This window comes from Pseudomonas panipatensis (assembly GCF_900099785.1).
GTDB classification, from domain to species: Bacteria; Pseudomonadota; Gammaproteobacteria; order Pseudomonadales; family Pseudomonadaceae; genus Pseudomonas; species Pseudomonas panipatensis.
The window spans coordinates 1-453,833 of record NZ_FNDS01000003.1; the positions used below are offsets into that span (position 1 = coordinate 1).

Genomic DNA, 453,833 nt, shown 5'->3' on the forward strand with positions numbered 1-453,833 from the left:
TCCCCATGTGAGAGTAGGTCATCGTCAAGCACCTATCCCAAAACCCCTGGTCAGCAATGACCAGGGGTTTTGCTTTTGCGCACGGAAAAGCTCGGTGGCCTCTCTCGCGATTTCCTCCTGCGGGGCGTGCATCCTACCCTTGCTCTTGTCGACCTCAAGAGCCAGCCGTGGCTCATGTTGCAGTCAATCTCCGGGGGCGCATACAGTGCCTTGTTGTGCTGTATTGGCAGATCGGCGTCGCAGGCGTGCCGAAAGCGTCAGTTTCAATGGCATGGTATCCGCGTCGAGAGTCAGTTATGAGGCGCCAGCTTAACGGCTAGCTTGTTCTGCGAGGCGCCAATAATCATTGCTTGGTGCGGGCGTATCTACCGGGCTGTGTGCTGTGCCTGGTTTCTGGATTCGCAGGGCAGGCGTGTTCGCGGTTCACGAGCGAGGGGAAATAAGAGGCTGGATGAAGTTTGTGCCAGTGAGCCAAAAACTGCAGGTGTTCATGCGGTGGCACTGGTTGCTCTGCCCGCTGGCTAATCCTTCTCCTGGTACGCATTTCAACTATCGCTACAGGAGGACTCCAGCATCCATCCAGAACTTGCTAGGGAGGATTTCGTGGGGGGAAGTAAGTTTTGCGGACAATAAAAAAGGCGCCCTTTGGGCGCCTTTTTCGTCTTGCCTGGATCAACCGTTGAAGCGCTTCAGTACCAGGGTGGCGTTGGTGCCGCCGAAGCCGAAACTGTTGCTCATCACGGTGTCGAGCTTTGCGTTTTCACGGGTTTCACGGAGGATCGGCATATCTGCCACTTCCGGGTCCAGCTCTTCGATGTTGGCCGAGGCGGCGATGAAGTTGCCTTCCATCATCAGCAGGCAGTAAATCGCCTCATGTACGCCGGCAGCGCCGAGGGAGTGACCGGACAGGCTCTTGGTCGAGCTGATGGTCGGGGCATTGCCGCCGAAGACTTCGCGGATGCCGCGAATTTCCGCTACGTCGCCAACCGGCGTCGAGGTGCCGTGGGTGTTCAGGTAGTCGATCGGGGTGTCGACGGTGGACAGGGCCAGTTGCATGCAACGGATTGCGCCTTCACCGCTCGGAGCGACCATGTCGTAGCCGTCGGAGGTCGCGCCGTAGCCGACGATCTCGGCGTAGATCTTGGCGCCACGCTTGAGTGCGTGCTCAAGCTCCTCGACTACCACCATGCCGCCGCCGCCGGCGATGACGAAGCCGTCACGCTTGGCGTCGTAAGCGCGCGATGCCTTTTCCGGGGTTTCATTGTACTGGGTGGAAAGGGCGCCCATGGCATCGAACAGGCAGCTCTGGCTCCAGTGCTCTTCTTCACCGCCGCCAGCGAATACCACGTCTTGCTTGCCCATCTGGATCTGTTCCATGGCCTGGCCAATGCAATGCGCGCTGGTGGCGCAGGCCGAGGAGATGGAGTAGTTCACGCCCTTGATTTGGAAGGGGGTGGCCAGACAAGCCGAGACGGTGCTGCCCATGGTGCGGGTGACGCGGTATGGGCCGATGCGCTTGACGCCCTTTTCGCGCAGGGTATCGATGGCTTCCATCTGGTTCAGGGTGGAGGCGCCACCGGAACCGGCGATCAGGCCAGTGCGCGGGTTGGATATCTGCTCATGGCTCAGGCCGGAATCCTTGATGGCCTGTTCCATTGCCAGGTATGCATAGGCCGCGGCATCGCCCATGAAGCGATAGACCTTGCGGTCGATCAGCTCTTCGAGGTTGAGGTTCACCGAGCCGGAAACGTGACTGCGCAGGCCCATATCGGCGTAAGCCTGATTGTGGCGGATGCCGGCACGGCCGGCGCGCAGGTTGGCGGATACGGTGTCTTTGTCATTGCCCAGGCAGGATACGATGCCCAGGCCGGTGATCACGACGCGACGCATGCGGATAACCCTTAGAAGCTGTCAGTGGAAGTGAACAGGCCGACGCGAAGGCCTTCGGCGCTGTAGATTTCGCGACCATCGACACTGACACTGCCATCGGCGATGGCGAGGATCAGCGAACGGTTGATGGTGCGCTTGATATGGATGTTGTAAGTGACTTTCTTGGCGGTCGGCAGGACCTGGCCGAAGAACTTCACTTCGCCCGAGCCCAAGGCACGGCCGCGACCCGGATTGCCCTGCCAGCCGAGGTAGAAACCGACCAGCTGCCACATGGCGTCGAGACCCAGGCAGCCCGGCATCACCGGGTCACCTTCGAAGTGGCAGGCGAAGAACCACAGGTCCGGGTTGATATCCAGCTCGGCGACCAGTTCGCCCTTGCCATACTTGCCGCCGACTTCACTGATGTGAGTGATGCGGTCGATCATCAGCATGTTGGGGGAGGGCAGTTGCGCATTACCCGGGCCGAAGAGCTCGCCGCGGCTGCAGCGCAGCAGGTCTTCTCGGGTGAAGGCGTGTTGTTTGGTCATGCGAGCTCCTCAAAAATCCTGAACGGCAGGGCGATTATCGGTCGGCCTGCGGCTCCGCGCGCCATATTGTTCTTGCGGCGTCCAGCGGCAGCCTAGTCATAGACTATTGCCTTTGAGTTAAAGTCACAGCGCCGGGCGAACGGTTGTTCACTTTAATCCCTGCGCCTCGTTTATCTGGCCGCGGCGGCCATTTCGATCATCGCGGCGGACATTGGAGTGTGGGCGAAGCGGCTCGGTGGATCAACGCCCCTATGTCATCCAGCGCTGCAGAATCTTTTGCAATTCGGCGCGCTTGAACGGCTTGGCCAGGTAGTCGTTCATCCCTGCCTCCAGGCAGGCTTCGCGGTCGCCCTGCAGCGCGTTGGCTGTCAGGGCGATGATCGGCACCCCTTGCCGATCCGCGCGTGCACGAATCTGCCGTGTCGCCTCATAGCCGCTGAGCTGTGGCAGCCGGCAATCCATCAGTATCGCGTCGAACTCCTGCTGCGCTGCCATCCGCACTGCCTCTACACCGTCTCCGACTAGGGTGACGCTATAACCCAGGCTGCGCAACATCCCTTCGATGACCGTTTGATTGACCGGATTGTCTTCCACGAGCAGCACGGACTGACCGCTGGCCATGTCTGCGGCCTGTGGCCGGCCCGTGGGGGCGACGCGATGACGCGTGCGGAACGGCAGTGGTATCTCCAGGGTGAAGGTGGAGCCCAGGCCTTCCTCACTGGATGCATTCAAGGTGCCGCCCATGCGTTCCGCCAGGGTGCGGGCGATGGCCAGGCCGAGGCCGGTGCCGCCATAACGCCGCGACGTGGAGGAGTCCGCCTGCTGGAAGGCCTCGAACATATGCTCCAGGCGTTGCGCGGATATCCCTATTCCGCTGTCGCTCACCGCGCAGGTGAGCCAGAGCACTTCGTTGTCCAGCGGCTGCCAGCGCACCTGCAGACGGATCGCGCCCTCTTCGGTGAACTTCAGTGCGTTACCCAGCAGGTTGACCAGTATCTGGCGCAGGCGCGTCGGGTCGCCACGCACATCCAGTTGCTCCAGGCCTTCCTGCACTTCCAGGCTTAGCGTGAGCCCGCGTTGCTGGGCACTGTGCTGGAAGACCTGAACCGAGCCCTGGATCAGCTCCAGCAAATTGAAGGGGATACGTTCCAGTTCCAGGGCGCCGCGCTCGATGCGGGAGAAGTCGAGGATATCGTTGATCACCTTGAGCAGATGCTCGGTCGACTCGGTCGCCAGCGCGCTGTATTCCGCCTGCTCCTGATTAAGTTCCGTGGTTTCCAGCAATTGCAGCATGCCCAGGACGCCGTTCATCGGCGTGCGCAGTTCATGGCTCATCATCGCCAGGAAGTCCGACTTGCTGCGGTTGGCCTGTTCCGCTTCCTCGCGTGCGGCGACCAATTGGGCGATGCCGCGTTCCTGCTCCTGGCTGGCTTGCTGCAAGGCGCGGGCGAGGTTGTTGATGTGCCGTGCCAGATCACCGATTTCGCCGTCGTCCAGCACCGGCAGGCTGGTCTGGTAGTCGCCGGTCTGGATGGCTTGTACCGCATTGGCCATGGTGCTGATCGGTGCGGCGAGGCGGCGCGCCAGGCGACGTGCGAGGAGCAGGGTGAGGATCAGCGCCGAGAATGCCAGCAGGCTGGCCTTGAAGAGGATTTCCTGCTGACGATCGCTGAAAGCGTCGTTGGCCATGCCCACGACCACGCGTCCCAGGTAGTCCGCATCGGCGCTGGGTTCGTCGGGGAGGTCGGGGGCGCGCCATGTGGACGGCACGACGGGCATTGCCCGTTCGCGCTGAATGGGGGCATGGAACACCTCGATCTGGGCGTTGCTCGGGGGCGCGCTATCGGTGTCCTGCTCCGCATAGACGAGAATCTCGTCATTGCGGTTGCGTACCTCGATGAAGCGAACGTGGGGCGTGCTCAGGGTGGTGCGCAGCAGGCTTTGCAGTATCGGCAGGTTGCCCGAGAGCACGCCGTACTCCGCCGCCGGCGCGAGCTGGTTGGCGATGAGTTGGCCGGTGTGCGTCAGCTCCTGGCGCAGGTCCTGCAGGCGCGAGTAGGTGAAGTAGCCGGTGAGCAGCAATGTCAGCAGCAGTGCCGGGCCGAGACTGATGGCCAGCATGCGGGTCTGGATGTTCCAGCCCTTGGTTGCGCTCATGCTGCATTGCTCATGGCGGTGGCGGGGAGCGCCTGGAGGATTGAATACACGGAACGGCCTTGTTCTCGATGTTGATCAGATGACGGATGTTAAACGAGGCGACGTGCTTTTCCAGTACACCGATCTGTACTGGCCGGCTGCCGGAGCCGCCTTATAATGCCCCAATCGCCGCCGTCGCGCGGTTCGTTATGGAAGAGTCATGACTGAGCAGCAACCGATCGCCGTGTTGGGAGGTGGGAGCTTCGGCACCGCTTTCGCCAATCTGCTGGCGGAGAATGGCCAGCGCGTGCGCCAGTGGATGCGCGATGAGGAACAGGCCGCGGCTATCCGTGCCCAGCGCGAGAATCCGCGCTACCTCAAGGGGGTGCGCATTCACGATAACGTCGAGCCGGTCACCGACCTGGAGGGCACGCTCGCAGCCTGTGAGCTGATTTTCGTCGCCGTGCCGTCCGGCGCGCTGCGCAAGGTGCTCGAGCCGCATGCCGAGCAACTGGCCGGCAAATTGCTGGTCAGCTTGACCAAGGGTATCGAGGCGCAAAGCTTCAAGCTGATGAGCCAGATCCTCGAGGAAATCGCTCCACAGGCGCGCATCGGCGTGATCTCCGGCCCCAACCTGGCCCGTGAGATCGCCGAACACGAGCTGACCGCCACCGTCGTCGCCAGTGAAGACGAGGCGCTTTGCGAGCGCGTGCAGAGCGCGCTGCATGGGCGCACCTTCCGCGTCTATGCCAGTGCCGACCGTTTCGGCGTCGAGTTGGGCGGTGCGCTGAAGAACGTCTATGCGATCATCGCCGGCATGGCCGCCGCCCTCGGCATGGGCGAGAACACCAAGGGCATGCTGATCACCCGCGCCCTGGCGGAAATGACCCGTTTCGCGGTCAAGCTTGGCGCCAACCCCATGACATTCCTCGGCCTGGCCGGCGTTGGCGACCTGATCGTCACCTGTTCTTCGCCCAAGAGCCGCAACTACCAGGTCGGCTTCGCCCTAGGCGAAGGCCTGAGCCTGGAGGATGCGGTGGCGCGCATGGGCGAGACTGCCGAAGGCGTGAACACGCTCAAGGTGCTCAAGGCCAAGGCCGATGAGCTGGGCGTCTATATGCCGCTGGTCGCCGGGCTCTACGCCATTCTTTTCGGCGGGCGCACCCTGGCCCAGGTGATACAGGCGCTGATGAGCGGTGAGCCGAAGACCGACGTCGACTTCATTCCCACCAGTGGTTTCTAAGGAGGCCAAGCCATGTCCGCTGATCGTCTGGAAAAGGAATCGCTGATTCTGCGTGTCTTCTGGATGTTGTTGTTCGTGCTGGTCTGGCATGTCGCCGAGCTGATCCTTGGCGTTGTGGTGGTCATTCAACTGATCTACCGCATCATCTACGGGGCGCCCAGCGGCAGCCTGCTGGCCTTTGGCGACAGCCTCAGCCAGTTCCTCGCGCAGATCGGCCGTTTCGGCACCTTCAACACCGAAGAGAAGCCCTGGCCCTTCGCCGACTGGCCGACACCGCGCACACCCGACGGCGAGACCGCCCACAGCGTGCCGCCGGCGCCGCATCCGGTGCGCGACGAGGAGCCCAAGCTGTGAAGCTCTGGCTGCTGCGCCATGGCGAGGCAGAGCCCCATGCCCGCCGCGATGCCGAGCGCTGCCTGACCGCCCATGGGCGCAAGGAGGTGCTGCAGAGTGCCGGGCATCTGGCCGGGCATGAGATCGATGGCATCCTCGCCAGCCCCTACGTGCGCGCCCAGGAAACCGCCGAGCTGGTGCGTGAGGCGCTGGGCTTCGAGGGCGCGGTGGGCACCGTGCCCTGGTTGACGCCGGATGACGATCCGCGCGATGTGCTGCGTTTTCTCGACGGTCGCACCGAACGCAATCTGCTGCTGGTCAGCCATCAGCCGCTGATCGGCGCGCTGGGTGGCCTGCTGGTCCACGGCAGCCGCAACGAAGGCATCGCCATGACCACCGCCTCGCTGGCGGAATTGGAAGGCGAATGCCCGGTAGCGGGGTTGATGACATTGGTGTCGATCTATCACCCCGGGCACTCCTGACCGCTGATGGCTCAAGGCCCCGCCAGGGGCCTTGTCGTTTCTGCCCCTCGCCCCGGGTCGTCGCCGTGGGGGCCCGGCCCGCCTGAGGCCACCCGGCGAACGCGCCGGCGGCGTAATGCCCAGACGCATTTCTTCACAACAAAAGTTCACAGAGTGCCGCTTGCCTGTCGGGAAGGCGCGTGGAATATTCGCCCGAGCAAGTGCTTGGTTGATCTATCGCTACACCTCTGAAAACAACAAGAAAGGAGGGGCATGTGGTCACTGCAAATCGTTCTCCGCTCGAGCAATTCATTCAACGCGAAGCCCGCCATCCGCAGAAGCGCTATCTGGTCCAGCCGTTGCCTGGCGGCCAGGTGCAGACCCTGACCTGGGGCGAGGCGGGGCAGCAGGCGCGGCGTGCCGCAGCCTGGTTGCGCAGCCTGGCCATGCCGCCCGGCAGCCGCGTGGCGATCATTTCGAAGAACTGCGCACACTGGATCGTCGCCGATCTGGCCATCTGGATGGCCGGCCACGTTTCGGTGCCGCTGTATCCGAATCTCACGGCCGACTCGGTGCGCCAGGTGATGACCCACTCGGAGGCCAGGGTGGCGTTCATCGGCAAGCTCGACGACTGGCCGTCGATGGCGCCGGGCCTGCCCAGCGAAGTGCTCAGCGTCGCCTTGCCGCTGCACCCCCAGGGGCGCTTCGACCATGCCTGGAACGATCTGCAGGCCTGCGCGCCGATCACTGACGATCCGCACCCCGATCCCGCCAGCCTGGCGACCATCATCTACACCTCGGGCACCACCGGCACGCCCAAGGGCGTCATGCATTCCTTCGCCAACTTCGACTTCGCCGCCAGCCACGCCATGGCGTTGTTCGGCGTCGGCGAGGAGGACCGCCTGCTGTCTTATCTGCCGCTGTGCCACGTGGCCGAGCGGATGTTCGTCGAGATGGCCTCGATCTATGCCGGGCAGACGGTGTTCTTCGCCGAGAGCCTGGAGACCTTCGTCGCCGACATGCGCCGCGCGCGGCCGACGGTGTTCTTCGGCGTGCCGCGGATCTGGACCAAGTTCCAGATGGGCGTCTACGCGCAGATGCCGGCGCAGAAGCTCGAACGCCTCTTGCGCCTGCCCCTGATCGGCCGCCTGGTCGGGCGCAAGGTGCTCGCTGGGCTCGGTCTGGATGCGGTGCGCTATGCCTTGTGTGGCGCCGCGCCGGTGCCGCCGGCGCTGCTCGACTGGTATCAGCGGCTGGGCCTGAACGTGCTGGAGGTCTATGGCATGACCGAGAACTGCGGCTATTCCCATGTCTGCCGGCCAGGCCGGCAGAAGCCCGGCTGGATCGGCCAGTCCAGTCCCGGCGTGGAAGTGCGCATCAGCGACGAAGGCGAAGTCCAGGTGCGCAGTGGCGCCACCATGCTCGGCTACTACAAGGACCCGGAGCGCACCGCCGAGACGCTCACCGCGGATGGTTTCCTGCGCACCGGCGACAAGGGTGAGGAGGACGCCGAGCACAACCTGCGCCTGACCGGACGGCTCAAGGAAATCTTCAAGACCGGCAAGGGCAAGTACGTAGCGCCGGCACCCATCGAGAATCGCCTCGCGGTGCATTCGCGGATCGAGCAGATCTGCGTGGTCGGCGATGGCCTGGTGGCGCCCCTGGGCCTGTGCGTGCTCTCCGAAGTGGGCCGGCAGGAGGTGGCGAACGGTGCGCGGAGCGAGCTGGAAAGCAGCCTGCGGCGGCTGCTGGAGGAGGTCAACGGCGAGCTGGACAAGCACGAGCGCCTGGCTAGCCTGGTGCTGGTCAAGGACGTCTGGTCGGTGGACAACGGTTTCCTCACGCCAACCCTGAAGATCAAGCGCAACGTGGTGGAGAGCACCTATGGCGGACGTTTCAACGAGTGGGCCGAGCGCCGCGAAGCGGTGCAGTGGCATGAGTGAACGAAGCATCGCGCAAGGGAGGACAGCGCATGAGCCTGTGGCGTAGCACCCCGGATCTGGAGCATCTCAATGCCAACCTGAAGAACACCATTGGCGAGGTGCTCGGCATTCGCTTCGAGGCGTTCGGCGAGGACTCGCTGAGCGCCAGCATGCCGGTGGATGCGCGTACCCACCAGCCCTATGGTCTGCTGCATGGCGGCGCCTCGGTGGTGCTGGCGGAAACCGTCGGTTCCACCGCCAGCTACCTGTGCATCGACAGCAGCGCGTTCTACTGCGTGGGGCTGGAGGTGAACGCCAACCACTTGCGCGGCTTGCGCAGCGGGCGCGTGACGGCGGTGGCCAAGGCCGTGCACATCGGCCGCTCCACCCATGTCTGGGAAATCCGCCTGCATGGCGACGACGGCAAGCCGAGCTGCATTTCGCGGCTGACCATGGCGGTGGTGCCGCTGGCGCGCTAGGCCACGGTGCTCGCGTCGGAGGCGATTCAGCCAAGCGATGCCCAGCGCTGGGTATCGCTTGGCTCTTCCTACGAGCGGCACGGCGCATTCCCGGCCGTCGCGAGCGACGTGCGCCTCATCGACGCCGAGTAGCAGCGCTCTGCCTTTCCCCGGCAGCGCTGGGCCGGTGCCGACGAAGGGCCTGGTGCTGTCTTTTGGCCGGAGTGCCCTGGCCTCGGCGGGGTCTGGCGATTGTCGCGGCGGCGGCCCTGTTGGAGAATTTCCCGACCTTCCCCTCGGTTCATCGGCATGACACCTGCGATCTTTTTCGCCCACGCCAACGGCTTTCCTTCGGCCACCTACGGCAAATTGTTCGCTGCCCTGGCTCCGCAATACCAGGTGCACCACCTGGAGATGCACGGCCATGACCCGCGCTTCCCGGTCAACGCCAACTGGGAGAGCCTGGTCGATGAGCTGTTGCACCACCTGGCCGGGCTGGATCAGCCGGTCTGGGGCGTCGGCCATTCCCTCGGCGGGCTGCTGCATTACCATGCGGCGCTGCGCCAGCCGCAGCTCTACCGCGGCGTGGTGATGCTCGATTCACCGACCCTGACCCTCGCCGACCAATGGCTGATCCGCGCGGCCAAGCGTTTCGGCTTCATCGACCGCATCACGCCGGCCGGGCGCACCCTGGGGCGGCGCGAGGATTTCGCGGATGTCGACGAGGCGCTGCGCTATTTCGCCGGCAAGTCACTGTTCAAACGCTTCGACCCGGAGTGCCTGGAAGCCTATGTGCGCCATGGCCTGGCGGCGGGCGACGGCAGCGGCCTGCGGCTGAAGTTCGATCCGGCCACCGAGATCAGCATCTACCGCAACGTGCCGCATGTGACGCCGGGGCGCCCGCGCCAGTTGGCCGTGCCCCTGGCACTGGTGCGCGGCCGCCATAGCCGGGTGGTGTTGCCGCACCATGCCCGCGCGGTACGTCGCGTGCCGCAGGGGGAATACCTGTCGCTGCCCGGTGGCCACATGTTTCCCTTGGAGCGCCCGCAGGACACCGCGGACCTGCTGAAACAGATATTCGCGCGCTGGCAACGACGCGCCGCACAGGAGAGCCGATCGGCATGAGCGCCCAGGTCGAAGAAATCCGTCTGAACCTTCCGCACATCGAACTGGCCGCGCACCTGTTCGGCCCCGAGGATGGCAAGCCGGTGCTGGCCCTGCACGGCTGGCTGGACAATGCCATGAGCTTCGCGCGCCTGGCGCCGAAGCTACAGGGCCTGCGCATCGTCGCCCTCGACTTCGCCGGGCATGGGCATTCCGCGCACCGCGCCGCCGGGGCCGATTACTTGCTCTGGGACTATGCCTTCGATGTGCTGGCGGTGGCCGAGCAACTGGGCTGGCAGCGTTTTTCCCTGCTCGGGCACTCGATGGGCGCCATCGTTTCCGTCCTGCTCGCCGGGGCCTTGCCCGAGCGCATCGAGCGCCTGGCGTTGATCGATGGCCTGGTGCCCTACACCGGCGAAGCCGACAAGGCGCCGCAGAAGCTCGGCGAGGCGCTGAAGGCGCAACTGGCCTTGCCGGCCAAGCGCAAGCCGGTCTATGAGCGGATCGAGCGTGCCGTGCAAGCGCGCATGAAGGGTGTCGGCGCGGTCAGCCGCGAAGCCGCCGAGCTGCTCGCCCAGCGCGGCCTGATGCCGGTGCCCGGTGGTTTCACCTGGCGCAGCGATGCGCGCCTGACCCTGCCGTCGCCGCTGCGCCTGACCCAGGCCCATGCCGCCAGTTTCGTTCGCGCCGTGCAGTGTCCGCTCAGCCTGGTGCTGGCGCAGGGTGGCATGCTGGCCAACCAGCCGGGTATTCGCCGGCTGCTCGAAGGCCGGCCGTTCGAGGTCCATGAACTGCCCGGCGGCCATCACCTGCACCTCGACGACGAGGCCGGCGCCACGGCGGTGGCGGCGATCTTCCAGCCCTTCCTGAGCGCTTAGCCGCGGCGGGCATCACGCGGTTTCCGCCGGCGGCTTGACTAAACCGGGGCTTGCCGTGAGTCTGCACGGATCGCATCCGGGAGATTCTGCATGATCGAGCTCTATACCGCCGCCACGCCGAACGGGCACAAGGTCTCCATCGCTCTGGAAGAGTTGGGCCTGCCGTATCGGACGCACGTCCTCTCATTCGAGCGCAAGGAGCAGAAGACGCCGGAGTTCCTGCGCATCAACCCCAACGGACGGATTCCGGCGATCGTCGACGACGGCTTCGCGGTGTTCGAGTCCGGCGCCATCCTCATCTACCTGGCGGAGAAGACTGGCCGCCTGTTGCCGCAGGACCCCAAGGGCCGTTCCACGGCGTTGCAATGGCTGATGTTCCAGATGGGCGGGGTCGGGCCGATGCAGGGCCAGGCCAATGTGTTCTTCCGCTACTTCCCGGAAAAACTGCAAGGCGCCATCGACCGTTACCAGCACGAGACGCGGCGCCTGTACGAAGTGCTCGACGGCCGCCTCGGCGAGGTCGAGTACCTGGCCGGCGACTACGGCATCGCCGATATCGCTACCTTCCCCTGGGTGCGCCTGCATGACTGGGCCGGGGTCTCGGTCGAGGGCCTGGGCAACCTGCAACGCTGGCTGGCCGCGATCGAGGCACGCCCGGCGGTGCAGCGTGGCCTGCAGGTGCCGCCCCGGGAAACCCAGGACACCGCCAAGGCGGTGGATACCGCGCGCTCGATGCTGACCCGTTGAACATGGCGGCGCGTTTCCTGCCGTTGCTCGCTTGTGTGCTGCTGGCGGGCGGCGCCTGTGCCGCCGACCTGCCCGACAGCCACGACCTGGACGCCTTGCCGCGCTACCCGCGGGCGGAGATCGTCGATTACCTCGTCAGCCCGAGCGTCGAGCGCGTCTATCCGCTGGGGCCGATCAGCCGCATCAGCGGGCGCTTGCGCATGGAAGGCGAAGTGCGTGCCCTCGGCCAGCTCACCAGCCTGACCTACCGCCTGCCCGACGAGGAAGCCAGCCAGGCCGCCTTCGCCGCCGCGCGCAAGGCGCTGCTCAAGGCCGATGCCACGCCGTTGTTCTGGTGCGAGGGGCGTGACTGCGGTTCGAGCAGCCTGCTGGCCAACGCGGTGTTCGGCAACGCCAGCCTGTACGGCCCGGACGAGCAACAGGCGTTCCTGCTGGTACGCCTGGCGGCGCCGCAACGCGACAGCCTGCTGGCCGTCTACACCATCACCCGCGGCAATCGCCGCGCCTACCTGCATGCCGAGCAACTGGACGGCGCCGCGCCCCTGGGCGAATGGTTGCCCAGCGCGGCGACGCTGTTGCGCCTGCTCAAGGACAACGGCGAGCTGACCCTCAGCCATGTGCCCGCGCAACCCGGCGGCGCCTGGCTGGACCTGCTGGTGCGCACCCTGCGCCTGGATACCGGAGTGCGCGTCGAACTGGCCGGCAGCCACGCCGCCGACTGGCGCGCCGCGCTCAGCGCCCAGGGCGTGCGCGAGGCGCGCCTGGAGCTTGGCGGCACGACCGGCGAGGGCCTGCACCTCACCTGGCTGCGCTGATTCACCTACGCTGAAATTGCCCGATGTGGCCGCCTGGCGGCCGTCCGATCCGAAATCGCCGTGCTGAAAGGAGTCCGGCCCCGATGTTCGATAACCTGCTGTTGCGTATTCTCTTGCTGATCCTGCTCGGCGCCGGCCTCTGGGTTCTGGCGCCGTTCTGGTCGGCATTGTTCTGGGCCGCCGTGCTGGCCTTCGCCAGTTGGCCGCTGATGCGCTGGCTGACGCGTCTGCTGGGCGGTCGCGAGGCCCTGGCGGCGGGGTTGCTCACGGCGCTGTGGATCGTCCTGGTGGCGTTGCCGCTGCTCTGGCTGGGCTTCAGCGTGGTCGATCAGTTGCGCGCCGGGGTCGAGCTGATCAAGAACCTGCAGGTGTCCGGCCTGCCGCCGCCGCCGACCTGGCTGGCGCGCACGCCGCTGATCGGCGACCGGCTGATCGGCTGGTGGTACTCCGCCGACCAACAGGGCGTGGCGTTCTTCGCCAGCCTCAAGCCCTACATGGGCGAGATGGGCAACTGGGTGCTGGCGCGCTCGGCGAAGGTCGCCGCCGGTATGTTCGAGCTGGTCTTGAGCCTGGTCCTGATCTTCTTCTTCTACCGCGACGGCCTGCGCCTGGAGCGCTTCGCCCTGCAAATGCTGGAACGCCTGATCGGCGGCCGCGCCGAGCATTACATGGGGCTGATCGCCGGCACCGTGCAGCGGGTGGTCAACGGCGTCATCGGCACCGCCGCCGCCCAGGCGGTGCTGGCCTGCATCGGTTTCCTCATCGCCGGGGTGCCCGGCGCGCTGTTGCTCGGTCTGCTGACCTTCGCCTGCAGCCTGCTGATGTTCCCGCCGTTGATCTGGGGCCCGGCCACCGCCTGGCTGTTCTTCCAGGGCAACTATGGCTACGGGGTGTTCCTCGGCATCTGGGGCTTCTTCGTCATCAGCGGCGTGGACAACATCCTCAAGCCCTACCTGATCAGCCGCGGCGGCAACCTGCCGCTGGTGGTGGTGCTGCTCGGCGTGCTGGGCGGCCTGCTCAGCTTCGGCTTCATCGGCCTGTTCCTCGGCCCGGTGCTGCTGGCGGTGGTCTACAACCTGGTCACCGACTGGATCGAGAGTCCCAAGCGCCTGCAGCCGCCGGGCGGCCAGGACGGCGGGCCGCGCCAGGGCTGAAACCCGCGCCCCTGTTCAGCGGGCGCTGTCGATGGCGCTGCTGCGCACCGTGAGCAAGCGGTCGCGGCCGGCGCCGAGGCCGGCGGCCAGGGCGCCGAGGCTGACCGCCACGAAGATCGCACCGACCGCGCCCCAGCCCTGGGTCAGGTCGTGCACCAGGCCGACCAGGAACGGGCCCAGCGCGGCCAGGGTGTAGCCCACGCCCTGGGCCATGCCGGAGAGGTGCGCGGCGACATGCGCGTCGGGCGAGCGCAGCACGATCAGCGCCAGGGCGATGCTGAAGGCGCCGCCCTGGCCCAGGCCAAGCACCAGCGCCCAGCCCCAGATTCCCTCTAGCGGTGCATAGAGGAAGCCCAGCAGGCCACCCAGGGTCAGGCCGAGCACCAGCGCCAGCATCGCCCGCTGATCACGCCCGCGGGTCGCCAGCCAGGGCGCCGCCAGGGCGCTGAACAACTGCACCAGCACCGAGCCGGAGAGCACCAGCCCGGCCTCGGCCGGACTCAGGCCGCGGTCGATGAGGATCGATGGCAGCCAGCCGAACACCACGTAGGCCAGCGACGATTGCAGGCCCATGTACAGGGTCACCTGCCAGGCCAGGGCGTCACGCCACAGGCCTTTGACCTCGAACGCCTGGCGGTGCGCGTGCCGGCCCTGGCGCGTCTGTGGCAGCCAGGCCACGGCGGCGAGCACGGCCGGTAGCGCCCAGCAGGCCAGGGCCGGCTGCCAGCGCTGGCCGAAGTGCTCGCTGAGCGGCACCGTGGCGCCGGCCGCCAGCGCCGCGCCCAGGCACAGGGCCATGGTGTAGACGCCGGTCATGACCCCGGCGATGTGCGGGAAGTCGCGTTTGACGATGCCCGGCAGCAGCACGCCGATGATGCCGATGCTGGCGCCGGCCAGCAGGCTGCCGAGGAACAGCCCGCTCGGCGGGAACAGGCTGCGCAGGACGATGCCGGCGGCCAGCAGCAGGAGGATCGCCAGCACCGTGCGTTCCGCGCCCAGGCGTGCGGCCAGGCGCGGTGCCAGAGGGGCGAACAGGCCCAGGCAAAGCACCGGCAGGGTGGTCAGCAGACCCGCCGCGGCCGCCGACAGGCCGGTGTCCTGGCGGACCTGGTTGAGCAGTGGCGCCAGGCTCGACAGCGCCGGGCGCAGGTTCAGGGCGACCAGCACCAGACCGAGCAGCAGCAGCCAGGGGCGCAGCGGCGCCGCTGGCGCGGCGGGCAGGTCGTCGATCTCGGCGTCAATCAGCAGTTCCTCGACGCGGTGGGGCTTGTGCTCGGACATGGTGGGACTCGCCAGGCAGTGAAAGGCTGTGGATCAGATCAGTAGCGCGCGGTTGGCCGTGGCCGCCGCGTCGGCGTCGCCGCGCTCGATGGCGGCGAGCAGTTGGCGGTGCAGTTCGAACGCCGGCTGCGGGCGGCCGGGCTCGCTGATGGTGCGCTCCAGGCCGGCACGGATGACTCGCGAGAAGTAACGGTACAGCTCGCTGAGCAGCGGGTTGTGGGCGCTGTCCACGACGCGCTGGTGGAAGGCCAGGTCATGGGCGATGTAGTCGTCCAGCCGGGGGCTGCCGTACAGGCTTTCGCTGGCTTCCAGGGCCTGGCGCAGCTCGACGATGTCCGCATCGCTGCGGCGCAGGGCGGCCAGTCGCGCGGCCTCCACTTCGATCACCGCGCGCGCCTCCAGGGCCTGTTCGATGGAGCCGCGGGCCAGCGCCAGCATGGTGTCCAGCGGGTCGGCGCAGGCGCGCACGTAGGTGCCGTCGCCCTGGCGCACTTCCAGCACGCCGGAGAAGGTCAGCACGCGCACCGCTTCGCGCACCGTGTTGCGGCTCATGCCGAGGATTTCCGCCAGCTCGGGCTCCGGCGGCAGGCGTTGGCCCAGGGACCAGGCGCCGCTGTCGATGCGCAGGCGGATCTGCTCCAGGGCGATATCCACCAGGGAGCGTTTCAGGGAGGTCGTGCCCATGGAAACATCCAATCATCGGATGAATTTTCGCGCAGGGTAAAGCAGCCCCGGGGTTGCCGGCAAGGCGGCCGGGCCGCGCCGAGCCGGCGGGCGGTGTCGTGGCGCGGGGAGGGTGAGGTTCGCGGCGGCGCCGCCGCGGTGGCGCCGATACGAGGGCGCGGGCCGGATCGCGTAAGGTTGCCGATCGCGGCCCGCGTGGGGCTCAGGCGGCGATGTTCACCAGGCTGCCGCTGGTGCTCTGGTAGCTGCTGGAGCTGCTGTCCTGATAGTGCTTGGCCAGCATGCTGAGCATTTGCTGGATCATCGCGCTGCTGCTGCTGCTGCTGCTGCTGTCGCTGGAGCTGCTGCTGGAACTGCTGCTATCGCTGGCGCTGATGCCGCTCACGGCGCTGTCGCTCGGCGGCGGGGGCGGCGGCATGTCGGCCGAACCCTTGGCCTGCTGTAGCGCGCTGCTCAGTTCGCTCTGGCTGATGCTGCCGTTGCCGTCGCTGTCCAGGGTGCTGAAGAGGTCGCTGATCTGGCTGCTGTTCGTGCTGGCGCTGGTGGAGCCGCTGGAACTGCTGGCGCTCAGGGCGCTGCTCAGTTCGTCGCTGCTGATGCTGCCGTCGCCGTTGCTGTCCAGGCTGCCGAGCAGATCGCTGGCGGCCTGGTCGGCGGAGGGCGGCGGCGGTGGCATGTCGCCCTTGGCCTGCTGTAGCGCGCTGCTCAGTTCGCTCTGGCTGATGCCGCCGCTACCGTCGCTGTCGAGCTGGGCGAGCAGGCCGTCGATGTCGATGCTGCTGGAGCTACTGGAGCTGCTGCTGTCGCTCGAGGACAGGGCGCTGCTCAGCTCGTCGCTGCTGATGCTGCCGTCGCCGTTGCTGTCCAGCGAGGTGAACAGGTCTTGCTCGAAGCTCTTGCGATTGCTCGTGCTGCTGGTGCTGGCCGTGGCGTTGCTGGAACTGCTGCTCGAATTACTGCCGCGCAGCGCGCTGGTAAGCGCGGCGCCGCTGTAATAGCTGCTGTAGCCGCTGACTCCGCTGATCATTGGACTGCCTCCATGACGATGGAAAGGCCGGAGCGGGGTTCTCCGGTCTTGGCAGTCTTGGTCCAGGGCTTGTCGGCGGTATGTGCGCTTTGTATGCCCGCCGACAAAGTGCCATCAGACGCGCGGCAGGCTCAGCACGGCGGTGGCGCCGCCGCCGGGGGTTTCCTCGAAGCGCAGGTCGCCGCCCTGCCGGCGCGCAGCCTCACGGGCGATGGCCAGGCCCAGGCCGACGCCGCCGGAGTTGCGGTTGCGCGAGCCCTCCAGGCGGAAGAACGGCTCGAACACCTGCTCGCGCATATCCGCCGGGATTCCCGGGCCGTGGTCGCGCACGCGCACTTGCACCTCCTCGCCACTGTCGCGCAGCTCGAAGCAGACGTCGCCGGCATAGCGCAGGGCATTGTCCAGCAGGTTGTTCAGGCACGAGCGCAGGGCCATGGGCTGCACCTTCAGCGGGGCGCAGTGGCCTTCCACGCTGACCTTCGCGCCGCGTTCGCAGGCATCCTCGGCCAGGGAGTCGACCAGCGCCTTGATATCGAACCACTGCATGGGCTCGCTGGCGCGCTCCTGATGCAGGTAGTGCAGGGTGGAATCGAGCATGGCGATCATCTCGCCCAGGTCCTGGGCCATGCGCGTGCGCAGTTGCGGGTTGTCGATTTCCTCGACGCGCAATTTCAGGCGCGACAGCGGCGTGCGCAGGTCATGGGACACCGCCACCAGCATGCGGCTGCGTTGTTGCACCTGCTCGCGGATGCGTTCGCGCATGCGGTTGAAGGCCTGCGCCGCGCGCTTGGCCTCGCGCGGGCCGGTTTCCGGCAGCGGCGGGCTGTCGAGGTCCTCGCTCAGGCTCAGGGCAGCGTCGCCCAGGCGTTGTACCGGACGCGCGAGCAGGCGCGCGCCTATCCAGGCGGCGCCGACCAGGGTGATGAGCTGGAAGACGAACGGGCCGCCCCAGAACGGCGGGTGGTGGGGGGGCGGAGGCGGCCTGCGCTCGGCGCCCTCGAACATGGCTTCCGGCGGCGGTGGTGGAGGTGGCGGCGGGTGGCCGTAATGGTGGAACCAGACGAACGCCAGCAGGTGGGCCAGCACGATGGCCAGCAGGAAGACCCCGAACAGACGGGCGTACAGGCTGTCCGCGAAGTGCAGCGAGCGCTTCTTTTTCATGGTCGGGGCCCCCGGTGCCGCGTCTTGCCGGTCAGGCGATGTCGCGGACATCGAAGAGGTAGCCTTCGCCACGCACGGTCTTGATCAGGCGGGGCGAGCGCGGGTCGTCGCCGAGTTTCTGGCGCAGGCGCGAGACCAGCAGGTCGATGCTGCGGTCGAAGGCCTCGATGGCGCGACCGCGGGCGGCGTCCAGCAGCAGCTCGCGGTTGAGCACCCGGCGGGGACGTTCGAGGAACACCCAGAGCAGGCGGAATTCGGCATTGGACAGCGGCACCACCAGGCCGTCGGGCGAGTGCAATTGGCGCAGCACGCTGTCCAGCCGCCATTGGTCGAAGCGCACCTGGGCGCGCGGTTCGCCGCCCTTGGCTTCGTCGCCGCGCACGCGGCGCAGGATGGTCTGGATGCGCGCCACCAGCTCGCGCGGCTCGAAGGGCTTGGCCATGTAGTCGTCGGCGCCCAGTTCCAGGCCGATGATGCGGTCGGCCGGCTCGCAGCGCGCGGTGAGCATGAGGATCGGGATGTCCGATTCGCTGCGCAGGTAACGGCACAGCGACAAGCCGTCCTCGCCGGGCAGCATCAGGTCGAGGACCACCACGTCGAAACTCTCCTCGGCCAGCGCCTTGCGCATTTCCTGGCCGTTGGCCACGCCGTATGCCTCGATGTTGAACCGCGCCAGGTAGCCGCAGAGCAGTTCGCGGATGGGCTCGTCGTCGTCCACCAGCAGGGCGCGGGTGGTCCAGCGTTGCGGGGCGTCGAGGGCGGCGGGGGAGGAACTGCTGTACATGGGGTACCTGTCACTGGTGACGCGGGTGGGGCGCGTCGGCTAAGACGGATGCTAACCCGCTGCTACACGGGCGGCCACTTTGCGCGAGGGTGACAGCTGCGGATATCGACAGAATGTCGTCAATGTATCCGATTCGATACGCAGCCCGGAGGGGCGCGGCAGAGGCCTTTTTACGCTTTCTTTATGCCTGCCGTGAGGCCCGCCAATCGCATCTTTACGCCGCTGTTGCGGAAACTTTCTCCAGCGCAAGGATTCGCCTGCGTGAGGAGAAATAGACATGAGCGTTCTCGACGGAGTGTCCCTGGTGCTGGCCACGGCACTGTTCATCTATCTGCTGGTGGCGCTGCTGCGCGCCGACCGCTCGTAAAGGAGGGCGCATGAACAGCCACGATGTCTTGCTGATCGTCGTCTTCCTCGGCCTGGTGCTGTTACCGGCGCCGTTGCTCGGGCGTTTCTACTACCAGGTCATGGAAGGGCGGCGGACCTTCCTCAGTCCTGTCCTGGCGCCGGTGGAGCGCCTGATCTACCGCGCCTGCGGCATCGATCCGAGCGTCGAGCAGAACTGGAAGACCTACAGCGCCGCCCTGCTGGTCTTCAACCTGGCCGGCCTGGCGCTGCTGTTCGCCATCCTGCTGGGGCAGGGCGCGCTGCCGCTCAACCCGCAGCACATGCCGGGCCTCGAATGGACCCTGGCGCTGAACACCGCGGTGAGCTTCGTCACCAACACCAACTGGCAGTCCTATAGCGGCGAAGCCTCGCTCAGCTACCTGAGCCAGATGCTCGGCCTGACCGTGCAGAACTTCGTCAGCCCGGCGGTCGGCCTGGCCGTGCTGGTGGTGCTGGCGCGCGGCATCGCGCGCAAGTCGACGCAGAACCTCGGCAACTTCTGGGTCGACCTGACCCGCGCCACCCTCTACGGGCTGCTGCCGCTGTGCCTGATCCTGGCGCTGTTGCTGGTCTGGCAGGGCGTACCGCAGACCTTCAGCGACTATGTCCACGCGACCACCCTGCAGGGCGTCGACCAGGCCATTCCGCTGGGCCCGGCGGCCAGCCAGATCGCCATCAAGCAACTGGGCACCAACGGCGGCGGCTTCTTCGGCGTGAACTCGGCACACCCGTTCGAGAACCCCACGGCCTGGAGCAACCTGTTCGAGCTGGTGTCGATCATCCTGATCCCGGCGGCGCTGGTGTTCAGCTTCGGCCACTACGTCAAGGACCTGCGCCAGAGCCGCGCCATTCTGGGCTGCATGCTGCTGCTGTTCGCCATCGGCCTGGGCGTGGCGCTGTGGGCCGAGTACCAGCCCAACCCGGCGCTGGCGCACCTGCCGATCACCCAGGGCGCGCCCCTGGAAGGCAAGGAGAGCCGCTTCGGCACCACCGCCAGCGTGCTCTGGGCGGTGACCACCACGGCGGCCTCGAACGGCTCGGTGAACGCCATGCACGACAGCCTCAACCCGCTCAGCGGCCTGGTGGCGATGTTCAACATGATGCTCGGCGAGGTGATCTTCGGCGGTGTCGGCGCCGGTCTCTACGGCATGCTGCTGTTCGTCCTGATCGCGGTGTTCCTCGCCGGCCTGATGATCGGCCGCACCCCGGAGTACCTCGGCAAGAAACTGGAGGCCCGCGAAGTGCGCTTGCTGGTCGCCAGCCTGCTGGTGATGCCGGTCGGCGTGCTGGTGCTCGGCGCCATCGCCGCCAGCCTGCCGGGTCCGGCCTCGGCGGTGAGCAACCCCGGTGCCCACGGCTTCAGCCAGTTGCTCTATGCCTACACCTCGGGCGCGGCGAACAACGGCTCGGCGTTCGCCGGCTTCGGCGCCAACACGCCCTTCCACAACCTGATGCTCGCCCTGGCCATGCTCATCGGCCGCTTCGGCTACATCCTGCCGGTGCTGGCCATCGCCGGCAGCCTGGCGATGAAGCAGCGCGTCCCGGTGGGGCCGAACAGTTTCCCCACCCACGGTTTGCTGTTCGTCGGCCTGCTCGCCGCGACCATCCTCCTGGTCGGTGGCCTGAACTTCCTGCCGACCCTGGTTCTCGGCCCGGTGGCCGATCACCTGACCCTCGGCTTCTGAGGAGCCTCTAGATGAATGCCAAGACTCAGGACATGGCGCTGAACAACGTCATGACGCCCGGCGAGAAACGCCAGAGCACCCGCTTCAGTGCGCTGTGGCGGCCGGCGTTGGTGCAATCCTTCGTCAAGCTCGATCCGCGCCAATTGCAGCGCTCGCCGGTGATGCTGGTGGTCGAACTGACCGCCATCCTCACCAGCGTGCTGTGCTTCACCGGCGCGGACAGCGTGCCGCTGTATGTCGCCGTGCAGATTGCCGCCTGGCTGTGGTTCACCGTGCTCTTCGCCAACTTCGCCGAAGCCCTCGCCGAGGGCCGCGGCAAGGCCCGCGCCGACAGCCTCAAGGCCGGCACCCAGGGCTTGATGGCGCAGCGTCTGACTGTCGCCGGGACATACGAAGGCGTGCCCGCCAGCAGCCTGCGCAAGGGCGACGTGGTGCGCGTGGCGGCCGGCGAGCTGATCCCCGGCGACGGCGAGGTGATCGAAGGCGTGGCGGCGGTCAACGAAGCGGCCATCACCGGCGAATCGGCGCCGGTGATCCGCGAGTCCGGCGGCGACCGCTCGGCGGTCACCGGCAACACCCGGCTGGTCTCCGACTGGCTGCTGATCCGCATCAGCGCCAACCCCGGCGAATCGACCCTGGACCGCATGATCGCGCTGGTGGAAGGCGCCAAGCGGCAGAAGACCCCCAATGAGGTGGCGCTGGACATCCTGCTGATCGGCCTGACGCTGATCTTCCTGCTGGTGGTGGTGACCCTCAAACCCTTTGCCCTGTTCGCCGGCGGCCACCTGCCGCTGGTGTTTCTGGTGGCGCTGCTGGTGACGCTGATCCCGACCACCATCGGCGGCCTGCTTTCGGCCATCGGCATCGCCGGCATGGACCGCCTGGTGCGCCTCAACGTGATCGCCAAGTCCGGGCGGGCGGTCGAGGCGGCGGGCGACGTGCATGTGCTGATGCTCGACAAGACCGGCACCATCACCTTCGGCAACCGCCGTTGCAGCGCCCTGCACGCCGCGCCCGGGGTGAGCCAGTTGGAGCTGGCCGAGGGCGCCTTCCTGGCCTCGCTGGCCGACGACACGCCGGAGGGCAAGTCGATCGTCGAGTTCCTGCGCGGGCAGGTGATCCTCGCCGAGCCCTCGCGCGAGCGCCTGACCCCGATCGCCTTCAGCGCCGAGACGCGCCTGTCCGGCATCGACCTCGACGGCCACGTCTACCGCAAGGGCGCGGTGGACGCCGCGCTGGCCTTCATCGGCCGCGGCCGCTACGACATGCCCGAGGCCCTGGTTCGCGAGGTCGAACGCATCGCGCAGAGCGGCGGCACTCCGCTGCTGGTGGTGGCCGACGGCAAGCTGCTGGGGGTCATCCACCTCAAGGACGTGGTCAAGCCGGGCATCCGCGAGCGTTTCGCCGAGCTGCGCCGGATGGGCATCCGCACCGTCATGGTGACTGGCGACAACCCCTTGACCGCCGCGGCCATCGCCGCCGAGGCGGGGGTCGACGACGTGATCGCCGAAGCCACCCCGGAGAAGAAACTCGCGCGCATCCGCCAGGAGCAGGGCGAAGGGCGCATGGTGGCGATGTGCGGCGACGGCGCCAACGACGCCCCGGCGCTGGCCCAGGCCGATGTCGGCATGGCGATGAACGATGGCACCCAGGCGGCACGCGAGGCGGCCAACCTGGTCGACCTGGACAGCGACCCGACCAAGCTGCTCGACGTGGTCCAGGTCGGCAAGGAACTGCTGGTGACCCGTGGCGCGCTGACCACCTTCTCGGTGGCCAACGACGTGGCCAAGTACTTCGCCATCCTCCCGGCACTGTTCGCCAGCATCTACCCGCAGCTCGGCGTGCTCAACGTCATGCACCTGGCCAGCCCGCAGAGCGCCATCCTCTCGGCCATCGTGTTCAACGCGCTGATCATCGTCGCGCTGATCCCCCTGGCCCTGCGCGGCGTGCGGGTCAAGGCCACGGACGCCATGCACCTGCTGCGGCGCAACCTGCTGATCTACGGCGTCGGCGGGCTCATCGCGCCCTTCATCGGCATCAAGGCCATCGACCTGCTGCTGCTGGCCATGGGCCTGGCCTGACGCGCGGCTCAGCGCGGTTGGCGTTGCGCGAAGCGATACCCAACGAGCGGCAGCACGGGTATCGCTGCGCTCCCGCCAGCCCAGGTCCAACCTGAACGAATCGAGGAACACGACAATGCTCAAGCAACTCCGTCCCGCCATCGTCTCCCTGGCCATGCTCTCGCTGCTCACCGGGGTGGCCTATCCGCTGCTGGTCACCGGCGTGGCCCAGCTGGCTTTTCCCGATCAGGCCAATGGCAGCCTGGTGCGCGACGCCAAGGGCGAGGTGCGCGGCTCGGCGCTGATCGCGCAACGCTTCGATGGCGCCCAGTGGTTCCACGAGCGCCCCTCGGCCGGCGATTTCGCCACGGTCTCCAGCAGCGCCTCCAACCTGGCGCCGGGCAACCCGGCACTGGCCGCGCGCATCGCCAAGAGCGCCGCCGACGAGGCACTGGCCGGGCAGCCGGTGCCGCAGGCCCTGGTCACCACCTCCGGCAGCGGCCTGGACCCGCAACTGCCGCCCGACGCCGCGCTGTACCAGGTCGCGCGCATCGCCAGCGCGCGCAAGCTGCCGGCGGCCGAACTGGCGCGCCTGGTCGAGGCGCACACCGAGCGGCCGCTGGTGGGGCCGGCGGTGGTCAATGTGCTGGCGCTGAACATGGCCCTGGCCGAGCCACCTCAGTAGACTTCCGCGCAGTCCATAGGAGAGCCCCATGACCGATCCCAAGCGCGCCGACGCGCTGCTCGCCGATGTGGCCCGCAACGGCCGTGGCCGCCTCAAGGTGTTCCTCGGCGCCGCGCCCGGCGTGGGCAAGACCTACGCCATGCTGCAGGCCGCCCAGGCCCAGTTGCGCCAGGGCGTCCGGGTGCGCGTCGGGATCGTCGAAACCCATGGCCGCGCGGAGACCGAGGCGCTGCTCGCCGGCCTGCCGCAACAGCCGCTGCTGCGCAGCGACTACCGTGGCATCCGCCTGGTGGAGATGGACCTCGACGGCCTGCTCGCCGAGCCGCCGCAACTGGCGCTGGTCGATGAGCTGGCGCACAGCAACGCCCCCGGCAGCCGTCACGCCAAGCGCTGGCAGGACATCCAGGAACTGCTCGCGGCCGGCATCGACGTCTACACCACGGTCAACGTCCAGCACCTGGAAAGCCTCAACGACCAGGTGCGCGACATCACGGGCGTGCAGGTGCGCGAAACGCTGCCGGACTGGGTGCTGCAGGAGGCCGACGAACTGCTGCTGGTCGACCTGCCGCCGCGCGAACTGCTGGAACGCCTGCGCGAGGGCAAGGTGTACGTCCCGGAGCAGGCGCGCGCGGCGATCGACGCCTATTTCAGCCAGACCAACCTCACCGCGTTGCGCGAGCTGGCCATGCAGACCGCCGCCGCGCGGGTCGATGCCGACCTGGCGCACCGCTACCGCCAGCAGGGCGGCGAAGCGCCGGCGCTGCGTGGTCGGCTGCTGGTGGCGGTGGATGGCGAACGCAACGCCGAACGCCTGGTGCGCCATGCCTCGCGGGTCGCCGAGCGGCGTCACCTGCCCTGGACCCTGGTGCACGTCGACACCGGCGGCAGCCGCGACGAGCAGACCCGCCTGTACCTGCAGAACGCCCAGCAACTGGCCGAGCGCCTCGGTGGCGAGGTCCAGCAATTGCGTGGCGGCGAGGTGGCGCGGACCCTGCTGGAACACGCCCGCGAGCGCCGCGCCAGCCTGATCCTGGTCGGGCGCTCACGGCAGCACTGGTATCGCCGGATGTTCGGCGGCGGCCTGGCGGCGCGCCTGGTGCGCCTGGGCGAGGGCCTGGAAATCAGCGTTCTCGACAGCGAGGCCGATCTGACCCCGGCCGCGCCGCGCCCGCGCGAGCACGGGCACTGGGCCGATTACCTGCTGGCCCTGCTGGCGGCGAGCGTGGCCACCGCCCTGGCTTGGGGCGTGGCCAGCCTGATGGAGCTGCCGAACATCTCCCTGGTGTTCCTCGCCGCCGTGCTGCTGGTGGCGGTGCGCAGCAGCCTGTGGCCGGCGCTGGTCTGCGCGGTGCTGTCGTTCCTGGCCTATGACTTCCTGTTCATTCCGCCGTACTTCTCCTTCGCCATCCAGCGCGAAGAGGACGTGCTGACCCTGCTGTTCTTCCTGCTCATGGCCGCGCTCACCGGCAACCTGGCGGCCCGCCAGCGCCGCCAGTTGCAGGTGCTGCGCGATACCCAGGAGGAAACCGGGGCGCTGCTGGAGCTGTCGCGCAAGCTCACCGCCGCCACCGACCGCCAGGCGGTGATGGCCGCCGCCGGGCAGCAGTTCGCCCTGTGGCATGACCTGGACATCTGCCTGCTCGGCCAGGCGAACGGCGAATGGAAGGTGGAGGGTGGCCAGGCGGGTCGGTTCGATGAACAGGAGCGCGTCGCCGCGGCCTGGGCCTGGCAGCACGACCAACCGGCCGGCCTGGGCACCGGCACCCTGCCGTCCGGGCGCTGGTGGTGGCTGCCGCTGTCGGCGGAGGAGGGGCCGCTGGCGCTGCTCGGCGTGCGCCCGAAGGACGGCCAGGCGCTGCCCGGTCAACGCCGGCGTCTGCTCGCCGCGCTCGGCCAGCCGCTGGCCCAGGCCCTGGCTCGCGCGCGTCTGGCCGACGACCTGGAAGCGGCGCGCCTGCACGGTGAGACCGAACAACTGCGCAGTGCCTTGCTGGCTTCGGTCAGCCACGACCTGAGGACCCCGCTGACCACCATGCGCGGGGCCATCGACAGCCTGCTGGCGCTCGGCGAGGCGATTCCGCCGGCGGATCGCCGCGAACTGCTGGAAAGCACCCGCGACGAGGCCGAGCGCCTGGACCGCTACATCCAGAACCTGCTCGACATGACCCGCCTCGGCCACGGTGGGCTGAAGCTGGCGCGCGACTGGGTGGCGCCGGGGGACATCGTCGGCAGCGCCGTGCATCGCCTGCGCGCGTTGCTCGCGCCCTACCGCATGGAAACCCAGGTGCCGGCCGAGTTGCCGCTGCTCTACGTGCACGCCGCTCTGATCGAGCAGGCACTGGTCAACGTGCTGGAGAACGCCGCGCGCTTCTCGCCGAGCGGCGGGCGCCTGCGCGTTGAAGTCGCGCAGGTCGGCGAGGAACTGCAATTCCGCGTCAGCGACGAGGGGCCGGGGATTCCCGAAGCCGAGCGGGAGAAGATCTTCGACATGTTCTACAGCGCCGCCCGCGGCGATCGCGGCGGCCCCAGCACCGGCCTGGGCCTGGCGATCTGTCAGGGCATGGTCGGCGCCCACGGCGGGCGCATCAGTGTCGGCGAAGGCCTGGACGGCCGAGGCACCTGCCTGACCCTGCACCTGCCGCTGCAACCCCAGCCCGATCTGGAGCAGCTTGATGCCGGCAACTGAAAGGCCGAAGCTTGGCGGTCATTCCCCCAGCCAGCCGAGCCCCATGAGCACCGCCAACGCCGCCTGCATCCTGGTCATCGACGACGAGCCGCAGATTCGCAAGTTCCTCCGCATCAGCCTCAGCGCGGGCGGCTACCGGGTGGTGGAGGCCGGCAGCGGCGAAGAGGGCCTGGCCCAGGCCGCGCTGGCCCGCCCGGACCTGGTGGTGCTCGACCTCGGCCTGCCGGACAAGGACGGCCAGGCGGTGCTGCGCGAACTGCGCGAATGGTCGCAGGTGCCGGTGCTGGTGCTCTCGGTGCGTGCCGCCGAGAGCGAAAAGGTCCTGGCCCTGGACGGCGGCGCCAACGACTACGTGACCAAACCCTTCGGCATCCAGGAATTCCTCGCCCGCGTGCGCGTGCTGCTGCGCCAGGGCAATGCCGGGGAGAGCCAGGCGTCGAGCGTCAGCGTCGGCCCGCTGAGCCTGGACTTCGCCTACCGCCGGGTGCTGCTGGACGGCGCCGAGGTGGCGCTGACGCGCAAGGAGTACGCGGTGCTGGCCATGCTCGCCCGCCACCTCGGCCGGGTGGTGACCCAGCAGCAACTGCTCAAGGACATCTGGGGCCCGACCCACGCCGAAGACACCCACTACCTGCGCGTGGTCGTCGGCCACCTGCGGCAGAAGCTCGCCGACGACCCGGCCAACCCGCGCTTCATCGTCACCGAAGCCGGAGTGGGATATCGCTTGCGGGAGAGCTGAGGGGCATCATCCGCCCTTGGCGGCGTCGGTGGATCGAGCGTGCCGCTTTATCTGCCCCAGGGGCTTCTGCGCGGCAGGCGCGGCGCAGGATGGTATGGCGCGCAGCGATACCCAGGGGGCGGCCAACGATGGGTATCGCGTTGCGCGCTCGACCCATCCTTCGGCTGCGGCGCAGGATGGTCTCTGCGATTTGGCGGCGCGGCCATGCCGGGCTCAGGCATTCTCTTCTTCGTAGCGGTCCAGCGTGTCGCTGGCGATCTGCCGGCCGAGGGCGATCAGTTCGGGGGCCTTGTAGAACTCGAAGAAGCGGCACACGCGCTTGGGCACGTTGATCAGCACATCCGGCGGGTAGCCGGCGATCTTGTACTGCGCCAGCGAGGTCTGCATCACCTCGAAACTCTGGTTGACCAGCTCCAGCAACGAAGCCGGGCCGCTGCTCTCGATCACCCGGCTGCCGCTGGCGGACCTTGGCGAGCCCTTGCTCGCCGCCGCGGGCAGTCGGGCCTCCATTTCGATGGGCGTCTCGGCGCTGTCCGGCACCGGCTGCAACAGGGCTTCGGCGCGCAGCTCCGGGGGTGTGTCCAGTTCGCTGGGCGGGCGGCGGAGGAAGCCGAGCTTGCCGCTGAGCGAACCGATCAGGCTGTCGAAGCGGCCCTTGAGCGCCGCCGGGCGTTCGATCACCGGCAACTGGTAGTGCTTTTGGTTGGTGGCGTTGAGGTTGACCGCGATGATCAGGTCGGTGTGACTGGAAACCACCGGCACGATCGGCAGGGGGTTGAGCAGGCCGCCGTCGACCAGCATGCGGTTGCCCTGCATGACCGGCGTGAACAGGCTGGGAATGGCCGCCGAGGCGCGCATGGCCTGGTGCAGGTCGCCTTCCTGGAACCAGATTTCCTGCTGGTTGGTGAGGTCGGTGGCGACCGCCGTGTAGGGAATCGGCAGGTCCTGGATGTCGATGTTGCCGATGATTTCGTGGATCTTGCCGAACACCCGCTCGCCACGGATGGCGCCGAGGCGGAAGCTGACGTCGAGCAGGCGCAGGACGTCGAGGTAGTCCAGGCTCTCCACCCAGTCGCGGTACTCGCGCAGCTTGCCGGCGGCGTAGATGCCGCCGATCACCGACCCCATCGAGCAGCCGGCGATGCAGGCGATCTCGTAGCCGCGCCGTTCCAACTCTTCGATCACGCCGATATGCGCGTATCCACGGGCTCCGCCGGAGCCGAGCACCAGCGCCACTTGTTTCGACATGGGTGAATTCCCCCTGACAGCAAGGCGTTACGCACTTGGCCGGGATTGCCCGGCCGTCTCGACGATACGCCGGGGGCGGATGCGCGCCAAGCGTGTTTGCTAGAATCGCGCCATTCAACGCGAGCCCGGAGCCGAGCATGAGCGAGCCTGTCCGTCTGACCCAGTACAGCCATGGTGCTGGCTGCGGTTGCAAGATTTCCCCGAAAGTCCTCGAAGTGATCCTCGCCGGCAGCGGCGCACAGAACCTCGACCCGAAGCTCTGGGTCGGCAACGCCTCGCGCGACGACGCCGCGGTCTATGCCATTGACGACACGCGCGGCGTGGTCTCCACCACCGACTTCTTCATGCCGATCGTCGACGATCCCTTCGACTTCGGCCGCATCGCCGCGACCAACGCCATCAGCGACATCTACGCCATGGGCGGCGACCCGCTGATGGCCATCGCCATCCTCGGCTGGCCGGTCAACGTCCTGGCCGCGGAAATCGCCCGCGAGGTGATCGCCGGTGGCCGCAGTGTCTGCGACGAGGCGGGCATCCCGCTGGCCGGCGGCCACTCCATCGACGCCCCCGAGCCGATCTTCGGCCTGGCCGTCACCGGCCTGGTGGAAAAACGCTTCATGAAGCGCAACGACACCGCCGTCGCCGGCTGCCGCCTGTACCTGAGCAAGCCGCTGGGCATCGGCATCCTCACCACCGCGGAAAAGAAAGCCAAGCTGCGCGCCGAAGACGTCGGCGTGGCGCGCGACTGGATGTGCACGCTGAACAAGCCGGGCAGCCGTTTCGGCAAGCTCGCCGGGGTCGCCGCGATGACCGACGTCACCGGCTTCGGCCTGCTCGGCCACCTGGTGGAGATGGCCGACGGCGCCGGCCTGACCGCGCGCATCCGCTTCGACGCGGTGCCGCGCCTGGCCCACGTCGAGTACTACCTGGAGCAGGGCTGCGTGCCCGGCGGCACCCTGCGCAACTTCGACAGCTACGGCGAGCGCATCGCGCCGCTGCCGGAGCTGCACAAGCTGCTGCTGTGCGACCCGCAGACCAGCGGCGGCCTGCTGTTGGCGGTGACCCCGGAAGGCGAGGCGGAATTCCTTGCCGTGGCCGCCGAGCTGGGCCTGCAGCTGGCGCCGATCGGCGAGATGGTCGAGCGACAGCGTTACGCGGTAGAGGTGGCTTGATGCGCGACAACACCCGACACTACCGCGAACTGTTCCTCGACGACGTGCCGATGATGGACGTGCGCGCCCCGGTGGAATACCTCAAGGGCGCCTTCCCCAACACGGTCAACCTGCCGCTGATGAACGACATCGAGCGACAGAAGGTCGGCACCTGCTACAAGCAGCACGGCCAGCAGGCGGCCATCGCCCTCGGCCACGAGCTGGTCTGCGGCGCCACCAAGACCCAGCGCATCGAAGCCTGGGCGGCCTTCGCCCGCGCGCATGCCGATGGCTACCTGTATTGCTTCCGCGGCGGCCTGCGTTCGCAGATCGTCCAGCAATGGCTGAAGAGCGAGGCCGGCATCGATTACCCCCGCGTGGTCGGCGGCTACAAGGCCATGCGCGGTTTCCTCTTCGACACCACCCGCGCCGCCACCGAGGAGTGCCAGTTCGTCCTGCTCGGCGGGCTGACCGGCACCGGCAAGACCGAGGTGATCGCTGAGCTGAGCAATGCCCTCGACCTGGAAGGGCACGCCAACCATCGCGGCTCCAGCTTCGGCCGTCGCGCCACGCCGCAACCGGCGCAGATCGACTTCGAGAACCGCCTGGCGATCGACATCCTGAAGAAGCGCCACGCCGGCATCGAACAGTTCGTGCTGGAGGACGAGGGGCGCATCGTCGGCAGTTGTTCGCTGCCGCTGGAGCTGTACCAGGGCATGCAGCAGTACCCGCTGGTGTGGCTGGAGGACAGTTTCGCCGGCCGCGTGGAGCGCATCCTCAAGGACTACGTGATCGACCTGCGCGCCGATTTCGAGGCGGTGGTCGGCGCCGAGGGTGGTTTCGACGCCTTCGCCGCCTACCTGCGCAAGAGTCTCTCCGGCATCGTCAAGCGCCTCGGCGGCGAGCGCTACCAGCGCCTGGCGGCGATCATGGAGGCGGCGCTGCAAGAGCAGGACCGCAGCGGCGCGGTGGACCTGCACCGTGGCTGGATCGAAGGGCTGCTCGGCGAGTACTACGACCCGATGTACGCCTTCCAGCAGCAGAGCAAGGCGGCGCGCATCGAGTTCCGCGGCAATCGCCACGAGGTGCTGGAGTACCTGCGCGAGCGCGCCAGACGCTGAGCCCTGACTGCCTCAGGCGCTTTTGCCGTCGTACTCGCGGACCTTCAGCGCCTTGATATCCACCTCCGGCAGGCAGCGCACGTTGACCGCCGCCATCGCCTTGCCGTCCGGCGTATTGGCGAAGGCCAGCGGCGCGCAGCCGCAGGTGGGGCAGAACTGGTGGTGGATGCGGTGAGTGTTGAAGGTGTAGGTGCTCATCGCGCTTTCCGGCGTCTTCAGCGTCAGCTTGTCGCGCGGCACGAACCACAGCAGCGAGCCGCGCCGGCTGCAGATCGAGCAGTTGCACTGGATGACTTCGTCGATGTCGCCTTCGACGTCGAAGGCGATGCCGCCGCAATGGCAGCTTCCCTGGTAGCGCATGACGCGAGCCCTCGTGGGGTGGCTGGGGCTCTTGAGTGTAGTCGCGCTGAGACGTGGTCGAGCGGCAAGCGCTGGCGAAGGCGGCTAAGCTGGAAAGCACCATTTGCCATGGAGAGTGCCATGAAGCGTCTGTTCCCCCTGTTCGCCGTCGTTACCCTGACACTGGCCGGCTGCTCCGGCACCACGGTCAACCGCGACAGTTGCGCGAGCGAGCTGAGCGCCGCCTGGAAGGAGCTGGACCTGGCCAAGGCCGAGGGCTTCGCCGGTACGGTCAGCTATTCCAAGGCCTTCACCCTGATCACCGCGGCCAAGACCGAGCAGCAGGTCGAGTCCTACGGTGGTTGCCTGGACAAGGCGAGCAAGGCGCGCTTCTACATTCGCGAGTCGCGCGCCGGTCGCTGAGGTCGAGAAGGCTCGCCGGGACGGGCATAATCCCCGGCCGGGAAGGCGCCACCGCCTTTCCGGCACCCAGGGGGATATTTCCATGCAACTCGACTTCACCCAACTCGCGCCCGCCGACGCCTATCGCTGGCTGGCCTCCACCGTCACGCCGCGGCCCATCGCCTGGGTTTCCAGCCTGTCGGCCGAGGGGCAGAGCAACCTCGCGCCGTTCAGCTTCTTCCAGGTGATCAGCGACGAGCCGCCGACCCTGATGGTCAACACCAGCATCCGCGACGACGGCAGCGTCAAGGACACCCTGCGCAATGTGCGCGACACCGGGCAACTGGTGATCCACCTGGTCAGCGCCGCCCAGGCCGAGGCGATGAATGCCACGGCCGCCTGGTTGCCGCATGGCGTCAGCGAAATCGACACGCTGGGCATCGCCACCCTGCCCAGCGAGCGCGTCGCACCGCCACGGGTGGCGGGCGCCGCGGTGGCCTTCGAGTGCGAGCTGGCGCAGATCCAGCCGTATCCGGCGGACCGGCCGAGCTGCTACCTGATCTTCGCCCGCGTGCTGCTGGCGCATATCGACGATGCGGTGTTGCAGGATGCCCGCCATGTCGATCCGGCCAGGCTGGACCTGATCGGCCGTCTCGGGGGCAGCCAGTACTGCCGGACCCGCGACACCTTCAGCATGATCCGCCCCAAATAAGCGTGCCGGCCCCCGCGCGCCGGCGCGTGCGGCGCGCGACTGTCCCGGATGCGACGGGAGCATGCCTGTGTGCGGCATTGAATTGCCATCACGGCTGACAGCTCTTGTTCCGTCTGTCGGCCAGCTCCTAATGTTCCGCCTGAAGGCAACGACGACAATGGGAGAGCTTCCGCAGAAGACTTTCCCGCGGAGCATTGGCAGGGGGCAGTTTCATGGTCGTGTTCGTGCAACGGCGGTTGGCCGATCTGGGGACGGCGAAGAAACTCGCCATCGGCTTCGGCCTGGTGCTGCTGCTGACCGCGCTGGTGGCGGCCATCGGGGTCAGCGCCTTGCGCTCCATCGGCCAGCGTTTCGCGCTGCTCGACGAGATGTCGGCGATCAACCGCGAAGTGCTGGAGATGCGCCAGAGCGAGAAGGATTTCGTGCTCGATGCCAACCCGGCGGCGGCCGAACAGTTGCGTCAGCACGCCAAGGGCATCGGTGAGCGCGCCGCGCGCCTGAAAGCGCAGCCGGGGCAGGCCGAGAGCATGGCGCGGGTGGAGCAGGCGATCGCCGGCTACCTGGAGGCCTTCGACCGATTCGAACAGTCCAGCAAGGGCCGCCGCCTGGCCCTGGACGCGGCCAGTTGGGTGGTGTCCAGCGCGTCCAACAGCCTGGATATCCTGCAGTCGAGCCTGGCCGACGACGGCGCCTACGAACTCAAGGACTCCCAGGGCCAGAAAGGCCAGGACCTGTTGCAGCAGGCCACCCAGGTCGGCCAGCTCTACCGCCTGGTGTTGCAGGGGATGAACGAGGCCCGCGCGCGCCTTGATCAGAAGGAGGGCGACAAGGCCACGGAGGCTGACGGGCGCATCAAGTACGCCGAGGAGGCGCTGAACCTGTTGCGCCAGTTGCAGACGTCGATCACCGACAACGCCTATGTCTCGGTGCTCAAGGACGTGGCCACCAACATCGACAGCTTCGGCAAGAACCTCGCTGTCTATGCCGAGGACCTGGCCAAGGAACAGCAGGCGCATGCGCAGATGGGCCAGCGCGCGGTGGACATGATGCAGCAAGTGGATGCTTCCCGCGCCGCCTTGCAGGCGGCCATGACGAGCAGCCTGCGCACCAGCGCCGGGCTGATCCTCGGCTCGGCGGCGCTGGCGCTGCTGGTCGGCACCCTGGCGGCGTTGCTGATCACCTTGCTGATCGTGCGCCCCTTGCGTCAGGTCATCGACATGGCCAGCCGCATCGCCGACGGCGACCTGAGCCAGAACGTCCAGGCCGCGCGCAAGGACGAGGTCGGGCAACTGCTGGCGGCGGTCGGCGGCATGGCCGACAGCCTGCGCGGCATCGTCCGCCGCCTGCAGGACGGCGTCACCCGCATCACCGCCTCGGCGCAGTCGTTGTCCGGGGTGACCGAGCGCACCCAGGTCGGGGTCAACAGCCAGAAAAACGAAACCGACCAGGTGGCCACGGCAATGAACCAGATGGCCGCCACCGTCCATGAAGTGGCGCGCAACGCCGAAGCCGCGGCGACCTCCGCCGAGCAGGCCGACGGCACTGTCGCCAGCGGCCAGCAGGTGGTCCGCCAGACCCAGGAGCGCATCGGGCAACTGGCCGACGCGGTGCGCGAGGCGACTGCCAGCATCGAGCACCTCGGGCGCGAGAGCCAGAACATCGGCAGCGTGCTCGACGTGATCAAGGCGGTGGCCGAGCAGACCAACCTGCTGGCGCTCAACGCCGCCATCGAAGCCGCACGGGCCGGCGAGCAGGGCCGTGGCTTCGCCGTGGTCGCCGATGAGGTGCGCGCCTTGGCGCGGCGTACCCAGCAGTCGACGGCGGAGATCGAGAAACTGATCGGCGCCCTGCAAAGTGGCGCGCAGGCGTCGGTGCAGCGCATGCAACGCAGCCATCAACTGGTGGAGAAGAGCGTCGGCGATGCCGAGCAGACCGAGTCCGCGCTGGGCGACATCGCCGCGGCGGTGGCGGTGATCCATCAGATGAACCAGCAGATCGCCGCCGCCTCCGAGCAGCAGAGCGCGGTGGCCGAAGAGATCAATCGCAGCGTCACCAGCATCCGTGGCAGCGCCGACCAGTCGGCCCAGGCCATGGAAGCCACGGCGTCTTCCAGCGTCGAGCTGGCGCAGCTCAGCCGCGAGCTGCAGGGCATGGTCGGGCAGTTCCGCCTGTAGCGGCCCGGGCGGCCGCCGAGGCCCTCAGTCCGGCTTGCTCTGGCGGTGATACCAGTGCCGGTAGGCGTTGACCCCGGCGCGTACCGAGCTGAACACCAGGGGCGGCTTGACCTCGCCCAGTTGCCCGGAGCGCTGCAGCATGGCCAGGGTTTCCCCCGGCACGCGCGCCAGCGACAGGTGCACGTTCTGCGCCGCCAGGGTCTGCTGCACCTCGTGCAGCGTGGTCAGGCCACTGACGTCCAGGTTGAGCATGCCCTCGGCGTTGAGCAGCACCGCGCGCGGCGCTTCGTCCGCGGCGACCACTTGCAGCAGGCGCTGCTTGAAGTAATCGGCATTGAAGAACAGCAGCGGCGCGTCGAAGCGGTAGATCACCAGGCCCGGCAGGGTGTGCGCGTTGGGGTATTGGCTCAGTTCGACCTGGCCGTCGATGCCGTGGACCCAGCCGAGCACCGCGTCGCTCGGCCGGTAGGTGAGGTAGAGCAGGCGCAGCAGGGCGATCATGATGGCGACGAAGATACCCGGCAGCACGCCGACGCTGAGCACGCCGACGGTGGTCAGCAGGCACAGGCTGAATTCGAAGCGGCTGAGCCGCCAGAAGCCCTTGAGCGCCGAGACGTCGATCAGCCCCCAGCCGGCCATCAACAGCACCGCGCCCAGCGCCGGCAGGGGAATCCAGCCCAGCGGCTGGCTGAACAGCACCAGCGCCAGGCCGATGACCAGGGCGGCGACCACCCCGACCAGTTGGCTCTGTCCGCCGGCCATGTCGTTCACCGCGGTGCGCGAGTCGGCGCCGCTGATGACGAAGCCCTGGGAGACCCCGGCGCCGATGTTGGCCAGCCCCAGGGCGACCAGCTCATGGTTGGCGTCCACTCCGTAGCCATGCCGCGCGGCGAAGCTGCGCGCGGTGAGCATGGCGCTGCAGAAGCTGACGATGGTGATGCCCAGGGCGTCGCGGAACAGGTCGCCCATTTCCTGGAAGCTGGTGCGTGGCCAGCTCAGCTCCGGCAGGCCCTGGGGCACCGCACCGAGCAGTTGGACGCCATACTGGTCGAGGCCGAGGAGGGTGCTCGCCAGGGTGGCGAAGAACACCCCGACCAGGGCGCCGGGCACCTTCGGGTAGCGCCGCGGCAGGAGGATCATCAGCAGCAGGGTGGCGCTGCCCAGCGCCAGGGTCGGCAGGTGCGTGCTGGCTAGGTTGCGCAGCAGCGCCAGCAGGCCGGCGAGGAAGCCGCTGGTCTCGGTCTGGTAGCCGAGCAGTTTGCCGAGTTGGCCGGAAATCAGGCTCAGGCCGATGCCGTTGAGGTAGCCGACCAGGGTCGGCCGCGACAGGAAGCTGGCGACGAAGCCGGCGCGCACCAGGCCGCCGACGATCGACAGCAGGCCGACCATCACCGCCACGATCATCGACAGTTGCAGCAGGCGCTGCGGGTCGCCGGCCGCCAGCGGGGTGATGGCCGCGGCGACCATGGCCGCGGTGGCGGCATCCGGGCCGACCATCAGTTGCCGCGAGCTGCCGACCAGGGCGTAGATCAGCATGGGCAGGATGCAGGCGTACAGACCTACCTGGGCCGGGAAGCCGATGATCTGCGCATAGGCGATGGCCGTGGGGATCTGTACGGCGGCGACCGACAGACCGGCCTGGATATCCGGCCGCAGCCAGGCGGAGCGATACTTCAGCAGGTTGCTCAGGCCGGGCAGCCAGCGGGCAAGAAACATCAGTGCGTCTTCCGTGAGTTACGACGAACTGGAAGCTTAGCCGCAAAGCGCTGGCGCGGGTTGTCGGACGTCAGTGTCGGGGCCGGCGGAAGACCCCATGGCCGCGCCAGGAAAAGCCTGGCTGGAGGCGCCGCAGGAGGGGCAGTGCGACACCCCAGGGGCGATGCCGATGGGGGGCGTTGCGCCCTACGCCCTCCTGCGGGACTGGACTCAGACCTTCAGCACCAGCTTGCCGAAGTTCTCCCCGCTGAACAGCTTGAGCAGGGTCTGCGGGAAATGCTGCAGGCCGTCGACCACGTCTTCCTTCGACTTCAGCTTGCCCTCGGCCAGCCAGGTCGCCATGTCCTTGAGGCCCTCGGGGAAGCGGTTGGCGTAGTCCATCACCACCATGCCCTCCATGCGCGCGCGGTTGACCAGCAGCGACAGGTAGTTGGCCGGGCCTTTCACCGCCTGCTTGTTGTTGTACTGGCTGATGGCGCCGCAGATCACCACCCGCGCCTTGGCTGCCAGGCGTGCGAGGACGGCGTCGAGGATGTCGCCGCCAACGTTGTCGAAGAACACGTCGACGCCTTTCGGGCATTCACGCTTGAGGCCGGCGGCGACGTCTTCGTGCTTGTAGTCGATGGCGCCGTCGAAGCCCAGTTCGTCGATCAGGTAGCGGCACTTCTCGGCGCCGCCGGCGATGCCGATCACCCGGCAGCCCTTGATCTTCGCCACCTGGCCGACCACGCTGCCGACCGCCCCGGCCGCCGCCGAGACCACCACGGTGTCACCGGCCTTGGGCTGGCCGACGTCGAGCAGGCCGAAATAGGCGGTCATGCCGGTCATGCCCAGCGCCGAGAGGTACAGCGGCAGCGGTGCGCGCTTGGCATCGACCTTGTAGAAGCCCTTCGGTTCGCCGAGGAAGTAGTCCTGCACGCCGAGGGCGCCATTGACGTGGTCGCCGACGGCGAAGGCCGGGTTCTGCGAGGCGATCACCTCGCCCACGCCGAGCGCGCGCATGACCTCGCCGAGGCCGACCGGGGCGATGTAGGACTTGGCGTCGTTCATCCAGCCGCGCATCGCCGGGTCCAGCGACAGGTACAGGTTGCGCACCAGGATCTGCCCCGGGCCGGGCTCGCCCAGCGGCGTCTCGACGTAGCTGAAGGTGTCTGGGTCGATGGCGCCGAGGGGGCGCTTGGCCAGCAGGAACTGGCGGTTGAGCGTGGCGGACATGGCAGGGCACTCGCTGAGGGGAAAGGCTAGGTGATAGCCCCCGCTTCGCCGCGGGGCAAGCGCTGTCCGTCAACGGAATGCCGGGCCATCGATGTCAGTGATTTCTGTAAGAGAACAACATCATTGAGTTCGATACTGCATGCAACAGCGGCCTGATAGTGCTTCGCTGCCGCCGGCCGCTGGCTAGACTCGCCGGGTTTTCCGCATTCGTTCGAGGACCGTTCATGAGCAAGCTTCTTTCCGGCCAGGTCGCCCTGGTCACCGGCGCCGCTGCCGGCATCGGCCGCGCCACCGCCCAGGCGTTCGCCCGCGAAGGGGTCAAGGTGGTGGTTTCCGATGTCGATGCCAAGGGTGGCGAGGCCACCGTCGAGCTGATCCGCTCAGCCGGCGGCGAGGCCACCTTCATTCGCTGCGACGTGACCCGCGACGCCGAGGTCCAGGCCCTGGTGGCCGGCACTGTCGCCGCCTACGGTCGCCTCGACTACGCCTTCAACAACGCCGGCATCGAGATCGAGCAGGGCAAGCTGGCCGACGGCAAGGAAAGCGAGTTCGACGCCATCATCGGCGTCAACGTCAAGGGCGTCTGGCTGTGCATGAAGCACCAGATCCCGCTGATGCTCGCCCAGGGCGGCGGCGCCATCGTCAACACCGCCTCGGTGGCCGGCCTCGGCGCGGCGCCGAAGATGAGCATCTACGCGGCCTCCAAGCACGCGGTGATCGGCCTGACCAAGTCGGCGGCGATCGAGTACGCGAAGAAGAACCTGCGCATCAATGCGGTGTGCCCGGCGGTGATCGACACCGACATGTTCCGCCGCGCCTACGAATCCGATCCGAAGAAGGCCGAGTTCGCCGCCGCCATGCACCCGGTCGGGCGCGTCGGCAAGGTCGAGGAAATCGCCGCGGCGGTGCTCTACCTGTGCAGCGACAACGCCGGCTTCACCACCGGTATCGCCCTGCCGGTGGACGGTGGTTCCACGGCTATCTGAACCGGACGTCCCGGCGAAGCCCGCCCGGCGTCAGCCTGGCGGGCTTTTCGTTGTCTGGCCGGACGGCTTGCTCAGCCGGCGCGGCGCCAGTTCAGGATCAGCTGCGTCGCCAGGCCCGCGACCAGGCCCCAGAAGGCCGAGCCCACGGAATACAGGGTGAAGCCTGAGGCGGTGACCAGGAAGGTGATCAGCGCCGCCTCGCGCTGGCGCGGTTCGGCCATGGCGTTGCTCAGGCCGTTGCTGATGGAGCCGAGCAGGGCGAGCGCGGCGATGGACAGCACCAGGGCCTTGGGCAGCGCGGCGAAGAGTGCCGCCAGGGTGGCGCCGAAGGTGCCGGCGATGCCGTAGAACATCCCGCACCAGAGCGCCGCGGTGTAGCGCTTGTGCGGGTTCTCGTGGGCCTCGGGGCCGGTGCAGATGGCCGCGCTGATGGCCGCCAGGTTGATCCCGTGGGAGCCGAAGGGCGCCAGCAGGATCGAGGCGATGCCGGTGCTGGAAATCAGCGGCGAGGCCGCCACCTGGTAACCGTCGGCGCGCAGCACGGCCAGTCCGGGCATGTTCTGCGAGGCCATGGCGACGATGAACAGCGGGATACCGATGCTGATGCTGGCGGCCAGGGAGAAACTCGGCGTGGTCCACACCGGCCGCGCCAGCTCCAGGTGGAACTGGCTGAAGTTGAGCAGCCCGAGGACGCCGGCCAGGGCGACCCCGACCAGCAGTGCAGCGAACACCGCGTAGCGTGGCGACAGGCGCTTGGCCAGCAGGTAGCTGAAGAACATCGCCAGCACCAGCAGGGTCTGCTGCTCGGCGGCCCGGCAGATTTCGATGCAGATGCGGAACAGCACCCCGGCCAGCAGCGCCGCCGCCAGCGTGCCGGGCACCTGGCGCATCAGCCGCTCGAAGCTGCCGGTGACGCCGCACAGGGTGATGAGCGCGGCGCAGAGGATGAAGGCGCCGATGGCCTCGCTGTAGGGCACGCCGGGCAGGCTGCTGATCAGCAGGGCCGCGCCGGGGGTGGACCAGGCGATGACGATCGGCGTGCGGTAGCGCAGGGTCAGGCCGATGGTGGTCAGCGCCATGCCGATGGAGAGCGCCCATATCCATGAGGAAATCTGCCCGGCGCTGAGGCCGGCGGCCTGGCCGGCCTGGAACATCAGCACCAGCGAGCTGGTGTAGCCGGTGAGCATGGCGACGAAGCCGGCGACCACGGCGGAAGGGGAGGAGTCGGCGAGGGGGCGCAGGCGCGCGCTGGTCGAATCGGTCATGCGCAAGGAGGTTCCTGGGGCTGCGGGTGGCGGCAGGCGAGGGCTGCCCGGGGCTGGCCAGCGCGTTTGGCCGGGGTCGGCCCGTCTTGTGTGTTTTGCCGCAGCCTAAACCGTGCGTCGGCGGCTGTCGCGTAACAGCCACGACTGGAGTGGCCCGTACAGTGGCAGCATGGGCCCTGGCTGGCCAGGTTCGGTGGAAATCGATCTCGAAATGCTCATCGGGCGCTCGTAAACTGCGCTTCCTCTCTCGATTTCACCGTCGCCCGGTGACCCTTCGTGCAGAGCCCAAGGTGGCCGGACCTGTTGCGAGGAATGCATTGCGCATGGACCAGAATCCCTATGCCGCGCCCCGTGTCGAGCTGATCGAGGCGCATCCCCCCGCGGCCTTTGCCAGCGGCCGCTGGACTCCGGGCGGCCTGCGCCTGCTCGCCGGTTTGAGCCTGGCGCTGTTGCTGGCCGATCTCGTGCTGTTCTGCCTGTCGTTGCTCGGCGGCTTGCAGCCGGGCACCGCGCTGGAACGCTACAGCCTGTGGCTCGGCGTGCTCTGCACCCTGCTCGGTTGCTACCTCAGTTGGCGCAGCACGCGCTTCCTGGTGGACCGTTTCGCCGCCCGTGGCCTGGGCTGGCCGCTATGGCTGTCGATCGGCCTGGCGCTGCTGACCCAGGCCTACGCGGTGGTCTTCGACCGCCAGCTCGACGGCACGCCGAATGCGCCCCTGGCCGGGTTCATGGCACTGTTCCTGCCCAGCGGGCTGGTCGGCCTCTGGTATGGCATCCGCGTGCTGACGATCAACCTGCCGTATCCCTCGGTGAAGGTGATGGGCTGGCTGGATGTGCTCTCCGGGGTGTGCCTGGCCAGCGTGGTGCTGTTCATTCCCGGCACCTTGCTCGGCGCCCTGGCGCTGCTGCCCATGGCGCTGATGTTCCTGCGTGGCGCGCGCGAATCGACGACTAGCGCTCAGCCGTCCTGAGGCCGCGCCAGCGCCTGGTTCACCGCCAGCCAGCCGTGCACCGCTGCCTCGCCGGCCTCGGCGAAGGCGCGTTGCAGCAGGCGTGCCTGCTCGCTACGCAGGGCCCGTTCCAGCTCGGCGCCCTCGCGGGTCAGGGCGAGCAGGCGCTTGCGCTTGTCGCTGTCGGAGGTCTCGCTGCTGATCAATTGCATGGCCTGCAATTGGCGCAAGGGCAGGTTCAGCGCCTGCTTGCTGACCCCCAGGGTGGCCAGCAGCTCCTTGACGCTCAGCCCCGGCTGGCGGGCGATGAAGAACAGGATGCGGTGGTGCACCCGGCCCAGGCCGCGCAGGGCGAGGATCTCGTCCGGCTTCGCGGTGAACGCCCGGTAGCTGAAGTAGAAGGCTTCCATGGCATCCGACCAGGAGTCGGCTGGCATAAGGTCAGGCATATTGACGTATCCGCGTGGGCGTCGTAGTTTCGGTCAACCAGTTTGACTTATTTGAACCTGCCTCCGCTACCGGTGACCCCATGGCCTTCTCCGAACGCATTGCCCGCCTGAAAAGCTCCCTGATTCGTGAAATCCTCGCCGCGGCGCAGCGTCCGGAGGTGATGTCCTTCGCCGGTGGCCTGCCCGCCGAACCCATGCTGCCCAAGGTCGATTGGGCCGAGATGCCGGCGAGCATGGGCCAGTACGGCATGAGCGAAGGCGAGCCGGCCCTGCGCGAGGCCATCGCCGCCGAGGCGCGCAAGCTCGGCGTGCCTTGCGAGGCCAGCCAGGTGCTGATCGTCAGCGGTTCGCAGCAGACCCTCGACCTGGCCAGCAAGCTGTTTATCGATCCGGGCACCGAAGTGCTGCTCGAAGCGCCGACCTACCTGGCCGCGCTGCAAGCCTTCCAGCTCTTCGGCGCCGACTGCATCAGCGTGCCGCTGGGCGCCGAAGGGCCGGATGTCGCCGCCCTGCGCCAGCGCCTGGAGCGCCACAAGCCGGCCTTCGCCTACCTGATCCCGACCTTCCAGAATCCGTCCGGCGTGCGCTACAGCGAAGCGCGCCGCGATGAAGTGGCGGCCCTGCTCGATGAGTTCGGCGTGACCCTGATCGAAGACGAACCCTACCGCGAACTGGTGTTCGACGATGGCGCCGCCACTCCGCTGGTCAGCCGTCTGAAGAAGGCCAGCTGGATCTACACCGGCACCGTCTCCAAGACCCTGCTGCCGGGCCTGCGCGTCGGCTTCCTGATCGCCACCCCGGACCTTTTCCCGCACCTGCTGCGCCTGAAGCAGTCGGCCGACCTGCACACCAACCGCATCGGCCAGTGGCAGGCGCTGCAGTGGTTCGGCACCGAGGCCTATCGCGGTCACCTGGCCGAGCTGCGCAGCTTCTACCGGATTCGCCGCGACGCCATGCAGGCGCAACTGCAAGAACACTTCGCCGACCTGGCCGAGTGGAACGTACCCCAGGGCGGGCTATTCTTCTGGCTCACCCTGAAGCAGCCGCTGGACACCCGCACGCTGCTCGATCCGGCACTGAAGCAGAACGTTGCCTTCATGCCGGGCGAACCCTTCTTCACCGACCCGGACCAGAACCCTGGCCACCTGCGCCTGAACTTCAGCCACGTCGCGCCCGAGCGCCTGGGCGAAGGCCTGCGCCGGCTGGCCGCGGTGATCCGCGAAGCGCAGGCTGCGCAAACGGCCTGAGGAGGCGCGATGTACAAGGTTTACGGCGACTATCTGTCGGGCAATTGCTACAAGGTCAAGCTGGTCCTGAACCTGCTCGGCCTGCCCTACCAGTGGCAGCCCATCGACATCCTCAAGGGCGAAACCCAGACCGCCGAGTTCCTGGCCAAGAACCCCAACGGCAAGGTGCCGGTGCTGGAGCTGGAAGACGGCAGTTGCCTGTGGGAGTCGAACGCCATCCTCAACTTCCTCGCCGACGGCAGCGACCTGCTGCCGAGCGAGCCGCGCCTGCGGACCCAGGTGCTGCAATGGCAGTTCTTCGAGCAGTACAGCCATGAGCCCTACGTGGCGGTGGCGCGCTTCATCCAGTTCTACCTGAAGATGCCGGACGCCCGCCGCGCCGAGTACGAGAACTGCCTGAAGGACGGCTACAAGGCCCTGGACGTGATGGAGCAGCAACTGCAACGCACGCCCTACCTGGTCGGCGATTGTTACTCCATCGCCGATATCACCCTGTACGCCTACACCCACGTGGCCCACCAGGGTGGTTTCGATCTGTCCGGCTACCCGGCGATCAACGCCTGGATGCAGCGAGTGGCCGCGCATCCACGGCATGTCGGCATGCTCGACTGAGCGTCGTCCGACCCAACAGAAAGCCCGCCTTGCCGGCGGGCTTTTTCGTTTCCGAGGCTCTATTTCCGCTATTTCCGGCCGCGTGCATTGATCCGCATCATGATCGGCCGCGCATCATCGCTTTACCCTCCGCAGCGCCTAGCACACATGCATCAGTAGTGGCCGTATCGCCGTGGCAACGATTGCCGGCGCGTGGTCTTTGGAGGAATAGATGGCCTATCTGGTCTGGCAGGATGACCTGAACACCGGCATCCAGGTGATCGACAACCAACACAAGCGAATCGTCGAGATGATCAATCATCTGGACGATGCCCAGGCACAGAAGGACAGTGCGCTGATCGGTGGGGTCATCGAAGAGCTGGTGGACTACACGCAGTCGCACTTCGCCTTCGAGGAGGCCTTGCTGGAGGATGCCGGCTACCAGTTCACCCGCGCCCACAAGAAGGTCCACGAACTCTTCATCAAGCGGGTTTCCGACTATCGCCTGCGCTACGCCGCCGGCGAGGACATCGCCGACGAACTCAAGGGCCTGCTCGGCCGCTGGTTGTTCAACCACATCCGCAACGACGACGCCAACTACGTCGAGTCGGTCAAGGCCAGCATGCAGGAACTGACCCGCGACCAGAGCAGCGGCAGTTGGCTGGGCCGTTCGATGAAGCGCTTCTTCGGCTGAGCCGGCAGGCGAATCCGTGCCAGCCATCTATGCTCTGTCCCAGAACAAAAAAGACGTCCATGGAGGTTGGTGCATGAAACGCTTGCTGAGAGCGCTGTTGTTGCTGGTTGCCGGTCTGCCGTCCTGGTTCCTCATGGCCGCACAGGCACCGGCGGGGGATGCCGAACAGGCGCAACGGGCGCGGCAATTGCTGGAAAAGGCAGTGGCCTATTACCGGGTGGAAGGCGACAAGGCATTCGCCGCCTTCAGCCGCCAGGGGGCGTTCATCGATAACGAGCTTTACGTCTACGTCCTCGACAGCAAGGGCGTGATGCTCGCCAGCGGCGGTCCCTCGGTGGTGCTGATCGGTCGGGATATTTCCCCGCTGCTGGAACCGTCCATGCGCGAGCAGTTCGCCAAGGCGCTGAAGGCGCCGGAAAGCGGCAAGGTGCAGGAAGCCGACTACCGCTGGAAGAACTGGAACGATGGGCGCGTGGAGCGCAAGCACACCTATTACCAGCGGGTCGGCGATCGCTTCCTGGCCGTCGGCTACTACCTCCCGCGGGCCGATGCCAGCCAGGCCCAGGCCATGCTGGACAAGACGGTGAAGGCGGTGCAGAGCGATCCCGAGGGAACCTTCAAGCGCATCAACGCACTGGACAAGGCGTTCATCGAGGATGACCTCTACGCCTTCGTGGTCGATGTGAATACCGCCAAGTTCGTCGCCCATGGCTACAACACGCGCTTGGTCGGCAGCGATTTCGCCAGCCTCAAGGACCCCACCGGCAATGCCATCGGCCAAGCCATGCTGGCCCTGGCCCGGAGCAAGGGGGAGGGCGAGTTCGACTATATGTGGCGCAACCCGGTGACCAGCAAGGTAGAGGCCAAGCACGCGCTGTTGAAGAAGAGCGGCCATTACCTGGTGGCGGTGGGTTACTACACGCGTCCGACCAGCCCGTGAGACGCGTGCGCAGCGCCGTCCGGGCATGAAAAAACCGGCCGCTGGGGCCGGTTTTTTTTAGCCTGGCGCTCAGCGGATCAGGCTGAGGAACTCGCTGCGGGTGGCGGCGTTGTCGCGGAACTCGCCGAGCATCACCGAGGTGACCATGGACGAATTCTGTTTCTCCACGCCGCGCATCATCATGCACATGTGCTTGGCTTCGATGACCACCGCGACGCCCAGGGCGCCGGTGACCTGCTGCACCGCCTCGGCGATCTGCCGCGACATGTTTTCCTGGATCTGCAGGCGGCGGGCATACATGTCGACGATGCGCGCCACCTTGGACAGGCCGAGCACCTTGCCGTTGGGGATGTAGGCCACATGGGCCTTGCCGATGAAGGGCAGCAGGTGGTGCTCGCACAGCGAATACAGCTCGATGTCCTTGACCAGCACCATTTCGCTGTTGTCGGAGCTGAACAGCGCGCCGTTGACGATTTCATCCAGCGTTTGCTGGTAGCCGCGGCAGAGGTACTGCATGGCCTTGGCGGCACGCTTGGGCGTGTCGACCAGACCTTCGCGGGTGACGTCCTCGCCAAGCTGGCTGAGGATCGCCGAATAGTGTTGTTCCAGGGACATGATCTACCTGTAGGTACCAAGTGAAGCGCAGAGGCGCAGGGTAGGGGGCGCAGGGCGCGCTGGCAAGGGCCGGCGCGCGGGCTTACTCGTCGCGCCCTTCGAGCATGGTGCGCCGCAGCATCACATAGACCGAGCCGGTGCCGCCGTGGCGCGGCAGGCAGGAGGTGAAGCCGAGGACCTGCGGATGCTGGCGCAGCCAGGTATTGACGTGGCTCTTGAGCAGCGGCCTCTTGCCGTCGATGCGCGCGGCCTTGCCATGGGTGACGCGTACGCAGCGGACTTCCAGGCGGCTGGCTTCGGCGAGGAAGTCCCAGAGCAGATCGCGGGCCTTCTCGACACTCAGGCCGTGCAGGTCGAGGCTGCCCTCGAAGGCGATCTGGCCCAGCTTGAGCTTGCGCATCTGGCCTTCCTGAACGCCGTCGCGGGCCCAGTAGAGTTCGTCCTCGGCGCCCACGTCGATAACGAAGAGGTCGGACAGACCATCCACCTTGACGCCTTCCACCCGCACGCTGGCGTTCTGCCGGCGCAGGTTCAGTTGCTGGCGGTCGGTCTTGGGTTTGCCGGTATCGGCACGGTCCACCGAGATGCGCTTGACGCCGCGCATTTCATTGGTGAACAGGGAAAAATCGTCGTCTTGCATGGAGCCTCCGCGAAGAGGCGGCAGTTTAGCGGATCGCACCGGCCTTGCGGAGATCGGTTGTCAGTCGCGTTTTTTCATTAGCCGGGGCGAGAGGCTCAGGCCGTCGCGGGTACGCGCGCGGCGCCGCGCCAGGCGCCAGAACAGCACGCCCAGCCACAGGGCAAGGAGGCCGATCACCAGCAGCACGGCGCCGGCCGAGGGTTCGATGTGCAGCACGTCGGTCGCCGGTTGGCGATGCAGCAGCGCGGCCACGCCGGCCAGCGAGGCGAGTATCCCCAGCGCGGCGATGACGGCGGCCAGCGCGGCGGCGAAGCGCCAGCGCCAGCGCCCTGGTTGCCTGGGGCGCAGGCGGCGTGGATCGAAACTATCGGACAACTTCATCCCGGCTTCCTCATCTGATGAACGAGGCTATGACCGGTGTCGGCAGGAGGGGGTTCCACCCCGCAGCGGCGAATGCCGCGCCACCTGTCCCCGGTGCGCACCCACGGTGGATGCGCCTTAAAGCCTAATCGCTGGTGCCCTGGGCTGCCGCCCCGGTGGGACGGACGGCGTCAGATCAACGCCTGGGCCTGGCTCACCACGGCGGCGAAGTTGTCGCCCAGAGCGGCGATTTCCACCCGGTGCAGGTCGCGGGCGCTGAGCACGCCGCTTTCCGGCGTGGGGATGTCACGGGTGGCGCAGGCGGCGTCCACCAGGGTGCAGCGGTAGCCATAGTCCTTGGCCGCGCGGACCGTGGTGCTGACGCTGGAATGGGTCATGAAGCCGCAGACGATGATGTCCAGGCGGCCACAGGCCTGCAGGCGGTCGTGCAGCTCGGTGCCGGCGAAGGCGTTGGGCATGCGCTTTTCCACCACCACTTCACCGGGCAGCGGGGCCAGTTCGGGGAGGAACTGGCCGCGCGGTCCCTGCGGATCGAGCAGGCCGCCGTGCACGCCGAGGTGGCGTACATGCACGATGGGCTGGCCCAGGTTGCGCGCGGCGTCCAGCAACATGCGGATCTGCGCCACCGCCGCGTCCAGCTCGGGCAGGGCGAGCACGCCGCTGCGGTACTCCTCCTGGGCGTCGATGATCAGCAGCGTACTCTGGCGGATGGAAGCGGGCGGATAGCCGCGTCCGCTGATCTTCAGCATGCTGAGCGGTTGGGACATGACGAACTCCTGATGATGCGTGTGCCACCATTGTGGTCTGTTCCGCCGGCGCTGTGAATCTATGCGAACACCGCGCAAAGTGGTAATGACGACGGCGCCGGGCATCGCCTCTGCGTTGTGTTCCGCCTTCGGCTAGAATGCCGGCCTTTTTGCGAGCTGCGAGGACTGCGTCGTGACCGAATCCCGTTTGCTGACCCTGCGTGACCACATCCGCTGGGCTGTCAGTCGTTTCCACGCCGAAGGCCTGTTCTTCGGCCATGGCACCGATAACGCCTGGGACGATGCGCGCCAATTGGTGCTCGGCGCCCTCAACCTGCCCTGGGAAATCGCTGACGCCTACCTCGATTGCCGCCTCGAGGACGATGAGCGCGAGCAACTGCGCGAACTCCTGCGCCAGCGCATCGAGGAACGCGTGCCTACCGCCTACCTGCTCGGCGAGGCCTGGTTCTGCGGCATGCCCTTCGTGGTCGACCGGCGCGTGCTGATTCCGCGTTCGCCCATCGCCGAACTGATCGAGCGCCAGTTCGAGCCCTGGCTGGCCATCGAACCGACGCGCATCCTTGACCTGTGCACCGGCTCCGGCTGCATCGGCATCGCCTGTGCCCACGCCTTCCCGCGGGCGGAAGTGGTGCTCGGCGATCTCTCCTTCGATGCCCTGGAAGTCGCCAACATCAACATCGAGCGCCACGAGTTGGGCGAGCGCGTCTACACCGTGCAGGGCGATGGCTTCGCCGGCCTGCCGGGACAGCGTTTCGACCTGATCGTCTCCAATCCGCCCTATGTCGATGCCGAGGACTTCGCCGAGATGCCGGCGGAGTACCAGCATGAGCCGGAACTGGGCCTGGCCTGTGGCGACGACGGTCTGGACCTGGTACGGCGCATGCTGGCCGAGGCCGCCGATCATCTGAGCGAGAAGGGCAGCCTGATCGTCGAGGTCGGCAACAGCCAGGTGCATGTCGAGGCGCTGTACCCGGAAGTCGATTTCACCTGGCTGGAGTTCGCGCACGGCGGGCACGGGGTGTTCCTGCTTTCCGCGGCGCAGTGCCGGGAGCACCAGGCGTTGTTCCGCGCCCGGGTGAAATGAGCGGGGCGCCGCCGGCGGCTCAGTGAGTCGCCATCCAGATCAGCAAGCCTGCCTGGAACACGGCGAACACCGTCAGGCAGGCGATGATGAAGCGCAGGCTGTTGTCGTCGCGGCGGAAGGATTCGAGGCGTTGTTCCAGGCGGCGAATCTGGTTTTCCTGCTCGGCTAGGTTCTGCTCGGCCTGTTCCAGCATGGCGGCGGCATCCAGCAGCGGCACTAGCTGCACCTTCTCTTTGTGCCAGTCGTCGTACAGCTCGCTGACGCGTCCGGCCGAGTAGCGCGCCTTGAGCAGGCGCGAGTCTTCGTAATCGACATCGAAACCCTGGGCGCGCAAGACGTGGTCGCGGCGCAGGCGGATGTCTTCGTTGGCGGCTTCCTTGGCGCCCAGCACGCCGCCTTCGACCTTGTAATGCGCCCATTGCTTGCGTGCCCAGGCGATGCCCTGGGCGAGCAGGAAGCGGCCCAGGCCACGGTTCAGCGGCTCGATGGAAAAGCCGCTGTCGGCGCCGAAACGGACTTCCTTGTTGCGGTGGTCGGCCCAGACTTCCAGCAGGTTCTGCTCCTTGCGCAGCGCCTGCCCGGGGAGCTGGATGCTCAGGCGCAGCAGGCTCTGTTCAGGGGCGTGGCGCTCGACCCGGCCCAACTGGACGAAGCGCAATGGCCGCGCGCCGCTGCTGCGGTCGGTGGGCAGCGGCGCCAGGCGCAGCAGGCGGTAGCTTTCCGGCGCCAGGTCGGCCCAGGGATGCGTGTGGCTCGTGGCTTCGGCTTCAGCGGGCGCTGCGCTGGCGTCGCTGTGGAGGTTGGCGTCGGTCATCGGCTGTCCTTCGACCTGGCGCTGGCGGCCAGGCATGGCATTCCGTTTGTAGGACTGGATGTCAGTAACATCCTTCATACATTACAGGGCGATTATCGACGCGGTGGTGGAATTCTTGAGTGATTCGCTACGACTCAGGCCGGCTGGTTGCCGGACGGTGATGCGTTTCTCTGGATGAAGGCGACAATCCGTTGCACCAACTCGCTGGCCAGCGGCAGGTTCGGATTGTTGTAGGACGCCAGTTGCTGCGCGGCGTTGGCCGGGACGATGCGCAGGATGTGGTTCATCCCGGCGATCAGATGCAGCTCGGCATCCGGCTTGGCGCGTTTCAGCGCTTCGGCATCGGCAACGCTGACCTGGATGTCGCTGGTGCCCTGGAGGATCAGCGCCGGTTGGCGGACCTTGGCGAAGGCTTCCGCCGGGTGGTGGCGGAACAGCGAGATCAGGTAGGGCTGCACGCTGGGCCGGAACAGCACCTGCAGGGCGCTCGGCACCTGTGGCTGCGCATGCCCGGCGCGCAGGCTCAGCATGATCCGCTCGGCCTGGCGCAGCAGCGGCGCGGGCAGCCGCGCCTGCAGTTGCTCGTGCAGCACGGCGTCGATCGGCCGGGCGCTGCCGGAGATCACCACCAGGGCCGCGGCGCGGCTCCTGGGCGCGGCGAGGCTGGCGATCAGGGCGCCTTCGCTGTGACCGATGAGAATCTGCCGGCCGAAGCGCGGGTCGCTGGCCAAGGCGTCGCTCCAGGCCACTACGTCGGCGGCATAGCCCTCGACGCTGAGCTGCTCTTCATGGGGCGCCGCCGGCTGGCTGCGGGCGATTCCGCGCTTGTCGTAGCGCACGCTGGCGATGCCCTCGGCGGCCAGGGCTTCGGCCAGGCGCCGCAGATAGCCGTTGTTGCCGCCTTCGGGGTTGTTGCCGTCGCGGTCGGTGGGACCGGACCCGGCGATCAGCAGCGCCACTGGCGGCGGGGTCGGCGTCTGCGGCAGCAGCAGGGTGCCACGCAGCACGCCGCTGCCGGTGTCGAGGTCGTAGGGACGTTGCAGGATCGAGGTCGGGACGGCCTGCGCCAGGCTGGCGAACAGGCAGAGGAGGAGAGCGGTGAGGCGCAGCATGGGGGACTTCATGGACGGCATGATAGCGCTTTGACGGTGATCGCCGGCGAAGGTTCGCAGGGCGAAGCGTCGCAGGTATACTGCTCGGCCTTCCCGATCACCCTGTTTTCCGCGGAGCCTCGCATGTCCGGCAACACTTACGGCAAGCTGTTCACCGTCACTACCGCCGGCGAAAGCCATGGTCCGGCGCTGGTCGCCATCGTCGACGGTTGCCCGCCCGGGCTGGAGCTTTCCCAGGACGACCTGCAGCGCGACCTCGACCGGCGCAAGCCCGGCACCAGCCGGCACACCACCCAGCGCCAGGAAGCCGACGAGGTGGAAATCCTCTCCGGCGTCTTCGAGGGCAAGACCACCGGCACGCCCATCGGCCTGCTGATCCGCAACACCGACCAGAAGTCCAAGGACTACTCGGCGATCAAGGACCTGTTCCGCCCCGCCCACGCCGACTACAGCTACCACCACAAGTATGGTGTGCGCGATTACCGTGGCGGCGGCCGCTCCTCGGCGCGCGAGACCGCCATGCGCGTCGCCGCTGGCGCCATCGCCAAGAAATACCTGGCCACCCTGGGCATTCAGGTGCGCGGCTACATGAGTCAGCTCGGCCCGATCGAGATTCCCTTCAAGAGCTGGGACAGCGTCGAGCAGAACGCCTTCTTCAGCCCCGATCCGGACAAGGTGGCGGAGCTGGAGGCCTACATGGACCAACTGCGCCGCGACCAGGATTCGGTCGGCGCCAAGATCACCGTGGTCGCCGATGGCGTGCCGCCGGGCCTCGGCGAGCCGATCTTCGACCGCCTGGACGCCGAACTGGCCCATGCGCTGATGAGCATCAACGCGGTCAAGGGCGTGGAAATCGGCGCCGGCTTCGCCAGCATCGCCCAGCGCGGCACCGAGCACCGTGATGAACTGACCCCGCAGGGTTTCCTGTCGAACAACGCCGGCGGCATCCTCGGTGGCATTTCCAGCGGCCAGCCGATCGTCGCCCACCTGGCGCTGAAGCCGACTTCCAGCATCACCACGCCGGGCCGTTCGATCGATGTCCACGGCAACCCGGTGGATGTCGTCACCAAGGGCCGCCACGACCCCTGCGTGGGCATCCGCGCCACCCCCATCGCCGAGGCGATGATGGCCCTGGTGCTGATGGACCACCTGCTGCGCCAGCGCGCACAGAACGCCGACGTGCGCGTTGATACCCCGGTGCTGCCGCAGCTTTGATCCCCCAGGCTGGCCTGGGCGGGTACCAGCCCAGGCCATGCACGGCGGCGGGCGCGCCCAGCCCACCCGCCGCTGGCGCCGCAGGTGGGTGACGCGGCGCAGTGGCGCCGGCAGCATGCACGGGCTTCTCCGCATCGCTAACCCACCCTACGTCAGTGTCGATTCCAGCCCATGTCTGTAGCGGTTCCCTACTGGCGCCTGTCCAGCTTCTACTTCTTCTATTTCTGCCTGCTCGGCGGGACAGCGCCTTTCCTCGCCCTGTATTTCCATCACCTGGGCTTTTCCAGCGCGCGCATCGGCGAGCTGGTGGCGATTCCCATGCTGATGCGCTGCGTGGCGCCGAACCTCTGGGGCTGGCTCGGCGACCGCAGCGGCAAACGCCTGCAGATCGTGCGCTTCGGCGCGCTGTGCACGGCGCTGAGCTTCGCCGGCATCTTCCTCGGTCACAGCTACGCCTGGCTGGCCCTCGTGATGGCCGGGCATGCCTTCTTCTGGCACGCGGTGCTGCCGCAATTCGAGGTCATCACCCTGGCTCACCTCGGCGAGCGCACGGCCAGCTACAGCCGCATCCGCCTGTGGGGCTCGATCGGCTTCATCTGCACCGTGGTCGGCCTCGGTCGGTTGTTCGACTGGGCCAGCCTGGACAGTTATCCCTGGGCGTTGCTGGCGATCATGCTGGGCATCATCGGCGCCAGTTGGTGGGTGCCCAACGCCCAGCCGGCCTGGCATCACGCGGAGGCGCCGGCCGGCGGTTTTCTCGCCCAGTTGCGTCGCCCCGGCGTCATCGCCTTCTATGTCTGCGTGTGCTTGATGCAGTTGTCCCACGGGCCTTACTACACCTTCATCACCCTGCACCTGGAGACGCTCGGCTACAGCCGAGGGCTGATCGGCCAGCTATGGGCGCTGGGGGTGGTCGCCGAGGTCCTGCTGTTCCTGGTCATGCCGCGCCTGCTCGGGCGCTTCAGCCTGCGCCAGGTGCTGGCGGCGAGTTTCCTGCTGGCGGCGCTGCGCTGGCTGCTGCTCGGCAACCTCGCCGGGCACCTCGGCGTGCTGCTGTTCGCCCAGTTGCTGCACGCCGCCACCTTCGGCAGCTTCCACGCGGCGGCCATTCATTTCGTCCAGCGCAGCTTCCAGGCGCGCCAGCAGGGCCAGGGGCAGGCGCTCTACGCTGCCCTGGCCGGCAGCGGCGGTGCGCTGGGCGCGCTGTACTCCGGCTATAGCTGGTCGAGCCTGGGCCCGGCCTGGACGTTCGCCATCGCCAGCCTGGCGGCGCTTGGCGCAGCCGTTATCATCCTTACCCGTCTGAAAGAGGAGCGGGCATGAGCGACATACGTGAACACCTGACCCGGCAGATCATCGAGGCCGGGCGTTTCCTGTACGGCCGCGGCTGGTCCCCGGCCACCAGCAGCAACTACTCGGCGCGCCTGGCCGCCGACCGTGCCTTGCTCACCGTTTCCGGCAAGCACAAGGGGCAACTCGGGGTCGACGATGTGTTGGCGACCGATCTGGCCGGCAACAGCCTGGAGCCCGGCAAGAAACCCTCCGCCGAGACCCTGCTGCACACCCAGCTTTATGCCTGGCGCGCGGAGATCGGCGCGGTGCTGCACACCCACTCGGTGAACGCCACCGTGCTCTCGCGGCTGACCCCCGGCGACCGCCTGGAGCTGCAGGACTACGAGCTGCAGAAGGCTTTCGCCGGTGTCTCCACCCACGAGGGCCGGGTCACGGTGCCGATCTTCGACAACGACCAGGACATCGCCCGCCTGGCGAGCCAGGTCCAACCCTGGCTGGACGCCCATCCGGACTGCCCTGGCTACCTGATCCGCGGGCACGGCCTGTACACTTGGGGGCCGCGCATGGACGATGCCTTGCGCCAAGTGGAAGCCTTCGAATTCATCTTCGAATGCGAACTGAAAGAAATGAGCCTTCGCGGCGGCACGCGCTGAGCGAATCCGGCAGCAATCCACAGGAACCGACCATGAGCAGCCTGACCGTCTACCACGAATCCGCCCCTGAGCAGCCGCTGAAGCTGCTCACCCACGCCGAAGACATCAGCGCCACCCTCGGCGCGCTCGGTGTGCGCTTCGAGCGCTGGCAAGCCAATGCGCCCATCGCTCCCGGCGCCAGCCAGGACGAGGTGATCGCCGCCTACGCCGAGCAGATCCAGCGCCTGAAGGACGAGCAGGGCTATGTCACCGTCGATGTGGTCAGCCTGACCGCCGAGCATCCGCAAAAGGACGAACTGCGCGCCAAGTTCCTCGACGAGCACCGCCATGGCGAGGACGAAGTGCGCTTCTTCGTCGCCGGCCGCGGGCTGTTCACCCTGCACATCGAAGACCATGTCTACGCCGTGCTCTGCGAGAAGAACGACCTGATTTCGGTGCCGGCCGGCACCCGCCACTGGTTCGACATGGGCGAGCGCCCGCACTTCATCGCCATCCGCCTGTTCAACAACCCCGAGGGGTGGGTCGCCAGCTTCACCGGCGACGACATCGCCAAGCAGTTCCCCCTGCTGGAAGACTGAACGCAGCGGCGTTCCTACGTTCGAGTCCTTGGAGTTTGCATGCCAATCAACGCCATCCTCACCGACATCGAAGGCACCACCAGCGCGGTCAGCTTCGTCTTCGATGTGCTCTTCCCCTATGCCGCCGCGCACTTGCCGGATTTCGTCCGTGAGCACGCCGGTGAGGCGGCGGTGGCCGGGCAACTGGACGCGGTACGCAGCGAGAGCGGCGAGGCGCAGGCCGATGTCGAGCGCTGCATCGCCATCCTCCTGCAGTGGCTCGCCGAGGACCGCAAGGCCACGCCGCTGAAGGCGCTGCAGGGCATGGTCTGGGAGCAGGGCTATCGCGCCGGGCAGCTCAAGGGCCATGTCTACCCGGATGCGGTGGACGCCTTGCGCCGCTGGAAGGCCGAGGGCTTCGACCTCTACGTCTATTCCTCCGGCTCGATCCAGGCGCAGAAGCTGATCTTCGGCTGCTCCGAGGCCGGAGACCTGACGCCATTGTTTTCCGGTTACTTCGACACCACCAGCGGTGCCAAGCGCGAGGCGGCGTCCTATGCGCGTATCGCCGAGGCCATCGGCCTGCCGGCGCAACGAATCCTGTTCCTCTCCGACGTGGTCCAGGAACTGGACGCTGCCCGTGAGGCGGGCCTGCAGACCATCGGCCTGGCCCGCGAAGGCGGGGTGCTGGAGGGCCATGAGACGGTCGCCAGCTTCGCCCTGATCGACCCGCCGCGTGCCTGAAGCGCGCTTCTAGCGTGGCGCCAGGTCCAGCTCGCCGCTCTCGCCGAGCAGGGCGCCTTCCAGACGCAGCAGCAGCTCCTTGCGCGCCAGCCCGCCGGCATAGCCGGTGAGGCTGCCGTCGCGGCCGATCACCCGGTGGCAGGGGATGATCACCGCGATGGGATTGGCGCCATTGGCCGCGCCCACTGCGCGCATGGCCTTGGGCCGGCCGATGCGCTGGGCCAGTTCGGCATAGCAGGTGGTGCGACCGTAGGGAATCTCCAGCAGGGCCGCCCAGACCTCGCGCTGGAACGCGGTGCCCTGCGGCGCCAGGCGCAGGTCGAAGCGTTGCCGGCGGCCGGCGAAATACGCATCCAACTGGCGCACGGCCTCGTCGAGCTGGCCGGCGGCCTGGTGCCAGCCGGGCGCCAGTTGCCCAGGATCGGCGGGGTCCATGTGCAACAGGTGCAGGCCCTGCTCGTCGCCGGCCAGCAGCAGGCGTCCGAGCGGACTGTCGTGGTAGCGGTAGTACATGTTCATCCTCCGAGGCGGTTGCCGAGCGAATAGGCTTGCCAGAGATAGACCGCGGCATAGGCGCGCCAGGGGCTCCAGGCCTGGGCGCGGCGCTGCAGTTCGCGGGCGCTGATGCCGGCCGCGCCCCACACCGGCGACTTGAGCAGGCCGAGGTCGGCGCTGGGGAAGGCATCGGCCTCACCGAAGGCGCGCAGGGCCACGTATTCCGCGGTCCAGGGGCCGATGCCGGGCAATGCGCAGAGCCGCGCGACCAGTGCCTGTGCGCCATCTTCCACGTGCAGCGCCAATTCACCTGCGGCCACCGCCGCGGCGAAGCGTTGCAGGGTGGCGACGCGCTTGCCGGGCATGCCGATGCCTTCCAGGTCGGCCTCGGCCAGGGCGCGCGGACTGGGGAAGAGCCGTTGCGGACCGTCCGCCACGGCATTGCCAAGGGGCTCGCCGAAACGCTCCACCAGGCGCCGGGTGATGGTCACCGCGGCCTTGACCGTGACCTGCTGGCCGACGATGGCGCGGACCGCCTGCTCGAACGGATCGAAGGCGGTGGGCAGGCGCAGGCCGGGCCAGGCATCCAGCAAGGGGCGCAAGAGCGGATCGGCGCCCAGGTGCGCGGCGATGGCCCCTGGCTCGGCGTCGAGGTCGAACATCCGCCGCACCCGCTGTACCAGCGCTGGCGCGTGCGGCGCGGCGTCCGTCGCGAGGTGCAGCTCCAGGCGCAAGGCCGGCCGGTCGGTCTGCGGGCGAACGTCGATCCAGCCGGAGGCTTCGCCGAGGCGCACGCTGCGCCGGTAGACCTGCTCGCCCAGGCATTCGACGCCGGGCAGGCAGCGCAGGGCGAAGTGCCCGTGGAACTGCCGCCAGTCCCACGGGGGCTGGTAGGGGAGGAGCAGGCGGGTGGGGGAGGTGATCGCGCTCATGGGGCGGACGATACGCCCTTGCCGCCGGGCTGTCGTCCCGCTGCTGACTTTCAAAATGCCGCGTTCGACCTGCCATCCCCCGCGCAGTAGAATGCGCGCCTTTCATGGCCGGCCAGCGGCCCGCTTCTACCACCGTTTTCTTCGGGAGCCCGCCCCATGCGCGAATATCTGGAAACTCTCTACGACGGCTACGGCCAGCGTTTCAGCGTCGACAAGCTGCTGCACGAGGTGCGTACCGAACACCAGCACCTGGTGATCTTCGAGAACGCCCGCATGGGCCGGGTCATGGCCCTGGACGGCGTGATCCAGACCACCGAGGCCGACGAGTTCATCTATCACGAGATGCTCACCCATGTGCCGATCCTCGCCCACGGCGCGGCCAAGCGCGTGCTGATCATCGGCGGCGGCGACGGAGGCATGCTGCGCGAAGTGAGCAAGCATGCCGGCGTCGAGCACATCACCATGGTCGAGATCGACGGCACCGTGGTCGAGATGTGCAAGGAGTTCCTGCCCCGGCACTCGAACGGCGCCTTCGCCGACCCGCGCCTGAACCTGGTGATCGACGACGGCATGCGCTTCGTCGCCACCACCGAGGCCCGGTTCGACGTGATCATCTCCGACTCCACCGACCCCATCGGCCCGGGCGAGGTGCTGTTCTCGGAGAACTTCTACCAGGCCTGCCACCGTTGCCTGAACCCGGGTGGCGTGCTGGTGACGCAGAACGGCACGCCCTTCATGCAATTGGAAACGGTGCGCAACACCGCCGGGCGGATGAACGGCCTGTTCGCCGACTGGCACTTCTACCAGGCGGCGGTGCCGACCTACATCGGCGGCGCCATGACCTTCGCCTGGGGCGCCAGCGATCCGGCGCTGCGCCAGGTATCCCTGCAGACGCTGCGCCAGCGTTTCGTCGCCAGCGGCATCGCCACCCGCTACTACAACCCGGAAATCCACCAGGGCGCCTTCGCCCTGCCGCAGTACGTGCTGCAGGCCATCGGCAAACCGGCCAACGACTGATCGCGGAGCGCCCCACGGCCCAGCGGTCGGGGGTGATGACATTTTTATTTCCAGCTCGGGCATAATTCCGCGCTTCAACCGTGCCGCAGCATTCGGAAACGATTGCCAGCGGTAGACCGAGGGTGTGCTTATCTCCGGCCGGTTAGAATGCGCCGCCGCAAGCTGCGCCCGTCGCGTCAGCCTGGTCACCGCCGGCACGTGCCGCGGTCTTCGCCTCCCCAGCCACTGCGCGGGGAGGCCTGCTCGAATCTGAATGTTCAAAGACTTGGAACCTGACCATGGGCCAATCGGAAGTTCTCAATTACCGCCAGCGCGCCGCCAATCTGGTGCGGCCGACGGTGTCCAGCCACCTGGCGTTCATCCTGCTCAGCACCCTGGCGCTGATGCTGATGTTCTCCCTGCTGCGCCTGGCGCTGTTCATCTATAACCGCGAGCTGATCGGCGCCACCCCGGCGAGCACCTTCGTCGAAGCCTTCGTCACCGGCCTGCGCTTCGATATCCGCGCGGTGGTCTATGCCATCGCGCCCATGGTGTTCGCCCTGCTCAGCGCGCCATTGATGCGCTGGCGCCTGTTCTGGCGCATCTGGCTGACCGCCTTCGCCAGCCTCACGCTGTTCCTCGGCGTGCTCGAACTGGACTTCTACCGCGAGTTCCACCAGCGCCTGAACAGCCTGGTCTTCCAGTACATGTCGGAAGACCCGAAGACCGTCGTCAGCATGCTCTGGTACGGCTATCCGGTGGTTCGCTATCTGCTGGCCTGGGCCTTCGCCACCTGGCTGCTGCTGGTCCTCTTCCGCGGCCTGGACCGCGCCACCCGGCCGAGCGCCATCGGCCCGAACATCGCACCCTGGTACCTGCGCGTGCCGGTCATGCTGCTGGTCGTCGCGCTCTGCGTGCTGGCCTCCCGCGGCACCCTGCGCCAGGGCCCGCCGCTGCGCTGGGGCGATGCCTTCACCACTGACTCGATGTTCGCCAACCAGTTGGGCCTGAACGGCTCGCTGACGCTGCTCAAGGCCTTCGAGAGCCGCATGGGCGAAGACCGCGACAATATCTGGAAGTCCACCCTGCCGGACGCGCAGGCGCGCGAAACCGTGCGCAGCATGCTGCTGCTGCCCGACGAGAAACTGGTCGACAGCGACTCCGCCGCCGTGCGTCGCGACTACACCCCGCCGGCCAGCGGCAACCTGCCGGTGAAGAACGTGGTGGTGATCCTCCTGGAGAGCTTCGCCGGCCACTACGTCGGTGCGCTGGGCGCCTCGGGCAACATCACGCCGTACTTCGACAAGTTGTCCAAGGAAGGCCTGCTGTTCACCCAGTTCTTCTCCAACGGCACCCATACCCACCAGGGCATGTTCGCCACCATGGCCTGCTTCCCGAACCTGCCGGGCTTCGAGTACCTGATGCAGACCCCGGAAGGCGCGCACAAATTCTCCGGCCTGCCGCAGTTGCTCAGCGCCCGCAGCTATGACGATGTGTACGTCTATAACGGTGATTTCGCCTGGGACAACCAGTCGGGCTTCTTCGCCAACCAGGGCATGACCACCTTCATCGGCCGCAATGACTTCGTCAATCCGGTGTTCTCCGACCCGACCTGGGGGGTGTCCGACCAGGACATGTTCGCCCGTGGCAACGAGGAACTGGACAAGCTGGCGGCCACCGGCAAGCCCTTCTATGCGCTGCTGCAAAGTCTGTCCAACCACGTGCCCTATGCGCTGCCCAAGGAGCTGCCGGTGGAGCCCGTGACCGGTCACGGCTCGCTGGACGACCACCTGACGGCGATGCGCTATTCCGACTGGGCGCTGGGGCAGTTCTTCGAGAAGGCGAAGAAGTCGCCGTACTACAAGGACACCCTCTTCGTGGTGGTCGGCGACCACGGCTTCGGCTCGCCGGAGCAGCTCACCGAAATGGACCTGTTCCGCTTCAACGTGCCGCTGCTGATGATCGGTCCGGGCATCCAGGAGAAGTTCGGCGCCACCCGCGACACCGTCGGCACCCAGATCGACATCGTCCCGACCATCATGGGGCGCGTGGGCGGCGAAGTGCGCCAGCAGTGCTGGGGCCGCGATCTGCTGAACCTGCCGGCCGGCGACAAGGGCTTCGGCATGATCAAGCCGTCCGGTAACGAGCAGGTGGTGGCGATGCTGTCCGGCAACCGCATCCTGATCAAACCGAAGGAAGGCGACATCCGCGTCTACGACTACCAGGTGGGCGCCAACCCGCGCGCCGACCGCGTGCAGAATGCGCCGGACGAAGCCGAACTGCGCAAGCGCCTGGAATCGTTCATCCAGGTTGCCACCAAGAGCCTGCTGGACAACACCGGCGGCGTGGTGGACGCGATGCCCGCCAAGCCGAAGAAGTGATCGGCTAGGCTGAGCGAAAGGGGCCTGCGGGCCCCTTTTCATTGCCCCGGACAAGATGCCCGGTCCTGCGTCCTCGGGTCGCAGGGCGACGTGATGGACTGCCGCGCCGCCCAGGCTGTGCGCTGGTTATAATTTAAGACGATATTGGTATAAGCAGTTATAAGAAAAGTCGCTATGCTGCCCGCCGGTTTTTCCCGCCGCGCGTGGCGTTCAGGATGTGATGATGGATTTCGGCATGTTGGGTTTTGTCATTGCAGGCTTGGTCGTCGGCTTCATCGTCGGAATGACCGGCGTTGGCGGCGGCTCGCTGATGACCCCGATTCTCCTGTGGTTCGGCATCAACCCTGCGGCGGCGGTGGGCACCGACCTGCTGTATGCGGCCATCACCAAGTCCGGCGGCGTGCTGGTCCACACCAAGAACCGCAATGTCGACTGGACCATCACCGGCTGGCTGACCCTCGGCAGCGTGCCGGCCGCGGCGCTGACGCTGTGGTTCCTGAAGAACCTGGACTCCGACCCGCAAGCGATCAACGCCGTGATCAAGCACTCGCTGGGGTTCGTGCTGTTGCTCACTGCCCTGGCCATCCTGTTCAAGCAGAAGCTGATGGCGTTCGCCCACAAGCATGCCGGTGACCATTACCACCTCAGTGGCACCAGCCTGAACGTGCTGACCGTTCTCACCGGCGTGATGCTCGGCACCATGGTCGCGCTGACCTCCATCGGTGCCGGCGCACTGGGCACCGTGGCGCTGTTCGTGCTCTATCCGTTCCTCGCCACGCGCCGCCTGGTCGGCACCGAGATCGCCCACGCGGTGCCCCTGACCCTGGTCGCCGGCCTCGGCCACGCCAGCATGGGCAACATGGACTGGCACCTGCTCGGTTACCTGCTGATGGGCTCGCTGCCGGGCATCTATGTCGGCAGCCATCTGTCCGGGCGGATTCCCGACGGCATCCTGCGCCCCTGCCTGGCGCTGATGCTCTTCTCGATCGGCTACAAGCTGGTCTTCTGAGCCTCCGCGCCGGCCTCAGTCGGCGTGCCTGGCGAGCGCTTCGCGACTCTCGCGGAAGCGCTTCGGCGTCACTCCCTTCCAGCGCTTGAAGGCATGGATGAAGTTCGACACTTCGCCATAGCCCAGGCGCTCGGCGATTTCCTCCAGGCGCAGCGCACCGGTCGCCAGTAATTCCTCGGCCAACGCCTGGCGGACTTCGTCGAGCAGGGCCCGGTAGTGGCTGCCTTCCTCGTCCAGGCGCCGGCGCAGGGTGCGCGAGGTCATGTGCAGTTCGCCGGCCACCTGCTCCATGTCCGGCAAGCGGCCGGGCGTGCGTAGCAGACGGTCGCGGATGCGCCCGGCCAGACCGGCGCGGGCTTGGCGGCGGGCCAGCAAGGCCTTGCACTGTTCCTCGCAATGGCCGGCGACCTGCGTGTTGGCGCCGGGCAGCGGCTGTTCGAGCAGGCGCCGGTCGAAAACGATGCGGTTCTCCGCTTGGCCGAACAGAGGCAGCACGCCCAGTTCCGTGCGGTACAGGCTGGTATCGGCGGGCGCCGGCCGGCGGAAGCTGGCATGGCGGATGGGCGGGCGCTGGTTGGTCAGGTCGCGCTGGATGCGCAGCACGCCGCCGAAGTCGCGCTCGACGATGAAGGCTGCGAGGTCCTCGGGCACGGCGGTCTGGTCGAGGATCAGATGGGCTTCGTCGGCGTGCTCCTCCAGGCGCATGCCGTGGAAGGCGTAGGTCAGGCCCAGGTAGCGCAGGCCGATCTGCGCGGCGCTGAGAAAGGTCGGGCTGCTGAGCAGGGCGAAGCCCCAGATGCCGTACGCGTTGAGGTGATAGCGCAGGCCCGCGCGCAGGCCGATGCCGGGTTCCTCGCCGAGGTGCCGGACCAGATTGCGGATCACGCGCAGCTCCTGGCTGGCGTCGATCTCGCGGCCAGGGTCGGCGAGCACGCCGATATCCAGGTCGCTGCCGTGCAGGCAGTCTTCCAGCGTCAGGCCGTGGTCCAGGCCGAACTGGCTGAGCAGTTGCACGCTGATGCCGCTACGGCGGGGAGGCCAGGGGGGCGAGGTGGACATGCTGGCGAGTGCTCTCAGGCTGTCTTGACCGAAAATCACAATTTTCTGTCCGACTATGCCATAACCCGGCACCTGGCGGAGCACTAGCCTATGCTCATCCGCTAGACAGGCGGATCGGCGAGGCGCGTGCGGGTGCTTCGCTTCAGTCATATCGGGAGCACAACAATGCACAATACTTCCCGTGATCCGTCGCCCCTGCGCGTGCTGATCATAGGTGCCGGTTTCGCTGGCATCGGCCTGGCCATCCGCTTGCAGCAGGCGGGCGTTCACGACTACCTGATCCTTGAGAAGGCCGCCGACGTCGGCGGTGTCTGGCGCGAGAACAGCTACCCCGGCGCCGCCTGCGATGTGCCTTCGCACCTGTATTCGTTTTCCTTCGAACCCAAGGCCGATTGGACCCGCAAGTTCGCCCCGCAGGCGGAAATCCTCGATTACCTGCGCCACTGCGCGGACAAGTACGGCCTGCGCCAGCGCATCCGCTTCGCCTGCGAGGCGGTGGACGCGCGCTTCGTCGAGGCCGAGGGCGAGTGGCTGGTGCAATGCGCCGACGGCGAGGTGCTGCGGACGCGCGCCCTGGTCTGCGCCACCGGCCAACTGAGCCGGCCGCTGTACCCGCGGATTCCCGGGCTCGACGGGTTTCGCGGCGCGGCCTTCCACTCGGCGCACTGGGACAGGCGCGTGGACCTGCGCGGCAAGCGGGTGGCGGTGATCGGCACCGGCGCCAGCGCCATCCAGTTCGTCCCGCAGATCGCCCCGCAAGTCGAGCAGCTACTGCTGTTCCAGCGCAGCGCCGCCTATGTGATCGGCAAGCCGGATCGCGCCTACGCGGCCTGGGAGCGCCGCCTGAAAGCGCATTTGCCATGGCTGCAGCGCCTGGATCGCGGGCTCAAGTACCTCCAGCACGAGTCGCGGGTGCTGGCCTTCGCCACCTTCCCGGTGCTGATGACCTTCATGCAGCGCGGTTTCCGCCGGCACCTGCGCCGCAGCATCGGCGACCCGCAACTGCGCCAGCGCCTGACCCCGGACTATCCGCTGGGCTGCAAGCGCATCCTCATCAGTAACGACTATTACCCGGCGCTGGCGCGGGACAACGTGCGGCTGATCGACGAGGGCATCCGCGAGGTGAGCGAAGACGCCATCGTCACCCGCGACGGGCAGCGCCATGCGGTGGACGCGATCATTTTTGGCACCGGCTTCGCCGCCACCGAATTCCTCGCTCCCCTGCGCATCCAGGGCTTGGCCGGGCGCTGGCTGGAGCAGGCCTGGGCGCAAGGCGCGGAGGCCTACAAGGGTATCAGCGTGAGCGGCTTCCCCAATTTGTTCATCCTCTACGGGCCGAACACCAACCTCGGGCACAGCTCCATCGTCTACATGCTGGAGAGCCAGTACCCCTACGTGCTGGCCTGCCTGCAGCGCTTGCGCGAGCACGGCCTGCGCTATCTGGACGTGAAGCCGGAGGTGCAGCGTGCCTATAACCAGAAGCTCCAGCACGCCCTGCAACACACCGTGTGGGAGCGTGGTTGCGACAGTTGGTACAAGACCGCCGAAGGGCGCAATACCAACAACTGGCCGGGCTTCACCTTCGTCTATCGCCAGCAGACCCGCCACCCGGAGTTCGCCGACTATGAATGCGCCCGTTGAAATCCTGCCGCCGACCAGCGCTGGCCAGCGCCTGCTCAGTACCCTGCTGCGGGGAACCTTGCGCCTGCTGTTCCGTGGCCTGATCCGCCCGCCGTTGCCGGTTGCCGCGCAGCGCCTGATCCTGCGCGGACTGACCCTGGCCACCCGGAGCCCGCGCGGCGTCCGACGCAGTCACGAGCCGGTGGCCGGCGTGCCCTGCGAGTGGCAGCGCCCGCCCCGTGCGCAGGGGCGGGTGATTCTCTACCTGCACGGCGGCGCCTATCTGCTGGGGTCGCCGGCGACGCACCGGGCGATCACCGCCAACCTGGCCCGCCTGGCCGCCGCCGAGGTCTGCGCGGTGGATTACCGGCTGGCTCCCGAGTATCGCTATCCGGCGCCGCTGGAAGACGCCCTGGCGGTCTACCAGGCGTTGCTCGCGCGCGGCGTGCCGGCGGCGGACATCGCCGTCGCCGGCGACTCCGCCGGTGGCCACCTGGCCTTGCAACTGGCCCTGGCGCTGAAGGCCCGGGGCCAACCCTTGCCCGGCGCCCTGGTGGTGTTCTCGCCCTGTACCGATTTCACCTGCGCGCACTGGCACCAGCCGCCGGCCGGCGATCCCCTGATCAGCCGTGCCTGGGTGGAAAGCGCCGTGGCGCTGTTCTGTCCGCCGGGGCTGGCGCACGACTCGCCTCAGCTCTCACCGTTGTTCGCCGACCTGAGCGGCCTGCCGCCGCTGTTGATCCAGGTCGGCGAGGACGAGGTGTTGCGCAACGACAGCCTGCGCCTGGCGGCGAAGGCGCGGGAACAGGGCGTGGTCGTCGAGTTGCAGCGCTACCGCGACTGCTGGCATGTGTTCCAGGCCCACGCCGGGGTCTTGCAGGTCGCCGACCGCGCGCTGGCCGAGGTGGCGGGGTTTCTCGCCTGCGTGCAGGGAGGAGGGCGCTGATGGACAGTATCCTGATCAGCGGAGCGGCCTCCGGCATCGGCGCGGCCAGCGCCCGGCTGTTCCATGCGCGGGGCTGGCGGGTCGGCCTGCTGGATATGAACGGCGACGCCCTCGAACGCCTCTCCGAGGGGCTCGGCGGCGCCTGGCGGCGGGTCCTCGATGTCACCGATGGCGCGGCGGTGCGCGCGGCGCTGGCGGATTTCGTCGGTGCCGGCGACGGCCGCCTGCGCCTGCTCTTCAACTGTGCGGGCGTGCTGCGTTTCGGCCGTTTCGAGGAGATCGCCGTGGAGGAGCATGGGCGCTTGCTGGCGATCAACGTCCAGGGCCTGCTGAATTGCTGTCACGCGGCCTTCCCGTACCTGAAGGCCACGCCGGGCGCGCAAGTGCTGAACATGGGCTCGGCCTCGGGGCTGTATGGGGTGCCGGAGATGGCCAGCTACTCCGCCTCCAAGTTCGCCGTGCGCGGGCTGACCGAGGCGCTGGAGCTGGAGTGGCGTCGCCATGGCATCCGCGTCGCCGACCTGATGCCGCCCTTCGTGCGCACGCCGATGGTCACCAGCCAGACGGTCGAGCCGCCGGTGCTGCGCCGGCTCGGCGTGACCCTGACGGCCGAGGACATCGCCGCGGCGGCCTGGCGCCAGGCGCGAAGCGGCAAGGTACACCGCCCGATCGGCGCGTTGTTTCGCGCCATGTACTGGTCCGGGCAATTGTCGCCGCCGGCGCTGAACCGTTGGGTGATGGCCTGGCTCAGTCGCGACTGAGCGCCGTGCCGATGATCGCCCTGCGGGCGTGGGCGCGGCGGCCGGGCTGCCCAGCCGCCGCGCGCTGCCGGTCCGGCCGGCCGCTTCAGAACAGGTTGGCGATGCGCTTGAAGGGGTAGTCCGGCTCGACATAGCCCGCGGGTTTCTGCCGCTTGGGCAGTGTCACGTCGGGACGTTGCACCGGCTCGTAGGGGATCTGCGCCAGGACATGGCTGATGATGTTCAGCCGCGCGCGTTTCTTCACGTCGGCATCGACCACGAACCAGGGCGCCCAGGCGGTATCCGACGCCTGGATCATCTCGTCGCGGGCGCGGGAGTAGTCGTACCAGTGGCGGTAGGACTTGAGGTCCATCGGCGAGAGCTTCCATATCTTGCGCCCGTCGGTGATGCGCGCCTTCAGGCGCCGCTCCTGCTCTTCCATGCTGACGTCCAGCCAGTACTTGAGGACCAGGATGCCGGCATCGACCAGGGACTTTTCCAGGAATGGCACCGCTTCGAGGAATTCTTTGCTCTGTTGCTCGGTGCAGAAGCCCATCACCCGCTCGACGCCGGCGCGGTTGTACCAGCTGCGGTCGAATATGGTCACCTCGCCAGCGGCCGGCAGGTGGGGGATGTAGCGTTGCAGGTAGAGTTGGGTCCTTTCTCGTTCCGTGGGCGCGGGCAGGGTGACGATCCGGAACACGCGCGGGTCGACGCGTTCGGTCAGCGCCTTGATGGCGCCGCCTTTGCCGGCGCCATCGCGGCCCTCGAAGAGAATGCAGACCTTGGTGCCGCTGTGCACCACCCATTCCTGCAGGGCCACCAGCTCGACCTGCAGGCGTTCCAGTTCGCGGCGATAGCGCTTGCCGCCAAGCGGTCGCGGCTCGTCCGATGCGGCCGAGGCGCGGGGCTGTTTGTCTTTGCTCATGAGGCTTCCCTTGTTTGCCAGTTGCTGCGGGCTCCGGCCGCTGCAGCGGCCGGGCGTCTGGGCCAAGGGTCGGACGTTGCGCAGGTGCCCGGGCGTGACGGAGATCATGGGAGCGGTGGTGGCGGAATTTCCCCTGGCCGTCGAGGCGTCATCCTACGAAAACACCTCAGTCGCTGACGGCGTTTGCCCGCGCGCGGGGCACTGCCGCCTGTCGCCGTCGAAACCGCGCATCGTCTCTAGGAGCGGCATTCCAGCGCCAATGGCGCTACTCTGAGAGCTATTGGTCGCGGTTTCATTTCGGTACCCCGAGTCTTTTTGCACGATCGCCGAAATTGGCGACCAATTGGGGACGTTGAATCATTTCTCGTTTCCGTGGCGCTACAAGCTATCCGTCGCATGTTCAGCTCGGCCCAGGCATGCGTATGCCGGGAAAACTCGGTGAAACCCTGAATGTCTAGGAGGTGCGTACCATGGAAAAGCCCCTCTCCGAGGATATCAGCGTCAATGTGCTACGGCGGATGAAGGAGGGTGGTTTCGACTTCGCCCGCATCCATCCGATCGACTTCTTCGCCATCTTTCCCGATGAACAGACCGCCCGTAAGGCCGCCCGACAGTTTCGCGGCGAATCCTTGAGAGCCCAGGTCGAAGCCCGCGCCGACGGTGGCTGGAACCTGCAGATCAGCAAGGTGATGTTCGCCACCCACGCCGGCATAGGCGCCTTCGAGCACGACCTGGAGGAAATCGTGGTGCCGCTCGGCGGTGTACTCGATGGCTGGGGCGTGACCCAGGAAGTTTCCGCTCTGCATCCCTGATTCATCGGCTTGTCACCCCGCCGCGCCGTTCCGGCCGGCGGTTTCCCTTCCGTCTTCCGCGCTGGCCCGCGCCACCCGCCCTGGGTGGCGCGGGTTCCGCGCGGGTACGCTGGGGGTTATGGTCGCGCGCCTTTTGCGGCAGACTGCCGCACGGAGGTGAGCATGACCGACATTCTGATTCTGACCCACGCCGATTTCTGTCCACCCGGCCACCTGGCCGCGGTGCTCGACCGTGCCGGCCTGGACTTCGAGGTGCGCCGCGCCGACCACGGCGAGCTGGACGGCTACGACCTGGAGCGACCGAAAGCGGTGGCCATCATGGGCGGGCCGATGAGCGTGAACGACGACCTGCCCTGGCTGCGCGACGAACTGGCGGCCTTGCGCCGTTTCATCGCGCGCGAGGTGCCGATGATCGGCCACTGCCTGGGCGGCCAGTTGCTGGCCAAGGCCCTGGGCGCGGCGATCCGCCACCAGGGCTACACCGAAATGGGCTGGCAGCCGATGCGCCGCCTGGCATCCGCCAGTCCCTGGCTGGCGCACCTGCCGGACGAATTCCCGATCTACCAGTGGCACGGCGATACCTTCGAGCTGCCGGACGGCGCCGAGCACCTGCTGTCGAGCCCCTGGTGCGCCAACCAGGGCTTCAGTTGGGGCGGATTCATCCTCGGCCTGCAAGGCCACCCGGAGATGACCGAGGAACTGGTCAGTGGCTGGATCAACGGCTGGCCGGAATACCTCGACCCCAGCCAGCCGAGCCAGGAAACGGCGCAGGTGATGCTCGCCGAGTTGCCGCGCAAGGTGGCCGAGCTGAACCGCGTGGCCGAGGGCTTCTACGCCCACTGGCTGAAGCTCGCGCGGCTGGCCTAGGGCGGCTGACCGCCCGTGGCCAACCGCCCGTGATTATCCGCCGCCGGCCGGGATGGCGAGAGCGGCGGCTCAGTGCTTGATCATGATGTGCCGCGCCACCGTGTAGTCCTCCAGCCCGTACATCGACAGGTCCTTGCCGTAGCCGGACTGCTTGAAGCCGCCGTGGGGCATTTCGCTGCACAGCATGAAGTGCGTGTTGACCCAGGTGCAGCCGTACTGCAGGCGCGCGGCGACCCGCGCGGCGCGGCTGACGTCGCGGGTCCAGACCGACGAGGCGAGACCGTACTCGGAGTCGTTGGCCCAGCGGATGGCTTCCTCGGCATCGCTGAACGGCGTCACCGACACCACCGGACCGAAGACTTCGCTGCGCACGATTTCATCGTCCTGTTGCGCGTTGGCCACCACCGTCGGCTGGTAGAAGAACCCATGCCCGGCAACCGGGCCGCCACCGGTGGCGATGCGGATGTGCGGGCTGGCCTTGGCCCGTTCGACGAAGCCGGAGACGCGCTCGCGCTGGCTGGCGCTGATCAGCGGGCCCAGCTCGGTGGCCGGGTCGTGCTGCTGGCCGGTCTTCAGGGTCGATACCGCGCTGGCCAGGTCGGCGACGAAGTTGTCGTAGATCTTCTTGCCGGCATAGATGCGGCAGGCCGCGGTGCAGTCCTGGCCGGCGTTGTAGAAGCCGAAGGTGCGGATGCCGGCGACCACGTCGGCCAGGTCGGCGTCGTCGAAGACGATCACCGGAGCCTTGCCGCCCAGTTCCATGTGCAGGCGTTTCACGCTGTCCGCGGCGCTGCGGATGATGGCCTTGCCGGTGCCCACCGAGCCGGTCAGCGAGACCATGCGCACCAGCGCGTGCTCGACCAGCGGGCTGCCCACCGTGGGGCCGCGGCCGCAGACGATGTTGACCACCCCGGCGGGGAGCAGCTCGGCAAGGAACTCGGCGACGCGCAGGGCGGTCAGCGGCGTCTGCTCGGACGGCTTGAGCACCACGCAGTTGCCTGCCGCCAGGGCCGGAGCGAGCTTCCAGGCGGCCATCATCAGCGGGTAGTTCCAGGGAGCGATGGAGGCGACCACGCCGACCGGGTCGCGGCGCAGCATCGAGGTGAAGCCGGGCAGGTACTCGCCGGCCGCCGAGCCGGGCAGGCAGCGGCTGGCCCCGGCGAAGAAGCGGAACACGTCGGCGATCGCCGGGATCTCGTCGTTCAGCGCGGCGCTATAAGGCTTGCCGCAGTTCAGCGATTCCAGGCCGGCCAGTTCGCCGGCGTGCGCCTCGATCTTGTCGGCCAGGCGCAGCAGGAGCATGGCGCGATCCTTGGGCGCGGTCTGCGACCAACCGTCGAAGGCCGCGTCGGCGGCGCGCACCGCCGCGTCGACCTGCGACTCGCTGGCTTCGCCGACCTGGCAGACCACCTCGCCATTGACCGGGTTGAGGATGTCCAGGACGTCGCCTTCGCCGGCGACGAGCTGGCCATTGAGCAGCAGCTTGGTTTGCATCACGGGGCCTCCGATGGAGCCTGGGAAACGCCCTCCGCGCGAAGCAAGAGGGGGCTCGGGTGGTTACGCCTGGTCACTTGCCACCCCCCGCGACATCGCTGGTTCCGCGGGTCAGGTAGTAGGCGCCGAGGATCGGCAGCATGGTCGCCAGCATCACCAGCATGGCCACCACGTTGGTAATGGGCACGTCGCGCGGGCGGGACAGCTGGTTGAGCAGCCACAGCGGCAGGGTCCGTTCGTGGCCGGCGGTGAAGGTGGTGACGATGATTTCGTCGAAGGACAGCGCGAAGGCCAGCATGCCGCCGGCCAGCAGGGCGGTGGCGATGTTCGGCAGGACCACGTAGCGGAAGGTCTGCCAGCCGTCGGCGCCAAGGTCCATGGAGGCTTCGATGAGGCTGAAGGCGGTGCGGCGGAAGCGCGCGATCACGTTGTTGTAGACGATCACCACGCAGAAGGTCGCATGGCCGATGACGATGGTCATGACGCCCGGTTCGATGCCCAGGGTCTTGAACGCCGAGAGCAGGGCGATACCGGTGATGATGCCGGGCAGGGCGATCGGCAGGATCAGCATCAGCGAGATGCCTTCCTTGCCGAAGAAGTCGCGGCGGTACAGCGCGGCGGCGGCCAGGGTGCCGAGGAGCATGGCGATCAGGGTGGCGATGCAGGCGATCTTTACCGACAGGCCGATGGCATCGAGCACGTCGCCGCGCTGGGCGACGTCGGCGAACCACTTCAGGGTGAAGCCCTGCAGCGGGAAGCTATAGGCCGACTCCTCGGTGTTGAAGGCATACAGCAGGATCACCAGGATCGGGAAGTGCAGGAACAGCAACCCGCCCCAGGCGGCCAGGCGCAGCCCCCAGGAGGCTTTCCCTTCAGAGCGCATCGAAAGCCCCCAGCCGTTTGGCGATGGACAGGTAGATGGCGATCAGCACGATCGGCACCAGGGTGAAAGAGGCGGCCAGCGGCATGTTGCCCACCGCGCCCTGCTGCACATAGACCATGGTGCCGATGAACAGCCCGCTGGGACCGATCAGCTGCGGAATGATGAAGTCGCCGAGGGTCAGGCTGAAGGTGAAGATCGAACCGGCCACCACGCCGGGGAAGGCCAGCGGCAGGATGACCAGGAAAAACGTCTGCCGTGGTTGCGCGCCGAGGTCAGCCGAGGCTTGCAGCAGCGACGGCGGCAGGCGCTCCAGGGCGGCCTGGATCGGCAGGATCATGAACGGCAGCCAGATGTAGGTGAACACCCAGAAGCGCCCCAGGTGCGAGGTGGACAGGGTATTGCCGCCGACCCAGGGCACCTCCAGCAGCAGGTTCAACGGACCGAGCAGGTGCAGCTTCTCGATCAGCCAGTAGAGGATACCGCCCTTGGCCAGGATCACCGTCCAGGCGTAGGCCTTGACGATGTAACTGGCCCACATCGGCAGCATCACCGCGATGTAGAAGAAGGCCTTTTCCTTCGGCCCGGCGAAACGCGCCATGAAATAGGCGATGGGGAAGGCCAGCACCGCGCTGGCCAGCGACACCGCGATGGCCATGCCCAGGGTGCGCAGGACGATGTCGTAGTTGGCCGGATTGAACAGTACCCGGTAGTTGGCCAGGGTCAGCTCCGGGGTCACCGCCATGGTGAAGTCGTCGAAGGTATAGAAGCTCTGCCAGAGCAGGGCGAACAGCGAGCCGATGTAGATCACGCCGAACCACAGCAGCGGCGGCACCAGCAACAGCAGCAGGTAGAGGGTGCTGCGCCGGTAGAGGAAGCTGGACAGCGCGCGCGTCGGGCTCATGGCGTCGGTTCCTCGCGCAGCGGCACCAGGGCACTGCGGGCCCAGCAGGCGCGCACCGAGTCGCCGGGTTGTGGGCGCGCCTCCTCGCGTTCGCCGTTGGGCAGCGCGGCGCTCAGCCGGCCGCCCTCGTCCAGGGCGATCTCGTAGCGGCTGTTGGCGCCCATGTACTGCACATCGACCAGGGTGCCGGTGATTTCCAGTTCACCGTCTCGCGCCTGGCCGAACCGCACATGCTCCGGCCGCAGCGACCAGGCGCCGGGGGCGCCGAGCAAGCGTTGGGCGATGGCGCCGCGCAGGACGTTGGCGGTGCCGACGAACTCGGCGACGAAGGGCGTGGCCGGCCGCATGTAGAGATTGCGCGGGGTATCGACCTGCTCGATGCGGCCCTTGTTGAACACCGCCACGCGGTCGGACATGGACAGCGCTTCGTTCTGGTCGTGGGTGACGAAGATGAAGGTGATGCCCAGTTGGCGCTGCAGCTTCTTCAGCTCCACCTGCATCTGCTCGCGCAGCTTCAGGTCCAGCGCGCCCAGGGGTTCGTCGAGCAGCAGCACGCGCGGGCGATTGACCAGGGCGCGGGCCAGGGCCACGCGTTGGCGCTGGCCGCCGGACAGCTGCGCCGGTTTGCGGCTGCCATAGTCGGCGAGGGCGACCATGCCCAGCGCTTCCTCGGCGCGCTGGAGGCGTTCGGCCTTGGCCACGCCCTTGACCTTGAGGCCATAGGCGACGTTGTCCAGCACGTTCATGTGGGGGAACAGCGCGTAGTCCTGGAACACCGTGTTCACATCGCGCTGGTAGGGTGGCAGGCCGGCGGCCTCGTGACCATGGATGCGGATGGAACCGGCGGAGGGCTGCTCGAAGCCGGCGATCAGGCGCAGGCAGGTGGTCTTGCCCGAGCCCGAGGGGCCGAGCATGGAGAAGAACTCGCCATCGGGGATTTCGATGGACACCCGGTCGACGGCTTTCACCTCGCCGTAGTGGCGGCTCACCTCGGTGAACTGGACGGCTGTGGTCATGGGGCTACTCGCGTGGCTGGTCGGCTACCTGAAAAGGTAGCGCATGGCGGCGAGGGTGCAGGCCGGGCGCTGGCGCCGGGGGCGCAGTCCGTAATGAACCACGATGAACGGCGGACAAGCGTGCAGCGCTGGCGATGGGTAGCGTTGCGCTCAACGCCATCCTACGGGGGCTGCCTGGCGCGTTGCCACGCCGATTGACAGCCCCAACCCGACTGCCTAACGTGGCCGGGCCGCCCCACAGGGCGGTGCGGGATTGGCGTCCCGGCGATTAGGAAGGCGCGAAAGCTGATGCTTGGCGCCTCGCATGGTTGCACCCACGCAATGGGTGGGCCGTGCAGGGCATCTTCGGATGCGCCGGTTCCTAATCCCGGTACGCCAACCTGTACGGTCCGCCCTCCCTGATTGGCGTCAGGACGCGGAAATCCAATCGATTAGGACGCAGCCCATGAACCCGGCAGAACTGGCTCTACTCCATCCCCTCGACGAAAACACGCCACTGGCGCTCTACGACGCCGCTCAGGCTCGTCACTCCGCCCTGCGCAACATGCTCGGTCTGCTGGCCGGCGCCCCTGACCTGGGCTCGCCTTCCGCCGAGACGCTGGGCGGTGCCCTGGCCTGCCTGGAACTCCTCGCCGTCGAAAGCGAGCACTTGTACCAGGCCGCCCAGCGCCGCGCCAAAGCGTAACGCCTGGACAGAGCGGAACGCTTCATCTGCCGCCATCGAGCGGTGGGTGATGGGTATCGCTGCGCTCAACGCCATCCTACGGGGCTACCTGGCGTGGCGGTAGGATGGGTCGAGGGCGAAGCGCGATACCCATGCGGTACGGCGGCGTGGGTATCGCAGTCTGACTGCAGGCGCTATCGGCCGCCCATGATCGCGATGTAGTCCTGGGTCCAGCGGCTGTAGGGGACGAACTTGCCGCCCTCGGCCTGCGGGGTTTTCCAGAAAGCGATCTTGTCGAACTGGTCGAAGCCGTTGGTGGCGCAGCCCTGGGCGCCGAGCAACTGGCTACCGCTGCAGCCGGCCGGCGCCGCCGGTACCGAGCCGAACCAGGCGGCGACGTCGCCCTGGACCTTGGGCTCCAGCGACCAGTTCAGCCACTTGTAGGCGCAGTTCGGGTGCTTGGCGTCGACGTGCATCATGGTGGTGTCGGCCCAGCCGGTGACGCCCTCGGCGGGTATGGTCGATGCGATCGGCTGCTTTTCGCCGACCAGGGCGTTGACCTGATAGGGCCATGAGGCGGAGGCGGCCACGCCCTCGTTCTTGAAGTCGCTCATCTGCACGGTCGCGTCATGCCAGTAGCGGTGCACCAGCGCGTGCTGGGCGCGCAGCAGCTTGAGCACCGCGGTGTACTGCTCCTCGGTGAGCTGGTAGGGGTCCTTGATGCCCAGCTTGGGCTCGGTGGCCTTCAGGTAGAGCGCGGCGTCGGCGATGTAGATCGGGCCGTCGTAGGCCTGCACGCGGCCCTTGTTGCTCTTGCCGTCGGGCAGCGACTGTTCCTTGAACACCACGCTCCAGCTCTTCGGCGCCTGCGGGAAGACCTTGGTGTTGTACATCAGTACGTTCGGCCCCCACTGGTACGGGGTGCCGTAGTGCTCGCCATTGACCGTGTGCCAGGGCGCGTCCTGCAGGCGCTTGTCGACGTTCTTCCAGTTCGGCACCAGGGCCACGTTGATCGGCTGCACGCGCTTGCCGTAGATCAGCCGCAGGGAGGCGTCGCCGGAGGCGGTGACCAGGTCGTAGCCGCCCTTGGCCATCAGGCTGACCATTTCGTCGGAGGTGGCAGCGGTCTTGACGTTGACCTTGCAGCCGCTGTCCTTCTCGAACTGGGTCACCCAGTCGTAGTTCTTGTCGCTTTCGCCGCGCTCGATGTAGCCCGGCCAGGCAATGATGTCGAGGGCGCCCTCGGACGCGCCGAGCTGCTTGAGCGCTTCGGCGGCGTGCAGGGAACCGCTGGAAAGAACGCAGGCACTGGCGAAGGCCAGGGATGCGAGTTTGAACGAAGGCATGATCGGACTCCTGTTCTGGGGTTCGGAGCCTCTGCGGCCGGACCGCGCCGGAGGTGGGCACCATGGCGACAGCGTGCGGCGCATGGCAAAAGGACACCGCTCAAGCAGCGTAGTCGTGGCATCCGGGGGCTACAAGCGCGAGGGCGGCCCCGGCCGGCCCGGCCGACGCGCCGACGCCAAATAGGGCGGCGCCCGCCCGGCGTGCGCGGAGTCTGCACCAAGCTGGGGCGTGGCGCCCGCCGCTGTTTTGCAAGTCATTGAAAAAACGGATTTTGTTGCGCTGGCACGGTGCTTGCGATGGCTAGCTCATTGCTGGCGACAAGGAGTTCGGCATGTCCCGCACTTTCTATGACGAGATGTACGATGCCAACGGCCAGTGCCGGACGCATTACCGGGAATTCGCTCGCTGGCTGGGCGGCGCGCCGCCCGAGCTGCTGGCCCAGCGGCGCCGCGAGGCCGACCTGCTGTTCCACCGCGCCGGCATCACCTTCACCCTGTATGGCGACGAGCAGGGCACCGAGCGCCTGATCCCCTTCGACACCATCCCGCGCAGCATCCCGATGAGCGAATGGCGGGTGGTGGAGCGGGGCTGCATCCAGCGGGTGCGCGCGCTGAACATGTTCCTCGCCGACCTCTACCATGAGCAGCGCATCATCAAGGCCGGGGTGATCCCGGCGGAGCAGGTGCTGGCCAACGAGGGCTACCAGATCGCCATGCAGGGCCTGGACCTGCACCGCGACCTCTATGCGCACATCGCCGGGGTCGACCTGGTGCGCGACGCCGACGGCAGCTACTACGTACTGGAAGACAACCTGCGCACCCCCAGCGGCGTCAGCTACATGCTCGAAGACCGCAAGATGATGATGCGTTTGTTCCCCGAGCTGTTCTCCGCCCAGCGCATCGCGCCCATCGACCATTACCCGAACCTGCTGTTGGAAACCCTGCGCAGTTCCAGCCCGCTGGACAACCCCAGCGTGGTGGTGCTGACGCCGGGCCGCTTCAACAGCGCCTACTTCGAGCACGCCTTCCTGGCGCGCGAAATGGGCGTCGAGCTGGTCGAGGGGGCCGACCTGTTCGTCCGCGACGAGCGCGTCTACATGCGCACCACCGCCGGCCCGCGTCCGGTGGACGTGATCTACCGGCGCCTCGACGACGCCTTCCTCGACCCCCTGGCCTTCAATCCCGAATCCATGCTCGGCGTGCCCGGCCTGCTGGCCGCCTACCGCGCCGGCAACGTGGTGCTGGCCAACGCCATCGGCACCGGGGTGGCCGACGACAAGTCGATCTACCCCTATGTCGGCGACATGGTGCGCTTCTACCTGAGCGAGGAGCCGATCCTGAAGAACGTGCCGACCTGGCAGTGCCGCAAGCCCGAGGAACTGTCCCATGTGCTGGCCCACCTGCCGGAGCTGGTGGTCAAGGAAACCCAGGGCTCCGGCGGCTACGGCATGCTGGTCGGCCCGGCGGCCACGGCCAAGGAGATCGAAGACTTCCGCGAGCGCCTCAAGGCCCGCCCGCATGCCTACATCGCCCAGCCGACGCTGAGCCTGTCGACCTGCCCGACCTACGTCGACAGCGGCATCGCGCCGCGCCATATCGACCTGCGCCCCTTCGTCCTCTCCGGGCGCGAGACGCGCCTGGTGCCCGGCGGCCTGACCCGCGTGGCGCTGCGCGAAGGCTCGCTTGTCGTCAATTCGTCACAGGGTGGCGGTACCAAGGACACCTGGGTGGTGGAGGACTGACATGCTTTCGAGAACTGCCGCCGACCTGTACTGGATGTCGCGCTACCTGGAGCGCGCCGAGAACCTCGCGCGCATGCTCGACGTCAGCTATTCGCTGTCGCTGATGCCGCAGGACGGCCGTGGCGATGGCCTCGACGAACTGGCCATGCCGCTGCTGATCACCGGCACCATGGACGAATACCTGACCCGCCACGGGCAAATGCACGCCGAGCGCATGCTGCATTTCTTCGCCCTCGACGCGAGCAACCCGGCGAGCATCTACTGCTGCCTGCAGGCCGCCCGAGGCAACGCCCACGCGGTGCGCGGGCGGATCACCGCGGACATCTGGGAGAACATCAACGCCACCTGGCTGGAGATGCGCAGCATCGCCCAGGAAGGGCTCGGCCGCTACGGCATCAGCCGTTTCTGCGAGTGGGTCAAGGAGCGCTCGCACCTGTTCCGCGGCGCGACCTACGGCACCATCATGCGCGGCGAAGCCTACAGCTTCATCCGCCTCGGCACCTTCATCGAGCGTGCCGACAACACCTTGCGCCTGCTCGATGCGCGCTACGAAATGCTCGGCGAGGAAGCCGAAGAGGTCAGCGACAGCTCGGCGCGCGGCTACTACCAGTGGAGCGCCTTGCTCCGCGCGCTGTCCTCCTTCGAGGCCTACAACGAGATCTATCGCGGTTCGCCGGGCGCCCGCCAGGTCTCCGAGCTGCTTCTGCTGCGCGCCGAGGCGCCGCGCTCGCTGCGTTCCTGCACCGAAGAGCTGAACACCATCCTCGCCGCGCTGCCGGGCGACAACGGCCGTCCGGCGCAGCGTCTGGCCGCCGAGCTGGACGCGCGGCTGCGCTACACGGCGATCGACGAAATCCTCGGTGAAGGGCTGCACGCCTGGCTCACCGACTTCATCCTGCTGGTTCGCCAGTTGGCCAGGGCTATTCACAGCTCCTACCTGGAGGTCGTATGAAACTCTCCATCAGCCACGACACTACCTACCGCTACGACGACCTGGTGCGCGCGAGCATCCAGTACCTGCGCCTGACGCCCCAGGAAAGCGAGCGCCAGCACGTGCTCAGCTGGGAACTGACCCTGCCGCGCCCGGCGCGCGCCCAGCGCGACCCCTACGGCAACGTGCTGCACGTGCTGAGCATCGACGAGCCGCACGAGGCCATCGTCATCCGCGCCCGCGGCCAGGTGGAAATCGACGAAAGCCGCGAGTTGGAGCACGACGGCCAGTCGCCATTGCCGTTCCTGCGCTTCACCCGCCTGACCACCCCGGACGAGGCGCTGCGCGCCTTCGCCGCCAGCCAGTGCGCGGGGCAGCGTGACCGCGCCGCACTGATTGGCCTGATGCAGGCGCTGCACGAGCGCATGCCGTTCCGCCCCGGCGCGACCCGTGTCGACAGCACCGCCGCGGAAGCCTTTGCCGGCGGCGCCGGGGTCTGCCAGGACCACACCCATGCTTTCCTCGCCTGCGCCCGCAGCCTTGGCGTGCCGGCGCGCTTCGTCTCCGGCTACCTCTACCAGGGCAGCGACCAGGACCTGGCCAGCCACGCCTGGGCCGAGGCCTGGCTGGACGACGCCTGGTACAGCTTCGACGTGACCAACCAGTTGGCGCGCCCGGAACGCCATCTCAAGCTGGCGGTGGGCCTGGACTACCTGGATGCCTGCCCGGTGCGCGGCATGCGCCGGGGCGGTGGCATGGGCGAGCAGATGCATGCGCGCGTCGAGGCGCCGCCCTTGCTGCGCGGCCAACAATAAGAACCGCGCTGCGGTGGCTGGGCCGGCGTAGCGCGCCTCAGCCGCCGCGGCGGATCGCCGGCAATGCCCGCACGGGAAGGCTCCCATGACCTACTGCGTCGCCATGTGCCTGGCCGACGGCCTGGTGTTCGTGTCCGACTCGCGGACCAACGCCGGCATCGACCAGATTTCCACCTTCCGCAAGCTGTTCACCTTCGGCGTCAGCGGCGAACGCCTGATCGTCCTGCAGTGCGCCGGCAACCTGGCCACCTCGCAATCGGTGATCAACCTGCTCAAGCAGCGCCTGGACGGCGCCACGCCCAACCTCGACAGCGTGCCGACCCTGTACGACGCCACCGCCCTGGTGGCGCAGACCGTCCGCGAAGTGGTCGCCCGCGACGCCGTGGCCCTGGCGGGCAACACCGACCTGAGCTGTTCGTTCCTGGTCGGCGGGCAGATCGTCGGCGCGGCGCCCGAGCTGTACAGCATCTATCCGCAGGGCAACTTCATTCAGGCCACCGAGGACACGCCCTTCCTGCAGTTGGGCGAGAGCAAGTACGGCAAGCCGATCCTCGACCGCAACCTGCAATTCGACACCCGCCTGGAAGAGGCCCTGCGCTGTGCGCTGGTGTCCTTCGACTCGACCATTCGCAGCAATCTGTCGGTGGGCATGCCGCTGGACCTGCTGGTCTATCACCGCGACAGCCTGATCCTGCCGGCCGGCTACCGTGTCACCGAAGACGACGCCTATTTCGCCAAGGTGCGCCGGCAATGGTCGCTCGGCCTGCACGAGCTGCTCGGCCAACTGCCGGCGCCACCGAGCGAGTACAACGTCTAGCACGCATCGCGCTGGCCGGCCCGGCAACGGACTCAGCCGCGCTTCTGCGCCATGTGCTTGAGGTAGCCGACCAACTGGTCCAGCTCCTGGTCGCTGAGGTTGGCCTTGGCGAACCCCGGCATCTTCGCCTGCGGCCAGTGGCGCAGGCTCTGCGGATCGCGGATGTACAGCTTGAGGTAACCGTCGGCGAAGTATTCGGTGGGGCTGTGCGGCTGGTTCAGGTCGGGGCCGAACTGGGCATCACCGGCGCCATTCAGGCGGTGGCAGGCCAGGCAGTGCTTCTGGAACAGGGCGAAACCCTGTTGCACGTCGTTGCCGGCGTCGGCATCGGGCAGCAGGGCGGGGAAGCGTTCGGCGACCGACGGCAGGTAGCGCAGGCTGGCCACTTGGAACGGCCACTGCTCGGGGCTGATGCGCGAGGCCTGTGGGTCGGTCCAGACCAGGTAGAAGGGCCCGGCGGACGGCTTGCCCGCGGCCAGCGGCGGCCATGGCTGGGTGCTTTCCTCGATGGCCAGCCAGGCGCGTGCGCCCTGGGTCTGCAGCAGGGCGGCGGCGGGCAGCTCGGCGGCGAAACCATCCAGCGCCACCGCCTGCAGGTGGGCGTCGGGCGTCACGCCGCTCAACAGGCTGGCCAGGGGCACGGCGCGATAGTGCATGGTCCGGTGGTAGGACACATCGTCCGGCACCTCGATCTCGCGCACCTGCGGGTTGGCCAGCAGCTCGGCGCTGCTCAGCGTGCGCTTGCCGGAGGGCAGCTCCAGGGTCAGGTCAGCGGCGAAGGCAGGGGTACACAGCAGCAACAGCGTGAGCAGGGTGGTACGCATGGGGCGGGCTCCGGCGAGTGGGGCAACGAAAATAGCAGATCGTTGCATCGTCGCAGAGCGCTGCCCGCGCTGCGTTGACCGTGGCGAACGGATGGTCGCCCGCGGTTCGCAGCGGCAGGCAGTGGCGTGGGCCTAGCCGATCAGACGGCTGAGATTGGGAATGATCAGGACGACGGTAGTGACGAAGACGATCAGGCTGGCCTGCCGCCATTTCTTCGGTTGTTGTTCCATGATGCTTTCCGCCTTTCTTGTTTTTGGCGTGGCCCCGCAGCGCCCTTACGGCCCGACGCTGGAGGTGGCATGCCCTGGCTTTTCATCGCTGGCCACCCCGGCAAAACCCGGCGGCGGCGTCCCTTGCAGAGACTGCAAGAAGTGAGTCTAAGCCCCGGCTGGCGCGGGCTTAGACGATCTGGCAACAAGTCTCGCGAAGCCAGGCTAATTCCCTCTATATGACAGCGGCGTGACGGCTCTGGCGTGCGGCTCGACCGTTCGTCCGCAGGCCCGCCCGGGCCGCGCCAGAGCCATCGCCGGGCATGCCGTCGGTCGGCGCGGCTGAGCGCGGCGGTCAATGGCGCTGAGCGATCCGGTCATTGCTCCGCGGCCCGTGGCGGCTAAGGTAAGCCCCACACGCGCCTGCGTGACCGCTACGCCAAGAGAGAACGCCATGACTGAAGCATTGATTTTCGACGCGGTGCGCACGCCCCGCGGCAAGGGCAAGAAGGACGGCTCGCTGTACAGCGTCAAGCCGGTCAACCTGATCGCCGGCCTGTTGCGCGCGGTGCAGCAGCGCAACCAACTGGACACCGCCCAGGTCGACGACATCGTCCTCGGCTGCGTGACGCCGGTGGGCGACCAGGGCGCCGACATCGCCAAGACCGCCGCGCTGGTGGCGGATTGGGACGAGCAGGTGGCGGGCGTGCAGATCAACCGCTTCTGCGCCTCGGGCCTGGAGGCGGTCAACCTCGGCGCGATGAAGGTGCGCTCCGGCTTCGAGGACCTGGTGCTGGTCGGTGGCGTCGAGTCCATGTCGCGCGTGCCCATGGGGTCCGACGGCGGCGCCTGGGCGATGGACCCGGAAACCAACCTGCACACCCACTTCGTGCCCCAGGGCATCGGCGCCGACCTGATCGCCACCCTGGAGGGCTTCAGCCGCGCCGACGTCGACGCCTTCGCCCTGCGCTCCCAGCAGAAGGCCGCCAAGGCGCGCGCCGAAGGACGCTTCGCCAGGTCGCTGGTGCCGGTGACCGAGCAGAACGGCATCGTTCTGCTCGACCACGACGAATTCATTCGCGCCGACTCCAGCCTCGAAGGCCTCGGCGCGCTCAAGCCGAGCTTCGAAATGATGGGGCAGATGGGCTTCGACGCCAGCGCCCTGCGCAAGTACAGCCAGGTCGAACGCATCGAGCACGTGCACACCCCCGGCAACAGCTCGGGGATCGTCGACGGCGCCGCCGCCATGCTCATCGGCTCCGCGGCCAAGGGCCGCGAACTGGGCCTGACGCCGCGCGCGCGCATCGTCGCCGGCGCGGTGACCGGCAGCGACCCCACCATCATGCTCACCGGCCCGGCGCCGGCCACCCGCAAGGCCCTGGCCAAGGCCGGCCTGCGCGTCGACGACATCGACCTGTTCGAGGTCAACGAAGCCTTCGCCTCGGTGGTGATGAAGTTCATGAAGGACATGGGCGTGGCCGAGAGCAAGGTCAACGTCAATGGCGGCGCCATCGCCATGGGCCACCCGCTGGGCGCCACCGGCTGCATGATCCTCGGCACCCTGCTCGACGAACTGGAGCGGCGCAACCTGCGCTACGGCCTGGCCACCCTCTGCGTGGGCGGTGGCATGGGCATCGCCACCATCATCGAACGCATCTGAGCCGTCGGAGGGCGAGCGCACACGCCGCCCCTCCGACCAGCCATCTCCTTTGGGATGAGAAGAAATGACTGACGCCATCCGCTACGAAAAAGGCCCGGACAACATCGTCGTCCTGACCATGGACATGCCCGGCCAGAGCGCCAACACCATGAACTCGGCCTACCGCGAGGCCATGGCCGCCACCATCGCGCGCCTGGAGGCCGAGAAGGACGGCATCGCCGGGGTGATCGTTACCTCGGCGAAGAAGACCTTCTTCGCCGGCGGCGACCTCAACGAACTGATCCAGGTGAGCAAGGCCGATGCCCAGCGCTTCTACGCCGGCGTCCTCGACCTGAAGAGCCAGCTGCGCCGCCTGGAAACCCTCGGCAAGCCGGTGGTGGCGGCGATCAACGGCGCGGCCCTGGGCGGCGGCTGGGAAATCTGCCTGGCCTGCCAGCATCGCATCGCCCTGAATGAGAGCCACGTGCAGCTCGGCCTGCCGGAAGTCACCCTCGGCCTGCTGCCCGGCGGTGGCGGGGTGGTGCGCATGGTGCGCCTGCTTGGTCTGGAGAAGGCCCTGCCATACCTCGCCGAAGGCAAGAAAGTGCGCCCGGAGCAGGCGCTCAAGGCGGGCCTGATCCAGCAACTGGCCAGTGACCGCGAGGACATGCTGGCCAAGGCCCGCGCCTGGATCGCCGCCAATCCCGAGGCCAAGCAGCCGTGGGACAGCGCCGGCTACAAGATGCCCGGCGGCACGCCATCCAGCCCCAACGTGGCGCAGATGCTGGCCATCGCCCCCTCGGTGCTGCGCGACAAGACCAAGGGCTGCTTCCCGGCGCCGGAGAAGATCCTCTGCGCGGCGGTGGAGGGCGCCCAGGTCGATTTCGACACCGCGCAACTGATCGAGGCGCGCTATTTCACCGAGCTGGTCACCGGCCAGGTGGCGAAGAACATGATCGGCACCTTCTGGTTCCAGCTCAACGAGATCAACGCCGGCAAGTCGCGGCCGCAGGGCTATCCGCGCTACGCGACGAACAAGGTCGGCGTGCTCGGCGCCGGCATGATGGGCGCCGGCATCGCCTATGTGTCGGCGGCCGCCGGTATCGAGGTGGTGCTCAAGGACGTTTCCCTGGACGCCGCGGAGAAGGGCAAGGCCTACTCGGCCGGGCTGCTCGACAAGAAGGTCGGCCGTGGCCAGATGAGCGCCGAACAGCGCGATGCCGTGCTCGCCCGCATCGAGCCCAGCGCCAGCGACGCCGACTTCGCGGGTTGCGACCTGATCATCGAAGCGGTGTTCGAAGACCGCGCGCTCAAGGGCAAGGTCAGCGCCGCCGCGGAAAGCGCTGCGCTGCCCGACGCGGTGATCGCCTCCAACACCTCGACCCTGCCGATCACCGGCCTGGCCCAGGCGGTGGCGCAGCCGCAGAAATTCATCGGCCTGCACTTCTTCAGCCCGGTGGACAAGATGCCGCTGGTGGAAATCATCCGTGGCGAGAAGACCGACGACGCCACCCTGGCGCGCGCCTTCGACTATGTCCTGCAAATCAAGAAGACCCCGATCGTGGTCAACGACAGCCGTGGTTTCTTCACCTCGCGGGTGTTCGGCACCTTCACCAACGAAGGCATCGCCATGCTCGGCGAGGGCGTCTCGGCGGCGATGATCGAGAACCAGGCGCGCCAGGCCGGCATGCCGGTGGGCCCGCTGGCGATCAGCGACGAAGTCGCGCTGAGCCTGATGAGCCACATCCGCGAGCAGACCCGCAAGGACCTCGAAGCCGAAGCCAAGCCACTGCCGCAGCACCCGGCGTTCGCCGTCATCGACCTGATGCTCAACGAGTACAAACGCCCAGGCAAGGCCGCCGGTGGCGGCTTCTACGAGTACCCGGCGAACGGCAAGAAGCACCTGTGGCCGGCACTCAAGCAGCGCTTCGAGAAGGCCGACGCGCAGATTCCGCCGGAGGACGTGCGTGATCGCATCCTCTTCATCCAGGCCATCGAAACGGTGCGCTGCGTGGAGGAGGGCGTACTGCTGTCCACCGCCGACGCCAACATCGGTTCGATCTTCGGCATCGGCTTCGCCGCCTGGAGCGGCGGCGCACTGCAGTTCATCAACCAGTACGGCCTGAAGGACTTCATCGCCCGCGCCCAGTACCTGGCCGAGCAATACGGCGAACGCTTCGAGCCACCGGCGCTGCTGCTGGAAAAGGCCGCCAGGGGAGAGCACTTCTGAACCTGGCCGACTGAATGCCGGGGCCGGCCCGCAAGGGCCGGCTTTTCAGCTTGCCACGGGTGCATCGGCGGGTAGGATGGGGCACAACGCGTCGCCGAATGGATATCAGCCAATGCCCAAGGATTCCCTACCAGCCCTGCTGATCATCGACATGCAGCAAGGCATGCGCGACACCCCAGCCCCTCGCAACAATCCCCATGCGGAACAACGCATCGCCCACGTGCTCGCCGCCTGGCGTGCTGCCGGCGCGCCGGTGGTGCACGTGCGGCATATCTCGCGTACGCCCGGCTCGCCATTCTGGCCGGGGCAGCCGGGCGCGGCCTTCCAGGCCGACTTCACGCCGCTGGCCCATGAACATGTGCAGGAAAAGAACGTACCCGATGCCTTCATCCATAGCGGTCTGGAGCGCTGGCTGCGGGTGCGTGGCATCGAAGCGCTGGTGATCGTCGGCGTCAGCACCAACAACTCGGTCGAGGCGACCGCGCGTAGCGCCGGCAACCTGGGCTTGTGCACCTATGTGTTGGCCGATGCCTGCTTCGCCTTCGACAAGCGCGATTACCACGGGACCCTGCGCTGTGCCGATGACGTCCACGCCATGGCGCTGGCCAATCTGCAGGGCGAGTACGCCGAGATTCTCGATAGCCGACAGGCCCTGGCGTTGCTGGAATGATCGGCGCCCGCCTGCGTAACGCCGGGCCGCATGGGTGGAGCCCCGGGTCTACCGGGTTGCAATAAGCGGTTCGCCAAGCCCACACGGTCTGCCTCCCGGGGTTGATGACGATTGGGTGCGCCATTGCTTCAAGCGAACCCTGGCTGACGGCCGGAGGCGTCGCTGCGGGCTGCCAGCCGCTAGGCGGGGAAGGGCGGCGCGCCGTTGATGCGGCGCGCGTTTTCGGGTATTTCCCCTGAAATTCCATGCCAAGGGGAAGATTTGCCATCTTGTCTCGTGAAAAAACAGTGTGTAGTTTTCACGGGGTGCGCAATGTTTTAAAAAACGCCCGTTTTCGCCCGCTTACTCTCAGGATCCCCACGACTTATGCCGTTGCAAATCTGCATTCTGGAAACCGACATCCTGCGTCCTGAACTGATCGACCAGTACACTGGCTATGGTCGGATGTTCGAGCAGCTGTTCGCCAAGCAACCGGTACCCGCCGAGTTCAAGGTGTACAACGTGGTGGAAGGGCACTACCCGCCGGACAGCGAGTACTACGATGCCTACCTGGTGACCGGAAGCAAGGCCGACTCCTTTGGCGACGATCCGTGGATCCAGACCCTCAAACGCTACCTGCTGGAACGCTACAAGCGTGGCGACAAGCTGCTCGGCATCTGCTTCGGGCACCAGTTGCTGGCCCTGTTGCTCGGCGGCAAGGCCGAGCGCGCCAGCCAGGGCTGGGGCGTGGGCACCCATGAGTACCGCATCGCCGAGCAGCCCGGCTGGATGCAGCCGTCGCTGGACCAGTTGACCCTGCTGGTCAGCCACCAGGACCAGGTCACCCACCTGCCTGAAAACGCCCGGGTGATCGCTTCCAGCGACTTCTGCCCGCACGCCGCCTACGCCATCGGCGACCAGGTGCTGTGCTTCCAGGGCCACCCGGAGTTCGTCAGCGATTACTCGCAGGCGATCCTCGACCTGCGCCGGGAAATCTTCAGCGAGCCGGTCTATCGCAGAGGCGTGGAGAGCCTGGCGCGTCCGCACCAGGGCACCACGGTGGCGGAGTGGATGATGCGCTTCGTCGAACTGGGCCGCAGCAAGGCTGCCTGACGCGCCGGCGCGCTCCTCGGCCAATGCCGCTCGTCCGAGCGGCATTGGCGTTTCTGGCGCGCTGCGCTTACAGCCAGTCGGCCTGCTTGAAGCTGATGTAGAGGCCGACGCAGCCGATGATCAGCAGCCCCATCACCAGAAAATAGCCGTAGTGCCAGTGCAGTTCCGGGATGTAGGCGAAGTTCATGCCGTAGATGCCGGCGACCGTGGTCGGCAAGCCGAGGATGGCCGCCCAGGCAGCGAACTTGCGCTGCACCACGCTCTGCCTCGACGACTCCAGCAGCAGGCCGACCTCGATGGTCTGGCTGGCGATGTCGCGCAGCGAGTTGAGGTCTTCCAGCAGACGGTTGACATGGATCGCCACGTCGCGGAAGTACGGGCGCATCTGCTTGTCGATGAAGGGGAAGTCCAGGCGTTGCAGCTCCTGGCAGATCTCCACCATGGGCGCGGCGTAATGCCGGAGTTTGAGCACCTCGCGGCGCAGGCCGTAGATGCGCTCGATTTCTTCCTGGCTCAGCGAGGCGCGCAGGGCCCGTTGTTCCAGCTCCTCGATCTCGCCGCGAATCGCCTCGACCACCGGTTCGTAATTGCCGACCACGAAGTCCAGCAACGCGTAGAGCACGAAATCAGTGCCGTGCGCCAGCAATAGCGGACGCGCTTCGCAACGCTGGCGTACCACCGCGTAGGACTGCGAGAAGCCATGGCGGGCGCTGATGATGTAGCCGATGCCGGCGAACAGGTGGGTTTCCACGAACAGCAGCCGGCGATCGGCGCGCACCGGCGAGTAGATGACGATGAACAGCGCGTCGCCGAAGGTTTCCAGTTTCGGCCGGCTGTGCTGTTCCAGGGCGTCGGCGATCGCCAGTTCGTGCAGGTTGAACTGGCGTTGCAGGTTGGTCAGCTCCTCCGGCGTCGGTTCCTGCAGGCCGGTCCAGACGAAATGCTCAGGCTGGCAGGCCCAGCGGTAGCCGTCCTCCAGGGGGATGTCGGCGACTTTCCTGCCCTTGCTGTAGACGGCGGAGGCGATCACTCGGCCCATGGCGGCGTTCTCCAGGCAGCTGGCGGCGGGCGGCCGCCGATGGCCGGCGGCGCGCTATCTGCACAGTATGGGCGCGCCGGCGCGGGCTGCCAGCGAGGGGCCTCAGGAGTGCGGGCGCAGCGATTGCTGCAGGAGCACCAGGGCGCTGGGCACCATGTCGTTGAAGCGATGGAACAGGCTGGCCTGGTCGACCGGGTCGTCCGGGACCTGGCGGGCGTCGTTGAAGCCGCCGGTCAGTGCCAGCAACACCAGGATGACGACGCTGTACAGGCCGATACTGGCCAGGGCGCCGTCGCGCAGGTAGCGGGAGGTCGGGCGATGCATGTGGGGGGCCGCGCTGCTGGGGAGATGGCCTAGTGTCTCCACGGGCCACGGGCCGGAATAACGATGTTCAGTGGTATCGACTATCAGCGGAATCGATGCATGCCAGGCGCGCGTTGCCTGGCGGCCATCCCCGTGTCCCTGTGCAGGGGCTTGATGCGCGTCAAGAGTCGCCGGGTGGGGGGGCGTAACGTGGAAGTCAGCGGCAACACCAGGGGGCGTTGCCAGGCTATCCCAATCAGCAAGGAACGACTCATGATTCGAGAAGTTGAAGGCGACATTCTGCTCAGCAAAGCTCAGGTCATTGCTCACGGTATCGCTCCGCAGGATCACTTCGATTCCGGCTTGGCCCTGTCCCTGCGCGAGCGCTGGCCGTCGATGGTTCGCGACTACCGCCATGCGGCCCATGCCGCCGCTCCGGAGCCGGGCAGCATCTGGGTGTGGTCGGGCGTCGACGCGGACGGCGGCACTCGCTGCATCGCCAATCTGCTGACCCAGGAAATGCAGGGTTCCGGGCGTAGCGCCAAACCGGCCAAGGCGACTTTGGAAAACGTCGGGCACTGTTTGCGCGAACTGGCGAAATACGTGCAGGGGGAAAACGTGCAGAGTCTCGCGTTGCCGTGCCTGGCCACCGGCGTCGGTGGTCTGGACTGGAAGGACGTGAAACCGCTGCTGGTCAAGCACCTCGGCGAGCTGGGTATTCCAGTGCTGATCTATTCCGTCTACCGCAAAGGCGTCGCTGCCGACGAGACGCTCGGCTGAGGCGCTGACTGCGGGCCCGCGCAACCGGCCGCAGGGCGGGGTTGCGCGTGGTAGGCCCTTTTGCATGCTGCCACCTCGATCTATCGCTTGCTGATCAGCCTTGGTGAGTGGCGCTGGCGGCGTCGATTTGCTGGCTGGCGGCGCGCGGGGCTTGTTGCTGCAGGGCGTTCTGGTTCTGCTGGACCATGCGGTTCTGCATCAGCGCCGACTCTTCGGCGAAGCTGGCTTGGGCGGCGAACAGGGTGGCAGTAGCGAGAACAGCGCTGGCAATGAGTTGCAGTTTCATGATGAACACCTATGGGTTGGTTGATTTCGGGTTCATCAATAGGTTATCGCGCAATAATTTTTGAAAAAGAGCGAAGCGGATTAATCAGTTTTGCCTTTTTTGTAACTATTGCCTGGTATGCCGGGCAGCGCCGCTGGTTTGGCGCGCGATTCGTGGAGGTTTTTCGTGGCGAGACGTCGCGTAGCTGCCGCCCTGTCATGCAAAAGCCCGGCACTCAGGCCGGGCTTTTGCATTCGTAACGCGGTCAGCCCAGGTGCTGTTTATCCAGCTCGATGGCCTTGTCCAGGGTTTCCAGCAGTTGCCGGCGGACCTTGAGCTTGGTATTGCGATGCGCGGTCATGTTCAGCTTCTTCAGTTGCTGCGCGGCGGCGCGGGCGGTATCGAGCAGCGCTTCCGGGGCCACCACCTTGTCGAGGAAGCCAGCGGCCGCGGCGTCCTGCGGGTTGAACATTTCGGCGTTGATCACCGAACGGTTGAACGCCGACTTGCGCAGGCGATCGCGTGCCAGTTCGATGCCGACATGGTGCATGGTCATGCCGATGGCCACTTCGTTCAGACCGATCTGGAAGGCACCATCGACGCCGATGCGGTAGTCGGCGGAGAGCAACAGGAAGGCGCCCTTGGCGACGGCGTGACCGGAACAGGCGACGATGATCGGAAAGGGATGGGCGAGCATGCGCCGGGCCAGGGTCGAGCCGGCGGCTACCAGGGCAATGGCGTTCTGCGGGCCGGAGGTCATCACCTTGAGGTCGTAGCCACCGGAGAGGATGCCCGGCTGGCCGGTGACTATCACGACCGCGCGATCCTGCTCGGCACGGTCCAGCGCCTGGTTGAAGGCCTCGATCACGGCGGGAGAAATGGCGTTCACCTTGCCGTTGTTGAGGGTCAGGGTGGCGATACCGTCGTCGAGTTGATAGCTGATCAGGTCGGTCATGGCAGGAACATCCTGGAAAAGGGCGTGGCGCAGAACATACTGATGGCCACCCCGACCGTAAAGCGCTCTGACCGACCGAGCGGTCAGCCGCGGAATTGCGATGAATTTCACTCTCCTGCCGGGCACAGGTCTTTTTTCCTCGCCCCGCGTGGAGGGATGCAGGGCCTGCTGTTAAGCTGCCAGCATTCCTTCATGTATCAATCTTTCAACAAGGATGTGATCCGCAGATGTCGAAACTCCTCAAGTGGGGCCTGCTTGCGATAGTGGCGATCGCCTTGATCATCAAGGTGTCGCTGTGGCTTTCCGTGCGCAGCATCGTCAACGATGCGGTGGCTCGCTTGTCGCCCATGGTGGAAATCACCTATGGCGGGATTTCTTCCTCCTTCGATGGGCGCGTGGGCCTGCAGAATCTGGTGATCCGGGTGCCGGCCGCCAGGGACAGCATCAAGGTCGCCCACGCCCAATTGAAGTTCAATGGCCTGCGCGAGCTGCTCAGCTTCAAAGAGCGCCTGGCCGACGGCAAGCTGCCGATGCAGATGGCGGTGCAACTGACCGGTGTCGAGCTGGAGGCCCATGGCCCCTTCATCAAGGCCATGTACGACGAGCCGGCCGAGAGCAGCGTGTTCACCGCCATGAGCGAAGTTGCCTGTGGCAACGTGCGCAATATCGGCTCCGACGAGTTGCTGCAGATGGGCTATCGCACCCTGGAGTCGGATATCGAATTCTCCTACCTGTTCGAGCCGGGCGCGCAGAAGCTGACCTTCAACATGCGTTCGGATACCCGCGGCATGCTCGACTCCAAGGTCAGCATGGCGCTGACCAATGTGTCCGAGCGGCCCGGCGACATGCGGGTCAACCCGCCGCGGGTCGCGCAGATCACCGTCGAGCTGGACGACAACCAGTATCAGCGTCGCGTCCAGGAGTTCTGCGCAGGCAAGCTTGGCGTCGACAAGGCTGCCTACCAGAAGCTGGCGGTGGAGCAGTTCGACAAGGTCTTGCGCAGTCAGCGCGTCGCGTTGGACAAGCCGCTGCTGGATGCCTACGGTCGGTATCTGGCCGACCCGCAGTCGCTGCGCCTGGAACTGACACCTTCCGAGGGCATGGCCTGGGGCGGCCTGCAATTCTTCGAGGCCAAGGACGTGGTGGGTATGTTGCGTCCGGTGGTGCTGGTCAATCAGCAGTCGGTGACACCCATCGGCTTCGCCTGGGTCGATCCGTTGAAGCAGAAAAACGCCCAAGCCGCTGAAGTGCACAGGATTTCCGCTGAAGAAACGGTTGAGTCGGCGACCAGAACACAGCAATATGAGTTCGTCAGTGTCGACAGCCTTCAGCAGCATACCGGCAAGCGCCTGCAGTTCATCACCTACGATGGCGCTTACTATCAGGGGGTGTTGCACAAGGTCGAGAACGGTCGGGCCTATATCACTGTCCAAATCGGGACTGGCTCGGCGGAGATGTTCCTCCGACTGAACAAGATCAACCAAGTACGGGTCATGCTGTGAGGGGCCCCAGAGGAGAGAGCAAGTGAGTGAGTCGTTGTCCATCCATCACGATGAGTCCAGCCACCAGTTCGTGACGACTGTTGATGGCCATCGCGCCTATCTGGCCTACATGGATCTGGGCAAGCAGACGCTGGACATTTACCGCACTTTCGTCCCCGACAGCCTGCGCGGCCGCGGCATCGCCGCCGCGCTCACCGAGCAGGCACTGCAGTACGCCGAGCGTGAGGGGTACAGCGTGATTCCTTCCTGCTCCTACGTCGAACGTTACCTGGAGCGTCGCCAGCGGCATACCGACCGCGCGCTCTGACCGAGGCTTGAATGAAAACGCCGGGCAATTGCCCGGCGTTTTCGTTACTGCAGAAAGTCAGCCGCGCGGGCGTTTCGGCAGTATGTCCTTGAGCTTGGCGTGCATGTTGCGAACGGCCTTCACGGTGGTGTCCCAGTCGATGCAGGCATCGGTGATGGAGACGCCGTATTGCAGTTGGCAGAGGTCTTTCGGGATCGGCTGGTTGCCCCAGCCCAGGTGGCTTTCCACCATCAGTCCGACGATCGAGTTGTTGCCTTCGACGATCTGATTGCTGACGTTGTCCATCACCAGCGGCTGCAGGGCCGGGTCCTTGTTGGAGTTGGCGTGGCTGCAGTCGACCATGATGTTCAGCGGAATCTTCGCCTTGGTCAGTTCCTGCTCGCAGAGGGCGACGCTGACCGAGTCATAGTTCGGCTTGCCGTTGCCGCCGCGCAGCACCACGTGACCGTAGCGGTTGCCCTTGGTGGTGACGATGGACACGCCGCCTTCCTGGTTGATGCCGAGGAAACGGTGCGGGCTGGACACGGACTGCAGGGCGTTGATGGCCACGGTCAGGCTGCCGTCGGTGCCGTTCTTGAAACCGACCGCCGAGGACAGGCCGGAGGCCATTTCGCGGTGGGTCTGGGATTCGGTGGTGCGCGCGCCAATTGCCGACCAGCTGATCAGGTCCTGCAGGTATTGCGGGGAGATCGGGTCGAGTGCCTCGGTGGCGGTGGGCAGGCCCATTTCGGCGAGGTCGCGCAGCAGTTGGCGGCCGATGTGCAGGCCATCCTGGATCTTGAAGGAGTCGTCCAGGTAGGGGTCGTTGATCAGGCCTTTCCAGCCGACCGTGGTGCGCGGCTTCTCGAAGTACACGCGCATCACCAGGAACAGGGTGTCGGAGACTTCGGCCGCCAGCGTCTTCAGGCGCTCGGCGTATTCGTGGGCGGCTTTGACATCGTGGATCGAGCAGGGGCCGATCACTACGAACAGGCGGTGGTCCTTGCCATCGAGGATGTCGCGGATGACCTGACGGCCATGGGCCACGGTGCGCAGGGCAGCATCGGTCAGGGGGATTTCGCGCTTGAGCTGCTCCGGCGTGATCAGGGTCTCGTTGGAGGCAACGTTAAGGTCGTCGATCTGTAAATCAGCCATCGTGGTACTCAATCAGGTCACGGGTGCCGGCCGCCAGGAACCCCCATGCGATGGGGCGCAGGCATTAGTGTCGCTACGGGGAACCCGAACCTTAACGTGTCAGGCGTTGGCTCGACAATGGGCAAGCGTGGGGAATCTGCCCGGATCACGGGCTGGGACGGTATTTTCCCGGCATCGACCTCACAGCGAGCAGAACAGTGGGAAGTCCGCGGCGTTGTGGGCGATCCATTCCAGGGCGGTGCTTTCGATCGGCTGCACTTCGCCCGACTCCAGTTCGCGCCGCCGGCGGTAGTGCTCGATCTGGCAGACCTGCTCCACCATGCGCGCACGGAACAGGGTGTCTTCGTCGATGAAGGCGATGCCTACCAGGTAGTCATCGGTCAGCTTGCGGCTCCAGGCGACCACGCCGGGATAGCGCGCGGCGTCGCCGAGCAGCGGAATGTGCAATTCGATCGATGTGCCACGGCGGAAGCCGCGCGGGGCGTTGCAGGCGACCCCGCCGAGGCTGATATTGTAGAGCCGCTGGCGGGGCAGGAAGGTCTGCTTGCGGATGATCAACTCAACCGGCAGATCGCACGGGTGGCGCAGGAATTGACGCATGACGGAATGCTCCGACTGCAATCTTTATGGTGTTGGCATCGAGGTGAGTATAGTGCCCTCTCTCGAACTGACCGACCTGGACGCCGATCACCGGCTTTTGCAGATGACCGGCGACTCGTTGCTGATCTTTACCGGCGAGGGCTGCTCCGCGTGCCGCTGGGCCCGTGCGCGCTTTCCGCTGATGGGCTTGCCGGTCGACCGCCTGTGCTGGGTCGATGCCGGACGCAATGGCGGCCTGGTCGAGCGCTACGAGGTCGTCCAGCTGCCGGCGCTGTTCCTGGTCCGTGACGGTGAATTCCATGGCCGGTTGCTCGCCCCCCTGCGCGCCGCAGCACTGGTCGATGCCCTGCGCGATGCCGCATCGCGCGTTCCCGAGGAGTTGCCTTAGATGAGTGGTTGCGCTGTACGCATCGGTGTCATCGGCACCGGCGCCATTGGAGGTTTTTACGGCCTGATGCTGGCACGCGCGGGATTCGACGTGCATTTCCTGCTGCGCAGCGAGTATGCCGCGGTGGCCGAGCGCGGCCTGCGCCTGAACAGCCAGGTGCATGGTGCGCTGAGCCTGGCGCCGGTGCAGGCTTACCGGGATGTCGCCGAGATGCCGCCGTGCGACTGGCTGCTGGTCGGGGCCAAGACCACCAGCAATGCCGAACTGGCGCCGCTGATCGCCCGTGCCGCCGCGCCCGGTGCCAAGGTCTTGCTGCTGCAGAACGGCCTGGCTGTGGAAGAACAATTGCGTCCGCTGCTGCCGGATTCCCTGCACCTGCTCGGCGGGCTCTGCTACATCTGTGTGCATCGTTCGGCGCCGGGGGTGATCGAGCACCAGGCCATGGGCATGCTCAACCTGGGCTACCACTCCGGTCCCGCGCCCGACGCCGCCGCCGGGCGGGCGCTGGCCGATGAAGGGGCCGCACTGTTCCGCGATGCCGGGCTGGACTCCAACGCCATGCCCGATCTGGAGCACGCGCGTTGGCAGAAGCTGGTCTGGAACATCCCCTACAACGGCCTGTCGGTGCTACTCGACAGCGGTACCCGGGGCCTGATGGACAACCCCGCCAGCCGCGCGCTGATCGCCGAATTGATGGACGAGGTGATGCTGGGGGCCGCAGCCTGCGGTCATGTGCTGCCGGCTGGCTATCCGGCGGCCATGCTCGAGGCGACCGATCGCATGGCCGACTACCTGCCGAGCATGTATCACGATTTCGCCCAGCACCGTCCGCTGGAGCTGCAGGCGATCTACGCTGCGCCGCTGGAGGCCGCGGCGCGCGCTGGCGCGCGCCTGCCGCGCATCGAGATGCTGCAGCGCGCACTAAGCTTCATCGACGCGCGCAATCAGGCGCGCTGATCCGCTCGAAGGAGGCCAGGCATGAGCAAGGGACTGGGCGACAAACTGGTGGTGGCGATTTCCTCGCGCGCGCTGTTCGATCTGCGCGATAGCCACCAGGTCTACGAGAGCGAGGGGGTCGAAGCCTACCGCCAGTACCAGATCGCCCATGAGGATGAAGTGCTGCCACCCGGCGATGCCTTCGCCCTGGTGCAGAAGCTGTTGGGCTTGAACGAGCTGCAGGGGCGGGCGATGGTCGAGGTGGTGCTGGTGTCGCGCAACAGTGCCGATACCGGCCTGCGGGTCTTCAACTCGATCCAGCAGCACGGCTTGGAAATATCCCGCGCGGCCTTCGTCGGCGGGCGGAGTCCTTACCCGTACCTGGCGGCGTTCGGTTGCCACCTGTTTCTTTCGACCCACGTGGAGGACGTGCGCAGCGCGCTGGAGAATGGTTTCGCCGCTGCCACCATCCTGTCCGGCGGCACCCGCCGTGACGCCGGAAGCGAACTGCGCTTCGCCTTCGATGGCGATGCCGTGCTGTTCTCCGACGAGGCTGAACGGGTGTTCCAGCAGGGCGGCCTGGAGGCCTTCCAGACCCGTGAACGCGAGTCCGCCCGCGAGCCCTTGGGTGGCGGTCCGTTCAAGCCCTTCCTGGCAGCCTTGAACCGCGTGCAGCGGGCATTCCCGCAAGAGTCCTGCCCGATCCGCACCGCGCTGGTCACCGCGCGCTCGGCGCCGGCCCACGAGCGGGTGATCCGCACCTTGCGCGAATGGGATATCCGCCTCGATGAGTCGCTGTTCCTCGGTGGCCTGGACAAGTCGGCCTTCCTCGAAGCGTACTGCGCCGACGTGTTCTTCGATGACCAGCCAGGGCACTGCGAACGCGCCAGGGAAGTGGTCGCCACTGGCCATGTACCGCATGGCGTGAGTAACGAGAACAAGGTTGCCGGTTAGCCAGGCCTGGCGGTTTTCGCGTGGCGCCCGTGATCCACGGCAGATACTGCTAATCTGCAGACTAGGCCTGCCGTCCAGGCAGTAGGAGGCCGCATGATCAGCTCCATCCTTTACGCCACCGATCTTGGCCTTTACGCGCCTTACGTTCTCCAGCATGCATTGTCTCTGGCCAGCGCTTACCACGCCGAGCTCTATGTGGTGCACGCCGTCGAGCCGATGGGCTTGTTCGCCGACTCGGTACTGCAGACCTATCTCGACACTGAGACCCTCGCTGAACTCCGTGCCACCGGCCTGAGCAATGTCATGGGCAGCATCGAGAAACGGGTCATGGAAGGTTTTCGCGACGAAATCGGCGAGATGCGCAAGGAAGCCGAGATGATTCGTTCGGTGCGCGTGCTGCAGGGAGACCCGCCGCTGGTGATCCTTGGTGAAGCGCAGCGTCTGGGGGTCGACCTGATCGTGGCTGGCAGTCACAGCCACGGCGACGGCATGAGCACCCCCTTGGGGCGGACGGCGGCGCGCGTGGTGCAGTTGGCCGAGGTTCCCGTCTATCTGGTGCCCATGCTGCAACATCGCGGCTGAGCTGAGCGGCGCCACCGAGCCGGATTGGCAACAGGCCGTGGAATCCCCGGGGATCGCGGGTCCGCCGCCGGGCGGCTCGGGGCCGGGCTTTAGACGAGCGGTATGCAGAACCCTAAAAAGCGTCTAACTTTATACCCTAATCCATTAATATGGTTATAAAACCATAAGCCCCCAGACGCGGGTGCGGCATCCATCTCGAGGAATCTCCATGAAGCTCCAGCAACTGCGCTATATCTGGGAAGTCGCGCACCACGACCTGAACGTCTCTGCCACCGCGCAAAGCCTGTATACCTCGCAGCCTGGCATCAGCAAGCAGATTCGCCTGCTGGAGGACGAGCTGGGCGTCGAGGTCTTCGCCCGTAGCGGCAAGCACCTGACCCGCGTGACCCCGGCCGGCGAGCGCATCATCAATACCGCCGGCGAAATCCTGCGCAAGGTGGAGAGCATCAAGCAGATCGCCCAGGAGTTCTCCAACGAGAAGAAGGGCACCCTGTCCATCGCCACCACCCATACCCAGGCGCGCTATGCCCTGCCCAACGTGATCAGCAGTTTCATCAAGCAATACCCGGACGTTTCCCTGCACATGCACCAGGGCACGCCCATGCAGATCGCCGAGATGGCGGCCGATGGTACCGTGGATTTCGCCATCGCCACCGAGGCCTTGGAGCTGTTCGGTGACCTGATCATGATGCCCTGCTACCGCTGGAACCGTTGCGTGATCGTTCCGCAAGGGCATCCGCTGGCCAAGGTGCCCAAGCTGACGCTGGAGCTGCTCGCCGAGCAGCCGATCGTGACCTATGTGTTCGGCTTTACCGGCCGCTCCAAACTGGACGAAGCCTTCAGCCAGCGCGGCCTGGTGCCCAAGGTGGTGTTCACCGCCGCCGACGCCGACGTGATCAAGACCTATGTGCGCCTGGGGCTGGGCGTCGGCATCGTGGCGCACATGGCAGTCGACCCGAAGCTGGACAGCGACCTGGTGATGCTCGATGCCAGCCACCTGTTCGAGTCCAGCGTGACCAAGATCGGCTTCCGCCGCGGGACCTTCCTGCGTGGCTTCATGTGCGATTTCATCGAGAAGTTCGCCCCGCACCTGACCCGCGAGCTGCTGGCCAAGGCCGTGCAGTGCCACAACAAGGCGGAACTCGACGAACTGTTCGAGGGGATCGAACTGCCGGTCTATTGATTCGTCCGCCGCACAGCAAAACGCCCGGCTTTGGCCGGGCGTTTGCGTTCATGCCTCAGGGGCGGATCCAGCCGCGCGCGATGGCTGGCGCCAGCGTGCGTCGGTAGAGGTTCTCCGCCAGGCTGGTCAGGGCCTGGCCACGGGTTTGCCAGACCAGCCAGATCAGGCTGTTGCTCAATGCCGCCACGGCCAGGGCGCCGAGCATGTCCAGCGGATAGTGGATGCCCAGATAGACCCGCGCATAGCCCATGATCAGGCCGATCACGGCGAACAGCGCGCCGGCCAGGACGGCGCCGTCGAACAGCAGGCTGATGGCGATGCCGGCGAATATGGTCAGGTGGTCGCTGGGGAAGGAGGCGTTGGCGGCATGCTGCAGCCACGCATGTCCCAGGCCAATGGCGAAGGGGCGCGGGTGCGGCCAGATCAGGCCGATGAACAGGCTGAGGAGCAAGGCCAGGGCGGTCACCGAGACCGCTCGCAACAGCATGCCGCGACCTTTGGGGTTGCCCCAGCACCACATCGCCAGCAACACCGCGGGCAGCAGGATCAGCGGAACCGAGGCGACGAGGCGCGCGATTTCCAACAGCCAGCCCGGCGTCGCGGGACCGGCGTTGATGGACAGGAACGCCTCACGGTTCAGGGTTTCCAGCAGGCTCGGGGAAGACGATAGGGTCATGGCGTTGGGCAAGGCTCGAATGGGTCGACCGGCGCGGGGTCCGGGAAAGCGCGCAGGTGACTCTAGGCGCTCGCAGATGAAGACGACATTAACCAGCAGTGAAAAATGTGTCGTCCGCGCAGATCAGAGACGGTCGAGATCGTCGCGTTGCGCCAGTTCGGCGAGCGCTTCCGGAGAGTCCGCGGGAGCGGGGCCGCGGCCTTCGAGAATTTCGTGGAGAAAGCTCATGAACAGGGTATAGACCTGCTCGTGGCCATCATCGTGACGGACGATGAAGAAGGGCGCGGTATCGACGCCGTAGTGCGCCGCGGCCATCCAGCCGGCGCTGCTGGGGTTGCGTTCATCGGCGACCAGGATGCGATCGATGCGGCCCAGGTAGCCGCCTTTCTCCAGGCGCCGATAGACGTCTTTGCACTTGCGGCAATCCTGGCCGTCGGCCAGGACTTTCTTCACCAGGGTGATGCGCATGGGGGCGTGCCTTGTCCGGGATTGCGGGGATTACCTTAAAGCCCTCGGGGCCGGCTGGGAATCTCCCGCGATTCCTCCGCGCGGGTCAGGCCTTGCCGATCAGGTTGCCGGCGTGCAGCCCGCATTCCTTCTGCGTGGCTTCTTCCCACCACCAACGGCCTTCGCGCTCGTGCTGGTTGGGCAGGACCGGGCGGGTGCAAGGCTCGCAGCCGATGCTGATGTAGCCCCGCTCATGCAGGCTGTTGTAGGGGATCTCGAGCATGCGGATGTAGGCCCAGACCTCGTCGCTGCTCATCGACGAGAGCGGGTTGAATTTGTACAGCGGCTTGTCCGGGGTGGAGAAGGCGCCGTCCAGTTCGACCACCGCCACCTGGCTGCGGGTGCCCGGACTCTGGTCGCGGCGCTGGCCGGTGGCCCAGGCGCGCACGGTGGACAGCTTGCGCTTGAGCGGCTCGATCTTGCGGATGCCGCAGCATTCGCCGTGGCCATCCTTGTAGAAGCTGAACAGGCCCTTCTCCTTGACCAGCGCTTCGAGCAGACGGGCGTCGGGGGAGAGCACTTCGATCGGAATGCCGTAGTGTTCGCGCACCTGCTCGATGAAACGGTAGGTTTCCGGATGCAGGCGGCCGGTATCCAGGCTGAACACCTTGACCTCTTTGTTCAGCTTCCAGGCCATGTCCAGCAGCACGACATCCTCGGCACCGCTGAAGGAAATCCACAAGTCATTGCCGAAGTGCTCGAAGGCGAGCTTGAGGATGTCCTGGGGGGACTTGTTGGCGTAGGTCGCGGCGACTTCAGCGATATCGAAGGGGTGGCTCATCAGGCGGCTTCCAGTGGTTATTGCGCAGTGCGCTCTAGGCCGTCGATCTTAGCAAAGGGGGAGATATGCCCCTAAATAACCAACAGGAAGGTCGACTGTGGCATTCGAGTATAAGCGCCGCGTTGCACCGACCGGAGCGAGTCGCTAGAGTGCCGCCTTCTGTCAAACCTGTGGGGAATTCGTTCGTGGAAATCGCCTGTCTCGACCTGGAAGGGGTACTGGTCCCGGAAATCTGGATCGCCTTCGCTGAAAAAACCGGTATCGAAGCGCTCAAGGCGACTACCCGCGATATCCCCGATTACGACGTGCTGATGAAGCAGCGGCTGCGCATTCTCGATGAGCACGGGCTGAAGCTCGGCGACATCCAGGAAGTGATCGCCACCCTCAAGCCGCTGGAGGGCGCGGTGGAGTTCGTCGACTGGCTGCGCGAGCGCTTCCAGGTGGTGATTCTCTCCGACACCTTCTACGAGTTCTCCCAGCCGCTGATGCGCCAACTGGGCTTCCCGACGCTGCTGTGCCACAAGCTGATCACCGACGAGACCGATCGCGTCGTCAGTTACCAACTGCGCCAGAAGGATCCGAAGCGCCAGTCGGTCATCGCCCTGAAGAGCCTCTACTACCGCGTCATCGCAGCCGGCGATTCCTACAACGACACCACCATGCTCGCCGAAGCCCATGCCGGCATCCTCTTCCATGCGCCGGAAAACGTGATTCGCGAGTTCCCGCAGTTCCCCGCCGTACACACCTACGAGGACCTCAAGCGCGAGTTCCTCAAGGCGTCCAGCCGTCAGCTCAGCCTCTGAGTCGCCGCTGAACGGAAAAGGCCCGCATCGAGCGGGCCTTTTTCATTCTCACGGACAGACTCGGCGCCTTCAGTCGCCAAGCCGTTCCAGGGTGCGCAGCAGAACGTCGACCTTGGTCAACGACTCTTCGTACTCTGCCTGCCAGTCGGAGTCGGCGACGATGCCGCCGCCGCCCCAGCAACTCACCTGGCCATCCTTCACCAGCAGGGTGCGGATGGTGATGGAGCTGTCCAGCTCGCCGCGCACGTCCAGGTAAAACAGGCTGCCGCAGTAGATGCTGCGCCGGGTCGGTTCCAGTTCATCGATGATCTGCATGGCGCGGATCTTGGGCGCGCCCGTGATCGAGCCGCCGGGGAAGCTGCCCAGCAGCAGGTCGAAGGCGTCCTTGTCCGGCGCCAGTTCGCCTGTGACGCTGCTCACCAGGTGGTGCACGTTGGGGTAGCTCTCCAGGGCGAACAGCTCCGGTACGCGCACCGAGCCGGGGCGACAGCTACGTCCGAGATCGTTGCGCAGCAGGTCGACGATCATCAGGTTTTCCGCTCTGTCCTTGGCGCTGGCCAGTAGCTCGCGGGCGTTGGCCTCGTCTTCCTGCGGGTTTCGCCCGCGCGGGCGCGTGCCCTTGATCGGGCGGGTTTCCACCTGCCGCCGGTGCATCTGGATGAAGCGCTCCGGTGACAGGCTGAGAATGGCGCCCTGCGGCAGGTTCAGGTAGCCGGAGAAAGGTGTCGGGCAGGCTCGGCGCAGGGCCTGGTAGGCCAGCCAGGGGGAGCCGCTGCAGGGGGCGCGAAAGCGCTGGGTGAAGTTCACCTGGTAGCAGTCGCCGGCGCGGATGTAGCCCTGCACGCGCTGCAGCGCCTGGCGGTATTGCTCCTTGCTGAGATCCGGCTGGAACCCCTGGTGCAGACGGAAGGGGGGCAGCGCGGGTGCCTGCGGCTCGCCATCGAACAGCGCGCAGAGGCGCAGGCGTTCGGCCTCCGCCAGTGCCGGGTGAAATACCAGTTGGCTGGTACGCCGCTGGTGGTCGCTGATCAATGCCCAGGCGTAGAGACCGACACGCGCTTCGGGAAGACCGAGGTCATCGTCACTCTGCTGCGGCAGTTGCTCGATGCGCCGCCCGAAATCGTAGCTCAGGTAGCCGATCATCCCGCCGACGAATGGCAGGTCTGGCGTCTCCGTCGTGTCGACCGCGCCGAGGCTCTGCAACGCACTGCGCAGGCGGGCGAAGAAATCCTTGGCCGATTCGTCGGCATCCGGTGCCAGTTCTGCCAATGGCCAGGCACTCATAAGGTCATAGCGTCCACGGCTGGCAAATGGCCTGCCGGCGTCCAGCAGGACTGCGCCAGGGGCCGCGCTGATGCTGGCGAAGCGTGCGCCGGGATCTTCTCGATAAGGCAGTGGGTGTACTTGATAGCGAGGCATAGGTGGGGCTCAGGAACCCGGGGCTGGGCTTACGGCGTGTCTGAAAAGTCGATGCTAGAGCGATTTCGTCAGTTTACGCAGGAAAAGCATTCTGATAAGACTTGGATTATCCCGCGGAAGCCATGCTCCGTACCACAACGATAATGAAATAGGGATATAGGCCGTGGACGTAGTGTTCCCAACCGCAGCCGGCAGCGTTCTGCGTCATCGCTCGACTCCTCCTCGAATGCCTGCCGATCATCTGCTCCGCCCCAGGGTCCAGTCCGCACTGGACCGATCTGCGCATTACCGCGTTCTCCTCTTCTCCGCGCCCGCCGGTTTCGGCAAGACTGGCGCGCTGGCCGCGCTGGCCGTTCAGCGCGAGCAGCAGGGCCATGCGGTGGTGTGGATATCCCTGGACTCCGCCGACGACGACCCCGGCCGCTTCTGCGCCAAACTGAGCGACGCCCTCGGCGCGGCGCTGCCTGGCGCGGGCGAGGATGCCGCCAGTTACTTGCAGAACACCTTGCGGGTGCCTGCCGTGGCGGTCATGGAAAGCTTGCTGATGGACCTGGCGCAGAGCGAGCGCCCGGTTCTACTGGTGCTGGACGATCTCGAGCGGATCAGCGACGCGGAGATCCACAGCGGGCTGAACCGTATGGTGCAGTACGCGCCACCGGGCCTGACCCTGGCCATCGGCAGCCGTTCCTCACCACCGCTCAACCTTGCCACCTGGCGCGCCAAGGGCCTGCTCCTGGAGGTCGGCCTGGAGGAACTGCGCCTGAGCGAGGAGCAGACCCGCGAGTACCTCAAGCGCGATGGCGTCGAACTCAGCGATGCCTGCCTGCAGGCACTGCATGCACAGACCGAGGGCTGGGTGCTCGGCGTGCAACTGCTGAGCCTGTGGCTGCGCCAGCAGCCCGGCGGGGTCCCGCAGGATCTGCAAGCCTTGCGCGGCGACCAGACGGCGGTGGGCGATTATCTGTTGCGCGCGGTGTTCCAGCGTCTGCCGCAGGATATCCGCGACACCCTGCTGTCACTCAGCGTCGCCAGCCGTCTGAATGGCGACTTGGCCAGTGCCCTGACCGGGCGCCAGGATGGCCAGGCGCTGCTGGCGCATCTGGACAGCCTGCAATTGTTCATCCTGCCGCTGGACCGCGAGCGCCAGTGGTATCGCTTTCACCAACTGTTCGCCGATTTCCTCCGGGCTCATTTGCGCGAACTCGACCCGGAGCGCTTCAAGCAACTGCACTTCAACGCCAGCCTGTGGTTCACCAATCACCATATGCCGACCCTGGCGATCGAGCATGCCTGCCTCGCCGAAGACCCGGAAATGCTCGCCGCGCTGGTCGATGGCTATGGCCTGGAGCTGATCAACCGTGGCCAGCTGTACCTGATCGCGCGCTGGCGCCGCCAGGTGCCCGACGAGATCGCCGAGCGTTATCCGATCCTGGTGCTGAGCGACGTCTGGGCTCGCGCCACCGAGCTGAGCCTGGCCGACGCCAACCGCCTGCTCGACGGGTTGCTGGCACGCTGGAGTGAGGGCAAACCCCAGGGCGCGATGGGCGATCAGTACCTCTCGGCGTTGGCGGTCAAGGCGGTGCTGGCGCTGCAGAAGGACGACCTGGAACAGTGCATTGCCCTGGCCCGGCGGGTGGAAAGCCAGCTCGGGCAGAACTCCGCGTTCCTCGAATGCGCCATCCTGCTGGTCGCCGCCTTCGCCCAGGTGATGCACGGCCAGGCCGAACAGGCGCGTCGGCTGATGGGGCTGGCGCAGCAGCGCAATCATTTCCTCGATGGCCGTTACCTGCACATGCAGTTGTCCACCATCGAAGTGATGCTGGCCCTGGAGCAAGGGCAGGTGAAGCAGGCGCAGATGCTGATCGGGCGCGTCAAGGAGCAGGCCGTGCCGCTGTTCGACCGGCGCTCCCAGGCGCTGGCGCTGCCGGCCATCAGCGAAAGCCTGACCGCCTACTACCGCATGGACCTGGACGGCCTCGAAGAGCGCCTGCGCTGGGCGCTGGGGCGCGTCGACCTGGTCAATCCGATCGACCTCTATGCCCAGGGCATGCAGTGCCTGGCGCGTATCCAGCGTTTGCAGGGGCGTGGCAAGGAAGCCCTGGCCACCCTCGGTCTGATGCAGGCCATGGCCTCGCGCAACCACTCCTGGCGCATCTTCGCCATGGCGCTGGGCGAGGAGATCAATCTGATCCTTCAGGAGCCCGCCGCCGACCGCTGCAAGCGCGCCGAGCAGCGCCTGAATGGCATCGACTGGCAGAAGCTCGCCGCGCACTACCGCCAGGGGCCCTTCAACCCGGTGCTCTGGGTGCGCGGCCTCAGCCGCGTGCGCGTGCTTCAGGCGCGCGGCCATTTCAGCGAGGCGCTGCATGAGATAACCCAGTTGCGCGGCCTGTTGCAGCCGGGCTGGCATGGCCTGCAGCGTCTGCGCCTGGACCTGCTGGCAGCGCTCAGCTACCAGCGGCTGGGCTATCAGGAGCGCGCCAACAGCCTGCTCGGCGAGTGCCTGGTCGGCGCCGAGCGGGAAGGGGTACGCAGCCTGTTCATCGAGGAGGGCGAAGCCATCCGCCTGCTGCTCCAGCAGTTGGAATCCACGGAGCGGCAGCCGGCGCTGCAGGTCTTCATCCGCGGTCTGCTCGGCGTCTGGCCGGGGCAGGAATCGCGCAAGGCGCAGGAGGTGCTCGAGGAAGGTCTGACCGACCGCGAGCGGGAAGTGGTGTGCCTGGCGGCCCAGGGGCTCTCCAACGAGGAGATCGGCCAGCAGCTATTGCTGGCCCTGGGCACCGTCAAATGGCACCTGCACAACATTTACGAGAAGCTCAAGGTGCGCAATCGGACCCAGGCGATTCGCCGCGCCCGCGAGCTGAGCCTGCTCTGACCATGACCACATTGAACGCTCCGCAGCCGCCCATGCCGCTGCTGCGAACCAAACTGTTCCCGCCACGCGCCGAAGGCGCGCCCTTGCTGCCACGGCGGGCGCTCATCGAGCGTCTGTCCGCCGCGCGCGAGCAGCGTGCGCTGATCCTCAGCGCCCCGGCGGGATTCGGTAAAAGCACGGTCCTCAGCCTGTTCCGCCGGCGCCTGCTGGAGAGCGGCGTCAAGGTCGCCTGGCTGTCCTGCGATGAGGGCGATAGCGAACCCCAGCGTCTGCTGCAGTACCTGGTGGCGAGCATCCGCAGCGTCGTCGATGGCTTTGGCGCCAATACCTCGAACCTGTTGCAGTCGGACATGAGCCTGCCGCTGGAAGGGCTGCTCGACGCCTTCCTCGCCGACCTGCGGCGAGTCGATGGGCTGCTCTACCTGTTTCTCGATGACTTCCACCAGATCCGCCATCCGGCCCTGACGCCGGCGGCGCGCTATCTGATCGAGCACCTGCCGGACAATGTCCGCCTGGTCGCCAGCACGCGCTACCGCCCGCGCTTCGTGATCGATGAGCCCGCGCTTTCGCCCTGGGCCTTCTGCCTGAACGGGGCCGACCTGCGTCTGAGCCGGGAGGAAACCGATACCTATCTGCTCGACCTCAAGGGCCTGGAGCTTAATGCCGCCGAGCTGAGCCTGTTGTACAAGCGCACCGAAGGCTGGATAACCGCCTTGCACCTGGCGGCCCTGGCGCTGGCCCGGCACAGCGACCGTGGCGCCTTCCTGCGCGGCTTGTCCGGCACCGAGCGGGACATCGCCGATTACCTCGCCGAAGACGTCCTCGCCAGCTTGCCGGCGCCGCTGCAGCAGTTCCTCGACCAGACTTCGGTGCTCGATGAATTCTGCGCCGAACTGTGCAACGCGCTCACCGGTCGCCGCGATGGCCTCGACATGCTGATGCGTTTGCAGAACGAGCAGTTGTTCATCATTCCGCTGGACGACCAGCGCGAGTGGTTCCGCTACCACCATCTGTTCGCCGAGTTCCTCCAGGGGCGACTGGCGCGGCGCGGCGATCCGGCGCCGTTGCTCACCGCCGCCGCGCGCTGGTGCGAAAGCCGCGACATGGCCGACCGCGCCGTGCGCTACGCGTTGCGCGCGCGTGACTATGCCTTCGCCGCCGACTTGCTGGAACGCCAGGGCGCCCGACTGATCGCCGGCAACCGCGTGTACAGCATCCTCGGCATGCTCGGCGGCATTCCGGCCGATGTCATTCGCGAGCATCCGGTGTTCCAGATCTTTTACGCCTGGCAGTTGGCCTTCGAGCAGAAGTTCGCCGAGGCCGAGGCGCTGATCGAAGAACTCAGCGCGCGTCTGTTGCTGGGGCAGGGCAAGGTGCGCAATTTCGCGCTGGCCGAGTTGTTGGCCGTGGCCCAGGTGCTCAAGGCCCTGGTGCTGCTCTACCAGGACAAACTCGAGGCCAGCCTGAAGGTGGCGCGGCAATGGCTGGCACTGGTGCCCGCCAATCAGCCGGTATTCCGTGCCAGCCTGGCCTGCATTCTCGCCGCCGCCCATGCCTTGCTCGGCAACTATGCCGAAGCGGCGGGCGCCATTGGCGTGGCCCGCGAGTGCCTGCGCATCGCCGACAGCGAGTACCTGCAAGTCGTGGCGAGCATGATCGAGGCGCTGATCTGCAAGGAGAGCGGCGAGCTGGAGCGTGGCCGGACCATCGCGGAAAGCGCGCGCAGCCGGGTCGAGCGGGTCTTCGGTCGGCGCAGCCGGGTCGGCGGTCCACTGTCCCTGGCGTATGCCGACATCCTTTACGAGCAGGACCGCCATGCCGCGATCCTGGCCGAGCTGCCGCTGGCGACCACCTGGCGTGACGTGGCCACCCCTGTGGAGTTGCTCAGCCGCGGCCAGCTGGTCATGGCCAAGGCGCGTTTCTTCGCCGGGGAAGCCGAGCAGGGCCTGGCCCAGCTAGACGAATGGCTGGCCGGTCTGCAGTCGCCGGGGTACGAGCGTGTCTATGCGCTGGCCATGAGCTGCAAGGTGCAGCTGCTGCTCTGGATGCGCCGCCCCAACGAGGCCGAGCGTGTCTGCCTGCAACTGGCGCGGCATCTGTCGGGGCTCTCCGCGGAGCGCTATGCCGATGCCCAGGCCGCCTTGGCGCTGGCCGAGGCGCGTCTGGCATTGTCCGAGCGGCACGCCGAAAAAGCCCAGCAGCGCCTGGAGGCGTGCCTGGCCGGGAATACCTCGCCGTATCAGCGCGACCGGCGTTTACGCCTGTCCTTGTTACTTTCTGTTGCGTATTGGCAGAAAGGTAACAGCGACAAGGCGTTCACGCTCTTTGCGCCAACGCTGGAGGAAGCCTGGAACCAGGGCTATCGCCGCTTGTTCCAGGACGATGCGCTCTGGCTGCTGCCCTTCTGGGACGCCTGGCGCGCCGCCGAGCCGAAACGTGCGGCGGCCTGGCAGGGGGTCGCCGAAATGCTTCGCGAGCAGTGCTGCCGATTGTCGGTCGACCCCGAAGGTTTCGATGAAAATCAGGATGTTAGCCATCGTGAGCGGGAAATCCTGCGGCTGGTCGCCGCGGGGCTTTCGAACCGCGATATCGCTCAGGCCGTGCATCTCTCCGAAGCCACCATCAAGTGGCACCTGCACAACCTGTTCGCCAAGCTCGGCGTGCGCAGTCGCACCCAGGCAGTGTTGAAGGGCAAGACCCTCGGATTGCTCAGCGAAGCCTGATCGCGGCGGGCGATCCGGCTCCATCCGTTGGATGGGCTGGCAGGTGGGGGGAGTCCCAGTAGCTTGAAAAACAGGAAGCGAAGCCTGGTGCTTCCCGAATCCACGCCCGTGGCACCCAGGGAAGCAACCACGGGCCTGGAGGGCCGGCCTGGCCGGCCAAGCTGCAGCGGAGCAGGACGCTCCCCGCAGTGCCTTGGGGCATTCCCACCTGAACACTGGAGAGAAACAACAATGAAAAAAATCAAGCAACTGGTTCTTGCAAGCGCTGTTCTGGCCGCTCCTTTCCTGGCTCATGCCGATCTGAAATCCATGGACGACAGCGCACTGGCTGGCGTGACCGGTCAGGACGGGATCAGCATCGCCGGTACCTTCACCGCTTCCATCGGCTCCGTGACTTACACCGACGGCGACACCAACGGTGGCTCCCTGGTCCTGGGGAACATCACCCTGCCGAGCCTGACCATCGACGAAAACAACCCGCTGAAGGTCGATGTGGTCGGCAGCTCCACCCTCACGGGCAGCGATGGCAAGCCGGTCCAGCAACTGCAACTGACCCTGCCGTCGATCACCGGCAGCGTCGGCGTCGGTTCCATCAAGGTCGGCAGCAACGGCGCCAGCATCGGTTCTCTGGCGATCAACGACCTGAACCTGGCCGGCTCCACCATCAAGGTCTGGGGGCACTGATCCCCGGCGTTTCGCCGTACCCGACTTCGCCGGCGCGCGCCGGCGAGGTCTTCCGCGTATTCGAGGAGTGGGGTGGATGTTCGAGATTCTGCTGGGAAGTCTGCTTGGCCTGTTCGGTTTCACCCAGACGGTGGACACCAAGCCGCAACCCCAGGGTACGGTCAACCTCTCTCAGCAGCTCACCCCCAACGGCCCCTTGCGCGAATCGGTGCAACTGGAGCCGATGAGCCAGGTGCAGTTCCGCAACGTCATCCGCCAGGCCTACGACTACAGCTGCGGTTCGGCGGCGTTGACCACCCTGCTGGACTACTACCTCGGGCGCAACCTCGAAGAGCGGCAGGTCATGGAAGGCCTGCTCAAGTACGGCGAGGCCGACAAGATCGTCCAGCGCCGCGGTTTCTCGCTGCTCGACATGAAGCGCTATGCCAGCGCGCTGGGCTACAAGAGCGGCGGTTTCCGCGCCGAGTTCGCTGACCTCGACGCGCTGCAGAACCCGGCCCTGGTGCCCATCCATTACGCCGGCTTCAAGCATTTCGTGGTGGTCCGCGATGTCTACAACGAGCATGTCTTCGTGGCCGATCCCGCCTTGGGCAACATCAGTTTCACCCGGGCTCACTTCGAGGAAATCTGGGACCAGAACGTGCTCTTCGTCATCTATCCCAGCGGCCAGGAGCCGAAGAACGCTCTGGCGCTGCGCGACCAGGACATGCGCCTGGTGGATGACCGCACGGTGAGCCTGCTGGCCTTCCGTGAGTTCCCGGAGATGAGCAAATTCAACAGTAACCAGATGATCGAGGCTGCTTCGAAAGGCGACGTGCAGTTCATTCGCAACAAGTGATCGTCGGGCCGTTCATAAGAATAAGACCAGGGGATAGCGTCATGGGATTCAGGGGGTTTGTGTGCGCCGGCATGATGGCTTTGCTGGCCGGCGGCCCTGTATTGGCCGAGGATGGCTCGGTCGATCAGGCACGTGATGCACTGTCCAAGAAAGAGACTGACGCCGATAGCGCCAAGGCGCTGGAGCAGGTGTTCCAGGCCACGGAAAAGAGCTACACGCTGTTGAAGAAGGGCGAGCGGACCCTGACCTACGGTTTCGACTACTCGATGATGCGCGACACCCGCATCCAGCAGGTGCGCAGCGGCGAGAACATCTACAGCGTGCTGGCGCAGAACGAGACACAGCACACCTTCACCAACTCCTTCACGTTCGACTACGGCGTCTGGGACAACCTGACCTTCAGCCTGCGCTTGCCCTTCGTGGCCAAGTACGACACCGAGCGAAACATCCACGCCTACAGCCTCGGCGACATTTCCGCGACCATGCGCTGGCAACCCTGGGCGGCCGCGCGCGGGCGCCCGGTGACGACCCTCTACGCCACGCTCGGCCTGCCTACCGGCGACAGTCCCTACGACATGCACCCCGACCAGGACGTGTCAACCGGCAACGGGTACTACAGCCTCGGCGTGGGCGCCAACATGTCCTATGTGATCGACCCGGTCGTGCTCTACGGCTCCCTCGGTTACACCTACAACAAGCAGGTGGACAACATCCATCAGTACCAGTACGGCGAGGAGCTGAACAAGGTCACCCCGGGCGACACCCTGAACTTCGCCATGGGCATGGCCTACGCGCTGTCGTACGACGTATCGCTGGCCACCTCCTACCAGATGGCCTACCAGATGAAGAGTCGTTATCACTTCAACGACCGCTCCGTGGAGGCGCCCGAGCAGACCAGCGCGATCATGAACTTCTCGCTTGGCCTGCGAACCTCGCCTGACTACATCGTCAACGTGAACGCCGGATTCGGCCTGACCCAGGACTCGCCGGATGTCTTGCTGGGGATATCCCTGCCCCTGGACATCAAAGGCCTCAAGCCCGACTAAACGGCGAGTGACACATCCATGACGATACGCATTTCGCCACTCGTTCTGGCGATGGCTGGGGCGGGCTTTGGCTGGTGTTCGCCGGCCAGCGCGCAATTGGCCAACGACCTGACCATCGGCAACCCCAAAGCCATGGCCATGGCCAACGCGGTCACCGCCGATTCCACCGGGATCGATGCCGTGCACTACAACCCGGCGGCGCTGACCAAGCTCAAGGGTCGCCAGACCACGGTGAAGCTGGTGTCCGGGGTGATGGACATCCGCGCCGGCTTCAAGGCGCCGCCGAACTATGGCGAGTCCACCTTTGGCTTGACCAATGACCCGGTGGCCAACTCCAACAGCCGCACCCTGACGCCGACCATGTATCTGCCTGGCCTGGGCGGCATGACCGACGTGCCCATGCTGGTGGCGCCGCTCGCTGGATTGTCGATCAACCCACCCGGCTCCAAGTTCACCTTCGCCACCAACGTCTACACCCCGCAGGCGCTGGGCTATTCGCGGGATTCGGACAGCGATCCGGCGCGCTACGACGGGCGTCGGGTGTCGCTGCAGCGATTGACCTATTTCTCCCCCTCGATGGGCTACCAGATGAACGACTCGCTGTCCTTGGGGCTCTCGGTGGGCTTCTCGCACCAGGCGATGGCGCTGGACACCGACTTCCGCAACCCAGGCATGCTCACCGGCCTGATCCAGACCATCCATGACGTCGGTTGTGTGCCAGGGGCGCAGGAAATTCTCGAGTTGATGTTCAACGTCTGCGGCGGTCGCATCGGCCCTTACGACACCCTGGCCAACCTCAAGCTGGACATGCAGCAGAGCTTGTCGCCGAGCTTCAACCTCGGCGTGCTCTGGGAGCCCAACGACTGGTTCGCCTGGGGCGCGACCTACCAGAGCGAGTCGCGCATGAAGCTCAAGGGGAACTACCAGGTCAATTACACCAAGGACTGGCAGGGGTTGTGGTCGGGCTTGCAGAGTTCGGTGTTCGGCGCCTTCCTCAGTCCGCTGTTCCCCTACGGCAACGTGGCCCAGGAACGGGGCGTGGCGACGCTGAAGATGACCAACCCGGATACCTTCTCCACGGGTATCAAGCTGCGTCCGTTCGAGAACTGGCAGTTCAACGTCGACCTCAAATGGAGCGACTACAGCGACTGGAACAATCTGCAAATCGAGTTCGACAGGGAGCTCGACCTGTTGCGCATCGCCAGCACCTTCGCACCCAACGGCGCGACCACCCACAGCATCATCCTCGATCGTGGCTACCGCGATACCTGGAGCCCGGCGTTCGGCGTGCAGTACGACGTCAATGACCGTCTGCAGTTGCGCGCCGGCTACGAGTACCGGCCTTCGGCAATCCCCAAGGACAAGGCGGACGCCCTGGTGCCGATCGGCGATGCCAATCTCTATGGCCTGGGCCTGGGCTATCGCTGGGACAGGGATACCACCATCGACCTGGGCTTCAACTACTTCGTTTCCAAGCAGAGCATCAAGGCGGGACAGAGCTGCAACCTCAACTGCACGGGTATCGACAACCTGGTCTACAACCCCTATGCGGGGCTGGATGTCACCACGACGGTGAAGGCCTATGTGTTTGCCATGACCTACAACACCACGTTCTGAGAGAGGCACCGATGCGCAGGTTGAGCCAAATGACCCTGTGCCTGGCCATTGCCGGGCTCGCGCCATTCGCGCTGGCCGATGCCGGACGCTACCTGTCCTGGGTGGATGACAGCGGCCAGGTACACAACACCTTCGTCGAGGCTGGCTTCGGCCGGCAGCAGCGCCAGGCCGAGCAGCGCATCAGCCAGAGCGACCGGGCGCGCCTGCGCGACGATGGCTCGACGCGCTGGCCCGGCAGCCAGCCGGCGGGGGAAAGCAAGCGCCGCTATTTCACCTGGGTGGATGGCCAGGGCAACCTGCAGAACAGCTTCTACGCCGCCAATCAGGTACCCGGCGGCCGCGCCGACTACGTCCTGCCCAGCGGCGAGCGCTCCTCTGAGTACATCGATGCCGAAGCCTACGAAGACAAGGGATTCGTGCGCAGCGAGAATGGCAATCCGTATTACACCTGGGTCGATGAGCAAGGCCGCATGCACAACTCGCCGATCAGCGCCGAAGAACGTGCGGCAGGCATTCGGCGTAGCCAGATCGCCTTCAGCGACGGCCGCCAGGTGGAGTTCGACCAGCGCCCGCAGGCTTTGCCAGGCCTGGATGGCGCCGGTGAGCAGAGCGATGCCATGAAGGCCCTGCTCAAAGGCAGTGGCAAGACGCTCGACGACCTCTACCAGGATTTGCAGCGACGCTGCTGCGAGCAGATCGGCGAAAGCGACTTCACCGAATTGAGCGCCGATCAGCCGCGCTATGAAGAACTCAACAAGTTCTCGCCGAGTTTCGATTTCCCCATGGGCAAGAGCTACTACGTGGCGATGAAATTGCCCCATTCGCAGCAGGTCTACGGCCTGCGGGTGCGCAGCTTCGCCAACCATCAGGTGGTCTATCCGTCGCTGCTGTTCCTCGATGAGCACAAGCGCCCGACCCGCCTGGTGAGCGATGCCGTGTACAAGCTGAACCCCGAGACCTGGTATCGCTATGCGTTCATCGAGGGCACCGTGCCGGTGCGCGCCAATCAGGGCGAGCGCTATGTATTGCTGCTTACCACGGATGAGGACCGCAGCCTGCAGACGCTGGACAACAAGCCTTACAAGCGCCCGCTGCAAGACCTCTCGGTGAACGAGGCCGGTATGCAGGTGCATGCCCATGCGGACCAGGGCGGCTTCGAGCTGGCGGTGGTGCGCTGATGGGGTTCTTCACCCCGCGCGGCCGGAGCGTCAGAGTTCGCGGGGTGGCACGTGGCCGAACAGTGCCTGGGAGAAGCGCACGCGCTCTTCCGCGGTCTCTTGCACCCCCTTGGCGCGCAACTCCTCCAGGCGCGCTTCCACCGCCTGGCAACGGTGCACCAGCCCGCAGTCGTTGGCGATCTGGATGTTCAGGCCGGGACGCGCGTTGAGTTCAAGGATCAGCGGGCCCTTGTCCTGATCGAGGACCATGTCCACGCCGATGTAACCGAGGCCGCAGAGTTCGTAGCAACTGGCCGCGAGCTTCATGAAACCGTCCCAGAAGGGCAGTTGCACGCCGTCCACCGCGTTGGTGGTGTCCGGGTGCTTGGCGATCTTGTTGTTCAGCCAGGTGCCGCGCAGGGTCATGCCGGTCGCCAGGTCGACGCCGACGCCGATCGCACCCTGGTGCAGGTTGGCCTTGCCGTTGGATTGCCGGGTCGGCAGGCGCAGCATGGCCATCACCGGGTAGCCCATGAGCACGATGACGCGGATATCCGGCACGCCCTCGTAGCTGATGCTCTTGAAAATCGGGTCGGGGGTGACGCGGTACTCGATGAGCGCGCGGTCACGGTGTCCGCCCAGGGAGTAGAGGCCGGTGAGGATGCTGGAGAGCTGGTACTCGATCTCCTCGCGGCTGATGATGCGCCCGGAGACCGTCTTGAAATTGCCTTCGAAGCGGTCGGCGATGACCAGGATGCCGTCGCCGCCAGCGCCCTGGGCCGGCTTGATGACGAAATCATCGCGCTCGCCGATGATCGCATCGAGCTTCTCGATTTCCTTTTCGGTGGAGATGATCCCGTACATTTCCGGTACGTGGATGCCCGCTTCGATGGCGCGCTGCTTGGTGATGATCTTGTCGTCGACGATCGGGTACAGGTGCCGCTTGTTGTACTTCAGCACATAGTCCGCGTTGCGTCGGTTGATCCCCATGATGCCCTTGGCTTCCAGGGCTTTCCATCGCTTGATCAGGCCGAACATGGCTCAGTCCTTGAGGAACGCTTTGAAGCGCGCCAGCTCGGTCAGGCGGTAGCCGCGGTAACGCCCCATCGCCAGCATGAAGGCCACCAGGATCAGCAACATCGCCGGGAAGGTGAAGACGAAGTACACCAGCTGCGGCACGCGCATGAGAACGTGCGCCAGGGCTGCCGCCACCAGGGTGCCGATCGCCGCCTTCATGGCGTGCGCCGCGCCGCGCTCTTCCCAGGTGATCGACAGGCGTTCGATGCTCATGGTCAGGATCACCATCGGGAACAGTGCCACCGACAGGCCGCTCTCGAAGCCGAGCTTGTGGCTGAACAGGCTGATCACCGCGATCATCACCACCACGAAGGTCAGCACCACCGACAGGCGCGGCAGCATCTGCAACTTCAGGTGTTCCAGGTAGGAGCGCAGCGACAGGCCCAGCGCGGTGATTACGGTGAACAGGCCAATGCCCCATTGCAGGCCCGTTTCGCGGAAGGCGAGGGCGATCAGCACCGGGGTGAAGGTGCCGAGGGTCTGGATGCCGATCAGGTTGCGCAGGACCAGGATCACCAGCACGCCGAAGGGGATCATGATCATGATCTGGAAGGTCTGCTGGGTGGAGAGCGGCAGGCCGTAGAGCGAGTACTCGAGGAAGGCCGCGTTGGCGTTCTGGTCGGACAGCTTGGCCAGGCGGATGGCATTCATCTCGCTGCTGTTCAGGCTGAAGTTGACCTGAGCCTTCTTGCCGCCTTCCACGGTCAACAGGCTTTCGTCGCCCAGCCACCAGATCAGTCGGTCGCTGGGCAGGCCCTGCTCGCCGGTGTCCGGGTTGAAGTACAGCCACTCCTTGCCGTTGTAGCTGCGCAGCCAGAGTTCCGGGGTCTGCTGCTGGTTGGCCAGCAGGCGCAGCGTGTGCACGCGCTCCATGGACACATGGGCCAGGCCGAGCAGGGTTTCGACGACGTAGCTGCGCTTCTCCGGGCTGGTATCGCCGGCCAGCAGCAGCTTGACGTTGTCGTCATTGAGGTTGTTGGCGCGCTTGATGGTTTCGCTGACGAAGGTTTCGATGTCCGCCGAATGCTGGCGGATGGGCGCGATCAAGGCTTCGGCGGCGATCTTCTCCGGGCCTTCGAGGGGCGGGCTGTCGCGCAGTACCGGGCCCTTTTCCTGGGGCTTGTCACCACTGAATCGCTTGGTCAGCACCAGGCGGTAATAGAGCGTCTGCTTGCCGCTGGCGCGGCGCGACGACCAAGTCACTTTGCGGTTGCCGTTGTTGCGATTGATGCTCACCCCGTAATCGTTCGACACGAAGCTCTCGTTGAGGCTGACATAGTCATGGCTCAGCGGCGGGACGAACATCTGCACCTTCACCGGCGTCTTCGGCGTGGCGACGAACTCGACCCGGGCGTCGATGTTCCACAGGTTGTCGGTTTCCGCCTCGGACATCGGAATCCCAAGAACGAAGATCTGGTAGGCGGTGATCGCAATCCCCAGGGCCACCAGGACGGCTATCAGGATCTTCAGGTGCAGGTTGGTGGAGCGCATGGGGTTTACTCAGCAATTTTCGCAGAGGGACAGCCGGGCTGGCCGGCGGCGTATTTCAGGCTGGGGTCGACCAGCGCACCGAAACGTTTGAGCGCGTCGGAACCGATCAGCAGCGGGTATTGGAAGGCGCTGCGGTCGGTGAGGTTCACTTCGATGGTGCGCCGCACCTTGCCCAGGCAGACATCCAGTTCGATGACCGGGCGGGCGGTGTAGTTCTTGTCTTCGTCTGGGTCGTAATCGCCATGGCGACGCTTGATTTTGCTGATACGCGCCAAGGGCCGTTCGAGCGGTTCGCGGTCGGCGGTATCGCTGGCCAGGTAGAAGCGCACCCAGGTCTCTCCGTCGCGCTTGAAGCGCTTGATGTCTCGGGCGCTGAGCGAGGCGGTCTTGGCGCCGGTATCGAGCTTGGCGGCGAGGACTTCATCGAGTTCGGCGATGTGCGCGTATTCGTTGAGTCCGTACACCGTCTTGCCGGCGGCGAGCAGCGGGCCGCTGAGCAGAAAAAAGGCAAAGAGAAACAGCAGGGCTGTGGGCTTGAAGGTCATGGGTCCAGAGAGGCCACGAGGCCGCGTGAAATCGGAATGTCCGGCAAACGCCTCGGCCTGGCCGGCGGGAAGCTGACCCAGGTGGAATGCGGCGGGCATTCTAACACGTGACATTTTCGCGGCGACAAGGGAATGGCGTGCCTTGGGTCCAGAGCCGCCAGTTGCCGGGAGGATTGCCGAGAATGCGCGGTAGTTAACGAAAAAGCTGGCGCAACGGCCAGCTTTCGATGGGCTCGGGCGCTTACTTGAATCGGCGCTCGACGCCTTTCTCCACCAGAATCTTCGCCGAGATTTCCTCGACCGAGAAATGCGTCGAGTTGATGTAATTGATGTTCTCGCGGCGGAACAGGTTCTCGACTTCGCGCACTTCGAACTCGCACTGGGCGAAGCTGGCATAACGGCTGTTGGGCTTGCGCTCGTTGCGAATCGCAGTCAGTCGGTCGGGGTCGATGGTCAGGCCGAACAGCTTGTGCTTGTAGGGCTTGAGCGCATTGGGCAGCAGCAGGCGCTCCATGTCTTCTTCGGTCAGCGGGTAGTTTGCCGCACGAATGCCATATTGCAGTGCCATATACAGGCAGGTGGGGGTCTTGCCGCAGCGGGAGACGCCTACCAGAATCAGGTCGGCCTTGTCGTAGTAGTGGGTGCGAGCGCCGTCGTCGTTGTCGAGGGCGAAGTTCACCGCATCGATACGCTCCATGTAGTTGGTGTTGTGGCCGATGCTGTGGGACTTGCCGACGGAGTACGAGGAATCGGCGGACAATTCCTGTTCCAGCGGGGACAGGAACGTCGAGAAAATGTCGATCATGAAACCGTTGGACTGGGCCAGGACAGCCCGTATCTCGCGGTTTACGATGGTGTCGAAGATGATCGGGCGGGCACCGTCCGCCTCGGCAGCAGCGTTGATTTGCTGTACCATGGCGCGCGCTTTTTCTTCGCTATCGATGTAAGGTCGCGTCAGTTTGACGAAGTTGATGTTCTCGAATTGCGCGAGGAGACTTTGGCCGAGCGTTTCGGCTGTAATGCCGGTTCCGTCGGAAATGAAGAATGCCGTTCGTTTCATCGCGCTGCGGGCCTTAAGGTAGGAACGATTCTTGGCTATGATAGGCCGCGCTTTTGCAAGGCCTTTTGTCGGGGCATTGTCACTTATTTTTCCGGCTCAGGCCAGGATACGGCAGTGTCACAGCGACCCGTTTGAGCTTTTCCAACATTCAGTGGAGAGATCACCTTGGTAGAGTACGTAGTTTCCCTCGATAAGCTCGGCGTCCATGATGTCGAACATGTGGGGGGCAAGAACGCATCCCTGGGCGAAATGATCAGCAACCTTGCCGGTGCTGGCGTTTCCGTTCCCGGTGGCTTCGCCACCACCGCTCAGGCCTACCGTGACTTCCTCGAGCAGAGTGGCCTGAACGATCGTATTCATGCCGCGCTGGATGCCCTCGATGTCGATGACGTGAATGCCCTTGCCAAGACCGGCGCACAGATCCGTCAGTGGGTGATGGACGCCGAGTTCCCTGCCAAGCTGGACGCCGATATCCGCAAGGCCTTCGCCGCGATGGCCGGCGGCAACGACAACATGGCCGTTGCCGTGCGTTCCTCGGCGACCGCCGAAGACCTGCCGGACGCCTCGTTCGCCGGTCAGCAGGAAACCTTCCTCAACATCCGTGGCGTGGACAACGTGATCCGTGCCGCCAAGGAAGTTTTTGCCTCCCTGTTCAATGACCGCGCCATCGCTTACCGCGTGCACCAGGGCTTCGATCACAAGCTGGTCGCCCTGTCCGCTGGCGTGCAGCGCATGGTGCGTTCGGAAACCGGCACCGCCGGGGTGATGTTCACCCTGGATACCGAGTCCGGTTTCCGTGACGTGGTGTTCATCACTGGCGCCTATGGCCTCGGCGAGACCGTGGTGCAGGGTGCGGTGAACCCCGACGAGTTCTACGTGCACAAGCCGACCCTGGAGGCCGGGCGCCCGGCGATCCTGCGCCGCAACCTCGGCAGCAAGGCGATCAAGATGATCTACGGCGAAGAAGCCAAGGCCGGCAAGTCGGTCAAGGTCGTCGACGTGGACAAGGCCGACCGTGCGCGCTTCGCCCTGTCGGACTCCGAGGTCACCGAGCTGGCCAAGCAGGCGCTGATCATCGAGAAGCACTACCAGCGCCCGATGGACATCGAGTGGGCGAAGGATGGCGACGACGGCAAGCTGTACATCGTCCAGGCCCGTCCGGAAACCGTGAAGAGCCGTTCCAGCGCCAACGTCATGGAACGCTACCTGCTGAAAGAGAAGGGCAAGGTCCTGGTCGAAGGCCGCGCCATCGGCCAGCGCATCGGCGCCGGCCCGGTCAAGGTCATCCATGACGTCTCCGAGATGGACAAGGTGCAGCCCGGCGACGTGCTGGTCTCCGACATGACCGACCCGGACTGGGAGCCGGTGATGAAGCGCGCCAGCGCCATCGTCACCAACCGCGGCGGGCGTACCTGCCACGCGGCGATCATCGCCCGTGAACTGGGCATCCCGGCCGTAGTCGGCTGCGGCAACGCCACCGCGGTGCTGAAGGATGGCCAGCGCGTCACCGTTTCCTGCGCCGAAGGCGATACCGGCCTGATCTACGAAGGCGAGCTGGGCTTCGATGTGCGTCAGAACTCTGTCGATGCCATGCCCGAGCTGCCGTTCAAGATCATGATGAACGTCGGCAACCCCGACCGCGCTTTCGACTTCGCCCAGTTGCCGAACGAAGGTGTGGGCCTGGCCCGCCTGGAGTTCATCATCAACCGCATGATCGGCGTGCACCCGAAGGCGCTGCTGAACTTCTCCAGCCTGCCGGCTGACATCAAGGAAAGCGTCGAGAAGCGTATCGCCGGTTACTCCGATCCGGTTGGCTTCTACGTCGAGAAATTGGTCGAGGGCATCAGTACCCTGGCCGCCGCTTTCTGGCCGAAGAAGGTCATCGTGCGTCTCTCGGACTTCAAGTCCAACGAATACGCCAACCTGATCGGCGGCAAGCTCTACGAGCCGGAAGAAGAGAACCCGATGCTCGGTTTCCGTGGCGCCTCACGCTACATCAGCGAATCCTTCCGCGATTGCTTCGAGCTGGAATGCCGGGCGATGAAGAAGGTGCGCAACGAAATGGGCCTGACCAACGTCGAGATCATGGTGCCCTTCGTGCGTACCTTGGGCGAGGCGGCCCAGGTCGTCGAGCTGCTCGCCACCAATGGCCTGAAACGCGGTGAGAACGGCCTGCGCGTGATCATGATGTGTGAGCTGCCGTCCAACGCCCTGCTGGCCGATGAGTTCCTCGAGCATTTCGATGGCTTCTCCATCGGCTCCAACGACCTGACCCAGTTGACCCTGGGCCTGGATCGGGACTCGGGTATCGTCGCGCACCTGTTCGACGAGCGTAACCCCGCAGTGAAGAAGCTGCTGAGCAACGCCATTCAGGCGTGCAACAAGGCCGGCAAGTACATCGGCATCTGCGGACAGGGTCCGTCGGATCACCCGGACCTGGCCAAGTGGCTGATGGAGCAGGGCATCGAGAGCGTTTCGCTGAACCCGGACTCGGTCCTCGATACCTGGTTCTTCCTGGCGGAAGGCCACGCCTGACGCTACGTCCATTCAGTCCGAAAGGGCGGGTGCTTGCACCCGCCTTTTTTGTGCCAGCCCTTTCCATGCAAAGCAGCAGCGAACTCTTTCCCGTGGCGCTCGTCAGCGCCGAACTTCGCGGAGACCTCACCGAGGATGTCTACCGCCTGAAGCCGAACAACAGCCCGGACTCCAGCGTCGAACTGGCGCTCACGCGCTTGGGCTCGCTGGGTCGCAAGGCCGCCGGCGTGCCGGTGATACTCCTGCACGGTAGTTTCTCCAACCGGCGCTTCTGGTATTCGCCCAAGGCGGCCGGTCTCGGTCCCTACCTGGCGCGCGCCGGCTTCGATGTGTGGATTCCGGAAATGCGCGGGCATGGTTTGTCGCCGCGCAACCTGAACTACGAGCGCAATCGCGTGGCCGACTATGCGCGCTTCGACCTGCCGGCCATTGCCCGCTTCGTCATCGAGCAGAACGGTAGTCGACCGCACTGGCTGGGTCATTCCCTGGGAGGCATCACGCTGGCGGCGGCGCTCGGCGGCGGCTACCTGGGCGAGGCTGAAGTCGTCAGTGCCGGACTCTTCGGCAGTCAGATCAGCCGCGTCTACTGGCCACTGAAAATGCCACCGGTCGAGTGGAGCGGACGTTTCCTGCTCAAGCGCATGGGAGTGCTATCCGGCTCGCGCCTCAGGCGCGGCCCGGAGGACGAGCCCATGGGTCTGGGGCTGGAGGCGCTGCGCTGGTATGGTTTGTTCGGCCGCTTTGGCGAGCGGGACAACGATTGGTGGGCGGGGCTGGCGAAGGTGACGCTGCCGGTGCTCGCGGTCAGTGCCGAAGGCGACCATCAGGATCCACCCTGGGCCTGCCGCAAGCTGTTCGAGCAGTTTTCCTCGGAACGTGGTGCCTACCTCTGTCTGGGGCGTCGTGCGGGGTTCAGTGAGCAATTCGGGCATGTCGAAATGCTGGTCAGCAAGGCCGCGCAGAGCGAAGTCTGGCCGCTGGTGCTGCACTGGCTGGAGCATCTTTCCCTGCCGGACAGGCATCAGAAAACCACGCCCGATTGAAGCCAGATGTCTAATACACGGGCGTATCCCGCTGGCATTACACTCGCTAGACTGTGACGCCAAGCCCGAATCCGGTCATTCCAGATCACTTCGGAGGTTGAATGTTCGTTGCGCTCGAGCGCTTGCTGAATCTGCATGATGGATATCGGCGAGTGTTCCGCGTCGCCCAGCGCGATGTGCTGTTGTTGGTGGCGGAAGGTCGCTCGTTTCTCCTGGAGAATCGCTGCCCGCATCAGGGCGCTGCGCTTCACGGGGCGACGCTGAGTGGCAGAACGCTGCGCTGCGGCCGGCATGGCGTGGAATTCGACCTGGATTCCGGTCGCGCGCTGAATGCGGTCTGTCCGGGCCTGCTCCGACTGGAGCTGGCCTACGACGGTGATCACGTCGGCGTCGACCTTTGAGTCTGCTCGGCTTCACTGGCCTCAACCCGTAATCCCGGTTCATCTAAAGGAGCTTCCCATGCATTACGTCACCCCCGATCTGTGCGACGCCTACCCGGAACTGGTTCAGGTCGTCGAGCCGATGTTCAGTAACTTCGGCGGGCGCGACTCCTTCGGTGGCGAGATCGTCACCATCAAGTGCTTCGAGGACAACTCGCTGGTCAAGGAGCAGGTCGAGAAGGACGGTAAGGGCAAGGTTCTGGTCGTCGATGGCGGTGGTTCCCTGCGCCGTGCGCTGCTGGGCGACATGCTCGCCGAGAAGGCGGCGAAGAACGGTTGGGAAGGCATCGTCGTCTATGGCTGCATCCGGGATGTCGATGTGATCGCGCAGACCGACCTGGGCGTGCAGGCGCTGGCCAGCCACCCCATGAAGACCGACAAGCGTGGCATTGGCGACCTCAATGTGGCTGTCACCTTCGGTGGCATTACGTTCCGTCCGGGCGAGTTCGTCTACGCCGACAACAACGGCATCATCGTTTCCCCGCAAGCGCTGAAAATGCCTGAGTGATGGCGAACGCCTGAGGTCATCGGCGGTCAATGGGGAGCCGGTCGCTGCCGGCCAGGCTCCCCTATCGCGTCGGATGGAGCCGAGGGGCGGCCGTTCGATATCGGAATTCATGGAACAAGGCATGCAGCAATACGAAAGCGGAACCGAGCGCGGGTTGATCTATGGCTATGTGCTGGACGGCCGTGGCGGTGGGCGCCAGGTGACGCGCAACGAACTGCCGCTGCTCGATCTCAAGCCCGAAGAGAGCCTTTGGATGCATTGGGATCGCGGCGTACCCGAAGCGCAAGCCTGGTTGCGCGAGTCCAGCGGGCTCAACGAGTTCACTTGCGATCTGCTGCTGGAGGAGGCGACCCGTCCGCGCCTGCTCGATCTGGGCGCCGAGCGCTTTCTGGTGTTCCTTCGTGGGGTCAATCTGAACCCTGGCGCAGAGCCTGAGGACATGGTTTCGCTGCGCGTGTTCGCCGAGGCCGGCCGAGTGATCTCACTGCGCATGCGGCCGCTCAAGGCCGTGGCCGATCTGCGCGCGGACCTGGCGCAGGGGCGAGGCCCCAAGACTGCCTCCGAGTTGGTGTTGAGCCTCGCGCATTACCTGACGGATCGCGTCGACACGCTCATCGCTGGACTTGCCGACCAACTCGATGGCATGGAAGAGGCGATCGAAGAGGATGAGCAGAGCATTCCCGACCAGTCCGTCCTGCGGACGCTGCGTCGCCGCTCCGCGGGACTGCGTCGCTACCTTGCTCCGCAGCGTGACATATACGCGCAACTCACACGCATCAAACTGACCTGGACTGTCTCCGACGACGCCGACTACTGGAACGAGCTGTACAACAGCCTGACCCGCAACCTGGAAGAGCTGGAGCTTCTGCGCGAGCGCGTTGGCCTGATCCAGGAGGCCGAACACCGGCGTATGACCGAGCGCATGAACAAGACCATGTACATTCTTGGTATCATTACCGGCTTCTTCCTGCCCATGAGCTTTGTGACTGGGCTCCTGGGGGTCAACGTTGGCGGTATTCCCGGCTCCAGCGCGCCTTACGGTTTCGCCGTGGCCTGTCTGCTGATCGTCGCGATCGCCGGTTTCCAATGGTGGGTCTTCCGCCGCCTGCGTTGGCTCTGATGTGACTTGTGCTGGTGTGACTGCGTCAAGGCAGCACACGAAGGTGAGGTGTGCATGCACGACCCATTCGAAGAATCGCTGCGCGATCTGCTGCGCATGCCGGCGGAACAGCCGGGTGACGATGTGCGCCTGGGCCGCGTGCTGAAGACCGCCAACCGCCAGGTCGGCGCGGGCGATCTGTTCAGCCTGATGGGCCACTGGCTGGAAGCTCTGGCCATCGGCGTCACCCGCGGCGCCGCGCACCTGGCTCCGGTATCGCGCCAATCGCAGAATCCCGTCCCCTCCGCTGACAAGGCCGACTGAAGATGCAATTCGATATCTGGACGCAAAGTTTGCTGACAGCCATGAATACCCTATGGGGCAAGCTCGCCGGTTTCATTCCCAACCTGCTCGGCGCCCTGGTCGTCGTGTTGCTCGGCTTTGTCGTGGCCAAGCTGCTCGACACCCTCCTTTCCAAGCTCCTTGCCAAGCTGGGCCTGGATCGCCTGATGGCCGGCACCGGCTTGACCAAGCTGCTGGCTCGCGCGGGCATTCAAGTGCCTGTCTCGACCCTGGTCGGCAAGATCGTCTATTGGTTCGTTCTGCTGGTATTCCTGGTTTCCGCGGCCGAGTCCCTGGGGCTTCAGCGTGTGTCGGCCACCCTCGATGTCCTGGCGCTCTACCTGCCGAAGGTTTTCGGCGCTGCCTTGGTCCTGATCGTCGGCGTGCTTCTGGCGCAACTGGTCAACAGCGTGGTGCGTGGCGCGGCGGACAGTGTCGGCCTGGATTACTCCAATGGCCTGGGGCGAGTGGCGCAGTGGTTGGTGATCATCATCAGTATCTCGGTGGCCATCGGCCAACTCGAGGTCAAGACCGATCTGCTCAACTACATCATCGCCATCGTACTGATCAGCGTCGGATTGGCTGCCGCCCTGGCCCTCGGGTTGGGTAGTCGGGGAATCGCCGGGCAGATCATCGCCGGTATTTATGTGCGTGAGCTGTATCAGGTCGGGCAACACCTGAAAGTGGACGATGTCGAAGGCGTCATCGAAGAAATCGGCACGATCAAGACTATTCTGCTGACCGACGAGGGTGAGTTGGTGTCCATTGCCAACCGCGTACTCCTCGACCAGCGTGTGACCAGCCGCTGAGATGATCCTGAGCTGCGCCGACGCCGCTTTTCGCAAGCTGCGTCGGCTTCTGACATGACTTGGCCCGACCCGACTTGAACAAGCCGCAACCATTGTCCCAGCGCTACGACCCGCGCCAGCTGACCGATGAGGAGCTGGTGGAACGCTCCCACGACGAGCTGTTCCACGTGACCCGGGCCTACGAGGAACTCATGCGCCGTTATCAGCGCACGCTGTTCAACGTCTGCGCGCGTTATCTGGGGAACGACCGAGATGCGGATGATGTATGTCAAGAAGTGATGCTGAAGGTTCTGTATGGTCTGAAGAACTTCGAAGGTAAATCCAAGTTCAAGACTTGGCTCTACAGCATTACCTACAATGAATGTATTACCCAATACCGCAAGGAGCGGAGAAAGCGGCGATTGCTCGATGCCCTGAGTCTTGATCCCCTGGAGGAGGCCTCCGAAGAGAAGGCACCAAAGGTGGAGGAACGGGGGGGGCTAGATCGCTGGCTCGTGCATGTCAATCCCATCGATCGGGAAATTCTGGTGCTGCGTTTTGTCGCAGAGCTGGAATTCCAGGAGATCGCAGACATCATGCATATGGGCCTGAGTGCGACAAAAATGCGCTACAAGCGTGCGCTAGATCGCCTTCGCGAGAAGTTTTCAGGGATATCCGAAACATAGTTGGGCAAATATTGTCTCTCTAATTCGCAAGTTCTGGTAAACTTGCCCGCAAGTTGCACCCGTCTGCCTATTCTTTGGTAGCGGACAACTTACTGACCACCAAGATGGGGATTTAACGGATGAAACTGAAGAACACCTTAGGCGTCGTTATCGGCTCCTTGATCGCCGCCTCCGCTGTGAATGCGTTCGCTCAAGGCCAGAACTCGGTCGAGGTGGAAGCTTTCGGCAAGCGCTACTTCACCGACAGCGCCCGCGACATGAAAAATGGCGATCTGTACGGCGCATCGGTAGGCTACTTCCTGACCGACGACGTTGAGCTGGCGCTGTCCTACGGTGAGTACCACGACATTCGTGGCACCTACGAGACCGGCAACAAGAAGGTCCATGGCAACCTGACCTCCCTGGACGCCATCTACCACTTCGGCACTCCGGGTGTCGGCCTGCGTCCGTACGTATCGGCAGGTATCGGTCACCAGAGCCTGACCAATATCCACGATGACAACGGCAGCCGTCAGAACCTGACCCTGGCCAACATCGGTGCTGGTCTGAAGTACTACTTCACCGACAATTTCTACGCCAAGGCCAGCCTCGACGGCCAGTACGGCCTGGAGAAGCGTGACAACGGTCACCAGGGCGAGTGGATGGCTGGCGTGGGCGTCGGCATGAACTTCGGCGGCGGCGCCACCAAGCCGGCCCCGGCTCCTGAGCCGGTTGCTGAAGTCTGCTCCGATGCGGACCACGACGGCGTCTGCGACAACGTCGACAAGTGCCCGAACACCCCGGCCAACGTCACCGTTGATGCCAATGGCTGCCCGGCCGTTGCTGAAGTCGTTCGCGTTCAGCTGGACGTGAAGTTCGACTTCGACAAAGCCAAGGTCAAAGAGAACAGCTACGCTGACATCAAGAACCTGGCTGACTTCATGAAGCAGTATCCGAAGACCACCACCACCGTTGAAGGCCACACCGACTCCGTCGGCACCGACGCCTACAACCAGAAACTGTCCGAGCGTCGCGCCAGCGCTGTTCGTGACGTACTGGTCAACACCTACGGTGTACAAGGTAGCCGCGTGAACGCTGTTGGTTATGGCGAGAGCCGTCCGGTTGCTGACAACAGCACCGCTGAAGGCCGCGCTGTTAACCGTCGCGTAGAAGCGCAAGTAGAAGCCCAAGGCAAACAGCAGTAAGTTCGCCTGAGCTCCGAGAGAAACCCGGCCTTGGCCGGGTTTTTCTTTGCCCGCGAAAATCGTTCAGGCGCTGCGCGCCAACGCCTGTTCGGCGCGAGTGGCGACATCACCGATGATCAATACCGCCGGGCTGCTCAGGTGGAACGCCGTGGCATCGGCCAGCATGCGGGACAGGTTGCTGCGGCATTCGCGCTGTTGTGGCAGCGAGGCATTTTCGATCATCGCTACTGGCATGTTGGCGCGCATTCCGCCGGCCAGCAGGCCATCGCGAATGTCGGCTAACCGCGCCACACCCATATACACCACCAAGGTGGTGCCGCCTTGGGCCAGGGCTGGCCAGTTCGGCACGCTATCGTCCTGAGTGTGCGCAGTGACCAGGCTTACGCCGCGGCTGATGCCGCGCAGGGTGAGGGGGATGCCGCACTGGCTGGCGGCGGCCAGGCCGGCAGTGATGCCATTGACCAGTTCACACTCGATACCGCGGGCGCCGAGCCACTCGGCTTCTTCTCCACCGCGCCCGAAAATGCAGGGGTCGCCGCCTTTCAGGCGGACCACTCGCCGGCCTTGTCGCGCATAGCGCAGCATCAGGCGGTGAATGAAGTCTTGCGGTGTGGAGCGGCAGCCGCCGCGTTTACCGACGCGCAGCACGCGTGCCCTGGGGCAGTGCTCCAGCAACTGCGAATTGACCAAGTCATCCAGCAGAACCACTTCGGCGCCTTGCAGCACCTTGGCAGCCTTCAGGGTGAGCAGCTCCGGATCGCCCGGACCCGCGCCGACCAGCCAGACTTTTCCACTCATGAGCAACTCCTCAGGCATTGACGGCGATGGCGCCGCTTTCGCTGGCCAGCAGTCGTTTGATTTCCGGCACGCAGGACCCGCATTGGGTGCCGCAGCCCAGTTCGCGTTTGAGTCCGTCCAGGTCGAGACCCTTGGCGATAGCGCCACGGATTCGGCTGAGGCTGACATTCATGCAGCTGCACAGGGTCTTGTCCGTGGTGGTGCTCGACTGCGCTCCGGCTGGCGCAAGCAGTTTGCGGCGCAGATCGGCGTCGCTCTCGCCAGACAGCCAGAGGGCCTTGAGCCAGTCGTAGGCGATGTCCGTTCCGGCCAGGCGCAGACCGAGGATGCGGCCTTCTTCGAGGCGGACGCGTTTGCCTTGTGCGCGGCGTGGATCGTCGTAGGCCAGCACCGGGCCGTCGTTCAGCTCCAGCACTGCATCAATGCGTTGCAGCCAGGCCGGGTCCGGCGGGCTGGCGTGCGCGGCGCGGATCTGCAGGGCCGGGCGTTCACGGCCGACCAGGCTGAAGCTGGCATAGTCGAGCGCCTCGAAGAGTGGGCGTAGCGCGGCGAAACGTGCCTGCACCTGGTCTTCGACCAGGGCGAAGAATTGCCAGGGCAGTTCGACGGCGCTGACCTCCACGGCGGCATGCTTGAGTTCTGGCTGGCGTGACAGCGGGTCGACGGTCGGCAGGGTCAGGGCGTTCACCCCTAAACCCTTGAGGAAGCGTTCGCCCCAGTGCATTGGCAGGAAGGCTTGGCCCGGCAGCAGGTTGTCGTCGCTCTGCACGGGCAGGACCAGGCTGCCGCGCCGGCTGGCCAGGCGCACCAGTTGACCGTCGTTCAGGTGACGCCGGCGCATGTCTGCCGGGTGCAGGCCGAGGCGGGCTTCTTCGACATGGCCGAAGGCCTGGGCGAGGGTACCGGTCCGGGTCATGCCGTGCCACTGGTCGCGCAGGCGGCCGGTGTTGAGGATCAGCGGATAGCGCGCTTCGCGTCGCTCCTGTGGCGCACGATAGGTCTCGGCGATGAACTGCGCGCGGCCGCTGGCGGTGGCGAAGCGCCCGTCGCTGTACAGACGCGGCGTGCCGCGCTGTGCGCCGGCGGGGCGGGGCCATTGCTGCGGGCCGTCGCGGTCGAGCAGCGCATAGTCGATGCCGCTGATATCCAGGTCGCGTCCGCGGGTCAGTTGCCGGTATTCGTCGAACACTGCCTGCGGCTGGTCGAAGGCGAACAGGCTGGGCTGTCCGGGGCGCAGCCGGCGTTCCAGGCGGCGGCCGAAGTCGCAGGCAATGGCCCAGTCGGCGCGCGCCTCGCCGGGCGCGGCTATGGCGCGACGGACATGGCTGATGCGGCGTTCGGAGTTGGTCACCGTGCCTTCTTTCTCGCCCCAACTGGACGCTGGCAGCAGCAGATCGGCGTAGCGGCAGGTTTCGCTGCTGGCGAAGGCTTCCTGCACCACCACGAAGGGACAGGCTTCCAGTGCCTGGCGTACCTGCTGTTGGTTGGGCAGGGACTGCGCGGGGTTGGTGCAGGCGATCCAGAGTGCCTTGATGCGCCCGGCGCGTACCGCATCGAAGAGTTCGACGGCGGTCAGGCCCGGCGTCGCGGGCAGGTCGTCGACGCCCCAGTAGCGCGCCACCTCGGCGCGGTGCTCGGGGTTGGCGGCCTCGCGGTGGCCCGGCAGCAGGTTGGCCAGGCTGCCGGTTTCGCGCCCGCCCATGGCGTTCGGTTGCCCGGTGAGGGAAAACGGTCCGGCGCCTGGGCGGCCAATCTGCCCGGTGGCCAGGTGCAGGTTGATCAGCGCGCTGTTCTTCGCGCTGCCGGCCGTCGACTGGTTCAGGCCCATGCACCACAGGGAGAGAAAGCTCGGCGCGCGGCCGATCCATTCGGCGCAGCGTTGCAGGTCTTCCACGCGGATGCCGCAGATCTCCGCTACCGCCAGCGGGCCGTAGTCGCGCACCAGCGCCTTGAGTTCGTCGAAGCCCTGGGTGTGCGCCTCGATGAATGCGCGGTCGACCCAGCCTTCCCACAGCAGCAGGTGGAGGATGCCGTGGAACAGCGCGACGTCGGTGCCCGGCTGGATCGCCAGGTGCAGGTCGGCCAGTTCGCAGGTGTCGGTACGCCGTGGGTCGATGACGATGACTTTCATCTCCGGGCGTTGCGCCTTGGCTGCCTCCAGGCGGCGGAACAGCACCGGGTGGGCGTAGGCCATGTTGCTGCCGGCGATCATTACGCAGTCGCTCAGCTCCAGGTCTTCATAGCTGCAGGGCGGGGCGTCGGCGCCCAGGCTGCGCTTGTAGCCGACCACGGCGGAGGACATGCACAGCCGCGAGTTGCTGTCGATGTTGTTGCTGCCGATGAGGGCGCGGGCCAGTTTGTTGAAGGCGTAGTAGTCCTCGCTCAGCAATTGCCCGGAGACATAGAAGGCAACGCTGTCCGGACCGTGTTCGCGGATGCTTTCGGCGAACACCGCGGCGGCGTGATCGAGGGCGCTGTCCCAGTCGCTTCGGCTGCGCGCCAGTTGCTTGCCCAGGCGTAGTTCCGGGTAGCGCGCGCGGGCGGCGAGGTCGCCACTGAGGTGCAGGTTGGCGCCTTTGCTGCACAAGCGGCCGAGGTTGGCGGGGTGCTCTGGGTCGCCGCGCACGCCGAGGATGCGTTCGCCGTCGTGCTCGATCAGGACGCCGCAGCCGACGCCGCAATAGCAGCAGGTGCTGGCGGTGGTTTGGGTAGAGGACATGGCGATCTCCCGCAGTCGGACAGGCAGGCCGGTATCAGGCGCAGGCGGCGACGTGCCTGAGCGCCAGCAGCACGCGGCCGTTCTCCACGCGCACCGGGTGGCGGTGCGCGCAACCGACGTCCGGGGCCACCGCTTCGCCGCTTTCCAGTTCGATCTGCCAGTTGTGCAGTGGGCAGGCCACCCGCTTGCCGTAGATCAGCCCCTGGGATAACGGGCCGCCCTTGTGCGGGCAACGGTCGTCGAGGGCGAAGACTTCGTCGGCGGCGGTGCGGAACAGAGCGATGTCGCCGCGCGGCCCGGCAACGATGCGCGAGCCGAGCGGGGTGATGTCTTCCAGGGCGCAGATATCCATCCAGTTCATGGTGTTCTCCCGAGATACGGTGGCGACGTTCGGCCTCCTCCCGTCGAGGGAGGAGGGCGCTTCAGGTGGGGTCAGGCCGGTTCCAGCTGTTGCAGAGGAATTCGCTCGAACTCCTTCTTCAGCTGCGGCTGTTCGATGCGCTGTTGCCAGGGGTCCTGCTCCAGCGACAGGGCGAACTGCAGGCGTGCGTGCAGCGCCTTGCGCTTTTCCGCGTCCTCCAGCACGGCCTGCTTGATGTGCTGCATGCCGACGCGCTGCAGGTAGTGCACGGTGCGCTCCAGGTAGAAGGCTTCTTCGCGGTACAGCTGCAGGAAGGCACCGCTGTACTCGCGGACCTCCTCGGCGCTCTTGAGCTTGACGAAGAACTCCGCGACCTCGGTCTTGATCCCGCCGTTACCGCCGATGTAGAGCTCCCAGCCAGAGTCCACGCCGATGATGCCGATGTCCTTGATGCCGGCCTCGGCGCAGTTGCGCGGGCAGCCGGAGACCGCCAGCTTGACCTTGTGCGGCGACCACATGTTGAACAGGTCGTGTTCCAGGTCGATGCCCAGTTGCGTCGAGTTCTGCGTGCCGAAGCGGCAGAACTCGCTGCCCACGCAGGTCTTCACGGTGCGGATGGACTTGCCGTAGGCGTGGCCGGAAGGCATGTCGAGGTCCTTCCAGATCGCCGGCAGGTCTTCCTTCTTCACGCCCAACAGGTCGATGCGCTGGCCACCAGTGACCTTGACCATGGGCACCTTGTACTTGTCGGCGACATCGGCGATGCGCCGCAGTTCGGCGGGGTTGGTGACGCCGCCCCACATGCGCGGCACCACCGAATAGGTGCCGTCCTTCTGGATGTTGGCGTGGGCGCGTTCGTTGATCAGGCGCGACTGCGGGTCGTCCTTGGCTTCGTCCGGCCAGGTGGAGATCAGGTAATAGTTCAGCGCCGGGCGGCAGGTCGCGCAGCCGTTGGCCGTGTTCCAATCCATGAAGCGCATGGCTTCGGCCATGGAGGTCAGGTGGTGCTCGCGGATGGCCTTGCGTACCTGCCCGTGGTTGAGGTCGCTGCAGCCGCAGATGGCTTTCTCGCTCTTTGGCTTGACCTCGGCGGCGCCGCCGACGGTGCTGATCAGGATCTGCTCCACCAGCCCGGCGCAGGAGCCGCAGGAGCTGGCCGCCTTGGTGTGCTTTTTCACCTCGTCGACGCTGAACAGGCCGTTTTCCTGGATGGCCTTGACGATGGTGCCCTTGCAGACGCCGTTGCAGCCGCAGACCTCGGCGCTGTCGGGCATGCTGGAGGCGCGGTGCTGGCCCTGGTGGCCGACGTCGCCCAGGCTGCCTTCGCCTAGACCGGCCGTGCCGAACATCAGGTGGTCGCGGAACTGCGCCACATTCTGGCTTTCGCGGATCTGCCGGAAGTACCAGCCACCGTCGGCGGTATCGCCATAGAGGCAGGCGCCGACCAGTACGTCGTCCTTGATCACCAGTTTCTTGTAGACACCGCCGATGGGGTCGGAGAGGGTGATGGTCTCGGTGCCTTCGCCGCCCATGAAGTCGCCGGCGGAAAACAGGTCGATGCCGGTCACCTTGAGCTTGGTCGAGGTCACCGAGCCTTTGTAGCTGGCGAAGCCGAACTGGGCCAGGTGGTTGGCGCAGACCTTGGCCTGCTCGAACAGCGGTGCCACCAGGCCGTAGGCGATGCCGCGATGGCTGGCGCATTCGCCGATGGCGTAGATGCGCGGGTCGTAGGTCTGCAGGGTGTCGTTGACCAGGATGCCGCGGTTGCACGGGATGCCGGACTTTTCCGCCAGCTCGGTGTTCGGGCGAATACCGGCGGCCATCACCACCAGGTCGGCCGGGACCACGTCGCCATCCTTGAAGCGCACCGCGCAGACGCGGCCTTCGCCGTTGTCCATCAGTTCGTCGGTGACGGTATTCAGGCGGAACTTGATGCCGCGTGCCTCCAGGGCGCTCTGCAGGAGTTTGCCGGCGGTGCGGTCGAGCTGGCGCTCCAGCAGCCAGTCGGAGAGGTGCACCACGGTCACGTCCATGCCGCGCTGCTTGAGGCCGTTGGCAGCCTCCAGACCGAGCAGGCCGCCGCCGATGACCACCGCGTGGCTGTGGCGTTTGGCGGTGTCGATCATCACTTGCGTGTCGGCGATGTCGCGATAGCCGATCACGCCATCCAGGCGATTGCCCGGCACCGGCAGGATAAAGGGATTGGAGCCGGTGGCGATGAGCAGACGGTCATACTCGGCCTCGCTGCCGTCGGCGGCGATCACCCGGCGCTGGCGCCGGTCGATCTGCACTACCTTGCGGTCGAGCAGCAGGCGAATGCCGTTTTCCGCATACCAGTTGAGGTCGTTGAGAACGATGTCCTCGAAAGCCTGCTCGCCGGCCAGCACCGGCGAGAGCAGGATGCGGTTGTAGTTGGGGTGCGGCTCGGCACCGAACACGGTGATCTCGTAGAGGTCCGGGGCGATCTTCAGCAGTTCTTCGAGGGTGCGGATGCCGGCCATGCCGTTGCCGATCAGGACGAGCTTGAGCTTTTTCATGTCTGGGGCTCCCGTTCAGGAATCCGGAAAACAAAAAAGGCGTCCCGCTGGTTGCCCAGCGAGGACGCCTTTGTCCAAGTCCCGATCGATCGGGAAGTGCGGCCCTCGTCGTTGAGGTCCGCGCTTTTGTAAATTGTTGCCAGTGTTATTGCAGGTGCCGTGCCAATTCCCTGGGAGGCGCATGGCGCGGGGCTTGGGGGCATTGCCGCGAGCGCTTCCCCGGGCTTTCGTGCACTGCCGTGAGGCGTGTGGAGTCGATCTGGTGCATGTTCAGTGCTGCAACCAGGCGAGTAGCAGCAGGAGGTTGGCCAGCAGGGAAACCAGCGCCAGGCCGCGCCAGAAGCGCAGCGGGTGGCGTGCCAGCAGCGGCGTCGGACGCAAGCCGGCTTGGCGCTCGCCTTGTTCCAGCGCCAGCAGGCATTCCTCGGCGGTTTCGAAGCGCTGCGCCGGGTCGCTGTGCAGCGCCCGCAGCAACCAGGTTTCGAGCCAGGCCGGCAGGTCGGGCCGATAGCGACTGGGCGCCGTCGGCTGGCCGAAGCGGGGGTGCTGGAAGGCCTCGATTTCACCGTAGGGATATTGCCCGCAGAGCAGGCGGTAGAGCGTGGCGCCGGCGCCGTAGAGGTCTTGCCGGGCATCTGGCGCGGCGCCCTGGAACGCCTCCGGCGCCAGGTAGGACGGTGTCCCGGGCAGGCTGTGCGGTTCGTCGCCGGACAGTCCGGGGCAGAAGGCCAGGCCGAAGTCGAGCAGGCGCAGCTCGCCATCCGCGCCGCGATGCAGGTTTTCCGGCTTGATGTCGCGATGCAGGATGTTGCGCCTGTGCAGTTGCCCGAGGGCGCGGAGCAGGCGCGAGGCGGTGTCCTGCCAATCGTTGAGGCTGAGCGGACCCTGCTGGTGCAGTTGCTCGGCGAGGGTTTGCCCGGGGTATTCGCGCATCACGTAATACAGGTGTTGGCGCTGCGGCAGGCCATGCAGCTCCGGGAAATAGCGCCCCTGCACACGGCGCAGGAACCATTCCTCCAGCAGCAGCGCCTGGGCGGCGCGCTGATCGTCCCGCAGCGCGCTGGGCAGCGTTTTCAGCAGCCAGGCGCGTTGCTGGCGATCGAGCACGCGGTAGATCAGTGACTGACGGGACTGCGCCAGGGTGCCCTGTACCTGCCAGCCCTCGAAGTCCTGGCCCGGGCGCAGTAACGGTGGCAGCGGCCAGTCGCCGAGTTGCGCCAGGGTGTCCCCCAGGCCGCTCGCCGGCAGGTTGTCGATGCGCACCAGCAAGGCGCTGGCGTTGTCCTGGCTGCCGGCCAGGTGAGCCGCCCTGACCAGGGCGTCGACGCTGTCCTGGGGCGTCGTTGAGTCGCCGAGTATGCGGCGGATGCCCGCATCGCCCAGGCTGGCCCAGACACCGTCGCTGACCAGCAGGAAGGCCTGGCCGGGCTGCAGCTCGCCGTCGCGGTAGTCCACCACCAGATGCTGGTCGAGGCCGAGGGCGCGCTTGAGCACATGCTGCATGCCCGGTTGGTCCCAGACATGGTCCTCGGTCAGGCATTGCAACTGCCCGTCCTGCCAGCGGTACAGGCGACAGTCACCGACGTGCGCGAGGGTGAAGCGGCGGCCGCGCAGGATCAGCGCGGTGAGGGTGGTCAGCAGCGGCTGGCCTGCGCCGTTGGCGCGCAGCCAGCGATTCTGCGAGAGCAGCAGGCGCTCCAGGGCCTGGGCGATGGCCCAGGTCTCGGGCGTCGCATAGTAGTCGCTGGCCAGTGCCTGCACGGTCAGGCGCGCGGCCAGGCCGCCGTCGGCACATTGACTGACGCCGTCGGCCAGGGCGAACAACAGCCCCTTGCTGGCCGCCAGTGCCGCAGGCGGAGTGACCGCCCGCAGCGCGTCCTGGTTCTCCGCCCGTGGCCCGCAGGCGCTGGCCTGGGCGAAGCTGACCCGCAGGCCCATGCCGGCCTCAGACACGCGCGGCGGTCACCGCGGCGCTGCCCCAGGTGGTCCGCCAGCGCTGTTTGACATTGTGCAGGCCGAACCAGGCGAGCACGCCGAGCGAGGCGAACAGCCAGAGGCCGAGCTGGTAGTCGCCGGAACTCTGCTTGATCGCGCCGAGCCCGGCGGTCAGGCAGAAGCCGCCGATGCCGCCGGCCATGCCGATCAGCCCGGTCATGACCCCGATGCTGTGGCGGAAACGTTGCGGCACCAGTTGGAAGACCGCGCCATTGCCGGCGCCCAGGCTGAGCATGGCGACCACGAAGAGGCTCAGGGCGGCCACGGCGCTGGGCAGATGGAAGCCGACGGCGGCGATGCAGACGGAGGCGACGGTGTACATCAGCAGCAGGCTGCGGATACCGCCGACGCGATCGGCCAGGGCTCCACCGAGGGGGCGCATCAGGCTCCCGGCGAAGACGCAGGCGGCGGTGTAGTAGCCGGCCTTGACCGGGTCCAGGCTGTACTGGTCGTGGAAGTAGCCGGGCAGGGTACTGGCCAGGCCGAGGAAGCCGCCGAAGGTCACGCTGTAGAAGAACATGAACCACCAGCTGTCACGGTCGGCGAGGGCTTTCAAGTAGTCGCCCACGGCCTTGGGCGCGGGCCGTTCGGGGGCGTTGCGGGCGAGCAGGGCGAAGGCCGCCAGGACCAGCAGCAACGGCAGCAGGGCGAAGCCGAAGACGTTCTGCCAGCCGAAGGCGGCAGCCAGGGCCGGGGCGAAGAGGGCGGCGAACACGGTGCCGGAGTTGCCGGCGCCGGCGATGCCCATGGCCTTGCCCTGGTGTTGCGCCGGGTACCATTGCGAGGCCAGCGGCAAGGCGACGGCGAAGGACGCACCGGCCATGCCCAGCAGCACGCCGAGCAGCAGGGCCTGGTGCAGGCTATGGATACCCAGCGTCCAGGCGCCGATGAGCGTGCCGATGACGACGACCTGGCCGCACAGGCCGGCGCTCTTCGGCGACCAGCGATCGGCCAGCAGGCCCATCAGGAAGCGCAGCACGGCGCCGGAGAGGATCGGCGTGGCGACCATCAGCGCGCGTTGCTGGGTGGTCAATTGCAGGTCGCTGGCGATCTGCACCGCCAGTGGGCCGAGCAGGTACCAGACCATGAAGCTCAGGTCGAAATAGAGAAAGGCGGCGAACAGGGTCGGCGCATGGCCGGCTTTCCAGAAACTCGTGTTCATTGAACACCTCATCAGCAACGGTTGAGGGCACCGGCAGGCTGCGCGCGTGGCAGTCAGCGGGTCGAGGAAGTCCTGCTGCCCCAGCGCCGGGGCAAACGAAAAAGGCGCCGCGCCACCGACCGCCTGAGCGGGGTGGACGCGACGCCTTTGTCGTGTTTCGGGTAACCGCCGTTGATTACCACTGCATTGGCCACAGCAAGGGCCGGGCCAATGAAAAGAAAATTAGAAAATTCAGATGCTTATGACGCCGATGGGGGAAATTCGCTGAACCAGAACAGGGCGTTGGCCGGTAGCACATGCTCCCCCGTGGGGCGACTCAGGACGCTGGTGGCTGCGGGAAGAGCACCGCTGGCCCCGTGGGTTGGGTGCCGGGCGGCAGGTAGGCGGGCGCCGCTTGTCCGGCCGGGCCGAGATGGCGAATGTATCGATAAAGGCTGCGCAGATCGTCATCGTGCATCACGCGCAGGGCGTGGGACGGCATGGGCGGGCGGAAATTGGCCTTGTGCGCGGCATCCAGCCATTGCTCTTCGCTGTAGCCCTGCATGAACAGGCGCAGGTTGGCCGGGTAGGTCGTGCCCCAGGGGCCGCTCCAGCCCAGTTGATCGCCGGTCAGCCAGAGGCTTTCCGGCACCTTTTCCGGAGCCATGGCATAGCCGGGGGTGTGGCAATCGTTGCAGCCAGCCACCTGGACCAGGTAGCGGCCGCGTTGCAAGTGATCCGCTTCCTCGGCGAGCGCAGCCGTGGCAGCCAGAAGGGGGAACAGGCACAGGCAGCCGGACAGTGCCCCTGCGGCGGGTAAGGACGGCATGGTGGAATCTCCTCTGATGGCGATCTGTTTACCGCATCAAAGGTATAGCGTGGCGCCCGCCCGCCTGCCTCGATCAGGCGACCTGGTTGACGTTGGGGAAGGTGGCGCGGAACGACTCGGGAATCGGGATCACCTTGCCAGCCTGGTAATCGAAGAAGACGAAGCCGGACTTGGCCATGGCCACCAGCTTGCCGTCGGCCGGGCGACTGATGCGGAAGATGATGTCACCGCCGTACTTGTTGAAATCCATCACCCCGACCTCGAACAGCAACTGGTCGCGGGCATGGGCCTCGGCGCGATAGGTGGTGGCCAGGTCGGTGACGATGATCCCCGTCTCGCGGATGCCGTAGTCGAACAGGAAGCGTGCGCGGGCCTCGGAGATCATCGAGATCATCGAGTCGTTGCCCAGGTGGTTGGCGCCATTGATATCGGTGACCCGGACCGTCAGGTGGGTCTGGTAGCAGAAGTATTCGTCGGGAAACTCGAGCGTCAGGCGGGCCATGGAAACCTTGTGCGTGTGGAGGGGGAAGGGCGCCGATTCTAGTGCTTCCCGCTTGCGCTGGGGACTGCCGCGGGCGTGGATGCGTGTCAGTGGCCGAGCATCTCGTGCATCGCAATGATCTGTTCGGCGACCTGTACCAGCTTCTGCTGGCGACTCATGGCCTGGCGGCGCATCAGGGTGTAGGCCTCTTCTTCCGGGCAGCCCTTCATCTTCATCAGCAAGCCCTTGGCCAGTTCGATGCGCTTGCGTTCGGCGAGCTGCTGTTCGCGGGCCTGCAATTGCGCGCGCAGGGCCTGGTCGCTCTCGAAGCGGGCCATGGCCACTTCGAGGATCGGTTGCAGGCGTGCCGCCTGGATGCCTTCGACGATGTAGGCGCTGACCCCGGAGCGGATCGCCTGGCGCATCACCTGGGGGTCGTGCTCGTCGGTGAACAGGACGATCGGGCGAGGCTGGTCGCGGGACACCAGGACCACCTGTTCGAGTACGTCGCGACCAGGCGACTCACTGTCGATGAGGATGACGTCCGGGTGCAGCGCCTCGACCCGCTGCGGCAGATCGATGGTCAGCCCGGATTCGTCGATCACCTCGAAGCCGGCCTCGATCAGGGCTGCCTTGAGGCGCCCGACCTTGCGCGGTGTGTCATTGATGAGCAGGACGCGTAGCATCGTGGCTGTCTCCATCAGGCATCGCCAAGGGCGTGCAGGGCAAAGCTGCGTGCATAACCGGCCGGGTCGTTGCCGTTCCAGACGCGGCCGTCGAGCAGGGTCGACGTGCGCATCTCTGCATCGGCCACGGCGATGCCCAGGGCCTCGGCGGCTTCCCGGTACAGCGTCCGTTGCTGCACTTGGCGGGCCACGCCGAGATAGTCCGGATCGTCGCGCAGCAAGCCCCAGCGGCGGAACTGGGTCATGAACCACAGGCCATCCGAGAGCCAGGGCTGGTTGGCTTGCCCGTCGCCGTGGAAGCGCAGCGGATGGGCGTCCTTCCAGGCGTGGCCGAGACCGTCCTGGTAGTAGCCGAGCAGGCGTGGCTCGATGCTCGACAGCGGCGCGTCGACATAGTCGCTGCCGCTGATCAGGCTCGCGGTGCCACGGCGGTTCTCTTCATTGGCGTCGATGAAGCGGCTGGCATCAAGCAGGCTCATGATCAATGCGCGCGCGGCATTGGGGTATTCCTCGACGAAGGCGCGGGTGGCGCCGAGCACCTTCTCCGGGTGGTCCGGCCAGATCGCCTGGCTGGTGCTGAGGGTGAAGCCCATGCCTTCGTCTATCGCCAGGGCGCCCCAGGGGCCGCCGGCACAGAAGCCGTCGATGCGCCCGGCACGCAGGTGTTCGACCATCTGTGCCGGTGGGATCACCAGGGTGTCGACATCGCGCAACGGATGAATGCCCAGGCTGGCCAGCCAGTAATAGAGCCAGAGCGCATGGGTGCCGGTAGGAAAGGTGTGCGCCAGGGTCAGGCGTGTGCGCTGTTCGAGGACCAGCCGCTGCAGGGCCTCGGTCGTGGTCACGCCATCGCGTTGCAGGGCGGCGGAGAGGTTGATCGCCTGACCGTTCTGGCACAGTCCCATGAGCACTGCCATGTCGGTGGCCGGTACGCCGCCGATGCCCAGTTGCACGCCATAGATCAGCCCGTACAGGCCGTGCACCGCGTCGAGTTCGCCGCCGAGCAGGCGGTCGCGCAATTGCGCCCAGGAACTTTGTCGCTGCAGGTTGAGGGTCAGTCCGTATGGCTGGGCGAATCCCTGGGTGGCCGCGACGATGAGCGAGGCCGCGTCGCTCAGGGCCATGAAGCCGAGGTTGAGCACGCTCTTTTCTGGTGCGTCGGAGCCTGCTACCCAGGCCAGGTGGTGCAGGTTGGCACTGCTGTCGGTCATCGCTACCTCTGAGCAAAAAAGCGCCGCTTCGCGCACGCCTGGGCGGGCGAAGGGACGCCATTGTCTTGCGCGACCCGCCGTTGGGTCGCCGCTGGAGGTCACGCAGCAAGCGCTATGCCAGGATCTGGCCGGAAAGAAAAAGCCCCGCCGAAGCGGGGCTGAAAAGAAGGGCTAAACCCTTAAATACAACTAGCGCAGGCTCGATCGGGGAAGCGACCGGGCCCGCGCATACCTTAGCTGGATGGCGATTCCAGACAATGGGCAATAAGTAGTAGGCGCAAGGCCTGGCGCATTGCCGAAGATGCTGATTGGCAGGCCTGAAAAGAAAAAGCCCCGCACGAGGCGGGGCTTTTCCAATGCCGAACGGCTTAGGCTTGAACGACCGGAATCTTGGCGTTCGCAGCGGCTTCGCGGAACTCGGCGATCTGGTCGAAGCTCAGGTAGCGGTAAACGTCGGCAGCCATGCTGTCGATGTCTTTCGCGTAGGCCATGTACTCCTCGACGGTCGGCAGTTTGCCGAGGATCGAAGCGACAGCGGCCAGCTCGGCAGATGCCAGGAACACGTCGGTAGCGTCGCCCAGGCGGTTCGGGAAGTTACGGGTCGAGGTCGACACGACGGTGGAACCGGTCTGTACGCGAGCCTGGTTACCCATGCACAGCGAGCAGCCCGGCATTTCCATGCGCGCGCCAGCCTTGCCGTAGATGCCGTAGTAGCCTTCCTCGGTCAGCTGGTGGGCGTCCATCTTGGTCGGCGGAGCCAGCCACAGACGGGTCGGAATGCCACCCTTGACTTTGTCCAGCAGCTTACCGGCAGCGCGGAAGTGACCGATGTTGGTCATGCAGGAACCGATGAACACTTCGTCGATCTTGCGGCCTTGAACGCTGGACAGCAGGCGGGCATCGTCCGGATCGTTCGGGGCGCAGAGTACCGGCTCCTTGACGTCGGCCAGGTCGATCTCGATGACCGCGGCGTATTCGGCGTCTTTGTCGGCTTCCAGCAGTTGCGGCTTGGCCAGCCAGGCTTCCATCGCTTTGGCGCGACGCTCCAGGGTGCGGGCGTCACCGTAACCTTCGCCGATCATCCAGCGCAGCAGGGTGATGTTCGACTTCAGGTATTCGGCGATGGCCTCTTCCGGCAGCTTGATGGTGCAACCGGCAGCGGAACGCTCGGCCGAGGCGTCGGACAGCTCGAAGGCTTGCTCGACGGTCAGGTCGTTCAGGCCTTCGATCTCGAGGATGCGGCCGGAGAAGATGTTCTTCTTGCCCTTCTTCTCGACGGTCAGCAGGCCAGCCTGGATCGCGTAGTAGGGGATCGCATGCACCAGGTCACGCAGGGTGATGCCGGGCTGCATCTTGCCTTTGAAGCGCACCAGAACCGACTCCGGCATGTCCAGCGGCATGACGCCGGTGGCAGCGGCGAAGGCCACCAGGCCGGAACCGGCCGGGAAGCTGATACCGATCGGGAAGCGGGTGTGCGAGTCGCCGCCGGTGCCGACGGTGTCGGGCAGCAGCATGCGGTTCAGCCAGCTGTGGATGATGCCGTCGCCCGGACGCAGGGACACACCGCCGCGGGTCATGATGAAGTCCGGCAGGGTGTGGTGGGTCTTGACGTCGATCGGCTTCGGATAGGCCGCGGTGTGGCAGAAGGACTGCATCACCAGGTCGGCGGAGAAGCCCAGGCAAGCCAGGTCTTTCAGCTCGTCGCGGGTCATCGGGCCAGTGGTGTCCTGGGAGCCGACGGTGGTCATCTTCGGTTCGCAGTAGGTGCCCGGACGGACGCCTTTGCCTTCCGGCAGACCGCAGGCGCGGCCAACCATCTTCTGCGCCAGGGTGAAGCCTTTGCCGCTGTCGGCCGGAGCTTCCGGCTTCTTGAACAGCTCGGAGGCGCCCAGGCCCAGCTCGGCACGGGCCTTCTCGGTCAGGCCACGGCCGACGATCAGCGGAATACGGCCGCCGGCGCGGACTTCGTCGAGCAGCACGTCGGTCTTCAGCTGGAAGGTGGTGACCAGCTCATCGCTGCCGTGACGGCGCACTTCGCCTTTCATCGGGTACACGTCGATGACGTCGCCCATGGCCAGGTTGGTGCAATCGAACTCGATCGGCAGGGCGCCGGCGTCTTCCATGGTGTTGTAGAAGATCGGGGCGATCTTGGTGCCGAAGCAGAAGCCGCCAGCGCGCTTGTTCGGAACGTAGGGGATGTCGTCGCCGAAGAACCACAGCACCGAGTTGGTGGCGGACTTACGGGAGGAACCGGTACCGACCACGTCACCGACGTAGGCGACCGGGAAGCCCTTGGCCTTGACCGCTTCGATTTGCTTCAGCGGGCCGACGGAGCCCGGCTGAACCGGCTCGATGCCGTCACGAGCCATCTTCAGCATGGCCAGGGCGTGCAGCGGGATGTCCGGACGCGACCAGGCGTCGGGCGCCGGGGACAGGTCGTCGGTGTTGGTTTCGCCGGGCACCTTGAACACGGTCAGGGTGATCTTCTCGGCGACTGCCGGCTTGGCCTTGAACCACTCGCCGTCAGCCCAGGATTGCAGCACGGCCTTGGCGGCGGCGTTGCCTTTCTTGGCGCGCTCGGCGACATCGTGGAAGGCGTCGAACATCAGCAGGGTGTGCTTCAGTTGCTCGGCGGCGACGTTGGCCAGCTCGGCGCTGTCCAGCAGTTCGACCATAGTGGCGATGTTGTAGCCGCCCTGCATGGTGCCCAGCAGTTCAACGGCGCGCTGCTTGCTGATCAGCGGGGATTTGGCTTCGCCCTTGGCGACAGCGGAGAGGAAACCGGCCTTGACGTAGGCGGCCTCGTCAACACCCGGCGGTACGCGGTTGGTGATCAGGTCGAGGAGGAATTCTTCTTCGCCGGCCGGCGGGTTCTTCAGGAGTTCGACCAGACCAGCGGTCTGTTCGGCGTTCAGCGGCTGGGGCACGACGCCCTGGGCGGCACGCTCTTCTACGTGTTTGCGGTAGGCTTCAAGCACAGTATTTCCCTCATCAGTGGTCCCGGAGGACGCGTATCCAGGAGACCCCTCCGATCCATTCGTCAGGCATGGTGGACGGTAATCCACGGACCTACGACGGCATCGGCAGCCTCCAGACAGAAGCTGTTTTCAAAGTTTTACGCCGGATGGCCTGGGACGAGAGGGACTGGACGCTTGAGGGTGGCGTCCAGACCGCGCGGCTGCCGGAATCTGTGCTTCGTGACGCTTTGAAAACAGCTTCAAACGGACATTGCGCCTTGTGAAAGGCGGGCTGATTCTACTGGAATTCATGGGTGAAAGTAAGCGCCAAAGCCGTGTGCGGAAGGATGATCTTGCCTAGACAAAGGGCTAAGATGCCGCTTTGCCAGAATACCCCAGCGCCATGTCCTCCCAGCGAATCAAAACCCCTTGTGTCGGCCTCTGTTCCACGGTTTACGGCGATCTCGTCTGCCGTGGCTGCAAGCGTTTCCACCATGAGGTGGTGAACTGGAACCTCTACTCCGATGAAGAGAAGCGCGCGGTGTGGAAGCGCCTCGAGGTGCTGCTGGTGCAGGTGATGATGGCCAAGCTGGAAGTCTTCGATGCGCAGCGCCTGCGCAGCCAGCTTGAGCAACGGCAGGTCCGCTTCGTTCCCGATCAGTCGCCTTATTGCTGGGCCTACCAGCTGATCGCGCGGGGCTCGCGCTTGATCCAGAATCTCGATGCCTATGGCCTGGCGCTGTTGCCGGAGTTTCGGGGCTGGCCCTTGCCTGATCTGCGCGATGCCATCGATCGGGAATTCTTCCTGCTCTCCGAGGCGCACTACGAGCGCTACATCGCTCCGCATTTCCTGCGCGACGGTATGGATCTGCGGGTCTAGCGCCCGGCGCTACGCCAGGTTGCCGGGCGCACCTGGCGCTAGGGCCAGCCTGCCGCTGTCACGCCGCATCCAGGCTGCCGACGCGCCGGCCCGCATAGACAGGAAGAGAGCAGGGCTCAGACCTTGGCCGCCAGTTCTTCCAGATGGGCGATGATTTCATCGGGCTTGAGCACCAGCACGTCGCTTTCCAGGGCGTCCAGCACCACTTCCGCGGTGTTGCCGATGAGTGCGCCGGAGAACCCGGTGCGCGCCACGGTGCCGATTACCGTCACGGCGGCATCCAGGTTCTGTGCCTCGCGCGGGATCAGTACATCGGCCGGGCCTTCCTCGATATGCAGGTGTTCGTCGTCCACGCCGTATTCGGCCTGGAATGCCCTGCACGCTTCGCGATAGCGCGCCTCGATGGTTTCACTGAGCTGAAAGGTCGGGTCGGCGGCAGAGAGCATTGGCGAGGGGTGGGCGCTGATCACGTGCAGTTGGCCATGGGTGAGGCCGGCGATGTCGTAGGCGTTGCTGACGATGCTGGCGTGCAGGGCAAGATGCTCGGCGTCGCCATTGCCGACATCGATCGCCGCGAGAATGGCGCGTCCTGCCCACGGGTGGGCGCTCTTCACCAGTAGAACGGGGGTGGGGCAATAGCGCAGCAGTTTCCAGTCGTCGGGCGTGAGCAGGGCTTTCTTCAGCGGGTTGTCGGGGATGTGTTCCTTGACCACCAGGCCACAGCCTTCGGCCTGCTGTTCGGCGATGATGGTCGTTTGCAGGCTGTCTTGCCAGGCCTGGCGGCAGGAACAGCTATAGCCTTCTTCGCGCAAGCTCGCCGCGAGTTCTTCCAGGCGCGCGGAAAAGTCGCCGCGCTTCTCGCAGGCCAGCAGGTGCAGATGGGATTGGGTGACGCTGGCGATCAGCTTGGCCCGTTTCAGTGCCAGGCCATCCGGCTGGTCGGGGTTCACTACTACGAGAATGCTTCGAATCGCTTGCATGGTCGTCTCCCTCGGCGCGCTGTTGTTCGTGTGAAGCAACTGTAGTCGCGATCCGGCTTGCGTGATCTTGAGTCATGTCAAGCGCGGAACTGGTCGCGCGCCGGTGCATTCGTATAATGCTCGGCCTTTATGACGCTGCTGCGCTTTCTTGGCGGCCGGTCGATGAGTCAATGGAGCCAGTCATGTTGTCCGAAATCCGGGATTTCCTCGGTTGCGCCACGCCCGATGCGTGGGTCCAGGCCGCCTTGCAGGACCAGGAAGTTATGCTGATCGACCACAAGAACAATGAGTTCAAGGCCGCCAGCACGGCGTTGGCGCTGATCGCCAAGTACAGCACCCATGAAGACCTGGTGAATTTCATGTCGCGCCTGGCGCGTGAGGAACTGCGCCATCACGAGCAGGTCCTGGCGATCCTGAAAAAGCGCGGCATCGCCTTGCGGCCGATCTCCGCAGGCCGCTATGCCTCCGGCCTGCGCGCGGAGGTGCGCAATCATGAGCCGTTCAAGCTGGTGGATACCCTGATCGTCGGCGCCTTTATCGAATGCCGTAGTTGCGAGCGCTTCGCTGCCCTGGTGGATCACCTGGATGCCGACCTGGCGAAGTTCTACGGCTCTTTGCTGAAGTCCGAGGCCCGGCATTTTCAGGGCTATCTGGCGCTGGCGCGGCGCTATGGCGATGCTGCCGATATCGCCCGGCGGGTGGCGGAAATACGTGAGCTAGAGGCCCGGCTGATCGACTCGCCAGACCTCGAATTCCGCTTCCATAGCGGCATTCCGCAGGCCGCGTAAGGGCAATAGAGACAAGCCCGCCGAACGGCGGGTTTGTCATTCAGGGCACTCAGCGCTCCATGATCTGCTTGACCTGGGATTGCGGAATCATCTGATCCTTGCCTTCCGAGTCCTCGAATTGGTACATGCCGCTGCTCTTGTCCAGGTGCGGCTTGTCGTCGGTGGTGATCAGTTGCCCGTCTACCGTCGCAATGATGTAGTGACTGGAGCAGCCGGCAAGGCCCAGCGCGCAGGCGGCGATCAGGATCAAGTGTTTCATGGCATTCCCCGGATTCATGGCTGGTCTGCTGTTAAAGATATCCGGGGTTGTCGTACTGGCAACTTGATTCGTATCAGTGCTCGACGGGCGACGGGGTCAGCGGGAAGGGAGTCTGGTGCAAGCCACTGGCATCCGCCTGCAGGACCCAGCCCTGGCGATCCCAGTCACCCAGGACGATGCGTTGCGCTGGCTTGCCGTCGATCTGCAGCTCGTGGGTCGCGGGCCGATGGGTGTGGCCGTGGATCAGCGTGCGCACCTTGTGCTGGCGCATCACACGGAGCACTTCGTCGGGCGTCACGTCGACGATCTCGCTGGCCTTCATGCTCGTCTGTGCGCGACTTTCCTTGCGCAGCTTGCGTGCCAGGGCGTGGCGCTTGGCCAGTGGCAGGTTGCGCAGGATGAACAGCGAGAGCGGGTTGCGCAGCCAGCGGCGCAGCTTCATGTAGGCCGTATCCAGGGTGCACAGGCTGTCACCGTGCATCAACAGCACCGTTTCGCCGTTCAGGCGGACCAGGCTCGGGTCGCGCAGCAGGGTGCAGCCCGCCTCGCGGCAGAAGGCTTTGCCGATCAGGAAGTCGCGATTGCCGTGCATCAGGTAGATGCGTGTGCCGCCGTCGGACAGCTCGCGCAGGGCGCGGGCGATGGCGTGCTGGAAGTCGTCCATGCCATCGTCGCCGATCCACGCTTCGAAGAAGTCGCCGAGGATATACAGGGCTTCGGCTCGGGCGGCGCGGGTCGTGAGGAAATGCAAGAACGCCCGGGTGATGTCCGGGCGTTCCGCTTCGAGATGCAGGTCCGAGATGAACAGGACGCTCATCGACTCACTCGCCGACGATCTCGGCTTTCTCGATGATCACGTCTTCGCTGGGGACGTCCTGATGACCGGCGCGCATGGTGGTCGGCACGGCCTTGATCTTGTTGACCACGTCCATGCCGTCGACCACCTGGCCGAACACGCAGTAGCCCCAGCCTTGAACGGTCGGTGCGCTGTGGTTGAGGAAATCGTTGTCAGCGACGTTGATGAAGAACTGCGCGCTGGCCGAATGCGGCTCCATGGTGCGGGCCATGGCAACGGTGCCGATCTTGTTGGCCACGCCGTTGTTGGCTTCGTTCTTGATCGGTGCCCGGGTGCTCTTCTGCTTCATGCCCGGTTCGAAGCCGCCGCCCTGGATCATGAAGTTGTTGATCACGCGGTGGAAGACGGTGTTGTCGTAGTGACCGCTCTTCACATACTCCTTGAAGTTGGCCACGGTTTCCGGGGCCTTGTCTTCGAAGAGTTCCAGGGTGATGACGCCATGGTTGGTGTGCAGCTTGATCATGAGGGGAATCCACTGTTTGGGAAAATCGAAGGCCTGTCAGGGGGTTGACAGCTTCGGCTATGATAAGCGCTTTGGTTTGGCCGGCCTACCCTGGCCGAGCAACAGCATGATCAAGGACACCATGAGCAAGCCCACCGCCGATTCGAAAGAAGCCACAGTCGCCGCCAATTTCCTGCGCCCCATCGTCCAGGCCGATCTGGAAAGCGGCAAGCACCAGAAGATCGTCACGCGTTTCCCGCCGGAGCCCAACGGCTACCTGCACATCGGGCACGCCAAGTCGATCTGTCTGAACTTCGGCCTGGCCAAGGAATTCGGCGGTGATTGCCATCTGCGCTTCGACGACACCAACCCGGCGAAGGAAGACCAGGAATACATCGATGCCATCGAGGCCGATGTCAAATGGCTGGGCTTCGAGTGGGCGGGCGAGGTGCGCTATGCCTCCAACTATTTCGACCAGTTGCATGACTGGGCCGTCGCGCTGATCGAGGCCGGCAAAGCCTTCGTCTGCGACCTGAGCCCGGAGGAGATGCGCGAGTACCGTGGCACGCTGACCGAGCCGGGCAAGAACAGCCCCTTCCGCGAGCGCTCGGTGGAGGAAAACCTCGATCTGTTCGCCCGCATGAAGGCCGGCGAGTTCCCCGATGGCGCGCGTTCGCTGCGGGCGAAGATCGACATGACCTCGCCGAACATGAACCTGCGCGATCCGATCCTCTACCGTATCCGTCATGCCCATCACCACCAGACTGGCGACAAGTGGTGCATCTACCCGAGCTATGACTTCACCCATGGTCAGTCGGACGCCATCGAGGGCGTTACCCACTCCATCTGCACCCTCGAGTTCGAGGATCACCGTCCGCTGTACGAGTGGTTCCTGGAAAACCTGCCGGTGCCGGCGCAGCCGCGCCAGTACGAGTTCGCCCGGCTCAACCTGAACTACACCATCACCAGCAAGCGCAAGCTCAAGCAACTGGTCGACGAAGGCCACGTGAATGGCTGGGACGACCCGCGCATGTCGACCCTGTCCGGCTATCGCCGTCGCGGTTACACCCCGGCTTCGATCCGCAATTTCTGCGACATGATCGGCGTCAACCGTGCCGGTGGCCTGGTTGATATCGGCATGCTCGAATTCGCCATCCGTGACGACCTGGATGCCAATGCGGCGCGTGCCATGTGCGTGCTCAAGCCGCTCAAGGTGGTGATCACCAACTATCCCGAGGGCCAGGTCGAGAACCTCGAGCTGCCGCGCCATCCCAAGCAGGACATGGGGGTGCGCGTGCTGCCGTTCGGTCGCGAGATCTACATCGACGCCGGCGATTTCGAGGAAAACCCGCCGGCCGGCTACAAGCGCCTGATCCCGGGCGGTGAAGTGCGCCTGCGCGGCAGCTATGTGATCCGTGCCGACGAAGCCATCAAGGATGCCGAGGGCCATATCGTCGAACTGCGTTGCAGCTATGACGAGAATACCCTCGGCAAGAACCCGGAAGGGCGCAAGGTCAAGGGTGTGATCCACTGGGTGCCGGCCGCCGAGAGCGTCGAATGCGAAGTGCGCCTGTACGACCGCCTGTTCAAGTCGGCGAATCCGGAAAAGGCGGAAGAGGGCGGTAGCTTCCTCGATAACATCAACCCCGAGTCCCTGGTGGTGCTCAAGGGCTGCCGTGCCGAGCCGTCGCTGGCCAGCGCTTCGGCGGAAGAGCGTTTCCAGTTCGAGCGTGAAGGCTACTTCTGCGCGGACCTGAAAGATTCCAAGCCGGGTGCGCCGGTATTCAACCGCACCGTCACCCTGCGCGATTCCTGGGGGCAGTAAATGGCGCTGAGCATCTACAACACCCTGAGCAAGACCAAGGAGCCTTTCCGGCCGCTGGTCGGCAATCAGGTGCGCATGTACGTCTGCGGCATGACCGTGTACGACTTCTGCCACATCGGCCATGCGCGGGTGATGGTGGCCTTTGACGTTATCGCCCGCTGGTTGCGCCAGCGCGGCTACGACCTGACCTACGTGCGCAACATCACCGATATCGACGACAAGATCATTCGTCGCGCCCAGGAGAATGGCGAGTCCTTCGACGCGCTGACCGAGCGCATGATCGCCGCCATGCACGAGGACGAGGGCCGCCTGTCGGTGCTGCGTCCGGACATCGAGCCGCGCGCCACCGGGCACATCGCCGGCATGCACGCGATGATCCAGACCCTGATCGACAAGGGCTTCGCCTACGCTCCGGGCAACGGCGACGTCTATTACCGGGTCGGCAAGTTCGTCGGTTACGGCAAGCTGTCGCGGAAGAAGATCGAAGATCTGCGCATCGGTGCGCGCATCGAAGTCGATGAGTCCAAGGAAGATCCGCTGGACTTCGTGCTCTGGAAGGGCGCCAAGCCGGGCGAGCCGAGCTGGGATTCGCCGTGGGGCGCCGGGCGCCCGGGCTGGCACATCGAATGCTCGGTGATGTCCACCTGCTGCCTGGGCGAAACCTTCGATATCCATGGTGGCGGCCCGGATCTGGTGTTCCCGCACCACGAGAACGAGATCGCCCAGAGCGAGGCGGCTACCGGCAAGCCCTACGCGGCGACCTGGATGCATGCCGGCGCGGTGCGGGTGGATGGCGAGAAGATGTCCAAGTCCCTGGGCAACTTCTTCACCATTCGCGAAGTGCTGGAGAAGTACCACCCGGAAGTAGTGCGCTTCCTGCTGGTCTCCAGCCATTACCGCAGCCCGATCAACTATTCGGAGGACAACCTCAAGGAAGCCAAGGGCGCGCTGGAGCGTTTCTATACCGCCCTGCGTGGTCTTCCGTCGGTTGCTGCCGCGGGTGGCGAGGCCTTTGCCGAGCGTTTCGCTGCAGCGATGGATGACGACTTCGGTACGCCGGAAGCGGTCGCGGTGCTGTTCGAGATGGTGCGAGAGATCAATCGTCTGCGTGACAGCGACCTGCAGGCTGCCGCCGGTCTGGCTGCGCGCCTGCGCGAGCTGGCATCGGTGCTGGGAGTGTTGCAGTTGGCCGCGGATGATTTTCTGCAGGCTGGCGCCGAAGGCAAGGTCGATGCGGCCAGGGTCGAGGCGTTGATCCAGGCTCGCCTGGATGCGCGCGCGGCGAAGAACTGGGCGGAGTCCGATCGTATTCGCGATGAGCTGACCGCCATGGGCGTGGTTCTCGAAGACGGCAAGGGCGGCACCACCTGGCGTCTTGCCGAGTGATACCGCTTGCATGAAAAAAGGCCGCTGATGCGGCCTTTTTTCATTGCTGGCGGACTTACTTGTGCAGTTCTTCCGCAGCGTGCAGGGTGTTTTCCAGCAGGCAGGCGCGGGTCATGGGGCCGACACCGCCCGGAACCGGGGTAATCCAGCTGGCACGTTCTGCGGCGACCTCGAACTCGACATCCCCGACCAGCTTGCCGTCTGCCTGGCGATTGATGCCGACATCGATGACGATGGCGCCTTCCTTGATCCATTCGCCCTTGACCAAGCCGGGTTTGCCGGCGGCCACTACCACCAGGTCGGCGCGGCGCACGTGGTCAGCCAGGTCGCGGGTGAAGCGGTGGGTCACGGTCACGGTGCAGCCGCCGAGCAGCAATTCCAGGGCCATGGGGCGGCCGACGATATTGGAAGCGCCGACCACCACCGCGTCCATGCCGTACAGATCGGCGCCGGTGCTTTGCAGCAGGGTCATGATGCCTTTCGGGGTGCAGGGGCGCAGCAGCGGGATGCGTTGTGCCAGGCGGCCGATGTTGTAGGGGTGGAAACCGTCGACGTCCTTGTCCGGGTGGATGCGCTCAAGCAGCAGCGAAGCATCCATGTGCGCCGGCAGCGGCAGTTGCACCAGAATGCCGTCTATCGCCGGATCGGCATTCAGGCGGTCGATCAGCGCCAGCAACTCATCTTGCGGGGTGCTTTCAGGAAGGTCGAAGGCTTGGGAGAGGAAGCCGACTTCCTCGCAATCCTTGCGCTTGTGCGCGACATAGACTTGGGAAGCGGGATCGCTACCGACCAGGATCACCGCCAGGCCGGGAATGCGCAGGCCTTGCTGGCGGCGCTCGGCGACGCGTTGGGCTATCTGCTGGCGGAGGCTGGCGGCGATCGCTTTGCCGTCGATCAGTTGTGCGGTCATGTCGGAGGAGTAACCATCGAGTCGGGGGAAAAGAGGACGCGCATTTTCGCATGTCGACCTCATAAGGCAAAGGCGGCGAACCCCCGATTTGCCGTAACTCCTTTATCTCTTTGAAATTTTTTTAAAAAAACCGTTGACGAGGTTTTGCCTCATCGATAACATGCGCCCCGCTTGTCGAGCACAGCCTGATGCAAGATAAGAAGGCAATGCGAACCGGTTCAGTGGTTTCCGCTGTTCTGCTTAGCAAGGGTTGCAGCCACTAAAGCGCCCGTAGCTCAGCTGGATAGAGCATCCGCCTTCTAAGCGGATGGTCGCAGGTTCGAGTCCTGCCGGGCGCGCCATGATGGCGTTCGGCAACAAGCATGTAATATGGTGGGCGTAGCTCAGTTGGTAGAGCACAGGATTGTGGCTCCTGGTGTCGTGGGTTCGATTCCCATCGTCCACCCCATATTCCGAAGCGCCAGGCCAAGTGCCTGGCGTTTTCGTTTCTGCGGTTCCCTGCGGACGTGGTGAAATTGGTAGACACGCTGGATTTAGGTTCCAGTGGCGCAAGCTGTGAGAGTTCGAGTCTCTCCGTCCGCACCATCTTTCCAAAGCTCTCGCATCCGTGATTTTTCGCTGCTCCCGCCTGGGTGACTTCTGCATTTCTAGCTACTAGAATGCTTGCCCTTGATTCTGGGAGCCGGAAGGACCGGCTTACGTCTGTGCCACGAGGAATATCCATGCAAGTTTCCGTTGAAAGCACCTCCGCTCTTGAGCGCCGCATGACCGTTGGCGTGCCGGCCGAGCGTATCGAGACCGAAGTCAACAAGCGTCTGCAGCAGACTGCCCGTCGCGCCAAGGTTCCCGGCTTCCGTCCTGGCAAGGTGCCGATGAGCGTCATCCGTCAGCGCTATGAAGCCGCCGCTCGTCAGGAAGCTCTGGGCGACCTGATCCAGGAAACCTTCTACGAAGCCGTGGTCGAGCAGAAGCTGAACCCGGCTGGCGCCCCGTCCGTCGAGCCTAAAGTGTTCGAAAAGGAGAAGGGCCTGGAATACGTGGCCACCTTCGAGGTCTTCCCGGAGTTCCAGGTCGCCGGCTTCGACGGCATCGCCATCGAGCGCCTGCAAGCGGACGTGGCTGACGCAGACGTCGACAACATGCTGGAAATCCTGCGCAAGCAGAACACCCGTTTCGAGGCTGTCGAGCGCGCTGCGCAGAAAGATGACCAGGTGAACATCGACTTCGTCGGCAAGATCGATGGTGAAGCCTTCGCTGGTGGTTCGGCGAAAGGTACCCTGCTGGTGCTGGGTTCCGGTCGTATGATCCCGGGCTTCGAAGACGGTCTGGTTGGCGCCAAGGCGGGTGAAGAGCGCGTGCTCAACCTGGCCTTCCCAGAGGATTACCAGAACCTTGATCTGGCTGGTAAGACCGCTGAGTTCACCGTCACCGTCAACAGCGTCAGCGAGCCGAAGCTGCCGGAGCTGAACGAAGCCTTCTTCGCTCTGTTCGGCATCAAGGAAAGCACCCTGGAAGGTTTCCGCACCGAAGTTCGCAAGAACATGGAGCGCGAGCTGCGCCAGGCGATCAAGTCCAAGGTGAAGAATCAGGTGATGGAAGGCCTGGTTTCCGCCAATCCGATCGAAGTGCCGAAGGCCCTGATCAGCAACGAAGTGAACCGTCTGCGTGTGCAGGCCGTTCAGCAATTCGGTGGCAACATCAAGCCTGAGCAACTGCCGGTCGAACTGTTCGAAGAACAGGCCAAGCGTCGTGTTGTCCTGGGTCTGATCGTCGCCGAGCTGGTCAAGCAGCATGAGCTGAAGGCTGATGAAGCGCGCGTTCGCGAGATGATCGAAGAAATGGCTTCGGCGTATCAGGAACCCGAGCAAGTGGTTGCCTGGTATTACAAAAACGACCAGCAACTCAACGAAGTTCGCTCGGTTGTACTGGAAGAACAAGTCGTGGATACTGTCCTGCAGAAGGCCAATGTGACCGATAAGCAGGTATCTTACGAAGACGCGGTCAAGCCTGCTGAAGCTCCGAACGCGGCCTGATTCTTCTCTTCGTTCGATCGACATAAGCCAGCCTTCGGGCTGGCTTATGCGTCTTTGAGATATGACTATTCATAAGGGAGTGATCGTCGGACATGCCCAATACCTTCATGCCGCAAGTTCCGAATATCCAGGCCGCCGGTGGTCTGGTGCCGATGGTGGTGGAGCAATCCGCCCGCGGTGAGCGTTCCTACGATATCTATTCGCGCTTGCTGAAAGAGCGAATCATCTTCCTGGTTGGCCAGGTCGAGGACTACATGGCCAACCTGGTGGTTGCCCAGCTGCTGTTCCTCGAGGCCGAGAACCCCGACAAGGACATCCATCTGTACATCAACTCGCCGGGCGGCTCCGTGACTGCGGGCATGTCGATCTACGACACCATGCAGTTCATCAAGCCGGATGTGTCGACCATCTGCGTCGGCCAGGCTTGTAGCATGGGGGCGTTGCTGCTGGCTGGTGGCGCTGCTGGTAAGCGTTACTGCCTGCCGCACTCGCGCATGATGATCCACCAGCCGTTGGGCGGCTTCCAGGGCCAGGCCTCGGACATCGAGATCCATGCCAAGGAAATCCTCTTCATCAAGGAGCGCCTGAACCAGGTGCTGGCGCACCATACCGGCCAGCCACTCGACGTAATCGCCCGCGACACCGACCGTGACCGCTTCATGAGCGGGCAGGAAGCGGTGCAGTATGGTCTGATCGATCAGGTTTTCACTCAGCGCCCCTCGGCTAGCTAAGCCTCTTCACGATACGGCGGCTGGGCAACCAGCCGCTTCGCGGGCTTGAAAATGCCTGCATTTGCCTTCATCTTGTGTTTCAAGCCTATCCCGATTGGAACGATCGAATGACTGATACCCGCAACGGCGAGGACAACGGCAAGCTGCTGTATTGCTCCTTCTGCGGCAAGAGCCAGCACGAAGTGCGCAAGTTGATTGCCGGCCCCTCGGTCTTTATCTGCGACGAGTGCGTCGACCTGTGCAATGACATCATCCGCGAGGAGGTTCAGGAGGCACAGGCTGAAAGCAGTGCGCACAAGCTTCCGGCGCCGAAAGAGATCCGCACCATCCTCGATCAGTACGTGATCGGTCAGGAACGCGCGAAGAAAACTCTGGCAGTGGCTGTTTACAACCACTACAAACGCCTCAATCAGCGTGACCGGAAAGATGACGTCGAGCTTGGCAAGAGCAACATCCTGCTGATCGGGCCCACCGGCTCCGGCAAGACGCTGCTCGCCGAAACGCTTGCTCGCCTACTCAATGTGCCTTTCACCATTGCCGATGCCACGACCTTGACCGAGGCCGGCTATGTGGGTGAGGACGTCGAGAACATCATCCAGAAGCTGCTGCAGAAGTGCGACTACGATGTCGAGAAGGCCCAGATGGGCATCGTCTACATCGACGAGATCGACAAGATTTCCCGCAAGTCGGACAACCCGTCCATTACCCGTGATGTCTCTGGTGAAGGCGTGCAGCAGGCCCTGCTGAAACTGATCGAGGGTACTGTCGCGTCGGTGCCTCCGCAGGGTGGTCGCAAGCATCCGCAGCAAGAGTTCCTGCAGGTCGACACCCGCAATATTCTGTTTATCTGCGGGGGCGCGTTCGCTGGTCTGGAAAAGGTCATCCAGAACCGCTCCACCAAGGGCGGCATCGGCTTCAGTGCCGAAGTGCGCAGCCAGGAGATGGGCAAGAAGGTTGGCGATGCCTTGCGCGAGGTTGAGCCGGAAGATCTGGTCAAATTTGGCCTGATTCCGGAGTTCGTCGGTCGTCTGCCGATCATCGCGACTCTCGACGAGCTCGATGAGGCGGCGTTGATGCAGATTCTTACCGAGCCCAAGAACGCTCTCACCAAGCAATACGCCAAGCTCTTTGAGATGGAAGGCGTGGACCTTGAGTTCCGTCCTGACGCGCTCAAGGCCGTCGCTCGCCGGGCTCTGGAGCGCAAGACCGGTGCCCGTGGCCTGCGTTCGATCCTCGAGGGCATCCTGCTCGACACCATGTACGAGATTCCTTCGCAGACTGACGTCAGCAAGGTGGTCATCGACGAGAGTGTCATCGACGGGACTTCCCAGCCGCTGCTGATCTACGAGAACAGCGAGCAGCCTGCCAAGGCTGCGCCTGAGGCATAAAAAAAGGGGCCGTCAGGCCCCTTTTTCTTTCCTATCTACCGCGCTTGTTTTTTCCCTGGCCTAACCCCATCTTAGGTCCAAGGGTTAAACCATCCGTTTTTGGCCAAGTGCCGTTGTAGAGCCGAATATCATGAAAACACTCGTCGAGTTGCCCCTGCTTCCCCTCCGTGACGTAGTGGTCTATCCGCACATGGTCATCCCGTTGTTCGTGGGTCGGGAAAAATCCATCGAGGCCCTCGAGGCCGCCATGACCAGCGATAAGCAGATCCTCCTCCTGGCGCAAAAGAATCCCGCCGACGACGATCCGGGTGAAGACGGTCTGTACCGTATGGGTACCGTTGCCACGGTGTTGCAGTTGCTGAAACTGCCCGACGGCACGGTCAAGGTACTGGTCGAGGGTGAGCAGCGGGGTCAGGTCGAGCGCTTCATCGAGGAGGATGCGCACTGCCGTGCCGAGGTGTCGATCATCGACGAGGCACCCGTTGGCGAGCGTGAATCGGAAGTTTTCATCCGCAGCCTGCTGAGCCAATTCGAACAGTATGTCCAGTTGGGCAAAAAGGTTCCTGCGGAGGTTCTCTCCTCGCTGAACAGCATCGATGAGCCCGGCCGTCTGGTGGATACCATGGCCGCTCACATGGCGCTGAAAATCGAACAGAAGCAGGAAATCCTCGAAATCACCGAATTGGCGGCGCGTGTCGAGCACGTGTTGGCCATGCTCGATGCAGAAATCGATTTGCTGCAGGTTGAAAAGCGCATCCGTGGCCGCGTCAAGAAGCAGATGGAGCGCAGCCAGCGCGAGTACTACCTGAACGAGCAGATGAAAGCCATCCAGAAGGAGCTGGGTGATATCGACGAAGGTCACAACGAAGTCGAGGAGCTGAAGAAGCGGATCGACGCTGCGGGTCTGACCAAGGAGGCGTTGGTCAAGGCCAATGCCGAGCTGAACAAGCTGAAACAGATGTCACCGATGTCGGCCGAAGCCACCGTGGTGCGCTCGTACATCGACTGGCTGGTGAATGTGCCGTGGAAGGCCGAAAGCAAGGTCCGCCATGACCTGGCCAGGGCCGAAGATATCCTCGATGCTGACCACTACGGCCTGGATGAGGTGAAGGAACGGATCCTCGAATACCTCGCTGTGCAGAAACGCGTGAAGAAAGTGAAAGGTCCGGTGCTTTGCCTGGTCGGCCCGCCTGGCGTCGGCAAGACCTCGCTGGCCGAGTCCATCGCCCGCGCTACCAACCGCAAGTTCGTTCGCATGGCGCTCGGCGGTGTGCGTGACGAAGCCGAGATTCGTGGTCACCGGCGCACCTACATTGGTTCCATGCCGGGTCGTTTGATCCAGAAGATGACCAAGGTGGGGGTGCGCAACCCGCTGTTCCTGCTCGATGAAATCGACAAGATGGGCAGCGACATGCGTGGCGATCCGGCTTCGGCATTGCTTGAGGTGCTGGACCCGGAGCAGAACCACAACTTCAACGACCACTACCTGGAAGTCGACTACGACCTGTCGGACGTGATGTTCCTCTGCACGGCCAACTCCATGAATATCCCGGCACCGCTGCTGGATCGCATGGAGGTTATCCGTCTGCCTGGCTACACCGAGGACGAAAAGGTCAACATCGCGACGAAGTATCTGGTGCCGAAACAGACCCAGGCCAACGGACTGAAGAAGGGTGAGCTGACGTTCGAGGACGGTGCGATCCGCGACATCATCCGTTACTACACCCGTGAGGCGGGTGTGCGCAGCCTGGAGCGGCAGATCGCCAAGGTTTGCCGCAAGGCGGTGAAGGAAGGCGCCAAGGCCAAGCGCATCGAGGCCAAAGTGACGCCGGAGACGTTGGAAAACTACCTCGGCGTGCGCAAGTTCCGTTACGGCTTGGCCGAGCAGCAGGATCAGATCGGTCAGGTGACCGGTTTGGCCTGGACCCAGGTGGGTGGCGAGTTGCTGACCATCGAATCGGCGGTCGTGCCTGGCAAAGGCGCGCTGACCAAGACCGGTTCGTTGGGCGATGTGATGGCCGAGTCCATTACTGCGGCGCTAACCGTGGTGCGTAGTCGTGCGAAAAGTCTGGGGATCCCTGCGGATTTCCATGAAAAACGCGACATTCATATCCATGTGCCGGAAGGTGCCACGCCCAAGGATGGTCCGAGTGCGGGTATCGGCATGTGCACCGCCCTGGTTTCGGCGATTACTCAGATTCCAGTGCGGGCTGATGTGGCAATGACCGGGGAAATCACCCTGCGTGGTCAAGTATTGGCCATCGGCGGTCTCAAGGAAAAACTTTTGGCCGCTCACCGGGGTGGAATCAAAACTGTGATCATCCCGGAAGAAAATGTCCGCGATCTCAAGGAAATTCCGGATAACATTAAGGCCGATCTGGTTATTAAACCCGTTAAATGGATTGACGAGGTCCTGCAAATTGCGCTGCAATACGCGCCGGAGCCCTTGCCCGATGCGGCTCCCGAGATGGTTGCAAAGGATGAAAAGCGCGAGTCTGATTCCAAGGAGCGAATCAGCACGCATTAGCCGGGGGGCTTCCTTGACACTGTTTTTGAGCCCTTGTTATAAAGCGGCACTTGCTTTGTCAGTTAGCAATCCAGCATCTGCTTTTGCTTACACCTAACACATAGAAACATACTCAACAGAAATAAGGGGACTTAGAGTGAACAAGTCGGAACTGATCGATGCTATCGCCGCATCTGCTGATATCCCGAAAGCTGTTGCCGGTCGCGCTCTGGACGCGGTGATCGAGTCTGTAACTGGCGCCCTGAAGGCTGGTGACTCCGTCGTACTGGTCGGCTTCGGCACTTTCGCTGTTAAAGAGCGCGCTGCTCGCACCGGTCGCAACCCGCAAACCGGCAAGCCGATCAAGATCGATGCTGCTAAGATTCCGGGCTTCAAAGCCGGTAAAGCCCTGAAGGATGCTGTCAACTAAGCGTCTTTCTGGACTTGACCTGTCCGGCTTGGCCTGACGTCGAGCCGGCCGCGGAGCGGCGATCCAGACGGTTTTCCGTCTTCCAGCATCGCCGGGGGTCTCGGGTAGTAACCCGCTAGCTCCGCCAGTTACGAGAAGGCGCATCCTCGGATGCGCCTTTCTTATATCCGCATCTCTCTACCCACGCCGCGCCGCCATTGACGGGGCAGGCCGTGGCCGCTTTTGGGGGCCGCATGCTGCAAAACATCAGGGACAATTCTCAAGGCTGGATCGCCAAGACCATCATCGGTGTCGTCGTTGTGCTGATGGCGCTGACTGGTTTCGATGCCATCATTCGCGCGACCCATCACGAGAACGTCGCTGCCAAGGTCAACGGCGATGACATCAGCATCGGCGAGCTGCAGCAGGCTGAAGAAATGCAGCGTCGTCAGCTGCAACAACGCCTGGGCAAGGATTTCGATGCCTCCTCGTTGGATGAAAAGCTGCTCAAAGACGCCGCGCTGAAAGGTCTGGTGGAGCGCAAGCTGCTGATCCAGGCGGCGCAGGCCGATAAATTCGCCTTCTCCCAGCAGCAGATCGACCAGTTGATCCTGCAGACCCCGGAGTTCCAGGTCGACGGCAAGTTCAGTGCTGATCGTTTCGATCAGGTCGTCCGCCAGATGGGCTTCAACCGCCTGCAGTTCCGCCAGATGCTCGAGCAGGAAATGCTGATCGGCCAACTGCGCGCCGGCATCGTCGGTACCGGTTTCGTCACTGACACCGAGCTGCAGTCGTTCGCCCGTCTGGAGAAGCAGACCCGCGACTTCGCCACCCTGACGTTCAAGGCCGATCCGAGCAAGGCCAAGGTCGAGGATGCTGATATCAAGTCCTACTACGAGGCCCACAAGTCCGAGTTCATGAGCCCGGAGCAGGTGGTCATCGACTATATCGAACTGAAGAAGTCGTCCTTCTTCGCGCAAGTCAGCGTCAAGCAGGAAGATCTCGAGGCGCAGTACCAGAAGGAAATCGCCGGGCTGTCCGAGCAGCGTGATGCCGCGCACATCCTCGTCGAGGTGAATGCCAAGCAGACCGACGCTCAGGCCAAAGCCAAGATCGAGGAGATCAAGGCGCGCCTGGCCAAGGGCGAGGATTTCGCCAAGCTGGCCAAGGAGCAGTCCAACGACACCGGCTCGGCGGCCAGCGGCGGCGATCTGGGCTATGCCGGTCGGGGCGTCTACGATCCCGCGTTCGAGGAAGCCCTCTATGCGCTCAAGAGCAAGGGTGATGTCTCTGCGCCGGTGCGTACCCAGTACGGCTGGCACCTGATCAAGCTGCTCGGTGTGCAGGCTCCGGAGGTTCCCAGTCTGGCCAGCCTGAAGCCGAAACTGGAGCAGGATCTGAAAAGCCAATTGGTGGAGCAGCGCTTCGTCGATGCCACCAAGCAACTGGAGAGTTCCGCCTACGAGGCCTCGGACCTGGCCCAGCCGGCACAGGAGCTGGGGCTGAAGGTTGAGACCAGCAAGCCCTTTGGCCGTGAAGGCGGTGAGGGTGTAGCGGCCAACCGCCAGGTGCTCCAGGCGGCGTTCAGTACCGAGGTGCTGGACGATGGCGCCAACAGTGGTGCCATCGAGCTGGATCCTGACACGGTGGTCGTGCTGCGAGTGAAAGAGCACCGCAAGCCTGAACAGGAAACCCTTGAGCAGGTCACCTCCGCGATTCGCCAGCGTCTGCAGCGTGAGCATGCAGCCGATGCCGCCAAGGCCCAGGGCGAAGCACTGCTGGCAGGACTGCGTGAAGGCAAGACGCCTGTGACGCAGGCCCAGAGCGGTCAGACCTGGAAGGTGGTGGAAGCCGCCTCCCGTGGCCAGGAAGGGGTCGAGCCGTTGCTGCTCCAGGCGGTGTTCCGCATGGCGCGTCCGGCCAAGGCCGACCAGCCGACCTTCACTGGCGTGACCCTGGGCAACGGCGATTACGTGCTGGTGCGCCTGAATGGCATCAGCGAGCCCACCGCGGCACCGTCCGACGAGGAAAAGGCGATGTATCGCCGCTTCCTCGCCTCCCGCAGTGGTCAGGAGGACTTCGCAGCCTTCCGTCGTCAGTTGCAGGACCAGGCGAAGGTCGAGAAGTACTGATCTTCCCCGCCAGAAAAAGGGCCGCTTCCGCGGCCCTTTTTCGTTTCTGAGCCAGTGTCTTTGCCGGGGCGCCGGGCGGATTGTCGCGGGCATGAAAAAAGGCCGCATCGAGCGGCCTTTTTTCGGGCGGGGGAGAGGGTTACTCCTCGTCCAACGGCCCCATGGCCGTGGTGTTGAAACCACCGTCCACGTAGAGAATCTCGCCGCTGATACCACTGGCCAGGTCGGAACAGAGGAAGGCGCCGGCATTGCCGACTTCTTCGATGGTCACGTTGCGGCGCAGCGGGGTTTGGCGCTCGTTGGCGGCGAGCATCTTGCGGAAGCTCTTGATGCCGGAGGCGGCCAGGGTGCGGATGGGGCCGGCGGAGATGGCGTTGACGCGAGTGCCTTCCGGGCCGAGGCTGCCGGCCAGGTAGCGCACGCCGGCTTCCAGGCTGGCCTTGGCCATGCCCATGACGTTGTAGTTCGGCATGGTGCGCTCGGCGCCCAGGTAGGACAGGGTCAGCAGCGAGCCGTTGCGGCCCTGCATCATGGCCCGGCCGGCCTTGGCCAGGGCGACGAAGCTGTAGGCGCTGATGTCGTGGGCGATACGGAAGCCTTCGCGGGTGGTGACGCTGGTGAAGTCGCCGTCCAGTTGGTCGCCGGGAGCGAAACCGACGGAGTGGACAATGATGTCCAGGCCGTCCCATTTTTTCCCCAGTTCAGCGAACACGGCGTCGATATCGGCGTCACTGGCGACGTCGCAGGGGAAGCAGAGGTCGGCGCTGGAGCCCCAGCCGGCGGCGAATTCCTCGACGCGGCCCTTGAGCTTGTCGTTCTGGTAGGTAAAGGCGAGTTCCGCGCCTTCACGGTGCATCGCCGCGGCGATACCGGAGGCAATGGAGAGTTTGCTGGCGACGCCGACGATCAGCGCGCGTTTCCCGGCGAGAAATCCCATGTTCCTTCCTCTTTCACGTCATTCAAGCGCATCGGCCGGGGCCATGAGCGCGGCTTCCAGCAGTTGCTTCGTATAGGAGTGCCGCGGCGCGGAGAACACTTCCTGCGCCGGCCCCTGTTCGACCACCTTGCCCTGGCGGATCACCATCAGGTGATGGCTCAGGGCCCTGACGACCGACAGATCATGGCTGATGAACAGATAGGTCAGGTTGTACTTCGTCTGCAGATGGCGCAGGAGTTCCACCACCTGGCGCTGTACCGAGCGGTCGAGGGCCGAGGTGGGCTCGTCCAGCAGTATCAGCGCCGGCTTGAGCACGAGTGCGCGGGCGATGGCGATGCGCTGGCGCTGCCCGCCAGAGAACTCGTGGGGGTAGCGGTTCCGGGTTTCCGGGTCCAGGCCGACCTCCACCAGCGCTTCGACGATTCGCTGCTCCTGTTCCGCGCGGTCGCAGATGCCGTGGATGTCCAGGCCCTCACCGACGATCTGGCCGACCGACAGGCGTGGGCTCAGACTGCCGTAGGGGTCCTGGAAGACCACCTGCATCTCGCGCCGCAACGGACGGACTTGGCTTTGCGTCATGCCATTCAGGGTCTTGCCTTCGAAGCGGATGCTGCCGCGACTCTCGATCAGGCGCAGGATGGCCAGGCCCAGGGTGGATTTACCGGAGCCGCTTTCACCGACGATGCCCAGGGTCTGCCCCTGGGGCAGGCTGAAGTCGATGCCGTCCACTGCCTTGACATGGTCCACGGTGCGACGGAACACGCCTTTCTTGATCGGGAACCAGACGCGCAGGTCCTGCACTTCCAGCAAGGGTGGTCCCGCCGGATTGTCGGCCGGCTTGCCTCTGGGCTCCGCGCCCAGCAATTCACGGGTATAGGGATGCTGCGGTGCGCGGAACAGGCTTTCGCAGTCGCCCTGTTCGACGATGCAGCCGCGCTGCATGACGCAGACCCGGTGCGCGATCCTGCGCACCAGGTTGAGGTCATGGGTGATCAGCAGCAGCGCCATGCCCAGGCGCGCCTGCAAGTCGCGCAGCAGGTCGAGAATCTTCAGTTGGACGGTGACGTCCAGGGCGGTGGTCGGCTCGTCGGCGATCAGCAGTTCCGGCTCGCAGGCCAGGGCCATGGCGATCATCACCCGTTGCCGCTGGCCACCGGATAGCTCATGGGGGTAGGAGGCCAGGCGCGTCAGCGGATCGGGGATGCCGACCAGCTCCAGCAGTTCCAGCGTGCGTTTGCGCGCGGCCTGGCCCTGCAGTCCCTTGTGCAGGGCGAGCACCTCGCCGATCTGCTTTTCGATGCTGTGCAGCGGATTCAGCGAGGTCATGGGCTCCTGGAAGACCATCGCGATGCGATTGCCGCGGATACGCCGCAGCTTGCTCTCGGGAATCCGCAGCAGGTCCTGGTCGCCATAGCGGATGCTGCCGCTGGGGTGCCGGGCGCTGGGGTAGGGCAGCAGGCGCAGGATGGAGTTGGCCGTGACCGACTTGCCCGATCCGCTCTCGCCGACCAGGGCCAGGGTTTCGCCGCGGCGAATGTCGAAGCTGACCTTCTCCACGGCATGGATGATTTCCGTGCCGGAGCTGAAGTCCACCGATAGCTCGCGGACTTCGACGAGGTTGTCGCGCTGTTGTGGCTCGCTCATCTCATTTCCTCGGGTCGAAGGCATCGCGTGCAGCCTCGCCGATGAACACCAGCAGGCTGAGCATCAGGGCCAGCACGACGAAGGCGCTGATGCCCAGCCAGGGCGCCTGCAGGTTCGATTTGCCCTGGGCGACCAGCTCGCCCAGCGAGGGCGAACCGGCCGGCAGGCCGAAGCCGAGGAAGTCCAGGGAGGTCAGGGTGCTGATGGCACCGGTGAGGATGAAAGGCATGAAGGTCAGCGTGGAAATCATCGCGTTGGGCAGGATGTGGCGGAACATGATCTGGCCATTGCGCATGCCCAGCGCGCGCGCGGCGCGCACGTACTCCAGGTTGCGGCCACGGAGGAATTCGGCGCGCACCACGTCCACCAGGCTCATCCAGGAGAACAGCAACATGATGCCGAGCAGCCACCAGAAGTTCGGCTGCACGAAGCTGGCGAGGATGATCAGCAGGTAGAGCACCGGCAGGCCCGACCAGACCTCCAGGAAACGCTGGCCGAGGAGGTCGACCCAGCCACCGTAGAAGCCTTGCAGGGCGCCCACCAGTACGCCGATCAACGAGCTGAGCACGGTCAGCACCAGGGCGAAGAGAATCGAGATGCGGAAGCCGTAGATGACCCGCGCCAGCACGTCGCGGGCCTGGTCGTCGGTGCCCAGCCAGTTTTCCCGGCTCGGCGCGGAGGGCACCGGGACGCGCAGGTCGTAGTTGATGGTGTCGTAGCTGTAGGTGATCGGCGGCCAGAGCACCCAGCTGTTTTTCTCGGCCAGCAGTTGGCGCATGTAGGGCGACTTGTAGTTGCCTTCCAGGGGGAATTCGCCGCCGAAGACGGTTTCCGGGTAGCGCTTGAGCACCGGGAAGTACCACTGGCCGTCGTAGCGCACCGCCAGCGGCTTGTCGTTGGCGATCAGCTCCGCGCCCAGGCTCAGGACGAAGAGTATGAGGAACAGCCAGAGCGACCACCAGCCGCGCTTGTTGGTCTTGAAGCGAGCCCAGCGGCGCTGGTTGAGGGGAGACAGGCGCATCGGATCACTCCCGGTTTTCGAAGTCGATGCGCGGATCGACCAGCGTGTAAAGGACGTCGCTGACCAGCTTCATGATCAGGCCGAACAAGGTGAAGATGAACAGGGTGCCGAACACCACCGGATAGTCGCGGTTGAGCGCCGATTCGAAACTGAGCAGGCCGAGGCCGTCGAGGGAGAAGATCACCTCGATCAGCAGCGAGCCGGTGAAGAACACCCCGAGCAGGGCCGACGGCAGGCCGGCGATGATGATCAGCATGGCGTTGCGGAAGACGTGGCCGTAGAGCACCTGGCGCTCGGTCAGCCCCTTGGCGCGTGCGGTCACCACGTACTGCTTGCCGATTTCATCGAGGAAGCTGTTCTTGGTCAGCAGGGTGATGGTGGCGAAGTTGCCGATCACCAGGGCGGTGATCGGCAGCGCCAGGTGCCAGAAATAGTCCTTGATCTTGCCGAAGAGGCTGAGCTGCTCGAAGTTGTTGGAGGTCAGTCCGCGCAGCGGGAACCAGTCCCAGTAGCTGCCACCGGCGAACAGCACCACCAGCAGGATGGCGAAGAGGAAGGCGGGGATGGCGTAGCCGACGATGATCGCGGAGCTGGTCCAGATGTCGAAGTGGCTGCCGTTGCGCACCGCCTTGGCGATGCCCAGCGGGATCGACACCAGGTACATGATCAGGGTGCTCCACAGGCCCAGGGAGATCGACACCGGCAGCTTCTCGACGATCAGATCGGTGACCTTGGCGTCACGGAAGAAGCTCTGCCCGAAGTCCAGGTGCGCGTAGTTCTTCAGCATGATCCAGAAGCGTTCGGGCGCCGGCTTGTCGAAGCCGTACATGCGCTCGATTTCCTTCACCAGTTCCGGGTCGAGGCCCTGGGCGCCGCGATAGTGCGATGAATTGCTGCTCGAGGCGACTTCGCTGCCGCCGCCGGAAATTCTCCCGGTGGCGCCGCCGCTGGCGGAGTCGAGTCCCTGCAGTTTGGCGATCATCTGGTCCACCGGACCGCCGGGCGCGGCCTGGATGATGATGAAGTTGATCAGCAGGATGCCCAGCAGGGTCGGGATGATCAGCAGCAGGCGCCGCAGGATATAGGCCAGCATCAGTTCGGTCCCTGCGGTTCGGCGGTGGCGGCGGGGTTGGCGCCGGTCTGGGCGGGTTGCGCGTTTTCGCGGGCTTGCCACCAGGTCATCAGGGCGTAGCTGTACGGCGGCAGCTTCTGCGGGTGCGCCAGGCGATTCCAGTACGCCAGGCGCCAGGTGTCGAGGTACCAGTTGGGCACCACGTAGTGGCCCCAGAGCAGGGCGCGGTCCAGGGCGCGGGCGTGGAGTACCAGCGATTGCCGCGAGTCGGCGTTGATCAGGCCTTCCACCAAGGTGTCGATGGCGGGGTCGCGCAGGCCGATGTAGTTACGGCTGCCGGGCTTGTCGGCGCTGCTCGAATGCCAGAACTCACGCTGCTCGTTGCCCGGCGAGTTGGACTGCGGCCAACTGGCGACCATCATGTCGAAGTCGCGGTTGCGCAGGCGGTTGACGTACTGCGAGACGTCCACCAGGCGGATCTGCATGTCGATGCCCAGCTCCGAGAGGTTGCGCTTGTATGGCAGCAGGACGCGTTCGAAATCCGCCTGGGCGAGCATGAACTCGAAGGTCAGCGGCGTGCCGTCGGGCCCGACCATACGGTCGTCGACGATCTTGTAGCCAGCGTCCAGCAGCAGGCGGTAAGCCTTGCGCTTCTGTTCGCGGATGATGCCGCTGCCATCGCTCTGTGGCGGTTTGAACACGCTGCTGAAGGCATCCGCCGGCAACTTGTCGCGCAGCGGCTCGAGGATTTTCAACTCATCGGCGTCGGGCAAGGCGTGGGCGGCCATCTCCGAGTTCTCGAAATAGCTGGCGTCGCGCTTGTAGGCGCCGAAGAACATCTGCTTGTTGGTCCACTCGAAGTCGAACAGCAGGCTGATCGCTTCGCGCACCCGGGCGTCCTGGAACACCGGGCGGCGGATGTTGAAGGCAAAGCCCTGCATGCCCCAGGGATTATCGTTGTGCAGCTCTTCGCGGACGATGCGTCCGTCATGCACCGCCGGTGAGTCGTAGGCGGTCGCCCAGTTCTTCGCGATGCGCTCTTCGTTGAAATCGAACTGCCCGGCCTTGAAGGCCTCCAGGGCCACGGTCATGTCGCGGTAGGAGTCCACCACCACCGCATCGAAGTTGTAGAAACCGCGATTCACCGGCAGGTCCTTGGCCCAGTAGTCCTTGACGCGCTCGTAGCGAATCGAGCGGCCGGGGTCGACCTTGGCGATGCGGTAGGGGCCACTGCCCAGCGGCGGCTCCAGGTTGGTCTTGCTGAAGTCTCGGTGTTCCCACCAGTGCTTGGGCAGGATCGCCAGTTGCCCGAGGATCAGCGGCAGTTCGCGATTGCCGGCGCGCTTGAAATCGAAGCGCACGCGCAGCCTGTCCTCGGCCACCGCCTTGTCGACGTCCGCGTAGTAATTGCGGTACATCGGGTCGCCCTGCTTCATCAGGGTTTCGAAGGTGAAGACCACGTCCTCGGCGGTGACCGGGGTGCCATCGTTGAAGCGTGCCTGCGGGCGCAGGTAGAAGCGTACGAAGCGTTGCTCCGGGTCCTTCTCGATCTTTTCGGCGAGCAGACCGTATTCGGTGAAGGGCTCATCCAGGGAGTGGAAGGTCAGGGTGTCGTAGATCAGGTTGATCTGCGAGGCCGGGTTGCCCTTGGGGATGTACGGGTTGAGGCTGTCGAAGCCGCCGAAGTCGGACAGGCGCAGGGTGCCGCCCTTGGGCGCGGCCGGATTGACGAAGTCGAAGTGGCGGTAGTCGGCCGGGTATTTCGGCGCTTCGTCGTACAGGGTGATGGCATGCTGCGGGGCCGCCTCGGCAGCGCTCAGCAGGCCCAGCAGCAAGCCGGCGAACAAGCGTGCGCGCGAAGCCTTCATCGCCCGGCCTCCATCGACATCTCCGTGACCGCTCCCGGAGCCCGCGCGACGCCGTTGCTGGAGAGTGGCCAGGGGGTGCGGGCTGCGTGCGGCGGAGTCATGGGCATCATGCGGTCGTCGGGTCCATTCGGGTTGGCGTTGTTTGTACTGGGTCCGGAGCACCCTGCGCAAGCGCGGCGGTGTCCGCGCCGGCAAGAATGAGAGAACTTCGGCTGACGCTCGGACGGGGTGATGGGCTAACGCGGATTCCGGGCGAGTAGACCGGGACGCATGGCCAAGGTTTCCTGAGGGTTGCCGCGGCCGGTGGCTGGCTTTGTCGTTTGGTCCGAAAGCCTGTTCCGTCAGTAATCGCTGGTTGTCTCAAAAGCAGCGTGGTAGAGCGCTACACTCGCTGGTGACGAGCGCTCGCAGGCTGGCGCTGGGCTACAGTAACAGCTTGTATCTGTAGGAAAAAGAGTAAGCTAGGCGGGCGTATTGCCACCATCGGCGCAACAGCGTTTTCCTGCATTTCGAGAGGTTCCCAGTGGTCGCTCCCAATCAGGGTCTGGAATATTGGGTCGAGCGCCTGAACGAGGCCGAGTTGCCGGTGCTGGCGGCGGTGGTTCAGGACCTGCAGCAGCTTGCCGCGGAGGATCAGTCCTCGGTCAAGCAACTGGCGGATGTGCTGCTGCGTGACGCCAGCCTGACCTCGCAGGTGCTGCGGGTGGCCAACAGCGTCTATTACAACCCTTCCCAGGAAAGCATCCGCACCATCTCGCGGGCCATCGTGCTGATCGGCTTCGATAACGTGCGTCTGATCGGGCTATCGGTCAGCCTGATCGACGGCCTGCTCAGCAAGGCGCCGCGCGAGCAGTTGCTGGAGCTGCTCGCACGGGCCTTCCACGCCGCGGTCCAGGCTCGCAATCTCGCGGGCTTCGTGTTGTCCCGGCAGCAGGAAGAAGTGTTCATCGCCGCGCTCTTGTACAACGTCGGCGAGCTGGCGTTCTGGGGCGCCGGCGGGGCACAGGCGGACGAGCTTTCGGCGCGGCTCGATCAGCCCGGACAGGACGCCGATGCCGCGGTGCGCGAAGTGCTTGGCGTCAGTTTCCGCCAACTGACCCTGGGCCTGGCGCGCAGTTGGGGGTTGGGCGAGAACATCGGCCTGGCGCTCTCCAGCAGCGCGCAGAAAGACCCCGCGGCGCGGGCGGTGGCATTGGGCGTGCGGATCAGCGAAGCGGCGCTGGGCGGTTGGGATTGTGCGGCGATGGAGGCGCTGATCGACCAGGTCGCGACCTTCACCCAGCTCCCCCGCGAAGAGGTGTTGCCGCAGATCCTGGCGAGCGCCGAGGAGGCGGTCAAGGTCGCTGCCACCTTTGGCGCGAGCCGGTTGTGCAGCCTGATTCCGCAGACCGATCCGGAGCAGATTCGCCTGCAGCGCGAGCGTCGTCGTGCCGCCTTGTTGCAGCCCGATGCGGCACTGGCGGGACGTTGCCTGCAGCAACTGGTCGCACTCAGCGGCGCGCCTACCGGTATCGAGGCGGTGCTGGACAACCTGCTGAGCGGACTGCACCAGGGGCTCGCGCTGGAGCGGGTGATGGTGGCGGTACTGGCCGAGCAGCAGACGCGCTACCGGGTCCGCCGCGCGCTGGGCGAGGGCACTGGGCAATGGCTGGCGGGTTTCGACTTGCCGGTGGGCAGTGGCGCGGATGCGCATCTGTTCGACTATGTGCTGAAGGCACGCGAATGCCTGTGGATGGGCGTTCCAGCCAGCTATGGGCTCAACGACCTGATGACCCAGGCGCTACGCCAGCACCTGGGGCAGGGCATGTTCTTCATTGCCCCCTTGCTCGCCGGCAAGCGCCAGATCGGCGTGATCTACGCCGACAATCGCGTTTCCGGACGGGCCCTGCGCCATGAGCAATTCATCGCCTTCCAGCGCTTCGCGCAGATGGTCGGACGCTGCCTGCAGACCCTCAGCCAGCGCTGAGGGTTGTCGTTTCAGCGGCTCGCGGTGTCGAGGTAGAGGGTCAGCGTCTGCCCCGGCTTGAGGGCGTGAGCGCTGCGCGGATTCCAGCGCTTGATGTGCTGCATCTCGACATTGAAACGCTTGGCGATCAGGTACATGGAGTCGCCTTGCTTGACCTTGTAGTAGGTCACGGCGTCCTGTGAGGACTTGCCGCTTGCGCGCGCCGCCAATTGCTGTCCGCCCTGCAGCTTGAGTACCTGGCCAGGCTTGACGCCGTGGCTGTCGAGGCTGTTCCAGCGTTTCAGGTCGTCGACGCCTACGCCGGTGGTGTGGGCGATCTGCCAGAGATTGTCGCCATTCTTGACCTTGTAGCTGCGGCTGGCATTGCCGTTGGCGTTGCTGCTCGGGCGCTCGGCCTGGGCGACCTGGCGCGGGCTTTCCAGCGCCGGCGCGCGATTGCCCTGGCCCGGGATCATCAGGGTCTGGCCATTGCGCAGGCGGGCGGCGCCCAGGTGGTTGGCGTTCTTCAGTTCAGCGACGCTGATCTGGTAGTGCGCGGCGATGCTCTTCAGGCTGTCGCCCTTGCGCACGCGGTGTTCCTTCCAGGACATCATGTCCTGCGGCTTCAGCGCGGCGAGGCCGGCCTTGAGCTTGGCCACCTTGGCCTTGGGCACCAGGAGTTGCTGCGGGCCGTCCAGGGTGACGCGGCGGGTGAAGGCGGGGTTGAGCTGGTACAGCTCGTCTTCGTTCAGGTCGGCCAGGGCGGCGACGCGCGAGAGGTCGAGTCCCGGCTTGATCTTCACAGCCTTGAAGTAGGGTTCGTTGGCGATCGGGCTGAGGCTGATGCCGTAGGCCTGGGGCGACATCACCAGCTGCGAGAGGGCCAGCAGCTTGGGCACGTAGTCCTGGGTTTCCTGGGGCAGCGGCAGGTTCCAGTAATCGGTCGGCAGGCCGAGCTTCTGGTTGCGCTCGATGGCCCGGCTGACGGTGCCCTCGCCGGCGTTGTAGGCGGCCAGCGCGAGCAGCCAGTCGCCGTTGAACATGTCATGCAGGCGGCTGAGGTAGGTCAACGCGGCGTTGGTCGAGGCCTTGATGTCGCGGCGCCCGTCGTACCAACTGGTCTGGCGCAGGTTGAAGTGGCTGCCGGTGGCCGGCACGAACTGCCACAGGCCGACGGCCTGCGCGCGCGAGCTGGCGAAGGGGTTGTAGGCGCTCTCGATCACCGGCAGCAGGGCCAGTTCGAGGGGCATGTTGCGCTCGGCCAGGCGTTCCACCACATAGTGCATGTAGGGGCTGCCGCGCTCGGACGCTTGCTCGATGAAGGCCTGGTTGCTGACGAACCACAGACGCTGGCGCTCGATGCGCGGGTTGGTGTCGGTGACGTCCTGTTGCAGCTGGAAGCCGTGGCGCATGCGCTCCCAGATATCCGCCGAATTGTCGGAGAAGGCGGGGTTGAACTGCACGTCGACGGCGCGGTTGGCCGGCTTGTACGCGCTGTCCTGCGGCACCACGTGGCCACTGCTCTGGCAGCCGGCCAGGGCCCCTGCGCCCAGCAGAAGGGAGACTCGTATGGCACGAGCCAATGCGTCTAGATCGCTTGTCTTACTGGTCTTTGGCGGCATTGGCTGATGACTGTGTCCGAGGCAAAAATTTCCGGGATTCTAGGAACCGCATCGTGCTTGGTCAAGATTTCGCCAGCCCTCAGTATTTGTCCTTCCACTGGCGGATTGCCGCGAAAACCTCTTCCGGCCCTTGGTTTTTCTGGTGTTTCCACTCGTCGGCTGCCCTCCTGACAGAGGCTTCCGACGTGCGAATAAAGGGATTCGTCGCACGCTCCAGGGCGATGGATGAGGGGAGGCTGATCCGTCCCTGCTCGCGCCAACGGCTGACCTCCTCGAAGCGCGCCAGCAGGGCCGGGTTTTCCGGTTCCACCGCGCGGGCGAAGCGCAGGTTGCTCAGGGTGTACTCGTGGGTGCAGTAGACCTCGGTGCTGCCGGGCAGCGCGGCAAGGCGGCTCAGCGAGGTGTGCATCTGTGCCGGGGTGCCCTCGAACAGGCGCCCACAGCCACCGGCGAACAGCGTGTCGCCGCAGAACAGCAGCGGTCTGTTGGCATCGGCATGGTAGTAGGCGATGTGCCCCAGGGTATGGCCGGGGACGTGCAGCACATCGAAGTCCAGGCCAAGCACCTGGACGCGCTGAGCGTCCTCCAGGGCCAGGTCACGGCCGGGGATCGCCTCGCTGGCGGGGCCGAGCACGCGGGCACCGGTGGCGGCCTTGAGGCGCTCGACGCCGCCGACATGGTCATGGTGGTGGTGGGTAACCAGGATGTCGCTGAGGCGCCAGCCGCGGTGCGCGGCGAGCCAGGCCTCGACTGGCGCGGCGTCGCCCGGGTCGACCACCGCGCAACGCTGCTGCGTCATATCCTGCAACAGCCAGATGTAGTTGTCGGAAAAGGCGGGGAGAGCGTCGATCTGTATCATGGCTGGACGTCGCTAAGCGGGATGGGTTGGCGCATAGTAGTGCGAATGGTCTTTCCTGTGTGCGTCAGAGTCGGCCCCGTGGTCCTGCCGCGGGGCGTCAAGCTGTTGCAGGGGTGCAGATGATGGAACGACAAGCCTTCGCCCAGGCCGACGCCGACTGGCTGGAGCTGATCGCCGAAGCGCGCGACTGGCTGGCCGGGCCGGTGGGCGGCATGATGCTCGCCGAGGAGCAGCGCTTGCTCACCGATGAGCTGGCACGCTACTTCGGCGGCTATCTGGTGCATTACGGCCCGCATGCCGAATTGCCTTCGAGCACGGGCAATATCCAGCGTGGCGTGCGCCTTGGGCCGCCACTGCCGGGGGTGGAGATCGCCTGCGACGAATGCGCCTGGCCGCTGGGCGAGCATGCCGCTGACGTGGTGCTGCTGCAGCACGGGCTGGATTTCTGTCTGTCGCCGCACCGACTGTTGCGCGAGGCGGCGCGCAGCGTGCGGCCCGGGGGGCACTTGCTGGTGATCGGAGTGAATCCGCGCAGTGCCTGGGGCCTGCGGCACTACTTTGCCCGCGATGGTCTGCGCCGTGCGCGCTGCATCTCGCCAGGACGGGTCTGCGACTGGCTCAACCTGCTGGGCTTCGCGCTGGAGAAACGCCGCTTCGGGTGCTATCGTCCGCCGCTCGCTTCGGCGGCCTGGCAGGCACGGCTGGCGCGCATGGAGCGCTGGGGCAAGGGCCTCAAGGGCTCCGGCGCCGGCTTCTACCTGCTGGTGGCGCGCAAGCTGGTGGTCGGCCTGCGCCCGCTGCGCCAGGCCCGGCGCGAGGCACGCGGCCAACTGGTGCCGCTGCCGGTGGCCAAGGTCAGCCGACGCGATTCTGACGTGTAAAATCGCCCGCTGCGTGTCCGTGGGGCTGTTCCCCGCGTGAATGCTGGCGGCAGTCGTTGCCGTGGATCGGAGCGGGCCTGGACTGAAGGCGATATGAGCGAAGACAAGGTCGAGATCTATACCGATGGCGCCTGCAAGGGCAACCCGGGGCGTGGTGGCTGGGGCGCCGTGCTTTTCTACAAGGGCGCCGAGCGCGAACTCTGGGGCGGCGAGCTGGAGACCACCAACAACCGCATGGAGCTGACCGCGGCGATCCAGGCCCTGGCGGCGCTCAAGCGGCCCTGCGAGATTCGCCTGGTCACCGATTCCGAATACGTCATGAAGGGCATCAAAGAGTGGATGCCCAACTGGAAGAAGCGTGGCTGGAAGACCGCCGCCAAGCAGCCGGTGAAGAACGCCGACCTGTGGCAGGCGCTGGACGAGCAGGTCAACCGGCATAATGTCGAGTGGCAGTGGGTGCGCGGACACACCGGGCATCCCGGCAACGAGCGCGCCGACATGCTCGCCAACCGCGGCGTCGCCGAACTGCCGCGCTAGTGTTACCGGGCGCCCAGGGGGCGCCTTTTCCGTTCTCCGAATCCAAGGTCTTGAAGATGCGTAGCGTCGTACTGGATACCGAAACCACTGGCATGCCGGTCACCGATGGTCACCGGATCATCGAGATCGGCTGCGTCGAGCTGGAGGGCCGCCGCCTGACCGGCCGCCACTTCCATGTCTACCTGCAGCCTGACCGTGAAGTGGACGAAGGCGCCATCGCGGTTCACGGCATCACCAACGAATACCTGAAGGACAAGCCGCGCTTCCGCGAGATCGCCGATGACTTCTTCGAGTTCATCAACGGCGCTCAGCTGATCATCCATAACGCGGCGTTCGACGTCGGCTTCATCAATAACGAGTTCGCCCTGCTCGGCCAGCAGGAGCGCGCCGAGGTCAGTGACTACTGCTCGGTGCTCGACACCCTGATGATGGCTCGCGAGCGCCATCCGGGGCAGCGCAACAACCTCGACGCCCTGTGCAAGCGCTATGGCGTCGACAACTCCGGCCGTGATCTGCACGGCGCCTTGCTCGATGCCGAGATTCTTGCCGACGTCTACTTGGCGATGACCGGCGGCCAGACCAGCTTGTCGCTCGCCGGCCAGGGGGCCGAGGGTGATGGCAGCGGGCGGCCGCAAGCCAGTGCCATCCGGCGCTTGCCGGCGGGCCGCGCGCTGACCCGGGTGATCCGCGCCAGCGAGGCGGAACTGGCCGCCCATGCCGTGCGGCTGGCGGCGATCGAGAAGTCCGCCGGTGGCCCGGCGCTGTGGGCGCAACTGGAGGCGCCGGCGGCGACCGAGTGACGCCTGCCGCATCAGCCAAGGCCCCGCATGGGGCCTTTGTTTTTTCCGGGCTGGCCTGGCATGGGTGGCAAGCGGCGTTTTCTGCCGTGGATGCGACCTTTTATTACAGCCGTCAGCCGGTCGTATTCCCGCACGAACAGTGAGCCATTACTCTGGGTCGCATCGACGGAAAGCCTCCGTCAGCACTCGGGGCTCACAATGTACAAAGACCTAAAATTCCCCATCCTCATCGTTCACCGGGACATCAAGGCCGATACCGTCGCCGGTGACCGCGTGCGCGGCATCGCCCGCGAGCTGGAGCAGGACGGCTTCAGCATCCTGTCCACCGCCAGCGCCGCCGAGGGGCGCATCGTCGCCTCGACCCACCATGGTCTGGCGTGCATCCTGGTCGCCGCCGAGGGGGCGGGGGAGAACCAGCGCCTGTTGCAGGATGTGGTGGAGCTGATCCGCGTGGCGCGGGTGCGCGCGCCGCAGTTGCCGATCTTCGCCCTCGGCGAGCAGATGACCATCGAGAACGCGCCGGCCGAGTCCATGGCCGACCTGCACCAGTTGCGCGGCATCCTCTACCTCTTCGAAGACACCGTGCCCTTCCTCGCCCGCCAGGTCTCGCGCGCCGCGCGCAAGTATCTGGAAGGCCTGCTGCCGCCGTTCTTCCGTGCCCTGGTGGAGCACACCGCGCAGTCCAACTATTCCTGGCACACGCCCGGCCATGGCGGCGGCGTGGCTTACCGCAAGAGCCCGGTGGGGCAGGCGTTCCACCAGTTCTTCGGCGAGAACACGCTGCGTTCCGACCTGTCCGTGTCGGTGCCCGAGCTGGGCTCGCTGCTCGACCATACCGGGCCGCTGGCCGAGGCCGAAGCGCGCGCCGCGCGCAACTTCGGCGCCGACCATACGTTTTTCGTGATCAACGGCACCTCGACGGCGAACAAGATCGTCTGGCATTCGATGGTCTGTCGCGACGACCTGGTCCTGGTCGATCGCAACTGCCACAAGTCGGTACTGCACTCGATCATCATGACCGGCGCCATTCCGCTTTACCTGTGCCCGGAGCGCAACGAGCTGGGCATCATCGGGCCGATTCCGCTGTCCGAGTTCAGCCGCGAATCCATCGCCGCGAAGATCGCCGCCAGCCCGCTGGCCCGCGGCCGCGAACCCAAGGTGCGGCTGGCGGTGGTGACCAACTCCACCTATGACGGCCTGTGCTACAACGCCGAGCTGATCAAGCAGGCCTTGGGCGACAGCGTCGAAGTGCTGCACTTCGACGAGGCCTGGTACGCCTACGCGGCCTTCCATGACTTCTATGCCGGCCGTTACGGCATGGCCACCAGCCGCAGCGACAGCGGCCCGCTGGTGTTCACCACGCACTCCACGCACAAGATGCTCGCCGCCTTCAGCCAGGCGTCGATGATCCATGTGCAGGACGGCGGCGCCCGGCGTTTCGATCGCGCGCGCTTCAACGAAGCCTTCATGATGCACATCTCCACGTCGCCGCAGTACGGCATCATCGCCTCGCTGGACGTGGCCTCGGCGATGATGGAGGGACCGGCCGGGCGCTCGCTGATCCAGGAAACCTTCGATGAGGCCCTGAGCTTCCGCCGGGCGCTGGCCAACGTGCGGCAGAACCTGGCGGCCGGGGACTGGTGGTTCTGTGTCTGGCAGCCGCCAGGGGCCGAGGGCACCGATGAGGTGCGTACCCCCGACTGGCTGCTGGAGCCCGACGCCGATTGGCATGGCTTTGGCGACGTGGAAGCGGACTACGTGCTGCTCGATCCGATCAAGGTCACCCTGGCCACGCCCGGACTCAGCGCGGCCGGGCGCCTTGAAGAGCAGGGCATCCCGGCGGCGGTGGTCAGCCGCTTCCTCTGGGAACGCGGCCTGGTGGTGGAGAAGACTGGCCTGTATTCCTTCCTGGTGCTGTTCTCCATGGGCGTGACCAAGGGCAAGTGGAGCACCCTGGTGACCGAGCTGCTGGAGTTCAAGCGCAATTACGACGGCAACGCGCCCCTGGCCGAGGCCTTGCCCAGCGTGCTGCAGGCCGGTGTCGCGCGTTATGCCGGGATGGGCCTGCGCGATCTGTGCGACGAGCTGCACGGCTGTTACCGCGAGCACGCCACGGCCAAGGCCATGAAGCGCATGTACACGGTGCTGCCGGAGGTCGCGCTGCGTCCGGCGGATGCCTACGTCAAGCTGGTCCGCGGCGAGGTCGAGGCGGTGCCCATCGAGCAGCTCGAAGGGCGCATCGCGGCGGTGATGCTGGTGCCGTATCCGCCGGGCATTCCGCTGATCATGCCGGGCGAGCGTTTCACCGAGACGACCCGCTCGATCGTCGACTACCTGCTGTTCGCCCAGGCCTTCGAGCGCCGCTTCCCCGGCTTCGACTCCGATGTGCATGGCCTGCAATCGCAGGACGGCGAGGGCGGCCGCTGCTATACAGTGGAGTGCATCGTGGAAAACGCCGACGGCTGAGGCCGGCGGCATTCGCAACGCGGGCCACTGCGTGAGCGCCGGCAGCGTCTAAGGAGTTGGGATGAGCGAGGGCGGCCCTGCCAAGCAAGGCAGCATGGGGTTCTGGAGCTGTACGGCGCTGGTGATCGGCAACATGGTCGGTTCCGGGGTCTTCCTGCTGCCCTCCAGTCTGGCCGCCTATGGCGGCCTCAGCCTGCTCGGCTGGCTGGTATCGACCACCGGGGCGGTGCTGTTGGCCTTCACCTTCGCCCGCCTGGCGCGCTTCAACCCGGGCGCCGGCGGCCCCTATGCCTATACCCGCGACGGCTTCGGCAGCTTCGCCGGATACCTGTGCGCCTGGACCTACTGGAAGGCCGCCTGGATCGGCAACGCCGCCATCGCCGTGACCCTGGTTGGCTACCTGCGGGTGTTCATTCCGGCGCTGGCCGACCCGGTGCTGATGGTGGTCGCGGCGATCGCCTTCATCTGGTTCTGTACCTTCGTCAACCTGCGGGGCATCGCCGCTTTCGCCGTGATGCAGAACCTGCTGACCGCGCTCAAGCTGATCCCCTTGCTGCTGGTCGGGGTGCTCGGCTGGTTCCATTTCCATCCTGAATACCTGGCGATTCCCGCCCGAGAACAACTGCCCAACATGGGTTATGCCAAGGCCATCGCCACCACCGCGGCGTTGACCCTGTGGTCGTTCATCGGCCTGGAGTCGGCCACGGTGCCGGCGGACGATGTCCGCGATCCCAAGCGCACCATCCCGCGCGCCACCTTGTTCGGCACCTTGGCCGCGGCGTCGGTGTACATCCTCTCGATCACCGCGGTGCAGGGCCTGATGCCGCCGGAGGTACTGGCCAAGTCCTCCTCGCCCTTCGCCGATGCCGCGCGCATCCTGCTCGGTGACTGGGGCTACTACCTGGTGGCGGCCGGTGCGGTGATCGCCTGCCTGGGCGCGCTCAACGGCTGGGTCTTGTTGCAGGGGCAGATTCCCGTGGCGCCGGCGCGCGACGGGCTGTTCCCGGCCTCGCTCGGCAAGCTGAACAGGCACGGCGCGCCGGCCAACGGTCTGTGGGCCTCGGGCCTGTTGGTCACGGCGCTGGTGTTGATCGATGGCCAGGGCGACCTGGTGGAGGTGTTCAACGTCATCATTCTCCTCGGCACCATGACCGGTGTGGTGCCCTATGCCTTCTGCACCGCGGCGCTGCTGCAACTGCTGGCGGTGCAGCCGGAGCAGTTCTCGCCGCGCTCCCGTCCGCGCCTGGTGGCGGTCGGCAGCCTCGGCTTCCTCTATTCGCTCTGGGCCCTCTATGGCACCGGCGAGCAGGCGATTTTCTGGGGCTTCCTGGTCTTCATGGCCGGCATTCCCATCTACACCTGGCGGCAGTGGCACAACCGCCGGCTTGGCTTGCCGGCGCCGACGGCGCAATAGCCGGCGCGGCTCTACGCCGCGGCTGGCGTATGTCCCGGGGGCGTGGCCTGCGTCACATAGCCTGGCATCGACTTTTGTCCTTGCCTTGTTATAGTGGCGCGTCATCACTATAAGAACTGCCGCGCAGAGCAGAGCAGGGCATCTCCGAGGATCACCTCCGTGACCGAGTACAACGCATTCCGTGTCGAACTGGCCGACAAGGTCGCCCACGTCATCATCAACCGTCCCGACAAAGTCAACGCAATGAACGCCGATTTCTGGCGTGAGATCGTCGACATCTTCCGCTGGGCCGACGAGACCGACGAGGTCCGCGTGGTGGTCATCTCCGGCGCCGGCAAGCATTTTTCCGCCGGCATCGACCTGATGCTGCTGGCCCAGGCCGGCAGTCAGTTGGGCAAGGACGTGGGCCGCAACGCCCGCGCGCTGCGCAAGAAAATCCTCGAGTTGCAAGCCTCGTTCAATGCCATCGATGAATGCAGCAAGCCGGTCATCGCGGCCATCCAGGGCTACTGCCTGGGCGGCGCCATCGACCTGATCTCGGCCTGCGACATGCGCTACTGCAGCGCCGACGCGCAGTTCTCCATCAAGGAAATTGACATGGGCATGGCGGCCGACGTCGGCACCCTGCAGCGTCTGCCACGTCTGATCGGCGACGGCATGATGCGCGAACTGGCCTACACCGGGCGCATGCTCGGCGCCGACGAGGCTGCGCGTATCGGCCTGGTCAACCGCAGTTTCGCCGATCAGTCGGCACTGCTCGACGGCGTTTTCGAGCTGGCCCGGCAGATCGCCGCGAAATCGCCGATCGCCATTCGCGGCACCAAGGAAATGATCCGCTATGCCCGCGATCACCGCGTGGAGGATGGCCTGGAATACATCGCCACCTGGAACGCCGCCATGTTGCAATCCGCCGATCTGCAACTGGCCATGGCCGCGCACATGAGCAAGAAACAGCCCGAGTTCGCCGACTGATGCTCTTCCTATTTACTGCGCAGGAGGCGCAATAGGCCGATGGTCACTGGAGCCACGTCCCTCAGTCTGGTGCGCGACGAACTGTTCGCCACCATGGAACAGGCCGAGCAGAACCTCGAGCATTTCATTGCCGAGCGGCAGAACGGCAACTTGCTGCAGCAGGCGGTCGAGTGCCTGGCGCAGATCCGCGGCACGCTCAACCTGATCGAGTTGGTCGGTGCGGAGCTGCTGGCCCAGGAAGCGCTGCAACTGGCCACCGACATTCCCACCGGCGTCAGCGAGGAGCGCGACGGCCAGCTCGCCGCGCTGGGCAATGCCCTCTATGTGCTGCGCCGCTACCTGGAAAACCTGGAAGCCAACCGCCAGGAAATTCCCGAATTGTTGCTGCCGGCGATCAACGATGTGCGCCTGGCCGGGGGGCAGCCGGCCTTGCCGGAAAGCTTCTTCTTCAGCGCGCGCCTCGATCTGCCGCGCCCGGCGGCGCAGCGGCCAGTGCCCGCGGTGGCTGACCTCAAGCAGGAAATCCGTCGCCTGCGGCACATGTACCAGGTCGGCCTGCTCGGGCTGTTCCGCGAGCAAAGCCTGTATGCGGGGCTGAAGCTCATGGGCCGGGCCCTGGCGCGCCTGGATGCGCTCTTCGGCTACACGCCGCGCACCCGCCTGTGCTGGGTCGGGGCAGGGGCCCTGGAGGCGCTGGTGGACGCGCAGATGCTGCCGCGCAAGACGCGCAAGCAGCTGTTCTCGCGGATCGACCGGGAACTCAAGCAGATGCTGGCCAACGAGCGCTACGAGGCGCCGCGCCAGTTGCTCAAGGAATTGCTCTACTTCACCGCCCTGGCCGACAGCAAGGGCCCACGTGCCACCGAGCTGCGCGAGGTCTTCGGCCTGGCGCCGCTGCCTTTCACCGATCACCTGCTGGAGGACGAATCGCAACGCCTGTCCGGCCCCGGCCAATCGGTGATGCGCTCGCTGTCGGCGGCGATCCAGGAGGAGCTGACCGCGGTCAAGGATCAACTCGACCTGATCGAGCGCGGCGTGTCGCAGAGCGATGCGCTGGGCACCCTGCACAGTCAGTTGGGCAAGCTGGGCAAGACCCTCGGCATGGTCGGCCTGAATTCCGCCGCCACTGCCTTGCAGGCACAGGTCGCGATCGTTTCCGGCTGGGCCGCCAGAGGCGCGGTGGAGTCGTCGGCGGCGCTGAACACCCTGGCCGATGCGCTGCTCTACGTGGAGAGCATGGTCGCCAGTCTGCAGCGTGGCGAGCGCCCGGCGCTGGTTGCGCCGAGCGATGCCGCCAACGATGCGAGCGAGGCCAACTCCTTCGCCGCGCACCAGCTCGCCGAGGCGCGCATCGTGGTGATCGACGAGTCGCGCGGCGGCCTGGCATTGGCCAAGCGGGCGATCACCGCCTACCTGGAGTCCAATGGCGACAAGTTGCACCTGGCCAACATTCCTTCCACCCTGCAGGCAGTTCGCGGCGGTCTGTGGTTCCTCGGCCAGGAGCGCGCGGCGGCCCTGGTCGGCGCCTGCGCGGACTATATTCAGTTGCAGATGATCGAAACCCCGCAGATGCCTTCCGAGCAGATGCTGGAGACCCTGGCCGATGCGCTCACCGGCCTTGAATACTACCTGGAGGGTGGTGCCGTGCTGCGTCCCGAAGGTCAGCCCGATGTGCTCGATGTGGCCAGCCGGAGCGTGCGCGCCCTGGGGCTTGAGGTGGCCGCCTGATGCGTAGCGGACGCTGGGAATCCGCCTTTCTCGACCCGGCGGCGCCGGGCGGTTGGGCCGTGGCGCACTGCAAGCAGCAGTTCCTTGGCGATAGCAATGGCGTGCTGTTCCCGCGCGACTGGTTGAAGCGCCAGGACCTGCGGGTGCTCTCCGAGCATGGCATCGGCCACTTCGCCGGCGATGCCGTCTACCTGCTCGAAGTCGACACGCCGGATGCGCTGGACGGCTGCAATTGGATCGGTCTGCGGCACTTCATGCTGCAGGCCGAAGAAGACCTGTTCGCCATGCTCGGCTTCGCCAGTCAGATCGGCACCTGGGCGCGCGAAAACCGTTTCTGCGGCAGTTGCGGCGCGCCCATGCAGCGCATGCCGCGTGATCGCGCGATGCGTTGCGAGCCCTGCGATATCCAGCGTTATCCGTTGCTGTCGCCGAGCATGATCGTGCTGGTCAGTCGTGGCGACGAGCTGCTGTTGGCGCGCTCGCCGCGCTTCGTGCCGGGCATGTACAGCACCCTGGCCGGGTTCGTCGAACCCGGCGAGTCGGTGGAGCATTGCGTGGCGCGCGAGGTGCGTGAAGAGGTGGGGCTGGAAATCGGCAACATCCGTTACCTGGGCAGCCAGTCCTGGCCCTTCCCGCATTCGCTGATGCTGGGCTTCCACGCCGAGTACGTCAGTGGCGAGATCGTTCCGCAGCCGGATGAGATCGAGGATGCCCGCTGGTTCCCGGTGGATGCGCTGCCGCGCTTGCCGGCCGAGCGTTCCATTGCCCGCTACCTGATCGAATGCTTCCTCGCGCGCCGTGCCGGCCGTCCTGATCCGCTCCTGTCGGGCGGCGGACAAGGCAGCGCCTGAGGCGGCGGCTCAGGCCGCGCCGAACCAGTGCTGCCAGACCAGGCGCGTGGTCAGCGCCAGCACCACCAGGATGAACACCGGGCGAATGAACTTGGCGCCGCCGCCGATGGCGGTGCGCGCGCCCAGGTAGGCGCCGACCATCAGCGCGCTGCCCATGCACAGCCCCATCAGCCAGATCACCTGGCCGGACGCGATGAACACCGCCAGCGCCATGAAGTTGCTGACGAAGTTCATGGTCCGTGCCACGCCGCTGGCGCGTACCAGGTCCAGCGGGTACATCAGCAGGCTGCTGACGGTCCAGAAGGCGCCGGTGCCGGGGCCGGCCACGCCGTCGTAGAAACCCAGGCCCAGGCCCTGCGGCCACTGGCGTAGCTGGCCGACCCTGGCGTCGGCGTCCAGCGGTGCCTTGGGCGTGCCGCCGAACAGCATGTAGAGTCCGCAGGAGAACACCACGACCGGGAGCATCTTGTTCAGCCACTCCGCTGGCAGCAAGTGCGCGGCCCAGGCGCCGATGGCCGCGCCTATGGCCGTGGCGATCAGGGCGTTGCGCCATTTTTTCGGGTGGAACAGCTTGCGCTTGTAGAAGGTGTAACTGGCGGTCGCGGAGCCGAAGGTCGAACTCAGTTTATTGGTGCCCAGGGCCAGGTGTGGCGGTACGCCGGCGGTGAGTAGCGCGGGGATGGTGAGCAGTCCACCGCCGCCGGCGATGGCGTCGATGAAGCCGGCGAGGAAGGCCACGGCGGCGAGAATCGACAGGGTGAGCGGGTCTGCGGCGAGTTCGAAAGGCATGGAAAGTACGACCTGGTTTCAAGGCTGCGACGGTGCGACTGGCCGTGCAGTCGAGGGCTGCGCATAATGCCGGCAATTTTACCCGGAAGGAAATCATTCCATGCAGTATGACGGCCTCGCCTGGGCGTTCATGTTGGTCGCCCTGCTGGCGCTGCTGATCGCCGCGCGCGTCCTCTACGATCGCCACTGGTTCCTCGGCTGGCTGCGTGGCTGCGTGGGCCTGGCGTTCGTCGCCGTGGCGCTGCTGATAGCGCTGGCGGCCTGGGACCTGCGCAGCTACGACGCGCTACCGGCCGAGCGCCCGCTGGCCAGCCTGAGCTTCCACCAGTTGGCACCGCAGCACTTTGAAGTGAAGGTGCTGGAGGGCGATCGGGAGCGCACCTACGACCTGGCCGGCGACCTCTGGCAACTGGACGCGCGGATCATCCAGTGGAAAGGCCTGGCGGCCCTCATCGGGCTGGCGCCCGGGTATCGGCTGCAGAGCCTCGGCGGTCGTTTCCTGGCCATCGAGCAGGAGAGCCAGGCGCGCCGCCTGGAACTGGCCGACAGCCCATTCGGCATCGATGTCTGGCGCTGGTTGCGCGACGGCCAGCACGATCTGCTGATGTTCAAGCCGCTGGCCGGGCGGGTGACCTTCCTGCCGATGGCTGACCAGGCGGTGTTCGCCGTGCGCTTCGGGCCCACCGGGCTGAGCGCGGAGCCGGTCAACCAGGCAGCGATCCAGGCGTTGAAGGACTGGCGCTGAGGCGCCAGCCAACGAAAAAGGGAGCCCACCGGGCTCCCTTTTTCATCGGGCGTGCGACGCGATCAGGCGAGGAAGCCGCCGTCCACGTTCAGCGCCACGCCAGTGGTGTAGCTGGAGGCGTTGCTGGCGAGGTAGAGCACGGCGCCGGCCATTTCGCTCGGCTCGGCGACGCGCTTGAGCGGAATGCGCTGCAGGGCGGTGTTGAGGATCGAGTCGTTCTTCACCAGCGCCGAGGCGAACTTGGTGTCGGTCAGGCCCGGTAGCAGGGCGTTGCAGCGGATGCCGAACTGCGCGCATTCCTTGGCGAAGACCTTGGTCATGCTGATCACCGCGGCCTTGGTCACCGAGTAGATGCCCTGGAACTCGCCGGGAGTGACGCCGTTGATCGAGGCCACGTTGATGATGCTGCCGCCGCCGTTCTGCTTCATCAGCTTGCCGCCTTCGATGGACATGAAGTAGTAGCCGCGGATGTTCACGTCGACGGTCTTCTGGAAGGCGCTCAGGTCGGTGTCCAGCACATTGCAGAACTGCGGGTTGGTGGCGGCGTTGTTGACCAGGATGTCCAGACGGCCGAACTGTTCGCGGATCTGTGCGAAGACGCCCTGGATCTGTTCCATCTCGCCGATGTGGCAGGCGATGGCGGTGGCCTTGCCACCCTCGGCGATGATGGCGTCGGCCACGGCCTGGCAGCCGTCGATCTTGCGGCTCGAGACGATCACGTGGGCACCCTGCTGGGCCAGCAGTTTGGCGATGGCTTCACCGATGCCGCGGCTGGCGCCGGAGACGAAGGCGATCTTGCCGTCGAGGTCGAACAGGTTGGTCTTGGACATGGGGTTCCCCTTGTTGTGATCGGTGTTACAGCGTGGACTTGGCGATGACCTGCAGGCTCACCTGCTCCAGCAGCTTGTTCATGTGAATGAACTGCCCGAAGCGCTTGTCCTGGGTCTGGCCGTGGTAGAAGCGGTAGTAGATCTGCTGGATGATGCCGGCCAGGCGGAACAGGCCGTAGGTGTAGTAGAAGTCGAAGTTGCCGATCTCGATACCGGCGCGTTCGGCGTAGTAGTCCACGAACTCCGCGCGCGTCAGCATGCCCGGCAGGTGGCTCGGCTGGCGCCGCATCATTTGCAGCGGCGCCGGATCGTCGGCCTGGATCCAGTAGGCGAGGGTATTGCCCAGGTCCATCAGCGGGTCGCCGATGGTGGTCAGTTCCCAGTCCAGCACGCCGATGATCTGCAGTGGGTTCTGCGGGTCGAGGATGACGTTGTCGAAGCGGTAGTCGTTATGCACGATGCCCGGCTTGTGGTGGTCGGCCGGCATCTTCTCGCGCAGCCAGGCCTTGATCGGCTCCCAGGTCGGCGCGTCGGGGGTCAGGGCCTTCTCGTAGCGGTCGCTCCAGCCACTGATCTGGCGCTGCACATAGCCTTCCGGCTTGCCCAGGTCGCCCAGGCCGCAGGCGTTGTAGTCGACGTTGTGCAGCTCGACGAACTTGTCCACGAAGCTCTTGCACAGTTGGCGGGTCTGCTGCTCGTCGAGTGTCAGATCCGCCGGCAGGTCGGCGCGCAGGATGATGCCTTTGACCCGTTCCATGACGTAGAACTCGGCGCCGATCACCGACTCGTCGGTGCAATACAGGTAGGCCTTCGGGCAGTAGGGGAAACCGGCGTTGAGATGGTTGAGGATGCGGAATTCGCGGCCCATGTCGTGCGCCGACTTGGCCTTGCGGCCGAATGGCGGGCGGCGCAGCACCAGCTCATGGCTGGGATATTCCAGCAGGTAGGTCAGGTTGGAGGCGCCACCGGGGAACTGGCTGATCCGTGGCGTACCTTCCAGGCCGGGAATGTGGGCCTTCAGGTAGGGATCGATGGCGGCGGCGTCGAGTTCTTCGCCTTGGCGGATGCGGGTGGACTGGTCAGTCAGCGACATGCTTATCCCTTCTTGTAATCGGAGCTGCCGAAGCAGCGGCGCTCGGACCATCATGCAGGCCTATGATGGCCGTCCGAGATAATTGGCTAATCTAATGCTCGCTTCCTGCCCTCACAAGCGCGCGAGGGCTGTTATAGGCGAGCGTGTTGGCCTCCGATCAAACTGCCTGATCCGCCCTGCGGCGGGCTTCTCGGGCGAAAAAAAACCGGAGCCGCGGGACTCCGGTTCTGTCTGCCGGGGGCAGCGTTCTCGGCTTAGACCGGGAACAGTTCGCCCAGCTTCATGGCCAGCATCATGTCGCCTTCGGCGCGCAGCTTGCCGGCCATGAAGGCCTGCATGCCGTCGGTCTCGCCGCTGGTGATGCCCTTCAGGGTCTCGCTGTCCATGATCAGGGTGACGTTGGGGTTCGGTGCGTCGCCTTGCACGACTTCGCAGGTGCCGTCCTTGACGACCAGGTAGTGGTTGTCGCCATCCTCGATGTTGAACTGGAACACCAGGTCCAGGCCGGCGGCGGCGCCGGCGTTGAACTTGCTCTTCATGGTGGAGACGATGTCAGCAACGGTGGTCATGGGTTCTATCCTTTTCTAGGTTTTTTCGCGCGCCCCGCCGGGGGCGCAGTGGGCCGGACTCATCGATAGGTGATGAGTTCCGGCGCCCTCAACAGTTCCAGGTGCACGTGACTGTTGAAGGAAGCCAGGGACACTTCGTCGCCGCGGAACTTCAGGCGGCTCAACGAGGTGTTGACGATCTGCCAGTTGAGCTCGAAGGCCTTGATCGGCGGCATGCCGACGAGCTGTTGGACCAGCGCGGTAATGGTGCCGCCGGAGGTGAACACGGCGATATGCTCGCGGCCGCTGGCCTGTTGCAGCAGGCGTTGCAGGCCGGCGTGCGCGGTGTCGAGGAACTCCTGCCAACTGACCAGGCCATCCTTGTGATGCTCGCCGGATACCCAGCGCGAGATCACCATGGAGAACAGGCGCTGGAACTCCGCGCGGTGTTCGCTGGCGTTGCGCATGATGTGCAGCGCATGCGGTTCCTCGTGGAGCAGGTCGGGCAGGTGTGCGCGGATCACCGCTTCGGCTTCGAATTCGTTGAATGCCGGATCGACTTCCAGCGGCGGCACTTCGAGGCCGGCCGCCTGCATTCTGCCCAGCGCCGCTTGCGCGGTATGGCGCTGGCGCCGGAGGTCGCCGCTGAGGCAGCGATCCAGGCGCAGGCCGAGACTGGCCAGGTGCTCGCCGAGGATTTCGGCCTGGCGCACGCCGGTCGGCGAGAGCACGTCGTAATCGTCGGCGCCGAAGGAAGCCTGGCCATGTCGAATCAGATAGATGCTGCCCACGCACGAACCTCGGCAGGGGTGAAAGTTCCGCGAGGTTATGAGGATCACCTGGGGCTGTCAACGAAAAAACATACGCTTGTTTGAATGGCATTCCGCGGATTGATGGCGACGTTCGCCGGCGCTGGCTGCGGCCTTGTGGGCTGGGTATGCTTGCGGGATTCCTCGGCCCGGTCGGCGGGCGAGGCGGATGTGATCAAAGGGGGATGTGTGGAGTTTCTATTGGACTACGCGGGGTTCCTGGCCAGGACCCTCACCGTGCTGGTGGCGGTCGTTGCGGTGCTGCTCGTCGCCGCCGCGTTGCGCAGTCGCGGCCGGCGCTCCGGCGGCCATCTGGACGTGCGCAAGCTCAATGATTTCTACAAGGACCTGCGCGAGCGCCTGCAGAACAGTGTGCTCGACAAGGACAAGCTGAAAGCCCTGCACAAGTCCGAAAGCAAGGCGGCCAAGCAGGCGAAGAAGGCCGGTGCGCAGAAGAGCCGCGTGTATGTGCTGGACTTCGATGGTGACATCAAGGCTTCGGCCACCGAGCATCTGCGCAACGAGATCACCGCGCTGCTCAGCCTGGCCACGCCCAAGGACGAGGTGGTGCTGCGCCTGGAGAGCGGCGGCGGCATGGTCCACAGCTACGGCCTGGCCGCTTCGCAACTGGCGCGTATCCGCCAGGCCGGCGTACCGCTGACGGTGTGCGTGGACAAGGTGGCCGCCAGCGGCGGCTACATGATGGCCTGTATCGGCGAGCGCATCCTCTCCGCGCCCTTCGCCATCATCGGCTCGATCGGCGTGGTCGCCCAGTTGCCCAACGTGCATCGCCTGTTGAAGAAGCACGCGATCGACTTCGAAGTGCTGACCGCCGGCGAGTTCAAGCGCACCTTGACGGTGTTCGGTGAGAACACCGACAAGGGCCGGGAGAAATTCCAGGAAGACCTGGAGACCACCCATGAGCTGTTCAAGAGCTTCGTCGCCCACTACCGGCCGAAGCTGGCCATCGACGAGATCGCCACCGGCGAAGTCTGGCTCGGCCAGGCGGCGCTCGGTCGCAAGCTGGTGGACGAGCTGAAGACCAGCGACGAATACCTGGCCGAGCGCGCGCGCGAGGCCGACGTCTATCAGTTGCAATACATCCAGAAGAAGAGTGTGCAGGAACGCCTCGGCGTCGGCGCCAGCACGGTCATCGACCGGGTGCTGCTGAGCTGGTGGGAGCGCCTGGGGCGCAGCCGTTTCTGGCAGTGAATTCATGCGCGGGCGCCAAGGCGCCCGTGGCGACAGGGTCTATTAAAAGGAGAGCGTGATGAGTGCATTCAAGGCGCTATGGGTCACTGAAAGCCAGCATGGCATCTTCGAGCAGCAGGTGGTCGAGCGTGACACCAGCGAGCTGCCGGCTGGCGAAGTACTGATCCGGGTGCGGTATTCCTCACTGAATTACAAGGACGCCTTGTCCGCCAGCGGCAATCGCGGCGTCACCCGCAAGTACCCGCATACCCCGGGTATCGATGCCGCCGGCGTGGTGGAAGCGTCGTCGGTGAGCGAGTTCGTCCCCGGTGACGAGGTGATCGTCACCGGCTACGACCTGGGCATGAACACCCCCGGTGGCTTCGGCCAGTACATCCGCGTGCCGGCCGCCTGGGTGATCAAGCGTCCGCAGGGCCTGAGCCTGCGCGAGTCGATGATCCTTGGCACCGCTGGCCTGACCGCAGCGCTGTGCGTCGACAAACTGGAACAGGCCGGGGTCACGCCGGCGTCCGGCACCGTGCTGGTCACTGGCGCCAGTGGCGGCGTCGGCAGCATCGCGGTGATGTTGCTGGCGCAGCTCGGCTACAGCGTGGCGGCGTCCACCGGCAAGCTGGAGCAGGCGGAGTTCCTCAATCGCCTGGGCGCGCGGCAGATCATCGATCGCGCCACCGTGGCCGACGGCGTCGACAAACCGCTGCTCAAGGAACTCTGGGCCGGTGCCGTGGACACCGTCGGCGGCGACATCCTGTTCAACGTGGTCAAGTCGCTGCAGTACGGCGGCAGCGTCGCCTGTTGCGGGCTGACCGCCGGCGCCGGCTTCAAGGCCAGCGTGCTGCCGTTCATCCTGCGCGGGGTCAACCTGCTCGGGGTGGATTCGGTGGAGCTGCCGCTGGTGGTCAAGGCCTCCATGTGGGACAAGCTCTCGCTGCAATGGAAGCTGCCGCGCCTGGAGGAGCTGGTGCGCGAGATCAGCCTCGACGAGCTGCCCACGGCGATCCATCAGATCCTTGCCGGCAAGCTGGTCGGCCGCCTGCTGGTCAAGCTCGACTGAGCCTGTAGCGGCTTTCTCCCAGGCCCGCCTTTCCGGCGGGCCTGTCGTTTCTGCCGGCTTCAGTCCAGTTCCGGCAGCAGGTAGCGCGTCCACAGGCTATCGGCGAACTGCGCGCGGAAGAAGCCGAAGTGGCCGATGCGCGGCGCGCCGACCTGTTGCGGGTCGATGCGCGTGTTCACCGTGGGCGCGCCGCGGTAGAAGCTCAGCAGCGATTCGGTGTTGCGCTGCGACATCATTTCATCGTCGGTGAACGACAGCGAAACGATCGGCGTGTCCACCGCGGCGAACGAGCGGCGCATGGCGTCGCCATCGCCCAGCGCGTACTGCGGGTGCAGGCACCAGCGTCGCCACTGTTCGATCACCCCGCGCGGCAGGTCGCCGACCATGCCCAGGCGGCGTCCGGGGAAGTAGCCGAAGAGCGGTGTGAGCAGCGGTGCGATGGCGTACCACAGCAGCCACGCGCGGCGGCGCAGCTGCTCGGCGTTTTCCCTCCAGTAACCGCTGCCGCTGGCGATGCTGAAGGCGCGCTGGATGCGCGCGCGGCCCTCGACGAAGGGCAGGATCTGGCCGCCAAGGCTGTGGCCGATCCAGTACAGCGGCTTGTCGCCGGCAGCCTCGCCCAGTGCGGCGAGTACCGCGCTGCAATCGTGGCGCGCCCAGTCCAGTACATCGACCCGCAGTTTGCGCAGCGGACCGGCGTGGGATTGGCCGATGCCCAGGTAATCGAAGGTCACGGTGAGGTAGCCGCGTTCGGCCAGCCAACTGGCGAAGGCGGCGTAGAAGCGTTGCTCGACCCCCATCGCCGGGGCGATCAGGACGGCCCCCTGGAGGGCGCCTGGCGGCTGGTACCACTGGCTGGCGATGCGCTGGCCGTTACCGTTGTCGAGGGCTTGGGACTGCGGGGCGATCATGCTTCCGGCTCCATTGCGCCGGCGATCTGGTACATCTGCATCATCTGACTCATGGCAACTCCACACGGATTCCTGCATTGAAGATGAGTGCGCGCCAGGGCAGTATACGAAGGCTAGAAATTAATTCTAGAAAAATATTCTAGAAACCCTCAGCAAGGACTCCCATGGGCCGACCCTCCCGCAAAGACGAAATCCTCCAGGCTGCGCTCGCCTGTTTCAGCGAGCACGGGGTGGACGCCACCACCATCGAGATGATCCGCGACCGCTCCGGTGCCAGTATCGGCAGCCTGTATCACCACTTCGGCAACCGCGAGCGCATCATCGGCGCGCTCTACCTGGCCGGCATCGGCCAGTACGCCGCGATGCTCGACGCCGGGCTGGAGGAGGGCATGGGCGCCGAAGCCGTGGTCAGGCTGTTCGTCACCTGCTACATCGACTGGGTGGTGGCGCATCCCGACTGGGCGCGCTTCATCCTGCACAACCGCGGCCGGGTCGAAGCCGGAGAAGTCGGCGAGGTGCTGCGCGAGGCCAACCGCCAGCAAGGGCGGCGCATCGCCGAAATGCTGGCGGTACACCGTGAGGCCGGGGCCTTCCGCGAGCTGCCGTTCGAGCTGTTCCACTCGGTGGTGATCGGCCCGACCCAGGATTTCGTGCGCAACTGGCTGGCCGGGCGCACGCGCGCGCAGCCGGGGGAATACCGCGAGTTGCTGGCGCAGATCGCCTGGGACAGCGTCAGGGCCTGAGCGATACCACGAATCAGTGCGCAGGGCGGGTGACCGTTCGCGATCATCCGCCGATGCCCGCGGAGCCAAGCCTGCAGACATGGGCGGATAGCGCCCGGGGCGTCATGCGTCCTGCCGCCGGTTCGTCGGCCCATGAAAAAGCCCCGCCGAGGCGGGGCTTTTTCATGGCGCTGTCGCTGTCGCTCAGGCCGACTGGCGGCGGCGGAACAGCGGCTGCGGCTGGGTCACCGAGGTCTGGTAGACCTCGCTGAAGTCATCCAGGCTGGCCAGCGCATCCTGCGGGTCGCGGTCGGCGCGGATGGCGTAGGCGTCGAAGCCGCAGCTCTGCATGAAGAACAGCTGGTCGCGCAGGACGTCGCCGATGGCGCGCACTTCGCCCTGGTAGCCGAAGCGCTCGCGCAGCAGGCGCGCGGTGCTGAAGCCGCGGCCGTCGGTGAAGGCCGGGAAGTTCACCGCGATGACCTGGAACTTGTCGAGGTCGGCGGCAATGGCTTCCACTTCTTCATCGGCGTCCAGCCACACGCCCAGGCCACCGTCGCGGCCGCGCAGGGCGGCGCCGTGTTCCAGCCACAGGGCCAGCGGGATGATCACGTCGTCGCTGTTGGGCACGCTTTCCAGGGTGGCGTCCTTGGGCAGCAGGTGCCAGCGGTCGTCGACCACTTCGCGGTGCTTAATGATTCGCTGCATATACGCGCTCCTTGAAGGGGTCGATGCCGATCCGGCGGAAGGTGTCGAGGAAGGCTTCGTCTTCGCTGCGTTGCTCGACGTAGACCTTGATGATCTTCTCGATCACGTCGGCCATCTGCTCCTGGGCGAAGGATGGGCCGAGGATCTGCGCCAGGCTGGCGTCGCGGCTGGCGCTGCCGCCGAGGGACACCTGGTAGAACTCCTCGCCCTTCTTGTCCACGCCGAGAATGCCGATGTGGCCGACGTGGTGGTGGCCGCAGGCGTTCATGCAGCCGGAGATGTTCAGGTCGAGTTCGCCGATGTCGAACAGGTAGTCGAGATCGTCGAAACGGCGCTGGATGGCTTCGGCCACCGGGATCGACTTGGCGTTGGCCAGGGAGCAGAAGTCACCGCCCGGGCAGCAGATGATGTCGGTCAGCAGACCCACGTTCGGCGTGGCGAAGCCGTTCTCGCGCAGTTCGCCCCAGAGGGTGAACAGCTGCGCCTGCTCGACGTCGGCGAGGATGATGTTCTGGTTATGGCTGTTGCGCACCTCGCCGAAGCTGTAGCGCTCGGCCAGGTCGGCGATGGCGTCCAGTTGCTTGTCGGTGACATCGCCGGGTGCGACACCGGTGGGCTTCAGCGACAGGGTCACGGCAACGTAGCCGGGCTTCTTGTGGGCGAAGGTGTTGCGTGTGCGCCAGCGGGCGAAGCCGGGGTGTTCGGCATCCAGTTGGGCGAGGGCGGCGTCCTGGTCGGCCAGGGCCTTGTAGGCCGGATCGACGAAGTGCGCGGCGACGCGTTGCACCTCGGCTTCGGTCAGGGTGCTGGGGCCGTCCTTCAGGTGGGCCCACTCGGCGTCGACGCGCTCGGCGAAGACTTCCGGGGTCAGCGCCTTGACCAGGATCTTGATGCGCGCCTTGTACTTGTTGTCGCGACGGCCATAGCGGTTGTACACGCGCAGGATGGCGTCGAGGTAGGACAACAGGTGCTGCCAGGGCAGGAACTCGTTGATGAAGCTGCCGACGATCGGGGTACGGCCGAGGCCGCCGCCGACGGAAACGCGGAAGCCCAGTTCGCCGGCGGCGTTCTGCACCGCTTCCAGGCCGATGTCGTGGACCTCGATGGCGGCGCGGTCGCTGACGGCGCCGTTCACGGCGATCTTGAACTTACGCGGCAGGTGGGCGAATTCCGGGTGGAAGGTCGACCACTGGCGGATGATCTCGCACCACGGACGCGGGTCCACCAACTCGTCGCGGGCCACGCCGGCGAACTGATCGGTGGTGGTGTTGCGGATGCAGTTGCCGCTGGTCTGGATGGCATGCATCTGCACCGTGGCCAGCTCGGCGAGGATTTCCGGTACGTCTTCCAGCTCCGGCCAGTTGAACTGCACGTTCTGGCGGGTGCTGATGTGGGCGTAGCCCTTGTCGTAGTCGCGGGCGATCTGCGCCAGCTTGCGCACCTGTTTGGCGCTGAGCAGGCCATAGGGTACGGCGACGCGCAGCATGGGCGCGTAACGCTGGATGTACAGGCCGTTCTGCAGACGCAGCGGGCGGAATTCCTCGCCGGTCAGTTCGCCCGCCAGGTAGCGGCGGGTCTGATCGCGGAACTGCTTGACGCGATCCTCTACGATCTTCTGATCGTATTCGTCATATACGTACATGAATAATCCTGCTGTCAGGCTATGCGCTCGGGCGGACTGCGTATCCAAGCGCGCACGGCAACGCGCTCCACGCGGAGTGCCGCGCAAGATACCAGTTGGGGAATATGCGTAAAAGTGAAGTTTGAGTATATGGCGAGAACTTTCTGATCTAAGGAAGGCGTTGAGGGAATTCCTCTACGCCACGGGGCCCGCCGATCTGCTCACGGGCCCCGTGCGACGGCGCCGTTCAGGCCTCGCGGCCATGGGCCGCGGCGCCCAGTTGCGCGGTGTCGACGCGGACGAAGATCGAATCGCCGATGGCGGTCAGCACGTCGCCGGCGTAGACCTCGCAGATGATCCGGCTCTTGCGGCCCAGCTCGCCCTCCACCTTGGCGCGCAGGGTCAGCGGCACGCCCATCGGGGTCGGTTTGATGAACTTGATGCCGAGGTGCCCGGTGACGCAGTCCAGGCGCGGCAGGCTGCCCGGCTCGCGGCCTTCGGCGCGGTAGTGATAGGCCATGGCGGTCCAGTTCGAGTGGCAATCCACCAGCATGGCGATCAGGCCGCCATAGACCAGTTCCGGCCAACCGCTGTACTTGGCCTCGGGCAGGTGCTCGGCCATGACGTGGATACCGTCGTCATGCCAGTAGCTCTTGATGTGCAGTCCGTGGGGGTTGTTGCCACCGCAGCCGTAGCAGATGCCTTCGGGCGCGGCGCGATCTTGCAGGGAAAGGCTATTCATCGCGGGGACTTCTTCTTGTTGGCGCAATCGCGGAAGGGCCAGCCTAACGGCTTTCGGCCGGCAGATGAAGGCGCCGCCGGCGCGCCCGCTTGTCGCCCCCGGCGAGCTGGTCTTAACTGCTCAAGGGTTCCACCGAACAATTCAAAGAATAAGGGGGAGACATGAGCGAAGAACCGCGCACCGAGAACCGTGACGGCCTGGTGGATGCACGCGCCGCGCTGATCCTGATCCTGTTGGTCGTCGCCACCGCGGTTTTCTGGGTCAGCCACCAGTAAGCCGACCTCCCGCACCCTGTCGGGTGCGGGACACTCGCTACAGGCACATGGCTATACTGCGCCGGCTTTTATCGCTGCTGGATATAGAGTCGTGTGTGTTCTGCGCAAAACACTGCTGTTACTGCTCAGCCTGCTGCTTTCCGCCGCCAGCCAGGCGGCATCCGTGGTCTTTCTCGATCCGGGGCGCTCCGACGAGCTCTACTGGGTGAGCTACGTGCGCTTCATGCAGGCGGCGGCCGACGACCTGGGCATGTCCCTGCGCGTGCTCCACGCCGAGCGCGATCCGCAGCGGATGCTGCGGCAGGCGCGTGAGGTGTTGCACGGCGCAAAGCGGCCGGATTACCTGGTGTTCGTCAATGAAAACTACGGCGGCCCGGAAATCCTGCGGCTCTCCGCCGGCACTGGCGTGCGTCTGTTCGCCGTCAACAACAGCCTCACGGCCGACCAGCAACGCATCGCCGGTGGCTCGCGCGAGCGCTATCCGAACTGGATCGGCAGCCTGGTCGCCAACGATGAGCGGGCCGGTTATCTGATGGCCAAGGAATTGCTGCGCACCGGCGCGGCGGCCGGATGGCAACTGGACCTGCTGGCGTTCTCCGGGGTCAAGCAGACGCCGGTGGCGCAATTGCGCGAGCAGGGACTCAAACGCGCCATGGCCGAGTATCCGCAGGCCCGCTTGCTGCAGATGGTCTATGGCGGCTGGGCCCGCCAACGCGCCTATGAGCAGGCGCAACAGCTGTTCAAGCGCTATCCGCAGACCCGCCTGGTGTGGGCGGCGAACGACGAAATGGCCTTCGGCGCCATGCAGGCCGCCAGCGAGCTGGGCCGGGTGCCTGGCAAGGACCTGTTGTTCAGTGGCTTGAACAATTCACCGGCGTTGCTCGAAGCGGCCGCCGATGGGCGAATCAATGCCGCCGTGACGGGGCATTTCACCCTGGGCGGCTGGGCCATGGTGATGCTGTACGACTACCACGCCGGGGTGGATTTCGCCGCCCATGGCGGCAAGGATCGCCAACTGTCGCTGTTCGAGTTGCTCGACAAGCGCCGCGCCAACAGCCTGCGGCAGAACCTGGCACGGCCCGGCTACGGCATCGATTTCCGCGACTTCAGCCTGGCCCTGCACCCCGAGCAGATGCGCTATCGCTTCTCCCTGCGGCCGCTGATCGACTAGGCTCGGCCGCGCACCTCGGCAAGCGCAGCCAGTCGCCGCATGGCGCCTGGGGCTCAGACCCCGGCCAGGTGCAGCACCACTTGCACCACGGCATACAGCAGCAGGACGAAGATCAGGGTGAAGGCGACGCCCAGGACGATGAAATGACTGGGCTTGCCATGGCTGAAGTCGCGCACGCGGTTCTTCCCGCTCTGTACGCCGAAGGCGGCGGCCAGCACGCTTTGCAGCATTTGCCAGAAACTCGGCGGCTTGTTCTGCGGATCGTCGTTCATGATGCCTCCCTGTGCTCTGAGCAAGCATAGCCGCCCCTAGAGTTCGATCTGCGTCCACTGGCGCTTCTGCCACATCACCGCGAAGATCGCCGAGGCCAGCCCGCGCTGGAGAATCTGCATGCTCCAGATCGCCAGCAGGCCGCCGCCCAGCACCGGGCCGACCAGGTAGGCCAGGGGCAGGAAGAACAGCCACTGGTTGCCCAGGCTGACCGCCATCACCGTGCGCGTGGCGCCGGCGCCGAGCAGGGCCTGGGTCAGCACCAGGGCGGTGGCGTCCATGACCATGCCCAGGCCGGTGAACATCAGCGGCACGCGGCCCAGCTCGATCAGTGCCGGGTCGCTGACGAACAGCCGCAGGATGGCTTCCGGGAACATCCAGAACGGCGTGCCGAGCAGTGCCAGTCCGCAGGCCGCGACCTTGACCACGTCCCAGCCCCAGCGGTGCGCGCTGTCGAAGTCGCGCTCGCCCATGCACTGGCTGACCAGGGTGGTGGCGGCCATGCCCAGGCCGATGCCGGGCAGGATCAGGAACAGCGCCAGGTTGATCAGCACGTGGGCGACCGCCAGTTCGCGGGTGCCGACCTGGCCGATGATCCAGAACAGCAGGGTGATGCCGGCGGCGAAGAAAAACTGCTGCAGCGAGTTGGGCAGTGACAGGCGCAGCATCACGCGGATTTCGCGCTCGCTCGGACGCCGCGCGAGGAAACCGTGGTTGCGCGCGTCGCGCCAGGTGATCCAGGCATAGATCGCCGAGCCCAGGTACAGCGCCAGGGTGGTGCCCAGGCCACTGCCGACCGCGCCCAGGTTCGGCAGGCCGAACAGGCCGTGGATCAGGCTGTAGCTCAGCGCGGCATTGGCCAGGTGCATGATCACCAGGGTGCGCATGTACATGCCGGAGCGGCGGGTGCCGTTCCAGTAGCCGCGGAAGGAGAAGTTCAGGCCCACGGCGAGCACCGAGAGCGCGCGCCATTCGAAATAGGGCACGCCGATCGCCAGCACCTGCGGGTCGCCCGAGAGCACGCGCACGATGGGGTCGGCGAACAGCAGGCAGATCAGGGTGATCGGCAGGGCCAGGCCCAGGGCCACCAGCAGGCCGCAGGTCAGCGGCGTGGCCACGTCTCTCTCGCGGCCTTCGCCGCGGCGCCGCGCGACCAGGGCCTGGACCCCGGCGCCCAGGCCCATGACCAGGGAAATGGCGACGAAGTTCGCGTAGCTGCCGATGCCGACGCCGGCCAGGGACTTTTCCCCGAGGTGGCCGACCATGGCGGCATCCACCAGGTTGAGCAGACTCTGACTGAGCATGCCGCCGATGATCGGCAGCCCCAGGCTGAGGATGTTCTGAAGGCGCTGGCGCTCTAGCATGGCGTCCCTGGGCAGTGGTTGACCCGGCGATTATTGGTCGAGGGTGGCAACGTGCCGGTCGCCGCGCACCTGCAGCAAAGACTAGCGCAGCGGCGTGCCGCCCGCCGCGCCGTGGGTCGCCTCAGGGGCGGGCGCCGGGAGCCTCGGCGAGCAGCTGGACATCGGCGAACCACAATTGCTTCCAGCGCTGCACGCGTTCGCCGATGGGCAGGGTCTTGGGCGAAGCTGCCAGGGTTTCGCCGAAGGCCGGGGCGCCTTCGACCACGCGGCTGTTGAGCGCGGCGTAGGTGCGGCCGGCTTCCTCGTAGACGACCCCGATCAGCACGCCGCAGCCGCGGCAGAATAGAAACTCCGCCGTACCGCTACCCTGCCGGTAACGCCCCAGCGCCGCCGGGTCGCGCACCTTGATCCGCAGGCTGCCGGCGGCATCCGACAGATAACTCGCCGCATGCTGGCGGCAGAAGTCGCAATCGCAGGCGCGCGGCTGGTAACTGTGGGGCGGTCGGCTGAGGCCGATCTCCAGGCTCAGGTTGGCGCAATGGCAACTGCCGCGCAGCGTGGTGCCGCTCATGGCGTGCGCAGCAGCAGTCCGGCCAGGCGCTCGGCGTGCTCGCGCAGCTCGGGCACCGCGGTGCTTTCCCAGTGATTGGCGCGCAGCATCGGACTTAGCAGGAACAGGTGCGGATGGGCCTCGCCATTTGCCGCCAGCAGGTGGAAGTCCGCGTCGCTGCGCAGCCCCAGGCAATGCCGGTCCTGCTGAATCACGCCACGGGCCAGCAGGCTTTCCAGCAAGGGCTCGTTGGTTGTGCGCAGATCGGTGCTGGGGCCGGTGCAGTTGATCAGGTAGTCGACCCGTTGTTCTTCCACCCGGGCCGCGCCGCGGCGCCGCCACTGCAGGTGCAGGCCGTCCGCGTCAGCGCGCGCCGACATTATGCGCCCCGCCTGGACCTGCAATTGCCCGCTGGCGCGCAGGTCTGCCATGCGCTGAGCCACCGGCGGCGCCGCGCGGTGGCGGTGGACGTCCCAGTAAGGTTGCAGGTGACGCAGGAAGCGCGCGCGATCCTGGCCATCCAGCCCCTGCCAGAGCAGCGGCGTGACCGGGCGCAAGGCGGCGACGACGTCACGCCAGTCGTGTCCGGTTGTCGCTGCCTTGGCGACGAAGGCGCGCAACTCGCCAAGCAGTGCATTCAGCCGTCCGGGTTGCGCCAGTTCGGCGGGAAGCGTCGGCAGGCTCGGATGCTGGCTGTTATCGCGGTGAGCATGGGGCAGCAGGGCGCGGCGCGACAGGGCCAGCAGCGGCCCGCTGTGGCCATGGTCCTGCAGGGCCAGGGCCATGTCGTACATGGTCAGGCCCGTGCCGAGCAGCAGCACCCTCGCGGTTGCCGGGATCGCCTCCAGCGCGCCTGGGCTCCACGGGTCGCGGATATAGCGCGGGTCTTCACCCAGCGCGTGCAGCGGCGCCGGGGTGGCCGGGGCGAAGTTGCCGGTGGCGATGACGGTGTGGTGGGTGTCCAGGCGCTGCCCGTCGTCCAGTTCGAGAATCACTCGGCCGGCGTCTTCGCGCAGGTCGAGCACTTGCCCGGCGAGGCTGGTGAAGCGCACACCGGCGCGGGCATTGGCGATGGCCTGGCCCAGGCGCGCTTCCAGGTAGTCGCCATACAGGCGGCGGGGCAGGAAGTCGCCAGGACGGGCGCCGGGCATGTGCGTGCGGGCGAATTCGAGGAAGTCGCCGGGACGTTCGGGGAACAGGCTCATGCGCTCGGCCGGCACATTGAGGATATGGCTGGCCGAACGGGTGCCGTAGGCCAGGCCCCTGGCCAGGCGCCCGGAGCGGTTGATCAGGGTGAGTTGCAGCGGCTGGTCGGCCCGCTGCAGCAGTTGGATGGCCAACGCGGTACCACAAAAGCCGCTGCCGATGATGGCGATCTGTTCCACGAGCCCTCCTGTAGCTTCACGAACTGGCGGAAGGTTGCCGGCATGTGACCTGGGAGGCAAGCCCGCCTTTGTCGCAGTGTGCCGCCAACGGCGACACGGCTGCCGCGGCGGCGGTCAGGCTTCCGCCTGGTGCCAGACGTCGCTGAGCGGCTCGACCACGACCTCGCGGCACCAGGGCTGGGACTCCAGCCAGGCGCGCGTCTCGGCACGGTCGTCCTCGCTCAGTGTGCCGCCGTGATGGCACAGGTAGCCGGCGCACTCGTCGCCGTCCACGCTGCCGCCGCCGCCGAACTCCCAGCCATGGGCTTCGACGAAGTCGATCAGGCGGTCGAGCAGGGTGTCTAGGTCGATCTGCGCGTGGTCGTAGCGGAAACTCAGGGAGAAACCGAGCTCCTGGAATTCGCCCAGACGCAGTTTCTTGCGCAGCCGGCGGTTGCGCGGCTTGAGCATTTGGGCGTTAGTCAGGTGTTTCATCGTGCGTTCACTCCCTGCGGGCGATTGGCCGCCAGCATCAGTTGTCGTAGCCGAGGTTCGGCGACAGCCAGCGTTCGCTCACGGCCAGCTCCTGGCCTTTGCGCGCGCTGTAGCTCTGTACCTGGTCCTTGTCGACCTTGCCGACCGCGAAGTACTGCGCCTGCGGGTGGGCGAAGTACCAGCCGCTGACGGCGGCGGCGGGGAACATGGCGTAGTGCTCGGTGAGGGTCACGCCGGAGTTGCCCTGCGGGTCGAGCAGGCTGAACAGGGTGCCTTTCTCGGTGTGGTCCGGGCAGGCCGGGTAGCCGGGGGCCGGGCGGATGCCGACGTACTGCTCGCGGATCAGCGCCTCGTTATCGAGGTGCTCCTCCGGCTGGTAGCCCCAGTATTCCTTGCGCACGCGCTCGTGCAGCCATTCCGCGCAGGCCTCGGCAAGGCGGTCGGCGAGGGCCTTGACCATGATCGCGTTGTAGTCGTCGCCCTTGGCCTCGTAGGCCTTGGCGACTTCCTCGGCGCCGATGCCGGCGGTGGTGATGAAGCCGCCGACGTAGTCGGTCAGGCCGCTGTCCTTGGGCGCGACGAAGTCGGCCAGGGAGAAGTTCGGCTTGCCGTCCGGCTTGATGGTCTGCTGGCGCAGGTGGTGCAGGGTGGCCAGCGTCTCGCCGTGTTCGCCGTAGACTTCCAGGTCGTCATGGTTGACCTGGTTGGCCGGCCAGAAGCCGAAGACCGCCTTGGCGCGGATCAGCTTCTCGTCGATCAGCTTGCGCAGCATCGCCTGGGCGTCGTTGAACAGGGTGGTGGCCGCTTCGCCGACCACCTCGTCGGTGAGGATGCGCGGGTATTTACCGGCCAGGTCCCAGGAGATGAAGAAGGGCGTCCAGTCGATGTACTTGGCCAGCACATCGAGGTCGATGTCGTCGAGCACCTTGATGCCGGTGAAGGAGGGCACCGGCGGGGTGTAGCCGGCCCAGTCGAAGACCGGCTTGGCGGCGATCGCCTGGGCGTAGCTCAGGCGTTCGGTGCGCGCGCTGCGGTTGGCGGTGCGTTCGCGGACTTCGGCGTACTCGCTGCGAATCTTCGCCACGTAGTCGGCTTTCATTTCCTTGGACAGCAGGGTGGTGGCCACGCCCACCGCGCGCGAGGCGTCGGTGACGTAGATCACCGCGTCGTTGCTGTACTGCGGGTCGATCTTCACCGCGGTGTGCGCCTTGGAGGTGGTGGCGCCGCCGATCATCAGCGGCAGGCTGAAGCCCTGGCGCTGCATTTCCTTGGCGACGTGGACCATTTCGTCTAGCGACGGCGTGATCAGCCCGGACAGGCCGATGATGTCGCACTTCTGCTCGCGGGCGGTCTGCAGAATCTTCTCGGCCGGCACCATCACGCCGAGGTCGACGATGTCGTAGCCGTTGCAGCCGAGCACCACGCCGACGATGTTCTTGCCGATGTCGTGCACGTCGCCCTTCACCGTGGCCATGAGGATCTTGCCCTTGGCCTCCGGCTTGTCGCCTTTCTCCGCTTCGATGAAGGGGATCAGGTGGGCCACCGCCTGCTTCATCACGCGGGCGGACTTGACCACCTGCGGGAGGAACATCTTGCCGGCGCCGAACAGGTCGCCGACCACGTTCATGCCGCTCATCAGCGGGCCTTCGATGACCTCGATGGGGCGCGCGCACTTCTGCCGGCACTCCTCGGTGTCTTCGACGATGTAGGTGGTGATGCCCTTGACCAGGGCATGCTCCAGGCGCTTCTCGACGCTATGGCTGCGCCATTCCTCGTCCTCGACTTCCTTCACCGCGCCGCCGCCCTTGTACTTGTCGGCGATGGCCAGCAGGGCCTCGGTGGCATCCGGGCTACGGTTGAGCACCACGTCCTCGACCTTGTCGCGCAGCTCGGCCGGGATCTCGTCGTAGATCTCCAGTTGGCCGGCGTTGACGATGCCCATGGTCAGGCCGTTCTTGATCGCGTAGTAGAGGAAGACCGAGTGGATCGCTTCGCGCACCGGGTTGTTGCCGCGGAACGAGAAGGACACGTTGGACACTCCGCCCGAACTCAGCGCGTAGGGCAGGTGGTCGCGGATGTAGGCGCAGGCGTTGATGAAGTCGACCGCGTAGTTGTTGTGTTCCTCGATGCCGGTGGCCACGGCGAAGATGTTCGGGTCGAAGATGATGTCTTCCGGCGGGAAGCCGACTTCGTTGACCAGGATGTCGTAGGAGCGCTGGCAGATTTCTTCCTTGCGCGCCTGGGTGTCGGCCTGGCCGGCTTCGTCGAAGGCCATCACCACCACGGCGGCGCCGTAGCGCTTGCACAGGCGGGCGTGGTGCTTGAAGGCCTCGACGCCTTCCTTCATCGAGATCGAGTTGACGATGCCCTTGCCCTGGATGCACTTCAGGCCCGCTTCGATCACCTCCCACTTGGAGGAGTCGATCATGATCGGTACGCGCGAGATATCCGGCTCGGAGGCGATCAGATTGAGGAAGGTGACCATCGCCGCCTTCGAGTCGAGCATGCCTTCGTCCATGTTGATGTCGATCACCTGGGCGCCGGCTTCCACCTGCTGCTGGGCGACTTCCAGGGCTTCCGCGTAGTTCTCTTCGCGGATCAGCCGGGCGAACTTCGCCGAGCCGGTGATGTTGGTGCGCTCGCCGACGTTGACGAACAGCGAGTCGCGGTCGATGGTGAACGGCTCCAGGCCGGACAGGCGGCAGGCCTTGGGGATGTCCGGGATGGCGCGCGGCGGGTACTTGGCCACGGCCTGGGCGATGGCCTGGATGTGCGCCGGGGTGGTGCCACAGCAGCCGCCGATGATGTTGAGGAAGCCGCTCTGGGCGAATTCTTCGACCACCACGGCCATCTCCGCCGGGCTTTCGTCGTACTCGCCGAAGGCGTTCGGCAGGCCGGCGTTGGGGTGCGCGGAGACGTGGGTCTCGGCCTTGTTCGCCAATTCTTCCAGGTAGGGGCGCAGCTCCTTGGCGCCGAGGGCGCAGTTCAGCCCCACGGAAATCGGCTTGGCGTGGCGCACCGAGTTCCAGAAGGCCTCGGTGGTCTGCCCGGAGAGGGTGCGTCCGGAGGCGTCGGTGATGGTCCCGGAGATCATGATCGGCAGCTCGACACCGAGTTCCTCGTAGACGCCCTGCACGGCGAAGATCGCCGCCTTGGCGTTGAGGGTGTCGAAGATGGTCTCGATCAGGATCAGGTCGGCGCCGCCCTCGATCAGGCCACGGGTGGCCTCGCTGTAGTTCTCCACCAACTCGTCGAAGGTGACGTTGCGGAAGCCGGGGTCGTTGACGTCCGGGGAGATCGAGCAGGTGCGGCTGGTCGGGCCGAGCACGCCGGCGACGAAGCGCGGCTTGGCCGGGTTCTCGGCGGTCTTGGCGTCGGCCACTTCGCGGGCCAGGCGCGCGCCTTCGACGTTCAGTTCGTAGACCAGTTCTTCCATGCCGTAGTCGGCCTGGGACACGCGGGTAGCGTTGAAGGTGTTGGTCTCGAGGATGTCGGCGCCGGCGTCCAGATAGGCTCTTTCGATCGCCTGGATGACGTCCGGACGGCTCAGCAGCAGCAGGTCGTTGTTGCCCTTGACGTCACTCGGCCAGTCGGCGAAGCGCGCGCCACGGTAGTCCTCTTCCTGCAGCCTGTAGCTCTGGATCATGGTGCCCATGCCGCCATCGAGAATCAGGATGCGCTCCTTCAGGGCTTGCTGGAGGGCTTGCAGGCGAGCGGCGCGGTCGGTCATGGGAACTACCTGGGAAAGGGCGTGACGAAGGGCCGCTGATAATAGCAAAGCTGCAGGGGATTTGATCTGGTCGGGGTTTTGCATGAGCCGCATTCATGTTGATTCGCTCTTTCAGGCGGCGCGATTCCCCCAGGAGCCGGTAGAATCCGCGCATTCGAGAGGTTTGGAGAGTCACATGTCCTTGCGCGCATCCTTTGCGTCGACCATCGCGTTCATGCTGTTGCCCCTGGCTGCCCAGGCGGCGGGGATTTCCTACAGCAAGGACATTCAGCCGATCTTCACCGACAAGTGCGTGGCCTGCCACGCCTGCTACGACTCGCCCTGCCAGCTCAACCTGAGCGCCGCCGAAGGCGCCCAGCGCGGCGCCAACAAGCTGCCGGTGTACGACGCATCGCGCACCAAGGCGCAGGAACCCACCCGGCTGTTCCTCGATGCCCATGGCGCCGATGCCTGGCGCCGCAAGGGCTTCTGGTCGGTACTCGATGGCCGTGGCAACCAGGCGGCGCTGATGGCGCGGATGATCGACCTCGGCCATAGCCACCCGCTGGTGCCCAACGCGAAGATCGCCGACGGCCTGGACCTGTCGATCAACCGCCGCAACCAGTGCCCGACGCCGGAGAGCATCGACGACTTCGTGGAGCAAAACCCGCGCAGCGGCATGCCTTTCGCGGTGACCGGCCTGAGCGACAAGCAATACGCCACCCTCAAGGCCTGGCTGGCGCAGGGCGCGCCGGTCGACGAGCAGCCGATGCAACCGAGCGCCGCCGAGGCGCGGCAGGTCACCGACTGGGAGAACTTCCTCAATCAGCGCGGCGCCCGCGAAACCCTGGTATCGCGCTGGCTCTACGAGCACCTGTTCCTCGCGCACCTGTATTTCAGCGAGAACGGCACGCCAGGGCACTTCTTCCAGGTGGTGCGCTCGCGCACCCCGAGCGGACTGCCCATCGATCCCGTCGCCGCGCGCCGCGCCAATGAAGACCCGGGCACCGAGTTCTATTACCGCCTGTGGCCCATCCAGGGGGTGATCGTGCACAAGACGCACATCACCTATCCGCTCTCGTCGGCCAAGCTGGCGCACGTCCGCGAGCTGTTCTTCTCCGGCAACTGGCAGGCCGACAAGGTGCCGGGCTATGGTCCGAAGCACCGCGCCAACCCCTTCGAGACCTTCGCCGCCATCCCGGCGCAGGCGCGCTATCAGTTCATGCTGGACAACGCCGAGTACTTCGTCCGCACCTTTATCCGCGGCCCGGTGTGTCGTGGGCAGATCGCCACCGACGTGATCCGCGACAACTTCTGGACGCTCTTCCAGGACCCGCGGCATGACCTTTACCTCACGGACCCGGTGTTCCGCGAAAAGGCGACGCCCTTGCTGGCGCTGCCCGGACTGATCGACGACATGGGCCAGATGCTGTTGCAGTGGACCACCTACCGCGACAAACGCAACGAGTACGAGAAGCTGCGCCTGATCGCCTACCAGGGCGCGCCGGTGCCGACCTGGGCGGACATCTGGCGCGGCAACGACAACGCCTTGCTCTCGGTCTTCCGCCAGTACGACAGCGCCTCGGTGCGCAAGGGCCTGATCGGTGGCGTGCCGCAGACCATCTGGTGGATGGACTACCCGCTGCTGGAGCGCACCTACTACGGCCTGGTGGCCAACTTCGACGTCTTCGGCAACGTCTCGCACCAGGCGCAGACGCGGCTGTACTTCGACCTGATCCGCAATGGCGCCGAGCAGAACTTCCTCCGCCTGATGCCGGTGGCGGCGCGCGGGCCGCTGCTCGACGACTGGTACCAGAACAGCGGCAAGCTGAAGATGTGGATGGACTACCAGAACCTCGACTATGGCATGCCGACCGGCCTCGACTTGCCGGCGGTCGGCGCCAAGAACGCCTTCGCCAGCCAGTTGCTGACCCGTTACGCCAGCCTCAACGCGCGTCCCGACCCGATCAACCTCTGCCGTAACGGCGGCTGCTACCGCAGCGGCGTGGTGCGGCCGCTGCAGGACGCCGAGCAGGCCTTCAGCCGCCTGGTCAGCCGCCCGGCGGCCGGGCTCAAAGTGATCGAGCAATTCCCCGAGGCGACCATGCTGCGGGTGGAGCTGGCCGACGGTAAGCGCGAGATCTACACCGTGCTGCGCAACCGCGCGCACAGCAACGTCGCCTTCATGCTCGGCGAGTCGCTGCGCTACCAGCCAGGTCTGGACACCCTGACCATCTACCCTGGCGTGCTCTCCAGCTACCCCAACTTCATGTTCGACCTGAAGGCCGGGGAGGCCGAAGACTTCGTCGCGGCGCTGGAAAAGGTCCAGGTCCAGGCCGACTTCGACAAGGTCGTCGAGCGCTGGGGCATCCGCCGCAGCAACCCGCAATTCTGGTTCTACTTCCACGACCTCGATGCCTACCTGCGCGAGACCGAGCCGGCGGAAGCGGGCATCCTCGACATGAACCGCTACGAGAACCTCTGAGCCGCCGCCGAGCGCCGCGAACCCCGGCGCCGCTCCGCGAGCGCAGGGGTTTCGCGGGCGCGGCGCGGCCCTTCCCGATGGGCGCGGCGCGCCAGGATAGCTGCGAATTATTCCTACCAAATTGGTAGGCCTTTATCCGGGTGGGGGGATTGGCGTACACTGGCGCCACGTTTGCGAGGAGTTGCCATGAGCGCCATCACCATTACCGAAGCCGCCCAGGAATACCTGGCCGAACTGCTGGCCAAGCAGGACACCCCCGGCATCGGCATTCGTATCTTCATTACCCAGCCGGGCACCCAGTACGCGGAAACCTGCATCGCCTACTGCAAGCCGAGCGAGCAGAAGCCGGAAGACACCCCGGTCGGCCTGAAGGACTTCACCGCCTGGATCGACGCTGTCAGCGAACCCTTCCTGGAAGACGCGGTGGTCGACTATGCCACCGACCGCATGGGCGGCCAGCTGACCATCAAGGCGCCGAACGCCAAGGTGCCGATGGTCAACGAAGACAGTCCGATCAGCGAACGCATCAACTACTACCTGCAGACCGAGATCAACCCCGGTCTGGCCAGCCACGGCGGTCAGGTCAGCCTGGTCGACGTGGTCGAGGACAACATCGCCGTGCTGCGCTTCGGCGGTGGTTGCCAGGGCTGCGGCATGGTCGACATGACCCTCAAGGACGGCGTCGAGAAGACCCTGGTCGAGCGCATCCCCGAGCTGAAAGGCGTGCGCGACGTCACCGACCACAGCAACAAGGAAAACGCCTACTACTGAGTGGCAGGCGTTTTCGGCGAAAAGGCGGCCCATGGGCCGCCTTTTTTCGTTGACGGATTCGTCCTCGCCAACAGGCGCCAGCGCCTGATCCGTCCGCCGTGGGCTCAGGCGTTCGCTGCCTGCCGCCGCCGTGCCGGCCAGAACAGCGCCAGGGCGAACAGCAGCACCGGCCATACCAACAGGTTCACCGCGTGCCAGCCAAGGCTGGTGATCAATGCGCCGGAGCTGAACGACATCAGCGCGGCCATCACGCTATTGCCCTGTTCCATCAGACCCTGGGCCTGGCCGCGTTCGGCCTCGCCGTGGCCTTCGCCGAGCAAGTGGGTGCCGGCCACCAGCATGAGGTTCCAGCCCATGCCCAGCAGCAGCGAGCTGAGCAGAAAGAGCGTGCTCGACAGGCCCGCCAGGGCGACGGCCGCGCTGCTGGCCAGCAAGACCATGCCGAGCAGGCTGACGCGGCGGTTGCCGAGGCGGTCCACCAGCGGTCCGGCGATGAAGGCAGGCAGGAACATGCCCAGCAGGTGCCACTGGATGACGTCGGCGGCGCGCGCCAGTGGCAGACCGCAGAACTGCATGGCCAGCGGCGTGGCGTTCATGATCAGGATCATCAGGCCGTGGCCGGCGGCGGTGCAGGCCATGGCTGCGCGCACCTGGGGTCGGCCTAGCAGCTCGCGTGCGCTGGTCAGCCCGGCGCGTGGCGGACGGGGCGCCGCGCCCTGTGGCAGGCGGCTGGTGATCAGCAGGCCGAGCAGGGCGAGTCCGGCAATGGCCAGATAGGCACCGACGAAGGGCGTCGGCAGCGCAGCGCGCGCCCACAGCGCCAGGCTCGGGGCGAGCAGGGCGGCGAGCACGCCGCCGCCGATCACCCAGGCGCTGGCACGGCCCCTCTGCGCCGCGCCGACGGCTTCCAGCGCGGCGAAGCGGTAATACATGGCCGACGCCTGGTAGACGCCGATCGGCAGGGCACCGAGACAAAGCCAGGCGAAGTCGCCGAGCTGCACGCCAAGGGCGCAGAGCAGCCCGCCGAACACACCGCTGGCGGCGCCGAGCATCAGTCCGCGGCGGCGGCCGTGGCGCTGCATGAACAGCGACAGCGGTTGGACCGCGAGCAGGTTGCCCAGCACCAGCAGGGCCAGCGGCAGGGTCGCCAGGCTGTTCAGCGGCGCCAGTTGCGCACCGATCAGCGCGGTCAGGGTGATGCCGATCAGCGAGCAGGACCAGTACAGCGCCTGAGCGAGGAACAGCAGGCGCAGCGTCGCATTGCGCAGGAGCAGCATCATCGCCTGCTCATGCCTGGCAGCCGGCAGGCTTGAGCACGCGCTGGCACGACGCCGGATGGCGGCGCAGGGCGTCGGCCGGGCGCCGCGGCCGCGCCAGCAGTTCGCCGCCGCAGTTCGGGCAGTGGCCGCCGAGCACCGCCTCGGCACAGGCGCGGCAGAAGGTGCATTCGAAGGAACAGATGCGCGCCTCGGCGCTATCGCCGGGCAGATCGCGGTCGCAGCATTCGCAGTTGGGGCGCAGTTCGAGCATGGCGAAGACCTTCTTGCCAGGGGAGGTGGATCAGGCGCCGGCCAGCAGGCCGAAGCGCTCGGCATATTCCTGCGGGCTCACCGCCAGGTGCTTGTGGAAGCTGCGCCGCAGGTTCTCCGGATGACCGAAACCGCACAGCCGCGCCACCGTGCCGATCGACGCCTGGGCATCCTGCAACAGGGCGCGCGCGGCCTCGACACGGACGCGTTCGACATAGCGCCCCGGCGCCACGCCCAGCTCGTTGATGAACACCCGCGACAGCGTGCGCGGGCTCATGCAGGCCTGCTCGGCCAGCGCCTCCAGCGACAGGTCGGCGCCGAGGTGGGCGGGAATCCACTCCAGCAGCGCGGCCAGCCGCGGCGCGCGCACCGGCTCCGGGGTCAGCCAGGCGCTGAACTGCGCCTGGCCGCCGGGCCGCTTGAGGAACATCACCAAGCGCCGCGCCACCGCCAGCGCCAGGGGCCGGCCAAGGTCGGCCTCGACCAGCGCCAGGGCCAGGTCGATGCCGGCGGTGACGCCGGCCGAGGTGAACACATGGTCGTCGCCATCGCGCCGGCTCGGGTCATAGGTATGCAGGCGGTCGCCCTGCACCTGCACGGCGGGGTAACCGTCGCGCAGGGCGTCGACATCGGCCCAATGGGTGGTCGCGGAGCGCCCGTCGAGCACCCCGGCGGCGGCCAGCAACAGGGCGCCGGAGCACACCGAGCCGAGCCGGCGGGTGCGCGCTTCGGCCTGGCGCAGCCACGCCAGCAGGGCCGGGTTCGCGCATTGCGCGTCGACGCCCAGGCCGCCAGGCACCAGCAGGGTGTCGAGGCTGGCGGGGTCGGTTGCGCTCCAGGCGGCGTCGGCGCAGATGCGCAGCCCGGCGGAAGTGGCCACCGGCGTCGCTGCCTCGCCCAGCACCAGCAGCGCGTAAGCGGCCGGCAAGCCCTGGCGCTGGCGTTCGACATTGGCCGAGGCGAACACCTGCAGCGGCCCGGTGACGTCCAGGCTCATGACCTCGGGGTAGATCAGACAGGCGATGCGGCGTGGCGTGTCCATGGCGGGCCTCGATGGGGACTGCGCTCAGTGTGTGACCAAGCGGCATTGGCGACAATGACAGATGCCCCACGAATCTTGCCATTTCCCGGCGACTCGCGGAAACGCGCCGGCCCACGAACGAAAAAGCCCGGCACGGGGCCGGGCTTTTTCTGGACAGCGACTTCGGGATGGCGATCGGGGCTTATTCAGGCATCCGCCAATCCTGCAGGTCGTAGCCTTCGCGGTTCAGCTCCTCGCGGGCATGGATCAGCAGGTCCGCCAGTTGCTCGCGGTTGGAGTAGGCCGAACTGGGAATGCGCGTCAGGCCGAGCAGACGGGTACCGGTGCGGTCGAGGACCGACAGGTCGAGGCTGCCGTCGCCACCCTGGTCGACCCAGGTGACGCAATTGAAGGGTTGGAAGGCTCGTCCAGTGATCAGCAGAGCCTCGTTGAATCGAAGGGTAGCGTTCATGGTTTGCTCTCTCTGCGCAGTTAATCCATCGCTGCCGGTTGGAAACCGCAACGTGCGTGCGGTTCCCCTGGGTTCAGGCAATGGATGCGCGCAGCCGGGGCGAAAGTCACAGCCCCTGTCGCTTTTGTGAACAATCTTGTCGCCTTCAAAACCGGCCGATTGCCGGCGATCTTCTGTGAAGTCGAGGCGAACCGCTCTACCACGGGGCTTGTGGCGAAACGCCGGGCTGCGCCGATCCGCCGCAGGGATCGCGCGCACATGGTCCGGCCAGCGGGTGTCGCCGTGGCGTCGTGACAGCCGGGGCAGGGCGCAGGAAGATAGGCGCCTTTCGCATCCCGACGATGCCCAGGAGGACAGATGGACATTCGCTGCGACTTCGACAGCGGCAACATTCAGGTCATCGACGCCAGCGACCCGCAGCGCGTGCTGCTGGCGCTACGCCCAGACCTCAAGAGCCCGCACTTCCAATGGTTCCATTTCCGCGTCGATGGCCTGCAGCCCGGTCAGCGCTATGGCTTCAGCCTGACCAACGCCGGGCAGTCGAGCTATACCGGCGGCTGGCCGGGCTATCGCGCGCTGGCCTCCTACGACCAGCGCGACTGGTTCCGCGTGCCCAGCGAATACGATGGGCAGGCCCTGCATTTCAGCCTCGACGCCGAGCGGCCGCAGGCCTGGTTCGCCTACTTCGAGCCCTACAGCCGCGAACGCCATGCGGCGCTGATCGAGCGTGCGCTGAAGCAGGACGGCGTCGAACTGCTGGCCAGCGGCAACAGCCTCGAAGGCCGCGACATCCCGCTGCTGCGCGTGCGCCGCAACCCGCAGGCAACGCGCAAGCTGTGGCTGATCGCCCAGCAGCATCCCGGCGAGCACATGGCCGAATGGTTCATGGAAGGCCTGATCGAACGCCTGGAACGGCGCGACGACCCGGAGCTGGAGCACCTGCTGGCGCACGCCGAGCTGTACCTGGTGCCGAACATGAACCCCGATGGGGCCTTCCGCGGCCACCTGCGCACCAATGCCGCCGGCACCGACCTCAACCGCGCCTGGCAGGCGCCCAGCGCCGAGGCCAGCCCGGAAGTGCTGTTCGTCCAGGCGCAGATGCGCCGCCATGGCGTGGACCTGTTCCTCGACATCCATGGCGACGAGGAGATTCCCTACGTGTTCGCCGCCGGCTGCGAAGGCAACCCCGGCTACACGCCGCGCCAGGCCCATCTGGAGCAGGCCTTCCGCGAGCGCCTGGAAGCCCGCGGCGAGTTCCAGAGTGTCCACGGCTACCCGCGGAGCGCGCCGGGCCAGGCCAACATGAGCCTGGCCTGCAACTTCGTCGGGGAAACCTACCAGTGCCTGGCGCTGACCCTGGAAATGCCGTTCAAGGACCACGACCTGGCGCCCGATGCCCGCCACGGCTGGAGCGGCGAGCGCGCCAAGCGCCTGGCCGGCGCCGTGCTCTCGACCCTGGCGAGCCTGGTGCTGGATTTGCGCTGACTGGCATCTTTGCCGCCGCGTGCTAGTCCAAAGAATGAGCACATCGCATGCGGAGGTATCCATGACCAGTACACGCAAGCTGCTGACCCCCCAGGAAATCGAGGGCCTGCAGGAACGCATGGACAGCAACGGCGAGCTGGATTTCCGCGAGCGCCGCGAAGTCCGCAAGAACCGCGCCGGCGCCCAGCGCCTGCGGCCGCTGCCGCTATCGTTCTAGCTTGACCAGCACGCCGCCCGGCCATGCCCGGGCGCGCGTCAAACGCTGGCTGGGCACAGCCTCCCGAGGCAGGCCGGGGAGGGCAAGTGGCCATTACTCGGATTTTTCATCTCGTTGTAATAAGACGTACATATTCTAGGCTTTAAATCATCCCGTCTTCTCACCGCTGGGGTGTTTCCCGGCTCTCCTCCCATACTGAGGTATTGACGTGATGCTGCTAAGCAAAACCCGCCTGTCCGTCCTGCTGGCTTCGCTCGCCCTGAGCGGCCTGGCCCATGCCACCGACGTCACCGGTGCCGGCTCCAGCTTCGTTTATCCGGTCCTGTCCAAGTGGTCCCAGGACTACAGCAAGGCCTCCAGCAATCGCATCAACTACCAGTCGATCGGCTCCGGCGGCGGCATCGCCCAGATCAAGGCAGCCACCGTTGACTTCGGCGCCTCCGACGCCCCGCTGTCCGCCGACGACCTGAAGGCAGCCGGCCTGGGCCAGTTCCCCAGCGTCATCGGCGGCATCGTGCCGGTGGTCAACCTCGAAGGCGTCGAGCCGGGCAAACTGCGCCTGGACGGCGAAGTCCTGGCCAAGATCTTCATGGGCAGCATCACCGAGTGGAACGACCCGGCCATCGCCGCGCTGAACCCCGGTCTGAAACTGCCGACCGCGAAGATCACCGTGGTACACCGTTCGGACGGCTCGGGCACCTCCTTCAACTTCACCAACTACCTGGCCAAGGCCAGCGCTGACTGGAAAGCCAAGGTCGGCTTCGGCACCACCGTACCCTGGCCGGTCGGCATGGGCGGCAAGGGCAACGAAGGCGTCTCCGCCTACGTCAAGCAGATCAAGAACTCGATCGGCTACGTCGAATACGCCTACGCCCTGCAGAACAAGATGTCCTACACCACTCTGCAGAACGCCGCTGGCAAGTTCGTCCAGCCCAGCGCCAAGAGCTTCCAGGCCGCGGCTGACACCGCCGACTGGTCCAACGCCCAGGACTTCAACCTGATCATGACCAACGCGCCTGGCGACAGCGCATGGCCGATCACCGCCACCACCTGGATCATCATGTACAAGCAGCCGAAGAACGCCGAGCAAGCCAAGGCCGCCTTCGACTTCTTCAAGTGGTCCCTGGAGAACGGCCAGCAGCAGGCCGCTTCCCTCGACTACGTTGCTCTGCCGGAGTCCCTGGTCAAGCGCATCGAAGGCTACTGGAAGTCTGACTTCGCTCGCTGATAGGTGATGAAACAGGACCGCCGCCCGGGTTACCTCGAGCGGCGGTTCGCTTGCTTGGATAAACCGATGTCTACCGATTCCTCCCAGTACCTCAGTGCCTCCGGTGTGGACTCCGCAGAAGCGGAAGGACGTGCCCATCGCGACCAACGCCATGACCGCTGGTTCCGCCGCGGTATGTTCGGCGCGGCCATGTTGGTGCTGCTGCTGCTCGCCGGCGTCGCCGGTTCCACCCTGTGGGGCGGCAGCCTGGCGTTCTCGACCTTCGGCCTGGACTTCCTCACCAGTACCGAATGGGATGCGGTGAACAACCATTTCGGCGCCCTGGTGCCCATCTACGGCACCCTGGTCACCTCGTTGCTGGCGTTGCTGATCGCCGTGCCGGTCAGTTTCGGCATCGCCATCTTCCTCACCGAAGTGGCGCCGCCGTGGTTGCGCATGCCGGTGGCCGCGGCCATCGAATTGCTCGCCGGCATTCCCTCGATCATCTACGGCATGTGGGGCCTGTTCATCTTCGGCCCGTTCATGGCCGAACACCTGGCCCCCTGGATCAACGACTACCTGGGCGCGCTGCCGCTGATCGGCGGTCTGTTCCAGGGCCCGCCGCTGGGCATCGGCATGCTCAGCGCCGGCATCGTCCTGGCGATCATGATCATCCCCTTCATCACCTCGGTGATGAACGAAGTGTTCCGCAGCGTGCCGATCACCCTCAAAGAGTCGGCCTACGCCCTGGGCAACACCACCTGGGAAGTGGTCTGGGACGTCGTCCTGCCGTACACCCGCTCGGCGGTGGTCGGCGGCATCTTCCTCGGCCTGGGCCGCGCCCTCGGCGAGACCATGGCGGTGACCTTCGTGCTGGGTAACTCGCAGCAGTTCTCCGCATCGCTGCTGATGCCCAGCTCGTCAATCGCCTCGGTGATCGCCAACGAGTTCAGCGAGGCCTACACCGATCTGCACCGCTCCTCGCTGATCGCCCTGGGCTTCCTGCTCTTCGTCGTCACCTTCATCGTGCTCGCTATCGCGCGCCTGATGCTGCTGCGCCTCGCCAAGAAGGAGGGCCTATGAGCGGCAACGAAAGTCTCTACCGCATGCGCACGCTGAAAAACCGCATCGCCATGGTGCTCAGCTGCGCCGCCACGCTGTTCGGCCTGATGTGGCTGGCGTGGATTCTGCTGACCACCATCGTCCACGGCCTCGATGCGCTGAACCTGCGCCTGTTCACCGAGATGACCCCGCCGCCGGGCACCTCCGGCGGCCTGGCCAACGCCTTCTACGGCAGCGCGCTGATGAGTCTGCTGGCCCTGCTGGTCGGCACCCCGATCGGCCTGATGGCCGGCATCTGGCTGGCCGAATACGCCCGCCACACGCGCATGGGCACCGTGGTGCGCTTCATCAACGACATCCTGCTGTCGGCGCCGTCGATCGTCCTCGGTCTGTTCGTCTACACCAGCGTGATCCTGCCGCTGAACTACCTCAGCGACCACCGCATCGGCTTCTCCGCCATCGCCGGCGCCCTGGCCCTGGCCCTGCTGGTGATCCCGGTGGTGGTGCGGACCACCGACGAAATGCTCCAGCTGCAACCCACCACCATGCGCGAAGCGGCGCTGGCGCTGGGCGTGCCGCAATGGAAGCTGACCCTGCAGATCGTCCTGCGCGCCGCCCGCGCCGGGGTGATCACCGGCATCCTGCTGGCCCTGGCGCGCATCACCGGCGAAACTGCGCCGCTGCTGTTCACCGCCTTCGGCAACCAGTTCTGGAGCAGCAACCTGCTCAAACCCATGGCCAACGTACCGGTGGTGATCTTCCAGTACGCCATGAGCCCCTTCGACGATTGGCACGCCCTGGCTTGGGCCGGTGCCCTGGTGCTGACCCTGTTCGTGCTGGTGCTCAGCTTGTTCTCCCGTCTCATCCTCTTGCGCAATAGGGCATCCTGATGACCAGCATGACCAACCCCATTACCGCCGAGCGCACCAAGATCCGCGTTCGCGACCTGGAGTTCTTCTACGGCCAGCAACAGTCGCTGAAGTCCATCAACATGGACATCCCGGAGAAGTGCATCACCGCCATCATCGGCCCGTCCGGCTGCGGCAAGTCGACCCTGCTGCGCATCTTCAACCGCATCTACTCCCTGTATCCCAATCAGGAAGCGCGCGGCGAGGTGCTGCTCAACGGCGACAACATCCTCGCGCCCGGTTACTCCATGCACCGCCTGCGCAGCCAGGTGGGCATGGTGTTCCAGAAGCCGGTGCCGTTCCCGATGACCATCTACGAGAACATCGCCTACGCCATTCGCCACCACGAGAAAGTCTCGCGCCGCGAGATGGACGACCGCGTCGAGCAGGCCCTGCGTGGCGCCGCGCTGTGGGACGAAGTGAAGGACAAGCTGAAGAACAGCGCCCAAGGCCTCTCCGGCGGCCAGCAGCAGCGCCTGTGCATCGCCCGCACCATCGCCCTGCGCCCGCAAGTGCTGCTGCTCGACGAGCCGACCTCGGCCCTCGACCCGATCTCCACCGGGCGCATCGAACAGCTGATCACCGAGCTGAAGCAACAGTTCACCGTGGTCATCGTCACCCACAACATGCAGCAGGCCGCGCGTTGCTCCGACTACACGGCCTTCATGTTCCTCGGCGAGCTGATCGAGTTCGGTGACACCGACACCCTGTTCACCAAGCCGGCCAAGGAACAGACCGAGGACTACATCACCGGTCGCTTCGGCTAACCGCGCCCGCGCAGACAGACGCCCGCCCCGGAGCGATCCGGGGCGGGCGTTTGCATTTGTCGAAGGGGCGGGCGATGTCCTTGAATGCCCCAGCGCAGCAGCGGCTTGCGTACCGGCGAGCGAGCGCGCCGCGTGGAGCCGCCAGGGCGCATGTGCCGCGACGAGTGGTATTCGCCGTGACCCGGCGGGCGGAGTAGCATCCATCGGCGCCGTCGCTGTAGGAAAACAGTGACGGAAGCCCTGGATGATGTCCGCGCATGATCCAGGCCCTGACGACTTTCCCGCCCCCTGTGGCGCGGCCAAGCGTCAGGCAGGAAGACCGCGCGCATCAGGGATCGATCGAGCGACAGGCCGCCGCCGACCCGTGACCCTGAATCAGGCGCTATCCCTCCCAGCCTCCGATCAGCCCGTCCCGTGGTTGATGGCCCGCGCGCCGGTCCCGCGGTGACGCGCCAGCGGGTGATCGCGGCCAGGTATCGAGATCGATACCAAACGCCTACCGGTTGCCTGCTGAAGCCCTTGGTGCCAACCCCTACACTCGGTCTCCGCACAGAGCCCTGTTACACCCGCAGTCAGATGTCGTTCATGCAAACCCACAGCAAGCTCATCGACCAGGTCCCCAGCCACTTGATCCGCCAGGCCGTGCCCAAGCGCGTCGGACGCGGCTGGCGCGCCGACTTCAACATCGCCGTGTGGCTGCACCTGATCGCCAGCGGCGACCCGCAAGTGACCCTGAAAGTCAGCTACCAGGATGGCGACGTGCTCCGCGAGCAACTGATCGACCGTGGCCGCACCGGGCTCAACCAGCGCATCCTGCTGTGCGGCATCGCCCGCCTGGAATACAACAGCGGCATCGACGCCATGAGCCTGAGCCTGCTGTCCCAGGAACCGATCCAGACGCTGATGATCGACGAACTCTTCGTCCAGGCGGTCGACCGCGCGCGCATCGACGAGCGCAACCGCAAGCGCCGCTGAAGCGCCGCCGCCAGACGCCGGGATGAGCCACGGCGTCGGCCAGTTCCCACCCATTACCGCGCATCCCCCGGCCGCGCCATCGCGCGGTGCGGCCGGCTGATGCGTCGCCTGAAGCGCCCTTACAGGCGGAACGACGCCACCACCGCATGCAGGTCCACCGCCAGGCGCGAGAGGTCCTGGCTGGAGGCGCTGGTCTGGCTGGCGCCGGCTGCGGTCTGCGCCGACAGGTCGCGGATATTGGTCAGGTTGCGCTCGACCTCGTGGGCCACCGCGGCCTGCTCCTCGGCGGCGCTGGCGATCAGCACGTTCTGCTCGTTGATCGCCGCGATGGTGTCGGTGATATCGACCAGGCAGGCGCTGGCGGCCTCCGCCAGTTGCACGGTGGACTGCGCCAGGGTGGTGCTGCCCTGCATGGTCTGCACGGTGCTGGCGGCTTCCTGTTGCAGGGCGCCGACCATCTGCTCGATCTCCTGGGTCGATTGCTGGGTGCGCTGCGCCAGCAGGCGTACCTCATCGGCGACCACGGCGAAGCCACGGCCCTGTTCACCGGCCCGCGCCGCCTCGATGGCGGCGTTGAGCGCCAGCAGGTTGGTCTGTTCGGCGATGGCGCGGATCACATCCAGCACCTTGCCGACATCCAGCATCTGCCGCGCCAGGCGTTCCACGCGCTCGGCGCTGCCGGTCACATCGCCGGCCAGGGCATTGATCGACTGTACCGTCTGCTGCACCTGCTCGCGGCCGTTCTGCGCGGTGCGGTCGGCGTGGCGCGAAGCCTCCAGGGTGGTGGCGGCGTTATGCGCCACGCCATCCACCGCCACGCTCATCTCGTTGCAGGCGGTGGCCGCCTGTTCGATTTCCTGGTTCTGCTGCAACAGCCCGCGGTTGGAATCGTCGGTCACCGCATGCAGCTCCTCCGAGGCCGAGGCCAGTTGCGCCGAGGAATCGGCGATGGTGCCGATGGTCTTGCGCAGGCCTTGTTGCATGTTGCGCAGCGCCTCCAGCAACTGGCTGGCCTCGTCGCGGCCTTCCACCTGGATATGCTCGCTGAGGTCGCCCGAGGCCACCGTGCGCGCCACCTGCACCGCTTGCGCCAGCGGCCGCACGATGCTGCGCGAGAGCACCACGGCCAGGCCGATGGCCAGGGCCACGGCGCCGGCCAGGATCAGCCAGACCATCAGCCTCGCGTTCTCATAGGCGGTCTTGCTGGTCATGGCCGCGTTGGTGGCGCCGTTGCTGTTCATCTTCGTCAGCGCTTCCAGGTCGCTGGCGATGCTCGTTCCGCGGCTGTTCATCTGGCCGATCAGGCTATCGGCTTCCTCGCTCTTGGCGTTTTTCAGCAGCTCCAGCAATTGATTCTGGATTTCGATGTAGGTCTGCTGGTTGGCCGCGAAGCGCTCGTAGATCTGCTGTTCCTCGGGGCTGGAAATCAACTTGCGGTAGCGCTCCTGAGCCTCGGCCAGGCCGGCCCGTTCACGCTCGATGCGCGACAGGGTGTCGGCCTCCAGGCGGACCGCCGCGCGCAACGTCGAAATCCGCACGCGCATGGAGGCGCCATTCAGCTCGTCCAGGGCGAGGATGCTCGGCAGCCAATTGTCCTGAACCTCCGCCGAACTCGCGTTCATGCGCTGCATCTGCAGCAGCGAGCCGCCACCCACCACCATGAGCAGCAGCACCAGCCCGGCGAAGCCCAGGCTGATACGGGTCGAGACGCGAATGTTTCTTATGGACATAACAGGTTCCTTCGTAGGCAGAAGCGAGTAATAGGCAGTCAATACGCATAGTAGAAACGCTTTTTTGTGAAGCTGATCTGAAAAGTTCAGCTGACTAGACCATGGTCTGAGAGCCCTAAAGTCGCGGCCTCGGCTGCCGGTGCCAGTGCCTTTGCCGGACCCTGGCGGGAGAGGGCACGGCACCCCGGCGCGGCGACACAGTGGCCGGCCTCTCTGGGGCGCGGTTTCCAGCCCTGCCGGCGAACGGAGAGGGCGCGCCGCCCGCGCTCTGCGCCAGCCGTGGCTAGACTTGCCAGGGCATCAGACGTGGTCGCCGGCTTGCCGTATCGGCGTGGATAAAAGGACACCTCCGGAGATCGGCCATGAGCCCCGCATTCAAGTCGCCCCTCGACCTTGCCCATGAACTGCAGAAAGCCCTGTTCCGCGCCAGCACCGATGGCGAACTGCTCGGCAGCGGCATCGCCCTGCAAGCGGCCATCCACCCGTTGACCCGCGAACTGGGCTTCTCCATGCCGGGCGCGGCGCCGGCCTTGGCCCAGGCCAACCTGACGATCCTGCAGAACCTCGACAGCAAGGTGGTGCAGTTCGTCTTCCCGGTGCAGGGCGCGCTGCCGCTGCCGGCGGGCGCCCTGGCCGGGCCCGCGGGCAACTTCGACTTCATCCGCCAGCGCCAGTTTGGCAACCTCCTCGGCGAACTGGGCAACTGGATCGTCTCCGCCGCCCTGAACATCCCCCAGCGGCTGGAGGGCGACACCCTGGCAGCGGCCGCGCACAGCATCGAAGCGGCGAGCAAGAACGAAGGCTTCATCGACCTCGCCCAGGGCTACACGGCCCCGGCCTCGCCCAGCCGCCTGGCCGGCGCCAGCGGCAAGCGCGTGTTGCTTTTCGTGCACGGCATCTTCAGCTCCATCCAGGGTGCCTTCCAGGCCCTCGGCCCAGCCGACCAGCCGTCAGTGCTGCAAACGCTGCTGCAGCGCTACCAGGGCAACGTCTTCGGCTACGACCACTGGACCATCAGCAAGACCCCGCTGGAAAACGCCCTCGACCTGCTCGACGCCATACCCGCCGGCGCCAACTGGACCATCGACCTGGTCTGCCACAGCCGCGGCGGGCTGGTCTGCCGCTCGCTGCTGGCCGACCCCAGCGCCGCCGCCAGCCTGGCCAACCCCGACCTGCTCGCGCTGCCGGGCAAGCGCCAGGGCAAGATCGCCGGCCTCAACCGGGCGCTGTTCGTCGCCGCCGCCAACCAGGGCTCGCCGCTGGCCAACCCCGACGACATCCGCAACTTCCTCAACGTCGCCGCGCTGCTTGCCTCCACCTCCGGCTGCTTCGCCCTCGACAGCGTCATCGGCCTCGCCCGGCTCGCCGTCTCCAGCGCCTTCGACCTGCCGAGCATCCAGCAACTGGCCACCACCTCCAGCCTGGTCCGCGACCTCAACGCCAGCCCCAGCCTGCTCTCCGTCGCCAACGCCTACGCCGCCCGCGCCGACTTCGACCATGCCCAGTCGCCCCTGCTGGAAGCCGGCGTGCTCATCGACAAACTGCTGATGCCGGTCGACAACGACCTGGTGGTGCCCTACCTGGGCGCGGCCCAGCCCGACCCGCTGATCGCCAGCGACAAACTGCTGAACTTCGGCACCCCCACCGCCAAGCAAGGCAGCGTCTGGCACACCGAATTCTTCAGCCAGGCGGCCGTGCACGACCAGCTTCTGGCGATCTTTCCGCCGTTGCCGTGAGAGCGGCCGCCGGCGCAGCACGGGCGAGGGCGTTGTCCATCTGTCTACGCGGGAGCGGATTGAGAGGGACCGCAAACTCTGTTAATGAGTGAATGGATACCGCGAAAGCCAGACGTTATCGATCCGGGGTGTTCAATGAAGTATCTCGATAAATGCTTGTTTGGCCTGCTGTTGTTGGCCTTGTTGCCACCTGTTGCACACGCGTCCTCCTTGCGTTGCAGTCGCGGAATTGCCAGCGAAGGCGATACCAAGGATCAGGTCCTGCAGAAGTGTGGCGAGCCAGTGACGCGGGAAGTCTGGGGGCCGGCGCTGTTGAATAATGGTGTCCCCAAGAAAGGCGCCGCACAGGTGGAATACTGGCGCTATGGGCCGGATGGCGGTGTTTATAGGAAGCTTCGCTTTATCGATGAAAGGCTGGTGCAGGTTGAAACGGAGTGGAAATGACGGCGCCAATCTTCGATTGCATCGCATGGCTGCAGCTACAAGACCGGAAAGGCGCCTCGGCATGAGGCGCCAGTGGCGGATTATCCGGCAGCTCTGATGATGTCGAGTAGTAACGCCATATTGAATTGAATTACGCCAATCGAATTCAGGACTATCGTTGTTCCAGGTTTGGCAGCCTGGATAGCTCTAACGACATAGTTTCCATCAGTGGGTGTCGCAACCAATTGTGCGCCGTTGTACTGCAGTGTCAGGTTGGTATGCGCCGAAGCAGATACCGCTGAGAGTATTTCATTGAGCGAAGCGGCGTGTGCGGTATTGACCGTGATGGACGCATTTCCCGATGCGGCTTCGACGGTCGCCTTCAACTGCCCGGTATTTAGTTGTGCGCCATTTAGATTGACGTCGATGCTTCGCGAACCGGCAAGCTGCAATATTTCTCTCATGTCGGCGTTGTTCGTCGCTTGCGCCGTGTTAAGACTGACCCTGGTATTGGGGCCTGCACTGGCAATCAATTGCTTCAGCGTCCCCATGTTCATCTGAGTGACATCGAAGTCGGCGACTAAGGCTTTGCCGCCTGCCGCAGCGAATATTTGCGAGAGGTACTGGCTTGGCAGCCGGTTGGCATTGCTCAGGGCAATACTGGTATTCGGGCCGCCCGCAAAACCCAGGATGTTCAGCACCTGCGCGGGTGTCGCTTGATCGCCGGGAATCTGCGCCGTGAAGCGCTTGCTGCCAACCGCGCCGAGCAGCGCCCTGCAACCTTGATCGGAATAGGCGTTTACGGCACTGATCGTTAGCGAGGTGTTGTTGCCGTTGGCGGAGTTCAGAAAGTTAAGCGCCTGTTCTTGAACGGCCCTGGCTGCATTCAGTTGTGCCGAGAGCACCTTGTTGCCGAGGGCGGCGAAGACAGTCGCGACGTGTTGCGGCGGCAGGCCATTGGCTTCTCTTAGTGCGAACGAAGCATTGGGGCCGTTGGCGGCATTGAACAACGCTAATGTCTGATTCAAGGACGCCATGCTGGCGTCGACATCGATCGCTATCTTCTTGCTGCCGGCGGCACTTATGACCGGTATGAGTTCTGCCTGCGGTCGTCCCTGGGCATTGGAAATGGAGAGAGTGGTATTGCTTCCTGCTGCGCCAAGGAGTTGAGATATCTGGTTGACGGTTATGTTTTTTCCTTCACAGATCAAGATCAGTTTCATCGTGGCCACTCCGGGTTGGTGAATAGCGATTGGCTGAATTTTTTATGGTGTTTGCTTGTACAAATCCTCCTCGCTGTTACTCATGGGTTTGTAAGTTCGGATAACAGCGACTTTGTTGGTGCCGAAAGTGATTTGCGTCACTGCTCCATTACGTGGGCCGTAATACCAGTAAACGGTTCTTGCCACCGGATAGGCCCGGTTCGGTGTGGTGTTTGTCGCGGGTTCGATCACTCTCTGATAATCCGGGCGCCCGCACTTATGCTCGACGTCGGCGAAACTGTCACCGTTGGATACCAAGCCACCGGAGCATCGAAATGAAGCCTTGGCGTCTTGTGCCGTCAGAAAGGTCGATAGAAATAAGGCTGTTGCAGCGCATGCATATCTATTCATGATGGTTAGATGGCTTTTCGTCAGGGTGGGGGATGTTGCGCCGAGAACATACGTTAATGATCTCTGGCGCTTCGCAAGGATATGCCGGGGCGTTGCGAGGAAGGCGGGGATGCCTTTATGCGAGGATTCTTCTTATTAAAATTGAGGACGTTTCATTCAATGTGGTTAGTCTGTTTGTTCGCGGGGCAAGAAAGTTATCTATCCGAAGAATGATTAGGGAAAGTTCTTGCTCTGTTATTCCCGATGTTCGTTGGGCCAAGCAAAGCCATGAGCAAGCGTGCGAACAGGCACAGCACTATTCGCCTCGGGCGCAGCCATTGCCGGCTCGTCGAGACGCTTGGCCAGTCAACTGGTGAAAGACGACCAATGACGCCAACGGCGTTATCCGCCATTGGCGTCAGGGTGGGAGGGAATTCGGGGCGTACCCGACCCGTGTAGGGGGCCATGTCCGCAAATGGGCTTTACCGCTGGAATCGGTGTGACGCGTGACTCCACGTCCGCTCGCTGACGGGAAAGGCGCGGATGGCCCAGGCTGCAAGCTCGGATACGCTGGCGGATAGCGTGCCGGGCTATCCGCCGCCGTTGGGTTTCGCTGCGCTCAACGCCAACCTACGAGCGCACGCTAGCGCAGCCGCCGCGCCCAGTCGCGCCAGCCCAGGCGCCCGCCGCTGGGCGGCGGCTCGCGCAGCAGGCGCGGCAACTCGCCGAAACTCACCCAGAACTGCCCCTGCCAATCCAGCACCCGCAGCGTCTGCCGCTCCCAGCGCAAGCGCACATGACGCGGGCCGCTGGCACTGGCGGCGCTGCGCACCTCCGGCACCACCGTGTTGCTGATCCAGCGGCGCAAACCGCTGAAATCCGCCAGGCAGAAATGGATCAGCGCCGCATACACGCCGGATTCGCTGACCAACAGATGCTCCACGCACTCGGCGTTAGGCAGGCGCAGCCATTGCCGGCGCACCTGATCCTCGTCCAGGCGATTGGCCAGCCGCTCGCTGCTCGCATAGCCCATCAGCCGGCGCAGGTCGTCCAGCACGAACCAGACCTGGTCGTCGATCAACAGCGCGCGGAGGAGACGGCGGTGGCGGAAGAAATAGAGCGGGGTGGGAAGGGTGGTTTCGTCCATGGGGGTGATCCTTTCTTTGGTCTGAAAGTCCGCCGCCAGGCCGCTGCTAACCGGAAATGGAGGCGGAACCGCACGGGGTTAGCAGACCGGGACCAAAGGACCGGCAGACCCGAAGGTCTCCCCATACGGCCCGCCATAGAGGCAAATTGCGCGCGAGTTTTGTCGCGGTAAGTCGCCGAGGCGTTTCCGTCCTTTGATCATCGGGCTGCTAAACCCGGCCCCGTCGGTTTCACGGGGCGGGTGGAGGGTAGGGACGATGAGGGGAAATGGTCAAGAGGTTTCAAATTAATTTTACCCGAAAGGGTTTTTCTAAGAACTTGTATAAGTCACTGGCGAAACGAATTGGTGCTGGCAGCAATTGCGCATGAAAAGTCCTCGTTAGCGACTATTCATGCGCTTTACGATTCCGTTAGATGTTATTCTGTGTCTACGTACTCTGGGTTCCAGTACTTAAGGCAGAAGTCGACAATTTTTTTCTCGCGGGTATTTATTGATTGTATTTTCCACTTTCCATTGGTCAGGAATTCATCAAGTTCGTTTTGTGTTTTATATGGAGCTTTTTGGAAGTATTTGGAGTTCTTTATTTCAATGTTGCTGTTTCCTTTTGATGAATTGGCCGTGGCTGGGTCGAAGGTGAGGTTTCCAAGTCTATGAATATGGTTCTCTAGGAACTCATCGTCTAGTGCTGGGAGTATGGAGTTGTTTTTTATTATTCCATTTTTTTCAGGGGTTTGAGAGGCTATGTGTTCAATTGTTAGTGTGGTTTTTTTTGAGGAGTTTCTGAATTCCTTTTCAGACATCTTGGGACATATCGGTTGCTCGGTTTGTCGCAAGTGGTTCTCATATTTCCATAGGAGATAGCTAATGTCTTTCGAGTTCATGAACTCATAGAAGTTTGAGTATTCAAGATGCTCTTTGAATATCTTTTTGGGGCTATGTGTTTTTATGAGCGATGTTATTTTGTCGTATAAGGGGGAGAATTTTCCTGAGAAATCTCTTGCAGCCGTAAAGAGGGTGGTCTGACCAGTATTTGAGCGTGTTTGCTGAATGGAGAAGACACGGAAGCTATAGATTTCAAGTAGTTTGCAGGTTGATTCAAAGTTCTGCTTTTTTTGTGTCTGGTCTAGCTTGTAAGATTTTAATAGTAGAGGGTAAAAATTACTTAGCCGATCCAGGCATGCTAAGTCCCTGAATGCCTCGATTTCCGATTTCATCATGTTCCCGAGGGTAATGAAGCTTTCCTTGAGTTCCTTGCTGAAACGGTCGATAAACTTTAAGGCCTCGTCGCGACTTCCTTTATTTATTAGAGGGTTTATTATTTTTCTAATGAAATTCACTGGTTGCTGGTAGTCTGACTTGTCGGTCCATTTTTCAAACGCTACACAGTGATATTGAAGAGCCGAGTCTTCTGAAAGTTTGTCTCCGAATTTTTCTAGCTCTCTAAAGATTTCAGCGAATCGCTCTTGGATTGAGGATAGATATGTTTCTGTGTTTTCGCCGGCGGCTAGATAGGTTTTGTACATTAGGAAGCTTTTTATTTTTTCAAGATTTGTGAGTCCTTTGCCGCGATCGTTTGTCGTTTCAAAGATTAGAGTGGCTTCTGCAGTGTCTTTGACAGAGTAAGTTAAAACTTTTGTGCAGGAGTCTAGCTTGGTTTTGAAGTCTAGCAGTTCGGCGATAGATTTTTCTTTTAGGGATTTCTTGAAGTATTCCTTTGCATTGTATAGGCGTCTTTGTGATGGGGTTATAATAAAATTTTTACCGTCATCATCTCCAATTATGTGGCTTTGGAAGAAGTCGTTGTCAGGGGAAATTGCTTGAAGTTTTGTTCGGTTTCTGCTGATGACATAGGTTTCAGTTACTAGGTCTAGACCATGCTCCTCGAAATCTTTATCGGGGAGTCTTTCGGAAAGTTGGTCGAGAAGGACTTTCATAAATATTATGATTGTGGTGATTCTTTGCTGTCCGTCAACTATATCGATAACGTCATATCCTTGATGTTTATCGTTGCGCTCCTGGAATAAAATAGTTCCTAGGAAGTAGTCGCGGCCTATATCTTGGTTTTCTATATCCTCAATGAAATCGGGAAGCTGTCTGGATTCATCCCATGCATATGCTCTTTGATAATCGGGGATGTTGAATATTTTTCTGCCATCGAATAATTCCTTTAGCTTTTTTTGTCCATTTTCCATGTCTGACTCCTGGGTCGATTTTATGATATGTGGAGAGTGCTGGTTGTTTATCTTAAAGGCGGTTTATTCTACTGATAGGGTGATATCTATTTCCTATGCTCTGAGTTGCTCTTCTGGTTGAGGCCTTCTCGATCCAAATAATCGTGCTGTTCTATTGTGGTTCGATTGAGGAAAGTTCTGCCCGTACTGGCTGTGCACTAAGTCAACCAGACCTTCGCGCCTTTATTAGTCGTTACCCAAGCCCCATGGCGTACTAGAGCACAACCAAGCTCTTGCCCTTGTTTCGTATACATGGACAAGGCGTTCGGAAAGTTCGGTAGAGCGCCCGCGCGTAATCCAAGCCAGTAACGGCAACCGCATACAGGAAACCCCTACGTCGGTGCCTGCATCACGCAGGCTGCAACCGCCTCTTTTCCCGCACTCATTGCACCCGGCGCCTTGGCCTGTATCTGGCAACTAACCCCCATGAAACCAAAGACCAGTGCGAGCAGGAGTGTGCGGCTTTTCATGGGTTCCCCCTGGACGGGGCGCGGCGGGCGCGCCTGGGTGTCCTTGCTGGTTGGGTTCGTTGCCACGGGCGGTGCGTTCGTCGGTGCGGTTACATCAGTCTCCAGGCACGCCGTTGCGTTGGTGCCGGTACACGCTCACCGCCTCGTACACCGCCTTGCGCAGCCGGTTGATTCCGCCGATCGGTCGATGCTCCGGCAGGGCGTGCCATGGGTTGAAGGATAGGTTGTCGCAGAGCAGGTTTTGTTCGCGGCTGTCGAAGTCCTGGGCGGGGATGCTGATCAGGGCGACGGTCTGGAAGGGGGAGTCTTTTTCGCTCCAGGCCACGCTGGGGTCTTCGATGGGCATGTAGCGGTTGGCGTCCTGCTTTTGCACTTGCAGGGCGAAACAGGCTGGTGCGCGGTCGACGGAGAGTTGCTGGTAGAGCGCGCTGCGCAGGAAGTTGGGCAGCTTTTCGTTGAGGGCCGGCAGTTGGTAGCCGGGGCAGCGGTCCGGGGCGGGGATGCTGCGGAATTTGATGTTGTTGCCTTCGCCGAGTTTGTACGGGGCGATGCCGAAGTAGCTGGCTTGCATGGGGCTGGCCGGGGCGCTGGCGAGGGTTTGCATGGCGATGAGCATGTGGCGGATTTCCCAGGTACTGGGGTTCCAGCTCGGGAAGAAGGCCAGCAGGCGTTGGCCGCGGGCCTGGGCGGCGAAGTTCTGTTGGTATTCGGCGACGTCGCGGATGAAGAACACCGGGTGGTTGAACATGACGAAGTCTTGCTCGTTGTCGTGGCCGATGCCGGGCATGAGTTTGGCGCCGGGCACGTCGAGCAGTTTGATGGCCATGCCGCGGGCGTCGCGCTCGCTGTCCTGTTGCGGGTAGGCGTTGCCGTTGGAGAAGCGCACCCAGGCGTTCCACACCTTGCCCGGCTGGGCGAACACGCCCTGGCGCAGGTCCACCGGCAGGTCGGCTTCGACCCTGACCTCGGCCTTGACGCAGCCGTGGGCCTTGGCGTGGGCGTCGCGCAGGACGCGGGTGTTGTCGCGGTGCTGGTCGACGATGCGGATGGCGTCTTCGATGATGGCCTGGGTCAGTTGTGCTTCGTCGGGCGGGATCTGTTCGCGGTTGGCCACCGGGCCGGAGAATTTCCAGGCGTAGTAGAGGCTGCCGATGCCCCAGCCGAGCAGGCCGAGGACGAGCGCGGCGCCGACCAGGCGCAGCAGGCATTTGCCGAGGAGGAGCCAGAGCCGGGTGAGCAGTGCGCGCATGGGGGCGGTCCTTTACGGGGCGTTCTTCAGGGGAGTGGCTGGGGTGCGGTGGCCTGTGCGTTGGTGCGGCCGGCCCGGCGTGTGCCGGGCCGGGAGGCGATCAGCCGCAGGTGGGGCCCGGCGTCCAGGGTGGGGTGGGAACGTCGCTCAGGCGGCTTTCGTAGGCGGGGTTGCCGAGCACCTTGAGGTATTCCACCAGGGCCCAGCGTTCCTCGGGGCTGAGGGCGCGGCCGATGACGCCGTCCCGGCGGCAGCCGTCGCGGAATTCGTGTCCGCGGTTGCTGTTGCCGGTGACGCTGGTGCGGTAGAGGAAGCCGCCGGGGAATTTGCCGGTGCGGTAGCCGGCGAACGTGGGGTCGTAGTCGAAGCTGCCGACGTAGAACTGGCTTTCCCGCTCGTCCACCGGCGAGAGCAGTTCGAACAGGTTGGGCACCGAGCCGTTGTGCAGGAACGGCGGGGTGGCCCAGATGCCGTCCAGCGGGCGGGCCTTGTAGGCGGCCAGTTCGCGCACGCCGATCTTCAGGCCGTAGCCGTTCATGCGCTGCTGTTGTTCCGGGCTGATGCCGGCGTCGCGGTAGGCGCGCTGTTCGACGAAGGCGGTGATGTAGGCCAGGCCCTTGGCGGCGGACAGTTTGCTCAGGTCGAGGGCTTGCTTGGGTTCGGGGTAGAGCGCCACGTCCATGTGCTGCAATTCGTCGAGCTGCCATTTCAGCGGGCGCAGGTCGTAGCTGTGGCTGGCGATGTTGTCGGCGGTGGTCGGGTCGGTGCCGATCACTGTGGTGGGGATCATGCTCATGCGCCATTCGGGCACGCGCGCCGGCGCCAGGTAGTCGGGATCGCCCGGCTGCTTGACGTGCGGGCCGTGGCAGCGCTGGCAGTTCTCGCGGAACAGCGCGCGGCCCTGGGAGGCGCGCTTGAGGTCGATCTCGCCGAACAGTTCGGCCGGCCAGGTCGGCGGCTTGAGCTGGTGCAGGTCTTCTTCGAGGCGGAACAGGTCGTCGATGCGCACGCTGGCGGGGTAGCGCGCGTCGCCCAGCAGTGGCTGGCCGTCGCTGTCGAGCAGGCCGAGGGTGGCGCCGACGCCGAGGGCTTCGCCGATGTTGCGCGCCATCGGTTGCATGGCCGAGCCGTTCCACTGCACCCAGTCGAATTTCCAGATGTCCCAGAGCTGCGGGTAGTTCACCGGGGCGTTGGCCACGCGGTAGTTGTCGGCGCTGATGTGGTCGCCGAACACGCCGTTGGCGATGCGGCCGAAGGCGTCGGCGCGGCCGGGGCCTTCTTCGGTGGGGTAGAGGCCCCGGTGCCAGTCGTTCCAGGCGGTGCCGAAGACTTGCTTGAGCACCGGCTTGAGGCCGTCGCGCAGGGCTTGTTTGTCGGCGGCGCTGGGGTGTTCGGTCTTCAGCACGTCCTGGGCGAAGGCGTCGAACTTCCACGGCAGGGCGTAGGTGAACAGCAGGCTCATGCCCATCGCCTGGCCGAAGGCGCCGCCGCGCAGGGTGGGCACGGTGGAGGCGATGGAGTGCATCGCCGCGCCGCCGTCGATGCGCACGGCGTGGCCGTTGTAGCGCAGTTCGCCGGTGTGGCAGGCGGAGCAGGTGATGTCCAGGTACCAGGGGCCGTTGGCGCTGTCCTGGTGGCGGCTGAAGCCGACCGGCAGGTTGCCGGGGTTGTTCGGGTCGATGGCGCCGGGCTGCTGCGGCTTGAGCTGTTCGGGGTCGATCAGGAAGCCGTAGCGGGCGAGGTTGGCCGGGGCGGCGAAGCGTTCGTCGGAGAACGGCTGGCGCAGGGCGGTGAACCAGTCGTAGTGCAGGCCTTTCACCTGCGTGCCCTGGGGCGTGTAGTAGTAGCGTTCGCGGGCTTGCTGGTCCCACTGCGGGAGCAGGGTGAGCGTCTGCGGCGGGGTGTATTCCGGCACATTGGGGTGGGCGACGTACCAGAGCGCGACGGCGCCGAGCAGAAGCGCCAATAGGAACACGCCGAGTAAGACACGTCCGATGATGCGCATCGAAACTTCCCTGTTTGCTTTCGGATTGAAGGCCATCGTTATGCCAACACCCAGCGCGGTTGGCAAGGTGATGCCACATGAAATCCGGGGTTTATCCGTGGGCCGGGCGTGTATCCTTTGCGCCGCGAGTCAGGCTGGCGGCGAGGTCGCCGGCCGTTTTGAGCGGGGTATCACCCCGGCTGATGCGGAGGGGAGTTGCCTTGAGTTCCGATCTTTCTGTTCCCGACGAAGCGGTCGCGGCGCGCGTGCTGCGGCATTTCCGGGTGTCCCTGGAGGAACGCGGCTACCACGCCGACAGCGCCCAGCAGAGCGCCATCCAGCACCTGGCCGAGTGGCTGGAGGAATTCCTCGGCGCCCGCCGCTCCTGGCTGCGCAAGCCGCCCGCCGGGGTCTACCTGTGGGGCAGCGTCGGTCGCGGCAAGAGTTTCGTGATGGACTGCTTCTTCGCCGCCGTGCCGATCCAGGCCAAGCGCCGCGTGCATTTCCATTCGTTTTTGCAGGAGTTGCAGATACGCATGCTGGCCTTCGCCGGCCAGGCCGATCCGCTGGTGAAGGTGGCCCGGCAGATCGCCGAGCAGACCCGCCTGCTGTGCTTCGATGAATTCCATGTGCACGACATCGGCGACGCCATGCTCCTCGGGCGCATGCTCAAGGTGCTGGTGGAGGAGGGCGTGGGCATGGTCTGCACCTCCAACTATCCGCCCAGCGGCCTGTGCCCGAACCCGCTGTACCGCGAGCGCTTCCGCCCGGCCATCGAGCTGCTGGAAAAGCGCTTCGACGTGCTGCCGCTGGACGGCGGCGAGGACTACCGCCTGCGCGCCACGCCGCTGGAAAACTGGGGCAGCTACCTGTGGCCGGCGCGGGCCGATGACCTGGCGCTGATCGGCCAGCGCCTGGGCCTGGACGACAAGGCCAGCTTCGACCAGGTCTTGCAGGTCAACCACCACCCGCTGCGCGTCCACGCCCTGGAGGACGACCGCGCCTGGCTGGACTTCAGCGAACTCTTCGAGCGCCCGCGCTCGGCCGCCGACTACCTGTGGCTGATTGAGCACTTCCCGCGCATGGCGGTCAGCGGCCTCGGCCCGCTGGGCGACTATCCGCCGGACGTGAGCATGCGCTTCCTCAACTTCATCGACATCGCCTACGACCGCCAACTGCGCCTGCAACTCTTCGCCTCGGTGTCCCTGGAACGCCTCGCCGAAGGCGGCGCCGCCATCGACTTCGCCCGCACCCTCAGCCGCCTGCGCCAGTTGAAGGTGGAACCGCTGAGCGCGTAACGCAGCGGCAAACGCACGTGCGGCATGGGTCGCGTTGGGTCGGGGCTTGCGTAGGATGGGACGAGCGCAGCGATTCCCATCGAGGGGTTGGGCAGCGGGTATCCCGACTGCGGTTGCGGCGTGGGTATCGCGCTGCGCGCTCGACCCATCCTACGGGCCGTGTTGGGTTGGAGTTGCGTGGGCGGGGCGGTCGCGTTTTGTCGCTGGGCTGACCCAGTGGTCGGTTATCGGCCACTTGGATTTGCGATTATCGACCGGCGCTTCGATAATCGCCCAATCCACCCGCCAACAGGACCTCGCCATGACCGACGAAATCCTTTCCAGCCCGCCCGCCCTGGCGCCGCCCATCGTGGCATCGCCGGCGAAGCGCATCGAGGCCTTTACCGGCGACCCGAATTTCATGACCTCGCTGGCCCGTGGCCTGGCGGTGATCCATGCGTTCCAGGAGCGCAAGCGCCACCTGACCATCGCGCAGATCAGCCACCGCACCGAGATTCCCCGCGCCGCCGTGCGCCGTTGCCTGCACACGCTGATCAAGCTCGGCTACGTGACCACTGACGGGCGCACCTATTCGCTGTTGCCCAAGGTGCTGACCCTGGGCCATGCCTACCTGTCCTCGACGCCGCTGGCGGTCACCGCGCAGCCGATCCTCGACCGCATCAGCGAGCAACTGCGCGAGGCCTGTTCGATGGCCACCCTGGAGGGTGACGAGATTCTCTACATCGCGCGTTCGGCGACGCCGCAGCGGCTGATTTCCGTGGACCTCAGCGTGGGCAGCCGGTTGCCGGCCTATTGCACTTCGATGGGCCGCATTCTCCTTGCCGGGCTGGACGACACGGCCCTGGAGGATTACCTGTCGCACGCCGACCTGCAGGTGAAGACCAGCCGCACCGTGTGCACCCCGGAGGCGTTGCGCGCGAGCATCGCGGAAATCCGCCGGCAGGGCTGGGTGATCATCGACCAGGAGCTGGAAATGGGCCTGCGTTCGGTGGCGGTGCCGCTGAAGGATTCCGCGGGCCAGGTGCTGGCCGCGCTGAACGTCGGCACCCACGTCGGCCGGGTGTCGCGCCAGGAGCTGGAGACGCGCTTCCTGCCGGTGCTGCTGGAGGCCAGCCGCGAGCTGGGCACGCGGCTGTTCCACTGAGGCGGGAGCACGGCGCCGGGACGCGGGCGAGCGTTCCCGGCGCTGCGTTAAAGGGTTCGATCAGCGAACACTCTGGCGGTTATCGAATTGATCGCTACCAGACCAGTCCGTAGTGTGGCTCAACCGTCCGTCAGGGACGGCACCCAATAACAACAATGAGCCTTTGCTTCCGGTTGCCTTGCGCCACGCGTACAGCCGGCCCGCAGCTCATTCCTGTCCGCCTGCAGGAATCGACGCATGACCAGTTCCGCGCAATTGCCGTCCACCGGCACCCTCGACGTTCAAACCTTCATCAATGCCCAGCCGCTGTCGCGCTATCAGTTGCGCATCGTCTTGCTGTGCTTCCTCATCGTTTTCCTCGATGGCCTGGACACCGCCGCCATGGGCTTCATCGCCCCGGCGCTGACCCAGGACTGGGGCATCGACCGCGCCAGCCTCGGCCCGGTGATGAGCGCCGCGCTGATCGGCATGGTCTTCGGCGCCCTCGGCTCCGGTCCGCTGGCCGACCGCTTCGGGCGCAAGGGCGTGCTGGTCGGCGCGGTGTCGCTGTTCGGCCTGTTCAGCCTGATCTCGGCTTTCAGCGCCAACCTCGACCAGTTGCTGGCGCTGCGTCTGCTCACCGGCGTCGGCCTGGGCGCGGCCATGCCCAACGCCACCACGCTGCTGTCCGAGTACACCCCGGAGCGCCTCAAGTCGCTGCTGGTCACCAGCATGTTCTGCGGCTTCAACCTGGGCATGGCTTTCGGCGGGTTCATCTCGGCCAAGCTGATCCCGCTGTTCGGCTGGCACAGCCTGTTGCTCCTCGGTGGCCTGCTGCCGCTGTTGCTGGCGCTGGTTCTGCTGGTCGGGTTGCCGGAGTCGGCGCGTTTCCTGGTGGTGCGCAATCGCGGCGCCGAGCGGGTGCGCGCGGTGCTCAAGCCGATCGCCGCGGCCGAGGTGGCGCTGGCCCAGGCGTTCAGCGTGCCGGAACAGAAAACCGTGCAGAGCCGCAACGTCTTCCAGTTGATCTTCTCCGGCACCTACAGCGCCGGCACCTTGTTGCTCTGGCTGACCTATTTCATGGGCCTGGTGATCGTCTACCTGCTGACCAGCTGGCTGCCGACGCTGATGCGCGACAGCGGCGCCAGCCTGGAGCAGGCGGCGATGATCGGCGCGCTCTTCCAGTTCGGCGGCGTGCTCAGTTCGGTGGCCGTCGGCTGGGCCATGGATCGCTTCAATCCGCACAAGGTGATCGGCGTGTTCTACTGCCTGGCCGGGGTCTTCGCCTACTGCGTGGGGCAGAGCCTGGGCAAGGTCACGCTGCTGGCGACCCTGGTGCTGCTGGCCGGTATGTGCGTGAACGGCGCGCAATCGGCGATGCCCTCGCTGGCCGCGCGCTTCTACCCGACCCAGGGCCGCGCCACCGGGGTGTCCTGGATGCTCGGCATCGGCCGCTTCGGCGCCATTCTCGGCGCCTGGATCGGCGCCACGCTGCTGGGCCTGGGCTGGAACTTCGAGCAGGTGCTGACCGCCCTGGTGCTGCCGGCGGCGATCGCCACCAGCGCCGTGCTGATCAAGGGCCTGGTGAGCCACGCCGACGCCACCTGAGTGAGCTTCCGGCCCCTGGCGGGCCGGCGAAAGCGTGCGATAAACGCCCACTCATCCGCAGGTCGAATTGCCGTGCCGTCCGCTACGCCGTAGGTTCAGCGGACGGCACGCCGGCCTGTTGTACCCCTCGGGTAGGCTGGCGTGACCGCCCATCTACGCCACGCTTTGCCTGAATGCTCCCGGCGTAGACTGGTGCTGCAAGCCGCACCGTCGAGCGCGGCTCACTACAACAATAAAGAGTGAGTGCCTCTATGCAGAGCCTGCTGAGTGAGCGCAGTCGGGTTTTCGAGCATGCCGATCCCTACGCGGTATCCGGCTACGTGAACCAGCATGTCGGCAGCCATTGCCTGCGCCTGCCGGCGCACGGCCGACCGGAGGCCAGCCTCAACCACCGCAAATTCTCCAGCCTCGATCTCTGCCGCATCAGTTACGGCGCCAGTGTGCGGGTCACCTCGCCGGCCCTGGAAAGCATCTACCACTTGCAGATTCTCCTGCGCGGCCATTGCCTGTGGCGCGGCCCCGGCCAGGAACATTACCTGGCGCCCGGCGAGCTGCTGCTGATCAACCCGGACGATCCGGTCGACCTGACCTACACGGAAGACTGCGAGAAATTCATCCTGAAGATTCCCACCACGCTGCTCGAAAGCATTTGCGCCGAGCAGCGCTGGCAGCACCCGCGCCAGGGCGTGCGCTTCGTCGAGAACCGCTACCGCTTGGAGGAGCTGGAGGGCTTCGTCAACCTGCTGGGCATGGTCTGCCAGGAAGCCGAGGCCAGCGAGCGCCTGCCACGCATCGAGGATCACTATCAGCAGATCGTCGCGAGCAAGCTGCTGACGCTGATGAAGACCAACGTCAGCCGCGAATGCCTGGCTTCGCCCCTGCTGTCCTTCGAGCGCATCGACGATTACATCGAGCGCAACCTCAAGCAGGACATCGACATCGAGGAGCTGGCACGCCAGGCGCGGATGAGCCTGCGCTCGCTCTACGCGCTGTTCGAGCGCCACGCCCGCAGCACGCCCCGGCAGTACATCCGCCAGCGCAAGCTGGAGCGCATCCACGCCTGCCTCGCCGACCCCAGTTGCCACGTTCGCAATGTCACCGAACTGGCCCTGGATTACGGCTTCCTCCATCTCGGCCGCTTCGCCGAGAGCTATCGCCAGCACTTCGGCGAACTGCCTTCGGATACCTTCAAGCGTCGCGGCTGAACGCGACCCGCAGCGGGTGCCGGGCGAATAGAGCGCAACGCTTCATCCGCCGATTCCCAGCCTGCACGCTGGGCAGCGCCGCTGCCGTTCTTCCGATTCCCCGCAGCGCTTGGCCGGATGGGCTCTACTGGAAGAAGGCAGTGCGCACTGCCGGCGCTACAGGAGGCCTGGCCCATGAGTTCCCAATCGTTCGTCCTGCAACCCGGTCAGCGCAGTCCGGCGCTCAACGTCGTCGGTGTGCGCATCAACGTGCTCGTCTCCGACACGGACTCGGCCGCCCAGCGCATCACCCTGCAGAGCGGCGAGGAGGGCGCCGGCCCGCCGCCGCACTGCCATGACTGGGACGAGTCGTTCTTCGTGATCCGTGGGCAGGTCCTGTTCACCTGCGCGGAGCAGCGTTGCGTCTGCGCGGCGGGTACGCTGGTGCACATTCCCGCCGGCACCGTGCACGCATTCAGCTTCGGCCCTGGCGGCGGCGAGATGCTCGAAGTCACCGGCGCCGGCAGCCAGGCCATCCCGATGTTCCGCGCGCTCGACCGCGAGGTGCCGCCCGGGCCGTTGGATGTCGCCAAGACCGTCCAGGTGGCCGGCGAGTACGGCCTCGTCTTCCACCTCTGAGCGGCCGCCGCACGTCCGCCAGGTCGCGTCCTCCCTCGTCCCGCGCACCTTTGCACAAAGCGGATAGCACTCTGCACAAAGCGGATATTGCATCCGCGTACCCAGCCATAACCTGAGCCTGCCTGAACAAAAACAACGGAGGCCCTGGCCATGTCCCTGGGTATCGACTACTTGCGTTCCCTGCTTGAAGAAGACCCCGTCAAGGGCGTCTACCGCTGCAAGCGTGAAATGTTCACCGATCCGCGGCTGTTCGAACTGGAGATGAGGCACATCTTCGAAGGCAACTGGGTCTACCTCGCTCACGAAAGCCAGATTCCCGAGAAGAACGACTTCCTGACGACCATGATCGGCCGCCAGTCGATCTTCATCGCGCGCAACAAGGACGGCGTGCTCAACGCCTTCATCAATGCCTGCAGCCACCGTGGCGCGCAGCTGTGCCGGCACAAGAGCGGCAACCGCTCCAGCTACACCTGCCCGTTCCACGGCTGGACCTTCAACAACTCCGGCAAGCTGCTCAAGGTCAAGGACCCGGCAGAGGCCGGCTACCCGGAAAGCTTCAACTGCGACGGCTCCCACGACCTGACCAAGGTCGCGCGCTTCGAGTCCTATCGCGGCTTCCTGTTCGGCAGCCTGAACGCCGAGGTCAAGCCGCTGATCGAGCACCTGGGCGAGTCCGCGAAGATCATCGACATGATCGTCGACCAGTCGCCGGAAGGCCTGGAAGTGCTGCGCGGTTCCTCCAGCTACATCTACGAGGGCAACTGGAAGCTCACCGCCGAGAACGGCGCCGACGGCTACCACGTCAGCTCGGTGCACTGGAACTACGCGGCCACCCAGAACCAGCGCAAGCAGCGCGACGCCGGCAGCGAAGTGAAGACCATGAGCGCCGGCGGCTGGGCCAAGCAGGGCGGCGGCTTCTATTCCTTCGAGCACGGCCACATGCTGCTCTGGACCCGCTGGGCCAACCCCGAGGACCGTCCGGCCTTCGAGCGCCGCGACGAGCTGGTCCGCGACTTCGGCCAGGCCCGCGCCGACTGGATGATCCAGAACTCGCGCAACCTCTGCCTGTACCCCAACGTCTACCTGATGGACCAGTTCAGCTCGCAGATCCGCATCGCCCGGCCGATCTCGGTGGACCGCACGGAAATCACCATCTACTGCATCGCGCCCAAGGGCGAAAGCGCCGAAGCGCGCGCCTCGCGCATCCGTCAGTACGAGGACTTCTTCAACGTCAGCGGCATGGCCACCCCGGACGACCTGGAGGAGTTCCGCTCCTGCCAGCTCGGCTACCAGGGCAGCGTGCCGGCCTGGAACGACATGTCGCGCGGCGCCGCGCACTGGATCGCCGGCGCCGACGCGGCGGCCACCGAGATCGACCTGCAACCGCAGCTGTCTGGCGTGCGCACCGAGGACGAAGGCCTGTTCGTCCTGCAGCACCACTACTGGCAGCAAGCCATGCTCGCCGCCGTGGCCGCCGAAGAGGCCAAGCGCATCCCGCTGCAGAACGCCGAAGAGGAGGCCGTGCAATGACCGCTCGCTATGAAACCGTGCGCGACTTCCTCTACCGCGAAGCGCGTTACCTCGACGACAAGGACTGGGATGCCTGGCTGGAGCTGTACGCCGCCGACGCGACCTTCTGGATGCCGTCCTGGGACGACCGCGACGAGCTGACCGAGGACCCGCAGCGGGAAGTCTCGCTGATCTACTACGCCAACCGCGGCGGCCTGGAAGACCGCGTCTTCCGCATCAAGACCGAGCGTTCCAGCGCGACCCTGCCGGACACCCGTACCTCGCACAACCTCAGCAACATCGAGTTGCTCGGCGAGGCCGACGGCCTGGTCCAGGTGCGCTTCAACTGGCACACCCTGAGCTTCCGCTACAAGACCACCGACAGCTACTTCGGCAGCAGTTTCTACAGCCTCGACATGCGCGGTGAGAACCCGCTGATCAAGGCCAAGAAGGTGGTCCTGAAGAACGACTACGTACGCCAGGTCATCGACATCTATCACATCTGAAACACGCGCGCTCCGGCGCCGCCGCGCAGGCGGCGCGCCGGCCCGCGCTTCGAGGTGCAAGCCATGAATTACAAGATCGCACTCAACTTCGAAGACGGTGTGACCCGCTTCATCGACGCCTCCGCCAGCGAGACCGTGGCCGACGCCGCCTACCGCCAGGGCGTGAACATTCCGCTGGACTGCCGCGACGGCGCCTGCGGCACCTGCAAGTGCTTCGCCGAGGCCGGCCGCTACGACCTGGGCCAGGAGTACATCGAAGACGCCCTCAGCGAGGAAGAAGCCGAGCAGGGCTATGTGCTGACCTGCCAGATGCGCGCGCAAAGCGACTGCGTGGTGCGCGTGCCGGCCTCCTCGGAGTTGTGCAAGACGCAGAAGAGCCAGTTCCAGGCGAGCATCAGCGCGGTGCGCCAGCTCTCCGAGAGCACCATCGCTCTGTCGATCAAGGGCGAGTCGCTGAGCAAGCTGGCCTTCCTCCCGGGGCAGTACGTCAACCTGCAGGTGCCGGGCAGCGAGCAGACCCGCGCCTATTCCTTCAGCTCGCTGCCGAAGGACGGCGAGGTCAGCTTCCTGATCCGCAACGTGCCGGGCGGGCTGATGAGCAGCTTCCTCACCGGCCTGGCCAAGGCGGGCGACAGCATGACCCTGGCCGGCCCGCTGGGCAGCTTCTACCTGCGCGAGATCAAGCGACCGCTGCTGCTGCTGGCCGGCGGCACCGGCCTGGCGCCCTTCACCGCGATGCTCGAGAAGATCGCCGAGCAGGGCAGCGAGCACCTGCTGCACCTGATCTACGGGGTGACCAACGATTTCGACCTGGTGGAAATGGACCGCCTCGCCGAACTGGCCGCGCGCATCCCCAACTTCACCTACAGCGCCTGTGTCGCCAACCCGCAAAGCAGCTATCCGCAAAAAGGCTACGTGACCCAGCACATCGAGCCGAAGCACCTCAACGACGGCGACGTCGACGTCTATCTGTGCGGCCCGCCGCCGATGGTCGAGGCGGTCAGCCAGTACATCCGTGAGCAGGGCGTCCAGCCGGCGAATTTCTACTACGAGAAGTTCGCCGCCAGCGCCGCCTGATCCTGATTCCCGCGAGGTAGCCATGAACAACCGATTCGAAAACAAGGTCGCCATCGTCACCGGCGCCGCCCAGGGCATTGGCCGGCGGGTCGCCGAGCGGCTGCTCGGCGAGGGCTCGCGGCTGGTCGCGGTGGACCGCTCCGAGCTGGTCCACGAACTGCAGGATGAGCGGGGGCAGGGCGGCGCCGTGCTGACCCTGACCGCCGACCTGGAACGCTTCGCCGAGTGCCAGCGCGTGGTCACCCAGGCGCTGGAACGCTTCGGCCGCCTGGACATCCTCATCAACAACGTCGGCGGCACCATCTGGGCCAAGCCCTTCGAGCACTACGCCGAAGCGGAGATTGAGGCCGAGGTGCGCCGCTCGCTGTTCCCCACCCTGTGGTGCTGCCGCGCGGCCCTGGAGCCGATGCTGGCGCAGGGCAGCGGGGCCATCGTCAACGTGTCGTCCGTCGCCACCCGTGGGGTCAACCGCGTGCCCTATGGCGCGGCCAAGGGCGGGGTGAATGCGCTGACCGCCTGCCTGGCCTTCGAGACCGCCGAGCGCGGCATCCGTGTCAATGCCACCGCTCCCGGCGGCACCGAGGCGCCACCGCGGCGCATCCCGCGCAACACCGCCGAGCCGAGCGCCGAGGAGAAGGTCTGGTACCAGCAGATCGTCGACCAGACCGTGCAGAGCAGCCTGATGAAGCGCTACGGCAGCATCGACGAACAGGCCGGGGCGATCCTCTTCCTCGCCTCCGACGAGGCCTCCTACATCACCGGCGTGACCCTGCCGGTGGGCGGCGGTGACCTTGGCTGAGCCGCGCTCAGTGGTTGACCTGTTCGATCAGCGTCAGGCAGCGCTGGACGATGGCGCTGACGTCGCCGGCGCGGCGGCTGAGGATGATCGGCGATACCGCTTCGGGCTCCAGCAGGCGCACGTAGCCGATGTCCGGGCGGTGCTGCTGTTGCACCGAGGCCGGTACCAGCGCCACACCGAGGCCGGCGGCGACCAGGCCGATGGCGGTCTGCAGCTCGTTGGCCCACTGCCCGACGCGGATGCTCAGGCCGTGGTTGGCGAACAGCGCCAGGACGTGGTCGGCGTAGCTCGGGCGCGGATTCGCCGGGTAGAGCACGAAGGGTTCGGCGGACAGGCGTTCGAGGCTGGCCGGCTGGCCGAGCAGCGGATGCCCGGCCGGCAGCACCGCCACCAGCGGGTCTTCGCGCAGCACCTGCTGGTGGATCGCCGGATCGTCGAAGCGGATACGGCCGAAGCCGATGTCGATGCGCCCGCTTTTCAGCGCCTCGATCTGCTGCAGGGTGGTCATCTCCTGCAGGCCCAGCTCCAGCTCGCTGTCGGCGCGCAGTTCGCGGATCAGCTCCGGCAGCACCGCGTAGAGGGTCGACGGGGCGAAGCCGATGCCCAGCCACTGGCGCTGGCCGTGGCCGATGCGTCGGGTGTTGTCGCAAAGGTTCTGCAGTTGTTTGAGCAGGGTGCCGCTCTGCTCGTAGAAGAAACGCCCGGCCTCGGTCAGGCGCAGCGGTCGGCCACGCTCCAGCAGCTCGACGCCGAGCAGCTCTTCGAGCTGCTGGATCTGCCGGCTCAGCGGTGGCTGGGCAATGTGCAGGCGTTCGGCGGCGCGGGTGAAGTTGAGGGTTTCCGCGACCGCCTGGAAGTAACGCAGGTGCCTGAGTTCCATGATACCTCCAGGGTATGGAAGAAGATGGAAGTGATATTGGACTCGCAGACGTTGCGAAGGCAATCCTTGGGCAACCCATAAAAGACTCGGTGGGTATGGCAAATGGCCGCTCCGCCGATACCCAGCAAGACGGAATCCGTAGCATGACAAACGCCCTGATCGAACGCCTGGAATCCATCATCGTCGACCTGCCGACGATCCGCCCGCACAAGCTGGCGATGCACACCATGCAGAAGCAGACCCTGGTGATTCTGCGCGTGCGCTGCAGCGACGGCATCGAGGGCATCGGCGAGGCCACCACCATCGGCGGCCTGGCCTACGGCAACGAAAGCCCGGAAAGCATCAAGGCCAACCTCGACGCGCATTTCGCGCCGCTGCTGATCGGCCAGGACGCCAGCAACATCAACGCCGCCATGCAGCGCCTGGACAAGGCCATCAAGGGCAACACCTTCGCCCGTTCGGCAGTGGAAACCGCGCTGCTCGACGCCCAGGGCAAGCGTCTCGGCCTGGCCGTCAGCGAACTGCTCGGCGGCCGCGTGCGCGACAGCCTGGAAGTGGCCTGGACCCTGGCCAGCGGCGACACCGCCCGCGATATCGAGGAAGCCGAGCGCATGCTCGACCTGCGGCGCCACCGCATCTTCAAGCTGAAGATCGGCGCCAATCCGCTGGAGCAGGACCTCAAGCACGTGGTGGCGATCAAGCGCGCCCTGGGCGACCGCGCCAGCGTGCGCGTCGACGTCAACCAGTACTGGGACGAGTCCCAGGCCATCCGCGGCTGCCAGGTGCTTGGCGAGAACGGCATCGACCTGATCGAGCAACCGATTTCGCGCATCAACCGCTCCGGCCAGGTGCGCCTGAACCAGCGCAGCCCGGCGCCGATCATGGCCGACGAATCCATCGAGAGCGTCGAGGATGCCTTCAGCCTGGCCGCCGACGGCGCCGCCAGCATCTTCGCCCTGAAGATCGCCAAGAACGGTGGCCCGCGCGCCGTGCTGCGCACCGCGCAGATCGCCGAGGCGGCGGGTATCGCCCTGTACGGCGGGACCATGCTCGAAGGCGCCGTCGGCACCCTGGCCTCGGCCCATGCCTTCGTCACCCTGAACAAACTGACCTGGCACACCGAGCTGTTCGGCCCGTTGCTGCTGACCGAGGAAATCGTCGCCGAGGCGCCGGTCTACCGCGATTTCCAACTGCTGGTGCCGAACGCCCCGGGCCTCGGCCTGAGCCTGGACGAGGAGCGCCTGAAGCGCTTCCGCCGCCCCTGATTGCGATTCGCCGATAGAGGAGAAGACTCCATGCTGTTCCACGTGAAGATGACGGTGAAGCTGCCCGTCGACATGGACCCGGCCAAGGCCGCCCAGCTCAAGGCCGACGAGAAGGAGCTGGCCCAGCGCCTGCAGCGCGAGGGCAAGTGGCGCCACCTGTGGCGCATCGCCGGCCACTACGCCAACTACAGCGTGTTCGACCTGCCCAGTGTCGAAGCCCTGCACGACACCCTGATGCAGTTGCCGCTGTTCCCCTACATGGACATCGAGATCGACGGGCTCTGCCGCCATCCGTCGTCGATCCATACCGATGACCGCTGAGTCCCACTGACGCACTATCCCCCGCACAAGAACAAGACGAGGTGAACCCATGAACGTGAAAATTTCCCAGACTGCCGACATCCAGAAGTTCTTCCAGGAAGCCAGCGGCTTCGGCAACGACGAGGGCAGCCCGCGCCTGAAGCGCATCATGCTGCGCGTGTTGCAGGACACCGCGAAGCTCATCGAGGACCTGGACATCACTGACGACGAGTTCTGGACCGCCGTCGATTACCTGAACCGCCTCGGTGGCCGTGGCGAGGCCGGGCTGCTGATCGCCGGCCTGGGCCTGGAGCACTTCCTCGACCTGCTCAACGATGCCAAGGATGCCGAGATCGGTCGCATCGGCGGCACCCCGCGCACCATCGAAGGCCCGCTGTACGTGGCCGGCGCGCCGATCGCCCAGGGCGAGGCGCGGATGGACGATGGCAGCGAAGCCGCCGTCGCCACCCCGATGTTCCTCGAAGGTCGTGTGCTCGACCTCGATGGCCAGCCGGTGGCCGGCGCCGTGGTCGATGTCTGGCACGCCAACACCAAGGGCAATTATTCCTACTTCGACAAGAGCCAGTCCGAGTACAACCTGCGCCGGCGCATCGTCACCGATGCCGAAGGCCGCTACCGCGCCCGCAGCATCGTGCCGTCCGGCTATGGCTGCGACCCGCAGGGCCCGACCCAGGAGTGCCTGAACCAGCTCGGCCGCCACGGCCAGCGTCCGGCGCACATCCACTTCTTCATCTCGGCGCCGGGCTACCGTCACCTGACCACGCAGATCAACCTGTCGGGCGACAAGTACCTGTGGGACGACTTCGCCTACGCCACCCGCGATGGCCTGGTCGGCGAGCTGAACTTCGTCGAGAACGCCGCCGCGGCCGCCAAGCGTGGCGTGGATGGGCGCTTCGCCGAGATCGAGTTCAGCTTCCAGCTGCAGAAGGCCGCCTCCGCCGCCGACGAGCAGCGCAGCCACCGTCCGCGCGCGCTGCAAGTACAGGGCGCCTGACCGTCGGCATGGGTGGCGCCGAGGGCTAGCGCCCGCGCCACCCATCCTGCGTCGTCGCTCCATCCTGCCGGCCTTTTCGATCACGCTGTGGCGGCCGCTGCCGGCCGCCAGGGCGAAGCCTTGCCGCTGCGCTCCAACAACAAGAAAAAAGTGAGGCGCCATGAAAGACCTCATCCGTGATTTCTCGCTGTCCGCGCTGGTGGCGGGCCTGATCGCTACGCTGATTTCCTATGCCGGGCCGCTGGTGATCATCTTCCAGGCGGCGAAGAGCGCCGGACTGTCGGCGGACGTGGTGTCGTCCTGGGTCTGGGCGGTTTCCATCGGCAGCGGCGTGCTCGGCATTCTGCTCAGCCTGCGCTTCAAGGTACCGCTGGTGATCGCCTGGTCGGCGCCCGGCTCGGCGCTGCTGGTGGCCCTGCTGCCGGGCATCAGTCTCAACGAGGCGGTCGGCGCCTACCTGGCAGCGAGCCTGATCATTCTGCTGGTCGGCGTCTCCGGCGCCTTCGACCGTATCGTCGGCAAGCTGCCGCCGGCGATCTCCGCGGCCATGCTCGCCGGCATCCTGTTCGCCTTCGGCACCCGCCTGTTCGTTTCCCTGCAAGCCAAGCCGGCGCTGGTCCTGGCGATGTTCCTCGCCTATCTGCTGGGGCGTCGCCTGGCGCCGCGCTACGCGGTCCTGGCGGTGCTCCTGGTGGGCTGCGCCATGGCCTTGGGCAGCGGCGAGCTGAACGCCTCGGCGCTGGTCATCGGCTTGGCCACGCCGCAGTGGATCACCCCGGCGTTCAGTTGGCACGCGCTGCTCAATATCGCCCTGCCGCTGGTCATGGTGGCGCTCACCGGGCAGTTCGTCCCCGGTATCGCCGTGCTGCGCAACGACGGCTACGCGACGCCGGCCGGGCCGATCATCGCCAGCAGCGCGCTGGGCACGCTGTTATTGGCGCCGTTCGGTTGCCACGGCTTGAACCTGGCGGCGATCACCGCGGCCATCTGCACCGGGCGCGAGTCCCACGAGGACCCGGCGCGGCGCTATGTGGCCGGTGTCGCCGGCGGCGTCGCCTACCTGTTGCTCGGGCTGTTCGGCGCCACCCTGGTGTCGCTGTTCAGCGCCTTTCCCAAGGAACTGATCGCCGCGCTCGCCGGCCTGGCCCTGTTCGGCGCCATCGGTGGTGCCCTGGCGGGCGCCATGGGTGTGCCGGAGGACCGCGAGGCGGCGCTGATCACCTTCCTGGTGACGGCCTCGGGGATGTCTTTCCTCGGTCTTTCGGCGGCGTTCTGGGGGTTGATCTTCGGCCTGGCCGCGCACCTGCTGCTGACCCGGCGCAGCGATCGCCGGCGACGCGCGCTGGCCGCTCGGGCCTGAGGCGGAGGTACCCCGACCACTATCCATTGCAAGCGGGCGCCCGGCCGGGGCGCCGGCCCAGAGAACGGAGCGCCGGAACGGGCAGGGCAGGTGTTGGAAGCGGATAAGCCGTGTTCCTGACCCCACCGGATGCTGAACAAGACCGCCCTGCCGTGTGTTGTGCCGTGGCCCTCCGGTGGCACGGCAAGGGAAGGTCCGTCCTTATAAAAACAAGAGTGACGATATGAAAATGCATGCATGCGTGACGGCCGTCGCGCTGGGCGCCGGCGTTGCCGCGTCCCAGCCCCTGGCCGCGGCCGAAGGGCTGATCGAGGGTTCCAGCGCCACCCTTCAGGCGCGCAACTACTACTTCAGCCGCGATTACTCGGACATCGTCGGCCCCAACAAGCAGTCCAAGGCCGAGGAGTGGGCCCAGGGCTTCATCCTCAACGTCCAGTCCGGCTACACGCCCGGCCCGGTCGGCTTCGGCCTGGATGCCATCGGCACCCTGGGGCTGAAGCTGGACAGCAGCCCGGACCGGGTCAATACCGGTCTGTTGCCGCTGGGCAGCGACGGCAAGGCGGCGGACAACTACAGCCGCCTGGGCGTGGCCTTGAAGGCGAAGTACTCGCGCACCGAGCTGAAGGTCGGCGAGTTGCAGCCGAACCTGCCGGTGCTGGCCTTCAGCGATATCCGCCTGTTGCCGCCGAGCTACCAGGGCGCCTCGCTGACGTCCAGCGACATCCCCGGCCTGACCCTGCAGGCCGGGCACCTGACCTCCACCCACCTGCGCAACGAGGGCGGCGACGAGAAGATGATCGCCATGCTCGGCTACCAGCCACAGCGCCAGGCCAGCAGCGACGCCTTCAACTACGCCGGCGGCGACTACGAGTTCAACGCCAAGCGCACCCGCGTCAGCCTCTGGTACGGCCAATTGCAGGACATCTATGCGCAGCGCTTCATCGGCCTGAAGCACAGCCAGCCGGTCGGCGGCGACTGGGTGCTGGGCGCCAACCTCGGCTACTACGACGCCAACGAGGACGGCAAGCACCTGCTCGGCAACATCGACAACCGCGCCTTCTTCTCGCTGCTCTCGGCCCGCCATGGCGGACACACCTTCTACCTCGGCTACCAGGGCATGTACGGCGACAGCGCCTTCCCGCGCGTGTTCGCCAACATCTCGCCGCTGGGCAACGAGGTGCCGACCTACGAGTTCGCCTCCACCGACGAGCGTTCCTGGCAAGTGCGCTACGACTACGACTTCGCCGCCCTCGGTGTGCCCGGCCTGACCAGTACCGTGCGCTACCTGAGCGGCGACAACGTCGACACCGGCAAGGGCTTCGAGGGCCGCGATCACGAGCGCGACATCGACCTCGGCTACACCCTGCAGAGCGGCCCGCTGGCCGGGCTCAACGTGCGCGTGCGCAACGCCGTGGCGCGTTCCAACTACCGCACCGATATCGACGAGAACCGGCTGATCCTGGCGTACACCTGGAAGCTGTTCTGAGCCGGCCCACGCCTGGTAACGAGAGGAACGTCATGAACAGACAAACCGTGCGCGCCAGCGACGTTATCGACGGCAGCCCGCTGTCCGCCCTGCAGGTCCGCGCGTTGCTGCTGTGCTTCCTGGTGCTGGTGCTCGATGGTTTCGACACCGCCGCCATCGGCTATCGGCTGGCGGCGCCGATACTGCTGATGGGCTGGCGCCGGCGAGGATTCGCGCCGTCGCTGCCGGTGGGGGACTGAGGCCGCCCGCCCGAGGCGAAGGGGGCGCGGCTGCCGCGCCCCTGCGGGTTCAGGCCAGCTCCATCAGCTCCAGGACTGCCTGATGCAACGCCATGCCCGGCTCGCCCAACTGCAGTACCACGTCGTAGTGGTTGCGGCCGGGCACCGGGAGGGAGCGCCCGCGCAGGCCACGGGAGTTCCAGGCGCTGAGGAACGCCTCGGACTGGCGGGCGAATTCCTGGCTTTCCAGGCCACCGTAGCTGACCAGCAGTTCCCCGGCGTGCTCGGGCAAGTGGAAGAGTGGGCTGTTGCGTCGCGCGGCCGCTTCGTCGAGGTTCATCCAGGTATTGATGTGGGTGGGCAGCAGGGGCAGCAGGTCGTACAGGCCGCTGACCGGCAGAGCCCCGCGCACGACGTCCGTGGGCAGCTGGTAGGCGGCGTGCCAGCCTGCCGCCAGGAGCATCCCGCACAGGTGTCCGCCCGCCGAACTGCCGCTGACGTAGAGCCGCTGTGGATCGCCGCCATGGGCCGCGGCGTTGCGGTACAGCCAGGCCAGCGCCCGGCGGGTCTGGTCGACGATGTGATCGAGACTGACGGCGGGCGCCAGGTCGTAGTCGAGCACGGCGACGGCGGCGCCGGCGGCGGTCAGGGCCGGGGCCATGAAGGCCGAGTCGGCCTTGGACAGGGCGCGCCAGTAGCCGCCATGGATGAACAGCAGTACCGGTGCGTCGGGCCGCGCGGCGGGGAAGAAGTCGAGGCGTTCATGCTCGCCTGGGCCGTAGGGCAGGTCCTTGTAGCAGGTTAGCCGGGCGTGGGCCTGATCGCTGAGGGCGCGGTACAGGCGCGGGTACTGTTCGTAGTCCTGCACGCTGGCGCGGGCGTTGTACTGGCTATCGTAGTAGGCCGCCAGTTCGGTCTGGTCGTTGGAGGTCATGGGATGTCCTTGCGGGGAAAGAACGGCGCTTGGGGGGAAGGGGGGCGCCGGGAAGCGGATGCAACGCTTCCCGGGCGGGGCTCAACTGTTGCTCTGGGTGAACTTCTCGACGTAGAGGTGGCCGTGGTCGAGTTGCTGCTCCTCTAGCCAACTCTTTACCGACTCCACCATCGGCGGCGGGCCGCACAGGTACAGGTCGAAGGGCGCATCGCGCAGCTCCGCCAGCGCGAAGTGCTCGGTGACGTAGCCGCGCTTGCCGCTCCAGTGCTCGTCCGCTTCGCTGAGCACCGGGGTGAAACGGAAGCCCGGCAGGCGCTCGGCGTAGCCGGCGATCCGTTCCAGCTCGCAGAGGTCGGCGGCCTGGCGCACGCCGTAGTAGATGTGCACCGGCTGGCCGGCGGCGCCGCCGTCGGCCAGTTCGTCGAGCATGCCGAGCAGCGCCGAGAGACCGGTGCCGCCGGCCACCAGCAGCAGCGGGCGGGTGATATGGCGCAGGTAGAAGGTACCCAGCGGCGCCTCGAAGTGGATCTCGTCGCCCACCTGGCAGCGCTCGCGGATGTAGTTGCTCATGGCGCCGTCGGGAAGCAGGCGGATGAGGAACTGCAGGTGGTTCTGCGGGTTGGGCCGGTTGGCGAAGGAGTAGGCGCGCACGGCCTCGCTGCCGGGCACCCGCAGGCGTGCGTACTGGCCGGGGAGAAAGTCCAGGCCCTGGCCGTTGCCGCTGGCGTCGAGGTGGAGAATGGCGGTGCTCGCCGACACCAGTTCGACATGGCTGACCCGGCCGCGCAGCGCCAGCGGTTCGGCCGCCCCGCAGAGGCTGGAATCGAAGTCGAAGTAGAACGAGGCGTCGGACTGCACGCGGGTCTGGCAGGTGAGCATCTTGCGTTGCGCCAGGTCCTGCGCCGAGAGGGTTTCCTCGTCGGCGTAGTCCATCTGGTAGCGGCCGGATTCGCAGCGGCCCATGCAGGTGCCGCAGACACCCTCGCGGCAGTCCAGGGGAATCTTGATGCCGTTGCGCAGCGCCGCGTCGAGGAGGATTTCGTTGCCTTGCACCGGGAAGAACAGCGTCTTGCCGTCGGCGAAACTGAAAGCGACCTTGTGGTTCATGGTGGGCATCCCCGCGCTCACAGGTGGTAGAAATCGAGCACCGAGTCGATGCAGTCGTTGAGCAGCAGCACGTGCTTGCGGCGGATCAGCCAGGTGTCGCCGGCCGGACGCAGGTGATAGGTGACGTGGCCGAAGAACTGCCCGGCGTTGCCCAGGCGGTAGAACAGCGTGTGCCAGTTGGCGCGCACTTCCAGCTCGCCGTCGGCGCGCTCGGCGATGCGCACGTTGTCGATCTGGTGCAGGGTGCGCGGCATCGGGATGGTCGAGGCGGCCTTGCCGGTGCGGATGCGGAACACGCGGTCTTCCAGGCCGCCGCGGTTGGCGTAGTAGATCAGCGACATGCCGCGCTTGGGGTCGGTGGTGTAGACGTGCTCGGAGTCCCACTGCGGGACGTGGAATTCGCTGTCCTCGGCGAACATCTGCAGATAGGCGTCCCAGTCCTGGGCGTCGCAGCGTTCGGCATTGCGGTAGAGGAACTGCTCGACGCGGTATTGCAGTTGCGCGTTCATGCCTGCACCTCCTTGAGTTGCAGCGCCTTGCGTTCGAGCCCTTGCAGCAGGAAGCGCTGCCAATGGGTGTGCTGGTTGACGTAAAGGCCTTCGTGGGTCAGTTCGGTGCCGGTGAGCAGCGGTGCGATGCCCAGGGTCCGGCTGTTCGGCGTCGCGCCGTTGAGCCACTTCTGATAGCCGCGGGAGATGTCGTTCCAGCGCTCCAGGCGGCCTTGGAAACCACGCTGCTGCTCGCGGAATTCGACCAGGTCGTCCGGCGTGCCCATGCCGGAGACGTTGAAGAAGTCCTCGAACTGGCGGATGCGGTTCTCGCGGTCCTGCTCCGACTCGCCCTTGACGCCGATGCACTGGCTGATGACTTCGGTCTTGTTCCAGGCGACCGGGCGAATGATGCGCAGCTGCGAGCTGATCTGGTCCATGAAGAACAGGCTGGGGTAGATGTTCAGGTTGCGCAGGCGGTGCATCATCCACTCGGCGCGGGCCTGGCCATGCTCGGCGACCAGGCGCGGCATGACGCTGGCGTAGCCGGGGCGCACGCTGGGGTTGGGCATGTCGCTGAACAGCACGCTGTGGCCGTTGGCGAAGGAGAACCAGCCGTCGTCGGTCTGCGCGTCGCCGGCGCCGAGCTTGCTGTAGTCGAGGGTGCCGCTGGCCGTGCCGTTCTCGGCGTTGACCTGCTGGCGGTGCTGCACGGTAGCCACGTAGTTGTAGTGCACGGTGCTCACGTGATAACCGTCCAGGCCGTTCTCGTTCTGCAGCTTCCAGTTGCCCTCGTAGGTGTAGCTGGACCTACCGGGCAGCACTTCCAGCTCACCGGTCGGCGACTGCGCGACCATCATGTCGAAGAACACCTTGGCGTCGCCGAGGTAGTCCTCCAGGCTGTCGCTGGCGCTGACGTCCAGGCTGATGAAGACGAAGCCCTTGTAGCTGTCGATGCGCGCCTTCTTCAGGCCGCGCGTGGCCTTGTCGAAACCTTCCGGGTATTCACCGGGCGCCTTGACCTTCACCAGGCGCCCGTCGCTCTTGTAGCACCAGGCGTGGAACGGGCAGGTGAAGGTGGACTGATTGCCCTTGGCGACGCGGGTGAGGGTGGCGCCGCGGTGCTGGCAGGCGTTGATCAGCGCGTGCAACTGGCCGTTGCCGTCGCGGGTGACGATGATCGGCTGGCGGCCGGCGCGCAGGGTGATGAAGTCGTTGGGGTTGGCGATCTCGCTCTCGTGGCAGGCGTAGATCCATTGCTTCTCGAAGATCAGCTCCATCTCCAGATCGAAGAGCTCCGGCTCGGTGAAGATGTCGCGAGCGACGCGGTAGATGCCCTGGTCCGGACGGAAGTCCAGGCATCCGTTGATGTAGTCCTGCCAGTGCACGAGGCTTTTGCTTGGTACGTTCATTGTTGTTTTCCCATCGGGCGGATCGGTCCTTCATTCAAACCGCCGCGCCGGGGAGCGGCTATCCGCATAGTGGGCGAAGGCAATCCGCAAAGTCGGCGGCGGGTAACACGGCCGGGCAGGCTGGGTAGAAGGTGCCCAGTCGAGGGGCGGCGCGCGGCTGGGACGCGGCGCGGGAGGCGATGCCGCCGGTGAGAAGGCTGAACGTTCGTCCGAAAAGTCGTCGATCACTATCCGTATATTGGGTTTTTGCCGGCATCATGGCTGTCGGGGTACGAGTCTTGCTGTTTTGTCGGCAGGCGCCTGCAGAGCGCCATCAGAAGCCCATGAGTGCCGTGCGATGAACCATAAGAAATCGGGTCACTTCCGTGACATCCATGCCGACCACCTCGATCTGGCTGCCGCGCGCAACTGGATGTCGAACATCTGCGGGCCGCACCGGCTCGACGCCAGCCACCCCGGCAGCGTGAACTTCCAGCACAGCGGCAGCGTGCTCAAGGCCATGTCCACCACGCTGGGCTGCATCGAGTACGGCACCGACGTGACCATCGGCATCGAGGATGCCGAGCACTTCAACAGCTACAGCCTGAGCCTGCCGCTGAGCGGCGAGCAGGAGCTGAGCATCGCTGGCCGACAGCTGCACTCGAACCCGCAGCGCGGGGTGATCGTCTCGCCCAATCAGAGCCAGCGACTGAGCATCACCGGCGACTGCCGCAAGCTGCAGGTGGTGATCTCCAGCCTGGCCATGCGCAAGACCCTGGAGGAAATGCTCCAGCGGCCCACCGAGCGGCCGCTGACCTTCGAGCCGGAGATGGACGCGAGCGACGGCGCCTCGGCCTCCTGGTGGCGCATGGTGCGGCACTTCAACGAAGAGATGGAGCACAGCGAACTGTTCGGCCAGGCGGTGTTCAACCGCGACCTCGAACGCGCGCTGGTCAAGGGACTGATCCTCGCTCAGCCGAACAACTACAGCGAAGAACTGCGCCGCTGCCTGGGCGAAAAGTTGCCGCACTACTTGCTGCGTGCCCGCGATTACCTGCAGGCCAATGCCCGCGAAGCGCTGCGCCTGGACGACCTGGAGCAGGCCGCCGGGGTGTCGCGGTTCAAGCTGTTCGATGGGTTCCGCAAACACTTCGGCTGTTCGCCCATGACCTACCTCAAGCACTACCGCCTGCATGCGGTGCGCGAGGAGATACTCGCCGCCGGCGGCCCCCGCAGTATCTCGGAGATCGCCATGAACTGGGGCTTCGCCCACCTCGGCCGTTTCGCCGGCGACTACCGCAAGCTGTTCGGCGAAACCCCCAGCGCGACCCAACTGCGCCTGGAGCGCCTGAGCGGCCGGCCATAGGCACAGGCCGCCGCCGCGTAGCACGTGGAGGGGCGCCGCCGTGGATTTCTCCAGGCATGAAAAAACCGGCCACGCGGGCCGGTTTTTTCATGGCCATGCCGACTCAGCGGTATTCGCAGAGGTAGGCGGTGTCTTCGGCGACTTTCAGTTGGAACTTGCTGTTCGCCGGAACGGTGAACTTGCTGCCGGCGGCGAAGGTTTCCCAGGTGTCGCTGCCCGGCAGTTTGACGGTCAGGGCACCGGCGACGACGTGCATCACTTCCAGCTGGCTGGTGCCGAATTCGTACTCGCCGGCGGCCATCACGCCAATGGTGGCCGGACCGGCGGCCATTTCGAAGGCGATGGATTTGACGGTGCCGTCGAAGTACTCGTTGACCTTGAACATTGGGGGCTTCTCCTGGAACGGATTGAGGAAGGATTGGAAAAGGCCGCCAGTATGCCCAAGGCCGGGGACAGCGTCACTAGAGCGAGGCATTGCGGCGAAGCCGCGGATCAGAGCGCCAGGGGCAACAGCCGGGCGGTATTGCGCGCATCTTCCAGGGCGCGGTGCTGCTGGCCCTGGAAATGCAGGCCGGCCAGTTGCAGGGCGGTGTTGAGACCGACCGCTCGCTTCAACTGGCGGGTCTGGGCGAAACGCTGCTTGAGGTTGATGTGCGGCACCTGGCTGAGCTGGCTGTGCAGGTGCTGGCGCTGCCATTCCAGTTCCAGCTGGCGGCGGTCGTAGTCGCCCCAACTGGCCCAGCCGACGAGCTGCGGGCGGTAGTTGCTCAGCCAGCGCTCGAACTGTTGCCAGACCTCGCTGAGCGGCGCGGCGCCGTCCACGCTGGCCTGGCTGATGTGCGTCAGCTCGCGGCAGAAGGGCGTCAGCAGGGGACGCCGCAGCGGCCGCACGAAGCGCTGGAAATGGTCCAGCTCGCGACCGTCGGCCTCCGCCACCAGGGCGGCGCCGATCTCGATGATTTCCATTTCTTCGACCGGCCAACCGCCTTCCTCGGTGGTGGCCTCCAGGTCGATGACCAACCAGTGGGGCATGCGATCCGCTCTTGTTCGTCGATGAAAGCCCGGCGTTGCCGGCGGGCCGCTTGCAGGCTCGTGGCTAGCAGTATGGAAGGCCTTCCGGGGCTCGGCAAACCGCTGCTAGGCTTGCTCGATCACAGACCAGCGGAGCAGCGTCATGGCAACAGTCGCATTCATCGGTCTCGGCGTGATGGGCTATCCCATGGCCGGGCATCTGCAAAGCAAGGGGCACGACGTGTGTGTCTACAACCGCACACCGGCGCGTGCCGAGCGCTGGGTCGCCGAGTACGCCGGGCGTTCCGCGCCGACACCGCGCGAGGCGGCGCAAGGCGCGGAGTTCGTGATGTGCTGCGTGGGCAACGATGACGATCTGCGCAGCGTGGTGTTGGGTGCCGATGGCGCCCTTGCCGGCATGCAGGCCGGCAGCGTCTTCGTCGATCACACCACGGCGTCGGCGGCGGTGGCGCGCGAACTGGCGGTGCAGGCCGCCGAGCGCGAGCTGGGCTTCCTCGATGCGCCGGTCTCCGGTGGCCAGGCCGGTGCCGAAAACGGCGTGCTGACGGTGATGGTGGGGGGCGAGCCGACCTTCTACCAGCGTGCCGAGCCGGTGATCGCGGCGTACGCGCGCATGGTCCGGCTGATGGGGCACAGCGGTGCCGGCCAATTGACCAAGATGGTCAACCAGATCTGCATCGGCGGTTTGCTCCAGGGGCTTTCCGAGGCGCTGCACTTCGCCCAGTGCGCCGGGCTCGACGGCCGCGCCGCGGTCGATGTCATCAGCAAGGGCGCGGCGCAGTCCTGGCAGATGGAAAACCGCCACCAGAGCATGCTCGACGGCCGCTTCGATTTCGGTTTCGCGGTGGATTGGATGCGCAAGGACTTCTCCATCGTCCTCGACGAGGCCCGGCGCAACGGTGCGCAGTTGCCGGTGACGGCGCTGGTCGATCAGTTCTACGCGGAGGTGCAGGCGGCGGGCGGCGGGCGCTGGGACACCTCCAGCCTGATCACCCGCTTGAAGCCGCCCACCCAGGATTGACCGGTGGTGGCGCGCGGCGGTCGGGCAGGCCGACGCGCAGCCCTTGGCGCTGCGCGGCGACGCGCTTATCCTCGCGCGCCGCGCCCCCTGTGCAGGGGCGCGCCGTCCCCAGGTCTTTCCGAGAGTCCAGTGATATGCAATGTCGTGCCGGTTGTGGCGCCTGCTGCGTGGCGCCGTCGATCTCCTCGCCGATTCCGGGTATGCCCAATGGCAAGCCGGCCGGCGTCCGTTGTGTGCAGCTCGATGAGCAGAACCTCTGCCGATTGTTCGGCCAGCCGGAGCGGCCGGCGGTCTGCGCGGCCTTCGAGGCCGATCGGGAGGTGTGTGGCGAGAGCACGGAGGAGGCCATTCGGATCCTCGGCGAATGGGAGCGGATCACCGCCGCCTGAGTGACTTGGAAGTCACGATTTCAGGGTCCATACTGGCGTCCATCCTGGCTGGCCAACCGCTCAGGATCGCGGATTGCAGGGGAATCGGTTTCGACCGGGACCCGGATAGAACAAAAATGACGAGAGGAACGAAAACGATGCGTGGCATGTTGCGTATGACCCTGTTGACCGCTGCCGTGATGGGCGTTTGCGGTACTGCCCTGGCCGAGGACTGGCAACTGGCGAAGGATGAGGATGGCATCAAGGTCTACCTCAGCAGCGTCCCTGGCTCCAAGTACAAGGCCTACCGTGGCGTGGTGGATATCAAGGCCGACGTGGCGACCCTGCAGGCCCTGCAGGAAGACGTCAAAGGCTCCTGCAAGTGGCTGCATGCCTGCGCCGAGATGCGCCTGCTGAAGAGCGAGAACGGTAGCACCTGGACCTACTCGAAGATCAATATGCCCTGGCCGGTGACCGGCCGTGACGTGGTGATCCACGTGACCAGCGAGAAGACCGCCGACGGCGGCCTGATCCGCCACATGAAGGCCGAGCCGACCTTCATCCCGGAAGAGAAGGGTGAAGTGCGCGTGCCCGAGCTGGTTGGCGAGTGGCGCCTGGTGCCCAAGGGCGCCGGCGTGACCGAAGTGACCTATCAGGTGCAGACCGAGCCGGGTGGCAGCATCCCGTCCTGGCTGGCCAACAGCTTCGTGGTCGATGCTCCGCTGAATACCCTCAAGGGTCTGCGCGCGGTTGCCGAAAAGCACTAAGCCGCCGTCGTGACAGAAAGGCCGCCTTCGGGCGGCCTTTTTCGTTTGTCCGCGACGATGAGCCCGGCGCCGATCCTGCGTGGCGGTCGCGAAACGCAGGCAACAAAAAAGGCTGCCGAGGCAGCCTTTTTCGTAGCGGGGCGCTTACTTGCGATTGTTCAGATCGACGAAGTTACGCTGCGCGTAGCCGGTGTACAGCTGGCGCGGACGGCCAATCTTGTACGGACCGGAGAGCATTTCCTGCCAGTGCGAGATCCAGCCCACGGTCCGCGCCAGAGCGAAGATCACGGTGAACATGCTGGTCGGAATACCGATCGCCTTGAGGATGATGCCCGAGTAGAAGTCGACGTTCGGGTACAGGTTGCGCTCCACGAAGTAGGGGTCGTGGCGGGCGATTTCTTCCAGCTTCATGGCCAGTTCCAGCTGCGGATCGTTGATGCCCAGCTCGCTGAGCACCTCGTCGCAGGTCTGTTTCATGACCTTGGCGCGCGGGTCGAAGTTCTTGTACACGCGATGGCCGAAGCCCATCAGTTTGAACGGATCGTTCTTGTCCTTGGCCTTGGCCACGAACTTCTCGATGTTCGATACGTCGCCGATCTCGTCCAGCATGCGCAGTACGGCTTCGTTCGCACCACCGTGGGCCGGGCCCCAGAGGGCGGCGATGCCGGAGGCGATACAGGCGAAGGGGTTGGCGCCCGAGGACCCGGCCAGACGCACCGTGGAGGTGGAAGCGTTCTGTTCGTGGTCGGCGTGGAGGATGAAGATGCGGTCCATGGCCTTGGCCAGCACGGGGCTGATCGGCTTGGTTTCGCAAGGGGTGTTGAACATCATATGCAGGAAGTTTTCTGCATAGTTCAGGTCGTTGCGCGGATACATCATCGGCTGACCCATGGAGTACTTGTAAACCATGGCGGCGATGGTCGGCATCTTGGCGATCAGGCGGTGCGCGGAGATCTCGCGATGCGTCGGGTTATTGATGTCCAGCGAGTCGTGATAGAAGGCGGAGAGGGCGCCGATCACACCGCACATGACGGCCATCGGGTGAGCGTCGCGGCGGAAACCGTTGAAGAACGTCTTCAGCTGCTCGTGAACCATGGTGTGGTTCTTGATGGTGCCGACGAACTTCTCTTTCTGCTCGGCGGTGGGCAGTTCGCCCTTCAGCAGCAGATAGCAGGTTTCCAGGTAGTCGGATTTCTCGGCCAGCTGCTCGATCGGATAGCCACGGTGAAGCAAAACACCTTTGTCACCGTCGATATAAGTGATCTTCGACTCGCAGGAGGCGGTCGACATAAAGCCAGGATCGAACGTGAAGTGGCCCGTGGAGGTCAGGCCCCGCACATCGACTACATCAGGACCCAGCGTGCCGGATAGGACGGGCAGTTCGACGGGGGCAGCGCCCTCGATGATCAACTGCGCTTTTTTGTCAGCCATTATGGCCTCCTATTAATGCTTGAAATCATCTGTACGACCCCCCACGCAGGGCCCGCACCACTATAGAGAGATAAATCCGAATGTCAATTTGCGCGAAACCTTGCCGCAGAGGCCCTCCAAGCGCCTGTTTTGGCGAAAAAAATGCGCTATTTACGCCTTTTGGGGGGGTGCGGCAATAAGTCCTTAGGCGTAGGTGATTGCGTTGTCATTAGGGGCCTAACTGTCTATACTCCGCGACCAGCCGCCAAGGCCTCTGAGGCCGGCTCCATAGGCGGTTGTCACTCCCGAAGGTGATGGGTACCTGACAAGTGCACCTCCCGACAACTAGCCCTGCTGTTTGAAGGGCTCTCAGTGTGAAAAAAGCCGTGAATAGCAAACGACCTGTAAACCTAGACCTAAGGACCATCAAACTCCCTGTCACTGCTTACACGTCCATTCTCCATCGCATCTCTGGCGTCATCCTGTTCCTGGGCATTGCCGTGCTGCTGTTCGCGCTCGACAAGTCCCTGGCTTCGGAAGACAGCTTTGATCAGGTGAAGGCGTGTCTGGCCAGTCCTCTGGCCAAGTTCGTGATTTGGGGCCTGCTGTCTGCGCTGCTGTACCACCTGGTAGCCGGTATCCGTCACCTCGTCATGGACGCAGGTATCGGTGAAACGCTTGAAGGCGGTAAGCGTGGTTCGAAAATCGTCATCGCTGTCGCTGCGGTGCTGATCGTTCTGGCGGGGGTATGGGTATGGTAACTAACGTCACAAACTTCTCGCGTTCCGGCCTCTTCGACTGGATGGCCCAACGCGTGTCTGCGGTCGTACTCGCGGCTTATGTTCTCTTCCTGCTGGGTTACCTGATCGCACACCCGAACATTTCCTACGCGGAATGGCACGGTCTGTACTCCCACAGCCTGATGCGCATCTTCAGCCTGCTGACGCTGGTTTCGCTGAGCGTGCACGCATGGGTCGGTATGTGGACCATCACCACTGACTACCTGACTCAGATGGCGCTGGGCAAAGTGGCGACCGTCGTGCGTTTCCTCGTCCAGGCGGTATGCGGCATGGCGATGTTCGCATTCTTCGTCTGGGGTGTGCAGATTCTCTGGGGTAACTGATCCATGGCTAGCATTCGTACTCTTTCCTTTGACGCCATCATCGTTGGTGGCGGCGGCGCCGGCATGCGCGCTGCGCTGCAGTTGGCCCAGGGTGGCCACAAGACTGCCGTGGTGACCAAGGTCTTCCCGACCCGTTCGCACACCGTGTCCGCCCAGGGCGGCATCACCTGCGCCATCGCTTCGGCCGACCCGAACGATGACTGGCGCTGGCACATGTACGATACCGTCAAGGGTTCCGACTACATCGGTGACCAGGACGCTATCGAATATATGTGCTCCGTCGGCCCGGAAGCCGTGTTCGAACTGGAACACATGGGCCTGCCGTTCTCCCGTACCGAGCAAGGCCGCATCTACCAGCGTCCGTTCGGTGGCCAGTCCAAGGACTTCGGCAAGGGTGGCCAGGCTGCCCGTACCTGCGCCGCGGCTGACCGTACCGGTCACGCGCTGCTGCACACTCTGTATCAGGCCAACCTGAAGAACGGCACCTCGTTCCTCAACGAGTGGTACGCGGTCGATCTGGTGAAGAACCAGGATGGCGCCATCGTCGGTGTCATCGCGATCGACATCGAGACTGGCGGTACCGTCTACATCCGTTCCAAAGCCGTGGTCCTGGCCACTGGCGGTGCCGGCCGTATCTACGCCTCCACCACCAACGCCCTGATCAACACCGGCGACGGCGTGGGCATGGCCCTGCGCGCTGGCGTGCCGGTTCAGGACATCGAAATGTGGCAGTTCCACCCGACCGGCATCGCCGGTGCCGGTGTACTGGTCACCGAAGGTTGCCGCGGTGAAGGTGGCTACCTGATCAACGCCCACGGCGAACGCTTCATGGAGCGTTATGCGCCGAACGCGAAAGACCTGGCCGGCCGCGACGTGGTCGCCCGTTCCATGGTCAAGGAAGTCATTGCCGGCAACGGTGTTGGTCCGAACAAGGATCACGTACTGCTGAAGCTCGACCACCTCGGCGAGGAAGTCCTGCACAGCCGCCTGCCCGGCATCTGCGAACTGTCCAAGACCTTCGCTCACGTCGACCCGGTCGTTGCGCCGATCCCGGTCATCCCGACCTGCCACTACATGATGGGTGGTGTCGCCACCAACATTCATGGCCAGGCGCTGACCATGGACGCCAACGGCAACGACCAGATCATCGAAGGTCTGTTCGCGGTGGGCGAAGTCGCCTGCGTATCGGTACACGGCGCCAACCGCCTGGGCGGCAACTCGCTGCTCGACCTGGTTGTGTTCGGTCGTGCGACCGGTCTGCACCTGGAGAAGGCCCTGAAAGAGGGTATCGAGCACCGTGGTGCCTCCGAGAGCGACCTGGAAGCCTCCCTCAACCGTCTGAATGGCGTCAACCAGCGCACCAGCGGCGAAGAAGTCGCCCCGCTGAAGCGCGAGCTGCAGCAGTGCATGCAGAACTACTTCGGTGTATTCCGTACCGGCGAATACATGCAGAAGGGCATCGCTCAGCTGGCTGATCTGCGTGGCCGCATCGCCAACGTCAAGATCAACGACAAGAGCCAGGCATTCAACACTGCGCGCATCGAAGCGCTGGAACTGCAAAACCTCCTCGAAGTGGCCGAAGCCACTGCCGTTGCGGCCGAAGCCCGCAAAGAGTCCCGCGGCGCCCACGCCCGCGAAGACTTCGAGGAGCGCGACGACGAGAACTGGCTGTGCCACACCCTGTACTTCCCGGGTGAGAAACGCGTCGCCAAGCGTTCCGTCAACTTCGCGCCGAAGACTGTTCCGGCATTCGAACCCAAGGTTCGTACTTATTAATTAAGGGTGCCCGTCATGTTGACTGTAAGTGTTTATCGCTATAACCCCGACGTGGATGCTGCACCGTACATGCAGGATTTCCAGGTCGACACCGGCGGCAAGGACGTGATGGTCCTGGACGTGCTGGCGCTGATCAAGGAAAAGGACGAGGGCTTCTCCTATCGTCGTTCCTGCCGTGAAGGCGTGTGCGGTTCCGACGGTATGAACATCAACGGCAAGAACGGCCTGGCCTGCATCACTCCGCTGTCGGCCGCTGGCCTGCGCGGTGGCAAGCTGGTGCTGCGCCCGCTGCCGGGCCTGCCGGTGATTCGTGACCTGGTCGTCGATATGCGCATCTTCTACAAGCAGTACGAGAGCGTTAAGCCGTACCTGCAGAACAAGTATGCCGCGCCGGCCATCGAACGCCTGCAGACCCCGGAAGAGCGCGAGAAGCTGGATGGCCTGTACGAGTGCATCCTGTGCGCCTGCTGCTCGACCTCCTGCCCGTCGTTCTGGTGGAACCCCGACAAGTTCCTGGGCCCGGCTGCGCTGCTGCAAGCCTACCGCTTCCTGGCCGATAGCCGGGATACCGAGACCCAGGCACGTCTGGCCACTCTGGACGACCCGTTCAGCGTGTTCCGCTGCCGCGGAATCATGAACTGCGTGAACGTATGTCCGAAGGGGCTGAACCCCACCAAGGCCATCGGTCACATCCGCAACATGCTGCTGCAGAGCGGAGTCTGATCCGCTCTCGGTAGCACGCTGCAAGAGCAAGTCCCGTACCGTCGGAACATTTTCCGGCGGTACGGCAGCAACGGACCTCAGCTCACAAAGCAGAAGTCCCGATTTTGAAATCATATATATGACCAGCAGGGGCATCCGGGCTGGCGCCCGGACTATCTGCAGGAACCGTAGTGGCTACCAGTCGCTGCACAGGGCTTCGTATCCGAGCGGTTCCATCAGGTGGTGTCCCCTTACCGAGGGTGACCAAGCATGCACGAAAGCGTAATGCAGCGGATGTGGAACAGTGCCCATCTATCCGGTGGTAACGCTGCCTACGTCGAAGAGCTCTACGAGCTCTACCTGCACGACCCGAACGCTGTGCCAGAAGAGTGGCGCACGTACTTCCAGAAGCTCCCCGCCGACGGCAACCCCGCCCCCGATGTTTCGCATTCCGCAGTCCGTGATCATTTCGTACTCCTGGCCAAGAACCAGCGCCGCGCCCAACCGGTGTCCGCCGGTAGCGTCAGCAGCGAGCACGAGAAGAAGCAGGTAGAAGTCCTGCGCCTGATCCTGGCCTACCGTCTGCGCGGCCATCAGGCAGCCAAGCTCGATCCGCTGGGTCTCTGGGTGCGCACCGCCCCCTCCGACCTGTCGATTGACCACTACGGCCTGACTGCTGCCGACCTCGACACCACCTTCCGCACCGGTGAACTCTACATCGGCAAGGAAGAGGCGACCTTGCGCGAGATCGTCGACGCCCTCAAGCAGACCTACTGCGGCACCATCGGTGCCGAGTTCATGCACATTGTCGATTCCGAGCAGCGCAAGTGGTTCCTGCAGCGCCTGGAAAGTGTGCGTGGCCGTCCGGAGTATTCCGCCGACGCCCGTGGTCACCTGCTCGAGCGCCTGACGGCGGCCGAGGGTCTGGAAAAGTACCTGGGCACCAAGTACCCGGGCACCAAGCGTTTCGGTCTTGAAGGCGGCGAAAGCCTGATTCCGATGGTCGATGAGATCATCCAGCGCTCCGGTTCCTACGGCGCGAAGGAAATCGTCATCGGCATGGCCCACCGCGGTCGTCTGAACGTCCTGGTCAACACTCTGGGCAAGAACCCGCGCGATCTCTTCGACGAGTTCGAAGGCAAGAAGATCGTCGAGCTCGGCTCCGGCGACGTGAAGTACCACCAGGGCTTCTCCTCCAACGTCATGACCAGTGGTGGCGAAGTCCACCTGGCGCTGGCCTTCAACCCGTCGCACCTGGAGATCGTCTCCCCGGTGGTCGAGGGTTCGGTTCGCGCCCGCCAGGACCGCCGCAAGGACGGTAACGGCGACAAGGTGGTGCCGATTTCCATCCACGGCGATGCCGCTTTCGCGGGGCAGGGCGTGGTCATGGAAACCTTCCAGATGTCGCAGACCCGTGCTTACAAGACGGGCGGCACCATCCACATCGTGATCAACAACCAGGTTGGTTTCACCACCAGCCGTGCGGACGACGCGCGCTCCACCGAATACGCCACCGACGTGGCGAAGATGATTCAGGCGCCGATCTTCCACGTGAACGGCGACGATCCGGAAGCCGTGCTGTTCGTCACCCAACTGGCCGTCGACTACCGCATGCAGTTCAAGCGTGACGTGGTCATCGACCTGGTCTGCTACCGTCGCCGCGGCCACAACGAGGCCGACGAGCCGAGCGGCACCCAGCCGCTGATGTACCAGCAGATCGCCAAGCAGCGTACCACCCGTGAGCTGTATGCCGACGCGCTGATCGCGGCCGGCGTGCAGACCACCGAGCAGGTCCAGGAGAAGGTCGACGAATACCGCGACGCTCTCGACAACGGCCTGCACGTGGTGAAGAGCCTGGTCAAGGAGCCGAACAAGGAGCTCTTCGTCGACTGGCGTCCGTACGTCGGCCATGCCTGGACCGCGCGTCACGACACCCGCTTCGACCTGAAGACCCTGCAGGAGCTGTCCAACAAACTGCTGGAGACTCCCGACGGCTTCGTCATGCAGCGTCAGGTGGCGAAGATCTACGAAGACCGCGCCAAGATGACCGCCGGCGCCATGCCGATCAACTGGGGCTTCGCCGAGAACCTGGCCTACGCCACCCTGTTGTTCGAAGGCCATCCGGTGCGCATGACCGGTCAGGACGTCGGCCGTGGCACCTTCTCGCACCGCCATGCGGCGCTGCACAACCAGAAGGACGACTCGGTTTACATCCCGCTGGCCCATCTGTTCGATGGTCAACCGCGCGTCAGCCTGTACGACTCCTTCCTCTCGGAAGAAGCGGTGCTGGCTTTCGAATACGGCTACGCCACCACCACGCCGAACGCGCTGGTGATCTGGGAAGGCCAGTTCGGTGACTTCGCCAACGGTGCGCAAGTGGTGATCGACCAGTTCATCACCAGTGGCGAGACCAAGTGGCAGCGCCTCTGCGGCCTGACCATGCTGCTGCCGCACGGTTACGAAGGCCAGGGTCCGGAGCACTCCTCCGCGCGTCTGGAGCGTTACCTGCAACTGTGCGCCGAGCAGAACATCCAGGTCTGCGTACCGACCACGCCGGCTCAGGTCTACCACATGCTGCGCCGCCAGGTGATCCGTCCGCTGCGCAAACCGCTGATCGTGATGACGCCGAAGTCGCTGCTGCGCCACAAGCTGGCCATCTCGACCCTGGAAGAACTGGCCAACGGTTCCTTCCAGACCGTGATCCCGGAAATCGACAGCCTGGATCCGAAGAAGGTCGAACGCATCGTTCTGTGCAGCGGCAAGGTCTACTACGACCTGCTGGAGAAGCGTCGTGCCGAGGGTCGCGAAGACACCGCGATCATCCGTATCGAGCAGCTGTATCCGTTCCCGGAAGACGATCTCGCCGACGTTCTGTCCCAGTACAAGAACCTCAAGCACATCGTCTGGTGCCAGGAAGAGCCGATGAACCAGGGCGCCTGGTACTGCTCGCAGCACCACATGCGTCGCGTCATCTCCGCGCACAAGAAAGGTCTCAACCTGGAATACGCCGGTCGCGAAGGCTCGGCAGCTCCGGCTTGCGGCTACGCTTCGATGCACGCCGAGCAGCAGGAAAAGCTGCTGAATGACGCCTTCACCGTTTAACGCCAACGCGCAGTTGATACCGAATTTAAGGAAACACACATAATGGCTATCGAAATCAAAGCCCCAACCTTCCCGGAATCGGTCGCTGACGGCACCGTCGCCACCTGGCACAAGAAGCCGGGCGACGCCGTCAAGCGCGACGAACTGATCGTCGACATCGAAACCGACAAGGTCGTCATCGAAGTGCTGGCCGAGGCTGATGGCGTTCTCGCGCAGATCATCAAGAACGAGGGCGACACCGTACTGAGCAACGAGCTGCTCGGCACCCTGAGCGAAGGTGGCGCCGCTGCCGCCGCTCCGGCGCCGGCCGCTGCCGCTCCGGCCGCCGCTCCGGCTGCCGCCGCCGCTGCCCCGGCTGCTGCTGCCGACGACGCCATCCTGTCGCCGGCTGCTCGCAAGATCGCCGAAGAGAACGGCATCGACCCGAACAGCATCGCCGGCACCGGCAAGGGCGGTCGCGTCACCAAGGAAGACGTGGTGGCCGCCGTTGAAGCCAAGAAGAGCGCTCCGGCTGCTGTTGCTGCCAAGCCGGCCGCTCCGGCTGCCGAAGCGCCGATCTTCGCCGTCGGCGACCGCGTCGAGAAGCGCGTGCCGATGACCCGCCTGCGCGCCAAGGTCGCCCAGCGTCTGGTCGAAGCCCAGTCCTCCATGGCCATGTTGACCACCTTCAACGAGGTCAACATGAAGCCGGTCATGGACCTGCGCAACAAGTACAAGGACCTCTTCGAGAAGAAGCACAACGGCGTACGCCTGGGCTTCATGTCCTTCTTCGTCAAGGCCGCCACCGAAGCCCTGAAGCGCTTCCCGGGCGTCAATGCCTCGATCGACGGCAACGATATCGTCTACCACGGCTACCAGGACGTTGGTGTCGCCGTATCCAGCGACCGTGGTCTGGTCGTACCGGTACTGCGTAACGCCGAGTTCATGAGCCTGGCCGAGATCGAGAACGGCATCGCCACCTTCGGCAAGAAGGCCCGCGACGGCAAGCTGAGCATCGAAGACATGACCGGTGGTACTTTCACCATCTCCAACGGTGGCGTATTCGGTTCCCTGCTGTCGACTCCGATCGTCAACCCGCCGCAGACCGCCATCCTCGGCATGCACAAGATCCAGGAGCGCCCGATGGCCGTTAACGGCCAAGTGGTGATCCTGCCGATGATGTACCTGGCGCTGTCCTACGATCACCGCATGATCGATGGCAAGGAAGCGGTAAGCTTCCTGGTCACCATGAAGGACCTGCTGGAAGACCCGGCTCGTCTGCTGCTGGACATCTGATCGTCTTCTTCGACGACGGCCCCGTACTAAACGACGGCCCCTCGCGGGGCCGTCCGCTTCATCGGAATAAGGATTGAGATATGAGCCAGAAATTCGACGTGGTTGTGATTGGTGCTGGCCCCGGCGGTTATGTCGCTGCTATCCGCGCCGCCCAGCTCGGCCTGAAGACCGCTTGCATCGAGAAGTTCATCGGTAAGGAAGGCAAGGTCGTTCTCGGCGGTACCTGCCTGAACGTCGGCTGCATTCCGTCCAAGGCGCTGCTGGACAGCTCCTACAAGTACCACGAGGCCAAAGAGGCCTTCGCGGTTCACGGTATCGAAGCCAAGGGCGTCACCATCGACGTACCGGCCATGGTCGCGCGCAAGGCCAACATCGTTAAGAACCTGACTGGCGGCATCGCCACTCTGTTCAAGGCCAACGGCGTCACCTCCTTCGAAGGCCACGGCAAGCTGCTGGCCAACAAGCAGGTCGAAGTCACCGGCCTGGACGGCAAGGTCGAGATCCTCGAAGCCGAGAACGTGATCATCGCCTCCGGTTCCAAGCCGGTCGAGATTCCGCCTGCTCCGCTGACCGACGACGTCATCGTGGACTCCACCGGCGCGCTGGAATTCCAGTCCGTGCCGAAGAAGCTGGGCGTGATCGGCGCTGGCGTGATCGGCCTGGAGCTGGGCTCGGTATGGGCTCGCCTGGGTGCTGAAGTCACCGTTCTGGAAGCCCTGGACAAGTTCCTCCCGGCTGCCGACGAGCAGATCGCCAAGGAAGCCCTGAAGGTCCTGACCAAGCAAGGCCTGAACATCCGCCTGGGCGCTCGCGTCACCGGTTCGGAAGTGAAGAAGAAGCAGGTCACCGTGACCTTCACCGACGCCAACGGCGAGCAGAAGGAAACCTTCGACAAGCTGATCGTCGCGGTCGGCCGTCGTCCGGTGACCGCCAACCTGCTGGCCGCCGACAGCGGCGTGACCATCGACGAGCGTGGCTTCATCTTCGTCGACGACCATTGCAAGACCAGCGTTCCGGGCGTCTACGCCATCGGTGACGTGGTCCGCGGCGCGATGCTCGCGCACAAGGCCTCGGAAGAGGGCGTGATGGTCGCCGAGCGCATCGCTGGCCACAAGGCGCAGATGAACTACGACCTGATCCCGTCGGTCATCTACACCCACCCGGAAATCGCATGGGTCGGCAAGAGCGAGCAGTCGCTGAAGGCCGAAGGCGTTGAAGTCAACGTCGGCACCTTCCCGTTCGCCGCCAGCGGCCGCGCCATGGCTGCCAACGACACCGCCGGTCTGGTCAAGGTCATCGCCGATGCCAAGACCGACCGCGTACTGGGCGTTCACGTGATTGGCCCGAGCGCCGCCGAGCTGGTTCAGCAGGGCGCGATCGCCATGGAATTCGGCAGCAGCGCCGAAGACCTGGGCATGATGGTCTTCTCCCACCCGACTCTGTCCGAGGCGCTGCACGAAGCGGCCCTGGCGGTGAATGGCCACGCCATCCACATCGCCAACCGCAAGAAGCGCTAAGGCGGTAGGACCACGGCGGGGAAGGGCGGCAGTCATTTGCGAGGGGCTGCCGACCCGACCCCGTCGGACTCGTTTCCTCCGGGAAAAGGGTCACAGGTGGCGTGGCGCCACGAGCGTCGCGCCGAATGCGCAATACCCAAGACGAATAACGGTAGACAAGCATGAATCTCCACGAGTATCAGGGTAAGCAGCTGTTCGCTGAGTACGGCCTGCCCGTATCCAAGGGCTACGCCGTCGACACACCCGAAGAGGCCGCAGAAGCCTGTGAGAAAATCGGTGGCACCGAGTGGGTCGTGAAAGCCCAGGTGCACGCCGGTGGCCGCGGTAAAGCGGGCGGTGTGAAGCTGGTCAAGAGCAAAGAGGACGCCAAGGCGTTCGCCGCCAACTGGCTGGGCAAGCGTCTGGTGACCTACCAGACTGACGCCAACGGCCAGCCGGTCAGCAAGATCCTGGTGGAGTCCTGCACCGATATCGACAAGGAGCTGTACCTCGGCGCCGTTGTCGACCGTTCCAGCCGCCGCATCGTGTTCATGGCGTCCACCGAAGGTGGCGTGGACATCGAGAAGGTCGCTCACGACACTCCCGAGAAGATCCTCAAGGCCACCATCGACCCGCTGGTCGGCGCTCAGCCGTTCCAGGGCCGCGAGCTGGCCTTCCAACTGGGCCTGCAAGGCGACCAGATCAAGCAGTTCGTGCACATCTTCGTCGGCCTGGCCAAGCTGTTCCAGGACTACGACCTGGCACTGCTGGAAGTGAACCCGCTGGTGATCAAGAAAGACGGCAACCTGCACTGCCTGGACGCGAAGATCAACATCGACAGCAACGCCATGTACCGTCAGCCCAAGCTGCGCGCCATGCACGACCCGTCCCAGGACGACGCCCGTGAAGCCCATGCGCAGAAGTGGGAACTGAACTACGTCGCGCTGGAAGGCAACATCGGTTGCATGGTCAACGGCGCTGGCCTGGCCATGGGCACCATGGACATCGTCAACCTGCACGGCGGCAAGCCGGCCAACTTCCTCGACGTTGGCGGCGGCGCGACCAAAGAGCGCGTGACCGAAGCGTTCAAGATCATCCTCTCCGACAGCAACGTCGCTGCCGTTCTGGTGAACATCTTCGGCGGCATCGTCCGCTGCGACATGATCGCCGAAGGCATCATCGGTGCCGTTAAAGAAGTCGGCGTTAAGGTTCCGGTTGTCGTCCGTCTGGAAGGCAACAACGCCGAACTCGGCGCCAAGGTACTGGCCGAAAGCGGTCTGAACATCATCGCTGCGACCAGCCTGACCGACGCTGCCCAGCAAGTCGTCAAGGCCGCGGAGGGTAAGTAATGAGCGTCCTGATCAACAAAGACACCAAAGTCATCTGCCAAGGCTTCACCGGTAGCCAGGGCACCTTCCACTCCGAACAAGCCATCGCCTACGGCACCAAGATGGTTGGCGGCGTGACCCCCGGCAAGGGCGGCACCACCCACCTCGGCCTGCCGGTGTTCAACACCGTCAAGGAAGCCGTGGAAGCCACCGGCGCCGACGCTTCGGTGATTTACGTTCCGGCTCCGTTCTGCAAGGACTCGATCCTGGAAGCTGCCTTCGGCGGCATCAAGCTGATCGTCTGCATCACCGAAGGCATCCCGACCCTCGACATGCTGGACGCCAAGGTCAAGTGCGACGAGCTGGGCGTACGCCTGATCGGCCCGAACTGCCCGGGCGTGATCACTCCCGGCGAGTGCAAGATCGGCATCATGCCGGGTCACATCCACCTGCCGGGCAAAGTGGGCATCGTGTCGCGTTCCGGCACCCTGACCTACGAAGCCGTCAAGCAGACCACCGACGCCGGCTTCGGCCAGTCCACTTGCGTGGGCATCGGCGGCGACCCGATCCCGGGCTCCAACTTCATCGATATCCTGAAGCTGTTCCAGGAAGATCCGAAGACCGAAGCGATCGTCATGATCGGCGAGATCGGCGGTTCCGCTGAAGAAGAAGCCGCTGCCTTCATCAAGGCCAACGTGACCAAGCCGGTGGTGTCCTACATCGCTGGCGTGACTGCCCCTCCGGGCAAGCGCATGGGCCATGCCGGCGCCATCATCTCCGGCGGCAAGGGTACTGCGGACGAGAAGTTCGCCGCCCTGCAGGACGCGGGTGTGAAAACCGTGCGTTCCCTGGCCGACATCGGCAAAGCCCTGGCTGAAATCACTGGCTGGGCGACCAAGTAAGTCTCACTGACTTACCGTGCGTCGGACAGAGGCCACCTCCGGGTGGCCTCTGTCATTGCACCACCGTCGAAAAATCTGTCGTGCATGCGACAGCCGCGGACATTCCGTGGACAGCCTGACCTGTGTCAGTGCCGCCTATCCGAGAAAATCGTTAGGCTAGCAACTACTTTGGGACCATCTCCCCACAAGGGAAATGCCCACGAGCCGTCGGGCCCATCCGGACCGGCGTAATTCCTGACCGTCAAGGATGGCGGGAATGCCAAGAATGCAGGAGCACCGGGCCACGAGCCCTTAGGAAAACCTCTGCTATCAGACCCGTGAACATTCCTCTGCGTCGTTACCTCCGCGTTGCAAGTCAGCCTGCCAACCATCGTTCGCCTGCGTCGAGCGTTGCGCTGTCGGCCGCCTTCCTCCGTGGCGAGTGGCTGCGCCCTGGTGTTTCAGGGGCCTGCGAACCCGATTCAGCACTGTGGTATTTCCCTTCATGAACGTCTTGAAAGGCCAGGACATCCTGGCGCTTGGTTTTATGACTTTTGCCCTGTTCGTCGGGGCAGGCAACATCATCTTCCCGCCCATCGTCGGCCTGCATTCCGGGCCTCACGTGTGGATGGCGGCGCTCGGCTTCCTGATCACCGCGGTTGGCCTGCCGGTCATCACCGTGGTCGCTCTGGCCAAGGTCGGCGGTGCCATGGATACCCTCAGCCATCCCATCGGGCGCGTCGCCGGCGGGCTGCTGGCGGCGGTCTGCTACCTGTCGGTCGGTCCGCTGTTCGCCACCCCGCGCACGGCTACCGTGTCCTTCGAGGTGGGCCTGGCGCCGCTGACCGGCGATGGTTCGCTGCCGTTGTTCATCTACAGCCTGGTGTACTTCAGCGTCGTCCTGCTGATCTCGCTGTACCCCGGCAAGCTGCTGGACACCGTGGGCCGTTTCCTCGCGCCGCTGAAGATCATCGCCCTGTCGGTGCTGGGTATCGCCGCCTTCGCCCTGCCCGCAGGCAGCATCGGCCAGGCCGACGCCGCTTACGAGCGTGCCGCGTTCTCCCAGGGCTTCATCAATGGCTACCTGACCATGGACACCCTCGGAGCGCTGGTCTTCGGCATCGTCATCGTCAATGCCATCCGCTCCCGTGGTGTGCAGTCGCCGCGGCTGATCACCCGCTATGCGATCATCGCCGGGCTGATCGCCGGGGTAGGGCTGGCGCTGGTGTACATCAGCCTGTTCCGCCTCGGCGCCGGCAGCCATGAGATTGCCGCGGGCGCCAGCAATGGCGCGGCGGTGTTGCATGCCTACGTGCAGCATACCTTCGGTTCGCTGGGTAGCGGCTTCCTGGCCGTGCTGATCGCCCTGGCGTGCCTGGTCACCGCGGTCGGCCTGACCTGCGCGTGCGCCGAGTACTTCTGCCGCATTCTGCCGTTGTCCTACCGCACCCTGGTCGTTCTGCTGGCGGGCTTCTCGCTGGTGGTGTCGAACCTTGGCCTGACCAAGCTGATCCAGTTCTCGGTGCCGGTGCTGACCGCCATCTACCCGCCGTGCATCGTGCTGGTGGCGCTGAGCTTCTGTGCCGGGTTGTGGAATTCGCAGACCCGCATCGTCGCTCCGGTGATGGCGGTGTCGCTGCTCTTCGGGCTGGTCGATGCGCTCAAGGGCGCCGGTTTCGATCAGTGGATGCCGGCCTGGCTGGCGCACTTGCCGCTGACCGAGCAGGGGCTCGCCTGGTTGATCCCGTCGGTGGCTACCCTGGCGCTGATGGTGGTGGTCGATCGCATGCTGGGCAAACCCAGCGAAGCCCTGGCCTGAGGCCGGAGCCGCGTTGCAGAAAGGCCGCCTACAGGCGGCCTTTTTCATGCTCGGCGGCGTGTCCCGGAGCGGGGGAAGGGCGTCTATCTGCGGCGAAATTCCCCGATCACCGTTTCAACGGCCCGGCTTCCGTCAGGACCGGCCAAGGACTGCCATGACCGACGTCGTCGACCTCTTCGATATCCAATACCTGTGGAATCTGCTCGCGGTGCTGTGGTTCCTGCTCTGCTGGGTTGGCTATACCCGTTACGCCAGTTGGAAGGCGCGTGACACCGCCTGCCTGGCCAGCGTGCTGCACCTGTATCGCGAAGACTGGATGCGCCGCCTGTTGCTGCGTGACAACCGCGTGGCCGACGCCAGCGTGATCGGCAATCTGGAGCGCAACGCCTCCTTCTTCGCTTCCAGCACCCTGATCATCCTCGCCGGCATCCTGACCTTGCTTGGCTCCGCCGATCGCACCGTCTCGATACTCGCTGACCTGCCGTTCGTCATGCAGCCCAGCCGCGGGCTGTCAGAGCTGAAGCTGATCAGCCTGGCGGTGGTGTTCGTCTATGCCTTCTTCACCTTCTCCTGGTGCATGCGCCAGTACAACTTCGCCGCCGTGCTGGTCGGCTCGGCGCCGATGATCGGCGAACGCCACGTCGGTGAGCTGGAGCGCAAGGCGTTCGCCGAACGCGCCGCGCGGGTGGTGTCGATGGCCGCGCACCAGTTCAACCAGGGTTTGCGCTCCTACTATTTCGGCCTGGCCATGCTGGCCTGGTTCATCAACCCCTGGCTGTTCATGCTGGTCACCTCTGGTGTGGTGGTGGTGCTGTATCAGCGCGAATTCCACTCCGATGTGCTCAAGGTGATGGTCTTTACCTCGACGCCGCAGACAGAAGCGCCCAAGGACGAGGGCCTCGGCAATCCCTGAAAACGACAAGGCCCGCGAATGCGGGCCTTGTGCGTTACAGCGGGGTCTTACTGCTGCTTTTGCTCGGTAGCCGGGGCGGCGGGAGCAGTCGGAGCGGCCGGGGCGGCTTCGTTGGCCGGCGGAGTGGTCGGCGCCGGAGCCGGGTTGCTCGGCTGTTCGGCGGCCGGTGCGGCCGGCGGAGCCTTGGGCTCTTCTTTCTTGTTGCAGCCAGCGATGGTGAAGCCGGCGATCAGCAGTAGGGCGAGGGGAAGGGTTTTTTTCATCGTGGAGCCTCCATAGTGCGGCGTTCCTGTTAGTAGCCCTTTGAGCTGAGAGCTTGGTCAGAAGTTCCTCGCAAGTTCATATCGGGCCAACAATTATTCACTACAGACAGCCATAGGCGCGGAGTATCATGCGCGTTTTCAGACGTCTTCCGATCCGGCCTACCCATGAGTGACAACTCCAGATTAGAGCGCGCCCAGCGTTTTCTTGCGGTCCTGCGCCATTGCCAGGTCCTCGGGCTGAGCGTCCACGCGGCGGACGAGAAAGGGCTGACCCTGCGCCTGCCCTACAGCGAGGCCATCGTCGGCAACCCGGAAACCGGCGGCATCCACGGTGGCGCCATCACTACCCTGATGGATACCACCTGCGGCATTTCCACGGTCTGCGTGCTGCCGCAATTCGAGATCTGCCCGACCCTGGACCTGCGCATCGACTACATGCATCCGGCCGAGCCGAACAAGGACGTCTACGGATTCGCCGAGTGCTACCGGGTCACGCCCAATGTCATCTTCACCCGTGGCATCGCCTACCAGGACGATCCGGAGCAACCCATCGCCCATGTGGTCGGCACCTTCATGCGCCTGGGCAAGACCGTCGCCGGAGAGACCCGATGAGCGCGCCGAGCATCGAGGAACTGCTGCGACTGGCCAAGCAGAACAGCGACTACAGCGCGCTGCTGGACCGGGTGCCCTATGCCCGCCTGCTGGGCATGCGCTGCCTGAACCTGGGGGACGAGGTGTTCTTTCACCTGCCGGCCAACCCCGACAACATCGGCAACCCGACCCTGCCGGCGCTGCACGGCGGCGTCATCGCCGGCTTCATGGAACATTCGGCCATGCTTCATCTGCTGATGTTCATGGGCGTTCCGCAGTTGCCGAAGATCATCGACTTCTCCATCGACTACCTGCGTGCCGGACATTTCCGCGACACCTATGCCCAGTGCCAGGTCTGGCGGCAGGGCCGGCGCGTGGCGAATGTCGCCATCACTGCCTGGCAGACCAACCGCGCCGAGCCGATCGCCACCGCCCGCGCGCACTTCAAGGTCGACGGGGCCTGACGGGCGCACGGCATGGACACGCTGCTGATTCTCGGCGGGCTGCTGCTGATCCTCTGCGGCTACGCCTGGCTGGTCATGCTGGCCTTCGAGCGCGGCTTGCTCTGGGGCCTGGCCTGTCTGCTGCCGCCCTTGGCGCCGGTGTTTCTCCTGCGCCACTGGGCGCGCGGGCGCAAGGCGCTGGTGCTGGGCGCGCTGGGATTCATTCCGCTGGTGGTCGGCCTGGCCATGTTGGCCAGCGAGGATGGCGCCAGGCTGCAGGCGATCCTGTCGATGAAGTGGCTGAACAGCGCGCCAGCGGAGGTTCCCGAGCTGGCCATCGCGCTGCGCTGTGAACTCAATGGCCAGGCTTTCGCGCCGCAGCAGGCCGAGTTGATCGGTGGCGTGCTGAGCCTGCGCGAGGGCGAGGATTTCTATGCCCACCGCGAGCTGCAACTGCGCCTGCACGGCGAGGTCAACGGGCCGCTGCGCCTGGACGTGCTGCCGGAAGACAGCGGCCGCCTGCCCGACGTGGAAATCAGCTGGCTGGCGCCGGGCCATGACCTGCCCGAAGCCCTGCGCCTGCGCAGCGGCTACACCCTGCACCTGGACCTGAGGCCGGAAGCGCCGAACCGCATGATCGGTGCATTCCACCTGGTGCTGCCGGCGCAATACCGGACCACCCTGAGCGGGCAGATCGAGCTGTACACCGACCGTCTGCGCTACCGCGACGGCCAGGTCGACACCCGTTACGACTCGATGGATACCCTGACCTACGTGGTGCGCGACTACCTGCAGCGGCGTTTCGCCGGCAGCCGGATCGACCTGGCGTCCCTGCCGCGTCAGGACTTGCAGCGCCATGAAGTGCACCTGTCGGTGGACTTCACCCAGGACGGCCGGCCGCAGAGCCTGCCGCTGACGCTGTCTCGCAGCGACAACCGTGGCTGGGCGGTCGGCGACGACCACTACCCGAAGCGCGCGGCACAGCCGAGCGCGGCAAGCCCGCTGGCCACCCCCCAGGCGGCGCCCGTCGCCGAAACCCAGGGCAGCGCTGGCGGCGCCCTGAGTCTGGAGCGGTTGCTGGCCACTCCGCAGCGCTACCTCAATCGCGGCATGCGCGTGACCACCGAGCGCGGGCGTACCGCCGAGGGCATTTTCACCGGCCTCGACCAGGACGGCCGCATCGTCATCCGCCACTCCCTGAGCGGCGCGGGAGAGGCGAGCTACAGCCTGCGGCCGAGTGAAATCGTCGACATCGAGCTGCTCGCGCCCTGACCGCTGCTCCACGGGTTTGTGGCCAAGCGCTTGAAATCCTTCAAGAAGCCCCCATCTCGCAGACATCCGCCGCCCGACGCGGCTTTTGTCATCCTCGGAGCGAGAACCAATGAGCGTGGAGACTCAAAAAGAAACCCTGGGTTTTCAGACCGAAGTGAAGCAACTGCTTCACCTGATGATCCATTCCCTGTACTCGAATAAGGAAATCTTCCTCCGCGAGCTGATTTCCAACGCCTCCGACGCAGCCGACAAGCTGCGCTTCGAGGCCCTCGCCAAGCCGGAGCTGCTCGAAGGCGGCGCCGAGCTGAAGATTCGCCTGAGCTTCGACAAGGAGGCGCGCACCGTCACCCTCGAAGACAACGGCATCGGCATGAACCGCGAGGAAGTCATCGCGCACCTGGGCACCATCGCCAAGTCCGGCACCGCTGATTTCCTGAAGAACCTGTCGGGCGACCAGAAAAAGGATTCGCACCTGATCGGCCAGTTCGGCGTGGGCTTCTACAGCGCCTTCATCGTCGCCGACAAGGTCGATGTCTTCAGCCGTCGCGCCGGCACTCCGGCCAGCGAAGGCGTGCACTGGTCGTCGCAAGGCGAGGGCGAATTCGAAGTCGCCACCGTCGACAAGCCCGAACGCGGCACGCGCATCGTCCTGCACCTGAAGGCGGGCGAAGAAGAGTTCGCCGATGGCTGGCGCCTGCGCAACATCGTCAAGAAGTACTCCGACCACATCGCCCTGCCCATCGAATTGCCGAAAGAGTTCCACGGCGAGGAGAAGGACAAGCCGGCCGAGCCGGAGTGGGAAGTGGTCAACCGCGCCAGCGCCCTCTGGACCCGTCCGCGTACCGAGATCAAGGACGAGGAATACCAGGAGTTCTACAAGCACACCGCGCATGACTTCGAGAATCCGCTGAGCTGGAGCCACAACAAGGTCGAAGGCAAGCTGGAATACACCTCGCTGCTCTACGTGCCGGGCCGCGCGCCGTTCGACCTGTACCACCGCGAAGCGCCGCGCGGCCTGAAGCTGTACGTGCAGCGCGTGTTCATCATGGACCAGGCCGAGCAGTTCCTGCCGCTGTACCTGCGCTTCATCAAGGGCGTGGTGGACTCCAACGACCTGTCGTTGAACGTCTCCCGGGAAATCCTCCAGTCCGGCCCGGTGATCGACTCGATGAAGTCGGCGCTGACCAAGCGCGTGCTGGACATGCTGGAGAAACTGGCCGCCAACGAGCCGGAGAAGTACAAGGGCTTCTGGAGCAACTTCGGCCAGGTGCTCAAGGAAGGTCCGGCGGAAGACTTCGCCAACAAGGAGAAGATCGCCGGCCTGCTGCGCTTCGCCTCGACCCAGGACGAGTCCGGCGCGCAGAGCGTGTCCCTGGCCGACTACCTGGGCCGGGTCAAGGAAGGCCAGGACAAGATCTACTACCTCACCGGCGAGAGCTACGCGCAGGTGAAGAACAGCCCGCACCTGGAAGTCTTCCGCAAGAAAGGCATCGAAGTGCTGCTGCTCACCGACCGCATCGACGAGTGGCTGATGAGCTACCTGACCGAGTTCGACGGCAAGCAACTGGTCGATGTCGCCCGCGGCGACCTGGACCTGGGCAGCCTGGACTCGGAAGAGGACAAGAAGGCCCAGGAAGAAGTGGCCAAGGCCAAAGAGGGCCTGGTCGAGCGTCTGAAGGCCGCGCTGGGTGACGAAGTCGCCGAGGTGCGCGTGTCCCATCGCCTGACCGATTCGCCGGCGATCCTCGCCATCGGCGAGGCCGACCTCGGCCTGCAGATGCGCCAGATCCTCGAAGCCAGCGGACAGAAGGTGCCCGAGTCGAAGCCGATCTTCGAGTTCAACCCGAGCCACCCGCTGATCGAGAAGCTCGATGCCGAGCCCGACGAGGATCGCTTCGGCGAGCTGAGCCACATCCTCTTCGACCAGGCCGCGCTGGCCGCCGGCGACAGCCTCAAGGACCCGGCCGCCTATGTGCGCCGGCTGAACAAGCTGTTGGTGGAATTGTCCGCCTGAGTGCCCGCCTCACACAAAGCCCGCTGATGCGGGCTTTGTGCTTTTCCTACCCACTGCAGAAGGAAATCCCGCATGAGCCAGATCAGTGTCCAGCCCGTCGCCTACGCGGTGGACGGCGAGCCTTTCGAGGCGCAACTGGTGTTCGATGCGTCCAGCAACGTGCCGCGTCCCGGCCTGCTGATGGCGCCCAACTGGATGGGGGTCAGCCAGGGGGCGCTGGACATCGCCCGGCAGGTCGCCGGCCATGGCTACGTGGTGCTGGTCGCCGATCTCTATGGCCAGCGCGTACGACCGCGCAACGGCGACGAAGCCGGCGCCGCCATGATGCCGCTGAAGAATGATCGCGCGCTGCTGCGCAAGCGCATGCAGGCCGCGCTCGAGGCCCTGCAAGGGCAGATCGGCAAGGCGCCGATCGACGCCGACAAGCTGGCCAGCTTCGGCTTCTGCTTCGGCGGCTGCTGCGCCCTGGAGCTGGCCCGCGCTGGCGCGCCGCTGGCGGCCTTCGTCTCCTTCCACGGCACCCTGGATACGCCCGAGCCGGCCGACGCGAAGAACATCAAGGGCGCGCTGCTGGTCCTCGATGGCGCCTCCGATCCGCTGGTGCCGCGCGATCAGTTGATCGACTTCGCCAAGGAAATGACCGACGCCGGCGTGGATTGGCAGCTCACCAGCTACGGCGGCGCGGTGCATTCCTTCACCGACCCCAACGCGCAGGTCGCCGGGAAGATGCAGTACGACGCCAAGGTCGCCCGTCGCGCCTTCCAGGCCATGTACGACCTGCTCGACGAGCGCTTCGGCGAGTAACGCCGGGCGTTTCGCGATGGCATGAAAAAGCCCGGCATTGGCCGGGCTTTTTCATTGCGCTGGGCCGCGTGCGTCAGCCACGCGCCTGGTCGGCGCGGTAGCCGCGAGCGCCGAACCAACTGATGTACAGGTAGCAGACCAGCGGAATGGCGAACGAATAGAGCAGGCCGATGTGGTCGGCGAAGAAGCCCTGCAGCAATGGCACCAGGGCGCCGCCGACGATGGCCATGCAGAGCAGGCCGGAGCCCTTGCCGGTGAGGTTGCCGAGGTCTTCCAGGGCCAGCGAGAAGATGGTCGGGAACATGATCGAATTGAACAGGCCGATGAGGATCAGCGCCCACATCGCCAGGTGGCCGCCGACCCCAATCGCCAGCGCCAGCAGCAGCGCATTGGTCACCGCGTTGAAGGCCAGCATGCGGTTCGGCCGGATGCTGCGCATCAGCACGCTGCCGATGAAGCGTCCGACCATGGCGCCACCCCAGTACAGCGACAGGTACTTGCTCGCGTGCTCGCTGGGCATACCGGCGATTTCCGGCTGCCCCATGAGGCTGACCAGGTAGCTGCCGATCGACACCTCGGCACCGACGTAGGCGAAGATGCCGATCACCCCGAAGATCAGGTGGCGGTGGGCGAACAGCGAGTGCTGGCCGGCGGCGCTGCCGTCGCTGGGTTCGCCATGGGTGATCGTCGGCAGGCGGAACAGGCCGATCAGCACGGCGATGGCGAACAGCAGGCCGGCCAGGACCAGGTACGGCAGCTTCACCGAATCCGCTTCGCTGGCTCCGCCGCCCAGTTGCGAGGCGGCGCCGGCACCGATGGCGAGGATGGTCACCGAGCCCACCAGCGGGCCAACGGTGGTGCCCAGGGAGTTGAAGGCCTGGGTCATGTTCAGGCGGCTGGCGGCCGATTCGGGACTGCCCAGCACGTTCACATAGGGATTGGCCGCCACCTGCAGCAGGGTGATGCCCGAGGCGAGGATGAACAGCGCGGCGAGGAAGAACGGGTAGGACTGGGCGCTGGCGGCCGGGTTGAACAGCAGGCAGCCGATCCCCGCGGTGACCAGGCCGACGATGATCCCGCGCTTGTAGCCGAGGCGCTCGACCAGGCGCCCGGCCGGGAAGGACATGATGAAGTAGGCCGTGAAGAAGCTGAACTGGATCAGTGACGCCTGCACGTAGTTGAGGGTGAACACGGCCTTCAGGTGGGGCACCAGGATGTCGTTCAGCGAGGTGATCAGGCCCCACATGAAGAAGAGCACAGTGAGGGCCATGAGCGCGCTGGTGTGACGGTTTTTATCTGGCATGGAAACTCCGCGGGCGTTGCGTACAAAGGGTAAAGGTAGACGGCTGCGGGGCTTAGCGTGGCAGGGCGATGCGCTGGTGCTCGCCGGGCACCGCCGGCCAGTCGCCGGCGGCCCAGCGTTGGCGGGCCTGTTCGATCAGTGCCGGGTCGCTGGCGACGAAATTCCAGTTCATCCGCCGCGGGCCGTCCAGGGGCGCGCCGCCGATGATCACGGCGCGACAGTCGCTGCAAGCGCTGAAGACCTGCGTCTCCCCCGAGGGCAGGACCAGCAGCTGGCGCAGCGGCGCGGGATTGTCGTCGAGCAGGGCCTCTCCGTCCAATAGATAAAGCGCCCTTTCAGGATATTCCGGCGGCAGCGCCAGGGTGCTGCCGGCGACCAGTTGGAGGTCGGCGTAGAGCGTCGGCGAGAGCACCGGCACCGGCGATTCCAGGCAGAAGCCGCGGCCGGCGATGAGGCAGATGCGCACGCCCAGGGACTCGCTGTGCGGCAGGCTGCTCGCCGCGTGGTGGCTGTAGCTCGGTTCGCGGCCTTCTTCTTCCTGTGGCAGGGCCAGCCAGACCTGCAGGCCGTGCAGGCGCGAGCCGCTGTCGCGCAGCGCCTGCGGTGTGCGCTCGACATGGGCGACGCCGCGCCCCGCGGTCATCCAGCTGACATCGCCGGGCGCCACCAACTGATCGGAGCCGAGGCTGTCCTTGTGCTGCACCTGGCCTTCCAGCAGGTAGGTCAGGGTGGACAGGCCGATGTGCGGATGCTGGTTGATGTTCATGCCGTGGCCCGGCGCGAAGTCCGTGCCGAGCATGTGGTCGAAGAACACGAAGGGGCCGACGCTGCGGCACAGCGCCGAGGGCAGGGCGCGCAGGATGGACATGCCCTCGAGGTCCTCGGAGCGGGGCTGGATGGCAAGTGGCGCAGGGCTCATGGCGGCGTTTCCGGAGAGGCGATGGGCATAGGATAGCCGCTGCCGGACGCCCCCGGTTCAGAGCAGCGCCGATAGCCGCACGTCCGCTCCGAGCACGCGCTGCAGGCTGCCGTCGCTAGCGAAGAGTGGCACCGACACGGTGAAGCAGTAGTCGTCGGTGGCGCTGGAGCGATACACCGGTGTCACGTGGCCGCGCGCGTTTTCCCGCACGGCGCGGAACCAGGGGCGCTGCGACCAGTCGCGGCCCTTGGCGCTGGTGGTCTGGGTGGCGGCGACGGCATTGGCGAAAAGGTTCTCCGAGAGTTGCACGCCATTGCCGGCGACCAGATAGAAAAGCTCGAAGCGTGGGTCGCTGCCGAGGGTGTCGCGCAGCAGGCGCTCGGCAGCGGCGAGATCGCCGGCCAGGCGCGGGTCGGCGGCCAGGCGTTCGACGCTGTCGAGCACCTCGCGATGCAGGCGCAGGCGGAAGGCGCCGAGGCCGTCGAGCAAGTGGTCGGCGTCCTCGCGCACCGCCTGGCTGTGGCGCAGCACCAGGCCGGCCTTGCTCAGCAGATCGCCGGCGACCTGGGCGATGTTCTGCACGTCGCCGTTGATGGCGCGCACCGCCTGGCCGATCTGTTCGGTGCCGCTGGCGATGTGGCTGACCCGTTCGTCCAGGCTGTCCATCGCCTGGCGGGTGCGCTCCAGGCCTTCGCCCATGCTCGCCATGCCGCTGCGCCCGGCGGCCACCGCCTGGTGCATTTGCGTGCCGGCCTGGCCCAGTTCGGCCATGCCGGCACGGAACGCCTCGATGATGCGTCCGACATCGCCCGTGGCATGGGTGGTGTGCCCGGCCAGGCGGCGTACTTCTTCGGCGACCACGGCGAAGCCACGGCCGTGCTCGCCGGCGCGCGCCGCTTCGATGGCGGCGTTGAGCGCCAGCAGGTTGGTCTGCTGGCTGATGCTGGCGATCACCCCGATCACCTGGCTGACCTCTTCCAACTGGCCGAGCAGGCGCTGGATCACCGCCTCCAGTTGCGCCTCGCTGTCACCGATGGCCTCGACCTGGCCAAGCACCTGGTGGCCGCTTTCCTGGCAGGCGCGCAAGGTCGCCGCGACCTCGCCGGAGAGCTGCGCCACGCGGCTGGCGCCGGGCACCAGTTCGACATCCAGGCTGGTGCTGACCTGTTCGCTGGCGGCGGCGATCAGCTCCGAGGACTGCGCCAGCAACTGGCCGCTGCCTTCGGTGTCGGCGGCGATGCGGGCCAGCTCCGGGGCATGCGCGGCGATGCCCACGGCGGCGCCCAGGCTGACGCGGATGCGTTGATGCAGGCTGTCGGTGAAGCGGTTGAGGCGCGCCAGCAGGGGTTGGCGTTCGGGAAGGCGGGCGGTGAGGTCGTACTCGTCGAACAAGGCCTGGATGGATGCGTCGTCGGCCTGGCGCGTCGGATTGCGCAGCAATTGCAGCATGGTGCTCTCCCTTGGGGTCTGTCAGCGGGCAAGCAAGCCAAGTGCCATCATACGGGCGCCGCGCCGCTGGGCGGCGCTGGGTCGCGGTGCCTCTTTGCGGGGCTTGCAGCTGGCCTGGCGCACTGCGCTGGTGCGAAGTCGGGCGGATTGGTGAAGGGCGCCGGCAACTCCGCCTCTCCCAGTGGCGTCGGCGGATAGCGCATTCCGCCGGCTGCGCCCGGCGGGCTTGGGGCAAGCGCTCGCGCGGGCGCTGCAAGAAAAGCGGCCACGCCGGCCGGGTGGTCCTGAGCGAGGGCCTGGCCGGCGCGACCGTAAGCGGTCAGCCGCGCTGGTGCACCGAGCGGCCGTGGGCGAAGGTTTCGCGGACAGTGCGGTCGTCGCCGAGGATGATCAGCGCGAACAGCTTTTCCGCCAGGCTCTTGGCCTGTTGCAGGCGATAGTCGAGCAGCGGGGTGGCCTTGTAGTCGAGCACCACGAAGTCCGCCTCGTTGCCCGGGGCGAAGCTGCCGACCCGGTCTTCCAGCGCCAGCGCGCGGGCGCCGCCGAGGGTGGCCAGGTACAGCGACTTGAACGGGTCGAGCCTGCTGCCCTGCAACTGCATCACCTTGTAGGCCTCGTTCAGCGACTGGAGCTGGGAGAAGCTGGTGCCGGCGCCGACGTCGGTGCCCAGGCCGACCTTGACCTTGTAGCGCTCCAGTTTGGCCAGGTCGAACAGGCCGCTGCCGAGGAACAGGTTCGAGGTCGGGCAGAAGGCCACCGCCGAGCCGGTTTCGGCCAGGCGCTGGCACTCGCCGTCGCACAGGTGTACGCCGTGGGCGAACACCGAGCGCGGGCCGAGCAGGCCGTGGTGGTCGTAGACGTCGAGGTAGCCGCTGCGTTCGGGGAACAGCGCCCTGACCCACTCGATCTCCTTGCGGTTCTCCGACAGGTGGGTGTGCAGGTAGACGCCCGGGTGCTCCTTGAGCAGGCGCCCGGCGGCGTCCAGTTGCTGCGGCGTGCTGGTCGGGGCGAAGCGCGGGGTCACCGCGTAGAGCAGGCGGCCCTTGCCGTGCCAGCGCTCGATCAACGCCTTGCTGTCGCGGTAGCTGCTCTCGGCGGTGTCGGTCAGGTAGTCCGGGGCGTTGCGGTCCATCATCACCTTGCCGGCGATCAGGCGCAGGTCGAGCTGCTCGGCGGCGCCGAACAGCGCGTCCACCGACTGCGGGTGCACGCTGCCGAACACCAGCGCGGTGGTGGTGCCGTTGCGCAGCAGTTCCTTGAGGAAGATGCCGGCGACGTCGGCGGCATGGGCCGGGTCGGCGAATTGCCGCTCGGTGGGGAAGGTGTAGGTGTTCAGCCAGTCCAGCAGTTGCTCGCCGTAGGAGGCGATCATGCCGGTCTGCGGGTAATGGATATGGGTGTCGATGAAGCCGGGGGTGATCAGCGCGTCGCGGTACTCGACCACGTCCACGCCGCCCAGTTGTTCCAGCAGTTCGTCGGCGTGGCCGAGGCGTACGACCTTGCCGTCCTCGACCAGCAGGATGCCGTCCTCGAAGTACTGGTAGGACTGCTCGACGCCGACGTCGGCGGGGTCGGCGATGCTGTGCAGGATGCTGGCGCGGTAGGCTTTGCTGGTCATGCTGTTCTCTCGATTCTGCAATCGATGGGTTTCGCGGGGCTCAACCCATCCTACGATGTTGGTTCCGTGCCCGTAGGATGGGGTGAGCGAAGCGATACCCATCACGGTTCTTGTCTCAGGCGCCGCTCTCGGCGCCGCGCGCCCGGCGGCTGTTGGGCAGCAGGCGCGACACGCTGTGCTCGCCGCTGGCCTTTTCCTGGCCGAAGCCGGCGTTGTAGGTGGCGATCACCTCGCCGGCGATGGACACGGCGATCTCCACCGGCAGCTTGCCCTTCACCTCGGCGATGCCCATCGGGCAGCGCATGCGCTGCACGCTCTCGCTGGCGAAGCCGCGATCGCGCAGGCGGTGCTCGAACCTGGCGCGCTTGGTGTCCGAGCCGATCAGGCCGAAGTAGCCGAAGTCGTCGCGCTTGAGGATCGCCGCGCTCAGTTCCAGGTCGAGCGCATGGTTGTGGGTCATGACGATGTAATAGCTGCCCGCCGGCATATTCTCGACCTCATCGAGCACCTCGTCATTCAGCACTTTTTCCACCCCGGCCGGGAGGCTGTGCGGGAACTCGGCGTCGCGCGAGTCGATCCAGCGCACCTGGCACGGCAGGCTGGCGAGCAGCGGCACCAGGGCGCGGCCGACGTGGCCGGCGCCGAACACCGCGATATGCGCCTGGGGCTGGCCCATGGGTTCGAACAGCAGCACGGTGGCGCCGCCGCAGCACTGGCCGAGGCTGGCGCCCAGGCTGAAACGCTCCAGGCGCGGTTCGCGGCTGCGCTGTGCGAGCATCTCGCGGGCGATCGCCAGGGCCTTGAACTCCAGGTGGCCACCGCCGATGGTGTCGAACAGTTGGTCGGCGCTGACCACCATCTTCGAGCCGGCGTTGCGCGGCGTCGAGCCGCGCTCCTCGATGATGGTCACCAGCACGCCGGCTTCGCCGCGCTGCTGCAGGTCGGCAAGGGCACTGATCCAGTTCATGGCTTCAACCTCGGGTAGTGGGGGCTGTAGGAGCGGATCTCATCCGCGAATCGCGCCGTGATGTCCGGCGATCGCGGACAAGCTCCGCTCCTCCGGGCTAGGCGGGCTCGGTTTGGGTTTGGGCGGCTTCGGCCTGGCCGGCTTTCAGTCGGCGCATCTGCTCCACGCCCCAGAGCACCCGCTCCGGGGTGGCCGGGGCGTCGATCCGCGGTTGCACGCGGTAGTCGGCGAGGCTGGCGACGGCGTCCTTGATCGCGCACCAGACCGAGATGCCGAGCATGAACGGCGGCTCGCCGACGGCCTTGGAGTGGAACACCGTCTGTTCCGGGTTCTTGCGCTTTTCCACCAGCTTCACCCGCAGGTCCAGCGGCATGTCGGCGATGGCCGGGATCTTGTAGCTGGCGGGGCCGTTGGTCATCAGCTTGCCCTTGGCGTTCCACACCAGCTCTTCCATGGTCAGCCAGCCCATGCCCTGGACGAAGCCGCCTTCCACCTGGCCGATGTCGATGGCCGGGTTCAGCGAGTCGCCGACGTCATGCAGGATGTCGGTGCGCAGCATCTTGTACTCGCCGGTCAGGGTGTCGACGATCACCTCGGAGCAGGACACGCCGAAGGCGTAGTAGTAGAAGGGCCTGCCGGCGGCCTTCGCGCGGTCGTAGTAGATCTTCGGCGTGCGGTAGAAGCCGGTGGAGGACAGCGACACCTGGCCGTAATAGGCCTGCTGCACCAGCTCCTCGAAGGGCAGGATGAGGTCGCGCACGCGCACCTGATTGTTGCGGAACTCGACGTCTTCCGCGCTGACCTTCCAGTACCGCGCGGCGAACTCGACCAGGCGCTGCTTGAGGATCTCTGCGGCGTTCTGCGCGGCCTTGCCGTTGAGGTCGGCGCCGGAGGAGGCGGCGGTCGGCGAGGTGTTCGGCACCTTGTCGGTGTTGGTCGCGGTGATCTGGATACGCTCGATGTCGACCTGGAAGACCTCCGCCACCACCTGCGCCACCTTGGTGTTGAGGCCCTGGCCCATTTCGGTGCCGCCGTGGTTCAGATGGATGCTGCCGTCGGTGTAGAGGTGGATCAACGCGCCGGCCTGGTTGAGGAAGGTGGCGGTGAAGCTGATGCCGAATTTCACCGGGGTCAGCGCCAGGCCCTTCTTGAGGATCGGGCTCTGCGCATTGAACCCGCGGATTTCGGCGCGGCGCTTGGCGTACTCGGCGCTGGCCTCCAGCTCGGCGGTCATCTCCTCGATGAGGTTGTGCTCGACCAGCTGGTGGTAGTGGGTGAGGTTGCGCTCGTCCTTGCCGTAGTAGTTGCGCTTGCGCACCTCCAGCGGGTCCTTGCCGAGCTGGCGCGCCACCGCGTCCATGATCTCCTCGATGGCGACCATCCCCTGCGGGCCGCCGAAGCCGCGGTAGGCGGTGTTGGAGGCGGTGTTGGTCTTGCAGCGGTGGCCGTTGATGGTGGCGTTGCCGAGGAAGTAGGCGTTGTCCGCGTGGAACATGGCGCGGTCGACGATGGAGCCGGAGAGGTCCGGCGAGTAGCCGCAGTTGCCGGCCAGCTCGATCTGGATGCCGTGCAGCAGGCCGTCGTCGTCGAAGCCGACGTCGTACTCGACGTAGAAGGGGTGGCGCTTGCCGGTGATGGACATGTCTTCCATGCGCGGCAGGCGCATCTTCGCCGGGCGCCCGGTGAGCCGCGCGACCACCGCGCACAGGCAGGCCGGCGCCGCAGCCTGGGTTTCCTTGCCGCCGAAGCCGCCGCCCATGCGGCGCATGTCGATCACCACCTTGTTGAAGGAGATGCCCAGCACCTCGGCCACCAGCTTCTGCACCTCGGTGGGGTTCTGCGTCGAGGTGTAGACGATGACGCCGCCGTCCTCGCTGGGCATCACCGAGGAAATCTGCGTCTCCAGGTAGAAGTGTTCCTGGCCGCCGATGTGCAGGCTGCCCTGCAGGCGGTGCGGCGCGGTCGCCAACCGGGCGGCGGAGTCGCCGATCTTGTGCTGGTGGCTGTCGAGCACGAAGTGCTTCTTGCGCAGTGCCTCGACCACGTCGAGCACCGGCTCCAGCTCCTCATATTCGACGATCGCCGCCATGGCCGCCTGGCGCGCGGTTTCCAGGCTGTCGGCGGCCACCGCGAGGACCATCTGGCCGACGTACTCGACCTTGCCGTCGGCCAGCAGCGGGTCACCGCCGACCACCGCGCCGATGTCCAGTTGGCCGGGCACGTCGTCCTTGGTGATGGCGATGGCCACGCCGGGGAACTGGTAGCAGGGGCTGACGTCCAGCCGGGTGATGCGCGCATGGGCGCGCTCGCTCATGCGCGCATAGACGTGCAACTGGTTGGGGAATTCCAGGCGGTCGTCGATGTACAGCGCCTCGCCGCTGACGTGCTTGGGCGCGCTCTCGTGCTTGACGCTCTTGCCGACGCCGCTGGTCAGGTCGGCGCGGAACAGCGCCTGGAGTTCTTCCTGGCTTTTCGTGTGCTTATGCATAGTGGGTCACCCGAGTCACGGCCTGGGGCGCTTCCAGTTCGAGGAAGCATTTGCGCAGCAGGTTCTGCGCGGTGAGCAGGCGGTATTCCTTGCTGGCGCGGAAGTCGCTGAGCGGGGTGAAGTCCTCGCCCAGGGCAACGGCGGCGCGTTCGAAGGTCGCGGCATCGAACGGCTGGCCGAGCAGCGCCGCCTCGCAGGCGCGGGCGCGCTTGGGGATCGCCGCCATGCCGCCGAAGCCGCTGCGCACGGCGCTGATGCGGCCGTCCTCGAGGCTGACGCTGAAGGCCGCGCAGACCGCCGAGATGTCGTCGTCCAGGCGCTTGGACACCTTGTAGGCGCGGAACGCCTGGTTGGCCTGCGGGCGCGGGACGATGATCTTCTCGATGAACTCGCCCTCCTGGCGCGCGGTGACCTTGTAGTCGATGAAGTAGTCCTCGATCGGCAGTTCGCGGCTGGCGTTGCCCTTGCGCAGGACGATGCGTGCGCCCAGGGCGATCAGCAGCGGCGGCGTGTCGCCGATCGGCGAGGCGTTGCCGATATTGCCGCCGAGGGTGCCTTGGTTGCGGATCTGCAGCGAGGCGAAGCGCTGCAGCAACTCGCCGAAGTCCGGGTAATCCTCGGCGAGGACCTGGTAGCAGTCGGTCAGCGCGGCGGCGGCGCCGAGTTCGATGCGCTCGGCGAAGACCTCGACGCGTTTCATTTCTTCGACATGGCCGACATGGATCATCACCGGCAGCTCGCGGTGGAACTGGGTGACTTCCAGGGCCAAGTCGGTGCCGCCGGCGAGCAGGCGGGCCTGCGGATTGGCGCTGTAGAGCTCGGCCAGGTCGGCGATGCTCAGCGGCAGCAGGCAGCGCTTGTCGCCGCTGTTCAGCTCGGCGGCCTCGCGCGGGGCGATGGCCTTGAGTTGAGCGATGGTCTGGGCTTCGGCGGCGTCGAACTGGTCCGGCGCCGCCTGGCAGCAGACCTGCTCGGCGGCGTCGAGGATCGGCCGGTAGCCGGTGCAGCGACAGAGGTTGCCGGCCAGCGCCTGGTGCGCCTCGGCCTTGCGTTCCTCGTGGCTGGCGCCGGCGGCGCGGTTCTTTTGCAGGGCGAACAGCGACATGACGAAGCCGGGGGTGCAGAAGCCGCACTGCGAGCCGTGGCAGTCGACCATGGCCTGCTGCACGCCGTGCAGTTGGCCGCGCTGCTTGAGATCCTCGACGCTGATCAACTGCTTGCCGTGCAGTGCGGCGACGAAGGTCAGGCAGGCGTTGAGGGTGCGGTAGCGGATGCGCTCGGCGCCCTCGGCGCCGGTCAGTTCGCCCACCACCACGGTGCAGGCGCCGCAGTCACCGGAGGCGCAGCCCTCCTTGGTGCCGGTCTTGCCGAGGTGCTGGCGCAGGTAGTTGAGCACGGTGAGGTTGGGGTCGAGGCGGTCTTCGACGCGCAGCTCGCGGTTGAGCAGGAACCTGATCAAGGCATGCCTCCAGGCGGTTTCTTGTTTTGGGCGGGGCGCTGGAGGCGAATCTAGGAAAAGCTGACTTTCAAGTCAATAAAAATTCTGATCCTGCGGTCAGCTATTTCCCGGAGAGACCCCTCCGCAGGCGTAACCGTCTGCAGGGGCCGTCCGGCGAAGGCGATGGGGCTGCTGGGCATTGCGCAGGCGAGGGCAGAAAAAAAGACGGCAGCCGGGGGTAATTCGGCTGCCGTAAAGGCGTGGCATCGAACTCAGGCGTGCTGGTCGTCGCTCAATTGGTATTCCTCGCCGGCGTAGTAGGCGCGCACCCGCGGGTTCATCACCGCGCGCCAGAGCGGCGGAAACAGGGCGAGGACGATCATCCCGGCGTAGCCATTGGGCAGTTGCGGGCTGTCGTCGTAATGGCGCAGCACCTGGTAGCGGCGCTTGGCGCTGGCGTGGTGATCGGAATGCCGTTGCAGGTGGAAGAGGAACAGGTTGGTCAGCAGGAAGTTGCTGTTCCACGAGTGTTCATGGGTGGTGCGCTCATAGCGCCCATCGGCCAGTTTGCGACGGTGCAGGCCGTAGTGCTCGACGTAGTTGACGATCTCCAGCAGGGTGCAGGCCATGGCCGCCTGGCCCAGGAAGTAGAGCGCGCCCAGCCAGCCGAAGGCCAGGCCGAAAGCGAGCAGGAAGAGTGCGCTGAGGGCGTACCAGCCGATCAGCTCGTTGCGCCAGTGCAGCGCCGGCAGGCCCTTGCGCCTGAGGCGCTGGGCCTCCAGGCGCCAGGCATTGCGGAAGTTGTGCGCATAGGCGTGGGGCAGGAAGGCATACAGGCTCTGGTCGTAGCGCGAGGAGGAGGCGTCCTCCGGGGTCGAGACGTTGACGTGGTGGCCGCGCACGTGCTCGACCTTGAAACCGGCGTAGCACACCGCCGCCAGCAGCAGGCCGCCGGCGCATTGCTCCAGGGCCGGGTCCTTGTGGATCAGCTCGTGGGCGACGGTGATGCCGATGGCGCCCATCACCGTGCCGACCGAGAGAATCCAGCCCAGCCGGCCGCTCCAGTCCCAGGTTTCGGTATGGCTGAACACCCAGCCGCCATAGACCAGCATGCCGAGCAGCAGCGGCACCGTCAGCAGGCTCAGCAGGCGGTAGTAAGCCTGACCCTCCAGCAGCGGCACCTCGCTGGCCTCGTCGGGGTTGGCCGGGTCGCGGCCGACGATGGCGTCGAGCAGCGGGATGACCAGGAACACCACGCCGATGACGAACCAGGTCCAGGCATTGGGCCGGTCGCTGCCCTGGGACCAGTGGTAGCTCAGGGGAATGCCGAGCACCGGCACCAGCCAGATCCAGTAGCCGACCTTTTTCAGGCGCAGCATCCAGGCGGGGGAGAGCGAGGCGAACATAGGGCGACTCCTGGCGATGACTTCGTAGGATTGTCCGACAATCTTGCGCCAGTTTCGTCCTCGTCGCGCACCAACCTTCGTTCTGTCAGCCACTCCGAGCGGGGCCTTGCGGGGTAACGCCCTGTGTTACACTTCGCGGCCGCACGCCCCTCCGAACAGCCCGCAGCGATAAGGACAACCATGACGTTCAAGGCCCCGGACAGCCTGGCTGAACAGATTGCCCACCACCTCGCCGAACGCATCATCCGGGGCGAGCTCAAGGAACGCGAGCGCATCCAGGAACAGAAGGTCACCCAGGCGCTGAACGTCAGCCGCGGCTCGGTCCGCGAGGCGCTGCTGATCCTCCAGCGGCGCCATCTGGTGGTCATCCTGCCGCGTCGCGGGGCGCAGGTTTCCGAACTGTCCGCCAGCCATGTGGAAAGCCTCTACGCGCTGGTCATGGAGCTGTACATCATGCTCGCCGTGGCCGTCGCCCGGCATTGGCGCGACGCAAGCGACCTGCAAGCGTTCCAGGCGATCCAGCAGCGCCTGCTGGAAGACTCGCGGCGGGGCGATATCAACGCCTTCGTCGAGTCCAGCTTCGACATCATGCGCGCCGGGTTTCCCTTCGCCGCCAACCCCTATCTGCAGGAAACCGTGGAAAACCTGCTGCCGGCCATCAGCCGCACCTACCACCTGGCGCTGGAGCGGCGCAAAGGCGAGATGGGCCAGTTCATCGACAGCTTCGCCCGTCTGTTGCAGGCCGTGATCGACCGCGACGAAGCACGCATTCGCACGGTATTGCTCGACTACGGCCGCCACAACAGCCAGCTGGTGCTGGCTGCCCTGGCCGAACGCTGAGAGGCGCGGGCATATGCGGCTCAAATGCATCAAGCTGGCCGGGTTCAAGTCCTTCGTCGACCCGACCACGGTGAACTTCCCGAGCAACATGGCGGCCGTGGTCGGTCCCAACGGTTGCGGCAAGTCCAATATCATCGACGCCGTTCGCTGGGTGATGGGCGAGAGTTCGGCGAAGAACCTCCGCGGCGAGTCGATGACCGACGTCATCTTCAACGGCTCCAACACGCGCAAGCCGGTGACCCAGGCGTCGATCGAGCTGATCTTCGACAACAGCGACAACAGCCTGGTCGGCGAGTACGCCAGTTACGCCGAGATTTCCATCCGCCGCCGCGTTACCCGCGACGGCCAGAACACCTACTTCCTCAACGGCACCAAGTGCCGCCGCCGCGACATCACCGACATCTTCCTCGGCACCGGCCTGGGTCCGCGCAGCTATTCGATCATCGAGCAGGGCATGATCTCCAAGCTGATCGAGGCCAAGCCGGAAGACCTGCGCAATTTCATCGAGGAAGCCGCCGGCATCTCCAAGTACAAGGAGCGCCGTCGCGAAACCGAGAACCGCATCCGTCGCACCCAGGAAAACCTGGCGCGCCTGTCCGACCTGCGCGAAGAACTCGAACGCCAGCTCGAACGCCTGCACCGCCAGGCCCAGTCGGCGGAGAAATACCAGGAATTCAAGGCCGAGGAGCGTCAGCTCAAGGCCCAGCTCGGTGCCCTGCGCTGGCGCGAACTCAACGAGCAGGTCGGGCAGAAGGAGCGGGTGATCGGCGACCAGGAGGTGGCCTTCGAGGCGCTGGTAGCCGAACAGCGCAGTGCCGACGCCAGCATCGAGCGCCTGCGCGACAGCCACCACGAGCTGTCTGAGCGCTTCAACCAGGTACAGGGGCGCTTTTATTCGGTGGGCGGCGACATCGCCCGCGTCGAGCAGAGCATCCAGCACGGCCAGCAGCGCCTGCGCCAGTTGCAGGACGACCTGCGCGAGGCCGAGCGCGCGCGCCTGGAAACCGAATCGCACCTGGGCCACGACCGCACCCTCATGGCCACCCTCGGCGAAGAACTGGCCCTGCTCGCGCCGGAGCAGGAAGTCAGCGCCGCCGCGGCCGAAGAGGCCAGCGCCGCGCTGGAAACCTCCGAAGCCAGCATGCACGAATGGCAGCAGGGCTGGGACGCCTTCAACCAGCAGAGCGCCGAGCCGCGCCGCGAAGCCGAGGTGCAGCAGTCGCGCATCCAGCACCTGGAGCAGAGCCTGGAACGCCAGGCCGAACGTGAACGTCGCCTGAGCGAGGAACGCCAGCAACTGGCGGCCGACCCGGAAGGCGCGGCGATCCTCGAACTGAGCGAGCAATTGGCCGCCACCGAGCTGCAACTGGACGAGCTGCAGGCCGAGGAGCAGGAACTCATCGAGCGCCTGGAACAGGTGCGCCAGGCCCTGCAGGACAGCAGCGCGGCGCAGCACCAGGCGCAGGGCGAATTGCAACGCCTGAACGGCCGCATCGCTTCCCTGGAAGCCCTGCAGCAAGCCGCGCTCGACCCCGGCGCCGGCACCGCCGACTGGTTGCGCGCGCAAGGCCTGGAACAGCGCCCGCGCCTGGCCGAGAACCTGCGCGTGGAGGCGGGCTGGGAACTGGCGGTGGAAACCGTGCTCGGCGCCGACCTGCACGCGGTGTTGCTGGACGATTTCAACGACCTGCCGTTCGCCAGCCTGGAAAAGGGCGAACTGCGCCTGCTGGATGTGCCCCGCGGCGGCGCCAGTCGGGCCGGCAGCCTGCTGGACAAGGTCGACAGCGCCCTCGACCTGTCCGCCTGGCTGGCCCGGGTGCGGCCGGTCGACAGCCTGGAACAGGCCTTGGCCCAGCGCAGCGGACTGGGCGACGGCGAAAGCCTGGTCAGCCGTGACGGCTACTGGGTCGGCCGGCACTTCCTCCGCGTCCGCCGTGGCGAGTCCGCCGAGAGTGGCGTACTGGCCCGTGGCCAGGAATTGGAGCGTCTCTACGCCGAGCGTGAGCGACTGGAAGCGCGCCTGGCCGGGCTCGACGAGCAACTGCAAGACCAGCGCCAGGCCCAGCGCCAGGCCGAGGACGGGCGTGAGCAGTTGCGCCGGCGCATCCAGGAAGAAGGCCGCCGTCAGGGCGAGCTGAAGGCCGGATTGTCGGCGCAGCAGGCCAAGGTCGAGCAATTGACCCTGCGCCGCCGCCGACTCGACGAAGAGTTGGCGGAGCTGGCCGAGCAGCGCGCCATCGAGCAGGAGCAACTGGGCGAAGCGCGCCTCAGCCTGCAGGATGCCCTTGACGCCATGGCCCAGGACACCGAGCGCCGCGAGAGCCTGCTGGCCGAACGCGATGCGTTGCGCGAGCGTCTCGACCGCATCCGCCAGGAGGCGCGCCAGCACAAGGACCAGGCCCACCAGTTGGCGGTGCGCGTGGGTTCGCTCAAGGCCCAGCATGAATCCACCTGCCAGGCGCTGGAGCGCCTGGACTCCCAGGCATTGCGCCTGAACGAGCGCTGCGAGCAGCTCAACCTCAACCTGGAGGAGGGCGCCGCGCCGCTGGAAGAGTTGCGTATGCGCCTGGAAGAGCTGCTCGAGCGGCGCATGGGCGTGGAAGAAGAACTGAAGATCGCGCGCCTGACGCTGGAGGACGCCGACCGCCAGTTGCGCGACGCCGAGAAGCGCCGCACCCAGGCCGAGCAGCAATCGCAACTGCTGCGCGGGCAACTGGAGCAGCAGCGCATGGAATGGCAGGCCTTGAGCGTGCGTCGCAAGGCCCTGCAAGAACAGCTCGGCGAAGACGGCTACGACCTGCACACAGTGCTCGGCACCTTGCCCCACGACGCCGCCGAAGCCATCTGGGAAGAGCGCCTGGAAGGCCTCGCCGGGCGCATCCAGCGCCTCGGCCCGATCAACCTGGCGGCGATCGACGAATACCAGCAGCAGTCCGAACGCAAGCGTTACCTGGACGACCAGAACGCCGACCTCGTCGAAGCCCTGGACACCCTGGAAAACGTCATCCGCAAGATCGACAAGGAAACCCGCAACCGCTTCAAGGAAACCTTCGACCAGATCAATGCTGGCCTTCAGGCCCTGTTCCCCAAGGTCTTCGGCGGCGGTCACGCCTACCTGGAACTTACCGGCGAAGATCTACTCGATACAGGGGTGGCGATCATGGCCCGGCCGCCGGGCAAGAAGAACAGCACCATCCATCTGCTGTCCGGCGGCGAGAAGGCGCTGACGGCTCTGGCGCTGGTCTTCGCGATCTTCCAGCTCAACCCGGCACCGTTCTGCATGCTCGACGAAGTCGATGCGCCGCTGGACGATGCCAACGTCGGGCGTTATGCCCGGCTGGTCAAGGAGATGTCGGAGAAAGTGCAGTTCATCTATATCACCCACAACAAGATCGCCATGGAAATGGCCGATCAATTGATGGGCGTGACCATGCACGAGCCCGGTTGTTCGCGTCTGGTGGCAGTGGATGTGGAGGAAGCCGTGGCCCTGGCGGAGGCATGAAGCCAACGCCTTCTGGACAAATTTCATACAGTGATTACGGGCACTTTGCTGTCACTGCCATGTTGCCCCGCCGAATACGTAAGCTGTTGATTCGATTGGGTTCATCGGCGTTTCCCCAGGGCGCCCGCAATAGCCTGCGGAAAGTTGCGAATAGTTGCGCGGATGGTCCGTGCAGGCAGTGTAAAAGTTATGTCGGGCATGCTAGCTTAATGCCCACTTTTGTTACGCGTGGACATACAAACTACAGCGCCACGTTTTCAGGGATAGGACATCCTTTTTTTCATCATCATTTTTATCAGGGGCAATGGGATTAGATGGATATCGGTCTACGCGAATGGCTGATCGTCATTGGGCTTATCGTGATCGCCGGCATTCTGTTCGACGGTTGGCGTCGCATGCGGGGCGGCAAGGGCAAATTGCGCTTCAAGCTGGACCGGCATTTCGCCAACCAGATCGACGATGAGGGCGACTCACCGGAAGTGCTGGGGCCATCCCGCGTGGTCGAGCACAACGAACCGTCGCTGGACGAGCACGACCTGCCTTCCATCAGTGCCAAGGAGTCGCGCGGCAAGCGGCGCGGCGAACCGCGCCAGGGCGACCTGAACCTCGACGACCCGGCGCCTAACCTGCTCGGTCCGCTGGACGAGGAAGACTTCCCCGAAACCCTGGAAGAAGCGCCGAAGGAAAAGCCCAAGGCCAAGGATCGCAAGAAGGACAAGGAGCGCGAGAAGGAGCGCCAGGCAGCCCCCGCCGCCAGCGCCCCGGCGCCGGTCGAGGAAGTGCTGATCATCAACGTGATCAGTCGCGACGAAGGCGGCTTCAAGGGCCCGGCCCTGCTGCAGAACATCCTCGAAAGCGGCCTGCGCTACGGCGAGATGGACATCTTCCATCGTCACGAGAGCATGGCCGGCAATGGTGAAGTGCTGTTCTCCATGGCCAACGCGGTCAAGCCGGGCACCTTCGATCTGGACAACATCGACCAGTTCAGCACCCGCGCAGTGAGCTTCTTCCTCGGTCTGCCGGGGCCGCGTCATCCGAAGCAGGCCTTCGACGTGATGGTCGCCGCCGCGCGCAAGCTGGCCCAGGAGCTCAACGGCGAGCTGAAGGACGAGCAGCGCAGCGTGATGACTGCGCAGACCATCGAGCACTACCGCCAGCGCATCAGCGAGTTCGAACGTCGCGCCCTGACGCAGAAGCGCTAATCTCAGAGCCAAGCGGATAGCCAGAAGCCGGAAGTGACTACCCAGTCCCTTCCGGCTTTCCGCTTTTCAGCTTCCAGCCTCCAGTCCCCGCTCAGAAGACCATGACCGACAGCCAGACCGCCGCCCAACGCATCGCCCAGCTCCGCAGCGAGCTGGATGCGCACAACTACCGTTATTACGTGCTCGACGAGCCGAGCGTCCCGGATGCCGAATACGACCGCCTGTTCCGCGAGCTAAAGGCGCTGGAAGAGGAGCACCCGGACCTGGTCAGCGCCGAATCGCCGACCCAGCGCGTCGGTGGCGCCGCCGCCGCGGCCTTCGGCGAGGTGCGTCACGAAGTGCCGATGCTCAGCCTGGGCAACGCCTTCGAGGAACAGGACCTGCTGGACTTCGACCGGCGCGTGCGCGAGGGCCTGGCCGACCAGTTGCCGGCCGGCGATCTGTTCGGCGGCGGCGCCGAGGTGGAATACAGTTGCGAACCCAAGCTCGACGGCCTGGCGGTCAGCCTGCTGTACGAGAACGGCCGGCTCACCCGCGGCGCCACCCGCGGTGACGGCAGCACAGGCGAAGACATCAGCGCCAACGTGCGCACCGTGCGCAACATTCCCCTGCGCCTGCAGGGCGAGGGCTGGCCGGCGGTGCTGGAGGTGCGCGGCGAGGTGTACATGTCCAAGGCCGGCTTCGACGCGCTCAATGCGCGACAAATGGAAAGCGGCGGCAAGACCTTCGCCAACCCGCGCAACGCCGCTGCCGGCAGCCTGCGCCAGCTCGACCCGAAAATCACCGCCAGCCGTCCGCTGGAGTTCTGCGCCTATGGTTTCGGCCGGGTCGAGGGCGGCAGCCTGCCGGATACCCAGGTCGGCATCCTCGAAGCCTTCAAGGCCTGGGGCGTGCCGATCAGCCGCGAGCTGAAGCGGGTCCAGGGCGTTGCCGGCTGCCAGGCCTACTACGCGGACATCGGTGAGCGCCGTGACAGCCTGGCCTACGAGATCGATGGCGTGGTGTTCAAGGTCAACCGCATCGATTTCCAGCGCGAGCTGGGCTTCCGCGCCCGCGAACCGCGCTGGGCCGTGGCCCATAAATTCCCGGCGCGCGAAGAACTCACCGAACTGCTCGACGTCGAGTTCCAGGTCGGCCGTACCGGCGCCGTCACACCGGTGGCGCGCCTGAAACCGGTGCAGGTGGCCGGCGTTACCGTGTCCAACGCCACCCTGCACAACATGGACGAAGTCGCCCGCCTCGGGCTGATGATCGGCGATACCGTGATCATCCGTCGCGCCGGCGACGTCATCCCGCAGGTCATGCAGGTGGTCAGCGAGCGGCGGCCGGCCGATGCGCGTCCGGTGCGGGTGCCGGAGCACTGCCCGGTGTGCGGCTCGCAGGTCGAGCGCACGCAACTGGTCAAGCGCGCCAAGGGCCGCGAGTCGGTCAGCGAAGGCGCTATCTACCGCTGCGTCGGCCGCTTGTTCTGCCAGGCGCAACTGAAACAGTCGATCATCCACTTCGTCTCGCGGCGGGCCATGGATATCGACGGCCTCGGCGACAAGATCGTCGAGCAACTGGTGGACAAGGGCCTGGTCAAGTCGCCGGCCGACCTGTTCACCCTGACCTACGAGCAGGTGGTCGAACTGGAAGGCTTCGCCGACCTGTCCACGCGCAACCTGCTCAGCGCCATTGCCGACAGCCGCCGCCCGAGCCTGGCGCGCTTCATCTACGCCCTGGGCATTCCCGATGTCGGCGAGGAGACCGCCAAGCTGCTGGCGCGCGCCCTGGGTTCGCTGGCGCGCATCGAGAGGGCGCTGCCGGAGGTGCTGACCTACCTGCCGGACGTTGGCGCCGAAGTCGCCTACGAAATCCATAACTTCTTCGCCGACGAGCACAACCGCAAGGTCATCGAGCAACTGCTCGACGAGACCCATGGCATCGCTTTGCAGGAGGAGGGCGAGCTGGCTGCCGAATTCGCCGCCTGCGCGACCCTGGCGGACTTCATCGCCAAGCTCGACATCGCCGGCATCGCCGCCACCGGGGCGAAGAAGCTGGCCGAAAGCGCCGGCGACCTGGAGGGCATCGTCGCCCTCAGCCAGGACTGGCTGACCCTCAGCGTGAGCAAGGCGCTCAACGAGAAGGCCAAGCAATCCTTGCGCGATTACTTCGCCGACCCGCAGCGTGTCGCCCGTGCGCGTGCCATCGAAGCGCAATTGCGCGAGTTCGGCATGCACTGGCAGAGCGAACGCAAGGTCGCCGAGGGGCTGCCGCTGGCCGGTCAGACCTGGGTGCTGACCGGCACCCTGGAGGCGATGAGCCGCGACGTCGCCAAGGACAAGCTGGAAAGCCTGGGCGCGAAGGTCGCCGGCTCGGTATCGGCCAAGACCCATTGCGTGGTCGCTGGCCCCGGCGCCGGTTCGAAGCTGGCCAAGGCGCAGGAACTCGGCGTCGCGGTAATGGACGAAGAAGGGCTGCTGGCGTTGCTCGCCGCGCACGGCTTGAGCGCTTGATCCGCCGTTTTCGGTATTTTTCGCACCTCAACCATTCAGGAGACACAACATGGCTTTGACCAAGGATCAGCTGGTCCGCGATATCGCCGATTCCCTCGACCTCACCCAGGCCGCCGTGCGCGGGGTATTCGAGCAACTGGCACAGATCGTTCAGGACAGCCTGGAGAACGGCGAGGAACTGACGCTGCCGGGCATCGGCAAACTCAAGGTCGCCGAGCGCGCCGCGCGCAGCGGACGCAACCCGCAGACCGGCAAGACCATCCAGATCGCCGCGAAGAAGGTGGTGCGTTTCGTACCGGCCAAGGCCCTGGCCGACAGCCTGAACTGAGCGAGGCCGCGCGGCCCGAAAAGCCGCGCGCCGATGCCCGGAGACGAACATGGATAAAGCGAGAAAGCAGCGCGTGTCGGGGCTGATCGCCCTGGTGCTGTTGTTCGCCCTGTATGTGGCCTGGACCCAGCGTCCGCAGATCCTCCTGCATTACGACGCCCAGGGCAGCGGCCCGGTGAGTTACAGCTTCAAGGAAAACGGTGTGGAAACCCTGGCCGGCGACATCAAGCCCGGCGAGGTACGCAGCTTTCCGTTGAGCCTGTGGCGCAGCGCTGGCTACCTGGTGTCCTTCACCTTCCACCGGGGCGCCGAGAAGTACGCCAGCTTCAGTAGCCGGCCCGGCTATGACAAGCAGGACCTGTTCCTCGGTCCGGGGCTGGAAGTGTCCACCCAGCCGATCGCCAGTGGCAGCTTCCGCCAACAGCAATAGCGCCACGCCCCTGGTCCGCCGGGCCGGGGCGTCGCCGTCACAGATACGTCAGGTTCAGCAACAGCGGGCGGCCCGCCGCGCGCCCCTCGGTGTCGCGCAGCAACAGGCGTAGCGCGGCGCCGTTCAGCACCACGCCGCCCTTGAGATCGAGGGGCCGGCCTTCGAGGTCGGTCACCTGGATTCGCGGCAACGGTGCCTGGCCCTGGGCCGGGCTCAGGTGCAGCGATACCGGGCTGCTGCAGCCTTGGACGGCGAGGCCGGTCGAGCGGGCGAGTGCCGGCGGCGAAAATTGGCTGGTGCGGCAGCCTGGCTCGACGACCAGTCCCTGGAAGCGCAACTCCTCCGCGCACAGGGGCAGGCTGAAGAGCAGGGACAGCAGCAGGGCAGAGGGGCGCAGGTCATCGCGCATGGCTGGATCTCCCGGAACAGGACTCGGAGGCGTTCTATCCCGGTATCGGCAGAGGTCGCCGAGGCTGCAGTCGCCAGGCACGAAACTGCCGAATCGCCCTCAACCTTGAAGCTAAGTGCTTGAAGTGGTTGTAACTTACGCGCAAGCCGGTACAATGGCGCGGCTCGCTGATCTGGCGAGTTCTCAATGGTGGCCCTGTCGGTCCCCCCGCAACGATTACCCGCTTACCTGGTCAGGTCCGGAAGGAAGCAGCCAAGGCGGGGACATTGTGTGCCGGGGTGTGGCTGGCGGGGCCGCCTCCATTTCAGCCTCCCGTTTTTCTCCTGCCGCTGGCATGCGCCGCTTGCCGGTGCGCTTCTCGTTCGTCCGCTGTTACACGGGGCCATGCTGAGCCCGTGACGCCTTACATTCATTCGAAATAATAAAGTTCGCGGAATCTAAAATTGAGATGGCGCTATTGGAATCAATAACGCCGGCAATGTTTTCTATTACTGTCGAATGTAGGAAATTTCCCATAATTAATATTTGGGAAAAATCCGAGCTGCCGAGCCATCGGGCATTCATTTAGATTGCTCGCCCGCGAGCGTTTAGTCTTCGTGGAGTTATTTTTTAGGTGAGGTTGATTTGAAAAAGATCAAGATTGTTTTGGCGGACGATCATGCAGTGGTGTTGATGGGAGTGCGTGGAGTCCTGGAACGTCATCCCCAATATCAGGTCGCCTGCGAAGCGCGTTCGTCCGGCGAGTTGGTGAGTGCATTACAGCGTGAGGAGTTCGATATCGCCATTACCGACTTCAGCATGCCAGGCGATGAAGTCTATGGCGATGGTGTCCGTTTCATTGGTTATCTGGTGCGTAATTTCCCTAAGGTGAAATTCCTCGTGTTCACCATGCTGTCCAATCGCTTGGTGCTGGACCGCTTGTTCGAGCTGGGCGTGGCCGGCGTGGTGCGCAAGGACGCCGGCATGGCGCAGTTGCTGTCTACCCTGGACGCCCTCGGCAAGGGCCGTTGCCTGGTCCGCTCGGGCTTTCGCAATGGCGAGGCCGAGGCCCGCGAAGGCGAGCTGCGGCGGCGCCTGGAGTCTCTCTCGGTCAAGGAATACGAGGTGTTGCGGCTGTTCGTCTCGGGCCTGCGCGTCAGCGATATCGCGCGTTTGCTCAAGCGCAGCGACAAGACCATCAGCGCGCAGAAGTCGTCGGCCAAGCGCCGGCTCGGCGTGAAAACCGACCAGGAACTGCTGGCCTGCTGCCTGGAGGGGCATTTCTTCGATTGATGATCCTGGCGCGGACTGGCCTGGGCTACGCCAAGCGCTGGCCAGCGGCGCTTCCCTCGATGCAGCGGGCTGAACGGCTCGCTGTTCCTTGATCGATCCCCAATATCCGGCGCCGGCGTTTCCTCTCTTTTACTCGCAATGAGTCATTGACGTTCTATTCGTCTGGGAATTTTCCGATCAAGCAGCGGAAAACATCTTTCGGGCTCCCTTTAGGAATATTCCTAAATTTTTCAATCCGGCCACTTTGTATCCTCCCCGCCCATCGAGACCTACGTCTGTATTCCAGTCATTTCATCTGGTTCGGACATGCGGTTGAAGCATGAGTTTCGATGCTCAGAGTCCAGCGTTTCATCAGCTGAATGGCTTGTAAAAAACATCAGTAGCAATTGGCAGGAGTTATATATGGCCGCAATTCAATTGATTGCGAAGAGTACGGGGCAAGTGACGGATGTCAGTGGCAACAATCTGTTGTCTCTGGCTCGTCCGAGCGTTGTCAAGATCGCTGTTAGTCCGGACAACGTGAAGTCCATCAGCCGTAATGGCGACAGCATGGTGATCCACCTGAAGAATGGTGAAGTCATCACCATCAACAACTTCTTCCATGTCGTCGATGGCGTGCGCAACGACCTGGTGATGGAGGATTCCAATCATCAGCTGTGGCTGGCCGACTACTCCGAACCGTGGACAGGTGCCAATCTGCACGAGCTGGACTCCATCGACACCCTGGTCGCCGAGCAATCCAGCGACCACAACCCCGTACTCGGCCTGCTGGTGCCGGCCGCCGGCCTCGGCGCCATCGGTATCGGCAACTACCTCTCGGCCCACGGCGGCGGTGGCGGCGGCAATGACCGCGGCACCCCCCCTGGCGAAGTACCCGCCAAGCCGGAAATCCTCTTCAACAACCTGCAGGGCCTGACCGGCAAGGGCGAGCCGGGCAGCACCATCACCCTGACCAAGCCGGACGGCAGCACTGTCACCACCACCACTGCTGGCGATGGCACCTGGCACTTCAACCCGAACCCGCTGGACAATGGCACCGCCGGCACCGTCACCGCCTCCAATGGCAACGGCACCAGCGAGCCGGTCAGCACCGGCCCGGCCGATCTGGTTCCGCCGCACGATCCGCATGTCACCCAGAACAATGGCGATGGCCTGGCCGGCACCGGCGAGGCGGGCGACACCATCACCCTGACCAAGCCGGATGGCAGCACCGTGACCACCACGGTTGATCAGAACGGCAACTGGAAATTCCCCGAGAACCCGCTGGGCAACGGTGAGACCGGCACCCTGGTCGAGACCGACCCGGCTGGCAACAGCAGCGGCAACGTCAGCACCGGCGTGGCCGACACCATTGACCCGCTGCCGCCGACCGTCGACCACAACAACGGTTCCGGCCTGGGCGGCACCGGCGAGCCGGGCGGCACCATCACCGTCACCAAGCCCGATGGCTCCACCGTGACCACCACCGTGGACGGCAACGGCAACTGGAACCTGCCGGACAACCCGCTGGGCAACGGCGAGAGCGGCACCGTCACCGTGACCGACCCGGCCGGCAACGTCAGCGGCGAGACCCCCACCGGTCCGGCCGACCTGCTGCCGCCGAAGCCGCCGCTGGGCGACGCAAGCCTGACCCTGATCGATAACGTGGCGCCGATCACCGGTACCATCGAGCGTGGCAACAAGACCAACGACACCCAGCCGGAATTCAAAGGCAAGGTGGTCGACGCCAACGACGCCAAGACCGTCAATGTCTACGACAACGGCGTCCTGATCGGCAGCACCTCGGTCAACGCCGATGGCACCTGGTCCTTCACCCCCGATGCGGCGCACACGCTGAGCGAAGGCAACCATGACTTCCAGGCCGCCACCGTCGATGCCGCTGGCAACGTCAGCAGCAAGACCGCTGACTGGAACTTCATCGTCGATACCCAAGGGCCGATCGATCCGCTCAATCCGGACTTCCTGAAAACCCTGCAACTGATCGACAACGTCGGCCTGATCACCGGTCCGATCGCCAAGGGCGGCGTGACCGACGACACCCAGCCGGAACTCAAGGGCGAACTCGGCCCGAACCCAGATGCCGTCTCCGTCAAGGTCTTCGACAACGGCACCCTGCTGGGCACCGCCACGGTCGGTACCGACGGCAAGTGGTCCTTCACCCCGGACGACGCGCACAAGCTGGCCGAAGGCAGCCACAACCTCCAGGTCATCCTGGTCGATGGCGCCGGTAACGAAAGCAAGCTCAGCGACGGCTGGGACTTCAGCGTCGACACCACCGCGCCGCCGCCGCTGCCGACCGACCCGAAATTCTACGACCTGTACGATGACGTCGGTCTAGTGGTCGGCACCATCACCATGGGTAGCACCACCGACGACGCCAACCCGGAATACAAGGGCACCGGCGTTACCAGTCAGGACGTCAAGTACATCGCCGTCTTCGACGGTGACAAGCTGCTGGGCACCACCACCGTGAACGGGAAGGGCGAGTGGTCCTTCACCCCGAGCACCGCGCTGGCTGTCGGCGACCACGTCTTCACCGCCCGAGCCGTGGATGCCGCCGGCAACCTCAGCGCCCCGTCGCCGGCGTGGAACTTCAACGTCGACGTCAATGCGCCGGCCGCGCCTTCGATCCAGACCATCGTGGACGACGAAGGCAGCGTGCATAACCTGCAGCCGGGCGACCGCACCAACGACAAAACCCCGACCGTCAACGGCACCGCCGAGGCTGGCAGCCTGGTGACCGTCTATGCCAACGGCCAGGCCGTCGGCAGCGCTATCGCCGACAGCACTGGCAAGTGGGCCATCACCACCAGCCCGCTGGGCAGCGACGACACCTACGCCATCACCGCCCAGGCGAAAGACGCCGCTGGCCAGAACAGCCTGCCGTCCGGCGCCTTCGAACTCATCCTCGACACCACCGCACCGGCCAAGCCGGACGTGGCCGCGGCCTACGACAATGTCGGCAGCACCGGCGCCATCGCCGCCGGCAGCACCACCGACGACGCCCAGCCGACCTTCTCCGGCAAGACCGAGCCGGATGCCATCGTCACCATCAAGGACGGCGCCACCGTTCTCGGCAGCGTGAGCGCCGACTCCAGTGGCAACTGGTCGTTCACCCCGAGCCAACCGCTGGGCAACGGCGACCACAGCATCACCACCACGGTCACCGATACCGCCGGCAACACCAGCGCGCCGAGCGATGCCCTGCCGTTCAGCGTCGATTCCACCCTGGTCATCGTCAGCATCATCGCTGCCAAGGATAACGTCGGTGGCATACAGACCGACGTGACCGACAACGGCGTGACCGACGACAAGACCCCGACCCTGTTCGGTACCGCCAATCCGGGTGCCCTGGTCACCCTCTATGCCGATGGCGGCAGCGTGGCCATTGGCAGCGTCACCGCCAGCTCGGCCGGCACCTGGGAATTCACCCTGCCGGATCAGAGCGGCGGCCTGCACCAGTACTCCGCCGTGGCCAAGAACGCCGCCGGCAACGTCGGCAATGCCAGCTTCAGCCTCAATGTCGACCTCACCGCGCCGAACGTTCCGGGCTCCGTGGTCATCACCGACAACGTCGGCGAACCGGGCGACGGCTCGACTGCCCTGGGCAACGGCGCGTCCACCAACGACACCGCACCGGTGATCAGCGGCAGCGGCGCCACCCCGGATGACGTCATCACCATCTACGACGGCGCCAAACCGCTCGGCAGCGTCACCGTGGACGGCAACGGCAACTGGTCGTACAAGCCGGAATCCCCGCTGGCGGAAACCGAGCACCCGATCAGCGTGACCGCCACCGACCCGGCCGGCAATGAAAGTGCCCCCAGCCCGGTCATCACCATCACCGTCGATACCACTCCGCCGGGCCCGATGAGCAGCCTGCACCTGATCGACAATGTGGCGCCACAAACCGGCGAAATCGCCCATGACGGCAAGACCAACGACCTGAGCCCGACCTTCGAGGGCCAACTGGCCGCGGGCGATGCCGCCTACGTCAATGTCTATGACAATGGCAAGCTGATCGGCAGTACCGTGGTCAATGCCAATGGCACCTGGAGCTTCACCCCGTCCAGCGATCTGAGCGAGGGCAGTCACGACTTCCAGGCGCAGGCCGTGGATGCAGCCGGCAACGTCGGCGCCAAGACGGCGGACTGGAACTTCAGCGTCGACACCACCCCGCCGATCGAGCCGAAACCGTGGGATCCGACAAAGCCAGAGCAACTGAACCTGATCGACGATGTCGGCACCATCACCGGCACCATCGCCCATGGCGGCGTGACCGATGACAATCAGCCGCAGTTCAAGGGCACCCTGGACAGCGTCGGCGACGTGGTCAAGGTCAATGTCTATGACAACGGCACGCTGCTCGGCAGCGCCAGCGTCAATGCCGACGGCACCTGGAGCTTCACCCCGTCCACGCCGCTGGCCGAGGGCGCGCACAACTTCCAGGCCGTCACCGTGGATGGCGCCGGCAACGAAAGCGCCAAGACGGCGGACTGGAACTTCACCGTCGACACCACCCCCCCGGGCGTACTGCCGCAGGGCCCGAACTCGCTGAACCTGATCGACGATGTTGGCGCCATCACCGGTCCGATCGCCCATGGCGGCCTGACCGACGACTCCAAGCCGGAGTTCAAGGGCACTGGCGCGCCGGCCGATGCCGTGTTGGTCAACATCTACGACAACGGCACCCTGATCGGCAGCGCCACCGTCAGCAATGGCGCGTGGACCTTCACCCCGGATACTCCGCTGCAAGGCAAGGACCACAACTTCCAGGCCGCCGCCGTGGATGCCGCCGGTAACGAGGGCGCCAAGACCGACGACTGGAACTTCTCCCTGCTGGTCAATCCGCCGGCCGCGCCCGCGCTCAAGCAAGTCAGCGACGACTTCGGCCCGATCACCAGCGATAACCTGCAACCGGGCCAGCACACCGACGACCGTACGCCGACCATCAGCGGTACCGCCGAGGCGAATACCGTGGTCACCGTCTTCGTCAACGACACCGCCGTGGGCAGCGTCGCCGTGGGCACCGATGGCACCTGGAGCATCACCACCAGCGACCTGGGCAGCGATGGCGTGAAGACCATCACCGCGCAAGCCGTGGATGCCGCCGGCCAGCCGAGCGCCAAGACCGGCGGTTTCGATATCGTTCTCGACACCACCGCGCCGGCCAAACCGGCCCAGCCGTCGATCGACGACAACGTCGGCGCCGTCACCGGCCCGGTCAGCAATGGCGTGACCGACGACACCACCCCGACCCTCAGCGGCAAGACCGAGCCGGGCGCCATCGTCACCATCAAGGATGGCAGCGATGTACTGGGCAGCGTGGCCGCCGACAGCAATGGCGACTGGTCGTTCACCCCGAGCGCGCCGCTGGCCGAAGGCGACCACAGCATCACCACCGTGGTCACCGACGCCGCCGGCAATGCCAGCGCGCCGAGCGATGCGCTGCCGCTGGTGATCAACACCCAGCCGGTCAGCGTCACGGTCACCTATGCCAAGGACGATGTCGGCAGCCAGCAGGGCAACCTGCTGAACAACGCCGTGACCGACGACAAGACTCCGACCCTGGTGGGTACCGCCACCGCCAAGGCCGTGGTCACCGTCATGGAAGGGGCGACCGTTCTCGGTTCCACCATTGCCGACGATTCCGGCAACTGGACCCTGGCACTGCCGACCCAGACCGACGGCGCGCACAGCTACAGCGTGACCGCCAGCAACGGCGCCAACAGCGCCAACGCCAGCTTCGCCCTGACCGTCGACAGCCTCGCCCCGAGCAAGCCGGGCGCGATCACCGTCACCGATGACCAGGGTGCCGTCACCGGCCCGGTCACCAATGGCGTGACCGACGACTCCACGCCGACCCTCAGCGGCAAGACCGAGCCGGATGCCATCGTCACCATCAAGGACAACGGCACCGTGCTCGGCACCGCCGTCGCCGACAGCAATGGCGACTGGACGTTCACCCCGTCGCAGGCGCTGCCCGATGGCGACCACAGCATCAGCGTGACCGCCACCGACAAGGCCGGCAACGTCAGCGAGCCGAGCGATGCCGTGGCGATCAAGGTGGATACCAGCAACGTCATGGTCAGCATCGACTATGCCGTCGACAACGTCGGTGTCACCGAAAATCTCATCAACAACGCCCTGACCAACGACGCCACCCCGACCCTGTTCGGCAAGGCCCTGGCCGGTGCCGTGGTCACCATCAGCGTGAAGGGCGGCGCCGCCATCGGCACCGCCATCGCCGATGCCTCGGGCAACTGGAGCTTCGAGCTGCCGGCCCAGGCCGATGGCGCGCACAGCTACAGCGCCAGCGTGAGCAACGGCGCCAACAGCGACAGCGCTGACTTCAGCCTGAACATCGACACCGTTGCGCCGAGCAAACCGGCGGTCGTGGCGGCCAACGATGACCAGGGCAAGGTCCAGGGCAGCATTGCCGCGGGCAGCACCACCGACGACGCTCTGCCGGTGCTTTCCGGCAAGACCGAAGCCGGCGCCACTGTCACCATCAAGGACAACGGCACCGTGCTGGGCACCGCCCTCGCCGACAGCAATGGCGACTGGACGTTCACCCCGAGCGCATCGCTGGCCGACGGTCCCCATAGCATCACCAGCGTGGTCACCGACAAGGCCGGCAACGCCAGCGCGCCGAGCGATGCGTTGGCCTTCGTGGTCGACACCCTCCCGGTCAGCGTCAGCGTCATCAACGCCAAGGACGATGTCGGCAGCAAGAAGGATCCCCTGTCCGACAAGGCCGTCACCGACGATCAGACCCCGACCCTGGTCGGCACCGCCAGCGCGGGCGCCGTGGTCAGCATCTATATCGACGGTGCCGCCAGCCCCGTGGGCAGCGTTATCGCCAGCAGCTCGGGCACCTGGGAGTTCACCCTGCCGAACCAGGCCGATGGCGTACACAACTACAGCGTGGTGGCGAAGAATGCCGCCGGTAACGAGGCCAATACCACCTTCGGCCTGACCGTCGACACCCAAGCTCCGTCCGCGCCGGGCTCCATCACGGTGACCGACAACGTCGGCAACCCGCAGGGCAGCCTGAGCAATGGCCAGTCCACCGACGACACCACCCCGGTGATCAGCGGCAGCGGCGCCACCCCGGGCGACGTCATCACCATCTACGACAACGGCGGCAAACTCGGCAGCGTGTCTGTCGATGGCAACGGTAACTGGAGCTACAAGCCGGGCACCGAGCTGAACGAGGGCGACCACGCGCTGAGCGCCACCGCTACCGATCCGGCGGGCAACGAAAGCGTCCAGGGACCGGTCATCAGCATCACCGTCGACACCACCGCGCCGGGCGCCATTGGCAACCTCGACCTGATCGACGATGTCGGCACCATCCGGGGCACCATCGCCCATGACGGCCAGACCGACGACGCCCGCCCCGTGTTCAGCGGCAAGCTGGCCGCTGGCGAAGCGACCTACGTCAATGTCTACGACGGCGTTACCCTGCTTGGCACCGCCAGCGTCGCCGCGGATGGCAACTGGACCTTCGACTCGCCGCTGCTGCAAGCCGGCGCGCATAACTTCACGGCCGAGGCCGTGGACGCTGCCGGTAACCTCGGGACCAAGACCGCCGACTGGAAGTTCTCGGTCGTGGATTCAAGCGGTATGCCGAATGCCCCGGCGGTCAATGCCGTCAGCGATAACCAGGGCAGCGTCACCGGCAACCTGCAGAAGGGCGACGCCACCGATGACCGCAGCCTGACCGTCAGCGGCACCTCCGAACAGGGCAACACCGTGTACCTGTATGTCGGTGGCACCGAAGTGGGCAGCGCGCTCGTCGACAACACCGGCAAGTGGAGCATCGAAACCGGTGACCTGGGCGCCGATGGCGTGAAGAACATCACCGCCAAGGCGGTCAACCCTGTTGGCCAGGTCAGCCCGGAAACCGGCATCTATGACGTGGTGCTCGACACCACCGCACCGGCCAAGCCGGGCGCGGTCAGCGCACGGGATGACGTCGGCAACGCCACTGGCCCCATCAGCGCCGGCAGCACCACCGACGACGCCCAGCCGACCTTCAGCGGCAGCGCCGCCGAACCGGGCGCCACCGTCACCATTCTCGATGGCACCACGGTACTGGGCACCGCCCAGGTGGCCGCGGACGGCACCTGGAGCTTCACCCCGGCGGACAAGCTGGGCGATGGCCCGCACAGCATCAGCACCACCCTGACCGACCCGGCTGGCAACACCAGCGCGGCCAGCGATGCGCTGAGCTTCACCGTCGATACCTCGAAGGTGGTGGTCAGCATCGTCAATGCCATCGACGATGCCGGAAGCATCAAAGGCAATGTCCCCACCAACGGCAGCACCGACGACACCACCCCGAGCCTGATCGGCACCGCGACCGCCAACGCGCTCGTCACCATCAAGGAAGGCAGCACGGTGATCGGCAGCGTCGTCGCCGACGCGTCCGGCAACTGGCGTTACGACCTGCCGACCCAGAGCGAAGCCACGCACACCTATACCGCCGTGGCCAAGAACCTGGCCGGTACCGAGGGCAGCGCGGACTTCACCCTGACCGTCGACACCACCCCGCCGCCGGTGCCGGTCATCACCCAGGTCAAGGACGATGTCGGCCTCTACACCGCCGACCTGAGCTCTGGCGCCTACACCGACGACCAGACCCCGACCCTGTACGGCACCAGCGCCAACGAAGGCGATCTGATCAAGATCTACGACAACGGCAAGCTGCTCGGCAGCGTCGTGGCGGGTACTGGCGGCGCCTGGAACTGGAACGGCACCACCGACACCGAGAAACTCAGCGAAGGCGACCACCAGCTCAGCGTGACCGCCACCGACAAGGTGGGTAATGAGAGCCAGCCGAGCCCGGTGTTCGACGTCAAGGTGGATATCACCGCGCCGGGCGAGATCACCAACCTGCAACTGCTGGACGACGTTGGGTCGAAAACCGGCTCCATCAGCGGCGACAACACCATTACCGACGACGCCAGGCCTGTCTATAGCGGCCATGTCGATGGCGATGCGGTCCTGGTTCGTATCTACGACAAGAACGAACTCATCGGCACGGCTGCCGTCGATGCCTCGGGCAACTGGAGCTTCACGCCAGGTGTGCCGCTACCGATGGGCGACCGTAGCTTCCAGGCGCAGGCCGTGGATGCCGCCGGCAACGTCGGCAAGCTCACCGACCCCTGGAACTTCAATGTCGACCCCGGTAAACCCAAGGTACCGACCATCACCAACGTGTGGGATGACTTTGGTCCGGAAAAAGGCTACCTGCAGAAGACAGACATCACCGACGACACCACCCTGACCCTGACCGGTACCGGCAGCGCCGGCGCCACCCTGCTGCTCTACGCGTGCCTGAGTGCCGATAGGGCAGGCCAGAGCTACCTGGTGGGTTCCGTGACCATCGACGCGATGGGTAACTGGAGCCTGACCACCAGCGACCTCAGCCAGTTCGGCGGCGACGGCATGAAGTACCTGTGGGCCAACTCGCAGAGCCCCTCGGGGCAGATGAGTGCGAACCCCACCGGCGACTACCCGGTGTTCCTGGACACCAGCCTGCCGGCCGCGCCGAGCATCATGTCGTTCAGCGACACGGTCGGTACCCGCCAGTTCAGCACGAATCTGTCCGGCGCCGTCAGCAACGACTCGACCCCGACCTTCAGCGGTACCGCCAAGGCGGGCACCACCGTGAAGATCTTCGACAACGGTCACGAAGTCGGCACGACCCTGGTGGACGGCAACGGCGACTGGAGCTTCACGCCCAGCACCGCCCTGGCCGATGGCACTCACTCGTTCACCGCGAAGGTCACCGACCTGCTCGGTAACACGAGCGAGGCCAGCGATCCGTGGCAGGTGGTGGTCGATACCGTGGCGCCAAACATCGGCCTGGATATCAACACCGCCGAACAACTGGCCGGTCAGACCGAGCCGGGCGCCATCGTCACCCTGGTGGACAAGGCGGGGGCGAGCCACACAGTCGTCGCCGACCAGAATGGCCGTTGGAGCATGCAGCCCAACCCGCTGGCGCTGGGCGAGGACGGCAGCCTCTCGGTGGCGGACGCCGCCGGTAACCAACTGGCGCCGATCACCATCCAGGGCGAGGTGCTGGCCAGCTATGACCTGACCCGCTACACCGCCCAGGTGAACACCACTGAAACCGGTGCGCAGGCCAACCCGAGCGCGGCCACCCTCAAGGACGGCAAGATCGTGGTGGTCTGGCAGAGCGGCCCGAGCGATGGCAGCGACGCCGAGATCTTCATGCAACTGTATGAAGCCGATGGCGTCACCAAGGTCGGCGACGAACAGCAGATCAACCAGCGCACCAACGGCAAGCAGGACAGCCCGCAAGTGGTGGCCCTGGCCGATGGCGGCTACCTGGTGGTCTGGGAATCCTGGCAGGGTGGCATCGACAACAACGCCGATGGCGTCATGGCGCGCCGTTACGGCGCCGATGGCACCGCGAGCACCGACGAGTTCCTGGCCAACGTGCAGACCGTCGGCGGCCAGCGTCAGCCTGGCGCGGTGGCGCACGCCGATGGTGGCTACACCATCACCTGGCTCAGCGACCCGGATGCCAGCAGCACCGACCTGATCGTGCAGCGCAGCTTCGGCGCCGACAACAAGGCGCTCAGCGGCGATGTGCTGGTGGCTAGCGGCAATGCCTACGGCTCGTTCGGCGCGCCGGAAGTGGCGGCCTTCAGCGACCCGGCCCACGCCGGCCTGTACGTCACCGTCTGGGCAGGCACCAACGGTCCGGGCGACAACTCGGCCAGCGGGGTCATCGGTCAGTTGTACAAGGCCGACGGCAGCAAGCTGGGCAATGCCTTCCAGGTCAACACCACCACGGGCAACGACCAGTACTATCCGGACGTGATCACCCTGAAGGATGGCAGCTTCGTCGTGGTCTGGGAGGGCAACCCGCCGGGCAGCACCGGCCACGACGTGTACAGCGCGCATTACACGGTGAACCCGTCCACCGGCGCGGTACAGGAAGTGGGCGGCGACGTGCGCGTCAACAGCAACGTTACGGGCGATCAGTACAAGCCCACCGCGGTGGCGCTGAACGACGGCGGCTACCTGGTGGTCTGGGGCTCGGATGGCGGCGATGGCAGCGGTTCGGCCGTGTTCGCCCAGCGCTACAGCGCCGACGGCAGCAAACTGGGCCGTGAGTTCCTGGTCAACCCGACGACCGACGGCAACCAGGGCTGGGGCGGCAGCAACGTCGACATGACCGCGTTGCTGGATGCCACCGTCATGGCCGACGGCAACGTCTATGTGACCTGGCAGAGCGACAAGGCCGACAGCGACGGTTGGGGCATCGAGAGCACGGTCATCGACATCGATGCCGGCTACTACTCGGAGTTCCGCATCAACAGCACCACCAGCGGCGACCAGAAGAACGCGGTCACCGTGGCTCTGCCCAACGGCGGCGCCGTGGTGGTTTGGGAGTCGGCCAACGGCGACAGTTCCGGCACCTGTGTCATGGCGCAGATGTACGACGCCAAGGGCATGCCGCTGGGCAGCGAGTTCGTGGTCAACAGCACCACGACCAACAACCAGGGCATGCCGGCGGTGGAGGTGCTCAAGGACGGCAGCTTCGTCATCACCTGGACCAGCAATGCCGGCGGCAACGACGCCGTCATGCAGCAGAGGTACAGCTACAGCTACGACGCCAGCCAGCACATCAACGGTGCGGTGCGTGTCGGCGGCGAGCAGATGGTCAACAACAACGACCTCGGCGATCAGCGTCATTCCAGCGTGACCGCGCTGGACAATGGCGGCTACCTGGTGAGCTGGAAGTCGCTGGAAGGCGGCAAGTGGAACATCTACGCCCGTGAGTACGACAAGACCGGCTCGGCGGTGAGCGGTGACCAACTGGTCAGCAACACCAACTACAGCCTGGACATCCGCGGTGCGTCGACCACCACCCTGACCGATGGCAAGGTCGTCTTCGCCTACGGCCGCGACATGGGCGGTTCCTATGGCGGCGAGGCGTACTTCCGCATCTACGATCCGGCCACCAAGAGCTTCGGCGCGGAGATCGTCGCCAACCAGACCAGTGCCAACAGCCAGGCCTCGCCGAGCGTGTCGCGCTTGACCAACGGCAACTTCGTGGTCACCTGGGACTCGAACGACAACAGCGGTGCGGACCAGTCCGGCTACGGCACCTGGGGACGGGTATTCGATGCCTCCGGCCAGCCGGTGAGCAATGAATTCCTGCTCACCACCAGCACCCTGGGCAACCAGGTGTTGCCGGTCGTGGTCGCCCGCGAGGGCGGCGGCTATGTGGTGGTCTACCAGTCCGCCAGCGATGCGGCGCCGGGCGCCGGCACCTATGGCGTCTACGCGCAGTACTTCGACGCGACGGGGCACAAGGTCGGCCAGGAACTGCACATCAACCAGTTGGTGACCGGCGACCAGGGCGGTGTCGATGCGACCTTCCTGGCCAGCGGCAAGCTGTTCGTCACCTGGACCGACAGCGGCGTCAGCGATGGCAGCGGTAGCGCCATCAAAGGCCGCCTGATCGACCTCGACGAGACCCTCGGGTTGATCGCGCCGCCGCCGCAAGGCCAGGGCGCGAGCGCGATCGAGTACGTGCCGGCGACCCCGCCGGTGGTCACCGTGCTCAGCGTCGGCCTGGATACCAACAGTGCCGAGCACCTGGGCGGGCAGACCGTACCGGGCGCCACCGTGGTCATCACCGTCACGGTGCAGGCCGGCGTCACCCAGACCTTCACCACCGTCGCCGACGAGGGCGGTCGTTGGGACATGTACCCCAACCCGCTGGCGCAAGGTCAACAGGGCACCCTGTCGGCGCATGACGGGTCCGGCCATGTGGCCGATCCGGTGGCCATCCAGGGCGCGGCCCTGGCTGACTTCCAGTTGATCCGCCATACGGTGCAGGTGAACACCACCGAAACCGGCCCGCAGGCCAACCCGAGCACGGCCACCCTCAAGGACGGCAAGATCGTGGTGGTCTGGCAGAGCGGCGACACCACCGCCAACAATGCCGATGTGTACATGCAGCTCTATGAAGCCGATGGCGTCACCCGCATCGGTACCGAGCAGCAGATCAACCAGCGCAACCTCAACAACCAGGACAGCCCGCAAGTGGTGGCCCTGGCCGATGGCGGCTACCTGGTGGTCTGGGAATCCTGGCAGGGCGGCATCGACAACAACGCCGATGGCGTCATGGCGCGCCGTTACGGCGCCGATGGCACCGCGACCACCGACGAGTTCCTGGTCAACGTGCAGACTGTTGGCGGTCAACTGCAGGCCAGCGCGGTCGCGCATGCCGATGGCGGTTACACCATCAGTTGGGTCAGCAACCCGGATGCCAGCACCACCGACCTGATCGTGCAGCGCAGCTTCGACGCCGACAACAAGCCGCTCAGCGGCGATGTGCTGGTGGGCAGCGGTACCGGCTTCGGCGCCTATGGCGCGGCGGAAATGGCCGCCTTCAGCGACAAGGCGCATGCCGGTCTGTACGTCACCGTCTGGGCAGGCACCAACGGCCCGAGCGACAACTCGCTCACCGGGGTCATCGGTCAGTTGTACAAGGCCGACGGCAGCAAGCTGGGCAATGCCTTCCAGGTCAACACCACCACCGGCAACGACCAGTACTATCCGGACGTGATCACCCTGAAGGATGGTAGCTTCGTCGTGGTCTGGGAGGGCAACCCGCCGGGCAGCACCGGCCACGACGTCTACAGCGCGCACTACACGGTGGACCCGTCCACCGGCGCGGTACAGGAAATAGGCGGCGACGTGCGCGTCAACAGCAACATCGCGGGCGATCAGTACAAGCCCACCGCGGTGGCGCTGAACGACGGCGGCTACCTGGTGGTCTGGGGCTCGGATGGCGGCGACGGCAGCGGTTCGGCCGTGTTCGCCCAGCGCTACAGCGCCGACGGCAGCAAACTGGGCCGTGAGTTCCTGGTCAACCCGACCACCGACGGCAACCAGGGCTGGTCCGGCAACAGCGGTGACATGACCGCGCTGCTGGACGCCACCGTCATGGCCGACGGCAACGTCTACGTGACTTGGCAGGGCGACAAGGTCGACAGCAACAGTTGGGGCATCCAGGGTACGGTCATCGACATCGATGCCGGCTATTACTCGGAGTTCCGCGTCAACAGCACCACCAGCGGCGACCAGAAGAACGCGGTCACCGTGGATCTGCCCAACGGCGGCGCCGTGGTGGTCTGGGAGTCGGCCAATGGCGACAGTTCCGGCACCTGTGTCATGGCACAGATGTACGACGCCAAGGGTATGCCGCTGGGCAGCGAGTTCGTGGTCAACAGCACCACGACCAACAACCAGGGCATGCCGGCGGTGGATGTACTCAAGGACGGCAGCTTCGTCATCACCTGGACCAGCAATGCCGGCGGCAACGATGCCGTCATGCAGCAGCGGTACAGCTACACCTACGACGCCAGCCAGCACATCAACGGTGCGGCGCGGGTCGGCGGCGAGCAGATGGTCAACAACAACGACCTCGGCGATCAGCGTCATTCCAGCGTGACCGCGCTGGACAATGGCGGCTACCTGGTGAGCTGGAAGTCGCTGGAAGGCGGTAAGTGGAACATCTACGCCCGTGAGTACGACAAGAGCGGCTCGGTGGTGAGCGGGAACAGCGACCTGCTGGTCAGCAACACCAACTACACCAGCGGCTACGACATCCGTGGTGCGTCGACCACCACCCTGACCGGTGGCAAGGTGGTCTTCGCCTACGGTCGCGACATGGGTGGTTCGCTGAGCGGCGAGGCGTACTTCCGCATCTACGATCCGGCCACCAAGAGCTTCGGCGCGGAGATCGTCGCCAACCAGACCAGCGCCAACAGCCAGGCCTCGCCGAGCGTGTCGCGGTTGACCAACGGCAACTTCGTGGTCACCTGGGACTCGGACGACCACAGCGGTCCGGATCAGTCCGGCTACGGTACCTGGGGACGGGTGTTCAACGCCGCCGGGCAACCGGTGGGCAATGAATTCCTGCTCACCACCAGCACCATGGGCAACCAGGTGTTGCCGGTCGTGGTGGCCCGCGAGGGCGGCGGCTACGTGGTGGTCTACCAGTCCGCCACCGATGCGGCGCCGGGCGCCGGCACCTATGGTGTCTACGCGCAGTACTTCGACGAGACGGGGCACAAGGTCGGCCAGGAACTGCACATCAACCAGTTGGTGAGCGGTGACCAGGGTGGTGTCGACGCCACCTTCCTGGCGGGTGGTCAGTTGTTCGTCACCTGGACCGACAACGGTGTCAGCGATGGCAGCGGTAGCGCCGTCAAGGGCCGCCTGGTCGACCTCGACGAAACCCTCGGCCTGACGCCGGTGGTTCCGGAGGGTGGCGCCACCTCGGTAGCGTTCCATCCGGTCTACGACGCCATGGGCACCGCCGGCAACGACGTGCTCGACGCGCGTGGCTATACCACGGCCAGCGGCGGTGCCGGCAACGACACCATCGTCATCGACGGTACGGGCTTCACCCGCATCGACGGCGGCGCCGGCGTGGACACCCTGGTGTGGCATTCCAGCAACCCGCTGAACCTGAGCGCGGTTTCGGACAAGGTACACAGCATCGAGGCCATCCACATGACCGACGATGTCAAGCAGACCCTGAGTCTGACCCTGTCCGACCTGCTCAAGGTCACCGATGCCGACGCCGATCAACAGCACACGCTGAAGATCAGCGGCGACACCACGGCGGGCAAGGCCGACACGGTCGTCATCAACCTGTCGGCCTGGAACGCCGAAGCCAACCCGGTGGTCGAGGGTAACGTCAGCTATGACGTCTACACCTCCAAGCAGGACGCTTATGCCCACCTGTTGATCCAGCATGGCCTGACCGTGGTCTGATCCCCGGTCGACCCGCGAGAGCCGGCCTGGCGTTATCCCGCCAGTGTCCGGCCCCTCGCAGGGGCTGCAAGCATTAACCCAAGCAACGGCGCGAACCTCGGTTCGCGCCGTTTTTTTTGGCCGGCGCGAAGGCACCACGTTGGCGATTCGCACGCTGGATCGAACAGTGAGCGATCGCGCGTGCAGCGATGCCGCGTCGCGCGGAGCGGGCTCCGGGCTTAGGGCGTCAGCGCAACGCAGGACTGCCTTTGTGCGCAAAGCACGATGATCGGGAGGGGCGGCGCTGGCGTCGAGCGGCCAGGGAAGAACCGGCAGGTACGGACGTTTGCCAGAAACGCTCAGGCGGATGCGCCGGCCGAGGCTAGCGGGGCATTCCGAGGAGGCTCGTGAAGGCGAGGGCGCCTTCCGCGCGGTGGCCTCGGCGGCGGGAAGTCATGGCGCATCCGCCGCCATGACAGGGTCTGCCGGCGCTCAGGGCGCCGCCGTGACCACCGCGCCGCGCGCGCCGGGCGCCTGCTGGTGATGGCGCCAAATCGCCTGGTACAGCGCTTCCAGGTCGCGGGTGAAGCGCGCCGTGTCGAACAGCGGCGAGCGCAGGCGCGCCTCGTGCAGGCGCTGGCGCAGCTCGGCGCGGCGTTCCGCGGAGTGGGCGAGGGCGAGCAGGCGTTCGTATTGCTGCTGCGCGTCGGTGGCGACCAGCTCGGCGAAGCCATGGGCGCTGAGCAGGCTGGCCGCCACCCGGCTGGCGAACAGCGAACCGGTGCGGGTCACCAGCGGCACGCCGGCCCAGAGCGCGTCGCTGGCGGTGGTGTGCGAGGTACAGGGGAAGCTGTCCAGGGCCAGGTCGGCCAGCGGCAGGCGGGCCAGGTGCGCGGCCTGCTTCAGGCGTGGGGCGAACACCAGGCGCTCGGCGCCGACACCGCGCTGGGCCGCTTCGCGGCACAGGTTGGCGCGCGCCTCCTGGCACTCCGGGTCGAGCAGCCAGAGCAGGCTGCCGGGGGTTTCCCGCAGCAGCCGGCACCACAGGTCGAAGTCCGGCGCGTTGAGCTTGAGCAACTGGTTGAAGCTGCAGAACACCAGCCCTTCCTCGGGCAGGCCGGCCTCGGCGCGGCTGGGCGGGGTGCCGAGGGGGCGCCGGCGGTCGTTGGGCTGGTAGCAGTGCGGCATGAGCGCCGGCACCTCGCTGAAATGTCCGGCATGCTCGGCCGGCGTCACCCAGGGGTCGCCAATGATGTAGTCGGCCAGGCGCGGGTGGCCGAGGCTGCCGGGATAGCCCAGCCAACTGACGATGAGCGGGGCCGGGCGCAGGGCGCAGATGCCCAGCCGCGCGCCGGTGGTGTAGCCCTTGAGGTCGACCAGGATATGCAGGCGCTGCTCGGCGATCAGCCGCGCCGCCGCCTCGTCGGACAACTCGCGGATGTCGTGGCGCAGCAGGCCGCTGACGGCCAGGCGCCGGGTGAAGGCGTCGTCCCGCGCCGGGCTGTAGTCGAACAGCCGCACCTCTATGCGGGTCGGGTTGTGCGCCTCCAGCACGTCCATCAGCAGGTGCAGGGTGGCATGGTCGTAGAAGTCGCAGGACAGGTAGCCGATCCGCAGGCGTTCGCCGGCTGCCGGCTCCGGCGTCAGGGGCGCGGCGCCCAGCTCCCTGGCCCAGACGTGGGCGGCATAGCGGCGGGCGATCTCCCGGTGCAGGGCGGGCGTCATGCGCGGCAGGTTGATCAGGTCCAAGGGGGCTGTGTGCACCTGTCGGGTGCTGGTCAATTGCAGGAGCAGTGCCGCGTCCACCGCCTCCAACTGGCGCCAGTCGCCGAGGGTGCGCAACACCCGTTGCAGGTCGCTCCAGTGCCGCGCCCTGTACAGCTCCTCGGCGGCCTCGGCGTAGCGCTTGCGCTTTTCCAGCGCGCCGGCCAGCTCGACGCGCAACTGGGTGGCCTTGGGCGCCACCGTCAGCGCCTGTTGCAACACAGCAATCGCTTCCTCGCTGCGGCCCATTTCGCGCAGCAGGTTGCCGAGGTTCTGGTAGGCCAGCGCATAGCCCGGATCGCTGGCGATGGCCGTGCGGTAGCACTGCTCGGCCTCGGCGAAGCGCCGCTGGTGATCGAGGATATTGCCCAGGCTATTCGCCGCCTGGGCATGGCCGGGTTGCAGCCGCAGGCAGTGGCGGAAAGCGGCCTCCGCGGCCTTGTCCTGGCCGAGGCGTTGCCGTGCCCGCGCCAGGTTCAGGCAGTAGCTGGGGTCTTCGCGCAGGGCCATGGCCTGCTCGAACAAGGCTTGCGCCTCCGTCGCCCGGTCGCGCATCAGGCAGGCCACGCCGCACAGGTGCAGCGCCTCGGCATTGCGCGGCTGCGTGCGCAGCAGCCGCCGGGCCAGGGCTTCGCCGCGATCCAGGGCGCCGACATTGAGGGCGGCGGTGATGGCTTGCAGGCTGGTGGGGACGGACAGTTTCTTGTGCATGGCGCGGGCGCATTCCAGTCGATCCGATGGCCGTTATCATCGGCCAGCGCCCATTGAGTGCTTTCGTCCTTTGCCGTCGGAAGTTACCGAGGTTCCACCTCGTCCACCCGCATGGCTGGAGCGCGCAGCGCGATACCCATGCGGCATCGCAATGGCTGCATGGCAATCGCTGCGCTCGTCCCATCCTACGAGACTGAGCAGGTTAGTCGAGTCCGGCAAATTCATGCCGATACCACCCCGGTCGAGCGGGGTGGCATGGCGTTCGAAGGAGGGGAAGGGCGGTGATCCAGGGATCACCGCCCGCGGACCGCGATCAGGCCCAGGCAGCGGCTATGACTGGCGCCAGTGCTTGTTGGTAGTTGGTGGGAAGGGTGGTTTGGCCCATCGCCGGTGGGGCGAAGGCGGCCATGGCGTTGACCAGTTGGTCGACCTTGTCGTAGGTCAGGGTCTTGCCGTCGGCAGTCTGGAACTGTTCGATATATGACTCTGACCAGTTGGTCTCCTTGTTGGCGTACCAAAATTCAATGGAAACTTTATCGCTGGTTCCAATGACTCCAACGATCAGGCTGCCGTGGTAGTCCTGTTTACTGAACCACAGTTGGTCGGCGTTGATGCCTGAGCCAAACTTCAGAATATCTACGTCCACGGCCGCCGATGGCAAGTCTTTGCCGATCTCTTGAATAGTGTCGGAGCTGTCCCCTCTATTGAAGATATAGGTGTCGCTGCCCCTTTGACCACTCAGCAGGTCATTGCCTTTGCCCCCCGTTATCACATTGTTTGCTTGCGTGCCCCTTATGTAATTGTCGAGGTTATTGCCGGTTGCGTTGATGTTGCCGTTGGTCGAGGCAAGATCGAGATTCTCAACATTATCGGGAAGGGTGTACTGGCTTACTCCGGTGCCACGGATTTCCACCCAGTCGTTTCCTTCGTTGGCCCTTTCCACGACGATATCGCCCACGTTGTCGACAATGTATCGGTCGGCGCCGCCTTGACCGATTAACGTGTCCACGCCACCGAGACCGTTAAGCACGTTGTCTGCGGCATTGCCGGTAATGATGTTATTGAGTTCGTTGCCGGTACCATTGATGGCCGAGGCACCGGTAAGGGTCAGATTCTCAACGTTAGCGCCGAGGGTGTAGCTGACGCTGGCATTGATCGTATCGGTGCCTTCGTTGGCATTCTCGCTGACGATATCGCCTGAGCTATCTATCCAGTAGGTATCGTCGCCGAGTCCGCCATAGAGGGTATCGCTGCCGGCACCGCCATCCAGGGTGTCGTTACCGGCGCCGCCGTTCAGGGTGTTGGCGTAGGCGTTGCCGATCAGGACGTTGTTCAGCGTGTTGCCGGTGCCGCTGATGGCATTGCCGGTGAGGGTCAGATTCTCGACATTGGCGCCGAGGCTGTAGCTGATGCTGGCATTGACGGTATCGGTTCCCTCGTTGGCATTCTCGATCACCAGATCACCGCTGTTATCGACGCTGTAGGTATCGTTGCCGCCCATGCCTTTGAGGGTGTCAGCCCCCGCGCCACCGTCGAGCAGGTTGGCGGCGGCATTGCCGGTGATCAGGTTGTTCAGGCCGTTGCCGGTGCCATTGATGGCCGAGGTGCCGGCCAGGGTCAGGTTTTCGAGGTTGGCGCCGAGGGTGTAATTGAATCCGGCATACACGCTGTCGGTACCTTCGTTGAGGTTCTCGACGACCACATCGCCGCTGTCGACGTAGTAGCTATCGTCGCCGCCCATGCCCTTGAGCGTATCGGCTCCCGCGCCGCCGTCGAGCAGGTTGGCGGCGGCATTGCCGGTGATCAGGTTGTTCAGGCTATTGCCGGTGCCATTGATGGCGGCGCTACCGGTGAGGGTGAGGTTCTCGACGTTGTTGCCCAGGGTGAAGTTGACGCTGGCATACACCGAGTCGGTGCCCTGGCCGGCGTTTTCGGTGACGACATCGCCGGCGTTATCGACGTAGTAGATGTCGTCGCCGCCATTGCCCTGCATGTTGTCCGCGCCGGCGCGGCCATCGAGGACGTTGGCCACGGCGTTGCCGATCAGGGTGTCGTTGTAGGCCGAGCCGGTGGCGTTTTCGATGGTGCTGGTATAGGCGATGGTCAGGCAATCGCGGACATAGGCCTGGCCATTCCAGAATGCCTTGCCAATTTGCGACCAACTGCCGGAGTTGAGGTTTAGCTGCACGCTTTGCGTCTGGTTGCTGGCATCAAGGCTGTCGATGCCGCCGGTATCGTAGATTGTTTCGAAGACGGATGTATCGGGTGTCCAGCTATAGGTGTTGTTGCCAGATTGGTAAGTGGTGTTGGCGCCATAAAGATACTGAATGGCCGAGATGTCGTTGAGCATCAAGGAGGTAGGGTAGAAGCTGTTTGAGTAGCCCCAAGTCAGGCTGGCGCCGTCGTAACTTCTGTAGCTCATGACGCTGTATTTGAGGTGGTCCTCCCCTGTGGCCGCGGGGAGCGAACTGCTATGGGGATGGGTCAGCCCCAGTGCATGTCCCAATTCGTGCAGGAAGGTCTGATAACCGTAGGTACCCTTGACGTTGGGGGTTGCATATTGGCTGCTGCTGACACCAATCCAGATATCGCCGGAGAACGGAGTGCCCTCGCTCGGATAGTAGGCTTTGGAGGTTGGTGTTCCTGCCGTGTCGCCGGTACGGCCCCAGCGGATGTCGCCGGCGCTGATGGCGCTGTCGGCCACTTCGCTGAAGGTCAGGTTCGAGATGTTCGCGTAGGCCTGCATGACTACCTTTGCCGTCGCGATCTGCTCGTTGGTCAGGTTCAGCAGTGAGCCCGGTGCGCCGCTGCCATAGGTAGACGCTGAGGAAGAGAAGCTGTAGGTCAGGTTCACGCCTTGATGGAGGGCTGTACCCCATTTAGCGCCAAAAGGGCTGGTGGACGAGCCTCTGTAAATCAGATTGTCGATGCCGACGACATTGCTGCGAGAGCTTAAGTCGAAGGTCATGATGCTGCTGCGATTGCCGGTAATGCCATTGCCTCCAGGTGGGCTGACACTATTGGCCATTGCGAACCCCCGAATGGGTTCCTGCGGCTGATCATCGAAGAACTGTTCCGTGTCTGCTTGGTAGCGATTGCTCATGGTGCTTTCCTTCTGATTGCTTGAACTACATTCGCCGTAACCCTCTCCATCCACTTCCCGGCAGCGCCCACGTCAACCAGGCGCCGCCGTACATCACTGGGCACGGCCCTACTTGCAACCCCCGATCACCAGGGGGCACTTCCACACCGGGAACTGACGCGCCCCGGTTCAACGTTCTTCCAGACTCTCATCGACATAGCGCTTCAGCGGGCTGAGGAAGTAGTCGATGACACGCTGGCGGTCCGTCTTGATTTCGGCGCGGACCGCCATGCCCGGGGTCAGCGGCACGTCCTGGCTGCCGACGCGGATATGGCTCTGGTTCAGTTCGATGCGCAGGCTGTAGAGCAGGCCGCGCTTTTCGTCTTCGATGGCGTCGTCGGAGAGGCTGAGGACTTTGCCGTGGAGTACGCCGTATTTGGTGAAGTTGAAGGTCTCGACCTTGATCGCCACGTCCTGGCCGGGGTGGACGAAGCCGATGTCCTTGTTTTCCAGTTGCGCTTCGATTTCCAGCGGTTGGTCGCGCGGCACCAGCACCATCAGTGGCTGGGCTTCGGTGACCACGCCGCCGGCGGTGTGGATGGCCAGTTGCTGCACGGTGCCGTCCACCGGGGCGGTGAGGCGGGTGAGGCTGTCGAGGCGCTGGGCTTTGTGCAGGTCCTGTTGCAGGGCGGCGGCTTTCTGCTCGGACTGGTGCAGCAGGTCGAGCATGGCCCGGCGGCTTTGCGCCAGGGTAGTTTCGCGGCGTTCCTGGGCTTCCTGGCGCGAGGCGCCGAGTTCCTGGATGCGGCTCAGGCGTTCGTCGAGCTGGCGTTCCTGTTCCAGTTGTTCCTGCTGCTTGCCCAGGTAGTGGTGCATGGGCACCAGGCCTTTTTCCGCGAGGCGCGCATAGTCGGCGGTGATGCGCCGGGTGATCGGCAGCATCTGTTCGAGCTTGTGCGCCGATTGCCGCGCGGCGTTGATTTCGGCGGTGCGCTGGGCGATCTGCGCTTCGCTCTGCGCGAGGTTGCCGCGCAGTTCCGCGTACTGGCCTTGCAGCCATTGGCTGGCGGCGCGTTGCTGTTCGGCGCTGGCTTGCGGCAGGCGCGCGGCGAGGTCGCTCGGCGCCTGGCGCCGGTCGATGGCGTCGAGCAGGGCCTGGGCGCGCACCGCGTCGATCTGCGCGGCGAGCAGGTCGCTCTTCAGGCGTTCGACGTCGGCGCCGGTCTGGCTCGGGTCGAGTTCCACCAGCAGGTCGCCGGCCTTCACCGCCTGGCCGTCGCTCACGTGGATGGCTTTGACCACGGCCACTTCGTGGGGCTGGATGGTCTTGCTGCGGCCGCTGGCGACGATGCGTCCGTTGGCGCTGGCGACCACGTCGACCTGGCCGAGGCAGGCCCAGGCCAGGGCCAGCCCGGCGAAGGCCATGATCAGCCATTGCAGGTAGCGCGGCGCCGGGTGCACGGGGTTTTCCTGCAGGGCCAGGGCGGCGGGGAGGAAGTGCACTTCGTGGTGCAGGCGCGGCGGCGGGTCCATGCTCCGGCGCCGTTGCCAGGCGTGGCGCCAGGCCTGGCGGTAACGCTGGATGAGGGCGCGGCGGGCGCCGGGGGCGTGGCTCATGGTCGGACCTCCGTGGCCGATGAGCGCCCGGCGCCTGCCGGGCGCGGGATGCCTCAACCCTGTTGCATGCGGTAGAGGCGCGAGTAGTGGCCGGCTTGCAGGGCCAGCAGTTCGGCATGGCTGCCTTGTTCGACGATCTGCCCGCGGTCCATCACCAGGATGCGGTTGGCATGGCGCACGGCGGAGAGGCGGTGGGCGATGATGATCACGCTGCGGCCCTGGCAGATGTGCTGCATGTTCTGCTGGACGATGCGCTCGGACTCGTAGTCCAGCGCGCTGGTGGCTTCGTCGAAGATCAGGATGCGCGGGTCGCCGAGCAGCGCGCGGGCGATGGCGATGCGCTGGCGCTGGCCGCCGGAGAGCGAGGCGCCGTGTTCGCCGACCAGGGTGTCGTAGCCTTCGGGCAGTTCCAGGATGAATTCGTGGGCGCCGGCCATGCGCGCGGCCTGCACCACGGCTTGCAGCGGCGCGCCGGGGTCGGTGAGGGCGATGTTTTCGCGGATGCTGCGGTTGAACAGCATGTTTTCCTGGAGCACCACGCCGATCTGCCGGCGCAGCGAGGAGACTTCGATCAGCGCCAGGTCGGTGCCGTCGACCAGCACGCGGCCACGGTCGGGTACGTAGAGGCGTTGCAGCAGGCGGGTGAGGGTGCTCTTGCCGGAGCCGGAGCGGCCGACGATGCCGATGACTTCGCCGGGCTGGATGCTCAGGTCGATGCCGCGCAGCACTTCCGAGCCGTCGCTGCGGTAGCGGAAGTGCACCTGGTCGAATTCGATGTGGCCACGGATCGGCGGCAGCGGGCTGCGGTTGCCGATGGCGGTTTCCGTGCGCGCGTTGAGGATGTCGCCGAGGCGCTGCACGGAGACGCCGGTCTGCTGGAAGTTCGGCCACAGTTGCGCCAGGCGCATGATCGGCTGGGCCACGCGGCCGGCGAGCATGTTGAAGGCGATCAACTGGCCGAGGGACAGGTCGCCGTCGATCACCAGGCGCGCGCCGAGCCAGAGGGTGGCCACGGTGACCAGCTTGCCGATCAGCCCGACGCCTTCGTTGGCCAGGGTGGAGAGCACCTGGGTCTTGAAGCTGGCGGCGACGTAGGCGGCCAGTTGATTGTCCCAGCGCCGGGCGGTCTGGGGTTCCACGGCGAGGGACTTGAGGGTGTCGATGCCGTTCAGCGACTCGACCAGGAAGGCCTGGTTTTCCGCGCCTCGGTTGAAGCTCTCTTGCAGGCGCGCGCGCAGCAGCGGGGTGATGAACGCCGAGAGCAGCACGTAGAGCGGCAGCGAGAGCACCACCACCAGGGTCAGCCAGCCGCTGTAGAAGAGCATCACGGCGATGAACAGCACGCAGAACAGCAGGTCGAGCAGCAGGGTGATGGCGTTGCCGGTGAGGAAGCTGCGGATGTTCTCCAGCTCGCGCACCCGCGCCACCGAGTCGCCGACCCGGCGCGCCTGGAAGTAGGCCAGCGGCAGGCTGATCAGGTGGCGGAACAGCCGCGAGCCGAGTTCGACGTCGATGCGGCTGGCGGTGTGCGCGAAGACGTAGCTGCGCAGGCCGCTGAGCGCCGTCTCGAAGAGCAGGATGGCGAGCAGTCCGAAGGCCAGCACGTCGAGGGTGGAGAGGCCGCGATGGACCAGTACCTTGTCCATCACCACCTGGAAGAACAGCGGGGTGAGCAGGGCGAACAGTTGCAGGCAGAAGGAGGCCAGCAGCACTTCGCCGAGCAGCTTGCGGTATTTGACGATGGCCGGGATGAACCAGGTGAAGTCGAAGCGCGCCAGGTCGCCGCTGAGCGAGGCTTCCGAGCGCAGCAGCAGGAGCCGGCCATTCCAGTGCCGCTGCAACTCGCTCAGCGCCAGCACCTGCGGGCGCTGAGCGCCGGGCACCTGGATCAGCGCCTGCTGCTGATCGACGCGGGCGATGATGAAGAAGCCGCCTTCGGGGGTTTCCGCCATGGCCGGCAGCGGCGTGTGCGCCAGGCGGTCGAGGCGGCTGGTCACGGCTTTCGCCTTGAGCCCGAGGTGGCGCGCGGCGAGCAACAGTTGGTTGACGTCGAAGGCTTGTTCGCCTTCGCCGAAGGCATGGCGAAGTTGTTCGGCGCTGGCGGCGATGTTGTGGAAACGCGCCAGGGTGACCAGGCAGTCCAGGCCGGGGTCGGTCGGCAGTTCGTTGGGTCGTTCCGCGTTCATCGTGTCTTCAGTCCTTTGTTATTGCGTTTGTCGAACAGCGCTCCAGCGATGCCCGGATTGTTCGCCGGGAAGCCCTGCGGAAAACAATGCCGTGGGTGACAGAACGGCTCTGAATCAGGGGTTTCAGACAGGCGCGGGATGGCTTTCGGCAGGGCGCGAGGGTGGCTTCGCCGGGACGCGGGCGGCGCGGGGGCCGGGGCGATGCGGGTTGTCTCAAGCGCTGGCGGTGAACCTCCGCGCAGGCCTTGGGCTTTCGCGCTGGGCAATAGGCGGCGGATCGGATTTGTCTGGAAATGCTTTGAGACGCGCTATGGGCGGCGCACTCGGGAAAGCCATTGCGTTGCCATTGGCGTTTTAACTCATTGCTTTTAGGGAATATTTATTGGCGGCGGCGGGGTATTTATATGGCGGAATCAAGCGGGTGAATAAGTTGGTGGGAAAGTTTGCTGGCCGATTGATGCGTTAATACTGGCCTTGGTTGCTGGCGAATATATCGCGTATTGCTTTCAGTGGCGTTTTGGCATGTTTTATATATTTTGTAAGGCATTGAAAAAATTAGTATTTATTATAAATAAATGAAATTAAAAGGATTTTCATAAAAGTTCCTTGTGCTGGTTTAATTATTTGTCGGGAGGCGCAACCTGTCTTTCGGATAGTTTGGCTGGGCTTTTAAGGCGATCCTTAGATACTTCTGCTTTTCGACTTTCTAGCATGGGCTTGGAAACTTCCAATTTGTACGGCCGGGCGGTCGTTACTTGCTGTTTTCAGAGGCGGAGTAATGGCGGCTGCGTAGGAGGTTTTCGTTCTTGGTTGCGCCCTCATGTATGGCCGAAGTGGCGCGAAACATTCCTTGCTGGAGTTACAGTTACATGGCCGAAAATACAGTGAATAACGAAAAGGATCTCGTGCAGGCCACCGCGCTCCCCGTGGTGGATGCCGCGGAGCTGACCCCTACCGCAATCGATGGCAGCGTGGCGGCAGCGCCGCTGGCGTTGAGCGTCAGTGCGTTGACGAGCTCGCTCCAGACCCCGCGCGCGCTGCCGCCGACGATCGGCTCGGTGCTCGATGACAACGGCAGCATCCAGGGGCCGCTGCAGCAGAATGCCTACACCGACGACCAGACGCCGACCCTCAGCGGCAGCGGTCTCAGCGTCGGGCAGGTGGTGTCCGTCTACGACAATGGCGCCCGGCTCGGTTCGGTCAGGGTCAAGGCCGACGGCACCTGGAACTACAACCCGACCACGCCGCTGAACGAAGGGGTCCATACCTTCACGGTCAGTATCGATAACGGCGTGACCTTTAGCGCGCCCTTCACCCTGCATGTCGATATCACGGCGCCTAACGACGTCGATCAACTGCTGGTGGTCGACGCCGTTGGCAGCATCACCGGTGTCATCGACGATAACGGCGCAACCGACGATCGCCGTCCGGTGATCAGCGGCCATGCGCAGGTCGGCGACGGCAACACCGTGCTGGTGAAAATCTATGCCGATGGCAACGACAGCACCCCGATCGGTTCCGCCAGCGTGGACGCCGCGACGGGCAAGTGGTCCTTCACGCCACCGGCCGATCTGGCCGATGGGCAGCACAGTTTCTCCTTCGTTGCCGTGGATGCCGCTGGCACCCCCTCGGGCGAGCCCTTCGCGGATGCGACGCCGAGCGTGAGCTTCAGCGTCGACACCACCCCGCCACCGCCGCCGCCGACACCGTTGTCGGGCTCGGAAGACCTGATCGACGACGTCGGCCCGGTCACCGGCACCATCGCCAAGGGCGGCATGACCGATGATGCGCGGCCGACCTTCGAGGGCAAGCTGCAATCGGACAGCGATGCCGTCATGGTGAAGGTCTACGACGGCAACACCTTGATCGGCTCGGCGCTGGTGAATGCCGCCGACAAGAGCTGGCGCTTCGAGCCGGCCAGCGATCTGGTCCCCGGCCCGCACAGCTTCAGCCTCTCGACGGTGGATGCGGTCGGCAATGAAAGCGCGCGCAACGAGGGCTGGGACTTCACCCTGGTGGATACCAGCGTGCCGCTGCCGGCGCCGGTCATCGGCATGGTGCTGGATGACCATGGCAGCGTCAGCGGTCCGCTGGCCAGCGGCGACGTCACCGACGACCAGAGCCTGAGCGTCAGCGGCACCGGCCTGGTCGGCAATACCGTGGTGCTCTACGTCGATGGCCAGCCGGCAGCGACCGCCCAGGTCGACGGCAACGGCAATTGGCAAGCCGAACTGCCGATCGCCGGCGACGGCGCCAAGGAAATCACCGCCAAGCTGCAGGATGGCGCCGGCCGCCTGAGCCCGGCCAGCACGCCGCTGGACGTGACCCTCGACACCACCGCGCCGGCCAAGCCGAGCGATGTCGTGGCGACTGACGATGTCGGCCCGGTCACCGGGCCGATCGCCAATGGCGGCACCACCGACGACACCACCCCGACCCTGAGCGGCAAGGGCGAGCCGGGCGGCGTGGCGACCATCAGCGATGACGGCACCGTATTGGGCACCGCGCTGGTGGATGGCAATGGCAACTGGTCGTTCACTCCCGATCAGCCGTTGGCCGACGGCCCGCACAGCCTTAGCGTCACTGTCAGCGACCGCGCCGGCAACACCGGCCCGGCCAGCGATGCGCTGCAGTTCAATGTCGAGTCGGTGCTGCCGACGGTGAACATCGCCGTCGCGCGCGACGCGGTGGGCAGCATCACTGGTGATGTGCTGGACAACGGCGCCACCGACGACAAGCGGCCGACGCTGATCGGTACCGCCACGGCCAATGGCCTGGTGACGGTCCACGAAGGCGCGGTCGTGCTCGGCAGTGTGCAGGCCGACGCCAACGGCGACTGGAGCCTGCGTCTGCCGCAGGATCAGAGCGACGGCGCGCACACCTACACCGCGACCGTGACCAACGCCGCCGGCAAGACCGCCAGCGACGATTTCACCCTCACCGTGGATTCCCAGGCACCGGCCCGCCCGAGCATCGGCGAAGTGCTGGATGACGTGGGCGCGATCCAGGGTCCGCTGAGCGCTGGCGCGGCCACCGACGATACCCGTCCGACCGTGCAGGGCCACGACGCCGAGCCGAACAGCCTGGTGACCGTCTACGACAATGGCGCGCCGATCGGTAGCGTGCAGGCCGACAACAACGGTGTCTGGAGCCTGGATCTGCCGACCCTGGCCGATGGCCCGCACAGCCTGAGCGTGACCGCCACCGATGCGGTGGGTAACGTCAGCCAGCCGAGCGCGCCGTTCGCCTTCGACGTCGATACCGTACCGCCGCAGCAGACCGTCATCGACCGCATCGAAGTGATCGACGATGTCGGCCCGGTCACCGGGGTCATCGCCGATGGTGGCAAGACCGACGACGCTCAGCCGGAAATCCGTGGCCATGTGCAGGGCAGCGATGCGAGCAGCGTGCAGGTCTTCGACGGCACTACCTTGCTCGGCACCGCGCTGATCGATGCCAATGGCAACTGGAGCCTGGTCTCCCCGGTACTGGCGTCCGGTGCTCACCAGATCGAAGCGCGGCCGCTGGATGTGGCCGGCAACCCCGGCGCGATGACCACGCCGATCGCTTTCGAGCTGGTGGACGCACCGACCATGCCACTGCCGTCGGCGCCGAGCATCGCCGAACTGCTCGATGACCATGGCTCGGTCACCGGCCCGCTGCACAGCGGCGAGCGCACCGACGACAGCAGCCTGACGGTCAGCGGCACCGCCGATGCGAACACCACCGTGGTGCTGTTCGTCAACGGCCAGGCCGCGGCCAGCGTGGCGGTCGATGCCAGCGGCACCTGGCAGACCGAACTGCCGCTGTCCGGCGACGGCGACAAGGCGATCACCGCCAAGGCGCAGGACGCCTACGGCCGCCAAGGCCCGGCGAGCAACGAACTGGACGTGACCCTCGACACCACCGCGCCGGCCAAGCCGGGCCCTGTGCTGGCCACCGACGATGTCGGCCCGGTCACCGGCCCGATCGCCAATGGCAGCACCACCGACGACACCACCCCGACCCTGAGCGGCAAGGGTGAACCGGGCGGCGTGGCGACCATCAGCGATGACGGCACCGTACTGGGCACCGCGCTGGTCGACGGCAACGGCGACTGGTCGTTCACCCCTGACCAGCCGCTGGCCGATGGCCCGCACAGCATCAGCGCCACCGTCAGCGACGTGGCCGGCAACACCAGCCCGGCCAGCGACGCGCTGCAGTTCGGCGTGCAGGGCGTGCCGCCGATGGTCAGCATTACCGCCGCGCGTGACGCGGTGGGCAGCATCACTGGCGATGTGCTGGACAACGGCGTCACCGACGACCGCCGGCCGACGCTGGTCGGTACCGCCAGCGCCAATGGCCTGGTAGTGATCAAGGAAGGCCCGGTGGTCTACGGCAGCGCCGTGGCCGATGCCAATGGCGACTGGCAACTGCGCCTGCCGCTGAACCAGAGCGAAGGCGAGCACACCTATACCGCCAGCCTGACCAGCGCGACCGGGCAAACCGCCAGCGCCGAGTTCAACCTGACCGTGGACAGCGTGGCGCCGACGCGCCCGAGCATCGATGCGGTGATGGATGACGTGGGCCCGTACCAGGGTCTGCTGAGCCCCTACGCGATCACCGATGACGCCAACCCGACCGTGCAGGGCAGCGATGCCGAGCCGGACAGCCTGGTCAAGGTCTACGACAATGGCGTGCTGATCGGCAGCGTGCAGGCCGATGCCAATGGCGAGTGGAGCCTGGATCTGCCGACCCTGGCCGATGGCTTGCACAAGCTGGCGGTGAGCGCGACCGACGCGGCGGGCAACACCAGCCTGCGTAGCGCCGCCTTCAACTTCACGGTGGACACCGCCGCGCCGACCAGCGTGATCGACAAGATCGAGCTGCTCGACGATGTCGGTCCGGTGACCGGTGCCATCGTCAATGGCACGACCACCGACGACACCCAGCCGGAACTGCGTGGCCACGTGCAGGGCAGCGATGCCAGCGCGGTGGCGGTTTACGACGACGGCATCCTGTTGGGCGTGGCGGCTATCGATAGCCGCGGCAACTGGAGCTTCACCTCGCCCGATCTGCTGGCCGGCGAGCACCGGTTCTCCGCGCGTCCGTTGGACAAGGCGGGTAACGCCGGGCAAGCCAGCGCGACCATCGACTTCTGGGTCGATGACGGCAGCAATCCGCTGCCCAGCGCGCCGACCATCGACGAGGCCTACGACGACCAGGGCAGCATCACCGGCCCGCTGAGCGCTGGCCAGCACACCGATGACAGCAGCCTGACGGTCAGCGGCACCGCCGATGCGAACACCACCGTGCTGCTCTTCGTCAACGGCCAGGCCGTGGCCAGCGTGGCGGTCGACGCTACCGGTACTTGGCAGACCGAGCTGCCGCTGTCTGGCGACGGCGCCAAGGAAATCACCGCCAAGGCGCAGGATGCCGCCGGCCGCCAAGGCCCACTCAGCAGCCCGCTGGATGTGGTCCTCGACACCACCGCGCCGGCCAAGCCGAGCAACGTGGTCGCCACTGACGATGTCGGCCAGGTGACCGGCCCGATCGCCAATGGCAGCACCACCGACGACACCACCCCGACCCTCAGTGGCAAGGGCGAGCCGGGCACCGTGGCGACCATCAGCGATGGCGGCACGCTGCTCGGCAGCGCGCTGGTGGATGGCAATGGCAACTGGTCGTTCACCCCCGACCAGCCGTTGAACGAAGGTCCGCACAGCCTCAGCGCGACCCTCACCGATGCGGCCGGCAATACCGGTCCGGCCAGCGATCCGCTGCAATTCGGCGTGGAAACCCTTGGCGCCACGGTCAGCATCCGCGCGGTGCTGGACGCGGTCGGCAGCATCACCGGGGAAGTGCAGAACGGCGGCGTGACCGACGATCCGCGTCCGATCCTGCTGGGCAATGCCACTGCCAATGCGCTGGTGATCGTCAGCGAGGGCGCGGTGGTCTACGGCAGTGTCGTGGCCGACGCCAACGGCGACTGGAGCCTGCGTCTGCCGCTGCGCCAGAGCGATGGCGAGCACACCTACAGCGCCCTGGCGAAAACCAGCGCCGGCGACACCGCCAACGCTGACTTCAGCCTCACCGTGGATACCCTGGCGCCGGCGCGTCCGGGCATCGTCACGGTGCTCGACGATGTCGGCGGCATCCAGGGCCCATTGGCGCCGAACGCCCTGACCGACGATAGCCAGCCGACCTTGCAGGGACATGCTGGCGCCGCCGGCGACCGGGTCGAGGTGTACGACAACGGCACGCTGCTTGGTACGGCCCTGGCCGATGCCAATGGCGACTGGACGTTCACCCCCGCTCAGCCGCTGGCCGATGGCCCGCATGCCTTCACCGCCCGCGCCAGCGACGAGGCCGGCAATACCAGCCTGCCGAGCGCGACCTTCGCGCTGACCATCGATAGCGTCGCGCCGGCCCAGCCGAGCGATGTACAGGCTATCGATAACGTCGGCAGTGTCACCGGTCCGATCGCCTCTGGCGGGGTGACCGACGACGCGACCCCGACCCTCACCGGCAAGGGCGAGCCGGGTAGCCTGGCGAACGTCAGCGACAACGGCACGCTGCTGGGCTCCGCCCTGGTGGATGCCAACGGCGACTGGTCGTTCACCCCGAGCACGCCGCTGGCCGAAGGCGCGCACAGCCTCAGCGCGACCCTGACCGACAAGGCGGGCAACACCAGCCCGGCCAGCGATACGCTGGACTTCAGCGTCGAGCTGACCGCACCCAGCGTGACCATCGTCGCGCTGCGCGACGATGTCGGGGCGATCACCGGGAACATCGCCCAGGGCGGCGTCACCGACGACACCCTGCCGAGCCTCACCGGCATGGCCAGCGGCGCGGTGGCGGTCCTGATCTTCGATGGTCAGACGCTGCTCGGTTCGGTGGCGGTGCAAGCCGACGGTAGCTGGCAGGCCGATGCGCTCACGCCGTTCGCCGAGGGCCCGCATACGCTGAACGTGGTGGCACAGAGCGCCGCTGGCGTGCAGAGCGCGCCGGTACAGTGGGACTTCACGGTCGACACCCAGGCGCCTGCCGGCGTCACTGGCTTGCAACTGATCGACGATGTCGGGCGGATCACCGGTCCGATCGCCCACGGTGGGGTCACCGACGATGCTCGGCCGACCTTCAGCGGCCAGGCCAACGGCGCCGATCTGGTGCAGGTCTACGACGGCCAGACGCTGCTGGGTTCGGCGGCGGTGCAGGCCGACGGTAGCTGGGCGTTCACCCCGAACGCGCCGCTCGCCGAAGGCAACCATGCGCTGAGCGCAGTGGCGATGGACACTGCCGGCAATCAGAGCGCACCGAGCGCCGAGTGGAAGTTCGACGTGGATCTGACCGCGCCGGGCAATGTCATCAACCTGGATCTCTACGACGACGCCGGCAAGGTGGTCGGTACCGTGGCCAACGGTGGCGTGACCGACGACTCCAAGCCGTTCTACTCCGGCCAGGTCGATTCGCCGGATGCGGTGCTGGTGTACATCTACGACAAGGGCATGCTCTGGGGTTCGGCCACGGTCGATAGCCAGACCAGCGAGTGGGGCTATCTGCCGTACCTGCCGCTGGATAGCGGCCAGCACAGCTTCCAGGCCCAGGCCATGGACGCGGCCGGCAACCTCGGCCCGCTGAGCGCGGCGTGGAACTTCTTCCTCGACGGACCCAAGCCGAAAGCGCCGGCGATCACCAACGTGGTGGATGATTTCGGCACGCAGACGGGTTACCTGCAGAAGGAGGACTACACCGACGACACCACCCCGACCATCAATGGCACGGGTGCGGCGGGTGCGGTGCTGACCCTCTACGCCAACGATGTGGCGGTGGCTTCGCAGATCATCGATGCGCGGGGCAACTGGACGGTCACCACCAGTGACCTGACGTCGATCGCGCATGCGGACGGGTCGGTGAACCTGGTGGCCAAGTCGGTGAACAGTGCTGGCGTGGCCGGTCCGGCCACCGGTGGTTACCTGATCTATCTGGGTAACGATCCGGACGCGCCGATGCCGGCTGCGTTCTCCGCGCCGTCCGAGGTGGAGACGCAGTCGCTGGTGCAGGCCAAGAGCCTGACGCTGGCCAGCGTGTCGGCGCAGCCGGTGGTGGAGAGCAGTGTCACGGCATCGAGCGAAACCGCTGTCACCACCCAGGCGGAGCCGCAGGTGGCCAGCGGCGACAGCCTGATCCACCACCTGCTCAGCAACGCCGGGCAGGTCGGACAGGCGCAAGGGGAGGGCAGTGGCGCCAGCGCTACCCAGCAGGTTTCGCTGGATATCGGCAAGTTGCTGGTGAGTCAGCCGACCTACGGTGACGACGCGCTGGACGGCATGGCTCCGTTGCCCGTCACGACGCAAACGGCGCCCGTCGCCGCGAGCCACGTGGAAACCACCGCCGCGCAGCCCATCGTGCAGCTTGACCTGCTGACCTTGCAGCAGCAACAGCAGCACCTGGTCTGATCGGCACCGCGCTCCCCGTCCGCTAGCGGCCGGGGAGCGTTGCAAGCCGGGCGGCGCGCTCTCGATGGGCGCGCCGCCTTTTCATTTGGCTCGCGGGTGGCCAAGGGGTGTCGCCGAGCCGCCGCTTCGGGCCAGTCGAGCGCACCGAGCGATAGGGCTGCAAGGCGCGGAAACCGGGCGCCGCGGCTTTGAATTCGGTACGCGCTCTGTCCGAAGTTTCCGGCGCAGGCGAGTGGCCGGCTTTATAGGGCGTTCCTTAGATACTTCCTTTGGCTGCCTTCCTAGTATCGCCCCCGCCGGGCGGGCCTTTTGCGCCATTCCATGGCCTTGGCACCGGGTCTCGCGACGAGGCCGAGCACGGCCCGCCAGCCTGGCGCTGAGCCGGAGCCGATATCCATACGCAGGAGTTATCCATGACTGACAAGCAAACCACTTCCACGGACGGCATCCTCGCTGCCGTCGCCGTGGAAACCAGCAGCACCTCGCAGGCAGGCGTCGCGCCAGTCGCCGAGGTCAGCCCTTCGACCGCCGTGAACGCTAGCCCTGCCCAGGCAGACGAGGCCGCCTCGACGGCGGCGACCGCCGAGGTGGACGCCGAGAGCGCTGCCGCCGACCAGCAGCCCAGCATCATGCTGGTCAGCGACAGTGCCGCCAGTGCCGACAGTGCAGCGGTCGTCAGCGCCAACCAGACCGCGGCCGCCGTGCCGCACGCTGCCCTGGCCGCGGCTTCGCCAGTGGCGCTGGCTCCTACCGCCGCGCTGCTGTCGTCCAGCGAGACGCCGCATGTCGTGGCGGCGGCTGCCACTCCCCGCGCGCTGCCGCCCACTCCGGTGCTCGGCCAGGTCCTCGACGACGTGGGCAGCGGCGAGTACCAGGGCCCGCTGCAATCGGGCGGTTATACCGATGACCAGACCCCGACCCTGAGCGGCGCCGACGCCACTCCGGGCAACCTGATCAAGATCTACGACAACGACCGGCTGATCGGTAGCGTACTGGTGAAGGCCAACGGCACCTGGCTGTTCAACCCGACCACGCCATTGCTGGAAGGCCAGCACAGCTTGGTGATCACCGCCACTGACCGCAACAGCGGTGCGGAAAGCGCGCCCAGCCAGGCCTTCAGCATCTTCGTCGACCTGACCCCGCCCAGCGCGGTGGCCTCGCTCGACAGCCTGTCCAACGAGCAGAACCCGCTGACCACCACCGACCACTCGCCGACCCTGTTCGGCTCCCTGAGTGCGCCGCTGGCGGCTAACGAGAAGCTGCAGATCAGCCTCGACGGTGGCCAGAGCTGGGCCGACGTCAGCGCGGTGAGCGGCAATCACTGGCAGTACCAGGACCTGCGCCAGTTGCCGAACGGCACCTACAGCTACGAGCTGCGCGCCATCGACGCCGCTGGTAACGAGGGCGTCGGCAGCACCCAGCAGATCACCGTCAACGGCACGGTTCCGCTGCCGCAGATCGACGTGCAGGTCGCCGGTATCGATCCGGACACCGGCGCGCAGGGCGACTTCATCACCAGCGCCTCGAAGATCAGCCTGTTCGGCACCCTCAGCCAGGCGCTGCCGAGCGGCGCCAAGCTGCAGGTGAGCGTCGACGGCGGGCAGAGCTGGCAGAACGTCGGTACCTCCGGCACCGACTGGAGCTACGCCGACCTCTCGACCCATGCCCTGGGCAGCAGCACCCACTACCAGTTCCACGTGGTCGACGCCAACGGCCAGGAACTGCCGGGCAGCCAGGCCGCGCGCGATGTGGCGTTCTTCGCCGACATCGATGCCAGCCTGAGCACCAGCTTCGACATGAGCAGCGATACTGCGGTGGCCATCGTCGGCGACTACAGCAATGCACAGTCCGCGACCAACCACGACTTCATCACCCGCGACCAGACCCTGGACTTCTCCGGCAAGCTGAGCAGCGCTCTGCAGGTCGGCCAAGCCCTGCAGGTTTCCCTGGATGGCGGGCAGCACTGGCAGACCATCCTGGCCAACGGCGGCCAACTGTGGAGCTATGCCGCTCCTGAGATCGATGCCAGCCAGGCGCTCGGCGTCTCGCTGCGGGTGATCGATGCCGCCGGCGCCAGCCTCGACCTGGGTACGCACCAGGTACTGGTCGATCTGGACTCGCCGGCAGCGCTGGCGAGCATGCCGCAACTGCCAGGCTATACCGCCGCCGGCCAGTTGCTGGCGTTCAGCAGCGACACCTATGGCGTGGCCGAGAGCGGCGCCACCGTGGCGCTGGTCGAGGACGTCAACTTTGACGGCCGCTACGACGAGGGCCTGGACAAGGTTGTCGGTTACGCTGTGGCCGATGCCGCGGGCAAGTGGAACTTCGCCGGTTCGCTGAAGGCCGGCGAGCATCAACTGGGCTTCGTCACCTGGGACCAGGCTGGCAACAACTCCGGCTTCGGCCCGCAGGTGCTGACCTACACCCTCGACCCCACCAGCGGCATCGGCGCCACCACCAGCAGCACCACCTGGGGCGGCACCGTGTACTCGGTGCGCGGTAGCGACACTGCGGCCATGGCGCTGAGCGCCGACGGCACCTGGTCGTTCTTCCAGAGCGCCGGCTATGCGCTGAACTCCACCTGCTACACCAACTCCGGCTACGTCTACAGCGGCATCGACCAGACCAGCTACCACGCCAGCTACCTGGCCGAGCCGAAGGACGTCACCGCCTGCGGCGACGGCCATATGCTCAGCAACGCCACCTTCGTCGACTACAACCGCGACGGGCTGATGGATGTGTTCGCCATGACCAGCGGCACCTCCTACACCCTGCCGGTGTGGACCGCCAACGCCGACGGCAGCTACAGCGCCGGTTCGCTGAAAAAGCCGAAGGACCTCAACGTCGGCGGCATCATCGCCTGGGACGCCCAGGGCGATGGCTACACCGATCTGATCTACGTCGATAACCAGATCGGCGAGTTCGGCCGCATCAACAACAACGGCGGCAAGCTGAGCATCGTCGCCGATGCCAAGAGCTGCTGGTTCGGTGGCGAAATCAGCGGCGTCGATATCGACAACAGCGGCTCCGTCGACCTGGCCGGGCACAACGACCAGTACGGCAGCACCGCCCTGGGCGTGCTGCTGAACAAGGGCGATGGCAGCTTCGCCAGGGAGCAGGAGTTCGCCAACGTCTTCTACAACCACAACGCCGACGACCTGAAGCAGTACAGCAACGTGGCCGTGGCCATGACCTGGGCCGACTTCAACGGCGACGGCTACCTCGACCTGTTCCTCGCCCAGGGCGCCACCGGCTCCACCGGCTGGACCGGCAATTCCGATGACAGCCGCATCTACCTGAACAAGGGCGTCGATGCCAGCGGCAAGTGGCTGGGCATGGATACCTCCAAGCCCCTGTTCTTCGGTGACGCCATCGGCATCCAGCAGAAGAACGGCATGCCCTTCCACTTCGATGGCGGCCCGTCGTTCGCCGTGGACTGGAACCACGACGGCAAGGTGGACGTGATCGAGGTGCCGCGGCAGAACGCCGAGTGGTCGCAGACCAACGGCAACATGGCGCCGGTGCTCTACCTCAATGACGGCAAGGGCGGTTGGTACGGTTCCGGCCAGGCCATGACCGGCCAGGTCTACGGCAACATCACCGGCGCCGTGGCGGTGGACTACGACTGGGATGGCGCGGTCGACCTGCTGATGTACCGCACCGCCGGCGTGCACAAGGGCTCGGTGACCGACTCGGCGCCGACCATCCTGGTGCACAACGACAACGCCGTGGTCTACGGCACCAGCCTGACCCTGCGCATCCTCGACAAGAACGGCATGGACAGCTTCTTCGGCAACACCGTCAAGCTGTACGACTCGAAAGGCCATCTGGTCGCCACCGAGGTGATCAACCCGCAGTCCAGCGTGACCAGCGACAGCTCGGGTCTGCTGCACTTCTACGGGCTGGACGCCAACGAGGTGTATTCGGCGCAACTGCTGCGCACCGAGAACGGCCTGAGCAGCAGCGTCGGCGCCATGCCCGTGGAAGGCGGTACCCTGAACCACGCCTGGGGCGGCCTGACCACCGGCACCGCCAGCCACGCCTATGTACTGACTGCCGAAGCCGATGGCGCGGTGAACAGCACCCTGGGCGCCGGCATGACCGGCAGCGGCTATGACGACAGCTTCTTCGCCACCGAAGGCAACGACGCCATCAACGGCGGCGGCGGCTGGAACCTGGCGGTCGATGGCAGCCGCACCTGGAGCGCCACCGGCGGCATGGACGTGGTCGACTACGGCATGGCCAAGAACGGCGTGCAGGTCAACCTGCAGAGCGGCGTCTCGGTCGGCATGGGCAACGACCTGCTGAAGAACATCGAAGGCCTCAAGGGCAGCGCCTTCGCCGATGCCTTCAGCGACAACGCCAGCGCCAACCAGTTCGAAGGCCGTGGCGGCAATGACGTGATCTACCTGGGCAACGGTGGCCACGATACGCTGATCTACCGCGCCATCGGCGGCGACGCCACGGGCGGCAACGGCCACGACAGCGTCTATGGCTTCAGCGTTGGCAACACGCTGAGCAACGCCAATGCCGATGTCATCGACATGCGTGGTCTGCTCGCCTACGGCGGTCCGGTCAACCTGATCCAGGATGGCGCCGTGACCAAGCTGGATGCATCCTCCCAGGGTCTGCTGAACTTCATCAAGACCAGCGTGGTGGGGAACGACACCCTGATCAGCGTCGATCGCGATGGCGCCGGCACTCAGGTGGGCGCTGCCGATCTGGTGACCCTGGTGGGCGTCAAGACCGATCTGCTGAGCCTGCTGCAGAACCACCAGATGATGGTCTGACGACCTTCACCGCCCCGGCGCGAGCCGGGGCTCCTGCTAGCTTTGGGCGGTGCCGGCTACGGTCGCACCGCCTTTTTTTCGCCTGTCGGCCGCTGGCGCCATTGCCGCCACTGAGCGCGCCTTGCCGCCAGGTCGTCGGTCGTCTGCGTCGCCGCTGCCGCAGGTCGCGGCCGCTCTAGCACGCGCCTTGTTGGTTCGTAGGGAAAGCTCCTACATCCGTAGGACGAATTCCTGCCGGCGAACTCGGATATGCCCGGTTTTGCCGCGCGCGAGCAATCGGTAGAAAGACCGCCTTCCAAACGGCAACCCGAACGGTCCCCGACCTTGACCCATCCAACACCGCTTTTCCGCCGCGAAGCCTTGCAAGGGCAGGGCGCGCAATGGCTCGGTTCCATCATCCTGGTGCGGCCGTTGTCGTTCACCCTGCTGACCGCCTTAGCCAGTGCGCTGGCGCTGGTGGTGGTGGGCTTTTTCATCTGGGGCAGCTACACCAAGCGCAGCACTGTGGTCGGGCAACTGGTGCCGGTCAGCGGCCAGGCGAAGATCTATGCGCCGCAGATGGGCGTGATCACCGAACGGCCGGTCCACGAAGGGCAGAAGGTCGAGCGCGGGCAGACCCTGTTGAGCCTGTCCAGCGAGCGCTACGGCAACCAGCAGCAGCCGGTGCAGGCCGGCATCAGCCAGCAGTTGCAGGACAGCCGCCAGTCGCTGGAGGAGCAGTTGCGCAAATTGCAGCGCCTGCAGGACGACGAGCGCCGCAGCCTCACCGCTAAGGTTGCCAGCCTGCGCACCGAGCTGGCCACCCAGGGCGCGCAGTTGCAGAGCCAGGGCAAGCTGGTGGCGATCGCCAGCGATGCCGAGGGGCGTTACCAGGGGCTGATGGACAAGGGCTATATCTCCATGGACCAGTTCCAGCAGCGCCAGGGCGAACTGCTCGGCCAGCGCCAGACCTTGCAGCGCCTGGAGCGCGAGCGCATGACCCTGCAACAGGAACTGCGCGAGCGCGACAGCGACCTGGCCGGCCTCGATGCGCGGCACGCCAACCAGCAGGCCGAGGTGCGCCGCCAGCTCTATTCGGTGCAACAGCAACTGGCCGAAAGCGAAGCCAAGCGCACGCTGCGCATCGTCGCGCCGCAGGACGGCATCGCCACCGCGGTGTTCGCCGAGATCGGCCAGTCGGTGGACCCGTCGCGGCCGCTGCTGAGCATCGTCCCGGAGAACGCGCAACTGGTCGCCGAACTCTACGCGCCGAGCCGCGCGGTGGGCTTCATCAAGGTCGGCGACCCGGCGCTGATCCGCTACCAGGCCTATCCCTACCAGAAATTCGGCCAGTACCACGGCAAGGTGCTGTCGATCTCGCGCACCACGGTGCCTTTCAACGAGCTGGCGAGCATGGCCGGCGCGGTGCCGGGGATCGGCCAGAGCGGCGAGCAGTACTACCGCATCCGCGTGCAGTTGGATGAGCAGCAGATCCAGGCCTACGGCCAGCCGCGCAGCCTGCAGAGCGGCATGCTGCTGGAGGCCGACCTGTTGCAGGAAACCCGCAAACTCTACGAATGGGTTCTCGAACCCCTCTACAGCCTGACCGGCAAGCTCTGAGGATCGCCGCATGGCTATTTTCGACAATCTGGCGCTGCGCTTCGGCCGCCGCCTGCCCAGCATCCAGCAGACCGAAGCCGCCGAGTGCGGCATCGCCTGCCTGGCCATGGTCGCCGGCTACCACGGCAGCCACCAGGACATGCGCGAATTGCGCAGCCGCTTCAACGTGTCGCTCAAGGGCAGCACCCTCAAGCAACTGATCGACGCCGCCCGGCAGATGGGCATGGCCACCCGGCCGCTGAAGCTCAGCCTCGACGAACTGGGCAAGCTGCGCACGCCGTGCATCCTGCACTGGGACTTCAACCACTTCGTCGTGCTCAAGTCGGTCAGCCGTAGCGGCGCGGTGATCCACGATCCGGCCCATGGCATTCGCAAGCTCAACCTGGCGACGCTGTCGCGCTCCTTCACCGGGGTCGCCCTGGAGCTCTGGCCGGAGGCCGGCTTCCAGAAGCAGGAGAACAAGCCGCGCATCCGCCTGATGGGCATGCTCGGCAAGGTCACCGGCCTGTACCCGGCGCTCGGCCAACTGGTGCTGCTGTCGCTGGCGCTGGAGGTGTTCTCCCTGGTCAGTCCGTTCTTCATGCAGTGGACCCTGGACAACGTCATCCCCAGCGAGGACCACGACCTGCTCACCACCCTGGTCATCGGCTTCGGCTTGATGATGCTCATGCAGCAGGGCATCAGCGCGGTGCGCCAGTGGGTGTCGATGCACATGGGCACGCTGCTCAACGTGCAGTGGCGGGCGAACGTCTTCACCCATCTGCTGAGCCTGCCGGCGCAGTACTTCGAGAAGCGCCACCTGGGCGATATCGTCTCGCGCTTCGGCGCCGTGGACAGCATCCAGGGCACCCTGACCTCGGCCTTCATGGTGGCCATCCTCGACGGCATCATGACCCTCGCCACCCTGGCCCTGATGATGGTCTACAGCCCGCTGCTGGGCAGCATCGCCATTATCTGCATGGCGCTCTACGCGCTGGTGCGCTGGGCCTGGTACCAGCCGCTGCGCAACGCCAGCGAGGAACAGATCATCCACGCCGCGCGGCAGCAGAGCCACTTCCTCGAAACCATGCGCGGCATCCGCCCGCTGAAGCTGTTCCAGCGCCAGTCCGAGCGCCGCGCCGCCTGGTTGAGCCTGTTGGTCGAGCAGATCAACGCCGGCCTGCGCACGCAGAAGCTCGGGCTGTTCTACAGCCAGGTCAACGGCCTGCTGTTCGGCATCGAGAACCTGCTGGTGATGTGGTTGGGCGCGAGCATGGTGATGGACGGCCATTTCACCGTCGGCGCGCTCATGGCCTTCCAGTCCTACAAGGGCCAGTTCGACAGCCGCGTCGGCAGCCTGATCGACAAGTTCTTCGAGCTGCGCATGTTGCAATTGCAGGGCGAACGCCTGGCCGACATCGTCCTCGAAGCCCCGGAAAAGAACGACGGCGGGATGGACCCGGGCTTGCTCCGCGAGCGTGAGTTCAGCATCGAGTTGCGCGACCTGCGCTACCGCTATTCCGAGCAGGAGCCCTATGTGCTCGATGGCATCGACCTGGAGATCCGCGCCGGCGAGTCGGTGGCCATCGTCGGGCCGTCCGGCTGCGGCAAGAGCACCCTGATCAACGTCATGCTCGGCATCCTGCCGCCCTCCGGCGGGCAGATCCGCGTGGCCGGCCTGGACCTGTCGCAGATCGGCATCGAGGGGCTGCGCAGCGTGGTCGGCACCGTGCTTCAGGACGACAGCCTGTTCGCCGGCTCGCTGGCCGAGAACATCGCCTTCTTCGAACCGGGCATGGACCTGCAGCGGGTCATGGAATGCGCGCAACTGGCGGCCATCCATGACGAGATCATGGCCACGCCGATGGGCTACAACACCCTGGTCGGCGACATGGGCACGGTGCTCTCCGGCGGCCAGAAGCAGCGTGTCCTGCTGGCCCGCGCGCTGTACAAGCAGCCGAAGATCCTCTTCCTCGACGAGGCCACCAGCCACCTCGACGTGAACTGCGAGCAGCGCGTCAACGACGCCATCCGCTCGCTGAACATCACCCGCGTGATGGTCGCCCACCGCCCGGAAACCATCGCCTCGGCCGACCGCGTGGTGCTGATCGGCGCCGGCAAGGTGGTGGCCGAACAACACACCTATCCCTTGCACATCGAGTTCGAGCCTGTATGAAGCGCACGATTCTGTTTTTCCTGGCGCTGGCCGGCGGACCCCTGGCGTTCGCCGGGCCGGATATCTTCCGTACCGAGCGTTCGATCCCCAGCGAACCGGTGACGGAGTCGCGCAATGGCGGCGTGCCCTGCCTGTTCAACGGCGCTCCGCAGGAACTGGCGCTGGACGAGGCGATCGAGCGCATCCTCTGTCACGACCCGCAGACCGGCCAGGACTGGGCCGACGCCAAGGTGCAGGCGGCGCAACTGGGCGTCGCCTGGTCGGCCTACCTGCCGCGACTGAATGGCAACCTGGGCGCCTCCCGCGGCCGGACCGATACCGATTACCTCGATCTGCCCGGGGTGCAGGCCAACGGCCGGCAGAACACGCGCAACGCCAGCCTCGACCTGAGCTGGGTGCTGTTCGACTTCGGTCGCCGCGAGGCCGCGCTGCGCAGCGCCAAGCAACTGCTGGCGGCGGCCAACGCCAGCCACAATTCGGCGTTGCAGAGTGCCTTCGTCAACGCCGCGCAGGCCTATTACGACGCGCTCTCGGCGCAGGATGCGCTGGCCGCGGCGGAGCAGGTGAAGCGCATGGCCGACGACAACTTCCAGGCCGCCGATGCCAAGTACAAGGCCGGCGCGGCGGCGCTTTCCGACCGCCTGCAGGCGCAGACTGCGGCGTCCCAGGCGAGCCTGCGCCAGGTCCGCGCCCAGGGCAGCCTGGATAACGCGCTGGGTGTGCTGGCGCTGCGCATGGGCTTGCCGGCGGAGCGCAAGCTGAAGCTGTCCAGCGAGCTGACGCCGATGCCCGATACCGGCTTCGTCAGCGCCATCGACCGCCTGCTTGCCTATGCGCGCAGTCACCACCCCGATCTGATCGCCGCCCAGGCACGCCTGGAGGCGGCCAACCAGGCGGTGAAGGAACGCCGCGCCGAAGGCCTGCCGACGCTGTCGCTGACCGGCAGCCTCAGTCGTGCGCGCACCGATCAGCCGCAGGCGCTGAACGGTGACACCCGACAGCGCGATTCGAGCATCGGCCTGCAACTGCAGGTGCCGCTGTTCGAGGGCTTCGAGCGCAACTACCAGGTGCGCGGCGCGCTGGCCCAGGTCGAGTCGAGCCGGGCGGCGCTGGCCGGGGTCGAGCAACAGGTCTCGCTGTCGGTGTGGGGCGCCTACCAGCGGCTGATGGTCGATACCGACAGCCTGAAGAGCACCGACGCCCTGGTCGAGCAGTCGCGCCAATCGCTGGAGGTGACCCGTGGTCGCTACCAGTCCGGGGTCGGCAGCATGATCGAACTGCTCAACGCGCTGAGCGCCTACGCCGATGCCAGGGAACAGCACATCCTGGCCCTGGCCGATTGGCAGAACGCCCGCCTGCAATTGGCCGCCGGCCTCGGCCGCCTGGGCTTCTGGGCACTCAAGTAACGCCGCTTGCGTGCCGGCCTGTCGCACGGGCCAGCACCTCCCTCCGCACGACCCATCGGGCGTCCCGTCGCTGGACTGCCGCACCCGTCCCGCCGCTGTCCGCTATGCCTTGGTGCTGCCGTCCGCTCGGACGGCGGCGCGCTGCTCGCCGTCTGTCTTTGCCGTCTTTCTTCGCCGATCTCCCCATCGCCCGAGCGCCGTTCGCGGCGGGGCGCAAACGCATCGCCGGAGGGTGGATTACGTGCCCGGCGAGCAGCGCTCTTGGCGTGTTTTCAACCCTGTTCGATGGCCTCGGATAAATAGGTTTTTTCCTAAATACGAGGTGTTTTATCGGGTGTTTTTTAATTGAGGTTCGCTTGTAAGAAAGTTTCCGGCGATTTGTCCTCCTGATGGCGCTTCATTCATTGCCAATCTGAATGCTAGTAAAACTCCGTGCTTTCCGGTTGATGGTGGAAATTTATTCACGAACAATTAAATGGTTATCTCGGCTAGTTCGAGTGGCGATCGGTTTTAATTAATTAGAAGTGCACGAACGTGCAGGGGAATAAAGATGCAAGAACTGAACATGCAGGAAGTTGAAATGGTTGCCGGTGGCGTGACCACTGGTTTCTTCGACAGCATCGGCGGCGCCATTCTCGGCACCGTTGCCGGCGCCATGGGTGCCGCCTGGCGTGGCGCGACCATGTCGCTGCGTGGCGGTAGCGGTATCGGCGCCATCCTGAACCCGGTTGCCGGCATCATCACCGGTGCAGCCGGCACCCTCTGGGGCGCGGTGTTCGGCCTGGTCAACGGCCTCACCCAGGGCAGCCAGGCCCAGGTCCAGGCCATGGGCGACGTGTGGAACGACATCATCGGCCTGCCGTCTTCCTCCACCGGCCAGGGCAGCCCGTCCACCCAGATGATCGGCGGCGGCAGCCAGCACGGCCCGCGCTGATCGCTTCGGCGGCCATGAAAAGCCACTACCGGAAGGTAGTGGCTTTTTTATTCATGCTGATTCGAGTTGCTGCCTGGTTGCATTGGCAACTGACAGAACCGACGCCAGCGACGTTTGCTGAATAAGAAAATTCTTACGTTATTAGTGATGACGTCAGGGCGGATATTTCCAGCGTCGCGGCTGGGCGCGGGCGGAGTGAGCAGAAAAAACGAGGAGGCATTTAAGATTCTTCCTAAAGAACCCCGTGGGGCCGATTTGTAGCATTGCGGCTCCGATTTCCAGGGTGGTTCAGATGTATTTCAGAAAGTTGCATTGGGGTGCATTGGCCTTGCTGGCGGTCTCCCCCTTCGTTATCGCCGAACAGGCACCGGAAGCGTCTGCCAAGGCAGGCAAACACCTGGCGTGCAATCCAGAGTGCGAGTGGGTCGAGTCCAGCACTGCGCCGAATCTTTCGATCGCCCCCGCGGCCATGGCGGTGCGTCAGGCACTGGCGGCATCGGCAGCGCAACCGGCGGGCAAGCCCGCGGCGCTCGCCGCACCCGCCGCCGTCCCTGCACCTGCCGTCGCCCAGGCGGCACCCAAGGCAGTCTCTGTCTCTGCACCGGCCGTCACCCAGACGGCGCCCGTGGCGCCCGCTGTCGTTGCCCCGAGCGCCAGCGCCAAGCCGCTCGACAAGGCCGCCGGCAGCCTGGCGCCGCCGCCGCGCAAGCCCGCGGCGGCGAGCAAGTCGCTGGACCTGTCGGTCGATCACCTGACCCGGCAATGGGCGGAGCAGGCTGACAGCCCAGCCGAGGCGAAACCGTCGCTGGACCTGTGGAACGCGGTGAGTCTGGCGGTGGATACCTACCCGTCGATCCGCGATGCCGCGGCGGTGCTCGACCAGCAGCGCGAAGCGGTGAACGTGGCCAAGGCCGGTTACCTGCCGACCATCCAGACCGGCATCAATACCGGCAAGCAGGGCGTCTACGGCAGCGGCCAGAACCTCTCGCTGACCGCGTCGCAGACGCTCTACGATTTCGGCAAGGTGCGCAACCAGGTCAAGGGCGCCGAGTCCGGCGTGCGCACCCAGCAATTCCAGGTGATGGCTGAGGTCGACCAGGTCGCCCGGCAGTCGGCCCTGGCGGCGATCGAGGTCGAGCGTTTCCGCTCCCTGCGCGACGTGGCCAAGGCCCAGTTGGAGGGCGTCAAGCGTCTGCAGGATCTGGCGCGCCAGCGTGCCGCCGAAGGCGCCAGCACCCAGGCCGACCTGGTCCAGGCGCAGTCGCGCGTGGAGAGTGCCCAGGCGTCGTTGCTGGCCATCGAGACCCAGTTGCGCCAGCAACAATCCAAGTTGCGCACCATGATCGGCCAGGAGCTGCCCGAGGGCGGCGTCAGCGTGCCGGAAGAGCGCCTGCGCCAGGCCGCCGCGATGATCGAGCCGAACCCCGAGCAGCCGGTGGCCGTGCGCCTGGCCGAGTCCCAGTTGCAGGAAGCCGAGGCGCAACGCGCGCTGGCCAAGTCCAATACGCTGCCGACCTTCGTCGCCGAAGGCGGTGTCAACAAGTACCTCGGCAATGCCGGCGACATGGCCGGCGACCGCGTCTACACCCTGACCGTCGGCATCAAGCATGACCTCTACTCCGGCGGCGCGCCCTCGGCGCGGGTGCGCGGGGCGGAGCAGGCGGTACTGGCGGCGGAAGAGCGCATCCAGACCAAGAAACTCGAATCCCGCGACGAGTGGATCGGGCTGCAGGAGCAGATGGGCGGCCTGGGCGATCGCCTGCGCGTCCTCGCCGAGCGCAAGAAGAGCATCGTCGAGACCCAGAAGCTCTACCGCGAGCAGTACCTCTCGCTGGGCACCCGTACCTTGCTCGATCTGCTCAACGCCGAACAGGAAATCTTCCAGGCGCAGAGCGATTCGGTGAACGCCCAGCACGATCTGTGGGCCGCCCAGGTGGCCTTCATCAGCACGACCGGGCACATGCACGACGTCTTCCAACTCAAGGGCGACTTCCTATGACCTCTCCAGAGAATCCGCTCTCGACCGCGCAAGAAAAGGCCGTCGCGAGCGCTCAAGAGCAAGCGGCCGGGCGCGCGCAAGCGAACACTGCCGATTCCGCCTACGGCCCCTGGCTGGAAGCGATGCTGGTGGTGGCCAGGCACTACCGCCTGGACGTCTCCGAGGAGCGCGTGCGCGTCGACCTGGAATGGCAGCGCACCCAGGACCTGGACGAGCAGCTTCGGCTGATGGCCGACGACATGGGCATGTCGCTGCGCAGCGAGCCGCTCACCCAGGGCGTGCTCGACCCCTGGCGCCTGCCGGTGCTGGCGGAGTTCTCCGGCGGCCAGGTCGGCGTCATCGAGAGCGCCGGCGGCAAGGGCCAGGTCGGCGTGCGCCTGAGCGGCGAGCAGGGCGTGTTGCAGGCGCTGCCGATGGCCGAGGTGGCGGAGCGCGTGCAGCGCGTCTTCTGCCTGCGGCCGGAAGTGTCGGTGCCGGACGTGCGCGTCGACGATTACATCAAGCCCTACGAGGCCAACTGGTTCTGGAAGATCGTCCTGCAGGACTGGCGCCGCTACGGCGACATCATGCTCGCCTCGCTGGTCGCCAACGTGCTCGCGCTGGCTTCGATGATCTTCTCCATGCAGGTCTACGACCGCGTGGTGCCGGCGCAATCCGAGCCGACCCTGTGGGTACTGTTCGGCGGCGTGATGCTGGCGGTGGCCCTTGAATTCGGCATGCGCCTGACCCGCACGCACCTGTCGGACAAGATCGGCAAGCGCGCCGACCTGCGCATTTCCGACCGCGTCTTCGGCCATGCCCTGCGCCTGCGCAACGAGGCCATGTCGAAGTCCACCGGTTCGTTCATTTCGCAGTTGCGCGAGATGGAGCAGGTGCGCGAGCTGATCACCTCGACCACCCTGACCGCGCTGGCCGACCTGCCGTTCTTCTTCCTTTTCCTCATCGTGCTCTGGTCGATCGGCGGGAGCATGGCGCTGGTGCCGCTGGCGGTGCTGCCGATGCTGATCATTCCCGGCCTGCTGGCGCAGGGGAAACTGGCCAAGCTGTCCAAGGAAGGCATGCGCGAATCCTCGATCCGCAACGCCATCCTGGTGGAGGCGGTGCAGGGCATCGAGGACATCAAGCAATTGCGCGCCGAGCAGCGCTTCCAGAACCAGTGGAACCACCTCAACGAAGTGTCCGCCGCGGTCAGCATGCGCCAGCGCTTCATTTCCGGCGCGCTGATGACCTGGACCCAGGAAGTGCAGACGCTGGTCTATGCGGTGGTGATCCTGGTCGGCTGCTTCGCGGTGATGAAGGGCGACATGACCACTGGCGCGCTGATCGGCATGTCCATCCTGTCGTCGCGGATGATCGCGCCGCTGGCGCAGATTTCCGGGGTGATGGCGCGCTGGCAGCAGGCCAAGGTGGCCCGCGAAGGTCTCGATGAGCTGATGAAGCGCCCGGTGGAAACCGCCGAGGGCAGCAAGCTGCTGCACCGTCCGGTGATCCACGGCGACTACAGCCTGGAAGGCGTGCGTTTCCGCTACCGCCAGGAAGACAAGCGCTCGGCCATCGAGGTGGCCAAGCTGAACATCGCCGCCGGCGAGAAGGTCGCCATCCTCGGCCGCAACGGCGCCGGCAAGTCCAGCCTGCTGCAACTGCTGGGCGGCATGTACACGCCGCAGGAAGGCACGCTGATGCTCGACTCGCTGAAGCTGTCGCTGATCGATCCCTATGACGTGCGCCGCGACGTGGCCTTCCTCAGTCAGCAGGCCAACCTGTTCTTCGGCACCCTGCGCGACAACCTGACCATGGGCCGGCCCAATGCCAGCGACGACGACCTGCTCAACGCGCTCAAGCTCAGCGGCGCGCTGGCCATGGTGCAGACGCAGCCCGAGGGGCTGGACCACATGATCCTCGAAGGCGGCCGCGGGCTGTCCGGCGGCCAGCGCCAGGCGCTGCTGCTGGCCCGCACGCTGATCCGCGAGCCGCGCGTGCTGCTGCTCGACGAGCCGACCGCCTGGCTCGACGAGGTCGGCGAACAGCACCTGATCCAGAGCCTCACGCCCTGGCTGAAGGAGCGCACCCTGGTGGTCGCGACCCACCGTCCGGCGGTGCTGCGCTGGGTCGACCGGATCATCGTCGTCGACAACGGCCGCATCGTCCTCGACGACAGCAAGCAGGCGGTCCTGGCCAAACTCTCCAACCAGCCCGCGCCTCAGCCCGCTCCTCAGCCTGCGCCCGTGCAGAAGAAAGCCGTGCCGGATGACGGCATTCCGGTCATCGCCTGAGTCTCGGAGCCGGCCCGGCGCCGGTGGATGGAATACGTGAAAGACGTGGGGCAGCCCCACGTCAGGAGTCATCATGCAGGTTGAAACGAAACAAATGTCCAAGGCCCTGGCCGTCGCGGCGCCCCTGGCGCCGTCGCGCAAGCCGGACTATTTCACCGCGGCCAAGCGCACGCCGCAGTCGTCGCGGCTGATCTGGGGCGTGCTGGGCGGCATGCTGGTGCTCTTCACCTGGGCTTACATGTTCAAGCTCGATGAAGTGTCCACCGGCACCGGCAAGGTCATCCCCAGCTCGCGCGAGCAGGTGATCCAGTCGCTGGAAGGCGGCATCCTCACCGAACTCAAGGTCAAGGAAGGCGACCTGGTCAGCGCCGGCCAGGTGCTCGCCCAGCTCGACCGCACCAAGACCGAATCCGCGGTCGGCGAGAGTTCCTCGCGGGCGCGCGCGGCACTGGCCATGGCCGCGCGCCTGCGCGCCGAGGTGGATGGCGGAGAACTGAAGTTCCCGCCGGAAGTGTACGAGGACGCCGACCTGGTGAAGTCCGAGACCGCGCTCTACAACTCGCGGCGCGACGGCCTGCAGAAGACCCTCAAAGGCATCAACGATGCCCTGGCGCTGGTCAACAAGGAGCTGCAGATGACGTCGCGCCTGGCCGAGATCGGCGCGGCGAGCAACGTCGAAGTGCTGCGCCTGCAGCGCCAGGCCAACGAGTTGGAACTCAAGGCCACCGACACCCGCAACCAGTATTACGTGAAGGCCCGCGAAGACCTGTCCAGGGCCAACGGCGAGGTCGAGGCGCAGCAGTCGGTCACCCGCGGTCGCGCCGACTCGCTGTCGCGCCTGACCGTCACCTCGCCGGTGCGCGGCATCGTCAAGGACATCGAAGTGAACACCGTCGGCGGGGTGATTCCGCCCAACGGCCGCTTCATGATCATCGTCCCGGTGGAGGACAAGTTGCTGGTCGAGGCGCGCATCTCGCCGCGCGACGTGGCCTTCCTGCACCCCGGCCTGCCGGCCACGGTGAAGGTCAGCGCCTACGATTACTCGATCTATGGCGGCTTGAAGGGCCAGGTGGTCAACATTTCCCCGGACACCATCCAGGACGATGTGCGCCGCGACCAGTACTACTACCGGGTATTCGTGCGCACCGAGACCGACTCGCTGAAGAACAAGGACGGCAAGACCTTCCCGATTTTCCCGGGGATGGTCGCCACCGTCGACATCCACACTGGCCAGAAGAGCATCTGGGACTACCTGACCAAGCCGTTGAACCGCGCCCGCGAAGCGCTGCGCGAGCGTTGAGGGGGACTGGCATGGCGAAGCACGGCCTGAACACGCGCAAGCCCAAGGAGCAATTGCTGGTGGAAGCCGCCGGCAAGCGCGCCAACGCGCTCTATGCCCAGGGCCGCCACGAGGAGGCGCTGCAGATCTGCCTGCAGACCACCAGCCGCTACCCGCAACTGGCGATGGCCTGGACGGACGCGGCGGTCAACTGCATCAAGCTGGAGCGCTGGACCCAGGCCATCGACTACGCCCAGCGCGCCCTGGCCTGTGGCGGCAACAGCCTGGCGCTGTTCGACGGCTTGTCCCATGCGCATTGCGCGCTGCGCCAGTGGGACCAGGTGCGCCGCTACGGGCTGCATGCCTTGAACCTGCGCGACCGCCAGTTCAGCGTCGAGCCGCCCATCGCCCATGACTTGCCGCCCTTGCCGCCGCCGCCCAGCGCGGCGACGCGCGAGCGCAACGTCATCGCCTTCTCGTTGTTCGGTGGCAGCCCCAAGTATTGCGAGACGGCGGTGCTCAACGTGCTGGAACAGCCGCGCCTCTATCCGCACTGGGTCTGCCGCTTCTATATCGACGACAGCGTGCCGGAGGTCATCGTCCGGCGCCTGCTGGACAACGGCGGGCAGGTCGTGCGGGTCGACCCGGCGGTGCGCCAGTGGCCGGGGCCGATGTGGCGCTTCCTCGCCCTCGACGATGGCCAGGCCCAGCGCATCCTGTTCCGCGACGCCGACTCGGTGATTTCCGCGCGCGAGGTCGAGGCGGTGCAGCAATGGCTGGACAGCGACAAGCACTTCCACGCCATGCGCGACAACGGCACCCACACCGAACTGCTGCTGGCCGGCCTGTGGGGCGCGGTGGGCGGCGCGCTGCCGGCGCTGGGCGAGCTGATGCGGCGTTTCTTCCAGGCGCCGCTGGCCTCGCGGCACTTCGCCGACCAGTACTTCCTGCGCCAGTACGTCTGGCCCTATGCGCGGCGCAGCCTGCTGCAGCATGACTCGATGTTCGGCTTCCTCGATGCCGGCGGTTTCCCCGGCGGGCCGATGCCGGACGACTTCCATGTCGGCTATGCCGAGGGCTCGCCGTACTTCAGCCTGCCCAGCGCCCTGGCGGAAGGCACGCCGGTGCGCTGGACGCTGTACCGCCAGGACGAGGCGGGGGAGGTGGCGGTCTGCGCGTACCCGGCGAGGGTCGCCGACGGCGCGGTCCAGGGGCATCTGCCGGCACGCTATGCCGACTGGATTCGCCAAGGACGCGCGCGCATCGAGGTCGTCCAGGCGCCGCTGGCCTGAGCCGCGCCTCAGCGGTAATGGGCGAGGATGCGCTCGACCTCGCCGGAGCGCTTGAGGGCGCTCAGGGCGTCGAGAATCGCCTGGGTCGGCACCTGCGGATCGTCCAGCACCATGCAGCCGAGGTCGGTCTGATCGACCTGCTCCAGCACGTGCAGGCGCTGGCTCGCCGGCTGGTTGCGGTTGAACCAGGCGAGGGCGACTTCGCTGCTCAGCGCGTAGCGGTAGCGGCCGATCTCCAGCTTCTTCAGCACCAGCTCCTGGTTGCGCGCATCGTCCCGCTGGATGCGGCCGCTGGCGAACAGCGCCTGCAGGGGCGGGTACTGGTAGCCGAGCACCGTGCCGATGCTCTCCCGGTTCAGGTTCTGCAGCCCCGCCAGCGAGCCGTTGCGGGCCACCAGGAGATCGCGTTGGGAGAACAGCGGCAGGCTCCAGCGGTAGCCGCGGACATCGTGCTCCAGCCAGGTCGGACTGATGTAGCAGCGCACGTCGATGCTGTGGCTCGACTGGGCCTGCTCGATGCGCGCGCGCGGCATCAGGCGGAAGTCCGGGCGCATACCGACCTGCTGCGCGGTGGCATTGAACAGCTCGAAGAGGATGCCGCCGGTCAGACGACCTTCTTCGATGCGCGCCAGCGGCATGGCCCAGCCTTCGATCACCGAAAAGCGCAGCGGCCGCGGTTCGGCATCCGCCAGGGCGGTGACCAGCAGCAGGAGGACGAGGAGTGCGCGCATTCAGGCTCCGGGGACGGCTTGACGCAGGCACAATGCCTGCTCGACCGGGTGATTGCCAACCCTGTCAGGGTAGATGAAGGCGACTCCGTCCACACCGAGTGCAATTTGTGGTCCGCTTCGCTAGCATTAGCCCACTTCCGCCTAATCGCTGCGATGGATTTCAATGAGTTATCAGGTTCTTGCCCGTAAATGGCGACCGCGTTCGTTCCGCGAGATGGTCGGCCAGACCCATGTCCTCAAGGCCCTGATCAACGCCCTGGACAATCAGCGTCTGCACCACGCCTACCTGTTCACCGGGACCCGCGGCGTCGGCAAGACCACCATCGCACGCATCCTCGCCAAGTGCCTGAACTGCGAGACCGGCGTCAGCTCCACGCCCTGCGGCCAGTGTTCGGTGTGCCGGGAGATCGACGAGGGCCGCTTCGTCGACCTGATCGAAGTGGACGCCGCCAGCCGCACCAAGGTCGAGGACACCCGCGAACTGCTCGACAACGTGCAGTACTCGCCGAGCCGCGGCCGCTACAAGGTTTACCTGATCGACGAAGTGCACATGCTCTCCACCCACAGCTTCAACGCCCTGTTGAAGACGCTGGAAGAGCCGCCGCCGCACGTCAAGTTCCTGCTCGCCACCACCGACCCGCAGAAGCTGCCGGTGACCATCCTCTCGCGCTGCCTGCAGTTCTCCCTGAAGAACATGCCGCCGGAGCGCGTGGTCGAGCACCTGACCCACGTTCTCGGCGCCGAGAACGTGCCCTTCGAGGAAGACGCCCTGTGGCTGCTCGGGCGCGCCGCCGACGGCTCCATGCGCGATGCCATGAGCCTGACCGACCAGGCCATCGCCTTCGGTGAAGGCAAGGTGCTCGCCGCCGACGTGCGCGCCATGCTCGGCAGCCTCGACCATGGCCAGGTCTACGGGGTGCTGCATGCGCTGCTCGACGGCGACGCGCGGGCGCTGCTGGAGGCCGTGCGCCATCTCGCCGAGCAAGGCCCGGACTGGAACGGCGTGCTCGCCGAGATACTCAATGTGCTGCACCGGGTGGCCATCGCCCAGGTTCTCCCGGACGCCATCGACAATGGCCAGGGCGACCGCGACAAGGTCTTGGCCCTGGCCCAGGCGCTGCCGGGCGAGGACGTGCAGTTCTACTACCAGATGGGCCTGATCGGCCGCCGCGACCTGCCGCTGGCGCCGGACCCGCGCAGCGGTTTCGAGATGGTCCTGCTGCGCATGCTGGCGTTCCGTCCCGCCGACGCGGGCGGCGCGCCGCCGAGATCGCCACTAAAGGACTCGGGGATCAGCGCGGCCACGACTGATTCCTCCCATCTCCCAGTGGCCGGCGCCGCCGTGGTGGCGCCGGCTGCCGTCGTCGCGGCCAGTGTGCCGGTGGTGTCGACGGTGCCGGCCGTGCTGGCGCCGGCCGTCGCCGAGCCCACGCCTGTCGAGGCGTCGGCGCCTGTGGTGACGCCGAGCAGCGCGCCCGCGCCGGTGGTGGACGCACCAGCGCCCGCCGCCGTGGTCGAGCCCGTGGCCGAGCCGGTCGCGGCGGCCGTCGACCTGCCCTGGGAAGAGCCGCCGGCGCCTGCCGCCGCGGCGCTCCAGCCTGCGGCCGTGCAGCCCGCTCCGCCGGCGGAGCCGGTCATCGAGCCGGTCGTTAAGCCGGCCGCCGAACCGCAACCGCCGGTTGCAGCCCAGGCCGTACCCGTGGCGGCGGAGGAGGACGACGAGCGCGACGATGAGCCGCCGCCGGCCGACGACTACTATGAAGTCGACATGGATTCGTTCAGCTACCTGGACGCCGGCGCCGAGCCCGCGGCCGCCGCTGAAGCCGAACCGCTGCCGGCGGCCATGCCGGCCACCGGTCTGGCCGCCGAATGGCTTGACCTCTACCCACGCCTGGGCCTCGGCGGCCTCACCGCGAGCATCGCCGCCAACTGCACCCTGGTCTCGGTCGAGGAGGATGTCTGGCACCTGCACCTGGACCCGGCGCAGAGCGCGTTGTACAACGCCACCCAGCAGCGCCGGCTGAACGAGGCCTTGAACCAGTACCACGGCCGCTCGCTCAAGCTCGAAGTGACCTTGTGCAAGCCCGAGCAGGAAACCCCAGCCCAGGCCGCCGCGCGCAAGCGCGCCGAGCGCCAGCGCTCGGCGGAGGCGTCCATCGCTGCCGACCCTTATGTGCTGCAGATGCAACAACAGTTCGCCGCGGTGATCCGCGCCGGAACCATCGAACCCCTGGCGGCGAAAGCCTGAAGGCAACGCCTGAGCGCTTACGCCCAACCCTGAACGATCGAGGTGATTGAGATGATGAAAGGTGGCATGGCCGGCCTGATGAAGCAGGCCCAGCAGATGCAGGAAAAGATGCAGAAGATGCAGGAAGAGCTGGCCAACGCGGAAGTCACCGGCCAGTCCGGCGCTGGCCTGGTCAGCGTGGTGATGACCGGCCGGCACGACGTCAAGCGTGTCAGCCTGGACGACAGCCTGATGCAGGAAGACAAGGAAATCCTCGAAGACCTGATCGCCGCCGCGGTGAATGACGCCGTGCGCAAGATCGAGCAGAACAGCCAGGAAAAGATGTCCGGCATGACCGCCGGTATGCAGCTGCCGCCCGGCTTCAAGATGCCCTTCTGATTGCGCCCGTGCCGCCATGCCCTGCGCATGGCGGCGTCGCCGGCGGACGTGGCACCCTCATCCGCCGGCGCCTCGCCCGGTTTGGGCCCGAGCGGCCCGTTGCGTTACCTCTCCCCTGATCGAGTGCTTCCATGAGCTTCAGCCCGCTGATCCGTCAACTGATCGATGCCCTGCGCATTCTCCCCGGCGTGGGGCAGAAGAGCGCCCAGCGCATGGCGCTGCAACTGCTCGAACGCGACCGTAGCGGTGGTCTGCGTCTGGCCCAGGCATTGACCCAGGCGATGGAGGGGGTCGGCCATTGCTCGCAGTGCCGCACCCTGAGCGAAGAGGAACTCTGCCCGCAATGCGCCGACCCGCGCCGCGACGATTCCGTGCTCTGTGTGGTGGAAGGGCCGCTGGACGTGTTCGCGGTGGAGCAGACCGGCTACCGTGGCCGCTACTTCGTGCTCAAGGGGCACCTGTCGCCGCTGGATGGGCTGGGCCCGGAGGCCATCGGCATTCCCGAGCTGGAGGCGCGGATCAAGGCCGGCCATTTCAGCGAGATCATCCTGGCCACCAACCCCACAGTGGAAGGCGAGGCCACCGCCCACTACATCGCCCAACTGCTGGCCGGCGCCGGCCTGACCCTGTCGCGCATCGCCCATGGCGTGCCGCTGGGCGGCGAGCTGGAACTGGTCGATGGCGGCACCCTGGCCCATGCGCTGGCCGGCCGCCGACCGATCGCCCTCTGAGCGCTCGCAGCGGCGGGCAATCCGCCACTCGCGGCAGATATGGCATTGCCGATGGCGCAAGCCGGGCCTTGTAAACCAAGCAAGCGCTAGGTAAGTTCTTCGGGCATCCCGCCTGGAGCCTTGCCATGTCCGCCTTCACCGAATACTTCGACGATAGCCATCGCCTGGTCCGTGACGCGGTGCGCCGCTTCGTCGAGCGTGAAATCCTCCCGTACATCGCCGAGTGGGAAGAGGCCGAAGCCTTTCCCCGCGAGCTGTATCGCAAGGCGGGCGAGGCCGGCATCCTCGGCATCGGCTACCCGGAAGCCTATGGCGGCAGCCACGAGGGCGACCTGTTCGCCAAGCTGGCCGCCAGCGAAGAACTGATGCGCAGCGGCTCCGGCGGCCTGGTGGCCGGCCTCGGTTCCCTGGATATCGGCCTGCCGCCGCTGCTCAAGTGGGGCCGCCCGGCCTTGCGCGAGCGCATCGTGCCGCAGGTGCTGGCCGGCGAAAAGATCATCGCCCTGGCGGTCACCGAGCCCTCCGGCGGCTCCGACGTGGCCAGCCTGAAGACCCGTGCGGTGCGCGACGGCGAGTATTACCGCGTGAGCGGCAGCAAGACCTTCATCACCAGCGGCGTGCGTGCCGACTACTACACGGTGGCGGTGCGTACCGGCGGCGACGGCTTCGGCGGCGTCAGCCTGCTGCTGGTGGAGAAGGGCACGCCGGGCTTCAGCGTCGGTCGCCAGTTGAAGAAGATGGGCTGGTGGGCCTCGGACACCGCCGAACTGTTCTTCGACGACTGCCGGGTGCCGCTGGAAAACCTGATCGGCATGGAGAACATGGGCTTCGCCTGCATCATGGCCAACTTCCAGAGCGAGCGCCTGGCCCTGGCGACCATGGCCAACATGACCGCCCAACTGGCCCTGGAGGAGGCGCTGAAATGGAGCGCCGAGCGCGAAGCCTTCGGCAAGCCGATCGGCAAGTTCCAGGTGCTCAAGCACCGCCTGGCGGAGATGGCCACCCAGGTCGAGGTGTCCCGCGAGTTCACCTATCGCCAGGCGGCGAAGATGGCGGCGGGCAAGAGCGTGATCAAGGAAATCTCCATGGCCAAGAACTTCGCCACCGACGTCGCCGACCGCGTGGTCTACGACGCCGTGCAACTGCTCGGCGGCATGGGCTACATGCGCGAAAGCCTGGTCGAGCGCCTGTACCGCGACAACCGCATCCTCTCCATCGGCGGCGGTACGCGGGAGATCATGAACGAGATCATCGCCAAGCAGATGGGCTTGTAGTCCCTGACCGTTCTCGCCCGATAAAGCCAGCCGCGGCGCCCCATCGGCACGAAAAAAGCCCGCTCATCCAAGCGGGCTTTTTCTCGTGCGGGCTGCTTACTCCGCTTCATAGCCCTCGGAGCCTTTCTTCGGCCTGGGTGCCAAGCGCACCGCCAGGCGCATGCTGGCGGTGACCAGGCGCTGGTACATGACTGGCAGCAGCCGCAGCATGAGGTCGATGGCATGCGCGTCGGGGCCGATGAGGATGCGCCGGCTGTCACGCTCGACGCCGCGCAGGATCACTTGGGCGGCCTTTTCCGGGGTGGTGCGCAGCAACTGATCGTTGAACTGCTGGCGCGCGGCGCTGGCGCTCTGTCCGGTGACCTTGACCATGCTGTCATTCATGCGCGCGGTCTTGGCGATGTTGGTCTTGATGCCGCCGGGGTGCACGCAACTGGCCGACACGCCGCTGCGCGCCATGTCCAGCTCCTGGCGCAGCGACTCGGTGAAGCCGCGCACGGCGAACTTGGTGGCGTTGTAGGCGCTCATGCCCGGCTGCGAGAACAGCCCGAAGACGCTGGAGACGTTGATCACATGCCCGTCGCCGGAGGCCTTGAGGTGCGGCAGGAAGGCCTTGGTGCCATAGACCACGCCCCAGAAGTTGATGTTGGTGATCCACTCGTACTCGTCGTAGTCACTGTCCTCCACGGTGCCGGCGTGGGCGACCCCGGCGTTGTTGAAGATCAGGTTGACCTTGCCGTGCGCCTGCACCGTCCTCGCGGCCCAGGCATGCACCTGCTCGCGGTCGGCGACGTCGACCACCTCGGTGGAGATGCGCACGCCGTAGGCGGCCAGGGCCTCGCGGGTTTCCTCCAGGCCGTCGGCATTGACGTCGGCCAGCGCCAGGTGGCAACCGCGGACGGCCAGTTCCTGCGCCAGGGCGCGGCCGATGCCGGAACCGGCGCCGGTGATGGCGGCGACTTTGTTCTCGAAGGATTTCATGCCGGAACCTCCTCGGCGCGGGCGGACGGAGTGGCGGCCGGTTCGGCGAACGGGCGTGCCTGCAAATGATAGGCGGCCGGATCGAAGTGTCGGGTGAGCAGGCGGAAGCGCCAGGTGAAGCCCGGCCACAGGGTGCAGTTGCGCCCGCTCAGCGGGTGCAGGTACCAGCTCTTGCAGCCGCCGACGTTCCACACGCTGTGGCTGAGGCCGCGCTGCAATCTGGCGTTCCAGCGCGCCTGCGCCTCCGGCTTGACGTCGAGGCTGAGCAGTTCGCGGCGCCGCATGAACCTGAGCGCGTCGAGCACATAGGCGATCTGCGATTCGATCATGTAGACCATGGAGTTGTGGCCCAGGCCGGTGTTCGGCCCCATCAGGAAGAACAGGTTGGGGAAGCCTTGGGTGACCGTGCCTTTGTAGGCTTCCGGGCCTTCTGGCCAGGTATCCAGCAGGTCGACGCCGTTGCGGCCGAACACGCAGCCGCGGGGGATCGGATCGTTGGCGGTGAAGCCGGTGCCGAAGATGATCGCATCCACCTCGCGTTCCTGGCCGTCGGCGGTGACGATGCTGTGCGCGCGCACCTCGCGGATGCCCACGGTGATCACCTCGGCGTTGGGCGCGGCGAGGGCGGGGTAGTAGTTCGGTGACATCAGCACCCGCTTGCAACCAATGGTGTAGTCCGGGGTGACCTTGCGCCGCAGTTCCGGGTCGGCAATCTGCTGGTGGATGTAGCGCAGCGCCAGCTTGCCCACCAGTTTCATCGCCCAGGGCGCGAAGGTGAATCCGAGCACGCGGCCTTCGAGCAGGCTGTAGAGGGCGCCGCGCCAGAGTTTCTGCGCCAGCGGGAAGTGCTTGAAGCGCGCGCGTTCCTTGTCGCTGATGGCGCGGTCGGGCTTGGGCAGGATCCACGGCGCGGTGCGCTGGTAGAGGTCGAGCCTGGCCACCTGCGGCTGGATCTCGGGGACGAACTGGATCGCCGAGGCGCCGGTGCCGATCACCGCCACGCGCTTGCCGGCGAGGTCGTAGTCGTGGTCCCAGTTCTGCGAGTGGAAGCACTTGCCCGCGAAGGTTTCCAGGCCGTCGAGCGCCGGAATCGACGGGATCGACAGCGCGCCCATGCCGGACACCACGGCCTGGGCGGTGTAGTGGTTGCCCTGGGCATCGTGCAGGTGCCACAGCTGCTGCTCGTCGTCCCAGGCCATGCGGCGCACCTCGGTGTTCAGCAGGGTGCGGTCCTGCAACTGGTATTTCTGCCAGCAGTGCTCCAGATAGGCGCGGATTTCCGGTTGGCGAGCGAACATGCGCGTCCATTCCGGGTTCGGCTCGAAGGAGAAGGAGTAGACATGGGACTGCACGTCGCAGGCGCAGCCGGGATAGTTGTTGACGCGCCAGGTGCCGCCGACGCCGGCATCCTTCTCGAACAGCAGGAAGTCCTCTTCGCCTTGCTGGCTCAGGCGGATGGCCATGCCGAGCCCGGAAAACCCGGTGCCGATGATGGCGACCCTGCAGTGCCTGCTCGGGGCGGTCTGAGTGTGCTTACCCATTGCCTAGCTCCTGTTATGGTTATTTTCAGGCGTATACAAGTGTCTACGTGATTGCAATGTAGACAGCTGTATACTCGCGGGCAACCAACCTTCGGTCGGGCGGAGCAGGCAAGGATGAGTGACGAACGGGAAGCGGTAACACCTCGCCAGGTCGAGGCACCGGGCAAGCGCCTGCTGATCGATGCGGCGCTGCGTCTGGCGTCGAGCCGGCGTAGCCTGAGCAGCCTGGGCTTGCGTGAGTTGGCGCGGGAAGCCGGGTTGAACCCGAACACCTTTTACCGTCACTTCAGCGACGTCGATGACCTCGGCCTGGCGATCATCCGCGACATCGCCACGCAATTGCGCCAGCCGCTGCGCGACCTGCGCCGCGAAGCCGCCGCTCGCGTGCCGCCGCGCGCCGCCGCTGCCGCAGCCCCTTTCGGCATTGACTTCGAGCGTGGCCGGCGGGTCTGCGCAGAGACGGTCGGGCTGTTCTTCGACTTCGTCGCCGGGCACCCGGAAGCCTTCATCATCGGCGTGCGCGAACTGCACGGACCCTCGCCGGTGCTGCGCGAGGCGCTGGGACGGGTCATGGACGATTTCGGCGCCGACATGGCCGACGACATCGTGGCCTTCCACCTGCTGCCGGCCGTGCCGGAAGCCGAGGTCCGCCAGCTATCGTGGTTGATCAGCCGGCAGTTGTTCCAGCTATCGCTGGATTACCTGGCGTTACCGCCCGAGCGACGGGACCAGGTCTGCGCGCTCGCCGAGCGGCAGATCCTCCTGCTGTTCAGCGGAGCGGCCGTGGTGCAGGCGTTGGGATTGGAGAAACAGGCGTAGGCGCTGCGGCAACGCCGACCGAGCGCGGCATGGGTATCGCGCTGCGCGCTCAACCCATCCTACGGGGGTGGGTGGATGCTTTCGTAGGATGGGACGAGCGCAGCGATTCCCATGCTGTCGGTGGGCGCGGCATGGGTATCGAGCTGCGCGCTCAACCCATCCTACGTGTGGGTGGATGCATTCGTAGGATGGGACGAGCGAAGCGATTCCCATGCTGTCGGTGGGCGCGGCATGGGTATCGCGCTGCGCGCTCAACCCATCCTACGTGTGGGTGGATGCATTCGTAGGATGGGACGAGCGCAGCGATTCCTATGCTGTCGGCGAGTGCCGAATGGGTATCCCGCTGCGCGCTCGATCCCGCCTACGGGTGAGGTGGGCGGGGTTCAGGCGATCCGCGCCATCGCCAGCAGTCCATAGCCCAGCAGCATCAACGGCCAGCCGCACAGCGGGCCGAAGAGGATGGCCCAGAGCCGGCCGCGTGGGTCGAAGCCGACGCCGTGGACGAAGCCGGCGCTGACCCCGAGCATCACCAGCATCAGCAGGCCATGGCTGTAGCGGCCCTGGGCGTCGAGCATCAGCGCGGGGTGGATCAACAGGATCAGCGCCAGGGGCGCCGCCAGCAGCAGCGAGAGGATACGGCTGGCGGTGCCCCAGGCGCTGCGCTCAGGCATTGCTGTTGTCATCGTTATCCAGGTTCTGCGTGGTTTCCAGCCACAGGGCATTGATGATGCCGAAGCTGCAGGCCAGCAGGATTCCGAGTATCCAGGCGAAGTACCACATGCGAATCGCTCCTCAGTAAAGGCCGTGGGGGTTGGCTTCGATGTGCTTGTGGGTCAGGCGCCCCCACATGCGTGCGTAGCCCCAGAGGGTGTAGGCGAGGATGATCGGCACGAACACGCAGGCCACGCCGAACATGATGCCCAGGGTCTTGCGGCTGGACACCGCGTCCCACACCGTCAGGCTCGAGGCCAGGCTTTCGCTGGAGGGGAGGACGAAGGGGAACAGGGCGAAGCCGGCGGTGCAGAGCGTACCGACGATCGCCAGGGCGCTGCCGAGGAAGGCCAGCCCGGCACGCCCGGCGCTGGCCGCGGCGAGGGCGATGAGCCCACCGAGGATGCCCAGCACCGGCGCGCCCATGGTCAGCGGGTAGCTGTGGTAGTTGGCCAGCCAGCCCGGATTGTTCAGGGCGACTGCCTTGTTCAGCGGATTGAGCACCGCGTTGCCGTCCACCGCCGAGACCAGGCTGTAGCCGTGCATGCCGACGCTGACCCAGACGCCGGCGCCGATGAAGGCGACCAGGTAGACCAGGGCGCAGAGGCGCGCGGCGCTGCGCGAGCGCTGCGCCAGTTCGCCGTCGGTGCGCAGCATCAGCCAGGCGCCGCCGTGCAGGCTGAGCATGCTCAGGCTGACCACGCCGGCGAGCAGCGCGAAGGGGTTGAGCAGGGCGAAGAAGGAGCCGTGGTAGGACGGTCGCATCATCTCGTCGAGGCTGAACGGCAGACCCTCGAACAGGTTGCCGAAGGCCACGCCGAAGACCAGCGCCGGCACCGCGCCGCCGACGAACAGGGCCCAGTCCCAGACGCTGCGCCAGCGCGGGTCTTCCAGCTTGCTGCGGTAGTCGAAGCCGACCGGCCGGCAGAACAGCGCGAAGAGCACCAGCAGCAGGGCCCAGTAGAGCCCCGAGAAGGCGGTGGCGTAGACCATCGGCCAGGCGGCGAAGAGCGCGCCGCCGGCGGTGATGAACCACACCTGGTTGCCGTCCCAGTGCGGAGCGATGGTGTTGATCGCCACGCGCCGTTCGCTGTCGTTCCTGGCGACGAAGGGCAGCAGCGCCATCGCGCCCATGTCGAAGCCGTCGGTGAGGGCGAAGCCGATCAGCAGTACGCCGATCAGCACCCACCAGATGAGTTTCAGGGTTTCGTAATCCATGGCGGTACTCCTCAGGCCGTGGCTGCGTGGGCGCCGGCGCCCTGTTCGAAGTGATAACGACCGGTGTGCAGGCTCGACGGGCCGAGACGGGCGAACTTGATCATCAGGTACAGCTCGACGACCAGCAGCAGGCTGTAGAAGGCGACCAGCGCGGTCAGCGAGCCCCACAGGTCATGGGTACTCAGGCTGGAAGCGGACAGGTGCACGGGCAGCACCTCACCGATGGACCAGGGTTGGCGGCCGTGTTCGGCGACGTACCAGCCGGTCTGTGCGGCGATCCACGGCAGCGGCAGGCTGAGCAGGGCCCATTTCAGCAGCCAGCGCTTGCGTTCCTCGTTCTTCCGCGCCGAGGCCCAGAAGGCGCAGACGAACAGCGCCAGCATGAGGAAGCCACAGGCGACCATGATGCGGAAGCTGAAGAACAGGGTGAGCACGTCGGGAATGGTGTCGAGGGTGGCCAGGCGAATCTGCTCATCGCTGGCATCGGTCACCTTGGCGGTGTACTTCTTCAGCAGCAGGCCGTAGCCCAGGTCGTTCTTCACCTGGTTGAAGGCATTCAGCGTCGCCTCGGACTTGTCGCCGCCGCGCAGTTGTTCGAGCAGGGCGTAGGCTTTCATGCCGTTGCGGATGCGCGCCTCATGCTGCACCAGCAGGTCCTTGATACCGGTGACTTCCTTATCCAGCGAACGGGTGGCGATCAAGCCGAGCGCGTAGGGAATCTTGATCGCGTAGTGGGTGCGCATCTGCTCCTGGTCGGGAATGCCGAACAGGGTGAAACCGGCCGGCGCCTCCTCGGTGTTCCATTCCGCCTCGATGGCCGCCAGCTTGGTCTTCTGCACGTCGCCGATCTCATAGCCGGATTCGTCACCGAGGATGATCACCGAGAGGATCGAGGCCATGCCGAAGGCCGAGGCGATGGCGAAGGAGCGGCGGGCGAAGCCCTGGTCGCGTTTCTTCAGCAGGTAGAAGCTGGAGATGGCCAGGACGAAGACGGCGCCGGTGACGTAACCGGCCGCCACGGTGTGCACGAACTTGACCTGGGCCACCGGGTTGAACAGCAGGGCGCCGAAGTCAGTCAGCTCCATGCGCATGGTCTGGAAGTTGAACTCGGCGCCGATCGGATTCTGCATCCAGCCGTTGGCGATCAGGATCCACAGCGCCGAGAGGTTCGAGCCCAGCGCCACCAGCCAGGTCACCGCCAGGTGCTGGACCTTGGACAGGCGCTCCCAGCCGAAGAAGAACAGGCCGATGAAGGTGGATTCGAGGAAGAACGCCATCAGGCCTTCGATGGCCAGCGGCGCGCCGAAGATGTCGCCGACGTAGTGGGAGTAGTAGGCCCAGTTGGTGCCGAACTGGAACTCCATGGTCAACCCGGTGGTGACGCCGAGCGCGAAGTTGATGCCGAACAGCTTGCCCCAGAACTGGGTCATGTCCTTGTAGACCTGCTTGCCGGTCATTACGTAGACCGACTCCATGATCGCCAGCAGGAAGGTCATGCCGAGCGTAAGAGGGACGAACAGGAAGTGGTACATCGCGGTCATGGCGAATTGCAGGCGCGATAAATCGACCACGGCTTCCGAAATCATCGTGGATTCTCCTTGGGAGAGGCATTGGGGGGCGTCGGGGCACTGCCGAGCAGGTGCTCGAAGACTTGCTGCGGTTGTTCCGCGGAAGCGGAAGGCGTGTCGAACCAAATGACCTTGATGGCCATCAGCAGGACCAGCTTGATCAGCAGAATGACTGCGATCTCACGAACCAGGGGAATCTTCCAGGGCGAATTTACTTCCGGGGGCATTGAAAGCTCCGACCTAGAGACCTGTAGGAAAATGTGCAGTGCTGCCGTCATATGAGGCAACAAAATCACTCCTTAGTGTAGTGACTGGATGTCGCAGCGCTAATTGATGAACGAAAAAGCCAGGCTATGCCTGGCTTTTTTCAGAAGATTGCGAAGAAATGGATGGCGTCAGCCGGCGAAGTCGAGTTTCTCCTTCCAGCGTTTTTCCAGGCTCTTGGTGTCGTGGTCCATCGGATGGAAACCGGGGCGGAAGTAGTCCAGCCAGGGCAGCACGAGTTGGGTGAAATAGCCGTTACGCAGGCCGAACAGGGTGACCAGGCCATGCTTCCAGCTACGCCAATTGAACAATTGGCCATCCCGGCGCAGCAGATGGACCTGGAAGCCGCCGATCACGCCGAGGAAGATCAGGGTAGTCAGCAGCATCACCGCGGTACGGGTGAAATAGCCGCCGTAGACCTGCTGATAGACGTCATAGGCCACCGCCTTGTGCTCGTTCTCTTCGATGGCGTGCCACATCCATAGCTTGTACATCTTCGCCGAGCCTATCTGCACGCTGAGGTCCTCGCGGCGCAGCAGGCGCTCGGCCATGGTCGCGGTGAAGTGCTCCAGGGCACAGGTGATGGCCAACTGGTGCTTCTTGGTGGTGATCTGGCTCACTGCGCCGAGCAGGTGCTTGATGCGCAGCTCCAGGCGCTCCAGGTCGATGCCGTGTTCATCGGCGTACTCGTTGTAGGCGGCGTGCTCCTTGGAGTGCATGGCCTCCTGGCCGATGAAGGCGCTGACGTCCTTCTGCAACTGCGGGTCTTGGATGCGTTGGCGAACCGCGCGCACGCTGTCGACGAAGAACTTCTCGCCGTAGGGAAAGAGCGAGGAGAGGTTGTTCATGAAGTGGGTCATGAAGGGTTGGCCGTCCCACCAGTACTTGGGGGTTTCGCTGAAGCTGAAGTCCATGCGGCGAACGGGGAAGCTGGCGCGGAGGGGCTCGGTTTGGGCATTCATGGCTAACTCCTTGTTGTTGTCCGGGAGCCCTTGGCGGAGTCGGCGGCGCGCTTGTCGCGGGCAGTCGCGCAGGGCCCCGCGCGGGCCTGTCGTGCTGACACGCAGGAGGGTGTCATCGCTCGCGGCCATTGTTGGAGGCATCGTCCGGCAACGAATAGGTCATATCCGGCCATGCGCGGGTCGTAGCCGGCCAAGGCGCCTGGCGCCCGACCTTGGATAGGGGAGGGGAAGGGAGATGCCGAGCCGCAGGGTGGGCTCGGCGCGCCGATCAACGTTCGTCGAGAGCGAAGGCGGTCAGGCTGTAGGTGGGGATGTTGGCGTCGCGCAGCTTGGTCGAGCCGCCGAGTTCCGGCAGGTCGATGATGGCGGCCGCCTCGAAGACCTTGGCGCCCATGCGCCGCACCAGTTGCGCGGCGGCCAGCAGGGTGCCGCCAGTGGCGATCAGGTCATCGAAGATCAGCACGCTGTCGCCTTCGCAGAGGCTGTCGGCGTGGACTTCCAGCAGGGCCTCGCCGTACTCGGTCTGGTAGCTCTGGGCGAGCACGTCGGCGGGCAGCTTGCCCTGCTTGCGGAACAGCACCAGCGGCTTGTTCAGCTCATAGGCGATGATCGAACCGATCAGGAAACCGCGCGCGTCCATGGCGCCGATATGGCTGAAATCGGCCTCGACGTAGCGCTGGATGAAGCTGTCGGCGACGAAGCGCAGCGCACGGGGCGACTGGAACAGCGGGGTGATGTCGCGAAACATCACGCCGGCTTTGGGGAAGTCCGGCACCGCGCGGATCAGGGATTTCAGATCGAGTTGGTTGAGGATCATGCTGGCTATGCACCTGGTAACAGCTGGATTTCAGGAGCCGGAAGTATAACGGGCCCGCCTTGCGGCGAGCCCGTTTTCGATGACCGGAAAGTCGCGCTGTTCAGCTTTCCATCTGGCCGCCGGCGAGGGCACAGAGCTCGATGGAGTCGAGGATGTGCACTTCCTTGCCTTCGGCGCTGATCAGGCCGTTCTGCTGGAAACGGGTGAACACCCGGGACACGGTTTCCACCGCCAGCCCCAGGTAGTTGCCGATTTCGTTGCGCGACATGCTCAGGCGGAACTGCTGGGCGGAGAAGCCACGGGCGCGGAAGCGCGCCGCGAGGTTGACCAGGAAGGTGGCGATTCGTTCGTCGGCGGTCTTCTTCGACAGCAGCATCATCATCTGCTGGTCGTCGCGGATTTCCCGGCTCATCACGCGCATCAACTGGCGGCGCAACACCGGCAATTGATCGGCGAGTTCGTCGAGGCGCTCGAAGGGGATTTCGCAGACCGAGGTGGTTTCCAGCGACTGGGCCGACACCGGGTAGGTCTCGGTGTCCATGCCGGAGAGCCCGACCAGCTCGCTGGGCAGGTGGAAGCCGGTGATCTGCTCCTCGCCGTTGTCGGTGATGCTGAAGGTCTTGAGGGCGCCGGAGCGGACCGCGAAGACCGAACCGAAGGCATCACCCTGGCGGAACAGGAACTCGCCTTTCTTCAGTGGCCGGCCACGCTTGACGATCTCGTCGAGGGCGTCCATGTCGTCGTTGTTCAGCGACAGGGGCAGGCACAGCGGGGCCAGACTGCAGTCCTTGCAATGCGCTTGTGGCAGGGCGCGTACCTTGATGGTTTCGGCCATGGGTAATCCTTGGGTGGGAAAGGCACTTGAACCGCAAGGGTAACGCACCCCGGGGGCCGACGGCCAGCCGCAGGGCGAGTAATTCTGGCTTTTCCGTTACTAGTCTTTAGGTAAGGGAAATTTCCGCTACCGGAGTTCCGCCATGGCTTCTCCCTCAGATGACCCGGGAGAAGCGTTGCAGGCTCTGCGTCGGCAGATAGTGGTCGAACAGCATGCACAGGGTGCGCACCAGCAGGCGCCCGGCAGGGGTGACGTCGATGCCGCGCTGGTCCAGCTTGATCAGGCCGTCGGCGGCGAAGCGCTCCAGCTCCGCCCAGATGTCCGCGAAGTAGCCGCGGAAGTCGATGTTGAGCGACTCCTCGATGGCTTCGAAATCCAGTTGGAAGTGGCAGATCAACTGCTGGATCACTGCGCGCCGCACACGGTCGTCCTTGCTGCAATGGAGGCCGCGGCGGGTGGCCAGTTGGCCGTTGTCGAGGCTGCTCATGTAGTGGCTGATATCGGTGCTGTTCTGCCCGTAGAAGTCGCCGATCTGGCTGATCGCCGAGACGCCCAGGCCGACCAGGTCGCAGTGGCCGTGGGTGGTGTAGCCCTGGAAGTTGCGCTGCAGCGTGCCGTCTTCCTGGGCGCTGGCCAGTTCATCGTCGGGCAGGGCGAAGTGGTCCATGCCGATGTAGCGATAGCCGGCTTCGCTCAACTGCTCGATGGTGCGCTGCAGCATTTCCAGCTTCTGCCCGGGGCTGGGCAGGTCCGCGGTATTGATGCGCCGCTGCGGCATGAAGCGCTCCGGCAGGTGCGCGTAGTTGAATACCGACAGGCGGTCCGGTTGCAGGCCGATGACCTGCTCGACAGTGTCGGCGAAGCGCGAGGGCGTCTGCTTCGGCAGGCCGTAGATCAGGTCGATGTTGATCGAGCGGTATTGCAGGGTGCGCGCGGCATCCATGATGGCGCGGGTTTCGTCGAGGCTCTGCAGGCGGTTGACGGCCTGTTGCACCTCCAGATCGAAGTCCTGCACGCCGAGGCTGACGCGGTTGAAGCCCAGTTCGCGGAGCAATCCCATGGTCGACCAGTCCGCCTCGCGGGGGTCGATTTCGATGCCGTAGTCGCCGGAGTCGTCGTCCAGCAGATGCAGGTGCGTGCGCAACTGGCCCATCAGTTCGCGGAGCTGGCCGGGGCTGAGGAAGGTCGGCGTGCCGCCACCGAAGTGCAGTTGTTCGACGACCTGCCCACGGCCCAGGTGGCGGCTGACGATTTCGATCTCGTGGATCAGCCGTGCCAGATAGGGCGCGCTGCGTCCGCGATCCTTGGTGATCACTTTGTTGCAGGCGCAGTAGTAGCAGATGTTGGCGCAGAACGGGATGTGCACGTAGAGCGACAGGGGGCGCCCAGCTTTCTGGCTATCCCGCAGCGCATGCAGCATGTCGAAGGGGCCGACGCCTTCGTGGAATTGCACGGCTGTAGGGTAGGAGGTGTAACGCGGGCCGGATAGATCGTAGCGACGGATCAGATCAGCGTCCCAGCGAATATTGTCGAGCATGCCGAAATCCCCGAGTCAGGCGAGCTTTGGCGCAGTCTAGGGAGACTCGCGCGGAGCGCTCTTGACTTGCATCAAGAGGTATCCGCATGCACTTTCAGACTTTCTTCGGATTCTTGAGATTGACAACGACGGCGGGGAGGATGCTTGGCCGCGCTTCGCTCCCGGCAAGGCGCGCGTCGTTCAGCCGGCGGCATGCACCGCGTGGCCCATCAGCCAGGCCTGATGGGGGCCGGGCAGGGTCCAGAGGCCGAAGAGTATCACCAGCAGGCCGCCGGCCATGCGCACGCTGCGGCGGCGCAGCAGGGCGGTGATGCGTTCGGCGGCCAGCCCGGTGGCCAGCAGCACCGGCCAGGTGCCCAGGCCGAAGGCCAGCATCAGCAGGGCGCTGTCGATTGCCGAGCCCTGGCTGGTGGCCCAGAGCAGGGTGCTGTAGACCAGCCCGCAGGGCAGCCAGCCCCAGAGTGTGCCGAGCAACAGCGCGCGCGGCAGGCTGGTCACCGGCAGCAGGCGGCTGGCGAACGGTTGGATGTGCCGCCAGAGGCCGCGACCCAGGGCTTCGATACGGGTCAGGCCGCTCCACCAGCCGGCCAGGTACAGGCCCATGGTGATCAGCAGCAGTCCGGCGATCACGCGCAGGGCGCCGGCCAGCGGGGTGCGGGCGACGGCCCAGCCGGCCAGGCCGAGCAGCAGCCCGGCGCAGGCGTAACTGAGGATGCGCCCGAGGTTGTAGGCGAGCAGCAGGCGCAGGCGCCGGCCGCGCTGTTCGGCGGGGATGGCCAGGGTCAGCGCGCCCATCAGGCCGCCGCACATGCCCAGGCAGTGGCCACCGCCGAGCAGGCCGAGAATCAATGCGGACGCCAGCAGCGGCGCCAGTTCAAGCATGGCGAGAGTCCTTGTCGTCCGCTTCGCGGCGCTCGCCATGGGCGTTCTCGGCTTCGTCGATGCCGGCCTGGTGCTTGGGGTCTTCGTCGTCGAACAGGATGCTGTGCGCGGGGCTTTCCATGTCGTCGTACTGGCCACTGTTGACTGCCCAGAAAAAGATCCAGACGGCGATGGCGACGATGATCAGGGCCACGGGGATCATCACGTAGAGAGCGGGCATAGCGACTCCATCGAAGTTCCGGGACGCGCGGTGCGTCGGTTCAGGGCGCGGCGACCGGCAGTGGGGGTTGCATCTGCCCGATTGCCGCGGCGGCGGCTTGCGGCTGGCGCACGCGGGTCAGGCGCAAGGCGTTGAGTACCACGGTCAGCGAACTGACCGACATGCCGATCGCCGCCCACACCGGCGTCACCCAGCCCAGCGCCGCGAACGGCAACATCAGGCCATTGTACAGGCCCGCCCAGATCAGGTTTTCGATTATCACCCGACGGGTACGGCGGGCCAGGCTGAAGGCCTGCACCAGACTGTCCAGGCGATTGGACAGCAGCACCGCGTCGGCGCTGGTCTTGGCCAGGTCGGTGGCGCTGCCCATGGCGACGCTGATGTCGGCCGCCGCCAGCACCGGCACGTCATTGACGCCGTCGCCGAGCATCAGCACGCGGCGCCCCTGGCGGTGCAGGTCCTGCAGGATCGCCAGCTTGTCGTCCGGACGCAGGCCGCCGCGGACTTCGTCGATGCCCAGTTCGCTGGCCACGCTGGCGACCATCGGCGAGCTGTCGCCGGACAGCAGCAGCGTGCGCCAGCCGCGTGCGCGGCAGGCGCGCAGCAGGGCCGGGGCGTCCTCGCGCAGGCGATCGTCGAGCACCAGCCAGGCCAGCGGTCCTTCATTGTCACCGAGCAGCAGCCACTGGCCGTGGTCCTGTGGCATGGCCGGCGCGCTGCGCTGGCTCAGGGCGCAGACGAATTCGGCTTCGCCGATACGCAACTGGCGGCCCTCGACGCGCCCTTCCAGGCCCAGGCCCGGGTGGCTCTCGACGGCCTCGGCGGCCAGCGGGGCGCGGCCGAAGGCGCGGGCGATGGGGTGTTCCGAGCGGTTCTCCAGCGCCGCCGCCAGGGCCAGGCAGCGCTCGCTGTCGAGGTCGCCCAGCGGCTGGATGGCGCGTAACGTCAAGCGGCCCTCGGTGAGGGTGCCGGTCTTGTCGAAAATCACCGTGTCGATGTGCTTGAGGCCTTCCAGCACGTGGCCGCGGGTGAGCAGCAGGCCGAGTTTGTGCAGGCTGCCGGTGGCCGCCGTGAGTGCGGTGGGCGTGGCCAGGGACAGGGCGCAGGGGCAGGTGGCCACGAGCATCGCCACGACCACCCAGAAGGCGCGCGAGGCGTCGTGCTGCCACCAGAACAGGCCGACCAGGGCGGCCAGGGCGAGCAGGATCAGCAGGAACCATTGCGCGGCGCGGTCAGCGATCTGCGCCAGGCGCGGCTTGTCGGCCTGGGCGCGTTCCAGCAGGCGGACGATGGCCGAGAGCCGGCTCTGGTCGCCGAGGGCTTGCACCTCGACGGTCAACGGGCCTTCGACGTTCAGGGTGCCGCCGGTCACCGCATCGCCAGCCTGGCGCGGCTGTGGCAGGTACTCGCCGGTGAGCAGGGATTCGTCGACGCTGGACTGGCCGGCGGCGATCAGGCCGTCGGCCGGCACCACCGCGCCGGGCGGCACCAGTACGCGGTCGCCCAGGCGCAGTTCGCTGAGCAGGATGCGCTGGCTCTGGCCATGCGCGTCGAGGCGCAGGCAGGACGCCGGCAGCAGGTTCACCAGTTGCGCGGTGGCCGCCGCCGTGCGTTCGCGGGCGCGGCGCTCCAGGTAGCGTCCGGCGAGGAGGAAGAGGGCGAACATGCCGACGGCGTCGAAGTACAGGTCGCCCTTGCCGGTGATCGCGGTCCAGATGCCAGCGAGGTAGGCGCCGCCGATGGCCAGGGACACCGAGACGTCCATGGTCAGGTGACGCGTGCGCAGGTCGCGCAGGGCACCACGGAAGAACGGCTGGCAGGAATAGAAGACGATCGGGGTGGTGAGGAACATCGCCACCCAGCGCAGGATTTCATGCATCTCGGCGCTGAGGTCGATGTTGAATTCCGGCCAGGTCGCCATGGTCGCCATCATCGCCTGGAACCACAGCAGTCCGGCCACGCCGAGCTGGCGCAGGGAGCGGCGGTTCTCTTCGGCGAGCTGTTCGGCGGCGCGGTCCGGCTGGTAGGGGTGGGCGGCATAGCCGATGCGGCGCAGTTCGGCGAGCAGCGCGCTCAGTGGCAACTGGCTGTCCGACCAGCGCACGTGCAGTCGATGGTTGGACAGGTTGAGACCGGCCTCGGCGACCGCCGGCAACTGGCGCAGGTGTTTCTCGATCAGCCAGCCGCAGGCGGCGCAACTGATGCCTTCGAGGATCAGGGTGGTTTCCGCCAGTTCGCCCTGATGGCGGACGAAGGGTTGCTGCACATCCGCGCGGTCGAGCAGTGCCAGTTCGTCGCTCAGTTGTGCCGGCAGCGCCTCGGGGTTGGTCGCCGCCTCGCTGCGGTGCCGGTAATAGCTTTCCAGCCCGCCGGCGACTATCGCCTCGGCCACCGCCTGGCAGCCGGGGCAGCAGAACTCGCGGGTTTCGCCGAGAACCCGGGCGGTAAAGCGGCTGCCGGCCGGTACCGGCAGCGAGCAGTGGTAGCAGGGGAGGGGCGCGGCGCTCATGGGCGCTGGACTTCGGCTCCCTGGAGAGGCTCGTCACCCAGGACGATTTCGCCGTCCGGGACCAGCTTCTCCTCCTCGAACAGGCGCCAGGTGTGGCCGTCCTGCTCGCCGAGCAGTTCGACGAAACGGCGGCCGTCGACGGCCGAATCGAGGCGGCCGGTGTAGCGTCCCGGCTCGTTGGCGGGCAGCAGGGTGACATGCCGGTCCTGCGACTGCAGGGTCGGCGAGATCAGGTTGAGGGTCAGCTGCGGCGGTACGCTCTGGCCACCCAGACGGACCTCGACTTCGCCGGTGAGTTTGTCGAAGCGCACCTTGGCGTGCATTTGCAGGCGCTGGCCCAGTTGCTCGCGGTCCAGCGAGCGGTTGATGCCTTTGCCGGCCTCGTAATAGTTATCGTTGACCAGGGAGTCCTGGTGGTCCACGGCAATGCTCACCATCAGCAGGCTGAGGGTCACCGACGTGGCCAGCATGGCGATGATGATCCACGGCCAGAGGTGCTTGTACCAGGGTTGTACGGGCGCGGACTGCATTGTCTCGTTCTCTCTATCTGTACCGTGGAGCGGAAGCCTGGGCGCCCCCGATGACTGGGGGCGTGGCCTGGATGGGCGGGGATTCTACGTGCTCCGAAGGACGCTGGCACCCCGTGGCGGAGACGGGGTGCCGTATCGTTCAGCGCGGGTTCAGCGGACCTGCGGGCCGATGAAGCGGCTGCCGGCTTCCTTGCTGATCGCGGGATCGTCCACCGACTGGATGGTGAAGGTGATCTCGTTGGTGCTGGACGGCAGCTTGTCCGGGTCGATGGAAAGCTCCATCGGCATGGCGAGGATATCCCCCGCGGCGACCTGGACTTCCTTGCGGCCTTCCAGCTTGAGGCCATCGAGGCCCTTGGCGCCGAGCACGTAGGTATGGTCGCGCTGGTCCTTGTTCATGATCTTCAGGCTGTAGACGTTCTCGATCCGTCCTTCCTGGTTCTCACGGTAGAGCACGCGGTCCTTGCTGACGTCGAAGCCCACCAGCGGACGGATGATCACTGCCGTGGCGAGCAGGCCGATCATCACGCAGAGGGCGATGGCGTAGCCGATGAGGCGCGGACGCACCAGATGGGTCTTCTGCCCGGACAGGTTGTGCTCGGTGGTGTAGCTCACCAGGCCGCGCGGGTAGCCCATCTTGTCCATGATGGCATCGCAGGCGTCGACGCAGGCTGCGCAACCGATGCACTCGATCTGCAGGCCGTCGCGGATGTCGATACCGGTCGGGCAGACCTGCACGCACATGGTGCAGTCGATGCAGTCGCCCAGGCCCTGTGCCTTGTAATCCACGCCCTTCTTGCGCGGGCCGCGGGATTCGCCGCGCCGCGGATCGTAGGAGACGATCAGGGTGTCCTTGTCGAACATCACGCTCTGGAAGCGCGCGTACGGGCACATGTAGATGCACACGTTCTCGCGCAGCCAGCCGGCATTGCCATAGGTGGCCAGGGTAAAGAAGCCGACCCAGAAGTACGCCCAGCCATCAGCCTGGCCGGTGACCAGATCGGAGAGCAGGTCACGGATCGGCGCGAAGTAGCCGACGAAGGTGAGGCCGGTGACCAGGCCGATCAGCAGCCACAGGCTGTGCTTGGCCAGCTTGCGGACGAATTTCTGGCCGCTCATGGGCGCCTTGTCCAGCTTCATGCGCTGGTTGCGGTCGCCTTCGGTGACCTTCTCGCACCACATGAAGATCCACGTCCAGACGCTCTGCGGACAGGTGTAGCCGCACCACACGCGCCCGGCGAACACGGTGATGAAGAACAAGCCGAAGGCACAGACGATCAGCAGCCAGGACAGCAACATGAAGTCCTGCGGCCAGAAGGTCGCGCCGAAGATGTAGAACTTGCGCTCGGGCAGGTCCCACCAGACGGCCTGGCGGCCATTCCAGCTCAGCCAGACGGTGCCGAAGTAGAGGAGGAAGAGGACGGCTCCGCCGACGCGGCGCAGGTTACGGAAGAAGCCGGTGAAGGCGCGGGTGTAGACCTTCTCGCGGGAGGCATAGAGATCGATGTTCTCCCCCGCTTTCTTGGCAGGGGTGACATCCTGTACGGGAATCTGTTTGCTCATCGGTGCGTACCACGGCAGTGGGAGGGCGCTCTGTCAGTACATGCCGAACAGAGTCAAAAATATGCTGCACGCCTCACAATGATACGGCTTGAGGGGCGGCGCAACGGTGCGACTGTTGGTCGCGTCAGTTTTATCTGAAAGATAATTCTGAGCTGGAAAAAAAGCGGCGCCGGATAGGACCGGCGCCGCTGGGTATTGCTGCACAGACAGAGAAGGGAGCTTATTGAGCGCTCTTCTCACCTGCGCCGTGGGACAGGCTGTACACATAGGCGGCGAGCAGGTGAACCTGGTCGGCGCCCAGGCGTTCCAGTTGCGCCGGCATCTGGCCCTGGCGGCCGTAGCGGATGGTCTGCTGCAGCTGCGCGTAGCTCGAACCGTAGATGAAGGCGGCCGGGTGGGTCAGGTTGGGCGCGCCCATCGCCGCGGTGCCCTTGCCTTCCGGACCGTGGCAGGCGACGCAGTTGGTCGAGAAGATCTTCTGACCATTGGCAACCTGTTCATCGGTCACGCCCTCCGGCAGCTTGCGGCCATCGAGCTTGGTGGTGACGAAGGCAGCCACGTCGTGCACGCCCTGGTCGCCCAGCACTTCGCCCCAGGCCGGCATCGCGGCGTGGCGGCCGCCCTGGATGGTGGTTTCGATTGTCTTCGGCTCGCCGCCCCAACGCCAGTCTTCGTCGGTCAGGTTGGGGAAGCCGTAGGCGCCCTTGGCGTCGGAACCGTGGCAAACCGAGCAGTTCGATGCGAACAGGCGGCCACCCATCTTCAGTGCCTGCTCGTCCTTGGCCACGTCTTCGATGGGCATGGCGGCGTATTTGGCGAAGATCGGCCCGTACTTCTCGTCGGCCTTGGCCATTTCCTTTTCCCACTGGTGCACACCGGTCCAGCCGGCCTGACCGTTGGCGAAGGGCTTGCCGTCGGTGACTTCCTGGTAGCCCGGCAGCAGGCCTTTCCAGTTGCCCAGGCCCGGATACAGGACCAGGTAGCCAAGAGCGAAGATGAAGGTGGCGACGAACAGCATGAACCACCATTTCGGCAGCGGGTTGTCGTACTCCTCGATACCATCGAAGGAGTGACCGACGGTCTCGTCGGTGGCTTCGCTGCGTTGCCCGCGGCGGGTGGCGAAGAGCAGCCACGCCAGCGCGAAGATGGTGCCCAGGGTGAGTACGGTGACGTACAGACTCCAGAAGGTTGTCATTCTTTGTTGCTCCTAGAAGCTTGTTCTTTCTCGACGTGCTTCATGGCTACCGGGTCGTCCGCGAACGGCAGCAGGGCGTCCTCGTCGAAGCGATGCTTACGCTTGCCGCTGTAGGCCCAGAGCAGTACGCCGATGAAGCCGACCATCACCACGATGGTGCCAAGGCCACGTATCGTCCCGATATCCATCGCACTCACCGTTTGCTTTTGATGATGGTCCCGAGGCTTTGCAGGTAAGCCACGAGCGCGTCCATTTCGGTCTTGCCTTTGACGGCATCGCGTGCGCCGGCGATGTCTTCATCGGTGTAGGGCACGCCCATGGTGCGCATGACTTCCATCTTCTTGGCGGTGTCCTTGCCGTCGAGCTTGTTCTCCACCAGCCACGGGTAGGCCGGCATCTTCGACTCGGGCACTACGTTGCGCGGGTTGTACAGGTGCGCGCGGTGCCAGTCGTCGGAGTAGCGGCCGCCGACGCGGGCGAGGTCCGGACCGGTACGCTTGGAGCCCCACAGGAAGGGGTGGTCCCAGACGCTCTCGCCAGCGACCGAGTAGTGGCCATAGCGCTCGGTTTCGGCGCGGAACGGGCGGATCATCTGCGAGTGGCAACCCACGCAGCCGTTGGCGATGTAGACGTCGCGGCCTTCGAGTTCCAGCGCGGTGCGCGGCTTCATGCCTTCGACCGGCTTGTTGGTGACGTCCTGGAAGAACAGCGGGACGATCTGGGTCAGGCCGCCGATGCTCACCGCCACTGCCATGCACAGGGCCAGCAGGCCGACGTTCTTCTCGAGTACTTCGTGTTTCATCAGTGGGCTCCTACTGCGGGAATCTGGGCGGCAGCATCGGCTTCAGCCGGCTTCGAGGCGGCGACGGTGCGGTAGGTGTTGTAGGCCATGATCAGCATGCCGAGCAGGAACACCGCGCCACCGACCATGCGCACGATGAAGCCCGGATGGCCGGCGGCCAGCGCTTCGACGAAGGAGTAGGTGAGGGTGCCGTCGGCGTTGACCGCACGCCACATCAGGCCCTGGGTGATGCCGTTGACCCACATGGAGGCGATGTACAGCACGGTGCCGATGGTGGCGAGCCAGAAGTGCGTGTTGATCAGGCCGACACTGTGCATTTCCTTGCGCCCGAAGACCTTCGGGATCAGGTGGTACAGCGAGCCGATCGATACCATCGCCACCCAGCCGAGGGCGCCGGCGTGTACGTGGCCGATGGTCCAGTCGGTGTAGTGGGAGAGCGAGTTGACGGTCTTGATGGCCATCATCGGGCCTTCGAAGGTGGACATGCCGTAGAAGGCCAGGGACACCACCAGGAAGCGCAGGATCGGATCGCTGCGCAGCTTATGCCAGGCGCCCGAGAGGGTCATCATGCCGTTGATCATGCCGCCCCAGCTCGGTGCCAGCAGAACCAGCGACATCACCATGCCGAGGGACTGCGCCCAGTCCGGCAGGGCGGTGTAGTGCAGGTGGTGCGGGCCGGCCCAGATGTAAACCGAGATCAGTGCCCAGAAGTGCACGATGGACAGGCGATAGGAGTAGACCGGACGTTCGGCTTGCTTGGGCACGAAGTAGTACATCATCCCCAGGAAGCCGGCGGTGAGGAAGAAGCCCACGGCGTTGTGCCCGTACCACCACTGGACCATGGCGTCGGTGGCGCCGGAGTACAGGGAGTAGGACTTGGTCAGGGTCACCGGGATTTCCAGGTTGTTGACCAGGTGCAGCAGGGCGACCGTGACGATGAAGGCGCCGAAGAACCAGTTGCCCACATAAATGTGCTTGGTCTTGCGCTTCATCAGGGTGCCGAAGAACACCACGCCGTAGGCGACCCAGACGATGGTGATGAGGATATCGATCGGCCATTCCAGCTCGGCGTACTCCTTGGAGGAGGTCCAGCCCAGCGGCAGCGTGATGGCCGCCAGCAGGATCACCAGTTGCCAACCCCAGAAGGTGAAGGCGGCGAGCTTGTCCGAGAACAGGCGCGTCTGGCAGGTACGCTGTACCGAGTAGTAGCTGGTGGCGAACAGAGCGCAGCCACCGAAGGCGAAGATCACGGCATTGGTGTGCAGCGGGCGCAGGCGCCCGAAGCTGGTCCACGGCAGGCCGAGGTTGAGTTCCGGCCATACCAGTTGGGCGGCGATGATGACGCCGACCAACATGCCGACGATGCCCCAGATCACCGTCATAATGGCGAACTGGCGGACCACCTTATAGTTATAAGCGGTCTGATTGGTTGTGCTCATTTTTATGGGCTTCCATCCACGGTTACGGGCTAGGCCCATCCCGGCGGGTTCTTCACGGCAAACGCCGCCCCTCCCCCAGGGACAGGTACTGATTACGCGACTAGCGGAGCAGAGAATGGATAAAGGGCAGTTTTGGAATATTGATGCCGGTCAATCGCCGTCAGAGAGCGGTGAAGGACCGGCCTGTGGCGCTTTGTCGCTGCGCTGGAACCGGCCGGTCGGAACAGTGTCGGCGACCCTGTTGCTGGCCCATGGCGCCGGCGCGCCCATGGACAGCCCGTTCATGGAGGCGATGGCGCAGCGCCTGGCCGCGCGCGGTATCGCCGTGGGGCGCTTCGAGTTCCCCTACATGGCCGCGCGGCGCGGCGATGGACGCAAGCGTCCGCCCAATCCACAGAAGCAATTGCTCGACTGCTGGCGCCAGGTCCATGCCCAGGTGCGCGCCCAAGTCGAGGGGCCGCTGGCCATCGGCGGCAAGTCCATGGGCGGGCGCATGGCCAGCCTGCTGGCCGACGAGCTGCACGCCGATGCGCTGGTGTGCCTGGGCTATCCCTTCTATGCCGCCGGCAAAGCGGACAAGCCGCGAGTGGCGCACCTGGCCGAGTTGCTCACGCCGACGCTGATCGTGCAGGGCGAGCGCGATGCCCTGGGTGACCGTGCGCGGGTCGCCGATTACGCACTGTCCGCGGCGATCCATCTGCATTGGCTGGCTGCCGCCGACCACGATCTGAAGCCGTTGAAGGCCTCCGGGCTGACCCACGATCAGCACCTGGACAGCGCGGCGGCGGCGGTCGCGGGCTTTTTGCGCGGCTTGGCCGTCACCGGCTGATCAGTGGTCGTTGGCGCGATTGTTTCATTAATCACCCCTTAAGCCGGTGTTCCTATCTTCGGCAGCGTCGATTCTTGCAATCGGCGCTCCGCTTTCCTACAGGACAGGCCGAAGAGTGATATGAACAACCTCGCTGAACGCTTTGCTAGCGCAACCATCCGCGTCGATCAGGACGTCGCGCACAGTCTGCTATTGACCGGCGCCACGGGCTTTCTCGGTGGTTCCGTTGCCGCCCGCCTGATCGCCGACGGGCGCGCCGCTGCGCTGCTTTTCCTGGTGCGCGCGGCAACGCCCGAGGAGGGCCTCGAGCGTTTGCGCGACAATCTGCGCCTGCATGCCGTGGGCGAAGACGAGCTGGAGTGCCTCAACCCCCAGCAAATCCTCTGTGGCGATTTCCTCGACACCCGCTGGTTGCAGCGTGAACAGGCGCGCCTGATGCGTGTGGAGCAGGTGATCAACTGCGCCGCGGTGGCCTCGTTCTCGAAGAATCCGAATATCTGGCCGGTGAACGTCGAGGGCACCTTCGCCTTCGCCAAGGCGATGAGCCGCTCGGGTCGGCTCAAGCGTTTCCTCCACGTCGGTACCGCGATGAGCTGCGGGCCGCAGCGTGAGTCGCCGGTGCGCGAGTCCTGGGACTTCCCTGACGCCGAGCAGCAACTGGTCGACTACACCGCTTCCAAGGCAGAGATCGAGCGACGCATGCGCGAGCAGTTGCCGGACCTGCCACTGGTGGTGGCGCGGCCGTCGATCGTGGTCGGTCATCGCGAGCTGGGCTGTCAGGCTTCCGGCAGCATTTTCTGGGTGTTCCGCATGGGCTTCGCCCTGGAAAGCTTCACCTGCGGCCTGGACGAACAGATCGATGTGATTCCGGTGGACTACTGCGCCGAAGCGCTGGTGACTCTGGCGCTGAAGCCGAGCCTGGCGCACAGCCTGTACCACATCTCCGCCGGGCACGATGCCGCCTGCACCTTCGGCGAGATCGACCAGGCCTACGCCGAGGCTCAGGGCGAGGCGCCGGTCGGGGCGCGCTACCGCAAGGTATCGCCCGAGGACCTGCGCGAACTGGCCGGTGACTTCGAGTCGCGCATCGGCAAGGCCAACCCGCGTCTGGTGCTGCGTGCCTTGCGCCTGTACAGCGGCTTCGCCGACCTCAACTACCTGTTCGATAACCAGCGCCTGCTCGACGAAGGCATTCCGTCGCCGCCGCGTTTCACCGAGTACGTCGATGTCTGCGTGCGCTCGTCGCAGCACCTGAGCATTCCCGCGCAGATGCAGTGGGACTTCAAATGAGCCAGGCGTAGCCGCGCCAACGACCAGGCGAAAAAAAGCCCGTCCTTGCGACGGGCTTTTTCGTTTGCGCCGGACCTCAGCGGTTGAAGCGCTCCACCAGGGAGTACTGGGTCTGCGCGGTGTCGGTCAGTTCCTCGCTCAGGCGCGCGGTGCGCCGGGCCTCGTCGGAGGTCTGGTCGGCGAGCTGGGCGATGGTGCTGATGTTGCGGTTGATCTCCTCGGCCACCGCGCTCTGCTCTTCGGCCGCCGCGGCGATCTGGTTGGCCATGTCGGCGATGTTGGCCACCGAGTCGCTGATGCCGGCCAGGGCGTTGTCGGCCTCGAGCACGCGCTCGACGCCTTCGTCGGCCTGACGGCGACCGTTTTCCATGGCGCTCACCGCGTCTTCCGCGGTCTGCTGCAGTTTGGCGATCAGGCCGTGGATCTGCCCGGTGGATTCCGCCGTGCGCTGCGCCAGCGAGCGCACTTCGTCGGCCACCACGGCGAAGCCGCGGCCCATCTCGCCGGCGCGGGCGGCTTCGATGGCGGCGTTGAGCGCCAGCAGGTTGGTCTGGTCGGCGATGCCCTTGATCACGTCCACCACGCCGCCGATCTCATTGCTGTCCTGGGCCAGTTGGCTGACCGCCAGACCGGTTTCGCTGACCGAGGCGGACAGGCGCTGGATGGCTTCGCGGGTTTCGCCGGCGATGTTGCGGCCCTGGCGGGTCAGTTCGTTGGCCTGGCGCGTGGCGTCGGCGGTGCGCTGTACGTTGTTCGCCACTTCCTGGGTGGTGGCGGCCATCTCGTTGACCGCGGTGGCCACCTGCTCGGTCTCGACGCGCTGGCGCTCCAGGCCGGACGAGCTGTGGTGGGCCAGGGAGTCGGCCTGGCGCGCCTGTTCGGTGAGGGCTTCGGCGGTGTCCTGCAGGCGCGTCAGGCAGGTCTTCATGCGCGCTTCCTGGCTGAGGATGGACATTTCCAGGCGCGCCTGGGCGCCGCGGCTGTCGGTATACATCTGTGCGATCAGCGGGTCCGAGGTGGTCTGCTCGGCCAGGCGCAGCAGGCGCTTGATGCCGCGCTGTTGCCAGTTCAGCCCGGCCAGGCCGAGCGGAATGGCGAGCAGGGCGGCGACGCTGAAGCCCCAGTGCGAGTCCAGCCAGACACCGATGAGGAAGGAGACTTGGCTGATGAGGATGAAGGGCAGCCAGTCGAGCAGGACCGGCAGCCACTTGTCACGCCGCGGGACCGCCGGCTTGCCGAGATTGATGCGCTGGTAGAGGGCCTGGGCGCGTTGCACCTGCTCGGCGCTCGGACGGACCCGCACCGACTCGTAGCCGATGATCTCGTTGCGCTCGAAGATCGGCGTGACGTAGGCGCTGACCCAGTAGTGGTCGCCGTTCTTGCAGCGGTTCTTGACGATACCCATCCACGGGCGCCCGTTCTTCAGCGTCGTCCACATATGGGCGAACACCGCCGGCGGTACGTCCGGATGGCGCACCATGTTGTGCGGCGCACCGAGCAACTCGTCCCGCTCGAAGCCGCTGATGGCGACGAAGGCATCGTTGGCATAGGTAATGACGCCACGGCTGTCGGTGGTGGAAATCAGGCGTTGTTCGACCGGATAGGTACGTTCACGCTGGGTAACGGGTTGGTTGTTGCGCATGGGGAGGGGATTCCACGAAGACGGCTTTACAGTCTGTTTATCGGCTGGGCCTGGCGGATGTTGAATTTTCTTACAGAAATTTGCGAGAGAATTGTCCGTTGTGTGATGGCAGGATGCCAGTCGCACTTGGTTGTAAGTGATTTTCTCACGATCGTGACTGGGTAGTCGAAAAAGTCTGTAGGAAGCGATGCGTCGATTCCACCCCGGCCGCCCAGGCGCGCGGGCCTTGTCCCGGCGCCGCTATGCCAGCACGGCAGCGGATCGGACGATGCGCCCTCCCATGCGGGCGATCGCCGATCCGCTTGCCGGGACGTCAGAGCAGGCTGCGCAGCACGTAATGCAGGATGCCGCCGGCCTTGAAGTACTCGACTTCATTGAGGGTATCGATTCGGCAGAGCACCTCGAAGCTGTCCTGGCTGCCGTCCTCGCGGGTGACGCCGACGCTCAGCCTCATCTGCGGCTTCAACGCGCCGGCGAGACCGCGAATGCTCAGCACCTCCCGGCCGGTCAGTTTCAGTGCCGTGCGCTCCTGGCCGCCGGTGAACTGCAGGGGCAGCACGCCCATGCCCACCAGGTTGGAGCGGTGGATGCGCTCGAAACTCTCGGCGATCACTGCCTTCACCCCCAGCAGGTTGGTGCCCTTGGCCGCCCAGTCGCGCGAGGAGCCGGTGCCGTATTCCTTGCCGGCGATGATCACCAGGGGTGTGCCCTCGGCCTGGTAGCGCATGGCCGCATCGTAGATCGCCAGTTTCTCGCCGCTGGGGACGTGCAGGGTGTTGCCGCCTTCCTCGCCGCCGAGCATCTCGTTCTTGATGCGGATGTTGGCGAAGGTGCCGCGCATCATCACTTCATGGTTGCCGCGCCGTGAGCCGTAGGAGTTGAAGTCGGCATAGGCCACCCCGTGCTCGCTCAGGTAGCGCCCGGCCGGGCTGTCCTTCTTGATGTTGCCGGCGGGGGAGATGTGGTCGGTGGTCACCGAGTCGCCGAGCACCGCGAGCACCCGCGCGCCCTGGATGTCCGTGATCGCCGGCGGCGCCTCGGCGATGTGCTCGAAGAACGGCGGATGCTGGATGTAGGTGGAGTCGGCCTGCCAGATGTAGGTCTGCGCCTGCGGCACCTGGATCGCCCGCCATTTCTCATCGCCCTGGAACACCTCGGCGTATTCCTTGTGGAACATGCCGGTGCTGACCTTTTGCACCGCTTCGGCGATTTCCCGCTGGCTCGGCCAGATATCCCTGAGATAGACCGCCTGGCCGTCCTTGCCGGTGCCTAGCGGCTCCTTGGCCAGGTCCAGGCGCACGCTGCCGGCCAGGGCATAGGCCACCACCAGCGGTGGCGACGCCAGCCAGTTGGTCTTCACCAGCGGATGCACCCGGCCTTCGAAGTTGCGGTTGCCGGAAAGCACCGAGGCCACCGTCAGGTCGGCCTGCTGGATGGCCTTCTCGATCGGCTCCAGCAGCGGCCCGGAGTTGCCGATGCAGGTGGTGCAGCCATAGCCCACCAGTTCGAAGCCGAGCTGGTCGAGATAGGTCGTCAGGCCGGCGGCCTTGAAGTAATCGGTGACCACCTTGGAGCCGGGCGCCAGCGAACTCTTCACCCAGGGTTTGCGTTGCAGGCCCTTTTCCACCGCCTTCTTCGCCAGCAGGCCGGCGGCCATCATCACGCTGGGGTTGGACGTATTGGTGCAGGAGGTGATGGCGGCGATGACCACGGCGCCATCCTGCAGCCGGTAGGTATTGCCCGCGTGCTGGTAGTCGACGCCCTGGCCCAGGTCGGCGCTGCCCACCGCGGTCCCGCCGCCGCCCTCGTTGAGCAGGCGCGAGATCTCGGCATTGCGCGGCGGCTTGGGCTGTAGCGCAAGGAACGCATCGAAGGCCTGGCCGACCTGGCCGAGGGCGACGCGGTCCTGCGGGCGCTTGGGTCCGGCGAGACTGGCTTCGACGTCGCCCAGGTCGAGTTGCAGGCTGTCGCTGAACAGCGGTTCATGGCCTTGCTCGCGCCACAGGCCCTGGGCCTTGCAGTAGGCCTCGACCAGTTGCACCGTCTCTTCCGGGCGGCCGGACAGGCGCAGGTAGCCGAGGGTGATTTCGTCCACCGGGAAAAAGCCGCAGGTAGCGCCGTATTCCGGGGCCATGTTGGCGATGGTGGCGCGGTCCGCCAGCGGCAGGTCGGCCAGGCCATCGCCGTAGAACTCGACGAATTTGCCGACCACGCCCTTCTTGCGCAGCATCTGGGTCACAGTCAGCACCAGATCGGTGGCGGTGATGCCTTCCTTGAGCTTGCCGGTGAGCTTGAAGCCGATCACCTCGGGAATCAGCATCGACACTGGCTGGCCGAGCATCGCCGCTTCCGCCTCGATGCCGCCGACGCCCCAGCCGAGCACGCCGAGGCCGTTGATCATGGTGGTGTGCGAGTCGGTGCCGACCAGGGTGTCGGGGAAGGCGTAAGTGCGCCCGTCCTCGTCCTTGGTCCAGACCGTGCGGCCGAGGTATTCCAGGTTGACCTGGTGGCAGATGCCGGTGCCCGGCGGCACCACGCGGAAGTTGTCGAAGGCGTTCTGGCCCCAGCGCAGGAAGGCGTAGCGCTCGCCGTTGCGCTGCATCTCGATCTCGACGTTCTCGGCGAAGGCCGAGGCGCTGGCGTAACGGTCGACCATCACCGAGTGGTCGATCACCAGGTCGACCGGCGACAGCGGGTTGATCTTCTGCGGATCGCCGCCGGCCTTGGCCATGGCGGCGCGCATGGCCGCCAGGTCGACCACCGCCGGCACGCCGGTGAAGTCCTGCATCAGCACCCGCGCCGGGCGGTACTGGATTTCCCGATCGGAACGCCGCGCCTTGAGCCAGTCGGCCAGGGCGCGCAGGTCATCGGCATGCACCGTGTGGTTGTCCTCCCAGCGCAGCAGGTTCTCCAGCAGCACCTTGAGCGACTTCGGCAGTTTCTCCAGGTCACCGAGGGACTTCGCGGCCTCGGCGAGGCTGTAATAGTGGTAGGTCTTACCGGCGACCTGGAGGGTGCGCAGGCTGTTCAGGCTGTCTACGGCGGGCATGACATTCTCCTCAAGCGGAATAGGCCGCCGGTGACCGCTGCTGCGCGGCGAAGCGGCGCCGAACGTCCGGCGCTGGCGTGGACCAGGCCGTGAACGGCAGCCAGTGCGTCGCAGCCGGAGCGTTGCCGGCGGGCTGTCGTCGCCAGGCGCGGGCGCTGGCGGCAGGCGAACGTAGAGCACTCAAGCTAGACCGCTTTGGCGGCGGTCGCCATGACTTCCGGACGGTCCCGGCCGGCCGGGGTTCCTGCGGGGCAGGCGAATGCGGATGAAACCTGCGCCGCCAGGCTCTATAGTGCGCGGCCGAGGAGACACCCCGATGAATACCCTGTTACTGCATTGCCGGCCAGGCTTCGAGAACGAGGTTTGTGCCGAGCTGTCCGACCACGCCGCGCAACTCGACGTTGCCGGCTACGCCCGCGCCAAGCCGGCCACCGCCTATGCCGAGTTCGTCTGCCAGGAGGCCGATGGCGCCGAGCGCCTGATGCGTCGCCTGCGCTTCGCCGAGCTGATCTTCCCGCGTCAGTGGGCGCGCGGCGGTGGGTTCGTCGAGCTGCCCGAGCAGAACCGCATCGGCGTGCTGCTCGAACACCTGAGCCTCTACCCGGTGTGCGGCAGCCTCTGGCTGGAAGTCTTCGACACCAACGACGGCAAGGAGCTTTCGACCTTCTGCCGCAAGTTCGAGAAGCCCCTGCGCGCCGCCCTGGTCAAGGCCGGACGTCTGCGCGAGGACCCCAGCCTGCCGCGCCTGCTGCTGACGTTCCGCTCCGGTCGCGAGGTGTTCATCGGCATCGCCGAGCCGCGCAACAGCGCCATGTGGCCGATGGGCATCCCGCGCCTGAAGTTCCCCCGCGAGGCGCCGAGCCGCTCGACGCTGAAACTGGAAGAGGCCTGGCATCACTTCATCCCGCGCGCCGACTGGGACAAGCGCCTGGCGCCGAACATGCTCGCCGTCGACCTCGGTGCCGCGCCCGGCGGCTGGACCTGGCAACTGGTCAACCGGGAGATGCGGGTGATCGCCGTGGACAACGGACCGATGGCGGAAAACCTCATCTATTCCGGGCTGGTCGAGCACCAGCGCGCCGATGGCTATGTGTTCCGCCCACGGCAGACGGTGGACTGGATGGTCTGCGATATCGTCGAGAAACCGGCGCGCAGCGGTGCCCTGATCGACACCTGGATCGGCGAGGGCCTGTGCCGCGAAGCCATCGTCAACCTCAAGCTGCCGATGAAGCAGCGCTACGCCGAGGTGCGCAAGATCCTCGAGCGCCTGGAGGACAGCTTCAAGGCGCGCGGCCTGCGCGTGCAAATCGGCTGCAAGCAGCTCTATCACGACCGTGAAGAGGTGACCTGCCACCTGCGCCGCCTGGAGCGCTGAAGGCCACGCCGGTGCGGCGCGAGCGCAATCGCCGGCCGGCTTGGCTTGCCGCCGCGTCGCGCATTGACCATGCTGTGCGGCGCCTGCATTGCCGGAGACGCCCGTGAAGCGAAAGTTGCCCTCCCTGCTGGGCAGTTACAGCCGCATGCTCCTGCCGCGCCGAGGACTCGGCCGCGACGAGCGCGTGCCGTACCTGGCCCTGGACAGCCGTAGCCTGCGCTTCGACCTGCGCCACCTGCAGGCCTACCGCCGGCATTTCGGCCTGGACCCGGCGCATGGCGTGCCCTTGCTCTACCCGCAAGTGATCAGCCTGCCGTTGCACCTGCGCCTGCTCAGCCGCTCGCGCATGCCGCTTTCGGTGCTCGGCCTGATCCACCTGCGCAACCACATCCAGCGCTATCGGCACCTGCACGAAACCGACCAGTTGCTGATCGACTGCCGCATCCTCACCAGCCGGCGCAGCCCGCTGGGGCTTGAGGTGGATGTGCTCACCGAGGTCTGGCACCACGACTTCCTCTATTGGCAGTCGATCAGCACCTACCTGCGTCGGGGCGACTTCCTCGACACCCAGGCCGACGCCGATCCGCTGCCGCCGCGCGCGCACTGGCAGACCCTCGATGCGCCAGCCGAGGAGGGCACGCACTGGCGCGTGCCGAAGATCGTCGGCTGGCGCTATGCCGGCCTCAGCGGCGATTTCAACCCGCTGCACCTGTCGCGCTTCCTGGCCAGCCGTTACGGTTTTGGCAAACCCTTCGCCCATGGCATGTGGGGCCTGGCGCGCAGTCTCGCCGGGCGCCAACTGGCCGAAGCCATCCGCCTCGACGCGCATTTCAAGGCGCCGCTGGAACTGGGCAGCCAGGTGCGCCAGAGCCACCGCCACGCCGGCACCCGCGAGCAATGGGCATTGCTCCCCGCCGACGGCGATGGCCCGCCGATGCTGCTGGCGCAACTCGACGAAGCGCCGGCCGCGCCGCTGCGCTGATACCGCCGAGTCAGCGAACGCCCGCGCGCAACGGCGCGCGTCGTTGCGGCGATGGCCATTCCCCCCACGGCCGCCTTCACTCGCCAGCGCCGCCACGCGGAGCGGGTCGCTGGCGCTGCGCTCGCTGATCCTGCTCGTTGCCATCGCCCCCCACTCGGCCCAGGTTCGGGGCGAGATGGGCAAAAGGTGCACCAATCAGGCCGCGGCTGACGCTGGCCATTAACGGAAAGCCATCCTTCGCCATTGATCGGCCGGCGTTCGCCGCTGCCCTCGCTGCCTGGGTTTCAGGCCTGCGCGGCGACACTGACTCGCGGGTCACTCCCTTGCGTTCGCAAATTTGCACAGTTCTTGCAGAATAATTTACAAACAGCCCAGCCTGTAACCCTTCTACCCGCGGAGTCGTTGAATATGCCGTTACGCCTGAAGTTGGCCCTGAGCTATCTGCTGATCGGCTTGGTACCGGTGCTGGGCATGGCCTTTACCGTCTATCAGCAAGCCAGTTCGGCCTTGCGCGACCAGACGTTGAACGCCCTGGAAGCCGTGGCGCATATCAAGCAGCAGCAATTGCTCGACAACTGGCAGGAGCGGCGCAACCAGGTCAGCACCCTGGCCAGCAACCTCGGCAACAGCTACCAGGGTCTGGACGACAACGCGCTGATCACCACCGCCAACTACGACCGCCCGGTGTTCCAGAACTTCATCAGCACCTTCGGCTACCGCGAGCTGAAGCTGATCATGCCCGATGGCACGGTCATGCTCAGTCTGCTGCGCGGCAGTGACTATCAGCACAAGCTCAGCGAAGACGGCCTGCGCGACACCCCGCTGGCGCGACTGGTCAAGCAAAGCCGCGACAGCGGCAAGCTGGTGATCAGCGACCTGCGCTACAACCCGCAGAGCAAGGAGCCGACGCAGTACCTGGCGGCGCCGGTGATGTCCAACGGCGTACTGCAGATGACCCTGGTGCTGGAGTTGCCCATCGGTCCGCTGAATAGCGTCATGCAGACCCGCCAGGGGCTGGGTGAGAAGGGCGAAACCTACCTGGTGGGCAGCGATGCCACCCTGCGTTCGGACTCGGCGCGCTTCACCGAGCGCCAGGTCAACCGCAGTCTCGATGCGCAGGCCGGGCTCGGCGGCAGCGCCGTCAGCCAGGCCCTCGCCGGGCAGCAGGGACGCATCGCCGAGCCGGGGCTGGACGGCAATGGCGCGCTGAAGGTCTTCGTCCCGGTGACCTTCGATGACCTGCATTGGGCGCTGATTGCGGAAATGGACCAGGCCCAGGCGTTCGCCCCGGTGCGCCAGTTGATGTGGAAGGTCCTGCTGCTCGGCCTGCTGACCGTCGCCGCGGTCGCCGTCGCCACCTGGCTGGTCAGCCGCAGCGTGATGCGCCCCCTGGGCGGCGAACCGAGCAACATGAGCGCGCTGGCCCGGCGCCTGGCCGAGGGCGAACTGAGCCTGCCGAGCGCGCAACGCAAGCACGCTGGCCTGATGCTGGCCCTGCATGAGATGGCCATGGCCTGGCGCGACGTGATCGAGCGCCTGCGCCAATCCAGCCAGGACGTCGGCCAGGCCAGCAGCGAAATCCTCAGCGCCGCCGGGCAGACCAGCGAGCGCCTCGACCAGCAGCAGGAGGCGCTGGAAATGGTGGTCAGCGCCGTCGACCAGATGTCCTCCACGGTCCAGGAGATCGCCCGCAACGCCGCCGACAGCGCGCACAGCAGCACCGCCGCGCGCGCCGTCTTCGGCGAGATGCAGGGCACCCTGCGACAGATGATCGGCCAGCAGGGCCGCCTGCTGCAGGACATCCGCCGTGGCGGCAGCGTGGTCAGTACCCTGGCCAACGACGCCCTGCAGATCGGCTCGGTGCTCGCGGTGATCCGTGGCATCGCCGAGCAGACCAATCTGCTGGCGCTCAACGCGGCGATCGAAGCGGCGCGGGCCGGCGAACAGGGGCGCGGTTTCGCGGTGGTCGCCGACGAGGTGCGCAACCTCGCCCAGCGCACCAGCAGCGCCACCGAAGAGATCGTCGCCATCACCCAGACCTTGCAAGGCTCTTCCACCGAGGCCCTGCAGGCGATGCAGGCCTCGGCCGAGCAAGCCCATGCGCTGGAGAGCGAAACCCAGGTGGTACTGACCTCGCTCGGCCAGTTGGACGACTCCCTGCAAGGCGTGCACGCCCTCGCGGTGCAGATCGCCGCCGCCGCGGACGAGCAGGCCGGCACCACCCAGGAAGTCAATCAGCACATCCACCGCCTGCACGACATGACCCGCGACAACCGGCAGACCGCCGCGCATACCCGCAGCAGCGGCGAACACCTGCAGCAAGTGGCGAGCAACCAGCAATCGCTGGTGCTGCGCTTCAGTCTCTAGCCGCGGCGCGTCGATCCGGCCCTTCAGGGCCGGCTGGCCAGGCGCGGGCTGAAGGCTTGCAGGCCGGGCAGTTGCACCGCGCCGCGCAGTTCGACCAGGCCGGCATGCCAGGAGCTGTTGAACAGGTACTGGCCGCTGAAGCCGCTGACCAGCAGGCCGATCTCGTCACCCGCCGCGAGGCTGGCGCTCACCGCGTTGAGGCGGGTGCTGCCGCGATTGGCCAGGGGCGTGACCTGTTCGTCGAGCACCCGCGGGCTGCCGCTGCCCTGGCGGCGCACGGCCAGCGCGGCGAACAGCAGGGCATCCGCGCCGGGGCCCAGGGGCTGGGATAGCTGCACCTCGGGGGTGCCGAGCAGGGCGCTGGCTTCGCCGACGCGGTGCAAGGGGATAAAGGTGGCCTGCTGCAGCCAGCCGCTGCTGAGCGGGCGCACCTGGGTGGGCGGCAGGACCACGCGCGGACCGGGCGGCGGCAGCTCGTCCAGGGCGATGCCCTGGTCGAGGTCGAGGCTGACGCACAGGCTCGGCACGCTGTCGGCGCCGCCCGGGCGGCCAGCGAGTTTTTCCGCGTACCAGGCGAGGATGCCCTGGTAGAGGTTGATGGCGCGCGCGCCGCAGTGGATCACTGGCTCGTTGTTGAACGGCGGCAGTCCGCTCCAGGCCTGCCAGGGCGGCGGCAGAATGTGCCCGCCCTGCATGCCGAGCAGCCGCACATCGGCATGGCCGCGGCGCAGGCATTGGCGGATGGCCAGACCCTGGTCGAGGGGGAAGAGGGTGTCGCGCATGCCCTGGATGATCAGGGCGTCGGCGCGCGGCAGGCGGTTCTCCGCGCAGTAGCGCGCCAGGCTGTGTTCGGCCAGCTCGGCGCGCACCGGCGCGGCCAGGCGCCCGGAGGCGCTGTGCAGGTAGTCGGCGTCGATGAACTTGCCGAGGTCGTAGCCGGTGCTCAGGCCCAGGCTGACCAGCACCCCGGCCCAACCCATCTTCAACTGGCCGCCCGGCGCCAGGGCGTCGCTGAGGTCGTACCAGGTGGCGATCGGCACGATGGCGTCGATCCGCGGGTCCTCGGCCGCGGCGAGCAGTTGCACGGCGCCGCCGTAGCTTTCGCCGAGCATGCCGACGCGCGGGTCGTTCGGCCCGTCCATGCGCAGCCGTGGCAGGTGCCGTGCGGCCCAGTCGATCACCGCGCTGGCGTCCCGCACCTCGTAGCGCGGGTCCATCATCTCGATGCGCCCGTCGCTGCCGCCCCAGCCGCGCTGGTCGTAGCTGATCACCCAGTAGCCAGCCTTCCAGGCCTTGAGCGCGGCGCGCCCGGACATCATCTGCTGGCCGTAGAAACCGTCCGGCCCGGTGACCCGCCAGCCGCCCCAGCCGTGGGTATGCACGATCAACGGGGCGCTCTCGCCGGCCTTCAGCGCCGGCTGGAACACCGTGGCCGACAGGCGCGTGCCGTCGTGCGCGAGAATCACCGCGTCGAACCAGCTCGCCGGCAGGTCCTGGCCGGCGCGCGCGGCGTAGTCCGGCAACTGGTCGCGGGCGGCGCAGCCAGCGAGCAGCGAGAGGGCGAGGCAGAGCAGGGCGGTCAGGCGCATGGGCGGACATCCGCTGTCGGGAAAAGGCGCCCAGCGTAGCCGACGCGTTGTGCCGGCGAGCCCGACCAAGGTTGGGCGCCGCGCCGCTCGCCCGCCGAGGGTGACCGTCCGGGGCGCTTTGCGCGACAATGCGCGCCATTCGATTTGCGGAGCACGCCCATGTCCCAACCTGTCGACGCCATCCTCGACGCCACCGGCCTGAACTGCCCCGAGCCGGTGATGATGCTGCACAACAAGGTGCGCGACCTGCCGGCCGGCGGCCTGCTCAAGGTCATCGCCACCGACCCCTCGACCCGCCGCGACATTCCCAAGTTCTGCGTATTCCTCGGCCACGAGCTGGTGGAGCAGCAGGAAGAGGCCGGCACCTACCTCTACTGGATTCGCAAAAAGGCCGATTGAGGCCGCACGCAGAGGCGCGCGCAGGCGGGCCCGCCGAGGCTTCCCGCCAGCGCCGCCGCGCTGAGCGCGCCGCGTTCCAGGACTAGCCGGCGCCAGGCGCCGTGCGGGTCAGTTGCTCCAGCAGTTCCAGGTCGGTGTTCATGCCCGATGTTTCGCGGATGCGCGCGAGGATTTGCTTCTTCAGCGTGAGGAACGCCGGCGCCAGCTTCATGTCCTGGTTGCGTTCGGCCGGCAGCGGCACCTCGTAGATGCTGTCGATGCGCCCCGGACGCGGCGCCATCAGTACCACCCGGCCGCCGAGGTAGATGGCCTCGTCGACATCGTGGGTGACGAACAGGATGGTGCTCTTTTCCAGGCGGTGCACATGGCGGATCAGGTCGTGCATCACCTCGCGGGTCTGCGCGTCGAGGGCGCCGAAGGGCTCGTCCATCAGCAGGATCTGCGGCTTGGGCATCAGCGCGCGGGCGATCGCCACGCGCTGCTGCATGCCGCCGGAGAGCTGGTTCGGGTAGGCCTGGGCGAAGGCCGACAGGCCCATCAGGTTGAGCAGGGCATCGGCGCGGCCGCTGGCGACCTCGACGTCGGCGTCGCTGCGCACGCTGTCGGCCACCACTTTCAAGCGCCGGCAGAACTTGATGTTTTCCATCACCCGCAGCCAGGGGTAGAGGCTGTAGTGCTGGAACACCATGGCGCGGTCGATGCCGGGCCCGGCGATGGCGCGGCCGTCCACTAGAATCTGCCCGGCGCTATGCAGCTCCAGGCCGCCGATGCTGCGCAGCAGGGTCGACTTGCCGCAGCCGGAGGCACCGACGAAGGTGATGAATTCGTTCTCGCGGATGTCCAGGCTGACGTCCTGCAGCGCCTGCACCGAGCGGCCCTGGCTGGTGAACACCTTGCCGACGTTGCGGATGCGGATCTTGGCTTCGTGCATGGCGCTTACCTCTTCATCCAGGGGAAGGCCACGCGGCCGAGCCAGCGGAACGCCTGGTCGGTGAGCAGGCCGATGACGCCGATCAGGAGGATGCCGGCGAAGATCTTGTCGGTTTGCATGTAGCGCTGCGCCTTGAGGATGGCGTAGCCGAGACCGGAGTTGGCCGCCACCAGCTCGGCCACCACCAGGTAGGTCCAGGCCCAGCCGCAGGTGATGCGCAGGGTGTCGAGCAGCGCCGGGCGCGCCGAGGGCAGGATCACCAGTTGGATGATCTCGCCGCGGCTGGCGCCCATGGTCTGTGCCGCCTCGATCTGCGCCATGGGCACGCGGCGCACGTCCTCGGCGACCATCAGCACCATCTGGAAGAAGGTGCCGATGAAGATGATCAGCACCTTGGAGCCTTCGTCGATGCCGACCCAGAGCATCACCAGCGGGATGAAGGCCACCGCCGGCATGTAGCGGATGAAGTCGGTCAGCGGTTCGAGGAAGGCCTGCACCGGGCGGTAGGTGCCGATGTACAGGCCGAGCGGCAGGGCGATCAGCGCCGAGGCGAGGAAGCCGGCCATGACCCGGTAGACGCTGATGCCGATGTCGCCGAGCAGGCCTTCCTCGTTCCACCAGTGGACGCTGCGCAGCAGCACCGCCTGGGGACTGGGGAGGAACATCGGGCTGCTCAGGCCGAGGGCGCTGCACGCCCACCAGAGCAGCACCGGCAGCAGCAGGCCGGCGCCGGCAAGGCACCAGACGGCGCCGCGCGGCAGCTCGCCGCGAATGCTCCACCAGCGCGCGCGCGGTGGCGCGCTGGCTGCATGGGGCTGGGGAAGGGCTTGATGTGCGGTCATGGGCGTACCTCCGCAGGGAACAGGGGTTCGGTGACGGGTTGCCAGCCGCCCTCGGGCGGGGCGGCGCCCAGCGCGGCGAGCGTGCCGGGGGCGAGCAGGGTGGCCGGCTGATCCGCATCGCAGTGCGCCGGCAGCAGCGCCTGGCCGACGCGCGCCGGCAGGCTGGACAGTTCGATGCGCCAGGGCGCCTGGCCGCGCCGGTGGCGGCCGAAGGACAACTCGAAGTCGAGCCAGCGCGGGTCTCGCGCCGCCAGTTCGGCGAGGTCGGCGCCGGGCGCCGGGGACTGCGCGCGCCCGGCGGCGAAGAGGAAGCAATCGCCGGCCAGCAGCAGGCAGCCCTGGCGGCCGTCGGCGCCGCGCAGCCAGGTGCCCCAGTTGCGCCCGAGGGATTCCGGCAGGCGCTCCCAGACTTCGTGGTAGCTGCCGTCGAGGCCGTCTTCGACGAGCCGCTCGGTGCTGTCGAAGCGCATGCGGCCGATATCCGCGACGCCGCTCGGCGGGCGGAAGTCGATCGCGCGGTGCCACTGGCAGCGGTCGCCGGTCACCTCGGTGACGCCGGCGAAACCGGCCTGCCGCGCGCGCTCGGCGGGGCTCTGCGGCGTCGGTTGGGGAATCCGCAGGTCGGCGAACAGGCGCGCGGTCTGTAACCAGTAGACCTGCGTGCTGCTGTCGCGCAGGCCGGCCGTGGTGGTCAGCAGGGTTCGCTGCCAGACGCCGAGGTAGCAGCTGGGAACCGGGTTCATGAGTGGTACTCCGGGAAGCGCTTGAGGCCCTGGTAGAAGGCCATGTCGTGGTTCGGCCAGAGTTCGCCGCCGGTCTCGCCGGCCAACGCCTTGAGCTTGCGGATGCTGGCGATCGCCAAGTCCTCGCGTGCCTGCCAGAGGCTGCCGGGGGCGATTTCCTGGTCGAGGTTCTCCTGCAGGTCGGCGGCGTCGCCGGCGAGGATCACCGGCTTGCCCTTGGGCAGTTCGATCAGCAGAGACATGTGCCCGGCGGTGTGGCCGGGGGTTTCGATGGCGCGCACGCCGGGGAGCAGCTCGTATTCGCCGCGCTGCACCTTCCAGCGGTAGTCGCCGGCGAAGTCGTCGGCGAAGTAGGCCTCGTCGGCCTGGGCGCGGGCGGCGGCGAGTTCGTCGGCGTGGACGTGGACCTCGGCGCCGCAGACCTCGCAGAGGCCGCCGGCGTGGTCGAAATGCAGGTGGCCGAGGAACACCAGGTCGATGTCCGCCGGGCTCAGCCCGAGACGGGCGAAATGCGCCGGCAGGCGCTGCTCCTCGGTCATCTCCGGGGCGCCCATGGGAAAGGCCTGCGGGTCGTACCAGCGCGCGCGCCTGGCCGGGTCGTGGAGCTTGGAGTAGTCGCAGCCGACGTCGTAGAGGATGCGCCCCTGGCGGGTCTCGATCAGGTAGGCGAGGATCGGTGCCTCGATGCGCACGCCGTGGCCGCGCTGCCAAGTGGAGATGGATTTGTCATAGCGGTGGGTGGCGGTGAGCAGCGGCCACAGTCGGGTCACCTGGGTCATGCGGCCTCCCATTCGGCGAGCAGCGCCTGGCTGTCGAGCACCCGGCCGAACACGCCGCCTTCCACCGCGACCGTGGCCAGGGTGGCCTCGTGCAACTCTGGGTAGGCCGAGCCGCAGGCGTCGCTCACCAGGCTGCAGGCGTAGCCGAGGTCCACCGCGCTGCGCAGGGTCGAGGCGACGCAGACTTCGGTGGTCACCCCGCACAGAATCAGTTCGTCGATGCCGCGGTTGCGCAGCAGCAGGTCCAGGTCGGTGTGGGCGAAGACGCTATAGCCGGGCTTGTCGATCACCGGCTCGGCGGGCAGCGGCTGCAACTCGTCGATCAGCTCGTGGCCGTACTCGCCGCGCACCAGCAGGCGTCCCAACGGGCCGGGCTGGCCGATCGGCGCGCCGGCGCGTTCGGCACGCCGGCGCTTGCTCGGCGGCAGGTCGGCGAGGTCCGCGCGGTGCCCTTCGCGGCTGTGCAGCACCAGCAGGCCACGGGCGCGGGCGCCGGCGAGCAGGCGCAGGATCGCCGGAATCGGTGCGCGCAGGCGGCCGATATCCAGCCCGGCGCGGTCGGCGTAACCGCCCGGCGCGCAGAAGTCGCGCTGCATGTCGATGACCAGCAGCGCCGCGCTCATCGGCAGAACTCCTGGCGCACGGCGGCGACGATGCCTTCGCAGATATCGGCGGCCATGCGCGCGCCTTTCTCCGCCGTCGAGCCGCGCGCCGAGGACAGCACGCCGGAGGGCGGTACCCACTCGGTGCGGGTCGGGTAGATGTCGTAGGGTGGGAACTCGGCCGGGCCGTCGTCGGGGATCAGCTCCAGGCGCACCAGTTGCGGCAGGTAGTGCAGCATCAGCGAGGTCTCGATGACCGCGGCGTGTTCCAGGGCGAAGCCGGGGAAGCCGTCGGGGAACACCGCTTCCAGGGTGGCCGGGGTGCAGAAGTCCCAGTGCTCCAGGCGCATCACCCGCAGCGGATGGCCGTCGCCCAGTTCGCGCAGGGCCAACTGGATGCCCTCGCTGACGAACCACTGGTTCTCGTAGTGGCCGTCGACCAGCACCAGGCGCGTCACGCCATGCCGGGCGAACTCGCGCACGGCGTCGCGCACCAGGGCGCTCAGGGTCTGCCCGTCGAGGCTGGTGGTGCCGCAGAAATGCTGGCCGCCGCCGCACTTGGGCTGCGACTTGTAGCCATAGGACAAGGCCGGCGCGACCAGGCCCGCGAGGCGCGCGGCGACGTCCTCGCAGAGGGCGCTGGCGAGCAGCGCGTCGGTGCCCAGCGGCAGGTGCGGGCCATGCTGTTCGGTGGCGCCGCAGGGTAGGAACACCACGGGCGACTCTTCGCGCACGCGGCGCGCGTATTCGACCCAGCTGAGCTGGTCCATGCGTACGGTGGTCAAGGGCGTACCTCGCTTAGGGAGTTGACGGAATCACGCGGCGGCCGCGCGGCGATCAGCGCGGCCAGCAGCACCAGGCTGCCGCCGAACCATTCGCCGGGGCCGAGCAGACGGTCGCCGAAGGCGGCGGCGGTGAGCACCGAGACCAGCAGCTCGACCACCACCAGCACCGCCGCGCGGCTCGCCTCGACGTGGCTGAAGCCGTACTGCGCGGCGCCCATGGCGGCCAGCCAGAACAGGCCGAAGGCGCCGATCTGCAGCCAGGTCGGCGCGTCCGGCAGGGGCAGCGCGGTGCCTTCGAGCAGGCAGAAGAGCGCGGCGAACAGCGCGCTGCCGAGGAACGCCGCCATCGCCTTGCTGGCCAGCGGCACCTGTTCGGCGGCGCGCGTGGCCAGGTTGTTGAGGGCGAAGGACAGGCCGGCGGACAGCGCCAGCCAGTCGGCGCCGCCGAGGCTGGCGAAGGTGTCGCGGTCGACGCCCAGGGTCAGTGCGATGCCGCCCAGCGCCAGCAGCAGCGCGCCGATGCGCGAGGGCGTCAGGCGTTCGCCGAGCAGCAGCCAGCCGCCGAGCAGGCCCCAGGCCGGGGCCAGGTAGAACAGCAGCATGCTGCGCACCACGTCGCCCTCGGAGAGCGCGCCGACCAGCCCGGCGGTGGCCCAGCCGCCGAAGCCGGCGATGCCCAGCAGGCCACGGCGCTGCCTCCACCAGGCGCGGCGCTGGCGGTAGAGCACGGCCAGGGTCGGCAGGCTAAGCAGGCCGAAGGTGAACAGCACCATGGGCATGCCGGCCAGGCCGAGGCCGGCGAAATGCGCCAGCGGCAGCCAGCCCAGGCCCCAGATCGCGGCGCCGAGCAGCAACACCCATTCGGCGCGCATCAGGCGCCCATCCAGGCGCCGCCGTTGGCGCCGAGCATCTGTCCGTGGAAGAAACTGGCCTGCGGCGAAACCAGGAACAGCACCGCAGCGGCGATCTCCTCGGGTTTGCCCAGGCGGCCGGCGGGGATCGCCGTCTCGCGGGCGATCATCGCCGCGCTCATGTGCTGCAGCGAGACCATCGGCGTGTCCACCGGTCCCGGCGCCACGCCGTTGATGCGCACGCTCGGGGCGAACTCGCGGGCCAGCGCTTTGGTCAGGCCGATCACCCCGGCCTTGGCCGCGCAGTAGGCGGCGTAGCCTTCGCGGCCGATCTGGCCCAGTTCCGAGGCGATATTGACGATGCTGCCGTCGCCACGCGCCTGCATGTGCCCGAGGGCATGGCGGCAGCAGCGGTAGACCGCGTGCAGGTCGACGCCGAGCAGCCGCGCCCAGTCGTCCTCCTCGGTGTCGAGGAAAGGTTTTTCGAGGATGATCCCGGCGTTATTGACCAGGATGTGCAACTCGCCGAAGGCGTAGATGCGCTCGAACATGGCCGCGACCTGCTGCGGCGACGACACATCGGCTTCCACCGCCTGGGCGCGCCCGCCGTGGGTGGCGATGCGCGCGACCAGGGCGGTGGCGGCCTCGGGCTGGCCGAGGTGATTGATCCAGACCTCGGCGCCGGCCTCGGCCAGGGCCAGGACGATGGCGCGGCCGATGCCCTGGGTGGCGCCGGTGACCAGCGCGACTTTTCCTTCCAGTGTTTTCATCAGTGCATCACCTCGCCATGGCTGACCGACAGCGCCTGCCCGGTGAGGGGCGCGGCCAGGGGGCTGCCGAGGAACAGAAAGGTGCCGGCCAGGTCGGCCGGGGTGAGCAGCTCGGGCACCGCCTGGGCGGCGAGCACCTGGGCCAGTTCCTGCGCTTCGCTGCGGCCGTTGCTGGCGGCCATCACGCGCAACGAGCGCAGCGCCGCCTCGGTGCCGATCCAGCCGGGGCAGACGGCGTTGACCCGCACCCGGCGCGGGCCGAGTTCCCAGGCCAGCGAACGGGTCAGGCCGATCACCGCGTGCTTGCTGGCGACATAGGCGGAGAAGCCCGGCACGCCCTTCAGGCCCCAGATCGACGCCTGGTTGATCACGCTGCTGCCGGGCTGCAAGCGCGGCAGCAGGGCGCGGGTCAGGCGCAGCATCGAGGCGACGTTGTTGTCCAGCAGCGCCTGCCAGCGCGCGTCGGCCTCGGCGTCGGCATCCTCCAGCGGGGTGGCGTATTCCACCCCGGCGTTGTTGATCAGTACATCCAGCGGCCGGTCGCCGCCGGCGGCGACGAAGGCGGCGATGGCGCTGCTGTCGCCCAGGTCCAGCGCCGCGGCGCTGACCTCGCCGTGCAGCGCCAGCTCGTCGGCCAGCGCCGCCAGCGCGGCACGGTCGCGGTCGAGCAGGCACAGGCTGGCGCCCCGTTCGGCGAAGGCGCGCGCCAGGCCCTGGCCGATGCCACTGGCGGCGCCAGTGATGAGTACGTGCTTGCCGTGGTAGTCGATCATGCTCACACCGCCGTCAGGAAGGACACGCCGACCGCGCCGTAGAAACCGTCGGCGCGCCGTTCGCCGCTGGGCAGGACCACCCCGTAGTCGTCGTCCAGCACGCGGCGCAGGCGGTGCTGGTGGAAGCTCTTGAACAGCAGGTGCATCGGCAGCACCTGGGCGTAGCCGTCGCCATACAGCTCATGGTGCAGCTTGCGCAGGCGGTACCAGGGCGCCACCGGCTTCTCGTGGTGGGCATTGTGGTAGGCGAAGTTGAGCAGCAGCAGGTCGAGCGCCGGCCAGCGCAGCGAAACCACGTTGGTGTAGGTGTTCATCTGCTCGTAGGCGCGGTCGCGCGGCTTGTCGTCGGGGATCTTGCCGTTGTCTTCGAGCACCGCGAAGGCGTCGTAGGTGTGCTGGTAGGCATCGGTGAAGCGCAGCACCATGATCATCAGCGACCAGGCGACGAAGTAGAGCAGCAGCGCCTTCGGCGAGATCGCCGCGACCAGCGCGAAGAGCGCGCCGCGCACCAGCAGGGTGAGCAGCACGCGGCGGCGGTTGGCGCGGTGCTTGGGGTTGGCGGTGATGAACGGCAGGAGGATCACGTAGTAATGCATGATCAGCTCCACCGCCGGGATATAGGCCCATTCGGCGGCCAGCACCAGCCCGCGCAGCCAGCCGGGGCAGCGCTTGAGGAAGGCCTTGGTGTCGAAGGTGATGACGTCGGCGCGGTCGACGTGGTGGCGCATGTGCTTGCGCCGCAGGTCCTGGAAGCCGGCGTAGCAACTGCCGCAGAGCCAACTGCAGACTTCGCCGGCACGGATGTTGTGCTTCGGCTCGGCGAAGATGGTGCCGTGGGCGAACTCGTGGATCAGGTAGGCCGCGACTATCATCGCGTGGCCCAGCAGCAGGGTGCCGCAGGCGTTCAGCCAGTAGCTGTCGGCGAACAGCAGGGCGAAGCCGGCGGCATAGCCGCCGAAGGCGTAGAGCAGGGCCAGGCTGTTGGGCACGCGGCCATCGGCGTAACGGTATACGGAAGCGGACATGGGTACCTCCGGGAAATCCCTCGCGTCGCCGCGAGGGAGGGCGGACGGGGATTACTTGGCCAGGGCCTGGACGAATTGCGCGTCGTAGGTCTTGGCGAAGTCCGGGATCGCCGGGATCTGCCCGTTATCCTTGAGCAGTTGCGCGATCACCGCGCCGCTGCCGTAGAAGGAGCTGGTGGCGTCGGACTTCTCGAAGTTCTTGTGCATCTCGGCCAGCGGAATGTTGTACACGCCGCTCATCTGCGTCTTGGCTTCCTCCGGGCTGACGCCGAGCACCTTGCCGATGATCTTCGCCGACTCGTCCGGGTGGCTCTGCATGTAGGCCAGGCCATCGACGTAGCCCTGCACCATCGCCTTGATCGCCGCCTGGCGCTTGGCGATGACCTTCTCGTCGAAGACCAGCACGTCGGTGATCAGGCCGGGCGCCTGCTTCGACGAATAGACCACGTGGAACTTGCCGCCGGGCATGCCGAGGATCTGCGAGACGTTCGGCTCGTAGGTGACGCCCACCGGCAGGCTGCCGGACGCCATGGCGCCGGGAATCGCCTCCGGGGTCATGTTCAGCGGATTGATGTCCTTGGCGCTCATGCCGTTGCTCTTCAGTGCGTAGGCGAGCAGGAAGTCGGACGGCGACAGCGGGTTGTAGCCGATCTTCTTGCCTTTGAAATCGGCCACCGAGGCGATCGACTTGTCGGCGACGATGGCGTCGCCGCCGTTGGAGAAGTCGATCGGCATCACCACCTTGTGCGCCAGGCCCTTGGCCACGCCGCCGACCACCTGGTCGTAGGTCAGCATGCCGCCGTCGAGGGCGCCGCCGGCCATGGCGGTGGGAATCAGTGCGGGGTCGTTGAAGAATTGCAACTCGACGCTCAACCCGTGGGCCTTGTACAGGTCGAGCTTGTCGGCGACATAGAAGGGCGCATAACCGGCCCAGACCACCGTGCCGACCTTGAGTTTCTCGACGGCCTGAGAGGTGAACGGCAGGACAGCGGCAACGGTGGCCAGACAGGCACCGAGCAGGGTCTTGCGCAGCGAACGCAGGTAAAGCGGCTTGCTCATGGCATTGCTCCTACACGTTGGAAATCGGCACGGGATGACATCACGTCTCCCGGGCTTTTTTCCCGCCGTGTAGCCCTGTCCTTAGGGCCGGAGAACTCTCGGACCAGCCATCCACCCATGGTGGACCGGAACCCTAGTTCGCCTGTGGTGCAACTCCAGTGTGTGCCGAGCTTCGCGAGTGCCGGTGGCGCTGACGATCGCGATTCATCCCGTTCGCAGGGAGCAGGAGCAAGTCCGGTGCCAAGGTTCATCCGCGGCAGGCAACTCATTGCTATTCAAAGGCTTAGCGAGGTCGGCCGGTAGACTGCGCGCAACTCCCCGGATCAGCCGTGGGAGCGCCCTGCACCATCTGCTGGCAGGCGCGCAGCGGTGGTGCTTCGCGATGAAGCAGGCAGATGCGCGAGGGGCGGCCATGGCGCCATCCGTTGCGCCGGCCAGGTCCGACGGCGCCGTGGCCGACCCTCCCGCACTCAGGTCCCGGCCGCTCTGGCGGCGACGCGCTGGAGCAGCATGCGGCCGATCAGGGCGAGCAGGGTGAGGGCGATCAGCAGCACCGAGATGGCCGCCACCGCCGGGTCGATGTTGTCGCGCAGGCCGGACCAGATCTGCCGCGGCAGGGTGTTGACCTCGGTGCTGGTGACGAACAGGGTCACCGCGATTTCTTCCCAGGACAGCGCGAAACACAGCAGCGCGGTGCTGGCCACGCCCAGCTTGAGGTTCGGCAGCACCACCAGCAGGGTGGTCTGCGCCAGGCTGGCGCCGAGGTTGCGCGCGGCCAGTTCGATGCGCCGGTCGAGCTGGCTGAGGGCGACCAGCATGGTCACCACGCCGTAGGGCACGACCATCACGATGTGCGCGATGGTCAGGCCGAACAGGGTGTCATAGCCCAGCGCCGGGGCGAACCGGCTCAGCGTGGTTTCCATGAAGTAGAGGACCATCGCCGAGATCATCGGCGGGATCGCCATGGGCAGCAGCACCAGGCCGATCAGCAGGGTCGCCCAGCGCGAGCGCAGGTACCAGATGCCGAGGGCGAAGCTCACCGCCAGGGCGGTGGCGACCACGCAGGCGGCGCTGGCCACGGCCAGGCTCTGGCCCATGGCCGAGAGCCATTCCGGGCCTTCCAGCAGCGCCCGGTAGTGGCGCAGCGACCAGTTGCCGTCGGGCATGGAGAGGAAGCGCTTGGCGGTGAAGGACACCGGGATCACCGCCAGCAGCGGGAACAGCATGAAGATCATCGCCATCGCGGCGAGCAGGCGGCTCGGCGCCCGGCTTTCGTGTGCGTTCATCAGCCCACCAGTTTGTCGACGCGGGTCATGCGCAGCAGCGCCCAGATCAGTCCGGCCACCAGCGCCAGCAGCACCACGCTGAGGGCCGCGCCCAGGCCCCAGTTGCTGGTCTGGAACATCTGCAGGTAGACGTACTCGGCGACCATCACCGTCTGCCCGCCACCGAGGATCGCCGGGGTGATGAAGAAGCCCAGGCAGAACACGAAGACGATGATGAAGGCGCCGAGGATGCCGGGGAGGGTCTGCGGCACGAAGATGCTCCAGAAGGTGCGCAGTTGCCCGGCGCCCAGGCCGCGCGCGGCGAGCAGCACGCGCGGGTCGAGGCGGCGCATGGTCGAGACCAGCGGGAACAGCGCGAAGGGCACCATGAAGTGGACCATGCCGATCACCACGCCGAGTTCGTTGCGCGTGAGTTGCAGCGGTTGGCTGACGATCCCGAGGCTCTGTAGCCAGCCGTTGAGCAGGCCGTTGCTGCGCAGCGCGATCAGCCAGCCGAAGGCGCGTACCAGCACCGACAGCCAGAAGGGGATGAACACGCAGATCTCCACCAGGCGCTGCCAGAACGGCGGGCTGTAGACCCAGCAGTAGGCCATCAGGTAGGCGATCAGCAGCGACACCAGGCTCACCGTGGTGCACAGGCGGAAGGTCCGCCAGAGCACCTCGTGGATCGCCGGGTCGCTGGCGATGCGTTGGTACTGCTCGAGGCCCGGCGTCGGCAGGCTGACGCTCCAGCCCACCACGCCGGCGAACGGCAGCACATAGAACAGCAGCAACACCAGCGGCAACGGCAGCAGCAGCGCGCCGAGCTTGAGCCGCGAGGGATTTTCCGCCATGCGCCGGCCCCTTACTTGGACACGTGGGTCAGGTACTGCTCCAGGGCCACCGCGTAGTGGTCGGTGTACCACTCGTGGCTGAGCATGATCTGCTTGGGCAGGTTGTCCGGGTCGGTGCAGTTCAGGTGCCGGCTTTCCGCCGGGATCAGCGCCGCCGCCGCCGGGTTGGCCGGGCCATTGCAGAACAGCTTGAACAGCTCCACCTGGGACTGCGGGTCCTGGGCGTAGGCGATGAAGCGCATGGCCGCGTCCTTGCCCGCCGGGTTGCCCTTGAGCACCCCCCAGTTGCTGCAGCCGAGCAGGGCGTTGTCGAAGCTCCACTTGATACGCCCGTCGCTGTCCTCGGTGATCACCTTGGCGCGGGTATTCCAGATCGCGCCCATGGCCACTTCGCCTTCGATGAGCAGTTGCTGGGTCTCCGCGCCGGAGCCCCAGAAGGCCAGCACGTGCGGCTTGAGTTGGTCGATCTTCTTCAGTGCGCGCGGCACGTCCAGCGGGTAGAGCTGGCCGGGTTCGACGCCGTCGGCCAGCAGCGCCGCTTCGAGCATGCCGTTCATCCACTTGTACAGGGTGCGTTTGCCGGGGAAGGCCTCGACGTCCCAGAAGTCCTTCCAGGTCTTCGGCGCCTTGTCGCCGAAACGCTGGCTGTCGTAGGCGATCACATAGCTGAGCATGTAGTCGGCGATGCCGTATTCGTAGGCGAAGCCGGGCAGCACCTTGTCCCTGGCGACGATGCCGTAGTCGATCGGCTCGACCAGGTTCTCCTTGCCGAGGTTCTGCAGGATCGAGCTTTCCGCATCGACCACATCCCAGCTCACCCGGCCGCTGCTCATCTGCGTGCGGATGGCGCCCTCGGTGGGGCCGCTGCCGTCGATCTTCACCGGAATGCCGGTGGCCTTGGCGAAGCCCTCGGTCCAGGCCTTGCCGAACGCCTTGATCGCATCGCCGCCCCAGTTCACCACCACCAGCGGCTTGTCCGCGGCGAAGCTGACGCCGCTGCGCAGAGCCAGCGGCAGGGCGGCCAGCAGGCCCATGCCCTTGAGGAAGCTACGACGGTCGATTTGCCCGCGACGGGCCTTTTCCATGAGGACTTCGATGCAGTCTTGCTGGTGCGGATTGAACATGGGGGCAGTTCCCTGGCAGTGGGATAACGACGGAAATCGGTAATGGCGGTGCCGGCGTCAGGCGAGCAGCAGGCTCTTCTCGATCGGCCAGCTCAACCAGACGCGGGCGCCCTGTTCCAGGCGCGCGGCCAGGTGGTCGGCGTGCACCGCCAGACTCATCGGCGGCGCGCCCGCGGCAGCGGTGGCCAGCCCCAGCTCGGTGCTGGCGCCCTGGTAGGTCTTGGCGGTGAGCACCGCCTGCACCACGTTGTGGCCTTCGACGCTGGGCGGCGTGCTGTGCAGTTGCATGTGCTCCGGGCGCACCGCCAGCAGCGGAGCCTCGGCCTGCAGCGCGGCCGAGGGTTCGGCGTGCAGTTCGGCGTCGCCGAAGCGGCCGCGGGCGAGGGCGCCGGCGCGGCCCACCTGGCTCAACGGGAAGAGGTTCATCTTGCCGAGGAACTCGGCGACGAAGCGGTTGCTCGGCTGGTTGTAGATCGCCTGCGGGGTGTCGATCTGGGCCAGGCGGCCACGGTTGAAGATGGCGATGCGGGTGGACAGGGCGAGGGCTTCGTTCTGGTCGTGGGTGACGAATACGAAGGTGGTGCCGACCTGCCGATGGATGCGCTGCAACTCGGCCTGGAGCTGTTCGCGGAGATTCTTGTCGAGCGCCGAGAGCGGCTCGTCGAGCAGCAGCAGGTCGGGCTCGAAGACCAGCGCGCGGGCGATGGCCACGCGCTGCTGCTGGCCGCCGGAGAGTTCGCCGGGACGTTTGCCGAGGTGCTCGCCGAGGCCGACCACGTCGAGCATGTGGCGCACCCGGCGGTTGCGTTCCGCGCTTTTCACGCCACGGATTTTCAGCGGGAAGGCGACGTTGTCCTCGATGCTCATGTGCGGGAACAACGCGTAGCCCTGGAACACCATGCCGAAGTTGCGCTTTTCCGCCGGGCGCCGGGTGATGTCCGCGCCCTGGGCTTCGAGGCGCCCGCTGGAGGGGTCCTGGAAGCCGGCGAGAATCATCAGGAAGGTGGTCTTGCCGGAGCCGGAGGGGCCGAGCAGGGTGAGGAATTCGCCCTGGCGGATATCGATGGAGACTTCGTCCAGCGCACGGAAATCACCGTAACGCTTGCCGATGCCGATGGCTCGCAGTTGGGGCTGTCGCTCCACGGTACTGACCTCGTCTTTTCTTGTTCTTGTCTGGTTCAGATGGCGAGGGGCCGACTGGTCGGTCACCGGCCCTTTTGCGCAGTATTGTCAAATCCTCCTTGGCTTCAATCGCGTTTTTTTGCCGTCATTGTCCAATTTCATTCACCAATCAGACTGTTCCGACTGCCTTTGCGGAACTGCTCGGAGAGCCGCAACTGGGCCGTCATCCAGGCCTTGAAGGCGCGCACGTCGGGGCGCTCGGTCTTGGCCGCGTCGGTGACGAAGTAGTAGCGGTTCGGCGGCTCGATGGCGACGTTGAACAGCCGCACCAGTTGCCCCTTGGCCATGGCGTCGCCGCTGACCAGGGCGTCGCCCATGGCCACGCCCTGGCCGGCGATGGCGGCCGACTGCACCAGGTGCGCGTCGGAGAAGACGATGCCATTGCGCACGTTGAGATCGCGTACCCCGGCGGCGGCGGCCCAGAGCAGCCAGTCGGAATGATCGACCATGTGCAGCAGCGGCAGGTTGGCCAGGTCTTCCGGCGAGTCCAGGCCGCCAGCCGCGTTGAGTAGCGACGGGCTGCACACCGGGAAGGTGTCGAGGGTGGCGATCAGCTCCACATGCAGGTCCGGCCAGTCGCCGACGCCATAGGCGATGAACAGGTCGACGTCGCGGTTGCTGACGTCATCGGGAATCCGTGGCGAGACCAGGTTCAGCTCCACCTGGGGGTGGGCGCGCTGGAACTGGCCGATCTGGTGGCACAGCCAGTAGGTGGCGAAGCCCGGCGTGCAGCTCACGCAAAGGCGCCCGGCGATTTCCTCGGCGGCGCTGAAGCGCCGCGCCTGGTTGAGGATGGCCAGGGCGCGCTGGGTCTCGCGGGCGAAGCATTCGCCCTTGTAGGTGAGGACGATGCCGCGCCCGGCGCGTTCGATCAGCGCGGTGCCCAGGCAGTCCTCCAGGCTGTGCAATTGGTGGCTCACCGCGCTGCGTGTCAGGCTCAGTTCGCTGGCCGCGGCGGACAGGCTGCCCAGGCGGGCGACGGCGTCGAGCACGCGCAGGGCGGTCATCGAGGGGAAACGCATGGCTTACTCCTGGTTCGTCTCGGCCGCGCTCGTCGGCGGGCGCGGGGCGGTCTGTCGGGCGCGCTGCTGGCGAAAGCCTTCCGGGGTGATTCCGGCATGGCGCAGGAAGGCGCGGTGGAAGCTGGTGACGTGCTCGTAGCCGAGCAGGAAGGCGATCTCCTGCAGGCTCATGCGGCTGGCCAGCAGGTAGCGTTCGGCGAGGGCCATGCGCACCTCGTAGAGCACGCCCTTGAAGGTCAGGCCGTGGGCGCGCAGGCGTCGTTGCAGGGTGTGCGGCGGCAGGCGGAAGTGCGCGGCGGCGCGTTCCAGGTCGGGCAGCGGCACGCGGGCGTTCTGCAACAGGTAGAAGCGCAGGTCGTCGGGCAGCGCCTCGCCGCTCTCGAAGCTGGCCAGGGTCGCCGCGCCCTGGGCCTGGCACAGGCGCAGCAGCGAGGGGTTGGAGGTGGAGAACGGCCGCTCGTGGAATTGCCGTGGGATGCGCAGTTCGGCGCGCGGCGCGGCGAATTCGACGCGTCCGGGAAACAGCTCGGCATAGCACGCCGCATGGGGTGGCGGCGGGAAGGGCAGGCGGATCTGCATGTCGGCGCACTCGGCCAGCTCCGGCAGGCGCTGGCACAACCAGCGCCAGGTACTGCTCAGCCATTCCTCGCAAAGTGCCTGGCACTCGGCCGAGCTGTAGGGCGGCAGGCGCAGGACCAGCACCAGGTGCGTCGCGTCCTCCTCGCGGGCCACGTGGATCGGGTGCGGCAGCAGGCCGGACGGCTGGCCCAGGGAGATGTCCCAGGAGCGCCGCAGGTTGGCCGCGCTGATCAGCGCGAAGCCGATCACGCCGAGGTCGAACAGGTTGTAGCGCTGCCCCAGGCGCAGGAAAAAGTCGCTTGGCCAGAGCAGCCCGGCGGCCTGGCGCAACAGCCGGTAATAGCGGGCGAAGGTCATGCCCGGCGCGGCGTCGCCAGGATCGACGGCAAGGCCGGCGAGCAGCGGCGCGAGCGGCGGCAGTTGCGCTCGCGCCTGCCATTCTTCGACGAAGCGCTGGTAGAGCTGGCGGGCGGCGTAGTCGATCTCGGACTGCTGGTCGGGCATGGCGATTCTTGTTATCTGAAGCTAGCGAGTTGTCATCTTATGCTAGTCGGCGGCGCCGGACAGCTCCCTATACTCGGCGAAAAACAACAAGAGGAGCACCGCCATGACGGCGCCCGATTCCTTCCGTTCCACCCATTCACCTGCCCAACGCCATGCCGACCTGCTGTTGCGCAACGGCCGCTTCTACACCCTCGATCCGGCCCAGCCGTGGGCTGAGGCGGTGGCCATCGGCGACGGCCGTTTCCTCGCCGTCGGCCGCCTGGACGAGCTGGAGCACCTGGTCGGCGCGCAGACCCTGGTCCACGACCTCGACGGCGCCTTCTGCATGCCCGGCCTGCACGACATGCACACCCACCCGGACCTGGCCCTGGCGCCGCGCTACGCCGACGACCTCGACGTCGGCATCGAGGACCCGACCCCGGCGCAGCTCGCCACGGCCATCCGAGCCTATGCCGACAGCCATCCCGGCGACGGCTGGATCTACGGCCAGTACTGGGTCCGCTACACCTTCCGCGAGGCCGGGCTGAAGCCGGGGCGCGCCTGGCTCGACAGCATCCTGCCGGAGCGCCCGGTGGCACTGCTCGACCGCATGTGGGGGACCATGATGGTCAACTCCCGCGCCCTCGAACTGGCCGGCATCGATGCCTCGACGCCCGACCCGCGCAACGGCTACCTGGAGCGCGACGAGTTGAGCGGCGAGCCCAACGGCCTGCTGATCGACGGCGCCTACGCGTTGATCCACGCCGCCATGCCGCCGACGCCGGTCGAGGTGCTGCGCCGCGCCTACCGCGACGGCGTGCATTTCCAGAGCGCCCGCGGGGTCACCGCGAGCAAGTACGTGCACGTCTGCGAGCGTCGCCTGCAGGCGCTCAAGGAACTCGACGACGCCGGCCAACTGACCCTGCGCGTGGAAGCGGCGATCAGTTGGCAGGACGACATCTTCCCGGTGCGCCGGCGCTGGCAACTGCTCAGCGGCGAGCGCCACTACTACCGCAGCGCGCGGCTCTCGGCGAACGCGGTGAAGTTCCACTTCGACGGCACCGTGGAGCCGCGCTCGTCGTTCCTCATCAGCCCCTGGCCGGGGGAGAGCGCCTGGCGCGGCAAGCTCAACCTGACCCCCGAGCACATCACCGACATGCTGGTGGACATGGATCGCCGAGGCATCCGGGTGATCGCCCACTGCACCGGCGACGGCGCCTCCGACGTGTTCCTCGACGCGGTGGCCGAGGCGCGCCGGCGCAACGGCTTCAGCGGCATCCGCCACCAGTGCGCGCACAGCACCCTGCTGCATCCGGGCAACCTCAAACGCTTCCGCGAACTTGAGGTGATCGCCGAATTCTCCCCGGCGGCCTGGTACCCGACGCCCTTCGCCAGCGGCGCGCGCTCCGGCTACGGCGCCGAGCGCCTGAAGCGCATCTACGACTACAAGGGCGTGCTCGCCGCCGGCGGCATCGCGGTGATGGGCACCGACTGGCCGGTGGCCTCCATCGACCCCTGGCTGGCGCTGGAAACCATGGTCACCCGGCAGAACCCGTGGAACGACGACCCGGCCTGCTTCGGCGAGCCGATCAGCCTGGAACAGGCGCTGCGCGTGGTGACCCTCAACGGCGCCTACGCCATGGGCCTGGAGGTGCTGAGCGGGAGCATCGAGGCGGGCAAGTCGGCGGACTTCATCGTCCTCGACCGCGACCTCTTCGCCCAACCGGCGCGCGGCTACATCCACCGCACGCGGGTCGAGCAGACCTTCGTCGAGGGCCGCCCGGTCTACGACCGCCGCGGCGCCTTCGCCGGCGGCCCGTTGCAGGCGCTGTGGCAGGGCGAGGCGCCGAACATCGAGGGAGGCGCGCCATGAGCATCCCGGTGAGCGTGGTCGCCGGCTTTCTCGGCGCCGGCAAGACCACCCTGCTGCGCCGCCTGGTGCGGCGATGCGCCGGGCAGCGCCTGGCGCTGATCGTCAACGACTTCGGCGAGCTGAACGTCGACGCGGCGATGATCGCCGAATACAGCGACGCGGTGTACGCGCTGCAGAACGGCTGCCTGTGCTGCACCCAGCAGGACGACCTGCTGGCCCAGCTCGGCCGCCTGGCAACGCTGCAGCCACGGGTCGAACGCATCGTCATCGAATGCAGCGGCGTGGCCGATCCGCAGCCGATCATCCAGGCCCTGGGCTATCCGCAGTTGCGCACGCGGATGCACCTGGACGCGCTCATCACCCTGGTCGACGCCGCTCGCCGACAACCGCTGCAAGGCGAGTACGCGCTACTGGAACGGCGCCAGGCGGCGGCCGCCGACCTGCTGCTGCTGAACAAGGCCGACCTGGCCTCGGCGGCGCAACTGCAGGCGCTGCGCCAACGCTTCGGCGACCTGCGACGGATGCTGCCAACGGTGCAGGCCGAGGTGCCGGATGAACTGCTCTACGGCGAGCACCCGGACCCGCGCCCGCAGCGTCTGCTGGCGGCGAGCCACGGCGATCATCGGCGGATGTTCGACAGCTGGACCTGGCGCCACAGCGGCCAACTCGACCCGCAGCGCCTGCGCGCCTGGCTCGATCAGTTGCCGGAGGGGCTGTTCCGCCTCAAGGGCCGCATCCAGCTCAGCGGTCGCGAGCAACCGTTGTGGTTGCAGTACGTGGGCGGCCGCAGCCAGTTTCTACCGGCGCCGGCGCCGGCGCCGGCGCAGGAGGACGACAACTGTCTGGTGTTCATCGCCAGCGCCAATGCCGGCTTGCGCGAGCAACTGGAAAACAGCCTGGCCACCTGCCTCGCGGCCTAGACCTTGCGCGCCTGTATTGGATTTCGTCCCTCAACGCCAACCGACGCAGCGGTCAGTCCGTAGGATGGGTTGAGGAACGAAACCCATGCGGGGGCGGTGGAGATCGATGGGTATCGCTGCGCTCAACGCCATCCTACGCGGCGGTCAGTTCGTAGGATGGGTTGAGGAACGAAACCCATGCGGGTGGTGGAGATCGATGGGTATCGCTGCGCTCAACGCCGTCCTACGCGGCGGTCGGTTCGTAGGATGGGTTGAGGAACGAAACCCATGCGGGGGCGGTGGAGATCGATGGGTATCGCTGCGCTCAACACCATCCTACGTGCGGTCAATTCGTAGGATGGGTTGAGGAACGAAACCCATGCGGGTGGCGGAGATCGATGGGTATCGCTGCGCTCAACGCCATCCTACGTGCGGTCAATTCGTAGGATGGGTTGAGGCACGAAACCCATGCGGGGCAGGGGCTTAGCGGAATTTCTCCAGCAGTTGGTAGTACCACATGCCCGCCGCCAGCATCGGGTTGCCGAAGACGTCGCCGAGGGGCACTTTGACGTGCTTGCAGCGGGCGAAGGTGTCGAACTTTTCCAGGTCGCCGGTCATGGCCGTGGCCATGATTTCGCCCATGATGTGGCTGCTGGCGACGCCGTGGCCGGAGTAGCCCTGGCAGTACCAGACGTTGTCGGAGAGCTTGCCCAGTTGCGGGATGCGGTTCATCACGATGCCCATGGCGCAGCTCCACTGGAAGTCGATCGGCACGTCCTTGAGCGCCGGGAAGGTGCGCTCGATACAGGGCCGCAGTTCGCCGGCGATATCCCGCGAGTCGCGCCCGGAGTAGTTGGCGCCGCCGCCGAACAGCAGGCGGCCGTCGGCGGTGAGGCGGTAGTAATCCAGCACGAAGCGGCAGTCGTAGACGGCCAGGTCCTGCGGGTTGATGCGCTTGGCCAGGTCGCCCAGCGGCTGGGTGGTGACGATGCCGCCCATGGCCGGGAAGATCATGCCCTTGAGCTGCCGGCGTTCCAGCCTGTGGTAGACGTCGCCGGCCAGCAGCACCTGCGCGGCGTTGATCCGCCCACTCGCGGTGACCACCGCCGGGCGCGGGCCGTGGATGATGTCCAGCACTTCGGAGTGCTCGAAGATCAGCCCGCCGAGGCTTGCCACCGCGCGCGCCTCGCCGATGCACAGGTTGAGTGGGTGCAGGTGCATGTTGCGGGTGTTCTTGAGTGCCCCGCAGTACAGCTCGCTGTCCAGGTGCTGGCGCACCCCGGCGCCATCGAGCAGGGTCACCTCGGTGCTCATGCCGCGCCGCACGGCTTCCTCGTAGGAGGCCTCCAGTTCGATCATGTGCGACGGCTTCATGGCCGCGTGCAGGTGGCCGAACTTGAGGTCGCAGGCGATGGCGTATTTCGCCACGCGGCGCTTGATGATTTCGTGGCCGCGCCAGCGCAGGTGCCAGATGAAGTCGTCGACGTCCTTGCCGAGCCACTGCTGCATCTGCTTGCGCATGGCGCTGTCGCCGGAGAGGCTGCCGGTGACCTGGCCGCCGTTGCGCCCGCTGGCGCCCCAGCCGATCTTGTGGGTCTCGACGATGGCTACCTTGTAGCCGCGCTCGGCCAGTTCGACGGCGCTGGCGACCCCGGTGAAGCCGCCGCCGATGATGGCGATATCGACGTTCACCTCGCCGAGCAGGCTCGGGTAGTCGGTCTCCACGTTGAGGGTCGCGGCGTAGTAGGAGGGGGCGCGCTCGGCGGCGGCCTTGGCGGGTTTTACTGCGGCGTTCATGTGGGCTGTTCCTTTGTTGTTCTTGCGTCTGCTGGGCACCGCTGAGAGGCCTCAGGCCTGGTGCAGATACCAGCGCCAGTCCTGCTCGCCGACCTCGCCCATGAACTGCCGGTATTCGGCCTGCTTGACCTTGAGATACACGCCGAGGAATGCCTGCCCGAGCGCATCGCGGGCCCAGCTGGAGCGCTCCAGGGCGCGCAGCGAGGTGAGCCAGTCGGTGGGCAGCAGTTCCTTGGCCTGGGCGTAGCCGTTGCCCTCGATGGGCGCGCCCGGATCGAGGTGCTCGCGGATACCGCGGTGGATGCCGGCGAGGATCGCCGCGGCGGCCAGGTAGGGGTTGGCGTCGGCGCCGCAGATGCGGTGTTCGATGTGCCGGGTATGGGCCGGGCCGCCCGGCACGCGCAGGCTGACGGTGCGGTTGTCGACGCCCCAGGTCGGCGCCAGGGGCGCGTAGCTGTTGGCCTGGAAGCGCCGGTAGGAGTTGGCGTTGGGGCAGAACAGCAGCAGCGAGTCGAGCAGGCTGGCGAGCATGCCGCCGACCGCCTGGCGCAGCAGCGGGGTGCCGGCCGGGTCTTCACTGGCGAACAGGTTGTCGCCCGCCGCGTCGGCCAGCGACACATGCATGTGCATGCCGGTGCCGGCCAGGTCGTCGAACGGCTTGGCCATGAAGCAGGCCTGCATGCCGTGCTTGTGCGCCACGCCCTTGACCAGGCGCTTGTAGCGCACCGCCTGGTCCATGGCGAGCAGCGCATCGCCGTGTTCCAGGGTGATTTCCACCTGGCCGGGGGCGTATTCGGAAATGGCGGTGCGCGCCGGAATGCCCTGGGCCTTGCAGGCGGCGTAGAGGTCGGCGAGGAACGGCTCGATCTGCTCCAGCTCGCGCAGGCCGTAGACCTGGGTCGAGCGCGGGCGGCCGCCGTCGGCGTCGAGCGCCGGCTGCGGGCGGCCATTGGCGTCGCGCTTGGCGTCGAGCAGGTAGAACTCCAGCTCGCAGGCCATCACCGGATGGAAGCCGTCGGCCTTGAGCCCGTCGATCACCCGGATCAGCACATGGCGCGGGTCGGCGATGTCGGCGGGCTTGCCTTCGAGCGGGTGCATGCTGACCTGCACCGCGGCAGTGGGGATCTGCCGCCAGGGCAGACGCACCAGGCTGCCGGCCAGCGGGTAGGCGCGGCAGTCGATGTCGCCGACGTCCCAGACCAGGCCGGAGTCCTCGACGTCCTCGCCGTGCAGGGTCAGGCCGAGGATGGTGCTCGGCAACGGCCGGCCGGACGCATAGACCGCCAGCAGTTCCTCGCGGTGCAGCAGCTTGCCGCGCGGCACGCCGTTGGCGTCGAGGATGAACAGCTCGATCATGTCGATATCGGGGTTGGCGGCGAGGAAATCCTGGGCTTCTTGCAGGGGGGCGAAATTCATGTGGGCTCTCGTATGGCGCCAAGGGCGCGCTGATGGCCTGCACGCGGCCGGGCCACGCCGGGCGGCGTGGAGCGAGGCAGGCAAGCGGTACAACGGCTACGTCTTGTCGCGGAGCGCGGTGACTCCGTTCAGCGTAGTTCCAGCGTCGGGGGCGGGCGGCTTGCCCGTCAGCGCTTGGCGCTATCCGGTGGCCGCGCGTGGCGGCAGTGCCAGAGCGCCCAGAAGGCCAGTTCGAGAGGTAGGGAGAGCGGTTGCAGGGTCAGCCAGCGGCAGCGTTCGCGCGACAGACGCGGTGCCTCGCCAGCCGCGAGGGCGGACGGGGTAGCAGCGGCGGAAAGCGGTTGCAGAAGGTGCATGTCAGGCGGCGATGACCAGGATGCCAGCAGACTCGCACAGGCGGATGGGTGGGTTAAATGTGAATTTACCGACCTTTGGTTTTGCCAATTCGAAACTGATTGCCCGCCTGGTCGGCTCGCGCGGGCGAGCCGCCAGGGGCCTCCTACACTGTGCGGGATGCCGACAATCCCAGGCTTCGCATATGCCGCACATCGTTTTCGCGCCGTCGATCCAGCGCCACGTCGAGGTGGCCGAGCAGGACCTGCCCGGCGCTACCCTCGCTGGCCTGCTGCAGGCGGTCTTTCTCCAGCAACCCAAGCTGCGTGGTTACCTGCTGGACGACCAGGGCGGCCTGCGCCGGCACGTCACCGTGTTCATCGACGGCCTGCGCCTGCGCGACTGCGAACGCCTGGGCGATCCCTTGAACGCTGACAGCCAGGTCTATGTGGTGCAGGCCCTGTCCGGCGGCTGAACGACGAAGGAGGTAGGACGATGGACGATCGACTGCTGGTGGCCACGCGCAAGGGCCTGTTCAGCTACCTGCGCTGCGCCGATGGCGGCTGGCACGAGGCGCACCAGGACTTTCTCGGCGAGCCGGTGAGCATGGTGCTGGCCGATCCGCGCGATGACACGCTCTACGCCGCCCTCGATCTCGGTCACTTCGGTTGCAAGTTGTGGCGCAAGCGCAAGGACGCGGAGTGGCAGGAGTGCGCCGTGCCGGTCTACCCGCCGCAACCCGACCCCTTGCCGACCCCGGCCGCGGGCGAGGCCCCGGCGGCGCCCTGGAGCCTGCACCTGATCTGGTGCCTGGAAACCGCCGGCACCGACCAGCCCGGCGCGCTCTGGGCCGGGACCATTCCCGGCGGCCTGTTCCGCAGCGACGACGGCGGCGATAGCTGGCAGCTCAACCACCCGCTGTGGCAGCGCCCCGAGCGCGCCCGCTGGTTCGGCGGCGGCTACGACTGGCCGGGGATTCACTCGGTCAGCGTCGATCCGCGCGACAGCCGCCACCTCACCGTCGGCGTATCCTGCGGCGGCGTCTGGCAGAGCCACGACGGCGGCGCCAACTGGGTCAACACCACGCGCGGCATGTATGCCGACTACATGCCGCCGGAACTGCGCGAGGAGGGCGCCATCCAGGACCCGCACCGTCTGGTGCACTGCCCGGCACAGCCGGAGCGCCTGTGGGTGCAGCACCACAACGGCATCTTCACCTCCGATGACGGTGGCGCCAGTTGGCAGGACCGGCGCGCCGAGCCTTCCAGCTTCGGCTTTGCCGTGGCCGTGCACCCGACGCGGCCGGACACCGCCTGGTTCGTCCCGGCGCAGAAGGACGCCTGCCGCGTGCCGGTGGCCGGGCACTTTCTGGTGACCCGCACCCGCGACGGCGGCAAGACCTTCGAGCGCCTCGACCGGGGCCTGCCGGCGGCGCCCTGCTACGACCTGGTGTACCGCCACGGCCTGGCGGTGGACGACGACGGCGAACGCCTGGCCATGGGCTCGACCACCGGAGGCCTGTGGCTGTCGGAGGATGGCGGCGACTATTGGAGCTGCCTGTCCGCGCACCTGCCGCCGATCTATTGCGTGCGCTTCGGCTGAGCGGCCCCGGCCGCAACCCCCGGCATCGGTTGAATCCGCCGTGCCGGGTCGATACAAGGCACGACTGAGCGGATATGCTGCGCCGCAGCCAAGCGGAAAACAGCATCAGCAGCGTGTCGCCGGCAGCGACCATGGGGGACGGGAAAGGGCATGGGTGAGTCGATCGAGCAGCGCGCTGCGGGGGGGCAGGGCAGTGGCGTGGCGGTGAGTTTCCGCGAGGCGCTGTGGTTCTGGCTGAAGCTGGGGTTCATCAGCTTCGGTGGTCCGGCCGGGCAGATCGCGATCATGCACCAGGAGTTGGTCGAGCGGCGGCGCTGGATTTCCGAGCGGCGCTTTCTGCATGCGTTGAACTACTGCATGTTGCTGCCCGGCCCGGAGGCCCAGCAACTGGCGACCTACATCGGCTGGCTGATGCACCGCACGGCGGGCGGCGTGGTCGCCGGCGCGCTCTTCGTGCTGCCGTCGTTGTTCGTGCTGATCGGCCTGTCCTGGCTGTACATCGCCTTCGGCGAGCTGCCGCTGGTGGCCGGCTTGTTCTATGGCATCAAGCCGGCGGTGACGGCGATCGTCCTGCATGCCGCGCGGCGCATCGGTTCGCGGGCGCTGAAGAACGCCTGGCTATGGGCGATCGCCGGCGCCTCCTTCGTCGCCATCTTCGCGCTCAATGCGCCATTCCCGCTGATCGTGCTCGGCGCCGCGCTGCTCGGTTATCTCGGTGGACGCCTGGCGCCGGAGCATTTCGGCGCCGCGCCGGCCAGCGCGGCGGCGGCGTCCCACTACGGCCCGGCGCTGATCGACGACCTGACGCCGACGCCCGAGCATGCGCGTTTCCGTTGGTCGCGGCTGGCGCGCCTGGCGCTGGTCGGTGCGCTGCTCTGGTGCCTGCCGATGGGCCTGCTGATGGCGCTGTACGGCTGGAGCGGCAGCCTGACGCAGATGGGCTGGTTCTTCACCAAGGCCGCGCTGCTGACCTTCGGTGGCGCCTACGCGGTGCTGCCCTATGTCTACCAGGGCGCGGTCGTTCACTATGGCTGGCTGACCCCGGCGCAAATGATCGATGGCCTGGCGCTGGGCGAAACCACGCCCGGTCCGCTGATCATGGTGGTGGCATTCGTCGGCTTCATCGGTGGCTATGGGCATTCGGCGTTCGGTGCCGAACAGGCTTTCCTGGGCGGCGCGCTGGCGGCCTGCCTGGTGACCTGGTTCACCTTCCTGCCTTCCTTCCTGTTCATTCTCGCCGGCGGCCCGCTGGTGGAGTCGACGCACCAGGAGCTGACTTTCACCGCGCCGCTGACCGGTATCACCGCCGCCGTGGTCGGGGTGATCCTCAACCTGGCGGTGTTCTTCGGTTATCACGTGCTCTGGCCGGAAGGCTTCGCCGGGCGCTTCGAGTGGCCGTCGGCGCTACTCGCGGTGCTGGCGGCAGTCGGTCTGTTCCGTTTCAAGCGTGGGGTGATCGAGGTGCTGGCGCTGTGCGCGCTGCTGGGGTTGGCGGTGCATCTGTTGCGCGGCTGAGGCGCGATGGGGCGGCAGCGACGCCGCCCCGCGGGCGGGTCAGTCGAGAACGTTGTGCAGCACTTCGTAGATCAGCCCGGTGGCGGCGGTGACCAGGATCAGGTCGGTGCCGGCCTGGACCCAGTCGTAGCCGTCGTAGCGCGGCAGCTGGCCGAGCAGGCGATTGTCGAGTTTCTTGGCGATGCCCGGCGGTAGCGGCTTGCCGCGCGCGAGGTTCTTCTGGATGCCCGGCGGCAGCGCCTTGCCGGCGCTCCAGTACTGGCGGTTGTTGCCGAGGACGATGCGCACGCCGCCGATATCGATCTGCGGCTCGCCACGGTAGCTGTTGCCCCCGCCGTCATTGTCGTTGCCCTTGCCGGCGTTGCCGTGGCTCTTGCCGTTGCCGTTGCCGTTGCCATTTCCATGGGAGTTGCCGTGCGGCTTGTCCTTGTTGCCCGGATCGGCCAGCAGCAGGGGCGAGCCAGCCAGCAGGGCGACGCTGGTGAGTACCGCGATGAACGAACGTGCTTTGAGCATTACGTGTCCTCTTTGATACAGGCGTTGCGCTCAAGCCTATGCGCTTATCGCCAGGTCGTCGACGGGAGGGCGCTTGTCGCGTGGCGATGGCTCCACTGCTGTCATTCGTCGGCGCCGTGTGAACCGGGGAGTGTCTCGGAAGTCTTACAGACATTCCTGAGAGATGCCTTTGGAGGCACCTGTTACATGAAAAAGAAGACCCTTGCGGCTTTTGCCGCCTGCGCCTTGATGCTCGGCTCCGCCGCGCTGCTGCCCAATGACCTGTCGCCGATTGGCCATGCTTATGCCCGCGGGGGCGGCGGTGGCAACGGCGGTGGCGGTGGTGGCGGAAACGGTGGTGGCGGTGGCGGTGGCAACGGCGGCGGTCATGGCGGCGGCACCGGCAACGGTGGCGGCAGTCACGGCAGCCATGGCGGTCAATCCAACGGTAACAGTGGCGGGCTCGGCGACCATTCCGGCAAGGCGACCGCCGATCATGGGGTGAGCGGCAACCATTACGGCCGCGACGACAGCGACAACGATAGCGAAGGCCATGGCATGGCGACTTCCGGTGTCGCGCGCTCGAAAGACACCCGCGGGCTGGCCAAGGCGGAAGCGGTTTCCGCGACCACGCCCGGCACGCATAATGAGAAAGGGCTGAGCAAGGCCAGCACCTCTACCTCGAAGCACGACAGCGAGAGCGAAGCGGATAGCGATAGCGACGCCGATTGACGCGCCTGCAATGAAGTTGGGCGCCACCCTCGGTCGAGGGTGGCGCCCAACGCTTCAGACGATAGCGATGCTTACCAGAGCGGCATCACGTAGCTGACGTAGAAGCGGTTTTCGTCTTGCTTGGTCTGCCCGACGATGCTCGGGTTGGCACGAGCGTTCTTCCAGGTCACGCCCAAGCCCTTGAGTGCACCTTCCTGCACCTGATACGCCAGGGCGATGTTGCGTTCCCATTCGCTGGCATCACCCTGCGGGGTCTTGATCTGGTCGCCGTGGGCGTAGGTCGTGGCGAAGGTCAGGCCCTTCACGCCGAGCTGGCCGAAGTCGTACTTGTACTGTGCCAGCCAGGTGCGCTCGCCGGCGTGGGCGAACTTGTTCAGCTGCATGTTGGTCAGCGCCGGGGTGTCGGCGCCGGCGCCCGGACCTTGGCGGTTGGTGCCGCTGTTGAAACCGGAGTCGAGGTAGGGGAAGTCGCTGTCGCCGGTGTTCTTCTGGATGCCCAGGCCTACCGTGTGACCGGCCAGGCTGTAGCTTTCCATCAGGCTGAGGGTGCTCTGGTTGATGCGCCCCTTGGTGGCACCGTTGCCATAGTAGCCGTTGGTGGCGTAGTCGCGGTCGCCGTCGGCGTTGCCGCCGATGCCGAGGCTGCGGTACACGCGCGCATCGGTATCCAGCGCGCCCACCGGCAGGGTGTCGCGGTGCTTGGCGCCGATGAACAGCTGCTGGTAGTAGTCTTCCAGGCTGCCGTACCACATGCTCAGGGTGGTGCCGGGCAGGCCGGTGTAGTCGGCGCCGCCGTAGCTGAAGCGGTTGACCAGCTTGGCGCCGCCGCCGGTGGTCATGCCGGTGTCGCCGGTCTGGTTGCGGATCTTGGTCTGGCTGATGTTGCCGGCGGTGAAGGCGAAATTGTCCAGGTCGTGGGAGACCAGTTGCGCGCCGGTGTTGGTCTGTTGGTACAGACGGCCGTCGGTGTTGGCCAGCAGCGGGTTGTTCTGGTACAGGGTGCCGACGCGCAGTTCATCCTTGAGGAAGCGCATCTTCAGGGTCGGGCTGAGCACGCCGAAGCTGTCGGCGGACTTGCCGTCGTCCAGCGGGAACATGCTGCCGGGGTAGCGGCCCTGCTGTCCTTTCTTGTTCAGATCGCCGCCCGAGTCCAGCTTGATCCCGTAGAAGGCCTGCAGGTCCAGGCCGAAGCCGATGGTGCCGGGGGTGTAGCCGGACTTGAAGTCGAACTTGAAGCCCTGGCCCCAGTCACGGTAGTTCTTGGCCTTGGTGTCGCGGCCAGTCACTCCCCGACCGTCCTGGTTCAGGTAGCGGTTGAGCAGAGTGATGTCGGCGTGACTGTCGTCGATGAAATCGGCATGGGCGGACAGGGCAGCACCGGCAAGCAGGGTGCCAACCAGGCCGCACGAAATCTTGGTCATGGGGAATGTCTCTTCACTGAGGGGACAGCAAGAGCGAAATGCTCTTGAAATAATTAGAAATATCCAGCGTGACAGAACGGTTACAAAAAGGCCTTGCGGGTATTAGCCAATCGTCTACTAGCGCGTTTGCGATGGCGGCTATCCGGGGCTGCCGGGCGCTCCGGGAACGGGCCGATGAATAGCCATGCGACAGCGCTGCGGTGCGATGACGCCAGATTGCCATTATGGGTAGACTGCTGCGCTGTAGCGGTCGATCTTTGCCGGACGATTTCCGGGACTCCCGATCAGGCGGTGTGAAGATGCAGTCCTTGTGTGCCGAAAGCGCGCCGCAGAGCGCCAGCGATGAACGATATGACGGCCTGGTTCGCCTCGCCCGCGCGCATTTCGCGGTACGCGCGGTGCTGCTTACCCGCCTGGTGGAGGGGCAGGCGCGGGTCTGGGCCTGCGCCGGGCTGTCCGCCGACGAGGCCTGGCGCCTCGGCCACTTTGGCGATCCGCACAGTCATGGCGAGGGGCTGACGCTGGTCAGCGATCTTCAGCAGGACGTCGCCTGGCGCGCTCAGGCCGCGGCTGCGGGCGTGCGTTTCTACGCCGCCAGCCCGCTGCTGGACGACGACGGCACGGCCCTGGGCCTGTTCTGCCTGCTCGACGACCAGCCGCGCGACCTCGATGCCGCACAGCGCGACGCCCTGCGGCAGTTCGCCTGCCTGGCGGCGACGGCCTTCGAGCACGACCGCGTCGAAGCCAGCCTGCGGGACAGCGAAAGACGCATGGCGCTGGCCATCGAAGGCAGTGGCACGGGGGTCTGGGACCGCAATGTACCGGCCGGGGAAATCTACTATTCGCGGGGCTGGAAGGCGCTCCTGGGTTATGCCGAGGAGGACGTCAGCAACCGCATCGAGGAGAGCTACACGCGCCTCCACCCGGACGACCTGGCCTACGTCAAGGCGACCATGCAGGCGCACCTAGACCAGCACACGCCGTTCTACCAGGTGGAGCACCGCATCCGCCGCAAGGACGGCAGCTACATGTGGGTGAGCAGCCGCGGCAAGGTGGTCGAGCGCGATGCCGAGGGTCGGCCGCTGCGGATGATCGGCACCACCACCGACATCACCGAGCTGCGCGGCATGTCCGAGCGGCTGCAACAGACGGTCGAGCTGCTCACTGGGCTGACCAACGAGATCCCCGGGATGGTCTTCCAGTTCCGCCGCCTGGCGGACGGCAGCGCCTCCTTCCCCTATGTCAGCGCCGGCAGCCGGGAAATCTACGGACTGACTCCGCAGCAGATGGCCAATGGCGCCATCGAGGCCATCCGCGCGCTCATCCACCCGGACGACATGCCGCGTTACCTGGCCGCGCTGGAAGCCTCCGCCAGCAGCCTGATGCCCTGGCAACTGGAGTACCGCGTGATCCTGCCGGGGCAGGGCGTGCGCTGGCGCCAGGGTAGCGCCCATCCGCAGCGCCAGGCCGATGGCGCGGTGATCTGGCACGGCTTCATCACCGACATCACCGAACGCAAGCGCATCGAGGTCGAGCTGCAACTGCTGGCGACCACCGACTTCCTCACGCAATTGCCCAATCGTCGGCACTTCATGCAGCAGCTCGCCGCCGAACTGGCCCGTGTGCAGCGCGCCAGCGAACCGAGCGCGGCCATCCTGATGTGCGACCTGGACCATTTCAAGGCGATCAACGACCGTTGGGGGCACGCCGTCGGGGACCAGGCGCTGAAGCATTTCGCCGACATCCTCGCTGGCCATATCCGCCGCAATGACTGTGCCGGGCGCATGGGCGGCGAAGAGTTCGCCGTGCTGCTCAGCGATGCCGACCTGGACAAGGCGCGGGTCTTCGCCCAGCGCTTGCAGCAGCGGCTCGCCGACCTGCCGCTGCTGCAGGACGGCGAGCGCGTGCCGCTGACCATCAGCATCGGCATCACCGCCATGGATGCCCGCGACAGCGCGGTGGAGTCGGTGCTGTCGCGCAGCGACATGGCGCTGTACCGCGCCAAGCAGGCCGGGCGCAACCGCATCGAATGCGGCTGAGCGGCGCTCAGCGGCTCACTGGTACGCCCAGTCGCCGCAGTTCCTCGCGCAAGCGCGGCGCATCGCTGAAGTGCAGCGCCTGCATGCCCTCGCGGCGCGCCGCCGCGACGTTGCGCGGGCTGTCGTCGATGAACAGGGTGTGCGCCGGCTGTAGCGCATAGCGCACGATCAGCCGTTGGAAGATCGCCGGGTCGGGTTTCTTCAGGCCCTCGTCTCCAGACACCAGGATGCCCTCGAAGCGGTCGAGGAAGGCGAAGCGCTGGCGGGCGATGGGGAAGGTTTCGCCGGACCAGTTGGTCAGCGCCAGCAGACGCATGCCGTGGTCATGCAGTTCTTCGAGCAGGGCGACGCTGTCGTGCAGCGGGCCGGCGAGCATTTCCTCCCAGCGCTCGCGGTAGGCGTGGATCAGCGCGGCATCTTGCGGGTGGCGCGCCACGGCTTCGGCGATGCCCTCGGCCCAGGACCGCCCGGCGTCCTGGCACTCGTTCCATTCGCTGCTGCAGACCTCGGCGAGGAAGCGCTCCATCGCCGCGTCGTCGCCGCCGAACAAGGTGCGGTAGAGGTAGCGCGGGTTCCAGTCGATCAGGACGCCGCCAAGGTCGAAGACCAGCGCATCGACGCGGGGAGATGGGCTCATGGGCACTCCGGGCTTGGGTTCGCCGCGAACTATAGCAAGGCCGGCTTGGGCTATGGTCTTGAGGAGGGTGGCGATATTCCGAGGGTGCCGATGATGGATGGCGACGCTCCGCGGGTCGAGGTGCGGCCCGCCCTGCTGGACTGCGAACCGTTGCTGACCGCGATGCTTCCCGACTACCTGCGCGAGCTGGGCGTCGGCGTCAGCGACTATCCCTACCTGGCGTTGTACTGGGTCGAGGCGGACCGTTATCCCTACCTGCTGCTGGCCGATGGCCGGGTCGCCGGCTTCGCCCTGGTGCGCAACCTGGACCTGCCGGAGCGTTTCGAGATGGCCGAGTTCTACGTCATCCCGGCGCTGCGGCGGCGGGGCGTCGGTCGCAGCGCGGTGCGCGCGCTGTTCGCCCGCCATCCGGGCGAGTGGGCCTTGAGCGTGCTCGCCAGCAACCCGCGCGCGCTGGCCTTCTGGCTGTCGCTGGTGCCGCGCGGGACGCTGCCGCGCCTGGTCGATGAGCCGGGGCAGTGGCCGCACCTGCGCCTGTCCTTCCGCGTCGCGCCGGCCGCCGGTTAGCCAGCGGGGCTTGCCAGGCGCCGGCGCGCCGGGCAGATTGGCGCCCCGCGCTTGCGCCAATCCCCGGAGTCCGAACATGCCGCACTACATCGCCACCGTCACCGTCAGCGCCGAACACTGGGGGCGCGAAGCCGAGGCCGTGGACAACACGGGCATCGCGGTCGAGCTCAAGACCCTCTCGCCGGGCCTGCTGCAATTGAGCTTCCAGGGCCAACTGGCCGGTCCCGAGGAGCCGACCCACGTCTGCGTCAGCCTGGACAACGGGCTGAACTACTACGGTCCCATCGTCGATGGCGAGGCCAACGAGGCGGGTGGCCGCTTGAGCTTCGAGAGCGACATGGTCGAGCCCGAACTGCTCGGCTGAGGCCGCCTTCGCCGCTCACCGTGCACGCCGGCGCGGGGTGATAGGCAGAAATAATCGCCCCAGCGGCGAATAAAAGTGCGCGCCAGGGTGTTTTCTCCAGGCATACCCAGCCAATCGGATAGGAGATCACACCATGAGCCTCTGCCTTTCCCCGAACACCCGCCGCCTGCTGCAACTGGGCGTCGTCAGCCTGTCGCTGATCAGCGGCCTCGCCCTGGCCAGCGGCGGTGGCGACGGCTATCGCAAGAACGACAAGACGAAGCTGGCGCCGGACTGCGCGCAAGGCCAGGTCTGGAACAGCGCCGAGGCGTCCTGCGGCGATCTGCACAGCAGCGCGCTGTCGGACAGCGACCGCACGGCCTACGCCTACCGGCTGGCCCGCGCCGGGCGCTACCAGGAAGCCCTGGCGCTGCTCGACACCCTGCGCCAGCCGAATACCGCCGAAGCGCTCAATTATCGCGGCTACGCCACGCGCAAACTCGGGCGTACCGACGAGGGCATCACCTATTATCTGAAGTCGGTGCAGCTCGATCCGCACTACGCCAAGGTTCGCGAGTACCTCGGCGAGGCTTATGTGATCAAGGGCCGGATGGACCTGGCGCATGAGCAACTGCAGAGCATTCAGGGGCTGTGCGGGACGGCGTGCGAGGAGTATCGGGACCTGGCGGAGGCCATCGCCCATCCGCAGTCGCTATGAACGATTGCAGCGAACCCCTCGGGCCCTGGCCGCGCGAGTTGCCCCGTGCGCCGGCCAGTGCGCCTGAGCCTTGCCTAGCCGGTCGGTCGCCGTTGCGGCGGCCGCACAGCCCAGTGGAGGTGTCCATCGCAGCGCAAGCGGAAATCCGTGGCGAACTCGGCCAGTACCTGGGGCGCTTGTGGCGCTATGCCCTGGTCTTGTCGCGGCAGTCCCACGTCGCCGACGACCTGGTGCAGGCGACCTGCCTGCGCGCGCTCGAGCGCGCGGCACAGTTTTCCCAGGGCAGCCGCCTGGACCGTTGGTTGTTCGCCATCCTGCGGTCGATCTGGCTCAACGAAATCCGCGCCCAGCGCGTGCGCGCGGGACAGGGCTTCGTCGACGCCGAGAGCGAGCTGGTCTTCGACGGCGAACACCTGGCGCAGACCCAGGTGCTCGCCAGCCAGGTGATCCGCCGCGTCGGCGCGCTGCCGGAAGCGCAGCGCGAGACCCTGTTCCTCGCCTATGTCGAGGGCCTCAGCTACCGCGAGGTGGCGGAAATCCTCGGCGTGCCCATGGGCACCGTGATGAGCCGGCTGGCCGCGGCCCGCCTGAAGCTGGCGCAAGCCGACGGCACGCCCGGCGTGCCTGCCGGAGGAGAGCGGCGATGAGCGAATACGACAGCAAGTCCCAGGTATCCGATGAGCTTCTGGTCGCCTTCATCGACGGCGAGCTGAGCGACCAGCAGGCGTGCCTGATCGAAGCGCGAATCGCCGCCGATGCCGAGCTGGCGCGCCGATTCGAAGGTCTTTCGGCCAGCAGCCTGGATTTTCGCGGCGCCTTCGACGAACTCCTCGCCCAGGCGCCGCTCGATCGGCTGAACGCCGGCCTGCAAGAGCTGCCGGGCGAACCCGAGCAACGCGCCTTCGGCCGCCGCGGCTTCCTCGCCGCCGCGGCCGCCTGCGTGGCCCTGGGCATGGCCACCGATCGCCTGCTGCTCGGCCACCTGGGGGCGACACGCGAGGACGCCGGCAATTGGCGCCAGCGGGTGGCCGACTACATGGCCTTGTACACGCCGCAGACGCTCGACAACCTGCCCCTCGACGAACTCGCCCAGCGCGCCCAGTTGCAGGCCCTCGGCGAGCGCCTGGAGCTGGCCTTGCAGCCGGCCAGCGTGGCCCTGCCGGGAGCACAGCTCAAGCGCGCGCAACTGCTGGAGTACGACGGTGTGCCGATCGGCCAGATTACCTACCTGGATGCGCGCTACGGTCCCCTGGCGTTCTGCATCACCCGCGGCAATGGCAGCGGCGCGGCGCTGGCGCAGGAGCAGCGCCAGGCGCTGAACCTGGTCTACTGGTCCGACGCGCGCCATGCCTACCTGCTGATCGGGCGTAACCCGCCGGCGGCGCTATGGGCGCTGGCCGACGATCTGCGGCGGCGGCTCGCCGCCTAGCGCTATGGCAAGGGGAGCAGAGAGCATGAACAGTTTCAGCGGTCGTTTCGCGCTACTGATCCTCGTCCTGCTGCTGGGCGCGCCGGCGTCGGCGGAGGACTGGCGCCTGGCGACGGAGCAGGACGGCATCCAGGTCTACCTGAGCAGCGTGCCGGGCTCGAAATACCAGAGCTATCGCGGGCTGGTGGATATCAATGCCGATGTGCGGACCCTGGTCGCTCTGCAAGAGAACCTGCGGGTGGCCTGCAAATGGATCTACGCCTGCGCCGAGATGCGCCTGCTGAAGTACGCCGGCGACGACGTCTGGCTGTACATGCAGACGCAATTGTCCTGGCCGCTGAGACCGCGTGACCTGGTCCTGCACGTGACCACCGAGCGCAGCGCCGACGGCGCCGTGGTGCGCCATCTGGAGGCGGCGCCGGATTACCTGCCGGCGGTCCAGGGGATGATCCGCGTGCCGCGCCTGAGCGGCCTCTGGCGCATGGTGCCGCTGGCCGACGGGCGTACCCGGGTGACCTATCAGATACGCGGCGACCCGGGCGGCAGCGTGCCCTCCTGGCTGGCCAATCGTTTCGTCATCGACGCGCCCCTGGAGACCCTGCGCACCTTGCGCGCGGTGGCCGAGCGGCAGCCGCGCCCGGCGCCTCAGTGAGCGCCAGCGAGCTGGCTGGCGGGGCACGCGACCACCTGGTTGCGGCCGCCTTCCTTGGCCCGGTAGAGGGCCGTGTCGGCGGCTTCGAGCAGCGCCTCCAGGCTCTCGGCGGCGACGCAGTCGGTGCTGGCGACGCCGATGCTCAGGGTCAGCACGCCGAAGGGGCCTTGGGCATGCGGGACGGCCTTGGCCTGCAGGGCGACACGAATGTGTTCGGCGAGGTTCCGGGCATGCTCGCGGTCGCTGTCCGCCAGTAGCATCACGAACTCTTCGCCGCCGTAGCGCGCGGCGCAATCGCCAGGCCGGCGGGCGAACTCGCCGAGGGTGTGCGCGACGATCTTCAGCGCCTCGTCACCGGCCGGGTGGCCGTAGTGGTCGTTGTAGGCCTTGAATTTGTCGATATCCAGCATCAGCAGCGCCAGCGGGTGGCCGGCACGTTCGGCGCGCGCCCACTCGCGGGCGGCGCGGCGGTCGAAGCTGCGGCGGTTGTTCAGGCCGGTGAGGGGATCGGTGCCGGCTTCCTCGCGCAACTCGCTCTCCACTTCACCGCTGCGGCGGAACTGGCGTGCGAGGAGGTAGGCCAGGCCGAGGATCGACAGATCCAGTGCGGTTGCGAGCAGGCCGATGGTCCAGGCGCGGAGTTGCCACTGGGCATAGATGTCGCGGCTCGGCAGGGTGACGCTGAAGATCAGCGGATAGCTGCCGATGCGGCGGAAGCTGTGCCAGCGCTCGACGCCGTCCGCGGCGCGCTCGAAGAAGTCGCCGCGGCGCGCCTGGAGGAACCGCGCCACCTCGCTCACGCTGTCGTCCTGCGGCGCCGCCGTGCTGCCGTCGTCCGGCCAGCGCATGAGCAGGGTGCCGTCGAGCATGTGCAGGCTGACCGTGCCGCCGGCGCCGATGTTCAGGCCGCTGAACAGGTCGCGCAGGGCACGCAGGCGCAGGATCACCGCGACCACCCCGGAGAACTCGCCATCGGTGGTGTGCAGGCGCCGGCTCATGGCGATGTCGGCACCGGCGTCGCTGCCCGCGAGCAGGAACGGGTGGCTCAGGTAGGGCGTTTCGCTATTGCTGTCGCGCTGGACGATGAAGAAATCGCGCAAGCCCACGTCCAGGCGCGTGGGCAGGCTGCCGTCGAGGTCGTAGATGACCTCGCCGCTGGCATTGGTCAGCAGCAGCGTGCCCATGCCCTTGGCGGGCGCCGCCTGGCCCAGCAGCAGGGTCTTGCGGATGTGCAGCGGCAGGCCCCTTACGCTCGGCTCGTTGTAGACGCGGGCGACCACGTCGAGGGTCTGCGCATAGATGTCCAGGTTGTGCCGCAGGTCGTGTTCCACCAGGCGGGCGATGTTGTGCCCGCCGGCGTGGGCTGCGGCCAGGGCATCGTGGCGCATCTGCAGCACGACCCAGCCGCTCAGCGCGGCGATCGCCAGGGTCAGTAACAGGCTGGTGAGGACAATGAGCGTCGGACGGCGGCTGAGCATGGCATGGACATCCAGTCGAGGGCGGGCGAAGCCAGGCGCCGGAGCGCAGGCCGCCGGCGCCTTTTTCCAAGGCTAACAAGGCGTATAGCAGGTTGTGGCGAACTTGCCTGTGCGTGGCCCTGCCGCGCCGTCCCGGCGGCTAGAGGTCGTCGAGGCCGAGTTGGCCTTGCGCCAGCGGTTCCCAGGGGGCGGCCGGCCGCGGACTGGCCGGGCGGACGGGCGCGCTGGCTGGCGGCGTCGCCGGCGACAGCGCCAGGCGGCAGCTATCGACCTTCCACCAGCGCGGCAGCAACTGGCGGATCGCCGCCTGGCCGAAGCGGTCGTCCATCAGCCAGACCACACCCTGGTCCTGCTGGGTGCGGATCACCCGGCCGGCGGCCTGCACCACCTTCTGCAGGCCGGGGTAGAGGTAGGTGTAGTCGTAGCCGTCACCGAACTGGGCGTGCATGCGCTGGCGGATTTCCTCGTTCACCGGGTTCACCTGGGGCAGCCCGAGGGTGGCGACGAAGGCGCCGATCAGGCGGTCGCCGGGCAGGTCGATGCCCTCGCCGAAGGCGCCGCCGAGCACGGCGAAGCCGATGCCGCGGCCGCCGTTGCGGAACCGTTCGAGGAAGCCCTCGCGGGCGCTTTCGTCCATGTTCCGCGCCTGGACCCAGACCGGAACGTCCGGCTCGTCGCGGACGAAGCGCTCGCGCACCTGTTCCAGGTAGGCGTAGCTGCTGAAGAAGGCCAGGTAGTTGCCCGGTTGCTCGCGGTACTGCCGGGCCATCAGCTCGCAGATCGGCTGCACCGACTGGGCGCGGTGCTGGTAGCGGGTCGACAGGTTGCGCACCGCTTGCACGCTGAGCTGTTCGGCGCGGAACGGTGATTCGACGTCGAGCCAGGCGGTGTCCGCCGGCAGGCCGAGCAGGTCGCGGTAGTAGTGCGCCGGGGTCAGGGTGGCGGAGAACAGCGTGCAACTGTGCGCTTCCTCGAAGCGCGGAGCGAGGAAGGGCGCCGGGATGACGTTGCGCAGGCACAGGGTCGAAAGGCTGCGGGCGCGGCCATCGCCATGCCGGGTGATGTCGAACAGCGAGTGTTCGCCGAAGGCTTCGGCGAGCCGGCAGAAGGCCATGGCGTCGAGGTAGAAGCTCAGCAATTCCAGGCTGTTGCCGTCGGGCTGCTCGCTGAGGTGGTCGGTGATCGCGGTCACCGCCTTCTGCAGGGCGAGGATGAACAGCTCCGGCGCCAGCGGGTAGACCTGGTAGTCGAGCTGCTGGTCCTTGTGCAACTGGTTCCAGTGCCGGCCGACCCGCTCCAGCGCGCCCTTAAGTGTCCTCGGGGCGATCTTGCGCAGGGCCTGGAACTCGCCCTGGTCGAGTTCCGCGGTGTACATCTTGCGCCCGCGTTCCACCAGGTTGTGCGCCTCGTCCACCAGCAGCGCGACCTTCCACTCGTTGAGCACGGTGAGGGCGTAGAGCAGGGCGCTCATGTCGAAGTAGTAGTTGTAGTCGCACACCACCAGGTCGGCCCAGCGGCTCAGTTCCTGGCTCAGGTAATAGGGGCAGATGGCGTGCTCGCGGGCCACCTGGCGAACCCGCGCCTGGTCCAGCCAGCAGCCGTCGAGGGCGGCCTGGCGGGCCGCCGGCAGGCGGTCGTAGAAACCCTTGGCCAGCGGGCAGGAGTCGCCGTGGCAGGCTTTGTCCGGGTGTTCGCAGGCCTTGTCGCGGGCGACGTGTTCGAGCACCCGCAGCGGCAGCGCCGGGTCGTCCTGGCGCAGGCTCGCCAGGGCTTCCAGGGCCAGGCGCCGGCCGGGCGTCTTGGCGCTGAGGAAGAACAGCCGGTCGAGGCCCTGGCCGGGCATGGCCTTGAGCTGCGGGAACAGGGTGCCGAGGGTCTTGCCGATGCCGGTGGTGGCCTGGGCCATCAGGTGGCGGCCGTCGCGGGCGGCGCGGTACACGGATTCGGCGAGCTGGCGCTGGCCATGACGGAACTGCGGCCAGGGGAAGCTCAGGTTCTCCAGGGCGCGGTCGCGGGCTTCGCGGTGGGCCAGTTCGCGTTCGGCCCAGACGATGAAACGCTGGCACTGCAGCTCGAAGAAATGGTGCAGCTGGTCGGCGCTGAAGCGCTCCTGGAACACGCTCTCCTTCTGCGTCATGACGTTGAAATAGACCACGGCCAGGTCGATCTCTTCGAGGTCCTGCAGGGCGCAGAGCAGCCAGCCGTAGACCTTGACCTGGGCCCAGTGCAACTGGCGATGGTTGTCGGGGATGCGCGAAACGTCGCCGCGATGGGTCTTGATCTCTTCCAGGCAGTTGCGCGCCGGGTCGTAGCCGTCGGCGCGGCCGCGCACCAGCAGGTTGCGGTAGGCGCCGGCCAGGGGCAGTTCGGCGAGGTAGCCGGGGCCGCGGCGGCCGACCACGGTGGCGTGCCCGGCCATGCCTTCCTGGGCGGTGGGCGAGGGGGTGAAGCGCAGGTCGAGGTCGCCGACCTTGGCGGTGAATTCGCAGAGCGCGCGGACCGCGACCTGGTAGTTCATGCCGGGTCGTCCTGGCCAAGCCACTGCACGTAGCAGACTTCCACCGGCATGCCGTGCTCGGCGCAGAAGGCCAGCCAGCGCTGCTGGTTATCCTGCAGGCGGTCGCCGGGGCCCTTGACCTCGATCATCCGGTAGCGGCCTTCGGCGGGCCAGAACTGGATCAGGTCGGGCATGCCCGCGCGGTTGGCCTGGAGGTCTTGCAGCAGGCGCTCGAACCAGTGCTTCAGGTGCGCCGCCGGGAGGCAGGCGAGGGCCTGTTCCAGCAAGGTCTCGTCGAGCAGTTCCCAGTGGACGAACGGCGATTGCAGGCCGTTCTTCACGCGGTGGATGCGGCGAATCTCGTCGGCATGGCGGCCATCGTCGAGCAGCGCCAGGCGCGCCGCGAAGCGTTCGGCGCGGCGCGCCCGGAACTGGCTGTCGAAGAGGTCCGCCGGGCCGCTGTGGAAGGGGTGGAAGAACGCCCCCGGCAGCGGCGCGAAGATGACCTCCCAGCAGAGCAGGCCGAACAGGCTGCAGATCAGCGTGTTCTCCACGTAGTGCACCGGCGCCTCGGGGCGTTCGAGGTGGCGCTGCACGCATTGCTCGACGCTGAGCCCGGCGCATGGTTCCAGGCGCAGGTCGAGGCGCGCCGGCGGCGTGGCCTTGGGTTTGCCTGGCTGGGCCATGCCGAGTTGGCGCCGCAGGCGCAGCAGGGCGCGTTCGATCAATTGCGCCTCGGCGGCGTCGTGCGGCGCGGCGGCGGCCTGGCAGGCCAGCTCGTGGGCCTCGGCGAAACGCTGCAGGCGTTCCAGCAGGCGTACCCGGCGCTGCCGCGCGGCGCCGTGCGAACTCTCGGCATAGACCGCCAGGGCGGTTTCCCATTGACCCTCGCGTTCCAGGCGCTGGCCGATCTGCAACAGCAGGCGCCCGCGCCGGCGTTGCAGGTGCGCGCTGTCGCCGTCCAGCGCGGCGATCGCTGGCAGCAGCGCGTCGACCGGCGCGCCGGCCTCGAAGGCCTCGCGGCAGCGCTGCAGGCGCAGCTGCGCGTCGATTTCCGCGCGGCTGGCGAAGCCACGGGATTCAGGCGTCAGCACCGGGGTTTCGTAGCGCAGGATGCCGAGGTCGGTGAGGACAAACTCGCTCCAGTCCTGGCGCAGGTTACCGAAGAACATCAGGCGCAGGCGCTCGCAGAGTTCGCCGAGGGTCAGGCTGAACAGCCTGTCGTCGAGTTGCGGGCACCAGGCGGCGAACGGCCGTGGTTCGCTGAACGTCTCGCGCAACTGTTCGAGCAATTCGGCCTTGCGCAGGGTCGTCCGCGCTGGCAGGGCGGCGAAGCTCGCCAGCACTTCGTCCTTGCGCAGCAGGGCGAAGACTTCGTCCAGCGTCAGCGCGGCGCCGGCGTCCAGCCAGCCGGCGCGCAGCAGGGGCGCGGCGGCCTGGTGCGGGCAGCCGATTTCCGCGTAGTCCAGCTTGCTCGCGCGAAAATGCGGGCCCTTGCGCATGATCAGGCGCACCAGCAGCGCCCTGGACGCCAGTGGCAGCTCGTCGAAGCGGCGGAGGAACTCGCGCTCGCTGGCGTCGAACAGGTCGGCATAGCGCTCGCCGAGCCAGGCGAGGGCTTTGTGGAAGTTGGCCAGGTAGTAGAAGCGCGGATCGGCGAGGGCGGACATGGGGGCGACTGGAGGGCTGTATTTTTATACAGATATCAGCCGCTCGCCGGCTTGGCAACCCGCAACGGACCTGTGGCCAGGCCCGTTGCGTCAGGAGCGGGAGGCAGCGTGTGGCAGGGCGGCCTGGTCTTCGCGCAGGGCCGCGCAGCGTTGCCGCCATTCTTCCTGCCAGCGCGGCAGTTCGCTGGCGGGCATCGGCCGGGCGATGCCATAGCCCTGGCCGTAACGGCAGCCCATGCGTCGCAGCGCCCGCGCGTGCTCCAGGGTTTCCACGCCTTCGGCGACCACCTCGCGGTTGAAGGCCTCGGCCAGGCGGATGACGCCCTCGACGATGCCCTGGTCGTCGCTGTCCTGGAGCATGTCGCGGACGAAGGTCTGGTCGACCTTGAGGACGTCCACCGGCAGCTGGCGCAGGTAGGTCAGCGAAGAGTAGCCGGTGCCGAAATCGTCCAGGGCGAAGTGAATGCCCAGCGCACGGCAGCGCTGTAGGGCCTCGATCGCCAGGTTCATGTCGTCGATGGCGACGCTTTCCAGGATCTCCAGTTCCAGGCAGGCGACGGGCAGCTCCGGGTACCGCCGCAGGCTGTCGCCCAACCAGTCGGGGAAGCTCTCGTCGAGCAACTGGCTGGGGCTGACGTTGACGCTGATCACCGTCGGCCGGCCTTCCGCGTACCAGGCCGCGGCCTGGGCCAGGGCGGTGCGGATGACCCATTCGCCGAGCAGGCGGTCCATATCGCTGCCCTGGATCGCCGGGAGGAACGCGGCGGGCGGCAGCAGGCCCTGGCCGGGGCATTCCCAGCGCACCAGGGCTTCGACACCGACGAAGGCGCCTTCCTGCAGTTCCACCTTCGGCTGGTAGTGCAGCACGAACTCGTCATTGCGCAGGGCGGCCCGGGTGCGTTCGAGCAGTTCCCGGCGGGCCTGGGCCTTGCGGTCGCTGTTCGGATCGAACAGGTGGTAGCGGTTCTTGCCCGAGCCCTTGGCCAGGTACATGGCCTGGTCGGCGTGGCGCAGCAGTTGCCCGGCGTCGACGTTGTCGTCCGGGTAGACACATACGCCGATGCTGGCGGAAACGCTGATCGTGCCGCAGAGGGTGGCCACCGGCAGGTTGATGGCGGCGAGGATGCGGTCGAGCGTGGCCGAGCAGTCCTCCACCGAGGCGACTTCGCTGAGCAGGATGACGAATTCGTCGTCGCCCAGGCGCGCCAGGGTGTCCTCCGAGCGCAGCACTTGCTTGAGGTTCTCGCTCACCGCCACCAGCAGGTTGTCGCCGACGCTGCGCCCGCCGCGCGCGTTGACCTCCTTGAAGTCGTCCAGGTCGAGGTAGCACACCGCCAGCGAACGGCCGGAGCGCAGGGTCCGGGCGATGGCCTGTTCCAGGCGGTCGCCGAGCAGGCGCCGGTTGGGCAGGCCGGTCAGCGGATCGTAGTGCGCCATGCGGTCGAGTTCGGCTTCGTGGGCCTTGATCCGGCTGATGTCGGAGAACACCGCGATGTAGTGCAGCACCTCGCCGGCCTCGCCGTGGGCGACGCTGATGGTCAGTGCCTCGGGGTAGATTTCGCCATTCTTGCGCCGGTTCCAGATTTCCCCGTGCCAGTAGCCGTGCTCTCGCAGGCTGGCGAACAGTTGCTGGTAGAAGGCCTGGTCGTGCAGGCCGGAGGAGAGCACGCGCGGGGTGTGGCCGAGCATCTCCTCGGCGCCGTAGCCGGTGATCCGGGTGAAGGCCGGGTTGACCCGGCTGATGCGCATGTCCGGGCTGACCACCATGATGCCCTGGTGGCTGCTCTCGAACACCACCGAGGCTTCGCGCAGGGCCAGCTCGGCGAGCTTGCGCGGGGTGATGTCCTGCACCGTGCCGTACAGTTGCAGCACCTTGCCGTCATGGTCCAGGCGGCGGAAGCCATGGATGTTGACCCAGCGCCGCGCGCCGTCGCGGCGGATCAGCTCGATGTCGATGGCGTAGTCGTCGATGCCATGCAGCGCCTGTTGTATCGCGGCTTCCAGGGTATGCCAGCCGGCTTCGCTGAACAGCGAACGGATATCCGGGTAGCCGGGTGGCGGCAGCTCGGTGCTCAGGCCGTAGATGCGATAGACCTGCTCGGACCAGGTTTGCCGGCCGCTGGCGATGTCCCACTCCCAGTTGCCGATATTGGCCAGTCGCTGCGCGGTGCGCATCGCCGCTTCGCTGGCGAGCAGGGCCGCCTCGGTGCGTTTGCGCGCGGTGATGTCGCGGGACACGCTGAACAGCCCGCTGACCTGGCCGTTGGCGTCGCGCACCGGGCCTTTGGTGACCAGCAGTTGCAGGCTGCGGCCGTCGTGGGTGGTTATCTGTTCTTCATGGCTGACGGTGCGTTCCTGTTCCATCAGCGATTGATCCTCGGACATCTGCCGGCTGGCCTGCTCCCCCGGCAGGAAGGCCTCGTCGTTGCGTCCGAGAATCCACGAGGCCGGCCGCCCCAGCAGGCTCGCGGCCGCCTGGTTGAGCAGTTGGTAATGGCCCTGGCGATCCTTGACGCAGATGGCGTCGGGGCTGCCGGAGACCACCGCGTCGAGCAGCGCGCGCTGGGCTCTGAGGCGCTTGAGGGTGCGGATCAGCAGCTCGCTGAGCAGGCTGATGCCGATGCCGTTGAAGACCAGGATGGTGAGTTGCAGCAGGTCGTGATTCTGGCTGATGCGCAGGCTATCGACCGGCGGCAGTCCCATGAAGTCGAGGCCCAGGGCGGCGATGGCGGTGGCCAGCAAGCCCGGCCCCAGTCCGCCGAGCCAGCCGCTGGCGACGATCGGCAGCATCAGCAACATGGGCAGGGTGTTGTGGCTGGTGGCGGCGGTGAGCGCGTGATGCACGGCGAGCATGGCCAGGGTCGCCAGGCTGGCGAACAGGTAGCTGGCCACCCGCGAGTAGCGGCGGTGGGCGGCGGGCTGGAGCTGCCAGGCGCTGCCGCTGGTGGGCGGGCGGGCCGGAGGCACGGCGTTGAGGGCGAAGACCAGCAGCGCGGTGGTGACGATGACGAAGAACAGGCCCTTGGCCATGGACAGCCAGATCATGGCCTGGGTGCTGGCAAGGTCGGCCAGCAGGAGGTCGGAGCAGTAGATCCAGGCCAGCGAGACCAGGCCGTAACTGACCGTGGCCATGCCGATGAAACGAGTACGTGGCGAAATTGCCATCCTTAACCCCACTCTCCTTGGTGTATCCGGGATACGACACGAGGGCCTGCCGCCCTCATCCCGGGCTCGGACGATCCGCCGCTTCTGCGGGGCGTGCGTCCACGCGAGATATTAGTTGAGCGCCAGGCATTCCGACGCCGCGATTTCGTTGCGGCCGGAGGCCTTGGCCCGGTAGAGCGCGTTATCGGCCTTGTTGATCCAGTCCTGAGGACTGTCCGTCGGCGTCGGGACGCCAGCGCTGACCCCGCCGCTGAGGGTGACCACCCGGTAGGCGCTGGCCTGGTGCGGGATGCCGAGGTCCTGGACGGCCTGGCGAATAGTCTCCGCCAGGTCGAGGGCGCCCTCGCCGGGGGTGTTGGGCAGCAACACGGTGAATTCCTCGCCGCCGTAACGCGCGGCAAGGTCGCCGGGACGCCGCTCGAAGCTCTGCAGGACCTGGGCGATGCGCCGCAGGCAATGGTCGCCGGCCAGGTGCCCGTAGTTGTCGTTGAAGCTCTTGAAGTTGTCGACGTCGAGCATCAGCAGCGACAGCGGCGTGCCTTCGCGCTGGGCGCGGGCGAATTCCTGTTGCAGCGCCTGATCGAAATGCCGGCGGTTGGCAATACCGGTCAGGCCGTCATGCAGCGCCTGGTCTTCCAGCGCGTGATTGAGGTGCTCCAGGTCGGCGGTGACGATGCGCAGGTGGTGCTCGGCCTGCAGGCGGATGAAGATGTTGCGCGTCAGGTAGGCGCCCATGGCAACGAACAGCAGCATGCCCAGCGCCGTCAGCCCGAGACTGACGGCGGCCTGATGGTGCCAGCCGCTGAGGGCTTCCTCGGTATCCAGCGCGGCGATCGCCACCAGCGGGTAGTTGTCGACTTTCTGGAAACCATAGAAGCGCTCGCGGCCGTCGAGGGTCGAGTGCAGCACCAGTTGCCCGCGCTTTTCGCCATCGAGAACGCGCTGGAACACCGGCGTGGAGAACAGGCTGCGGCCGATATCGCGGTCGTCGAAGGGGCGCCGGGCGAGCAGGCTGCCTTCGAGCATGTTCATCGCCAGCACGCCGTGCCGTTGGATATCGAAGCCTTCGTAGAAGTCCTGGAAGCACTGCTCGCGGATCGCCGCCACCACCACCCCGGCGAAACGCCCGTCGGGCAGGTTGTAGCGCCGGCTGACCGGAATCACCCACTCGCCGTTGCGCCGTGAGCGCACGGCACGGCCGATGTGCGGACCGAGGTCGGCGTGCTGCCGGTGATACTGGAAATAGTCGCGGTCGGCGTAGCTCTCCCGCAGGTTCGGCAGATTCGCGCTGGCGACCTCCATGCCCTGGGCATCGAGCACCAGTAACTCGGCGAGCTGGTTCAGCTCCACCGCCTGACGCGCCAGAAGCAAGGGTAGCGACAGCGCCGGGTCCGGGGTATCCAGGCGGGCAATGACGCTGACCAGGACGATATCGGTCTGCTTCAGCGTATCTTCGGCGTGGCTGGCCAGCGCCTGGGTCAGGTTGGCGACGGAGGTGTGAATCTGCGCGAGGTAAAGGTCACGGTTCTGCCTGAGCATCCACAGGGTGATGGTCGTCAGGGTCAAGCAGCAGATCAGGGTGATCGCGCCAGCAGCGTAAGACAGCCTTGTCCTGCGTCCGAACAGACGCCTCCACAGTGGGCGAGGCATAGAAGAACCTGGCTGGGTCTGTGATATCCAAATGCTATCAAATTATGTCGATAAATGTACGTTCACTAGACCAGTGGCGGAACATGCGCGCCGGCGCTTAAGAAAACCCCGCGGACGGTCGCCTTGAGCATGGTCAACCCAGCGAAAGGCCCGCACTCCATGCGCCAGCACAACCGTATCGTTTTTCGCTCGATGTTCCGCATCCGCGCCGTGGATGGCCGCAGCGGCAAGCTGTTCGGCTATGTCGCCGACCTGTCGGAGACCGGGCTGAAGCTGCGTTGCGACGAACTGCTGGAGGCGGACAGCGTGCTCGACCTGCGCTTGCGCATGCGCGACCGCGAGGGGCACATGCGCGAGGCCGAGGTCAGCGTGCGTTGCATCTGGTCGCGGGAGAACGCCCAGACCGGCCAGTTCGAGGCCGGCCTGGCGCTGGAGCAGCCCTCGATGACCTTCAGCGAGTTGATGCGCAGCCTGCGCGCCGGCCGCCGCAGCGCCGACGCCGACTGAATTCAGCCGAGGGTGCCGAGCACGTTGACCGCGACGCGCTCGGGAATCTCGTTCTGCGACAGCACATGCAGGCCCGGACTGAACACCCGCGCGTAGCGGGCGAGCAGCGGGCGCAGTTGCGGCATCACGGTGAGGATCGGCGGATGGCCTTCCTTGCGCAGCTTCTCCTTCACCACTGGCATGGTGTTCTGCAACTGATTGAGCAGGTTCGGTTCCACCGGAATGTTGTCCAGGCTCACCGGGCCGGCCTGCTGGGCGATGGCCAGGGCGCTGAGCAGGGTGTTCTCCAGGCTGTTTTCCAGGATGAACACCGCCAGTTCGCCGCGATCTCCGGCAATTCCCGCGACGATGCTCCGGCGTAGCGCGTAGCGCACGTCGGAGGCCAGCAGCACCGGGTCCTTGGTGGTCTCGGCGGCTTCCACCAGGGTGGTGGCGATGCTGACGATGTCCTTCAGCGGCACCTGTTCCTGAAGCAGTTGACGGTAGACGCGGTGCTGCTGGCTGAAGCTCAGTTGCCCGCGCAGGGTCTCGGCCAGCTTGGGCGCCTGGGCGGCCAGGCGCTGCATGAGGTTGTCGACGTCGTCGTGCTTGAAGATTTCCGGCAGGTGTTCGCGGATCACCTTGTTCAGGTGCGTGGCGATGACGCTGGCGCAGTCGATCACCTGGTAGCCGAGGTTGAGCGCGCGCGCCTTGTCGGTCGGTTGAATCCAGACCACCGGCATGTGGTAGGCCGGGTCGTTGCCGAGAATGCCGTCGATCTCGCCGTAGAGTTCCGCCGAGGGAATCGCCATCAGGCGGTCGGCGTGCAGCTCGGCGCCATCGATGCGTTCGCCGCTGATATGGATGCTGTACTGCGAGGCCTTCAGCCGCAGGCTGTCGCGGATATGGATTTCCGGGAGCAGGAAGCCGAGGCTTTCCGAGAGCGTCTGGCGCACCCCGCGCACGCGCTGCACCAGCGGCGCGCCGCCAGCCTCGTTGACCAGCCCGACCAGCTTGTAGCCGAGCGAGATGGACAGCCGCTCGACCAGCGGAATGTCTTCCCAGCCCAGTTGCTGGGCGCGCTCCTGGTCCATGGCCTTGCCGATGGCTTCCACCTGCTCCAGGGTCTGCGCCTCGCCCGCCGGCTCGGCCAGCGACACCCGCCAGGCGACGAAGGCGATCAGCGCGGCGAAGCTGAAGAAGGCCAGGTGCGGCATGCCTGGCACCAGCGCCAGCACCGTGACGATGCCGGCCACGGTGTACAGCAGGGAAGGCGAGGCGAGCATCTGCCGGCGCACCAGTGCGGTGATTTCCGCCGACTCGTTGACCCGGGTGATGATGATCGCCGCCGCGGTGGACAGCAGCAGGGCCGGGATCTGCGCCGCCAGGCCGTCGCCGATGGTCAGCAGGGCGTACTGGCGGAAGGCCTCGGCGCCGGCCATGGCGTAGACGAAGACGCCGATGGCGACACCGCCGAAGAGGTTGATCAGGAGGATCAGGATGCCGGCGATGGCGTCGCCGCGGACGAACTTCGAGGCACCGTCCATGGCCCCGTAGAAGTCGGCTTCCTTGGCCACTTCGGAGCGCCGCTTCTTCGCCTCGGCCTGATCGATCAGACCGGCGTTGAGGTCGGCGTCGATGGCCATCTGCTTGCCCGGCAGGGCGTCCAGGGTGAAGCGCGCGGTGACTTCGGAAATCCGCTCGCCGCCCTTGGTGATCACCATGAAGTTGATGATGGTGAGGATCACGAAGACGATCATGCCGACGATGAAGTTGCCGCCGATCACCACATGGCCGAAGGCCTCGATCACCTTGCCCGCCGCCGAGGAGCCGGTGTGGCCTTCGAGCAGCACCACGCGCGAGGAGGCGACGTTCAGCGACAGCCGCAGCAGGGTGGTGACCAGCACCACCGTGGGCAGCAGGGAGAAGTCCAGCGGGCTGCGCGAGGACACGCTGACCATCAGCACCAGCAGGGCGATGCCGATGTTGAAGGTGAAGAGCACGTCGAGCAGCAGCGGTGGCAACGGCAGGATGATCATCGCCAGGATGGACAGGATCACCAGCGGGATGCCGATACGCCCGCTGCGCAGGGTCGGCAGGAGTCGCTCGAGGAAGTTCATGGTTGGCCTCTGCTTGCCAGGCTGTCGGGAATGGGAAGGTGTTTCGCCAGTTCGGGTTTGCGTTGCCGGCGCCCCTGGCGGAAGGCGCGCAGTTGCAGGATGTAGGTCAGCACGTGGGCGACGGCGGTGTAGAGGCCGGCGGGAATCTGCTGGTTGACCTTGGTGCTGAAGTAGATGGCGCGCGCCAGCGGCGGCAGCTCCAGCACTTCCAGTTGATGTTTCAGCGCGGTCTGGCGGATATACAGGGCCATCTCATCGACGCCCTTGGCCAGCACGAAGGGCGCCTGGGCCTTCTTCGGGTCGTACTTGAGCGCCACGGCGAAGTGCTGCGGGTTGGTCACTATCACGTCGGCCTTGGGCAGCACGCGGTTGATCTGCCGCTGCAACATCTGCCGCTGAACCTGGCGAATGCGCGCCTTCACTTCCGGGCGGCCTTCCTGGTTCTTGTGCTCCTCGCGGCGCTCCTGCTTGGACATGCGCATCTTCTTGCGGAACAGGAAGCGTTGCAGGGGGATGTCCAGCAGGGCGAAGAGGACGAACACCGAGAGCAGGCCGATCAGGGTGTCGAAGAGCAGCGCCAGCGAGCCGCCGATGGCGCTGCGAATGTCGCTGCGCTGCAGGGTGATCAGGCGCGGCAGGGCGTCTTCCAGGAGGTACCAGGCGACGCCCAGCAGCACCGCCATCTTCAGCAGCGACTTGAGCAGGTCGGTGAGGTTCTGCGCCGAGAACATCCGCGCCAGGCCGCTGATCGGGTTGAGCTTGCCTGCCTTGAACGCCAGGTTGGCCGAGGCGAACACCCAGCCGCCGGGAATCATGCCGAAGGCCACCACCAGCAGCGGGGTGAGCAACAGCGGCAGGAGCAACTGGATGAACAGCCAGAGGTTGTGGCCGAGGATCAGCGCCAGGTCGTCGAGGCCGATCTCGCCGTGCTTCAGGTCCAGGTAGGCGAGGCGGAAACTCTCCGCCAGGCCGTCGTAGAAGCGCCCGGCGCAGGACTTCAGCAGCAGCAGGGTGACCAGCAGCGCGACCGTCCCGGCGAGGTCCTTGGAGCGCGCCACCTGGCCCTGTTCGCGGCTCTTGCGCAGCTTGTGTTCGGAGGCCTCTTCGGTCTTTTCCTGGGCGCCGCCCTGTTCAGCCATGGCCGGCGCTCCGCAGCAGGTGACCGAGGTTGTCGAGCAGCGTGCGGCTCAGGTGCAGATAGTTTTCCGGCAGGTCCGGCAGGGTCAGGCGGATGCCGGCGAGGCCGGTGAGGATGGCCATGGGGAAGCCCAGGGAAAACAGGTTCATCGCCGGCGAAATGCGGTTGAGCAGGCCGAAGCAGAACTGCACCAGGGTCATGCAGAACACCAGCGGCAGGCTGATCAGCGTGGCCGCGGCGAGCACCCAGGCCATGGCGTAGGCGAGGCTGCCCAGGGCGGCGTCCTGCAGGCCGTCGCCCACCGGCCAGTAGACGAAGCTCTGGTAGAGCACGCTGACCACCAGCAAGTGGCCGTCGCTGGCGAGGAACAGCAGGGCCAGCAGGAGGAAGTACAGCTGGCCGACCACCGAGGACGAGGACACCCCGTTCACCGGGTCGTTGTAGCGCGCCATGCTCATGCCCATCTGCGTCGAGACGATCTCGCCGACCAGGCTGAACACGGTGAACACCAGTTGCAGGCTGAGGCCCAGGACCATGCCCACGGCGATCTGTTCCAGGCTGGCGAGCAGGCCCGCCGGCGACAGCGCCTCGATGGCCGGCGGCTTCGGCAGGGCGGCGGACAGCGCGAGGGTCAGCGCCAGGGCGAGGAGGATGCGCACGCGCATCGGCAGCGACTTGTGGTTGAGCACCGGCGCCAGCGCCAGCAGCGCCATGATCCGGCAGAACGGCCACCAGTAGCGCTGCATCTCTTGCAGGTACTGGCTGGCCTGCAGCAGCGACTCGTTGCTGTGCATCGCTACTCCCTGCCCCTATCAGCCGACCAGGTGCCCGGCCTGCTTGAAGGTCTCGATGAACAGATCGCTGAGCGTGCGCAGAATCCAGTGGCCGGCGAAGACCAGCATGCCGAGGGTGATCAGCAGGCGCGGCAGGAAGCTGAGCATCTGCTCGTTGATCTGCGTGGCGGCCTGGAAAATGCTCACCAGCAGGCCGCCGAGCAGGCTCGGCACGACCAGCACGCAGACCACCATGATGGTGATGTGCACGGCATTGGCGATGAACTCTACGGCGCTGTCCGGGGTGAGCATGGCGACCTCAGAACGGCTGGATGCTGGAGGTGAGGGTGCCCATCATCAGCGCCCAGCCGTCGACCAGGACGAAGATCATGAGCTTGAAGGGCAGGGAGATCATCATCGGCGAGAGCATCATCATGCCCATGGCCATGAGCACGCTGGCCACCACCAGGTCGATCACCAGGAAGGGCACGAAGATCATGAAGCCGAGCTGGAAGGCGGTCTTCAGCTCGCTGAGCACGTAGGCCGGCAGCAGCAGCGAGAAGTCCAGGTCGGCGGCCTTCTCCGGCATCTTCTCGCCGGCCAGGGCGAGCAGGGTGTCCAGCGAGGTCTTGCCGGTCTGCGCGAGCATGAAGCGGCTGAGGGTGGCCTTGGCCCGGCCCAGGCCTTCCTCCAGGCTGATGGCGTCGGCCTGGAAGGGTTGGTAGGCCTCGTTGTAGACCTCCTTCCACACCGGCCGCATGACCAGCAGGGTCATGCACAGGGCGATGCCGACCAGGATGTTGTTCGGCGGACTCTGCTGCAGCCCCATGGCCTGGCGGAGAATGGCCAGGACGATGATGAAGCGGGTGAAGCAGGTCATCATCAGCAGCATCGCCGGGAGGAAGCCGAGCAGCGTCATCACCACCAGGATCTGTAGCTTCACGCTCAGTTCCTGGCCATGCCCGGTGTCGTTCAGGCTGAGCAGGGAAATGTCGCCGCCGGCGGCCAGCGCCGCGCCGGGAATCAGCGCGGCCAGCCCCAGGGCCGTCGTCAGCCAGTGGCGCGTGCGCATCATCGGGCCAGGTCGTCGAGGCCGGCGCCGCACAGTTCCAGCACGCGCAGGCCGTAGTTGCCGTTCATCACCACCACTTCGGCCTTGGCGAACAGTGCGCCGTTGACCTTGAGGTCGAGCGGCTCGCCGGCCAGCTTGTCGAGGACGATGACGCTGGAGGCGTCGACCTCCATCAGTTCCTTCAGGGAAATCTCGGTGGAGGCCACTTCCAGGGTCAGGTGCACCGGGATCTTGCCGAAGAAGCTCAGGTCCTGGCGCGGCGCCGGGCTGGCGTCGCTGGTCAGGGCCGGAACCTCGTCGAGGGCGAGGCCGCCGTCGTTGAGGAGATTGTCCAGTTCGCTGTCGGTCACTTGGCTGGTCATGGGCTTTTCACACTTTCCAGGGAGGTCAGGAAAAGGCCGCCGTCTTCTTCGAAGAGGGTGCCGCGGAAGAGTTTCTGCTGGTTGACCTGCACCTCGCAGCGGTCCAGCAGGCGCACCGGCAGGATGTCGCCGGGGCGCAGGTCGAGGACTTGGCTCAGGGGCATCTGCAGGGCGGCGATGATGCAGTCCAGGCGCACCGGCAAGTGCTTCAGGTGCTGCATCGGGTTGCCGCTCAGGCGTGACGGTGGCGGCCCGGCCAGGTGCGCGGTGAGTTCGTCGGCCAGTTGCGCGTCCAGGTAGATGAACAGCGAGACCTGGTTGCCGGTGATGTGGCTGAGAAAACGGAACTCGGCGACGTGCTCCCACTGCACCAGCTCATAGTCGTTGTCGTGCGCGGTCAGCTCGCCGAAGGTGTGTCCCAGCAGCAGCGAGCGGGCGAAGATCTGCGCCACGTCCACCCCCAGGCGCTTGCGCATGCGCTGCTCCGAGGTGCTGATCGGCGGGGTGTCGTGGCTGGGCAGCGAGGTGCCGCCGTAGTAGCACTCCAGGGCTTCGGTGAGCAGGGCGCGGTCGATGGCGAAACCGACCTTGCCGAAGGCGCAGTTGAAGATGCATTCGGCAGGGCGCTTGAACTTGTCGTGAACCTCGACTTTCTGCAGTTCGATATTGATGCGGTAACCGCGCAGGAAATAGTCGCTGATATTGCGCGGATGCTTGTTGGCGATCTCGCGGATGTATTGCGGAACCTTGTGGTAATGCCGGCCCAACTTGTGCGGCTGCAAGCGAATGAGCTTTTCCGAGGGCACGCCGTGGTGGACTTTGGATTGGCCAGTCATGGGGAGGTCGTATTCCGGAAGTTGGGCCGCGGAGGGTGTCGTTCTGCCGCTCCAGGTGGCTGCCGGGCGGCTTGCGCGGTGGCAGGTGCGATTGCCCGGCGATTCGGTCGCGGGAAGCGTGCAGATTGGGCGGGAGTCTAGGGCGGCGGGGTCTTGCGGTTAAATCAATAAAAATCAAATGACGTCTTTGAGGGTCATTGCGGGGTGTCTGAGCGGATTTAACGAGAACTGACTCAAGGTTTTCGAGGTGACGCAGTTAACGTTGCGGCTGTGATCGGGTTCCGCTGAAAAAGTTCCCGCTCAAATGCTCAAGGCGACATGAAAGTGAAACTTTTTAAGCGCCCGATGAAAAAAAGAAGAGCGACGACGAAGTCTCCTTATATAGAGACGGAAAGTTGTCTGATCAACTCCACTATGAATGGCCTGTGGGTGAGCGAGAGTTCATGGCGAACTTCGCGCGCGTGGCACAAGAACAGGTTGTCTGACGGCGGCCGAGCAGCAGGAAAGTTGCGTTGAAACAGTTCAATCAATTAGCCAGTTATCCTTGCGAAACGCGATTGGCGGGTGCGCAGCCGGTGGTCATCGTCGGCGGCTCCGGCGAGATCGGCCTGGACCTGCTCAACGATGGCCTGGCGCGTCTGGGCTGCCGGGTGTTGCGCGTGGCCCGCGTGGCCGAGCTGGATGCGCGCCAGTTGGAGGATTGCGGCGCGCTGTTCGTGTTCGCCGAGCGTCAGCCGACGCGCAGCTTCCCGCAGATCAGTGAGCTGCTGCAGCGCGCGCCCCAGCTCAGCGTGGTGCCCATCGTCGAATACGCCGACCAGGAAATGGCCGCCGCGCTGCTCGAACTGGGCTGCGTCGATTACCTGCTGTCGCCGTTCAGCGAAACGCAACTGGCGGCGCTGCTGCGCCGCCTGGAACAGGCTGCCAGCGCTGGCGAGGGCTTCGTCTCGCAGTCGCGCGCCGGGCGCCGCCTGCTGGCCCTGGCGCAGCGCGTGGCGCAGACCCGCGCACCGATCCTGATCAGTGGCGAAACCGGCACCGGCAAGGAACTGATGGCGCGTTATATCCATCGGTTCTCCGCCGAGGCCGACGCGCCTTTCATCGCGGTGAACTGCGCGGCGATCCCCGAGCAGATGCTCGAATCCATCCTGTTCGGCCACGAGCGCGGCGCCTTCACCGGCGCGGTCAGCGCCCAGCCGGGCAAGTTCGAACTGGCCAATGGCGGCACCTTGCTGCTCGACGAGATCGGCGAGCTGCCCCTGGGACTGCAGGCCAAACTCCTGCGCGTGCTCCAGGAGCAGCGCGTCGAGCGCCTCGGCGGGCAGCGGGAAATCCGCCTCAACGTGCGCATCATCGCCGCCACCAACCGCGATCTGCAGGCCGAAGTGGCCGCCGGACGCTTCCGCGCCGACCTGATGTTCCGCCTCGACGTGCTGCCGCTGCACATCAGCCCGCTGCGCGAGCGCAAGGACGACATCCTGCCTCTGGCGCAGCGCTTCATCCGCCAGTACGCGCCGCAGGAGCGCCATGCCGACCTGCTCACCGCCCAGGCCTGCCAGGCGCTGCTGGCCCACGACTGGCCGGGCAACGTGCGCGAACTGGAAAACGTCATCCAGCGCGCCCTGGTGCTGCGCGCCGGCCTGTTCATCCAGCCGGTGGACCTCGGCCTGGCGTCGCCGGAGCCGCAGGTCGCCGCCGTCCAGGTACTCGCGCCGGCCCTCGCCGAGGGCGGCAAGGCGGCCCTGCGCGCCAGCGGCAAGTGGGCCGAGTACCAGCATGTGATCGATACCATCCGCCGTTTCGGCGGGCACAAGACCAAGGCCGCGGAGAGTCTCGGCATGACCCCGCGCGCCTTGCGCTACCGCCTCAACGCCATGCGCGAGCAGGGCGTCAACCTGTCCTTCTGATGCGAGAGTCGTGAATGAACCCAATCATGCTGGCCCGGCAGGACATGCTCGGGCAGATGGAGCAGCTGCGCGCGCTGTCGGCGGCGCCGATCCAGCCGGCCACCCAGATCGACGCTGGCGCCGCCGAGGCGAGCCCGGCCACGGCTTTCGAGGACGCCCTGCGCGCGGTGGATGCCCAGCAGCATCGCGCCAACGAGCTGGCGGCGGCGGTGGACAGCGGGCAGAGCGATGACCTGGCCGGCGCCATGATCGAAAGCCAGAAGGCCAGCGTGTCCTTCTCCGCGCTGATGCAGGTACGCAACAAAATGACCACTGCCTTCGACGAAATCATGAGCATGCCGCTGTGACGGCGCACAAGGGCTGAACCGTGCTGCAGAAGATCAAGAACCGCCTGCCCCTGGGCAAGCTGCAACTCGACCCGCGCCTGACCCTGCTCGGCCTGGCCGGCGCCGCCGCGCTGCTGGCCGTGGGCAGTACCTGGTATCTGTGGCGCGACCAGGGGGCGTTCCACGCCCTCTATGGCGCCGGTGAGGCATTCCCGGCCGCCGAGGTGATGCAGGTGCTCGATGGCGAGGGCATCGTCTATCGCCTGCACCCGCAGAGCGGCCAGGTGCTGGTGCGCGACGACCAGTTGGCGCGCGCGCGCATGCTGCTCGCGGCCAAGGGGGTGAAGGTCTCGGTGCCGCCGGGCTACGAGCTGTTCGACAAGGACGAGCCGCTGGGCGCCAGCCAGTTCGTCCAGGACGTCCGCCTGAAGCGCAGCCTGGAAGGCGAGCTGGCGCGCACCGTGATGACCATGGAAGGCGTGCAGCAGGCCCGCGTGCATCTGGCGCTGGACCAGGCCAGCTCCTTCGTGGTCAGCCAGCGCGAGCCGGCCAAGGCCTCGGTGATGCTGCAACTGGCGCCGGGCTACCGGCTCAAGCCGGAGCAGGTGGCGGCCATCCTCAACCTGGTCGCCAACAGCGTGCCGCAATTGCAGGCGGACGCCGTCAGCGTGGTCGACCAGCACGGCGTGCTGCTGTCCCGCGGCCTCAGTGCCTGGGGCGGCTCGCAGCAGAACTGGCAACTGGTGGACGAGGTCCAGCAGAAGGCGGTGGCCAATATCGAACAGGTCCTGGCGCCCATCGTCGGTCCGGGCAACTACCGGGTCAGCGTCGCCAGCGACATCGATTTCAGCCAGACCGAAGAGACCCGGCAGTCCTACGGCGACACACCGCGCCTGCGCCGCGAGACCTTGCGCGACGACAGCACCCTCGACGAATTGGCCCTCGGCGTGCCCGGCTCGCTGAGCAACCGCCCGCCGGTCAAGCCGCAGGACAGCCAGACCCCGCCGGCGCCCGGTGCCCCTGGCGCCAACCCCGGCAACCAGGCCAACGCCACTGGCGCCGCGCAGGATCAGAAGAACAAGGCGGCGACCTCGCTGCGCAAGGAATCCAACCGGCAACTCGACTACGACCAGAACATCACCCACGTCAAGCACGCGCCCTTCAACCTGCGCCAGCAGAGCGTGGCGGTGATGATCAACGCCGCCGCCGCGCCCCAGGGTGGCTGGAGCGAGGACGCGCGCAAACAGATGGAAGCCGCGGTGAAGAATGCGGTGGGCTTCAACGCCGAGCGCGGCGACAGCCTGGCGCTCAGCGTGCTGCCCTTCGTCGTCGGCGCGCCGCTCGACGAGCGCGCACCCTGGTGGGACGACGCGCGCCTGCAGGACCTGGCCAAGCTCGGCGTGTTCGGCCTGATCAGCGTGCTGCTGCTGCTGATCGTGGTGCGTCCGGCCGTGCGCAGCCTGTCCAACCGCCCGGCGCCGCAAGCGCAGGGTGACGAGCAGAATCTGGCGCTGCTGGCCGGCGAGCAAGGCGAGCGCCTGCTCGCGCGGATCGGCGGCGAGTCGCGCGCGCTGGGCGTGTTCAGTGAACTCAACCCGCTCTCGGAAATCCGCCTGCCGGCGCCGGGCTCGGGCCTGGAGCACCAGATCGAGCACCTGCAGATGCTGGCCAAGAACGATCCCGAGCGGGTCTCCGAAGTGATCAAGCAATGGATAGGGCGCAATGAGCGAGACCTCAACCCAGCCGGCTGACGAGCCGCGCACGCCGGCGCGCAAGCGCGCGATGAGTTCCATGGAGCAGGCCGCGATCCTCATGCTGAGCATGGGCGACGACACCTCGGCCGGCGTGCTCCGGCACTTCTCCCGCGAAGAGATCATCAGCATCAGCCAAGCCATGGCGCGCTTGAACAACGTCAAGCTGCCAATGGTGTCGGATGTCATCAGCCGCTTCTTCGACGACTACAAGGAGCAGAGCAGCATCAAGGGCGCCTCGCGCGGCTACCTGGCCGGGATGCTCGGCAAGGCGCTGGGCAGCGACATCACCCGCAGCCTGCTGGACAGCATCTACGGCGAGGAAATCCGCGCCAAGATGGCGCGCCTGGAGTGGCTCGATCCCAAGCAGTTCGCCGCGCTCATCGCCAACGAGCACGCGCAGATGCAGGCGGTGTTCCTCGCCTTCCTGCCGCCGGCCATGGCCAGCGAGGTGCTCGAATGCCTGCCTGCCGAGCGCCAGGACGAACTGCTGTACCGCATCGCCAACCTCAGCGAGGTCAGCAGCGAGGTCATCGCCGAGCTGGAGCAACTGATCGACCGCAGCCTGGCGGTGCTCTCCACCCAGGGCTCGCAGGTGCGCGGCATCAAGCAGGCGGCGGACATCATGAACCGCTACAAGGGCGACCGGAACCAGATGTTCGAGCTGCTGCGCGGGCACAGCGAGGACCTGGTGGGGCGCATCGAGGAGGAGATGTACGACTTCTTCATCCTCTCGCGGCAAAGCCAGGACGTGCTCCAGGTACTGCTGGAGACCATTCCGCTGGAAGAGTGGGTGGTCGCCCTCAAGGGCGCCGAGCCGGCGCTGGTCAAGGCCATCCAGACGGCCATGCCGAAGCGCCAGGCGCAGCAGATGGAATCCATCAAGCGCCGCCAGGGGCCGGTGCCGCTGAGCCGCGTCGAGCAGGTGCGCCGCGACATCATGGGCATGGTCCGCGAGCTGGCCGCCGAGGGCGAGATCCAATTGCAGTTGTTCCGTGAACAGACAGTGGAATGAGGGCGCGCCGATGACGGTCAAGGTGATCCGCGGCGGCGCGCGCGACTGGCGGCCGTACCGTTTCCCGCCGCGCTTCAGCGGCGCGGCGTCGGGTGCCTGGCAGAGCGGCGATCCGGCCGAGTTGCAGAAGGCCATCGCCGACGGCTTCCAGCAGGGCATCGACAAGGGCTACCGCGAGGGCCTCGAAGAAGGCCGCGCGGCCGGCCGCGAGGAGGGCTTCCAGCTCGGCCGCCAGGACGGCCAGCGCCAGGGCCGCGAGGAGGGCAAGGCCGAGGGCCGGCGCGCCTTCGACGCCGCCGCGCAGCCGCTGGAGCGCCTCTGCGAGGAGTTCCGGCGCTTCGCCGAGGGCTTCGAGGCGACCCGCCGCGAGCAACTGCTGGAGTTGGTGCAGAAGGTCGCCCGCCAGGTGATCCGCTGCGAACTGACCCTGCACCCGACGCAACTGCTGAGTCTGGCCGACGAGGCCCTGGCGGCCATGCCGGAGCAGCCGGAGTCGCTGCAATTGCTGCTCAACCCCGAGGAATGCACGCGGATCAAGGAGCTGGCGCCGGAACGCGCCGCCGCCTGGCGCCTGGTGCCCGACGAGCGCCTGGCCCTGGGCGAGTGCCGGGTGGTCACCGCCCACGAGGAAGCCGATATCGGCTGCCAGCAGCGCCTGGATAGCTGCATGGATGCCCTCGGCAGCCACCTGCTGGGCGACGCCTGACGATGGCCCTGGGCGACGGCTTCCGCCTCGACGAGGCGCTGCGCTCGCTGGACTCGGTGCAACTGGCCAAGGTTAGCGGGCGCCTGGTGCGGGTGTCCGGGATGCTCCTGGAAAGCCTCGGCTGTCGCCGCAGCACCGGCCAGCGCTGCCTGGTCGAACAGGCCGACGGCAGCCTGCTGGACGCCCAGGTGGTCGGCTTCAACCGCGACACCACCTACCTCATGCCGTTCAAGAAGCCGGTCGGCCTGGCTGCCGGCTCGCGGGTCTTCCCGGCCGAGGAACAGGCCGCCCTGCGCATCGACGAATCCTGGCTGGGGCGGGTGGTCAACGGCCTTGGCGAGCCGCTCGACGAGCGCGGCCGTCTGGCGGGCAGCGAGCCCCTGGCCGAGCGCCTGCCGACGGTCAATCCACTGAAGCGGCGGCCGGTCACCGAGCCGCTGGACGTCGGCGTGCGCGCGATCAACGCGCTGCTGACCCTGGGCAAGGGCCAGCGTGTCGGTCTGTTCGCCGGCAGCGGGGTCGGCAAGAGCGTGCTGCTCGGCATGATCACCCGGCAGACCAAGGCCGATGTGGTGGTGGTCGGGCTGATCGGCGAGCGCGGCCGCGAAGTGCAGGAATTCATCCAGCACTCGCTGGGCGAGGAGGGCCTGCGCAAGGCCGTGGTGGTGGTGGCGCCGGCCAACGAATCGCCGCTGATGCGCCTCAAGGCCACCGAACTCTGCCACGCCATCGCCGCCTACTTCCGCGACGCCGGCCACGATGTCCTGCTGCTGGTCGATTCGCTGACCCGCTACGCCATGGCCCAGCGCGAGATCGCCCTGGCCCTGGGCGAGCCGCCGGCGACCAAGGGTTATCCGCCATCGGTGTTCGGCATGCTCCCGGAGCTGGTGGAAAGCGCCGGCAACGGCGTGGCCGGCAGCGGCAGCCTGAGCGCCCTGTACACGGTGCTGGCCGAGGGCGACGACCAGCAGGACCCGATCGCCGACAGCGCCCGCGCCATCCTCGACGGGCATATCGTGCTGTCGCGGCGCCTGGCCGATGTCGGCCATTACCCGGCGATCGACATCGGCGCCTCGGTCAGCCGCTGCATGGCGCAGGTCGGCGATCCGGCGCAGATCCGCGCGGCGCGGCAGTTCAAGGAACTGCATGGCAGCTACGAGAAAATCCGCGAACTGATCCCCCTCGGCGGCTACACCCCCGGCCTCGACCCGCGCACCGACCGCGCGGTCAGCCTGGCGCCGGCCCTGGAACGCTTCCTGCGCCAGGAGGTGGGCGAGGCCGCCGATCTGGCCGGCAGCCTGGAAGCCCTGCAAGGTGTGCTGCGCGGATGAAAGAACAACTGGATACCCTCCGGCGCCTGGCCGGCGTGCGGCAGAACCGCGTGCGCGAGATGCTCGGCCGGGTCAACTACCAGCGCGGCCTGTGCCAGCGCTACCGCAACAACATCACCGGCCTGACCCGCCTGTGCGGCTTCGTGGTGCCGGTCAGCACCTCACTGCAACGGGGCAACCAGCAACAGTACAAGGTCACCCTGTTCAAGATGCTGGCGCTGCAGAAGCGCGAGCTGGAAGTCGCCGAACAGACCCTGGCGCGCATCCAGGGCGAACTGTTGCAGGCGATGCGCGGCGAGAAGGTGCTGGAACAGGTGATCGAGACGCGCATGCAGCAATGGCAGGCGCAACTGGCCAGCCAGGAACAGAAACTCCAGGACGGTCTGGCGGCGCAGACCTGGTGGCGTGGACAGGGCATCTGAGGCAGGATTTAAGTTCTTTCGCGAAACGGTCGCCTGTCGATCGATAAGCCCCCCTTTTTCTGGATTCGACATGGAAATTACCCGGCAACTCAAGCCCGTCATCAGCGCCTCCGGCGACAGCGCCGCCACCGCGCGCGCCAGTCGCGCTGAACAGGCCCAGCCCGCCGCCGTGGCGCAGCAGCAGCCAGCGGCCGGCGCCGCCGCGCTGCCCGTCGAGCAGTTGCAGGACGCCCTCGGCGCGCTGCCGGACGTCGACCTGGACAAGGTCGAAGCGGTGCGCCAGGCGCTCGCCCGCGGCGAGATTTCCCTCGACGTCGAGGCGCTCTCGCGCAGCATGCTGGCCTTCCACGGCGGCGGCGCATGAGTGAACGCCGCGCGCGGCTGCTGCAACTGGTCGAGAGCGACATCCGCCTGGACCGGGTGGACTACGTCTATCTGCGCGGCAGCCTGCTCGATCTGCATGAGCAATTGATGGCGCGCGACAGCGACGCCATCGCGCGCAGCAACCAGCGCATCGTCGAGCTGGTCGATGGCCTGCGCCAGCGCGCCGAACGGCGCGGCAAGGTGCTCCAGGCCTTCGCCCTGGAGAATGATCGCGGTGGCATGCAGCGCCTGCTGCAAGGTTTCCCCGGCGCCAGCCGCGAGGCCTTGCAACGCGACTGGCAGGCGCTCGCCGGCCAGGTCGAGGAATGCCGCCAGCTCAACGAGCGCAACGGCCGCCTGCTGGCGATGCAGAGCGAGATTCTCGATCAGCTCCTCGCGGAACAGGCGGGGCACGGCGTGTACACGCCGGAGTATTGAGCAAGGCTTTTCCTCGGGGCGCCCGCTGCGCCGTGCTGTTCTGCCCGCCGATCGCCGGGCGGCCTTCGCCGCCGCTTGCGGCCTACGTCCTTTGTCTTGCCAGCGCGCCGCGCAGGCGTTCGCCGCCGTGGCGATTTTCGCCTTAAGTCATGCCGCCTCAAGGTCGCCTGTAAGGGGAACCACGTCCCGCTTCGCACAGGCGGAAACGGCGCTTCCCCCAGGGCTTCCGCTGCCCTCGGGCGGAAGTGGCTCTTCACCTTGCGGACGTCTGGAAGTCCCGTGAATCGCGGGTTCCAGGCGTTGGCACCGAACTTGCTGATAGGCTCGCAAAGGGGTATCGAACATGACCACCATTACTTCCGATTACGTCCAGCAGATGGCGACCCAACTGGCCAAGTACGACATCCAGTCGGCGCAGACGCGGGCCACGCGCAACCAGACCAGCTACAACACCCAGTTGTCGGCGGTCACCCAGCTGAAAACCGCGTTGACCACCTTCACCTCGGCGGTGGACGCGCTCAAGGGCAGCACCAGCAGCGCCAGCAATATGCTGGTCAACAGCGCCACCTTCAGCACCGATGGCTATGCCACCGCGAGCGTCGGCCCGACCGCGGTGAGCGGCAGCTATCAGTTCTTCGTCCAGCAACTGGCGGCCAAGGACCAGGTGGCGCTGCAAGGCCTGAGCGACAGCAACATGGGCAGCGGCAGCCTGACCATCGGCCAGGGCAGCAGCAGCTTCAGCATCGACATGAGCGGCATCAGCAGCCTCAGCGGCCTGGCTACGGCGATCAACGGCGCCAGCGACAACAGCGGCGTGACCGCCACCCTGGTGCGCAGCAATGGCGCGGTGAACCTGGTACTGACCAGCAACGACACCGGCGCCGCCAAGGCCATCAGCCTGTCCAGCAGCAATGCCGCGGTACAGACCGCCATCGACGGGCGCAAGCAGCTTTCCACCGCGCAGGACGCCATCGTCTACCTGGGCGGGCAGGGCGGCATGCAGCTGCGCAACGCCAGCAACACCTACGACGGCGTGATCGACGGTGTCAGCCTGACCTTCACCAAGGCCAACAGCGCCGGCGACGCGCCGCTGACCCTGGACATCGGCCAGGACAAGAGCGCCACCACCAAGAAACTGCAAAGCTTCCTCGACGCCTACAACACCCTGATGGGCACCATCGGCAGCCTCACTACCAGCGGCACCAGCGCCAGCACCCGCGGACCGCTGGCCGGCGATTCCAGCGTGCAGGCGATCAAGTCGGCGGTGAATGGCCTGATTCGCCAGAGCTTCGGTGGCGTCAACCTGATCGGCTACGGCGTCAGCGCCGACACCAGCGGCAAGCTGACCCTCGACAGCACCCAGTTCGACAATGCCCTGGCGAAGAACCCCGACGGCTTCGAGCAACTGTTCACCGGCAAGGGCAACCTGATCGACAGTCTGGACAGCACGCTCAAGGTCTACACCGCGTCAACCGGCCTGCTGACCTCGCGGGTGAACAGCCTGAACGACAAGCTGAGCAGCGTCAGCGATGAGCTGGACAACCTGCAGACCCGCTACGACAGCTCGTACAACCGCTACCTCAAGCAGTACACCAACCTCATGCAAGTCATGAATTCCATGGACCAGACCAGCAGCATGTTCGCATGAACCCCTACGCCATGAACGAAGGTTACGACAGCTACCGTTCGGTGGACCTCGAAGCACGCGCCGCCGCCGCATCGCCCTATGAGCTGGTGCTGGTGCTGTTCGACGGCCTGCTCGACGAACTGGCCCGCGCCCGTGGCCACATCGAGGCCAAGCGCTACCAGCAGAAAGGGCGTTCGCTGGAAAAGTGCATGAACATCCTCAATGGCCTCTCCAGCGCCCTCGATTACGAGGCCGGCGGGCAGGTGGTACAGGACCTGGCGCGGCTCTACGACTACTGCATCTATCGCCTTTCGGATGTCAGCGTGAGCCTGTCGCTGGAGACGCTGGACGAGGTGCAGCGGCTGCTCGGCGTGCTGCGTGAAGGCTGGGCCGGTGTGAATGCCGCCCGTGCCTGATAACGCCGCGAGCGCGCTGCGCGCCCTGGGCGCACGCCTGGCGGCGACGCTGGAGCGTGGCGAATGGGCGCAGCTCGGCGAAATCGACCAGGCCGTGCGGGCGCTGCTCGAACGCCTGGCCGCCGGCCCGGCGCTGGACGCCGAGGCCCAGGCGGCGCGGCAGCAGTTGCAGCAGTTGCATGAGCAGGCGCGGCAGGCCTGCGCGCGGGAGTGCGAGCGCCTGCGGCAGTTGCTGATGAGTCATCTGGAGTACGCCGAAGGGCGCTCCGCCTATATGCATATCGATCGGATTCTGGCCGGGAGGTAAGGGTGTTGCAGACAATCTCCCCGCTGGCGGCCGCTAAGGCGCCCGCCAGCGCAGCGCTCGCGCCGGCCCCAGCCCCGGCCGCTGCCGCCGATGCGCCTTCGACGGCCAGCGCCAAGCCGCTCGATCCGCGTCCGATGGGTGGGCGCGCGCCTGCCCGCGAGAGCGCTGGCGACAGTCAGGACACCCTGCCGGATGCCTTCGCTGCGCAGTTGGCGCAGCGCGCCGAGGCTGACCCGTCGGCACCGCTCGACGCCGCCGGCGCGGCGCCGCCGGATAAGCCGGCGGCTGGCCAGTCGGACAGTGCGACGGATAGCGCGACGAATGCCCCGACCGATCCCAGCCTGAGCGCCGCGCCCGCCGCCGAACAATGGCTGCTGAGCATGCTCGGCCAGCGCGAAGTGACCTTGCAGGCGCGTGACGGTAACGCCACGCCGAGCAGCGATAGCGGTGCCGCTGCCAGTGCCGGGGCCGCGTCGGCCGCCTTGCCGCTGCGCAACCTGCCTGCCGGCAGCGTCCTGCCGCCACTGGCCCAGGGCCTGGGGCAAGCCCAAGCGCAGCCGGCCCAGGGTCAGCCGCTGCTCGGCCTGCCGACCGCCAAGGCGCCGCGCGCGCTGCCTGAAACGCTGCCGGCCAAGGCGGTCGAGAGCAGCGACGATGCGCTGCGCAGCCATCTCGAACAGCTCGCCAGCCAGATCGGCGCGAGCACCCAGCCGGCGCCGCCGGCCGGCGCCAGCCAGACCACGCCGGTCGCCACCCATGGCGTCGAGCGTCAGTTGACGCTGCAGGCGCCGAGCGAGCGCTGGGGCGAGCAATTGCTCAACGCCCTGCGCGACAGCGTCGAACTGCAACTCAAGCACAGTCAGCAGAGCGCCAGTATCCGCCTCGACCCGCCGGAGCTGGGGCGCCTGGAGATTTACCTGAGCCAGGATTCGGCGCGCCTGACGGTGCAGATCCACGCGGCCCAGGGCGACGTCGCGCGGCTGTTGCAGCAGGGCGTCGAACGCCTGCGCCAGGATCTCAGCGGTCCGGCGCAGCAACAGGTCGACGTCCAGGTTTCGGACGGCCGCGGCGGGCAGCAACAGGCCCAGCAGCAGTCCCAGCAGGGGCGCCCGGCGCCCTGGTTCGAGGAGGCGCCGCTGGGCGCCGCCGCCGAGCCGAGTGAAGAGCCGGGCGCCGACGAGCGTCCGCGCGATGTACTGGTCACCGTCTAGGTCGGGTAATCAATGGAAATTGTGGATCGGGAATCCGTCATGACGATGCCGCGCATCATGTTGTTGTTCACTGTGCTGAATCTGCTCATCGCCGGCGGCGGTGTCGCCGGCACTTACTTCCTGGCGCGTCCGCTGCTGGCCGCGCAGGCCCAGGCCAAGGCCGCCGAGGGCGGCGATGCGGCGAACAAGGATAAGGACAAGGCCAAGGCGGAGGAAACGGAGCCGGCCGAGTTCGAGTTCTTCCCGGTGACCAAGGTCATCGTCAGCCTGGCCGGCGCGGATAACCGCGAGCATTACTTCGTCATCGACCTGGTGTTGCAGGCCAGCCTCGGCACCCAGCAGAAGAAGCTGCAGCAGATCGACCCCATGGTGCGCAACTCGGCGGTCGCGCACCTGTCGGCGCTGACCTACGAGCAGTTGCGCGGCAAGTCGATCCCGGCGCTGCAGGCCGAGCTGGAGCAAGTGTTGCTGGCCGACTTCGCCGCGCGCAAGGTGGTCGCCCCCTTCGAGCATGTGCTGGTCAGCAAGCTGATCGTGCAATAGAGCCCAGGCCATGAACGCCCATTGCGCCCTCGACTACGCCGCCGCCGCCCATCCCTCCGGGCAGGCCGAGCTGGCGCCGGCCACCGAGCAGAAATGGCTGCTGCGTTACCTGCCGCTGGTGCGCCGGGTGGTCAGCCAGCTGTCGCTGCAGGCCAACCAGGTGCTCGACCGCGAGGACATGGAGCAGATCGGCCTGATGGGTTTGCTGGAGAGCCTGCGCCGCTACGGCACCCCCGACGAACAGTTCGCCGGCTTCGCCGTGCTGCGTATCCGTGGCGCCATCCTCGACGAACTGCGCCGCCAGGACTGGCGGCCGCGCCAGGTGCGCCTGCAGGCACACAAGGTGCGCGACGGCATCCGTGACCTGGCCCGGCGCCTCGGCCGCGTGCCCAGCGACAAGGAAATCCTCACGCATACCGGCCTCGACGAGCGCGCCTATCAGGACTACCTGCAGGCCGAATCGTCCGAGGCCATCGAAAGCCTCGACGCACTGCTCGGCGAGGGCCTGGAGCACCTGGTCGATGGCGAGTCCGCGATCGAGGCGCGGGTGCTGCGCGAGCGCATGCTGGCCCAGGCCCTGGCACTGCTCAATGAACGCGAGCGGCTGGTGCTGACCCTGTACTACCAGCACGAACTGAGCCTGAAGGAAATCGCCCTGGTGCTCGACGTGAGCGATGCCCGGGTCTGTCAATTGAGCAAGCAGGCGCTGAACAAGGCCTGTCGTTACCTGACTGAGAGAAGCTGAACCATGCAGAAAGTGATAGGCGCGCTGATCATCGTGGCCTGCGTACTGGGCGGCTATGCCATGGCGCACGGCGACATGAGCGTGCTCTGGCAGCCGTCCGAGGTACTCATCATCCTCGGTGCCGCGCTGGGCAGCCTGGTCGTCGCCAACCCCAAGGAAGTGCTGCTGGAGATGCTCTCGCAGATCAAGGGTGTGTTCGTCTACAAGCGCCGTGGCGAGGAGTTCCAGCGGCAGTTGCTGATGCTCCTCTACCAACTGCTGGAGATGGTCGAGGTCGGCGGCCTCAAGGTGCTCGACGAGCACATCGAGGAGCCGGAGCAGAGCGAGCTGTTCGGCCGCTATCCGCTGATCCTCCAGGAAAAGAACCTGATGGCGTTCATCGCCGACAACTTCCGCCTGATGGCCATGGGCAAGATCAGCGCGCACGAGCTGGAAGGCTTCCTCGAACAGGAGCTGGACGCCATGGAGCACGCCCTGCTGCAGCCGTCGAAATCGCTGAACAAGGTCGGCGAGGCCATGCCCGGCTTCGGCATCCTCGCCGCGATCATGGGCATCATCATCACCATGGGCAGCATCGGCGGCACCATCGGTGAGGTCGGCTCGCACGTCGCCGCCGCGCTGGTCGGCACCTTCCTCGGCATCTTCTTCTGCTACTGCCTGATGGATCCGCTGTCCAACGCCATGGCGCAGCGCGTCAAGACCGAACTCTCGGCGCTGGAGTGCGTGCGCACCACCCTGGTCGCGCATGTCGCCGGCAAGCCCACGCTGCTGGCGGTGGACGCCGGGCGCAAGTTGATCGAACAGGACGTCAAGCCGGCCTTCCGCCAGCTCGAAAGCTGGGTCAACCAGTACGAGGATGAAAGGGAAGCGGCATGAGGAAGCGCGGCGAGCAGAACCACGAGATCATCGTCAAGCGGCGTGGCAAGAAGGGCCACGCCGAGGAGCACAGCTCCGCCTGGAAGGTGGCTTTCGCTGACTTCACCCTGGCGATGATGGCGTTGTTCATGGTGCTGTGGATCGTCCAGCCGCGCAGTTCGTTGCAGAACCCCTCGGCCGGCGAGTTGCAGAGCAACCCGCTGGTGGACGGCGGCGCCGGGGTGTTCGATGGCTCCAGCCGGACGCCGATCGAGTTGGACGGCCTGCCGATGCCGGTGCGTCCGCCGGAGGCGCCGCGGCATCCCGAATCGGCGACCGCCAGCGCCGACGGCAAGCAGCCGGGCGAGGCCAGCGAGCCGCGCCATTACAACTCGAATGTCGACCTGGAGGAGCTGGCGGCGCTGATCCGCGCGGTCTCCAGCAGCGTCGACGCGCTGGCCAACATCGAAGTCAAGGTGGTGCCCCAGGGCCTGCGCATCCTGATCAAGGACGACCAGAAACGCTTCATGTTCGAGCGCGGCAGCGCCAACCTCGACCCGCATTTCCGCAGTCTGTTGGTGGCCCTCGGCGGGGTCTTGGCCAAGGTCGACAACAAACTGATCCTCAGTGGCCACACCGATGCCGCGCCTTACCGCGGGGCCAACGGCTACGACAACTGGAACCTCTCCGGCGACCGCGCCCTGCGGGCGCGCAATGTGCTGGTGGAGGCCGGTCTGCCGGCGCGCAACGTGCTGCAGGTGACCGCTCAGGCCGACGTCATGCCCCTGCACCCGGACGACCCGCTGAACGGCGCCAATCGGCGCATCGAACTGCTGCTGCTGACCGATAGCGCCGAGCAGCTCTACCGCCAGCTGTTCAGCGACGGCCAGGCCCAGGCCCAGGTCGGCGCGCGTGGCGCGGCGTTCGTGCAAGGCAAGGCGGCGGACGCCAAGGCCGCCCCGGCGAATCCGCCGGCCAGCGTGCCGGCGGCGGACAAGAGTGGCGAGCGGAATTCGCACTGAGTTCGCCAGGATACCCTCAACCAGTTGATTCGCCTGGCTAGCTGTGGGGGATGGGCTCATAGCGCTGGCGAACCTTTGACTTACTGCTCGACAGCCGGTCCATGCGTGCGCAGGTCGGGCACCAGTGACCGGAGCGGATGTTGGTGAATGCGCTGTGCCAACAATGGCCGCGATGGCAAATCCAATGCAGCTTCTGCCAGCAAGTGGTGTACTCCGTGGAAACGGGGTAGCCCCCCCCAGCAGGATCGCTTTGCCCCGGTTCGAGAGTCTCGCGCACCATGATTAGTTTCTCTTCGACGCTCCAGGGCATCTCTAAAAGCCGGTGCCAGAGCTAAGTCGAGCGATGAAGACCCTCACGCCCGGATATGTTGCCAGTCAGATCTGTCGATCACGGGGTAAGGCGGGCCAAGGTACCCCGATCATCGACCCGGTTCCGGGCATTTCCAGCAGACTCGTCAGCCGTTTCAGGTTGTGCACGGTCGATCTGATCGTCAGGCCAAACTCGGCGTGGGTCCGGCCGATGCTCCTGACCATCTTGCCGCCCATCCGGGCCAAGCTGGCGAAGATATGCTCGACTCGCGCCCTGGGGCTGGCGATTCGCCGATTGCACGCTTCGGCGCGTGCTCCAATCGGCTTGCCAGCCTGGCCCTTGCGCTGGATAGGCGCCCGCCAGCCAATCTGCTTGAGCCAGTGCTCCCGAGACCGGTCGTGGTAACCCCGATCGGCCCAGAAGACACGGTTGCTGTTGTCCCGGTCCAGCACCTCTACCAGATGCAGGGTATCGGCCACGTTGGCATCGCTGACCTTTACCCGGCGAATCAGCTTGTGTCGCCGATCGACGCTGACTGAGAGCTTGTAGCCGAAGTAGAACGTCCATGGTTCTTCGTCCAGCGTGCCTGGACATCCTTTTGCCGCCACTTGGCCGGCGACCACTCGGCAGGTTCCGCCCCGGCTTTGACCAGTGCCTGCTCCTCGGAACTGCTGTGCTCAGTCGGTACCCGGACGATGCTGGCGTCGATGATTTGCCCCTCGCGTGCGCTGATACCGTGTAGCGGCAGCTGCCGTTGGACTTCGTCGAAGATCAGGTGCTCGACCTTGGCCTTGACCAGGCGCTCGTGGAAAGTCCAGATCGTGTTGCAATCCGGAACGCGCGCCGAATGCTTGAGTCCGAAACTCATGCGATCAAGCAGTTGGAACTCCATCAGCCCATCGGACAGGTTGAACAGGTGCTGGAGCACCAGCAGGCGCGTCATCAGCTCGGTGGGATAAGGCGGCCTCCGCCTTTGGCCCGGCTCGGCCGAGGTACCCAACGGTCGATTTCGGTAGCCATCGCCGCAAAGTCGGCATGCGTGCTCAGCAATGCCAGCGGATCGCCCAGGCTGTCGAGTGTCGCTTCACGTTCCTGGTCGGCAAACAGATGAGTATGCAGAGGCTTCCGGATGGTCAAGGAGACGCAGGTCTTACCCGAGCGCCTGGGTTTTTGGAGGATCAATATTCCAATTTCTCATATAAGAATAATTGTTATACCAATAAGGAATCTAATTTCCTCTTCAGAACGAGGCCGTCACTCAACTTCAGCGATCAAGATGTGCAAAAAAATAAACAGCCAGTGAGCGCCTCTCATGCTGGCATATTGCAACAAACCCACAAACGCAAGGAATGAGAGTACGCAGCAACGGTACGAGGGGAATACCTAGTTCGTGAAAGGCGGTAACACCAATAAGTGCTCAACGCATACGGCGATGAGTTTTTATCTTTCTGAATTTATTGAATTTTAGGAAGATCTTTTAAAATAACAAATATGTTATATAGCACAGAATGAGTGTTTAAGTCTGTCTTACCCCGCAAATTGACAGCATCCCCACCGCGCCGCAAAACGATCCCTGCACATGATAATTAATCGCGATTAAATAAAAAATAATCTTCACCTCTTAACTTTACAGCGAATCCATTGAAGCCACTTCTGCGTGGGAACATCGCCGTTTGGATCTATTGACTGAGGATCTGGCCTGGTGTTCTATAAATCAACCAAACATGGAAGTTAGCTAGTGGCTTGGCACCATTAGACAATAGGGAATAATTATGTGCACCTCGATATATACCCTTCATAAAAGAAATGAGTCACTAAGGCTTCTTTGGCCAACAACTTGCGGACTCTGCAGAAGACTCCGCATTTGACGGCATGCCCTTAACTCCGCTCGCCCTCGCCGAGCCACCGATGAAAAAATTTAGCTCCGCCGAATCAGAGTGTGCTCTAAGCGCAAACTTTTCGGCAGTTGCTGTTTATTGATATGTCCCAGCTTTACTGAGAATGGTGTTGCTGGAAGATGCTCAAAGGCAATGCGGTTTGAATATTTAGCAATAGAGGTGATCATTTATAGACTTTCGTAATTGAACTGAAGGTGACTCAATGATCGTGCGCGTTTGGAATGGAAAGGTTCTTAAAGACGACGCAGAGGCGTATCAAAAATATCTTATGAATACAGGGGTGGCAGACTGCAAGAATTTGGCTGGAAATAATGGCGTTCAGCTCCTTTGTCGGCGGGATGAACATTACGCCTTCTTCACTGTCATGACCTACTGGGAGTCTATCGACCACATAAAAAAGTATGCTGGTAATGATATCAGTCAAGCGAAATACTACGCGGATGACGAGAAGTACTTAGTTGATATTGATTGCACCGTCAACCACTACAGCGTGGTCTACTCAGATTTTAAAGATACTAAATCTGTGTAATCTGGAGGAATAATGGTAAGCAAATCTGATCCGCGCGTGGCATGCATAGTAGACGGGCACAGCACGGGAGCTGAATTGGCGAAAAGTTTAAAAGACCTTGGTTGGTTTCTGGTTCACGTGCAATCCGGAGAAGAGATTTCTAAAAGCTATATTAAAAACTTCAGGCCTTCATTGTTTGATGTTTTGATCATTGCAGCAGATCTAAGTTACGCAGATTTGGTCGAGAAAGTTAAAGGGTTTGGTCCAGTATTTGTCATTGCAGGAAGTGAGCCAGGAGTAGAGCTATCAGATAGGCTGTCCTGCTCTTTAGGGCTTAAAGGGAACGATCCAAAGACAAGCCTGAAGCGTCGTGACAAATTTCAAATGGCGAAAGCTATTTCCGATTACGGATTGGATTGTGCTACCCAGCATTTGGCTTCTTCGGAACACGAAGCCTTAGATCATGTCAAAACGATAAACTCATTCCCTGTTGTTGTTAAACCCGTAAATGCAATGGGGAGTGAAGATGTAAGAGTATGCTTTGATGAGCGAGAAGCTTTAGAAGCCTTCCGTGTTGTACATGGAAAAAAGAACGTCATCGGACTCATGAATTCATCGGTCCTTGTTCAAGAGTTTCTTAAGGGCGATCAATACCTGGTTAATGCTGTCAGTATTAACGGAAAACATCGTATCACAGAGATGTGGTTAGAGAAGAGACTAAATATTCGTGGCGTTGGCAATATTTACGATTATGAAACAATGATCCCTTATGAGGGAAAAATTCAGACTCAGCTGATTAATTACACCAAGAAAGTTCTCACTGCTTTGGGCATCGAAGAGGGGCCCAGTCATACAGAGATCATGTTGACTGCGCGTGGCCCAATTCTAATTGAAACCGGGGCGCGCATGCAGGGAGGAATTGTCTCAGCTCCTATCATCAAAGCCATCGGCGAAAGTCATATGACAATGACGCTCAAGCGATATCTCGAGCCGGAATGGTTTTCAAGAAATATTGATGCTCCATATGAGATGAGTGAAATTTCACGGGTAGTTAATCTAATCATGAAGCGAGCTGGAGTAGTAAAGGGGAACAATTGTGAGGCACTTCTTTCTACACTGCCTTCTTTCCACATGATTGTAAGAGCGCCAAGCATTGGCGATTACGTGGAGAAGACAGTCGATTTACCTTCCAAGGTGGGGCATATCTATCTTATGCATCAAGATTTAAACCAGCTGGATACCGATTACGAAAAAATCCGAGAATGGGAAGCTTCAGAAGAACTGATAACTCTAGAGTGACGAGGTGGCTAAATGGATTTTTTAAAGCACCAGATTACAGGCTTGGAATACAGCGATCCAGAAATATTTAAAAAAGAGATTGAATATATTTTCAACAAAACTTGGCAATATTTTTGTCAGGTGAGCGAGCTTTCTGAAGCGGGCAGCTACATAACAGCGACGCTCGGCACCGAGCCCATAATAATATTGAAAGCTTCTGACGGAAAACTTCGCGCTTTTCATAATGTATGCCCACACCGGGGGGCAAGGATGCTGCTTGGTAGTGGAACCTGCAAGGGCATAGTTTGCCCTTACCACTCTTGGAGTTTCACTGAAAATGGAACGTTAAATCATATACCCAAAAGGCAGCGGTTTGGGGATATTGATGTAGAGAGTCTTAATCTAAGGCCAGCATCCGTTGATACATGGCGTGGACTCGTTTTTGCAAGTCCAATATTAGACATTGAACCACTAGCGTCCAGGCGGATTTGTTCGGCGCCCGCGCCAAGGCGAGCAGCCGGCGAGTGCCGTGGTTGATCACGCCGAGGATGTGGTGTCGTTGCCCTCGAATGTCCTGCTTGCCCGTGAGGTCGAGTGCCCAGGCGCAGGTCGGTGCGCGTGGTGCGGCGTTCGTTCAGTGCAAGGCGGCAAGCCCCAGGCTCAGTGATCGCCGGGGTAATGCTCGGCGCAGTAGAGCTGGCGGGTTTCCGCGGTGAGCAGGCAGTCGCCTTGGCGCTGCAAGTTGAGGATGGCGTTGTTTTCGCCGCCATAGAGCAGGTTGAACAGCAGTTCGTTGTCCAGTTGGCCGGCCTGGCGCAGATCGCTCAGGTCGCTCTTCTCCACGCGCAGGCGCAGGTGGCCGAGGAAGCCTGACTCGACGCTGCCGGCGCTCTTCTGCACGGTGTCGCCCTGGCGGGTCATGGCGTAGAAGTGGCCATCGCGGATCAGCAGGCTGTGTTCCAGGCGCAGGGCCTGGCCGGTGCTGAGGATGATCTGGCCGCTGCTGTGGTAGCGGCCGTCGAACTCGCTGGAGGAGCGGTAGCTCAGCCAGGCGGCGCTCATGCCGGCGATCAGGCCGAGGCTGATGAGGGCGCTGGCGCCCAGCAGGCGGCGTCGGTTCATTGCAGGCAGCTCCGCAGTTGCGCATCACTGAGCCGATCCAGTTGATCCTGATGGACCAGCAGCAGTCGCGTGCTGTCGTCCTCGGCGGTGCAGGTCAGTTCATAGAAGCCGGCTTGCCGGGCGAGGACGAAGCGCAGCGGCTGCGGACTGAGCGCGGCCAGGCGGGTGCTCAGTGCCTGGGTGCGTTCGCGCAGTTGCCGCAGGCCCTGCTCGCTGCCGTTGATATAGAGGAAACGCTTGTTGCCGATGCTGCTTTCCTCGCTCGCCTGCTGCGCCTGCGGCAGCAGGAAGTGCGCGATGCCGGCCAGGCCCACGGCGAGCAGCAGCAGGGGCGTGCAGATCGCCAGCAGGTCGAGCGCGCGCAGGCGGTATCTCGATGTCGTCGGTGCCGCTGCCGGCAGCGCGTCACTGGCCGCGGCGGGATCGGCCTGCGCGGCCTGCGCAGCCTGCGCGGCCAGCGCGCGGGCGCATACCGCGAACTTGGGATTGAGCATGTAGCCGCGGCGCGGCAGCGTCTGAATGATCTCGCGGCGCTTCTCGTCGCCGAGGATCTGCCGCAGGGTGTAGATCTG

At 65.9% G+C, this 453,833-nt stretch carries 385 protein-coding genes, 3 tRNA genes, 1 other RNA gene, 3 pseudogenes and 1 riboswitch (1 of these 393 running past the window's edge); of the genes and pseudogenes, 214 read left to right on the plus strand and 178 right to left on the minus strand.

Annotated features, from left to right (window positions below):
- Nucleotides 1-672: 672 nt before the first annotated feature.
- The 3 genes from fabB to BLQ74_RS07870 form a co-directional block, all read right to left on the minus strand.
- Nucleotides 673-1,890, minus strand: a complete 1,218-nt coding sequence (gene fabB / locus BLQ74_RS07860) for a beta-ketoacyl-ACP synthase I (RefSeq protein WP_090262003.1) — start codon at nt 1,888-1,890, stop codon at nt 673-675.
- Nucleotides 1,891-1,901: 11 nt separating this feature from the next.
- Nucleotides 1,902-2,417, minus strand: coding sequence for a 3-hydroxyacyl-[acyl-carrier-protein] dehydratase FabA (gene fabA, locus BLQ74_RS07865; protein ID WP_090262004.1), 516 nt, complete (start codon nt 2,415-2,417; stop codon nt 1,902-1,904).
- Nucleotides 2,418-2,666: 249 nt separating this feature from the next.
- Nucleotides 2,667-4,574 carry an ATP-binding protein gene (locus BLQ74_RS07870; RefSeq protein WP_090262005.1) on the minus strand — a complete coding sequence of 636 codons (1,908 nt, stop codon included), beginning with the start codon at nt 4,572-4,574 and terminating at the stop codon, nt 2,667-2,669.
- 199 nt (nt 4,575-4,773) lie between these two features.
- Between BLQ74_RS07870 and BLQ74_RS07875 the strand changes: the two genes are divergently transcribed.
- The 10 genes from BLQ74_RS07875 to BLQ74_RS07920 all read left to right on the plus strand — a co-directional run bounded on the left by BLQ74_RS07875 (nt 4,774) and on the right by BLQ74_RS07920 (nt 13,668).
- Nucleotides 4,774-5,796 carry an NAD(P)H-dependent glycerol-3-phosphate dehydrogenase gene (locus BLQ74_RS07875; protein ID WP_090262006.1) on the plus strand — a complete coding sequence of 341 codons (1,023 nt, stop codon included), beginning with the start codon at nt 4,774-4,776 and terminating at the stop codon, nt 5,794-5,796.
- 12 nt (nt 5,797-5,808) lie between these two features.
- Complete coding sequence (locus BLQ74_RS07880; RefSeq protein ID WP_090262007.1) at nt 5,809-6,150, plus strand: DUF4389 domain-containing protein; 342 nt, start codon at nt 5,809-5,811, stop codon at nt 6,148-6,150.
- Nucleotides 6,147-6,611, plus strand: a complete 465-nt coding sequence (gene sixA, locus BLQ74_RS07885) for a phosphohistidine phosphatase SixA (protein WP_090262008.1) — start codon at nt 6,147-6,149, stop codon at nt 6,609-6,611. The genes BLQ74_RS07880 and sixA overlap by 4 nt, the downstream gene beginning before the upstream one ends.
- A 254-nt stretch (nt 6,612-6,865) precedes the next feature.
- The gene (locus tag BLQ74_RS07890) at nt 6,866-8,533 is read left to right on the plus strand and encodes an AMP-binding protein (protein ID WP_090262009.1); all 1,668 of its coding nucleotides are present in this window, start codon (nt 6,866-6,868) and stop codon (nt 8,531-8,533) included.
- A 29-nt stretch (nt 8,534-8,562) separates the two neighbouring features.
- On the plus strand, nt 8,563-8,991 hold the full coding sequence (locus BLQ74_RS07895; protein WP_090262010.1) for a hotdog fold thioesterase: 429 nt from the start codon (nt 8,563-8,565) through the stop codon (nt 8,989-8,991).
- A 288-nt stretch (nt 8,992-9,279) separates the two neighbouring features.
- Complete coding sequence (locus BLQ74_RS07900; RefSeq protein ID WP_090262011.1) at nt 9,280-10,095, plus strand: alpha/beta fold hydrolase; 816 nt, start codon at nt 9,280-9,282, stop codon at nt 10,093-10,095.
- Nucleotides 10,092-10,952, plus strand: a complete 861-nt coding sequence (locus BLQ74_RS07905) for an alpha/beta hydrolase (RefSeq protein ID WP_090262012.1) — start codon at nt 10,092-10,094, stop codon at nt 10,950-10,952. Before BLQ74_RS07900 ends, BLQ74_RS07905 begins: the two co-directional genes overlap by 4 nt.
- A gap of 90 nt (nt 10,953-11,042) precedes the next feature.
- A complete protein-coding gene (locus tag BLQ74_RS07910) occupies nt 11,043-11,699 on the plus strand; it encodes a glutathione S-transferase family protein (RefSeq protein WP_090262013.1) in 657 nt (218 codons plus the stop codon).
- 2 nt (nt 11,700-11,701) lie between these two features.
- Nucleotides 11,702-12,514, plus strand: coding sequence for a DUF4892 domain-containing protein (locus BLQ74_RS07915; RefSeq protein WP_090262014.1), 813 nt, complete (start codon nt 11,702-11,704; stop codon nt 12,512-12,514).
- Nucleotides 12,515-12,597: 83 nt separating this feature from the next.
- A complete protein-coding gene (locus tag BLQ74_RS07920) occupies nt 12,598-13,668 on the plus strand; it encodes an AI-2E family transporter (RefSeq protein ID WP_090262015.1) in 1,071 nt (356 codons plus the stop codon).
- Nucleotides 13,669-13,683: 15 nt separating this feature from the next.
- On the opposite strand, the gene BLQ74_RS07925 is transcribed toward BLQ74_RS07920, so the two are convergent.
- The 5 genes from BLQ74_RS07925 to BLQ74_RS07945 all read right to left on the minus strand — a co-directional run bounded on the left by BLQ74_RS07925 (nt 13,684) and on the right by BLQ74_RS07945 (nt 18,605).
- On the minus strand, nt 13,684-14,949 hold the full coding sequence (locus BLQ74_RS07925) for a CynX/NimT family MFS transporter (protein ID WP_090262016.1): 1,266 nt from the start codon (nt 14,947-14,949) through the stop codon (nt 13,684-13,686).
- 33 nt (nt 14,950-14,982) lie between these two features.
- Nucleotides 14,983-15,633, minus strand: a complete 651-nt coding sequence (locus tag BLQ74_RS07930; protein ID WP_090262017.1) for a FadR/GntR family transcriptional regulator — start codon at nt 15,631-15,633, stop codon at nt 14,983-14,985.
- 202 nt (nt 15,634-15,835) lie between these two features.
- Nucleotides 15,836-16,660, minus strand: coding sequence for an EF-hand domain-containing protein (xopAW, locus tag BLQ74_RS07935; RefSeq protein WP_090262018.1), 825 nt, complete (start codon nt 16,658-16,660; stop codon nt 15,836-15,838).
- A gap of 114 nt (nt 16,661-16,774) precedes the next feature.
- Entirely contained in the window at nt 16,775-17,821 is a 1,047-nt protein-coding gene (locus tag BLQ74_RS07940) for a sensor histidine kinase (protein WP_244507161.1), read from the minus strand.
- A 31-nt stretch (nt 17,822-17,852) separates the two neighbouring features.
- A complete protein-coding gene (locus BLQ74_RS07945) occupies nt 17,853-18,605 on the minus strand; it encodes a response regulator (protein WP_090262020.1) in 753 nt (250 codons plus the stop codon).
- Between the two features lie 277 nt (nt 18,606-18,882).
- Here BLQ74_RS07945 and kdpF point away from each other — a divergent pair, with 277 nt between their 5' ends.
- The 6 genes from kdpF to BLQ74_RS07975 all read left to right on the plus strand — a co-directional run bounded on the left by kdpF (nt 18,883) and on the right by BLQ74_RS07975 (nt 26,847).
- Nucleotides 18,883-18,972, plus strand: a complete 90-nt coding sequence (kdpF, locus tag BLQ74_RS07950; RefSeq protein WP_090262021.1) for a K(+)-transporting ATPase subunit F — start codon at nt 18,883-18,885, stop codon at nt 18,970-18,972.
- A gap of 10 nt (nt 18,973-18,982) precedes the next feature.
- Nucleotides 18,983-20,677: a potassium-transporting ATPase subunit KdpA gene (gene kdpA / locus BLQ74_RS07955; protein WP_090262022.1), complete on the plus strand. Its 1,695-nt coding sequence runs from the start codon at nt 18,983-18,985 to the stop codon at nt 20,675-20,677.
- Nucleotides 20,678-20,688: 11 nt separating this feature from the next.
- Entirely contained in the window at nt 20,689-22,758 is a 2,070-nt protein-coding gene (gene kdpB, locus BLQ74_RS07960; RefSeq protein WP_090262023.1) for a potassium-transporting ATPase subunit KdpB, read from the plus strand.
- Nucleotides 22,759-22,873: 115 nt separating this feature from the next.
- Entirely contained in the window at nt 22,874-23,422 is a 549-nt protein-coding gene (kdpC, locus tag BLQ74_RS07965; protein WP_090262024.1) for a potassium-transporting ATPase subunit KdpC, read from the plus strand.
- A 28-nt stretch (nt 23,423-23,450) separates the two neighbouring features.
- Nucleotides 23,451-26,108 (plus strand): sensor histidine kinase, encoded by a 2,658-nt coding sequence (locus BLQ74_RS07970; RefSeq protein ID WP_090262025.1) that lies wholly within the window; start codon nt 23,451-23,453, stop codon nt 26,106-26,108.
- Nucleotides 26,109-26,151: 43 nt separating this feature from the next.
- Nucleotides 26,152-26,847, plus strand: coding sequence for a response regulator (locus tag BLQ74_RS07975; protein ID WP_090262026.1), 696 nt, complete (start codon nt 26,152-26,154; stop codon nt 26,845-26,847).
- A gap of 213 nt (nt 26,848-27,060) precedes the next feature.
- Here the strand turns inward: BLQ74_RS07975 and BLQ74_RS07980 are convergent, their stop codons facing one another.
- Complete coding sequence (locus BLQ74_RS07980; protein WP_090262027.1) at nt 27,061-28,095, minus strand: patatin-like phospholipase family protein; 1,035 nt, start codon at nt 28,093-28,095, stop codon at nt 27,061-27,063.
- 137 nt (nt 28,096-28,232) lie between these two features.
- Here BLQ74_RS07980 and selD point away from each other — a divergent pair, with 137 nt between their 5' ends.
- Together selD and mnmH are read left to right on the plus strand one after the other, a co-directional pair.
- The gene (gene selD / locus BLQ74_RS07985) at nt 28,233-29,267 is read left to right on the plus strand and encodes a selenide, water dikinase SelD (RefSeq protein ID WP_090262028.1); all 1,035 of its coding nucleotides are present in this window, start codon (nt 28,233-28,235) and stop codon (nt 29,265-29,267) included.
- Entirely contained in the window at nt 29,267-30,367 is a 1,101-nt protein-coding gene (mnmH, locus tag BLQ74_RS07990) for a tRNA 2-selenouridine(34) synthase MnmH (protein ID WP_090262029.1), read from the plus strand. Before selD ends, mnmH begins: the two co-directional genes overlap by 1 nt.
- Before the next feature lie 12 nt (nt 30,368-30,379).
- Here the strand turns inward: mnmH and BLQ74_RS07995 are convergent, their stop codons facing one another.
- Nucleotides 30,380-30,727 (minus strand): GFA family protein, encoded by a 348-nt coding sequence (locus tag BLQ74_RS07995; RefSeq protein WP_090262030.1) that lies wholly within the window; start codon nt 30,725-30,727, stop codon nt 30,380-30,382.
- A gap of 120 nt (nt 30,728-30,847) precedes the next feature.
- Between BLQ74_RS07995 and BLQ74_RS08000 the strand changes: the two genes are divergently transcribed.
- The 4 genes and pseudogenes from BLQ74_RS08000 (at nt 30,848) to BLQ74_RS28075 (ending at nt 33,994) form a co-directional block, all read left to right on the plus strand.
- Nucleotides 30,848-31,129, plus strand: coding sequence for a hypothetical protein (locus BLQ74_RS08000; RefSeq protein ID WP_090262031.1), 282 nt, complete (start codon nt 30,848-30,850; stop codon nt 31,127-31,129).
- 82 nt (nt 31,130-31,211) lie between these two features.
- Nucleotides 31,212-31,820, plus strand: a complete 609-nt coding sequence (locus BLQ74_RS08005) for a flavin reductase family protein (protein ID WP_090262032.1) — start codon at nt 31,212-31,214, stop codon at nt 31,818-31,820.
- Between the two features lie 1,088 nt (nt 31,821-32,908).
- Nucleotides 32,909-33,136: pseudogene (locus BLQ74_RS28070) on the plus strand (HAMP domain-containing protein); the annotation flags it as partial.
- Nucleotides 33,131-33,994, plus strand: a complete 864-nt coding sequence (locus BLQ74_RS28075) for a methyl-accepting chemotaxis protein (protein ID WP_374440602.1) — start codon at nt 33,131-33,133, stop codon at nt 33,992-33,994. The pseudogene BLQ74_RS28070 and the gene BLQ74_RS28075, both read left to right, overlap by 6 nt.
- Before the next feature lie 24 nt (nt 33,995-34,018).
- Here BLQ74_RS28075 and BLQ74_RS08015 read toward each other — a convergent pair whose 3' ends face one another.
- Together BLQ74_RS08015 and BLQ74_RS08020 are read right to left on the minus strand one after the other, a co-directional pair.
- A complete protein-coding gene (locus tag BLQ74_RS08015; RefSeq protein ID WP_090262034.1) occupies nt 34,019-35,710 on the minus strand; it encodes a SulP family inorganic anion transporter in 1,692 nt (563 codons plus the stop codon).
- A gap of 210 nt (nt 35,711-35,920) precedes the next feature.
- Nucleotides 35,921-36,925 (minus strand): NADP-dependent oxidoreductase, encoded by a 1,005-nt coding sequence (locus BLQ74_RS08020; RefSeq protein WP_090262035.1) that lies wholly within the window; start codon nt 36,923-36,925, stop codon nt 35,921-35,923.
- Nucleotides 36,926-37,149: 224 nt separating this feature from the next.
- Here BLQ74_RS08020 and BLQ74_RS08025 point away from each other — a divergent pair, with 224 nt between their 5' ends.
- Complete coding sequence (locus BLQ74_RS08025; protein ID WP_090262036.1) at nt 37,150-37,911, plus strand: SDR family oxidoreductase; 762 nt, start codon at nt 37,150-37,152, stop codon at nt 37,909-37,911.
- Between the two features lie 71 nt (nt 37,912-37,982).
- Here the strand turns inward: BLQ74_RS08025 and BLQ74_RS08030 are convergent, their stop codons facing one another.
- Nucleotides 37,983-39,176 carry a benzoate/H(+) symporter BenE family transporter gene (locus BLQ74_RS08030; protein ID WP_090262037.1) on the minus strand — a complete coding sequence of 398 codons (1,194 nt, stop codon included), beginning with the start codon at nt 39,174-39,176 and terminating at the stop codon, nt 37,983-37,985.
- A gap of 323 nt (nt 39,177-39,499) precedes the next feature.
- Here BLQ74_RS08030 and BLQ74_RS08035 point away from each other — a divergent pair, with 323 nt between their 5' ends.
- The gene (locus BLQ74_RS08035) at nt 39,500-40,147 is read left to right on the plus strand and encodes a hypothetical protein (RefSeq protein ID WP_090262038.1); all 648 of its coding nucleotides are present in this window, start codon (nt 39,500-39,502) and stop codon (nt 40,145-40,147) included.
- Here the strand turns inward: BLQ74_RS08035 and BLQ74_RS08040 are convergent.
- The gene (locus tag BLQ74_RS08040) at nt 40,135-40,575 is read right to left on the minus strand and encodes a MarR family winged helix-turn-helix transcriptional regulator (RefSeq protein WP_090262039.1); all 441 of its coding nucleotides are present in this window, start codon (nt 40,573-40,575) and stop codon (nt 40,135-40,137) included. The two genes, BLQ74_RS08035 and BLQ74_RS08040, sit on opposite strands and share 13 nt — an antisense overlap.
- A gap of 80 nt (nt 40,576-40,655) precedes the next feature.
- Between BLQ74_RS08040 and BLQ74_RS08045 the strand changes: the two genes are divergently transcribed.
- The 4 genes from BLQ74_RS08045 (at nt 40,656) to BLQ74_RS08060 (ending at nt 44,047) form a co-directional block, all read left to right on the plus strand.
- Nucleotides 40,656-41,822 (plus strand): aminotransferase-like domain-containing protein, encoded by a 1,167-nt coding sequence (locus BLQ74_RS08045; RefSeq protein WP_090262040.1) that lies wholly within the window; start codon nt 40,656-40,658, stop codon nt 41,820-41,822.
- Between the two features lie 9 nt (nt 41,823-41,831).
- Nucleotides 41,832-42,434 carry a glutathione S-transferase family protein gene (locus BLQ74_RS08050; RefSeq protein WP_090262041.1) on the plus strand — a complete coding sequence of 201 codons (603 nt, stop codon included), beginning with the start codon at nt 41,832-41,834 and terminating at the stop codon, nt 42,432-42,434.
- Between the two features lie 211 nt (nt 42,435-42,645).
- Entirely contained in the window at nt 42,646-43,107 is a 462-nt protein-coding gene (locus BLQ74_RS08055) for a bacteriohemerythrin (protein WP_090262042.1), read from the plus strand.
- A gap of 73 nt (nt 43,108-43,180) precedes the next feature.
- Nucleotides 43,181-44,047, plus strand: a complete 867-nt coding sequence (locus BLQ74_RS08060) for a cache domain-containing protein (RefSeq protein ID WP_090262043.1) — start codon at nt 43,181-43,183, stop codon at nt 44,045-44,047.
- A gap of 69 nt (nt 44,048-44,116) precedes the next feature.
- On the opposite strand, the gene folE is transcribed toward BLQ74_RS08060, so the two are convergent.
- The 4 genes from folE to BLQ74_RS08080 all read right to left on the minus strand — a co-directional run bounded on the left by folE (nt 44,117) and on the right by BLQ74_RS08080 (nt 46,450).
- The gene (folE, locus tag BLQ74_RS08065; RefSeq protein ID WP_090262044.1) at nt 44,117-44,662 is read right to left on the minus strand and encodes a GTP cyclohydrolase I FolE; all 546 of its coding nucleotides are present in this window, start codon (nt 44,660-44,662) and stop codon (nt 44,117-44,119) included.
- A gap of 82 nt (nt 44,663-44,744) precedes the next feature.
- Nucleotides 44,745-45,302: a Smr/MutS family protein gene (locus BLQ74_RS08070; protein ID WP_090262045.1), complete on the minus strand. Its 558-nt coding sequence runs from the start codon at nt 45,300-45,302 to the stop codon at nt 44,745-44,747.
- Between the two features lie 60 nt (nt 45,303-45,362).
- Entirely contained in the window at nt 45,363-45,683 is a 321-nt protein-coding gene (locus BLQ74_RS08075; protein ID WP_090262046.1) for a hypothetical protein, read from the minus strand.
- A gap of 170 nt (nt 45,684-45,853) precedes the next feature.
- On the minus strand, nt 45,854-46,450 hold the full coding sequence (locus BLQ74_RS08080) for a cysteine hydrolase family protein (RefSeq protein ID WP_090262047.1): 597 nt from the start codon (nt 46,448-46,450) through the stop codon (nt 45,854-45,856).
- A 172-nt stretch (nt 46,451-46,622) separates the two neighbouring features.
- Here BLQ74_RS08080 and prmB point away from each other — a divergent pair, with 172 nt between their 5' ends.
- Nucleotides 46,623-47,534: a 50S ribosomal protein L3 N(5)-glutamine methyltransferase gene (gene prmB, locus BLQ74_RS08085; protein WP_090262048.1), complete on the plus strand. Its 912-nt coding sequence runs from the start codon at nt 46,623-46,625 to the stop codon at nt 47,532-47,534.
- A 19-nt stretch (nt 47,535-47,553) separates the two neighbouring features.
- Here the strand turns inward: prmB and BLQ74_RS08090 are convergent, their stop codons facing one another.
- Nucleotides 47,554-48,348, minus strand: a complete 795-nt coding sequence (locus BLQ74_RS08090; RefSeq protein WP_090262421.1) for a hypothetical protein — start codon at nt 48,346-48,348, stop codon at nt 47,554-47,556.
- A gap of 134 nt (nt 48,349-48,482) precedes the next feature.
- Nucleotides 48,483-49,460 carry an alpha/beta hydrolase gene (locus tag BLQ74_RS08095; RefSeq protein WP_090262049.1) on the minus strand — a complete coding sequence of 326 codons (978 nt, stop codon included), beginning with the start codon at nt 49,458-49,460 and terminating at the stop codon, nt 48,483-48,485.
- Between the two features lie 123 nt (nt 49,461-49,583).
- On the opposite strand from BLQ74_RS08095, the gene aroC reads away from it, so the two are divergent.
- The 5 genes from aroC (at nt 49,584) to mtnC (ending at nt 53,922) form a co-directional block, all read left to right on the plus strand.
- Nucleotides 49,584-50,675 carry a chorismate synthase gene (gene aroC, locus BLQ74_RS08100; RefSeq protein ID WP_090262422.1) on the plus strand — a complete coding sequence of 364 codons (1,092 nt, stop codon included), beginning with the start codon at nt 49,584-49,586 and terminating at the stop codon, nt 50,673-50,675.
- Nucleotides 50,676-50,846: 171 nt separating this feature from the next.
- Nucleotides 50,847-51,998, plus strand: a complete 1,152-nt coding sequence (locus BLQ74_RS08105) for an MFS transporter (RefSeq protein ID WP_090262050.1) — start codon at nt 50,847-50,849, stop codon at nt 51,996-51,998.
- Nucleotides 51,995-52,621 (plus strand): methylthioribulose 1-phosphate dehydratase, encoded by a 627-nt coding sequence (locus tag BLQ74_RS08110; protein WP_090262051.1) that lies wholly within the window; start codon nt 51,995-51,997, stop codon nt 52,619-52,621. Before BLQ74_RS08105 ends, BLQ74_RS08110 begins: the two co-directional genes overlap by 4 nt.
- Before the next feature lie 32 nt (nt 52,622-52,653).
- On the plus strand, nt 52,654-53,199 hold the full coding sequence (locus BLQ74_RS08115) for a 1,2-dihydroxy-3-keto-5-methylthiopentene dioxygenase (RefSeq protein WP_090262052.1): 546 nt from the start codon (nt 52,654-52,656) through the stop codon (nt 53,197-53,199).
- A 39-nt stretch (nt 53,200-53,238) separates the two neighbouring features.
- A complete protein-coding gene (gene mtnC, locus BLQ74_RS08120) occupies nt 53,239-53,922 on the plus strand; it encodes an acireductone synthase (RefSeq protein WP_090262053.1) in 684 nt (227 codons plus the stop codon).
- A gap of 9 nt (nt 53,923-53,931) precedes the next feature.
- On the opposite strand, the gene BLQ74_RS08125 is transcribed toward mtnC, so the two are convergent.
- On the minus strand, nt 53,932-54,435 hold the full coding sequence (locus tag BLQ74_RS08125) for a methylated-DNA--[protein]-cysteine S-methyltransferase (RefSeq protein WP_090262054.1): 504 nt from the start codon (nt 54,433-54,435) through the stop codon (nt 53,932-53,934).
- Between the two features lie 2 nt (nt 54,436-54,437).
- A complete protein-coding gene (locus tag BLQ74_RS08130) occupies nt 54,438-55,349 on the minus strand; it encodes a DNA-3-methyladenine glycosylase family protein (protein WP_090262055.1) in 912 nt (303 codons plus the stop codon).
- 156 nt (nt 55,350-55,505) lie between these two features.
- On the opposite strand from BLQ74_RS08130, the gene speE reads away from it, so the two are divergent.
- The 3 genes from speE (at nt 55,506) to BLQ74_RS08145 (ending at nt 59,735) form a co-directional block, all read left to right on the plus strand.
- Nucleotides 55,506-56,366 carry a polyamine aminopropyltransferase gene (gene speE / locus BLQ74_RS08135; RefSeq protein WP_090262056.1) on the plus strand — a complete coding sequence of 287 codons (861 nt, stop codon included), beginning with the start codon at nt 55,506-55,508 and terminating at the stop codon, nt 56,364-56,366.
- 278 nt (nt 56,367-56,644) lie between these two features.
- The gene (locus BLQ74_RS08140) at nt 56,645-58,726 is read left to right on the plus strand and encodes an LTA synthase family protein (protein WP_090262057.1); all 2,082 of its coding nucleotides are present in this window, start codon (nt 56,645-56,647) and stop codon (nt 58,724-58,726) included.
- Between the two features lie 223 nt (nt 58,727-58,949).
- Nucleotides 58,950-59,735 carry a sulfite exporter TauE/SafE family protein gene (locus BLQ74_RS08145; protein WP_090262058.1) on the plus strand — a complete coding sequence of 262 codons (786 nt, stop codon included), beginning with the start codon at nt 58,950-58,952 and terminating at the stop codon, nt 59,733-59,735.
- Between the two features lie 15 nt (nt 59,736-59,750).
- Here the strand turns inward: BLQ74_RS08145 and BLQ74_RS08150 are convergent, their stop codons facing one another.
- Nucleotides 59,751-60,794 (minus strand): AraC family transcriptional regulator, encoded by a 1,044-nt coding sequence (locus BLQ74_RS08150; RefSeq protein WP_090262059.1) that lies wholly within the window; start codon nt 60,792-60,794, stop codon nt 59,751-59,753.
- A gap of 165 nt (nt 60,795-60,959) precedes the next feature.
- On the opposite strand from BLQ74_RS08150, the gene BLQ74_RS08155 reads away from it, so the two are divergent.
- The 3 genes from BLQ74_RS08155 to BLQ74_RS08165 are packed head-to-tail and all read left to right on the plus strand — an operon-like array spanning nt 60,960 to nt 64,121.
- Nucleotides 60,960-62,435, plus strand: coding sequence for a flavin-containing monooxygenase (locus BLQ74_RS08155; RefSeq protein ID WP_090262060.1), 1,476 nt, complete (start codon nt 60,960-60,962; stop codon nt 62,433-62,435).
- Nucleotides 62,419-63,360 (plus strand): alpha/beta hydrolase, encoded by a 942-nt coding sequence (locus BLQ74_RS08160; RefSeq protein WP_090262061.1) that lies wholly within the window; start codon nt 62,419-62,421, stop codon nt 63,358-63,360. Before BLQ74_RS08155 ends, BLQ74_RS08160 begins: the two co-directional genes overlap by 17 nt.
- Entirely contained in the window at nt 63,360-64,121 is a 762-nt protein-coding gene (locus tag BLQ74_RS08165) for an SDR family oxidoreductase (protein WP_090262062.1), read from the plus strand. The genes BLQ74_RS08160 and BLQ74_RS08165 overlap by 1 nt, the downstream gene beginning before the upstream one ends.
- A gap of 85 nt (nt 64,122-64,206) precedes the next feature.
- Here the strand turns inward: BLQ74_RS08165 and ppk2 are convergent, their stop codons facing one another.
- Complete coding sequence (ppk2, locus tag BLQ74_RS08170; protein WP_090262063.1) at nt 64,207-65,028, minus strand: polyphosphate kinase 2; 822 nt, start codon at nt 65,026-65,028, stop codon at nt 64,207-64,209.
- A gap of 470 nt (nt 65,029-65,498) precedes the next feature.
- Here ppk2 and BLQ74_RS08175 point away from each other — a divergent pair, with 470 nt between their 5' ends.
- Both BLQ74_RS08175 and BLQ74_RS08180 read left to right on the plus strand, forming a co-directional pair.
- Nucleotides 65,499-65,840 carry a ribonuclease E inhibitor RraB gene (locus BLQ74_RS08175; RefSeq protein WP_090262064.1) on the plus strand — a complete coding sequence of 114 codons (342 nt, stop codon included), beginning with the start codon at nt 65,499-65,501 and terminating at the stop codon, nt 65,838-65,840.
- A 162-nt stretch (nt 65,841-66,002) separates the two neighbouring features.
- Nucleotides 66,003-66,707 (plus strand): type 1 glutamine amidotransferase, encoded by a 705-nt coding sequence (locus BLQ74_RS08180; protein WP_090262065.1) that lies wholly within the window; start codon nt 66,003-66,005, stop codon nt 66,705-66,707.
- Between the two features lie 69 nt (nt 66,708-66,776).
- Here BLQ74_RS08180 and BLQ74_RS08185 read toward each other — a convergent pair whose 3' ends face one another.
- The 4 genes from BLQ74_RS08185 to BLQ74_RS08200 all read right to left on the minus strand — a co-directional run bounded on the left by BLQ74_RS08185 (nt 66,777) and on the right by BLQ74_RS08200 (nt 71,001).
- Nucleotides 66,777-68,201 (minus strand): gamma-aminobutyraldehyde dehydrogenase, encoded by a 1,425-nt coding sequence (locus BLQ74_RS08185; RefSeq protein WP_090262066.1) that lies wholly within the window; start codon nt 68,199-68,201, stop codon nt 66,777-66,779.
- Nucleotides 68,202-68,274: 73 nt separating this feature from the next.
- On the minus strand, nt 68,275-69,084 hold the full coding sequence (locus BLQ74_RS08190; protein WP_090262067.1) for an ABC transporter permease: 810 nt from the start codon (nt 69,082-69,084) through the stop codon (nt 68,275-68,277).
- Complete coding sequence (locus tag BLQ74_RS08195) at nt 69,074-69,985, minus strand: ABC transporter permease (RefSeq protein WP_090262068.1); 912 nt, start codon at nt 69,983-69,985, stop codon at nt 69,074-69,076. The genes BLQ74_RS08190 and BLQ74_RS08195 overlap by 11 nt, the downstream gene beginning before the upstream one ends.
- The gene (locus tag BLQ74_RS08200) at nt 69,982-71,001 is read right to left on the minus strand and encodes an ABC transporter ATP-binding protein (protein ID WP_090262069.1); all 1,020 of its coding nucleotides are present in this window, start codon (nt 70,999-71,001) and stop codon (nt 69,982-69,984) included. Before BLQ74_RS08200 ends, BLQ74_RS08195 begins: the two co-directional genes overlap by 4 nt.
- 445 nt (nt 71,002-71,446) lie before the next feature.
- On the opposite strand from BLQ74_RS08200, the gene BLQ74_RS08205 reads away from it, so the two are divergent.
- Nucleotides 71,447-71,686 (plus strand): hypothetical protein, encoded by a 240-nt coding sequence (locus BLQ74_RS08205; RefSeq protein ID WP_090262070.1) that lies wholly within the window; start codon nt 71,447-71,449, stop codon nt 71,684-71,686.
- Between the two features lie 173 nt (nt 71,687-71,859).
- Here BLQ74_RS08205 and ydcS read toward each other — a convergent pair whose 3' ends face one another.
- Complete coding sequence (gene ydcS / locus BLQ74_RS08210; protein ID WP_090262071.1) at nt 71,860-73,011, minus strand: putative ABC transporter substrate-binding protein YdcS; 1,152 nt, start codon at nt 73,009-73,011, stop codon at nt 71,860-71,862.
- 332 nt (nt 73,012-73,343) lie between these two features.
- On the opposite strand from ydcS, the gene BLQ74_RS08215 reads away from it, so the two are divergent.
- The 4 genes from BLQ74_RS08215 to BLQ74_RS08230 all read left to right on the plus strand — a co-directional run bounded on the left by BLQ74_RS08215 (nt 73,344) and on the right by BLQ74_RS08230 (nt 77,316).
- Complete coding sequence (locus tag BLQ74_RS08215) at nt 73,344-74,753, plus strand: circularly permuted type 2 ATP-grasp protein (RefSeq protein WP_090262072.1); 1,410 nt, start codon at nt 73,344-73,346, stop codon at nt 74,751-74,753.
- A gap of 1 nt (nt 74,754) precedes the next feature.
- Nucleotides 74,755-75,705, plus strand: a complete 951-nt coding sequence (locus BLQ74_RS08220) for an alpha-E domain-containing protein (RefSeq protein ID WP_090262073.1) — start codon at nt 74,755-74,757, stop codon at nt 75,703-75,705.
- Nucleotides 75,702-76,499 carry a transglutaminase family protein gene (locus BLQ74_RS08225; RefSeq protein WP_090262074.1) on the plus strand — a complete coding sequence of 266 codons (798 nt, stop codon included), beginning with the start codon at nt 75,702-75,704 and terminating at the stop codon, nt 76,497-76,499. The genes BLQ74_RS08220 and BLQ74_RS08225 overlap by 4 nt, the downstream gene beginning before the upstream one ends.
- Before the next feature lie 85 nt (nt 76,500-76,584).
- Complete coding sequence (locus BLQ74_RS08230) at nt 76,585-77,316, plus strand: proteasome-type protease (protein WP_090262075.1); 732 nt, start codon at nt 76,585-76,587, stop codon at nt 77,314-77,316.
- Nucleotides 77,317-77,348: 32 nt separating this feature from the next.
- On the opposite strand, the gene BLQ74_RS08235 is transcribed toward BLQ74_RS08230, so the two are convergent.
- Nucleotides 77,349-78,140 carry a c-type cytochrome gene (locus BLQ74_RS08235; protein ID WP_090262076.1) on the minus strand — a complete coding sequence of 264 codons (792 nt, stop codon included), beginning with the start codon at nt 78,138-78,140 and terminating at the stop codon, nt 77,349-77,351.
- A 664-nt stretch (nt 78,141-78,804) separates the two neighbouring features.
- On the opposite strand from BLQ74_RS08235, the gene BLQ74_RS08240 reads away from it, so the two are divergent.
- From BLQ74_RS08240 to BLQ74_RS08255, 4 genes are all read left to right on the plus strand, one after another.
- Nucleotides 78,805-80,010, plus strand: coding sequence for an acetyl-CoA C-acetyltransferase (locus tag BLQ74_RS08240; protein ID WP_090262077.1), 1,206 nt, complete (start codon nt 78,805-78,807; stop codon nt 80,008-80,010).
- A 64-nt stretch (nt 80,011-80,074) separates the two neighbouring features.
- Nucleotides 80,075-82,219 carry a 3-hydroxyacyl-CoA dehydrogenase NAD-binding domain-containing protein gene (locus tag BLQ74_RS08245; RefSeq protein ID WP_090262078.1) on the plus strand — a complete coding sequence of 715 codons (2,145 nt, stop codon included), beginning with the start codon at nt 80,075-80,077 and terminating at the stop codon, nt 82,217-82,219.
- 112 nt (nt 82,220-82,331) lie between these two features.
- Nucleotides 82,332-82,889, plus strand: a complete 558-nt coding sequence (locus BLQ74_RS08250; protein WP_090262079.1) for a cysteine hydrolase family protein — start codon at nt 82,332-82,334, stop codon at nt 82,887-82,889.
- Between the two features lie 366 nt (nt 82,890-83,255).
- The gene (locus BLQ74_RS08255; RefSeq protein ID WP_090262080.1) at nt 83,256-83,981 is read left to right on the plus strand and encodes an amidotransferase; all 726 of its coding nucleotides are present in this window, start codon (nt 83,256-83,258) and stop codon (nt 83,979-83,981) included.
- 67 nt (nt 83,982-84,048) lie between these two features.
- Here the strand turns inward: BLQ74_RS08255 and BLQ74_RS08260 are convergent, their stop codons facing one another.
- The gene (locus BLQ74_RS08260) at nt 84,049-85,020 is read right to left on the minus strand and encodes a magnesium and cobalt transport protein CorA (RefSeq protein ID WP_090262081.1); all 972 of its coding nucleotides are present in this window, start codon (nt 85,018-85,020) and stop codon (nt 84,049-84,051) included.
- Nucleotides 85,021-85,122: 102 nt separating this feature from the next.
- Nucleotides 85,123-85,344 carry a hypothetical protein gene (locus BLQ74_RS08265; protein ID WP_090262082.1) on the minus strand — a complete coding sequence of 74 codons (222 nt, stop codon included), beginning with the start codon at nt 85,342-85,344 and terminating at the stop codon, nt 85,123-85,125.
- A gap of 252 nt (nt 85,345-85,596) precedes the next feature.
- Between BLQ74_RS08265 and BLQ74_RS08270 the strand changes: the two genes are divergently transcribed.
- Nucleotides 85,597-86,103 carry a macro domain-containing protein gene (locus BLQ74_RS08270; RefSeq protein ID WP_090262083.1) on the plus strand — a complete coding sequence of 169 codons (507 nt, stop codon included), beginning with the start codon at nt 85,597-85,599 and terminating at the stop codon, nt 86,101-86,103.
- A 94-nt stretch (nt 86,104-86,197) separates the two neighbouring features.
- Here BLQ74_RS08270 and BLQ74_RS08275 read toward each other — a convergent pair whose 3' ends face one another.
- A complete protein-coding gene (locus BLQ74_RS08275) occupies nt 86,198-86,389 on the minus strand; it encodes a hypothetical protein (RefSeq protein WP_090262423.1) in 192 nt (63 codons plus the stop codon).
- A gap of 11 nt (nt 86,390-86,400) precedes the next feature.
- Between BLQ74_RS08275 and BLQ74_RS26970 the strand changes: the two genes are divergently transcribed.
- On the plus strand, nt 86,401-86,628 hold the full coding sequence (locus tag BLQ74_RS26970) for a hypothetical protein (RefSeq protein WP_139199044.1): 228 nt from the start codon (nt 86,401-86,403) through the stop codon (nt 86,626-86,628).
- 5 nt (nt 86,629-86,633) lie between these two features.
- Here the strand turns inward: BLQ74_RS26970 and BLQ74_RS08280 are convergent, their stop codons facing one another.
- Nucleotides 86,634-87,323: a crotonase/enoyl-CoA hydratase family protein gene (locus BLQ74_RS08280; protein ID WP_090262084.1), complete on the minus strand. Its 690-nt coding sequence runs from the start codon at nt 87,321-87,323 to the stop codon at nt 86,634-86,636.
- A gap of 227 nt (nt 87,324-87,550) precedes the next feature.
- On the opposite strand from BLQ74_RS08280, the gene BLQ74_RS08285 reads away from it, so the two are divergent.
- Together BLQ74_RS08285 and BLQ74_RS08290 are read left to right on the plus strand one after the other, a co-directional pair.
- Nucleotides 87,551-88,825: a hypothetical protein gene (locus BLQ74_RS08285; RefSeq protein ID WP_090262085.1), complete on the plus strand. Its 1,275-nt coding sequence runs from the start codon at nt 87,551-87,553 to the stop codon at nt 88,823-88,825.
- Between the two features lie 22 nt (nt 88,826-88,847).
- A complete protein-coding gene (locus BLQ74_RS08290) occupies nt 88,848-89,132 on the plus strand; it encodes a GNAT family N-acetyltransferase (RefSeq protein ID WP_090262086.1) in 285 nt (94 codons plus the stop codon).
- Nucleotides 89,133-89,189: 57 nt separating this feature from the next.
- Here the strand turns inward: BLQ74_RS08290 and BLQ74_RS08295 are convergent, their stop codons facing one another.
- A complete protein-coding gene (locus BLQ74_RS08295; RefSeq protein ID WP_090262087.1) occupies nt 89,190-90,266 on the minus strand; it encodes a 3-deoxy-7-phosphoheptulonate synthase in 1,077 nt (358 codons plus the stop codon).
- Between the two features lie 180 nt (nt 90,267-90,446).
- On the minus strand, nt 90,447-90,866 hold the full coding sequence (locus tag BLQ74_RS08300; RefSeq protein WP_090262088.1) for a PilZ domain-containing protein: 420 nt from the start codon (nt 90,864-90,866) through the stop codon (nt 90,447-90,449).
- Between BLQ74_RS08300 and BLQ74_RS08305 the strand changes: the two genes are divergently transcribed.
- From BLQ74_RS08305 to cysB, 5 genes are all read left to right on the plus strand, one after another.
- Nucleotides 90,865-91,254, plus strand: coding sequence for a YbbN family protein (locus BLQ74_RS08305; RefSeq protein ID WP_090262089.1), 390 nt, complete (start codon nt 90,865-90,867; stop codon nt 91,252-91,254). The two genes, BLQ74_RS08300 and BLQ74_RS08305, sit on opposite strands and share 2 nt — an antisense overlap.
- Nucleotides 91,255-92,211, plus strand: a complete 957-nt coding sequence (locus BLQ74_RS08310; protein ID WP_090262090.1) for a putative 2-dehydropantoate 2-reductase — start codon at nt 91,255-91,257, stop codon at nt 92,209-92,211.
- A gap of 21 nt (nt 92,212-92,232) precedes the next feature.
- Entirely contained in the window at nt 92,233-93,144 is a 912-nt protein-coding gene (locus BLQ74_RS08315) for a 5'-nucleotidase (RefSeq protein ID WP_090262091.1), read from the plus strand.
- 93 nt (nt 93,145-93,237) lie between these two features.
- Nucleotides 93,238-93,726 carry a universal stress protein gene (locus tag BLQ74_RS08320; RefSeq protein WP_090262092.1) on the plus strand — a complete coding sequence of 163 codons (489 nt, stop codon included), beginning with the start codon at nt 93,238-93,240 and terminating at the stop codon, nt 93,724-93,726.
- A 208-nt stretch (nt 93,727-93,934) separates the two neighbouring features.
- Nucleotides 93,935-94,909, plus strand: a complete 975-nt coding sequence (gene cysB, locus BLQ74_RS08325; protein ID WP_090262093.1) for an HTH-type transcriptional regulator CysB — start codon at nt 93,935-93,937, stop codon at nt 94,907-94,909.
- A 55-nt stretch (nt 94,910-94,964) separates the two neighbouring features.
- On the opposite strand, the gene BLQ74_RS08330 is transcribed toward cysB, so the two are convergent.
- From BLQ74_RS08330 to BLQ74_RS08340, 3 genes are all read right to left on the minus strand, one after another.
- The gene (locus BLQ74_RS08330) at nt 94,965-95,585 is read right to left on the minus strand and encodes a phosphatase PAP2 family protein (protein WP_090262094.1); all 621 of its coding nucleotides are present in this window, start codon (nt 95,583-95,585) and stop codon (nt 94,965-94,967) included.
- Nucleotides 95,586-95,708: 123 nt separating this feature from the next.
- Nucleotides 95,709-96,053 (minus strand): hypothetical protein, encoded by a 345-nt coding sequence (locus BLQ74_RS08335; RefSeq protein WP_090262095.1) that lies wholly within the window; start codon nt 96,051-96,053, stop codon nt 95,709-95,711.
- 85 nt (nt 96,054-96,138) lie between these two features.
- Nucleotides 96,139-96,873: a phosphoadenylyl-sulfate reductase gene (locus BLQ74_RS08340; RefSeq protein ID WP_090262096.1), complete on the minus strand. Its 735-nt coding sequence runs from the start codon at nt 96,871-96,873 to the stop codon at nt 96,139-96,141.
- Between the two features lie 185 nt (nt 96,874-97,058).
- Between BLQ74_RS08340 and thrH the strand changes: the two genes are divergently transcribed.
- The gene (gene thrH / locus BLQ74_RS08345; protein ID WP_090262097.1) at nt 97,059-97,676 is read left to right on the plus strand and encodes a bifunctional phosphoserine phosphatase/homoserine phosphotransferase ThrH; all 618 of its coding nucleotides are present in this window, start codon (nt 97,059-97,061) and stop codon (nt 97,674-97,676) included.
- 69 nt (nt 97,677-97,745) lie between these two features.
- On the opposite strand, the gene pabB is transcribed toward thrH, so the two are convergent.
- Entirely contained in the window at nt 97,746-99,095 is a 1,350-nt protein-coding gene (pabB, locus tag BLQ74_RS08350; protein WP_090262098.1) for an aminodeoxychorismate synthase component I, read from the minus strand.
- Between the two features lie 163 nt (nt 99,096-99,258).
- Here pabB and BLQ74_RS08355 point away from each other — a divergent pair, with 163 nt between their 5' ends.
- The 7 genes from BLQ74_RS08355 to BLQ74_RS08385 all read left to right on the plus strand — a co-directional run bounded on the left by BLQ74_RS08355 (nt 99,259) and on the right by BLQ74_RS08385 (nt 110,056).
- The gene (locus tag BLQ74_RS08355) at nt 99,259-101,970 is read left to right on the plus strand and encodes a winged helix-turn-helix domain-containing protein (protein ID WP_425287484.1); all 2,712 of its coding nucleotides are present in this window, start codon (nt 99,259-99,261) and stop codon (nt 101,968-101,970) included.
- Nucleotides 101,971-101,972: 2 nt separating this feature from the next.
- Nucleotides 101,973-104,693 carry a helix-turn-helix transcriptional regulator gene (locus BLQ74_RS08360; RefSeq protein ID WP_090262100.1) on the plus strand — a complete coding sequence of 907 codons (2,721 nt, stop codon included), beginning with the start codon at nt 101,973-101,975 and terminating at the stop codon, nt 104,691-104,693.
- A gap of 231 nt (nt 104,694-104,924) precedes the next feature.
- Entirely contained in the window at nt 104,925-105,377 is a 453-nt protein-coding gene (locus tag BLQ74_RS08365) for a DUF6160 family protein (protein ID WP_090262101.1), read from the plus strand.
- 76 nt (nt 105,378-105,453) lie between these two features.
- Nucleotides 105,454-106,215, plus strand: coding sequence for a C39 family peptidase (locus tag BLQ74_RS08370; RefSeq protein ID WP_090262102.1), 762 nt, complete (start codon nt 105,454-105,456; stop codon nt 106,213-106,215).
- 41 nt (nt 106,216-106,256) lie between these two features.
- Nucleotides 106,257-107,261, plus strand: a complete 1,005-nt coding sequence (locus BLQ74_RS08375) for a transporter (protein WP_090262103.1) — start codon at nt 106,257-106,259, stop codon at nt 107,259-107,261.
- An 18-nt stretch (nt 107,262-107,279) separates the two neighbouring features.
- A complete protein-coding gene (locus BLQ74_RS08380) occupies nt 107,280-108,878 on the plus strand; it encodes an outer membrane protein transport protein (RefSeq protein WP_090262104.1) in 1,599 nt (532 codons plus the stop codon).
- 29 nt (nt 108,879-108,907) lie between these two features.
- Nucleotides 108,908-110,056 carry a MalM family protein gene (locus BLQ74_RS08385; protein WP_425287485.1) on the plus strand — a complete coding sequence of 383 codons (1,149 nt, stop codon included), beginning with the start codon at nt 108,908-108,910 and terminating at the stop codon, nt 110,054-110,056.
- Nucleotides 110,057-110,086: 30 nt separating this feature from the next.
- Here the strand turns inward: BLQ74_RS08385 and BLQ74_RS08390 are convergent, their stop codons facing one another.
- From BLQ74_RS08390 to ppsR, 4 genes are all read right to left on the minus strand, one after another.
- A complete protein-coding gene (locus BLQ74_RS08390) occupies nt 110,087-111,073 on the minus strand; it encodes an alpha-L-glutamate ligase-like protein (protein ID WP_090262106.1) in 987 nt (328 codons plus the stop codon).
- A 3-nt stretch (nt 111,074-111,076) separates the two neighbouring features.
- Nucleotides 111,077-112,603 carry an osmotic stress tolerance membrane protein RloB gene (gene rloB, locus BLQ74_RS08395; RefSeq protein ID WP_090262107.1) on the minus strand — a complete coding sequence of 509 codons (1,527 nt, stop codon included), beginning with the start codon at nt 112,601-112,603 and terminating at the stop codon, nt 111,077-111,079.
- Between the two features lie 5 nt (nt 112,604-112,608).
- A complete protein-coding gene (rloA, locus tag BLQ74_RS08400; RefSeq protein WP_090262108.1) occupies nt 112,609-113,148 on the minus strand; it encodes a retropepsin-like aspartic peptidase RloA in 540 nt (179 codons plus the stop codon).
- 241 nt (nt 113,149-113,389) lie between these two features.
- Nucleotides 113,390-114,208, minus strand: coding sequence for a posphoenolpyruvate synthetase regulatory kinase/phosphorylase PpsR (gene ppsR, locus BLQ74_RS08405; RefSeq protein WP_090262109.1), 819 nt, complete (start codon nt 114,206-114,208; stop codon nt 113,390-113,392).
- Between the two features lie 165 nt (nt 114,209-114,373).
- Between ppsR and ppsA the strand changes: the two genes are divergently transcribed.
- The 9 genes from ppsA to BLQ74_RS08450 all read left to right on the plus strand — a co-directional run bounded on the left by ppsA (nt 114,374) and on the right by BLQ74_RS08450 (nt 122,833).
- The gene (ppsA, locus tag BLQ74_RS08410; RefSeq protein WP_090262110.1) at nt 114,374-116,743 is read left to right on the plus strand and encodes a phosphoenolpyruvate synthase; all 2,370 of its coding nucleotides are present in this window, start codon (nt 114,374-114,376) and stop codon (nt 116,741-116,743) included.
- Between the two features lie 65 nt (nt 116,744-116,808).
- Entirely contained in the window at nt 116,809-117,786 is a 978-nt protein-coding gene (locus BLQ74_RS08415; protein ID WP_090262111.1) for an alpha/beta fold hydrolase, read from the plus strand.
- A gap of 101 nt (nt 117,787-117,887) precedes the next feature.
- A complete protein-coding gene (locus tag BLQ74_RS08420) occupies nt 117,888-118,187 on the plus strand; it encodes a Rieske (2Fe-2S) protein (protein WP_090262112.1) in 300 nt (99 codons plus the stop codon).
- Nucleotides 118,188-118,245: 58 nt separating this feature from the next.
- Nucleotides 118,246-118,734: a ribonuclease E activity regulator RraA gene (gene rraA, locus BLQ74_RS08425; protein ID WP_090262113.1), complete on the plus strand. Its 489-nt coding sequence runs from the start codon at nt 118,246-118,248 to the stop codon at nt 118,732-118,734.
- Between the two features lie 121 nt (nt 118,735-118,855).
- Nucleotides 118,856-119,854 (plus strand): zinc transporter ZntB, encoded by a 999-nt coding sequence (locus BLQ74_RS08430; RefSeq protein ID WP_090262424.1) that lies wholly within the window; start codon nt 118,856-118,858, stop codon nt 119,852-119,854.
- A 48-nt stretch (nt 119,855-119,902) separates the two neighbouring features.
- Nucleotides 119,903-120,157 carry a CrfX protein gene (locus tag BLQ74_RS08435; RefSeq protein WP_090262114.1) on the plus strand — a complete coding sequence of 85 codons (255 nt, stop codon included), beginning with the start codon at nt 119,903-119,905 and terminating at the stop codon, nt 120,155-120,157.
- Between the two features lie 2 nt (nt 120,158-120,159).
- Nucleotides 120,160-120,984, plus strand: coding sequence for a mechanosensitive ion channel family protein (locus BLQ74_RS08440; protein ID WP_090262115.1), 825 nt, complete (start codon nt 120,160-120,162; stop codon nt 120,982-120,984).
- Between the two features lie 74 nt (nt 120,985-121,058).
- Nucleotides 121,059-121,649 (plus strand): RNA polymerase sigma factor SigX, encoded by a 591-nt coding sequence (gene sigX, locus BLQ74_RS08445; protein WP_090262116.1) that lies wholly within the window; start codon nt 121,059-121,061, stop codon nt 121,647-121,649.
- A gap of 119 nt (nt 121,650-121,768) precedes the next feature.
- Complete coding sequence (locus tag BLQ74_RS08450) at nt 121,769-122,833, plus strand: OmpA family protein (RefSeq protein WP_090262117.1); 1,065 nt, start codon at nt 121,769-121,771, stop codon at nt 122,831-122,833.
- Between the two features lie 63 nt (nt 122,834-122,896).
- Here BLQ74_RS08450 and cobA read toward each other — a convergent pair whose 3' ends face one another.
- The 11 genes from cobA to acnB form a co-directional block, all read right to left on the minus strand.
- Nucleotides 122,897-123,631, minus strand: coding sequence for a uroporphyrinogen-III C-methyltransferase (gene cobA / locus BLQ74_RS08455; protein ID WP_090262118.1), 735 nt, complete (start codon nt 123,629-123,631; stop codon nt 122,897-122,899).
- 10 nt (nt 123,632-123,641) lie between these two features.
- A complete protein-coding gene (locus tag BLQ74_RS08460; protein WP_090262119.1) occupies nt 123,642-126,350 on the minus strand; it encodes a nitrate reductase in 2,709 nt (902 codons plus the stop codon).
- Nucleotides 126,351-126,384: 34 nt separating this feature from the next.
- Entirely contained in the window at nt 126,385-126,711 is a 327-nt protein-coding gene (gene nirD / locus BLQ74_RS08465) for a nitrite reductase small subunit NirD (RefSeq protein ID WP_090262120.1), read from the minus strand.
- A 71-nt stretch (nt 126,712-126,782) separates the two neighbouring features.
- Nucleotides 126,783-129,248, minus strand: a complete 2,466-nt coding sequence (nirB, locus tag BLQ74_RS08470) for a nitrite reductase large subunit NirB (protein WP_090262121.1) — start codon at nt 129,246-129,248, stop codon at nt 126,783-126,785.
- Nucleotides 129,249-129,518: 270 nt separating this feature from the next.
- The gene (locus BLQ74_RS08475) at nt 129,519-131,186 is read right to left on the minus strand and encodes a bifunctional protein-serine/threonine kinase/phosphatase (RefSeq protein WP_090262122.1); all 1,668 of its coding nucleotides are present in this window, start codon (nt 131,184-131,186) and stop codon (nt 129,519-129,521) included.
- A gap of 7 nt (nt 131,187-131,193) precedes the next feature.
- Entirely contained in the window at nt 131,194-132,405 is a 1,212-nt protein-coding gene (locus BLQ74_RS08480; RefSeq protein WP_090262123.1) for a nitrate/nitrite transporter, read from the minus strand.
- A 316-nt stretch (nt 132,406-132,721) separates the two neighbouring features.
- Nucleotides 132,722-133,213: a cytochrome C gene (locus BLQ74_RS08485; RefSeq protein WP_090262124.1), complete on the minus strand. Its 492-nt coding sequence runs from the start codon at nt 133,211-133,213 to the stop codon at nt 132,722-132,724.
- A gap of 73 nt (nt 133,214-133,286) precedes the next feature.
- Nucleotides 133,287-133,715, minus strand: coding sequence for a thioesterase family protein (locus BLQ74_RS08490; RefSeq protein ID WP_090262125.1), 429 nt, complete (start codon nt 133,713-133,715; stop codon nt 133,287-133,289).
- A gap of 86 nt (nt 133,716-133,801) precedes the next feature.
- The gene (locus BLQ74_RS08495) at nt 133,802-134,380 is read right to left on the minus strand and encodes an ANTAR domain-containing response regulator (protein WP_090262126.1); all 579 of its coding nucleotides are present in this window, start codon (nt 134,378-134,380) and stop codon (nt 133,802-133,804) included.
- A gap of 14 nt (nt 134,381-134,394) precedes the next feature.
- Nucleotides 134,395-135,591 carry a CmpA/NrtA family ABC transporter substrate-binding protein gene (locus BLQ74_RS08500; protein WP_090262127.1) on the minus strand — a complete coding sequence of 399 codons (1,197 nt, stop codon included), beginning with the start codon at nt 135,589-135,591 and terminating at the stop codon, nt 134,395-134,397.
- Between the two features lie 368 nt (nt 135,592-135,959).
- Entirely contained in the window at nt 135,960-138,569 is a 2,610-nt protein-coding gene (gene acnB, locus BLQ74_RS08505; protein WP_090262128.1) for a bifunctional aconitate hydratase 2/2-methylisocitrate dehydratase, read from the minus strand.
- 382 nt (nt 138,570-138,951) lie between these two features.
- Between acnB and BLQ74_RS08515 the strand changes: the two genes are divergently transcribed.
- Nucleotides 138,952-139,428: a DUF1289 domain-containing protein gene (locus BLQ74_RS08515; protein WP_090262129.1), complete on the plus strand. Its 477-nt coding sequence runs from the start codon at nt 138,952-138,954 to the stop codon at nt 139,426-139,428.
- 116 nt (nt 139,429-139,544) lie between these two features.
- On the opposite strand, the gene BLQ74_RS08520 is transcribed toward BLQ74_RS08515, so the two are convergent.
- Nucleotides 139,545-140,408 (minus strand): universal stress protein, encoded by an 864-nt coding sequence (locus BLQ74_RS08520; protein WP_090262130.1) that lies wholly within the window; start codon nt 140,406-140,408, stop codon nt 139,545-139,547.
- Nucleotides 140,409-140,590: 182 nt separating this feature from the next.
- Between BLQ74_RS08520 and BLQ74_RS08525 the strand changes: the two genes are divergently transcribed.
- Nucleotides 140,591-141,196 (plus strand): MiaE family protein, encoded by a 606-nt coding sequence (locus BLQ74_RS08525; protein ID WP_090262131.1) that lies wholly within the window; start codon nt 140,591-140,593, stop codon nt 141,194-141,196.
- A gap of 49 nt (nt 141,197-141,245) precedes the next feature.
- On the opposite strand, the gene BLQ74_RS08530 is transcribed toward BLQ74_RS08525, so the two are convergent.
- The 3 genes from BLQ74_RS08530 to BLQ74_RS08540 form a co-directional block, all read right to left on the minus strand.
- Nucleotides 141,246-141,455 carry a YgdI/YgdR family lipoprotein gene (locus BLQ74_RS08530; RefSeq protein ID WP_090262132.1) on the minus strand — a complete coding sequence of 70 codons (210 nt, stop codon included), beginning with the start codon at nt 141,453-141,455 and terminating at the stop codon, nt 141,246-141,248.
- A 73-nt stretch (nt 141,456-141,528) separates the two neighbouring features.
- Nucleotides 141,529-142,272, minus strand: a complete 744-nt coding sequence (gene lpxH / locus BLQ74_RS08535; RefSeq protein WP_090262133.1) for a UDP-2,3-diacylglucosamine diphosphatase — start codon at nt 142,270-142,272, stop codon at nt 141,529-141,531.
- A gap of 4 nt (nt 142,273-142,276) precedes the next feature.
- Nucleotides 142,277-142,774: a peptidylprolyl isomerase gene (locus tag BLQ74_RS08540; protein WP_090262134.1), complete on the minus strand. Its 498-nt coding sequence runs from the start codon at nt 142,772-142,774 to the stop codon at nt 142,277-142,279.
- 121 nt (nt 142,775-142,895) lie between these two features.
- Between BLQ74_RS08540 and BLQ74_RS08545 the strand changes: the two genes are divergently transcribed.
- A complete protein-coding gene (locus BLQ74_RS08545; RefSeq protein WP_090262425.1) occupies nt 142,896-144,578 on the plus strand; it encodes a glutamine--tRNA ligase/YqeY domain fusion protein in 1,683 nt (560 codons plus the stop codon).
- Entirely contained in the window at nt 144,579-145,964 is a 1,386-nt protein-coding gene (gene cysS, locus BLQ74_RS08550) for a cysteine--tRNA ligase (RefSeq protein ID WP_090262135.1), read from the plus strand.
- 55 nt (nt 145,965-146,019) lie between these two features.
- Here cysS and folD read toward each other — a convergent pair whose 3' ends face one another.
- Nucleotides 146,020-146,874, minus strand: coding sequence for a bifunctional methylenetetrahydrofolate dehydrogenase/methenyltetrahydrofolate cyclohydrolase FolD (gene folD, locus BLQ74_RS08555; RefSeq protein ID WP_090262136.1), 855 nt, complete (start codon nt 146,872-146,874; stop codon nt 146,020-146,022).
- A gap of 264 nt (nt 146,875-147,138) precedes the next feature.
- On the opposite strand from folD, the gene BLQ74_RS08560 reads away from it, so the two are divergent.
- The 9 genes from BLQ74_RS08560 (at nt 147,139) to BLQ74_RS08600 (ending at nt 156,073) form a co-directional block, all read left to right on the plus strand.
- A tRNA-Arg gene (locus BLQ74_RS08560) sits at nt 147,139-147,215 on the plus strand.
- Nucleotides 147,216-147,246: 31 nt separating this feature from the next.
- Nucleotides 147,247-147,322: transfer RNA gene (locus BLQ74_RS08565), tRNA-His, on the plus strand.
- A 52-nt stretch (nt 147,323-147,374) separates the two neighbouring features.
- Nucleotides 147,375-147,459 (plus strand) — tRNA-Leu (locus tag BLQ74_RS08570).
- Nucleotides 147,460-147,596: 137 nt separating this feature from the next.
- Nucleotides 147,597-148,907, plus strand: a complete 1,311-nt coding sequence (gene tig / locus BLQ74_RS08575) for a trigger factor (protein WP_090262137.1) — start codon at nt 147,597-147,599, stop codon at nt 148,905-148,907.
- Nucleotides 148,908-148,999: 92 nt separating this feature from the next.
- On the plus strand, nt 149,000-149,638 hold the full coding sequence (clpP, locus tag BLQ74_RS08580) for an ATP-dependent Clp endopeptidase proteolytic subunit ClpP (protein WP_090262138.1): 639 nt from the start codon (nt 149,000-149,002) through the stop codon (nt 149,636-149,638).
- A 107-nt stretch (nt 149,639-149,745) separates the two neighbouring features.
- Nucleotides 149,746-151,026 (plus strand): ATP-dependent Clp protease ATP-binding subunit ClpX, encoded by a 1,281-nt coding sequence (clpX, locus tag BLQ74_RS08585; protein ID WP_090262139.1) that lies wholly within the window; start codon nt 149,746-149,748, stop codon nt 151,024-151,026.
- 130 nt (nt 151,027-151,156) lie between these two features.
- A complete protein-coding gene (gene lon / locus BLQ74_RS08590; protein WP_090262140.1) occupies nt 151,157-153,553 on the plus strand; it encodes an endopeptidase La in 2,397 nt (798 codons plus the stop codon).
- A gap of 136 nt (nt 153,554-153,689) precedes the next feature.
- Complete coding sequence (locus BLQ74_RS08595; protein ID WP_004422505.1) at nt 153,690-153,962, plus strand: HU family DNA-binding protein; 273 nt, start codon at nt 153,690-153,692, stop codon at nt 153,960-153,962.
- Between the two features lie 233 nt (nt 153,963-154,195).
- On the plus strand, nt 154,196-156,073 hold the full coding sequence (locus tag BLQ74_RS08600) for a SurA N-terminal domain-containing protein (RefSeq protein ID WP_090262141.1): 1,878 nt from the start codon (nt 154,196-154,198) through the stop codon (nt 156,071-156,073).
- Nucleotides 156,074-156,212: 139 nt separating this feature from the next.
- Here the strand turns inward: BLQ74_RS08600 and fabI are convergent, their stop codons facing one another.
- The 5 genes from fabI to BLQ74_RS08625 are packed head-to-tail and all read right to left on the minus strand — an operon-like array spanning nt 156,213 to nt 162,615.
- Nucleotides 156,213-157,010, minus strand: coding sequence for an enoyl-ACP reductase FabI (gene fabI / locus BLQ74_RS08605; RefSeq protein WP_090262142.1), 798 nt, complete (start codon nt 157,008-157,010; stop codon nt 156,213-156,215).
- Nucleotides 157,011-157,028: 18 nt separating this feature from the next.
- The gene (locus BLQ74_RS08610) at nt 157,029-158,654 is read right to left on the minus strand and encodes an ABC transporter ATP-binding protein (protein ID WP_090262143.1); all 1,626 of its coding nucleotides are present in this window, start codon (nt 158,652-158,654) and stop codon (nt 157,029-157,031) included.
- A 1-nt stretch (nt 158,655) separates the two neighbouring features.
- A complete protein-coding gene (locus BLQ74_RS08615; RefSeq protein ID WP_090262144.1) occupies nt 158,656-159,675 on the minus strand; it encodes an ABC transporter permease in 1,020 nt (339 codons plus the stop codon).
- Nucleotides 159,676-159,679: 4 nt separating this feature from the next.
- On the minus strand, nt 159,680-160,768 hold the full coding sequence (locus tag BLQ74_RS08620; RefSeq protein WP_090262145.1) for a microcin C ABC transporter permease YejB: 1,089 nt from the start codon (nt 160,766-160,768) through the stop codon (nt 159,680-159,682).
- Nucleotides 160,768-162,615 (minus strand): extracellular solute-binding protein, encoded by a 1,848-nt coding sequence (locus BLQ74_RS08625; protein ID WP_090262146.1) that lies wholly within the window; start codon nt 162,613-162,615, stop codon nt 160,768-160,770. The genes BLQ74_RS08620 and BLQ74_RS08625 overlap by 1 nt, the downstream gene beginning before the upstream one ends.
- A 523-nt stretch (nt 162,616-163,138) precedes the next feature.
- On the opposite strand from BLQ74_RS08625, the gene BLQ74_RS08630 reads away from it, so the two are divergent.
- Nucleotides 163,139-164,581 (plus strand): HDOD domain-containing protein, encoded by a 1,443-nt coding sequence (locus BLQ74_RS08630; protein ID WP_244507162.1) that lies wholly within the window; start codon nt 163,139-163,141, stop codon nt 164,579-164,581.
- Nucleotides 164,582-164,592: 11 nt separating this feature from the next.
- On the opposite strand, the gene BLQ74_RS08635 is transcribed toward BLQ74_RS08630, so the two are convergent.
- Complete coding sequence (locus BLQ74_RS08635; protein ID WP_090262147.1) at nt 164,593-166,182, minus strand: LysM peptidoglycan-binding domain-containing protein; 1,590 nt, start codon at nt 166,180-166,182, stop codon at nt 164,593-164,595.
- A 79-nt stretch (nt 166,183-166,261) separates the two neighbouring features.
- Nucleotides 166,262-167,041 (minus strand): hydroxyacylglutathione hydrolase, encoded by a 780-nt coding sequence (gene gloB / locus BLQ74_RS08640; RefSeq protein ID WP_090262148.1) that lies wholly within the window; start codon nt 167,039-167,041, stop codon nt 166,262-166,264.
- 119 nt (nt 167,042-167,160) lie between these two features.
- On the opposite strand from gloB, the gene BLQ74_RS08645 reads away from it, so the two are divergent.
- From BLQ74_RS08645 to nudC, 8 genes are all read left to right on the plus strand, one after another.
- On the plus strand, nt 167,161-167,922 hold the full coding sequence (locus BLQ74_RS08645; RefSeq protein ID WP_090262149.1) for a class I SAM-dependent methyltransferase: 762 nt from the start codon (nt 167,161-167,163) through the stop codon (nt 167,920-167,922).
- 93 nt (nt 167,923-168,015) lie between these two features.
- Nucleotides 168,016-168,459 (plus strand): ribonuclease HI, encoded by a 444-nt coding sequence (rnhA, locus tag BLQ74_RS08650; RefSeq protein WP_090262150.1) that lies wholly within the window; start codon nt 168,016-168,018, stop codon nt 168,457-168,459.
- 56 nt (nt 168,460-168,515) lie between these two features.
- On the plus strand, nt 168,516-169,259 hold the full coding sequence (gene dnaQ, locus BLQ74_RS08655) for a DNA polymerase III subunit epsilon (protein WP_090262427.1): 744 nt from the start codon (nt 168,516-168,518) through the stop codon (nt 169,257-169,259).
- A gap of 198 nt (nt 169,260-169,457) precedes the next feature.
- Complete coding sequence (locus BLQ74_RS08660; protein WP_090262151.1) at nt 169,458-171,725, plus strand: Orn/Lys/Arg family decarboxylase; 2,268 nt, start codon at nt 169,458-169,460, stop codon at nt 171,723-171,725.
- A gap of 61 nt (nt 171,726-171,786) precedes the next feature.
- Nucleotides 171,787-173,139, plus strand: a complete 1,353-nt coding sequence (locus BLQ74_RS08665) for an amino acid permease (protein WP_090262152.1) — start codon at nt 171,787-171,789, stop codon at nt 173,137-173,139.
- Nucleotides 173,140-173,298: 159 nt separating this feature from the next.
- Nucleotides 173,299-174,111, plus strand: coding sequence for a crotonase/enoyl-CoA hydratase family protein (locus BLQ74_RS08670; RefSeq protein ID WP_090262153.1), 813 nt, complete (start codon nt 173,299-173,301; stop codon nt 174,109-174,111).
- Nucleotides 174,112-174,150: 39 nt separating this feature from the next.
- Nucleotides 174,151-175,839: a FimL-related protein gene (locus BLQ74_RS08675; protein WP_090262154.1), complete on the plus strand. Its 1,689-nt coding sequence runs from the start codon at nt 174,151-174,153 to the stop codon at nt 175,837-175,839.
- Nucleotides 175,839-176,690 (plus strand): NAD(+) diphosphatase, encoded by an 852-nt coding sequence (nudC, locus tag BLQ74_RS08680; RefSeq protein ID WP_090262155.1) that lies wholly within the window; start codon nt 175,839-175,841, stop codon nt 176,688-176,690. The genes BLQ74_RS08675 and nudC overlap by 1 nt, the downstream gene beginning before the upstream one ends.
- 9 nt (nt 176,691-176,699) lie before the next feature.
- Here the strand turns inward: nudC and BLQ74_RS08685 are convergent, their stop codons facing one another.
- Nucleotides 176,700-177,479 carry a TSUP family transporter gene (locus tag BLQ74_RS08685; protein WP_090262156.1) on the minus strand — a complete coding sequence of 260 codons (780 nt, stop codon included), beginning with the start codon at nt 177,477-177,479 and terminating at the stop codon, nt 176,700-176,702.
- A 100-nt stretch (nt 177,480-177,579) separates the two neighbouring features.
- Here BLQ74_RS08685 and BLQ74_RS08690 point away from each other — a divergent pair, with 100 nt between their 5' ends.
- Nucleotides 177,580-178,224, plus strand: coding sequence for a hypothetical protein (locus tag BLQ74_RS08690; protein ID WP_090262157.1), 645 nt, complete (start codon nt 177,580-177,582; stop codon nt 178,222-178,224).
- A gap of 62 nt (nt 178,225-178,286) precedes the next feature.
- On the opposite strand, the gene BLQ74_RS08695 is transcribed toward BLQ74_RS08690, so the two are convergent.
- The 4 genes from BLQ74_RS08695 to BLQ74_RS08710 form a co-directional block, all read right to left on the minus strand.
- Nucleotides 178,287-179,054 (minus strand): SDR family oxidoreductase, encoded by a 768-nt coding sequence (locus BLQ74_RS08695; RefSeq protein ID WP_090262158.1) that lies wholly within the window; start codon nt 179,052-179,054, stop codon nt 178,287-178,289.
- A 25-nt stretch (nt 179,055-179,079) separates the two neighbouring features.
- A complete protein-coding gene (locus BLQ74_RS08700) occupies nt 179,080-180,147 on the minus strand; it encodes a phosphotransferase family protein (protein WP_090262159.1) in 1,068 nt (355 codons plus the stop codon).
- 254 nt (nt 180,148-180,401) lie between these two features.
- A complete protein-coding gene (locus tag BLQ74_RS08705) occupies nt 180,402-180,716 on the minus strand; it encodes an SCP2 sterol-binding domain-containing protein (RefSeq protein ID WP_090262160.1) in 315 nt (104 codons plus the stop codon).
- Between the two features lie 59 nt (nt 180,717-180,775).
- Nucleotides 180,776-181,486, minus strand: coding sequence for a histidine phosphatase family protein (locus tag BLQ74_RS08710; protein ID WP_090262161.1), 711 nt, complete (start codon nt 181,484-181,486; stop codon nt 180,776-180,778).
- Between the two features lie 207 nt (nt 181,487-181,693).
- On the opposite strand from BLQ74_RS08710, the gene sohB reads away from it, so the two are divergent.
- Together sohB and BLQ74_RS08720 are read left to right on the plus strand one after the other, a co-directional pair.
- Nucleotides 181,694-182,716 (plus strand): protease SohB, encoded by a 1,023-nt coding sequence (gene sohB, locus BLQ74_RS08715; protein WP_090262162.1) that lies wholly within the window; start codon nt 181,694-181,696, stop codon nt 182,714-182,716.
- A gap of 58 nt (nt 182,717-182,774) precedes the next feature.
- Entirely contained in the window at nt 182,775-183,767 is a 993-nt protein-coding gene (locus BLQ74_RS08720; RefSeq protein ID WP_090262163.1) for a YhdH/YhfP family quinone oxidoreductase, read from the plus strand.
- Between the two features lie 59 nt (nt 183,768-183,826).
- On the opposite strand, the gene BLQ74_RS08725 is transcribed toward BLQ74_RS08720, so the two are convergent.
- Nucleotides 183,827-184,678 (minus strand): alpha/beta hydrolase family protein, encoded by an 852-nt coding sequence (locus BLQ74_RS08725; protein ID WP_090262164.1) that lies wholly within the window; start codon nt 184,676-184,678, stop codon nt 183,827-183,829.
- Between the two features lie 164 nt (nt 184,679-184,842).
- Here BLQ74_RS08725 and BLQ74_RS08730 point away from each other — a divergent pair, with 164 nt between their 5' ends.
- Nucleotides 184,843-185,421 (plus strand): TetR/AcrR family transcriptional regulator, encoded by a 579-nt coding sequence (locus BLQ74_RS08730; protein ID WP_090262165.1) that lies wholly within the window; start codon nt 184,843-184,845, stop codon nt 185,419-185,421.
- 183 nt (nt 185,422-185,604) lie between these two features.
- Here the strand turns inward: BLQ74_RS08730 and BLQ74_RS08735 are convergent, their stop codons facing one another.
- The 3 genes from BLQ74_RS08735 to BLQ74_RS08745 form a co-directional block, all read right to left on the minus strand.
- The gene (locus BLQ74_RS08735; protein WP_090262166.1) at nt 185,605-186,108 is read right to left on the minus strand and encodes a DUF934 domain-containing protein; all 504 of its coding nucleotides are present in this window, start codon (nt 186,106-186,108) and stop codon (nt 185,605-185,607) included.
- Complete coding sequence (locus BLQ74_RS08740) at nt 186,092-187,750, minus strand: nitrite/sulfite reductase (protein ID WP_090262167.1); 1,659 nt, start codon at nt 187,748-187,750, stop codon at nt 186,092-186,094. Before BLQ74_RS08740 ends, BLQ74_RS08735 begins: the two co-directional genes overlap by 17 nt.
- A gap of 226 nt (nt 187,751-187,976) precedes the next feature.
- Complete coding sequence (locus BLQ74_RS08745) at nt 187,977-188,471, minus strand: PaaI family thioesterase (RefSeq protein ID WP_090262168.1); 495 nt, start codon at nt 188,469-188,471, stop codon at nt 187,977-187,979.
- 366 nt (nt 188,472-188,837) lie between these two features.
- Between BLQ74_RS08745 and BLQ74_RS08750 the strand changes: the two genes are divergently transcribed.
- Nucleotides 188,838-189,917: an ABC transporter substrate-binding protein gene (locus tag BLQ74_RS08750; RefSeq protein WP_425287486.1), complete on the plus strand. Its 1,080-nt coding sequence runs from the start codon at nt 188,838-188,840 to the stop codon at nt 189,915-189,917.
- Nucleotides 189,918-189,970: 53 nt separating this feature from the next.
- On the opposite strand, the gene BLQ74_RS08755 is transcribed toward BLQ74_RS08750, so the two are convergent.
- The 6 genes from BLQ74_RS08755 to metH all read right to left on the minus strand — a co-directional run bounded on the left by BLQ74_RS08755 (nt 189,971) and on the right by metH (nt 197,690).
- On the minus strand, nt 189,971-190,189 hold the full coding sequence (locus tag BLQ74_RS08755) for a DUF2970 domain-containing protein (RefSeq protein ID WP_090262169.1): 219 nt from the start codon (nt 190,187-190,189) through the stop codon (nt 189,971-189,973).
- A 36-nt stretch (nt 190,190-190,225) separates the two neighbouring features.
- Nucleotides 190,226-191,551, minus strand: a complete 1,326-nt coding sequence (locus BLQ74_RS08760; RefSeq protein ID WP_090262170.1) for an MATE family efflux transporter — start codon at nt 191,549-191,551, stop codon at nt 190,226-190,228.
- A gap of 121 nt (nt 191,552-191,672) precedes the next feature.
- Nucleotides 191,673-192,122, minus strand: a complete 450-nt coding sequence (locus BLQ74_RS08765; protein WP_090262171.1) for a GFA family protein — start codon at nt 192,120-192,122, stop codon at nt 191,673-191,675.
- On the minus strand, nt 192,119-193,486 hold the full coding sequence (locus BLQ74_RS08770) for an FAD/NAD(P)-binding protein (protein ID WP_170842781.1): 1,368 nt from the start codon (nt 193,484-193,486) through the stop codon (nt 192,119-192,121). Before BLQ74_RS08770 ends, BLQ74_RS08765 begins: the two co-directional genes overlap by 4 nt.
- Nucleotides 193,487-193,600: 114 nt before the next feature.
- Nucleotides 193,601-193,960, minus strand: a complete 360-nt coding sequence (locus BLQ74_RS08775) for a 50S ribosome-binding protein YggL (RefSeq protein WP_090262173.1) — start codon at nt 193,958-193,960, stop codon at nt 193,601-193,603.
- A 37-nt stretch (nt 193,961-193,997) separates the two neighbouring features.
- The gene (gene metH, locus BLQ74_RS08780; protein ID WP_090262174.1) at nt 193,998-197,690 is read right to left on the minus strand and encodes a methionine synthase; all 3,693 of its coding nucleotides are present in this window, start codon (nt 197,688-197,690) and stop codon (nt 193,998-194,000) included.
- A 214-nt stretch (nt 197,691-197,904) separates the two neighbouring features.
- Here metH and BLQ74_RS08785 point away from each other — a divergent pair, with 214 nt between their 5' ends.
- Both BLQ74_RS08785 and nfuA read left to right on the plus strand, forming a co-directional pair.
- Entirely contained in the window at nt 197,905-200,154 is a 2,250-nt protein-coding gene (locus BLQ74_RS08785; RefSeq protein ID WP_244507170.1) for a fatty acid cis/trans isomerase, read from the plus strand.
- Nucleotides 200,155-200,340: 186 nt separating this feature from the next.
- Nucleotides 200,341-200,925, plus strand: coding sequence for a Fe-S biogenesis protein NfuA (nfuA, locus tag BLQ74_RS08790; RefSeq protein ID WP_090262176.1), 585 nt, complete (start codon nt 200,341-200,343; stop codon nt 200,923-200,925).
- 104 nt (nt 200,926-201,029) lie between these two features.
- On the opposite strand, the gene BLQ74_RS08795 is transcribed toward nfuA, so the two are convergent.
- The 4 genes from BLQ74_RS08795 to BLQ74_RS08810 all read right to left on the minus strand — a co-directional run bounded on the left by BLQ74_RS08795 (nt 201,030) and on the right by BLQ74_RS08810 (nt 203,947).
- Nucleotides 201,030-202,199, minus strand: coding sequence for an MFS transporter (locus BLQ74_RS08795; protein WP_090262429.1), 1,170 nt, complete (start codon nt 202,197-202,199; stop codon nt 201,030-201,032).
- Between the two features lie 13 nt (nt 202,200-202,212).
- The gene (locus BLQ74_RS08800) at nt 202,213-202,455 is read right to left on the minus strand and encodes a DUF1272 domain-containing protein (protein WP_090262177.1); all 243 of its coding nucleotides are present in this window, start codon (nt 202,453-202,455) and stop codon (nt 202,213-202,215) included.
- A 30-nt stretch (nt 202,456-202,485) separates the two neighbouring features.
- A complete protein-coding gene (locus BLQ74_RS08805) occupies nt 202,486-203,496 on the minus strand; it encodes a GlxA family transcriptional regulator (protein ID WP_090262178.1) in 1,011 nt (336 codons plus the stop codon).
- A 181-nt stretch (nt 203,497-203,677) separates the two neighbouring features.
- Nucleotides 203,678-203,947, minus strand: a complete 270-nt coding sequence (locus tag BLQ74_RS08810) for a hypothetical protein (protein ID WP_090262179.1) — start codon at nt 203,945-203,947, stop codon at nt 203,678-203,680.
- A gap of 357 nt (nt 203,948-204,304) precedes the next feature.
- Here BLQ74_RS08810 and BLQ74_RS08815 point away from each other — a divergent pair, with 357 nt between their 5' ends.
- The 7 genes from BLQ74_RS08815 to BLQ74_RS08840 all read left to right on the plus strand — a co-directional run bounded on the left by BLQ74_RS08815 (nt 204,305) and on the right by BLQ74_RS08840 (nt 210,568).
- Nucleotides 204,305-205,432, plus strand: a complete 1,128-nt coding sequence (locus BLQ74_RS08815; RefSeq protein ID WP_090262180.1) for a M14 family metallopeptidase — start codon at nt 204,305-204,307, stop codon at nt 205,430-205,432.
- 61 nt (nt 205,433-205,493) lie between these two features.
- Complete coding sequence (locus BLQ74_RS27415; protein ID WP_170842782.1) at nt 205,494-205,649, plus strand: hypothetical protein; 156 nt, start codon at nt 205,494-205,496, stop codon at nt 205,647-205,649.
- Between the two features lie 211 nt (nt 205,650-205,860).
- Nucleotides 205,861-206,877, plus strand: coding sequence for a phosphate ABC transporter substrate-binding protein PstS (pstS, locus tag BLQ74_RS08820; RefSeq protein ID WP_090262181.1), 1,017 nt, complete (start codon nt 205,861-205,863; stop codon nt 206,875-206,877).
- A 66-nt stretch (nt 206,878-206,943) separates the two neighbouring features.
- Nucleotides 206,944-207,939: a phosphate ABC transporter permease subunit PstC gene (pstC, locus tag BLQ74_RS08825; protein WP_090262182.1), complete on the plus strand. Its 996-nt coding sequence runs from the start codon at nt 206,944-206,946 to the stop codon at nt 207,937-207,939.
- On the plus strand, nt 207,936-208,808 hold the full coding sequence (gene pstA / locus BLQ74_RS08830) for a phosphate ABC transporter permease PstA (protein ID WP_090262183.1): 873 nt from the start codon (nt 207,936-207,938) through the stop codon (nt 208,806-208,808). The genes pstC and pstA overlap by 4 nt, the downstream gene beginning before the upstream one ends.
- An 8-nt stretch (nt 208,809-208,816) precedes the next feature.
- Nucleotides 208,817-209,593 (plus strand): phosphate ABC transporter ATP-binding protein PstB, encoded by a 777-nt coding sequence (gene pstB, locus BLQ74_RS08835; protein WP_090262430.1) that lies wholly within the window; start codon nt 208,817-208,819, stop codon nt 209,591-209,593.
- Nucleotides 209,594-210,178: 585 nt separating this feature from the next.
- The gene (locus BLQ74_RS08840) at nt 210,179-210,568 is read left to right on the plus strand and encodes a hypothetical protein (RefSeq protein WP_090262431.1); all 390 of its coding nucleotides are present in this window, start codon (nt 210,179-210,181) and stop codon (nt 210,566-210,568) included.
- Between the two features lie 119 nt (nt 210,569-210,687).
- Here BLQ74_RS08840 and BLQ74_RS08845 read toward each other — a convergent pair whose 3' ends face one another.
- Entirely contained in the window at nt 210,688-212,298 is a 1,611-nt protein-coding gene (locus BLQ74_RS08845; RefSeq protein ID WP_170842783.1) for a methyl-accepting chemotaxis protein, read from the minus strand.
- A gap of 362 nt (nt 212,299-212,660) precedes the next feature.
- On the opposite strand from BLQ74_RS08845, the gene BLQ74_RS08850 reads away from it, so the two are divergent.
- Nucleotides 212,661-214,034: an esterase/lipase family protein gene (locus BLQ74_RS08850; RefSeq protein ID WP_090262184.1), complete on the plus strand. Its 1,374-nt coding sequence runs from the start codon at nt 212,661-212,663 to the stop codon at nt 214,032-214,034.
- A 135-nt stretch (nt 214,035-214,169) separates the two neighbouring features.
- A complete protein-coding gene (locus tag BLQ74_RS08855) occupies nt 214,170-214,478 on the plus strand; it encodes a DUF2845 domain-containing protein (protein ID WP_090262185.1) in 309 nt (102 codons plus the stop codon).
- An 80-nt stretch (nt 214,479-214,558) separates the two neighbouring features.
- Here BLQ74_RS08855 and BLQ74_RS08860 read toward each other — a convergent pair whose 3' ends face one another.
- From BLQ74_RS08860 to BLQ74_RS08885, 6 genes are all read right to left on the minus strand, one after another.
- Entirely contained in the window at nt 214,559-215,680 is a 1,122-nt protein-coding gene (locus BLQ74_RS08860; RefSeq protein WP_090262186.1) for a hypothetical protein, read from the minus strand.
- A 42-nt stretch (nt 215,681-215,722) separates the two neighbouring features.
- Complete coding sequence (locus BLQ74_RS28080; protein WP_090262187.1) at nt 215,723-216,070, minus strand: DUF2845 domain-containing protein; 348 nt, start codon at nt 216,068-216,070, stop codon at nt 215,723-215,725.
- A gap of 622 nt (nt 216,071-216,692) precedes the next feature.
- A complete protein-coding gene (locus tag BLQ74_RS08870) occupies nt 216,693-217,196 on the minus strand; it encodes a BRO family protein (RefSeq protein ID WP_090262188.1) in 504 nt (167 codons plus the stop codon).
- Nucleotides 217,197-217,612: 416 nt separating this feature from the next.
- Entirely contained in the window at nt 217,613-219,388 is a 1,776-nt protein-coding gene (locus tag BLQ74_RS08875) for a DUF262 domain-containing protein (RefSeq protein ID WP_090262189.1), read from the minus strand.
- Between the two features lie 603 nt (nt 219,389-219,991).
- A complete protein-coding gene (locus BLQ74_RS08880; protein WP_090262190.1) occupies nt 219,992-221,146 on the minus strand; it encodes a catalase family protein in 1,155 nt (384 codons plus the stop codon).
- Nucleotides 221,147-221,246: 100 nt separating this feature from the next.
- Entirely contained in the window at nt 221,247-223,151 is a 1,905-nt protein-coding gene (locus tag BLQ74_RS08885) for a di-heme-cytochrome C peroxidase (RefSeq protein WP_090262191.1), read from the minus strand.
- A 200-nt stretch (nt 223,152-223,351) separates the two neighbouring features.
- On the opposite strand from BLQ74_RS08885, the gene zapE reads away from it, so the two are divergent.
- The 9 genes from zapE to BLQ74_RS08930 all read left to right on the plus strand — a co-directional run bounded on the left by zapE (nt 223,352) and on the right by BLQ74_RS08930 (nt 232,873).
- Nucleotides 223,352-224,428, plus strand: coding sequence for a cell division protein ZapE (gene zapE / locus BLQ74_RS08890; protein WP_090262192.1), 1,077 nt, complete (start codon nt 223,352-223,354; stop codon nt 224,426-224,428).
- Nucleotides 224,429-224,729: 301 nt separating this feature from the next.
- On the plus strand, nt 224,730-225,572 hold the full coding sequence (locus tag BLQ74_RS08895) for an IclR family transcriptional regulator (RefSeq protein ID WP_090262193.1): 843 nt from the start codon (nt 224,730-224,732) through the stop codon (nt 225,570-225,572).
- Nucleotides 225,573-225,809: 237 nt separating this feature from the next.
- Nucleotides 225,810-227,159 (plus strand): 4-hydroxybenzoate transporter PcaK, encoded by a 1,350-nt coding sequence (pcaK, locus tag BLQ74_RS08900; protein WP_090262194.1) that lies wholly within the window; start codon nt 225,810-225,812, stop codon nt 227,157-227,159.
- A 251-nt stretch (nt 227,160-227,410) separates the two neighbouring features.
- Nucleotides 227,411-228,364, plus strand: coding sequence for an AraC family transcriptional regulator (locus BLQ74_RS08905; protein ID WP_090262195.1), 954 nt, complete (start codon nt 227,411-227,413; stop codon nt 228,362-228,364).
- A 174-nt stretch (nt 228,365-228,538) separates the two neighbouring features.
- Complete coding sequence (locus tag BLQ74_RS08910) at nt 228,539-228,982, plus strand: cupin domain-containing protein (protein WP_090262196.1); 444 nt, start codon at nt 228,539-228,541, stop codon at nt 228,980-228,982.
- 150 nt (nt 228,983-229,132) lie between these two features.
- Nucleotides 229,133-230,512 (plus strand): benzoate 1,2-dioxygenase large subunit, encoded by a 1,380-nt coding sequence (gene benA, locus BLQ74_RS08915; RefSeq protein WP_090262197.1) that lies wholly within the window; start codon nt 229,133-229,135, stop codon nt 230,510-230,512.
- A complete protein-coding gene (benB, locus tag BLQ74_RS08920) occupies nt 230,509-230,997 on the plus strand; it encodes a benzoate 1,2-dioxygenase small subunit (protein ID WP_090262198.1) in 489 nt (162 codons plus the stop codon). The genes benA and benB overlap by 4 nt, the downstream gene beginning before the upstream one ends.
- Nucleotides 230,998-231,060: 63 nt before the next feature.
- The gene (gene benC, locus BLQ74_RS08925; protein WP_090262199.1) at nt 231,061-232,074 is read left to right on the plus strand and encodes a benzoate 1,2-dioxygenase electron transfer component BenC; all 1,014 of its coding nucleotides are present in this window, start codon (nt 231,061-231,063) and stop codon (nt 232,072-232,074) included.
- Between the two features lie 22 nt (nt 232,075-232,096).
- A complete protein-coding gene (locus BLQ74_RS08930; RefSeq protein WP_090262200.1) occupies nt 232,097-232,873 on the plus strand; it encodes a 1,6-dihydroxycyclohexa-2,4-diene-1-carboxylate dehydrogenase in 777 nt (258 codons plus the stop codon).
- Nucleotides 232,874-232,880: 7 nt separating this feature from the next.
- Here the strand turns inward: BLQ74_RS08930 and BLQ74_RS08935 are convergent, their stop codons facing one another.
- A complete protein-coding gene (locus BLQ74_RS08935; RefSeq protein ID WP_090262201.1) occupies nt 232,881-233,753 on the minus strand; it encodes a LysR family transcriptional regulator in 873 nt (290 codons plus the stop codon).
- Nucleotides 233,754-233,896: 143 nt separating this feature from the next.
- Here BLQ74_RS08935 and BLQ74_RS08940 point away from each other — a divergent pair, with 143 nt between their 5' ends.
- From BLQ74_RS08940 to BLQ74_RS08965, 6 genes are all read left to right on the plus strand, one after another.
- Nucleotides 233,897-235,018, plus strand: a complete 1,122-nt coding sequence (locus BLQ74_RS08940) for a muconate cycloisomerase family protein (RefSeq protein ID WP_090262202.1) — start codon at nt 233,897-233,899, stop codon at nt 235,016-235,018.
- A 30-nt stretch (nt 235,019-235,048) separates the two neighbouring features.
- On the plus strand, nt 235,049-235,339 hold the full coding sequence (gene catC, locus BLQ74_RS08945; protein ID WP_090262203.1) for a muconolactone Delta-isomerase: 291 nt from the start codon (nt 235,049-235,051) through the stop codon (nt 235,337-235,339).
- A gap of 49 nt (nt 235,340-235,388) precedes the next feature.
- Entirely contained in the window at nt 235,389-236,333 is a 945-nt protein-coding gene (catA, locus tag BLQ74_RS08950) for a catechol 1,2-dioxygenase (protein ID WP_090262204.1), read from the plus strand.
- Between the two features lie 160 nt (nt 236,334-236,493).
- Nucleotides 236,494-237,693 (plus strand): benzoate/H(+) symporter BenE family transporter, encoded by a 1,200-nt coding sequence (locus BLQ74_RS08955; protein ID WP_090262205.1) that lies wholly within the window; start codon nt 236,494-236,496, stop codon nt 237,691-237,693.
- Nucleotides 237,694-237,916: 223 nt separating this feature from the next.
- Nucleotides 237,917-239,179, plus strand: a complete 1,263-nt coding sequence (locus tag BLQ74_RS08960) for an OprD family porin (protein ID WP_090262206.1) — start codon at nt 237,917-237,919, stop codon at nt 239,177-239,179.
- A 32-nt stretch (nt 239,180-239,211) separates the two neighbouring features.
- Nucleotides 239,212-239,418, plus strand: coding sequence for a hypothetical protein (locus BLQ74_RS08965; RefSeq protein WP_090262207.1), 207 nt, complete (start codon nt 239,212-239,214; stop codon nt 239,416-239,418).
- A gap of 49 nt (nt 239,419-239,467) precedes the next feature.
- Here the strand turns inward: BLQ74_RS08965 and BLQ74_RS08970 are convergent, their stop codons facing one another.
- From BLQ74_RS08970 to antA, 4 genes are all read right to left on the minus strand, one after another.
- On the minus strand, nt 239,468-240,331 hold the full coding sequence (locus BLQ74_RS08970) for an alpha/beta hydrolase (protein WP_090262208.1): 864 nt from the start codon (nt 240,329-240,331) through the stop codon (nt 239,468-239,470).
- An 81-nt stretch (nt 240,332-240,412) separates the two neighbouring features.
- Nucleotides 240,413-241,438 carry an anthranilate 1,2-dioxygenase electron transfer component AntC gene (gene antC / locus BLQ74_RS08975; protein ID WP_090262209.1) on the minus strand — a complete coding sequence of 342 codons (1,026 nt, stop codon included), beginning with the start codon at nt 241,436-241,438 and terminating at the stop codon, nt 240,413-240,415.
- A 17-nt stretch (nt 241,439-241,455) separates the two neighbouring features.
- Nucleotides 241,456-241,947: an anthranilate 1,2-dioxygenase small subunit gene (antB, locus tag BLQ74_RS08980; RefSeq protein WP_090262210.1), complete on the minus strand. Its 492-nt coding sequence runs from the start codon at nt 241,945-241,947 to the stop codon at nt 241,456-241,458.
- Nucleotides 241,944-243,338 (minus strand): anthranilate 1,2-dioxygenase large subunit, encoded by a 1,395-nt coding sequence (antA, locus tag BLQ74_RS08985; protein ID WP_090262211.1) that lies wholly within the window; start codon nt 243,336-243,338, stop codon nt 241,944-241,946. The genes antB and antA overlap by 4 nt, the downstream gene beginning before the upstream one ends.
- Nucleotides 243,339-243,675: 337 nt before the next feature.
- Between antA and BLQ74_RS08990 the strand changes: the two genes are divergently transcribed.
- Nucleotides 243,676-244,683, plus strand: a complete 1,008-nt coding sequence (locus BLQ74_RS08990) for an AraC family transcriptional regulator (RefSeq protein ID WP_090262212.1) — start codon at nt 243,676-243,678, stop codon at nt 244,681-244,683.
- Between the two features lie 103 nt (nt 244,684-244,786).
- On the opposite strand, the gene ppnP is transcribed toward BLQ74_RS08990, so the two are convergent.
- Nucleotides 244,787-245,068, minus strand: coding sequence for a pyrimidine/purine nucleoside phosphorylase (gene ppnP, locus BLQ74_RS08995; RefSeq protein WP_090262213.1), 282 nt, complete (start codon nt 245,066-245,068; stop codon nt 244,787-244,789).
- Between the two features lie 107 nt (nt 245,069-245,175).
- A complete protein-coding gene (locus tag BLQ74_RS09000) occupies nt 245,176-245,715 on the minus strand; it encodes a 3'-5' exonuclease (protein ID WP_090262214.1) in 540 nt (179 codons plus the stop codon).
- A 142-nt stretch (nt 245,716-245,857) separates the two neighbouring features.
- Here BLQ74_RS09000 and BLQ74_RS09005 point away from each other — a divergent pair, with 142 nt between their 5' ends.
- The 3 genes from BLQ74_RS09005 to BLQ74_RS09015 all read left to right on the plus strand — a co-directional run bounded on the left by BLQ74_RS09005 (nt 245,858) and on the right by BLQ74_RS09015 (nt 247,871).
- Nucleotides 245,858-246,736, plus strand: a complete 879-nt coding sequence (locus BLQ74_RS09005; RefSeq protein ID WP_090262215.1) for an NAD(P)-dependent oxidoreductase — start codon at nt 245,858-245,860, stop codon at nt 246,734-246,736.
- Nucleotides 246,737-246,870: 134 nt separating this feature from the next.
- Nucleotides 246,871-247,125, plus strand: a complete 255-nt coding sequence (locus tag BLQ74_RS09010; protein WP_090262216.1) for a YkgJ family cysteine cluster protein — start codon at nt 246,871-246,873, stop codon at nt 247,123-247,125.
- 137 nt (nt 247,126-247,262) lie between these two features.
- Nucleotides 247,263-247,871: an START domain-containing protein gene (locus tag BLQ74_RS09015; protein WP_090262217.1), complete on the plus strand. Its 609-nt coding sequence runs from the start codon at nt 247,263-247,265 to the stop codon at nt 247,869-247,871.
- Nucleotides 247,872-248,015: 144 nt separating this feature from the next.
- Here the strand turns inward: BLQ74_RS09015 and gltA are convergent, their stop codons facing one another.
- Nucleotides 248,016-249,302 carry a citrate synthase gene (gene gltA, locus BLQ74_RS09020; RefSeq protein ID WP_090262218.1) on the minus strand — a complete coding sequence of 429 codons (1,287 nt, stop codon included), beginning with the start codon at nt 249,300-249,302 and terminating at the stop codon, nt 248,016-248,018.
- Nucleotides 249,303-249,655: 353 nt separating this feature from the next.
- Here gltA and sdhC point away from each other — a divergent pair, with 353 nt between their 5' ends.
- The 11 genes from sdhC (at nt 249,656) to BLQ74_RS09075 (ending at nt 263,696) form a co-directional block, all read left to right on the plus strand.
- The gene (sdhC, locus tag BLQ74_RS09025) at nt 249,656-250,042 is read left to right on the plus strand and encodes a succinate dehydrogenase, cytochrome b556 subunit (protein ID WP_090262219.1); all 387 of its coding nucleotides are present in this window, start codon (nt 249,656-249,658) and stop codon (nt 250,040-250,042) included.
- Complete coding sequence (gene sdhD / locus BLQ74_RS09030) at nt 250,036-250,404, plus strand: succinate dehydrogenase, hydrophobic membrane anchor protein (protein WP_090262220.1); 369 nt, start codon at nt 250,036-250,038, stop codon at nt 250,402-250,404. The genes sdhC and sdhD overlap by 7 nt, the downstream gene beginning before the upstream one ends.
- A 3-nt stretch (nt 250,405-250,407) precedes the next feature.
- Nucleotides 250,408-252,180: a succinate dehydrogenase flavoprotein subunit gene (gene sdhA / locus BLQ74_RS09035; RefSeq protein WP_090262221.1), complete on the plus strand. Its 1,773-nt coding sequence runs from the start codon at nt 250,408-250,410 to the stop codon at nt 252,178-252,180.
- 15 nt (nt 252,181-252,195) lie between these two features.
- Entirely contained in the window at nt 252,196-252,903 is a 708-nt protein-coding gene (locus tag BLQ74_RS09040; RefSeq protein ID WP_090262222.1) for a succinate dehydrogenase iron-sulfur subunit, read from the plus strand.
- 249 nt (nt 252,904-253,152) lie between these two features.
- Nucleotides 253,153-255,984, plus strand: coding sequence for a 2-oxoglutarate dehydrogenase E1 component (locus BLQ74_RS09045; protein WP_090262223.1), 2,832 nt, complete (start codon nt 253,153-253,155; stop codon nt 255,982-255,984).
- A gap of 42 nt (nt 255,985-256,026) precedes the next feature.
- Nucleotides 256,027-257,259, plus strand: a complete 1,233-nt coding sequence (odhB, locus tag BLQ74_RS09050; RefSeq protein WP_090262224.1) for a 2-oxoglutarate dehydrogenase complex dihydrolipoyllysine-residue succinyltransferase — start codon at nt 256,027-256,029, stop codon at nt 257,257-257,259.
- 80 nt (nt 257,260-257,339) lie between these two features.
- Nucleotides 257,340-258,776, plus strand: coding sequence for a dihydrolipoyl dehydrogenase (lpdA, locus tag BLQ74_RS09055; RefSeq protein WP_090262225.1), 1,437 nt, complete (start codon nt 257,340-257,342; stop codon nt 258,774-258,776).
- Nucleotides 258,777-258,937: 161 nt separating this feature from the next.
- A complete protein-coding gene (sucC, locus tag BLQ74_RS09060; protein ID WP_090262226.1) occupies nt 258,938-260,104 on the plus strand; it encodes an ADP-forming succinate--CoA ligase subunit beta in 1,167 nt (388 codons plus the stop codon).
- The gene (sucD, locus tag BLQ74_RS09065; protein WP_090262227.1) at nt 260,104-260,985 is read left to right on the plus strand and encodes a succinate--CoA ligase subunit alpha; all 882 of its coding nucleotides are present in this window, start codon (nt 260,104-260,106) and stop codon (nt 260,983-260,985) included. Before sucC ends, sucD begins: the two co-directional genes overlap by 1 nt.
- Before the next feature lie 484 nt (nt 260,986-261,469).
- Entirely contained in the window at nt 261,470-262,783 is a 1,314-nt protein-coding gene (gene brnQ, locus BLQ74_RS09070) for a branched-chain amino acid transport system II carrier protein (protein WP_090262228.1), read from the plus strand.
- A gap of 154 nt (nt 262,784-262,937) precedes the next feature.
- Entirely contained in the window at nt 262,938-263,696 is a 759-nt protein-coding gene (locus BLQ74_RS09075) for a DUF599 domain-containing protein (RefSeq protein WP_090262229.1), read from the plus strand.
- Nucleotides 263,697-263,743: 47 nt separating this feature from the next.
- Here BLQ74_RS09075 and BLQ74_RS09080 read toward each other — a convergent pair whose 3' ends face one another.
- Nucleotides 263,744-263,959 (minus strand): hypothetical protein, encoded by a 216-nt coding sequence (locus BLQ74_RS09080; RefSeq protein WP_090262230.1) that lies wholly within the window; start codon nt 263,957-263,959, stop codon nt 263,744-263,746.
- Between the two features lie 165 nt (nt 263,960-264,124).
- Here BLQ74_RS09080 and BLQ74_RS09085 point away from each other — a divergent pair, with 165 nt between their 5' ends.
- The 5 genes from BLQ74_RS09085 (at nt 264,125) to BLQ74_RS09105 (ending at nt 269,083) form a co-directional block, all read left to right on the plus strand.
- A complete protein-coding gene (locus BLQ74_RS09085) occupies nt 264,125-264,571 on the plus strand; it encodes a PaaI family thioesterase (protein WP_090262231.1) in 447 nt (148 codons plus the stop codon).
- Complete coding sequence (locus tag BLQ74_RS09090) at nt 264,568-265,014, plus strand: PaaI family thioesterase (RefSeq protein ID WP_090262232.1); 447 nt, start codon at nt 264,568-264,570, stop codon at nt 265,012-265,014. Before BLQ74_RS09085 ends, BLQ74_RS09090 begins: the two co-directional genes overlap by 4 nt.
- A gap of 12 nt (nt 265,015-265,026) precedes the next feature.
- A complete protein-coding gene (locus tag BLQ74_RS09095) occupies nt 265,027-266,265 on the plus strand; it encodes an LSm family protein (RefSeq protein ID WP_090262233.1) in 1,239 nt (412 codons plus the stop codon).
- A gap of 109 nt (nt 266,266-266,374) precedes the next feature.
- A complete protein-coding gene (gene htpG / locus BLQ74_RS09100; protein ID WP_090262234.1) occupies nt 266,375-268,279 on the plus strand; it encodes a molecular chaperone HtpG in 1,905 nt (634 codons plus the stop codon).
- Between the two features lie 72 nt (nt 268,280-268,351).
- Nucleotides 268,352-269,083, plus strand: coding sequence for a dienelactone hydrolase family protein (locus BLQ74_RS09105; protein ID WP_090262235.1), 732 nt, complete (start codon nt 268,352-268,354; stop codon nt 269,081-269,083).
- A gap of 73 nt (nt 269,084-269,156) precedes the next feature.
- On the opposite strand, the gene BLQ74_RS09110 is transcribed toward BLQ74_RS09105, so the two are convergent.
- The 9 genes and pseudogenes from BLQ74_RS09110 to BLQ74_RS09145 all read right to left on the minus strand — a co-directional run bounded on the left by BLQ74_RS09110 (nt 269,157) and on the right by BLQ74_RS09145 (nt 280,671).
- Entirely contained in the window at nt 269,157-270,386 is a 1,230-nt protein-coding gene (locus BLQ74_RS09110; protein WP_090262236.1) for a sugar MFS transporter, read from the minus strand.
- 52 nt (nt 270,387-270,438) lie between these two features.
- A complete protein-coding gene (locus BLQ74_RS09115; protein ID WP_090262237.1) occupies nt 270,439-271,305 on the minus strand; it encodes a pirin family protein in 867 nt (288 codons plus the stop codon).
- 57 nt (nt 271,306-271,362) lie between these two features.
- Nucleotides 271,363-271,908, minus strand: coding sequence for a PDC sensor domain-containing protein (locus BLQ74_RS28085; RefSeq protein WP_425287487.1), 546 nt, complete (start codon nt 271,906-271,908; stop codon nt 271,363-271,365).
- Nucleotides 271,909-271,926: 18 nt separating this feature from the next.
- Nucleotides 271,927-272,754, minus strand: a pseudogene (locus BLQ74_RS28090) (methyl-accepting chemotaxis protein); the annotation flags it as partial.
- A 319-nt stretch (nt 272,755-273,073) separates the two neighbouring features.
- Entirely contained in the window at nt 273,074-274,372 is a 1,299-nt protein-coding gene (guaD, locus tag BLQ74_RS09125; RefSeq protein ID WP_090262239.1) for a guanine deaminase, read from the minus strand.
- A 115-nt stretch (nt 274,373-274,487) separates the two neighbouring features.
- Complete coding sequence (xdhC, locus tag BLQ74_RS09130) at nt 274,488-275,339, minus strand: xanthine dehydrogenase accessory protein XdhC (protein WP_090262240.1); 852 nt, start codon at nt 275,337-275,339, stop codon at nt 274,488-274,490.
- Nucleotides 275,340-275,436: 97 nt separating this feature from the next.
- Complete coding sequence (xdhB, locus tag BLQ74_RS09135; protein WP_090262241.1) at nt 275,437-277,827, minus strand: xanthine dehydrogenase molybdopterin binding subunit; 2,391 nt, start codon at nt 277,825-277,827, stop codon at nt 275,437-275,439.
- Entirely contained in the window at nt 277,820-279,286 is a 1,467-nt protein-coding gene (xdhA, locus tag BLQ74_RS09140; protein WP_090262242.1) for a xanthine dehydrogenase small subunit, read from the minus strand. Before xdhA ends, xdhB begins: the two co-directional genes overlap by 8 nt.
- Before the next feature lie 251 nt (nt 279,287-279,537).
- Complete coding sequence (locus tag BLQ74_RS09145) at nt 279,538-280,671, minus strand: alkane 1-monooxygenase (protein WP_090262243.1); 1,134 nt, start codon at nt 280,669-280,671, stop codon at nt 279,538-279,540.
- Between the two features lie 180 nt (nt 280,672-280,851).
- Between BLQ74_RS09145 and BLQ74_RS09150 the strand changes: the two genes are divergently transcribed.
- From BLQ74_RS09150 to BLQ74_RS09175, 6 genes are all read left to right on the plus strand, one after another.
- Nucleotides 280,852-281,511: a GntR family transcriptional regulator gene (locus tag BLQ74_RS09150; protein ID WP_090262244.1), complete on the plus strand. Its 660-nt coding sequence runs from the start codon at nt 280,852-280,854 to the stop codon at nt 281,509-281,511.
- 13 nt (nt 281,512-281,524) lie between these two features.
- Nucleotides 281,525-285,013 (plus strand): chromosome segregation protein SMC, encoded by a 3,489-nt coding sequence (gene smc, locus BLQ74_RS09155; protein WP_090262245.1) that lies wholly within the window; start codon nt 281,525-281,527, stop codon nt 285,011-285,013.
- A gap of 314 nt (nt 285,014-285,327) precedes the next feature.
- Nucleotides 285,328-286,215, plus strand: a complete 888-nt coding sequence (zipA, locus tag BLQ74_RS09160) for a cell division protein ZipA (RefSeq protein ID WP_090262246.1) — start codon at nt 285,328-285,330, stop codon at nt 286,213-286,215.
- A gap of 101 nt (nt 286,216-286,316) precedes the next feature.
- Nucleotides 286,317-288,710: an NAD-dependent DNA ligase LigA gene (gene ligA / locus BLQ74_RS09165; protein ID WP_090262247.1), complete on the plus strand. Its 2,394-nt coding sequence runs from the start codon at nt 286,317-286,319 to the stop codon at nt 288,708-288,710.
- Nucleotides 288,711-288,759: 49 nt separating this feature from the next.
- Nucleotides 288,760-289,038, plus strand: a complete 279-nt coding sequence (locus BLQ74_RS09170) for an HU family DNA-binding protein (RefSeq protein WP_090262248.1) — start codon at nt 288,760-288,762, stop codon at nt 289,036-289,038.
- Between the two features lie 49 nt (nt 289,039-289,087).
- Complete coding sequence (locus BLQ74_RS09175; protein ID WP_090262249.1) at nt 289,088-289,468, plus strand: hypothetical protein; 381 nt, start codon at nt 289,088-289,090, stop codon at nt 289,466-289,468.
- 37 nt (nt 289,469-289,505) lie between these two features.
- On the opposite strand, the gene BLQ74_RS09180 is transcribed toward BLQ74_RS09175, so the two are convergent.
- A complete protein-coding gene (locus BLQ74_RS09180; RefSeq protein ID WP_090262250.1) occupies nt 289,506-289,877 on the minus strand; it encodes a hypothetical protein in 372 nt (123 codons plus the stop codon).
- 196 nt (nt 289,878-290,073) lie between these two features.
- On the opposite strand from BLQ74_RS09180, the gene ffs reads away from it, so the two are divergent.
- From ffs to BLQ74_RS09195, 3 genes are all read left to right on the plus strand, one after another.
- Nucleotides 290,074-290,170: signal recognition particle sRNA small type (ffs, locus tag BLQ74_RS09185), an RNA gene on the plus strand.
- Nucleotides 290,171-290,501: 331 nt separating this feature from the next.
- Nucleotides 290,502-291,149, plus strand: a complete 648-nt coding sequence (locus BLQ74_RS09190; protein ID WP_090262251.1) for a response regulator — start codon at nt 290,502-290,504, stop codon at nt 291,147-291,149.
- A 402-nt stretch (nt 291,150-291,551) separates the two neighbouring features.
- Nucleotides 291,552-306,995 (plus strand): Ig-like domain-containing protein, encoded by a 15,444-nt coding sequence (locus BLQ74_RS09195; protein ID WP_244507163.1) that lies wholly within the window; start codon nt 291,552-291,554, stop codon nt 306,993-306,995.
- Between the two features lie 471 nt (nt 306,996-307,466).
- Here BLQ74_RS09195 and BLQ74_RS09200 read toward each other — a convergent pair whose 3' ends face one another.
- The 4 genes from BLQ74_RS09200 to BLQ74_RS09215 form a co-directional block, all read right to left on the minus strand.
- Entirely contained in the window at nt 307,467-309,449 is a 1,983-nt protein-coding gene (locus BLQ74_RS09200; RefSeq protein ID WP_090262253.1) for an O-linked N-acetylglucosamine transferase, SPINDLY family protein, read from the minus strand.
- A 313-nt stretch (nt 309,450-309,762) separates the two neighbouring features.
- On the minus strand, nt 309,763-312,552 hold the full coding sequence (locus BLQ74_RS27910) for a calcium-binding protein (protein ID WP_090262254.1): 2,790 nt from the start codon (nt 312,550-312,552) through the stop codon (nt 309,763-309,765).
- A 168-nt stretch (nt 312,553-312,720) separates the two neighbouring features.
- Nucleotides 312,721-314,148 (minus strand): HlyD family type I secretion periplasmic adaptor subunit, encoded by a 1,428-nt coding sequence (locus BLQ74_RS09210; protein WP_090262255.1) that lies wholly within the window; start codon nt 314,146-314,148, stop codon nt 312,721-312,723.
- A gap of 53 nt (nt 314,149-314,201) precedes the next feature.
- Nucleotides 314,202-316,334, minus strand: coding sequence for a type I secretion system permease/ATPase (locus tag BLQ74_RS09215; protein WP_090262256.1), 2,133 nt, complete (start codon nt 316,332-316,334; stop codon nt 314,202-314,204).
- Between the two features lie 869 nt (nt 316,335-317,203).
- On the opposite strand from BLQ74_RS09215, the gene BLQ74_RS09220 reads away from it, so the two are divergent.
- From BLQ74_RS09220 to BLQ74_RS09265, 10 genes are all read left to right on the plus strand, one after another.
- Nucleotides 317,204-324,772: an Ig-like domain-containing protein gene (locus tag BLQ74_RS09220; protein ID WP_090262257.1), complete on the plus strand. Its 7,569-nt coding sequence runs from the start codon at nt 317,204-317,206 to the stop codon at nt 324,770-324,772.
- Between the two features lie 413 nt (nt 324,773-325,185).
- Nucleotides 325,186-329,562 carry a VCBS repeat-containing protein gene (locus tag BLQ74_RS09225; protein ID WP_090262258.1) on the plus strand — a complete coding sequence of 1,459 codons (4,377 nt, stop codon included), beginning with the start codon at nt 325,186-325,188 and terminating at the stop codon, nt 329,560-329,562.
- A 324-nt stretch (nt 329,563-329,886) separates the two neighbouring features.
- Nucleotides 329,887-331,161: an HlyD family secretion protein gene (locus BLQ74_RS09230; RefSeq protein ID WP_244507164.1), complete on the plus strand. Its 1,275-nt coding sequence runs from the start codon at nt 329,887-329,889 to the stop codon at nt 331,159-331,161.
- 10 nt (nt 331,162-331,171) lie between these two features.
- Entirely contained in the window at nt 331,172-333,316 is a 2,145-nt protein-coding gene (locus tag BLQ74_RS09235; protein ID WP_090262260.1) for a peptidase domain-containing ABC transporter, read from the plus strand.
- Entirely contained in the window at nt 333,313-334,722 is a 1,410-nt protein-coding gene (locus tag BLQ74_RS09240) for a TolC family protein (protein WP_090262261.1), read from the plus strand. The genes BLQ74_RS09235 and BLQ74_RS09240 overlap by 4 nt, the downstream gene beginning before the upstream one ends.
- Nucleotides 334,723-335,272: 550 nt before the next feature.
- Entirely contained in the window at nt 335,273-335,656 is a 384-nt protein-coding gene (locus tag BLQ74_RS09245) for a hypothetical protein (protein ID WP_090262262.1), read from the plus strand.
- A 292-nt stretch (nt 335,657-335,948) separates the two neighbouring features.
- Nucleotides 335,949-337,655, plus strand: coding sequence for a TolC family protein (locus tag BLQ74_RS09250; RefSeq protein WP_244507165.1), 1,707 nt, complete (start codon nt 335,949-335,951; stop codon nt 337,653-337,655).
- The gene (locus tag BLQ74_RS09255) at nt 337,652-339,928 is read left to right on the plus strand and encodes a type I secretion system permease/ATPase (protein ID WP_090262263.1); all 2,277 of its coding nucleotides are present in this window, start codon (nt 337,652-337,654) and stop codon (nt 339,926-339,928) included. Before BLQ74_RS09250 ends, BLQ74_RS09255 begins: the two co-directional genes overlap by 4 nt.
- Nucleotides 339,929-340,022: 94 nt before the next feature.
- Entirely contained in the window at nt 340,023-341,228 is a 1,206-nt protein-coding gene (locus BLQ74_RS09260) for an HlyD family type I secretion periplasmic adaptor subunit (protein WP_090262434.1), read from the plus strand.
- A gap of 11 nt (nt 341,229-341,239) precedes the next feature.
- Complete coding sequence (locus BLQ74_RS09265; RefSeq protein WP_090262264.1) at nt 341,240-342,499, plus strand: tetratricopeptide repeat protein; 1,260 nt, start codon at nt 341,240-341,242, stop codon at nt 342,497-342,499.
- Between the two features lie 8 nt (nt 342,500-342,507).
- Here the strand turns inward: BLQ74_RS09265 and BLQ74_RS09270 are convergent, their stop codons facing one another.
- The gene (locus tag BLQ74_RS09270) at nt 342,508-343,230 is read right to left on the minus strand and encodes a substrate-binding periplasmic protein (protein WP_090262265.1); all 723 of its coding nucleotides are present in this window, start codon (nt 343,228-343,230) and stop codon (nt 342,508-342,510) included.
- A gap of 163 nt (nt 343,231-343,393) precedes the next feature.
- On the opposite strand from BLQ74_RS09270, the gene dnaX reads away from it, so the two are divergent.
- The 4 genes from dnaX to BLQ74_RS09290 all read left to right on the plus strand — a co-directional run bounded on the left by dnaX (nt 343,394) and on the right by BLQ74_RS09290 (nt 347,861).
- Nucleotides 343,394-345,478 carry a DNA polymerase III subunit gamma/tau gene (gene dnaX, locus BLQ74_RS09275; protein ID WP_090262266.1) on the plus strand — a complete coding sequence of 695 codons (2,085 nt, stop codon included), beginning with the start codon at nt 343,394-343,396 and terminating at the stop codon, nt 345,476-345,478.
- A gap of 51 nt (nt 345,479-345,529) precedes the next feature.
- The gene (locus tag BLQ74_RS09280) at nt 345,530-345,856 is read left to right on the plus strand and encodes a YbaB/EbfC family nucleoid-associated protein (protein ID WP_016491885.1); all 327 of its coding nucleotides are present in this window, start codon (nt 345,530-345,532) and stop codon (nt 345,854-345,856) included.
- A gap of 131 nt (nt 345,857-345,987) precedes the next feature.
- Nucleotides 345,988-346,587, plus strand: a complete 600-nt coding sequence (gene recR / locus BLQ74_RS09285) for a recombination mediator RecR (protein ID WP_090262267.1) — start codon at nt 345,988-345,990, stop codon at nt 346,585-346,587.
- 125 nt (nt 346,588-346,712) lie between these two features.
- On the plus strand, nt 346,713-347,861 hold the full coding sequence (locus BLQ74_RS09290; RefSeq protein WP_090262268.1) for an acyl-CoA dehydrogenase family protein: 1,149 nt from the start codon (nt 346,713-346,715) through the stop codon (nt 347,859-347,861).
- Nucleotides 347,862-347,957: 96 nt separating this feature from the next.
- Here BLQ74_RS09290 and BLQ74_RS09295 read toward each other — a convergent pair whose 3' ends face one another.
- Both BLQ74_RS09295 and BLQ74_RS09300 read right to left on the minus strand, forming a co-directional pair.
- On the minus strand, nt 347,958-348,842 hold the full coding sequence (locus BLQ74_RS09295; protein ID WP_090262269.1) for an SDR family NAD(P)-dependent oxidoreductase: 885 nt from the start codon (nt 348,840-348,842) through the stop codon (nt 347,958-347,960).
- Nucleotides 348,839-350,383 carry a flavin-containing monooxygenase gene (locus BLQ74_RS09300; RefSeq protein ID WP_090262270.1) on the minus strand — a complete coding sequence of 515 codons (1,545 nt, stop codon included), beginning with the start codon at nt 350,381-350,383 and terminating at the stop codon, nt 348,839-348,841. The genes BLQ74_RS09295 and BLQ74_RS09300 overlap by 4 nt, the downstream gene beginning before the upstream one ends.
- A 114-nt stretch (nt 350,384-350,497) precedes the next feature.
- Here BLQ74_RS09300 and BLQ74_RS09305 point away from each other — a divergent pair, with 114 nt between their 5' ends.
- Nucleotides 350,498-351,202, plus strand: a complete 705-nt coding sequence (locus BLQ74_RS09305) for a TetR family transcriptional regulator (RefSeq protein ID WP_090262271.1) — start codon at nt 350,498-350,500, stop codon at nt 351,200-351,202.
- Nucleotides 351,203-351,585: 383 nt separating this feature from the next.
- Here the strand turns inward: BLQ74_RS09305 and BLQ74_RS09310 are convergent, their stop codons facing one another.
- From BLQ74_RS09310 to ccoN, 18 genes are all read right to left on the minus strand, one after another.
- On the minus strand, nt 351,586-351,873 hold the full coding sequence (locus BLQ74_RS09310; protein ID WP_090262272.1) for a cyd operon YbgE family protein: 288 nt from the start codon (nt 351,871-351,873) through the stop codon (nt 351,586-351,588).
- Entirely contained in the window at nt 351,866-351,982 is a 117-nt protein-coding gene (gene cydX, locus BLQ74_RS09315) for a cytochrome bd-I oxidase subunit CydX (RefSeq protein ID WP_090262273.1), read from the minus strand. The genes BLQ74_RS09310 and cydX overlap by 8 nt, the downstream gene beginning before the upstream one ends.
- Before the next feature lie 12 nt (nt 351,983-351,994).
- Nucleotides 351,995-353,131 (minus strand): cytochrome d ubiquinol oxidase subunit II, encoded by a 1,137-nt coding sequence (gene cydB / locus BLQ74_RS09320; protein ID WP_090262274.1) that lies wholly within the window; start codon nt 353,129-353,131, stop codon nt 351,995-351,997.
- Nucleotides 353,132-353,142: 11 nt separating this feature from the next.
- Nucleotides 353,143-354,717 carry a cytochrome ubiquinol oxidase subunit I gene (locus BLQ74_RS09325; RefSeq protein WP_090262275.1) on the minus strand — a complete coding sequence of 525 codons (1,575 nt, stop codon included), beginning with the start codon at nt 354,715-354,717 and terminating at the stop codon, nt 353,143-353,145.
- Entirely contained in the window at nt 354,714-354,926 is a 213-nt protein-coding gene (gene cydP / locus BLQ74_RS09330) for a cytochrome oxidase putative small subunit CydP (protein WP_090262276.1), read from the minus strand. The genes BLQ74_RS09325 and cydP overlap by 4 nt, the downstream gene beginning before the upstream one ends.
- A gap of 168 nt (nt 354,927-355,094) precedes the next feature.
- A complete protein-coding gene (locus tag BLQ74_RS09335; protein ID WP_090262277.1) occupies nt 355,095-355,925 on the minus strand; it encodes a metal-dependent hydrolase in 831 nt (276 codons plus the stop codon).
- 268 nt (nt 355,926-356,193) lie between these two features.
- Nucleotides 356,194-356,742, minus strand: coding sequence for an adenine phosphoribosyltransferase (locus BLQ74_RS09340; protein ID WP_090262278.1), 549 nt, complete (start codon nt 356,740-356,742; stop codon nt 356,194-356,196).
- A 100-nt stretch (nt 356,743-356,842) separates the two neighbouring features.
- Entirely contained in the window at nt 356,843-357,577 is a 735-nt protein-coding gene (fnr, locus tag BLQ74_RS09345) for a fumarate/nitrate reduction transcriptional regulator Fnr (protein WP_090262279.1), read from the minus strand.
- Between the two features lie 154 nt (nt 357,578-357,731).
- A complete protein-coding gene (gene hemN / locus BLQ74_RS09350) occupies nt 357,732-359,114 on the minus strand; it encodes an oxygen-independent coproporphyrinogen III oxidase (RefSeq protein WP_090262280.1) in 1,383 nt (460 codons plus the stop codon).
- Between the two features lie 180 nt (nt 359,115-359,294).
- Nucleotides 359,295-359,996 (minus strand): sulfite exporter TauE/SafE family protein, encoded by a 702-nt coding sequence (locus BLQ74_RS09355; protein ID WP_090262281.1) that lies wholly within the window; start codon nt 359,994-359,996, stop codon nt 359,295-359,297.
- On the minus strand, nt 359,989-360,216 hold the full coding sequence (ccoS, locus tag BLQ74_RS09360; RefSeq protein WP_090262282.1) for a cbb3-type cytochrome oxidase assembly protein CcoS: 228 nt from the start codon (nt 360,214-360,216) through the stop codon (nt 359,989-359,991). Before ccoS ends, BLQ74_RS09355 begins: the two co-directional genes overlap by 8 nt.
- A 40-nt stretch (nt 360,217-360,256) precedes the next feature.
- Nucleotides 360,257-362,725 (minus strand): heavy metal translocating P-type ATPase, encoded by a 2,469-nt coding sequence (locus BLQ74_RS09365; RefSeq protein WP_090262283.1) that lies wholly within the window; start codon nt 362,723-362,725, stop codon nt 360,257-360,259.
- Nucleotides 362,722-363,255, minus strand: coding sequence for a FixH family protein (locus BLQ74_RS09370; protein ID WP_090262284.1), 534 nt, complete (start codon nt 363,253-363,255; stop codon nt 362,722-362,724). The genes BLQ74_RS09365 and BLQ74_RS09370 overlap by 4 nt, the downstream gene beginning before the upstream one ends.
- Nucleotides 363,256-363,405: 150 nt before the next feature.
- Nucleotides 363,406-364,818 (minus strand): cytochrome c oxidase accessory protein CcoG, encoded by a 1,413-nt coding sequence (ccoG, locus tag BLQ74_RS09375; RefSeq protein ID WP_090262285.1) that lies wholly within the window; start codon nt 364,816-364,818, stop codon nt 363,406-363,408.
- A gap of 220 nt (nt 364,819-365,038) precedes the next feature.
- Complete coding sequence (ccoP, locus tag BLQ74_RS09380; protein WP_090262286.1) at nt 365,039-366,013, minus strand: cytochrome-c oxidase, cbb3-type subunit III; 975 nt, start codon at nt 366,011-366,013, stop codon at nt 365,039-365,041.
- Nucleotides 366,010-366,201 (minus strand): cbb3-type cytochrome oxidase subunit 3, encoded by a 192-nt coding sequence (locus BLQ74_RS09385; RefSeq protein ID WP_090262287.1) that lies wholly within the window; start codon nt 366,199-366,201, stop codon nt 366,010-366,012. Before BLQ74_RS09385 ends, ccoP begins: the two co-directional genes overlap by 4 nt.
- Before the next feature lie 5 nt (nt 366,202-366,206).
- The gene (gene ccoO / locus BLQ74_RS09390; protein WP_090262288.1) at nt 366,207-366,815 is read right to left on the minus strand and encodes a cytochrome-c oxidase, cbb3-type subunit II; all 609 of its coding nucleotides are present in this window, start codon (nt 366,813-366,815) and stop codon (nt 366,207-366,209) included.
- The gene (ccoN, locus tag BLQ74_RS09395) at nt 366,815-368,254 is read right to left on the minus strand and encodes a cytochrome-c oxidase, cbb3-type subunit I (protein WP_090262289.1); all 1,440 of its coding nucleotides are present in this window, start codon (nt 368,252-368,254) and stop codon (nt 366,815-366,817) included. Before ccoN ends, ccoO begins: the two co-directional genes overlap by 1 nt.
- Before the next feature lie 115 nt (nt 368,255-368,369).
- On the opposite strand from ccoN, the gene BLQ74_RS09400 reads away from it, so the two are divergent.
- A complete protein-coding gene (locus BLQ74_RS09400; RefSeq protein WP_342028908.1) occupies nt 368,370-369,083 on the plus strand; it encodes an alpha/beta family hydrolase in 714 nt (237 codons plus the stop codon).
- A gap of 120 nt (nt 369,084-369,203) precedes the next feature.
- Nucleotides 369,204-370,373: a cationic peptide resistance protein CprA gene (gene cprA / locus BLQ74_RS09405; protein ID WP_090262291.1), complete on the plus strand. Its 1,170-nt coding sequence runs from the start codon at nt 369,204-369,206 to the stop codon at nt 370,371-370,373.
- 76 nt (nt 370,374-370,449) lie between these two features.
- Here the strand turns inward: cprA and BLQ74_RS09410 are convergent, their stop codons facing one another.
- Both BLQ74_RS09410 and acnA read right to left on the minus strand, forming a co-directional pair.
- Nucleotides 370,450-372,015, minus strand: coding sequence for a methyl-accepting chemotaxis protein (locus BLQ74_RS09410; RefSeq protein WP_090262292.1), 1,566 nt, complete (start codon nt 372,013-372,015; stop codon nt 370,450-370,452).
- A gap of 313 nt (nt 372,016-372,328) precedes the next feature.
- Nucleotides 372,329-375,064, minus strand: coding sequence for an aconitate hydratase AcnA (gene acnA, locus BLQ74_RS09415; RefSeq protein ID WP_090262293.1), 2,736 nt, complete (start codon nt 375,062-375,064; stop codon nt 372,329-372,331).
- Between the two features lie 316 nt (nt 375,065-375,380).
- On the opposite strand from acnA, the gene rlmM reads away from it, so the two are divergent.
- From rlmM to BLQ74_RS09430, 3 genes are all read left to right on the plus strand, one after another.
- Nucleotides 375,381-376,439 (plus strand): 23S rRNA (cytidine(2498)-2'-O)-methyltransferase RlmM, encoded by a 1,059-nt coding sequence (gene rlmM / locus BLQ74_RS09420; protein WP_090262294.1) that lies wholly within the window; start codon nt 375,381-375,383, stop codon nt 376,437-376,439.
- A gap of 103 nt (nt 376,440-376,542) precedes the next feature.
- The gene (locus BLQ74_RS09425; RefSeq protein WP_090262295.1) at nt 376,543-377,421 is read left to right on the plus strand and encodes a MaoC family dehydratase; all 879 of its coding nucleotides are present in this window, start codon (nt 376,543-376,545) and stop codon (nt 377,419-377,421) included.
- A 408-nt stretch (nt 377,422-377,829) separates the two neighbouring features.
- Entirely contained in the window at nt 377,830-379,788 is a 1,959-nt protein-coding gene (locus BLQ74_RS09430) for a methyl-accepting chemotaxis protein (RefSeq protein ID WP_090262296.1), read from the plus strand.
- A 23-nt stretch (nt 379,789-379,811) separates the two neighbouring features.
- On the opposite strand, the gene BLQ74_RS09435 is transcribed toward BLQ74_RS09430, so the two are convergent.
- On the minus strand, nt 379,812-381,377 hold the full coding sequence (locus BLQ74_RS09435) for an alpha/beta hydrolase (RefSeq protein ID WP_090262297.1): 1,566 nt from the start codon (nt 381,375-381,377) through the stop codon (nt 379,812-379,814).
- Between the two features lie 159 nt (nt 381,378-381,536).
- Between BLQ74_RS09435 and tusA the strand changes: the two genes are divergently transcribed.
- Complete coding sequence (tusA, locus tag BLQ74_RS09440; protein ID WP_043251558.1) at nt 381,537-381,776, plus strand: sulfurtransferase TusA; 240 nt, start codon at nt 381,537-381,539, stop codon at nt 381,774-381,776.
- A gap of 82 nt (nt 381,777-381,858) precedes the next feature.
- Here the strand turns inward: tusA and BLQ74_RS09445 are convergent, their stop codons facing one another.
- From BLQ74_RS09445 to BLQ74_RS09525, 17 genes are all read right to left on the minus strand, one after another.
- Nucleotides 381,859-382,707, minus strand: coding sequence for an ABC transporter ATP-binding protein (locus BLQ74_RS09445; protein WP_090262298.1), 849 nt, complete (start codon nt 382,705-382,707; stop codon nt 381,859-381,861).
- Between the two features lie 5 nt (nt 382,708-382,712).
- Complete coding sequence (locus BLQ74_RS09450; protein WP_090262299.1) at nt 382,713-383,549, minus strand: ABC transporter permease; 837 nt, start codon at nt 383,547-383,549, stop codon at nt 382,713-382,715.
- The gene (locus BLQ74_RS09455; RefSeq protein WP_090262300.1) at nt 383,546-384,292 is read right to left on the minus strand and encodes a hypothetical protein; all 747 of its coding nucleotides are present in this window, start codon (nt 384,290-384,292) and stop codon (nt 383,546-383,548) included. Before BLQ74_RS09455 ends, BLQ74_RS09450 begins: the two co-directional genes overlap by 4 nt.
- Nucleotides 384,289-385,071: an N-acyl homoserine lactonase family protein gene (locus BLQ74_RS09460; RefSeq protein WP_090262301.1), complete on the minus strand. Its 783-nt coding sequence runs from the start codon at nt 385,069-385,071 to the stop codon at nt 384,289-384,291. The genes BLQ74_RS09455 and BLQ74_RS09460 overlap by 4 nt, the downstream gene beginning before the upstream one ends.
- Nucleotides 385,068-385,694 carry a cysteine hydrolase family protein gene (locus BLQ74_RS09465; RefSeq protein ID WP_090262302.1) on the minus strand — a complete coding sequence of 209 codons (627 nt, stop codon included), beginning with the start codon at nt 385,692-385,694 and terminating at the stop codon, nt 385,068-385,070. The genes BLQ74_RS09460 and BLQ74_RS09465 overlap by 4 nt, the downstream gene beginning before the upstream one ends.
- Complete coding sequence (locus BLQ74_RS09470; RefSeq protein ID WP_090262435.1) at nt 385,691-386,443, minus strand: creatininase; 753 nt, start codon at nt 386,441-386,443, stop codon at nt 385,691-385,693. The genes BLQ74_RS09465 and BLQ74_RS09470 overlap by 4 nt, the downstream gene beginning before the upstream one ends.
- An 11-nt stretch (nt 386,444-386,454) precedes the next feature.
- A complete protein-coding gene (locus BLQ74_RS09475) occupies nt 386,455-387,330 on the minus strand; it encodes an EamA family transporter (RefSeq protein ID WP_090262303.1) in 876 nt (291 codons plus the stop codon).
- Nucleotides 387,330-388,079 carry an SDR family NAD(P)-dependent oxidoreductase gene (locus BLQ74_RS09480; RefSeq protein WP_090262304.1) on the minus strand — a complete coding sequence of 250 codons (750 nt, stop codon included), beginning with the start codon at nt 388,077-388,079 and terminating at the stop codon, nt 387,330-387,332. The genes BLQ74_RS09475 and BLQ74_RS09480 overlap by 1 nt, the downstream gene beginning before the upstream one ends.
- The gene (locus BLQ74_RS09485) at nt 388,079-388,852 is read right to left on the minus strand and encodes an SDR family NAD(P)-dependent oxidoreductase (RefSeq protein ID WP_090262305.1); all 774 of its coding nucleotides are present in this window, start codon (nt 388,850-388,852) and stop codon (nt 388,079-388,081) included. The genes BLQ74_RS09480 and BLQ74_RS09485 overlap by 1 nt, the downstream gene beginning before the upstream one ends.
- A 2-nt stretch (nt 388,853-388,854) precedes the next feature.
- Nucleotides 388,855-389,877, minus strand: coding sequence for a fatty acid desaturase family protein (locus tag BLQ74_RS09490; RefSeq protein WP_090262306.1), 1,023 nt, complete (start codon nt 389,875-389,877; stop codon nt 388,855-388,857).
- A gap of 51 nt (nt 389,878-389,928) precedes the next feature.
- Nucleotides 389,929-390,936: an ABC transporter substrate-binding protein gene (locus BLQ74_RS09495; RefSeq protein ID WP_090262307.1), complete on the minus strand. Its 1,008-nt coding sequence runs from the start codon at nt 390,934-390,936 to the stop codon at nt 389,929-389,931.
- A gap of 44 nt (nt 390,937-390,980) precedes the next feature.
- A riboswitch (guanidine-I (ykkC/yxkD leader) is annotated at nt 390,981-391,084 on the minus strand.
- Between the two features lie 322 nt (nt 391,085-391,406).
- Nucleotides 391,407-392,222 carry an ABC transporter permease gene (locus BLQ74_RS09500; protein WP_090262308.1) on the minus strand — a complete coding sequence of 272 codons (816 nt, stop codon included), beginning with the start codon at nt 392,220-392,222 and terminating at the stop codon, nt 391,407-391,409.
- Entirely contained in the window at nt 392,222-393,055 is an 834-nt protein-coding gene (locus tag BLQ74_RS09505) for an ABC transporter permease (protein ID WP_090262309.1), read from the minus strand. The genes BLQ74_RS09500 and BLQ74_RS09505 overlap by 1 nt, the downstream gene beginning before the upstream one ends.
- Nucleotides 393,056-393,066: 11 nt before the next feature.
- On the minus strand, nt 393,067-394,179 hold the full coding sequence (locus BLQ74_RS09510; protein ID WP_090262310.1) for an ABC transporter substrate-binding protein: 1,113 nt from the start codon (nt 394,177-394,179) through the stop codon (nt 393,067-393,069).
- 57 nt (nt 394,180-394,236) lie between these two features.
- Nucleotides 394,237-395,322, minus strand: a complete 1,086-nt coding sequence (locus BLQ74_RS09515) for an ABC transporter ATP-binding protein (protein ID WP_090262311.1) — start codon at nt 395,320-395,322, stop codon at nt 394,237-394,239.
- 137 nt (nt 395,323-395,459) lie between these two features.
- Nucleotides 395,460-396,383, minus strand: a complete 924-nt coding sequence (locus BLQ74_RS09520) for a LysR substrate-binding domain-containing protein (protein ID WP_090262312.1) — start codon at nt 396,381-396,383, stop codon at nt 395,460-395,462.
- A 3-nt stretch (nt 396,384-396,386) separates the two neighbouring features.
- Nucleotides 396,387-397,466 (minus strand): AraC family transcriptional regulator, encoded by a 1,080-nt coding sequence (locus BLQ74_RS09525; RefSeq protein WP_090262313.1) that lies wholly within the window; start codon nt 397,464-397,466, stop codon nt 396,387-396,389.
- 103 nt (nt 397,467-397,569) lie between these two features.
- Between BLQ74_RS09525 and BLQ74_RS09530 the strand changes: the two genes are divergently transcribed.
- Together BLQ74_RS09530 and BLQ74_RS09535 are read left to right on the plus strand one after the other, a co-directional pair.
- Nucleotides 397,570-399,318 carry an amidohydrolase gene (locus BLQ74_RS09530; protein ID WP_090262314.1) on the plus strand — a complete coding sequence of 583 codons (1,749 nt, stop codon included), beginning with the start codon at nt 397,570-397,572 and terminating at the stop codon, nt 399,316-399,318.
- Nucleotides 399,315-400,238 carry a CobW family GTP-binding protein gene (locus tag BLQ74_RS09535; RefSeq protein WP_090262315.1) on the plus strand — a complete coding sequence of 308 codons (924 nt, stop codon included), beginning with the start codon at nt 399,315-399,317 and terminating at the stop codon, nt 400,236-400,238. The genes BLQ74_RS09530 and BLQ74_RS09535 overlap by 4 nt, the downstream gene beginning before the upstream one ends.
- Nucleotides 400,239-400,700: 462 nt before the next feature.
- Here BLQ74_RS09535 and BLQ74_RS09540 read toward each other — a convergent pair whose 3' ends face one another.
- The 3 genes from BLQ74_RS09540 to BLQ74_RS09550 all read right to left on the minus strand — a co-directional run bounded on the left by BLQ74_RS09540 (nt 400,701) and on the right by BLQ74_RS09550 (nt 403,786).
- Nucleotides 400,701-402,014, minus strand: coding sequence for an NAD(P)/FAD-dependent oxidoreductase (locus BLQ74_RS09540; RefSeq protein WP_090262316.1), 1,314 nt, complete (start codon nt 402,012-402,014; stop codon nt 400,701-400,703).
- Nucleotides 402,015-402,065: 51 nt separating this feature from the next.
- Nucleotides 402,066-403,430, minus strand: a complete 1,365-nt coding sequence (locus tag BLQ74_RS09545; RefSeq protein WP_090262317.1) for a glutamine synthetase family protein — start codon at nt 403,428-403,430, stop codon at nt 402,066-402,068.
- A 167-nt stretch (nt 403,431-403,597) separates the two neighbouring features.
- On the minus strand, nt 403,598-403,786 hold the full coding sequence (locus BLQ74_RS09550; protein WP_090262318.1) for a hypothetical protein: 189 nt from the start codon (nt 403,784-403,786) through the stop codon (nt 403,598-403,600).
- A gap of 182 nt (nt 403,787-403,968) precedes the next feature.
- On the opposite strand from BLQ74_RS09550, the gene BLQ74_RS09555 reads away from it, so the two are divergent.
- The 3 genes from BLQ74_RS09555 (at nt 403,969) to chrA (ending at nt 406,880) form a co-directional block, all read left to right on the plus strand.
- The gene (locus BLQ74_RS09555; RefSeq protein ID WP_090262319.1) at nt 403,969-404,238 is read left to right on the plus strand and encodes a MoaD/ThiS family protein; all 270 of its coding nucleotides are present in this window, start codon (nt 403,969-403,971) and stop codon (nt 404,236-404,238) included.
- Nucleotides 404,239-404,258: 20 nt separating this feature from the next.
- Nucleotides 404,259-405,365: a WD40/YVTN/BNR-like repeat-containing protein gene (locus BLQ74_RS09560; protein WP_090262320.1), complete on the plus strand. Its 1,107-nt coding sequence runs from the start codon at nt 404,259-404,261 to the stop codon at nt 405,363-405,365.
- A 150-nt stretch (nt 405,366-405,515) separates the two neighbouring features.
- Entirely contained in the window at nt 405,516-406,880 is a 1,365-nt protein-coding gene (chrA, locus tag BLQ74_RS09565; protein ID WP_090262321.1) for a chromate efflux transporter, read from the plus strand.
- A 39-nt stretch (nt 406,881-406,919) separates the two neighbouring features.
- Here chrA and BLQ74_RS09570 read toward each other — a convergent pair whose 3' ends face one another.
- A complete protein-coding gene (locus tag BLQ74_RS09570; RefSeq protein ID WP_090262322.1) occupies nt 406,920-407,396 on the minus strand; it encodes an anti-virulence regulator CigR family protein in 477 nt (158 codons plus the stop codon).
- A gap of 186 nt (nt 407,397-407,582) precedes the next feature.
- Between BLQ74_RS09570 and BLQ74_RS27660 the strand changes: the two genes are divergently transcribed.
- Complete coding sequence (locus BLQ74_RS27660; RefSeq protein WP_244507176.1) at nt 407,583-408,107, plus strand: hypothetical protein; 525 nt, start codon at nt 407,583-407,585, stop codon at nt 408,105-408,107.
- A 71-nt stretch (nt 408,108-408,178) separates the two neighbouring features.
- On the opposite strand, the gene BLQ74_RS09580 is transcribed toward BLQ74_RS27660, so the two are convergent.
- Nucleotides 408,179-409,528 (minus strand): OprD family outer membrane porin, encoded by a 1,350-nt coding sequence (locus tag BLQ74_RS09580; protein ID WP_090262324.1) that lies wholly within the window; start codon nt 409,526-409,528, stop codon nt 408,179-408,181.
- 299 nt (nt 409,529-409,827) lie between these two features.
- On the opposite strand from BLQ74_RS09580, the gene BLQ74_RS09585 reads away from it, so the two are divergent.
- Nucleotides 409,828-411,567, plus strand: coding sequence for a sensor domain-containing diguanylate cyclase (locus tag BLQ74_RS09585; RefSeq protein ID WP_090262325.1), 1,740 nt, complete (start codon nt 409,828-409,830; stop codon nt 411,565-411,567).
- 7 nt (nt 411,568-411,574) lie between these two features.
- Here BLQ74_RS09585 and BLQ74_RS09590 read toward each other — a convergent pair whose 3' ends face one another.
- Nucleotides 411,575-412,204, minus strand: coding sequence for an HAD family hydrolase (locus tag BLQ74_RS09590; protein ID WP_090262326.1), 630 nt, complete (start codon nt 412,202-412,204; stop codon nt 411,575-411,577).
- A 93-nt stretch (nt 412,205-412,297) separates the two neighbouring features.
- Between BLQ74_RS09590 and BLQ74_RS09595 the strand changes: the two genes are divergently transcribed.
- From BLQ74_RS09595 to BLQ74_RS09620, 6 genes are all read left to right on the plus strand, one after another.
- The gene (locus tag BLQ74_RS09595) at nt 412,298-412,771 is read left to right on the plus strand and encodes a GNAT family N-acetyltransferase (protein WP_090262436.1); all 474 of its coding nucleotides are present in this window, start codon (nt 412,298-412,300) and stop codon (nt 412,769-412,771) included.
- Between the two features lie 76 nt (nt 412,772-412,847).
- Nucleotides 412,848-413,135, plus strand: coding sequence for a hypothetical protein (locus tag BLQ74_RS09600; protein WP_090262327.1), 288 nt, complete (start codon nt 412,848-412,850; stop codon nt 413,133-413,135).
- A 133-nt stretch (nt 413,136-413,268) separates the two neighbouring features.
- On the plus strand, nt 413,269-413,832 hold the full coding sequence (locus BLQ74_RS09605) for a tetratricopeptide repeat protein (RefSeq protein WP_090262328.1): 564 nt from the start codon (nt 413,269-413,271) through the stop codon (nt 413,830-413,832).
- Nucleotides 413,833-413,999: 167 nt separating this feature from the next.
- Nucleotides 414,000-414,479, plus strand: a complete 480-nt coding sequence (locus tag BLQ74_RS09610; RefSeq protein WP_244507174.1) for an RNA polymerase sigma factor — start codon at nt 414,000-414,002, stop codon at nt 414,477-414,479.
- Complete coding sequence (locus tag BLQ74_RS09615; RefSeq protein WP_090262330.1) at nt 414,476-415,261, plus strand: anti-sigma factor family protein; 786 nt, start codon at nt 414,476-414,478, stop codon at nt 415,259-415,261. Before BLQ74_RS09610 ends, BLQ74_RS09615 begins: the two co-directional genes overlap by 4 nt.
- Nucleotides 415,262-415,286: 25 nt before the next feature.
- Nucleotides 415,287-415,913, plus strand: coding sequence for an START domain-containing protein (locus BLQ74_RS09620; protein ID WP_090262331.1), 627 nt, complete (start codon nt 415,287-415,289; stop codon nt 415,911-415,913).
- Here the strand turns inward: BLQ74_RS09620 and BLQ74_RS09625 are convergent.
- The 5 genes from BLQ74_RS09625 to BLQ74_RS09645 all read right to left on the minus strand — a co-directional run bounded on the left by BLQ74_RS09625 (nt 415,907) and on the right by BLQ74_RS09645 (nt 426,289).
- A complete protein-coding gene (locus BLQ74_RS09625; RefSeq protein ID WP_090262332.1) occupies nt 415,907-417,391 on the minus strand; it encodes a GGDEF domain-containing protein in 1,485 nt (494 codons plus the stop codon). The genes BLQ74_RS09620 and BLQ74_RS09625 overlap by 7 nt on opposite strands.
- A 139-nt stretch (nt 417,392-417,530) precedes the next feature.
- Nucleotides 417,531-419,909 carry an ATP-dependent DNA helicase gene (locus BLQ74_RS09630; RefSeq protein ID WP_090262333.1) on the minus strand — a complete coding sequence of 793 codons (2,379 nt, stop codon included), beginning with the start codon at nt 419,907-419,909 and terminating at the stop codon, nt 417,531-417,533.
- Nucleotides 419,906-421,558, minus strand: a complete 1,653-nt coding sequence (locus BLQ74_RS09635) for a VRR-NUC domain-containing protein (protein WP_090262334.1) — start codon at nt 421,556-421,558, stop codon at nt 419,906-419,908. The genes BLQ74_RS09630 and BLQ74_RS09635 overlap by 4 nt, the downstream gene beginning before the upstream one ends.
- Before the next feature lie 90 nt (nt 421,559-421,648).
- Complete coding sequence (locus BLQ74_RS09640; protein ID WP_090262335.1) at nt 421,649-424,723, minus strand: EAL domain-containing protein; 3,075 nt, start codon at nt 424,721-424,723, stop codon at nt 421,649-421,651.
- Between the two features lie 111 nt (nt 424,724-424,834).
- Entirely contained in the window at nt 424,835-426,289 is a 1,455-nt protein-coding gene (locus tag BLQ74_RS09645; RefSeq protein ID WP_170842785.1) for a GGDEF domain-containing protein, read from the minus strand.
- A 213-nt stretch (nt 426,290-426,502) separates the two neighbouring features.
- Here BLQ74_RS09645 and BLQ74_RS09650 point away from each other — a divergent pair, with 213 nt between their 5' ends.
- Nucleotides 426,503-426,880: a PilZ domain-containing protein gene (locus BLQ74_RS09650; protein ID WP_244507175.1), complete on the plus strand. Its 378-nt coding sequence runs from the start codon at nt 426,503-426,505 to the stop codon at nt 426,878-426,880.
- Nucleotides 426,881-426,882: 2 nt separating this feature from the next.
- Here the strand turns inward: BLQ74_RS09650 and BLQ74_RS09655 are convergent, their stop codons facing one another.
- Genes BLQ74_RS09655 through BLQ74_RS09685 form a run of 7 tightly spaced genes read right to left on the minus strand, consistent with a single transcriptional unit; the run spans nt 426,883 to nt 433,160 of the window.
- Nucleotides 426,883-428,979, minus strand: coding sequence for a flagellar biosynthesis protein FlhA (locus BLQ74_RS09655; protein WP_090262337.1), 2,097 nt, complete (start codon nt 428,977-428,979; stop codon nt 426,883-426,885).
- Entirely contained in the window at nt 428,976-430,118 is a 1,143-nt protein-coding gene (gene flhB, locus BLQ74_RS09660; protein ID WP_090262338.1) for a flagellar type III secretion system protein FlhB, read from the minus strand. The genes BLQ74_RS09655 and flhB overlap by 4 nt, the downstream gene beginning before the upstream one ends.
- Nucleotides 430,111-430,911, minus strand: coding sequence for a flagellar biosynthetic protein FliR (fliR, locus tag BLQ74_RS09665; protein ID WP_090262339.1), 801 nt, complete (start codon nt 430,909-430,911; stop codon nt 430,111-430,113). Before fliR ends, flhB begins: the two co-directional genes overlap by 8 nt.
- Before the next feature lie 18 nt (nt 430,912-430,929).
- A complete protein-coding gene (locus BLQ74_RS09670; protein WP_090262340.1) occupies nt 430,930-431,202 on the minus strand; it encodes a flagellar biosynthetic protein FliQ in 273 nt (90 codons plus the stop codon).
- Between the two features lie 7 nt (nt 431,203-431,209).
- Complete coding sequence (fliP, locus tag BLQ74_RS09675; RefSeq protein ID WP_090262341.1) at nt 431,210-431,965, minus strand: flagellar type III secretion system pore protein FliP; 756 nt, start codon at nt 431,963-431,965, stop codon at nt 431,210-431,212.
- Nucleotides 431,962-432,324 (minus strand): flagellar motor switch protein FliN, encoded by a 363-nt coding sequence (locus tag BLQ74_RS09680; RefSeq protein WP_090262342.1) that lies wholly within the window; start codon nt 432,322-432,324, stop codon nt 431,962-431,964. The genes fliP and BLQ74_RS09680 overlap by 4 nt, the downstream gene beginning before the upstream one ends.
- Nucleotides 432,321-433,160, minus strand: coding sequence for a FliM/FliN family flagellar motor switch protein (locus tag BLQ74_RS09685; RefSeq protein WP_090262343.1), 840 nt, complete (start codon nt 433,158-433,160; stop codon nt 432,321-432,323). The genes BLQ74_RS09680 and BLQ74_RS09685 overlap by 4 nt, the downstream gene beginning before the upstream one ends.
- A gap of 512 nt (nt 433,161-433,672) precedes the next feature.
- Between BLQ74_RS09685 and BLQ74_RS09690 the strand changes: the two genes are divergently transcribed.
- The 17 genes from BLQ74_RS09690 to BLQ74_RS09770 all read left to right on the plus strand — a co-directional run bounded on the left by BLQ74_RS09690 (nt 433,673) and on the right by BLQ74_RS09770 (nt 448,145).
- Entirely contained in the window at nt 433,673-435,067 is a 1,395-nt protein-coding gene (locus BLQ74_RS09690) for a sigma-54 dependent transcriptional regulator (protein WP_090262344.1), read from the plus strand.
- Nucleotides 435,068-435,081: 14 nt separating this feature from the next.
- A complete protein-coding gene (gene fliE, locus BLQ74_RS09695) occupies nt 435,082-435,414 on the plus strand; it encodes a flagellar hook-basal body complex protein FliE (protein WP_090262345.1) in 333 nt (110 codons plus the stop codon).
- Between the two features lie 20 nt (nt 435,415-435,434).
- Nucleotides 435,435-437,144 carry a flagellar basal-body MS-ring/collar protein FliF gene (gene fliF, locus BLQ74_RS09700; RefSeq protein ID WP_090262346.1) on the plus strand — a complete coding sequence of 570 codons (1,710 nt, stop codon included), beginning with the start codon at nt 435,435-435,437 and terminating at the stop codon, nt 437,142-437,144.
- Nucleotides 437,116-438,159: a FliG C-terminal domain-containing protein gene (locus BLQ74_RS09705; RefSeq protein WP_090262347.1), complete on the plus strand. Its 1,044-nt coding sequence runs from the start codon at nt 437,116-437,118 to the stop codon at nt 438,157-438,159. The genes fliF and BLQ74_RS09705 overlap by 29 nt, the downstream gene beginning before the upstream one ends.
- Before the next feature lie 10 nt (nt 438,160-438,169).
- Nucleotides 438,170-438,865, plus strand: coding sequence for a flagellar assembly protein FliH (fliH, locus tag BLQ74_RS09710; protein WP_090262348.1), 696 nt, complete (start codon nt 438,170-438,172; stop codon nt 438,863-438,865).
- A 2-nt stretch (nt 438,866-438,867) separates the two neighbouring features.
- The gene (gene fliI / locus BLQ74_RS09715; RefSeq protein ID WP_090262349.1) at nt 438,868-440,196 is read left to right on the plus strand and encodes a flagellar protein export ATPase FliI; all 1,329 of its coding nucleotides are present in this window, start codon (nt 438,868-438,870) and stop codon (nt 440,194-440,196) included.
- Nucleotides 440,193-440,618 (plus strand): flagellar FliJ family protein, encoded by a 426-nt coding sequence (locus BLQ74_RS09720; protein WP_090262350.1) that lies wholly within the window; start codon nt 440,193-440,195, stop codon nt 440,616-440,618. The genes fliI and BLQ74_RS09720 overlap by 4 nt, the downstream gene beginning before the upstream one ends.
- 70 nt (nt 440,619-440,688) lie before the next feature.
- The gene (gene flgM / locus BLQ74_RS09725) at nt 440,689-440,982 is read left to right on the plus strand and encodes a flagellar biosynthesis anti-sigma factor FlgM (protein ID WP_090262351.1); all 294 of its coding nucleotides are present in this window, start codon (nt 440,689-440,691) and stop codon (nt 440,980-440,982) included.
- Nucleotides 440,979-441,419, plus strand: coding sequence for a flagellar protein FlgN (gene flgN, locus BLQ74_RS09730; RefSeq protein ID WP_090262352.1), 441 nt, complete (start codon nt 440,979-440,981; stop codon nt 441,417-441,419). The genes flgM and flgN overlap by 4 nt, the downstream gene beginning before the upstream one ends.
- A 343-nt stretch (nt 441,420-441,762) precedes the next feature.
- On the plus strand, nt 441,763-443,067 hold the full coding sequence (gene fliD / locus BLQ74_RS09735; protein ID WP_090262353.1) for a flagellar filament capping protein FliD: 1,305 nt from the start codon (nt 441,763-441,765) through the stop codon (nt 443,065-443,067).
- The gene (fliS, locus tag BLQ74_RS09740) at nt 443,064-443,462 is read left to right on the plus strand and encodes a flagellar export chaperone FliS (protein ID WP_090262354.1); all 399 of its coding nucleotides are present in this window, start codon (nt 443,064-443,066) and stop codon (nt 443,460-443,462) included. Before fliD ends, fliS begins: the two co-directional genes overlap by 4 nt.
- Nucleotides 443,446-443,769: a hypothetical protein gene (locus tag BLQ74_RS09745; protein WP_090262355.1), complete on the plus strand. Its 324-nt coding sequence runs from the start codon at nt 443,446-443,448 to the stop codon at nt 443,767-443,769. Before fliS ends, BLQ74_RS09745 begins: the two co-directional genes overlap by 17 nt.
- A gap of 5 nt (nt 443,770-443,774) precedes the next feature.
- Nucleotides 443,775-444,980: a flagellar hook-length control protein FliK gene (locus BLQ74_RS09750; RefSeq protein WP_139199047.1), complete on the plus strand. Its 1,206-nt coding sequence runs from the start codon at nt 443,775-443,777 to the stop codon at nt 444,978-444,980.
- Nucleotides 444,981-445,019: 39 nt separating this feature from the next.
- Nucleotides 445,020-445,523: a flagellar basal body-associated FliL family protein gene (locus tag BLQ74_RS09755; RefSeq protein ID WP_090262357.1), complete on the plus strand. Its 504-nt coding sequence runs from the start codon at nt 445,020-445,022 to the stop codon at nt 445,521-445,523.
- Nucleotides 445,524-445,533: 10 nt separating this feature from the next.
- Nucleotides 445,534-446,268, plus strand: coding sequence for a FliA/WhiG family RNA polymerase sigma factor (locus BLQ74_RS09760; RefSeq protein ID WP_090262358.1), 735 nt, complete (start codon nt 445,534-445,536; stop codon nt 446,266-446,268).
- Between the two features lie 3 nt (nt 446,269-446,271).
- A complete protein-coding gene (gene motA, locus BLQ74_RS09765) occupies nt 446,272-447,144 on the plus strand; it encodes a flagellar motor stator protein MotA (RefSeq protein ID WP_090262359.1) in 873 nt (290 codons plus the stop codon).
- Complete coding sequence (locus BLQ74_RS09770; RefSeq protein ID WP_090262360.1) at nt 447,141-448,145, plus strand: OmpA family protein; 1,005 nt, start codon at nt 447,141-447,143, stop codon at nt 448,143-448,145. Before motA ends, BLQ74_RS09770 begins: the two co-directional genes overlap by 4 nt.
- 375 nt (nt 448,146-448,520) lie before the next feature.
- Here BLQ74_RS09770 and BLQ74_RS09775 read toward each other — a convergent pair.
- Nucleotides 448,521-449,592 (minus strand): annotated as a pseudogene (locus BLQ74_RS09775) (IS5 family transposase).
- A gap of 963 nt (nt 449,593-450,555) precedes the next feature.
- On the opposite strand from BLQ74_RS09775, the gene BLQ74_RS09780 reads away from it, so the two are divergent.
- From BLQ74_RS09780 to BLQ74_RS09790, 3 genes are read left to right on the plus strand one after another with little or no spacing between them, the layout of a single operon-like run.
- A complete protein-coding gene (locus BLQ74_RS09780) occupies nt 450,556-450,882 on the plus strand; it encodes a hypothetical protein (protein ID WP_090262361.1) in 327 nt (108 codons plus the stop codon).
- Between the two features lie 12 nt (nt 450,883-450,894).
- Nucleotides 450,895-452,160, plus strand: a complete 1,266-nt coding sequence (locus BLQ74_RS09785) for an ATP-grasp domain-containing protein (protein WP_090262362.1) — start codon at nt 450,895-450,897, stop codon at nt 452,158-452,160.
- Between the two features lie 12 nt (nt 452,161-452,172).
- Entirely contained in the window at nt 452,173-452,676 is a 504-nt protein-coding gene (locus BLQ74_RS09790; RefSeq protein WP_090262363.1) for an aromatic ring-hydroxylating oxygenase subunit alpha, read from the plus strand.
- 123 nt (nt 452,677-452,799) lie between these two features.
- Here BLQ74_RS09790 and BLQ74_RS09795 read toward each other — a convergent pair whose 3' ends face one another.
- Nucleotides 452,800-453,261, minus strand: a complete 462-nt coding sequence (locus BLQ74_RS09795; protein WP_090262364.1) for a hypothetical protein — start codon at nt 453,259-453,261, stop codon at nt 452,800-452,802.
- Nucleotides 453,258-453,833, minus strand: the 3' portion of a protein-coding gene (locus BLQ74_RS09800; protein ID WP_244507166.1) for a winged helix-turn-helix domain-containing protein. The gene runs 258 nt beyond the window's last position; the window shows 576 of its 834 coding nt (coding positions 259-834); its start codon lies beyond the right edge, outside the window — the gene reads right to left on this strand; its stop codon occupies nt 453,258-453,260. The genes BLQ74_RS09795 and BLQ74_RS09800 overlap by 4 nt, the downstream gene beginning before the upstream one ends.

Excerpts from the sequence above, each read along its gene's own strand:
- BLQ74_RS09150 (WP_090262244.1), top strand. The coding sequence starts at position 280,852 with ATGACGTTCAAGGCCCCGGACAGCCTGGCTGAACAGATTGCCCACCAC.
- fliR (WP_090262339.1), bottom strand. The coding sequence starts at position 430,911 with ATGCACAGCAACGAGTCGCTGCTGCAGGCCAGCCAGTACCTGCAAGAG.
- ppsR (WP_090262109.1), bottom strand. The coding sequence starts at position 114,208 with ATGAAACGAACGGCATTCTTCATTTCCGACGGAACCGGCATTACAGCC.
- BLQ74_RS09550 (WP_090262318.1), bottom strand. The coding sequence starts at position 403,786 with ATGCACCTTCTGCAACCGCTTTCCGCCGCTGCTACCCCGTCCGCCCTC.
- BLQ74_RS09215 (WP_090262256.1), bottom strand. The coding sequence starts at position 316,334 with ATGAACGCGGAACGACCCAACGAACTGCCGACCGACCCCGGCCTGGAC.
- kdpA (WP_090262022.1), top strand. The coding sequence starts at position 18,983 with ATGAACAGCCACGATGTCTTGCTGATCGTCGTCTTCCTCGGCCTGGTG.
- BLQ74_RS09615 (WP_090262330.1), top strand. The coding sequence starts at position 414,476 with ATGAGCGAATACGACAGCAAGTCCCAGGTATCCGATGAGCTTCTGGTC.
- BLQ74_RS08165 (WP_090262062.1), top strand. The coding sequence starts at position 63,360 with ATGGACAGTATCCTGATCAGCGGAGCGGCCTCCGGCATCGGCGCGGCC.
- BLQ74_RS09670 (WP_090262340.1), bottom strand. The coding sequence starts at position 431,202 with ATGCTCACCCCGGACAGCGCCGTAGAGTTCATCGCCAATGCCGTGCAC.
- sdhA (WP_090262221.1), top strand. The coding sequence starts at position 250,408 with ATGGCTAGCATTCGTACTCTTTCCTTTGACGCCATCATCGTTGGTGGC.
- BLQ74_RS08905 (WP_090262195.1), top strand. The coding sequence starts at position 227,411 with ATGCAGAGCCTGCTGAGTGAGCGCAGTCGGGTTTTCGAGCATGCCGAT.
- BLQ74_RS08870 (WP_090262188.1), bottom strand. The coding sequence starts at position 217,196 with ATGGACGAAACCACCCTTCCCACCCCGCTCTATTTCTTCCGCCACCGC.
- BLQ74_RS08175 (WP_090262064.1), top strand. The coding sequence starts at position 65,499 with ATGGAAAAGCCCCTCTCCGAGGATATCAGCGTCAATGTGCTACGGCGG.
- BLQ74_RS08810 (WP_090262179.1), bottom strand. The coding sequence starts at position 203,947 with ATGAACGCTACCCTTCGATTCAACGAGGCTCTGCTGATCACTGGACGA.
- BLQ74_RS09580 (WP_090262324.1), bottom strand. The coding sequence starts at position 409,528 with ATGACCAAGATTTCGTGCGGCCTGGTTGGCACCCTGCTTGCCGGTGCT.
- BLQ74_RS09460 (WP_090262301.1), bottom strand. The coding sequence starts at position 385,071 with ATGACCCAGGTGACCCGACTGTGGCCGCTGCTCACCGCCACCCACCGC.
- xdhC (WP_090262240.1), bottom strand. The coding sequence starts at position 275,339 with ATGAACTGGATCAGTGCCCTTGCCGACCTGCAGCAGCGCGGCGAAGCC.
- BLQ74_RS09095 (WP_090262233.1), top strand. The coding sequence starts at position 265,027 with ATGGACACGCTGCTGATTCTCGGCGGGCTGCTGCTGATCCTCTGCGGC.
- BLQ74_RS08055 (WP_090262042.1), top strand. The coding sequence starts at position 42,646 with ATGGCCTATCTGGTCTGGCAGGATGACCTGAACACCGGCATCCAGGTG.
- BLQ74_RS08140 (WP_090262057.1), top strand. The coding sequence starts at position 56,645 with ATGGGCCAATCGGAAGTTCTCAATTACCGCCAGCGCGCCGCCAATCTG.
- BLQ74_RS08665 (WP_090262152.1), top strand. The coding sequence starts at position 171,787 with ATGAGCGAGGGCGGCCCTGCCAAGCAAGGCAGCATGGGGTTCTGGAGC.
- BLQ74_RS09435 (WP_090262297.1), bottom strand. The coding sequence starts at position 381,377 with ATGCGCCTGACCGCCCTGCTCTGCCTCGCCCTCTCGCTGCTCGCTGGC.
- BLQ74_RS28080 (WP_090262187.1), bottom strand. The coding sequence starts at position 216,070 with ATGAATAGATATGCATGCGCTGCAACAGCCTTATTTCTATCGACCTTT.
- BLQ74_RS08880 (WP_090262190.1), bottom strand. The coding sequence starts at position 221,146 with ATGCGCGCACTGCTCACCCGGCTCTGGCTCCTCCTCGGCAAATGCCTG.
- BLQ74_RS08840 (WP_090262431.1), top strand. The coding sequence starts at position 210,179 with ATGCAAACCCACAGCAAGCTCATCGACCAGGTCCCCAGCCACTTGATC.
- fliS (WP_090262354.1), top strand. The coding sequence starts at position 443,064 with ATGAACCCCTACGCCATGAACGAAGGTTACGACAGCTACCGTTCGGTG.
- BLQ74_RS09480 (WP_090262304.1), bottom strand. The coding sequence starts at position 388,079 with ATGAAAACACTGGAAGGAAAAGTCGCGCTGGTCACCGGCGCCACCCAG.
- BLQ74_RS09085 (WP_090262231.1), top strand. The coding sequence starts at position 264,125 with ATGAGTGACAACTCCAGATTAGAGCGCGCCCAGCGTTTTCTTGCGGTC.
- selD (WP_090262028.1), top strand. The coding sequence starts at position 28,233 with ATGAGCGAGCCTGTCCGTCTGACCCAGTACAGCCATGGTGCTGGCTGC.
- fliP (WP_090262341.1), bottom strand. The coding sequence starts at position 431,965 with ATGATGCGCACGCGCCACTGGCTGACGACGGCCCTGGGGCTGGCCGCG.
- BLQ74_RS08515 (WP_090262129.1), top strand. The coding sequence starts at position 138,952 with ATGTCCTCCCAGCGAATCAAAACCCCTTGTGTCGGCCTCTGTTCCACG.
- BLQ74_RS09110 (WP_090262236.1), bottom strand. The coding sequence starts at position 270,386 with ATGCCAGATAAAAACCGTCACACCAGCGCGCTCATGGCCCTCACTGTG.
- BLQ74_RS08620 (WP_090262145.1), bottom strand. The coding sequence starts at position 160,768 with ATGCTGGCCTATATCCTGCGGCGCCTGCTGCTGATCATCCCGACCCTG.
- ccoS (WP_090262282.1), bottom strand. The coding sequence starts at position 360,216 with ATGCCCGCTCTCTACGTGATGATCCCCGTGGCCCTGATCATCGTCGCC.
- BLQ74_RS09250 (WP_244507165.1), top strand. The coding sequence starts at position 335,949 with ATGTATTTCAGAAAGTTGCATTGGGGTGCATTGGCCTTGCTGGCGGTC.
- BLQ74_RS08095 (WP_090262049.1), bottom strand. The coding sequence starts at position 49,460 with ATGCTGCGCCTCACCGCTCTCCTCCTCTGCCTGTTCGCCAGCCTGGCG.
- BLQ74_RS09180 (WP_090262250.1), bottom strand. The coding sequence starts at position 289,877 with ATGCGCGATGACCTGCGCCCCTCTGCCCTGCTGCTGTCCCTGCTCTTC.
- BLQ74_RS08480 (WP_090262123.1), bottom strand. The coding sequence starts at position 132,405 with ATGAACACGAGTTTCTGGAAAGCCGGCCATGCGCCGACCCTGTTCGCC.
- BLQ74_RS07995 (WP_090262030.1), bottom strand. The coding sequence starts at position 30,727 with ATGCGCTACCAGGGAAGCTGCCATTGCGGCGGCATCGCCTTCGACGTC.
- BLQ74_RS09590 (WP_090262326.1), bottom strand. The coding sequence starts at position 412,204 with ATGAGCCCATCTCCCCGCGTCGATGCGCTGGTCTTCGACCTTGGCGGC.
- BLQ74_RS09470 (WP_090262435.1), bottom strand. The coding sequence starts at position 386,443 with ATGGACCAGCTCAGCTGGGTCGAATACGCGCGCCGCGTGCGCGAAGAG.
- BLQ74_RS08145 (WP_090262058.1), top strand. The coding sequence starts at position 58,950 with ATGGATTTCGGCATGTTGGGTTTTGTCATTGCAGGCTTGGTCGTCGGC.
- BLQ74_RS09335 (WP_090262277.1), bottom strand. The coding sequence starts at position 355,925 with ATGAATGCCCAAACCGAGCCCCTCCGCGCCAGCTTCCCCGTTCGCCGC.
- rloA (WP_090262108.1), bottom strand. The coding sequence starts at position 113,148 with ATGACCTTCAAGCCCACAGCCCTGCTGTTTCTCTTTGCCTTTTTTCTG.
- BLQ74_RS09040 (WP_090262222.1), top strand. The coding sequence starts at position 252,196 with ATGTTGACTGTAAGTGTTTATCGCTATAACCCCGACGTGGATGCTGCA.
- BLQ74_RS08360 (WP_090262100.1), top strand. The coding sequence starts at position 101,973 with ATGACCACATTGAACGCTCCGCAGCCGCCCATGCCGCTGCTGCGAACC.
- BLQ74_RS08415 (WP_090262111.1), top strand. The coding sequence starts at position 116,809 with ATGCAAAGCAGCAGCGAACTCTTTCCCGTGGCGCTCGTCAGCGCCGAA.
- BLQ74_RS08745 (WP_090262168.1), bottom strand. The coding sequence starts at position 188,471 with ATGAATAGCCTTTCCCTGCAAGATCGCGCCGCGCCCGAAGGCATCTGC.
- BLQ74_RS09720 (WP_090262350.1), top strand. The coding sequence starts at position 440,193 with ATGAAAGAACAACTGGATACCCTCCGGCGCCTGGCCGGCGTGCGGCAG.
- ccoP (WP_090262286.1), bottom strand. The coding sequence starts at position 366,013 with ATGACAACCTTCTGGAGTCTGTACGTCACCGTACTCACCCTGGGCACC.
- BLQ74_RS09455 (WP_090262300.1), bottom strand. The coding sequence starts at position 384,292 with ATGAACCCGGTTCCCAGCTGCTACCTCGGCGTCTGGCAGCGAACCCTG.
- BLQ74_RS09770 (WP_090262360.1), top strand. The coding sequence starts at position 447,141 with ATGAGGAAGCGCGGCGAGCAGAACCACGAGATCATCGTCAAGCGGCGT.
- BLQ74_RS09530 (WP_090262314.1), top strand. The coding sequence starts at position 397,570 with ATGACGGCGCCCGATTCCTTCCGTTCCACCCATTCACCTGCCCAACGC.
- ppnP (WP_090262213.1), bottom strand. The coding sequence starts at position 245,068 with ATGTTCAAGGTCAACGAGTACTTCGACGGCACCGTCAAATCCATCGCC.
- BLQ74_RS09655 (WP_090262337.1), bottom strand. The coding sequence starts at position 428,979 with ATGAACTTCCTCGAGCGACTCCTGCCGACCCTGCGCAGCGGGCGTATC.
- benC (WP_090262199.1), top strand. The coding sequence starts at position 231,061 with ATGAATTACAAGATCGCACTCAACTTCGAAGACGGTGTGACCCGCTTC.
- BLQ74_RS08105 (WP_090262050.1), top strand. The coding sequence starts at position 50,847 with ATGTCTGTAGCGGTTCCCTACTGGCGCCTGTCCAGCTTCTACTTCTTC.
- ccoG (WP_090262285.1), bottom strand. The coding sequence starts at position 364,818 with ATGAGCAAACAGATTCCCGTACAGGATGTCACCCCTGCCAAGAAAGCG.
- BLQ74_RS08280 (WP_090262084.1), bottom strand. The coding sequence starts at position 87,323 with ATGACCGACCTGATCAGCTATCAACTCGACGACGGTATCGCCACCCTG.
- BLQ74_RS09545 (WP_090262317.1), bottom strand. The coding sequence starts at position 403,430 with ATGAATTTCGCCCCCCTGCAAGAAGCCCAGGATTTCCTCGCCGCCAAC.
- BLQ74_RS08235 (WP_090262076.1), bottom strand. The coding sequence starts at position 78,140 with ATGCGTACCACCCTGCTCACGCTGTTGCTGCTGTGTACCCCTGCCTTC.
- BLQ74_RS09445 (WP_090262298.1), bottom strand. The coding sequence starts at position 382,707 with ATGCACGAAGCCAAGATCCGCATCCGCAACGTCGGCAAGGTGTTCACC.
- BLQ74_RS07940 (WP_244507161.1), bottom strand. The coding sequence starts at position 17,821 with ATGAAAAAGAAGCGCTCGCTGCACTTCGCGGACAGCCTGTACGCCCGT.
- BLQ74_RS08730 (WP_090262165.1), top strand. The coding sequence starts at position 184,843 with ATGGGCCGACCCTCCCGCAAAGACGAAATCCTCCAGGCTGCGCTCGCC.
- BLQ74_RS09650 (WP_244507175.1), top strand. The coding sequence starts at position 426,503 with ATGGTCAACCCAGCGAAAGGCCCGCACTCCATGCGCCAGCACAACCGT.
- BLQ74_RS09685 (WP_090262343.1), bottom strand. The coding sequence starts at position 433,160 with ATGACTGGCCAATCCAAAGTCCACCACGGCGTGCCCTCGGAAAAGCTC.
- BLQ74_RS09450 (WP_090262299.1), bottom strand. The coding sequence starts at position 383,549 with ATGACCGCACATCAAGCCCTTCCCCAGCCCCATGCAGCCAGCGCGCCA.
- fliD (WP_090262353.1), top strand. The coding sequence starts at position 441,763 with ATGACCACCATTACTTCCGATTACGTCCAGCAGATGGCGACCCAACTG.
- BLQ74_RS09195 (WP_244507163.1), top strand. The coding sequence starts at position 291,552 with ATGGCCGCAATTCAATTGATTGCGAAGAGTACGGGGCAAGTGACGGAT.
- pcaK (WP_090262194.1), top strand. The coding sequence starts at position 225,810 with ATGACCAGTTCCGCGCAATTGCCGTCCACCGGCACCCTCGACGTTCAA.
- BLQ74_RS08450 (WP_090262117.1), top strand. The coding sequence starts at position 121,769 with ATGAAACTGAAGAACACCTTAGGCGTCGTTATCGGCTCCTTGATCGCC.
- BLQ74_RS08340 (WP_090262096.1), bottom strand. The coding sequence starts at position 96,873 with ATGAGCCACCCCTTCGATATCGCTGAAGTCGCCGCGACCTACGCCAAC.
- BLQ74_RS08735 (WP_090262166.1), bottom strand. The coding sequence starts at position 186,108 with ATGCAGCGAATCATTAAGCACCGCGAAGTGGTCGACGACCGCTGGCAC.
- BLQ74_RS08300 (WP_090262088.1), bottom strand. The coding sequence starts at position 90,866 with ATGCGTCAATTCCTGCGCCACCCGTGCGATCTGCCGGTTGAGTTGATC.
- BLQ74_RS07870 (WP_090262005.1), bottom strand. The coding sequence starts at position 4,574 with ATGAGCGCAACCAAGGGCTGGAACATCCAGACCCGCATGCTGGCCATC.
- BLQ74_RS08365 (WP_090262101.1), top strand. The coding sequence starts at position 104,925 with ATGAAAAAAATCAAGCAACTGGTTCTTGCAAGCGCTGTTCTGGCCGCT.
- BLQ74_RS08970 (WP_090262208.1), bottom strand. The coding sequence starts at position 240,331 with ATGACCTCCAACGACCAGACCGAACTGGCGGCCTACTACGATAGCCAG.
- BLQ74_RS08070 (WP_090262045.1), bottom strand. The coding sequence starts at position 45,302 with ATGCAAGACGACGATTTTTCCCTGTTCACCAATGAAATGCGCGGCGTC.
- BLQ74_RS09475 (WP_090262303.1), bottom strand. The coding sequence starts at position 387,330 with ATGCGCGCCGAATGGGTGTTGCTGCTCGGCGCCGCGATCTGGGGCCTG.
- BLQ74_RS08845 (WP_170842783.1), bottom strand. The coding sequence starts at position 212,298 with ATGTCCATAAGAAACATTCGCGTCTCGACCCGTATCAGCCTGGGCTTC.
- BLQ74_RS09790 (WP_090262363.1), top strand. The coding sequence starts at position 452,173 with ATGGATTTTTTAAAGCACCAGATTACAGGCTTGGAATACAGCGATCCA.
- BLQ74_RS08090 (WP_090262421.1), bottom strand. The coding sequence starts at position 48,348 with ATGACCGACGCCAACCTCCACAGCGACGCCAGCGCAGCGCCCGCTGAA.
- fliI (WP_090262349.1), top strand. The coding sequence starts at position 438,868 with ATGGCCCTGGGCGACGGCTTCCGCCTCGACGAGGCGCTGCGCTCGCTG.
- fabI (WP_090262142.1), bottom strand. The coding sequence starts at position 157,010 with ATGGGATTTCTCGCCGGGAAACGCGCGCTGATCGTCGGCGTCGCCAGC.
- ydcS (WP_090262071.1), bottom strand. The coding sequence starts at position 73,011 with ATGCCTTCGTTCAAACTCGCATCCCTGGCCTTCGCCAGTGCCTGCGTT.
- BLQ74_RS08045 (WP_090262040.1), top strand. The coding sequence starts at position 40,656 with ATGGCCTTCTCCGAACGCATTGCCCGCCTGAAAAGCTCCCTGATTCGT.
- gltA (WP_090262218.1), bottom strand. The coding sequence starts at position 249,302 with ATGGCTGACAAAAAAGCGCAGTTGATCATCGAGGGCGCTGCCCCCGTC.
- clpX (WP_090262139.1), top strand. The coding sequence starts at position 149,746 with ATGACTGATACCCGCAACGGCGAGGACAACGGCAAGCTGCTGTATTGC.
- BLQ74_RS08125 (WP_090262054.1), bottom strand. The coding sequence starts at position 54,435 with ATGTACTACCGCTACCACGACAGTCCGCTCGGACGCCTGCTGCTGGCC.
- BLQ74_RS09465 (WP_090262302.1), bottom strand. The coding sequence starts at position 385,694 with ATGAGCGCGGCGCTGCTGGTCATCGACATGCAGCGCGACTTCTGCGCG.
- BLQ74_RS08690 (WP_090262157.1), top strand. The coding sequence starts at position 177,580 with ATGCAGTATGACGGCCTCGCCTGGGCGTTCATGTTGGTCGCCCTGCTG.
- BLQ74_RS09365 (WP_090262283.1), bottom strand. The coding sequence starts at position 362,725 with ATGAGCGCCGCGCCCCTCCCCTGCTACCACTGCTCGCTGCCGGTACCG.
- BLQ74_RS08295 (WP_090262087.1), bottom strand. The coding sequence starts at position 90,266 with ATGGCTGATTTACAGATCGACGACCTTAACGTTGCCTCCAACGAGACC.
- BLQ74_RS09005 (WP_090262215.1), top strand. The coding sequence starts at position 245,858 with ATGGCAACAGTCGCATTCATCGGTCTCGGCGTGATGGGCTATCCCATG.
- flhB (WP_090262338.1), bottom strand. The coding sequence starts at position 430,118 with ATGGCTGAACAGGGCGGCGCCCAGGAAAAGACCGAAGAGGCCTCCGAA.
- ligA (WP_090262247.1), top strand. The coding sequence starts at position 286,317 with ATGACCGACAGCCAGACCGCCGCCCAACGCATCGCCCAGCTCCGCAGC.
- BLQ74_RS08270 (WP_090262083.1), top strand. The coding sequence starts at position 85,597 with ATGATTCGAGAAGTTGAAGGCGACATTCTGCTCAGCAAAGCTCAGGTC.
- kdpC (WP_090262024.1), top strand. The coding sequence starts at position 22,874 with ATGCTCAAGCAACTCCGTCCCGCCATCGTCTCCCTGGCCATGCTCTCG.
- BLQ74_RS08530 (WP_090262132.1), bottom strand. The coding sequence starts at position 141,455 with ATGAAACACTTGATCCTGATCGCCGCCTGCGCGCTGGGCCTTGCCGGC.
- BLQ74_RS09620 (WP_090262331.1), top strand. The coding sequence starts at position 415,287 with ATGAACAGTTTCAGCGGTCGTTTCGCGCTACTGATCCTCGTCCTGCTG.
- BLQ74_RS09535 (WP_090262315.1), top strand. The coding sequence starts at position 399,315 with ATGAGCATCCCGGTGAGCGTGGTCGCCGGCTTTCTCGGCGCCGGCAAG.
- BLQ74_RS08520 (WP_090262130.1), bottom strand. The coding sequence starts at position 140,408 with ATGCAAGCGATTCGAAGCATTCTCGTAGTAGTGAACCCCGACCAGCCG.
- BLQ74_RS08080 (WP_090262047.1), bottom strand. The coding sequence starts at position 46,450 with ATGTCCCAACCGCTCAGCATGCTGAAGATCAGCGGACGCGGCTATCCG.
- BLQ74_RS09355 (WP_090262281.1), bottom strand. The coding sequence starts at position 359,996 with ATGCTTGAACTGGCGCCGCTGCTGGCGTCCGCATTGATTCTCGGCCTG.
- BLQ74_RS08685 (WP_090262156.1), bottom strand. The coding sequence starts at position 177,479 with ATGCCTTTCGAACTCGCCGCAGACCCGCTCACCCTGTCGATTCTCGCC.
- BLQ74_RS08155 (WP_090262060.1), top strand. The coding sequence starts at position 60,960 with ATGCACAATACTTCCCGTGATCCGTCGCCCCTGCGCGTGCTGATCATA.
- cydX (WP_090262273.1), bottom strand. The coding sequence starts at position 351,982 with ATGTGGTACTTCGCCTGGATACTCGGAATCCTGCTGGCCTGCAGCTTC.
- BLQ74_RS09755 (WP_090262357.1), top strand. The coding sequence starts at position 445,020 with ATGACGATGCCGCGCATCATGTTGTTGTTCACTGTGCTGAATCTGCTC.
- BLQ74_RS08315 (WP_090262091.1), top strand. The coding sequence starts at position 92,233 with ATGAGCAAGGGACTGGGCGACAAACTGGTGGTGGCGATTTCCTCGCGC.
- pstB (WP_090262430.1), top strand. The coding sequence starts at position 208,817 with ATGACCAACCCCATTACCGCCGAGCGCACCAAGATCCGCGTTCGCGAC.
- BLQ74_RS07930 (WP_090262017.1), bottom strand. The coding sequence starts at position 15,633 with ATGGGCACGACCTCCCTGAAACGCTCCCTGGTGGATATCGCCCTGGAG.
- fnr (WP_090262279.1), bottom strand. The coding sequence starts at position 357,577 with ATGGCCGAAACCATCAAGGTACGCGCCCTGCCACAAGCGCATTGCAAG.
- BLQ74_RS08910 (WP_090262196.1), top strand. The coding sequence starts at position 228,539 with ATGAGTTCCCAATCGTTCGTCCTGCAACCCGGTCAGCGCAGTCCGGCG.
- BLQ74_RS08305 (WP_090262089.1), top strand. The coding sequence starts at position 90,865 with ATGACGGAATGCTCCGACTGCAATCTTTATGGTGTTGGCATCGAGGTG.
- ppk2 (WP_090262063.1), bottom strand. The coding sequence starts at position 65,028 with ATGAGCAAAGACAAACAGCCCCGCGCCTCGGCCGCATCGGACGAGCCG.
- motA (WP_090262359.1), top strand. The coding sequence starts at position 446,272 with ATGCAGAAAGTGATAGGCGCGCTGATCATCGTGGCCTGCGTACTGGGC.
- rloB (WP_090262107.1), bottom strand. The coding sequence starts at position 112,603 with ATGCGCTCCACCAACCTGCACCTGAAGATCCTGATAGCCGTCCTGGTG.
- odhB (WP_090262224.1), top strand. The coding sequence starts at position 256,027 with ATGGCTATCGAAATCAAAGCCCCAACCTTCCCGGAATCGGTCGCTGAC.
- chrA (WP_090262321.1), top strand. The coding sequence starts at position 405,516 with ATGGGTGAGTCGATCGAGCAGCGCGCTGCGGGGGGGCAGGGCAGTGGC.
- BLQ74_RS08370 (WP_090262102.1), top strand. The coding sequence starts at position 105,454 with ATGTTCGAGATTCTGCTGGGAAGTCTGCTTGGCCTGTTCGGTTTCACC.
- BLQ74_RS09015 (WP_090262217.1), top strand. The coding sequence starts at position 247,263 with ATGCGTGGCATGTTGCGTATGACCCTGTTGACCGCTGCCGTGATGGGC.
- BLQ74_RS09485 (WP_090262305.1), bottom strand. The coding sequence starts at position 388,852 with ATGATCGACTACCACGGCAAGCACGTACTCATCACTGGCGCCGCCAGT.
- BLQ74_RS08490 (WP_090262125.1), bottom strand. The coding sequence starts at position 133,715 with ATGGCCCGCCTGACGCTCGAGTTTCCCGACGAATACTTCTGCTACCAG.
- BLQ74_RS08385 (WP_425287485.1), top strand. The coding sequence starts at position 108,908 with ATGACCCTGTGCCTGGCCATTGCCGGGCTCGCGCCATTCGCGCTGGCC.
- BLQ74_RS08030 (WP_090262037.1), bottom strand. The coding sequence starts at position 39,176 with ATGACCGATTCGACCAGCGCGCGCCTGCGCCCCCTCGCCGACTCCTCC.
- BLQ74_RS08330 (WP_090262094.1), bottom strand. The coding sequence starts at position 95,585 with ATGACCCTATCGTCTTCCCCGAGCCTGCTGGAAACCCTGAACCGTGAG.
- BLQ74_RS09505 (WP_090262309.1), bottom strand. The coding sequence starts at position 393,055 with ATGGCGGAAAATCCCTCGCGGCTCAAGCTCGGCGCGCTGCTGCTGCCG.
- folE (WP_090262044.1), bottom strand. The coding sequence starts at position 44,662 with ATGTCCCTGGAACAACACTATTCGGCGATCCTCAGCCAGCTTGGCGAG.
- BLQ74_RS08785 (WP_244507170.1), top strand. The coding sequence starts at position 197,905 with ATGCTGTTGCCCCTGGCTGCCCAGGCGGCGGGGATTTCCTACAGCAAG.
- BLQ74_RS08645 (WP_090262149.1), top strand. The coding sequence starts at position 167,161 with ATGATGGAACGACAAGCCTTCGCCCAGGCCGACGCCGACTGGCTGGAG.
- BLQ74_RS08335 (WP_090262095.1), bottom strand. The coding sequence starts at position 96,053 with ATGCGCATCACCCTGGTGAAGAAAGTCCTGGCCGACGGCCAGGATTGC.
- BLQ74_RS09525 (WP_090262313.1), bottom strand. The coding sequence starts at position 397,466 with ATGCCCGACCAGCAGTCCGAGATCGACTACGCCGCCCGCCAGCTCTAC.
- BLQ74_RS08380 (WP_090262104.1), top strand. The coding sequence starts at position 107,280 with ATGACGATACGCATTTCGCCACTCGTTCTGGCGATGGCTGGGGCGGGC.
- pabB (WP_090262098.1), bottom strand. The coding sequence starts at position 99,095 with ATGCCTCGCTATCAAGTACACCCACTGCCTTATCGAGAAGATCCCGGC.
- BLQ74_RS08160 (WP_090262061.1), top strand. The coding sequence starts at position 62,419 with ATGAATGCGCCCGTTGAAATCCTGCCGCCGACCAGCGCTGGCCAGCGC.
- BLQ74_RS08720 (WP_090262163.1), top strand. The coding sequence starts at position 182,775 with ATGAGTGCATTCAAGGCGCTATGGGTCACTGAAAGCCAGCATGGCATC.
- rlmM (WP_090262294.1), top strand. The coding sequence starts at position 375,381 with ATGAATACCCTGTTACTGCATTGCCGGCCAGGCTTCGAGAACGAGGTT.
- fliE (WP_090262345.1), top strand. The coding sequence starts at position 435,082 with ATGAACCCAATCATGCTGGCCCGGCAGGACATGCTCGGGCAGATGGAG.
- BLQ74_RS08285 (WP_090262085.1), top strand. The coding sequence starts at position 87,551 with ATGTCGAAACTCCTCAAGTGGGGCCTGCTTGCGATAGTGGCGATCGCC.
- BLQ74_RS09630 (WP_090262333.1), bottom strand. The coding sequence starts at position 419,909 with ATGAACTACCAGGTCGCGGTCCGCGCGCTCTGCGAATTCACCGCCAAG.
- BLQ74_RS08035 (WP_090262038.1), top strand. The coding sequence starts at position 39,500 with ATGGACCAGAATCCCTATGCCGCGCCCCGTGTCGAGCTGATCGAGGCG.
- BLQ74_RS08860 (WP_090262186.1), bottom strand. The coding sequence starts at position 215,680 with ATGAAACTGATCTTGATCTGTGAAGGAAAAAACATAACCGTCAACCAG.
- BLQ74_RS07910 (WP_090262013.1), top strand. The coding sequence starts at position 11,043 with ATGATCGAGCTCTATACCGCCGCCACGCCGAACGGGCACAAGGTCTCC.
- BLQ74_RS09325 (WP_090262275.1), bottom strand. The coding sequence starts at position 354,717 with ATGATTTCGGAAGCCGTGGTCGATTTATCGCGCCTGCAATTCGCCATG.
- dnaQ (WP_090262427.1), top strand. The coding sequence starts at position 168,516 with ATGCGTAGCGTCGTACTGGATACCGAAACCACTGGCATGCCGGTCACC.
- BLQ74_RS08615 (WP_090262144.1), bottom strand. The coding sequence starts at position 159,675 with ATGCGCCTGTCTCCCCTCAACCAGCGCCGCTGGGCTCGCTTCAAGACC.
- BLQ74_RS09080 (WP_090262230.1), bottom strand. The coding sequence starts at position 263,959 with ATGAAAAAAACCCTTCCCCTCGCCCTACTGCTGATCGCCGGCTTCACC.
- BLQ74_RS09680 (WP_090262342.1), bottom strand. The coding sequence starts at position 432,324 with ATGACCAGCCAAGTGACCGACAGCGAACTGGACAATCTCCTCAACGAC.
- BLQ74_RS07970 (WP_090262025.1), top strand. The coding sequence starts at position 23,451 with ATGACCGATCCCAAGCGCGCCGACGCGCTGCTCGCCGATGTGGCCCGC.
- BLQ74_RS08230 (WP_090262075.1), top strand. The coding sequence starts at position 76,585 with ATGACCTACTGCGTCGCCATGTGCCTGGCCGACGGCCTGGTGTTCGTG.
- BLQ74_RS27415 (WP_170842782.1), top strand. The coding sequence starts at position 205,494 with ATGACCAGTACACGCAAGCTGCTGACCCCCCAGGAAATCGAGGGCCTG.
- BLQ74_RS08390 (WP_090262106.1), bottom strand. The coding sequence starts at position 111,073 with ATGTTCGGCCTGATCAAGCGATGGAAAGCCCTGGAAGCCAAGGGCATC.
- BLQ74_RS09600 (WP_090262327.1), top strand. The coding sequence starts at position 412,848 with ATGCCGCACTACATCGCCACCGTCACCGTCAGCGCCGAACACTGGGGG.
- BLQ74_RS09210 (WP_090262255.1), bottom strand. The coding sequence starts at position 314,148 with ATGAGCCACGCCCCCGGCGCCCGCCGCGCCCTCATCCAGCGTTACCGC.
- BLQ74_RS27660 (WP_244507176.1), top strand. The coding sequence starts at position 407,583 with ATGAAAAAGAAGACCCTTGCGGCTTTTGCCGCCTGCGCCTTGATGCTC.
- BLQ74_RS08375 (WP_090262103.1), top strand. The coding sequence starts at position 106,257 with ATGGGATTCAGGGGGTTTGTGTGCGCCGGCATGATGGCTTTGCTGGCC.
- cysS (WP_090262135.1), top strand. The coding sequence starts at position 144,579 with ATGGCGCTGAGCATCTACAACACCCTGAGCAAGACCAAGGAGCCTTTC.
- BLQ74_RS08130 (WP_090262055.1), bottom strand. The coding sequence starts at position 55,349 with ATGAGCGCGATCACCTCCCCCACCCGCCTGCTCCTCCCCTACCAGCCC.
- BLQ74_RS07945 (WP_090262020.1), bottom strand. The coding sequence starts at position 18,605 with ATGTACAGCAGTTCCTCCCCCGCCGCCCTCGACGCCCCGCAACGCTGG.
- BLQ74_RS07880 (WP_090262007.1), top strand. The coding sequence starts at position 5,809 with ATGTCCGCTGATCGTCTGGAAAAGGAATCGCTGATTCTGCGTGTCTTC.
- ccoO (WP_090262288.1), bottom strand. The coding sequence starts at position 366,815 with ATGAAACACGAAGTACTCGAGAAGAACGTCGGCCTGCTGGCCCTGTGC.
- sdhD (WP_090262220.1), top strand. The coding sequence starts at position 250,036 with ATGGTAACTAACGTCACAAACTTCTCGCGTTCCGGCCTCTTCGACTGG.
- BLQ74_RS07900 (WP_090262011.1), top strand. The coding sequence starts at position 9,280 with ATGACACCTGCGATCTTTTTCGCCCACGCCAACGGCTTTCCTTCGGCC.
- BLQ74_RS08215 (WP_090262072.1), top strand. The coding sequence starts at position 73,344 with ATGTCCCGCACTTTCTATGACGAGATGTACGATGCCAACGGCCAGTGC.
- pstA (WP_090262183.1), top strand. The coding sequence starts at position 207,936 with ATGAGCGGCAACGAAAGTCTCTACCGCATGCGCACGCTGAAAAACCGC.
- BLQ74_RS09520 (WP_090262312.1), bottom strand. The coding sequence starts at position 396,383 with ATGCGTTTCCCCTCGATGACCGCCCTGCGCGTGCTCGACGCCGTCGCC.
- BLQ74_RS08275 (WP_090262423.1), bottom strand. The coding sequence starts at position 86,389 with ATGAAACTGCAACTCATTGCCAGCGCTGTTCTCGCTACTGCCACCCTG.
- flgM (WP_090262351.1), top strand. The coding sequence starts at position 440,689 with ATGGAAATTACCCGGCAACTCAAGCCCGTCATCAGCGCCTCCGGCGAC.
- BLQ74_RS07975 (WP_090262026.1), top strand. The coding sequence starts at position 26,152 with ATGAGCACCGCCAACGCCGCCTGCATCCTGGTCATCGACGACGAGCCG.
- BLQ74_RS09280 (WP_016491885.1), top strand. The coding sequence starts at position 345,530 with ATGATGAAAGGTGGCATGGCCGGCCTGATGAAGCAGGCCCAGCAGATG.
- BLQ74_RS08540 (WP_090262134.1), bottom strand. The coding sequence starts at position 142,774 with ATGATCAAGCTGCACACCAACCATGGCGTCATCACCCTGGAACTCTTC.
- BLQ74_RS09370 (WP_090262284.1), bottom strand. The coding sequence starts at position 363,255 with ATGCAGTCCGCGCCCGTACAACCCTGGTACAAGCACCTCTGGCCGTGG.
- BLQ74_RS08755 (WP_090262169.1), bottom strand. The coding sequence starts at position 190,189 with ATGAACGACGATCCGCAGAACAAGCCGCCGAGTTTCTGGCAAATGCTG.
- metH (WP_090262174.1), bottom strand. The coding sequence starts at position 197,690 with ATGACCGACCGCGCCGCTCGCCTGCAAGCCCTCCAGCAAGCCCTGAAG.
- BLQ74_RS07895 (WP_090262010.1), top strand. The coding sequence starts at position 8,563 with ATGAGCCTGTGGCGTAGCACCCCGGATCTGGAGCATCTCAATGCCAAC.
- BLQ74_RS26970 (WP_139199044.1), top strand. The coding sequence starts at position 86,401 with ATGGGTTGGTTGATTTCGGGTTCATCAATAGGTTATCGCGCAATAATT.
- ccoN (WP_090262289.1), bottom strand. The coding sequence starts at position 368,254 with ATGAGCACAACCAATCAGACCGCTTATAACTATAAGGTGGTCCGCCAG.
- htpG (WP_090262234.1), top strand. The coding sequence starts at position 266,375 with ATGAGCGTGGAGACTCAAAAAGAAACCCTGGGTTTTCAGACCGAAGTG.
- BLQ74_RS07875 (WP_090262006.1), top strand. The coding sequence starts at position 4,774 with ATGACTGAGCAGCAACCGATCGCCGTGTTGGGAGGTGGGAGCTTCGGC.
- BLQ74_RS08260 (WP_090262081.1), bottom strand. The coding sequence starts at position 85,020 with ATGGGCCGAGTGATCGCCTCCGCCGTCTACAGCAAGGGCAGGAAAGTC.
- BLQ74_RS07905 (WP_090262012.1), top strand. The coding sequence starts at position 10,092 with ATGAGCGCCCAGGTCGAAGAAATCCGTCTGAACCTTCCGCACATCGAA.
- BLQ74_RS08040 (WP_090262039.1), bottom strand. The coding sequence starts at position 40,575 with ATGCCTGACCTTATGCCAGCCGACTCCTGGTCGGATGCCATGGAAGCC.
- BLQ74_RS09200 (WP_090262253.1), bottom strand. The coding sequence starts at position 309,449 with ATGCACAAGAAACTGTCCGTCCCCACCAGCCTGCAAGCCATCACCGCC.
- brnQ (WP_090262228.1), top strand. The coding sequence starts at position 261,470 with ATGAACGTCTTGAAAGGCCAGGACATCCTGGCGCTTGGTTTTATGACT.
- BLQ74_RS09295 (WP_090262269.1), bottom strand. The coding sequence starts at position 348,842 with ATGAAATCCTTCGAGAACAAAGTCGCCGCCATCACCGGCGCCGGTTCC.
- BLQ74_RS09410 (WP_090262292.1), bottom strand. The coding sequence starts at position 372,015 with ATGCGCAACAACCAACCCGTTACCCAGCGTGAACGTACCTATCCGGTC.
- BLQ74_RS09640 (WP_090262335.1), bottom strand. The coding sequence starts at position 424,723 with ATGGCAATTTCGCCACGTACTCGTTTCATCGGCATGGCCACGGTCAGT.
- BLQ74_RS09500 (WP_090262308.1), bottom strand. The coding sequence starts at position 392,222 with ATGAACGCACACGAAAGCCGGGCGCCGAGCCGCCTGCTCGCCGCGATG.
- BLQ74_RS08255 (WP_090262080.1), top strand. The coding sequence starts at position 83,256 with ATGCCGTTGCAAATCTGCATTCTGGAAACCGACATCCTGCGTCCTGAA.
- zipA (WP_090262246.1), top strand. The coding sequence starts at position 285,328 with ATGGATATCGGTCTACGCGAATGGCTGATCGTCATTGGGCTTATCGTG.
- BLQ74_RS08495 (WP_090262126.1), bottom strand. The coding sequence starts at position 134,380 with ATGCTACGCGTCCTGCTCATCAATGACACACCGCGCAAGGTCGGGCGC.
- BLQ74_RS09560 (WP_090262320.1), top strand. The coding sequence starts at position 404,259 with ATGGACGATCGACTGCTGGTGGCCACGCGCAAGGGCCTGTTCAGCTAC.
- kdpF (WP_090262021.1), top strand. The coding sequence starts at position 18,883 with ATGAGCGTTCTCGACGGAGTGTCCCTGGTGCTGGCCACGGCACTGTTC.
- BLQ74_RS09265 (WP_090262264.1), top strand. The coding sequence starts at position 341,240 with ATGGCGAAGCACGGCCTGAACACGCGCAAGCCCAAGGAGCAATTGCTG.
- BLQ74_RS08800 (WP_090262177.1), bottom strand. The coding sequence starts at position 202,455 with ATGCTCGAACTGCGCCCCAACTGCGAATGCTGCGACCGCGATCTGCCC.
- benB (WP_090262198.1), top strand. The coding sequence starts at position 230,509 with ATGACCGCTCGCTATGAAACCGTGCGCGACTTCCTCTACCGCGAAGCG.
- BLQ74_RS08940 (WP_090262202.1), top strand. The coding sequence starts at position 233,897 with ATGACAAACGCCCTGATCGAACGCCTGGAATCCATCATCGTCGACCTG.
- cysB (WP_090262093.1), top strand. The coding sequence starts at position 93,935 with ATGAAGCTCCAGCAACTGCGCTATATCTGGGAAGTCGCGCACCACGAC.
- BLQ74_RS09305 (WP_090262271.1), top strand. The coding sequence starts at position 350,498 with ATGAGTGACGAACGGGAAGCGGTAACACCTCGCCAGGTCGAGGCACCG.
- BLQ74_RS09785 (WP_090262362.1), top strand. The coding sequence starts at position 450,895 with ATGGTAAGCAAATCTGATCCGCGCGTGGCATGCATAGTAGACGGGCAC.
- nirD (WP_090262120.1), bottom strand. The coding sequence starts at position 126,711 with ATGAACTGGATGGATATCTGCGCCCTGGAAGACATCACCCCGCTCGGC.
- BLQ74_RS08930 (WP_090262200.1), top strand. The coding sequence starts at position 232,097 with ATGAACAACCGATTCGAAAACAAGGTCGCCATCGTCACCGGCGCCGCC.
- BLQ74_RS09045 (WP_090262223.1), top strand. The coding sequence starts at position 253,153 with ATGCACGAAAGCGTAATGCAGCGGATGTGGAACAGTGCCCATCTATCC.
- BLQ74_RS09585 (WP_090262325.1), top strand. The coding sequence starts at position 409,828 with ATGCAGTCCTTGTGTGCCGAAAGCGCGCCGCAGAGCGCCAGCGATGAA.
- lpxH (WP_090262133.1), bottom strand. The coding sequence starts at position 142,272 with ATGAGCGTCCTGTTCATCTCGGACCTGCATCTCGAAGCGGAACGCCCG.
- BLQ74_RS09090 (WP_090262232.1), top strand. The coding sequence starts at position 264,568 with ATGAGCGCGCCGAGCATCGAGGAACTGCTGCGACTGGCCAAGCAGAAC.
- benA (WP_090262197.1), top strand. The coding sequence starts at position 229,133 with ATGTCCCTGGGTATCGACTACTTGCGTTCCCTGCTTGAAGAAGACCCC.
- BLQ74_RS09385 (WP_090262287.1), bottom strand. The coding sequence starts at position 366,201 with ATGGATATCGGGACGATACGTGGCCTTGGCACCATCGTGGTGATGGTC.
- BLQ74_RS08225 (WP_090262074.1), top strand. The coding sequence starts at position 75,702 with ATGAAACTCTCCATCAGCCACGACACTACCTACCGCTACGACGACCTG.
- clpP (WP_090262138.1), top strand. The coding sequence starts at position 149,000 with ATGCCCAATACCTTCATGCCGCAAGTTCCGAATATCCAGGCCGCCGGT.
- antB (WP_090262210.1), bottom strand. The coding sequence starts at position 241,947 with ATGAACGCGCAACTGCAATACCGCGTCGAGCAGTTCCTCTACCGCAAT.
- BLQ74_RS08885 (WP_090262191.1), bottom strand. The coding sequence starts at position 223,151 with ATGCGCATCATCGGACGTGTCTTACTCGGCGTGTTCCTATTGGCGCTT.
- BLQ74_RS08265 (WP_090262082.1), bottom strand. The coding sequence starts at position 85,344 with ATGCATCGCCCGACCTCCCGCTACCTGCGCGACGGCGCCCTGGCCAGT.
- BLQ74_RS08200 (WP_090262069.1), bottom strand. The coding sequence starts at position 71,001 with ATGACCACAGCCGTCCAGTTCACCGAGGTGAGCCGCCACTACGGCGAG.
- BLQ74_RS08110 (WP_090262051.1), top strand. The coding sequence starts at position 51,995 with ATGAGCGACATACGTGAACACCTGACCCGGCAGATCATCGAGGCCGGG.
- BLQ74_RS09245 (WP_090262262.1), top strand. The coding sequence starts at position 335,273 with ATGCAAGAACTGAACATGCAGGAAGTTGAAATGGTTGCCGGTGGCGTG.
- fabA (WP_090262004.1), bottom strand. The coding sequence starts at position 2,417 with ATGACCAAACAACACGCCTTCACCCGAGAAGACCTGCTGCGCTGCAGC.
- BLQ74_RS08955 (WP_090262205.1), top strand. The coding sequence starts at position 236,494 with ATGAAAGACCTCATCCGTGATTTCTCGCTGTCCGCGCTGGTGGCGGGC.
- dnaX (WP_090262266.1), top strand. The coding sequence starts at position 343,394 with ATGAGTTATCAGGTTCTTGCCCGTAAATGGCGACCGCGTTCGTTCCGC.
- BLQ74_RS09540 (WP_090262316.1), bottom strand. The coding sequence starts at position 402,014 with ATGAACGCCGCAGTAAAACCCGCCAAGGCCGCCGCCGAGCGCGCCCCC.
- BLQ74_RS08320 (WP_090262092.1), top strand. The coding sequence starts at position 93,238 with ATGATCAGCTCCATCCTTTACGCCACCGATCTTGGCCTTTACGCGCCT.
- BLQ74_RS09240 (WP_090262261.1), top strand. The coding sequence starts at position 333,313 with ATGAAGCGCACGATTCTGTTTTTCCTGGCGCTGGCCGGCGGACCCCTG.
- BLQ74_RS07980 (WP_090262027.1), bottom strand. The coding sequence starts at position 28,095 with ATGTCGAAACAAGTGGCGCTGGTGCTCGGCTCCGGCGGAGCCCGTGGA.
- BLQ74_RS09290 (WP_090262268.1), top strand. The coding sequence starts at position 346,713 with ATGTCCGCCTTCACCGAATACTTCGACGATAGCCATCGCCTGGTCCGT.
- BLQ74_RS09495 (WP_090262307.1), bottom strand. The coding sequence starts at position 390,936 with ATGAGCAAGCCGCTTTACCTGCGTTCGCTGCGCAAGACCCTGCTCGGT.
- BLQ74_RS08990 (WP_090262212.1), top strand. The coding sequence starts at position 243,676 with ATGAACCATAAGAAATCGGGTCACTTCCGTGACATCCATGCCGACCAC.
- BLQ74_RS27910 (WP_090262254.1), bottom strand. The coding sequence starts at position 312,552 with ATGAGCAATCGCTACCAAGCAGACACGGAACAGTTCTTCGATGATCAG.
- pstC (WP_090262182.1), top strand. The coding sequence starts at position 206,944 with ATGTCTACCGATTCCTCCCAGTACCTCAGTGCCTCCGGTGTGGACTCC.
- BLQ74_RS09170 (WP_090262248.1), top strand. The coding sequence starts at position 288,760 with ATGGCTTTGACCAAGGATCAGCTGGTCCGCGATATCGCCGATTCCCTC.
- BLQ74_RS09000 (WP_090262214.1), bottom strand. The coding sequence starts at position 245,715 with ATGCCCCACTGGTTGGTCATCGACCTGGAGGCCACCACCGAGGAAGGC.
- BLQ74_RS08440 (WP_090262115.1), top strand. The coding sequence starts at position 120,160 with ATGCAATTCGATATCTGGACGCAAAGTTTGCTGACAGCCATGAATACC.
- BLQ74_RS09300 (WP_090262270.1), bottom strand. The coding sequence starts at position 350,383 with ATGGGTAAGCACACTCAGACCGCCCCGAGCAGGCACTGCAGGGTCGCC.
- BLQ74_RS09705 (WP_090262347.1), top strand. The coding sequence starts at position 437,116 with ATGAGCGAGACCTCAACCCAGCCGGCTGACGAGCCGCGCACGCCGGCG.
- BLQ74_RS08195 (WP_090262068.1), bottom strand. The coding sequence starts at position 69,985 with ATGAGCCCGACGCGCGCGCTGTCCAGCTTCCTCTACCGGCGCAGCACC.
- BLQ74_RS08895 (WP_090262193.1), top strand. The coding sequence starts at position 224,730 with ATGACCGACGAAATCCTTTCCAGCCCGCCCGCCCTGGCGCCGCCCATC.
- BLQ74_RS09795 (WP_090262364.1), bottom strand. The coding sequence starts at position 453,261 with ATGAACCGACGCCGCCTGCTGGGCGCCAGCGCCCTCATCAGCCTCGGC.
- BLQ74_RS08075 (WP_090262046.1), bottom strand. The coding sequence starts at position 45,683 with ATGAAGTTGTCCGATAGTTTCGATCCACGCCGCCTGCGCCCCAGGCAA.
- BLQ74_RS08500 (WP_090262127.1), bottom strand. The coding sequence starts at position 135,591 with ATGACCGACAGCAGTGCCAACCTGCACCACCTGGCCTGGGTAGCAGGC.
- BLQ74_RS09780 (WP_090262361.1), top strand. The coding sequence starts at position 450,556 with ATGATCGTGCGCGTTTGGAATGGAAAGGTTCTTAAAGACGACGCAGAG.
- BLQ74_RS09760 (WP_090262358.1), top strand. The coding sequence starts at position 445,534 with ATGAACGCCCATTGCGCCCTCGACTACGCCGCCGCCGCCCATCCCTCC.
- BLQ74_RS08935 (WP_090262201.1), bottom strand. The coding sequence starts at position 233,753 with ATGGAACTCAGGCACCTGCGTTACTTCCAGGCGGTCGCGGAAACCCTC.
- BLQ74_RS08025 (WP_090262036.1), top strand. The coding sequence starts at position 37,150 with ATGAGCAAGCTTCTTTCCGGCCAGGTCGCCCTGGTCACCGGCGCCGCT.
- BLQ74_RS08245 (WP_090262078.1), top strand. The coding sequence starts at position 80,075 with ATGACTGACGCCATCCGCTACGAAAAAGGCCCGGACAACATCGTCGTC.
- hemN (WP_090262280.1), bottom strand. The coding sequence starts at position 359,114 with ATGCTCGACAATATTCGCTGGGACGCTGATCTGATCCGTCGCTACGAT.
- BLQ74_RS09260 (WP_090262434.1), top strand. The coding sequence starts at position 340,023 with ATGTCCAAGGCCCTGGCCGTCGCGGCGCCCCTGGCGCCGTCGCGCAAG.
- BLQ74_RS08460 (WP_090262119.1), bottom strand. The coding sequence starts at position 126,350 with ATGTCCTCTACCCAAACCACCGCCAGCACCTGCTGCTATTGCGGCGTC.
- BLQ74_RS08150 (WP_090262059.1), bottom strand. The coding sequence starts at position 60,794 with ATGTCCACCTCGCCCCCCTGGCCTCCCCGCCGTAGCGGCATCAGCGTG.
- BLQ74_RS08875 (WP_090262189.1), bottom strand. The coding sequence starts at position 219,388 with ATGGAAAATGGACAAAAAAAGCTAAAGGAATTATTCGATGGCAGAAAA.
- BLQ74_RS09235 (WP_090262260.1), top strand. The coding sequence starts at position 331,172 with ATGGCTATTTTCGACAATCTGGCGCTGCGCTTCGGCCGCCGCCTGCCC.
- BLQ74_RS09570 (WP_090262322.1), bottom strand. The coding sequence starts at position 407,396 with ATGCTCAAAGCACGTTCGTTCATCGCGGTACTCACCAGCGTCGCCCTG.
- BLQ74_RS08545 (WP_090262425.1), top strand. The coding sequence starts at position 142,896 with ATGAGCAAGCCCACCGCCGATTCGAAAGAAGCCACAGTCGCCGCCAAT.
- BLQ74_RS09745 (WP_090262355.1), top strand. The coding sequence starts at position 443,446 with ATGCCGCCCGTGCCTGATAACGCCGCGAGCGCGCTGCGCGCCCTGGGC.
- BLQ74_RS09430 (WP_090262296.1), top strand. The coding sequence starts at position 377,830 with ATGCCGTTACGCCTGAAGTTGGCCCTGAGCTATCTGCTGATCGGCTTG.
- BLQ74_RS08000 (WP_090262031.1), top strand. The coding sequence starts at position 30,848 with ATGAAGCGTCTGTTCCCCCTGTTCGCCGTCGTTACCCTGACACTGGCC.
- BLQ74_RS09400 (WP_342028908.1), top strand. The coding sequence starts at position 368,370 with ATGGATAAAGGGCAGTTTTGGAATATTGATGCCGGTCAATCGCCGTCA.
- BLQ74_RS08660 (WP_090262151.1), top strand. The coding sequence starts at position 169,458 with ATGTACAAAGACCTAAAATTCCCCATCCTCATCGTTCACCGGGACATC.
- mtnC (WP_090262053.1), top strand. The coding sequence starts at position 53,239 with ATGCCAATCAACGCCATCCTCACCGACATCGAAGGCACCACCAGCGCG.
- BLQ74_RS09145 (WP_090262243.1), bottom strand. The coding sequence starts at position 280,671 with ATGTTCGCCTCGCTCTCCCCCGCCTGGATGCTGCGCCTGAAAAAGGTC.
- cprA (WP_090262291.1), top strand. The coding sequence starts at position 369,204 with ATGAACAACCTCGCTGAACGCTTTGCTAGCGCAACCATCCGCGTCGAT.
- BLQ74_RS09255 (WP_090262263.1), top strand. The coding sequence starts at position 337,652 with ATGACCTCTCCAGAGAATCCGCTCTCGACCGCGCAAGAAAAGGCCGTC.
- BLQ74_RS09310 (WP_090262272.1), bottom strand. The coding sequence starts at position 351,873 with ATGCCTGAGCGCAGCGCCTGGGGCACCGCCAGCCGTATCCTCTCGCTG.
- BLQ74_RS28075 (WP_374440602.1), top strand. The coding sequence starts at position 33,131 with ATGGCCGACAGCCTGCGCGGCATCGTCCGCCGCCTGCAGGACGGCGTC.
- BLQ74_RS09075 (WP_090262229.1), top strand. The coding sequence starts at position 262,938 with ATGACCGACGTCGTCGACCTCTTCGATATCCAATACCTGTGGAATCTG.
- BLQ74_RS08180 (WP_090262065.1), top strand. The coding sequence starts at position 66,003 with ATGACCGACATTCTGATTCTGACCCACGCCGATTTCTGTCCACCCGGC.
- BLQ74_RS08635 (WP_090262147.1), bottom strand. The coding sequence starts at position 166,182 with ATGCCGCCAAAGACCAGTAAGACAAGCGATCTAGACGCATTGGCTCGT.
- fliH (WP_090262348.1), top strand. The coding sequence starts at position 438,170 with ATGACGGTCAAGGTGATCCGCGGCGGCGCGCGCGACTGGCGGCCGTAC.
- BLQ74_RS08220 (WP_090262073.1), top strand. The coding sequence starts at position 74,755 with ATGCTTTCGAGAACTGCCGCCGACCTGTACTGGATGTCGCGCTACCTG.
- BLQ74_RS08020 (WP_090262035.1), bottom strand. The coding sequence starts at position 36,925 with ATGTCCGCCACGCTCAACCGCCAGTTCCTGCTGGCCAAGCGCCCCCTC.
- BLQ74_RS09635 (WP_090262334.1), bottom strand. The coding sequence starts at position 421,558 with ATGTCCGCCCTCGCCGATCCGCGCTTCTACTACCTGGCCAACTTCCAC.
- BLQ74_RS08675 (WP_090262154.1), top strand. The coding sequence starts at position 174,151 with ATGGTCACTGGAGCCACGTCCCTCAGTCTGGTGCGCGACGAACTGTTC.
- BLQ74_RS09220 (WP_090262257.1), top strand. The coding sequence starts at position 317,204 with ATGGCCGAAAATACAGTGAATAACGAAAAGGATCTCGTGCAGGCCACC.
- BLQ74_RS08700 (WP_090262159.1), bottom strand. The coding sequence starts at position 180,147 with ATGTCGCTGACTGACCAGTCCACCCGCATCCGCCAAGGCGAAGAACTC.
- cobA (WP_090262118.1), bottom strand. The coding sequence starts at position 123,631 with ATGAGTGGAAAAGTCTGGCTGGTCGGCGCGGGTCCGGGCGATCCGGAG.
- BLQ74_RS08965 (WP_090262207.1), top strand. The coding sequence starts at position 239,212 with ATGAACAGACAAACCGTGCGCGCCAGCGACGTTATCGACGGCAGCCCG.
- speE (WP_090262056.1), top strand. The coding sequence starts at position 55,506 with ATGCGCGAATATCTGGAAACTCTCTACGACGGCTACGGCCAGCGTTTC.
- catC (WP_090262203.1), top strand. The coding sequence starts at position 235,049 with ATGCTGTTCCACGTGAAGATGACGGTGAAGCTGCCCGTCGACATGGAC.
- pstS (WP_090262181.1), top strand. The coding sequence starts at position 205,861 with ATGCTGCTAAGCAAAACCCGCCTGTCCGTCCTGCTGGCTTCGCTCGCC.
- fabB (WP_090262003.1), bottom strand. The coding sequence starts at position 1,890 with ATGCGTCGCGTCGTGATCACCGGCCTGGGCATCGTATCCTGCCTGGGC.
- BLQ74_RS09595 (WP_090262436.1), top strand. The coding sequence starts at position 412,298 with ATGGATGGCGACGCTCCGCGGGTCGAGGTGCGGCCCGCCCTGCTGGAC.
- BLQ74_RS08960 (WP_090262206.1), top strand. The coding sequence starts at position 237,917 with ATGAAAATGCATGCATGCGTGACGGCCGTCGCGCTGGGCGCCGGCGTT.
- BLQ74_RS08205 (WP_090262070.1), top strand. The coding sequence starts at position 71,447 with ATGAACCCGGCAGAACTGGCTCTACTCCATCCCCTCGACGAAAACACG.
- BLQ74_RS08050 (WP_090262041.1), top strand. The coding sequence starts at position 41,832 with ATGTACAAGGTTTACGGCGACTATCTGTCGGGCAATTGCTACAAGGTC.
- sucC (WP_090262226.1), top strand. The coding sequence starts at position 258,938 with ATGAATCTCCACGAGTATCAGGGTAAGCAGCTGTTCGCTGAGTACGGC.
- BLQ74_RS08765 (WP_090262171.1), bottom strand. The coding sequence starts at position 192,122 with ATGAGCGGCACCACGCTGCGCGGCAGTTGCCATTGCGCCAACCTGAGC.
- BLQ74_RS08705 (WP_090262160.1), bottom strand. The coding sequence starts at position 180,716 with ATGACCACCGTTGCTGACATCGTCTCCACCATGAAGAGCAAGTTCAAC.
- BLQ74_RS08760 (WP_090262170.1), bottom strand. The coding sequence starts at position 191,551 with ATGCTAGAGCGCCAGCGCCTTCAGAACATCCTCAGCCTGGGGCTGCCG.
- sucD (WP_090262227.1), top strand. The coding sequence starts at position 260,104 with ATGAGCGTCCTGATCAACAAAGACACCAAAGTCATCTGCCAAGGCTTC.
- BLQ74_RS08475 (WP_090262122.1), bottom strand. The coding sequence starts at position 131,186 with ATGGGCCTGCGGGTCAGCTTCGCCCAGGCCAGCGCCTGCGGGCCACGG.
- BLQ74_RS08430 (WP_090262424.1), top strand. The coding sequence starts at position 118,856 with ATGCAGCAATACGAAAGCGGAACCGAGCGCGGGTTGATCTATGGCTAT.
- tusA (WP_043251558.1), top strand. The coding sequence starts at position 381,537 with ATGTCCCAACCTGTCGACGCCATCCTCGACGCCACCGGCCTGAACTGC.
- BLQ74_RS09555 (WP_090262319.1), top strand. The coding sequence starts at position 403,969 with ATGCCGCACATCGTTTTCGCGCCGTCGATCCAGCGCCACGTCGAGGTG.
- lpdA (WP_090262225.1), top strand. The coding sequence starts at position 257,340 with ATGAGCCAGAAATTCGACGTGGTTGTGATTGGTGCTGGCCCCGGCGGT.
- BLQ74_RS08740 (WP_090262167.1), bottom strand. The coding sequence starts at position 187,750 with ATGTACGTATATGACGAATACGATCAGAAGATCGTAGAGGATCGCGTC.
- BLQ74_RS09270 (WP_090262265.1), bottom strand. The coding sequence starts at position 343,230 with ATGCGCGCACTCCTCGTCCTCCTGCTGCTGGTCACCGCCCTGGCGGAT.
- xopAW (WP_090262018.1), bottom strand. The coding sequence starts at position 16,660 with ATGATCAGCGGAGTCAGCGGCTACAGCAGCTATTACAGCGGCGCCGCG.
- recR (WP_090262267.1), top strand. The coding sequence starts at position 345,988 with ATGAGCTTCAGCCCGCTGATCCGTCAACTGATCGATGCCCTGCGCATT.
- acnA (WP_090262293.1), bottom strand. The coding sequence starts at position 375,064 with ATGCCCGCCGTAGACAGCCTGAACAGCCTGCGCACCCTCCAGGTCGCC.
- BLQ74_RS07925 (WP_090262016.1), bottom strand. The coding sequence starts at position 14,949 with ATGTCCGAGCACAAGCCCCACCGCGTCGAGGAACTGCTGATTGACGCC.
- BLQ74_RS08805 (WP_090262178.1), bottom strand. The coding sequence starts at position 203,496 with ATGGACACGCCACGCCGCATCGCCTGTCTGATCTACCCCGAGGTCATG.
- BLQ74_RS09115 (WP_090262237.1), bottom strand. The coding sequence starts at position 271,305 with ATGAGCCCTGCGCCACTTGCCATCCAGCCCCGCTCCGAGGACCTCGAG.
- BLQ74_RS09010 (WP_090262216.1), top strand. The coding sequence starts at position 246,871 with ATGCAATGTCGTGCCGGTTGTGGCGCCTGCTGCGTGGCGCCGTCGATC.
- BLQ74_RS08115 (WP_090262052.1), top strand. The coding sequence starts at position 52,654 with ATGAGCAGCCTGACCGTCTACCACGAATCCGCCCCTGAGCAGCCGCTG.
- nudC (WP_090262155.1), top strand. The coding sequence starts at position 175,839 with ATGCGTAGCGGACGCTGGGAATCCGCCTTTCTCGACCCGGCGGCGCCG.
- BLQ74_RS09490 (WP_090262306.1), bottom strand. The coding sequence starts at position 389,877 with ATGTCCGCTTCCGTATACCGTTACGCCGATGGCCGCGTGCCCAACAGC.
- BLQ74_RS08015 (WP_090262034.1), bottom strand. The coding sequence starts at position 35,710 with ATGTTTCTTGCCCGCTGGCTGCCCGGCCTGAGCAACCTGCTGAAGTAT.
- BLQ74_RS08190 (WP_090262067.1), bottom strand. The coding sequence starts at position 69,084 with ATGCGCTCTGAAGGGAAAGCCTCCTGGGGGCTGCGCCTGGCCGCCTGG.
- guaD (WP_090262239.1), bottom strand. The coding sequence starts at position 274,372 with ATGACCAGCAAAGCCTACCGCGCCAGCATCCTGCACAGCATCGCCGAC.
- smc (WP_090262245.1), top strand. The coding sequence starts at position 281,525 with ATGCGGCTCAAATGCATCAAGCTGGCCGGGTTCAAGTCCTTCGTCGAC.
- BLQ74_RS08060 (WP_090262043.1), top strand. The coding sequence starts at position 43,181 with ATGAAACGCTTGCTGAGAGCGCTGTTGTTGCTGGTTGCCGGTCTGCCG.
- BLQ74_RS08185 (WP_090262066.1), bottom strand. The coding sequence starts at position 68,201 with ATGCAAACCAAGCTGCTGCTCAATGGCCAGCTCGTCGCCGGCGAAGGC.
- kdpB (WP_090262023.1), top strand. The coding sequence starts at position 20,689 with ATGAATGCCAAGACTCAGGACATGGCGCTGAACAACGTCATGACGCCC.
- rraA (WP_090262113.1), top strand. The coding sequence starts at position 118,246 with ATGCATTACGTCACCCCCGATCTGTGCGACGCCTACCCGGAACTGGTT.
- BLQ74_RS08815 (WP_090262180.1), top strand. The coding sequence starts at position 204,305 with ATGGACATTCGCTGCGACTTCGACAGCGGCAACATTCAGGTCATCGAC.
- BLQ74_RS08850 (WP_090262184.1), top strand. The coding sequence starts at position 212,661 with ATGAGCCCCGCATTCAAGTCGCCCCTCGACCTTGCCCATGAACTGCAG.
- mnmH (WP_090262029.1), top strand. The coding sequence starts at position 29,267 with ATGCGCGACAACACCCGACACTACCGCGAACTGTTCCTCGACGACGTG.
- BLQ74_RS09105 (WP_090262235.1), top strand. The coding sequence starts at position 268,352 with ATGAGCCAGATCAGTGTCCAGCCCGTCGCCTACGCGGTGGACGGCGAG.
- BLQ74_RS08420 (WP_090262112.1), top strand. The coding sequence starts at position 117,888 with ATGTTCGTTGCGCTCGAGCGCTTGCTGAATCTGCATGATGGATATCGG.
- BLQ74_RS08610 (WP_090262143.1), bottom strand. The coding sequence starts at position 158,654 with ATGAGCGAGCCACAACAGCGCGACAACCTCGTCGAAGTCCGCGAGCTA.
- BLQ74_RS08240 (WP_090262077.1), top strand. The coding sequence starts at position 78,805 with ATGACTGAAGCATTGATTTTCGACGCGGTGCGCACGCCCCGCGGCAAG.
- aroC (WP_090262422.1), top strand. The coding sequence starts at position 49,584 with ATGTCCGGCAACACTTACGGCAAGCTGTTCACCGTCACTACCGCCGGC.
- BLQ74_RS09175 (WP_090262249.1), top strand. The coding sequence starts at position 289,088 with ATGGATAAAGCGAGAAAGCAGCGCGTGTCGGGGCTGATCGCCCTGGTG.
- BLQ74_RS09225 (WP_090262258.1), top strand. The coding sequence starts at position 325,186 with ATGACTGACAAGCAAACCACTTCCACGGACGGCATCCTCGCTGCCGTC.
- BLQ74_RS08625 (WP_090262146.1), bottom strand. The coding sequence starts at position 162,615 with ATGAAGGCTTCGCGCGCACGCTTGTTCGCCGGCTTGCTGCTGGGCCTG.
- nirB (WP_090262121.1), bottom strand. The coding sequence starts at position 129,248 with ATGAAAAAGCTCAAGCTCGTCCTGATCGGCAACGGCATGGCCGGCATC.
- cydP (WP_090262276.1), bottom strand. The coding sequence starts at position 354,926 with ATGCCCCCGGAAGTAAATTCGCCCTGGAAGATTCCCCTGGTTCGTGAG.
- rnhA (WP_090262150.1), top strand. The coding sequence starts at position 168,016 with ATGAGCGAAGACAAGGTCGAGATCTATACCGATGGCGCCTGCAAGGGC.
- BLQ74_RS08600 (WP_090262141.1), top strand. The coding sequence starts at position 154,196 with ATGCTGCAAAACATCAGGGACAATTCTCAAGGCTGGATCGCCAAGACC.
- nfuA (WP_090262176.1), top strand. The coding sequence starts at position 200,341 with ATGAGCGCCATCACCATTACCGAAGCCGCCCAGGAATACCTGGCCGAA.
- antC (WP_090262209.1), bottom strand. The coding sequence starts at position 241,438 with ATGAACCACAAGGTCGCTTTCAGTTTCGCCGACGGCAAGACGCTGTTC.
- BLQ74_RS07915 (WP_090262014.1), top strand. The coding sequence starts at position 11,702 with ATGGCGGCGCGTTTCCTGCCGTTGCTCGCTTGTGTGCTGCTGGCGGGC.
- BLQ74_RS08485 (WP_090262124.1), bottom strand. The coding sequence starts at position 133,213 with ATGCCGTCCTTACCCGCCGCAGGGGCACTGTCCGGCTGCCTGTGCCTG.
- BLQ74_RS07920 (WP_090262015.1), top strand. The coding sequence starts at position 12,598 with ATGTTCGATAACCTGCTGTTGCGTATTCTCTTGCTGATCCTGCTCGGC.
- lon (WP_090262140.1), top strand. The coding sequence starts at position 151,157 with ATGAAAACACTCGTCGAGTTGCCCCTGCTTCCCCTCCGTGACGTAGTG.
- BLQ74_RS08725 (WP_090262164.1), bottom strand. The coding sequence starts at position 184,678 with ATGATCGCCCCGCAGTCCCAAGCCCTCGACAACGGTAACGGCCAGCGC.
- antA (WP_090262211.1), bottom strand. The coding sequence starts at position 243,338 with ATGAACGTACCAAGCAAAAGCCTCGTGCACTGGCAGGACTACATCAAC.
- catA (WP_090262204.1), top strand. The coding sequence starts at position 235,389 with ATGAACGTGAAAATTTCCCAGACTGCCGACATCCAGAAGTTCTTCCAG.
- BLQ74_RS09625 (WP_090262332.1), bottom strand. The coding sequence starts at position 417,391 with ATGCTCAGCCGCCGTCCGACGCTCATTGTCCTCACCAGCCTGTTACTG.
- BLQ74_RS08775 (WP_090262173.1), bottom strand. The coding sequence starts at position 193,960 with ATGAAACACCTGACTAACGCCCAAATGCTCAAGCCGCGCAACCGCCGG.
- gloB (WP_090262148.1), bottom strand. The coding sequence starts at position 167,041 with ATGATACAGATCGACGCTCTCCCCGCCTTTTCCGACAACTACATCTGG.
- BLQ74_RS08525 (WP_090262131.1), top strand. The coding sequence starts at position 140,591 with ATGTTGTCCGAAATCCGGGATTTCCTCGGTTGCGCCACGCCCGATGCG.
- xdhB (WP_090262241.1), bottom strand. The coding sequence starts at position 277,827 with ATGCATAAGCACACGAAAAGCCAGGAAGAACTCCAGGCGCTGTTCCGC.
- tig (WP_090262137.1), top strand. The coding sequence starts at position 147,597 with ATGCAAGTTTCCGTTGAAAGCACCTCCGCTCTTGAGCGCCGCATGACC.
- BLQ74_RS08695 (WP_090262158.1), bottom strand. The coding sequence starts at position 179,054 with ATGTCCAAGACCAACCTGTTCGACCTCGACGGCAAGATCGCCTTCGTC.
- BLQ74_RS08005 (WP_090262032.1), top strand. The coding sequence starts at position 31,212 with ATGCAACTCGACTTCACCCAACTCGCGCCCGCCGACGCCTATCGCTGG.
- BLQ74_RS09605 (WP_090262328.1), top strand. The coding sequence starts at position 413,269 with ATGAGCCTCTGCCTTTCCCCGAACACCCGCCGCCTGCTGCAACTGGGC.
- folD (WP_090262136.1), bottom strand. The coding sequence starts at position 146,874 with ATGACCGCACAACTGATCGACGGCAAAGCGATCGCCGCCAGCCTCCGC.
- cydB (WP_090262274.1), bottom strand. The coding sequence starts at position 353,131 with ATGGATTACGAAACCCTGAAACTCATCTGGTGGGTGCTGATCGGCGTA.
- BLQ74_RS08310 (WP_090262090.1), top strand. The coding sequence starts at position 91,255 with ATGAGTGGTTGCGCTGTACGCATCGGTGTCATCGGCACCGGCGCCATT.
- flgN (WP_090262352.1), top strand. The coding sequence starts at position 440,979 with ATGAGTGAACGCCGCGCGCGGCTGCTGCAACTGGTCGAGAGCGACATC.
- BLQ74_RS09340 (WP_090262278.1), bottom strand. The coding sequence starts at position 356,742 with ATGATCCTCAACCAACTCGATCTGAAATCCCTGATCCGCGCGGTGCCG.
- BLQ74_RS08855 (WP_090262185.1), top strand. The coding sequence starts at position 214,170 with ATGAAGTATCTCGATAAATGCTTGTTTGGCCTGCTGTTGTTGGCCTTG.
- BLQ74_RS09510 (WP_090262310.1), bottom strand. The coding sequence starts at position 394,179 with ATGTTCAATCCGCACCAGCAAGACTGCATCGAAGTCCTCATGGAAAAG.
- BLQ74_RS08250 (WP_090262079.1), top strand. The coding sequence starts at position 82,332 with ATGCCCAAGGATTCCCTACCAGCCCTGCTGATCATCGACATGCAGCAA.